Genomic DNA, 447,538 nt, shown 5'->3' with positions numbered 1-447,538 from the left:
CGCGCTGGCCAAGAGCCTCGACGTCGAGCTCGTGGTGATGGATTGCGCGCTGGCGCCGATCCAGCAGCGCAACCTCGAGAAGGAGCTGCACGCCAAGGTGCTCGACCGCACCGGCCTGATCCTGGAAATCTTCGGCCGCCGCGCCAAGACCAAGGAAGGCTCGCTCCAGGTCGAGCTCGCGCATCTCAACTACCAGCGCTCGCGCCTTGTGCGATCCTGGACCCATCTGGAACGCCAGCGCGGCGGTTTCGGCTTCATGGGCGGTCCCGGCGAGACGCAGATCGAGGCCGACCGCCGCCTGATCCAGGAGCGCATCTCCAAGCTCGAGGGCGAACTGAAGAAGGTGCAGGCGACGCGGCGGCTGCATCGCGCCGGGCGCCAGCGCGTGCCGTATCGCGTCGTCGCATTGGTCGGCTACACCAATGCCGGCAAGTCGACGCTGTTCAACCGCCTGACGCGCGCCGACGTGCAGGCCGCCGACATGCTGTTTGCAACCCTCGATCCGACCCTGCGCGCGCTCACCCTGCCGCATGGCGGCAAGGCGATGCTGTCCGACACCGTCGGCTTCATCTCCAATCTGCCGACGCAGCTCATCGCCGCCTTCCGCGCCACGCTGGAGGAGGTGCTGGAAGCCGACGTCATCCTGCATGTCCGCGATATCTCGCATGAGGACGCCGAGGCGCAGCAGAGCGACGTCGACGCGGTGCTGCGCCAGCTCGGCATCAATCCCGACGATTCCGGCCGCATCATCGAGGTCTGGAACAAGATCGACCGTTACGACGCCGAGCAGCGCGAAGAGCTCTTGAACATCGCCGCGCGCAGGCCGGAGGATCATCCGGCGATGCTGGTCTCGGCCGTGTCAGGCGAGGGGGTCGACGCGCTGCTCGCCGCGATCGAGGAGCGGCTTGCGGCCAAACGCACCACGCTCGATCTCTCGATCGACGCCGGCGACGGTGCCGGAATCAGCTGGCTGCACCGCAATTCCGAGGTGCTGACCAAGGAGCTGCACGACGGCCGCTTCGACATGACCGTGCGGGTGGACGAGACCAAGCGCGATATCGTGGTGAACCGGTTCGACGCCGTGCCGCGTCTGTCGGCGTAAGCCACGCTTCGCGTCCCGGATTGCGCTTCGCTCCGACCGGGCTACGAACCGAGAAGATCACTTGGACAGGTCGAGGCGCATGAACTGGTTGTGCGGGCTCGCCTGATAGTCAGCGAACGGCTCGCAGGATACGAAACCGGCGCTCCGGTACAGCGAGATGGCGGGAGCGTGCAGCGGCGCTGTGCCCGTCTCCAAACTGAGTTGCTGATATCCTCGCTTGCGGCCCTCGGCAATGATGTGGTGCAGCAGAGCGCGTCCGACCCCGCTACGCCGCGCAGTGGGCGCAGCGCGCATCGACTTCACTTCGCCGTGCGTCTCATCCAATTGCTTCAAAGCCCCGAATCCAGCCAGCACATCACCCTGCCAGGCCGTCCAGAACGTGACGCTCGCAGCCGAAAGACCGCTCGCGTCCAGCGCCTGCGCATGCTCGCCCATGACGCTGCGGAGCTCTTCCAGATGATGCGCCAACAAATAGGCGACATAGGGGGCCGTCGGATCGTCCTGCCTGATTTCCACGTCGCGCCCCCCGCATCAGATTGCCGTCTTCGCCGCATTCCACAGCGCGTCCATTTCCGCCAGCGACGCCTGCTCCAGCGTCCGGCCCTGCGCTTCCAGAGAGCGCTCGATATAGGCAAAGCGGCGCTCGAACTTTGCGTTGGTCGCGCGCAGCGCGGCTTCCGGATCGGCATCGACATGGCGGGCGAGGTTGACGAGGGCGAACATCAAATCGCCGGTCTCTTCGGCGATCTCCTGCTTGTCATTGCGATCCAGCGCGGCCTCGATCTCGTCGGCTTCCTCGCGGATTTTTGCCAGCACCGCGCGCGGGTCGTTCCAGTCGAAGCCGACGGTGGAGGCCTTGCGCTGCAGCTCCATGGCGCGGGTCAGCGCAGGCTGGCCGGCCTTCACGCCCGAGAGCAGGGATTTGTGCGACGGAGCTTCCTCCGGCGGCCGGCGCGCAGCGCGCTCGGCTTTCTCCTCGGCCTTGATGCGGTCCCAGACTTCCTTGACGTGGGAGGAGGCGAGATTGCCGTCCTTGTCGGCGAAGACATGGGGATGCCGCCGGATCATCTTGCGGGTGATGGCCTCGACCACGTCTCCAAAGGCGAACGCGTTCTGCTCCGAAGCCATCTGGGCGTGGAACACGACCTGGAGCAGGAGGTCGCCGAGCTCTTCACGCAAATCGTCGAGATCGCCGCGGGTGATGGCGTCCACCACCTCATAGGCTTCCTCGATCGTGTAGGGCGCGATGGTCGCAAAATTCTGCTCGAGGTCCCAGGGACAGCCGGTCACCGGCGTGCGCAGCGCGGCCATGATCTCGATCAGGCGGGAAATGTCGCGGGAAGGGGTCATTGCGGGCCATTGCTCCTGGGTCTCCAGCCTTATGCCAAAAGCGGCCCGCCGATCCCAGCGCGGCGCGACGGAACGGGCCGATTTCCACCGATTGGCGGGCCCGTTCCGCAGTGCTAAAGCGCGGGGCCATGAGTGACGCATTTTCATCCGAAACCGCCCTGGTGCTGTTCTCCGGCGGGCAGGACTCCACCACCTGCCTTGCCTGGGCGCTCAGCCGCTTCGCGCGCGTCGAGACGCTGGGGTTCGACTACGGCCAGCGCCATGCTGTTGAGCTCGCTTGCCGTGATCGTCTGTTCGATGGCCTCAAGGGCCTGCGCGCGGATTGGGCGGACAAGCTCGGCGAGAGCCACACGCTGTCGATCCCGACCTTAGCCGCGATCTCGGACACGGCGCTGACGCGCGACGTCGCGATCGCGATGGGCGCGGACGGCCTGCCCAACACCTTCGTGCCCGGCCGCAATCTGGTGTTCCTCACCTTTGCCGCGGCGCTGGCCTACCGGCGCGGCATCACCCACATCGTCGGCGGCATGTGCGAGACCGATTATTCCGGCTACCCCGATTGCCGCGACGAGACCGTCCGCGCCATGCAGGCCGCGCTCTCGCTCGGCATGGCCCGTAAATTCGAGCTGCATACGCCCCTGATGTGGATCGACAAGGCCGCGACGTGGAAGCTCGCGCATGACCTCGGCGGCGAGGGCCTCGTCGATCTCATCCGCGAACAGTCGCACACCTGCTATCTCGGCGAACGCGGCGCGCAGCATGAGTGGGGATACGGCTGCGGCGAGTGCCCGGCGTGCAGCCTGCGGGCGAAGGGGTGGAACGAGTACGTGGCGCACAGGTAGCGTCTCAAACTCCACCGTCATAGCGAGGAGCTCTTGCGACGAAGCAATCCAGAATCCCTCCGCGGAAAGATTCTGGATTGCTTCGCTGCGCTCGCAATGACGGGTGTGGTGCGACCTACCTAAAATCCTCCGGCTTCAGCTCAATCGGCCTGCCGTGCGGCGTCCTGTCGGCGGCGTGGTCCCAGGCGTCGCGGTAGCGGTGCAGCGTCTCCGTGGATGCGACACCCTTGCGTGCGACGAGCCCCTCCAGCGTAGCGAGCCAGTGCAGGTAGTAGGTTTCGCCCGTATCGGGGTCGCCGGCGGCCTGCGCGCGCTTGATCTCGGAGGCCAAGGCTGCGGCCCATTCCGGCCAGGTGAACACGCCGCGCTCGTGCAGGCTCAAGGCCATCGCGAACGCATGGGCCTCCCAGGGCGCGCGGAACACCGGGCCGTCGTCATCGCGCGGAATGCTCGGAATGGCCGCGGTCGCGGCGGCAGCAAGCGTGCTGCTCATCACGCCAGGTCCAGATACGGCTCGAACGCGTCGATCGAGACCTTCGAGGTCGGATCGCCATCCGCGCCCCAGAGATCGCTGCCCTCGAACACGACCGTGTAGAGCCATTGCGGATTTTCGCCGAGCTCCATCGCCGCCGAATCCGGAAAGACGTGGCAGCCATGGTTGAGCTCGACCACGCCGACATGGCCGCGGACATAGCGCGGCAGCCGCGTGTGCGTCGCCGGATGGATATTTTTCGCCCGCACGCGATCGCCGATGTTGAATTTCGCTGGCGCCGGGGCAGGGCGGGCGAACTTGCCGCGCACCATGACGCGCTCGACGTTGGCGAGGTCGAACTTGCCATGCTTGAGCGCCTTCGCAGGCTGGATCGCGTGGCCGGCGGCGACCTCCTCGCGGGTGAGGTAGCCCTTCTCGATCAGCATCTCCTCGAGACCGAGAAACCATTTCTTGTAATAGGAGCTTGACAGGTACACATCCGGCGGCAGCGTCTCGCGATAGAAGCGCGAGGTGTCGATGTTGAAGGCGCCGGCGGCGCCCATCGCGCGCACCATGGCGAGAACGCGGGATTCCCATTCCTCGTGAAACATCGGTTCGTTCGGCTCGGGCTCGACCTTGCCGAACCCGTCCATGCCGCCCATGTCGTGCACGCCGTTCATGACGGCGCTCCCGGCGTCTTGGGGAATCCGGTGCCGATCATGGAATCGCGCGTGACGAGCTCGGCGAGCTGCTCCTCGCTCCAGCCCTCCGTACCCCCGGGCCGCATCGGCAGCACCAGGAAGCGCGTCTCGGCGGTGGAATCCCAGACGCGAACTTCGATATCCTTGGGCAGCGCGACGCCGAAATCGGCGAGCACGCCGCGCGGGTCCTTCACCGCGCGCGAACGGTAGGGCGCGGCCTTGTACCAGACCGGCGGCAGCCCAAGCATTTCCCAGGGGTAGCAGGAGCACAGCGTGCACACGACCATGTTGTGCCGCTGCGGCGTGTTCTCGACCACGACGAGATGGTCGCCGACGCGGCTGACATGGCCGAGCGTGCCGATCGCCTTCGAGCCATCCTCGAGCAGCGCCTGCTTGAAGGCCGGATCGGTCCAGGCCTTGGCGACGACGCGCGCGCCGTTGTGCGGGCCGATCCTGGTCTCGTAGGCCTGGATGATGGCATCGAGCGCGGCCGGCTCGACATAGCCTTTTTCCGTCAAAATCGTCTCGAGCGCGCGCACGCGCAGCTCGGTCTCGGACAGTTCGGAATGGTCGTGATCGTGGTGATGATGATGGTCGCTCATGGACGGAAGATAGTCCCAGAATCCGGGCCTTGTCGAGGCGAAGACTCTGCTAACATCGGGCCATGGGATGGGCTGCACGAACCGGAATAACCGCCGCAATCGCGGCTCTTGTCGTATTCGCAGCGCAGGATGCGCGCGCCGCGAATGGCGCCTATGCGGTGGATGCCGCCGACATCTCGGAGGTCGGCTCCTGCAAGGTCGAAAGCTGGCTGTCGACGGCTTCAAACACCGATGTTGAGGCAGTCGCCAATCCCTCCTGCGTCGTCGATCCTTTCAGGCCGATCGAGCTGAGCATGCAGACCATCCGGGCCCGCAGCGACGGCGACTGGAGCACGACGGTCGCTCCGAAAGCCAAGACGAATTTCGTCCCGACCGGCATCGGCCGGTGGGGATTGTCGGCTTATGGCGGCGGATCATTCGATGCGGCGACCGGCGAGGCGCTGTCCGCCTTTGCCGTCATCCCCGCGACCTTTCGCCTGTCCGAGACCATGCGCGTCAACGTCAATGGCGGCTGGCTCTGGGATCGCACGGTCGATCGCCACTATCTGACCTATGGCATCGGCTTCGACTGGAAGTTCACCGACACGTTGCAGTGGACGATCGAGGCCTTCGGCCAGGCCGGCGCGTCCGAGATCGCGAGCGTCGTGCAGCCGCGCTTCCAGACCGGCGTCCGCTACCGGCCGAACGAGATATTCTCCGTCGACGTGATCTACGGCCGCAACATCACCGGCGAGAACGCCAACTGGATCACCATCGGGACCACCATCCGGTTTCCGGTCCGCGGCAGCGAGCCCGAGCACCGGCGCACCGGGCATCTGTGACACCAGGGAAAATCAGGCGCCGGGCGGCAGAACCGGCGTCAAGCCATTGATCGCGCCGCGGACAGTCCTTATACGCCGCGCAGGGACAAAGGCGGCCCGGCCAACGGGCGGCACGACGCAACGACAATCGAGGGGGAGGGCCCATGGCCGCGAGCTCACAGGCACCTGAGGCGAAAGGGTTTCGCTGGAAACTGATCGCACCGCTCGTGGTGTGGCTGGCGATCTATCTGTGGCCGGTGCCATCAGGGCTCAACGTCAATCAATGGCATTATTTTGCGGTGTTCGCGGCCGTCATCACCGGGCTCATCCTGGAATCGATGCCGGTCGGCGCGGTCGGCCTGATCGGACTGACGGTCGCCGGCGTCGGCGGCTATATCGATCCCGATCCGACCAAGTCGCTGCGCTGGATGCTGGCGGGCTTTGCCGAGAGCACGGTGTGGCTGATCGTCGGCGCCTTCGTGTTCTCGATCGGCTATCGCAAGAGCCAGCTCGGCCGGCGCATCGCGCTGGTGCTGGTGCAAAAGCTCGGCAGCAACACGCTCGGCCTCGGCTATGCGGTCGCGATGTCGGACTTCCTGCTCGCGCCGGCAACGCCCTCCAACACCGCGCGCAGCGGCGGCATCGTCTATCCCATCATCAGCAACATCCCGCGCATCTATGGCTCCGAGCCGGGACCGACCGCCGGCAGGATCGGCACCTATGTGATGTGGACCGCGTTCGCGGCGACCGCGGTCACCAGCTCGCTGTTCTTCACCGCGCTCGCGCCCAATGCGGCGGCGCTCGCCATCGCCAAGAAGACCGTCGGGGTCGAGGTGAGCTGGGGCCAGTGGTTCATCGGCTTTGCGCCGCTCGGCATCCTCCTGATGATCCTCGTCCCGCTGCTCAGCTATCCGGTGTGCCGGCCCGAAGTGAAGCGCAGCCCGGAAATCGCCGAATGGGCGGCCAAGGAGCTCAGCGAGATGGGCCCGATGTCGCGCAACGAATGGATCATGCTGGCGCTGATCGTGCTCGCGATGTTCCTGTGGATCGCGGGCTCCAGCCCGGACATCAACGTGCCGCTGCTCGGCTCGAACTTCGTCAACGCCACCACCGTCGTCTTCATCGTGATCTCGTTGATGCTGGTCACGGGCGTGATCGAGTTTGCCGACATCGTCAGCGAGAAGAGCGCCTGGGAGGTGTTCTTCTATTTCACCTCGCTGCTGACGCTGGCCTCGGGCCTCAACGAGATCGGCTTCATCAAATGGTTCGCGACCGAGTACGCAAAGCCGCTCGCCGGGCTGTCGCCGTCGACCGCGATGATCCTGCTGGTCGCGCTGTTCTTCTGGATCCACTATTTCTTCTCCAGCATCACCTCGCATGCCGCCGCCGTGCTGCCTGTCGTGCTCGCGGTCGGCTCGGGCATTCCCGGCCTGCCGGTTACGACGCTCGCCATGCTCTGCATGTATTCGCTCGGCCTGATGGGGGTGATCTCGCCTTACGCCACGGGGCCGGCGCCGATGTATTTCGGCAGCGGCTATATCGGGAAGGGCCAGTTCTGGGGTTTTGGCCTGATCTTCGGGCTGCTCTATTTCGCAGGCCTTCTGCTGATCGTGCTGCCCTGGTTGCAGGTCCGCTAAGCCGGGCGAGACTGATGCCCCCGGCAGATGAATTTTCTTCGCCGGGGCGGGATTTGGAAAACTTCGTCCAACTCCCTGCAAATATCTGACATTGCAAGAAAGACCCGTTCGGGCGATGGTGCATGTTGCGGTGCAGCGCGCTCCACCCGGGCGCCCGGTCGCAGTTTCATTCCCCGTCGCGCGATGCGACCTGGTTCCCGTGCGCCCCCTGGGACACGCGGCAAGCGAACTATTGTACAAGAAGGCCGCCACCATGAACGCCCACCAATCGCTTGCGATCGGACAGAGGATCGATACGCGCGATGCGATTTTACCTGCCGTGACCGCGCCGGACGCGATGGTCCGTTTCGAAGGCATCTCGAAGACCTATCCGGCCTATCGCGGCAAGCCCGGCGTCAACGCCCTGCAGGACATCGACTTCGCGATCCCGCGCGGCTCGATCACCGGCGTGATCGGCCGCTCCGGCGCCGGCAAGTCGAGCCTGGTCCGGCTGATCAACGGGCTGGAGAAGCCAACCACGGGACGCGTGATCGTCGACAACAAGGATATCTCGGCGCTGGCGGGCCGCGAGTTGCGGCTGGCGCAGCGCTCGATCGGCATGATCTTCCAGCATTTCAACCTGCTGTCGTCGCGCACCGCGGCCGACAACATCGCGTTGCCGCTTGAGATCGCCGGCTGGGCCAGGGCGGATATCAAGGCCCGCGTCGCCGAGCTGCTGGCGCTGGTCGGCATCGCCGACAAGCACGACCGTTATCCCTCGGAACTGTCCGGCGGCCAGAAGCAGCGCGTCGGCATTGCGCGGGCGCTGGCGACACGGCCGAGCGTGCTGCTGTCGGACGAGGCGACGTCCGCGCTCGATCCGCAGACCACGCGCGCGATCCTCGATCTGCTTGCCAACATCAACCGCGAGCTTGGCGTGACCATCGTGCTGATCACCCACGAGATGTCCGTGGTGCGCCAGCTCGCCAGGGAAGTCGTGGTGCTCGATGCCGGCCACGTCGTCGAGAGCGGCCATGTCGCCGACATTTTCACCCATCCAAAGCATCCGATCACGCAGTCCTTCCTGGCCGAAGTGGTCGGCGACAGCCTGCCGGTGTCGCTGGCGAGCCGGATCGTGTCGGAGCCGTCTGCCGGCGGGCAGGCCGTGATCCGCGTGCAGGTGCGCGGGGCAGGGGCCGGCGACACGGTGGTGGCGCGGCTTGCGCGCGAGCTCGGCCTCGACGTTGCGCTGCTTGCGGCGCGCATCGACGAGATCGGCGGCCAGCATGTGGGCTCGCTCGTTCTCGGTGTACCCGGCAGCGAGGACGTGCAGGCGCGGGTTCTCGCCTGGCTCTCTCAATACCAATTCCCGGCGGAGCGTCTCGGCTATGTCGCCTGAACTCATCAATTTGATCATCCAGGCCACCTTCGAAAGCCTGTACATGGTCGGTATCGCAGCGCTGCTCGGTACCGCCTTCGGCCTGCCGCTCGGCGTGTTCCTGGCGACCAGCCGGAAAGGGGAGCTGTTCGCGGCCCCCGTCGTCAATCGCGTGCTCGGCATCGTCGTCAATGCGACGCGCTCGACGCCCTTCATCATCCTGGTCGTCGCCATCATCCCGTTCACGCGGCTCGTCGCTGGCACCTCGATCGGTTCGACCGCGGCGATCGTGCCGCTGACAATCGCCTCGACGCCGTTCATCGCGCGCCTCGTCGAAGCCGCGATCCGCGAGGTCGATGGCGGCCTGATCGAGACCGCGTCCTCGTTCGGCGCTTCCCCGATGCAGATCGTGTTCAAGGTGCTGATCCCCGAGGCATTGCCCGGCTTGTTGCTGGCCCTGACGCTCGCGGTGGTGAGCCTGCTCGGCTACTCCGCCATGGTCGGCGCCGTCGGAGGCGGGGGTCTGGGGGATCTCGGCATCCGTTACGGCTACCAGCGCTTCATGCCGGAGATGATGCTGGCCGTCGTCGTCGTGCTGATCGCACTGGTCCAGCTCGTCCAGAGCGCCGGCGACTATCTGGCGGGCCGGGTCAATCGCCGGCTGCGGCATCGCTGACACAAGCTTCTACACACCGGAGAGCTCAATGCGCTCTCCGGTAACGCTCGCGGCTGCAGCCAGCGAGTGATGTCGCCTTCGTCAGCGTGAATTCACTCCGCCGCCAGTTCGACCTCGCTCGCGGTGGGCAATCCGATCGACGGCGGGCCGGCAACCAGGCTGTCGAGGTCGACCAGCAACAGATCGGCAATGTGGGTGAGCTGGTGGAGCGGGATGCTGATCTCGCCGTTCTCGGCACGTGACACGTAATCGGGCGAGACGCCAATGAAGTTCGCAATCTGGAGCTCGGTATAGCCCCGTGCTTCGCGCGCGCCGCGCACCTGCGCGCCGATATGCTGCCGGTGCAAAGCCTGCTCTGCTTCGGTCATCATGAGGGCCTGCTCGTCCAGGCTCGCAACACCGTCCGCGAATGCGACGCCGAGCAGTCTGCGCTTCTGCCATGCCACACGACAGGGTTTTCGCAGCCCGTCGGCAAAGATCAGCGTGGCCTCCTTCGGAAACGACAGCGACCAGTCTAGCTTCAGTCTTGCACCCGTGCCTGATACGTCCGAGATCGTGCAGGGGATGCTGACGATGCCCCTGGCACCGTCAAACTCGATGATCCCGGTCCTCGCGGTCGGTTGCCTGGTCGCAGCGCGCAATTCGCTCATGGACGTCGAACCCCGGGTGCCCAGCACGCGCCGGCACAGAACGTTGCGGTGCGTTCCGCAAAATGAATGAAGTATCCCGCAGCTGAATCTACCTCCTGGGTTCCTCAGGCTCAATCGAGCCTGGCGGGCATGGTAAAGGATTCGTTCTCCGCGCTCGCCTTCGATGTCGGCGGATGTCCTGTCCGGTCGATCGATCGTGTTCGTCTAGAAGGATTCCAAATCCGGAGCCCATGCACGTTGGGTCGCGCATGGGCGCATTCGCCGCAGTTGCTGCGCACAGCTCTGGAGAAATTCTAACGCTGTTCCTATCGCACTCCGAAATCGCCTGCGTTAGGGCGGGGCATCAAGAACGATACCGGCAAAGCCGGCAGTGCGTGGGGCCTCGCAAGACGTGACCAACTTCCAACTTCCTTCGCGTTCCCAAACGCGTCTTCGACAGCTTCAGGTGTTCTTCTTCGGCGCCGTCAGCACATTTTCTCTCGTCGCCCCCTTCGGTTCGGTGCAGGCGCAGACGCAAATTCCCGCTGTCTCCGTTGAAGCGCCGGCTCAGCGTGCCCGTCCCGCGGCGGTTGCTTCGTCGCGACGGTCGGCAACGACGCGCAGCTCCCGCACCAATCGTCACGCTCCCGCGCAGCAAGCCGCGCCAACCCAGTCGGCCTCGAACGGCGCCACCGGCGAACGCGCCAACGGTCCGGTGCGCGGGTTCGTCGCCACGCGCAGCGGCACCGCCACCAAGACCGATACGCCGCTGATCGAAACGCCGCAGTCGGTGTCCGTCGTCACCACGGACCAGGTCAGGAACCAGGGCGCGGTCTCGATCGGCGAGGCCCTGCGCTACACCGCCGGCGTCAGCGGCGACGTCAATGGCGGTTCGGACACCCGCTTCGGCGCCCTCCAGATCCGCGGCTTCGACACCACCATGTCGGGCCTCTACGTCGACGGCCTGCGAATCCCATCGAGCAACTACGTGCATTTCAACGGCCTCGATCCCTACGGCGCCGAGCGCCTCGAGGTCCTCAAGGGGCCGTCCTCGGCGATGTATGGCGGCAGCGGCACCGGCGGCATCCTCAACTACGTGACCAAGCTGCCGACCGCTCAGCAGTTCGGCGAGGTCTCGGTCTCCGGCGGCAGCTTCAACCGCTATCAGGGCCAGTTCGACATGGGCGGCTCCGCCAACAAGGACGGCACCGTGCTGTGGCGGCTGACCGGCGTGGTCCGCGACGGCGAGACCCAGGTCGACTTCACCAAGGACAACCGCGTCTTCATCGCGCCCGCAATCACCTTCAAGCCGAACGAGGACACCACCATCACGATCCTGGCCAACTACCAGAGGGACCGGGCAGGGTGGGGCCTCCAGTTCCTGCCCGCCTCAGGCACGGTGTGGCCGAACAACGGCCGCACCATCCCGGTCTCGTTCTTCGCCGGCGTGCCGAGCTTCAACGCGTTCAACACCGAGATCGCAACCGCCGGCTACCAGCTCTCGCACAATTTGACCGACAACATCACGTTCCGGCAGAACCTGCGCTACGCCTATCAGCACAACGAGGAAAAGGTGTTTTACGGCGGAGGCTATACCGACGAGGCCGCGGGGCAGCTCGCGCGTTTCGGCAGCTACAGCAACTCGTACATCAACTCCTTCGCGGTGGACAACCAGCTCCAGGGCAAGTTCACCACCGGCATCCTCAGCCACACCACGCTGGTCGGGATCGACTATCGCAACACCTCCTTCCGCGACACCGCCTTTGGCGTCACGACCTCGGCCCCCGAGATCAACGTGTTCAATCCGGTCTATAGCTACGATTGGACCATCGGCGCGATGAGCGACAACACCGGCGTCAAGCAGTCGCAGGTCGGCCTCTACGCGCAGGACCAGATCAGGCTCGGCCGGCTGTCGTTCCAGCTCGGCGGTCGCCAGGATTTCGTCACCACGCAGGTCGACAGCGGTATCTTCGACACATCGGTCTCGAAGGATGCTTCGGCCTTCACTGGCCGCGCCGCCGTGATGTACAATTTCAACAACGGCATCGCGCCGTATTTCAGCTATTCCGAGTCGTTTCTGCCGGTGCTCGCAACCGGACCGGGCGGCCAGCTGCTCAACCCTGAAACCGGCGTGCAGTACGAGGTCGGCGTAAAGTACCAGCCGATCGGATGGAACGCGCTGTTCACCTTCGCCGCCTTCGACCTGACGCGCGACAACGTCGTCACCTACGCGCCTCCGCTGAACGTTGCTGAGCAGACCGGTCAGGTGAAATCGCGCGGCATCGAGCTCGAAGGTACCATGTCGCTCGCCGACGGCTGGAACCTGCGCGCCGCCTATGCCTATGTCGACGCCATGCTCACGCAGGATCCGGTGAATGTCGGCAAGGCGCCGGTCACCGTGCCGCTCAACCGTGCCTCGCTGTGGAGTGACTACACGCTTCAGAACGGGCCGCTCGCCGGCCTCCAGTTCGGCGCCGGAGTCCGCTATGTCGGCGCGACCTGGGGTGACGATGCCAACACGTTCAAGGTGGGAGCCTCGACCGTGCTGGATGCGCTTGTTGCCTACACCAGGGACAATTGGCGCCTGTCGCTGAACGTCGCCAACCTTGCCGACACGCGCTATGTCGCCGCCTGCTACAGCCTGTCGGGCTGCTTCTACGCGGAGGGACGCAAGGCCATCGGCAAGCTGACCTATCGCTGGTGAGTTCAAATTGAAAACGATCCGGCAAGCGGGACCGGACCTGTTTGGTGAGAGACGACGATGAGAGCGATATTCGGCAGGCTGCATCGCTGGGCGGGACTGCTCACGGCCGGATTCCTGTTCTTCTCCGGCATCACCGGCGCGATCATTTCCTGGGATCACGAGATCGACGACGTCCTGAACAGCCACCTGTTCGACGTCACCAGCAAGGGACCGGCCATTCCCTCGATCGAGCTCGCCAAGCTGATCGAGCAGCGCGATCCCCGCGCGCGCGTCGTCTATCTCTTCATGACGCCGGAGGAGGGCCACTCGCTGTGGTTCTTCATCATGCCGCGGATCGATCCCGCGACCGGCAAGCGCTATGCCCTCGACTACAATCAGGTCTTCCTCGATCCCAACACCGGCGTCGAGCTGGGGCGGCGCTATTGGGGCGCGGTGTGGCCGGTGACGCGGGAGAACTTCGTCTCGTTCCTCTACAAGCTGCACTACACGATGCACATCCCGGAGTTCTGGGGCAGCGACCGCTGGGGCATGCGCCTGCTCGGCATCATCGCCATCATTTGGACCATCGACTGCTTCGTCGGCTTCTACCTGACCCTGCCGTCACGGCGCAGCGCGAAGGCCGCGCGGGCGCCGCAAGTCACGCGCCAGCTCGAACGCGGCTTCTGGGCGCGCTGGGCGCCGGCCTGGACCATCAAGACGTCGGGCAGCGCTTACCGGATCAATTTCGACATCCACCGCGCCTTCAGCCTGTGGACCTGGGGCGTGCTGTTCGTCATCGCCTTCACGGCGTTCTCGCTGAACCTCTATTTCGAAGTGTTCTCGCCGCTGATGAAGATGGTGTCGAACTACACGCCGACGCCCTATGAGCAGCGGCCGTACCGCGATCTCGACAATCCGATCGAGCCCAAGGTGACATTTGCCGACATCGCCGCGCGCGCGGCGGCCGACGGCAAGGGGCGAGGGTGGTCCACTCCGGTCGGCGCGCTCAGCTACGGCCCCGCTCACGGGGTCTATGCCGCCGCCTACTTCCATCCCGGCGACGACCACGGCGCCGGCGGCGTCGGCCCGGCGCAGCTCTATTACGACAGCGAGGACGGCCGTCCGCTCGGCGCGCGTCTGCCCTGGGTCGGCACCGCCGCCGACATCTTCGTGCAGGCGCAGTTTCCGCTGCATTCAGGCCGCATCGTCGGACTGTTCGGCCGCATCCTGATCTCGATCATGGGGCTGGTGGTGGCCGCGCTCTCGGTCACCGGCGTCGTGATCTGGTGGCGCAAGCGCCGCGCCCGTGTCCGGGTGCGCGAGACCGCCGCGATGCGCCTGAGCCGGCAGCTCACGCCGGCGGAGTAGGGCGCTCACGCCCCCGCCGGTGATCGCAACGGCTTACGCGTTGATCGGAATCAAATCCGCCCCTGGGAACCTTCGCTAGCTTCGCGGGGTGTTTAACCCGATTTGCAGTTGCGTCAGCCAGGGCTTGGAGGCCCATGTTTGCTTTCCTCTCCGATAAGAGGGCCAGGCACGCCAGGACAGGTGGACGCGAGAGGATTGTGATGCGCACTTACTATTTCGACATGAAGGATGGCGTTCCGGCTCGGGACAAGTCGGGTCTGGAGTTTGGAAGCGACGGCGCCGCCATTGCCCACAGCAAGAGCCTGGCGGAAGACGTTCGCACGAAGAGGCCGGGAGGACATCCAGATCTCCGGATCGTCGTCATCGATGAGAACGGCCGCGAAGTTCATCGCGAGCCGGTATATTCGAAGAACCGTTGACCATAGCGGTCCATTTACGCCGGCGGAGCAGGGCCCCACGACGGCGCGGCGACCACCACGGATGAACCTTCCCGCGAAACAGAGGCACCAAGACTGAAGACAGCTCTTGCTTCGTGGGATCGATATGAAGTGCCTTGCCCTACTCTGCCTGCTCGTCCTGGCTGCGCCTGCCCATGCGGCCACTCCCGAGCAGCGCTATCTCGAGCTGCGCGATCGCTACATCGCAAAGTTCTCGAAGGCTGCGGAAAACGACGAGACCTCCAGGCAGCACGATGCGGCGCTCAACGAGCTGGCAGGCGTGCTGCGCGGCTTGGTGGGGCCGGTCGCGATCAAGGGGCTGCCGGCAGAGGGCAAGTCGAACGCCGATACGCTTTTCAAGGGTGACTCAGGCTTCGGCCATCTCGACGGGCTCGGTTTTGCGTCGGAAGGCGACAAGCTGCAAGCTGTGGTGACGACCATGGCGCTGCTCAAGCACTGGCTGCGCGAGCATCGCGAGGACGGCATGCCGCAGGAGACCGGCGCCGCATTCAAGTCGGATCGCTTCTATTATCAAGCGATCCAGGACTCAGCGTTCGCCAAATATGCCGAGCTGCCGGTCACCAAGCCCGCATCCGCGAGCGCCGCAGTCGCCGTTCTCGGCGTGCGCGGCAATGGCGATCTGAAGGGACCGCCGCATGAAATCGACGTCGTCGCGATCCAGGGCGAGAAGGTCTTCTTTCTCACCTCATCGGACGCCGTGAAGACGACGCCGATCCCGGCCTGCGAGAAGGTCTGGAAGCAGATGATGGCGAGGCCCGTCGACAAGAAGGATCCGCGCGGCGACATGACCCGCGAAGATAACGCGATGACGGCCTTCACGGCGTGCTTCGCCAAGGAAGCACCAAGCCAGGGCTGGTTCGCGGCCGCCGTCAAGAAGGCGCAGAGCCAGTTGGACCTGCTGCCGCTGCGCTAGCTTTGCCGCATCGCCACGATCTTGGCCGGCCAGTGCCACTGCACGTCAAAGGACAACCAAGAAAGTCAGCATAGGCACCATAATGACGCGGGCGCATCCGCGTTCGGCGAAAAGATTCGCTTTCAATTCCCCGCTGCAATGATAACATCCCAAAGTTGTATTTTTTAAGGACATTTCCCATGACCCATGCGCTCAATCTCACGCTGAAAATCAAGCAGGATGCCGCGACACAGGCGCAATTGAAGAATCTCGAGGCGATCTTCGCCGACAAGGTTCAGCCCTTGATCGAAGACGCGCTGAAGAAATCCAGGATCGTTCATTTCGCGCGCGTCGTCGTCATCGGCACCGAATACATCCAGGTCATCACCGAATATGAGGGCTCGCATCAGGAATACACCGAATTCTTCCGGCGCGAGCTTACCCCGGTCTTTGCGGCGATATTTTCGCTGGCAGATATGGGCGGCAAGGAGCTGGACGTCACCAACCCCAATGCATTTTTCGAATTCTCCAAGAGTCGCAACGAGCGTTCGCTCGGCAAGGCGACCGACAACTCGACAGACATCAACGGCAATCCGTCCGGCTGGCTGTTCTCGGCCTATGACCACATGACGGTCGAAGACATCCTGACAAGGCTCGGGAAATAGCATTGCGGGCGCATTCGCTCGCTTGACGAGCGACGTGCCCGGCTCTGTGGCTGGCTATCGAGCGTTCCGACAAGGACAGACGCGATGGTGGATCTTGCCAATTTGCAGGCGATCGTTGCCCGAAGCTCCACCAAGCCGCTGCTCGCGGTGCTGCTGTTCAAGTTCGGCGAGGCCGGCCGCGCCAGGGAGTTCCTGCAGCAATGGATACCGCGAACTGCGGCGGGAAGGGCGCCGGACCCCGCTGGGCCGGCCTTCCACTTCATGTTCAGCTGGAAAGGCATAGAGGCGCTGATGGCGGGGCGTCCCGGCTTCGACGTGGCGCAGGGGCGTCGGGAGTTCGACGTCTTTTTCGTGGATCCGGCGCAGGCGCCGGACGGCGGCGTCGCGGAGCAACTCGGTTTCTCCGGAACCAGCGCTCCGGCTGCGTGGTGGGATGGCAAGTTCAAGTCGGGTGATGTCGATCTCGCCATCCACATCGGGTTCGACACAGCCGAGCAGAAATCCGATTGCCTCGCAGACTTGCGACAGTCGGCGGCAAGCTTCGGTGTGCAGGAATTAGCGCTCGAAGGTTGGGACGACAGCGCGCTGTCCGGCAGTCTGCCGGCCGACGGCCGCCTGCATTTCGGCTACCGGGATGGAATCACCGCCCCCAACATCGACTGGCAGGACGCTGGCACGCCCGGCACGGTCGACTGTCGCGAGATCGTCGTCGGTTATCCGAACGAAGCGTTTCCCACGGCGCCGCACAATCCCGGCCCATGGCAGGACTTTGCACGGGATGGCTCCTTTGTCGGCTTGTCGTGGGTGTATCAGGACGTCGCGGGCTTCAACAAATTCCTCCAGGACAACGCGCCGCTGGCGGCGCCGCATGTCGGCCCGGAACTGGCCGAGGAGTGGATCGCCGCAAAGCTCATGGGACGCTGGCGGCACGGATCGCCGCTGTCCAGGTTTCCGGACGCACCGCCGTCGACCCCGCAACTGGATGATTCATTCGGCTATGGCGACGATCCGGATGGCGTCAAATGCCCGCTCGGGGCTCACATTCGAATTGCCAATTGCCGCGATCAGCCGATGAAATATGCCAATCAGGTTCGCTTTCCGAAAGGGCCGCCGCGCGTCATCCGCCGCGGATTCTCCTATGGGCCCCGCCTGGACGGCGTGCGGGACGATGGCAAAGATCGCGGCATCGTCGGTCTCTTCTACTTCGCCAGGATCAACGAGCAATTCTATACGATCCTGAGATGGATGCAGAAGACGGAGTTCGCCGATGCCTACAAGAAGCTCCCGAACGGATACAATGCCCAGGATGCCCTGACCGGGAATCGCCGATATCCGAAGGCTGAAACCCAGTTCAGTGTCCCTCTGAAGGACAACTCCTCCGTGACCTTTCGGTTGGAGGAATTTATCCGTTTCAAGGGGGTTGCGGTCCTGTTCGCGCCGAGCATGAGAGCGCTCAATACGATGGCTTCAGCCTAGCGCGCAGCGCCGCCGCGATTCCAGCCGCGGCCGCCCTCAGCCGCTGATCGTCCCCTCACGCGAGTATCTGGCATTACGGTTCAGCACGTAGCCGCAACGGGTGATCAAGCGCGCGCTCGATGGCACGCTGATTGGGAAGGGTCAGTGACAGAGACTGCCGCGCCCAAACAGCGTCATTCGTGCCCTCAGTACGGGGAGTAGTATTGGCGGCGATAGGGATAGGCGTCGCCGTAGTACCCTGGCGCAGCGTACCTTGGCTCGTAGTACCCGGGCCCGTAATTGCTGGACCCGTAGGCCCCATAGGCGGCGGCTCCAGCCGCGGCGCCCAAGATGCCGAGCCCGATTGCGGCCCCGGGAGCGCCGTAGTAGCCGCGACCGCGGTAGTGGCGTCTGTAGTAGACCTCTGTCACTGCGGACGAAGAAACCGCTTGCTTCAGGAGACTCGTGCTCGGCGAGATCGGAGCTGCCCCTGACGGGAGCACCGAGCCGAGGATCGCCGCGCCGAAGAACGAGACGGCAACCACGCATTTCATTGTCTGCTGGTTCATGATCGTATCCTTTCGAATTTGGAGCATCTCAAGCGGCAAGTCGCTTGCGTGCCACTGGCCGAGAAAGAAGCTCGACGCGGGGCACTCTTGAGGGGCGCTGGTGGCGGCGGATTTGAGGATTCGTGGTTCTAACGAACTCACAGACCCGCCTCCGTACTCACGCTCCGACTTAGCCGATTACTTGGCGCAAGTTACTTGGCACAAGTTTACTTGGCGCAAGTCTTGTCCGCCTTCATAGCTGCTTCTGCCGAAGCCTTTGTCGTGTGAGCGGCGCCGACAACCTTCATGGTGCCGCCGGCAGGCTGGCTCTCGACGATCTGACACTTCATGGTCGCGGTATCCTGAGCCAGGTAGAACGAGGAGGGCGATTGGCCAACGGTCTTGCCCGTCTCAGCTGCGACTGACGGAGAAGCGAATGCGAGAACGGCGACTGCCGCCAATAAAATTCTTTTCATAGTATCCACCAATTGTTACGCGTCCGGATCGGACAAAGAATGAACAGGGCGGGCCGACAAGGGTTCCCGCGATCGCCGATTTGTTTTTTGCGCGTGCACTGATGGAACGAAAAACAATGCGCTTGGGCGGAAGCCGTGCGCAAGAAATCACGCAGAGTGCCTCAGCCGGCGTGCGACCCAGTCAGATCAAAGCGCACTCCCACCGCGATTCCAGCCGCGGCCGCCTTCGCCGAAAATTTCGTGGCCCGTCGCCGTCACCACCACCGTGTCCTCGAGCTTGATGAAGCCGCGCTTCGGATGCTTCATCGTGGTCTCGATCGACACCACCATGCCTGTTTCGAGCGGCAGCCGCGCGTCCGTGTCGTCATAGGGAACCGGACCCGTGGCGGTCAGGCGAGGGGCCTCGTGGCTGACGAGGCCCATGCCGTGGGCGAGGAAATCGGTGCAATCGCGCTGGGTGATCTGGGCGAGCTGCCGCTTGGCCGCGACGTAGATGTCGCCGCCCATGGCACCCGGCCGGACCGCGGCGAAGGCGGCGCGCTGCACCGCCTCGATCTCGGCCAGGCAGTCCCTCAACTCGCCGTCGGGCTCGCCCAGCACCGCCATGCGGGCGAGGTCGCCGATATAGCCGTGAAAATTGCCGCCGGAGTCGAGCGACAGCACCTCGCCTTGCTCCCACCGCTGCGCCGACGGCGCGCGGTTGTGACTGTTGCCGCAGGCCAGCAGGCAGTATTCGAAGGTGAGTCCGCGGTTGACCTCGGCGATGCGAAGTGCGTCCGACAATTGCTGCTTGGTCGTGCCGGGACCGTGCCCGGCGATCACCTCCAGCATAGCGGCGATCACCAATTCAGACGCAGTCTTGAGCTTCGCCAGCTCGTCCGCGGACTTGACCGCGCGCAGACGCTCCAGGACGAGGAGGGCGTCCTTGAGCGCGGCGCCGGGCAGGGCGTCGGCAAGCGCCCGGCCCGCATCCATCGGCAGGAACGCCATCTCGACCCCGACCCGCTTCATCGGCACGCCGGCGTCCTTCAGGGCCGCGACGGCCCGCGTGATCGCGTCGACCGAGCCGCTGGACTCGGTCCGGACCTGCGGCACCCAGGGCGGCGCCACGGCGCGCTGATGGGTCTCCAGCCGGTGGCCGACATAGACGGACTTCTCCGGCGCGCCCTTGGGATAGACCAGGACGGGCAGATAGCGGCTGACGCCCATGGCATCCATGTAGTCGAAGAAGATCGCGCGCTCGGCCCCGAGCAGGTACTGCACATTGTGCTTGGAGGTCGCGACCAGAACGTCGAGGCCGGCTGCTTCCATCAGGCGGTCAAGCTTGGCGGCGTCGAATGGAATGGCGCGCGTGCCGCTCGCGCCGGCGACGTTCCGCTCCATGATGGACCTCCCAATAGGCGACGGTTTGGACCGCCTGTGTTCTTGCCCGCGACCATCCGAGCGACCGTCGGATCGTCGCAGCGCGCCGCGATTGTCCGCCGGGAGCGGGGTTCTGGGTAGCTGCGGATTTGGCTGACCTGACCTGCACGACCATATCCATGATTCGCATAAGGTATATTATGGAATATATTTATATACAATCAGATCAAATATTTAGACGGAATTCCTGCCATCCCAGCTTCGCTCCGGCGCGACTTTCGGCTCGGCCCTCGAACGTCGTCCCAACTCTTGACGGCTACTGTGCATGGGGTTGTTTTTCGCTTTTTGAACCCGGCTCCATGTGCCGAAAGCGATATTGCGGTGACGTGGTCCGGCTGCAATAAGCGAGGCTTCGCGAGATCGCAGATGACCTTCTGACTTTCCATCCGTATAGGTTTGCGTCTCAGAACAACAACAAACCTTCCGAGGAAGCAGACCGATGAGCTTTTCCCGACGCACGCTTCTCAAGGCCTCCGCCGCGACCGCGGTCCTGGGCGGCCTCAGCGCGCCCCACGTGGCCCGCGCCCAGAGCGCCGAGTTCAGCTACAAATACGCCAATAACCTGCCGGACACCCATCCGCTGAACGTGCGCGCCAGGGAGATGGCGGCGGCGATCAAGAGCGAGACGAACGGCAAGTTCGACCTTCAGATCTTTCCGAACAACCAGCTCGGCTCCGACACCGACATGCTGAGCCAGATCCGCTCCGGCGGCGTCGAGTTCTTCACGCTGTCGGGCCTGATCCTGTCGACCCTGGTTCCGGCCGCGTCCATCAACGGCATCGGCTTCGCGTTCCCGGACTACGACACGGTCTGGAAGGCCATGGACGGCGATCTCGGCGCCCATGTCCGCGGCGAGATCAAGAAGGCCGGCCTCGAGGTCATGGACAAGATCTGGGACAACGGCTTCCGCCAGACCACGTCCTCGACCAGGCCGATCACCGGTCCCGACGACCTCAAGGGCTTCAAGATCCGCGTGCCGGTGTCGCCGCTGTGGACCTCGATGTTTAAGGCGTTCGATGCAGCGCCCGCCTCGATCAATTTCAGCGAAGTCTATTCCGCGCTCCAGACCAAGATCGTCGAGGGTCAGGAGAACCCGCTGGCGATCATCTCGACCGCAAAGCTCTACGAGGTGCAGAAATACTGCTCGCTGACCAACCACATGTGGGACGGCTTCTGGTTCCTGGCCAACCGCCGCGCCTGGAGCGCGCTGCCGGAGGACGTCCGCACGATCGTCGCCAAGAACATCAACGCCGCCGCGGTCAAGGAGCGTGAGGATACCGCCAAGCTCAATGCCAATCTCCAGCAGGAGCTCGCGGCCAAGGGCCTGACCTTCAACCAGCCCGCGGTTGCGCCGTTCCGCGACAAGCTGCGGACCGCCGGCTTCTATGCCGAGTGGAAAGGCAAATATGGCGATCAGGCCTGGGACCTGCTGGAGAAGGCCGTCGGCAAGCTCTCGTAACGCGTTGGGGCCGTCATGGCTCATGTCGAGGTTGAGGTGACCGAAGCGGCGGGCGAGGTGGCTGTTCAGTCCCCTCGCCGACCTTCGTTGCTGGCTTCGCTCGAACGCGTCCTCGGCCTCGCCGTCGAAATCCCGGCGGCGACCCTGGTCGTCGCCGAGATCGCGATCCTGTTTGCCGGCGTGGTCGCGCGCTACGGCCTGCACCGACCGCTGATCTGGTCGGACGAGCTCGCCTCAATCCTGTTCCTGTGGCTGGCCATGCTGGGCGCGGCGGTCGCATTCCGCCGCTCCGAGCACATGCGCATGACCGCCGTGGTCGCAAGCGCCGGACCCGCGATGCGGGCCTATCTCGACCTGGTCGCGACCGCTGCGGCGCTGGCGTTTCTGGCGCTGATCGTGTGGCCGTCCTGGGACTACGCTTACGAGGAAAGCTTCATCATCACGCCGGCGCTCCAGATCCCGAACATCTGGCGGGCCGCCGCGCTGCCGGCCGGCATCTGCCTGATGGCGGCGTTCGCGCTGCTGCGGCTGCTGCGCGCCGCCGATGTCCGCATGGTGCTGACGGCCGTGATCTCCGTTGCCGTCGTCGTCGGCCTTTTCTGGCTGGCGCAGCCATATCTGCGGCCGCTCGGCAATCTCAACCTCGTCATCTTCTTCGTCGGCGTCGCCGGATTCTGCGTCTTTGCCGGCGTTCCCATTGCGTTCGGCTTTGGCCTCGCGATCTTCGGCTATCTGGCGCTGACCACGCGCACGCCCGTCATGGTGCTGATCGGGCGGATGGACGAGGGCATGAGCCATCTCATCCTGCTCTCGGTGCCGCTGTTCGTGTTCTTGGGCCTGCTGATCGAGATGACCGGCATGGCGCGGGCCATGGTGGCGTTCCTGGCGAGCCTGCTGGGTCATGTCCGCGGCGGCCTGCATTACGTGCTGGTCGGCGCCATGTACCTGGTCTCCGGCATCTCCGGCGCCAAGGCCGCCGACATGGCCGCGGTCGCGCCCGTGCTGTTCCCGGAGATGAAACAGCGCGGCGCCCGCCCCGGCGATCTCGTCGCGCTGCTAGCGGCGACGGGGGCCCAGACCGAGACCATTCCGCCGAGCCTCGTGCTGATCACGATCGGCTCGGTCACCGGCGTCTCGATCGCGGCGCTGTTCACCGGCGGCCTGCTGCCCGGCGTCGTGCTCGCGATCACGCTCTGCATGCTGGTGTGGTGGCGCTACCGACACGAGGACATGAGCCATGTCCGCCGTGCCACGGGGGGCGAGATCGGCAGGACCTTCATCGTCGCCCTGCCCGCGCTCGCGCTGCCCTTCGTGATCCGCTACGCCGTGGTCGAGGGCATCGCCACCGCCACCGAAGTCTCCACCATCGGCATCGTCTATGGCGCCCTGGTCGGCCTCCTGGTCTATCGCCGCTTCGACTGGCGGCGGCTGTTTCCGATGCTGGTCGAGACCGCGGCGCTGTCGGGCGCGATCCTCCTGATCATCGGCACGGCCACCGGCATGGCCTGGGGCCTGACGCAGTCAGGCTTCTCGCGCTCGCTGGCGGCGGCCATGACGGGATTGCCGGGGGGAGCGGCGACCTTCATCGCCGTGTCCATCCTGGCCTTCACCATCCTCGGCAGCGTGCTGGAGGGCATCCCGGCGATCGTGCTGTTCGGACCGCTGCTGTTCCCGATCGCCCGCGCCGTCGGCGTGCACGAAGTGCACTATGCGATGGTGATCATTCTGGCCATGGGTATCGGGCTATTCGCCCCGCCCTTCGGCGTCGGCTATTATGCCGCCTGCGCCATCGGACGCGTTGACCCGGCCGAAGGCATCAGGCCGATCTGGGGCTATCTGCTGGCGCTGCTGGTGGGGCTGATCATCGTCGCGATCTTCCCCTGGATCTCGATCGGATTTCTTTGAAGCGCTTTGAGGAGGTGTCGATGAGCGAACGGCAGAACCCGTACAATATCGGCCTCGACAAGACGCCCGCCAACTACGTGCCGCTGAGCCCGCTGAGCTTTCTCGCGCGCAGCGCCGCGGTCTACCCCGATCACGTCAGCACGGTCTATGAAGGCCGCAGCTTCACCTGGGCGCAGACCTATGAGCGCTGCCGGCGCTTTGCGTCGTATCTCGCCGGCAAGGGCATCGGCGTCGGCGACACCGTGGCGGCGATGCTGCCGAACATCCCGGCGATGAACGAGGTACACTTCGCGGTGCCGATGACGGGCGCTGTGCTCAATGCGCTCAACATCCGCCTCGATGCACCGTCGATCGCGTTTCAGCTCGATCATGGCGGGGCCAGGATCATCCTGGTCGATCCCGAGTTCTCTAGCGTCATCACCGACGCACTCGCGCAGATGAGCGGACCGAAGCCGTTCGTGATCGACGTCGACGATCCCGCCTTCAAGGGGGGCAAGCGCATCGGCGAGATCGAATATGAGGCCGCCGTCGCGCAAGGCGATCCTGATTTCACCGCGATCCCGCCGAAGGACGAATGGGACGCGATCGCGCTGAGCTACACCTCGGGCACGACCGGTAATCCCAAGGGCGTCGTCACGCATCATCGCGGCGCTTATCTCAACGCCGTCAGCAACATCCTTGCCGGCAATCTCGGCCAGCATCCGGTGTATCTCTGGACGCTGCCGATGTTCCATTGCAACGGCTGGTGCTTCCCCTGGACCATCGCGGCCTCAGCCGGCATCAATGTCTGCCTGCGCAAGGTCGAGCCGACCAAGATCTTCGAGTTGATCAAGCAGCACGGCGTCACCCACATGTGCGGCGCGCCGATCGTCTACAACACGCTGATCAACGCCCCCGACGCGCCCAAGGAAACGTCAACGGGCAATGCCGCCCGCCGCGTCGTCGGCCTGATCGCCGGCGCCGCGCCTCCGGTTGCGGTGCTAGAAGGCGCGGAAAACATCGGCATTAAGCTCACCCACGTCTATGGCCTGACCGAGGTCTACGGCCCCGCCTCCGTCTGCGCCGAGCAGCCCGGCTGGGACGAGCTTCCGCCGGCCGAGCGCGCGCGGATGAAGCGCAGGCAGGGCGTGCCCTACCCGCTCGAGGAAGGCGTCACCGTCATCAACCCGCAGACCATGCAGGAGGTGCCGCGCGACGGCGAGACCATCGGCGAGGTCATGTTCCGCGGCAACATCGTCATGAAGGGTTACCTCAAGAACGAGAAGGCGACGAAGGAGGCCTTCGAGGGCGGCTGGTTTCACACCGGCGATCTCGGCGTGCTCGACGAGCACGGCTACGTCATCATCAAGGACCGCTCCAAGGACATCATCATCTCGGGCGGCGAGAACATTTCCTCGGTCGAAGTCGAGGACATCCTCTACAAGCACCCGGCGGTGCTGTTCGCCGCCGTGGTCGCCAAGCCCGATCCGAAATGGGGCGAAGTGCCGTGCGCCTTCGTCGAGTTGAAGGACGGCGCCAGCGCGACCGAGGCCGAGATCATCGCCTTCTGCCGTTCGCACATGAGCGGCTTCAAGACGCCGAAGGCAATCGTGTTCGGGCCGATCCCGAAGACGTCCACGGGCAAGATCCAGAAATTCCTGCTGCGCAACGAGGTGGGATCAGCGAAGGCAATAACCGCCTGAGCTGATCTCTCGTTTCAAGGCTGCTGCGCTCAGTGTGTCTCCAGCCGCAGGCCGTCGTACGCAGGCACCACGCCCGGCGGCAGCGACTGCCGGATGACTTCGTAATCGACGTCGGCCGTCATGTTGGTGATGACGGCGCGCTTCGGCTTGAAACGTTCGATCCAGGACAGCGCGTCGTTGATGCTGAAATGGCTGACATGGCTGGTGTAGCGCAGCCCGTCGACGATCCAGAGGTCGAGGTTTTCAAGCGCGCCCCAGCTCTCGCGCGGGATGTCGTTGAGGTCGGGCGTGTAGGCGGCGTCCCCGATGCGATATCCGAGCGCGGGAATGTTGCCGTGCTGCACCAGGAAGGCCGTCATCGTCACGGCGCCGCCCTTCCCCAGAACGGTCTGGCTTTCGCCCGCCTCGATCGAATGCCGCGTCAGGATCGGCGGGTAGTCGCTGCCCTCCGGCGCGATGAAGCAATAGGAGAACCGCGACAGGATGTCCTTGGCGGTCGACTGGTTGAAGTAGGTCGGGATACGCCGGCGCATGTGCATGACGACCGAGCGCAGGTCGTCCATGCCGTGGGTCTGGTCGGCATGCTCGTGGGTCAGGAACACCGCGTCGATGTGGTCGACATTGGTCGAGAGCAATTGCTCGCGCAGGTCCGGCGAGGTGTCGATCACGATCCGCGTGGTGCCGTGCTCGGACGTCCGTTCGACCAGCAGCGAGCAGCGGCGGCGGCGGTTCTTCGGATTGCTCGGGTCGCAGGCGCCCCAGCCGAGCGCCGGGCGCGGCACGCCGGCGGAGGAGCCGCAGCCCAGGATCGTCAGCGTCAGCGTCATGCGGCTCCCGGAATCAAGCTGTCACCTTGGAGAACAGGCGGAAGAAGTTTTCGGTGGTCTGGCGCGAGATCTCATCAAACGACACGCCACGCGCTTCAGCCAGCACTTTTGCGACCTCGACCACATAGGCCGGCTCGTTGCGCTTGCCCCGGAACTTGCCGGGCGCAAGGTAGGGCGAGTCTGTTTCAACCAGAATACGGTCAGCCGGCAACTCGGCCGCGAGCGCGCGCAGCGCCTCCGACTTCTTGAAGGTCAGGATGCCCGTGAAGCCGATGTACAGGCCGAGCGATACCGCCTTCAGCGCCAGCTCGCGCCCGCCGGTGTAGCAATGCAGCACGGCGCGAAACGATCCGCGTGCTACCTCCTCTTCCAGGATGCGGCCGCAATCCTCGTCCGCCTCGCGGGTGTGGATCACCAGCGGCAGGCCGGTCGCGCGTGCAGCCGCGATGTGGGCGCGAAAGCCCCTCGCCTGCGCTTCCGGCGAGCCGTTGTCGTAGAAATAGTCGAGCCCGGCCTCGCCGAGCGCCACGACCTTGGGATGCTGCGTCAACGCGATCAGCTCGTCCGGCGAGATGCCGTCCTCCTCGTCCGCGTTGTGCGGATGGGTGCCGACCGAGCAGTAGACGTCGTCGTAGCGCTCGGCGATGGCCAGAAGCTGGTTCAACTTTCGCACCCGCGTCGAGATCGTGACCATGCGGCCGATGCCGGCCGCTCGCGCACGTGACACGATCCCGTCGAGATCTTCCGCAAAATCGGGAAAATCCAGGTGGCAATGACTGTCGACAAGCATCGCGCGAACGCCTTAGGCCGCCGGCTCGATGTAGCGCGGGAAGGCCGGCGTCGGCGCGGGCAGCGTCGAGCCGGGCGCGATGCGCTTGGCGCCGCCGAGCGCCGCAAAATTGCGCTCGCCCCCGGGGACACCGAGGCTATCGAGCAGCAATCCCGAGGCGGTCGGCATCGCCGGCTGGGCCAGGATCGCAATCTGGCGCACGACCTCGGCGGTGACATAGAGCACCGTCTTCTGCCTGGCAGGATCGGTCTTGGCGAGCGCCCACGGCGCCTCGCCCGCGAAATAGCGGTTGGCTTCCGCGACCACGGCCCATACGGCGTTGAGCCAGTGATGGATCTGCTGCGTCGCCATCGCCTCGCGGCTTGCTGCGATCATGCCGTCGGCCATCGCCAGGATGGCCTTGTCGTTGTCGCTGAACTCACCCGGCTCCGGCAGCACGCCGCCGAGTTGCTTGGCGATCATAGACAGCGAGCGCTGTGCAAGGTTGCCGAGATCGTTGGCGAGATCGGCATTGATGCGCGCGACGATGGCCTCGTGGTTGTAGTTGCCATCCTGGCCGAACGGCACCTCGCGCAGGAAGAAATAGCGCATCTGGTCGACGCCATACTGGTCGGCGAGGTTGAAGGGATCGACGACATTGCCGACCGACTTCGACATCTTCTCGCCCCTGTTAAACAGGAAGCCGTGGGCATAGACCCGCTTCTGCACGGGAATGCCGGCCGACATCAGGAACGCCGGCCAGTACACCGCATGGAAGCGGATGATGTCCTTGCCGATGATGTGCACATCGGCCGGCCAGTAGCGCCAGTTCTTGTCGCTTTCGTCGGGGAAGCCTACCCCGGTGATGTAGTTGGTGAGCGCGTCGACCCAGACATACATCACGTGCTCTTCGTCGCCGGGCACCTTGACGCCCCAGTCGAAGGTGGTGCGCGAGATCGAGAGATCGCGCAGTCCGCCCTTGACGAAGCTCACCACCTCGTTGCGGCGCGAGTCCGGGCCGATGAAATCGGGATTATCGGTGTACAGCTTGAGCAGCTTCTCCTGATAGGCGGACAGGCGGAAGAAGTAGCTCTTCTCCTCGACCCATTCGACCGGCGTGCCTTGCGGCCCGAGGCGCACGCCGTCGTCGTTCAGGCGCGTCTCGTCTTCGGCGTAGTAGGCTTCGTCGCGCACCGAGTACCAGCCCGCATAGGTGTCGGCATAGATGTCGCCGTTCGCTTCCATGCGCCGCCAGATCTCCTGGGTGGAGCGGTGGTGCTGCTCTTCGGTGGTGCGGATGAAACGGTCGAACGACACGTTGAGCCGCTCGTCCATCGCCTTGAAGCGGGCCGCGTTACGGGCCGCGAGCGCGGACGGGGTCAGGCCCTCGTTCTGCGCGGTCTGAATCATCTTCAGGCCGTGCTCGTCGGTGCCGGTCAGGAAGAACACGTCCTTGCCGTCGAGCCGCGCAAAGCGTGCCAGCGTGTCGGTGGCGATCGCCTCATAGGCGTGGCCGATATGCGGGTTGCCGTTGGGATAGGCGATCGCGGTCGTGATGTAGAAGACGTTGTCGCGCGCGGGGGCCGCTGCGGGCACGGCGGCTTGCGGAGCCGCAACCGGCTTCGGCGCGCGGGGCGCCTTGGGTTTCGACACATTGGGCTTCACAGCCTTCGGCGGCGTGGCGACAGGCGTCGGTGCGGCGGTCACGGCAGCCGCAGTCACCTTTGCCTTCTTCGCAGGAGCCTTCTTTGTAGGAGACTTGGCCGGCTGTTTGGCCGCTTTCTTCACCGCCTTCTTGGCGCCGACCTGCTTCTTCGCAGCCTTCTTGCCGGCCTTCCTTGCCGTCTTCGCAGCGCTCTTCTTCACGCCCTTCTTGGCGGCAGCCTTCTTGGTCTTCTTGACCTTCTTGGCAGCTTTGCGCGCAAGCGCCTTCACGGCCTTTTTGGTGGCCTTCTTCGCAGCTTTCTTGCCGCTCTTGCGCTTGACGGATTTTTTAGCTCGCGTTGCCACGACGAATTCCTTTACCGGCTTCTCAAAATTTGGAAGCGAACCTGCGTTAGGTTATTGTTTTGAGCATGATCCTCTCGGAAAACCGCTACACACTTTTCCGGATCATGCTCTAGCGCGTTGCGTCCGCCAGCCAGCCGAACACCGAGAAAACCAAGGGCTTTCGCTCCAGATTGTAGGTTTCGGTGTCGCGCGCGGCGCGGACGATCTTTTCCCATACCTCAGCTAGGCGCGCAAGGCGCGGCAGGTTCTGGTTGGCATTGGCCTCATCCGCATGCAGCCGTTCCGCGATCCAGCGGTCGATGCCGTCGATGAAGGCCGCAAGCGCGACGCGGTCGCTGGTGCCGAGCGAATCGCCGAGCGTGTGCAATTCGCGCGGATCGACCTGTGGCAATCGCGCAAGCAGTGCCGCCGTGCGCTGCTGGAGTTTCAGCGCATCGCCGCCGAGCAGCGTCAGCGCCCGCGCGACGCTGCCCTCCGAAGCCTCCGCCGCCTCGCGCAACGCCAGATCGGTCGGAGCGAGGCCGGCCGCTTCCGCGGCGGCACTGATCACCTCGTCCGTTCCGAGCGGCCGCAGGCGCAGCTTGCGACAGCGTGACTGAATTGTGGCGAGCACGCGCGCGGGCGCGTGGCTCACCAGCAGGAACAGCGATTGCTGCGGCGGTTCCTCCAAGATCTTCAGAAGCGCGTTAGCCGCATTCGGATTGAGCTCGTCGACCGTGTCGACGATGCAAACGCGCCAGCCTTCGGCTGCTGCCGTCGAGCCGAAGAACGAGATCGTCTCGCGCGTCTCGTCCACGGTGATCACGGTGCGCATCACGCCGCGGTCGTTCGCCGTGCGCTCCAGTGTCAGCAGCCCGCCATGGGACTCTGCGGCGACCTGGCGCGCCACGGCGTCATCAGGGTCGACTGCCAGGCTCTCGGCGCGCTGCACGACGTCCGCCAGCGGCTGGCCGTGCGCCAGCACGAAGCGCGCCATGCGGTAGGCCAGCGTCGCCTTGCCGATCCCCTGCGGCCCGCCGATCAGCCAGGCGTGCGGGATGCGACCGCTGCGATAGGCCGACAGCAGCGCCGTCTCGGCCTCGCGATGGCCGAACAGACGGCTGGTCTCGCGCGGATGCGGAATGGCGCTCTCGCGCTCTGCCTGACGCGGACTCATACCGACACCACCGAGGCCGGCGTCGGAAGGAGACGATCGCGAAGTGCGCTCCAGACGCGGCCTGCGACCGTATCCGGATCGGAATTGGCGTCGATCAGCACGCAGCGCGCGGGCTCGTCCGCGGCGATCTTGCGATAGGCCTCGCGCAGGCCCTGGTGGAAGCTGAGCTGCTCGCCCTCGAACCTGTCAGGCGTGCCACTGCCGCGACGGGCGGCGGCGCGCTGGAGGCCGATCTCGACCGGCAGGTCGAGGATGATGGTGAGGTCCGGCTTGAGATCGCCGATCGTAACGCGCTGCATCGCGTTGATCAGACCGGGAGAAACGCTGCCGAGGCTGCCCTGATAGGCGCGCGTCGAGTCGGCGAAGCGGTCGCACAGCACCCAAATGCCCTGCTTGAGCGCGGGCTCGATCACGGTGTGGACATGGTCATCGCGCGCGGCCGCGAACAGCAGCGTCTCGGCTTCGGGGCCGAGCAGCTTGCCCATGCCCGACAGCACCAAATGGCGCATGATCTCGGCACCCGGCGAGCCGCCCGGCTCGCGCGTCACAAGGGTGCGCATCCTTGCTGCCTTGAGGCGGTCGGCGAGCTTCTTGATCTGGGTGGACTTGCCAGTCCCCTCGCCGCCCTCAAAGGTGATGAAGCGTCCGCGTCCGGACGACCGCTGTACCGCACTGTCACTCATGGTCAGAGCTTCTCGGCGCCTGCGCGGAACATGCCGATCACGAGCTCGCTGGCGCCGTCGATGGCGCGGCGCATCGTCGAGCCGGTGCCGATCGCTTCAGCCGCATAGACCGGCGTCTCCACCGCGATGTTGCCGCTGCGCCAGACCTTCACCACACCGACCTTCTGGCCGGCTTCGACCGGGGCCCGCACCGGGCCACTATAGACGACGCGCGCGATCAGCTTGTCGCTGCCGTTCTTGTGCACCATCACCTTCACGGGCGTCTTGGCGATCAGCTTCACCGAGCGGCTCTCGCCGCCGAACACCTTGGCGTAGCCGACAGGCTGGTCGGCCGCGATCAGCGTGCGGGTCTCGAAATTGCGAAAGCCCCATTCCAGCATCTTCTTGGCTTCCGTGGCGCGATCCTCGGGGTCTTCCAGCCCGTTGACGACGACGATCAGCCGCGTGCCATTCTGCACGGCCGAGCCGACCATGCCATAGCCGCCCTCTTTGGTGTAGCCGGTCTTGAGGCCGTCGGCGCCTTCCATCGAGTTGAGCAGCGGATTGCGGTTGGGCTGCCGGATCTTGTTCCAGGTGTACTCTTTCTCGCCGAACAGTTTGTAGAACTCCGGAAAGTCCAGGATGATGTGGCGGGCGAGGATGCCGAGCTCGCGCACCGTCATCTTGTTGCCGGGGTCTGGCAGACCGTTGGAGTTGCCGAAGGTCGACTTGGTCATGCCGAGCTCGCGGGCTCGCTTGGTCATGAAGTCGGCGGCAAAGATGCGCTCATTGCCCGCCATGGCTTCGGCCAGCGCAATGCAGGCGTCGTTGCCGCTCTGGATGATCGCGCCATGCAGGAGATCGTCGACCGAGACCTTGCTGTTGATGGCGGCGAACATGGTCGAGCCGCCCGACGGCGCCCCGCCCTTGCGCCAGGCGTTCTCGCTGATCCGGTATTCGTCGGTCAGCTTGATGTCGCCCTTCTGGATGGCGTTGAAGACGACCTCCGCCGTCATCAGCTTCATCATGCTGGACGGCGCGCGCAGCTCGTCGGCGTTCTTCTCGAACAGCACGCTGCCGCTGGAGGCCTCGATCAGGATCGCGGTGGGGGCATCGCCGTCAAAGCCGGTATCTTCCGCCTTCTTGGCGCCTTGGATGCTTTGGTTGGCGGCGTAGAGCACGCCGCACCAGCCGAGGCTCGCGAGCAGCAGCCCGGCGACAAGCGCGCGCACCAGCATGCCGGAGGTGAAGCGGCTGCGACGTAGCGAAATGAAACGAAATGCCATGGCCAAGCCCTGAGAGCGGCGTTCTAACAGTTGGAACTGGCGCGAACAACATGAGGCTGGTGCCGGAACCCGAGATTGCACGATTCTCGTCACGCCCCTATCGTGGCACCTCACATTTCTCGACCAAACCCCTGAAACAAGGCGGAAAAGCGATGTCTTCCACCCGCGTGATCAAGGCCAACGGGATCGACCTTTTCATCCGCGAGGCCGGCCAGGGACCGCTGGTCGTGCTGTGCCATGGCTGGCCGGAATTGTCCTATTCCTGGCGCCACCAGATCCCGGCGCTGGCGGCCGCCGGGTTTCACGTCGTCGCCCCCGACATGCGCGGCTACGGCCAGAGCGCGGCGCCGGCCGACGTGAGCGCCTATTCGATCTTCGACACGGTCGGTGACATCGTCGGCCTCGTGCAGGCGCTTGGCGAGAGCAAGGCCATGGTAGTCGGCCACGATTGGGGGGCGCCGGTCGCCTGGCACGCGGCGCTGTTCCGCCCCGACATCTTCACGGCGGTGGCGGGCCTGAGCGTGCCACCGCCATTCCGCGGCCGCGGCAAGCCGCTCGACCTGCTGCGTCAGGGCGGCGTGACCAACTTCTACTGGCAGTATTTCCAGGTGCCCGGCGTCGCCGAAGTCGAGCTCGAGCGCGACGTCGCCCGCACCATGCGCATCGTGCTCGGCGGACGCGGCCTCGCCGATCCCTCCGCGGCCATGTTCGTGCAGGAGGGTAAGGGCTTTCTCGGCCACGCGACTGCCGATGAGCCGCTACCGGACTGGCTGAGCGAGGCCGACCTCGCCTACTTCACCGAGACATTCCGCAAATCCGGCTTCCGCGGCGGGCTGAACTGGTATCGCAACCTCGACCGCAACTGGGAGCTGACGGCGCCCTGGCAGGATGCGCAGATCCACCAGCCGTCCCTCTTCATTGCCGGTTCGAAAGACGCCGTCATCACAGGCCTGATCGGCGCCAAGCGCGTCAACGAACTCGAGCGCGTGCTGCCAAATCTCACACGAAAACTGATCATCGAAGGCGCCGGCCATTGGGTGCAGCAGGAGCGGCCCGACGAGGTCAACGCTGCGCTCGTGAAATTCCTGCGCGAAGCGTCGGCGCGCTAGCCGATGTCCTTCTTCATTGCGATGTGAGCGGCGCCCGCCTGCTCCGTCTCGGCGAATCCGCGCCGAAGGTAAAACCGGCGCGAATCCTGTTCTAGGCGTTAGCCAGCAACGTCAAAACCGCTCGGTGATTGTCCGGGTTTAGTAGAGGCCGCGGCCGCTCAGGATGCTGCGGGCCTCCGCCGCGCCATCAGACGCATAGGCGGCCGAGGGCGCGCTCTCGGTGGCGTAGCGGCCGTCCTCGTCATAGGACACGGCGCGCGCGTTTTGGAGCGGCCGGCCCCGGCTGCGGCTCGAGGCCGACATTTCCGAGCTCGCATTGAGTGAGGCCATGTCGGCCGAGGTATTGCCGAGACTGTAGGGCCGCCCCTCCGGCATCGGAACCTCGCCGCGGATGGCGCCACGGTTCGACGAGGGCAGCTCCGGCACGAATGGCCTTGCCGAGGCGACCCGGACCATCGAAGGCGACGGCGCCGGGATCCCGGTGCGCAGGGTCGCCATCAGCTGGCGGTCGTCGGAACCTTCCAGCGGCGCCCGGCCGACATATTCGACGCGGACCTTGGCGACGCCATTGCCTTTGAATTCAAGGAGTTCGGCGGCTTTGTTCGAGACGTCGATGAGCCGGTTGCCGTGATAGGGACCGCGGTCATTGACGCGGACGATCAGTGACTTGCCGTTCGAGATGTTGGTCACCCGGGCATAGGACGGCATCGGCAGGGTCGGATGCGCCGCCGTCAGCGAGGCCATGTCGAACACCTCGCCATTGGCGGTCAGGCGGCCATGGAAATCGTCGCCGTACCAGGACGCCATGCCCTCGGCACGATAGTTGACGTCCTCCTCCGGCACATAGGTCCGGCCGGCGACGACGTAGGGCTTGCCGACGCGGTAGGTGCCGCCGCCCTTCGGGACCGGATCACCCAAAGCCACGACCCGGGGGCTCGAGGACACGCCATATTTCGGATCGACGCGGCTGGCGAATTTGTTGGAGGACGCGCAATTGGCGAGCGCGAGGCAGGTCGCGGCCGCCGCAACACCACGCGCGGCCCGCAATACCGAATCTGACCGTCGGATCCCCATTCGCCCCAAATACCATTTCGCCGGAGGCGTACCCACCCCGCTTCGACGGGGAGCGCTGTCCGGTCCTTTGCTCCGAGGCGGCCCACCACCGCTTCGGACGTCGTGACGATATCGCAACCCGAACACGGCGGAAATGGGGAGCCCGCGGCGATCGCGCGGAGATGGTAAACGGCGCGTTCGCTTTCCCCCGTTCATCTACGGAGCACAGGCACCTGCTCTGTGCCACTCCTGGACATTCTGTTGCGCTAAATCCTCACTCCACCCCCATTGTCGCGCCACTCACTGGAATTCTTTTGACTGTGCAAGGCCGCACGCGTTCTCTCGCATGCAAGGGCGGGATTTGGAATTTAACGATGATCGAGACGGTTTCGGCACTGATGGGTCTGGTAAGCGCGGGGATCTTCCTGGCCCATGCGTTTGAAGGTTACCGTACGAGGGCCTGAGGCACTCGCGCGGGCGGCAAGCATCACCTCTTTCAAGACGGGACGTTCGGGCAATTTCAAGCGATCCGATCGAGCATCGCAGACGAGAGCGGCAGGTGTCCAATGCGTAACCATGACCTCGTATCCGATGGCTTCCTGGCATTGACCGCAGGCGGTCTGGTGCTGTTGTGCTCGAGCCTGGTGGCGTTGGCCTTCGGCTGATCACAGCCCCCTTTCCCGGTGTTTCCGACCACGACCGTACTGCCCCGCAACACGGGTGTTTGTCCCGGAATTGTCCCGCTCCCGTTTAGTTGATTGAATTTCCGCGTTCGGCGCCTCGACTCATTTCAAGAGGCCATCACCAACGAAGGTGACGCAATGCTTGCCGAGAAATTCTTCCTGGTCCTGGAATCGCTGATCCGCGGCGGCCGGACCTATCCGGACGGAAGTCCAAGGGTCATCAGCACCTCCCCGCATATCCCGGTGAAGCTGCCCGACCGGAAATAGGCCGGATCGTTTTCGCGCTCCGTCGCGCGCCGCTCAGCGCAGGCCGAGCAGCGAGCGACGATAGAAGCTGTCGCGGGCCTCGCCGAGGCAAACGAAGCTGCCGTCAAAACCCTGGCCGTATCGCTTCTGGCCCCTGGCGTAGTAGACGCCCTTCCTGAAATCCAGCCAGACCACCTTGTCATGCGGACAATGGCGCTGCGCTTGCGCCTCGTAGCGAAACGGCGTCAACGGCGTAGCCGACACCTCGCCCCCGCCAAGCATCATTATCGCCGCAACAAGCGCGATCCTCCCGGGCCCACTGCTAAAGCCGCTCCGCACGTCCCGCCTCCCGCGATCCAGGCCGTCGCGACGGCCGCCCGGCACGGTAGCACGAAACGGCACGATCCCCGGAAGGCTGCAAGCGCACCGCGCGTCTTTCGCCGGCCATCTTGCCGGGCTACATGAAAGCCAGATCATCTCGATGCGAGGATGCTGCCTGAATGTCGGTTGAGCCTGCCCCCACGACCGAGGCCCGCCCGCCCTCGCCGCGCCTCGGCCTGCTGCCGATGATCATCTTCGGCTCGCGCTGGCTGCAACTGCCGCTCTATCTCGGACTGATCGTGGCGCAATGCGTCTACATCGCGCTGTTCCTCAAGGAGCTCTGGCATCTGTCCTGGCACGCCCTCGATCTCACCGAACAGCAGATCATGATGAGCGTGCTGGCGCTGATCGACGTCGTGATGATCTCCAATCTGCTGGTGATGGTCATCGTCGGCGGCTACGAGACGTTCGTTTCGCGGCTCGATCTCCAGGGCCATCCCGACGAGCCGGAATGGCTCGGCCACGTCAATGCGAGCGTGCTGAAGATCAAGCTTGCCATGGCCATCATCGGCATCTCCTCGATCGCACTGCTCCGCACCTTCATCGAGGCCGGCAATCTCGGCTCGAACCGCGCCGGCTTCACCGAGACCGGCGTGATGTGGCAGGTGCTGATCCACATCACCTTCATCGTCTCGGCGCTAGGCATCGCCTACGTCGACAAGCTCAGCGATTCCGGAATGCGCAACAAGCATGCCGAGTAGGACCAGCCCGCTCACCTTGCGCCCCACCGCCTGGCAGAGGGCAGTTCTCTCACAGCCTCGGCGGCGAGCCCATCGAGATCGTCCACATGGAGCTGTGAGCGCCTAACTGCGCGGCGCTCACTCTTTGGCTTCGAGTTGTTGAATGGCCTGATGCAGGCATTCCTGGAACTTCGCGGCGACCTGCTCGCGCGCCACCCCCTTGGCGGCGAGATCGCCTGACACCTTGTCCAGGACCTCGTCCATCGTCCGGCTCTCCAGATGGTCCGTCGCCAGCGCCGTGGAATAGCTCTTGGCGGCATCGCCGCTGAGCCCGAGCTGGCCGGCGGCCCAGAGCCCGAGCAGCTTGTTCGACCGGGCCGTGGCCTTGAATATGAGCTCCTCGTCGTGGGCGAATTTGGCTTCAAAGCCCTGCTCGCGCTTGTCGAACGTGGTCATGGTCAGCTCCATTTCGTTTTCGCTGCTGCGGATCGGACTGGCTGGGAGCGAACGTCTCCGTCTTTCACGTCAGTTGAGGATCATTTGAATCTTCCGGCGGAAGCCAAACGCCGTCAAGCCCGCCGCTTGCGGCAGGGCCGGCCATCACGGCAGCCGGCCAGCTCCGCGCCAGCCAGACCGGCTACAGGAAAGCGTTTACTCTTTGTTAAGTGGACTCAGCGCCGCATAGCCCGGGGACATCGAGAGCTGACGCATGAACAGAGAGCTGCGGGAGTTTCGACGGCTTGAACGGGTCTGCCTGGAGCAGGCCGCCCTCTCCACCATGGACCTTGCACGACACGGACTGCTCAAGGTCGCCGACGATTGCCGCATCGCAGCCGAAGCGATCGAGGCCCAATCGCCCCGCGGGGCATTGGCAGGCGCCGTCCAGGCGCTCAAGCTCGCCTTCAGCACGACGCAACGGCACTAGGTCCGGCCCGGCTGGAATATCCATCCGGAGGTTCTGGCGCGGCGACCGCGTTCGGTCAGTCCTTTGCCGTCGCTGCTTCGCGTGCGAGCCGCTCGGCCCGCAGCCGTTCCTTGTTGGCGTAGAACTGCTTCTGCGCCTCCTCGTGGTCGCGCATGGCCTTTTCAGCCTCGATCCGGCGTGCCGCATCGCGCGCCTGACGCTGTTCGGGGGTCAAGGGTTTGCGTCGGAAGGAAAGATCTTCGGTCATGGCAAGACAACGCGGACGCAGCGAAAGAGTTCCCCGAACCGAACCGGAAGCCCTGCCGCAACCGAATAAAGAAACGAAATATCAGATAGTTAGAGGCGCCATCGAGAGCCGGCTCGACCTATTTCTTTGCGCGCGCCGGCTTAACGCCGACGAGCGGGCATTTCGGCGCGGCCCGCTGGAATTTTCGAAAGCAACCCCATGCACAGTAGCCAATGCGTTTGGGATCAACAGCTTGGGCGTCCCACCCCCGCAAGGCCCTTTGGCACGTCGGGCAAAACAGGGGTATGCTGCTATTATTCCGAAATACATCGGCGCATCGTCCCTTGCCCCGATGCGATCAGCGTCCTTTGGGAGTGGTCCCTGACTGCGCCTCGCCAAGGCCGGGATTGATGGCCAGCGACCCGCCCGCGGCGCCGCCGGCTTCATAGGCCGCCATCGACACCATCCGGCCGGTGCTGCGCTGGGTCGCTGCGCCTCGCCAAGGCCGGGATTGATGGCCAGCGACCCGCCCGCGGCGCCGCCGGCTTCATAGGCCGCCATCGACACCATCCGGCCGGTGCTGCGCTGGGTCCGGAGCTTGAGGTCGAGCTTGTCGAATTCGGCATCGACCACCGAGGTCTTGAGCACGACCAGCCCGCGACCGGTGCTTTCGTTGACCTGATCGCGACCGGCCTTGATCGCCTGTAGCCTGTCCGCGATTGACGCCACCATGCCGAGCGCGAAGGAGGCATTGGCCAGATGCCGCTCCTGGTGCCGGAACCTGCTGTAGTCGACCGAGGTCTTGAAGCGACCAAGCTCGGCGCGCACGGCGCCGTCGATCAATTCCGCCAGATAATGCGCGACCTCGACATCCGCGCCGAGACCAAAGAACACATAGCTGCTCTCGCCGGCCGCATTCTTCTCGCGCCAGACCCGACAATCGCAGAAATGAGCAAGCGCGCCGATGCAATCGTCCAGAGGAATTCGCTTCTTGCGATGGGTCTCAAAGACCCTCCGTTCGCACGGCGACGCCCGCAGGTCGACGTCGGAGAGCGACAAATCGTGGCGATCCAGCAGCTCGGCGACCTTGGCGGCGGCCGACAGCGCCTCTTCCTCGGTGCAGCCATTGGCGATCGTCTTGGCGCGCAACGCCTGGATACGAAGCTTGAGCTTGTCGAGCGCGGCCGGATTGGACGTCTGGTTCACCGATTACCTGCCCGGGAACGCCCGACCGATCGTATGGCGGAAGGGGTGTCTGTCAAACCGCGCCCATTGATGCCGCAATCGGCGCGATGTTATGCTCGTCGCAGAACCGGGGGTTTTCTCGATGCGCAAAATCGCCGTCGCTGTCATGTTTGCTCTGATCGCACCGACCGCATTGGCGCAGGACCATGTTCCAATGTATGGCGAACAGTCCCAGGACAAGACGGAGACGCAGAAGGCGGACGACATTCGGGCTGAGCGCGCCTATCAACGCTCCCTCGGCAACGTTCCTGACCAAAAGGCCGTAGATCCGTGGGGAACTGCCCGCGGCGACGAAGCGTCGAAGAAGCGGGCCGCACCGCCTAAATCAGTAGTGAAACATTCGTCCAAGGCCAAGAGCGGCAGCACCCCCAACTAACGAATTTTAAAGGAGGCCCGCCGGCGTGAACCGGCCGCCCAAAGTTCGGCCCTACACATTTCGGTCGAAACTGGCGGAAGGGGTGTCAACCGAAGGGCACTGTTTTACCTAATCTATTTTGATTTTCTACGGTTTGACCCACGCCCTGCCCCACGTGCGCAAACCGGGCCACTATATCCATGTGCTACAAGCGCCGTGACGGTTCGATTCGAGAGCAGAATGCCAAAGCAGCCGATCTCCGGGGCAATTCCCGAAAGCCTTATCACGGAGCCCGCCAAAGAACCCTTCGACGTCTGGTGGCCAAAGTACGCCGCGGAGGTCGAAAAGAGTGTGACCGCCGCGGAGCAATATTTAGAGGTTCCGACCGCAACGATCTCATCGATCCTGCAGGATCCGGACTACGTCGCAACGGTGAAAACCTATGCGGTCATTGAGCCGATGTTGAACGACCTAATCTCCACGCGCCGACCACGATCGGTTTTTGGTGTGATGTCGCAAGACGAAAGCGAAGAGAGCTTCCAAGGGTTTGTTGCGCGGCTGAACATCTCAGGACGCACGGGGAAAGTGGCGCTAGCGAAGGGTTTGGGTCTGCTTCGACCGGATCAAGTCCGATTTATCGAAGGCGTCGCCAGGGTGAGGAACCGGTACGCGCATAACGTTCGTAACATGCACCGACCGCTTCAGGACATCCTCGCCGAAGAGCAGCAGGGCAACGGGAAAATCGTTGAAGACGTCACGGGCATATCGCTGAAACTACCTTCCCCTACTCTCGCTCCGACTTTGAAGATGTTCATGTATCATCGGTTGGCCGATTATTTATCGGACGCGCTTAAAACGTTGAAGCCGCCTCCGTTGCCGAGCGGTGGTCTTCTGGCCGGCTTGAGCGAGTATTTTGGCCAGTCTCATCCGCCAAAGTGACCGTTGGCGCTTCAGTCGCGATCCTTCGCCCGCGGCGCCTTCAGTCCGATCTCAATCAACTGCCTGATCGCGTCCGAAACGTTGGGAATGGGTCGTTGCTTAGCGCGCCATTTGTCGATCGCCTCCAACATGCTCTCACTGAGGCCGACAAGTTTCTTGACCGGATAGATTTCAGGACGCGGCATCGCTTACTCCTTACAAATAGCGCATATGCGTTATTGACAATCGCATATATCGCATATACGTTATTTCCGAGCTTGAGGCAAGGTGCCCAGCCGAATCGGAGAGCAGCATGATTAATGTCGCCCGCAGCACCACCGACCAAAATCTGCCTGGCGCGTTCTTTTCAAGCGCCGGCAGCTATCTCGAATTTCACATGGAGCGCCGCGAGTACGAAGCCGCTGTACAGGCGTTCGCCGCCGACACCAGCCCGACCGCCATCCGCAGCGCGATCGCGGTGGCCCGCGGACATGGCCTCAGGCTGACCAGCGTCGGCGCGCGAGAGGCTGCGGTAGCCGGCCTGCGCGACCGGCTCCTGGCTTTGCCGGGATACACCGAGGCGGACGTGCAGTGGCATGCTGCGCGGCGCAGTCGGCGCGAACGTCAATATTACGCCTGACAATCACTTGCGGGGCGGTCGGGCTTTTGCTCGTTCCGCCCTTCGCTTTGTCGGCAGACGGGATAGCACGAGGTCCAAGGCGGCGCGCGACCGTTCTATAGACGCCGCATCAGGACGAGTCTGCGGAGCCCTTGCTGGCGTCGCGCGGCAATTGACCTTCACCGCCTCTGTGACGTTCGCAGCGGTCGTCAAAAGCTTCTTGCCGGGCTTGTAGCAAACCAGCTTGCCGGCCCGGTGCATGCGCTTCAGGGTGTCCGCGTCCGCGCCAGGAATGAGCTTGGCGGCCTCGTCGAGGGTGATCAGGGCGTCATCGGTCATCGCCGCATCTATCGATCTCGCGGCAACGGACGAGGACCGGGCTTCTTGGCCGGCGTTCCATCTTTCTTCAGGCGAACTGGTTCGGTGACGGCCGCGGTGAGCTTGGCTCGGTATTCGGCGTGCCACTCTTCCCACGCCTTTTCTGCTTCGTCCTCCGGGGAAAGTGGCGCTTGGATCCCCGACAGCTTGTCGAGCGCTAAATCGATCGCCTTACGGTCCCAGCGGCGTGTCCCTGGCAATGGCGGCGGCAGTCGGCCGTCGGTGACCCATTTGCTGAGCGTAGCGAGCGTTACGCCGCAATAGACTGCCACGTCGGCGCCGGACATCAAGCGGGGTTCGGGTGCGGCCATAGCCGGGGAATAGCACAGCCTCGACGGATCTTATGTTGACAATTTCCATAAGCACTTGTTTTCACATATAATTTCCAGTTGCGCTCTCGCCAAAGTTGCGTTTGAATGTCTGTATTTCAGGGGGCGCGTATGTTTCTTCGCAATTGCACAATGGTGGCCGCTCTGGCCATCGCTCTAGCCGGCTGTCAAACCGCAGCGCAGGCGCCGGACACGGCGAGTGGAAAACCGGAAGTCACGATCCGCGCCACGACTGCCGCGATCAAGGCGCGGCTGTTGTCTCTCGCGATGGACAAGCGGTTCAACGTGACGAAGGACACCGAGTATCTTTTGCAGGTCGAAAAGCCGTCGGAAAATTTCGGTGCAGCGCTATTGCTCGGATCCAAGTATGACGGCATCCCGGCCGAACGGATCGTGTTCACGTTTGCGCCGATCGGCGACACCACTCGTGTGGTCGCGTCGGGAATGTATGTCACCAACCCTGGCTCAGCGTTTGAACGTGTGACCCCGGTCAACGCGGGCGAAGGCGTCAACAAGACACAGCAGACGCTCGACGAATTGAAAGTCAGCATGGAAACGCCTGCTCCCCCGCCGCCGGCTGCACCGGTCGCCGCAGCGCGCAAACCGGCAAAGCCGACCACGTAGGAATGACCGCGCGCGCCGATCCGATTGCCTACCCGCCGCGCGGGCTGTCCCGGGACGAAGCCGCCCGCTACATCGGCGTGGGGACGACCAAGTTCGACGAACTGGTGGCCAGTGGTCAGATGCCCCGCCCAAAGCGAGTCGGCGCGCGGGTCATATGGGATCGCCTGCGGCTCGATGCGGCGTTTTCGGACCTTCCGGAGTTGGAAAACGCCCCGAACCCGCTAGACCGGATGCTAGGAACACCTTGAACGGCCATCGAACCTATCCGACCACGGCCACAGCCTTCATGCCGTAGGTCGCTGATGCTGTGCCCGATCACCAGCCGGCCGGCAAGGCCTGATATAGGATCTGCCCAGCGCCCGCCAACGACGTGTCCGTGCCATTTCCGGACGTGCTGCCTGTCTGAATCTGGATTCCTGTAACGGTCGTTGAAACGAACGGAAAAAGCAAAGCACTCGTAAGCCGCTGTTGATGTGCGTCGCTGATTTCTTCGTGAAGGTTCATGGCAGCCCCCAAGGTGATCGTCCATGCGACATCGATATTCGCGACGCCGCGAATGATGCCGTTGAACGTACCTGAAAAGCTTGCGTTGGCGGTTGTATTGGCGGCCGATCCCACTGGGAGCGTTGCTCGCAACGATTGGATCGGCACACTGGAAAGAAGCCCCAGGCGCCGATAGTAATCCTCTTGGGGGTCGCGGGTCGGCTCAGTGCCGGACGCAACATCGCAATAGTACATAAATCCGGATTGCGCAGCGGTCGATATGACCGTTCCGGCGGGGAGTTCGATTACGTTCTCAACGCTCGGTAGCCGATGGAAATAGGGGCCGACCCCATTGACCAGGGTGAACCACATGTTGAGCGCGTACCAAGTATGTCCGGCCGGAACAACCCATGTCTTATTGCTCCCGCTCACGTATGTGTAAGCGGTAGGATCGAGCATTTTGTAACGACGGTACCAAAAATTGCGAGTGTTTTCTAAAGCCATTTTAGGGCGACTCCGTGCAGTTCAACGTTCTTGCCGTTGGCAGATTTGATTCTGGCTTGAATTGACGTACCGGCGGTCGTCGCTTGGCTCGGTGTACTCGCCACCTTGTTACCGCCTTGCCCTGTCCCGAGCAGACTTAGAGTCGCAGCGGTCCAGTGCGCGCCGCCATCACACGTCACTTCTGCCGTCAGATCAGTGTTCAGGGTCACAGCAGCGACAGGATTGTATTCGATGATCGCTTGCACCTGACTGACCGAAGCGTCGGCGGTCTGAGCGGCGGTTACGACGGTCATATTTCCGTAGGTGGCGGGGGCAACCTCGATTAAATCGAAGATCAAAGAGAAGTTCGCCGCGTTGCTGTAGCCTGTGACGGTTGTGAGCCCAACTTCTGCCGAGGTGGCTTTGAAATATGCCGTGATGCCCGTCGCGGCATTATTTGTTCGGGTGTCTGACGTACCAATGACCTCGAACGACAAAACGAGATCGCTTGCGTTTGAGAACGCGAACGGTATCCAGTCGCTTGTAACGCTTGAACCGCCCACCGTGAGCGTAACGCCGGGATTTCCGGAGAAGGACAAGGGAACCTGACCACCATCGAAATTCGGCGCCGATCCGCCCTTCTTCCCGATGAAGGCCGCAGAAATTGACGTGTTGTTGCCCGACGTCGCCGGGATGAGCCGAACGCGGATATAAGAGCCCGAGACGGCGGCAAGCTGCGCTGCGGCGATTACAACGCGATAAGTAGTTCCCCCTGAACCGCTTGAATTGCCATTCAATGACGCGCTGAGCGCTGTAGAGGCTGCTCCGGTTGAAGTGCTGGGAGTGATCTTCCTGTTCACAAGATCGAATACGGCATTGGTCAACGTAGCAGAAGCCGTCGAAATACCATCGGCGAACGCTTTAATGAGCCGTCTTACATTCCCGAACGCCTTTGCGTCGTAGATCGCGCCGAATAGATAGTCGGAGGTTGAAACGTAAATGCTGATATAAGACCAGACGCCCGCCGACTTCACCCACGTCTTGCCGGTCGTCGGCTGGAACGCATATTGTCCATCGTCACCGAGCGAAGGATCGGGCGTGGTCTGGTTGATGTTCACGAAAACGAAAAAGCCGCTCGTGTCCATCGCAGTGACGATCTTGTTGACGTCCTTTGCAACGGACATGTCAACGATCGAAGGTCGTGCGACTTTCCAGATCGTGTAGGAAGCACCGCTTAGCGTCGATCCCGGCCAGGGCGTCACGACCAAATGCGTGTCATCCGTGACATCGGTGATGAACACGCCGAAATGCCCGCTCTGGAAAAAGTCACCCGGCTTGACATTGCCGGCGCTGAGCCAAAGCGTGCTCGTACCCGTGACGGTCGTGCCGTCAGCCGCAACCGAAGCGGTGCCGGTGAAATAACTGGAAAGTGCGGTCATTGCGAATTCTTCCTTGCTTCTCTAAGCGCAAGCGCTTCTTCGATTGGGAGCCATTTTCCATCGATCTTCCACCAGACCTTGCCGGTGGTCGGCTGAAAGGCGATCCAGCCGCGAGCATCTTGCGGTGGCTCGGTGAGTTCAGGAGGAAGGCTGCCCAGATTGATCATTTCAATTTCCGCTTCTGCTTGGCGTCCTGCACAATTCGCACCGTGTCGGCGTAGCGGCTGGCCCGATCCCGCGCCAATTCTTCGCGAAGCTGTGCGACGGTCTCGGCTGATGCACCTTCGCCAATGTTGATTTGCCGGTTGTCGTTCATGATTACCGGCTGGCCGCCGCCCGCGCCGCTCAACATGCCCTGCGTTTGGCCGGCGTTGAACACTTGGGCACCGCGCGGCAGGTTGACCAGTTCGGGGCCTTTTTCGCCGACGATCGACAGGCCGCCAGGCGCTGAATTCGTGCCACTGGCAAACATCGGGAAGGAAAGGCCGCCAGTCCCGGCGCCGAGATCACCGGCAATGCTCATGGTTCCGCCGCCACCGCCACCACCGAACAGGCTGAGCAATCCGCCGCCACCCGATGACCCGCCGAATGCGGAGGCGAACAATTTATCGGCCGCCATAGACGCAAGCTTGTCCGCGATCTTACCAAGGGCATCGAGACCGGAGGATTTGAATGCGTCCCACGCGCTCGCGCCCTGGCGGAGTTGCTGCCCGAATGTAGTGAAAAATCCTCGGTTGACGGACATTCCCTCCGTCATCAACGAATCGAGTTGTTTTCGTGCGCTGCCGGCGTCGTTCAAGGCTTGCTGGAATTGAGGTAGGGCTGCGCCAGCAACCTTCGCCTGATCGGCCAAGTCCTCAACCTGCTTCGCCGCGAAATTGCTCGCGGCTGCGAATTGTTCGAGATTCTTCGGGTCCACTAACCCGCGATCGATCCAGCTCTGAAACTGGTCAGCCATCGCTTTTGCGGCGTCGCTCGTCCGGAAAATGCCGATTTGCGCCATTAGAATCCGTGCTCCCGGTTCCACGATGACCAATCGATCGGCGCAGGCGACATACGTTCGCTGACGCGATCTTCCGGCCAACGATGCAAGATCTGCTGATCGATACCGTTTGGCGTAATGGTGGTGATTTCCACGAACCCACCAACGCGCGAAAATCCATCCTCCGCGGGGGTGCGCCGCTGTAATTCGAGCAGCTTGCGCAGACTTCGCGCGATGTTCTCCGACGAGTCGTCGGGGTTCGGTTCGACGAAACCGGATTCAGCAATCAGTTCGTCAGATGGCCAAGGACCAAAGAGTGTCGGGCCAACTGGCAAGAGGAAGTACGGCTGCGAACCAAAGGCCATGCTGTCGTGACCGCCCGCAGTCCGAATGAAAAACGTCATCGGCCGGCCCTTGAAGAAGCCCGCCATGTTTAGTTCAAACGGCCGCTCCAATTTGAATTGATGGACGATGAGAGGCAGCTCGCGCGCAGCGATGCCGATCAGCTCGTCGAAACTTGACGCGCGGCCCATGAGTTCACGCACTGCAACGTCCTGACCGAACGAATTACCGCGGCCCGTGATTGCAGCCGACCACTCGGGAATGCAGTGCACCTTTGATCGGAATTCACCGACGAAGCCGTGATCGTCATACGTCGCCGCGTCCGTTGCGATCGTAATGCAGTTGTGCCGCTTCGAAGCAATGATGTTCACTGCGGTCACGAGCTGACTACCTTCAACGCCATATCAAGTTTCAGACCGATCTCGCCGGCAACATCGAAGATCGTTTCAAGGCATGGAGGCGACGGGCCTTCCTTGACCGCGCGCAGTCGATCAAATGCTCGGTCGCGGATACCTGCGAGGGCGGCTTCGTCAGCGCCGCTGCGGATTCCGGTCAGAAGTTCCGTTTCAACGTCGAGGACGATCTCTTTGAGTGCGTCGGACATCAAACCAGCCTAACGTTGGTAGCCATCGGCTTGCTGGTTCGCTCGTTGATTCCGATGTCAAATCCGACGTGTGTGCCAACTTTGAGGCTGGTCGTGCCCCGCGGAAGCGCCGAGGCGTGGCAAAAGATGTCGTGCCCGTCGACGCGCAGGAATCCGAACCCGCGTTCATCATTCCAATTCTTTACTTCGCCGATTTTCATCGTTTCGTCTGTCCGAGTGCGCGAGCGAGCGGAGCCGGCAGCGGTTGCTCAGCCGGCAGCGGCGTCTGCTTAACACCCGCAGCTGCGTTGATGTCGGCGACCGGCTGCAATGCTTCGGTCACCTGCTTTGCTGCGGAGTCCGCGTCGAGTTTCTTTATCATGTTGGATCGTCCTTTCTGTCAGGTGGGGTTACGGTTCGTTGCGAACGATGCGTTCGACTTCGGCGGCAATGTGCCGCTGATCGGCGACGCGCTCGTTCAGAAAGCCTTCGAGCGCGGTATCGTTCGGCAATTCGCCGAGTTCGCCGTAGGTCTTCGCGGCTGCCTTGGTGGCGTTCACGAGTAGGTTCACCGCGTCGCGCTCGGCGTCGAGTGTGGCGGTCATGCCGGGGTGCGCAAGTTCGCTCGCCGCGTTCCGCGCGATGTCCACAGTCTGCGCATCGGCGCCAATCAGTTCGGGCGCTTCCAAAATCGTAGTCAGGAAAAGCGGCGACATGGCCGGGATCAGGCCGCGTAATTCCTGATTGGTCTTGCCAGCGAGCTGGTCACGGACGCGATTGCGAAGAATGGCGCCGGCCGCGTCGGCTTTATCGATCTCCGGCAGCTTCAGCGCTGCGCGCTTTTCTTCGATGTGTTCGGCCAGGCGCCGGGCGAGCATCTTGGCTTTGATCACTTCCCATGCGCGGGGGCCAATAACGTCGCGCACCTTCTTGGTCTTTCCGGCCGGGCTGAGATCCTTGTCGTTGCGAACATTGGCAACGGACGATCGCGTCACGTCGTCCAAGGTACGTTGCAGCGCGATGACGCCGATCAGCGCGTTGCGGACCGGTGCGCTTGAAATCGCCGCGGCAGCCTGCTCCATGTGGTGGTAATATGGCTGGTTCATTTTGGTGATGACCTGTTGTTACGCGGCGACGCTCGCGCGCGGCGTTGGGTTGGGTTCGAAACTGGCGAGGAAGGTGGGCACGTGCAGGCCCCATCGGCCGGCGATCTTGCGAGCACCGGGCACGCGTCCGCTTTCGAGCGCACGAAACACGCTCGTTTCAGTGCGACCAATGATCGGCGCGATAGCGGCCGCGCCCCATACGATCTTATCGTGATTGCTGTTCGACACACGCGGCTCCGGTGAAGCTCGCGCCGGACGCAAAAAAGCCGGGGGCGAGCACCTCAGTGCTTCTGCTCCCGGCAGCATCCCGCTGTCGTAAAAGACCGCTACGGCATCTCGCCGCTGGTCCCGTAGAGAACACCAGCGATACTACACTAAATTTGGCGGATTTCAACCTACCTAAAGTGTGTCAACTTAAAATTGCACAAATCACTGGTTGTGTTTGCTCAAAATTGCTGTCCGGCAACGCGCTTTTTTGGGTAGAAGCGAATCACATTCAGGGCGATTAGTTCATGCTCCCGGCGCGAGTATTGTTAAAATGGACCTAGAAAAGTACTGGCCTATCATTCAAGCCAATCCCGTGCCCTTTTTGGCTTTCGGGGCCGCGATTTGTGCGTCTGTATGGTTCCTGGCTTCACTTTATTATTCGGGTCAGGTCATAGCTGCGAAAGCTCAAGCCGAGTTAGCTGAGAAGCAGCGTGACGACTTCAAGCAGAAGTTGTCGGTTTCGACTCCTGAAGAAGCGAAAACCAAAGTAGATCGGCTAGAAGGTGAACTCAGCGGTCTTAACCGGATTATTTCCTTAACGGTTGGCTATAACTGGTTACCATTGACGGATCGTCAGATTGAGGACCTCGCCGATCGACTAAAGACCTTGCAGAAACACCGGGTGCAAATCATGTACGTCAATCAGCTCGGCAAAGATCTGGCTCAATCCTTCCACAAGGCCTTCATAAAGGCTGGTTGGGACGGTGCCACTTTCTCGGACGGTGGCGGTGCACATCATGGTATCATTGCTGGGGCGGGCGCCGCGAAGGCAGGGCTATTGAAGCAGGCGGTCGAAGCGACGACGCCGTACAAGGTAGAATTGGACAAACCTACCGTGCCCGAATACGGCGATCTCGTGTACCTCTTTGTGGGCACAAATCCGAACAAGTCCTAACGCGCAACTCGAACATCAAAGCCGTAACGGTGTGCGAGTGATCGTGTGTCGGTTGACCGCGCAGTGCGCGACGCCGGCCACCGCGTTGGCCACGTCATCGTGGCCGCCTGGCGCATGATCGATTGAATCGCGACCGCCGCGTGCGGTGCGCCGTTCCAACGACGCAAGCTGATTGACGAGTTTCGGAGCGTCCGGGATGCGGATCAGTTTAGAATTCAGCTTCGGCAATAGATCGGTGTAGAGACCCGATTTCGGCGTGTCGCAGGGATGGTATGTGATCCCGCGCTTCTGAAACGCCTGCTGGCACCATTGGCCGGCATAGCGATCGCCCGTGACATAGGAAATCTGATAGCTCTTAATCAACTTGACGTATTCCTCTGTCGCGCTCTCCGGATCGAACGGCGCAGGGATCTCGCGCACGACGTCAACAATGGTCATGTTGGCTTCGCGGTGACCGATGGCAAGTGTCATGCTGTCCGAGCTACCGCCGGACGGGTCGACAAATGCGACGTAACGGTGCTGGCTACTCCACGCGCGCTCGCGCTCGCCGTTGGTCACGCACGCCTCGACGATCTCGCGGTCGACAAAGCTGGCGATGTCGTTCCGAAACTCGGCGAGGTACTCGGCGGTCGCGGCTTCCTTGTCGCGCTCTAGGGCCTTGTCGATGATGCGGCGTCGGAACGTCGGGTTCATCGTGGGTGTCGGTGCCTTCCAAAACAGCACACCGTCGTCGTTTGGCTTGCCGAAGTACTCTTTCCAGTTTCGGTATAGCTCGCCCGATTTTGAGTACGGGGACGACCCGCACAACAGCAACGCGTTCGGGATAGTGCCCATGGCTGGCCGGATGCTGTTCAAGATCTCGTAATCCGGGTTGGCGGAGTCCTCGCTTCGAAAGAACGCGATCTCATCGAGCAGCGCGGCCACCATCGTATACCCGCGCGCGGCACGTAGGCTGGCCGTCGTGATTTCGATCGATACGTCGTTGTTCAGGTCAAAGCCCTCGGCGTGCTCGCGGTCGACCATCTTCGCCAGCATGGGGATGCGGGTGAGCATCGCGCTTGCGTAGCGCAGGATCGTGCGGGCCTGCTTCTTGTCGCTAGCCATGACCGCCACGAGCCCGCGCTCGCCCGGTACGAGGTAGGGTCGATAATCGCGGAACGTTGCCAGGTAGACGGCGATCAGGGCCATGTTGAGCGACTTACCGCCGCGGCGGCCCACCTGAAGCCAGCCCTCGGTGGCGGCCTCTGCCGGCGGCTCGGTGCGGCCGGTGCATTCCTTGTAGACCGCGAGCTGCTCGTCTGTCATCGGCAGGCCGAACAGCGCTGCCAGGAAGACGCGCCAGGCCGTCCACGTCTTAGCGTCCTTGAACCAAGGGCCGAATAGGTTGGGATCGTCGATCGCCTCAAGAATGTTCATCGACCCACCCTCCCCGCAATGTATGCGTCCAGATTGGGCGTGATATCCTTGGCAGCCCGTTCGAGCCCGAGCGTGGTGAGCAGCCGCCGCAGGTTGTTGGTTAGAGCCACGTAGCCCGCCAGGTCGATTTCCCCGCCGGTGAGCGCCGCCGCCTCCATGCTCTCGACGATGGCGGCAGTAACGGCTGCGCGCGTCACCAGGGTGCGCTTGGCCGTCGAGAGGCGATCCGCGCCCCCAAGGTCCGCCTCGATGTTTTCGACCAGTGTGCGGGCCTTCTGAGCGGCCACGGTGCGTTGGTCGAGATCGGCCAAGGATCGCAGCCGCACCTTGCCGTCATCGGCATCATTGGTGGGTTTTAACTCGGTACGCTTTCTGGGCATTGTCTACTTCACTGCAATGTTGACAGAACGAAGCGCCGCACTACGCGAGCGGCGTAGGCTGCTACGTGGGTTGAATTCTCCAAGGGCAGATTTCAGAGCAAAATCAATAGCATTCGGAGGATGCTGTATCCGCCAAAGCGTTCGGCCGCGGATTGAGCGCGCCTCAATTGGATCGTTTCGTGTGCCGAGCGCCGCTATTGAGGGATTTTTCCACGGGCGCGATTTATTCGCACCGTCGCCGTTTCGATGACCGACATGACCAACGTGACCGACTTTCCCTAGAGTCCCTACGCGCGCCCTCGCTTCACTTCTGTGTTGATACATATTCGCTGACTCTATTAGTAAGTCGGTCACGTTGGTCATTGGTCATTGCCCCCGGATCCATGGCTTGCGCGTCGCAGTGGCCTTTCCGCGCACCCATCCCAAACGTTCGAGCACCGCCGCGATGCGGTTCTGATCGGCCCGCCCGATGCGCGCCGTTTCCATGCGCAGACCAATCGTCGCAATTTCTCCGATCGTCACGTCCGCCCTAAGCGCAACGAACTCCGCTATCCGCTGCTCCCAAACGTCCGCCTCGTAGCGAGTATCCTGCTGCGGCTTAATGTGTTCGCGCTCAAAGTCCTTGTTCGGCCACCAGGCTGAGCCGTTACGATAAAGTTGGACCGCTTCCGCAAACAACTGGTCCCTGTCCCTTTTCAGGTGATCAACGTTGATCTCTCCGCACTTCACGGGCCAAAAGCGCCGGCCGCCCGTCTCATCACGCAAATAAGTGTCCTTGTTCGTCGTTCCGATAAAAACGCACTGTCGTGGCTCGATGACCTCAAGGCGACCATGGCTGGGGCGATATCGTTCCTCTTGCCGCGTGACGAACGACTTCAAGAGGGCCGTATCCGCCCGGTTCATCGCGTGCATTTCCGAGACTTCAATCAGCCACTTGCCGCGCAAATGCTGCTGCGCGTCCTTCCCAACGCTGATGTCTGGCATCGAGTCGCTGAACCATCGATCGCCGAGCACAGCGCAGGCCGTGCTTTTCATCTTGCCTTGCTGACCTTCCAAAACGAGCATGTAGTCGACTTTAGCGCCAGGGCGGAAGATTCGAGCAACCATGCTGATCAGGAAAAGACGACCGACTTCATTTGCGTAAGGCGTTGCATCGGCGCCGAGGTACGTCGCGAGCCAAGACCCAATCCGCGGGATACCGTCCCATTTTGTGGATTCGAGATAGTCTCGAACCGGATGAAACGAACGCTCGTGGGCGAACAGGTCCATGGCCCCCTGCACTGCTTCTCGGCCAATGCGTTTGATGCCTGCGTGCTGCATCCAATTTTGCACCTTGGTCACGTCGCTGTCGGTGACGGCACGCGGAATCACGCTCCCGTCGCCAATCGAGCTTCGCAACATCGGGACGCGTTGCATTTCATCGAACGCGATCGCGTCGGCCAGCATTGGCGTCCCGCGGATCGCAATGACAGCGTTGGCCAAGTTTGCGATTATTTGGCACTTCGCATCGGTCATGCACTCGTGCTGCCATTTCGGGCGCTCCATTGTCAGAAACGAGGCACCCTGAACGGCTGCCGGATCTGCCGGCAAATCCACCGGACACGGTGGTAGACCAGGCGCGAGCGGGGGTGAGTTCGCTAATTGGGCGATCGCTGATCCGAACATCGCTTGCGTTGATTTGCCTACCGGAAAGGTCTTGCCCGTGATCTCGCGGTATCGATGAATCATTGTGCCGATGCGGCGGACGTGCGGCCCGCCCGGATCGGACGTTTTCAAGCGATTCCAGCGGGACATTAGGGCTTCGTCGCCGGCATCGTCGTTTGTCATCTGTCGAGCAACTTCGAGCGCCTTTTCGGTGTCGCCGAGCGCCAGTTTCACAGCCCCGAGAGACGCGAACCATTCCGGCTCGCTATCGAACTCGCCGTAGGAATCCAGCTCGGCAACCAAGCGGGCGACGTCGGCCGGATCGCTTACGCCTGTCGCTCCGCTCGGCACGACTTCGATAATTGGCAGTTTGAGCAGATCGAATAGCGCCGGCTCCGGTGCGTGTGGCGGCGGCGCGGGATCGAACAGCAAGTAAGGCATGCCGCCGAACACCGAACCAGGCGCGACGCAATAGCCGCGGTTGCGAATGGAGATGATCTCGGAATCCTTCTCGCCATCGGCGAGCGGCCGAAAACGCGAGATCGGGATCGATACTAAGCCGCGGTGTTCCTCCGGTCTAAAACCATCCGGGCACTTGAAAGCAAAATGCCATCCACCTGAACGCGATTGCGCATACGGTGTTGGAGTTGTGATCTCGAGCGAAGCGCACCATTCCGAGAGGTATCGCCAAGCGTCATCGCGGCCGGCTTTAGACACATCGACATCGATCAAGACGATGCTTGAGGCGCAAGCGCTGATGCCGAGCATGTGGCCGTCGGCGACCCATTCCGTCCATGCTTTGGGATCTGTGCTGGATTCCGATCGCCATTTGCAGGCCGGCCGCTTCGTGTCGCTCTTAATCGGAAAGAGCGACAAACGATTTTCTTTGGCGAAATCAAAAAGCCTTGCGAAACTACATGACGCGTCGTATTGTTCTGTCACTGGCTGGCGCCCTCCAACGGCGCGCGGTCAAAAGTAAATCTGAGCGCCCTGCGATTGCCGTCGCGGGGCGCTTTCATTTTCAGCGTCGCACTGCTGGTGGCGGCGGGGGATATTTCGGCGGAAGTGTCTTCGGTGAAAACGGCAATCGCTGCTCGCGACAGAAAATCAGCCAAGCCAAGTTCTCGGCCAACTCTTTGGCGCGACGGTGCCAGGCGCCTGGCTCGCAAACGATGTCTTGGAGATACAGCGCGCAGTGCCGATGCATCAATTCATTCGCGTGCGCGATCGCGAGATCTATTTCGGTCGTCATGCGGCGATGCCGGCGGTGGACAGCCACTCACGCGCTGCGTCTGTAGGAATGAACCAGCGCCCGCCGCGCTTTACCATGCGAGGCTTGGCTTCGTCCGACAGAGTGTAGAAGTAACTGCGGCTTACGCCGACCGCCTGACAAAACTCGCTGATCGAATAGGCGAGCCGCCCCGGTGCAGCAAGCTCGATGTTGGACATGCGAAATCCTCACGCATTATGCGCGCGAGGAATCGTTCAACCATAGACATGGAAATGACGAAGCCCCGCCCGCGATTCAATGATCGGGTTCGATGGGGACGCGCACCGCCTAAGCTTCGCCAAAAATCGCAACGTCTGCATCACATCAAATGGCGCGTCTGATCATCATATGACACAGAATGACATTTGAGTCAAGGCAAGCCCTTGAATTCATTAGGCTACTTCACTTTCGTGTTGACAAATTACATTGCTAACCTGTTGAGAAACTTCACTCCCCGCGCAAAAAATCGCCCAAGCTTCCATCAGTTTGCGGCGCTTCGCCAATGCTGTAGATCGCCGATACGCGGCCTCGGTTTCGTCGTCGACTGTATGCGCAAGAGCCATTTCGGCGATCTCACGCGGGAAGCTGGTGCAGTCGCCGGCCCAATCGCGGAAGGTCGATCGCATGCCGTGCGTGGTCGCCGCGCTGTTCGTGTGGCGCCCGATGCAGTTGCTCAGAGTCACATCCGACACGGGCCGGAATGGTAGCTGCGCCAACGCGGCGGCAGTCATGGGCACCTTGTGTTCCTTGTTCGCTTTCATGCGACTGGCCGGGATCGTCCACATCTCACCCTTGATCTCTCGGGCGGGATCCATCTCTGCGGCCTCGTTGAAGCGGCAGGCCGTCAGAATGATGAAGCGAAGCATGTGTGCGGCGTCGCTGGTATCGTCCGCGAGCGATCGCCAGAACTCGGGCATTTCCTCGTAGGGCAAGGCAGGATGATGCTTCACGTCTGATTTGCGGCGTTTGGCGAGCACTTGGTCTAGATGGCCTCGCCATAGCGCCGGGTTCTCCCCGGTGCGCAGGCCCTCTGCCTTCGCGGCGTTCAGGATGGCCTCGATTCGTCCGCGGACGCGCCGAGCAGTTTCCTTCTTGGTGCTCCAGATCGGCCGCAAAATCTTCAAGACGAGTTCGGTGTCGACAGCAGAAACGGCTATGTCACCGATAGTGGGATAGGCGTAATCACGTAGGCTGTTCGACCACTGCTGCCGGTGCTTCTCATTCTTCCATCCGGCCTCTTTGCCACCGATATATCGCCTCGCGTACCCCTCAAAGGTGATCGTTCCTTCGGCCTGCGCCTTAGCCTTGGCGCGCTCGGCGATACGGTGTTCGATTGGGTCAACGTTGTTGCGCACCAACGCACGCGCGGCGCCAGCATCCTCGCGTGCTTGCTTCAAATCTACATCACGGAGCGGCCCGAGGCCCATAAAGCGCTCTTTGCCCGTGGTCGGTGATTTGAATCGGAATATCCAGCTGGCGTTGCCGCTCTTGTCCACGTCGAGCCGCAGCCCGTCACCATCGGCGAGCTTGTCGCCAGGATTTGCACTCTTGATGTCGGTTTTGGTCAGCTTCCCCATCGCCCTGCTCCTGAAGGTGTCCGCCTAAACCCACGCCCCAACCCACGGCTTAGGCTCGGATATGATCTTGCGTGGTCGGACGCCTCCGAACAGGGATGTTCGGAAAGTGCTTTTAGATCAAGCACATGTTCGACACGGAAAGACGGATTAGGACAGATCTGGACTAGCAGGTGGCGGAAGGGGTGGGATTCGAACCCACGGTACCCTTGCAGGCACGCCGGTTTTCAAGACCGGTGCCTTAAACCACTCGGCCACCCTTCCAAGCCTTGAAATTGTTTAGCTTTTCGTCGCTTCGCAGAGAACGTTTCGTGGACTCTGCTACCGCTTTGCTACCCAACGTCGTCGGTTCGCTTGTTTATGGCGGCGCGCATGGCGACGTCAACCGCCGCGGCGGCCTCGCCCTGCATGTTCGGCATCAGATGACTGTAGATATCCATCGTGATCGCGATTGAGGAATGGCCCAGCCGCTCCTGCACGATCTTGGGATGGATGTTCGAGGCCAGCATGTGGCTGGCGTGGCTGTGCCGGAGGCCGTGGAGCGTGACCCGCCATTCTTTCAGGAACTCGGAAACGGAGTGTGTGAGGCTGCGAGGCTGGAGCGGCGAGCCGTCCGCCTGGGTGACCACATGCCGGTCATCGTCGCCGCGCACACCGAGGCGAAGCAGTTCCTCAGCCTGCATGACCCGCCAGCGCCGCAGCTCCTCGACAGCCATTGCCGGCATCGCGATCGTACGCGCGCGGCCGCTCTTAGCTTCCTTCTCGCGGATCGTGCCGGCGTCCGTCTGTTCGGTGCTCGCGACGACGGCCAGCTGACCGTTGTCCAGGTCCACCGAGCGCCAGCGCAGCGCCGTGATTTCGCCGCGACGAAGGCCGCAGAGGGTCGCAAGGATCAGGGGGATAAATAGGCGGCGCTCCCGCGCAGCATCGAAAGCGGCAGCAGTAGAATTCGCATCAATGGTCCTGACCGGCTTGCGCTCGATCTTGGGGCGATCCCGCTTCTCGAGCAGGGCAGCCGGGTTGCGGGGGATCAGGCGCCAGCGCTCGGCTTGCCCAAGGGCCGAAAACAAAACGCGGTGCATATGGTGCACGGTGCGCGGCGACAAACCGCCCTTCCCGTCCCGCCGGCCGTTCTCCAATGCCTTGCCATACGCCTCGCTGATATCAATCGGCTGGAGCTTTGAAAGGATCTTGGCGCCGAGCAGCGGCACAATGTTCTTGGTCGCGATTTGCTCGTAACGTTCATGGGTGCGCGGCGAGACGTTCGGCTTGATGTGCTTCAGCCAGCGATCAAAGAATTGAGCCAACGCAAGCTTTGACGGCTCGACATAGGCGCCATCGGACGTTTCGCTGATGAGACGCGCACACTCAAGCTGTGCCGCGCGCTTGGTGCCTGTGAAGCTGTGCCACTTCCGCTTGCGCTTGCCCGTGGCCGGATCACGCTGGTCCAGGATAATGGCCCAGTGGCCGGGTGATCGCTCTTTGATGCAGCCCTTCACTTCGTGCCCTCCCTTTTGAATTTTCCGACTAGCGCCTCGTAGAAGTCCGATGTCGCCATTTCCTCGCGCATAGCTTCCTTCACGATCTCCCGCATTTCCCTTTTGCGAAGCGCTTCCTCAAGAAGCGCCTCGATCTCGTCGGTCCTGGTCCGACCGTTCTTCTCCCGCTCGGCATCAATCCGCTTCAGGAGGCGAGCCCCCAGGCGGATACGCAGATGTTCTTGGACCTTCTCAGCCATCCCGGTGCTCCGTTGGTACAACATGGGATGACTTACCACGGCGGCGCGCACTTGGGAACAAAAAAGTACCGCATAGGTACAAAAAAGTTCTTGCAGGGTAGCAGCGAAGCAGCCAGCTTCCTGACGGTACGATTTTGTACCGCAAGGAGCTGAGCAATGACGGAGAAGGCGCTTACGATCAGCGTACCCGAAGCCGGGCAGCGCTACTTTGGGCTTTCCAGGAACGCCGCATACGCCGCGGCGGAGCGCGGAGATATCCCCACGATCAAGATCGGGCGGTTGCTGAAGGTGCCGGTCAAGGCGCTCGAGCAGATGCTAGACTGCCCCCGCAAGACGGAGGCCGCATAAGATCATGGCCTCGAAAAAGGAAAACCCCGCGCTGGCGGCACGGGGCAATCCGGTAACTGTTCAGGCGGACGGCTCGAACAACCCGGAATATGCCCTCGACACTCTTCGCGCGCAATACCTCGCTGAGATCTTTGCCCTCCCTGCCACTACGGCGCTCACCGTTGCCGAATTGGCTTTTGGGGAGGCACGGTAATGCACGTCAAAGCCCTAAAGCAGCAAATCGACTGCATCCGTGACCATGCTCTCGTGCACTATGCGCGAGGAGAGCAGGAAGAGCTTGCCCGGCAATTCCGGGAAGCCGCGCGCCTCATTGAATCAAGCAGGACGGCCGGGTTTGTGGCGTCCCTGTTGCCCTCGGATCCCAGGGGGGCTGCATGACCCGCTGCCTTCTCGGTATCGATCCCGGCGAGGACATGCCGATCGCGGCCGGTGAAGTGGACGCGGTAAACCTCGCTCGACGCGTTGCCGCTATGGCGCCCGATCTCGTCTTCCTGGAGCGTGTCAATGCGATGCCAGGACAGGGCGTTTCATCCACGTTCAAGTTCGGCCGCGCTTATGGTGTGGTCCTAGGCGTGATTGGTGCAGCGGCGCTCCCTTTGCATCTCGTCACGCCAGCAAAATGGAAGGGGCATCTCCGCCTGTCTTCAGACAAGGAGGAGGCCCGCGCATTAGCTCTGAGGCTTTTTCCGGCGTGCGCCGACCACTTTAAGCGGAAAAAGGATCATGGGCGAGCCGAGGCGGCGCTGATCGCTCGGTATGGTGCCGAAACGATGCGCCTGATCGGAGGTGGTGCATGAGCCATCCCCTCATGGTCTCCGATCCCAACGTCCGCAAACAGCTCCAGCTTGCCGGCCTTCGCTTCATGTGTAGCCGCGCGCGGTGGCTTGAGAGTGAGGCCAAAATTCTGGGTGTTAACCTCAAGAATGGCAACCTCTCAAGTCGAGAGGTTGACGCTCGCCTTGAGGAAATGGGCGCGCTCGAGCTCGTCTATCCCGAGCTGATGAGGTGCGAATGAGAACCCCTGACGTAGTGCAGGCCCGTCCGAAGGGTTTCGGGTTCGAACTGTTTGGCAATATTCGTTGTCCGACAGAGGCGGCCAAGTCGCACATCATCAAGGGCATATTCGCCTATGACGAGACGTCGGCTTGGGTTGGTCCACCTGGAAGCCTGAAGTCCGCCTTGCTGGCTGACGCTGCGGTCGCCATCGCCAGCGGATCGGACTGGTTCGGGCACCGCAACAAGCATCAAACTGGGGTGATTTACTTCGCCCTGGAACGCGCCGACCTCGTCCGGAGACGATTGTTGGCGATCGCGAAGACCAAGGGCCTGGAGCGGCTACCCATCGCTGTTGTCCCGGCGGTGGTCGATCTGGTTCGGCCGGACTCGGTGCGGAAGGTTCTCGATACCATCGCTGACGTAGAGGCGGAATTCTACGGGCCCGAGTACGACAAAGCCACAGGCGCCGGCGTCGTCATCTTCGACACATGGGCGAAGCTCATAGCTGCCGGCGGCGGGGATGAGAACCAGGCTAAAGACCAGGGAGCCATCTTCGCGAACATCCAGCGCATCAAGAACGTCACGGGCGGCCCTCACGTCGCCCTAATAGGGCACACCGGCAAGGAAGCCGACCGAGGTCCCAGAGGCAGCAGCGCGATTGTCGGTGACGTTGACTTGCTTGTGACGATCAGCGGCGAGGAGATCAAAACCGCTACCATCAGCAAGGCCAACGACGCTCCAGAAGGCCCGCTGTTCTCCTTCAAGTCGAAAGTGCATGAGTTCGGCTTGGACGAGGACGGCGACGCCATCACCGTGAACATCGTGGAGCCAACCGAAGCTCCCGCCCCGGCTGCCCGGTCGGCCAAGCTCTCAGCCAATCAACAGACGTTCTTCCGCATCCTCCACGATGCTGGAGACGCCGGCCTGACGCTTGAGGAGTGGAACAACGAAGCAAAGGCAGTCGGCATCGGCGCCAACCGCAAAGCAACGCTGCATGATCTCCGCAAAGCCTTGGAAGACCGTTCTATGGTCCGAGAGTATGGCGGGCGGTGGAAGGTTAACCACGGGGGCTAGGTACGGTTACGGGTTACGGCTCTCTAGAGAGAGCCGAACCGTAACGTAACTCCGTAACCCGCCCGAACCGTAACCGTAACGTAACCCGAACCGTAACCGTAACCGAAGGATTAGAGACGTGAAAAGGACCCCAACAGCGGCCGGCGGAAGCGGCTCACCGGCTGCGGTTGTCGCCTTAAGGGGCGCTGGCAGGATCCAACGTCGAGTTTGGCGCGCGTTCATGGCTCTGCCCGAAACCGAGCTCACAACCACGGAATTGGCGGCCTGGTGCTATCCTCGATCGACCGGGAGGCCTGATCGGCATCAACGGCGAGCAATCGTCCGAGCAGCGTCACGAATGGCGCAGCGCGTCCGCCGAGATCGGCCTGGAGGCGTCGTTTTCAGGGCCTTTGGTAGCAATGCGGTAGCAACATCGCATTCCGACGAGAGAGAATTAGAGTCCGCTCAATAGCTTAGCGAGCGACAAGCACCGGTTTGGCAATTCGGTCAGCCAGTGAATTGAAACCCGCCAGCTTTCGAGCGCGATCGATCACAGGATATATCTTCGACAGGTTAAGCGGCCCAATCAACACCGCATCTCGCCCATGGATGTTCAGGCCGGTCTCATCAATCCAACCACCGCCATTGAAGTGCAAAGAGGGTGACGAATGTCCGCCTTCGTACCCGTGCTCGTTCACGTCTCGCACATGGGTCAAAGGATCTGTTCCGTTCATAAACAGTCTCCGTTGGATCCGATCCAACGGCAAAAAGTCCTTCTTCGTCTCGCACAGTCTGTTCGCTCGGCGCCCATTGAAAATGAACGATTGCACCAGAGCCATCCGTATTGTTGCAGTCCTCACACTGACGGAGCCGACCGCAGGAGTGCCCGCCAAATGGACTCTTTTATCGATCAGATCCAGGAGAGTTTCAAAACCAGCGCAAGCCGTTTCTAGATACCATGCGAAGGCAGTCGCTGGGTTGGTGTCTATGGGACCTGGAGGGGAGCCGGCTTCATCGTCCATCAAGTGGCCTCCATGACCCGATACATGGCGGGATGAGTGCGGTTCTTCACCTTCGCGGCGCATGGCGCAAAGATAGGTGCGCCTCAAAAGATTTCCACAGCTTTGCAAGGTGTTTGTGCCTCTTCGTAGTCTATCGTCCCATCTCATTCCAGTAAGTCTTTGATATATTTATCATTTTTACTTCTGAATTGCAGTCGTTGGGCGTATATTGACCGCACCACATCACTCACTGGTGCAAACCAAGATGCCCGATCAAACGTCCGACCATTTCACCGAGCGAGCCGTCTTCAAGTGCTCGCCCGAGCTGCTTGACGTAATCGACCGCTCGGCGGCAGCGAGCTTCACCACGCGATCGAACTTCCTCCGCGATACGGTCGTCGAGCGACTGCGCAGAGAGGGCGTGATCCCCTCCCCGCGTGCATCCGTGGCGGGGGCCGCCTGATGCGGTCGAACAGCAAGCCCCATGAAGACCTCGTTTATGAGATCAGCCACGGCTCTTCGCAGGAAGCTTTTGCCTCGCTGATAGCCGGTATTGCCGATCGCATCGAAGCCGCGCGTCTCAACCCCGTGAAGGTCTCGGACCTGGTCTCCGTCCTCCGGGAGGATACGACCAAGCTGTACAAAGCTGTGATGCGGAAAGGCTAACCCAAATGGCCCCTCCCGTTCTCAGGCTCAAGATTCTCCCCAAGCCGGTCATCAAGGGGAAGATGGATGTCCGCTTTCCTGGGTCGGTGACGGCAATTAGTCCGATCTTGATCGACAAGACCGGCGGCAACTTCATCTTCAGCGTCGATATCAATGCGCTCGCCGCGATGATGGCGACGATCTTCCAGCCCAACGAGCTATTCGAACAGCACATTACTAATCCTGGTCCTGCCACCATCGGAAGTGCCATCGGCATTGTTCGCGTCGATCAGACCGTTGGCGCTGCGATTACGCTCAATCTTCCTCCTGCCGCGAACAAGTCATGTCCAGTGCTCATAGCCGACTGGAAGGGCGACGCGGGCACGAACAACATCACCATTACCCCCAGCGGTACCGAGAAAATCCAGGGCCGCTCATCATGGAAGATCGCGGGCGACACAGGCAGCATCTTCCTTCGTCCGATCGCAGGAATTGGGTACGTAAGATGAAAAGTATCTCGAAGCTTTTCCTGGCCACCGCTTTTGCTGCATTTTTTATGGCTCCGGCTCAGGCGCAGAACGCAGGGACGGTTACCGCCAACGCGTTTGCTGTTGGTAGCGGCCCCGGCATTGATGGCTTTGTTTCGGTCCTTTGCACTTCGGCTCAAGTGCCGATCGGCCAGGCTGGCGTTCCACAGTGTAAGACGATAACCGGAGACGTTTCGATCACCGCGGCCGGAGCCACCTCGATCGGCATCGGGAGTGCGGTTCAGGCCTTTGATACTGACCTAGCTTGCATCGCTGCCCTGTCTTCTACAGGGCTCATCAAGCGCACGGGCTCGGGAACGTGCTCGGCCGGAACGGCTGCCCTGTCTGATCTTGCGACCGGCACGCCGGATACCGCTATCGGCTACTTCGGCAGCACGACAGCATCGGCAACCTCAGTCCCGAATTGCACCGGGGCGTTGACCTACTCGACATCAACGCACACGTTCGGTTGCAATTCGACGAGCGCCGGCAATGTGTCCAATGTTGGCACTCCGACAAATGGACAGATTGCTCAGTGGACCACTTCAACGACGATCCAGGGCGTCAGCCTCGCCTCGCTCCTGACTGCGATGGCGACGCAGAACACGAACGCGACAAATCCTAGCGGCACGACGAGCACCGCAGGCGTCATGATGGGGCTTGGCTCGACGTGCAAGATCACCCCGGCTGTCACAGGGCGGGTCCGCTTTACGATTTCCGGCAGCGTAGCCAATAACAACGCCGCCCACTCTACGACAGTCGGTGGCCGCTATGGCTCCGGCACGGCTCCTGCAAATAATGCCGCCACGGCGGGGACGGCGTTTCTCATCAATTCTTTCACTGCTCTGACCGCATCGGCGGGGCAGGCCGTTCCGTTTACCGCCGATGGCATCGTGACCGGCCTCTCGACTGGCACACAGTATTGGTACGACGCCAATCTCGCGACTGATAGCGGCGCCACGACCTCCACAATCACTACCGTCTCTTGCATCGCGCAAGAGTTCTAACCGAGACCCGAAATACAGTAATTCCCCGAAGGGAGCTGCCATGACCAGCCGAGAACTTCTGAAGCGGACCGCGTTCGCCAAGCGCAATCCCGAATGGAACGATGACCTTCGCGGTGCCAACATCGCCATCGAGCATGCGCGCGGGATGGTTGCCGCGGGCAAGCTGACACACAGGGAATACAAAGATTATGAGGCGCATCTCTGGCACGAGATGCTCGACAAAATGCCGATGGAGGTCTTCTCCGAGATGCAAGCTGATGGCTCGCTCGAAGATCTGGAAGCGTTCGCGCGCGGTTACGATGATGACCGTGATTCCAGCAGCGTCGTCGAAAGTCGCAAGGCTGTCGAACGCAAGGTCAAGGCCGACGCGCTCGAGCAAAAATGGCTAGACGGCACGATCGATGACAAGACTTACGCGCAGCTTTCCCGCGATCACGTTGGGGCAAGCGAGCGCTTGGACAAGATGATCGCTGACGATGACCATGACAGAGCGGCTCACGAGGCGTTCAATAGAAACTATGCTGAAGAGCCGGACCACGAAAACGGGCTCGTGCGCTTCCTGAATGAAAACTACGGCCGCGGCAAAAAGCCGGATGGCAGCGACGTGGAGCCCTTCTCATTGAAGCGAGACGATCGCTCGAGCTGGGAAAAGGCGACCGACGATGACGGCTTCACTGATCTCGACAAGCTAGCGGATTTCGATCGCAGCGAAAGCGGCTCTGAATCTCATCATCCCGGCGGATATGTCGACCAGGAAGCCGTCCTCGATCTCGGATCCTCGTTCACCAACAACCCAAACCAAGACTAAGAAGGCTGATGGCAGAGCAGGACCCCAAGACCGGCCGCTTTCTCCCGGGCAACAGCGGCAACGGCGGCCGCCACAAGGGCGCGCGCAACAAGCTGCATGCCGATTTCATCCAGGCGCTATTGGACCACTTCCACATGCGGGGCACCGCGGAAAACGCTGCCAGCCTTCCGCGCGGTCAGGCAGCTATCGAGATCGTCTACCGGGAGAACCCGCGCGATTATCTAAAGCTGATCGCGAGCGTGCTCCCGAAGGAATACACCATCGAGGACAATCGGTATGACGACGTCGGTGACGAAGAGCTCAGGGAAATCATCGACGACTTCCGCCGAAAAGCATCTGAACGAGAAAGAAGCCAAGGCGCTGGCCAGGGCGCAAGCGGAGCTCAATCGGCGCTTAACTGAGAACCGGCTCAAGTATTATCGGCCCTACCCTAAGCAGCGTGCGTTTCACGAGGCTGGGCTCGTCTATCGCGAGCGCCTGTTCCGCGCCGCTAACCAGGTCGGCAAGACGATCGCCGGCGGCTTTGAGGCCGCTATGCACGCGACCGGCCGCTATCCCGGCGACTGGGCCGGCAAGGTTTTCGATGAGCCTACATTCGCCTGGGTTGGCAGCCCTACTGGTGAGACGTTGCGCGACAACCCGCAGCGCATTTTGCTTGGCCGCGTCGGGCAGCACGGGACCGGCTCCATCCCGAAGGATGCCATCGTGGAGACTGTACCGGGCGCCGGCGTATCTGACCTGGTGGGGACCATCATCGTTCGCTGGGGTGGTGGCGGCGACGTCCAAGCTGGTCTCAGCTCGATTGGCCTGAAGTCCTACGTTCAGGGTCGTGAGAAGTGGCAGGGCGAAACCCTGCACTGGCTTTGGTTCGATGAGGAGCCGCCCGAGGACATCTATTCGGAGGGACTGACGCGGACCAACGTAACCGGCGGCCCCGTGTGGCTCACCTTCACCCCCCTGCTCGGCATGTCCGAAGTTGTCCGCCGCTTCCTGCTCGAGAAGTCGCCGGATCGCCACGATACTTCCATGACGATCGAGGAAGCCGAGCACTTCACGCCCGAGCAGCGACAGAAGATCATCACCAGCTATCCTGCGCATGAGCGCGACGCCCGAACCAAGGGCATCCCGATCCTGGGCTCTGGCCGAATCTTCCCGGTCAAAGAGGAAACCATCACTGTCCCACCGTTCGAGATCCCCGATCACTTCCACCGGATCGGCGGAATGGACTTCGGCTGGGATCACCCATTTGCCGCGGTAGAGATCGCCTGGGACGCTGATCAGGACATCGTCTACGTCATCAAGGCCCATCGGCTGCGGGAGGCCACGCCCGTGGTCCACGCCGGCGCTATTCGGGCTTGGGGGCCCCTGCCCTGGGCATGGCCCCGAGACGGCCGCCGGGAGACGCTGGAGGGCGCTGGTGTGGCGCTGGCGCAGCAGTACGGGGACCAGCAGTTGAACATGCTGGACGCCCATGCGCAGTTTCAGGACGGCTCCGTGAGCGTCGAGGCCGGCCTGATGGACATGCTGACCCGTATGGAAACCGGCAAGCTGAAGGTATTCAGCACCCTGCTCGACTGGTTCGAGGAATTTCGGCTTTACCACCGCAAGGACGGCAAGGTGGTGAAGCTGGGGGACGATCTGCTTTCAGCCACCCGCTACGGGATGATGATGCTTCGCTTCGCCGAGCAGATTTATCGGCGGGACAAGCCGCGGCGCCGGCGGGGTTTCTTCTGGGGCGGCGGGCACGATAGCGGCGCCTGGTTGGGCCACTAGCTTGCTGCTGGGGCCCAAAGGTGACGCCCGGCTTGCCTTGAGACGATATTTTGTGGTTCGAGAAGGGAGATATCGAACTGCAGAATGGGGGAACACAGTTGCGTTGGGGGAAGGGCTTCTTTCGTGCATGGATTGTGCTTTCGATTTTATGGGTAGCGTTGGCCGTTCTCGCATTCGGGCCATCGACCTATGCCGCCCTTTGGAATGCACCCAAGTACGAAATCAGCTTTGGAAGCGGCCAGAAAATCACGCTGGATATGTCGAAAAGCCATGGCGATTTGGCAACGGCACTGGACGATGTGATCCAAAGGGAACCTAACGCGAATTTGAAGACCGGACCGATCCCCGATCGCAACGAAATCCTAGACCACTTTGGCGCGCGGTATTCGACTCCAGGGGACAAGGCCGTCACAGCGTGGTCGGTTACGTGGCTTCCCCCGGTCGGTTTGCTGATGCTCGGGTGCGCAATCGCCTGGGTAGCGAGCGGGTTCCGGCGTTCTTCCGTGGTCTAGCCCGCCTGGCCGTGACTATGTGGTGCCCCCTAGGGTTTAACCTGTTTGATTTTAGCCGGGTGAACCATCGTGACGCATCTTGCGAGCAGTTCTCGAACCAGGGCCGCTTCGGGGGTCTGGTGAGATGGCATGCCTCTGATTAGTGCGTGCGATGGATCCGCTGCATATCTTTCGTTTGCTTCCAGGGGATCAGAGTCGAATTGAAGGTCGGTGCTCACCGGGTCGGCCAACCGAACAAAGTCACGCGTTGGTCCGACGGGCAACTGAACCAAGTGGCCGGTGGCCGCATACGTCAGCCGCGCAACACGACGAACGTTGTCGAGTTGATTGGCCAGAGGCGCGGGAAACGCTTCAAGCCAATTGATGGAAGGCTCGTTTTCGCCGGGCCTGAAGAAGCCGTCGGCGTCCACCACTCCCTGATCAATCTGTGTCGGTCGAAGGTATCGAACGACGTTCCCGTCATTCGGTATCATGCAGTGAAAAGGTGCTCAATGCCCGCCGACCGCGCGAAACTCATCGCGCTCTCCAGACCAATGTTGCCGGACAACCGATTCATTGAAGCTGAGTTGCGGCGCGCAGCGAAGATAACGAATTGTGCCTCTCGCCCGCCAAAGAATTGAAGGCTGATCTGTTCTTCGCCAGATTTCCAAACCGCCCTAATGTTCCCAGTCCCGGTCACAAAAATGGCAGGACGGCGCAAGGACGAATTCTCCCTTTGGAATGCCCTAAAGTCTCCCAGAGAGCGCTCCGAGATTTGGATGCCTTCGGAGTAAGAATCAATTCGCAGTTCACGGAGCCGCGCCTCAACTTCGAGGCAAATCGAAGCTGCCTTGCTCAGGTCGGTCAGGCTGGATGAATAATCGACTGACGACGAACGGTCTTGAGGCTGTGGGCGAGGACGAGGACCAGAAGCCGCCCCCCTACGACCAGCAGGCTCAAAAATAGCCGATGGAGGAGAAAAAGCGGTAGCCGAGGGCAAATCAACGTTCATAGGAATCACTCAGGCTGCCATTTTTCACGTATACCCGGGCTGGTCGTGGCCGTAAAGCAATCGCTGATGACGTCATGAGCTCGACCGTACCAACTATCCGCGGTCGTCGGATCCTCTAAAACTCCAATCGTGCGAAACTCAAAGATAAGCGCTGTTTTCGCAATATCCACTGGGTTACGGGCGGTTCGCACCACCAAGTTCATGGATAGATCGTTCGCAAAACGGTATGCCGTAACATAGTTAATGTCCGGTTCCTGGATGCCCGAGATTGGGAGAACAGGGATGGTCAGGCCCGGAAACACTTCGTCGATTGCGGACACGCCATTCCATCCATTCTCCGCGGTTATGACATTCGTGTAGGTCAATTCCGTCAAACGGACTGGCGCCTCCTCCAATCCAAATTCGGATTTAAGGAACGATTGAAACGCGCCGAAATATCTGTCGAACTGCTGTTTGACGATTTCGAAGTGTGGGTACTCTTTGTCGCGCTTTCGCCAATTGAGCAGGAAGGCGTTTTTCTGGATCTGGATGAGCATGACCTCGTCCGCGGCCAACAGCCAATAACGAGGCATTGGATATGCTTCAAAGTTGAACACCGTCTGCCCTACAACCGGGATCGCCATTTCCGGCTGCTGTAGGATTGTCGGAAAATCATTACGAACTTGAGACCAAAAAAGGCCAACGTGCTCGGCTTGGAGTTGATGAATTGGCGGCTCAAAATACGCGCCAACGATCAGCTCATTAATTGGTGGCTTTTTGTACTTAATCCGCAAGCGAGCGCCTCTTCTGTCGAACTTCCCGCAACGACATTAGGCGGTGCCGGGCGGATTGTCAGCGCCCCACGCGAACCGCCCCCTTGGGGATGGATTTTTAAGCAAATCAGTGGTGGAGTGTCCGTGGGCTTGGAAACCCGGACCAGAGCTATTGCCGCACATGCTTGGTCAGCATGCTCCCGATTGGCGTCGGGGGGTCTCGGCTGAATGAGGGTGGTGCCTTCCCGGTACCGCACTCGACGGACGCACTTGGCGGTGCGGCTCCGAACTCTGCCCTTTTGGCCGAGGTCGGGCGTGCTGTCCAGAGGGGAAACCCTTAAAAGCGCTCGGCGTGTCGCTCTGGCACGTTTCCAAACCCCGGCTGCAGCGGCTGTCCCCGCTGCGACATAGGCCTTGGAAAGCCTTCAATCAGAGCAACCACCATGGAAAACATCAGAGAACTACCAGCGGAGTCCACCCGTGCGATTTTGTCCGGACTCGGCATCCAACAGCGGGAGCGCGCAAGGGCCATCAGCGACCTCGCTAGACTCAGGAAAGAGGCCGCGGCCGAGATCACCCGGCTGATCGCCTTCCTGGACGCCTCCGACCCCTACGTCATGACCGAGCTCGAGGACGAGTGCGAAGACGAAGGCGCGCAGTGCGAGGATGAGGGCGCCGAACATGACGGCCGCGAGCCTGACGTGGACGCCGAGCCGTCCCTAGGCAGCTGCGATCCGTCCATGTGGGGCGGCGATCAGACGCGCTGGGCATCCGGTGGCCGTAGGGACCTTGAGAGCGATCCCGCCGAGTCCGGCATTGGGGACCATGACGGTTTGCTGGAGCAGGTTGGAACGCAGGACTGGCAGCAAGGGGCAATGGCCTGATGCGCCTGATCCGCCTCTACATAGGCCGGCTCTGTTTCAAGCTGAGTATGTGTCTCGCCGTCGCCGGCAAGAAGGTCTCCGGCATCTGACAGCAAAAGGCCCGCCGGTACGCGCTGGCGGGCCTGTTCTGTTCTGCGTTATTTTAACGTGTATCCATATCCGGAACATCCCATCAGCGAAATTCGTCAACTTCCGAGGTGGTCAAGATTGACCATCTATCCGGTGCTGGACGTGCCAAAATTCGACCATCACCGCGCGGCCCCTGGCTTTCATCGGTGATGAGAACGCCACTAGCGCTCCCGCCTCCTCTAGAAAGGAGCAGCGCAATGCAGCGACGCCGCCCCAAGCAAACAATGTCCCTTGAAGAGCGCCTTGCCGAACAAGCCCAGCGTCTCCGTGAGGAAGCCAAAACGCTTCCACCCGGTATCGAACGTGAACGCGCAATCCGCAAAGCCCGGCAAGCCGAAACCGGCTCGCGCATCAGCGAGTGGCTGCGGTCGCCCGGGTTGCGAGCGCCAGAGTAGCCGCCCCAGTTGGCCAGCACACAAAGGAACAATCGGCCTTGGCGGCGCGTTTGCTAGCGCCCCCAGCCGAAAGGTAGCCCCCCCACTGCTGGAGGAAAACCCGCAAGGCGGGTTGGCGGCCCCGTATTGGGGCCGTTTACAATTCCCGCTTCAGCTTGCGTCGTCCCCAATGCGGTTCTTTGCCCTTGGGATTGAGCTCCGGGACGTAATGTCTGTTCAGCGCCCGCATGACCCCGATACGGGCGAACATCGTCGGGCCGCCTCGCTCGACCACCAGGAGCAAGGCTTCCATCGCCGCTCGCCACTCTGGCGCGTCGTGCTCCTTCTTCGGCAGCCCAGCGATGTACTCGCCGGCCTCGCGCAGCGTGGCCAGGCTGCGACCGTTGACCTCGATTGGCTCCTCGAAAGGCCGCCCCCAGCCTTTGATCATTGCGTGTTTCGGTACCCCATGATTGCAAACCGCGGGTTGCCTCCCTCGAAGTCCGGCCGAACGTCGGCACCGCGAGATCCGCAGCCCTGGCAGACAAATCGCGGCTCAAGATCGGATAGCCTTACATTGTCAGGCCAACGGTCGGCATCCAAGGCAACGTGATGGCCGCAATGACAATAGACCAACACGCCGCGCACGCCCATCTGCCGCATTTCGCCAAAGGTGATCTTGACGGGGCGACCGTCAACGTGCGCACGCGTGTGGCGTCGGACAGGACGAGGCATGCCGCCATCGAAACGCGGCGCAGGCCAGAGTCAAATTGTCGATTGCTAGTATCGCGGAACGAGCGCGAGCTACTGCCGGTCGTGGCTGTGCAAGACTCAGGGCGGGCTATCCTCGATGCTCGAGGGGCCCATACGATTTACCCTGACCGTCAATGCGATCAGACCGGCGATCGCGATCACCACCACCAGGCAAAGCGCCCCGCCCGCTAACCAGAAACACAACATTTGCCCGCCCCTTTTGTGAGTTGGGGCTGACGGATCTGCTACCCGTTTTGCTACCCAACTGGTAGGGACGACGCGGGATTGACGGAGACGAGAGCGCCGCACAATTGAGGGAAACCCTGCAATTTACGGAGCCAACGGCACACCCCGGCATGGGCCGGGATGGCCGTTCCAGAATTTCAAGACCGGTGCCTTAAACCACTCGGCCACCCTTCCAAACCCGGAATGGCTGTCGCTTAACGTAGTCGACGGCGCAAGGCAACGCGAAGTTGGCCCCTCGTCCCCCTCGACCGCCCTGATCTGTCAGGCGAGCGTCAGCCTGTTCCCTTAGCCTGGGTTTCTCAGCAATCCCGGACACTGGCGACATCTCCCAGGGCGTCGCTGGTTGCGAGGCCCGGTTTGGAGTCGCCTCCGTTTCCGGGCCTCGTTTGCTGCCCCCAAAGCAAAAACGGCGCCCCGTGAGGAGCGCCGCATGGAATTGTTCGTTGCTGGCTTGGCTCAGTAGCCGCAGGACGCGCAGCCCATCTGCACCGGGGCGTAATAGGAATAGCCGGGCGAGACCATCTCGACGCGCTGGCGCGTTGCGTATTGCGGCGGGATGCGCTCGTACTGGACGCCGGGCGGGGCGACCATCACAGTCTGCGGCACCATCACGGTGCGGTACTGCGCGGGCGTGCGGTGCGCAACGGTTGCGCCGGGCGACACCATCACGGTCTCGTCGACGGTGCGGTATTGCGGCGCGACGTATTGCTGCTGGTAGCAGGTCTGGCACGGCGGCGGCGCGTAGCAATTATAGCAGCCCGCGGAGGCTGCGCCCGTCATGGAAAGCGCGGCGACGGCTGTTGAGAAAACGACAGCAAGAGTACGAGACATTGTGGTGGTGCCCCAGTTGCCCGAAATGGATTTGCGAAGGTCGTAGCAGTATACGCGGCAAAAATCCTGAGCTGCCGAACTTCGTTGAGGCATCCTTAATGCGAACGGCCGGCTCTCCCCGGCCATTCAGGACTTGTTGACCATGCGCGACCGCGGCACCCGCGATCGCGCGCGCGCAAGCCGCGCTCAGTTCGAGCGGCGCTTCACTTCGCGCACCGCGCCGCGCGCGGCGCTGGTGGTGAGCGCAGCGTAAGCCTGGAGCGCGGTGGAAACGTTGCGCTTGCGGCCCGTCGCCTGCCAGGCGGCGTCCCCCTTCGCCTCTTCCGACGCGCGGCGCTTGGCGAGCTCCTCGTCGGAAACCTCCAGCGTGATGCTGCGGTTCGGAATGTCGATCGCGATAAGGTCGCCGGTCCGCACCAGGCCGATGTTGCCGCCCTCGGCGGCTTCCGGCGACAGATGTCCGATCGACAGGCCGGACGAGCCGCCCGAGAAGCGTCCGTCGGTGACGAGCGCGCAGGCTTTGCCGAGGCCCATCGATTTCAGATAGCTGGTCGGATACAGCATTTCCTGCATGCCGGGGCCGCCGCGCGGGCCTTCGTAGATGATGACCACGACCTCACCGGCGACGACCTTGCCGCCCAAAATGCCTTCGACGGCCGCGTCCTGGCTCTCGAACACGCGCGCGGGGCCGGAGAATTTCAGGATCGAGGCGTCGACGCCGGCAGTCTTCACGATGCAGCCGTCCTGTGCGAGGTTGCCGTAGAGCACGGCGAGACCGCCATCCTTGCTGAAGGCGTGTTCGAGATCGCGCACGACGCCCTTCTCGCGATCGGCATCGAGCTCGTCGTAGCGACGCTCCTGGCTGAATGCGACTTGCGTCGGGATGCCGCCGGGCGAGGCACGATAGAAGGTGCGCACCGCCTCGCTCTTGGAGCGCTTGATGTCCCAACGCTCCAGCGCGTCAGCCATGGTCGGCGCATGCACGGTCGAGACCGACGTATCGATCAGGCCGGCGCGATCGAGCTCGCCGAGAATGCCCATGATGCCGCCGGCGCGGTGCACGTCCTCGACATGGACGTCGGCAACCGACGGCGCGACCTTGCAGAGCACGGGAACACGGCGCGACAGCCGGTCGATATCCTTCATGGTGAACGCGACCTGCCCTTCGTGAGCCGCCGCAAGCAGATGCAGCACGGTGTTGGTCGAGCCGCCCATCGCGATGTCGAGCGTCATCGCGTTCTCGAACGCCTTGAAGTTCGCGACGTTGCGCGGCAGCACCGAGGCATCGTCCTGCTCGTAATAGCGGCGGACGAGATCGACGATGGTATGGCCGGCCTCGACGAACAGCCGCTTGCGGTCGGCATGGGTCGCGACCACCGAGCCGTTGCCGGGCAGCGCGAGGCCGAGCGCTTCGGTCAGGCAGTTCATCGAATTCGCGGTGAACATGCCCGAGCAGGAGCCGCAGGTCGGGCACGCCGAGCGCTCGATCACCTTGACGTCTTCGTCGCTGACCTTGGAGTCCGCCGCGGCAACCATGGCGTCGATGAGGTCGACGGCCTTGGTCTTGCCCTGGAGCTTGACCTTGCCGGCCTCCATCGGCCCGCCCGAGACGAACACGGCCGGGATGTTGAGCCGCAGCGCCGCCATCAGCATGCCGGGCGTGATCTTGTCGCAATTGGAGATGCAGACGAGGCCGTCGGCGCAATGGGCGTTGGCCATGTATTCGACGCTGTCGGCGATCAGCTCGCGCGACGGCAGGCTGTAGAGCATGCCGTCATGGCCCATGGCGATACCGTCATCGACCGCGATGGTGTTGAATTCCTTGGCGACGCCGCCGGCCTGCTCGATCTCGCGGGCGACGAGCTGGCCGAGGTCCTTGAGATGGACATGGCCAGGCACGAACTGGGTGAAGGAGTTGACGACCGCGATGATCGGCTTGCCGAAGTCCGCATCCTTCATGCCGGTCGCGCGCCAGAGGCCGCGGGCACCCGCCATGTTGCGGCCGTGGGTGGTGGTGCGGGAGCGATAGGCTGGCATGGCGGTTTCCGTCCTCGGTTTGGCTGGCCGGCGGGAAAATGGAAGCCGCCTCAGGCCTTTCCGGCCGGATAGCGCACGGGGTCGGCTGGCGCAACGGGAACTTGGGCCGGACAGGGCCGGATCGGTCTTTCGCAGGCCTCCCCTGCTCCCGGCGCGGCCTATTGGAAGGACGCGCCGGCGCCGGGCAGACGCTGTAGCTAGCGCTTCGGCTTGGGCAGCACAATTCTCCCCTGTGAGGCAACGTCGCCCCACTTGGCGGACCACCCGACTTCCGAGGCCGAGGATGGCTCGATGCCCGCCTGACCTCGGGCCCCCTGCAGTGCAAACAGGGCGCCCTGGGGATCGACACATCGTGCGATCCAGCAGCCATCGGGCAATTCGATCGGACCTTGGAGGATCCGGCCTCCACCGGCATTCACCTGCTTAGTCGCAGCGCCGATGTCGTCGACATTGAAGTAATGCAGCCAGCATGGCTGCGCTACGCTCGGAAGTTTCGTCAGCATGCCGCCGACCGTTTGTCCGTCCGCCGAAAACAATTGATACCAGTCCGCTGGATCGGCTTGAGCGTCGGCCTTCTGCCAACCAAATAATGCTCTGTAGAAATCGAAGATCACGGTCCGGTCGCCGGCCAATAGCTCGTGCCAACCGACGCGCCCCGGCTCGTCCAGCCCGCCCGGCTTCGATCGGCCATGTGTCGGTTCCTCGATCAGACCGAACGTCGCCTTCTGCGGATCGGCAACGACTGCTATTCGGCCAATGTTGGTGTCGGTCGGCGGCACAAAGATCGTGCCTCCGAGACGCCTGATCTGTGCGGCGGTCCCGTCCAGGTCATCGACGGCGACGTAACCCATCCATCTCGGCGTTGCCCCCAATCTCCGCCCCTCGTCCGGGATATCCAAAAGTCCGCCGACCGGAACGCTGCCGCTGCGAACCACCGTGTAAGCCAGCTTCGGAGTCGACTCATCCTTCAAACCCCAGCCGACCGCCTTGCGATAAAATGCGCCTGCTGCCGCGACATCCGTGGTCAGGAGTTCGTACCAAGCGAAACGTCCGAGTTGATCTGCCACGCCGATCTCTCCGTTCAAGCCTGGATGCGATTGCGGCACCGCACCAAGCTGCACTCCGTGCGCGCCCGCCATGTACGTGGATCGGTGATGCCCTGTGTCAACGGGTCGGGCCAATGCTGTTCATGAAGATGAATACACTCTGAACGTGCGGCGCCACGCTTTTGGGCGCGCAATTGTTGCCTGCCCTATTTTCCGGGCGTAGAGTTAGCGCGGCTGGGATGCTTCTTGCAATGCACGGAGGTTCGACCATGCGGCAGGCGAAGCGATCTTCTAAAACGAAGAAGCGAGTAACCAAAGTCGCCGTGCCTGCGTTCGGGGCGGCAGGCCTGACTTTTTCGCTAGCGGGAGGCGCATCGGCATCGGCCGTGCCGGCACCCGACGTACAGCATATGCCGAACCTTGTACCGGGTCAGGCAATCACGCTCGATGAAGAGGAAATGGCCGACGTCAGCCTCGCCACCTTCCATCTCTTCGACAAGGAAAACGTCGGTAGCCGCGTGCAGTTGGCATGGCGCGGATGCGGTGGTTGCCGCGGCTGCAGAGGCTGTCGAGGTTGCCGCGGTTGCCGATGTGGCGTCGGTTGCCGGTGTGCTGGATGTGCTGTTGGTGTTGTAGGGTGCGCCGTATCATGCGCGGGTTGCTGCGCATCGTGGGGGCGCTGCCGCTGGTGCTAGGCCTCGGCGCGTTCCGGAACGCCTGTCCACAAGCCGACATATCTCATTGGCCGGCCCCTTTGTCACGGCCGGCCAAATGCTTGGTTTCTCTACGGCGCTTGCATCGATGGCTTGCCGGTGACGGGCGAATTTGTTTCAACTCTCTGGGAAAATACCAGCGCGCGGGCACGACGATCCATCTTGCGCCGGCGATCTGACGTAACGGCAACCGGATCGGCGTGCTGACGCAATGAATGCCAATAGCAAGACCCGCGTCCCGCGGCAGACCCGCAAAGACCTCCTCCGATTTGCACCGAACTTCACCGCCTACTTACTGCCTCCCGATGCGGTTTGCCTCTATTCCGAGGATCGCAAGTTCTTCCTGCACGGCGAACTCTACTGCGCCTTGGCCACCGCGATCGGAGAACATGGCAACGCCAGGCCGGCGATCATTCGCCAGCTTTCGAAGCGCTTCCCGGCCGACAAGATCGAGGAGGCGATCAAGCGGCTCCTCGATCGCCGATATGTCGTTGCGCGGGTATCGCCAGCATTCGACGAAGCCGTCGGCGGTTTTTGGGCAAGCCTCGGCCTGTCTCCGGAAGTCGCGGAGCAAAATCTTCGCAGTTGCTCCGTGCAGATCGAGTCGATTGACGTCAAAGGCGCCAAGGAGCTGACCGCGGCCTTGAGTAGGCTCGGCGTTCAAATCGCCAAGCGCTCGCCAAAGCTCACGATCACGCTGGTGAACGATTATCTTGACCGCCGGCTCGCCGAACTGAACCAGGAACGCGTAGCCGGCAAGACGCATTGGCTGTTGGTGCAGCCGTCCGGCGCGTTTCCGCTGGTCGGGCCCATGTTCAAACCGGGCGAAAGCTCGTGCTGGACTTGCCTGTTCGATCGCATGATCCGCAACAGGGAGATCAAGGGGTTTCTTGACCGGGGACCGGCGCGTGCGGTCGCCATATCGCCGCTCGTCAACCATCCCGTCGGACGGACCGCAATCCATTTCGCAGCCGTCGAGATCGCCAAGGCAATCGCCTCGGGCTTTCGCACTGATCTGCGCGATCACATCGCAAGCTTCGACCTGGCCGGCGCCGTCATCGCAAAGCACTATGTCGCGCGACGCCCGCAATGCCCAACCTGCGGCAGCAAGAAGCTGCACAACCCGCGCCGATCCCCGGCCCTGGTCGAGATCGCCGAAGGCAAGAAGCTCGTCATGACCAGCGGTGGATATCGCACCATGACGTCGCGGGCCACGGTGTCGCGCTTCCGCAAGCATGTGAGCCCGCTGACCGGCGTGGTCACGCGGCTTGAGCGGATCGAGGCCGATCTGCCGATGAACACCAATTACTTCGCCCAGCATAATTTCTCCGCGCCGGCCCACAGCATCGACCAGCTCAGGTCCGGATTGAGCGGGGGCAGCTTTGGCAAGGGCTCGACTGCCGAGCAGGGCGAGGCCAGCGCGCTGATGGAATCGATCGAACGCTATTCGGGCATTTTCCAAGGCGATGAGATCAGGACGACGCGCCGCTTTGTCGATTTCGCGCCCGGCGACGCGCTTCTTCCCAACGACGTCCAGCTCTTCAGCGAAACACAGTTCAAGAACAGGTTTCTCCAGCAGCCGGACGATCCCCATCCGGTTCCCGAGCCGTTCGATCCCTCGACGAGGACCGAGTGGTCGCCGGTCTCATCGTTGCGCGACAAACGCTTCAAATATCTGCCGACCGGCCTGCTGTACTTCTTCTATGGCGGCTTTCATACGGATTCCAACGGCTGCGCGGCCGGTAATACCCGCGACGAAGCCATCGTTCAGGGCTTCCTGGAACTGATCGAGCGCGATGCCTACGCGATCTGGTGGTATAATCAGGTGCAGCGCGCCGCGGTCGATCTCGAGCAATTCGACGATTTCTATGTCCGGGATCTCCAGGCTCAATTTGCGGATGCCGGGCGCAAGCTGTGGGTGCTCGATGTCACCACCGACCTCGGCATTCCGACTTACGTGGCTATCATGCACTGGATGCAGAATGGACACGAAAATATCGAGTTCGGTTCCGGCGCGCATTTCGACCGCCACATAGCCCTGCTGCGCTCCCTCACCGAACTGACCCAATTTATGTCCGTCGGCATGATGGGCGGCGCAAGCGGCGAGAAGCCGACCCTTGACGGTGTCACGCCGCTGCGCCTGGAAAACTACCCGTTCCTGACACCGAGCGACCGCCCGATCGTCCCCCCGGCGCCGAGCCTCAAGCTCCACGACAATACGCGTGACCAGGTCATTGCCTGCGTCGAGATCGCCGCCCGTGCAGGCTACGATTTCCTCGTCCTCGACCAGACACGTCCCGACGTCGAGGTTCCGGTCGTCAGAGTGCTCGTTCCCGGCTTGCGTCATTTCTATCGCCGCTTCGCACCGGGCCGCCTTTACGATGTGCCGGTGAAGCTCGGATTGTTGGACCGGCCGCGACTGGAAAGCGATCTGACTTCGTTCCTCCCACACACCTGAAGGGTTGCCCTTTCGTGCGCGCTCCCCGGAAAAAGCCGACCAGGAAGATCGCGCCAGACATTGCTGCCCGATTGAGCCATCGCTTCTCCCTCCAGATGCAGCCGGACGGAAACCTCGTCGCCTTTCTGGGCGACTATTCCGTCAACCTCGGACAATTCAGTAAGGCCGCGATAGACCGCGCGCGACATCTGAGCACCGGCCTTCCGCTCGCGTCCTTTGCAGGCAAGAGCGCCGTCGCGAGAGACGTCGACGCCCTGGTACACCGCTTGGCCCGGCAGGGGCTTCTGGAATACCGCCTCGCCTCCTCGTGCGACGAGCGGGACCTCGTGGTCATCGAGCCTCAAGTCCCCGAATACTGGCCGCGACGCGCGAAGCTGGGCAACCGTGATACCATTGTGTTGTCACGCTTTGCCTATCTGCGCCGGCGCGGCAATGAGATGGTTCTGGAATCGCCACGCGCCGGCGCGCTGTTCCGGATTGGCGATCCCGCCGTCGCCGCCACCCTTGCTGCGCTGTCGCAGCCTCAGAAGATCGGCAAGCTCAACCGGAAGGCAGCCACTTTCAATCTCTGTCTGCTCGAACTGTTGGTGGAAAGCCGGATCCTGCTCAAGCTCGATGCGAAAGACGGACAAGGCCTGCGAGTGAATGAAGGCGACGGCAATCTCGTTCTCTGGGATTTCCATGACCTGGTGTTTCACACGCGGAGCACGGAGGGGCGGCAAGCCAATCCGGTCGGCGCCGCTTTCACCTATGCGAGCATCGTTCCGCCGCTGCCTGCGGTGCGCCCGCCCTGGCCCGGCAGCAAGATCGACCTACGCAAATTCTCCTCCCCGGAGCCGATCTCTCTCTTCCCGAAGCTGTTGCGCGAACGCCATTCAACACGAGATTTCGACGACAAGAATCCTGTCACGCTCGGCGAACTCGCACAGTTTCTCGACACCACCGCGCGCGTCGTGTCCGAATGGAAGAGCGGCCCGTATTTTGACGGCGGTCCCGACGTCACCTACAGCACGAGGCCATATCCGTCGGCGGGCAGCGCCTACGAGCTGGAATTGTACCTGACGGTCTCGAACTGCGAAGGACTTGCGCGCGGACTCTACCACTACGATGCAGGGAGCCACGCGCTGGTGGCGATCAGCGCCTCCACCCAACAACTCCAGGCGCACGCGGTGGCAGCCCAGTTCGCCATGGACGCGCCGGGTCAGCCACAAATCCTGATCACGATCGCGGCGCGCTTTGGGCGGGTCTCCTGGAAATACAGCTCAATCGCATATTCGTTGATCCTGAAGGATGTCGGCAGCCTGATCCAGACGTTTTACCTGGCCGCGACCGATATGGACCTCGGCGGCTGCGCCATCGGGAGCACCAACATCGACCTGTTCGCGACAATGACGGAGCTGGAATTCCATATAGAAGGCCCGGTCGGTCAATTCGCGCTCGGGCGCGGCAGGAAGCTCGATATCCCGAGCTAGAAGCTCGGGTAGTTCGGCGCTCGCCTCTCGCCAGTCGCGCTATTGCAGAGTGGGATCGAGCCGGTCGCGCAGCCAGTCGCCGATCACGGAGACCGCCAGCGTGGTGACGACGATGGTGGTCGCCGGCGCCAGCATGATCCAGGGCGCCCGGGTAAGGTATTCGCGGCCGTAGCCGACCATGTTGCCGAGGCTGGTCATCGGCGGCTGCACGCCGAGGCCGAGGAAGGACAGGCCCGACTCCATCAGGATCACCTCGGGGAAGACCAGCGTCGTCGACACGATCAGGGTCGAGGCGATGTTGGGCAGGATGTGCCGGAGGTAAATCCGCGACGGCGTCGCGCCGAGCTGACGGACCGCGGCGGCATAGCCTTGGGCGTTGGCGGAGATGGCCAGTCCCCGCGCGATGCGGGCGTAGCGCTCCCAGCCGAACAGGCCCATCAGGCCGATCAGCAGCGGCAGCGAATTGCCGAAGAAGGCGAGCACGGCCAGCGCCATGATCAGGAAGGGCATGCTGGCCTGGAAATCGGTCAGCATCAGCACGAGCTGCTCGACGGTCCCGCGGAAATGCGCGGCGAAAAAGCCGAGCGTGGTGCCGACAATCGCCGAGATCGCGGTGGCGCCGAAGGCGATCAGGAGCGAGATGCGGATCGAGACGAGGAGGCGCGACAGCACGTCGCGGCCAAGCTCGTCGGTGCCGAGCCAGTGCGCGACATTGCCGGGCGACGCCAGACGATTGCGCAGGTCGAGCTGGGTGTAGCCATAGGGCGCGATCTTCTCGGCGAAGGCCGCAATCACCAGCATCGCGACGATCCAGGTGACCGCAAGCGCGACAGACACCGGGATCGCCGGCAGGCTGATGCGGCGGCGGACGCTAGAGCCCTTTCCGTTCCGATGAAATCGGAACGGGGCTCTAGATTCCAGTTTTGACGCGTTTTCTCTACGCGAACCGGTGTCCACTTCGCTTGAAAACGCTTCGGTGTCCTTCAGCGTCGCGTCGGTCATGCATGCGCTCCCTTGGCGCGCAGCCGCGGATCGAGGAAGCCGTAGAGGAAGTCGACGACCAGGTTCGACGTGACCATGGTCAACGCAACCAGCAGCAGGATGCATTGCACGACCGCGAGGTCGCGGTTGGCGACGGCGACGACAAGCAGGCGCCCTACCCCCGGCCACGAAAACACGCTCTCGACCACGACGGCGCCCGCGATCAGCGTTCCCACCATGAAGCCGAGAATGGTGACGGTCGGGATCGCCGCATTTGGCAGCGCATGCGAGGTCACCACCCTGCGCCACGGCACACCCTTGGCGGAAGCCGTACGGATATAGGGCTGGCCCAGCACCTCCAGCATCGCGCTGCGGGTGAAGCGCGCCAGCACCGCTGCGCCGCCAAGGCTCAGCGTCGCGATCGGCAGGATCGCGTGACGCCAGCTGTCCTGCCCGCCCGACGGCAGCCAGCCCAGCTGCACGGCGAAGACGAGCACGAGCAGCAGCGCAAGGACAAAACTCGGCACGGTGAACCCGGCGACCGCCGTCATCATCACGGCACGGTCGATCGCAGAGCCGCGATGCAGCGCGGCGTAGATGCCGGCGGGAACGCCGAGCGCGACCTTGAAGAAGAACGCCGGCAGCGTCAGCGCCAATGTTGCGGGGATCCGCTCAAGGACGAGTTGGATCGCGGGACGGCCGTCGCGCATGGAGCGGCCGAGCTCGCCTCGCGCGATGGCGCTGAAGTAATCGAGATACTGGAACCAGATGGGATCATCCAGCCCCCACGCCTTGCGGAATGCAGCGATCACCTCCGGCGGCGCTTCCGGTCCCAAAATCATCAGGGCCGGATCGCCTGACAGCCGCAGCACGACGAAGGCGAAGGTGACGACGAGCACGATCGTCAGCGCCGCGCGTCCGATGCGAATGGCGAAATAGCGTCCCATCACGCGGCGTCCCGCGTTTGGGCGCCCGTGACGAGGTGGCAGGCGACCTGCCTGTCACCGCCGACGGCCGAGAGCGCCGGCACCTCGCTCGCGCAGCGCGCGATCGCGCGCGGGCAACGCGGATGGAAGGCGCAGCCTCGGGGGCGCGCGGCCGGGTTCGGCGGATCGCCCGCCAGTACGATGCGGCCCGCGCTGCGGCGGCCCGGCGCCGGCGAGGCCGAGACGAGTGCCTGCGTATAGGGATGCTCCGGCCGCGCAAAGAGATCGTCGGCGCTGCCGATCTCGACGATGCGGCCGAGATACATCACGGCGACGATATTGCTGATCTGGCGGACGACGCGCAGGTCGTGGCTGATGAAGAGCAGCGTGAGACCAAGCTGTCCCTGAAGATCGGCGAGCAAATTCACCACCTGCGCCTGGATCGAGACATCGAGCGCGCTGACCGGCTCGTCGCAGACGAGGAAATCAGGTTTTGTCGCCAACGCCCGCGCCAGCACGATGCGCTGGCGTTGTCCGCCCGAGAGTGCGCCGGGATAGCGCGCGCCATGCGCAGGCGTCAGTTCGACCGCCTGCAGCAATTCGCGCACCCGCTCATCGCGTTCGCCCGGCGTACCGAGGCCATGAATGTCCAAGGGCTCGCGGATCTGTGTCGCGACCGGCAAGCGCCGGTCCAGCGCTCCCAATGGATCCTGGAAGATCATCTGCATGCGCGCCCGCTGCGCGCGCCACGCCTGCGTGCCAGGCGCTGCCATGGGCTTGCCGTCAAACCGCACCTCGCCGCGATCGGGCGGCTCGAGGCCGAGCACGATGCGACCCGTGGTGGATTTACCCGAGCCGGACTCGCCGACGAGGCCCAGCGTTTCGCCCTTGGGGATGGCCAGCGAGACGCCATCGACCGCATGGACGGCCGTGCTCCGGCCGAACATCCCGGAACGCATGCTGTAGCTGCGCGAGATCGCGGACACTTCGACGAGCGGCGCGCTCATTCGGCGGCGATCCCAAGCAGTGCGCGGCGCGAGGCCTCGGCCCGGATGCACGCGACCGCGCGGTCGTTCGTGATCGGTGCCAGGCTCGGCGCGGCGAGGCCGCACGGCCCGGCCGCCAACGCGCAACGCGGCGCGAACGCACAGCCATCAGGCATACTCGCGGGATCGGGCACCGTGCCGGGAATGGCGGTGAGGCGCCGGCGCGGACCGTCGAGCGGCGGCAGCGCGCCGATCAGGCCTTGTGCGTAGGGATGCACGGGATCGGCGAAGAGCTGGTTGGCCGGCGCCTCCTCGATGATGCGGCCGGCATACATCACGGCGACGCGGTCGCAATTCTCGGCGACGACGCCGAGGTCGTGGCTAATCAGGACCATCGCCATGCTCATCTCGCGGCGGATCGACGAGAGCAGCTCCAGGATCTGGGCTTGAATGGTGGCGTCGAGCGCGGTGGTCGGCTCGTCCGCAATCAGCAGGTCGGGATTTCCGGCGAGCGCCATCGCGATCATGATGCGCTGCACCTGACCGCCGGAGAATTCATGCGGATAGGCGGACAGCCGCCGGCCTGCGTCGGGAATGCCGACGAGATCGAGCAGCCGTCGCGCTTCGGCTTTCACCGCTTCTCCAGAGAGATCGCGATGCAGCGCCAGGGCCTCGCAGAGCTGCTTGCGGATGGTCAGCACCGGGTTGAGCGCGCTCGCCGGATCCTGGAAGATCATGGCGACCCGCCCGCCCCGGACCCGATCGAGTTCAACCGCGGGCGCGCCCAGGAGCTCGTGCCCGTCGAGCCGCACCGAGCCCAGGACCCGCGCATGCCGCGGCAGCAGGCCCAGCGCGGCAAGCCACGTCACCGACTTGCCGGAGCCGGATTCCCCGACGAGGCCGAGGGCCTCGCCCTTGCGCAGGGTGAGATCGACGCCACGCAGCACCGGCACGCCGTTGAAGGCGACGCTCAGGCCTTCAATGCTGACCAGCGGCGACACCTCAGGCCTCGAAATTGCCGGCGCGGAAATCCATCGCGAAGGCGGGCGATGCCTTCCACTTGATCGATTTCGGCTTGGCCGTGAAGGTCGCGTTCTGATGCAGCACCGTGTAGGCGGGGTCCTCGCGCTCGGCGATCTCCAGCATGCGGCGGAACGCCTTCTTGCGCGCCGCGCGGTCGGTCGAGGTTTCCAAGAACTCCGAAAGCGTGTTCAGCTCGGCGTTGGTCCACTCGCCGATCTGTTGCTGCTGGCCGTTCGGCCCGTGCTGGGCGACCAGCGAGGAGACGGGATCGTTGAAGGCGGCCGAGTTCGACCAGTCGCGCACGGCGCGCGTGGGCGCACGTTCCATGATCTGCGACCAGTTCTCCTTGGTCTCGATCTGGACGTTGAGGCCGACCGACTTCCACATCTCGACCAGGACCTGCGCGGTCGCGACCTGGTTGGTGTAGTAGTTGTTGAGCAGGCGATACGGGATCGGATCGCCCTTGTAGTTGGCCTGCTTCAGCAGGTCCTGCGCGAGCTTCGGATCATAGGCCGGCACGTTCCAGTCGGCATTGAACATGTCGCCGTAGAATTCCCACTGCAGGCCCTTCGGCACGCGGGTGCGGCCGGCCCACAGGCTGTCGACGATGGCCTGGCGGTCGATCGCGTGGGTAAAGGCGCGCCGCACCAGCGGATTGGCGAGCTGGGCGTGGTTCTTGTCGAACACGGTCAGGCGGTGATTGAGGATGGTGCCGCCCTGCACTTCGAACGCCGCATTCTTCTCGATGCCGGCGATCTGGTCCGGCGGGATGTCGCAAGCGAACTGGTACTCGCCCGAGAGCAGCCCGTTGATGCGGCTCGCGACTTCAGGGACTTCGAGGAAGCGGATGCGCTTGAGCGGCGGACGGCCGCCCCAATATTCATCGTGTGCTTCCAGCGTCAGCGAGACGTCGGGCTTGAGCTCGACGACCCGGTAGGGCCCGGTGGTAACAGGCTTGCGCGCCCAGTCGAGATAGCTTGCGGACTCGTCCCAGGCCCGGCGGTTCATGATGTCGGAGCCGTAGCGCGACAGCCGGCCTTCGATGGTGACGTCGGGCGTCGCGTTGTAGAAGCGCACGGTGTATTTGTCGACGGCGTCGACGCGCACGAGGTCCGGCCAGATCCGGCGCGCGACGGCGGGCACATCGGGCGGCAGTTCCTTGCCCGGACGCGGCGTCGGGATCTTCTCGAAGGCCTGGATGGTGGAGCGGCTCTTGGCCTCGGTCTCGCCGAACATGCGTTCGCGGCTGAAGGAGAAGACCACGTCCTCCGCCGTCAGCTCGTCGCCATTGTGGAACTTGACGCCCTGGCGCAGCTTCACCTCGACGGTCTGGTCGTCGATGCGGCGCCACTCGGTCGCAAGGCCCGGCACGGCCTCGAGGCTGCCGCGCCAGTTCTTGGAAATCAGGCCCTCCCAGATCGAGGAGAAGAACACGCGCTCGCCGACATTGGACTGCTCGCGCAGCACGTCCAGCACGTTCGCGTTGGTCACCTTCTGCACGGCGATCGTCACCGACGGACGATTGTCGCCTTGCGCGATAGCAAAGCGCGGCAGCAGCAGCGTGCCCGCAGCCGCGGTGCCGGATTTCAGGATGGTGCGACGGGTGAGTTTGCTCATGACGATAGGCCCTGCCCTTGATGAGGTCGGTTATTCTGCGAGGCCAAGCGCGGCGAGATGGGCTGCGCCGGCGCGGACGTCGTCGTGTTTGCGGAGTTCGAGGATCAGCCGCGGGTTCGAGGTCAGCCGGCCCAGCGCGCGGAACACCGCGACCCACGGGATGTTGCCCTCGCCCGGCGCCCAGTGCCGGTCGGCAAAGCCGTCGGTGTCCTGGAGATGCACATGCGTCAGCATGTCGCCGGCGGTCTCGACATAGTAGTCGACCGGCGGCGCGCCGGTGGAGATGTGGGCGTAGTTGGCGTGGCCGGTGTCGAGCGAGACGCGGACCTTGCCGCTCTCCAGCGCCTTGGCGAGGCGCACGCGGTCGCGCGGATCTTTGTCCTCGATGTTCTCGATGACGATCTCGCAGCCGGTCGTCTCGGCACGCGCGATCACTTCGGCGAGGGTCGCCCTGACCCGTTCGACCAGATTGCCGCGATTGTCCGGATAAAGATCGAGATTGTTGTGGTCCCAGGTCGTGAACGGCGAATGGATCACCATCTGCGTGGCGCCGAGGAACTCGGCGGCTTCCAGCCCCTGCAGCAGGCGCTTGGTCACCGCCTGGCGGATCATCGGGTCGTGGCTGTCGATCTTGAAACCCCAGAACGGCCCGTGGATGCCGAGCCGACCGGTATGGCCTGCGAGCATCTGCTTGATCTCGCCGGCGGTCGCGCGCCAGTCGCTATCGAGGAGATCGGCGCGGAAGAAATCCTGGATCTCGAGATCGCGCTGCCGTTCCAGAAGCCAGTCGCGATGCGCGGGGATCGATTTGATGGACAGTGCGGCGCCCAACACCGGCTTCGACATGGCTTGCTCCTTTGACCGTCAGCAATGACGGGAGCAGCGCTAGACCAGTTCAATGACAGGCCCGTGAAACCGATGTTCCGCAGCGTCGAGCAGATGTGGACATCCCGCGCGTCGCCAGCATCGATGTTGTGCAGCGGCGCTGGCGTCGATGCAGGCACGTGCAGTCTGCCGCAGAAGCAAGCTGAATCGTGTCCGTAGTGCTCCGGAATGGAATCCTATTCCGATGTCGCGTACATCGCGCGACATCGATCGGCGGCCACTTCCAAGGGCATCACCCTCTGATCGCGCACCACGGGGTTGGGGGACCACATGGGGCGGGGGATCGAAGGCTGGGGCAAGGTGACGAGGTCCGGACTCCTAGGCACTCCGGACCTCGTGCTTTCCTTCAGCGCGAGCCTGCCAGCATATCGCTAGGCCCACATAGACCCACTCCACAGCAGCTCCGGCTGGCGCCCTCGGCTCACATCGCATCCTTCAGCGTCAGCCGCGCCGTGAACGTCACGCTGATCTTGCCGACCAGCGCCATTCCCTCGACTTCCGCGCCACCGGGGAAATAATCGCCGGAAAAGCCGCAGGTGACCTCCCTGCCTCCGAACACGAGAGACCGGCCGACCGCTTCTGTGTGCTGGTTGACGATCATGTCGCCACGCCATTTCCCGTTCCGGAACGTGTAGCTGCCGGTGTAGTAGAAATAGCTGTCACCACCCATGATACGTCCGTCGCAGAGCACGACCACGCCCCGCGCCTGCCCGCGCTTGCCGTCACGCATTTCGATGTCGAAGATGTAAAGGCCGTTGACGACGCTGGCCTCTTCACCCGTTTCTGAGCCTTCCCCGGCCGACATCAGATCGTCTCCCCAGCAATGTCGATCCGCCGCGTCATTCAGTTCGGTACGTTCCGGTCGAGATCCTCGAGCCATGCCGCTGCGCTCGAATCCGACGGTGCACGCCAGTCGCCGCGCGGCGACAGCGAGCCGCCGGCCGAAACCTTCGGGCCGTTCGGCATGGCCGAGCGCTTGAACTGGCTGAAGGCGAAGAAGCGGCGCAGGAACACTTCGAGCCAGCGGCGGATCTCGGGAAGCTCGTAGGCCTTGCGCCGATCGTTCGGGAACGCTGGCGGCCATTCGCCCTTGGCGACATCCTTCCACGCCTGGAGCGCCATGAAAGCGATCTTGGACGGCCGCATGCCGAAGCGGAGCGTATAGAACAGGTTGAAATCCTGGAGCTCGTAGGGGCCGACGGAGGCTTCGGTGCTTTGCGGTTTCTCGCCGGGCTTGACCGGAACCAGCTCGGGCGAGATTTCGGCCGACAGGATCGAGGCAAGCGTCCGGTTGACGTCATCGCTGAACTGCTGCGAGGCGATCACCCAGCGGATCAGATGCTGAATCAGCGTCTTCGGCACGCCGGCATTGACATTGTAGTGCGCCATCTGGTCGCCGACGCCATAGGTGCACCAGCCCAGCGCGAGCTCGGAGAGATCGCCGGTTCCGATGACGATGCCGCCGTGGTGGTTGGCGAGGCGGAACAGATAGTCCGTGCGCAGACCCGCCTGCACGTTCTCGAAGGTGACGTCGTAGACCTTCTCGCCCTTGCCGAAGGGATGGCCGATATCCTTCAGCATCTGGGTTGCAGTGGTGCGGATGTCGAGTTCCTGCCAATTCGTCTGCAAGGACTTCATCAGCGCCAGCGCATTGGTCTTGCTCTCGCTGCCGGTGGCAAATCCCGGCATCGTGTAGGCGAGGATGTTTTCACGCGGCAGGCCGAGCAGGTCGACGGCCTTGGCGGCGACGATCAGCGCGTGGGTGGAATCGAGCCCGCCCGAGACGCCGATGACGACGCGCTTGGTGCCGGTCGCGCGCATGCGCTGCACGAGGCCGGCGACCTGGATGTTGTAGGCCTCGTAGCAGTCCTGCTCGAGCAGGCTCTCGTCGCTCGGCACGAACGGAAAGCGCTCGACCTTGCGCAGGAAGCCGATATCGGAGGCCGGCGGCTTCAACGCGAACGTCACCTTGCGGAAGAACGCCTCGCGCTGCCGGCGGTTGTCGTCGAACGTCCCCATCAAGGCGCGTTCCTGCCTGAGCAGGTCGAGATCGACGTCGGCGAACGTGATCTGGCCGCCCTGGCGGAACCGCTCGCCCTCGGCCAGCAGCACGCCGTTCTCGTAGATCGAGGTCTGGCCATCCCAGGCCAGATCAGTGGTCGATTCCCCTGCCCCTGCGGCGGAATAGACGTAGGCCGCGAGGCAGCGCGCCGAGGTCGATTGGCACAGCAGTGCGCGCGAGCGCGCCCGGCCGATCGTGATCGGGCTGCCCGAGAGGTTTATCAGCACGCTGGCGCCTGCGAGCGCGAGCTCCGAGGCCGGGGTCACCGGGATCCACATGTCCTCGCAGATCTCGACGCCGATGGTGAGGCCCGGCACGTCCTCGGCCGCGAACAGCAGATCGACGCCGAACGGTGCATGCAGCCCGCCGAAGACGATCGTCTCTCCGGCGATGCCGGCGCCGGAGGCGAAATGCCGCCCCTCGTAGAACTCACGGTAGGTCGGCAGGTAACTCTTCGGCACCACGCCGAGGACGTTGCCGCGATGAATGACGACGGCGCAATTGTAGATGCGATGACCAAAGCGCAGCGGCGCGCCGACGATCAGGACGGTCATCAATGCATCGGAGGCCTCGACGATGGCCGCGAGACCGCGCTCGACGGCGTCGAGCAGCGGATCCTGCTTGACCAGGTCTTCGATCGCATAGCCGGACAGGCACAGCTCGGGAAACACGGCAACCGCCGCCGACTGTTCGTGGCAGGCATTGGCGGCCGCCAGGATGGCCTTGGCATTGGCCGAGGGATCGGCGACGTGGGAGGTGGTCACGCAGGCCGCCACGCGCGCAAATCCGTGGGCGTAGATCGAGTGGAAAGTCATCGAGCGCAGTACCTTTAATCTCTTTCCGGCCGGCCGCAGCCGTCAGCTCCAGCCTATGTAGCTCATCGATCCGGCTCCGTGCAGGCCATTCGCCATCATGCATAACGGATTTGCGCCTCGCTCTGGCCGGCGAGCTCAGGCGCTGCGGGCCAGGACGCCGGTCAGATCGTCGCGCAGCCACTGGGCGATCCGGGGCCAGGCATGCGCGTGGGTCCGCGCACCCATGAACAGGCCGAGGTGATTGCTCGGCTCGGAGGCCGCCGCAATGAAGGCTGGCGGCGTGCCGACAAGGCCGGCGGTGGCGAGCGCCTGCGTCACCGGCACCACTTCGTCGTCGAGCCCGGCCAGCAGGAAGATCGGCGCCTTGACGTCCTTCAGATCAATCGCGCGGCCGAGCGCCACGAAGTTGCCGCCGGCAATCTGGTTCTCCCGGAAAATCCGGTTGACGATCTCGAGATAGTAAGTGCCCGGCAGATCGAGCGTCTCCACGTTCCACTGGTCGAAACGCGCGAGCAGTGCCCCGCCTTCCTCGTCGGATAGGCCCACTTGCAAGGCGGCTGCGATATCCTCGCGGCTTGGCGTCCTTGACCAGAAGCGCAGCATCTCCTCGCCACTGACATTGCCTCCGCCACGCGCGACGAGCTGGTCGTAGACCATCTCCGGCGCGTTGCGGGCGAGCCTGGATAGCGAGGAATCGATCGACAGGTCGACCGGAGCGCCGACCAGGACCAACCGCCGCACCTTGGCCGGAAAGCGCGCCGCATAGAGCAGCGACAGCCAGCCACCCTGGCACAGGCCGACGAGATCGACCGGGACGCCGATCTCGTCGATGGCGACGTTGAGATCGGCAAGATAGCTGTCGATCGAGAGATAGCGCATGTCAGGGGTGGCCGAGCGCCAGTCGGTGAGATAGACCCGGTCGATGCCGCCATTCTGCAGCGACTGCACCACGCTGTGGCCGGGCGCGAAGTCGGCGATCAGGGCCCGATGCAGCGCATAGGGTGCGCAGACCAGCGCCGGCTGGCCGGACCGGTCCTTCGTGCAATCGCGCAGGTGCATGGTCGCAAGCTCCAGCGCGACCGTGTTGGGCGTCGTCCACGGCAGGCTGCTGTCGGCAGGCTCGTCCGGCCCGCGCTCCATCCATCCGAACCAGGCGTCCATGGCGAGCCGCGCCGCCGCAAACGGCCACAGCAGCGGATCGCCAGGGACATGGTCCGGCCCGCCCGGCTGTTTGCCTGTCTTCGCCGCCATGGCTATCTCGCGATTCTCACAGGAATGCCTCGAAGCTGATCACGGAAATGCTGAGCTCGACAAAACTCCGATGGGCTGCAGCCACAGAACCGTCGAGGTCGATGCCACGGCAGGCATCCTCGATCACCACGACCTCGCACCCGGCCTTGCGGGCGTCCTCTGCCGAAAAGCGGACGCAGAAGTCGAGCGCGAGCCCCGCGACGAAGACGGTCTTCAACTCGCGCTCGCGCAAATACCCGAGCAGGCCCGTCGGCGTCCTGTGGTCGTTCTCGAACAGCGCAGAATAGGAATCGATGCCGCGCCGAAAACCCTTGCGCACCACCAGGCTCGCCCGGGTGACGTCCAGCTCCCCATGGAATTCGGCGCCCGCCGTGCCCTGCACGCAATGCGTCGGCCAGAGCACCTGGCTGCCGTAGTCCAGCTCGATGGTCTGGAACGGCTGCTTGCCCGCATGATTCACCGCGAAGGAGACGTGGTCGCTCGGATGCCAGTCCTGGGTCAGCACCACATTGGCGAATTTTTGGGCGATACGGTTGATGGCTGGCACGACTTTCTCGCCGCCGGGCACGGCCAGTGCCCCGCCGGTGCAGAAGTCGTTCTGCACGTCGATCACCAGCAGCACGTCGCGGTCGGAAATCTTCATCGCAAGGCCCCATTCCATTTGCCGGCTCCGCCGGCGCCGAACGCTCCCTCCAATGTCGATCTTCCGGTGCGGCTTCGCAACCGCCGATCGCGTGTGGCCATATCGCGCTGGCGGCCAAGGATCGTCTCCAGGATGCAACGGTTTGGCCTCGTCCGTGTTGACTAGGCACAATCAAGCGAGGATTCTCAAACCGTCCGCAAACTGCGGATCGGATCAGGAGCGGAGGCAAAGGTTCCCGAAGGCCGGCAAGGCCGCGGCGACCAAAGGGTCATGAGTATCGGCAAGACAGGAAAAATTCTTCTCGCCGATATCGGCGGCACCAATGCGCGCTTTGCGCTGAGCCAAAGCGAACCGGGCAACGGCGACCAGACCGGATCGATCGACTATGTGAAGGTCGCCGACTTCCCGACCGTCCAGGAAGCCATTGTCGACGTGCTGGCGCGCCGGGCCGGCGGCGAACCGCCCCAACGAGCCGTGCTGGCCGTCGCAGGCCCCGTCACCAACAACCGCTGCGTCATGACCAACAGCCCCTGGGTCATCGACGGCAACGAGCTCCAGCCAACGCTCGGCTTCGACAGCGTCCATGTGCTCAACGATTTCGAGGTGGTCGCCTGGTCCCTGCCCGCCTTGCGGTCCGCCGATCTGATCCCGCTCGGCGGACAAGATGGCCTCCCCGGAGAACCGTTGCTGGTGGTCGGGCCCGGAACCGGCTTTGGCGTCTCCTGTCTGGTTGAGCGCTATGGGGCGCGGCTGGCCGTCGTCACCGAGGCTGGCCACGCGACGTTGCCGGCAGAGAACGAGCGCGAGGAACGCGTGATCGCGTCCTTGCGCCGACGTTTCGGCCATGTCTCCATCGAGCGCGGCGCGCTGTCGGGCTCCGGCTTGCAAAGCCTCTACGAGGCACTCGCGGAGATCGACGGCGTCCAGGTGCCGCACCGCGACGCGGCCGCCATCACCAAGGCGGCCCTGGATGGCAGCTGCCCGGTCAGCCGCGCGACGCTGGAGATGTTCTGCGCCACCCTGGGCTCGGTCGCGGGCAACCTCGCGGTGACCTTCGGTGCCCGCGGCGGCGTCTATATCGCCGGCGGGATCGTGCCGCGCTTCCCGGAGTTCCTTGCGGCCTCCGCGTTCCGCGCGCGCTTCGAAGCCAAGGGGCGCTTCCAGGACTATTTGCGCAACATCCCGACCCGGCTCGTCACGAAGCCCGATGCCAGCTTCGTCGGGCTGAAGATGTTCGCCGACCACAATCCTGATTGAAGTGCGGCCGGCCGAGACCGTCCGGTCCGTTAACTAATTCACAGCTGATTGCATCCAAAGCGGGGTTCCACGCAGGATCGTGCTTGCCCGATTGTTTCCCATGGGAAACAATCCCGCGGAGTGCGCGGCGTAGTTGCGGGGGCGTGACATGCGTAAACCGGATCTGGGCTTCGACTATCACCGTTATCACCGCCTGCTGACCGAGGCGGACGACGAGGACAAACGGCTGGCGCTGATCGAGCTCCTGATCGAGGAAAAGGCGCGAGACCGGCTGGCCGCCCAGCGCGCCTCGGATCGGGCCGCCATGACCGCCCATACGATCGCCACGGTGCTGAGGAACGGTCGCGGCTGAGACCTGCAATCCCGCGCCGGGAGGCGCGAATCCGCGAGCCGATTGCGATTCCGTTAACGATCCCTCGCAATCTCGCGTCAAACTTTTTGCTCTAAGAGTTCCCTCACCTGATGCAATTCAGGGGTCAACACAGGGGGGAATGAACATGAGCATGATTTCGCTCGCCGCGATGCCGGCCGCCGTCGAAACGCGTTTCGCCGATTCTTCGTTCAAGACCATCTTGCTGTTCTGCTGCACGGGCCTCGTCGCCTCGTTCGGCCTGATGGCGCACGGCATCGACCTCACCGCCGGCCTGATTTGAGAACCCGACGAATTCCTTCGTTGCATGGCCGCCCCCGACGGGCGGCCATTTTCGTTGGCGATCCCAACGCGGCGCCGTCGCTCAGCGCGGTGCCCTCACCGTCGCTCAGTGCGGCGCCTTCGCCGTGGTTTCCGGAAACATCGAATCGATCATCGCCTTGAGCTGGTCGATCGAAATCGGCTTGCGCAGGATGGGCCTGCGGCGGAGCAGCGACGGCAGGAGTTCCGGCCCGTAGCCGGTGGCGAACAGAAACGGCTTGCCGCGGCGCTCGATCAGGTCGGCGACGGGATCGACGTAGAGCCCCATGAGGTTGATGTCGAGGATCGCGAGATCGTATTGCGCGGTCATCGCAAAGGCGCTCGCGTCCCGGACATTGTCCGCTTCCGCGACGACATGGTGGCCGAGCTCCTCCACCATGTCGGCCATCATCATCCGGATCAACGCCTCGTCTTCGACCAGGAAAACGGAGAGTCCGTCCGCCATATCAACCCCGCAGTCAGCTTGCGAAGCTAATCATACCCGAATTGCGGAAAGGATTCACGAATTCGTGGCGGGCGCCGTTAATTCGTACGCTGGCGATCCGATTCAACTTGATCAATCCAGCCCGCGCTCGTGGCTGAGGCGTACCATCTCCTGGATGAAGACCTGCTTCTGCTTGTCGTCGAGGCTCGAATAGAGCGGTTCGGCGGCGTCGGCGACATTGCGCTGGTCGGCCGCCCGGTCGATCAGGAACTGCGCCTCGTTGCGCATCTGCTCGATGATGTCGTCGGGCGGATCCCGCTTGGCGCGCGCAACCCGCAGGTTGAGCCGCTCCGCGCCATTATGCCCCAGGTAGTGCATGGCGCTGGAGAACCCGTACCAGTGCTTCTCCTGATCAGGCGTGAGATTCAGTTCGGTTTTGATCCGCTCGATGTAGGAATCGCTGTTGGCGACGATCTGTTCGGCCGACTGTTGCGGCGCGCCGGTCTGGGTGAGGACCGTGACATCCTTGTTGTCCTTGGTGTCCTGCGGCGCGTTCTTTGCTTCCTTGCTCGCCTTGGCCCCCTTGCCCGCCTTGGCGCTCTTGGCATCCTTGTCCTTGCCGGCGCCCTGCTGCTGCTTGGCATCCTTGGCCGCGTCCTTGTTAGCGTCCTTGGCGGCCGGCGCCTGGTTGCCATTGTTGCCGACGCCGAGAACGCCGGTGAAAACGCCAACCACGCCGCCGATCGCACCGCCGAGCACGCCACCGACCGGACCGGCCGCCTTGTTCCCGGCTGCCGCCCCCTCCTGAACGCCTTTGACCAATCCTTGAGCGTTCGCGACTGCGGCTGCGCCGAGCAGCAGCGCGAGCACGGACCCCAGCGCGAGCCATCGTCGCAGGTAAAGCCGCGCTGGCGGCGCCGGGTTGATCATTCTCGTCTCCATCGTCGAACTGATTGGCCTATCCGGGTGGAAGCCGCCCGCTGGTTGCAACACTATCGTTTCCGCCGCTTCAAGGTCCAGACGCAGCCAATTGCTGTCCACGCCCGAAAAGTCTTTCACGCGAAGCGGTTATGCAGGCTTATTCGAAACTGCGGCGTAATTGCGCACGGATCGTTCCAGGCCGGTTCGCGCACCGTGTGCGTCGCAAAAGGAGCAGCCACGGCGCAGGTCCGGCGCACCGCACCGCGGGCGCCGCCGCGCCGTCGGGCACAACGTTAGTTCTAGACGATCGCCATTCGGCCTTTCTCGACAGACGCGATCAATCATGATCTGATCGCGCTACCAATTTGCCGCGCCTCGCGTGATTGCAATCGGAGCTGACGGCACCAACAAGAAACGTTCAACGAGAATTCCAACAAGAAACGCCAACAAGAAAATCAAGAGCAAAACTCGGAAGAGTTAAGAGGAAACGCCAGAACAATAAAACATCCAAGCGAGGAAACGAGATGTCACGCAAGACACTGACGCGACGTCAATTTGTGGCTGCCACTGCAATGTCCTCCGCGGCGCTGATCACGGCGCCCTATGTCAGAGGCGCTTATGCCGCCGGCAAGCTCTCGATCGGCTTCTGGGACCATTGGGTACCCGGCGCCAACGACGCCTCCACGGCTCTCGTCAATGAATGGGCCGCGAAGGAGAAGGTCGAGGTCTCGATCGACTACATCACCAGCAACAACAAGAAGATCGAGCTGACTGCGGCGGCCGAAGCCCAGGCCAAGTCCGGTCACGACATACTTCAGATGCCGAGCTGGTGGCCGCACGCCTATTCGGAGAATCTCGAGCCGCTCAACGACGTCATGGAGCCGCTCATCAAGCAGAATGGCGAGGTGAACGGCACCGTCAAATATCTAGGCCAGTCGGGCGGCAAATGGCTCGCGATCCCAGCGACACCGGGCAGCCAGATCAAGGGCCCTTGCTCGCGCATCGACCTGATGAAGAAGCATGCGGGCATCGACGTGCAGGAGATGTACCCGGCAGGCAGTCCGCCGAAGGCCGACAACTGGACGATGGAGACGTTCTTGAAGGCTGCGGAAGCTTGCCAGAAGGCCGGCTTCCCGTTCGGCATCGGTCTCGGCGAGACCACCGACAGCGTCGATACAGCCGGCGCGATCTTCCAGTCCTTCGGCGCCGAGCTCGTCAATGCCAAGGGCGATGTCACGGTCAAGACCGACGCGGTGCGGCAGGCGCTCGAATTCTACAAGAAGCTGATCGCCGTGCTGCCGACGGACGCGCCCTCCTGGGATGATGCGTCCAACAACAAATGGCTGATCTCGGGCCGCGGGGCGATGATCCTGAACCCGCCGAGCGCCTGGGCGGTCGCCAAGCGCGACGCACCGCAAGTCGCCGAGCAGTGCTGGACGCACGGCTTCCCGGCGGGTCCGAAAGGACGCTTTGCCCCGTACCTGCCCTATTTCTGGGGCGTCTGGAGCTTCGGCAAGAACAAGGAGGCGGCCAAGAGTCTGCTTACCCATCTGTCCTCGCCCGCGGCGATCGAAAAGTTCGTCGTGGCGAGCGGCGGCTATGACCTGCCGGCCTATGCCAACATGACGACGTTCAAGACCTGGGCCGAGGTCGGACCGCCGAAGGGCACGCTCTATCACTACCCGAACCCGTACAACCACCAGACGCTGTCAATCGCCGCATCGCCGGCGCCGCCGAAGATCGCGCAGCAGATCTACTTCCAGGCCACGCTGACCAAGATGGCGCTGCGCTTTGCGCAAGGAGAGAAGTTGGAAACGGCGCTCGCCTGGGCCGAGGGCGAGTGCGAGGGCTTCATGCGGACCTGAGCCGGGTGTGTGCCGTGGCGGTTCATGCCTTCGGGTGTGAGCCGCCGGGGCGCGCTCTCGCTCCGTCCGCAAGCCAATGAAGCCGACCGGTCGCCGGCTTCACCGTTGAATCTTTCGCAAGAAAGCCTGACCAGAAAGTTTGACCCATGGCCGATGTCGTCGTTGAGCAAGGTCGCCTCGCTCGTGCCGGGAGCCCGCGCAAAAAGAACGCGAGCCTGCGCAATGTAATGGGTCGGAAATCGACCGTGGCGTTCTTCCTGACGCTGCCGCTGATCCTTCTGATCGCACTGTTCGTGCTCTACCCCGCCTTCTATTCGCTCTACCTGGCGACGCTGAACAAGGCGATGACGAAATTCGTGGGCCTCAGCAATTTCACCTTCCTGTTCAAACGCGAGACGTTCTGGATGGTGGTGAAGCAGTCCTGCATATTTGCGATCACCGCCGTGATCTTCAAGGCGCTGATCGGCTTCATCGTCGCGCATTTCGTCCACAACATTCCGGGCAAGAAGCAGCGCAAATGGCGCGGCATGCTGCTGGTGCCCTGGGTCATCCCGCCGGCAATGAGCACGCTGGCCTGGCTCTGGCTGTTCGATCCCTCCTACAGCGCCTTCAACTACACACTGTCCTTCTTCGGCGTCGGTCCGATCCCCTGGCTCGGTGACGCCTTCTGGGCGCGCTTCTCCGTCATCCTCGTCAACGTCTGGTACGGCGCGCCGTTCTTCCTGATCATGTACCTCGCCGCGCTGAAATCGGTCCCCGACCAGCTCTATGAGGCTGCGGCCATCGACGGCGCGAACTGGTGGCAGCGCATCTGGTTCATCACGCTGCCGATGATGCGCAACATCATCGCGATCACGACGCTGTTCTCGCTGATCGTCACCTTCGCCAATTTCGACATCGTGCGCATCCTCACCTCCGGCGGCCCGCTCGATCAGACGCATCTGTTCGCCACCTGGGCGTTCCAGGTCGGCATCCAGAGCAGCGACATTCCACTCGGCGCCTGCGTCTCGTTGTTCATGGTGCCGATCCTCGCCGTCGCAGCGGTCTTCATCCTGCGCGATGTCTCCAAACGCGGGAACGAAGCCTGATGAGCACACTGGCAATCGACAAGGCCGGACCAAGCCGCAAGGTCAAACTCGGAAGCATGAGCCGGGACCGCACCTGGGCGCTACGCTGGTCCTACTTCTTCCTGGTGCTGTTTGCGATCTTCTTCCTGACGCCGCCGGTCTACATGCTGATCACCTCCCTCAAGAGCAGCGCGGAGATCTCGGCGGCAACCAATCCCTGGTGGGTCTTTCACCCGACATTGGCGAACTATGTCGAGCTCCTGACCTCGAACCAGTTCCTGCGCTTCTTCTGGAACTCGTCGATCATCTCGATCGTGGTCGTGATCGTCACGATGCTGATCAGCATCCCGGCGGCGTTCGCGCTCGCGCGGATGAAGTTCTGGGGCTCGGCGACACTCGCGACCGGTGTGTTCCTCACCTATCTCATCCCGGACAGCCTTCTGTTCATCCCCCTGTTCAAGATGCTCGCGGTGGTCCAGGAGTTCACCGGCATCCCCCTGCTCAACCGATGGTACGTGCTGGTGTTCATCTATCCGACACTGACCGTGCCGTTCTGCACCTGGATCATGATCGGCTATTTCGCCTCGATCCCGAAGGAGCTCGATGAGGCCGCCCTCATCGACGGCGCCTCCTGGCTCCAGACCCTGACACGGATATTCATTCCCGTGGCCCTGCCCGGGCTGATCGCCGCCACGATCTTCGCCTTCACGGTGTCCTGGGCGCAGTTCCTCTATCCCCTGGTGTTCACCACGTCGATCGATCAGCTCGTGCTGCCGGTCGGCATCACCACCACGCTGATCAAGGGCGACGTCTTCAACTGGGGGCAGATCATGACCGGCGCGCTGCTCGGTGCAGCGCCGCCGCTGGTCATCTACGCCTTCCTGATGGACTACTACATTGCCGGCCTGACCGCCGGCGCGACAAAGGGTTGATGTCTCATGGCTGACGTTGCATTGCGTAAGGTCGTCAAGCGTTACGATGATGTCGAAGCCGTGCGCGGCATCGACCTCGATATCGCCGACCATGAGTTCATCGTGCTGGTGGGCCCCTCGGGCTGCGGCAAGTCGACGACGCTGCGCATGATCGCAGGTCTCGAGGACATCAGCGACGGCGACATCATGATCGGCGGCGACGTCGTCAACGACGTGCCGCCGAAGGACCGCGACATCGCGATGGTGTTCCAGAACTATGCGCTCTACCCGCACATGACGGTCGCCGAGAACATGTCGTTCGGGCTGCGCCTGAAGCACTATCCCAAGGCCGAGATCAAGGCGCGGGTGACGGAAGCCGCACGGCTCCTCGACATCACCGACCTGATCGACCGCAAGCCGAAGCAGCTCTCCGGCGGCCAGCGCCAGCGCGTCGCGATGGGGCGCGCCATCGTGCGCAATCCAAAGGTCTTCCTGTTCGACGAGCCGCTGTCCAACCTCGATGCCAAGCTGCGCGTGCAGATGCGGATCGAGATCAAGAAGGTGCACCAGAAGGTGCGCACCACCACGGTCTACGTCACCCACGACCAGGTCGAGGCGATGACGCTGGCCGATCGCGTGGTGGTGATGAACAAGGGACGCATCGAGCAGATCGGCACGCCGAACGAGCTCTACCACAAGCCGGCGACACGCTTCGTCGCGGGCTTCATCGGCTCGCCGGCGATGAACTTCATCCCGTGCCGGCTGGAGGACGTCGGCGGCACGCTCCAGATCCGCCTCACCGATCGCATCGCCTTTGCGCTGCCGCCGGCCCGCGCCGCGCGCTACAACGCGCTGCCGCGCACCGACAAGCTGCTGCTCGGTCTCCGGCCCGAGCATCTCACCGAGGCGCATGCGCATCTGGGGCCGGGCGTTGAGAGCTTCGACACCGTGCTCGACGTCACCGAGCCGATGGGTATGGAGACCCTGGTCTATTTCGGCCTCGAGGGCACGCCGGTCTGCGGCCGCGTCGATCCCAATGCCGGCGCCAAGGACGGGGCACCCATGCGTTTGGCGATGGACCTCAACAATATGCACCTGCTAAACGAAGACACCGGCGTCGTGTTGTGACGCAGGTCCAAGAAATGCGAGCAGGCGGGGAGCGATGGCGACCAACAAGAAGAAGATTTTCGTTACACAAACTTTGTCGCAAGGGGCCCGCACCCTCCTCACCCAGCGAGACGATATCGAGCTCGTGGAATTTGCGAACCTGATCTCGGCGAAGGATTTTCAGGCGCTGTTGAAGAGCCATGCCCCGGTTCATGGCGTGGCGCTCGGCGCCACCGCGTTCGGCGAGACCGAGCTTGAGGCCTCGAAGGACATGAAGGTGGTGACGCGGATCGGCGTCGGCTACGACGCGGTTGACGTGCCCGCCCTCTCCCGCCGCAAGGTGCCGCTGATGGTCGCCGGCAGCGCGAATTCGCCCTCGGTCGCCGAGCAGGCGCTGTTCATGATGCTGACACTGGCAAAACGCGCGCAGGAGATGCATTCCTGCGTCAAGGACGGCAAATGGGCCGACCGTCTCGGCATGCTGCCGTTCGATCTCTACGGCAAGACCGTGCTGATCATCGGCTTCGGCCGCATCGGCACCCGCACCGCCAAGCGCTGCCTGGCGATGGAAATGAGGGTACAGGTCTACGATCCCTACAAGCCCGCCGCCGAGATCAAGGCCGCCGGCTACGAGCCCGTCGCCGATCTCGACGCTGCGTTGCCCCATGCCGACTTCGTCACCATTCATTGTCCGAAGACGCCGGAAACGGTCGGCCTGTTTGACGCGGCCCGGATCGGCCGGATGAAGCCGAAATCCTATCTCATCAATACCGCACGCGGCGGCATCGTGAAGGAAGCGGCGCTGTACGACGCGCTCACGTCCGGAAAGCTCGCCGGCGCCGGCATCGACGTGTTCGAGGTGGAGCCGCCGCCGGTCAGCAACGCGCTGTTCGCGCTGCCCAACGTCATCATGGCCCCGCATGTCGCGGGCGTCACGGTCGAGGCGGTGAGCCGCATGAGCGAACAGACCGCGCGCAACATCCTGAGCGTGCTGGACGGCGATCCTATCCGGCAGAACATCATCAATCAGGACGTGCTGGGCTGACCAAACCGCAAGGCGGGCGGCCCATCCGCCCGCCTTCGGAACGCCAGAATGCGTCCCATTTTGGTGCAGATCGAGCCCCAACTCAGCCTTAATCAAACCCGCGTAATATGCCGAGCCGCGGCGGCAGTGGGACAGACTTGCCGGCCACGTCGAGCTGGAGGATGGACCCTTGGCAGAAATCGACCCGACCGACCACGCGCTGGCGACCATCGCCAGCATCCTGGAGCACCCCGAGCCCGTCCTCGTCGTCCGCGACGCCGAAACGGAAACGGCGGCTGCCGATGAGCATTCGGTCGTCGACGAGCATGCGGTCGTCGACGAGCATCCGGTTGCCGATGAGCATCCGGTGGTCGAGGAGCAGCCGCTGGTGCCGGAGCACACCGATGCCGACGGCTACAGCAAGGTCGGTCCCGGGCCGATGGTTGCGATCCGCCTCAAATGGACGGTCCATCGCGGCGATGACGACCAGTACTACGTCCACGAGACCATCGGCGAGCAGTCCGCGCCGGTCATCAGCGGCCCCATGACGAGCGACGCCGCCGTGCATTTCGTCGACACGCACGAGGACGAGGCGCACAGGCGTTTCGAGCTGCTGCGCAGCGAGATCGCCGGCCGCAGCTCGCTCGCCGAGTTCGAACGCAAGGGCGAAGCCTAAAGCGCGATCTAGCGCTCGCGGGGCCCGAGAAAATCCCGCTTCACGAGCTCGACGCCTGCGTGCCGCAACAGGTCGTAGGCCGTCGTGACGTGAAAGAAAAACTGCGGGACGCTGAACGTCAGCAGCAGCGTCCGTCCGGTGAAGGGCAGCTCGGTTCCGTTCTTCAGCCTGAAGAAGACATTCAGCTCCGCCGCCGCGTCGATCTCGGCCCGCGGCAGGCCCTCGATGAACTCGATTGACGTTGCGATACGCGCCTGAAGCCCGGCCATGTCGTGCTCCAGCGCCGGCAGCGTCACCGGCTCGCGCTGCGCCAGCAAGGCCGGAGCGACCGTTGCATGGCGGCAGGCCTCACCGACCTGCTGCGCCAGGTCGTACATGTTGGGTGCGAGGCGCATGCCGAGCAGGACCGCCGGGTTGAATTTGCGGGTCTCGGCGTAGGCCACGCCCTTGTCGAGCAGCGCGGACAGGTTGCGTAAGTACGGCACAAAGAGGCCGACCGAGGCCTCGTACATCGAGATCGTCACCTCGGGATTCCTTTCAATTCTGCCTCGCCAGCGGCGGGCATCTGGTCTAAATCCACGTCTGAAGAGCTGCACAATGACAGCTTGGGCTTGGGTGGAGAAGAGATGACCGTTCGATTCCTGTCGGCTTTGGCCGTGGCGCTGCTGATGAACCTTTCGGCCCACGCACAGCAGGCGGCGCCGTCGCGCCTCGACGAGATCATGAAGCGCGGCACATTACGTGTCGGGATGACCGGCGACTACAAGCCCTTCACCTATCTGGACAAGGCCACGCAGCAGTTCAGCGGCTTCGACGTCGACATGGCGGAGGCGCTCGGCAAGGCGCTGGGCGTCAAGGTCGAGTTCGTGCCGACGGCCTGGCCGAAGCTGATGAAGGATTTCGAGGCCGACCAGTTCGACATCGCCATGGGCGGCGTCTCGGTGACGCTCGACCGGCAGAGGAAAGGCTTCTTCTCGATGCCGATCATGCGCGAAGGCAAGACGCCGATCGCGCGCTGCGCCGATGTCGGCAAGTACCAGACGCTCCCTGATATCGACAAGAAGGGCACCCGCGTCATCGTCAATCCCGGCGGCACCAACGAGCGTTTCGCCCGCGCCAACATCAAGGACGCCGACATCACCGTCTTCGCCGACAATACCGTGATCTTCGACGAGATCGCCAAGGGCAATGCCGATTTGATGATGACGGACGCTTCCGAGACGCGCTACCAGCAGAAGCAGCATCAAGGCGTGCTGTGCGCGGTGCATCCGGAAAAACCGTTCGACTTCTCCGAGAAGGCCTATTGGCTCCAGCGAGACATGGCGCTGAAGGCCTTCGTCGACCAGTGGCTGCACATTTCCATGGAGGACGGCAGCTACAGGAAGATCTACGCCGCCTGGTTCGACTAGAGCGTCTTCGAGCGAAATGGGTATCGGTTCGCGCGTTCCGATTCCATCGGAACGGGACTGTGGACCGCGTCCTCCTGTCGCTTGCTTCGGCCAAATTGTGGACGGGTTCCGGGCGCATTGAACCCGAACCCGCCGGAGCACGACTCATACGGATGAAAGTGATCTAGATCACTTTTTGCGATCGCGCCGGGGCGTATGCGTCGGTCCGGGGACCATCTGTTCAGGAGATGCGAAATGAGGAAGCTGTTGGCCACGGCCGCATTCCTTTTGGCGAGCACCGCTGCGCAAGCGCAGTACACCTTCGAATATGGCGGGCGCACCATCCGCATCGATCCCGACCGGGGCACGGTGTCGATCCCCGGCGTCTATGACAACACCGGCCAGGGCAAGGCCAAGAAGGCCAAGAAGAACGAGACAAGTCCGGGCCAGCAGGCGCCGCAAGAGGCCAAGGCCGATCCGCAAGCCCCGGCTGCTCCGGCGCCTCCACCGGCCGCTGCTACAGCGCCGCCCGCAGCCGTGCAGGCTCCCGCGCCGCCCGTCGTGGCCGCACCGCCTCCCGCGCCACCTGCTCCGCCGCCGGCGACTGCCAATGCTGCACCGGCTGATACGGCCGTCGTGCCTCCGCCCGCACCGCCTCCGGCCCCTGCTCCCGTCGAGCAGCAAGCAGCTCCCGTGGCGCCGCCCCCGCCGGCCGCTGCGGCTGTTGCGCCACCCGCGCCGGCGCCTGCCCCCGCACCCGTTCAGTCGGCCGCTGTCGCGCCACCGGCTCCCGCTGCTGCACCGACGCGCGACCTCAATTCGCCGCTCGGCATCTGGCTCACCGAGGAGAAGGAAGGCAAGGTGCGCATCGAGCAATGCGGCAACAACCTCTGTGGCTATTCGGTCGACAGCAAGTCGAACCAGAACGGCGAGCAGGTCCTGATCAACATGAAGCCCGGCAAGGACCAGAAATGGTCCGGCCGCATCCTCGATCCCAACACCGGCTCGACCTACGATTCGACGATCGCCATGAAGGGTACGGATCGCCTGCGCGTGCAGGGCTGCGCCTTCGGCGGCATGTTCTGCGGCGGCCAGACCTGGACGCGGGTGAACTAAGCTCGGCTTCGACACTTTGACGGAGACAAGGGGCCCGTGATCCGGGCCCCTTTGCTTTTGCCCGCGGTGTCATCGCGAGGTGCGCCACCTCACAGAGCCTGCTGCGCGCGTGACAGCCCTCACATCGCCGGTTGCGCAACCCATGCCACGATCGCCGCATGGTCAACCCCAGGGGCGTGTCATGAACGGTTTTCGCAAAGGTCTCTTCGCCACGATTGTCGCCATCGCCTTCCCGCTCACGCAGGCAGGCGCAACGACAAGCACTTTCGACGGGACATGGAACGTCCGCATCTCGTCATCGAGCGAGACCTGCGGCAACGGCGCGACCGTCGCGATCGGCATCAACAACGGTCAGATCGCCTCGAGCAGCGCCGCGGTGTCCGCATCCGGCCGCGTCGCCGATGCCGGCAGCATCAACGTCACCTTGAGCACCGGCATCAAGCGTGCAGTCGGCTTCGGCCGGCTGAGCGGCACGTCCGGCTCCGGCACATGGCGCGGGGCCCTTTGCACCGGCACGTGGACGGCGGAGCGGATTTAGGCTCCGGATCGCCGACGCATCGCCATGGGGCGATGCGTCTTGTCCGGGGCGCGAGCGCTAACCCAGCGCTGCGCCATACTCCGCGTCGGTGACCGGCTCCAGCCAGGTCGAGTAGACGCCGTCGAGCGCTTCCTGCATGGCGATGTGGCACATGCCGTTGGTCGGCGATGCTCCGTGCCAGTGCAGCTCGCCCGGCGGAATCCAGACGGTGTCGCCGGGGCGGATCTCGCGGACCGGTCCGCCCTTGGTCTGAACGCGCCCGACGCCGGAGATGACGTAGAGCGTCTGCCCGAGCGGATGGTGATGCCAGTTGGTGCGCGCGCCGGGCTCGAATGCGACGCGCGAGCAGTTCAGCCGTGCTGGCGCGGGCGCCATGATCACGGGATCCTGCCACACGGTGCCGGTGAAGTTTTCCTTGGGCGCGCGGCGGGTCGGCCGCGTGCCTGCGACAGTGATATCCATGGTATCCTCGCTTCTGTTACTTCTTGCTGGCGGCGTAACGCGCCTTGGTCTCGGCGTTCATGGGATAGAGCCCCGGCAACACCGCGCCGTTGTTCACCTCGTTGACGATCCAGGCTTCCATCCGCTCCTGCTCGACGCCCTCGTTGAGCACGTGATCGAGCATCGCCTGCGGGATCAGCACGCAGCCGTCCTGGTCGGCGACGACGATGTCGTTCGGGAACACGGCGACGCCGCCGCAGCCGATCGGCTCGCCCCAGCCAACGAAGGTCAGGCCCGCCACCGACGGCGGCGCGGCATAGCCGTCGCACCAGACCGGAAGATTGGTGCCGAGCACGCCCTCGACGTCACGCACGACGCCGTCGGTGACGAGCGCGGTGACGCCGCGCTTCATCATGCGCGCACAAAGGATGTCGCCGAAGATGCCGGCATCGGTGATGCCCATGGCATCGACCACGGCGATGCAGCCCTCCGGCATCGCCTCGATCGCGGTGCGGGTCGAGATCGGCGACGACCAGGATTCCGGCGTCGCCAGATCCTCGCGCGCCGGCACGAAGCGCAGTGTGAAGGCAGGTCCCACCAGCCGCGGCAAGCCCGGGCGCAGCGGGCGCGCACCGCGCATCCACACGTTACGCAGGCCCTTCTTCAGCAGGACCGTGGTGATGGTGGCAGTGGTGATGCCGGCGAGGGTCTTGCGGGCTTCGGGGGACAGCGACATGGAAACAGACGAGCTCCGGATGGGCGGGAAAGAACGCGCGCATCTTGCGAGCCGGGCGCTTTCCGTCAAGGGCCAAGAACGCAGGGCCGCAGGGCGGTTATGCGACGCGATAACAAGGCTTTATCGCTTCCCCTTGCATTAATTTATTGGACTTGCGCGCGCATTTACGCGAAGCAGGGATCAGCGGAACTCAAGGCTGAGCCCGCGTTTCCTGAGAAGCCCGATTTCGACAGCGCTTTGACAGTTCAATGGCCGCGACGCTTCCCCCGCCCCGCCTTCTGCCCAGTGGCGACAGCGCCGTCACGGTCGAGTTCAGCCGCACCATCGACGATGCTGCCAACCAGCGCGTGCTGGCACTCGACAAGGCGCTCGCGGCAAGCCCCATCGACGGCATCACCGAGACCGTGCCGACCTATCGCTCGCTGCTGGTGCACTACGATCCCGGCAAGATCGGCTTCGAGGCGCTCGGCGAAAAGATCCTCCCGATCGCGACCCAGCCGCTGCCGCCGGCCACCAGGACGCGCCGCTGGCGCATCCCCGTCGCCTATGGCGGCGAGCATGGCATCGACCTCGAGGATATCGCCAAGGCGCTGAGCACAACGCCTGACGACATCGTCGCCCGGCACGTCGCCGGCGACTACAAGGTTGCCATGATCGGCTTCACGCCGGGCTGGTCCTATCTCAGCGGCCTGGACAAATCCCTGCACATGTCGCGGCGGCAGAACCCGCGGCTGCTGACGCCGGCCGGCACGATCTCGATCGGCGGCATCCAGGCCGGCATCCAGTGCCTGGCCGCCCCGAGCGGCTGGCACCTGCTCGGCCGCACCCCGGTGCGGACCTATCAGCTCCACCGCAATCCGACCTTCCTGACCGAACCCGGTGATCGCGTGACGTTTTTCGCCATCGACCACAAGACGTTCGAGGAACAGGACCGCGCCGCCGAGGCCGGCGAGATCATCGCCGAGCAGGTGGTCGCATGAGCCGGCTCATCGTCGCCAGCATCGGCCCTGCAAGCTCCGTCCAGGATGGCGGACGGCACGGTGCACAGCGCTACGGCTTGACCGTGAGCGGGGCGATGGACCGTCTGTCGCTCGCGGCCGCGAATACGCTGGTCGGCAACGAGCCGTTCGCGGCCAGTGTCGAGATCGGCCCGTTCGGCGCCACCTTCACCGCCCGTGACGGCGCCGTGCGCGTGGCGATTGCCGGCGCGCCGCGCAATGCCGACGTCGCGGGGCGACCGGTCGTCATGGACACATCGGTGACGCTGAAGGACGGCGAGACCCTGACGCTCGGCTTCGCCCGCGGTGGCGCCTTCACCTATCTCGCGATCGAAGGCGGGATCAAGGGCGAGCCGGTGTTCGGCAGCCTCGCGGTCAATGCCCGCGCCGGCCTCGGCAGCCCCTACCCGCGCCCGCTCCAGGCCGGTGATGAGTTCAGCGTCGATGCCGCGAGCGGCGCGGCGGAGCTGCGCATCGAGCTGCCGAAGCCCGTGAGCGGTCCGATCCGCGTCGTGCTGGGCCCGCAGGACGACGAGTTCGACGACGCCAACAAGGCACTGTTCCTGGACAGCGAGTGGAAGATCTCGGCGACATCAGACCGCATGGGCTACCGGCTCGAAGGCCCCGCGATCAAGCACCTGCACGGCCACAACATCGTCTCCGACGGCACCGTCAACGGCAGCATCCAGGTGCCCGGCAACGGCTCGCCGATCGCGCTGATGATGGACCGCGGCACCTCCGGCGGCTATCCGAAGATCGCAACCGTGATCACGGCCGATGTCGGCCGTCTGGCGCAGACCTCGGCGGGGACCGCCTTCCGCTTCAAGGCTGTGAGCATGGCGGAGGCCCAGGACGAGGCGCGCAAATTCGCGCAAGCCATCCGCAGCCTGCCCGATCGCCTCCGCTCCGCCGACACCGTCGCGCTCAACATCGAGGCGCTCAGCGATGCTAACGTCGCGGGCTATGCGGTCAGCGCGGTGGATGCCGGAACGTGGCAGGTCACGGCGGAGCCGTAACGACAAGACGACCAGAGGCGGAGAGCAACCATGAAGACGATCGATCTCAATTGCGACCTCGGCGAAGGTTTTGGCGCGTGGGAGATGGGCAACGACGCCGCGATGATCGAGCTGGCGAGCTCGGTCAACGTCGCCTGCGGCTTCCATGCCGGCGATCCCGACATCATGCGCAGGACGGTCGAGCTGGCGAAAGCACGCGGCGTTTCGGTCGGCGCGCACCCCGGATATCGCGACCTCCACGGCTTCGGCCGGCATCCGATCGCGGGCCTGAAGGCCTCCGAGATCGAGAACCTCGTCGCCTACCAGATCGGCGCGCTGCAGGCGATCGCGACCGCGGCCGGCCACAAGGTCACGCATGTGAAGGCGCATGGCGCGCTCTCCAACGTCGCCTGCGAGGACGACATGACGGCGAAGGCGATTGCCGCCGGCATCAAGGCGGTCGATCCCAGCCTGATCTTCGTCGTGCTCGCCAATTCGAAGCTGGTGAAGGCCGGCGAAGCGGCCAATCTGCCGATGGTGCACGAGGTGTTCGCCGACCGCGCCTATGAGGACGACGGCAATCTCGTCTCGCGCAAGAAGCCCGGCGCGGTGCTGCACGATGCCAAGGCGATTGCCGACCGCGTGGTGCGCATGGTGCAGGACGGCGCGGTGGTGTCCGTGACGGGCAAGGTGATCAAGATGCGGACGGATACGGTCTGCATCCACGGCGATACGCATGGCGCGGTCGAGATCGCGCGGACCTTGCGTCAGGCGTTGAAGGATGCGGGGATCGAAGTCGCGCCGTTCAAGCGCGGGGCGTAATCAGAATGGGTGCACCGAGAGCGTGCCGAACACGATCGCGGCGATGACCGCGAAGGCGCTGTAGAGCCCGACGTGGTGCATGCTCGCCCCGGTCCGGCGCGAGAGCGAGCGCGCGTAGAAGTGCAGCCTGGCTTCCGCCGATAGTTCGCGCATGATCGATCTCCAACGCCCCATTTGCGCGAGTATGAAGGATCAACCCTGGCGGGAGGCAAGATGGCGGCGAAAATAGCGATGGTGGTTCTCTGAAGGCGCCCCGTCGCAGGTGCAAATTCTCTTCACACGCGGGTTCCGAGAATCTTATTCGTTAAGATCCGAGCCAGTTGGAACCGGCCCGGATGACGGTGGGATGACAGCCGGACTCAAGGCCCTGGACCCGGTCCAAACAAAAATGGCGAAAACAACCCCATGCACAGTAGAAACGCGAGCTCGGCGTGACGCCCGGCGCTTGCTCCGCCGGGACGATTCACGCTGATCTTGTCGCGCCTTAGTAGACGTCAGCCTGGAAGCGGCCGGTCTTCTTGAGCTCGGCGACAAAACTGACGGCTTCGTCGGTCGAGCGCGCCCCGAACTGGGCGACGATGTCGACCAGCGCGCGCTCGACATCCTTGGCCATGCGCTTGGCATCGCCGCAGATGTAGAGATGCGCGCCCTCGGCGAGCCAGGTCCACAATTCGCGGCCGACTTCGCGCATGCGGTCCTGCACGTAGAACTTCTTCTCGCCGTCGCGCGACCAGGCCAGCGACATGCGCGTGAGCAGGCCCGAGGTCTTCATCGCGTTGAGCTCTTCCTGGTAGAAGAAGTCGCAATCGCTGCGCTGGTGGCCGAAGAACAGCCAGTTCTTGCCCGGCGCGCCGGTCGCCTTGCGGTCGAGCAGGAAGGCGCGGAACGGCGCGATGCCGGTGCCGGGGCCGATCATGATAACCGGCGTCTTCGGGTCCTGCGGCAGGCCGAAACCATGCGCCTTCTGCACATAGACCTTGAGCTTCTCGCCCTCAGCGATGCGCTCGCCGAGGAAGGTCGAGGCAACGCCGATGCGTTTGCGCTTGCCGATCACATAGCGCACGGAATCGACCGTCAGCGAAAGTTTTCCCGGCGTCGCATTGTGCGAGGACGAGATCGAATAGAGCCGCGGCTGGAGCGGCTCCAGCGCCTCGACGAAGGCTTCGGGATGCGGCCGTATGCCGGAAAACTTCTGGAGCGCCGCCATCACGTCCAGCGTGGCGGCGTCGCCATCGGGATCCTCGCCCTGCGCCAGCGCCCGCGCCTTCTCGCGCTGCGCACCCCCGGTGATGAAGGAGATCAGTTCGAACAGCGAGTCCGGCGCCGGCGACAGCGAGACGTCGTCGATCAGCACCTCGCGCAGTGTCTTGCCGTTCACCTTGGTCGTATGCGAAGCGCCGAGCAGTGCGATGATCTGGTCGACGAGGCCGACATCGTTGCGCGCGAACACGCCAAAGCTGTCGCCGACGATGTAGTCGAGCTTGCTCGCGGAGAGATCGAACTCGACGTGATAGGTCTCCTTCTCCGACTTCCCCTTGTTGAGAAGGCGCCGCGACAGGAAGGTCGCCTCGGTCGGATTGTCGCGCGAGCGGCCGGGCTCTGCGATCGTCACGGTCACGGCCGGCGCTGCCACCGCATCCGCTTTTTCGGGCGCTTTCGCCGCCGGCGCCTTGTCCAGCTCCTCGTACAGCGACTTCAGCATCCGCGCGGTTTCCTTGCCGCCGGGAACACACAGGTTGAGCCGCGCTTCGCTGCGGGTGGCGATCGCCTCCGAATAATCGTGGCAATTATAGCCGCACTGGCCGCAATCCTGCTGCGCCATCGCCGCCATCATCTTGCGGCGGACGGGACGCCCCTCTGCAAGCTTCATCCGGTCGGCGATCGGCATAGTCTGATCGTGCCACGGCGCTTCGCCATCGTCGCCGTCGCCGGCTTGCATGACGGCGGCGCCCTGCTCCGCCGACAGGGGCGTAGCCACATCAGGCGACAGCAACCCGGCAAAGAATCCGTTCAGCCAGGAGCGCTGCGCGTCGGAGAACGGGGCGCTGGCGGGAATGATATCGAGTTTCGGCGGAGGGGTGATCTGGTTCATGCGGACACCTGTGCATCGGCAAGCTTGCGCAGCGTCTCGCCGTCATGGCGGCGCGCAAAGGAGAGGAAGGTTTCGTCGGGCGAGGCGCGATGAGCGATATAGGCCTTGAGCAGCGCTTCGACCGTCTTCGGCGCGTCCTCGGCCTTGAGGTCGTGATAGACCTCCTGCCCGACGTCGGCGTCGGGGCCGAACCCGCCGCCGGTGAAGAGGTGATAGCCCTCGACCGTGTCATCCTCGTTCACCGGCACCCGCGCTCCGATCAGGCCGATGTCGCTGATGTAGTGCTGCGCGCAGGAATGGTGACAGCCGGTGACGTGGATGTTGACCGGCTTGTCCATCTCGACGCGCGGCTCGCACCAGTCGCCGATCTCGGCGGCGTGGCGTTTGGTGTTGGAGGCGGCGAAGCGGCAGCCGGCATTGCCGGTGCAGGCGATCAGGCCGGCGCGGATATGCGAGGCCTCGACCGCGAGCCCGATCTGCTTGATCGCGGCAATCGCAAGCTCGACGTTCTCGTCACGCACGCCCGGGATCAGCAGGTTCTGCCAGACCGTCAGGCGGATCTCCCCGTCGCCGAGGTCACGCGCAACCTTGGCAAGGCTCCGCATCTGATCACAGGTGAGCTTGCCGAGCGTCAGCGAAACGCCGATCCAGTTGAGGCCGTCCTGCTTCTGCTTGTGCACGCCGATATGAGCCATGCGGTCAGCCGCAGGCCGCGGCGCAAACGCCTCTTCCGGCACGCGCGTGAATGGCGTCTTCAGCCGTTCTTCGACGAGCTTCAGGAAGCCGTCATGGCCCATCGCGTCGAGCACGTATTTCAGCCGCGCCTTGTTGCGATTGGTGCGGTCGCCGTGGTCGATGAACACGCGCACGATGGCATCGGCGACAGCGGTCGCCTGCTCCGGCTTGACGATGATGCCGGAATACTTTGCAAAATCCTTGTGGCCGGTGATGCCGCCGAGGCCGAGCCGGAACCAGACCCCGGGCTCGACGCCGAACCCGTCCTTCACCTCGAACGCCGTGAAGGCGATGTCGTTGGTCTCTTCCAGCACCGCGATCCTGCCGGCGCCGTCGAAGGCGACGTTGAACTTGCGCGGCAGGCCGTAGAGCGAGCGGTCGTTGAGGATGTGGTAGTGCCACTCGCGCGCAAACGGCCGCGTGTCGATGATTTCCTGCGGATCGATGCCGGCGGTCGGCGTCCCGGTCACGTTGCGGATGTTGTCGGCGCCGGAGCCGCGCGAGCACAGGCCGAGATCCTGGATGCCCTCGATCAGCTTCACGGCGTGCTTCGGCGGGATCTCGCGAAGCTGGAGGTTGGCGCGCGTCGTGACATGGCTGTACGGCCCGCAGAGATCGTCGGCGAGATCGGCAAGGCCCGACAACTGCCAGTGCTTCATGATGCCGTTCGGGATGCGCAGGCGGCACATGTAGGAGTCCTGCGTCGGCGCGACATAGAAGATGCCGTAGTAGCGCCAGCGGAAATTGTCCGCCGGGCTCGGCGGCGCATTGTCGAGCGCCTGCTGGCGCAGCCGCGGATAGGCGTCGAAGGGATGCTCGTCGCGCTTGAACTTCTCCTGGTCGGCGAGCTTCTTGCCCGAGGCGATGACCTTGTCCTGCGCCTTGATGTGCACGGCATCCGGACCGGTCGGCTCGGCATTCGCCTTGCCGGAGCCGCCACCAAGGCCGCGACCGACCCGGCTGATCTGCAGACCGGTCGTGAAGCCTTCGAGATAGCGCTTCTGCTCGTCGGTAAAGTCGACTGAGACTGTTTCGAGTTTCATGGTCAGTAACGAAGCTCCTGCGGCCACCGGGGTGGTATCGACGGAAAATTGCGCGACCCGCGAGGCACTCGGCTGGCTCAAGAGCCTGCTCTGCACCCAACGGTCCGATCAGCTTCGTTGCTGCGGGACTCGGCTCAGCAGGCGTCTGTGACAAGCTGGCCGCAGTGCAACATACAAGTTGCGTGCCAGCTTCATCGAAATGAGAATTGCTGCAATTTCAGGTCATTAGGAGTGCCCCCGGGAACTCCCGGGCGGGGAACTCTCACGAAATTCGAGCAGCCAGCCCAAAATTTAGACGAGGAGCCCAGGCGCCTAAAAACGATGCAGGATCGAATCAGGCCTTCCAGCGACCGACTTCGAAGGCCTCGAGATGCCCCCTGATATTGTCGGGATCGAAGACGGGGCCGGCGAACGCCCCGAACGCCGCGGGAGCCTCACTGGGCGCCGCTCGGCTGCCCAGGGCGGCATCATAAAGATCCGGCCTGAACACGGCCATCGCCGTCTTGACGCCATCCGGCGCCAGCGCCGTCTGTCCCCAGCGCACCATCTGGGCGTAGAGCCAGGCGGCCTGGACCGGATCCGGGCGCCCCGCCCCTTCGCGTCCGACCAGGAGGTAACGTCCGCTTTCGCGGAAGGTGCCGTCGGGCGAGATCTTCAGGCGTCCCGTGAGCGTGCGCTGGATCACCTCGGCATCGACGCCGATCCGCTCCGGCTGCGCCAGGATGCGCGCGGCCTCGATGCGGTTCTCCGGATGCTCGATGAACTCGGCGGCCTTCACGGCCGCGCGCACGAGGCTAGCGACCACGTCCGGATTCTTGTCGGCCCAGGTCTGGCGGACCGCCAGCACCTTCTCCGCCGCGTGGACGAGGATGTCCGAGACGAAATGCAGGATGTGGCCGATGCCGAGATCGACCGCGATCGAATTCCAGGGCGCGCCGACGCAGAACGCATCGACATGGCCGTTCGCGAGGCTGTCCACCATGTAGGGCGGCGGCAACACCACCAGCCGCACATCCTCGTCGGGATCAACGCCGGCCGCCGCCATCCAGAACCGCAATTGGTAATTGTGGGTCGAGAACGGAAAGGTCATGCCGAAGGTCAGCGGATCGGCACCTAGCTTGCGCCGCCTGGCGACCACCCGAGCCAGCGCCTTCGCCGTAACGAGCGGATCGAAGCGGTCGCCGTCGATCTCCTCCATCAGCGCGGCATGAAGCGTCGGCGACACCGTGATCGCGTTGCCGTTGATGCCGAGATTGAAGGGCGCGGCGATCGGCACCTTGACGTGGCCGAGCCCGAGTGAGGACGCGATCGCCACGGGCGCCAGCAGATGGGCGGCGTCGAACAGGCCGATATTGAGCTTGTCGCGGACGTTGGACCAGGAGACCTCGCGCACCAGTTCGACGTCGAGGCCTTCGGCGGCGGTAAAGCCCTTGTCGACGGCGACGATCAGCGCGGCGGCATCGACCAGCGGAATGAACCCGATGCGAAGCGGTCCGGTCATTTCAGCATCTCCGACGCGGTGATGATCGACTGGGCGATCTCGCCGATTTTCTTCTTCTCGCGCATCGCGGTCGAGCGCAGCAGCACATAGGCCTCGTCCTCGGTGAGGCCCTTCACCTTCATCAAGATGCCCTTGGCGCGCTCGATGATCTTGCGGTCCTCGAGCTGCGACTTCGTGCGCTCGAGTTCCTCCTGAAGCTTGGCGAAGGCGTTGAAGCGGGACACGCAGAGGTCGAGGATCGGCTTGATGCGCTCCTTCTTCAGCCCGTCGACGATGTAGGCGGATACGCCCGCCTCGACCGAGGCCTGGATCGAGGCTGAATCGCTCTGGTCGACGAACATCGCGATCGGCCGGCGCACGGCGCGGCTGACCTGGAACATCGCCTCCAGCACGTCGCGGCTGGGGTTTTCCAGATCGATCAGGATGATGTCGGGATCCACCGCATAAATACGGGCCAGCAGGCTCTGCATCTCGCGGATATGGGCGACCTGCGTGAATCCGGCCTCCCGCAACCCCTCCTCGAGGATCGCGGCCCGGATCGGGCTTTCGTCGACGATCACGATTTTGGGCGACTGCTCGGCGCTCATGGCTCACTCACGTCAGGTGATTCATCCATAGCACGCCGGAACGCCCTGCAAAGGGTTGTAATTGACCGCATTTAGGACTAGCTCCTGCCGATCAATCAGGCAGATCAAGAGATATGCAAGAGACGGCTGCGCCCAAGGTCAGCTTCGTGTCGCTCGGATGCTCCTGAGACAACGAATGCAAACTTTCAAAGCCGCCCACTCCCGCCCGACGGCAGCTGCCATCTGGGCTTACGCTCTCACGGAATCCTCGCACCAGCTATCATCCTGTCGAGAAGTGGCACGGCGGCCAACACCGCCCTCTCGTTCTTGCCGGAGACCGCCAGCCGCACGACATAGGAGTTGCCGTCCTTGTCGACATCAACGTAATGCGCGATCACTTCGACCGGTTGGTCCTTCAGGGACGGATTGTCGTACCGGTTGATGATGACACCGGGGCTGGCCGAGGGAAGCGAGGTGATCTTGGCATTCTTGCCGGACGTCGCCGCCCAATCCTGATCGCTCGTTGCGACCCATTGAACCAGTTCGGTTCGATCCTTGTTGTAGCGGCCTTCGGCATAGATGATTGCTTCGGCGTTACCGAATCCCTTCCCCCTGGGCACGAACATGGAGGCGCCGTACTTGAGGCTTGCGGCCTCGTCCCTCGCCCACCCGTCGGGCGCCTTCACGCGCGGCCTGAATTCCGGGCACAGGCCTTTTTGCCCGTCGCAAACACGTAAGATCTTGTCGACTTCAGCCCGCGCCGGAAACATCGCGCTCCAGGAAATAACAGCGAAAACCATGCTGAAGATGAAGCGGCGCATCGCAGTCTAGCTCCGTGGAAATACGCTAGAACAGAATAACAACGAAAACGTGCACGTTGGAGGAATCCATCTCGGCCCCTCCAGTCACACAATCGGAACCGGTCCATAGGTTAGTTATTGAATTTCGCCATCGGTTCAATTACTTGGATCGCTAAATCCGGACAATTCAGATCTAGGCTCCAGGCGATACAATGGACAGAGCGCCCCGCATTTCATTCACGTCACTCGGTTGTCCCAAGGCATTGGTGGATTCCGAGCGCATCATCACTCGCCTGCGCGCCGAGGGCTACGAGCTCGCCCGCAAGCATGACGGGGCCGACATCGTCATCGTCAACACCTGCGGCTTCCTCGACAGCGCCAAGCAGGAATCGCTCTCGGCGATCGGCGAGGCCATGGCCGAGAACGGCAAGGTGATCGTGACAGGCTGCATGGGCGCGGAACCCGAGCAGATCGAGCAGGCCTATCCGGGCGTGCTCTCCATCACCGGCCCGCAGCAATATGAGAGCGTGCTGGACGCGGTCCACCGCGCGCTGCCGCCCGCCCACAATCCGCATCTCGACCTGGTGCCGCCGCAGGGCATCAAGCTGACGCCGCGGCACTACGCCTATTTGAAGATCTCCGAGGGCTGCAACAACCGCTGCACCTTCTGCATCATCCCGAAGCTGCGCGGCGATCTGGTCTCGCGCCCGGCCAATGACGTGCTGCGCGAGGCCGAGCGGCTGGTCGGCGCCGGCGTCAAGGAGCTGCTGGTGATCTCGCAGGACACCTCGGCCTATGGCGTCGACCTGAAATACGCCGAGAGCCCGTGGAAGGATCGCCAGGTCCGCGCCAAATTCCTCGACCTCGCGCGCGAGCTCGGCGAGCTCGGGGCCTGGGTCCGGCTGCAATATGTCTACCCCTACCCGCATGTCGACGAGGTCATCGCACTGATGACGCAAGGCACGGTGCTGCCCTATCTCGACATCCCGTTCCAGCATGCGAGCCCCGAGGTGCTGAAGGCGATGAAGCGCCCGGCGGCGCAGGACAAGACGCTGGCACGGATCAAGCGCTGGCGCGAGGAATGCCCTGATCTTGCCCTGCGCTCGACCTTCATCGTCGGCTTCCCCGGCGAGACCGACGCGGACTTTGCCTATCTGCTCGACTGGCTCGACGAAGCCGAGATCGACCGCCTCGGCTGCTTCAAATACGAGCCGGTTGCCGGTGCGACGTCGAATGCGATCGCCAATCCCGTGCCGGAAGAGGTCAAGCAGGAGCGCTACAACGCGCTGATGGCGCGCCAGCAGAAGATCTCGGCGCGCAGGCTGAAGCGCAAGGTCGGCACGCGCCAGCAGATCATCATCGACGAGGTCGGCCCGACCGTTGCCCGGGGCCGGTCGAAGGCCGATGCGCCCGAGATCGACGGCGCGGTCTACCTGTCGAGCCGCCGCCCCTTGCGCGTCGGCGAGATCGTCACGGCAAAGATCGAGCGCGCCGACCAATACGACCTGCACGGCAGCGTCGCAGGGTTCTGAGAGCACTCCGTCAACGGGCTCAACCCAGCGTCGCCCGGTAAATCCCGTCCTCGCCGAAGTGATAGAGATGCCTGCCGCGGCCCTGCAAACGGCCGCGCGGTCGCGCTGAGCCGTCGGGCATGAACAGGTATGCCCGCCTCACAAGAATCATTCCCTCTCGATCCGATCGTCCGATGTAGGCCACATTGGGTGGATCGTCGTATTGGCCCGAGAACAGAATCTCCGTCTCGGACATTGCGAACGCGTGGCAGCCTCGAAGCTTCGTTTGCTTCCAGGTCAATTCGAAGTCTGCGCCGATCCGATAGAGCGGGAAATCCGAGTAGAAGAAAATGGCGGCCTCTGGGCCCGCCACATTGAGCGCGTAGCAGTCGTCAATCGTGTGGTCTGCATCTGCTGGAAATTCCCAGACCTTCTCTCCCAAAGTCGAGAAGCAAACCAAGCCGGCCTGCCCGACCGAACTGCCAAAAACACCCTCGTCGAAATACCCAATCCAGATCCGTCCGAGGTCATCGATCTGGAGATCGCTGATGGCATCGCCGAGGCCGACGCGGTCTGCTCGTCCGGTCCGGGGATCAAAGATGACTCCGTTCAGGTCGTGGTCGGTCTCGGCCCGCCAGTTGTGTCTGCGGCTCGCCAGCAAGACCCGCCCGTCGGGAAAGAGGTCGACATGAGAATGGCCGAGCTCAAGCGGAGGCAGATCGATCCATAGCTCCGATCCGGCAGCCGACTTGTGCAGACCGTAACGCTTCAACCTTTCCATCTTCGGATGCGGCAATACGCCAGAAGCGCGCAACGCGGCTGCAGTCGATGCGCTGTCTCCCGAGGACTCGAACAGGAAAAGTAGCGACTGATCGCCCGCAACCCCGCTCGCAACGAGCGAAAATCCGAGACGCGTCGGCGCCGTGCCAATCTTTTCGAACTGTATCGATCTAATCAAACGAGCCCCCGATGCTGCCTGAGGCAGCATCACCAAGCGCGCGCCGGGCGCAAGCGCGAAGTCGCGATCAGGCTTCGGCCAGCCATTTCGGCACCCAGCGCTCCGGACGCGGCGCGCGGGCGAGGTCGGCCTGTGCCTCGGCTAATTTTGCCGGCTCGCCCCCGATCGTCGGGCGCACATCGTGTTCGAAGTTCGTCATGTCGCTTCTCCCGACCCCTGCCGTCCATCATGCGCGGAAAACACCTCCTTGGCTGCGAACAGCCCGTTCACCGCCGCCGGGAAGCCCGCATAGACGGCCATCTGCATGATGATCTCCACGATCTCGTCGCGAGACAGCCCGACGTTCAGACCCGCCTCGATATGCACTTTGAGCTGAGGCGCGGCATTTCCGAGCGCCGTCAGCGCGGCGATCGTCGCGATCTCTCGATCGCGCAGGCCGAGATCCGGGCGGCTGTAAATGTCGCCGAAGGGAAACTCGATCACGTATCGTGCGAAATCCGGAGCGATGTCGGCGAGTGAGGCGACGACCTTTTCGCCGGCTCTGCCGTCAATGCGTGACAGGGCCCGCTGGCCGCGATCGAAGCGGCTTTCGGCTTGTGTTTGAGCGTGCGTCATTTTCCTTCGTCCTCTGTTCGCCGCCGGCATAGCCGGCGATCTTGGTATCAAGGACGAGCAGGCATTCCTGGAGTTCGGCAATCTCCGTGCGAACCTGTTCCCGGTGGATTTCCAGCATCTGCCGCCGGGCTGGCCCGGTGGCTTCGCCTTCATCACGAAGCGCCGCATAGCGCAACATGTCCCGGATCGGCATTCCCGTGGTCTTGAGCCGACCGAGGAATTCGATCCATGTGAGGATCGATGCGTCAAAGTCACGCTGGCCGGAACGATCCCGGTCTGCGTATGGCAGCAGCCCGATGCGCTCATAATAACGCAACGTGTGAGTCGACAAGCCGGTTCGTTTTGCGAGGTCGCCGATCTTCATGTGTGCCCGTTCTCGTACTGACGCACGTACAGATACCCCTTCGAGCGCACTCTAAGTCAAGGGGGATCGAAGGTGCCGTTCCCGCGAGGTCAAGATGGCACGACAGCAGAAGATTTCGGCGCGCCGGCTGGGCGGCAGCATCGCGGGATTCCGAGCTTCAGGATGCCGCCAGCCATTTCGGCACCCAGCGCTCCGGGCGCGGAGCGCGGACAAGATCGGCCTTCGCCTCGGATAGCAGCGCAGGCTCGCCGTCGATGGTCGGGCGCAGATCGTATTCGAAGTTCGGCATGACGCGGCCGTCGGCGTAGAGCCCGAAGCTCATCGCGTACCACAACCCGAGCTCGGGCTGTGCGCGGCGCATCTCTTCGCGCAGGTCGCGCAGCAGGGATTCGATCGAAGAAGCTTCCTCGAACGGCTGCGGTCCACGCGTGAGGACGCGCGCCTGATACTGTGCGCCCGATATCGCGACCTCGAAGTTCGTCTTGTCCCAGGGCTTCTTCCCCTTCGGCAGATGCGCCGCCAGCCGCCAGCCGAGCTCGGCCATCAGGCGGTGATTGGCCCAATAGTCTTCGCGATCCCGGCTCCATTTTTCCACGAAGCCGCGAAAGTCGGGAAGTTCCAGCGATGCGTCGTCCGGCGCCATCGGCTCGCCAGCCGGCCGCCCGGCGAGCCACCGCGCAAGCTCGACCGTCTGACACTCGACCTCGTCATGCGGCAGCAGGTCGCTCCAGGCGTTACCGAATTGCTGCGACGTCAGTTTTGCGAGCAGACCGTCAAGGCTCGGCGCCAGCAGCTCGTAGTCGCCCTCCGACCCCAGACCGACGATCGGCGGATTGTCCCGGTCGAGACCGGCACCGTACCACCCGCCGACGGCCGAGCCGTCCGGAAGTCGCATGAACAACGAAAACCTGTCGCGCAGGGGACTACCGTCGACGATCGGCGCATGATCGGAGAACTGGCCTTGCAGGGAGAAGCGACCGACGCTGCCCCAGGGGCGCCCGTTCAGCCAATCGGCGAAATCGACAAGCAGGGGTGGCGCTTCGATACCCGGCGGAAATGCGCCGCGAATGCTGTCGAGGTCGATCGGGTAAGGCGTATCGGACAAGGCTGAATACTGTCTGTTGGTCACGCCAGTGTTGGTCTCAACGGACCAGCGTCCGGTTCGAACCAATTCGCATCCTTCGATCACAAACGCGCCAGAGGCTCAATGGTTTCTGCGCGGCTATCGATGAAATACAATCACGAGGTTGGTATCCGGGCCGGGCTGTGCGCGATTGGCACAGCATTGATCCTGCTTGCACTTCCCGCCGCTGCGCAATCGCCATCACCCGCCCAGGCGCGGCAATGGTGTTTCGGCACCGACAAGGTCGGCGACGACCGGCGCCTCGCCGGCTGCTCGGCGGTGCTGCAAGCCAATCCCTCCAATGCGCTGGCGCTTGCCAACCGCGGCGAGATCTTCCGGCGCAAGGGCGACGCCGAGCGTGCGCTCGCCGATCTCAACCGCGCCATCGATCTCGATCCGAACGACGCCATCGCCTGGTACAATCGCGGCATTGCCTATGACGATCTCGGCGATCGCGACCACGCCATCGCCGACTATACGCGCGCGATCCGGCTCAAGCCAAATGACGCGCTCTACTACAACAACCGCGGCAATTCCTACATCGGCAAGAACGACTACGCCCGTGCGCTCGCCGACTACGATCAGGCCATCAAGCTCGATCGGACATTCGCGCTCGCCTATTTCAACCGCGGCACGGCCTATCGCGAGCACGGCGAGGCCGATCGCGCGCTCGCCGATCTCGACATGGCGATCAAGCTCGATCCCAACTATGGCCCGGCCTACGGCAACCGTGCACGCATCTTCCGCGACAAGGGGGAGCGGGCCCGGGCGCTGGCCGATTTCGGCAAGTCGCTCCAGCTCACGCCGAACAACGACCGCGACGCCTATGCGCGCGCGAGCATGTATTTCGACGACCACGACTACGCGCGGGCGCTGGAAGACTACGATCGCGCGATCAAGGCCAATGCGAGCTATGCCGGCGTGTTCAATGCCCGCTGCATGACGCGCGCGATCCTGGGGCAATTGCAGGAGGCGCTGGCCGATTGCGAGCAGTCGCTCCGGATGCGCCCGGGCGATCCCTACACGCTGGACAGCCGCGCCCTCACCTACCTCAAGCTCGGCAATCTCGACGCGGCGATTGCGGACTACGACACGGCGCTGAGCGCAAAGCCGGAGCTCGACAGCGCGCTCTACGGCCGCGGCCTTGCGAAACGCAGGACGGGTGACGCCGACGGCGCGGAGCGCGACATCGCCGCGGCCAGGGCGGTCAATGCCGGCATCGCCGACGTGTTCGCCCGTTACGGCGTGCAGTAATTTCTCTGCGCAACCATCGTGCCGCGTACGACCGCACGCCGGAATGTGACACTATAGTGCATTCACGCGGAGGTCACGGACTCGTCCTAACTCTGCCGCGCTTTCAACGCGAGCGAGGATTGATGATGAGCTGCCTCTCGGACATGCTGCGCACGCAGCGCTTCGACGATTACCGCTTCTACCACCAGAGCACCGTCAATCAGACGCTGCACCTCTTCAGCGCCGTGATCTTCCTCGCCTGCTATGCGCTGCTGTTCAAAGATCCGGCGCTCGCGGGACTCGTCGGCTGGCTCGCGATGCTGACACGGCAGACCGGGCATTTCTTCTTCGAGCCGAGCGGCTATGACGCAGTCAACGACGTCAGCAACGCGTACAAGGAAGCGGTCAAGGTCGGTTACAACCAGACCCGCAAGATCATCCTGCTCCTGGTCTGGGGCAGCGCGCCGCTCGCGCTGTACGTGTTCCCCACTCTGTTCGGACTGTTCGATCCACCCGCCACGCGTCTCGACTTCATCCGCCATGTCGGCGCGCTCTGGCTCGCGATCGGCGTCGGTGGCGGACTTGCGCGCATGATCCAACTCTTCGTCGCGCGCGATGTCACAACCGGACTGGTATGGGTGTTCAAGGTGCTGACCGATCCCTTCCACAACATCGCACTGTACTGGACATCCCCGCTCAAGCTGATGCGCGGTGAGCTCATCGACAGCGCGATTGCGGCTGCGGATTGGGGGGCGGAGGACGCCGAAGAAGCTGCGCATCCGACCTGACCGATGCACGCTCGGCGGGCATCTCGCGAAGCGCCCGCTTGACAAGCCCTGCCCTTCGGCTGTAGGGACGCGGCCCATGATCAATTCTCGGACCAACCGCCGCGCAGCTTTCCGTCGTCGCACCCGCGACGATGATGGGTTGCGCCATGTCCGACGACGCCGCTGAAGCACTGAATTCAGCCAGTTTTCGAGAAGGCCGCACCCGCAAAGTGCGGCCTTCTTGCTTTTTGCGTCCATTTTCCACCCGCCCCTCGATAGGAGTTCGACATGACCACCGCCACCCATCCGTATGATGCGCTGATGGATATCACCGCACGGCCCAAGGCCGTGTTCGTCCGCGGCGCCGGCTCCTACCTCTGGGACGACAGCCGCAAGCGCTATCTCGATTTCGTGCAGGGCTGGGCCGTGAACTGCCTCGGCCACTCGCCATCGGCGATCGCCGACGCGCTTGCCGCGCAGGCCAAGCGGCTGCTGACGCCAAGCCCGGCCTTCTACAACGAGCCGAGCCTCAAGCTCGCGCAGGCGCTGGTCGCAAACAGTGCCTTCGACCAGGTGTTCTTCGCCAACTCCGGCGCGGAGGCCAATGAGGGCGCGATCAAGCTCGCGCGCAAATACGGCAGCCTGCACAAGGGCGGCGCATTCGAGATCATCAGCTTCGAAGGCGGCTTCCACGGCCGGACACTGGCGACGATGTCGGCCTCGGGCAAGAAGGCGTTCGAGCCCTTGTTCGAGCCGAAGGTCGCCGGCTTCAAGAAGGCGAAGCTCAACGACATCGCCTCGGTCGAGAAGCTGATCAACGACAACACCGTCGCGGTCATGCTCGAGCCGATCCAGGGCGAGTCCGGCGTATGGCCTGCGACCGATCAGTTCCTGCAGGAGCTGCGCGCGCTGACAAAGGCGCACGGCCTGCTGCTCATTCTTGACGAGATCCAGACCGGCATGGGCCGGACCGGAAAGCTCTTTCACTACGAGCACACTGGCATCGCGCCCGACATCATGACGCTCGGCAAGGGCATCGGCGGCGGCGTGCCGCTCGCCGCGCTGCTTGCGACCGAACGGGCGGCCTGCTTCGAGCACGGCGACCAGGGCGGCACCTTCAACGGCAACCCGATCATGTGCGCGGCGGGCCTTGCGGTGCTGGACGAGGTCGGCAAGCCGGACTTCCTGAAGTCGGTCACCGAGACCGGCCTGTTGCTCGAAAGCGAGTTGCAGAAGGTCTCGGCCCGGCATGGCCTCGGCGGCGTGCGCGGCCGCGGCCTGCTGCTCGCGCTCGACCTCAAGCTGCCGATCGCGCCCGGCATCGTCGCGCAGGCGTTCGAAGCCGGCGTGCTGCTGAATGCACCGCAGGTCGACACGCTGCGCTTCATGCCGGCGCTGAACGTGACGCGGGCGGAGATCGCCGAGATGATCGATTGCCTCGACGCGATCTTGACCAAGGCCGGCGCGGCGAGGCGCGTGGCGTAGCGGCGCATACACAAGCTCGTCATTCCGGGGCAATGCGAAGCATCGAACTACGGTGCGCAATTGCGCGCCTGAGAATCTCGAGATTCCGGGTTCGGCTCTTCGAGCCGCCCCGGAACGACGGTTAGCTACGGCTTCAAAATCGACGCGCCCGTGGTCTTGCGGCTTTCGAGATCGATATGCGCCTTGGCGGCATCCTTCAGCGCGTAGGCGTGGTTGATCGGCACGTGCAGCTTGCCGTTGATGACGGCGGAAAACAGCGTGTCGGCGCCTTCCAGCAATTCCTTGCGCGTGCCGACGTAATCGTTGAGCTTCGGCCGGGTCGCGAACAGCGAGCCGTGGTTGTTGAGCTCGGCGATCGAGAACGGCGGCACCGGACCCGAGGCATTGCCGAACGAGACGAACATGCCGCGCGGCTTCAGGCAGGACAGCGAGCCCGGGAAGGTCGCCTTGCCGACGCCGTCATAGACGACATCGCAGCCCTCGTTGCGGCTGATTTGTTTGACGCGCGCGACGAAGTCCTCCTCGTTGTAGAGGATGACGTGGTCGCAGCCATTGGCTTCCGCAAGCTCGGCCTTCTCGCGCGAGCCGACCGTGCCGATGACGTGGGCGCCGAGCGCCCTCGCCCATTGGCAGGCCAGGAGGCCGATGCCGCCGGCGGCGGCGTGGATCAGCACGCGATGGTGCGGCTCGACCTTGAAGGTCTTGTGCAGAAGATACCAGACCGTGAGCCCCTTGAGCATCAGCACGGCGCCCTGCTCGTGGGTGATGTGGTCGGGCAGCTTGACCAGCTTCTCCCACGGGATATTGCGCTCGCCGGTATAGGCGCCGAGATTGTGGTAGTAGGCGACGCGGTCGCCGGGATGGAAATTCGTGACGCCCGGCCCGACCGCGATGACCTCGCCCGAGGCCTCGTTGCCGGCGATGAAAGGCAGCTCCGGCGCCTTGTAGAGGCCGGTGCGATAATAGACGTCGATGAAGTTCAGCCCCACCGCATGCTGGCGGATGCGCACCTCGCCGGGGCCGGGCGCCGGCACCTCGACGCTCTCATAGACCAGGGCTTCGGGGCCTCCGACCTTGTGCACACGGACGGCTTTGGTCATTGACTGACCTCCTCTCGGTCGTCGTGGCGGCAAGCCAAAGACATCACGACCACCTTGTCAACTCGACTTGGAATGGAACGGACCAAACGCGACTATTTGCCGGCTTTCCTGCGGTTGCGCTTGGCCAGCACGTTGAAGAACTCCACCGCCGCCGAGAACGCAATTGCGAAATAGATGTAGCCGCGCGGGATGTGGAATTGGAATCCATCCGCAACCAGCGCGACGCCGATCAGCACCAGGAAGGCCAGCGCCAGCATCTTCGTGGTCGGATGCTCCGCGACGAATCGCGACACCGGCCCCGACGAAAGGTACATGATCAGGCAGGCGATCACGACGGCCGCGATCATGATCTCGATGTCCTGCGCCATGCCGATCGCGGTGATGATCGAGTCCAGCGAGAACACGATGTCGATGACGATGATCTGGACGATCACCCAGAAGAAGGCGTTGCGGCCGGAGGCCCTGTCGCCCTCCCCCTCATCGGCTTCGACCTCGGCGTGGATCTCGTGCGTCGCCTTCGCGATCAGGAACAGGCCGCCGCCGATCAGGATGAGGTCGCGCCAGGAGAAATCGTAACCCACAAACGAGAACACCGGCGCGGTCAGGCCGATCAGCCAGACCAGAACGCTGAGCAAGATGATGCGGAACACCAGCGCCAGCGCGAGCCCGATCTGGCGGGCGCGGTGCGCCTGCTTCTCCGGGATGCGCGAGACGATCACCGACAGGAAGATCACATTGTCGATGCCGAGCACGATCTCGAGCGACGTCAAGGTGAGCAGCGCGGCCCAGGCTTCGGGGCTGGCGAGGAGATGCATCATGCGAAGGATCTTGCGAAGCGGATCAATGCGTCGCTGAAGCTGATCCAGAGCGCGATGGCGCACAGCGCGAGCGTCACGCCGGGACCGACGCGAAAGTCCATGTCCAGCGTGTAAAGGGAGAGCACCGCCCAGATCCCGATCAGCGACATCGTCAGCCAGCGCAGCCGCACGACGCGGACCGGATGCAACACATGGAACGGCACGAAGGTCAGCACCACGAGGGCCGCGACCAGCAGCGTCGACCACAGCGGCGGCCAGTGCAGCAGGAACAGGTAGAACGCAGCCGCGTTCCACAGCGCCGGGAAGCCGCGGAAATGATTGTCATCGGCCTTCATCCGCAGATCGGCGAAATATAATGCGCTGGTGACGATGATGGCGACGCCGAGCAAGGGAGCCGCGACCGGCAGCAGCAGGCCGCTCGCTACGATCGCGTAGGCCGGCACGAACACATAGGTGACGAAGTCGACCACGAGATCGAGCACGTCGCCCGACCAGTTCGGCTGCACGTTCTTGACGTCAAGCCGGCGCGCGATCGGACCGTCGATCGCGTCGATGATCAGAGCGACGCCCAGCCATTGAAACATCGCCGCCCAGTGCTCGCGCACGGCCTCCAGCATCGCCAGCAGCGCAATGGCCGCGCCGAAGGCGGTGAAGACGTGCACCGAGAAGGCCGCGGCGCGCATCGCCGGTCTCGGCTTCAGGGAATCCTGCTGGGTATCCATGGCTTCTGCTATCAGAACGAGGCCGGTTTGCACATAAGCCATTGCGGCGCCCGGTCGCACAATTCGCCACAAAATCACGGAAAAATAGGTGGGCTTGAATTTGCCGCCGGGCGTGTCAAATGTCGTTCCATGACAGACGCATCGACACTCTTTGACGCAGCCGTGATCGGCGGCGGACCGGCGGGACTTAGCGCGGCCATCGCGCTGGCGCAGGCGGGTGCACGGACCGCGCTGGTGGCGCGCCGCCTGCCCTATGCCGACAACCGCACCACGGCGCTGCTAGGCGCCTCCGTCGAGCTGCTGGAGAGCCTCGACGTCTGGCCGCGCTGCAAGGACAAGGCGGCCGCGCTCGAAATCATGCGCCTCGTCGACGACACCGGCCGGCTGTTCCGGGCGCCGGAGGTCCGCTTCTCCTGTCACGAGATCGGGCTCGACGCCTTCGGCTACAACATCGACAACCGCTCGCTGATGCTGGCGCTGGAAGAGCGCGCGGCCGAACTGCCCGGGATCGTCCGTTTCGACGACGAGGCCGAAAGCGTCGTCATTGAAGCCGACGATGTCGCGATCCGCACGGCCTCCGCGCAATTCCTCGCAGCCCGCCTCGTGGTCGGCGCCGACGGCCGGCATTCGCTGTGCCGGGAGGCTGCCGGCATCGCGGTGACGCGGCGCGACCTGACGCAGACCGCGCTCACCTTCAACGTCGGCCATGCGCGGCCGCATCGCAATGTCTCGACCGAGTTCCACACGCCCCACGGGCCCTGCGTGTTCGTGCCCCTGCCCGGCAACCGCTCCAGCATCGTCTGGGTCGCAGCTCCCGCGGAAGCGGAACGCCTCCGCGGCTTAAGCGACGACGAGCTGTCCGCCGCGATCGAGAAGCAGTCGCATTCCATCCTGGGACGCATGACGGTCGAGCCCGGCCGCAACCTGTTTCCGCTGGCGATCGAACGTCCGAAATCCTTCGGCCGCGACCGCATCGCGCTGGTCGGCGAAGCCGCCCATGTGGTTCCCCCGATCGGCGCCCAGGGCCTCAACCTTGGCCTGCGCGATGCCGCCGACATTGCCAGACTTGCGGGCGATGCCATCGCCTCGGGCGAGGATCCCGGCGCGCCCGACGTGCTCGAGCGCTACGACCGCGCCCGGCGGCCCGACATCCTGAGCCGGACCTTTGCGATCGACATCGCCAACCGCTCCTTGCTCAACGATTTCCTGCCGCTCCAGCCGGTCCGCGCCGTCGGCATGCACCTGCTCGGCGCCATCGGCCCGCTCCGGCGCTTCGCCATGCGGGAGGGGCTGACGCCTACCTGGCGGCGGTAAGCTCGCTCACGGAAACGCCAGCCGGCCGGTCTGGATCGCCCACATCACGCTGGTCAGCGTGACCACGGACGCAAACGTCCCGAGCAGCACGGCGACGGAGGCGGATTCGATCCAGGCGTCATTCTGCCGGGCGATCACGAACACGTTGAGCGCCGGCGGCAGCGAGGCCATCAGCACGGCGGTCGCGGCCCAAGGCTGCGCGAACGGGCCGAACGCCAGCATCAGGCCGAACGCTGCGAGCGGATGGAACAGCAGCTTCACCGCGACCACGCCCGGCACCTCCCACGGCACCCGATCGAACGGGCGGAGCGCCACGGTCACGCCGAGCACGAACAGCGCGGTCGGGGCTGCAGCGTTCTGGAGGAATGTGATGGTGCGGTCGAGCGCGACCGGCAGCTCGATATGCAGCGCTGCCACCGCCGCGCCAAAACAGGCCGACATGATCAGCGGGTTGAGCACGATCTGCTTCAGCACCACGCCGAAGGCATGGACGATCGAGGGATGATCGCGGTCGGACAGCTCGATCAGGAGCGGCACGATCGTGAACAGGAAGATGCTGTCGCAGCAAAAGATCAGCGCGGTCGGCGCCGAAGCCTTCGCCCCGAGCACGGCGAGCGCCAGCCCCGGCCCCATATAGCCGATGTTGCCGTAGCCGCCGGAGAGCCCTGCGAGCGTCGCCTCGCGCAGGGTCAGGCGGCCGAGAACCTTGCCGACGACGAGCGCCAGCGTGAACGCCGTAACCGTCGACAGCGTGGTTGCGACCAGGAACGGCGGGTTGTTCAGCTCCGCAAACGGCGTCTTCGACATGATCGCGAACAGCAGCGCCGGCAGCGACACGTAGAGCAGGAAGAAGTTCATCCAGGCCAGGCCCGATTCCGGCAGGGATTTGATCTTGCCGCAGGCAAATCCGACGAAGATCAAGCCGAAATACGGTAGCGCCAGATTGAGGATATCGACCATTTCTCAAGTTTCTTCTGAAGACTTGGGAGCTATCTGCCCCTTAAGCGGACGTTAATTCGAAGTTAGGCCACTAGCATCGGCCACAATCCTGGTCTATCGACGGGGAATGATAAAAGCGCGGACCGCGAAATTTCAGATCGGACAGGTCGTTCGCCACCGGATCTTCTCGTTCCGGGGCGTGATCTTCGACATCGATCCGGAATTCAACAACACCGAGGAGTGGTGGCTGTCGATCCCGGAGGAGGTGCGGCCCCACAAGGACCAGCCGTTCTACCATCTGCTCGCGGAGAACGCGGAATCCGAATACGTCGCCTACGTGTCCGAGCAGAACCTGTTGCCCGACGAATCCGGCGAGCCGATCCGCCATTCGCAGGTCGCCGAGATCTTCATCAAGGACAAGGGCGGCGGCTACCGCCCGCGCAATCCGTCGCTGAACTGAGTTAAGCCGCCGGCAAGCGGCCAATAAAAAAGGCGCTCGGAGTGAGCGCCTTTTTCATGTCAGGGATCTGGTCCCGATTATTTCTGGCCGGCCGGAGCCGCGCCGGGCGCAGCACCGCTCTGCTCGAGCTTCTTGCGCTGCTCGTCCGCCTTCTTCTGAAGCTCTTCCTGAAGCTTCTTCTGGGTTTCCTCGAACACCTTCGGATCGGTCGGCGGACCGTCATAGGCCTTCTGGAATTCGCCGGCGAGCGGCAGCGGCAGCGTCAGCGGCGCGCCGTTGGCGTTGATCGCCTGGACAACGAGATTCTGGCCCTTCTTCATGTTGGCGATGAGCTCGGGCGTCGCTTCGTAGTCCGACATGCAGCCGTTCTGGAAGCAGATAACGTACGGGCTCTGCAACGGCGCATTGCTGTCCACGATGATGCGGGTGCCGTGCACGAGCTGCATGCCGAGCGGCAGCGTCACGCGCAGGATCTTCTTCGGCTCGCCTTCCGGTTCGATGATGACGGCGGCGATGACCGGCTGGCCCGACTCGATGCGGCCGTCCTTGCCGGTGAAGCAGACCTGCTTGGCGTTGGCGTCCTGGCCCTTGAGGCAGAACTTGGTCCAGGGGGCGTAGATCAGTTGGATCTGCTGGTCTGCCGGCTGGGCTGCGCCCTGCTGCGCCGGCGCGCCCGCGGCGGGAGGAGCCTGCTGGGCGGGCGCCTGAGCGGCCGGTGCCGGAGCCTTGGGGGCTGCCTTGGGAGCGGCTTTCGGGGCCGGAGCTGCCTTGGGCGCGGCGGGCGCACCGGGGGCCGGCGCCGGGGTCTGGGCCTCGGCGGCAAACGGAACGGCCAATGCCGTCGCCGTCAACAAGGCGAGAAGTCGCCCGCGCGGCCGGACGGACGCGGCCAAGTAACGGAAATTCATTGCAGAAAACCCTTTCTGAACGGGAAGTGCCCGAACCGCTCCGAAGCGCCGAACCAAGCCGCCTTGGGCGCGGCTCTCTCCCCGTCAAATGAGGCGGATAAGTGACGGGCTCGGCGCTCTTGCGCGATTGCCCGCCTTCTTAACGTGGCCGACGAAAAGATCAATGCCGACAAGCGTCTTTGGTCACTCTGGCGCCAGCGCCCCACCAAATTCCCTGTGATAGGATTCAGGTCCGCCGGTCCTCGAATCAACGTGTGCCGATGTTCATGTTCCAACGCCTTCTCGAGGGCCCCGGCATCCGCCATTGCATCCTCCTCGCCTCGGCCCTCGTTATGGCCCTCGCCGCCGGGTTGCCGGCCAGCGCACGGGCCGAGGAGGCCCATGCCATCGCCATGCACGGTAAGCCGGCGATGCCCGCCGATTTCACCCACATGCCCTACGCCAATCCCGATGCGCCCAAGGGCGGCCGGCTGACCTGGGGCATGCTCGGCACCTTCGACAGCCTCAATCCGTTCGTCGTGAAGGGATTGGCGGTGCAGCCGATCCGCGGCTACGTGGTCGAAAGCCTGCTTGCGCGTGGCCAAGATGAGTCGTTCACGCTCTACGGCCTGCTCGCCAGATCGGTCGAGACCGATGACGAGCGGAGCTACGTCACGTTCCGCCTCGATCCCCGCGCCCGGTTCTCCGACGGCAAACCGGTGCTCGCGGAGGACGTGCTGTTCTCCTGGCAGCTCTTGCGCGACCACGGCCGACCGAACCTTCGGCAATACTATGCCAAGGTTGCCAGGGCCGAGGCGCCCGATCCTCTCACCGTCCGCTTCGACCTCACCGGCGCCAACGACCGGGAATTGCCGCTGATCCTCGGCCTGATGCCGATCCTGCCCAAGCACGCGGTCGATGTCGCGACCTTCGAGGAGACGACGCTGACCGGGCCGGTCGGCTCCGGCCCGTATCGCGTCACCGCGGTGCGGCCCGGCGCCAGCGTGACGCTCAAGCGCAATCCCGACTATTGGGGCCGCGACCTCGCCATCAATCGCGGCCTCTACAATTTCGACGAGATCAGGCTCGACTTTTTCCGCGAGGCCAACGGCCAGTTCGAGGCCTTCAAGCGCGGCCTCTACGATTTCCGCGTCGAGAACGAGCCGCTGCGCTGGCACGACGGCTATGATTTTCCGGCCGTCAAAAGCGGCGAGGTGATCCGCGACAGCGTCAAGCCCGGCGTGCCGCAGCCCTCGGAATTCCTGGTCTTCAACACCCGCCGTCCGATGTTCGCCGACATCCGCGTGCGAAAGGCGCTGACGCTGCTGTTCGATTTCGAGCTGGTCAACCGCAACTACTTCTTCTCGCTCTACTCGCGCGTCGCCGGCTATTTCGCCGGCTCGGACCTGTCGGCCTATGGCAGGCCTGCGGACGCGCGCGAGCGCGAGCTGCTCAAGCCGTTCGCCGCACAGATTCCGCCCGATGTCATGGACGGCAGCTACCGCCTGCCGGTGACCGACGGCTCCGGCCGCGACCGGGCCACGCTGCGCGCCGCGCTGAAACTGTTGTCGGAGGCCGGCTACGATCTCGACGGCACCGCGCTGCGCAACCGGACGACCAAGGCGCCCTTCACGTTCGAGATCCTGGTCACGACCCGCGACCAGGAGCGCATCGCGCTCGCCTTCCAGCGCGACCTCAGGCGCGCCGGCATCGAGCCGAGCGTACGGTCGGTCGATCCCGTGCAATTCGACCAGCGCCGGCTCGCTTACGAGTTCGACATGATCCAGAACCGCTGGGACCAGTCGCTGTCGCCCGGCAACGAGCAGTATTTCTATTGGGGCAGCGCTGCCGCCGACAATCCAGGCACCCGCAACTACATGGGCGCCAGGGATCCGGCGGTCGACGCCATGATCGCCGCCCTGCTGGAGGCCCGTGAACATACGGCCTTCGTCTCGGCGGTGCGCGCGTTGGACCGCGCCCTGATCGCGGGCTTCTACACAATCCCCCTGTTTAACGTATCCGAGCAATGGATCGCGCGCTGGAATCGGATAGAACGGCCAAAGGCCACTGCGCTGTCCGGCTACCTGCCGGAGACCTGGTGGTCGAAGGGTGAGCCTTAGGGCCAGTCAAGCGAAGTGACGCCGTGAACCAGCAAGCCGTATCGCCGACGCTCGACACGCTGTTCCAGCGCACGCTGATGCGGCAGCCGCACGCGACCGCCCTGCTCGACCCCCTCAACAAGGCGCGCGTGACCGGGCACCAGCCGCGGCGGCTGAGCTATGCCGAGGCCGATACCGCCATCGAGGCGCTGTCGGCCTATTTCGTCGAATCGGGCCTGCCGGCCAATTCCGTCATCGCAATCCAGCTGCCGAACACGGTCGAGTTCGTGCTGACGGTGCTCGCCGCCCATCGCGCCGGTCTCGTCGTCGCCGTGCTGCCGCTGCTCTGGCGCCACGCGGAACTGACCGCTGCGCTCAACCGCACCGCCGCGCGCGCCATCGTCACCATGAGCAGGGTCGACGGCGTCAGCTATTCCGACCTCGCGATGCACGCTGCGGCGGAGGCGTTCTCGATCCGCCATGTCTGCGGCTTCGGCACCGACCTGCCCGAAGGCATGGCCTCGCTCGACGAGGTCCTGGCCCGCCCGCCCGGCACCACGCGCGCCGTGATCCAGGACGGCCGCAAGGCGGCGATGATCTCCTTCGACGTCACGGCGGAAGGCTTTCGCCCGGTGCCGCGGCCGCATTTCAGCCTGATCGCCGGGGGCCTTGCGATGTCGCTGGAGGCCGACATCAAGCAGGGCGCGACCGTGATGGCGGCGTTCACGCCGATGTCGTTCGCCGGCCTCGCCTCCTCGCTCGCAGTGTGGCTGCTCTCGGGCGGCGCGCTGGCGCTGCATCATCCGTTCGAGAACGACGTGCTGGAGCAGCAGATCAACGAGCATGAATGCGAGGTGCTGATCGCGCCCGCGCAGCTCGCGCTGCGGCTCGGCGATTCCGACCTGGCGGCGCGGATGCCTACCTTACGCAACGTTATCGGCCTGTGGCGCGCGCCGGAACAGGTGGCGGCAAGCGATGCCTGGATCGCGCCGCATGCGCCGCTGACCGACGTCTATCTGTTCGGCGAGGCCGGATTGTTTGGCGCCCGCCGCGGCGAGGACGGCATGCCTGTTGCGGTAATGCCGGGGCCGCACGGCGCCCCGCGCGAACAGTCCGGCTCCTCCATCGCCGGCGAGATCCTGCTGACGCCGAAGGGCACGCTCGGCCTCCGCGGGGCGATGGTGCCGATCGCGGCCTATGCCCCGCCGCAGCCGGTCGGCGAGACGCTGATCGCGCAGCCGCCGCGCGACTATGTCGACACCGGCTATGCGGCGCGGCTCGACCGTCCGAGCGGTGCGATCTGCATCACCGCGCCGCCCTCGGGCATCATGGCCGTCGGCGGCTACCGCTTCCTCTCCAACGACCTCCAGGAATGGGCGCGCCGGCTCGGCCAGGGCGCCCTGCTCACCGCGCTGCCCGACCGCCTTTCCGGTCATCGGCTGGCGGGCCGGGCCCAGGACAATGCCCGCGCCCGCGAGGCGCTCAACGAGCTTGGGCTTAACCCCCTGATGGTTGAGGCTTTTCGCGACCGCTCCGGGGCGGCCTAGGCGCACTTTCGACCCATTCGTTGACGCTGCATTAAGGCGGCCAAACTAGATTGCGCAGCATCTGTCGCGTGATCAGAGTTTGCTATGTCCCAGGCGGGCCCGATCCTTTTTGTGTCCAATGCCGAGCGCCCCGCCTTCGTTGCGGCGCTGGACGAGGCCCGTCTCTTCCCCGTGGTCGACACCGACTGGGCCAGCGCGGTGCGCGCGGTCGAGCAGGTGCAGCCGGCCGCGGTTCTCGCCGCAATGAACAGCGGATATGAGCCGTATCTGGCGCTGCTCGCCAGGAAGATCGCTGACCAATCGCCTTACCTGCCCTTCGTGGCCCTGGACGCGGCGGGCACGCTGCCCCACAACGCCCTGCCCTTCTCCTCGCGCGGCAATTCCGACCGCCTGAGCGCGCGGCTGCGCGCCGCGCAGCGCGTGCGCACCCTTCATGCCACCGTGCTGCGCCGGCTGCCGGAGGCGAAGGTCGCGCTGCCGGAGAGCGACCCGTCGCGCGATGCCACCGTGCTCCTGATCGGCCGCGGCGCAGCCTATCCCGCACTCTCCGTCGCGCTCGGTGAGCGCGTCGGTGTCATCGGCGCGCTCTCGATCGAGGCCGCGGCCAAGCATCTCAACACTCGCGATATCGATGGCGTGGTGCTCGCGGAAGGTTTTACCGCGCGCGTCACCGACGCCTTCCTCACGGTGCTCGCCGAAGACACCCGCTTCCGCAGCCTGCCCGTGGTCGTCACCGCACACCAGCTCGTGCAGACCTACGACCTGCCTAATCTCGAGCTTATTCCGGGCGAGCCGGCGAAGGTCGCCGCCAACGCGCTGCCGCTGATCCGCCAGCACGCGATGGAAGCGCAACTGAGCCGCACGCTGCGCTCGATCGACGCCGGCGGCTGGCTCGATCCGCGCAGCGGCCTGCTCACGACGGAAGCCTTTGCCCGCGATTTCTCCAGGGCGGTCGAGCAGACGCTAGCCCGCGGCGGCGGCCTGTCGGTGGCGCGCTTCGCCTTCGATCCCTCAAATCCCCGCGCACAACTGGATGCTGCGCGCATCCTGAGCCGCCTGATGCGGCAGATGGATTTCGGCGCGGCGCAGAAGGACGGCTCGGTCATCGTCGTGTTCGCCGAGACCGACTTCCGCACCGCCCACATGATCGCCCGCCGTCTCTCCGCGGTGATGCGGCACACCTCCAACGGCAAGCACGAGATGCGCAGCGATCCGGTGGTCAGCGTGGACTCGCTGTCGTCGTCGGATACGGCCAGGTCGTTGCTGGCGCGGCTGTCCGCCGACGCCTCGCGCGCGGCGTCGTAGTCATTCGCCAGCGTTCAATAATCCAATACGCGTCTTGATGTCCGCCGTCGGGCCTCGGACGCTCACGTCATCATGAGCTTGATCTGGCCGTCCTCAACGGCTCCCATCGCGAGAGCGTCGCGAGCCATCTTTTCGACGGCCGGCCAATTCGCGAGAAGGTATTTTTGCGCCTGCGCCTTGGTTGGGAGCGTGGTCTGCAGAATACAGGTCTGCCGCGCGTTCCCGTTCGCGATCTGAAAGGACACGGCTTGGGGCCCTTCTTTGAGCTCTTGCTCGGTGGGCTTGGGAAACTTGCGCATGCGGCTCCTTCTCGGGGCTCAGCGAACGGGTGCGGTGACCCCGGACGCTTGATCGGCGCGGGCCATCCCGGCCGCGATCTTCCTGGCTTTCGCCAGGCGATTCGACTCGCGGCCGGGCTGCGTGTTGCGGACTGCCTCAGTCAGCATCTCGCGAAGCTCAGCCTTCGTCTTGGGTGGTTGCCGTGGACTCGACTTCTGCCAATTGGTCATACCCCTATATGGGGATGCTCGCGCTAAATGCCACTCTTCGCGTTCGTGTTGGCCGATAGAGCGGGCGTGGCCAGGAGAAAACCGACAGAATCGTGCAGGAGTTCGTAGGCGCGGTCGACGATATCGTCGAGGGATATGGTCTTGGCGAACATGCGTTGCGCCTCAGCCAGCAACTGCTCGCGGGTCGGCATGCTGGACAGGCGCAAGTCGGCACGGTGCTGCAGCAGACTGAGCGCGTCCCGGACCGATAATTCAGTCTCGTGGATCGACGTTCTGATCGCGAGCGCGATGTGCTCGGGATCAAAGCGAGCGGCGAGCTGCTCGGCCGCTTGCTTGACCACGCGCGATCCCAAACGATGCTCATTGCGCAGAACCTGCCTGGGCGGCAACTTCAGATCCCAGACGATCCCGAGCCAGGACAAGGCGACCAGGGCATAGTAGGTTAGATCGACCTCATACCAGTAGAAGCCCTGCCGGGCGCTGGCCTGGTAGGCGTGATGGTTGTTGTGCCACCCCTCGCCCATCGTCAGCAGGGCGAGCAGCCAGTTGTTGCGGGAATCGTCGCCGGTCACATACCGCCTGCGTCCGTGAACATGTGCGAGGGAGTTGATGCAGAATGTCGCGTGATACAGAACCACGGTGCTCCACATAAATCCGACCACGAGCCCCGACCACCCGGCAATCAGGAAGCACAGACCCGCGAGCACGACCGCCGGCAACAGCTCCAGCCGGTGCAGCCACATCAACTCGGGATACGACGCCAGATCCGATACCTTCACGAGGTCGGTCGCATCGTGCTGCCGGTAAAAGATCCAGCCGAGATGACTGTACACGAAGCCCTTGTGCCGGGGTGAATGGACATCTTGCGCCGTATCCGAGTGAAGATGATGATGGCGGTGCTTGGCAGCCCACCAAAGCACGCTTTTCTGGGCGCTGCTCTGGGCAAGGAAGGCAAGGATGAACTGGAACGCCCGGCTTGTGGCGTAAGCCCGATGCGAGAAGTACCGGTGATATCCGGCAGTGATGCCGAACATGCGCAGCCAATACAGGGCAACGCAGATTGCAACGGCTTGCCACGAGACGCCCGACCAGATCGCCGCGAGGCATCCCGCGTGGATCAATACAAACGGCAGGACCTGCGGATACATGACGTCGTCGTGTTCCTGATCGGAGTCCTGGCCTGAATCGATATTGATAGACACGCTCGCGACCTCAGCTGTTTCGATGGGCGGGCCGACCCGCAACCGATGCAAAAAAACCCGCGGCCGGTAAACCAGTCGCGGGTCGAGAGAACCAGAAGCTCTGCCAGTACATCCGTGGTCAAAGCAACATAGTACCGATTGCGGTAGCCTAGACGGCGCGCAGATTTTCCGCAGCAGACTTGCCGGTCCGGCGGTCCGCGACGATTTCGAAGGAAACCTTCTGGCCCTCGTTGAGGGTGCTCATGCCGGCGCGTTCAACTGCGCTGATATGAACGAAAACATCCTGGCCGCCCTGGTCCGGCTGAATGAAGCCGAAACCCTTTTGGCCGTTAAACCACTTCACAGTTCCCGTATTCATGGGGTCGTCCTTTAACATAGATAAGTCTTTGGAACCGCGCTCAAGAGCACAGTTAGCGAATTCGAGATCTGGAGGGAGGGTCGTCAGTCAGGCACGCTTATCAGCGGCGAGGCCAAGTCGTTCGGCCGAAACTCGATGTCTTGAGTATGGCTATTGTTCGGGCATTCCGCAAGGGGCCATATGTCGCTGTTTTCGGACCCATATGTCCGGTTGGCGGCCTCCGGGTTCGCTGTATTCACCGCATGATGAACCCGCCGTCGACCGAGATGGACTGTCCGGTCACATAGCTGGCGGCGTCGCTGCAGAGCCATAACACCGCGCTCGCAATTTCCTCGGGACGGCCGACCCGTCCCATCGGCACGCTCTTCTCCAAGGCCCTGAGCGCATCGCCCTGGCCTGCGGCAACCATCTGGTCGGCCATCGGTGTCCAGATCAGCCCGGGGCAGATGGCGTTGATACGGACGCCGCGTGCCGCATATTCGAGCGCCGCGCTCTTGGTGAAACCAAGGACGCCGTGCTTGGCGGCGTGATAGATACCGCGCTCGGCGCCTCCCACAAGTCCCCCGAGAGACGAGCAATTGACGATCGCACCGCTGCCCTGCTTGCGCATCTGTTGCAGCTCGAATTTCATGCAGCTCCATTCACCGCGGAGATTGATCCCCATGACGCGGTCGTAGTCCTCACGGGTCGTGTCGGCGGTCTCCGCGAGAACATTCTGGACGCCCGCATTGTTGTAGGCGGCATCGAGCCTGCCGAAGACGGAAACGGTCTGCGCCACCATGGCCTCGACCTGCGCGTCATTGGAGACATCGCAGCGGATGGCGACGGCCTTGTGCCCCCGGGTGACCAGCTCGCCTGCCGCGGCCCTCACCGCGTCCTCGTTCCAGTCCGCCAGTGCAACGGACGCCCCGGATTCCGCGAAAGCCTTTGCCGTGGCGAGGCCCAGCCCGGACGCGGCACCGGTCACCAGCGCAACCTGTCCCTCGAATGAAATGTTCATGGATATCTCTCCTGTCGATCTGTCGGGTCGTCGTACGTGCCGTCAGCGCTGCGTACGTGCAGCTTCCGCCTGCGGGTAACGGTCGCCTGTGATGGTGATCTGCGCGACCGCGGCGTCGATGTGCCTGATATCGTCGGGTGTCAGCGCGACCGCGGCCGCAGCGATGTTTTCGTCGAGACGGCCGAGCTTGGTCGTGCCGGGGATCGGGACGATCCACGGCTTCTGCGCCAGCAGCCAGGCCAATGCGATCTGCGCCGGCGTGGCACGTTTCCGGGCACCGATCTGAGCCAGCAGGTCGACGACCGGCCGGTTCGCCTTGCGGGCCTCGGGCGTAAAGCGCGGCAGGCCGGCGCGGTTGTCATTGCCGCCGAAGCTGGTGGTCTCGTCGATCTTGCCGGTGAGGAAGCCCCTGCCCAGTGGACTGAAGGGGACGAAGCCGATCCCCAGCTCCTCGCAAGCCGGCAACACCTCCGTCTCGGGCTGACGCCACCAGAGGGAGTATTCGCTCTGGATCGCCGCGATCGGCTGGACCGCGTGCGCGCGGCGGATGGTAGCGGCGCCGGCCTCGCTGAGGCCGAAATGCCTGACCTTGCCCGCGGCGATCAGATCCTTCACCGCGCCGGCGACGTCCTCGATCGGGACGTTGGGATCGACGCGGTGCTGATAGTACAGGTCGATGGTCTCGATCCGCAGCCGCTTCAACGAGCCTTCGGCCGCCTGCCGGATCCGTTCGGGGCGGCTGTCCAGCCCGCCGGAACGCCGCGCGTCGGCGGGACCGAGATCGTGGCCGAACTTGGTCGCGATGACGATGTCTTTCCGGACCGGCTGCAGCGCCTCGCCCACCAACTCCTCGTTGGTGAACGGGCCGTAGACTTCGGCGGTGTCGAAGAAGGTGACACCGCGCTCCACCGCCGCCCGGACCAGCGCGATCATCTCGTGCCGTTCCGGCGCCGGGCCGCGATGATAGTTCAGGCCCATGCAGCCGAGGCCAATGGCCGAGACCGCGAGGCCGCTGTCGCCAAGCTTGCGCATCTGCATGTTCGGTCTCCTGGTCATGTCGCCAACCGAGGGCGCGACATCACTTGCGATACTGTTCGTCGCTGACCTTCTCCATCCAGTCGACATTCTTGCCGTTGAGCGATTCCGTGATGGCGATATGCGTCATCGCGGTTGTCGCGGTGGCGCCGTGCCAGTGTTTCTCGCCGGGCGGAAACCAGACGACGTCGCCGGGGCGGATTTCCTCGATCGGTCCCCCCTCGCTTTGCACCCAGCCCAGGCCGGACGTGACGATCAGGGTTTGGCCGAGCGGATGGGTGTGCCACATGGTTCGGGCACCGGGTTCGAAAGTTACTTGACCGCCGCTCAGACGTATCGGGTCACCCAACTGAAAGAGCGGATCGACACGGACCGTGCCGGAGAACCATGCTTCGGGGCCCTTGCCGGAGGGGCGTGAGCCGTTGCGTTTGATATCCATAGTTGCTTGCCTTCCCGTTGTCGGGCCAGTCTCGTCCGAGGCCCTCGCAAAGCCCGCGTGCGACGATGCCAGCATGGCCAATCCGGCAGCGCCTGACAGCATGCTCCGTCGCGTCAGCGCGCTCGGGGCGTCCGCAGCGCACCTCTCGCATTGCCGGAAGGGAATGTCCGATCGATCCATATGCCGAGCTCGCCTCACCTCGCGGGACTGCGCCATATCTAATGCGTGCGGCTATGCGGACTAGCCACTATGATCGGCATGGACTTATAAGGAGGATCGATAAATGCAGCGCGGAAATCTCGACGACCTCGCGGCCTTCCTGATCGTCGCCCGCGAAGGCAGCTTTACGAGAGCCGCCGCGAAGCTTGGCATTTCGCAGTCCGCGCTCAGCTACACCATCAAGGAGCTCGAGGCGCGGCTGAAACTGCGCCTGTTGACGCGCACCACGCGCAGCGTGTCGCCGACGGCCGCGGGTGAACGTCTGTTGCGCAACGTGGGGCCACGGATCGCGGAGATCGAGACCGAACTCGTCGCCTTGACCGAGCTCCGGGAAAAGCCCTCCGGTACCATTCGCATTACGGCGACCGAATATGCCACCGACGCCGTCCTTCTGCCGAAGCTAGCGAAGCTGTTACGCGAATATCCCGACATCAAGCTCGAGATCGTCAGCGACTACGGACTGACGGATATCGTCGCGCAACGTTTCGATGCCGGCGTGCGGGATGGCGAGCAAGTCGCGAGGGACATGATTGCTGTGCGAATCGGCCCCGACGCGCGCATGGCCGTCGTCGGCGCTCCGTCCTATTTCCGGAGCCGGTCGGAGCCGAAGAAGCCTTCGCAACTGGTCGAGCACAATTGCATCAATCTGCGCTTGCCGACCCATGGCGGATTGTACTCTTGGGAGTTCGAAAAGGGCTCTCGCGAGTTGAAGGTTCGGGTCGACGGCCAATTGGTCTTCAACACCACCACCCAGATGCTCCAGGCGGCGCTTGCGGGCCTGGGGCTGGCTTATCTGCCGGAGGGCCTGGTGCGGTCCCACATCAACAAGGGGCGCCTCAAGAGGGTGCTGGAGGACTGGTGCCCTCCCTATCCCGGCTACCACCTCTACTACCCGAGCCGGCGCCAGCCCTCAGCCGCCTTTGCACTCCTTGTCGAGGCGCTCCGCCACCGGGACTGAGATGTCACCTCGGCCAAGCGCCAATGGCGGTGAGATACGGCTAATGTGGCCGCTTCGCGAACACATCCTTCGCCACGGGCATTGCCGAAAACACGTTAGGCCAGCCGACATAGAACGCCAGTTGCGTGATGGCTTCCGAAGCCTCCGTCTGGGTCAGGCCGTTGTCCATCGCCCTGTTGAGGTGCGGCGTGAGCTGCGCCATCTGCCCGTTGGCGATCAACGCGCTGACAGTGACGAGACTGCGGTCCCTGGGCGCGAGGTCCGGACGCAGCCAAAGATCACGAAACAACACGTCGGTGGTGTACTGCACGACGCCCGGAAAGGACGCGCCGAACTGGTCCTGGACGAACGCAGCACGTTGCGCCTCGGCAGCCTCGTCGAGCGGCAACGGCGTCACCGAGACGACCGGAAGCTGCGCGGCGCCGATGTCGCGGGCGGCAAAGACGTCCTCGGCAACGGCGACGGCCGACATCGCATTGGCCCAGCCGGCGTAGAAGGCGAGATGAGTGATGATCTCCGAAATCTCGCGCGGCTTGACACCGTTATCGAGCGCAAGATTGAAATGATACGGCATCTCGATCGTCTGATTGCGCGCGATCAGCGCTGCCAATGTGACGATGCTGCGGTCGCGCGGCGCGAGGCCGGGCCGTTTCCAGACATCGCCGAGGAGACGGTTCTGCGTGTACGCCTCCAGTGCCGGGGCGACTTTCCGAACATCCTCATACGTTAGCACGGGGCTTGATCCGGTCATGGCGGCAGTCTCCTCCGTGCGGGCCAATGGCATGGCCGTCAGCGCAAGCAATGCGACGACCGCGGCTTGCGGTTTCATGATGGATTTCCTGTACACCGCAGTTGCTTCCCGGGCGCACGCGCGCCGGCGGGCGTGATCGCCCTTCGCAAGCTTGTTATAGGCGATGGTCCGCAGTGCGATTAGATGACGCAATTCGCATGGACTTATCGACCAGGCTTATGAATTGGTCCGTGCCCCGCGCCAAACTTGAATGATGGCCGGCCAGGAAAGAACTGGGTCCCGGCTCTGCGCTCCGCTTCGCTGCGCTTGTCCGGGACACGATGACCGCTAGGCCGCCTTCTTGGCCTGCGCGAGTTGTGCGAGCTGCCGCATGATCTCGGTGGTGCCGGCGAGCCGATCTTCCGGCGTTTCCCAGTCTTGCAGGAACACCACCTTCATGTCGGGCCGCACCTTCGCAGCCTGGCCGTGGCTGCGGATGAACGTCACCAGGCGATCGGGATAGGCGAACGAATTGTCGCGGAAGGCGATGACGGCGCCCTTCGGGCCGGCGTCGATCTTCTCGACATTGGCCCTGCGGCAGAACGCCTTGATCGCGGCGACCTTGAAGAGATAGCGCACCTCGTCGGGCAACACGCCAAAGCGGTCGCGCATCTCGGCGCCAAAATTCTCGATCTCCTCCTCGGTGTCGAGATCGGCCAGGCGCCGGTAGAGCGACAGACGGACCGAGAGATCGCTGACGTAATCCTCCGGGATGAGCACGGGCATGCCGATCGTGATCGACGGCGACCAGCGGTCGGCGGCGGGCTCGGAGACGCCGGCCTTGAGGTTGACGATCGCCTCCTCCAGCATCGACTGGTAGAGCTCGAAGCCGACCTCCTTGATGTGGCCGGACTGCTCCTCGCCGAGGAGATTGCCGGCGCCGCGGATGTCGAGGTCGTGCGAGGCGAGCTGGAAGCCCGCGCCCAGCGTCTCCAGCGATTGCAGCACGATGAGCCGGCGTTCGGCCTGCGTCGTGATCTTCTGCTGCGCCGGCAGCGTGAACAGCGCGTACGCCCGGAGCTTCGAGCGGCCGACGCGGCCGCGGAGCTGATAAAGCTGGGCAAGGCCGAACATGTCGGCGCGGTGCACGATCAGCGTGTTGGCGTTGGGAATGTCGAGGCCGGATTCGACGATCGTGGTCGACAGCAGAATGTCGAACTTGCCGTCGTAGAACGCGGTCATGATGTCCTCGATCACGGCGGGCGGCATCTGCCCGTGCGCGACCGCGACCTTCATCTCCGGCACGTTCTTGTCGAGGAAGTCCTTGACCTCGGCGAGGTCGTCGATGCGCGGCACCACGTAGAACGCCTGGCCGCCGCGATAGCGCTCGCGCAAGAGCGCCTCGCGGATCATCAAGGGATCGTGCGGGGCGACGAAGGTGCGCACCGCAAGGCGGTCCACCGGAGGCGAGGCAATGATCGAGAGCTCGCGGACGCCGGTGAGGGCGAGCTGGAGCGTGCGCGGGATCGGCGTTGCCGACAGCGTCAGCACGTGCACCTCGGAGCGAAGCGCCTTCAGCCGTTCCTTGTGAGTGACGCCAAAATGCTGCTCCTCGTCGACGATGACGAGGCCGAGATCGCGGAACTTGATCGCCTTGCCGAGCAGCGCGTGGGTGCCGACGACGATGTCGACGGAGCCGTCCGCAATGCCCTTCTTGACCTGGTTCAGCTCCTTGGTTGGGATCAGGCGCGAGGCCTGCGCCACGTTCACCGGAAAGCCCTTGAAACGCTCGGTGAAGGTTCTTGCGTGCTGGCGCGCCAGCAGCGTGGTCGGCACCACGACAGCGACCTGCTTGCCTTCGAGCGCCACGGCAAAGGCCGCGCGCAAGGCCACCTCGGTCTTGCCAAAGCCGACGTCGCCGCAGATCAACCGGTCCATGGGACGGCCGAGTTCGAGATCCTTCAGGGTCGATTCGATCGCCCCTAGCTGGTCCTCGGTTTCGTCATAGGGGAAGCGTGCACAGAACTCGTCATAGAGGCCCGGCTGCACCGGCAGCTTCGGCGCCTCGTGCAGATGGCGCGCGGCGGCGATCTTGATTAGCTCGTCCGCGATCTCGCGGATGCGGTTCTTGAGTTTCGCCTTGCGGGTCTGCCAGCCGCTGCCGCCAAGACGATCGAGCTCGACCGTGGTCTGGTCTGAGCCGTAGCGCGACAGCAGCTCGATGTTCTCGACGGGGAGGAACAGTTTCGTTTCGGCGGCATAGTGCAGCTCGAGACAATCATGCGGCGCGCCGGCGACGTCTAGCGTTTGCAGGCCGACGAACCGGCCGATGCCGTGATCAACGTGGACGACAATGTCGCCCGCGGCAAGGCTCGTCACCTCCGAGATGAAATTGTCGAGCTTGCGGCTCGCCCTGCGCGGCCGCACCAGGCGGTCGCCGAGAATGTCCTGCTCGCTGATGAGCGCAATCTCGTCGGTCTCGAAGCCGCTGTCGAGGCCGAGCACGGCGAGCATAGTCTCGTTGCGCGGGGTCGCCTGCACCGTGCGCCAGCTGTTGACGCTGGTGGTGTGGGCCAGCTTGTGGTCGCGCAGCATCGAGGTCATGCGGTCGCGCGAGCCTTCGCTCCACAGCGTGATCACGACCTTCTTGCGCTGCGCCTGCAAGGCCATCACGTGGCTGACCACGGATTCGAACACGTTGACGGTGGTGTCGTTGCGCTCCGGCGCGAAGTCGCGGCCCTTGCGCGCGCCGGCATCAACGACACCAGTGCCATCCGCCGGCACGGAGAATTGCGTCAGGCGCACCAGCGGGACGTCGCCGAGGCGCCTGGTCCACTCCTCTTCGGTGAAATACAGCCGGTCCGGCGGCAGTGGCTTGTAGATGGCGCCGCCGCCCGGATGCTCCATGGCCTCGCGGCGGGCCTGGTAATAGTCGAGGATCTGCTTGAAGCGCTCGCGGACGGCGTCCTCGGCCTGCGGCTCGATCGCGATCACTGCGCCTTGCAGATAGTCGAACAGCGTATCCATCCGGTCCTGGAACAGCGGCAGCCAGTGCTCCATACCGGGATGGCGGCGGCCTTCGCTGACGGCCTCGTACAGCGCATCGTCGCGCTCGGGCGCGCCGAACTCGGCGACATAGCCCATGCGGAAGCGGCGGATGGTGTCCGTGACGAGCTGGAATTCGGAGACGGGCACCAGATCGAGCGAGCGCATGTCGAGCAGCGTGCGCTGGGTCTCGGCGTCGAAGGAGCGGATCGATTCCAGGCTGTCGCCGAAGAAGTCGAAGCGAACCGGCTGGTCGAGGCCGGCCGGAAACAGGTCCAGAATGCCGCCGCGCACGGCGTATTCGCCGGGCTCGCGCACGGTCGACGAGCGGTTGTAGCCGTTGTGCTCGAGCCAGGCGATGATGGTGTCCATCGGCACGACATTGCCGGGGGCGACCGACAGCGCCTGCGCCGCGACGAGCTCGCGCGCGGGCACGCGCTGCACGATTGCGTTGACCGTGGTCAGCACGATCAACGGCTTGTCGCTGCCGGTCAGCGGCGCAAGCCGCGCCAGCGTGGTCAGGCGCTGGGCCAAAATGCCGCCATGCGGCGAGACGCGGTCATAGGGCTGGCAGTCCCAGGCCGGGAAGGTCAGCACCGGCAGATCGGGCGCGAAGAATTGCAGCGCGCGTTCGAGCTGCTGCATCCGCGCGCCGTCGCGGCAGACCACCGCAAGGCTGACGGCCGGCTTCTTCGGCCGCGCCGCGATGGCGCGCGCCAGATCCGAGATGACGAGGCCTTCGGCACCTTCAGCGACATTGGCAAGCGTCAGGGCGCGGCCGGGCGTGAGCAGCTCGGCCGGCGACTTCATCCCCTGCTTCATAAATCGCCGTCCGTAATCGGGAACGCCTTGATACGGGCAAATAGCGCGCCTGTGACATCGGCCGGCAGCACCTTGTCGCCGGTGATGGCGGCATAGAGGTCGGGATCGTTGACCTCGAGCAGGTGCTCGAGCTCGTCGAGCTCGGCATCGGACAGATTGCCGATCTCGGCGTCCGCGAAGCGGCCGAGGATCAGGTCCATCTCGCGCGTGCCGCGGTGCCAGCAGCGGAACAGCAGCCGCTTGCGGCGGTCGTCCAGCCCGTTGCTCGATCGTGTCGTTCCCGTCATGTCTCAATTCCAGTCAAACGCCGAAAGCCCGGACGTGCCGGGCGGGCGTGATATAGCTACTTGGGGGGCCGGTGTCAGCTCTTTGTTGTGGCACTGCCGTCTGCCAATTCGTCATGGCCGGGCTTTATCCCGGCCATCCCCGCAGAGCCGTGAAAAAAGACGTGGATGCACGGCATAAAGCCGGGCATGACGGGCCGAAACGATCCTAGATTCCCCCGATGCGCCCCAGCCTGCTCAATCCGCTGTTTGCTCCCGTGACCAGCCTGCCCGGCGTCGGTCCGAAACAGGACAAGCTGCTGCAGTACCTGCTCAGCCGCAACGAGACGCCGCGGCTGGTCGATCTGTTGCTGCACCTGCCGAGCCAGGTCATCGACCGCCGCGCCCGGCCGAAGATTCGCGACGCCGTGCAGGGAACCATGGTGACGCTGGAGGTGACCGTCGACCGCCACCGCCCGCCCCCGCCGCGCAACGCGCGGGCGCCGTATCTGGTCTACGCCAGCGACGAGACTGGCGACGTCGTGCTGACCTTCTTCCGCGCCAAGCCTGGCTATGTCGAAAAGCTGCTGCCTGTGGGCGAGAAGCGCTACGTCTCCGGCACGCTACAGATGTATGACGGCATCCCCCAGATCGTGCATCCCGACCGCGTGCTGGACGAGGAGGCGATTTCAAAACTCTCAGGGATCGACCCGGTCTATCCGCTGACGGAGGGCCTCGCGCTCGGCTCACTGCGCCGCGCAATCGCGCAAGCGCTTCAGAAATTGCCCGCCTTGCCGGAATGGATCAGCCCGGAGGTGATGCGCCGCTGCCACTTCCCGCCAATCGCGGAAGCCCTCACCCGCGTGCATCAGCCGGTCGAGCTCACGGACATTTTGCCCGATCGGCCGTTCTGGTCGCGCCTCGCCTTCGACGAACTGCTGGCCGGCCAGCTCGCGCTGGCCCTGATCCGCGCGCAATTGCGCCGCCCGGCAGGCATACGCAATGCCGGCGACGGGCATCTGCGCAACAAGATCATCGACGCCCTGCCCTATGCGTTGACGCTGTCCCAGCGCGACGCCGCCGCGGCGATCGCGAGCGATCTGCAACAGCCGGTGCGCATGCTGCGGCTGCTCCAGGGCGACGTCGGCTCCGGCAAGACCGTGGTCGCGCTGCTGGCGGCCGCAGCGGTGGCCGAAGTCGGCAAGCAGGCCGCGCTGATGGCGCCGACGGAAATTTTGGCGCGCCAGCACATCAAGACCATCGCGCCGCTCGCCGAGCGCGCGGGCTTACGGGTCGCGATCCTCACCGGCCGAGAAAAAGGCAAAGAACGGCGCGAGATCATCGCCCAGCTTGCCGAGGGCGAGATCGACCTGCTCGTCGGCACCCATGCGCTGATCCAGGACGACGTGATCTTCCGGGACCTCGCGCTCGCCGTGGTCGACGAGCAGCACCGCTTTGGCGTGCGCGAACGGCTCGCGCTGACCTCGAAGGGCGAAGCCGTTGACGTGCTGGTGCTGAGCGCAACCCCGATCCCGCGCACGCTGGTGCTGACTTATTTCGGCGACATGGACATCAGCGAGCTGCGCGAAAAACCCGCCGGCCGCCAGCCGATCGAGACCCGCACCATCTCGATGAGCCGCCTCAACGAGGTCACGGATAGCATCGGCCGCGCGCTCCAGGCTGGCAAGCTGGTCTACTGGATCTGCCCGCTGGTCGAGGAATCCGAGGCCGAGGGCACCGAGCACCTCACCAATGCGACCAAACGTTTCGAGAATTTGCAGAAGCGTTTCGGCGACCGGGTCGGCCTCGTCCACGGCCAGATGAAGGGAACCGAGAAAGACCGCGTCATGGGCCAGTTCGCCGCCCACGAGATCGGGCTGCTGGTCGCGACCACCGTGGTCGAGGTCGGCGTCGACGTGCCGGCCGCCACCATCATGGTGATCGAGAACGCCGAACGCTTCGGCCTCGCCCAGCTCCACCAGCTGCGCGGCCGCATCGGACGCGGCTCGGAGGCCTCGACCTGCCTGCTGCTCTACTCCGAGCCACTCGGCGAGATGTCGAAGGCGCGGCTGAAGGTGATCCGCGAGACCACCGACGGTTTTCGTATCGCCGAGGAGGACCTCAAGCTGCGCGGCGAAGGCGACGTGCTGGGCGTGCGCCAGAGCGGCCTGCCCGGCTACCGCATCGCGCGCTCGGAGGTGCACGGCCAGCTCATCACCCAGGCCCGCGACGAGGCGCTACGCATCCTCAAGGACGATCCGAAGCTGAAGGGCGAGCGCGGCGAAGCGCTCAGATGCCTCTTGTATCTCTACGAGCGCGACGAAGCGATCCCGCTGATCGGGGCGGGCTAGCCTGCTGCTCTTCGGCGCCCCACTTCGTAGGCCGCCACATGCGCGCGGGCGAGATCCAGCAGCGGTGTGTCGATGCCCAGCGCACGGGCACGATTGGCCATATCGCCGAGGATGTGCTCCGCCTCGGTGATCGAGCCGCGCTCGATATCGCGCAGCATCGAGGCCTTGAGCGGCGAGTCCAGGGTCGTGAAGAGTTTTCGGTCAAACTCGATGAACGGGGCGCGCGGCTCGAACCCCGAAGCCGTCGCAACGGTGCAGCATTCCGCGAATAACCGAAAGATAGACTGTTCGCCGTTCGGCACGGCCAGGATGTCTCCGATGCTTGCGCGCATCAGGCAGGTGATGCCGGCCAGCGTGCTGAGCTGGACGAATTTCTCCCACATGTCCTGCATAATCGCTTCGCTGGCGCGCACGTCGATGCCGGGGACCTGGAGCAGTGCCTCCAGCGCGAGCGCACGCTCGCTCAACGAACCCTTGATCTCGCCAAACACAATCGTCTGATTGGCCATGAACTGAACGACACGGCCATCCGCATCGAGGCCGGCACTGACATTCGCCAACCCGCCGAGGACACGCGCCGCGCCGAACCGCGCAGTCAGAGCGTCGATATGTTTCAACCCGTTGAGTATCGGCAGAATCATCGTGTTGGCGCCGACTGCCGGGGCAAACTGGGCCATCGCATCGTCGAGCGAATAGGATTTCACCCCGACGAGCACAACGTCGAACGGCTCCTTGAGATCGCTTGCCAGGATGATCTTCGGCTGCACGGCAAAGTCGCCGTGTGGGCTCACGACCTGCAATCCATCCCGCCGCAACTGCTCGGCCCGCGCGGGCCGCACCAGAAAGGTCACGTCGCCGCCGGCCCGGGCCAGGCAAGCTCCGTAATAACCTCCGAGCGCTCCTGCGCCGATCACCAGCACTCTCATTCGAACTCCCGTTGCAGAAGAACTGCTTCCGCAGAGACAATAACAGATGAGCCTCGCAATGACGACGTGGATAGAGCCGTTTCAGAAGACTTGCCCTTTCGCCGCGGCCGACTTCATGCAACCTTCCTGCCATGCGCTGACGTCCCGGTCGTGCGCCTGAAACGCAACCGGGACGTCCAGGAATTTTTGGATTCCGCGCCAATGGACGGCAAGTCAACGACGTGAGACCGGACGACTAGGCCTTCTTCTGCGCGATGCTCGCGGCGAACGCCTTCATCAGCCCGGCATCCACCGCCTCGCCTTTCGCGTCCTCGGCGAGGTGCTCGAACCAGCGCGCAAAGCCCTCGTAGATCTGGCTGGCCGGATGATCGGCGCCGAGGAAGCCGGAAATCTCCCGCATCTCCGCGACCCAGCGATAGGCCTTCGGGATCATGTCCGGCAGCGCGACTTCGAGCCGGGCCAGGACCGCGGGCTGGCTCAGCGCGAGTTCGTCGCGCAGCGCATCCGCGGCGCCCGCTTTCGTTGCCGCGATCACCATGGCCGAGCCGATGCCGGCCAGGCCCTTGACGATGCCGGCGTAGGACATCTTGAGCGCGGAAGCCGCGCCGACCGGGCCTTCGACGATCCGCATGTCGAGGCCGAGCTCCTTCAGAACGGCCACATCGCCGGCGTGCTCGCCGGACATGTAGAAGGCCGGGCTCTTGCCGCCGGGCTGCGGCGGGAAGCCGATGATGCCGGCGTCGACGAACGGCGCCTGCGCCGAGCCGATGATCTCCTCGATCCTGAGCACGGTGTCGACATTGACGGCGTTGCAATCGACCACGACCGGCTTCTTCGCGCGCCGGACGATCAGCGCGGCGAGGCGTTCGGCGAGTGCAACGGCCTCGCCCGGCGGCACGATCGAGAGGATGATGTCGGCCTCGGCGATCGCCTCGTCGTCCGCGCCGATCATGCCGGCATCCGCCGCGCGTTTTTGCGTCGCCTCGCTCCGCCCCTTCAACGACGTCAGCACGCGCGCTCCGTTTTCGCTGAGGCGGCGGGCCACGGCGCTGCCCATGGCACCGGGCGCGAGGATCGCAATGGTCTTTGACGTCGTCTTGGACATCGTGCACTCCAGGTCGAACACCGAGCGATGCGCCCGATTCAACCGGAAGACTAGCAGACGATGCGAGGCCTGGCGTGATCGCGGCCATCCCGCAGGGGAATGGCCCTACTCCACCTTCGCAGGCTGGGGCTGGAGTGCCGACGCATTGGCGATGCGCGCGGCATTCGCCATGCCCGCGAGCGCCGCGGCCTTCTTCGGGTCGGGTGCCGCGCCCGGCTGCACCACGCCGGCCGACATGATCAGGGTCGCGGCATCCTCGGTGCTCATGTCGACCTCGACGATCTTGCTCTTGGGCACGTAGAAGAAGAAGCCCGTGGTCGGGTTCGGCGAGCACGGCAGGAACACCGAGACGTGCTCCTCCTGCCCGGGCAGGCTGCGCGCGACCTCTTCATTCGGCGACTGCGAGATCAGCACGATCGACCACATGCCCGGCGACGGAAACTCGACCAGGCCGACTTTGCGGAAGCTCGAGCCCTTGCCCGAGAACAGCGTCTCGAACACCTGCTTCAGGCCGCGGTAGATGGCGCGCACCGCCGGGATGCGGCCGAGGAAGGTCTCGCCGACATCGACCAGCGTCCGTCCGATCAGGTTGGCCGCGAGGAAGCCGACCAGCGTCAGCGTGAAGAATGCGACAATCAGTCCCCAGCCGGGGACGACATACGGCAGATAGGTTTCCGGACGATAGGCCAGCGGCACGAACGGCCGCACCACGCCGTCGACCCAGGTGACGAACCACCAGACCAGATAGAGAGTGATCGCGATCGGCCCCGTCACCACGAGGCCGGTCAGGAAGTAGTTGCGGATGCGGCCCATCAGGCCGGTATGCGGTTCCGGGATGGGATCAAGCGGCGCAGGCGCGTCGTCGCGGGTGGTCATTCGGGTTCCAGGTCAGTCGCTGCATTCAAGCTAGGGTCTTCTAGCAGGTTTTGGAAGAGCGCAGCCTGATCCCTTCTGCCTATTCCACGGTCACCGATTTCGCGAGATTGCGCGGCTGGTCGACGTCGGTGCCCATGATGACGGCCGTATGATAGGCGAGCAGCTGCACCGGGACGGCATAGACCATCGGCGTGAACGCCGCCGCCATGTCGGGCATGACGATGGTGACGAGCGACTCGACGGTCGCCTCCTCCGCGCCCTTCGCGTCGGTCATCAGGATGATCTTGCCGCCGCGGGCGGCGACCTCCTGCATGTTCGACACCGTCTTCTCGAACACCCGGTCGTAGGGTGCGATGACGACGACCGGCATGGTCTCGTCGATCAGCGCGATCGGGCCGTGCTTCAGCTCGCCGGCGGCGTAGCCCTCGGCGTGGATGTAGGAGATCTCCTTCAGCTTCAGCGCGCCTTCGAGCGCGAGCGGGAAGCTGGTGCCGCGGCCGAGATAGAGCACGTCGCGCGATTTCGCGATCTCGCGCGCCAGCTTCTCGATCTGGAGCTCGGTGGTGAGCGCATCCGACATCAGGCGCGGGATCTCGACGAGTCCGTGAACGAGCTTGGTCTCGTCCTCGTCGGACAATTCGCCTCTAGCCTTGCCGGCCGCGATCGCAAGGTTTGCGAGCACCATCAGCTGGCAGGTGAAGGCCTTGGTCGAGGCGACGCCGATCTCGGGCCCGGCCAGCGTCGGCAGCACCGTCTCGCTCTCGCGCGCGATCGTGGAGGTCGGCACGTTGACCACAGCCACCGTGTGCACGCCCTCGGCCTTGGCATAGCGCAGCGCCGCCAGCGTGTCGGCGGTCTCGCCCGATTGCGAGATGAAGATGGCGAGATCGCCCTTGCGCAAGGGCGCCTCGCGGTAGCGGAATTCGGAGGCGACGTCGACCTCGACCGGCAGGCGCGCGAAGCGCTCGAACCAGTATTTGGCGACGAAGCCGGCATAGCTCGCGGTGCCGCAGGCGGTGATGTTGATGCGCTGGATGTTCTTGAAGTCGAACGGCAGCTTGACCGGCAGCGAGACGCGCTCGGTCGCCATGTCGACGTAGCGTGCCAGCGTGTGGCCGACCACTTCCGGCTGCTCGTGGATCTCCTTGGCCATGAAGTGGCGGTAATTGGCCTTGTCCACCAGCGAGGTCGAGGCGGCGTGCTTGATCTTCTCGCGCTGGACCGCGTGGCCGTCCTTGTCGAAAATCGTGGCGCTATTGCGGGTCAGCACCACCCAGTCGCCGTCCTCGAGATAGCTGATCGTGTCGGTAAACGGGCCGAGCGCGATGGCGTCGGAGCCGAGATACATCTCGCCGTCGCCATAGCCGATCGCGAGCGGCGGGCCGTTGCGGGCGCCGATCATCAGATCGTTGTCGCCGGCGAAGATGAAGCCGAGCGCAAACGCGCCGCGCAGCCGCGCCAGCGCCAGCTTCACCGCCTCGACCGGCTTGTTGCCGCGCGTGAGCAGGTCGTCGACGAGATGCAGTACGATCTCGGTGTCGGTCTCGGTGTGAAACACCGTGCCGTTCTTCTCGAGCTCCTCGCGCAGCTCGCGGAAATTCTCGATGATGCCGTTGTGGACCACGGCGACGCGCTCGGTCGCATGCGGATGGGCGTTGTTGACGGTCGGTTTGCCGTGGGTGGCCCAGCGGGTGTGACCGATGCCGGTCGTGCCCTTCAGCGGCTCGGCTTCCAGCCGCTTCTCCAGATTCTTCAGCTTGCCCTCGGCGCGGCGGCGCTCGAGATGCCTGCCTTCGAGCGTGGCGACGCCCGCGGAGTCGTAGCCGCGATATTCAAGACGTTTGAGCGAATCCACCAATTGCTCTGCAACCGGTTCGCGCCCGAGAATGCCAACAATCCCGCACATGCGGATCAATATCCCCCAAATCGTCGAAAAATCGCCAAAACGACGCGCTCAGTTTTTAGCGAAGTTCCTAAGGAACCAGATACTCAATAATTATTGCTGATTGAGACAGCATTCGCCGGCGCCATTGCCCGGCCTGCGTCGATGTGGCCGGCCTTTAACCCCGCACGTTAACTTGTTGTCAACAAGTTTGACCAACGATTCCGGTCAGGAGAACAAGGCCATGAAAGGCTCATCCGACCGCAAAGGTCTGTCGTCGTTGTATCTGCGTGCCAGCGAGACCACGGGCACGCACCTCGCCCATTGGCCGCCGCCCCAGCGCGGCAAGGAAAGCAAGCCCGTCTTCACCAAGCACCCGCAGGGCGAGCCGGCCAAGCGCGCCAAGCCGCGCGGCTGGCGCCTGACCCGCGCGATCTTCTCCGAATTCGCCGACGACGAATAGCGCTCACTTCTCCGGCTTCTTGCCGCGCGTCTTCATCTCGCGATAGCGCGCCGCGCCGCCTTCCCTGATGGTCTGCTGGTTGCGCTCGAGCGCCATCGCGTCGTCGGGCACGTCGCGCGTGATCACCGAGCCGGAGCCGATATAGGCGCCGTTGCCGATCTTCACCGGCGCCACCAGCGAGGAGTTGGTGCCGACGAAGGCGCCTTGCCCGATGATGGTCTTGTGCTTCTTGAAGCCGTCGTAGTTGCAGGTGATGGTGCCGGCGCCGATGTTGGAATTGGCGCCGACGGTGGCGTCCCCAATGTAGGAGAGATGGTTGACCTTGACGCCGGCCTCCAGCGTCGCCGCTTTGGTCTCCACGAAATTGCCGATCCGCGCACCGTCGCCGAGCGAGGTGCCGGGCCTGAGCCGCGCATAGGGTCCGATCGAGACGTTCCTGCCGAGCGTGGTCTCGACGATGTGCGAAAAGGAGTGGATCACCGTGCCGTCGGCGATCGAGACGCCCGGGCCGATCACCACGAACGGCTCGATGGTGACGTCCTTGCCGAACACGGTGTCGGCGGACAGATAAACGGTCTCGGGCGCAATCAGCGTCACCCCGGCCTCCATCGCGGCTTTGCGCAAGCGCGCCTGCATCACGCTCTCGGCTTCGGCGAGCTGCGCCTTGGTGTTGATGCCGCGCACCTCGTCCTCGCTGGTCTCGATCACCACGGACTCCCATCCCTGTTCGCGGACGATCTCGACCGCATCCGTCAGATAATATTCGCCCTTGGAATTCGCATTGCCGATTTTATCCAGGATCGCGAGCGCGCGGCGCCCGTCGATCGCCATCACGCCGGCGTTGCACAGATCGATCTTGCGCTCGTCCGCGCTGGCATCGGCCTGCTCGCGGATCGCGACCAGGCGGTCGCCCTCGACGATGAAGCGGCCATAGCCGGCGGGGTCGGCGGCGCGGAAGCCGAGCGCGGCGAGCGCGGCGCCGTTGGCCAGCGGCGCGCGCAGACGCGCAAAGGTCTCGGCCGAAATCAGCGGCGTGTCACCGAAGGCGATCAAGAGGTCGTCCACGCCGCGCGCGATCGCCTCGCGCGCCGCCAGCACCGCATGCGCGGTGCCGAGCCGTTCGGCTTGCACGAAAGTGACCGCATCGGGGCGGATGCGCCTCGCCTCATCGGCCACCGCCTGATGATCCGGGCCGATCACGACGGCGAGCGAGGTGCCGGTTCCCTTGGGAGCGGCGGTGAGCACATGGGCGAGCAGCGTCTGGTGAGCGACGGGATGCAGCACTTTCGGCAGGTGTGAGCGCATGCGCGTGCCTTCGCCGGCGGCGAGCACGATCGTGAGGCTGGAGCGGGCGGTCATCGAGATCCTGTCAGATACGGCCGAATCAACTGGCGCGGCAGGCGGCAGGCCGCCCTATGCTGCCCGCCTTGCTACCCCCGCAAACGCCCGGAATTCAAGTGCGACACGCTTTTCCTGTTAATGTTCCCTGATTGATTCGGGGAAGCTGAACGGGGCTGGGCACTTAACGTTCATGGCAAAGGATTCCGACCCACTGGCGGATGCCTTCGGCACCAAGGAGACTGGCGGGCTGTTCTCCGGACTTCTGGCCGAGGAAAGCGCGTTCGACCGCCGCATGATGTGGCGGCTGGGCTCCTGGGGCGTTGCGGCCGTCGGCGCCGTCGTCATCGCGGTGATGGCCAACCAAGCCCAGCTCGGCTGGCGGCGCGACCAGATGGCGTCCGCCGATCTCGTGCGCCAGGCCGACCGGCTCCAGCTGCTGACCAGGGAAAGCCAGAACGAGGCGCGCCGCCTCGCCGCCGCCGTCGAGACGCTGAACGCTGATCGCGACCGGCTCTATTCGCGCGTCACCGTGCTCGAGCAAGGGCTCGATTCCGTCACCGGCGCCATCGCCAGGCAGAGCGCGAAGCCGCAGGACACGCCGGCGCCCGACGCGCAGCCTGCGGCGCCGAGCGTCGCGCCGGTCGCCTCGATGCCATCTCCATCCAGCGACAAGCCGCGCGCGGCAGCCGCAAAGGAACAGGCGAAGGAGGCGACCAAAGACACCGTGAAGGAGACTGCGAAGGAGCCGTCGAGCCCGCCGCCGCAGAGCGCGGCCGCAGCCTCCCTCGTGCAGCAGTCGCCGGCGACGACATCGGCGCTGCCGATGCTTCCGCTGGTGCCCTCCAAGTCGATCATGGCACCGCCTGATCCCGCCGCGTCGAAATTGACTCAGCCCGAGACGACTGAAAAGACAACCGAGAAGACCGCCGAGAAGAAGCCCGAGCCGACACCCGCCCCGACCGAAATCACAGCCGCATCAGCCAAGCCGCCGGAGGCAACCGAAAGCGAGGCTCCCGCGATCGCGGTTCAGCAAACGCGCTTTGCGATCGATCTCGGCGGCGCCAACTCGATCGACGGCCTGCGCGCGCTCTGGCGCGGCGTGACCAAATCGAATCCGGAAGTTGCCACGCTGCGGCCGATCATCATGATCAAGGAAGGCACCACCGGCCTCGGCATGCAGCTCCGACTGGGCGCCGGCCCGCTGATCAACGCGGCCGCCGCAGCAAAGCTCTGCGCGGGTCTCGCCGAGAACGACCGTCACTGCGAGACCACCGTGTTCGACGGCCAGCGCCTGTCGATGCGCGGCGGTTCGGAGAAGGGACAAGAAAAGTCTCAGGACCGGGTTCAGGAAAAGAACGCCGAGAAGAATCCGGATGCGGCGCCGCAAGCCGAGACCGCACCTGCGCCCGCCCCCACCGCCAAGCCGGACAAGCGCCGCCGCAGCTATTCCTCAAAGCGCTCGTCGAAGCGCGAGGAGCCCGCGCCTGCACCTGCGGCGCAGCCGGCAGCACCGGCCAAGCCGGAGACGGCCGCGGCGGGATCGACGTTGTCGTCGTTCTTCAGGCGGTAGGGAATGGTCGTGCCGATTGGATCGGTTAGCTACCGACATCAGTATCAATTTTGTGCCGAATTTAATTTCAGCGAGCGCTACTCGTATAGCTTACCCGCCCACATCAAGGCAGCCGCGTGCCGCCACGGATTTGGGTTAGCGGGGCTATGGCTGTCATGTGCCCATGCCGTCATTGCTTCGAGGAAGTCAGCAAGATCGACATTCTCCCAGCCCTTGGCCCCTACTAGCAATTCGTTGCGCATGGCCGCCACAAACTCGACGAAACTCTTCCTGTCTTGAACCTGCTCTACATCCATTTCGGCCCCTCCATCTGCCACAAAGATAGCACGCGAACCAAAGATCCTGACTGTACTGCCAGTCTAACGGCTTGCGAGCGACGGACAGAAAAGTTGGTCGCCCCTGTTGCCCCCTCCCGTCATCCCGACCATATTGCGCGCATGACAAAAAAGCCCTTCCGCCTCACGCCCTACCAGGTGCAGTTCCTGATCGTTGTCGGCTTCGTAGCCGTCGGTTATGCGATCTATCTGCGCTATCTCGGCATCGAGAACTCGAACGTCGGACTTGCCTGCGACGCCGGCTTGCAGACCCTGATGTGCAAGGCGCGTTCGGTCTCGACCGTACTGTTCAAGAATTCGGTGTTCGGCATCGTCGCGCTGGTGGTGGCGACGCTGAACCTGATGCGGCCGTCGATCGTGCTGCTCACCGTCGGCGTTGTCGCCGCCGGCCTCGGCATCGTGCTCTACAATGTCGTGCTGTCGGGCCTCGCGATCGGCCTGCTCATTCTTGGCTTTGCTCGGCCCGCGCCCGCCACAGCGTGAGCGCGAACAAGAGATACATCGCGCAGGTCCACAGCGACTGCCAGTTGTCGCGGCCTTCGTTGAAGAGCACATAGGCGGCCGACAGCGCGAGCACGCCTGCGAACACCGCTTCCGCGATCGGACGCACGCCGATCTGCGGCCGGTTCAGCATCAGGATCGCGAACGGCACCACCGCCATCGTCAGCGCGGCGTAGGGGAAGTCGTGGTAGCGCGGGTCGAACACGAAGGCGAGCGCGGTCTGTGCCGCGATCACCGCCGTCACCGCCAGCGTGAGGCCGAGCACGGCGGTGAGCTTTGACCATTTCCGCCCCTCGCTCGGGCCGAGCAGGTCAAGGAAGGTCGGCAGGCTGCGGCCGATCACCAGCGCCTGCGCGCAGAAGATCGGCGACAGGATGCCGGCGGCGAGCAGCGCACCCCAGTGCAGCCAGCCGCCCCAGCCGTAGCTCTCATAGTATACCTTGTCGGCGCCGACCCCGAGCAGGACGCCTGCCGTGGTCGCCGAGATGGCGACGCCGAGCCAGGTCGAGAAGCGCGGCGTCCAGGGCCGCCGGCGCAGCGTGATGATAGCGACCGCGAACACCAGCGCGCAAAGGCCCATACCCGCGCCCATGTACCATTTCCAGTACGGGAAATTGCTGATCGGCTCGCCCGGCGGATATTTCAGGTTCCGCCGCACGGAGTCATAGAGACCCCAATAGCCGCCCGCGGTACCTTCCAGCTTGCGCTTCCACGGCTGGTCGTAGGACTCGATCAGGTTGACGCGGAACTTCTGCGCCTTCGCAAGGCTCAGGATTTCAGAGACCACGCGCGCTTGGTTGGTGCGCGACGGCAGCGCGCCCTCGCGCATGCGCCCTTCGCTCGGCCAGCCGGTTTCGCCGATCAGGATTTCCTTGCCCGGAAACGCCACCGCCATGCGCTCGCGGATCTGTTCGACATGGGCAGCCGCGAATTTCGCGCGCACCGGAACGTCTTCCCAATAGGGCAGGATGTGGATCGTCACGAAGTCGACGGCCTCGTAGACTTCGCGATTCCTCAGCCAGAACTCCCAGACATCGGCATAGGTGACGGGCACGCGAACCTGCACCTTCACCGCGCGGATGAAGGAGACGAGGTCGGCCGTCGTCATCTCGCCGCGCAGCAGCACCTCGTTGCCAACGATGACCGAGGTGATGATGTCGGGGTATTCCTTCGTGAGGCGAACGGCGAGCGCGACCTGCTCAAAATTCTTGGCGCGGTTGCTGGAGAGCCAGATACCCTGGAGCACCTTGAGCCCGCCGACCTTGGCGGCGATCGCCGGAACCTGGTCGAGCCCGTTCTCCATCGAATAGGTGCGGACGCAGTCGGTGATCTCCTTGAGCTGGCGCAGGTCCTGCTCGATCTGGTCGGCCTCGATATGGGTCCATGCGTTCAGCGGCGATTGCTCGCCGCGGAACGGCGCGTAGGAGACGCACTGAACCTTGTCGGCGGGGTCGATCGGGGCGCGCGCGAGCGTGATTGGCGTGGCCAGCCACCACCACACGGCAGCAATCGCACCCAGTGAAACGAGCAGAAGCGCCAGTGGCGTACGAAGTGAAATCGGTTCCGTCCTCCGCGAAGCGCCGTCGATTACCTGCTCGCGCGCCATCTGCCAAGGGGGTGGTTCGGAGCGGATCCCTCCCTCCCCCAAGGAATTTACCTGCGGCCGTTCGACAGAGGCCTAGGATCGTGACTTTGCTGGACAAAATTCGAAATACAGGTCATGCAACTGGCCGGGAATTTTCCGCCGCATTGGAGACCCATTTGGACGCCATCACCGACGCGTCCGCGGGATCCTGACGCGGGCGGTCAGCGGAGAAGTTGGGGAATTCATGCGGCAACGGGTGCGTCAGTCACGAAATGCGGTCCTGCGGCAGTTCGCCGCTACCTTGGCCGTCTCCTCTCTTCTGGCCCTGGCTGGTCTCGCTGGCGCCTCCGCCCAGAGCGGCACGCCCGCCCCCGATCAGGGCAAAGCCGCCGCCCAGCCCGCCGACGCCGCCGCCAAGGACGCCGCCCAGAACCAGCGCCGCACCGACGAGTTCGCCGAAGCCGCCCAGGTCATCAACGGCCCGGCCGGCAACCCCGAATGCGTCTGGCTCGGCCGGCGCGTGGTGCGGCTGATGTGGCGGGATGACCTCGATACCGCGTTCCGCCATCTCGACCTCTACGACCGCTTCGGCTGCCCCGGCGGCCACATCCAGGCCGCCTTCCGCTGCCTGACCCGCTTCGGCGGCCAGATCGATCCCAAGGTCGCCGAGACCCTGGACAGCCGTGTGCACGCCTGCTGGATCAATCCGGCCTCCCAGCCGCAGCAGGCGGCGGCCGCGGCATCCCAGCCGGCAGCGCCGACATCAGGCAACGCGCAGGCCCCGCAGCCCGCCGCGAGCCCCGCGCCAGCGGCAAGCCCGACACCAGCGCCCCAGAAATAGCAGCGGGTCGCTTCAGCCTCCGTTCATGAACGACCGGCCATAGAAACGATTGGCACTGCGACGCGTTCTTCGAAAAAGGACATGCCCTCATAAGGACATGAGGCCATGACAGTTGTGAAACCGCGCGGCAGAGATATGCTCCATTTGCCGCGGACTCGGTCGGATCTCGGGGTCAGATCCGCTTCCCTGCCACCCCAGCCCCTTTTGGTTTAGCCGCGATGCGCGTTGTCGCCGCCGTTCTGTTGCTTGTGTCCGCACTTCATGCTGGGCTGTGGGGAGTCTTGCGCGACAAGGAACCCGCGCCCGACTTCAGGGGTCTGCTCCCCAGCGTCTCCTACGCGCCGTTCGAAGGCTCGGCCCATCCCGACATCGACAACATCCCGACCGTCGAGAAAATCCGCGCCGACCTGAAGACGCTTTCGACGATGACGCGCGCGATCCGCCTCTATTCGTCCACCGGCGGCGTGGAGCTGGTGCCGGCGATCGCGGCCGAGTTCGGTCTCAAGGTCACCGTCGGCGCCTGGATCGACAAGGACAAGGATCGCAACGAGCGCGAGATCAAGGCCGCCATCGAGCTCGCCCGCAAGAACAGCAACGTCGTCGGCGTCGTTGTCGGCAACGAGGTGATCTACCGCGGCGAGCAGAAGGTCGAAGACCTCATCGACATGATCAAGAAGGTCAAGGGCTCGGTCCGCGTGCCCGTCACGACCGGCGAGATCTGGAACATCTGGCGCGACAATCCGGACCTTGCCTCCAACGTCGATTTCATCGCCGCGCACGTGCTGCCCTATTGGGAAAACTTCCGCTCGGACCAGGCGGTCGACCAGGCCGTCGACCGCTACAACCTGTTGCGGAACCTGTTCCCCGGCAAGCGCATCGTGATCGCCGAGTTCGGCTGGCCGAGCCAGGGCTACAACTTACGCAACGCCGACCCCGGTCCGTTCCAGCAGGCGCTGACCTTGCGCAACTTCGTCAGCCGCGCCGAAGCCATCGGCATGGAATACAACATCGTCGAAGCGATCGATCAGCCCTGGAAGTTCTTCGAAGGCGGCGTCGGTCCGTACTGGGGCATCCTCAACGCCAGCCGCGAGCCGAAATTCGCCTGGACCGGCCCGGTGGAGAACCCTGATTACTGGAAGCTGATGACGATCGCGCTGCTGGTCGGCGTCCTCTTGTCGCTTCCGATCCTGCGGCTGCAGCAGCCAACCGCCAAGCAGGCGTTCCTGCTGTCGGCAACCGCCAACGGCGTCGGTGCCTGGGCCGCCACCGTGTTCGCGTTCTGGAACGGCCACTATTTCATCTTCGGCTCGGCCTTCGCGCTGACGCTCGGCATGATCTTGCTTGTTCCGCTGGTGCTGATCGCGATGGCGCGCATCGACGAGATCGCGGCCGTCGCCTTCGGCCGGCCGCCGCAGCGGCTGCTCGCCAAGAGCAAGCCGGTCGAGAACGTTCCCGAAAATTACTACCCGAAGGTCTCGATTCACATCCCGGCCTACTTCGAGCCGGTCGAGATGCTCAAGCAGACGCTCGATGCGCTGTCGCGGCTGAACTACCCGAACTACGAATGCGTGGTCATCATCAACAACACGCCGGATCCCGCCTTCTGGCAGCCGATCCAGGACCACTGCCGTGCGCTTGGCGAACGCTTCAAGTTCATCAACGCCGAGAAGGTGCAGGGCTTCAAGGCCGGCGCGCTGCGCATCGCGATGGACCGCACCGCCGTCGATGCCGAGATCATCGGCATCCTCGATGCCGACTATGTCGTCGATCCCGACTGGCTGAAGGACCTCGTGCCGGCTTTCGCCGACCCGCGCGTCGGCCTCGTGCAGGCGCCGCAGGAACATCGCGACGGCGACCTGTCGATCATGCACTACATCATGAACGGCGAATATGCCGGCTTCTTCGACATCGGCATGGTCCAGCGCAACGAGGCCAACGCCATCATCGTGCACGGCACGATGTGCCTGATCCGCCGCGCCGCGATGGACATGGCCGGCGGCTGGTCGAGCGACACGATCTGCGAGGATAGCGATCTCGGCCTTGCGATCCAGGAGCTCGGCTGGGTCACGCATTACACCAACCACCGCTACGGCCAGGGCCTCTTGCCCGACACCTACGAGGCCTTCAAGAAGCAGCGTCACCGCTGGGCCTATGGCGGCCTCCAGATCGTGAAGAAGCACTGGCGGCACTTCCTGCCCGGCCGGAGCCGGCTGACGCCGGACCAGAAGCGCGAATACGGCCTCGGCTGGCTGAACTGGCTGGGAGCCGAAAGCCTCGGCGTGGTCGTGGCGCTGCTCAACCTCGTCTGGGTGCCGATCGTTGCCTTTGCCGACATCGCCATCCCCGACAAGATCCTGACGCTGCCGATCATCGGCGCCTTCGTCGTCTCGCTGGCGCATTTCCTGTCGATGTACCGTGCGCGCGTCGCGATCAAACCCGGCCAGATGCTGGGTGCGATGATCGCGGCGATGAGCGTGCAGTGGACGGTGTCGCGCGCGGTCGCGCAGGGACTGATCACCGAGCACATCGCCTTCGCGCGCACCTCCAAGGGCGGCCTGTCCAGGATGTCGATCGAGTTCCAGGCGTTCTGGGAGGCCGTGATCGGCGCCCTGCTCCTGATCGGCGCCGGCGTGCTGATCGCCTCCAACAGTTTCCGGCAGATCACCGAGATCTACATCTTCGCCGGCGTGCTGGTGCTGCAAAGCCTGCCGTTCCTGGCCGCGGTCGCCATCGCCATCCTCGAGCTCAGCCGCATCAACTCGTTCCAGTTCTGGCGCGACAGCGCGATCCGCACCGCCGAGCTGATTGGCCTGCGCCCGGTCGCCCTGCCGACCCCCGCCGGCACGCCGCAAGCCGTGCCGAACGAGGTCAGGCGCGAGGCGAACTGACGGCCGGATGGCTTCTCGGCGCGGGCGAAACCTCCGCGCCGCCAAGCCACAGGCAGCGTTCGGAGTGGATAGCGGGCCGCCAATCGGGTTGAAAATTCCGGCTTAAGCTGCGGACACCGCGAGCAAATCCCCGCTCCTGCCAAGAGTTGCGGCAGCCACCCGCGCTATTGACCTCAGCAGCCACTCACCCTACACAGCGCGGGCCGAAAGCATGATCCGGAAACAGCCGGTTTTTCCCCGCGACGCGAGCTTCAGCGCAGCGGCAAGACATGCTTCTCGAATGTCCGAAGACGATGGCGATCGATCTTGAAAGCCATCCGCGGCCATGGGAGCGCGTAGCTCAGCCGGTAGAGCACGTGACTTTTAATCACGGGGTCCTGGGTTCGAGCCCCAGCGCGCTCACCAAATAACAGAAGTCTTATCAACGTCTTAGATTATACCCGAAACGTTCGGCGACCCCGACGGTTGACAATTTTTGATAGCGAGTTGGCAAACCCGGTTCGTGGCCTGTTCTCAATGTCGGGACGTCTGTCAAACACGAGCAGACACGTCGCTGGACATCCAATTTCGCGTAATGAACCTTATGCGAAGGACCCTCCGTTTTCATCTCAAGCGGCGTGTGGCTGTCGTACGCGTTTAACTTTGGCACTGGCGCATTTTGATTTTGGCACGGGCTTCCTTTGGCAACATTGCCCCTTTCCGTTTGGGCGGCCCCGAGAGCTGTCCTGGTGGCGTTGGAAGCCGAGACTGAAGTTTGACACTGACGTCAGACCGGCCCGTTACTGAACTTTGGCACCGCGCGAAGCGGGCGGTCATCGCACAGCCAGTGCTTGGAGCCGAGCCGGTCCGTCGCGTGCGATGCCCACGCCGCGATGGCAATCGTGCGGTATCTCGCGGCGAGCGACCGCGTGGCCCGAGTAGGTGTTGACCCGAACCCTGCTCTTCTATCCCTGTTCGACTTTGAAGCGCCGGCGTTCGCCCCCGGAGAGATCTGGGGAGGCTATGGGAAGCTAAGTCCGCTGGATCGCACGGTCAGTTACCGTGCGATCGGAGCTTCGGATCCTTCACGGCACGGGAGGCGACGAGAACGATCTTCTGCGGCTCGGCGCCATGATCTCGCCTGGCTCCCCTCTCCTCTCGCCCCGCGGTCGCGTTCTGGAGAACGGAATGCCGCGGTTTTTGCGCCGCCTGGCGGAGGGCGTCTTCGACGAGGAGGACGTACGGGATCGTGCGCTCGAGCTCGGCGACTTCATTCAGCAGGCCCGTGAACAGTACGGCATCAGCGCACCTATTGCGGTCGGGTACCGATTTGTCGACGCCGTCGTGATCCGCGGTCTTGACGAACAATGGCGTGACGCAGCTCAGCAGCACGAACTTCGAGACGCGAGCGGAGCCGTGTCGGGCAACGTAGCGGGCGATGTCTCCGCCGCCCATCGACGGCGATGACGCCGAGCTTGACCGCGCGGAAGCGGCATTGCGTGCGGCACAGGACCGTAGCGCCACCTTGAAGGCTGCCCTCACCGAAGTCGATCAGCAGCTGGAGGCCCTTGAGCGTACTAAGGCCGAGATCGCGGACCGCAAGGTGCGTGCTGAGACCGCCGCCGAGATCGAACTGCTCGTTCGCGAGCTGACCCAGGTCGGCGCGGAATTCAATAGCATCGCCGCGCGCCTCTCCGAGCACACGGCTCGTGCGGTCCCGGTGGTGTTCGACGCGCTCGGGCTCGACAAGTTCATGGCGATCTGTCGCGCGGAGGTCCCTGCGGCGTTGGAACTGGTCAGCAAACTGTTGCGTGCGCATGCCGATGCCGTGGTTGCTGGTACGGCATCGGCCGAGCTGCCGCGTCCCGACGACGGAACGGCCCAGGTGCCTGCGCCTGCTCAGCCGCCGAAGGAGCCACACTTCAAATATTCTCCCGTGAAGCAGTCCCTCAAGGGCCTCATCGCGCGATGAGCACGTTGGAGCCCACTCACGAGCGGGAGGTGACCTCATGAAATTTGCGCCCCCCGGCGGCGAGCCGTACAAGATCATGAACCGGCTCGATGGCTGGATTGGCCGCGATCCGTCTCGCATCCCGAACTCGGTGGCGGCGGAGATGGGGGCAGCGCTGCCCCCATTGGGCCGCTCTGAGATCGACCGCATTCGGACCCGAGACCGTGCGCCAGCTGGCTTACGAGCGAAAGAAGAAGGTTCGCATTGCGTGGCGGCGGCGGTTCGGGCTGTTGACGCGATGATTGTCATTCTCGGCTGCCGCGCGGCGAACAGGATGGAAGTGGAGCGTCGACCATGATGAGAGGGCTACGCCGGGCTCGTGACGCAGGGAGGGCGTAGCCCGACCGGAGTTACGAGCCCGGCGTCGGCGCGATCCACAGCGGACCGCGCCGACTGGTGATCGCGGCCGGCTGGTTATGCAAGTGGTTCTTCCGCCAAGAGGAATCACTCGCGTGCCAGGCCGACACATTACCGATCACCAAATGAGGCTCTACATGAAGTACCGTCAGACCGATAGCCCACCCGTGGCCGCCGCCAAGGCTTCGTTCAGCACCTCGACCGCTTACCGGATCGAGAAGGATCGACGCCTTCCGTCGCAGAAGAAGGCTCCCCGCGGCCGTCGCCGGCCAGATCCCTTGGCCCGCGTATTTGAGACAGAGATCGCGCCGATGCTGAAGGCCGCCCCCGGTGTGCGGCCGGTCACGATCTTCGAGGAGTTGCTCCGACGCCATCCCGAGCTCGGCGCCGGCATCCGTCGCACGCTGGAGCGCCGGATCCGGGCCTGGCGGGCGATCCACGGCGAGGAGCAGGAGGTCATCTTCCGCCAGACCCACGAACCCGGTCAGCGCGGCCTGTCCGACTTCACCGACATGGGCGAATTGGGTGTCACGATCGCGGGCGTACCGCTCGACCATCGTCTCTATCACTTCCGGCTGGCCTATTCCGGGTTTGAGCACGCCCATGTCGTGCTCGGCGGTGAGAGCTTCGTCGCTCTGGCCGAAGGCCTGCAGAATGCCTTGTGGTCACTCGGTGGGGCGCCACGGGAGCATCGCACCGACAGCCTGTCGGCCGCCTTTTGCAATCTCGACCGCGACGCCAAAGACGATCTGACGCGGCGATACGAAGACCTCTGTGCCCATTACGGCATGCGGCCTTCCCGCAACAATCGTGGCATCGCCCACGAGAACGGGGCGATCGAGAGTTCGCATGGTCATCTCAAGCGAGCGATCGGCGACGCGCTGTTGCTGCGTGGCACCGCCGACTTCGACGATCTAGCTGCCTATCGTGGCTTCATCGATGAGATCGCCAGCCGCCGCAATGCCCGCAACGCCAAGCGGATCGACAGTGAACGTAGCGCACTTCAGGATCTGCCGGACCGCCGCACGTCGGACTATGAAGAGGTGATCGTCCACGTGACGTCGTCCGGCGGCTTCACCTTGCGCAAGGTGTTCTACACGGTGCCGTCGCGCTTGATCGGCCATCGGCTGCGGGTGCGCCTGTATGACGATCACCTCGACGTGTTTGTCGGCGGCACGCATCTCCTCACCTTGCCGCGCGGGCGGCCGCATCCCAATGGCAAGCACGATCAGGTCGTCGATTATCGGCACGTGATCCATTCCTTGCGGCGCAAGCCGATGGCGCTCCTCAACCTGGTCTACCGCGACCAGCTGTTCCCCCGGGAAGCTTACCGCCGAGCCTTCGACGTCTTGCGCAAACGCTTACCGGACAAGAAGGCCTGCCGGATCATGGTCGATCTCCTCGCACTCGCCCATGAGCGCGGTTGCGAGGCCGAACTCGCCAATCAGCTCACGGCTGACCTGAACGACGGCCGGCTGCCCGACCTCAACCGGCTACGTACTCACTTCGCCCCGGATCCCGCCCAGGTGCCGAACGTCGTGGTACGCCTCGCACCGCTCGCCACCTATGAATGCCTCATCGGTACCGCCGAGATCGGAGGCGCCGCATGAGCACAACCAACGTAGTCGACACCGCGCGCCTCAATCTGTTGCTCAACGAGCTGCGGCTGCCCGCCATCAAGGCGCTGTGGCCGCAATTTGCCGAGCAATCCGATAAAGAAGGCTGGCCGGCGGCGCGCTTCCTCGCCACCATTGCCGAGCACGAGATCGCTGAGCGCGGCCGCCGCCGCATCGAGCGCCATCTCGTCGAGGCGCGGCTGCCTACCGGAAAGACCTTTGACAGCTTCGACTTCGAGGCCGTGCCGATGATCTCCAAGGCGCAAATGACCGCACTCGCCGCCGGCGACGGCTGGCTCGGCAAGGGCGCCAATCTGCTGCTGTTTGGTCCGCCCGGTGGAGGCAAGAGCCACTTGGCGGCAGCAATCGGCTTGGCCCTCATCGAGAACGGATGGCGCGTCCTGTTCACCCGCACCACCGATCTCGTGCAGAAGCTCCAGGTGGCTCGCCGCGAGCTCAACCTCGAGGGCGCCATCAACCGCCTCGATCGCTTCGATCTCGTCATCTTGGACGATCTTGCCTATGTCACCAAGGACCAGGCCGAGACCAGTGTGCTGTTCGAGCTCATCAGCGCACGCTACGAGCGACGCTCTTTGCTGATCACCGCCAATCAGCCCTTTGGAGAATGGAACAAGGTCTTTCCGGACCCAGCTATGACCCTCGCGGCGATCGATCGCCTTGTTCACCACGCCACCATCGTCGAGATGAACGTCGAGAGCTATCGCAGGCGGACTGCCCTCGAGCGAAAGCGTGGTCCAGGGCGGCCACCGGAGCACGCGACACAAAAAACGCTCGCTTGATTGACGCTCCGCGACAATCAAAGCAAACAAAACTCTTGCGCGCGACAATCATCGCGGCGATCATCATCGCGCCGCGACACTGACTCGCCATCCTGATCGCCGCGCTCTTCCGACCCAGATCGTCGCGCTATATTCTCGGCGAACAAGAGGCAACGTCACAAACGGCGTAAGATCCCGCTGCGAAGCAGCCAGCTCGTCCGGTTCAGCGAGCTGGCCGCAGAACTGGCGGCCATCAGCCTTCAGGCCGAATGTGATCACCCCGATGAAGCAGCCTTGTCATAGTCTGCACCAAGATCGGATGGTGTAATCGGCGATATCAATGATCGGAAGGCCCGGCGGAGGTACCCGTGCCTGACGATCTTGAAAGGCCCCGACGTGCAACATCGTCGGGGCCTTTCTGCTTTGCGGGCTGACTGGGTTCGTAGCGCTGCGCTAGATTTAAAAGCCGCTTTTTGATGAAAGGGTCAGCTTGCTCTGCGAGTTCACGCAATACTTTCGCACGTTGCCTATTGAATTCGTCATCCAACATAGTCGGCCCCATAAATAATATGAGATCGCGGGAAAGCCCGAATATTCTCCTGCGTGACTAAATACGAACGGCCGGGCGTTACAGAAAGACCATCTACAGACGGTCTTTCTGTAGGCGCCGGATAAATGCGCGCGGCTTCTTCCCCGCCGATCAGCCAATTTGCGCGCAGATTATCTACGCAGGTCAGGCTTATCGTGTGAAGCCGAAACCACGGCGCAAATCATGGAACAAGAGAAGAGTTGCTTGCGTGCAACATGCTGGTGCTGCCAACTTGTTTGTTCGCGACCTCACAGCTCCCGTTCCATCGCGGGGTGACTGCGGTTTTTTACCTTTACCCAATGCTTGCTCCGGCCCGCCTATAAGGCCGGTCGCGACGCTTCGATACCAATCCTTCAAGACCCATGTCGCACGCGGCGCGGAATAGGTCAGGTCCAAGCTCGCCACGCTCAAAGGGATTAACGAAAACGCCTTCAGGATGCCGCGCCAGCAGGCGCTCCAAGTTCGTCTTCCGCATCGACAACGGGAGCATGCGGAGATCGTCACCACCTTCAGCAAGAATATCAAAGGCGCAGAACTGCACCTCATGATCGTACTTGCGCGAGTGAAGCGCATTAAAATCTGAGATTCCATCGACGCCGAGCACGACCGCTTCGCCATCGAGCACGAATTGCTTCTGGCGGACCTTGCGAGCGGCCTCGACGATCCAAGGATAGCGAGTGGCCCAGTTGTACCCGCCGCGCGTGATCAGGCGCACGCGGTCGCCATCGCGCTCCAGACGGAGGCGATAGCCGTCGTACTTTACTTCATGAAGCCAATCGGGGCCGTCCGGGACCGAAATGCCCTTGCTCGGCAGGCAAAACTCAAATGAACGCATGCGGGAAAAATAGGCATTCGATGCCTGATTGCGAGATGGAGCTTAGGGCAACCCGCTCAAGCGGCGCCACACATTATTACGGCCTGGGCGGCAGATCAGGAGCGATGTCGCTGCCCGCGCTCTCACCGATAGCCTGCTCCACTGCGGATGCGAGCACTGCAAGGTGTTCAGCCAGTTTGGCAAACAGTTCGCGCTTTTTTGGGTCAGTCGCTAAGTCGCGAATAAGGGCGCACTCAGCGGTATCTCGCTGTAGCTTCTCCAGTTGGGCCTGCATGTCTTTCATTTGCGGCCTCGATGTTCCAGTGAGGGAACATTACAAATACCTGTTCCGGCTCACAAGTGAACAGAGCGCTATCGCCGACTGGGACTAGCCTCCAATTGCATGGCACCTCGTCAGGCGCCAGCCGTCGGACCGCTTGGCCCCGCACTTGTCCCCTCCAGCCCCAAGGGGTCAGGCTGGCCCGATGGAGCTTTGCGCAGCATCAGAGTGAGAGCATCCCATCTCGGACAGACTGGACGCGGAGCCGAACAACCTGTTGTCAGGCTGCTGAGGTTATGAGGCCCGGGCTCCTAGACACACCGGGCCTTGCCTTACCTCAATCGCAACGCCCAAGATGCGGACAGGGAGGCCCGACATGTCCGTTGAAGATTATGCCGACGATCTCAGCGCAACTGTGCACTACGCGCTGGAGACAACCCGTGCCGTCGCCGTCTGCCCCTTCCACTCTGAAGTCACCATCCGCGTCGGCGACGATGCAGCCGAAAGCCACGCCTTCGAGCGCGCCAAGAGGATCGTTAGGAGCGATGGCACGAATTGGGAGACGCAAGACCTCAGACAAGAATTCGCGCGGCAGCTTAGCAAGGCAGCAGATGGGGAGTGCCCACGCTGCGCTCAACATTGAACGGCCCGGGCAGCGCATTTTCGACACTTCCTTCGCCTCAGCCACAGTTCCAGAATTAACTTGCAGCACGAACATCAAGCTTAATTCCAGACCGTGATTGCGGCCGCGCGCTAGAGGACTAGGTTTGCGCACACCGGATATTGCCCTTTCCGGTACACCCCATCGAAGTCGCCGCACCATTATACTCGGTGCAGCGACTTCGAACTGGATAGTCGCGCGAGCGTCACTTGAGAGAGCAGCCGGACTACGAAACGCTTGATCTCGTAGAGATGCGTCGCCAGCTTACGGCGCTCCGTTCAAAATACTCGGACAATCTTTTGATTACTTCGCTGTTGAACCGCTTCTTCGTGAAAGTCGCGTTTCTGGTGAAGCCGACTGACCTGGCGCACGAGCAGTATCTCACATCGCAATTCGAGCGAACGTTGACAAAGGTCAAAGAGATTGCTGCACGGAGGAAATCTGACTGAAGCCACCTCAACACGTGGCTCTGGACCCCGGTAACGCGCCACAGACCAGCTTTGACTTCCTGCTCGATCTGAGAGGTGTCCTAATCTGCGGAACCGTTGACTTGGCTCAATGGCGATCTTCAATTCGGCCGAAGCATCGTCCCATGCGCAGGCCCTGCCCCCAAAAGCCGGTCAAGAAGCCCAAGCCGTCCCGGTTAGAGGAAGCGCGGCGGATCGTCGAGGAGTACACAAAGGACCTGCGCGAGGTCATCAAGAAACTAGCTCGCAAGCTGCACTGAGGGTTTCGTCTCTCAGGTAGCTGCCCTTGGCGCCATTAAAATGGGACCCCCAGCGGAGCGGGGGCAAGAACGGGCTCGCACATGACAGAGTGGCTGACCTCACCCGGTTTGCGGCCACCTGAGTAGTCGCCATAGGAACAGAATCCGCCGTAGCGCATTACCGCGCATGCCGAGATACTTCTTTCACATCACGCACGAGCGCACCGAGATCGACCGCGAGGGCGAGGAGCTTCCTGACAAGCATGCAGCGTCGAAGGAGACCACAGTCACGGCCGGGCAGATGCTCCAAGGCATTGACGGGAAACTGGTGCCGGGCCGAGACTGGCGGATGGAAGTGACCGACGAGTTTCAAAACATGCTTTACGTTCTGCACATTCGAGCAGAGAAAGCCAAAGTGATCTGACCGGCGAGACGTTAAACTTTTGCCGACCGAAAGTTTAGGTGGATGTGCACGTTCGCGCTCGGCGTGACTTCCCCACCGGGTGGTTTAGTCGGGGCTCCGACCCGCGTGTTACACTGCGAAGCGCGGGCGCTGCGACATCAAAGCGCTTTCTTCCGAATTTCGGTCCTTCGAAACAATTCATTAGCATTAGCGTGGCTTGCTGGGAGTGTGCCGATTACCGCTGATTACGGCACACGGAATGGGAATGTCGGCCCCGGCTGTTTCTCCCAACCTGCGGCTGGGGCCGATTTGAACTTTCGCTGTATGGTTCAACCCGGTCCACAACCATGTTTAGAGGCATTGCTATCGCACTATTTGGGCTGACCATTCTTTCGCAGCTCGATCAGGCGCTCTTCTACGGCCGAAATACTGACGCTGCGTTCAGGCTTGTGCGGGAGATGCGCCGCAGTTTTGGTCTGTAGTGCCGCCGCCCTGCATTCAACTGATCAGCGCCTATGCGCGTCGAGCGACGGCTACTTCTTCAACAGTATTCCCATCGTTCGCGCCATTCGCCTCACCGATCCGGCATGGCGGCCCAGTTCGGCTGCTATCCTCGATACGCCAACGCCCTGCCGGGCGAGCCTGACCAAGCGTCGGACTTCCTGCTCGGCCCATTGTTTTGGCTTCGGTGCTTTCATGGTGCGGCGCTCAGAACCTGCCGACCACTTAACCAGCGCGCTTGGTTGCCAACACTTGGGAAATTTACGGGTGGTGCCTTCCACCACGAGGCTCAGCGCTACGGCGGATTTAGCGCTCGCGAGACGGGCGTTATGCGGCGTCCCGAAGAACTCTATTGGGGATCGGATCGGCGCACGGATAGTTGGCGTCGCGGGCGTAAGCAGGTCCGCTATGAAGGGTAGATCGGACCTGCCGCATGCAAACGCCCGACCGCCGCTTTTGACCCATAGCGGGCGTCGCCGACCCCGACAGCTTTTCGTCACGCCGACGTGACAATTCCTGCAGGAAATATATTTCCAGACGTCCGGTCCAGGTGCAGAATGGCATCGTGGGGAGTGGGATTAAGGGGGCCGATGCAACAGTTCGTCGCTAAAGCCAACGTAGATCACTACATCGGGCTCCTGACCGGCAGTGATCTGACGTTTAACAGCCAAATGGCCATAACCAGGCTATTGATCGCCGAACTGGATAAGCTCGCGCACGATCAGGAACATCTCGAATTTGCGGAGAAAAGAGCCGCAGATGGACGTGATCGGGTTAAGCGCATGACGGAGATGCGCGATGGTCATCCCTTCGGCACAACGGAGCGCGAACAAGCGGAGCGGCTACTCGTAAACTGCGAAAACTTGCAGACTGTGCTGGAAGATTTCTGTAATCGCTTGCGCGAGAGGGGCAGCCGTTAAGCGTATTCCGACCCCCCGTTTTTAATGCAGATCAACATGTAATCATTTCCTGGCGGCTTTCTTGCTGCGCGAGCAAATACCGCCGAGACCCCTTTTGGCCCGCATGGGAGCACCACCTCATGAGGTTGAGCAGGTGCTCCAAAGGGGTCAAACATGAGAGAAAAAGGAACCACCCAAGAAGCCTCCTGCCCAAGAGGAGCACGAGTGGGCTGAAGGACCTTCGAGAGATGGTCCGCGAGGACATCGAGGAGCAGCGCGAGTTCATCCGGAAGATTCGGAAGAAGATGCATTGAAGCCGTCTGGAGTCCGTATCTTGCCCGTGTGAGACATGCCAGGGCGATCTGACGATGTCCGCACACCGAGACAGACCGGAAGAGAACGGCACGCGATCAAAGCGACGCGATTGACCCATACCGAAAGGTCGACCGGTCAAGTGCGAAGATACTTGATCAGGGCAGCGATCCCGAGCACCAGAAAAACAAGGAGAAGAACCCAGCCGATTGCCATCCCGCCCATCATTGCGAACGACATATAATCCATCATGTTGTTCATCGTGACACGTGGAAGGCATGCGGAGACGCAGCTGTCCGCTTAGAGGAATTGGCGCACGATCAAATCGACGCAAATAATCCGAAGCGACGTTCTCTCAACGACCATGCGGAACGACAGTCTTCGGGCCACCGCGATAGGCGTGGGGCTTGTTGGCTTTAACTCTAGGCGCGTAGATATCGACTCCCTGCGCGTAGATATCGACTCCCTGCGCGTAGATATCGCCTCCGCTGCTCATTTGCTGCGTCGGGGGCGGAACAGACGATTTCGGGCCGCCTTGGTATTGCTGTGCCATGGCGGACACAGTCAGGAATGGCGTTATGAGTGCGACGGCAAGGATGTATTTGGTAGCCATGATTTTTCTCCCGCTTTTACTCGAAAGTGCCTCTGGTAGGTTACAGCTCTTGTTGCATTGATCTTCATCAAAGCGGCGTGAGACTGCCGCGTTTTTAGGCTTCAGCGAAATTGCTTTCCCGTTACACAAGGGTAAGCCGCGTCACCCATTTCAAGAACACTTATTTAAATCAGCTCTTTAGCTGGTCACCTCGGCTGGTGGCACGCGATTTGCGATGCGTGCCGTAGGATTGATCCGATGCTGCCGGGGAAATGGACATGCGAGCGTGCCTGATTGCTGTCGTTGTATCGACGGCACTAAGCGTTACATCGGCTTCCGCGACCGTAATTATCAGCGCCGACATCGGCGGAAAGATGCGGGACTACACGACGCGCTTCCAGCAGGTTCGCGACTCCGGCGAGTCCGTCGTCATTGCCGGCACATGCGTTTCCGCCTGCACGATGGTGCTCGGATTGGTGCCGAGCGACCGAATCTGCGTCACCCCTGACGCGGTGCTTGGTTTCCATGCGGCATGGATGTTCGATAGCTCCGGCAAACGTGTCGTCAGCGCATCCGGGACACAGGACCTGATGCAGACCTATCCAGCTGCTGTGCGCGCCTGGATTGCACGGCACGGCGGGTTGACCCCAAAAATGATGTACCTACGCGGTCGTGATCTCGCCGCCATTGTTGCGCCCTGCAATAGCTCGCGCATGGCATCTGTTTCACGCGCGAAGCGCTTCGGCGAACTTCACCAACTTGATGATACAAATACGCCTCGCGCCAGTTTTGACGGGCACTGAGTAACTATCCATCGCACTGGCTTGCTCATTAGTCCTTGCGTCCTCGGTCAAGGGACGTGAGCGAGAGCCGAGGATATCACGCGGGCATCGGGTTCATGTCCGGTTGTGGCCCGAATGCGAAGTCCGGACCCGCTTTTGTGTTGTCCGGTTATCGGGATAGACCGGACGCGGTTGGCCGGGCGCCCGACCGACGCGAATGACCCGCAACGGACATTGCAGCTGCCTAGCCCGTGGTTTGTCGTGCTTTGATTGGAAAGCGTCTAGCGGTAGTTCTGACGGCGGACGTCGCCGGCTGCAGCCGCATGATGGCAAACCATCCTTTGATCTAGGTCAACGTCAGCGATCCCTTGGCGCTCACGCTATTTTTTAGCCGCACCTGATGAGGCGGCTTCCGTCACCTTCAGTGACGCAAGCGCGAAGAGGAGGTCCGCCATGCGGAGGCGTCTTTCGATCAAGTCAGCGACTGTTACCGGGATTGCTGCCAGCGCCTTGTTAGGGCTTGCAGGTCTCACTCTCAATCCAGCCCCAGCCAAGGCGGTCGTGTACTGCCAGTACGTTGAATATCCGAGCGGCTGCGTTGCCCGGGCAGGCGTCGTGCTCAGGCCTCGTCCGGTGGCGCGCGCTGCGGTCCGTCATAACGCCGGTGGCAATTTAAATGGTGGCGTCAATCGCGTAGGGGTGCGGCGGTAAGGCACTTTTTGCGGGGCACGACCTTGGCGCGGCACACGGCAAGCCAGGTTCGTATCCGTTTACGTTTTTATCATCAGCAATTCGCCTGTTCGCAGAGGACGGAAGCCACAAAAGGGACGAGCCGAGCCCGTCTAACGATGCTCGTTGTTCGGGGGAGACGGACGTGGCTGGCGGAAGGTAAAACCGGCCCGATTGACCCAGATGTACGGTCCGGCCGTGCGTAGCAAGAGGTTCGTCGATCAGGTGGTGTGGTCTTGCATCAATGTATCCGGCCTTTGATTGGAGCATTTTCTCCGGGCCATCATGGATATCAGCGCGCGTGCGTTCTCATTAGCGGACAGGCCTCGATTGGGCCATTTGGGTCACCAGTGTTCGCATGCGCCGGGAAGACCGAACCTCCATCTCGTCTCATCCTCTCGCAGACCTCGGCTGGAACCTGTTGATGGGGTTACGTCATCGCTTGCTCCTCCTACCTCGCAGTTCCTGTGTTCGAGCCAGGGGCCGTTCCTTCGTCCCGGCCCGCAGGACGTGCGTCGCGTCGCGCGCACGGGCGGTCAAGGCCGGCCGTTGCGCTTTGCTTGCGGCTGGCTCCGGCGTTGCCAGGCCGCGCCTTGACCGCGCCGAGCACGGCGCGACGATCAAGCGGGTCGGACGCCTGCATCGTTGGTCCTTGTCAGCTCGAAGGCGCGTCCTTTAGCCAGCACCGCCCAGGCGATGCGGGCAAGCTTGTTGGCGAGTGCGATCGCCAGCACGTTGTGGTGCAATCGCTTCTTGGCGGCTTCGATCCAGGATCTGAGTCCGTAACGTTCCCAGTTCTTGATCCTGACCAGCACCACCCATGCCGCCTGGACGAACAGAACGCGGAGGTAGCGATTGCCGCGCCTTGAGATTTTGCCGAGGATCGTGCGGTCTCCCGTCGAGATCTGCTTGGGCACCAGCCCGAGCCAGGCGCCGAAGTCACGGCCTTTGGAGAAGACGTCTCCAGTGCCGATCGCGGCCACCATGGCGCTCGAAATGATCGGCCCGATGCCAGGCACCGTCATCAGGCGCGAACATGCCTGATCTTGACGGGCCAGTGCTTCGATCTCGCCGGAGAGCCTATCGATGCGCTGATCCAGCCGACGCCAGTCGCCTGCCAACTCCTCGATGACACACAACATGCGTGGCGACAGGGCATCGGTGCGCGTCGCAAGGATGGTGGGCAGTTCTGTGCGCAGGAAGCCGATACCCTGGCGCACCGCGATCCCGCGTTCCAGCATGAAGGCGCGAATCTGGTTGATGATGCCGGTGCGTTGCGACACCAGCCGCTCGCGCACCCGATGCAGCGCCTGCAGATCCAGTTGCTCCGCGGTCTTGGTCGCCACGAACTTCATCGTCGGGCGCTGCACGGCTTCGGCAATCGCTTCGGCGTCATTGAAGTCGTTCTTCGGTCCTTTGCTATAAGGGCGGACATATTTGGCCGGCATCAACCTGGCATCGTGACCTAACGATGCGAGTTTGCGGCTCAAATGATGTGCGCCGACGCAGGCTTCCATGCCGATCAGGCAAGGCGGCATATTGGCGAGCCGCGCCTCGACCTGGCCACGCGACCACTTTTGCCGCAGCACGACGGTGCCGCGCGTATCGTGGCCCACGACGTGGAACGAGTTTTTGCCGATATCGATGCCGATCACGGCGATCGCGGTACTGGGTGTCTGGGACATGGCGTGCTCCTTGTCTTGGCGCCCCTGGCCAGCTTATCGCTGGCGGGGCAGGAGCACGGCCGGACCATCCCATTAGCGGACGTCTCCCGGCCGGGCCGTGCGTTCGAGTGGATCTTGTATCCGAGTCAACATCTGCGAGCTTTGCCGACGATACCGGCTATACCGCGCATTCGGCTTGCGTTCATGAATCGTATTTCAGGCGCTTTGGGACTTGTTGTTTTTCTCCTCGCTGTATCGCCTGAAGCGGTCGTTTCGGCGAGCGATAATAAGCAAGTCATGTTGCTGCATTCGTTCGGCACCGAGATGAGGCCTTGGAGCGACTATTCTCAAGGCATTCGGGAAGAGCTGAAAAGGCAATCGCCTTGGCTTCTTGATATTACGGACCATTCCCTCATTTCAGCTCGCCACAATAATAGTAATCCGGACATTCCGTTCGTTGACTACCTCACCGCTCTATTTGCCGAAAAACCTCCCGACGTGATTGTAAGCATCGGCGCGCCAGCGGCGAACTTTGTGCAGCAATACCGCGACCGGCTATTCACTTCTACCCCGATGGTGCTTACCACCCTCGAGCAACGTCGCGTCCAATACGTCACACTTACGCAGAACGACGCTGTCGTACCTATTCGGATAAACTACAAGGCCCTTTTGGAGAACATCCTGAGGGTGCTGCCTGACACCAAAAACGTCGCAATCGTGAACGGCACGTCTCCCAACGAGCGCTTCTGGTCGGACGCAATTCGTAAGGAAGCGACGCCCTTAGCTGACCGCGTCGAACTAACATTCTGGGACAATCTGTCATTCGAAGACATACTGAAAGAGGCTGCTCGTCTCGCACCACACTCCGCAATCTTGTGGGAGGGAATGAATGTCGATGCGCAAGGAGTTGTGCACGAAGGCGATGAAGCTTTCAGGAGACTTCATGCGATCTCGAATGCACCCATTTTTGGTTACACTGAACCACTCATCGGACAAGGCGCTGTTGGCGGCCCCTTCAACGCAGTGCATGATACGAGCCTCGCCACAGCCGCCGCTGTGATTCGCATCCTCAGAGGTGACAGGGCTGGCGATATCAGGATCCCTCCCCTGGAGTTTTCGACGCCACGATTTGACTGGCGTGAGATGCAGCGCTGGCGGATTGCTGAAGACCGCTTGCCTCCAGGAAGCGAGATTTACTTTCGTGATCGGACCTCGTGGGAGCGATATCGTGGGCAAATCGCACTCGTCTGCGCGATCATACTGTTTCAGAGCGCAACGATTTGGGCTCTACTGTTGGAGCGCCGCCGCCGTCAGTATTTTCAAATTGAGGCGAGCCGTCGTTCAGCAGAACTTGCTCATCTTAACCGCTATTCGACGGCCGGCGAACTTACTGCGTCGATAGCGCACGGAATTAATCAGCCGCTTGGGGCTATTCTAACCAACGCCGAGACGCTGCAACTGATGCTCAAATCACCAGCGCCAGACCTAAGAGATATCAGCGAAGTCGTCGATGACATACACCGCGATAACAAGCGGGCGTCTGAAGTAATCCTGCGCCTGCGCAACTTGCTCAAGAAGGCGCCGTCCAAAGTTACCAGTGCTGACTTGAACGACATTGTACGCGATACGGTCCAAATGCTTTCTCCATACGCAGCTATGAGGAAATGTGATCTTAATAGCGTGAATTGTTCCGAGCTGTTGCCGTTCAAGGGCGATCAAGTCCAAATTCAGCAGATCCTCGTAAACCTAATCGTAAACGCAGCTGACGCAATGGAAAACGTTCCTCGCGCGGATCGAAAGGTAACAATCTCGACGGCGCGTGACGGCAATTTTGGCGAGGTTTCAGTGTCAGATGTCGGTGCAGGCATCGACCCTGACCAACTCAAGGAGATATTCAACCCGTTTTTTCGACAAAGCCTCACGGCATGGGAATGGGTTTGGCCATTGCCCGCACAATTGTTGAAGCTCATAACGGGCGCATCGGGGCGGAGAACAAAATTGACGGCGGTGCGACTTTTCGTTTGAGATTACCTCTCTCGGGACGGTGAACAGCGAATTGCGGATGCTCGGCATCGGCCCCGACCGAATTCTAGCTCGAAACGATGCAACTTCCGCAGGTGGCCCGTCGCTTCCGTTGTCGTGGTGCAGCGGTATGTCTGAAGTTGAGGGTAGATCGGACGTGGCTGGCCAACTGCAAGAATGGCGAGATTGACCCATCTGCGACATGGGCAGGTTCAGCCGACCAGCTGGCAGTGCCCGCTGATGACAGTACCGTCGCGTTTATGCGCCTTAAGCGTGCCGTCGACGCGGTTGATGAAACCTTGCCAGACAGCGGTCGGGTCGAACAGATGTTGCCAAATGTTGCCGAGCGTAAGCGCCGTCTCAAAGAACAAGTGCGTATCCGTGACGTGGACGGCCAAATTGCTTCCGAATGTCCGAGAGTGCATCGTCCCCTCGTCCAGATTAACGGTGACCTGTTCCCCGTTATGTAGACCGAGTTGCGCTCGCTACCCGTAAGGCCCCGCGCCCAGCATTTCAGATCGATCGTCTCGGCATGTGCAGCCGTTGCAGCTAGCAGCGCTGCGACGATGATGGTTGCTTTCGGCTTCACAGTTATCTCGTCGCTTTGTAGCGGCCCTGCCGGGGGTTCGGACACGGCAGGACATTCGATGACTTTGCCGAAATTTCGGTGTCGCCTTCGAAGGATGTGCAGAGGACTCAGTCGTTCAGAGGTGAGCACGCGGCAATAGCCATCCCATGATCTTCTCATGCGGATCGCGACGACTGCGGACGAATGCTTTCTCGTTCTGCTGAGCGGCGGTCCTGGCGAATTCAGAAATCCCCTCCATAGACTGCCGTTTATCCTTCGGAAGCTTCGCCCATTGGCGAATGATCTTCCGGCGGGCTTCGCGTTGCTTTTCCCTTACGTCATGCATCGGTACGCTCCTTGAAGTGGATTGTTCCGGTTCGGCCTACTATGGTTTGGGCTCACTAGAACTTCAACGTCCAATCAAGAACTCTTAGCCCCTCTGGTCGTGCAGCGCTATACACGGGAGCTAGTCTCATATTGGCTTTGCAGGCCGGCCGCCCTAGAATTGCGGCGATCGCAGGACGGGCGAAATGCAGTACGTTTGCGACGCGCCGAAGGGTAAGACCTGGTTCCGTATCGAGACGGAAGGTGAAGCGGCGCATGAGTCGCGCCTGATGAGCCACACAGTCGAGAAATATTTCTGCCGCGAGCGGGAGAAGGCAGTCCAGTCCTGGCGTCCGGAGCGGCCCAACGCGATCGAGCGCGACATCGGCCTCGAGGCCCATGTACAGCGAGAGATGCCGCTTTTCCTCACGTTGCGCGACAGGGAGGGCAATGCACTGACTACAGCGATGCTGCCACCGGGTGGCAAGGATCGCGGCGGGTTCCGGATCATCATCGTTGCCGCATCCAATGCCGATCCTTATCCTCAGCAGGAAGCGGCCATCGCTGCGCTGGGAGCGCATTTCGGTCTCACACTCGATCGCAACCGCTGCTTCCCCTACGGCCGCTAAGGAGCCTGACAAGTACCGCCGCTTGATTGGAGCGATGTCGGCTCATGGCCCTTTGCTGCCCACCACCTCAAACGCCGTGATGTCGGCTTTAGGACTGAGAGCGGCCCAAGGTAAGACAGCGCCGCGATGCCCGTTGTTGACCCGAACCGGATGTCAGGAGGAGCGAGGCTTGAGTTGATCCAGATCAACACAGCCAGTGACGTTCTGCGTGATCGAATATTGTTTGCAGTACCGAATTGGCCGAGTGGCTCTTTGTTTTTGCGCCGTTCATTTTGATCACTGGTGCTTACGCTGGTCTCTCCAACCTCTGTCCGGTGCACGTGTGATGAACAGCATCCAACCAGCCTTCAGCGAAGGCTCTGCGAGCGAAACTGCGCGGAGAATCGACTCTGTCGCGTGGGCCGCGTTCTTCATTTGGGTAGGCATCGCCATGCTAATGGGGGTGCCGTGGGACTGGTTTCTTGTGGGCGTCGGCGTCCTCACTCTAGCGGCGCAGTTTTTCCACTGGAGCATGGACAATAAGGTTGACCTGTTCTGGATTGCCTGCGGCGTAGCTTTTCTCGCAGGAGGCGTGTGGATGCTTCTGCAGTTTCCCTGGCCGTTGGCACCGATATTGATCATCCTGCTCGGAATAGTGTTGCTCAGCAAAGCCCTTCGCTGAGCCAGAGCGACGATAGATGATGGCATTTCTGCGAAGTGGCGCGCTACGTCGAAGATGTCCGACGACGGCTTGCGCTTCGTACCACCGCAACGAGGCAGCCGCATATCCGCCTATACCGGCGACTTGAGGAGGAGAAGAATGAGGACAAGCGGGCCCTCATCCGAACGCTCCTAGCCGAAGAAGAAGCCAGAGACGTCCCCGCAACTCCGCGTGGGACACTCACGACAATCCAAAAGCAACAATAACCTTCGCGGCTAGATGGGAGTCACCTTTCCCTGTCCGCACAGAACCTCGCCGCGCGGCCCCTCCGGGCGGAGTTTGCTTCTGAGAGGTTGCTTACGTCGGCCGAGACGTACACCGAGTTTTGCCCCCATGCGGAATACCGAGATTGAGCCAGCCGTGCGGTCGGGGACGGCCCCGGCGCGCAGTTACAACTCGAATTTCGACTCGGCAGAGATGCTGAGCGGCGGCGCGAAACGCCGCCCCATCTTGATTACATGCGTTCGGACTCTACCTCGCTCGCTGTGCTCGCGCGAACACTTCGGAGGGAAGCTCCCCGAACATTTGCCGGAAATCACCGGCGAAATGGCCCAGATTGCCGAAACCGCATTTGAAAGCGATTTGGGAAACGGAAGTTTTCGGATTCCCTTCCAGGAGCATCTGCCTTGCACGTCGCAAGCGCACGGTTTTTGCAAATCTCATCGGCGAGTATGCCCGCGAAATCGAGGTGCATGTAAACATCGGCGCCCAAAGACCGTTCCAGGATCGTTGAAGCCTCCGGGAATAGCGCAACCTCCGAAGCCCCCTCCACGACCAGCACGCCACGGCCAAGGATCGCCTCGGCGAATTGCCGGCGTTCGGTCTTGAAACTCTTCGTCTTGAAGTCCCCCAGGTCGATGGGCGCGCCTTCCAGCACGCCGTTCGGCTGACGGGAAAGGATCACGATGTCCTGGGGCTCAAACTGCTCGATCACATAAGGCGAATGCGAGGTGACGATCGCCTGCCCCATCTCGCTGAGCACGAAACGACTGACCCGCCTCTGTGTGTGAGGCGGCAGCGCAATTTCCGGCTCCTCCATCGCGAAGATGACCGACTGCTTTTCCTTCAGTTCAGCAATAACCGTCAGCAGCGCAAACACCAACAGGTTGATCGAACCGGTCCCGAGCCGCGCAAACGGCACGCTGTGGCCAACGGGTTCGGCGGCGATAAACAACCGCACGACCTCGCGCAAGTTCTCCCGCGTAAGCTCTGAGGCGAAAAACGCTGTCGCTGCGTCACCTGGCGCCAGGGACACGAAGCGCGCCATGCGCTCGCGAATGTCGGCCCGAATTTGTTTGAGCTGAGGCACCTCGCCAATCGGCGGCTTCATGCCCTGCAGTCGGTCGAGCGTGTCCTGCCACATGTCGGTCAGCCCCGTCCCGCCGAGGCGCAGCACGGTGTCGAGCAGTGACCCACGCTGAAGGCTAAGCGCCCGCGAACCGGTGCGCAGCGTACGAAGGAATACGAATCCGCAAAGCCGTTTGTGATCCCGACCGAACAATCTGCGGCCAGCTCCCAATGCCAGCTCAGCCGCTTCGTCGTCATCAAGGGGCTCAATGGGGTGGTCGAAGAAGGTGTTGCCGACGAAGTCGTCCTCCGCCTTGTCATATCGGCCGATGAACACGATGGGGAGAGCCCAGCGCTTCTGCGCTCCATCTCCGTCTGCCGGTCCGCCAGCGCCCTGATCCGCGAAATCGCGGGTGACGTCATCCCACCGCCGAAGGTGACGGTGAAATCGAAGCTCAGCCTCCTGTGGAAGATCCGTCAGCACGGCCTCGACGCGAACCTCGATCGGCTCCTTCTGATCGTCGAGATACCGGCCGCAATGAAAGTCATGCTCGTCGATCACCGGCCGGCGATAGAGCCGCTCGGGCCCCAGCACGAGGTCGAGAGCCTCGCAAACCGTCGATTTCCCGACGTTGTTGCCGCCGACCAGGAGTGTGTGCCCCGCCAGATGCACGACACCGTGGGCAACGCCCCGGAAATTCGAGATTGTCAGACGCTTTACTTTCACCTCGTGCAGCCCCCCAGTGAAACCAGTGTAGGCCCCCTCGCCCTGGCAACCTACCCGGGAAGACACCATCGAAACCATACCCACCGTCGTCTAATCCACCACTGGTTGTGGCTGGCGGCCGGAGAGCGGGTCTTAGACGCCCGCCCACCGCGAGAACAGCGCGTCGGTCGCATGGGATCCGTCGTCGAAGGCCTCGATCGCCAGCAATAAGAGCTCCCGCGACGTCTGGAACGACACCGCGCTACTGGGCGTGATCAGCCCGCCGGCACCCTGCGCGACATACAATGCGGCCTCGCGGATTTTCACCAGGTCGCCGGCACGGCTCCGCCCCATGAGCTCGCGCATGTGGTCTTCTCCGATGGCGGTCTGCAGGCGGCTTCCCATTGCGACGGTCGGACCCAGCGCCAACTTGCAGCCATACAACCTCCCGCTGATTGAACTGAAGCTAGGCTTTGCGCCGAAGACGGCCAAGTTGGCTTGGCGGGGTATAAGGGGGCGGAAATGGACAAGAAGTTTCACAAGGAAGCTCACCAGGTCGTCAATCACAACATCCACAACACCATCGAGAGCGACCGCGCTGTGGTTCACCGACATGGTCAAGAAGAAGGTGGCCGACAAGGACGGGGAAGGCATGACCTTCACGTGCATGGCCGCCCGCACGATGCTGGCGTTCTCGTTCGAGGCCTATTTGAACGCCGTCGGCAGCCGCAAGCTCGTGCTGTGGAATGAGTGGGACGAGTACTACAAGAAGATCGACAAGATCTGCCAGCACCTGAAGATCACCCCCGATTGGGGTAAGCGGCCTTACAGCTCAATCAGCGCCATGAGGCGGCTCCGCAACGCGCTGGCGCATGGCAAGCCTGTGATGTCCGAGACGAAGAAGGAATTCGTGGACAAGGCCGATGGCCAGAAGGGCAAGACGATCGACATGACCGCCGACTGGCAGAAACTCTGCACGCCGGAAATGATCATCAACGCTTTCTACGGTCCCGAGCCACGTTTCGCGTTCGGCCTCGTCGCCGCCGTCAGCGTCCTCATCATCGCGTGTCCCTGCGCGCTGGGTTTGGCCACTCCGATGTCGATCATGGTTGGCGTCGGGCGCGGCGCTCACATGGGCGTCCTCATCAAGAACGCCGAAGCGCTCGAGCGCATGGAGCGCATCGACACGCTGGTCGTCGACAAGACGGGCACGTTGACCGAAGGCAAGCCGAAGGTCGTCGCTGTGGTCCCCGCTGAGGGAATCACCGGCGCGGAGGTGCTGCGGCTCGCCGCCAGCGTGGAACGCGCCAGCGAACATCCTCTCGCCGATGCCATCGTGAACGAAGCCAAGGATCGGGGCATCCAGACGGCGGACGTCCAGGACTTCGATTCGCCCGTCGGCAAAGGCGCATGCCGAGAAGCGACTGTCCCGTCCGCAGCGCGACGAAGCTGGCACGCTGATTGACACCCTTGTTGCCGAAATCGATCAGACCGGAAATCGTCAGCACTCGATTGGCGCCGGCCGTGGCTTGCAAGTTCAGCTTGTCGCCGACGGTAGCTCCGAGATTCTTGGCGAGTTCGGTGCCGATGATGACGTCCTCACTGGTCAAACGCGCCTCGCCGGCCGCGATGTAGTCCGGCACCTTGACGATGTCGAAATACGTTTCCGGTTCGATCCCTGTCAGCGTCACCGCCCGGCTGGCGTCGCCACGTATGGCCAGAACAGATCCGGTGATGGTCGGCGAGACCGCGGTGACTTCGGGCATGGCGAGCATCTGGCCGCGGATCTTCGGCCACTGGTCGATCGAGATCACCCGCTGGCTCGGACGCTGCACTGCAGCATCCTCGATCTCCCCGGCGGCATTGCGCAAGGGACGCGCCACCTGATCCGGCGTGAGGAGCTGGATCTGGGGCTGGGAGGTCAGCACGCGCTTGATAAAATTCGCCTCGAGGCCGGCGAGCATCGCAGACATGAAGACGATCACACCGACGCCGATCGAGATGCCGCCGACGATGAAGATGGTTTGCAACCTCCCCTCTCGCAGGAATCGTACGGCGGCAATCCACTCGAATGGGAGCCAGTGGTTCATGGCAGGACGGGGCGCACGCGCTGCCCGGTAAGGACGCCGGAACTCTGCGGGATCGCAATGTCGCCGGGCTGCATCCCCTCGACAATTTCGATCTGGCTGTTGCCGCGCAAGCCGACCTTCACCGGATGCTTTGCGGCCCGGCCGTTCTTTACGGTCATCACCCATGCTTGCCCCGACAGGATCTCACGCACCGAGCGCACAGGAAGGACCTCGGCATTGTCCTTCGCTGCGACCTCAATGTCGACCGAGACCGTCATATCCTGACGTAAATAGTCCGGCGGCTCCTTTACCGTCAGTTTCACCTCCACGGTCGCGCGGGAAATGTCGACGCCGGGATTGATGTAGGTGACGGTCGCAGAAAAGTGCCGATCCGGATAGGCATCGGCAGATGCGAGCGCCGTCTGCCCGAGCGCGAGCCTGCCGAGGTTCCGCTCATCGATCTGGAGCACCAGTTGCAGTTCACCCGAGGGGGCCAGAACCAACAAGGCCTTCCCCGCCTGCACCACGGTGCCGCGTTCCACGCTACGGGTGATGAGAACGCCGTCGCGGGGGGCAACGATCGTGGCATAGCCCAGGCGAGATTCTGCGGTGTCGAGGTTGGCGCGTGCCTGATTGAGCTGTGTCTGCGCCATGACGTGATCGCTGCCGCCGGGGCTCGCGGTATAGACCTGAAATTCCGTCGCGCGCTTTGCGGCACGCGCGACATCGAGCGTCTTCTGCGCGTCGTCGAGGGCGGCTCGCGTCGCATAGCCGGTTGCGTTCGAGCTGCGCGGTACGGTCATAAGTCTGCTGGGCGTTCCGAAGCGTCGCCTCGGCCTGGGTCTGCGCTTCCTTCGCCGAAGGAAGCGTGAGCTCCTCGAGCTGCCTGATGCGCGCTTCGGCCTGCGCGACCGCGCCCTGCGCTTGCACCACGCTCGCCTTCGACTCACGCGCCTCAAGGGCAATCAGCGGCTGGCCCTTGGTGACCCTCTCGCCCTCCTGGACCAGCACATCCTCCACGGTCCCGGTAATCTGACTGCCGATCTCCACCCGGTATGGCGTCTCGACATGCCCGCTCGCCACTACGGTTTCAACCAATCGTCCACGTGCGACCCGATCGACCACGACGGCAGGTCCGAGCAGGACCCGGATGCCCTGCCATGCGCCAAGGCCGAGCAGGACAACAACCGTCAGGAGGAACCATTTATGAGTGATGATGCCCGACCAGGCCGACGCGACGGAAATCGGGTCGATGCGTCTTTGATTTGGTAATGGTAGACTTTGTTCGGCCATGGCTACGCTGCACGGATCGCACCGGTTCATCTGGCGATCCCCTCCTCTCAACTATTGGGTTCAGAAATACCGCCGCGATGCCTTTGGCGGATTGCGCTAGGTCAAGTCCCGATCAGCCACTTCTTCACCGGCCGGCTCAATAACCTCCGCCTCTGGTTGACCAAGATCAAACTGAGCCGGACGCAGTCGTACAAAAGTGGCGCGCAGGGTAACGCCAACTACGACACCTTGAGGCATTGAAATGGCACACAAACAAGTCCTGTTCCATTCAGCAGCCCGCGAGAAGATCTTGCGCGGCGCGTCTCTCCTTGCAGACGCGGTGCGCGTGACGCTCGGCCCGAAGTCGAAATCAGTCCTGATCCAGAAGGGATGGGGAGCGCCGATCGTCTGCAACGACGGGGTCACCATTGCCAAGGAATTCGACTTGAAGGATGCCGAAGAGAACCTTGGCGCTCAGGTGTTGCGTCAGCTCGCGGAGAAAACCGGCGACGTCGTCGGCGACGGCACCAGCACGTCTACCATCCTTGCACATGCCATCCTGTCGGACGGGGTTCGCAATGTTGTGGCTGGCGCGAGCGCGATCGACCTCAAACGTGGCCTCGATCGCGGAACGCAGGCCGCCATCGCCGCATTGCGCGCTATGGCAACGCCCGTAAAATCCAGGGCGGAGAAGGTGCAAGTCGCCACGATTTCGGCCCACAACGATGCGTCGATCGGCGAACTCGTAGCCGATGCGATCGAGAAGGTCGGCGGCGACGGCGTGATATCGGTCGAGGAGTCCAAGACGACCGAAACGCTTCTGGACGTCGTCGAGGGAATGAAATTCGACCGGGGTTTTCTTTCACCCTATTTCATCACCGATGCCGACCGGATGGAATCGGTGTTGCAGGATCCCTACGTCCTGCTCTGCGACCACAAGATCGGCGCATTGCGCGATCTGGTTCCCCTTCTCGAGCAGGTCGCCAAGAGCGGTCAGCCGCTTCTGATCATTGCCGAGGACATCGAGGGCGAAGCGCTGGCCACTCTCATCGTCAATCAATTGCGGGGCGTGCTCAAGGCTTGCGCCGTCAAGGCCCCCGGGTTTGGTGACCGGCGCAAGGCCATGCTCGAGGATATCGCGATATTGACCGGCGCTCAGGTGATCTCGGAAGAGATCGGCTTGAACTTGGAGAACGCCACCCTGCAACAACTCGGTCGTGCCGCGCGCGTGGTCGCCGACAAGGAGAATACAACGTTGATCGGCAGCGGTGGCGATCGCACCCGCATCGATGCACGACTGGGCCAGATCCGGGTCGAAATCGAAAAGACGACTAGCGATTACGATCGCGAGAAGCTCGAAGAGCGCCTCGCCAAGCTGTCGGGAGGCGTCGCGGTGATCCGGGTGGGAGCGCCGACCGAGGCCGAAATGAAGGCGAAGAAGGAAGCTTTGGACGATGCAATCAGTTCGACGAAAGCGGCGGTCGCGGAAGGCATTGTGCCCGGTGGCGGGCTGGCTCTGCTCCGTGCAGTCGCGGCCGTGGCCAAGGAGGAAGCGGCCTGTGAGGGCGACGAGCGGACCGGCGTACAGATCCTGAGACGCGCTCTTGAGGCTCCGGCGCGCCAGATTGCCGAGAATTCCGCGGCCGACGGAGGCGTCGTGGTTGCGCGGATGCTCGAAGGTGAAGGCAGCATTGGCTTCGATGCCTCCCGCAAGGTCTATGTCGATCTCGTCGCGGCTGGCATCGTCGATCCGGTCAAGGTCGTACGGACAGCCCTCGAAAACGCGGTCTCGGTCGCGAGCGTGCTCCTTCTGACCGAAGCGACGATGACGGAAATCCCGGAGCCGAAACGCGAGAGACTGCCCGAACCGGACTTGGCGGTGCAGTAGCGGTCCTTATCACGCAGAGAGTTCCCGCATTCGGCCACCGCCGTTCGATTCAATCGAGGACCGCGCTTGGCGGGAGACAGGAACGATGCCTTATCGATCAAACGATGATCTTCCCGCGAGATTGCGACGTCACCTGCCGCCTCACGCCCTGGACATCTACAGGGAGGCGTTCAACCACTCCTTTGCCTCGCATGTCGGAGACATTCGCCAGGAAGAGATAGCACATCGAACGGCTTGGTCCGCCGTCAAGCGCTCATACATGAAACTCGCGGACCGCTGGGTGCCGAAATCGGCACATAGCGATTGAGCGTCGCGGTTGTTCGTAAATTGAAATACGTCTGCCTCCTTGCCGCATTTTCGCGCGGACACGTGCAGGGCAACGATTTCGCGGCACACCTTTCTTGGAACTCTGACAGCGCGTTTCTGGAGAAATGTCGCAGTCTGTCGATTCAACGAAATTCGCCGGCTCAATTTCCGGCTTGAGCAAAATCAAATTTCAAACCGACGACCGTGGCTAATCTCCTTTCGCGACCGAGATGGTCAAACCTCGGAAGGAGATATCATCATGGCAACCGAAACCAAGCTGCCCGTCACAAAATCCCCCACAGCCCCCGCTGTCGCCGGAGAGACTTGGCGACCCTTTCAGGCATTGAGAAACGAAATCGACCAGATCTTTGACGATTTCGGTAACGGCTTCTGGAACCGACCGTTCCGTTCGCTGGCACGGCTCGAGCGCGACTTCTCGAAGTCGATCTCTGCGCCGGCCGTAGACGTCGCCGAGAGTGACAAAGCGTATGAGATTACGGCCGAGCTTCCGGGTCTCGACGAGAAGAACATCGACATCAAGGTCGCCAACGGCGGTCTTACGATCAAGGGCGAGAAGCGCGAGGAGACCGAGGAAAAGAATAAGGACTACTACGTCTCCGAGCGCCGCTACGGCACCTTCGAGCGCTATTTCACCCTGCCGGAGAGCGTCAACGCCGACAAGATCGAGGCTACCTTCAAGAACGGCGTGCTGAAGGTCGTGCTTCCGAAAACCGAGGAGGCGCAGAAACCGGCCAAGACGATCAACGTGAAGGCGGCTTGAGCCTGCCAAGGCGGGGCTGCATCGAGCGCAGCCTCGCCCCACATTTGCAACACTATCGATATTGAGGGCACGTCATGCACGCACTTCACGTGATGACCAGAGACGTTGTTGCCGTGACGCCTCATACGACGATCGAAGAAGCCGCCAAGATCATGCTCCGGATGCACATTAGCGGCCTACCTGTCATCGACGATGCCGGCAATCTCGTTGGCATTGTCTCGGAAAGCGACTTCCTCCGTCGCAGCGAAATTGGCACCGGTCGCAAGCACGCGGCCTGGCTCAAATTCTTCATGGGACCTCGACGGGCAGCGGCCGAGTTTGTTCACGAAAGCGGCCGAAAGGTGGAAGATGTCATGACGCGGCAGGTTGTCTCGGCCCGGGAAGAGACATCCCTGGTCGACGTGGTCGACTTGATGGAGAAGCACGACATTAAACGCGTCCCGGTGATGCGCGGCGAGGCGACGATCGGGATCGTTACGAGAAGTAATCTGCTGCAGGCGATGGCAAGCCTCGCACACGAGATTCCGGACCCGACCGCCGATGACGAGCACATTCGCGAGCGTATCACGCGAGCGGTCAACGCCGCCGACTGGCGTCCGATCGGCTCCAGGGTCGATGTCCGCAAGGGCGTCGTCCATCTGCACGGCCTGATTACGATCGACGAAGCGCGGCGGGCGACGATCGTCGCCGCCGAAAACACCAGCGGTGTCAAGGAAGTCCATGACCACCTTTGCTTAGTTGATTCATACACCGGCTACTACGTGGAATCGCCGGAAGACTTGAGGGCCGCGGGCTGAACGCCGGCGAATTGGAAGCCGCTATGCTTGGATGGATCGTCCGGGTTCTCTTTACGATAGCAGCGCCGATCACGGCGCTGTTCGTTTCGCGAGACGCGTTGAACTTCGGCCTCATTCAAACCATTGTAACGATGCTCCTCGTCACGGCTCTTGTCGGCTTGATCGCCGCCTACTCCGGGCGTGACCGAGGCGTCCCCCACTAAGCAGATACGCCCCGAGGGCTGGTGAAGCCGCGCGGATTTCCGGGCGCTCGCGGTTTCGCCATTGATGCGCAGATCCGCGCAGGAGGGACCCTACTGGGCAGCCGCAAAAAGCCTCCTGACCGCGTCTGCTGGCGCTGCAAAAGCAAAGCCACTCTTTCGCGCAACGACGACGCCGATTAGCTTACCCTTCAGATTCACCAGCGCGCCGCCCGAACTGCCCTGGCTGACCAGGACGTCTGATTGGATCAGATCGCTGCTCGCAATGCCTGGGCAGGAACGATGCAAAGCTGACACGATGCCAAACGTCACGCTCTGTCCCCAATCTTGCGGATTTCCAATCGTGATCACCGGCTCCCCCACGTCGGGCGTACCCAGGTTCTCCAGAGTCAACGCCTGAAGGTTGCCGGGTTCGACCCGGAGTAGCGCAACGTCATCTCGCTCGGATCTTACCAGCACAACGGCATCAAGCGCTCGTCCGTCCTGGGGACGTGCCTGTACGACGGTCGCGTTTGCAACCAAGTGATTTGCAGTGACAATCAAGCCTGCCAGGGCGTCGACCACGACGCCCGCTCCCTGCCACTCTCGAGGCGAAGGAGGGTCTGGAAAGCTGGCTTCGGGATCAAATACTCGCGGCTCTGATGCCACGCCCCAGCCTCGTATTCCAACCACAGCAGGCGAGACGCGCTTCACAAGAGCGGTAAAGTCCGTCGTCGGAAACATCTCTCCTGGATCTTTATAGTCCTTGGCCCAACAACCGGCGACACCGAAAACCAGCGCCAGACTGCATACGACGACGGCGATCCAATCTCGGCGCAAGATATTGCGTAGCATGGCCACCTCTCAGGCAATCCAAGTGAAGTTACCTGAACAGCAGCCTAGTGATCTGAGGCAGGCGCGATTTGAGGATTCGCAAACTCTGCCTCGCCCTTCTCGCGAAACCAGGCCTACGGATACCTACTTAGGTGAAGCTCCCGAATTTAGGCCCGTCGCCTGATGCGGTACGAAGGGTTCTCCAGTACAGCGTTCGGCTTGCCAGTGGAGCCCGCAATGAATCACTCGATTTACACCGCGGACAGGGCAACCCACCTGAAGGTGGTGGTCTCTGTGCTACTCGTCGGCATTGCAATCGTGGCGGCAACACTGACCGTGCGGCTAACTCATCCAGCAACAAGTGCGCAGATCACGGCGACGCACACCGTCTACAAGCCCCACCGAAGCCACGCCCTCACCGAAATGGCACAAATTGGGAAGGACTCGATCTAGCTCGATCGGCCGAGGACATCAAATGAGCAACGAACTAGTCAAGGTCTTGATACTATTTGCCCTCTACGCGGCTCTTGAAATCGCGCTCTATTCCTCATCGGTCGGGAGACTGGTCTCCCGCGCTGTCCGCGCGGCGAGACTAACCCTAAGCGAACAGGACGCCCGGACGGCCGAATGAAGCGCATCTGCGCTCAGCTTGACCCTTGCGCCCCCCGATTTGGCGGCTTTGGAGCACCATCGGTCATCACTGCGTGAGGGCGACTGATACCATAGGGGTAAGATCAGTCCCGACTGCGTGTCGTCATCGAACAGTATGGAGATCTACCAGCGATTATGAAACGAGACCGCGAGCTCGACTGACGCCGCCCGCTCCTCTCGGCGCTACAGCGGTTCGTCATCCAGCGTGGAGGGCTCCATCTGGAGCGAAACGAAATCGCCTCCACCGTAATCGTCCTCCGGGTCCGGACGGGAAGGCTGAACACAGAGGCGGTCATCTACTCGAAGAACGCCAGGAACGTTCTCGCAAGCTACGATGGCAGCGCGGTGTGCGCTCTCGCCCCTGATAACACCACGGAGCGAGACCGCGCCGTCCCTTACCCTGACGTTCAAGCCGATCGGCTGCCACGGTGTCTTGGCCAGCGCGGCGAGAACCGCCCGACGGAGCTGATTGTCGCTCCCGGAATAGCCCGAAGCGCCTGTCAGTGGTCCAGCAACGGCGGACAGGAAGTCGGAACGTGTGATGATTCCGACGATACGATCAGCGCGCATGACCGGAATGTGATTCAGGTGCCGACGCTCCATCACGTCCGCCACCTCATCGAGAGGTGCCTGCTCGTTGGTGGTCACAGGCTGACGGGTCATCACCTGCTCGACCTTGCGACCGCGCTCCTTCACGAACTCGCTGGCGACTCGCTCAGCCCCGAGCAGGAGCGAAAGCAATCGATTGCGCTCATGCTCGGTTCCGATCTCGCTCCGCCTGAGAAAATCGCTCTCGCATATAATGCCGACGAGATTATCGGCCGAATCCACGACAGGCAGCCCGCTGATATGATGCGCAAGCATCACTTTGATTGCGTCCGTGATCGGAGCCTCGGGCCGTATCGACACTACCTGCCGTGACATTATCTGATACGCCCGCACGCCTTCACTCCGGAGACAAAGAGGTATTTGCTGCGTCAACTAACGTCTTGATCGAGATCAACGCCGGGACGGGCGGAGATGGCAACTTGACAACCAATATCGGAAGTCTTCGATCATGCGCCTGAAAACGCTTCTCTCGGTCGCGATTCTTGTAACGCTGTCGGCGCCCAGCGTCGGGACGCCGGCCGACCCGTCTGCAACACTGTCCGATCTCATGACCAGACTTCAGCTTCAGCACGCAAAGCTATGGTTTGCGGGCAAGCTGAGCAATTGGGGCCTGGCCGACTACGAGCTTCAACAAATCGACGCCAATCTTGAAGCCACGGGCAAGTTGCAGGCTGACCCGTCGCAAGCCAATCGTGCCAAGCGACAACTTGATGCAGTACGCCAGGCAATCCATTCGAAGGACTTGCCCGGGTTCATGTCGTCGTATGCCACCATGACAAACGAATGCAACTCCTGTCACCGCGGTAGTGGGTATCCCTCGGTCGCGATCCAGATTCCGCTCACCTTGCCGGTGCCCAACCAATTGTTCGTCGACCAGGTGACTGAGGGGCGATCGCTAGCCCATTCATCTTGCGGGACATGCCATGTCGTTTCCGACGGGGTAAGGGAAGCGCCTGCATTCCGCCCATCGCCACCTGGCTTCCTGGAGATAGTCAACCGGCCGTCGTTCTCCGCTGACGAACTTCGACGATTTTTGGCATCAAGCCATCGTCGTCTTGGACCAGAACAGTTAATGCCAAATCCGAGGCTCTCGGAATACCAGATTGAGGCTATCGTGGCCTACCTCGAGACGTTGAGAGCGGGCCAATCTCGCTGAGACAAGCCTACCGGGCAGGCGGTCACCGTCGCACTTTTGATTTATAAGATCTACGCTGAACCAGGAGCAGTGACAAAGAGCGTCCATCTTGGGCAAAACGGGCCCTTCGCCGGCTCCACTGCGCGCCTGTTCTAAATGTCCCTATTTTCTCAGGCGCGGCTCGAGCGCCACGAGCATCTCCGTGCGCCCCACTATACCCGCAAGCTTTTTGTCCCGAAGGACTAGCACCTGGGAGATCTGATAAATGTCCATCTGCTTGACGACCTCCTCGATTGTGGCGCTTTCATCGACGCAGACGGGATGTCGGCTCATGACGGCATCCACGCGCAAGCCACTGGTTCTCTCACGAGCGAGCTGCCCCTCGTCTTTACCTAGCGGCCACTCGAGCCAAATCCCTTCAGGATAGTCTACGCCTAATTTGCGCCTGTGAAGAAAATCACCTTCCGAAATGATGCCGACCAGCACCCCTTCACCGTCAACGACCGGGAGGCCGCGCTGATTGGTCTCGAGCAGCAGATGGATGGCATCGAGCAGTGATGCGCTCGGCTTCACCGTTGCAAACCAGGTTCGCATGACATCTGCTGCCTTCATTGCTGCCTCTATCGAACCCGCCCTGCCAGCAATGCGCTCTGCTCTGCGCTAGTGAGACATCAGCACGCACACTTTGGCCTCCTGCAGGAGGCTGCGTGTCATGCCGCCGAAGATCCATTCTCCCAACCGGCTATGTCCATAACCGCCAGTAACAATGAGATCCGCGCCGAGCTCGGACGCCAGCCGAATAAGGTAGCCTCCGTCCGGTTCCGCCGTATGGACACGTACCTCGTGCTGGCACTGCACCCCATGCCGCTGAAGATAGCCGGCCACGTCGCGAAGCCGCTTGCGAGCCGCATCCTGTTCGCTCGACGCGCAGATTTCCGCTATTGTGACCTGCGAGGCTCTGGTCAGAAACGGCATCGCATCGCGAACGGCGAGGCGCGCCTCCCTTGTGTCCTTCCAACCGACCACGATGCGGTCACCAGACAACTCCGTCACGCGCTCCGGCACAGATAGCGTGGGGCGCCCCATCCGCAGCATGGCTCCGGCCGGATCGAGGAAGTGGGAGTGACTGGCCGCCTGCGACCTGCGCTTGACGATTACAAGGTCTGCCGCGCGGGCCTGCTCGACCAGAAAGTCGGTCGGATCATCGAGTGCCCAGCGCCATTCGACCGTCTCGCTTGGCAGGCCGACCACCCGCTTGAACCAAGCCTCTTTCGCCGAAAGCGTTGCTTTTATGCGCTTGATGTCTTCCTCGGTGGTCTGCTCGATGATGACACCTTCGGCGACAAAGGGAGGCTCCACCGCCACCGCAGAAACACCCAGGATGGCCGCTCCGAACGTCCTCGCAATACCCTCCGCAACGGCGACTTGCCCTGCTTCCTGCTGCTCGGAATCGACGTAGACCATGACGCTCGCGACAGACATGACGATGCTCCGAAAAAGTGTGCGATGGCCGTTTATCGCCTTGCGGTCAGCCAGACGCTTGACCGAAATCAAACCTGCCGGCCATGCCTCCCGATGTGACCAGTGACGGGGTCTGGCGGTGCCCCGAAGGCGATCCTCTCCTTAAACCGCGTCCCGCAGATGCTTTTCGATTTCGGCTACGGGGTGCTTGGTGAGGTCCTTGTCGAGTTCGCCGACGATCCGACACCTCACGTCGGCGTGAAAGGCCGAGCGAAGCTCCGCCAGCGTGCGGGGTGGCGCGACGACAATGAGGGAGGTCGCATGCTCGCTGCGAAGGAGACGCTCCGCCGCAGCTGCGACCTGCCTCGCAAAGCGCTTCTCCTCGAACTCATGCCAATCGGTCATTTCCACCGCACTGCGCTGCTCCGAATGCGAGCCTTTGCTGATCCGACCGGGGCGATCGCTACCTTGGGAATGGGCGGGCGGATTCTCTTCCTCGAACACCGCCTCCGTCTTCAGATTGGGGAACTTCTCGTCGCCCTCGTTGCGAAGGAACAGCGCCTTCCTTCCGTCACCGACGAACACGATTGCACGATGTGGTATCCTGATCATTTTCGGCCTCCTCGCTGCATGCGTCAAATTCCTATTCCCCAGCAGGCTGCGCTGCTTGATCCCGATCAAGCCAGTCAGCCTACAATCGGGCAGGATTACCTAAACTCGGAAAACGATATGGAGGTTCATCATGCATGCACGAGACGTGATGGTGTCGCCAGTGGTTACGGTCGGACCAAACGCAACCGTCCGCCAGGTCGCGCAGATCCTGCTGGAACGGCGGATCAGCGCCGTGCCGGTCGTCGATGCCGACAACAAGGTGCTCGGCATCGTGAGCGAAGGCGATCTGCTGCACAGGGCCGAGAGCGGGACCGAACGCTCCCCCTCCTGGTGGTTGCGCCTGCTAACCGGCGATGCCCAGCTCGCGACTGACTACGTCAAGTCGCACTCAATCAAGGTGCAGGACGTCATGACGCAGGAGGTCGCGACCGCTGCACCCGAGACGCCCTTGCACGAGATCGCCATGCTTCTCGAAGAGCGCCAGATCAAACGCGTTCCCATCGTCAACAAGGAAGGTCAGCTCGTCGGGATCGTCAGCCGGGCCAACCTGCTCCAGACCATCGCGAGCGCCAGACCAAAGCTCGAGATTTCGCTTCCCGATTCAGTCATCAGGAAGAGGTTCTTCGAGGAGCTCAGGAAGCAGCCCTGGGCTCATACATTCAATGTGAACGCGACTGTGCAGAATGGCGTGGTCGATATCTGGGGTTTCGCGCCGTCCGTGGCCGAACGCACGGCCATTCGCGTAGCCGCCGAGGCAATTCCGGGCGTGGCGACCGTGAATGATCACCTGCTCGAAACACCGGCCTTTGTCTACTGACCCGGGCGGAGATTCCAAATCGCCGTTCCGCTACCGTCGAGACGCTCATGTCCCATTTCATTGTCCGCTTTCTCAAGAATGTGGTTGGCGACCGGGGCCAACCTTGCGAGGCTTGCCAACTCGCGATTGACGTTGAGGCGGACGACGGCGCGGAAGCGGCCCTAATGGCCAAGCAGGAGTTCTGCGAACTCCGCGCAATTCGCGACTGGACACTTCACGCCGACCGCGTCGAGGTGAAGTCGGCCGATTTTCCATCCTGACCGGGGTCGGAGGAGCACTATAACGTTTATTGCCGCCTTGCGGTTCTTGCGGATGCGCAAGCTTAATCCAGCGCCACCAAGGCGATCATCAGCCGAAAGAGCTCATATCCCATGGTGACGAGCAGCGCTCCGACAATCAAGATCTTGCCGTACCACGACACGGTCGGGCTGACGCGGACTTTCCGCGAGACATGCTCTTGTTTTTGCGACCGCTCATATTGAGTCCTGCGTGCACGCTCTGCCCTGCTGCAGGGGTCAATCGCCGCGCGGTCTGACGCTATCCTTTCCATGATCAACATGCCATTGCCGCTCTGGCACGACTCTGATGCTCATCAAGAAATATCTTCAATACGAACGCGGGCACCGGAAGCGACACGCCATACGTTTGCTGCCGTCGACCCCTCCAAGTCTTTCCAGCAGCCTGTCCAGAAAGATCGTCTGGCCCTTGAGAATCTTCGAGCGAGCCTCTGCGATCTCGAACCGTTCAACCCGATCGATTTCGGGGAATCTTTGTTGCCGACCCGACCGCGGAGGCCATTCCATCTCGAATGTATTGCTGCGAAAGTCAGCGAGATCCCAATCGTCCGACGCGGCCCACACGTGGACCACCTTGCCGCTCGGCTGGCTTGCTTTGCCAAGCTCGATGACCTCCGCTGTCACCGCGTGGCCAGTTTCCTCTGCGAATTCGCGACGTGCGGCCGAAAGCAGCGTTTCGCCATCGGAAACGAGGCCCTTTGGAATAGTCCAGGCCCCGCGATCCCGGCGCCGCCAAAAGGGACCGCCGGGATGACCGAGCAAGACCTAGCGTACCGCCGCCTCTGCGAAACAACAGAATCCCCGCACTCTGCCGCTTGCTGGAACCTGCCGTCGGCATGGAGCGAAAGCGCAAATGTCGGGTGCTCACGTGATCAGTGCAACTCAGCGCCAGCTGCCTCGTTGATGGGCTTGATGCCGACAATGTCTCCATTGTTGACATGGTCTCGGATTGCTTCGAACTCTGCCGAATTGATCTCGAGAAGCCATGTTTTCCATTCCCGGGGACGTCCTTCGGGAGCAACGGGCTCGCCCTCCGACCTGTAGCGATACTTCGCCAGAGCTCCCATCGCCCGTTCCATCGCACTACCGTCCTTCAACTCTACGATGCACCTCATCATAAACCTCATCCGATTAAATTAGCGAAGGATTCCACCGGCACTCGGCGCCGCGTTGACAAAGATCAAGCTGAACTTGTGGCCGGCCAGCGGCTTCATACGCGTCGGTCCAAAATGACGCGCCTAGCTCCGAGGATTTCCCGGGATGCCCGAGCAGACGGGCTTGCGCTAGATCAGGACACACCCCTCGCTTATTGGTGGCAGAAGGGATCATCGATACCAGCAGTAGCCGTGTCGACAAACGCGTTGATGAGGGTAGATCCAGCGAGGTCCCCAGCAGGAGCGATACCAGTGGTAGCCGGTTTCGCCGAGACGATAGCATCCGGCTTCGGCGCTGCTCGGAAATACAGTTGCGATTGAAAGGATCGCCGCGGCAGCAGCGAGCAGGACGATGTTTCGCATGTCGACCTCTCCTCAGTGGTAGAAACAGTTGTGATGCGGCCTGAGTGCTTCTCTCACCTCATCGTCCTCAAGAGCATCCTTGATCGCCCGATCGGCCTTCCTCGTCTCCAGGACGCCTGCGCCCCGGTCCGGTACGGGCACCCCCGGCTCATGCTTCACCAGGCGCGTCTGCTCCCTCTGATCATTCTTGCTCATGTCGCATTCACTCGTCGAACTGCTCCATTGGCCGGAACGACTCCGCTTTCTCTATCGCCCTCCGACTGCTCATAGCGAGATCACACCCCGAACGGATACATGTCGGGAAGCCCGGCGATTTCGGCGGTCTCCAGCGGAGTTACCGCCCTGGTGTCGTCAAACCAGATATATTCGTCGAACTGCTGCGGCAAACTGGCCTGAAAATAGTGGCTCGCAAGTTCGGTTTCAGGCCTGTAGATTACGCCGATGGCCCGCTCGAGCCGTTCCCTGCCGAGACCCTCCGGACCGCAGAGATCGCCGGGACCGCGCAGACCGAGCATGAAGCGCGGAAGGCCCGTTGCGTGACACAGCCGTTCATAGCTGTTGGGAAGCGATGGGCGGACGGTCTTGACCTCCATCGGGCCGCCCCAATCGGACGCCGCGGCAACCGTGCCACTGTGGGTGCCGAAGCCGACCAGATACGCCTGGGCGCCAAAAGCCTTGCGGCAGTGCTGCCCGATATTGTGCTCGCCGCGGGCGACCATCTCGGTCGCCGCGGCGTTGCCGACATGCGAGTTGTGCGCCCACACCACCGCCTTGCTGTCCGGCCCGTGAAATGCCAGCAGGTTCTTGAGGGTGTCGAACATGTGACTGTCGCGCAGGTTCCACGACGCGCGCGAGCCGTAGTACATGATGCGGTAATAGCGCTCGGCGTTGGCCACCAGGCGCGCATTCTGCTCGGCATCAAGGAAGCGCTCGCCATCGTGCTCGGCATACGCCCGGCGCTTCGCCAGGAGATCAGTGAGTGCGTGCGCCACGTCGGATTCGCAGGTCGGATAGGATCCGGTCAGCGCCGCATGGCCGTACGTGGCGGGATCGCGCTGCCACGGCGTCAGGCAACCATAACGCTCGCGGGCTACACGCGCCGAGGCTGGATCGACTTCGTCGAGATAGTTCAGGACCGACCGGATTGAATCGTAGAGGCTGTAGAGATCGAGACCGTGAAACGCGACGCGCGTGGTGTTCTCCACCGTACCGTTGTGTTTGCGCAACCAGCTGACGAAATCGCGTACCTCGGTGTTTCGCCACATCCAGGTCGGAAACCGTGCAAACGCGGTCCACTCCGACGGCGGATACTGGAAATGCCGCACATAGTGATCGACCCGGGCGGCATCCGGCCAGTCCGCCTCGATCGCCACGAAGCGAAATCCCTTCTTGACGATCAGGTCGCGGGTAATGCGTTCGCGCATCCGGTAGAACTCGGAGGTGCCATGGGTCGCCTCGCCGAGCAGCACGACGCGCGCCGACCCGATACGCTCCATCAGCGGGCTGAGATCGGCCGCCTCGATGGATGGAAATGATTCGGCGGCGTCGGCGATATTGCGGACCAGCGTTTCCTCGTCCGGAGCAACAGGCCGCAGCGCCCGGCGCGCGGGCGCGGTCTCGCCTTTTGCGGCCGCCCACCCTTCCTCTCCGATCAATGGAACGAAGCGGACGTCTGCAATGTCTTCGCTGCGAAATTCGTCCTTCGAAAGGCGGACGACCCGCACCAATTCCTGGGTACGCTGATCGGCGCCGACAGGAATGACCAGCCTGCCGCCGATCTTCAGCTGCTCCTTGAGCGCCTCCGGAACCTGCGGACCGCCGGCGGCTACGACGATGGCATCGTAGGGCGCATGTTCGGGCCAGCCTTTGGTGCCGTCACCATGCAGCACGTGGACGTTATCGTAACCGAGCTCGGTAAGTGTGGCCGCCGCCTCTTCCGCAAGCGGACCGAGGCGTTCGACCGTGTACACATCGGCCGCGATCTCCGACAGCACCGCGGCGGCGTAACCGGAGCCGGCTCCGATCTCCAGCACCTTCTCGCCGCCCTTGAGCATCAGCGCCTCCGCCATGAAAGCGACGATGTAGGGCTGAGAAATGGTCTGCTCCCCGGCGATCGGGAGCGGCGAATCTTCGTAGGCAAATTCGCGAAGCTTCGCTGGCAGGAACAGCTCACGCGGCACCTTGCCCATTGCCTCGAGCACGAGTTCGTCACGCACACCGCGCGCGGCGATATGGCGCTTGACCATCTCTGCCCGGAGCGCGGGAAACGACTTAACTTCACCAGGGCGATCTGGATTCAGCGCTACCGATCCCATGATGGCCTCTCCTGCATCTCAGCTAGGTTGAGTCATGCACGATCAATCTCGAAGAAAACTTAGGACCATTGCGCCCCCATCGATTTGATCGACATCAAACCGCGAAATGGCGAGCGCGTCAGGATCCATTGAATGCAAATGGAGACGGCCATGGATCTCAAGGAAGCCATCTATAGTCGGCACGCCGTACGCGAATTCACCTCGCAACCGGTTGACGAGGACGTATTGAGGAAACTCATTGATGCTGCCATCCAGGCGCCCAGCGCCGTCAACCACCAGCCATGGCTGTTTACAGTCGTGCGGGACAAAACGTTGCTCGCGCGCATTTCCCGCGAGGCAAAGGCCCATATGCTCAAAACCTCGGCGGCGGCGCTGGCATCGCATCACTTCCAAAGCATCCTCGAAAATCCGGATTTCGACATATTCTATCACGCTCCGGCATTGGTCGTGATCTCGGCACCCGAGGGCCCATGGGTCGTTGAGGATTGCGCCCTGGCGGCTGAGAACTTGATGCTGGCTGCCTGCGCCGCCGGATTGGGAACATGCTGGATCGGGTTTGCGCAGGGCTGGCTTGGAACCTCGGAGGGGAAATCGTCGCTCAGGCTTTCCGGCACGACCGTGCCAGTCGCACCCATTATCGTAGGGCATCCCAAAACAGCGGCGGCGCCCGTTCCCAGAAAGGCCCCGAAGATTGACTGGATTTCGTAAACCTTCGGGGATCAGGTGAAATGAAAGACCCTTACGAGACCCTTGGCGTAACCCGATCCGCGACCGACAAGGAAATCAAGAGCGCCTTCAAAAAACTCGCGCGCAAATTTCATCCTGACCTCCATCCGGGCGACAAGGAGGCGGAGGCCAAGTTCAAGGCAATCTCGGCTGCCAACGATCTGCTCAAGGACAAGGAGAAGCGGCGGCGGTTTGACGCGGGTGAGATCGACGCCAGCGGCGCAGAGCGACAGCAGGAGCGATTCTATCGCGACTTCGCCGACCGGCCTGCCTACACCTCGCACGCCGCACAGGATGGATTTGACAGCAACGAGGATCTGGAAGAGTTCCTGGCAAAAGCGTTTGCCGGCAAAGGGCGACGATCAGAGAGGGCATTCCGGGCGCGCGGTCAGGATGGGAGCTATGTGCTGCCAGTGGCCTTCGTGGACGCCGCCAGCGGCGCCACCCTCACCATCACACTGCCGGACGGCAAGACCCTGGAGGTGATTGTCCCCGAGGGCGCCGAGGACCGACAGATGCTGCGGCTGAAAGGCCAGGGAATGCCTGGCTATGGCGGCGGGGCGCCAGGCGATGCCTATGTCGAGTTGCACATCCAGCCGCATCCGTTCTTTCACCGCAAGGACGACAACATCCATGTCGAAATACCCGTAACCCTGCGCGAGGCGGTGCTGGGAGGCAAGATCGAGGTGCCGACAATCACTCAACCGGTAACGGTGACAGTCCCGAAGGGTTCGAATTCCGGCACCACACTGCGGCTGCGCGAAAGAGGTATCCGCAACCGAAAAACCGGGCAGCGCGGACATCAATTGATCACGCTGAAGGTGATCCTCCCTACGGCCGAAGAACCCGAACTGGTAGAATTTCTGGAAGCATGGCGGCCGAAAAACCCTCAGGATCCACGCAAGGATATGTTGCCATGATGGACGTCGATGATCTTTTGGCCACCATCTCCGCGCTCCAGCGCAGCGATCTCGAACGTTGGATCAGCGAAGAACTGGTCGCGCCGCAACAGAACGGAGGGTCGCTGATGTTCTCGGACATGGAATGCGCGCGAATCCGTCTCATTTGTACGCTGACCTATGAGCTCGATGTTGATGACAACGCGCTACCGGTGGTGCTGTCGCTGCTTGATCAGCTTTACGACACCCGCCAACGGCTGCTTTCCCTGACCCGGGCCATCAAGACGCAGGACGAAACCGTTCAACTCGCTATCGCAGCCGCGACATCGCAGCAGCAGAGCGGGCTCAAATCCTGACCTCAAGGCGTCGGCTGAGCGTGTCCAGACTTTGCTCCGGAACGTGATCGACGGCTTGTAGGGAGACACGTAAATCCATCGAAAGGTTGACCTGCCTCAAGGCCGGACAGGCCCGGCGTGATCTGTTGCTTGCATGTCTGGATATATCAGATCCTTCCTCGAAATCGGATTGGGCGATGTCGGGCTGGTCGGCGGCAAGACCGCTTCGCTCGGCGAATTGTATTCGGCTCTCGCATCCCAAGGGGTTGCCGTCCCAGATGGCTTCGCCGTCACGGCGGACGCCTATCGCGAAGCGCTATCGCGAGACGGGGTCGCGGACAAGCTGCACCGTCTTCTGGACGGGATCGACAAGAGCAAGATCAGACAGCTCGCCGGCAAGGCCGCCAAGGCCCGCGAGGTCATATACAAGGCGATGGACACGCCGCTGCTGCGCGAGCAGATCGTAGAAGCCTATCGGCATCTTGAACGCGAGGCCGGGATCGGGGTCGCTGTCGCCGTACGAAGCTCCGCGACGGCGGAGGATCTGCCGACGGCGAGCTTTGCCGGCCAGCACGAAAGCTTTCTCAATGTGCGCGGGCCCAAGGATTTGTTCGAAGCTTGCCGGCGCTGCTTTGCTTCCATTTTCACCGATCGCGCGATCTCTTATCGCATCGACAACGGCTTCGATCATTTCAAGGTCGCGCTCTCCGTCGCCGTGATGAAAATGATCCGTTCCGATCTGGCGGCGAGCGGAGTCGTTTTCACGCTCGATACCGAAACGGGTTTTCGTGACGTGGTCTTTGTCACCGGCTGCTACGGTCTCGGCGAAACCATCGTGCAGGGCCAGGTCGATCCAGATGAATTTTACGTCCACAAGCCGACGCTGAGCCAAGGTTTTCGCCGAGTGCTGCGGCGCCGACTCGGAGCCAAGCAGATCCGTATGATTTATGGCAAGCTCGGGAGCAGTCATGCGACGTCCACCCGCAATGTGCCTGACGCCGAACGACAGAAATTCTGCATTTCCGACCCCGAAGTGCTGAGCCTTGCCGAGATCGCGGTCCGGATCGAAGCCCACTACTCCAAACATGCCGGCGTTTCGATGCCGATGGACATCGAATGGGCCAAGGACGGTGTCGACGGGAAGCTATACATCATTCAGGCCCGGCCCGAGACCGTTGCCTCGCAGCGCTCGTCGGACTTCTATGAGACGTATAACCTGAAGGGACACGGCCCGGTCATCGTCAACGGTCGCGCGGTGGGAGAGAAGATCGCTTCAGGGCGCACGCGCCGCATTTCGACCGCGCGCGATCTGGCGGCCTTCAGGCCGGGTGAAATCCTGGTGGCGCCGGCGACCAGCCCGGATTGGGAGCCGGTCATGAAGATCGCGGCCGGCATCATCACCGACAAGGGCGGTCGCACCTGCCATGCCGCGATCGTGGCGCGAGAGCTGGGTATCCCCGCCGTGGTGGGCGCCACACACGCGACCGAGAAGATCAAGAGCGGAACCGACGTCACGATCTGCTGTGCGGAAGGCGATATCGGCAGCGTCTATCAGGGGGCGGTTGCCTTCGACGTTACCAGGACGCCAGTGAGCGAACTGCGGCAGCCGCGCACGGCCATCATGGTCAATGTCGGAACCCCGGAAATGGCGTTCCGCACGGCGATGCAGCCGCAGGCCGGAGTTGGCCTCGCCCGCATGGAGTTCATCATCAGTGAACATATCGGCGTTCACCCGATGGCGCTGCTCAAGCCGGAGAAGGTCACGTCAACCAAGGCGCGGACCGCAATCGCCCGCCTGACGAAGGGCTTCAAGAGCCCGGCCGATTTCTTTATTCAACGACTGGCGGAAGGCGTCGGCACCATCGCCGCGGCATTCTATCCGAAGCCGGTGATCGTACGGCTTTCCGATTTCAAGACCAACGAATATGCCAGCCTGATTGGCGGGGAAGGCTTCGAGCCCAGGGAAGAGAATCCGATGCTGGGATTCCGGGGCGCCTCCCGCTACAGTCATCCCGCCTACACCGAAGGGTTTGCCTTGGAGTGCGCCGCGCTCCGCCTGGTGCGAAAGGAGATGGGTCTCTCCAATCTGCGCGTCATGGTGCCGTTCTGCCGAACCGTCGAGGAGGGCCGCCGCGTGATCGCGACGATGGCTGCCAATGGACTGCGGCGCGGCGAAGACGGTCTCGAGATTTACGTCATGTGCGAGATCCCGAATAACGTCATCCAGATCGACGCGTTTTCTCGGTTGTTCGATGGCTTTTCGATTGGGTCCAACGATCTTACCCAGCTCACGCTGGGGGTCGACCGGGATTCCGATATCGTGGCCTTCGACTTCGACGAACGCGACCCAGGAATTCTGGAGTTGTTCCGGCAGGCGGTGGTCGGCGCAAAGCGGAACGGTCGCCATATCGGCATCTGCGGCGAGGCGCCTGCGAACTATCCGGAGATCGCGCGATACTTGACAGGGCTTGGCATCGATTCGATCAGCGTCAATCCTTCAAGCGTGTTTCGCACCATGGCCGTGGTGTCCGACGCCGAAACAAATCAGCCAGAATCCGAGACGCGAGGCCTCCTCTCGCTGTAACGATCAGATCACAGCCGGGACGGCAGCGGCATGAATGCGTTCTGCCGCGGCGTTGACCCTGGTCATCGTCTTCGTAAGCTCGTCATAGACCCGGTCGTCGACGGTCACTGTGCCGAAATTCGAATCTTCGCCGTCAAAGCGCCCCTGCACCGGCTGATCGGCATGCTCGAACCAGTGATAACCGACCACATTCGGCTTGCCGAGGGCCGCCACAACGTAGCCCTGGAAGGCACGGGCGCGCTCGGTCTGAGTGGCCACACGCGGCCCCGCCCCTTTGGAATTTGGCAGGCCCGCGTCGTCGCCGCGGAAGGAGAATTCGGAGATCAGGCATGGCTTGCCGGTAGCGGCATAAGCATCGATGACCGGACCGGGGTCGAACTCGTAGCAATTGAAGGAGATCACATCGAGGTGTCGACCGGCCGCGGCGATCACTCCCCGCGGCGGCTGCCAGCCGAACCGGGATCCGATCACGAGATGATGGGGATCAGCCGTCTTGATGGCCGAGACGCACACTTCAAAATACTTGTCGGCTACGACGGCTACAAAGGCATCGCAATCTGCTGAAAACGCCTCGCGCGCGCGGTCGGCGAGGTTGGCTTTGGTCTCGAGTGCATCGTTCAAGCCTCCGGGCGGCATTCTGACGAACGGCGCCACAACGTGTCCGATCCTGCCAAGCTCCTCCCATGATCGCGCCGGTGTGCGCCATACCGCATTGAACTCGGAGATATCCCGATAATGCGCTTGCAGCCTCGATATGGCAGCAACCCGACCAGGACGATGAGACGGCAGATTCAGGAACAGCGTAAGCAATTCGTCGGGTCCGCGCGCGTCAGTCGACCAGTAGAGCTCGTTATCGATAAAAGTGCCGAGCAAGCCGGGATCATTGCGACGAAGCGTGCAGCGCTCCTTGGCACTTGCGCAGATATGCGCCGCGAATTCGGGATCGAAGACATCGGGAAATATCTGATCGCGTCGGTGCAGGCGAAAGGATGCGCCAAGTTCCCTGATCGGCGTGATCGCCAACAATTGCGATCCCGCACTGGCGACGCCTTCGTCCGACCAGCAGCCGACCGTGTTGAAATTCCAGCTTGCCAGTCGAGTAGACGCAGCGGCACGCCAGCTTTGCAGGCTGCCGTACTTGGCTCGGCAAGTCTCGGCGTATGGCACGCGCTCGGTCCGGCCGATGCGGTCTTGATCGAAGCGGACCGTGTTGACACCCTTCGAGAGAAAGCGGCCACCATCGGGATCGATGAGCCAGAATACGCCATTGCGCTCGGAAACGCGGAAGAAGCCGCTTCCTCTGAGGTCGTCGTCGACGACCCCTCCCCATTTCGTTCTTTGCAAGCGCGGACCCCGGCAACGTTCTAAGGATATCAATCCATTGCACGGCCGGCTCGGGGCCTCTTGACCTATCTCAATACCATTCGGAACCGGCATGACTACCAATGTCGCAGTGAGACAACGTGCCTGAGATCAGCGGCTGACCGCGCAACAGCATGCCGGTCGCCGATGAGCAGGACCAAGCAGGACCAAGCAGGTCGTCCATGCCGACAACGCAACTGCCAAACACCGCCAGCCTGCGCCCCGGTTTCATCTGGGGCGTTTCCACCTCCAGCTTCCAGATCGAAGGGGCAACGAAGGAGGACGGGCGCGGACTCAGCATCTGGGACATCTATTGTCGGTCCGGTGAAATCAAAAATCACGATACCGGCGACGTCGCGTGTGACCATTATCATCGCTACCGCGAAGATGTCGGCCTCATGAAGACGTTGGGCGTACAGGCGTACCGGTTCTCGGTTGCCTGGCCGCGCGTCCTGCCGCTGGGACTCGGATCCGCCAACGAGGCCGGCGTTTCATTCTATGACCGGCTGATCGACGAGCTCGTGGCCGCCGGTATCGAACCGTGGCTGTGCCTGTATCATTGGGACCTGCCGCAGGCCCTGGAGGAGCGCGGCGGCTGGCTGAACCGTGAGTCGGCGGCGTGGTTCGCCGACTATGTGACGTTGATCGCCGCGCGATTTGGCGACCGGGTCAAGCGCTTTGCGACATTCAACGAGCCGTCGATCTTCAGCCTGTTCAGCCGTTCGCTCGGCAAGCGGGAGCATAGCAGCGAGGACAAGTTCCACCGCATGATCCACAACGTCAATCTCGCCCACGGGGCGGCGGTGGATGTGCTTCGCGCCAACGTGATCGGCGCCTCGATCGGCTGTATCCATAATCGACAGCCATGCCGGCCTTCCAGTGCAAGCGAGGCCGATGAAGCGGCTGCGGCACGGCTGGATGTGTACTGGAACGCGGCCTTTCCGGATCCGCAATGCCGCGGCGAATATCCGCCATCGATGCGCGCGGCAATCGAACCGCATATGCAGCCAGGCGACCTGACGCGGATTTGCCGTCCGCTGGATTGGTTCGGGCTGAACCACTATAGCCCGGTCTATGTGAAGGCACGGGCGGATTCGATGCTGGGCTACGACTTCGGCGACAAGCCCGCCAGCGTCCCCTTGACCCCGATCGGATGGCCGATCGATCCCGAGGCCTTCAGCGAGACGTTGCAGGCGGTCCGCACACGGTACGGCCTGCCGATTTACGTGCTCGAGAATGGCTACGGCGATTCCGGCCAGCCCGACCAGACCGGTGCGGTGATCGACCCGGGCCGGATAGAGTTCCTGAAGGCCTATATCAACGCGATGAATAACGCCGCGGCCCACGGCGTCGATGTTCGTGGCTATTTCGTCTGGTCTCTGCTCGACAATTTCGAGTGGGCCTCCGGTTACAGCATCAGGTTCGGCCTGACCTATGTCGATTATGCTTCGCTGCGGCGAATCCCGAAATCGTCTTTCGGCTGGTATGCCGGGCTGATCAGGGCGGTGCAGCCATGATCAAGGCGACGCTGGAAGGACGAGCCGCGTTGCTTGCAGATGTTGGAGGGACCAACGCCCGCTTCGCACTGCTGACTGACGGCGAGCTCGGCGCGATCACACATATGGCGGTCAAGGACTACGCTACCTTTCAGGAGGCCCTCGCTGCCTATCTCGGCGCTTCGGCCAGGGCCGAGAGGCCTGCTCATGCAATCCTCGCCGCCTCTGGCGCGGTTCAGAATGCCCGCTGCGCACTCACGAACAATTCCTGGATCGTCGACGCAGAGGAATTGCGCGGGGCCTATGGGTTTTCGGCCGTCCGTTTGATCAACGACTTTGAAGCGGTCGCATGGGCCCTGCCCCGGCTTGGCCCCGACAGTTTGCTGCAGCTCGGCGGGCGGCAGCAGGTGCCGGGGGCACCCCTTGCCGCGATCGGCCCCGGCACCGGCCTGGGAATGGCGGTGAGCATACCACACCCCGGCGGACAGATCGTTCTCGCCAGCGAGGGAGGCCATGCCACGCTGGCAGGCGGTTCGTTGCGCGAGGATGCGGTGATTGAGCATTTGCGGCAACGCTTCGGACATGTGTCGGCCGAACGCATTCTGTCGGGCGCGGGGCTCGAGAACCTGTATGACGCTCTCGCCTGCATCGACGGCGCGACGCCGCCAAAGCGCCGCGCGTCCGACATTACGCGGGCCGGAATTGAGGGAACGTGTCCGATCAGCCGCTCCGCCGTTGACATGTTCTGCGCGATGCTGGGGTCCGTCGCGGGCAACCTCGCGCTCGCGCTGACCGCGAGAGGCGGGATATTCATCGGCGGCGGCATCTTGCGCCACCTGCCGGACTATCTTGCCGCGTCCCAGTTTCGCCAGCGCTTCGAGGAGAAGGGGCGGCTCCGAAAATTCCTCGAGCCGATACCGGCCTATCTGATCCTGGACGACGACGTCGCATTCGTCGGCCTCCGTAACCTGATGGAGGTCGAAGGCATTGGCTGAGGTACCGCAACGCGACATCGTCACCCTGACCATCAACCCGGCTGTCGATATCTCGACCTCGGTCAGCAAGATGGTGCCCTACACGAAAATGCGCTGCGCCGCGCCTCAGCGCGATCCCGGCGGTGGCGGAATCAATGTGGCCCGTGTCCTGAAACGGCTGGGCTTTGAGGCGACCGCAGTCTATCCAGCCGGCGGCGCAACCGGGCAAACCCTGACGGCGCTGGTTGAACGTGAGGCCGTGCGCAGCATCGTCATCCCGATATCGAACGATACCCGCGAAGACATCACCATCTTCGACGAGACGAGCAAGGAGCAGTTCCGGCTGGTATTTCCGGGCGCCTGCCTCAACGAATTCGAATGGCAGCAGTGTCTCGACGCAATTGCGCGTCTCAGTCCGCAGGCTGCCTTTGTCATCGCAAGCGGCAGCCTGCCGCCGGGAGCCCCGGCCGATTTCTACGGCAGGGTGGTCAGGGCATCGACGGGAGCGGCCAAGGTCGTCGTTGATACGTCCGGCGCCTCGCTCAAAGCCGCGCTGGAAGCGGGCGTCTATCTCATCAAGCCCAACCTTCGGGAGTTTCAGGAGCTGGCCGGGATCAGTGGCGCCGACGAGTCCTCGCTCCTGGAGGCGGGGCGCCGCCTGATCGATCGTTATCGCATCGAGATCATTGCTCTCTCGATGGGCCCCGGCGGGGCCCTGCTCCTGACGCGCGACATCGCCTTGCGTGCGAATGGCCTTCCTTTGGAGCCTGTCAGCGTTTCCGGCGCAGGCGACAGCTTCCTGGGGGCGATGGTGTCGCGCCTCGCCAATGGCGACAAGCTCGATAGCGCCCTGCGTTATGGTGTTGCCGGCGGTTCGGCGGCGCTGCTCAGTCCCGGAACGGGGCTTTGCCTCGGTGCGGACGTTCATCGCCTCGCATCCAACGTGAACGTCACAATCATAGCCGGCTATCATGCTTAGCAACGAGACATACCACTCGCCCGGCGAACGGCAGTTGCTGCTGCGCTTCTGGAAAAGTGCTCGCGGCTTCTGGAAAGGCAAGTCGGCGGGCTGGGCCTGGCTTCTCACCGTGTTGCTCGTCGCGACAGTTCTTCTGCAACTGCTGACCCAGTATTCGCTGAACTTCTGGAATCGCGACTTCTTCAACGCGGTCGAGCGCAAGGACGGGAAAGAGCTCCTCAGCCAGGCGCTGCGATTCATGCCGCTCGCTGCGGCCAGTCTGTCGCTCGCCGTCTTCTCGGTCTGGGGGCGGATGACGCTCCAGCGAAAGTGGAGAGCCTGGCTCAGCGATGAGCTTTACCGCTACTGGCTGGAGCGGGATCGCTTTGTGCGACTGAACTTCGTGGCGGGAGACTATCAGGCCCCTGAATATCGAATCGCCGAGGACTGCAGACTGGCAACGGACCTCCCGGTCGACCTCGTTCTCGGGCTCGTCGCTTCTCTCCTGACAGCGGCCACCTTTATCGGCATCCTCGGGGTGGTCGGAGGCAATCTCACGATCGATGCAGCGGGTCTCACTCTGACCATTCCCGGCTATCTGGTCGTCGCCGTCGTCGTCTATTCGATCGCCGTGGCAGCCGTGACGATGTTGATCGGCCGCCGACTGACGGACGTTCTGGAGGAAAACAAGCGGGCCGAGGCACAGTTGAGGGCCGTTGGAACCCATGTGCGTGAAAGCGGAGAAAGCATGGCGCCCGGTATGAAAGGCGACGATGGAATTCGCGCGATCCACCCTGCCCTCAAGGCGGTGATTGCTTCGTGGCTGAACTATTGCTGGCAACTCGTGCGCCTCACAATCATAACCCACACGAACTCGCTGCTGACGCCCGTGATCGGCGTGCTGCTCTGCATGCCAAAATATGTTGCCGGCACAATGCTCCTCGGCGAGGTCGTACAGGCTGCGGCGGCGTTCGTTGTGGTCCAAAGTGCCTGCAGCTGGTTTACGGACAACTATCCTCGTCTTGCGGAATGGGCCGCTTCGGCCAACCGTGTTGCGTCGCTGCTTTTTGCGTTGGATAAGCTCGATCGTCCCGCCGTGGACAACGAGCCGGGACGGATACACAAGTACGCGGGAACGAACAGGCAAACATAGGCGCGCCGCCTTCAAGTCGAGAGCAGCGCTCACAGTAAATGCGCCCTTGGCGGACGCCGGAACGAAGGTCGCCGCGGCCCTATAGCTGATCCAGAACCAAAGATAATATCCGATCCCAAGAAGCGTCTTTCTAAAGCCACCCCACTCTGACCAGAACGTCGTGTCGCGCATATACTTATTGACGTCCTCGGTCGCAGCCCGCGTGCCCTCCCGAGTGATCTGCTCGAAATCGATATGCTGACGATCGCGGAAGCGATCGAGCAGTTTTCTCGAAAATCAACCGATCGGTGAGCGTACTGTGCCATTGCTGGTTCGAAGACGCGACTGTGGTTGCTGCGATCAGCTCGCCGAGGTTCCACGACACCACGTCAATCAGAAAGACGAGTGTCGCCAGGATTGTCCCTGTTTTTTCGTCTCGCTGAGCAAAAGCTGCAATGGCGACAAAGAAGAACACAGTCCAGCGGAAGGCGCCTACGGCCGAAGCTCTGTGAAGTGCGATTGGTGTAACGCTCATGCAGTTTGCCCCCTCGATCCTTATTAGGGCGCCAAGGCCGGGATCGTCACGCGAATTTTCTAGCCCTTGTGGTTCAGACGATGACGGAAGCACAGCACGCGGTGGCTGGACAACCGCCGAGAGCGAAGGCAGCTTTGCCCAGACAGGGAGACGGGCATGTCCTTCAAAGTCATCGACGGCGGCGGAGGGCCTTGGATGAGATGCGCGCTAGTCGCGCCGCCCCCCTCGCCGCAAGGTCATCAAGAAGCGCAAGCTGAAGCCGCACTCCCACCAGGAGGAGTTGTGCTGTAGGCGAGATTTCCACCCACGACCCGCAGTCGCCCGACGCCGTTCCGACCTGCTGGGAATCGACAATTTGACTCGGCTCTGGGCAAGCCATTCTTGGCGGGATGCCTCGCCCAATCAGACGCATCGGCCCTACCCTGCCAGGCGGCCGCCCGGTGAAGATCACCTTCGGCGAGATGCGCGAAATGGGTGTCAGCGGCGTCCTGATCTTTTAATCACGGGGTCCTGGGTTCGAGCCCCAGCGCGCTCACCAAGCAAATTCAATAGCTTACGCCAGACCATCAACCGATTGAAAAAGCCCCGCGTGGGCACTGTGCTGACAATTCGATTGCTGCTCTCACGGTCGGAGATCTCGGCCCTGCAATTGTTTGCCGTAACAAGCAGGCCGGCGCGCTCCTCAGCCGTGGTCGCCTGCCCTGCCAATTCCAGGCAGATGCGCTCCATGCGCGCGAGTTCGTCGATGTCGTGTTGATATTGCCCCATGCGGCTGATCAGACTCCGGCGCCCCGCTCAGGTCAAGGACGGGCCGCGTAAGGAGCCTTCGACCGCGACACGCGTTAAGGACCAGAGCAGGAGGACGGAGGCGGGTTATGAGTACCATCCCCCTAGACCTTCAACGAAGGTTCGAACAGCGCTGGGCCGCCCGATTTCCGCCGTCGGGGGGAGCGGTTGCAACTCGATGGGATCGGCCTGAAAAGCATGATCGGCAGCTGGCCACGCCCAGAAAGGGCAAAAGAAAAAATCGCCAAGCGAACCTAGCTCGTTCAAGTTCAGCGCCGACGGCGTGAGCGCGGGACCGAAGCCCCCACGACGCGCAGTAGCTCGCGCGCGTTCCGAGACCCAAGGGATTGATAATTTGACTCTGGCCTGCGCCGCGTTTCGATGGCGGCATGCCCCGCCCTGCCCGCCGCCACACGCCCACGCACGTTGACGGCCGCCCCGTCAAGATCACTTCGGCGAGATGCGGGAGATGGGCTTGCGCGGCGTCCTCGTCTATTGCCATTGCGGCCATCATATCGCTCTGAACTCTGAGCGCCGATCGCTGGCCTGACGATGTTCGCCTCTCTGGTATCGAGCCGCGCTTCGTCTGTGCCGGTTGCGGCCGCCGCGGAGCTGAGGTCAGGCCAGATTTCGAGAGCGGCGTGCCGCCGCAGTTCGCGAGCTCGAACGCACGTGAGACCGCTGCAAAAAGGCCATATTTCGCGTGCGAGTTGATGAAGCGGGAACTTTCGGCAATTGGATACATTGCCGGTCTCGCCGCTTATCGCGTCCCTCGGGCCTGAGGAGCAGTCGTTGAACCGGGAATTAAAGGAATTCCGCAGGCTCGAACGCGCTTGCAGAGAGCACGCAGCCATCGCTTCCCTCGATCTTGAGCGTGAGGGTCTTCTCAAGGTGGCGGAGTATTATCGGAAAGCTATCGAAGCTTGCAACGCCACCCCACAGCGGACAGCCACCCGTAAATTTCCCAAGGAAGGCCCGCCAGCGTGAACCGTGGCGCTGCCTTTCCACGTCCCCACACGCAGCGACCCCGCCTCGCTGATAGCGTGGAAGGGCCGCCTGCCTTTCCTTGCTGGGGCTGGAAGGGGCAAAGCCAGCACGGTCGGCAAGTTCAATTTACGCCGGTGAAGTGGCGAAATGAACTGCCCAAAAGGGGCACTCCGTCGGAGGCGGAGGGTCTGCGAAAACCACACGGACCCGCTGAACAGACATCACGTCGCCGAGCTCAGTCCCAAGGGCAAGGAACCGCATTGGGGACGACGCAAGCTGAAGCGGGATCAATGATCGTCTTCTCTCGGGAGACGCCACACGATTTTCATTTTTAGTCGGAATCAAATTGAGCCGTTGCTTCAATTATAAGGACGTCATTCATGACCAAGGAAAATTGCCTGATCGTCTACGTTGCTGGAAGACAGTTGGATCTGCTGCGAGGAGAAGCCTCCCGCATTGCAAAGGACAGTAAACTTGATTGGTGGATCGATCATGCCGATGTCGGCACGCGCTTCTGCTTTGAAGATGCGAAGGCGAAAGAAACCTTCGCTCTCACCTGCGACAACTTCGGCGTTCCGTGCCGCGACGGCTAGGAACTAAGCCCAACGGGAAAAGCCGCAGGGTGGTTCCAGCCCCCACTGCGGCATTCCCGGACAACTAGAAATTGGCTGGTACTCAAATCTCGCCGGTGTTCTCACAGTAGAACACCCCGTTCCGAAAATGGACTCCGTACAACTACCGGAGTTCGACGTCTCACGGATTGCAGCTTAAGAGCGAGCGTGGCACGGCTTGCATTCCAGCCCCCAAGGCTCCCGGCTGCCGATTCAATTGCGGATCAGAGCGCCGGGAGCGCCGAGGCCCGCCAGCGTGAACCAGCGGGCCAGTTCAGTGCGGGCACAGTCCCAAGCGTTTCGTTCGACCTATCTTCAGCTTTCCGGCGCCGCAACTGCAGCCGGCATGCTCAGCGGCGCTCCACCAACCGAAACAGGCCCCACCGACTTCGACTGCCGGACCATCCGTTTGCGCATCGCCGCGGACAGTCCATAGCGAGCATTCGCTCTTCGAATGGAGGACGTGACGTCCGACATCATTGCGCCTTGCAGCGAGTCCACCTTCGCGATCAGCGTGGACAGCTGCGAAGATATCTTCCTCACGTCGAAGCGTTCGTCCGTGATGCTCTGGCGCAGGGACAGCAGCACCATTGTGTCCTGCTGCAGCAGGGCGGCATTTTGCTGCAATGCTTGGTTGTTCTCCTGCAGCGAAGCCGTGTGCTGCTGCTGGGCCGACTGGATATCCTTCAAGGCGGCGACAACCGGATCCGGTTTCGGTGCGGATGCGTCCCGGCGCGGAAGCAGTTCGGCCAGACTGCCGATATTCAGCGACGAGAAATCGGCCGGCGATGTATAGATGGCCGCCGAGCCGTTGATGGCCAGAGCACACACCGACAGCGCCAGGACCGATTTCCGGCTGGAGCGCTTGACCGGAACTGGAGCTTCCGGGGCGGCGGGTTCGGGCGCGGCGGCTGCGAGCGCGAGCGCTGCGGGGTCGAGTTGTTCGACGAGGCCTTGCGCTTCCAAAGTCGTGGTCATCTGCATTGACCTCATGAGCGAGCAAAAGGAAGCCGACGCCGGAACGTCCTCGCGACGGCTCCTCTACGCAGCACCCACCTACAACTGTCTAAAATTGTAGGCTTTTCGGCTTAATTTCACGTTAGCGGCCGGGCCGCCCGGCAGGCCCGGCCACCCCGGCCGATTGCGGGGCCCAGGCGATGGAATGAGCAATGGGGCAGCCTGCTCCGAAGCGCGACAAAGCCGCGAGACAACGCCCTCAAAAGGTGTAAGATTCACCAAAATAGGAGGGAGCGGCATGTTTGAAATCAACGGTTTCGACACGGCAGGCGTCGTCAGCCTCAAGCGGCTGTCACTCGAGGCCGCCCTCAAGAAGGCCAGAGAGCTCGTCGCGGACGGGTGCTGGGACGTTCAGATCGTTGATCCAACCGGCCGGATATACACCTCGTTCGAGGAGCAGGCGGCGTAGCCGCCCCGCCTTCCCTTTTCAGAAATCACCCAGCCATCGGATCGCGCTTCGCGAACTCTTGGCGTTGCCGTGATCCAAATGAAAACCCCAGCGCCTGGTGGGAAGCGCCGGGGCGTTTTCAAAATATCAATCGGTAAAGCAATGCGGCCTTCATAGCAGCGGCCGCGGAGACCGACTGTGAGCCGGTTCACAGCACGTCGCCGATTTTTCCATATCTGCGACGGTCGCCGACTCTGGCCGACAACGTAACCGACCCGCTATCCGCCCCGGCCGACATTGGACGAGGCGCTGTTCCGCCACCGCTGCGTTGCTTCATCGCTCCAGCCGGGGACCGCGAAGCGCGCCCGCGGATTCACGTCCGCGCCGGAACGATCGACCGCGGGAGAGCGCGGATGATGTGCGCGGGAGCGTTGCGCCGTCGCCGCGTTTGCGGCGGTGCACAGGACGATCAACAGACCCATGGCCAGAACAGAGCGCATCGTATCGGTTCCAATCGAGTAACCCGCTCGGGCTGATGTGATGCGCCAACCGTCCCGCCGCAATCTGACGCGGCATCACAGCTAAGCGATAGACACGCGAGCGCAACGCCCTTGCGATGGCACGAACCGGCGCTCAACGCCCGAGCGCCGCGCCGTTGCCAATCAACTCATTTGGGAGCACGCTCTCTCCAGGCGCTCAAGACGCCACACAGGGAGAGACACATGAAGGAATCGGGCCTGGATGGCCGCCATCGGGACAAGGATGGCGGGATCAGCAAGAAGCACGGCAACACGCTGGTTGGCACGTTGCGCAAGATCTACGGAAAGGGTTTTGCGGCCGGCTATCCCGATGCGACCCAGCTCAGCGAGGTCCTGGCTCAGCTGAACGAGACGTCGCTGAGCCAGTTGCGCCGCGATCATGACACCGGGCATTTGGGGCACAAGATCGACCACGCCTCGAAGTGACTGATGTCACCTGTCTGATTGACCCGGCTGGATGAAGACGGCGCCGGACCGGCGCATCCGTCCTCACCCCTCGTCCAGCACCTCGAACAACTCTTCAACCCGCTCGAACGGCGCGTCGCGCATCTGGCTGTGATAGACGACGCGATCGCCGTCGCGCTGCAGTGACTTCCCTCTCGACTTCCGCAACCGTCCGGGCAGGAACGTTGCGGCCACCGCCCCGAGGCCGACGTCGAGCCGGATGATGCCCCTTCGCTTGCATTCGAGCCTGAGCTTCGCGGCGGCAAAGAAGTCGCGCGCGACTTTCGGCAGCGGGCCGAAGCGGCGGGAGGTTTCCTCCTCGAGGTCGACGAGGTCGTCCTCGCTGCTGCATCTTGCGGCGCGCGCATAGAGTTCGAGCCGCACGGGCTCGGAATGCACATAAGTCTCGGGCAGCATGTCCGCGACCGGCAGGTTCAGGTCGGGCACCCACACCGCAGCCCGCTCCTCATCGACCTTCTCCGAGGCCATTTTCAGCAGGTGGCTGTAGAGCACGGGTCCGAACACCTGGACATGGCCGGATTGCTGCTCCGAAAACAGGTCGCCCGCACCTCTGAGATCGAGATCGCGCTCGCTGATGGCAAAGCCGGCGCCCGGCCGGCTGAACTCCTCGAGCACGGCCAGCCGCTTCTCCGACTGCCCGGAATTCGTCTCGGTCAGCAGATGGGCGAACGCGCGGATGCCGCTGCGTCCGACCCGTCCGCGCAGCTGATGCAGCTGGGCGAGGCCGAACTTCTCGGGCCAGCAGACCACGATGGTGTTCGCACGCGGAATGTCGAGGCCGCTCTCCACGATGTTGGTCGCGAGCAGGACGTCGGCCCTGCCCTCGACGAAGCTCATCATCCGGTCGTCGATCTCGTCGGCAGCCAATCTGCCGTGCAGGCACACGATGCGAAGATCGCCGGCCACCGCCTGCACCCGCGCCAGCATCGGATCCAGATCCTGGATGCGCGGACAGATCAGAAAGCTCTGGCCGTGGCGCCGCTGCTCGCGCAGCAACGCCGACGCAATGGCCGCATCCGACAGCGGCGCAATCCTGGTTGCGACCGGGAGCCGGTGAACCGGCGGCGAGGCGATCACGCTGAGGTCGCGGAATCCGGCAAGGCCGGCGGCGAGCGTGCGCGGGATCGGCGTGGCGCTCATCATCAGCACATGGACATTTTTGGCGAGGCTGGAAAGCCTGGCCTTCTCCGCCGCGCCAAAATGCTGCTCCTCGTCGATGATGACGAGGCCGAGATCGTCGAACTTCACGTCCTTGCCGCCGAGCGCCTGCGTTCCGACCACGACCTTGATCCGGCCGCTGCGCAGTCCCTCCCTGGTCGCCCGCAGCTCGGCGCCGGATGTCGCCCGCGACAGGTTCCCCACCTCGATGTCGAACGGGGCGAAGCGCTTCTGGAACGTTGCGACATGCTGCCGTGCCAGCACCGTCGTCGGCACCGCGATCGCCACCTGCTTGCCCGACAGCACCACAGCGGCAGCCGCCCGCAGCGCCACCTCGGTCTTGCCAAATCCCACGTCGCCACAGATCACCCGGTCCATCGGATGGCCGGATGCGAGATCCTCCAGCACGTCGCGGATCGCCTTCGCCTGGTCGACCGTCGTGAAATAAGGAAAGCGCGCGACGAATTTCTCATAGGCCGATCCCGGCGGAACCAGCTTGTCGGCGCGCCGCCTGCGGCGCTGGCTGATGTGCTTGGCCAGCACCTTGCCGGCGATCTGGATTTCGCGCTCGGCCTCGGTGCGGCGGGCCCACCATGAGCTGCCGTCCGCCTTGTCGAGCGCAAGCTTGCCGGGCTCGGTTGCGTAAGGCCACATCAGCGCCAGATCGGGCGGCGGCACGAGAACCGCATTGTCGCCTGCGAACACCAGGCGGATCATCTCGCGCAGTGCGCCGCCGCCCGTGTTCACGGTCTGCAGGCCATCGAGCACGGCAAGGCCGCGCTGGAGATGCACGACCACCGTGCCCTGCTCGGGCACGTCGGCATGGTCGAAGGCCGCGCTCCAGGCCCGCGCCATCGGCTGCGGATGATGCGCCCGGCTGCCGAGCACGTCGGACGCCGTCACGACAACGAGCGACTTTTTCCCCGGCACGACGAAGCCCGCATCGAGATCGGCCAGAAGCGCCGCCTCGCCGCTCCGCCCGCGCACCGCCTCGTCCCAATTCTCGCAGCGCTGCGCCTTGACGCCGCCCATCCGCTCCATCACGCGCAGGTCGTCCTCCTGCGCCGCGACCAGGATCAGCCGCGAGCCGGCCCGGCGCGTCTCCTCGACAAAGGCACGCAGCGCCTTCCTGGAGGAGGTCAGCTTCGAAAACTCCGGGATGGGCTGGAAGGACGCCGTCCGCGGCAATACCTTCATGCCCCTGGAGAGCTGCTTCCAGTCGCGCCGTCCGATGTATTCGCGTTCCCTCTCCGCGCGAGGCGCGGCCTCCTCGATCGTGCTCAGCCAGCCGTCGACGTGCAACGGCACCCCTGCATCGGCGATCCATTTGGCGCGCCCGCAATAGTCGAACAGCGTCGCGCGCTTGCCGCGTTTGCCGGCGAAGGCCAGCCGCTCCGACATGGGATCGACGAGAAGCTCGCTGGTCTCGAAGATGATGTCGTGCTCTTTCGGATCGAACGCCACGATCCGGCTGATGGCGCGGCCTGAATGCTCGATCCGGAACGGCCCCAGCGCGCCCGCGGGAAATATCTCGAAGGTCTGCCCGTGAAACAGGGCTCCGCCCGGATAATCCGGCTCGTCCTCGAGATCATATCCCAGCTCTTCGAGGCGCCCGCGCAGGTCCCGCTCGGAAAACGCGCCGCCCACCTTCAGGCTCACGCTCAGGCGCGACAGGCTCGCAGGCGGCGGCAGGCGCTCCATCACGGCTTCCGCCGTCGAGACCAGAAAGAGCGGCTTCCTGGATTTCGCGAGGCGTCGCAGCACCGAGGCTCTGCGCCCTGCCAGTTCGTGCGACGGCTCGAGCTGATCGAACGGCAAAGTGTTCAATCGCGGAAACACCAGGACCTCGCAGGCGGGATCGAGCGCGTGAATGACGCTACCGAGCCGCTCCGCCCTGTTCTCGCTCTCGGCGAGAAAAACGATGCCGCTGCGTCCGGACTGCTTCCATTGTGCAAGCAGATGCAGAGCCATCGAACCGAGGGGCGATGAAGACGAGATCGTGGCGCGCTGCGATCCTTTGCCCTTCTTTGGCGATGTCTTGGTCGCCTTCGCCTTTTTGGAAAGCCTCACTTGAATCCGTCTCTGGTCGTAAACTGTCACCCACCGAACGCGAGCCGCCTCATTGTCGATTCGGCGGTTCGCCGCCATCCATATGGGATTTGCCCTGCCAACGCACGCCTCGTGGCAACGTTCGGAGCGCCATCGCGCTCCCGAAATCTTTGGCTGTGGATCGGAACTCGCCGCTTCCGAAGCATTCAACGCGGCGTGGGACCTGCTTCTCTGGATGCACGGGCTGCTGCGATCGAGGACGCGCTGCTCGCATGTCCAGCACGAAAAACCCCAGCGCTTGGACGCTGGGGCGTTTCGTTCAAAATGAAATGGTCAAGCAATACGCTTTCATAGCAGCGAATGTGTCGCGTGCTTGTGAACTGGTTCACACGCGCTGTTGGTTGTTGGCGCGGCCCGATCATGCCGGAACGGGGTACCGCACCTCCGGTTTGAGCCTGCGCGCGCCGCGGGCTAGGATGCCTTCTTTTACGGAGGCTCATTTGAAACCATTCATTTTCATCGCCGCCATTGCACTCCTTGCGGCGTCCCCCGCCCGCTCGCAGCCGCTGGTCGATCCCAACAAGGTTGCTCCCGAATTCCGCGAGGCGGCCGAGAAGCGCCGGGCCGAGCAGTTGCGGCAGCGTGAATGCGCGCTGAAGGCCGATCTCGACAAGGTGCTGCCCAGGGATCGCACCGCGTATCTGAACCATTGCCTCGACACGCTCGCAGCCAGGCAATAGCGGCTGGTCGGGCAGCTCTAACGACCTGAGCCTGTTGACGACCTCAGCCTGCCGCCAGTCGCGGCGGGCCGATGACGCCCGGCCGCATCTTGCGAGCATCGCCGTCGTGCGCACGACATCGGCTGCGACAAGACCTCCGGTGAATTCACCAAGGCCTTCAGGCTTTCTTCAGACATTTGGGATCACCTGACGATCCATTCCCATCGGTCATTGTCGGTCGCGCATGAGTTTCGTCCAGATTCAGTGCACGCGCTGCAAGTCCGTGTTCCGCGATCGCGCCGGGCGGTTGCAGGACGGCTATTCCAGGCAATGTCCGAGTTGCGAGGTGGTGCTGTTTTTCGCCGAGGATTCGCAGCACCCCTTCTTCAAGCGCGCGATGCGCAACGCGCGCAACGCGCGCAAGGCGCGCAAGGAACAGCGCGAGGCCGAGGCGGCAAGGCGCGTCGCGCCGGAGCCGCGCGCGGCGCGCTCGCGGTCATTCGCCGGGCGGGACCGATCGGTGGATCGGGAAGACTAGAGCCGTTGTCCGTTCCGATAGAATCGGAACGGGGCCCTGGATTCCTATTTTGACGCGTTGTCTTGACGCCAACCGGTATCCACTTCGCGAGAACGCGAACTCAGCCGCGCCGCCGCGGCTTCCTCGGAAACAGGCGGTCGCGGATATAGCGCGAGGTCGGGGTCAGGCGGATGCCGCGCGGCTTCTGCCAGGCGGCGCGGTCGATCTCCTTCTTGTCGCCGATCGCGAGCCTGCCCTTGGCGCCCTTGGCGATGAAGATCGCATCGCTCATCTTGCGGCCGGAGCGCTTGTTCCTGGCCTTCACTTCCTTCCAGAGGCTGATCCGGCCAAGCTTCAGCTTGGGCAGCTCCTCCTTGATCTCGCGCCGCAGGCAGTCCTTCTCGGACTCGCGCGCGCGCTTGCGGCCGCCCGGGAACATCCACAGGCCGTCCGACCGGCGTCTGACCAACAATACCTTGCCGCGCTTGGCGGCAACCAGCTTGGAAGACTTCGCCATTGCTGCCGTAATCGAAAATAGAATCGTCCCAATCGTAACTTGTCTAGTCGGATAGACAAGTTCGGGACGCGCCTTGATCACAGGCCGCGGGCCTTCAGGCCAGCTGCGACACGGCGTTCAGATCGCGCCGTTCGAGGACGCAAGATCAGCCTTCGCTCGCCTTCGCGCCCGCCCCCGCCCGGTCCTCCGTCCTGATCCAGGCCATCATCATCTCCCAGGCCACCGACAGGATGATCGGCCCGATGAACAGGCCGACGATGCCATGGGCGAGCGTGCCGCCGATCACGCCGACGAAGATCACGATTGTCGGCGTGGTCAGGCCGCGCCCCATCACGAGCGGCTTCAGCATGGTGTCGATGAAACCGACCAGGACGAGAAACACCGTGAGCAGCAGCGCCGTGGTGACGTCCTTGGCGGTCCAGATCCAGATGATCACCGGCAGCAGCACGAGGAAGGCGCCGATCTGCACGATCGAGAGCAGCAGCACGATGAAGGCGAGAAGGCCGGCGCTCGGAACGGCTGCGAGCTTGAAGCCGATGCCGGCGAGCAGTGCCTGCACGATCGCGACGCCGATCACCCCTTGCGCCACGGCGCGGATGGTCGCGCCTGCAAGCCCCAGGAAATGCTCGCTCTGCTCGGGCACGATGCGAAACAGGAAGCCGCGGCTGGCCGCGACCAGCCTCGGCCCATGCGGGAACAGGAAGCCCGCGACGAACACCGAGACCAGAAACTGGAGCGTGCCGACGCCGGCATCGCCCGCGAACGACAGCAGCGGTCCTGCCAGCGGCTGGAGATAGGGCGCCACTTCGCGCAGCACCGCGCGGATGTTGGTGTAGGCCTGGTCCCAGAGGTCGTAGAGCCACGGGCCGACGAGCGGCCACGACTTGAGCTGCTCCGGCGCCGACTGGAGCGCGAGATCGCCGGTGCCGAGCTGGTGCGCCAGCTCGCGCACGCCGTCCACCGCGCTGATACCGAGCCAGGTTGCAGGGCCGATGACGATGCCGAGCGTGATCAAGGTGAGGATCGCCGCGGCGGTCTTGGGCCGACCGCCGAGGATCTTGGCGACCCAGCTGAAGGCCGGATAGAACGCGACCGCGAGCACGCCGCTCCAGGCCAGGATCGGCACGAACGGGCGGATGATCAGGAAGGTCCAGATGATCAGCAGGGCGAGCAGGCCGAGCCGGATCACGAGCTGGATGATGTCCTCTCCCGTCAGGAGCTGACGGAGGCTTTTCACGGGCACGACTTTCTTTGCGGCATCGACGCTGGTTCCGGCACATGCACGGGCAAGCCGTTATTGCCAGCCCCGCATCCGGCGTCAAGACGACCGGGCTCCCGCTCCGGCTTGACCGGACCGAGGGCTGATCCTGCGGCAACGCCTGCGCGGCTAGAAGTGGTAGTTCACGCCGACCGTTCCGGTCTGGATGTTCAGCTTCACATTGGCCGGCGTGGCCGCCAGGTTGCCTGATGTCACCGGCTGCTCGGTGATCGCGGCGAAGCCCATGTAGTTGTACTCGGCCCTCACCGACCAGTTCGGCATGAACATCCATTCGACGCCGCCGCCGGCGAGCCAGCCGGTGCGGTTGAAGCTGCCCGAGGCAGAACCGGCGAGCGCGCCGGCAAGGCCATTATTGGCATTGTACTTGTCGCGGGTGAAGGCCGCACCGCCCTTGGCGTAGAGCAGCACGCGGTCGAAGGCGACGCCGAACCGGCCGGCGACCGTGGCGATGTAGTCGTTCTTGAGCGACAAGGTGAAGCCGGCGCCGCCGCCGAACGGACCGCCGGCGTTCAGCGTGACGCTGGACCAGGCGCCCGTGCCCTCGAGGCCCACCACGACATTGCCGATCTGGTAGTTGCCGCCGATCTGGCCGCCGACGATGCCGCCGCTGGCGGTGACGGAGGTCCAGACCGCGGTCGGATCGGTCGGGTCGATGCCGGTCCACTTACTCCAGGCGCCGCCGCCATGGGCGCCGATGTAAAAGCCGGTCCAGGTGAAGATCGCAGCCGGCACCGGCGCCTTCACCGGCGCAGGCGCGATGATATCCGCAGCAAATGCCGGCGTAGCCAGCGACAGCAGCGCAGCCGTCAAAACGAGCTTCGTCCCCATCATCTCACCCCCACTTGCGCGCCTTCCGACCGAGGCGACTGGGTGAAATCTAGCTGCCGGACCAGGCGCGCGCTTGGACCTGTCGGCGGCGCGATTTGGACTGACCGGCGCTCCGAACACCCGGAACATCCTGCACTGGCTCGGAGCGGAGCCCGGTTTGGCTAACGGCGATTAACCGGATTTCGTTGCCCCAGTTTACGCCGATGCAAAGACCCGCTCCTACCGTGCACCGAGGTCCCAAGAAAACATTCCGTGCAAATGGCCAACAGCATCTGGACGATCGAAGAATTCACCTGCACCGGTTGCAGCATGAACTACACCGCGACCAGGGAAGAGCACAGCGAAGCGCATTCCGGCAGCTTCAAATGCAAAATCTGCAGCGGCGTGGTGCACGCATGGTCCGGCAAGCATCACTTCTTCGGCTGGCAAGCCGTGAAGACGAAGCCGCCGGTATTCGGCCGGCGCTGGGCGGGCGTGGGTTGGTAGTAGACGGACGCTGACGAGCGAGCGGGCCGCGCGGCGGGTTTGGCCGCGATACCGGTCATCGATTGCGTATGGTTGGCGCAGAGAGAAGCATCGTCAGTCGATAGTCGGGCCAGCCCGCAAGAGACAGCGACACCTGCTGATAGCGCAGCAGTCCCATGGTCGGATGATCGAACGCACGTTCGCCCCCTTCGCGTGCCAAAACCCCCTGCGTCTCCCAGCAGCGCTCGAAGTCCGAGCTTCCAATTCTCAGTTCGTCTACGAGGCGGCGAATATCCGGATCGTCGGCGTAGCCCGTCACCGCGGCGCGGAACTCTGCGACGACGCGATGCGCACGGGACGTCCAGTCCAGGATCAGAGTTCGCGCCTCAGGCCGGAGGAAGATGTAGCGCAGAAGGTTTTTTTCGCCGTCAGCATCGAGCCATCCCGCAAACAGCCGGGACGCTTTCGCGTTCCAACGGCGCGCGCTCCATGTGCGATCGAGGATGTAGGCGGGACCATCGATCGCATCGACGCAGGCCAGTACCCCCTCAGGTGGATCATCCCTGTTGCCCGGCCGCTCCGGATCGCGCTTGCCCGCAAGCTCAAACAGATAGCCGCGCTCGGCTCGTGACAGGCGCAATCCGCGTGCGAGGCGCGCAAGTGTCGAAGCAGAGACGGACACATCGCGCCCCTGCTCGATCCATGTGTACCAGGTGGCGCTCAATCCGCAGAGCTGAGCGACCTCCTCGCGCCGGAGGCCGGGCGTGCGCCGTCGTGGTCCGGCGGCGAGACCGAATTCCGCCGGAGACTGGCGCTCCCGGAGCGCCCGCAAGAACGCGCTGAGCGAGAGTGCCGGAGCAATCGGATCCTGTCCTTTCATGGTGGTCTTTATACCAGGATAACGTGTATCCTTAAACCGGTACATTTGACATGTTAGTTTCGGCCTCGGCTTCGTCGCTACGCAAAGGACGGACGGAAATGGGCAAGCAATTCGCAAGGATCGAGCCAGAGCACAGGGCTTTCATCGAGCGGCAGAAGATCTTCTTCGTCGCCAGCGCCCCGCCGAAGGGACGCATCAACGTCTCGCCCAAGGGCCTGTCCTCATTCCGGGTGCTCGGAGAAACTGACGTCGCCTACCTCGATTGCACTGGCAGCGGCAGCGAGACCCGCGCGCATCTGGTCGCCTCGAACGACAAGCGGCTGACCATCATGTTTTGCGCCTTCGATGGCGATCCGATGATCCTGCGGCTCTATGGTCAGGGTCGATCGCTGATGCGCGGCACGCCGGAGTACGCCGATCTCGTTCCGAAGTTCGAGGAAGTTGCAGGCGCCCGCCAAATCGTACGCCTCTCGATTGACCTCGTGCAGACGTCGTGCGGTCTGGGCGTGCCGCTGTTCGACTACAAGCAAGAGCGTGGCAACCTCGTGCGCTACTGGACGGCGCAGGGCGTCAACAATCTGCGAAAATACTGGGGTCTGAAGAACATGAAGAGCATCGACGGCCTGCCGACCGACTTTGCCCCCGACACCATGGCTCCGCCACGCTGACAGACCAAGACTGCGTTCCCCCACACCTCCGTCATTGCGAGCGCAGCGAAACAATCCAGAATCTTTCCGCGCGTGACAGCCTGGATTGTTTCGCTGCGCTCGCAATGACGAGTCTGTTGAAGCATGGTTGCGATCTCTGCCACGTCGCCCTGGCGAAGGCCGGGCCCATTACCCCGGTCAAGGCCGCCTGCCAGAACAGCGGCTTCTGCTCAGCTGCGACACGGCTTAAACTCCCCTTCCCCGCAACTGAAGCCGCCACGCAATGACCGCACCTTTCGTTCCCCAGATCGCCCTCTATCGCAACTGGCTCGCCGAGCAGCGCGGCCTCACCTTCGGCAGCTACGAAGACATGCGGCAATGGTCGGTGCGCGATCTCGACGGCTTCTGGCGCAGCATCTGGGACTATTATGATCTGCAATCGCCGACGCCGTTCGCGGCCGTGATCACCGAGCGCAAGATGCCCGGCGCGGTCTGGTTTCCAGGCGCGCAGGTGAACTATGCGCGTCAGGTATTCCGGCATGTCGAAGCGGCCGACGCCGCCGGCCTGCCCGCGATCGTCAGCGGCGGCGAGGACGGCAGGCTGAGGGAAACGAGCTGGCCGGAGCTGCGGCGCAAGGCGGCCGCGCTCGCGCTGCATCTGAAGGATAACGGTATCAAGCCCGGCGACCGCGTCGCGGCCTACCTGCCCAACATTCCCGAGACCATCATCGCGTTCCTCGCGACCGCCAGCATCGGCGCGGTCTGGAGCGTCTGCGCACCCGACATGGCCGCGCCCGCCGTGATCGACCGCTTCAAGCAGATCGAACCCAAAGTGCTGATCGCCTGCGACGCCGTCACCTATGCCGGCCGGCGGCACGACCGGCGCGACGTCGTCGCCGAACTGCGGCGATCGCTGCCCACGGTCGCGCATGTCATCCTGCACAGCGAGGCCGGTGCGCCTGCCGCGCCGGATGCCCTGCTCTCCGATATTGTCGCCAGGACAAGCGCCGCGATTGACACGTTCGAGCCGGCCTGGCTGCCGTTCGATCATCCGCTCTGGATCGTCTATTCCAGCGGCACCACCGGCCTGCCCAAGCCGATCGTGCACGGCCATGGCGGCATCGTCATCGTGGTGCTCGCGCTGCTCGGCCTGCACAACGACATCGGCTGCTCCTATCACCAAAATTCTTTCGGCGAGCGCTATCACTGGTACTCTTCGACCGGCTGGATCATGTGGAATTCGCAAGTCGGCGGCCTGCTCGGCGGCGCCACCTGCTGCATCTTCGACGGCAGCCCCGGCGGCGCCAAGGACAAGCCGGACTGGACCACGCTGTGGCGCTTCGTGGCGCAATCGAAAGCGACCTTCTTCGGCGCGGGCGCGGCGTTCTTCGCCAACTGCGCCAAGGCCGAAATCGATCTTGCCGCCGCGGGCGATCTGTCGCGGCTGCGCTGCCTCGGCTCGACCGGATCGCCGCTCAGCGCCGACACGCAAGCCTGGTTCAACGACCGCTTCGCCGCACTGTCGAAGACCAATGGCAGCAAGGCGCAGGCCGACATCTGGTGGGCGAACATTTCCGGCGGCACCGATTTCGCCGGTGCCTTCATCGGCGGCAACCGCGAATTGCCACAAACGCCCGGCGCGATGCAGTGTCGCCTGCTCGGCGCCGCCGTCGAAGCCTTCAGCGAACAGGGCCGCGCCGTCACGGACGAGGTCGGCGAGCTCGTCTGCACCGAGCCGATGCCGTCGATGCCGCTCTACTTCTGGAACGACAAGGACGGCGTGCGTTACCGCTCCAGCTATTTCGAGACCTATCCGGACAATTTCGACGGCAGCGGCCGCGGCCCCGTGTGGCGGCACGGCGACTGGCTCAAGGTCAACCCGGACGGCTCCTGCATCATCTACGGCCGCAGCGATGCCACCATCAACCGGCACGGCCTGCGCATGGGCACGAGCGAACTCTATTCCGCGATCGAAGCCTTGCCGGAGGTGCTGGACTCCCTCGTCGTCGACCTCGAATATCTCGGCCGCGACAGCTACATGCCGCTGTTCGTGGTGCTTCGCGAAGGCGTCGCGCTCGACGCCGCGATGCAGGAGAAGATCAACAAGGCGATCGAGGCCGGTCTCTCCCGGCGCTTCCTGCCGAACGAAATCTTCGCCGTCGCCGAGATCCCGCGCACGCTGTCGGGCAAGAAGCAGGAGCTGCCGATCAAGAAGCTGCTGCTCGGCCAGCCCGTCGAGAAGGTCATCAACAAGGAGGCGATGGCCAATCCCGGCTGCCTCGACTGGTATCTCGCCTTCGCGCGCGACTACCTGGCGCGAAGCGCTGCGTAGCTGCGATCAGCCTCCGCCGAAATTGGAGGGATCAAGATTCCTGTTCTCCGACGGCGGGATCGGCGGCCACCCGGGAAATTTGTACCAGCCGGGCGGCACCGGCGCGTCCTCGGCCGGAAGGACGACCACGGGGTGGTGCGGGCGGGCGTGGCGCGCCGGCGCGGCGGCGGCAGCCGAACATGCTGACATCAAGAGGATCACAATCGGGATAAACCGCATCGCATGGGCTCCAAACGTCCACCCGGGCTGACATGTGGTGCGGGAACCATGCTGTGCCCACGCATACGCGACGTCGCGACCGGTCACAACGGCGGCACCGCGACATGCGGACGATCAGCCCAATTGCGCCGATGCCGTTTGCACTCCGTTCACTGATCGCCGCTAGATCAGGACGAATCCACAGCGACGAACCGCGGAAATGGCCGACCTCAACGCCGTCCTCACCAGGCTCAACGATCGTCTGCTCCGCCTCGAGGGCGAGCTGTTCGTGCTGCGCTCGCTGGCGCGCGCAACCCTGACGGCCGGCGACGACCATGCGGCGCGGATGCGCAAGCTGGTCGAGGCGGCCAAGGTCGCGCTCGACGACGAGGCGAAGCGGGAGCTCGACAAGCCGACGCGAAAATATGTCGATGCGGCCACCGCACTCGTGGAGGAATTGCTGGTGGAGCCGACCCCGGCGCGGCCATTGTTCACCGTCATCGACGGCGGCCGGCGCGACTGAGCGCGTCAGATCAAACGTGTCGTATCGGCATCGTTGGAGCCAGCCTTCAGCCGGCTGAGACCTGCCTCGATGATCGCGATCTCCTCGTCGATCTGACCGATCGGCAGGCTGAAATCATAGCCCGACCTGCTCTTCAGATCGACCGCGAGGCGCTGCCTGTGCATCATCAGCTCGTCGAGGCCGCGCCTGTTCTTCAGTCGGACATAGATGTCGACGATCTGCTCAATCGCGCTCGGCATGAAATCGGTCCCGGCGAAAAAGCCCGCGCGGCGCACCCACGCCGGCGGGACATTTTCGGTGTCGCGGTACGCATTACAAATCCGCGACGGATTCGTCGATACGCCAGGCAGGTTGAGAACGCGTTACCGTCAGATGATTTTGCGACGCGCGGCATGAAAAGGCCGCTGGCGATCAGGCCAGCGGCCAAAGCCGGGTTCGAAAATGGATCCGGATCAAATGTCGCCAGCCCCGGTATCGCCATTCTAACCGCGGGATGGATTCCTTCTGTTCGAAATGAAACACAGGAACCGTCACATCATCATTTGCCGCTCGACCGTGGCCGTGCGGCAACGCTAGTCGGTGACGCAGAAGTACGTCCGCGGCAGTCGGCGATAGGCGCTGTAGCGATAATGCGGCCGGTAGGCGTAGCCGCGATAGAGCGCCGGCGGCTCCTCGCCGTAATAGGCGCCATCACAGAAATTATAGACCGGTCCCCCCGCGCAACGATAAGCGTCCCAGGTCGGCCCGATGAACGGCGCGACGCCGATCTCGGGCGGGACCGCCGGGTACGGCCCGCCGGCATGGCCCGGGGTGGCCGCAATCAGTGTCGCAAGAACGATGAACCAGGCGCTGCGCATGCGCTCGCTCCGAGCCGGTGCAATGGCGCGCATGCAAGCACCGGAACGGTCGGCCGCGCAATCGCGGAATTCACCGTCTCCTGCGCCCGGCGCATTGTTGATAACCGGCAGAAGCGGCCCGCAGATGGTGACACGGCGCCCGGACGTGTTATCGGGGGTATGACGCAGTTGCGAGACGGATCGGACACACATGCGCATTACCCTCGTCGGCTCCCGCCATTTCGGCGTGACCACCCTGAACATGCTCCGGGAGCACAGCGTGTCGATCGCGCGGGTCGTGGTGGCCGATGCCGAGGACCGCCTTGCTGCGACCGCCAGGGCGGCCGGCATCGAGGTGGTGGTGCAGGCCAATCCGAAGCTGGTGGTTGCCTCCGAGATCGCGCCCGACACCGATTTGATCATCACCGCGCACAGCCATGCCCGGATCGGAAAGGACGCGCTCGCCGCGGCCCGGTTCGGCGGGATCGGCTATCACCCCTCGCTGCTGCCGCGCCACCGTGGCAAGGCCGCCGTGGAATGGACCATCAAGGAAGGCGATCCGATCGCCGGTGGCACGATCTATCATCTCGCCGATCGCATGGATGCCGGCGCCATCGCCGCGCAGGACTGGTGCTTCGTCAAGAAGGGCGAGACCGCCCGCGAACTCTGGGAGCGCGCGCTCGCCCCGCTCGGGCTCAAATTGCTGGCCGACGTGATCGATTACGTCAAAGTCCACAAGGCACTGCCGGCCAAGGTTCAGGACGAGCAGTTCGCGACTTCCGCGCCGAGTCTGTCCTGACGTTTACCCTTAACGTGAAGCCACATTGATTCTGCTTGAAAAATCGGAGCCAGAAACACAAATAAACCATTGTTTCCACAGGAACAATTTTCGATTTGGCATTGCAACAAATTTCCGTCACATTTCGTCCGAATAAGCGTCAGGATATCAGACAAATTCAAGGACGGAATTCATGCGTTTTGGTCGCATCGCGGCGTTCTGTGCCGCTTCAGTTTTCGCCGGCACCCTCGCCGCCACCGCCTTCGCCCAGACCCCCTATGACGGCAACTGGCAGGTCACCATCGTGACCAAGTCCGGTTCCTGCGAGCCGACCGCAAGCTCCATGCTGACAGTCGCCGACGGCAAGATCACCGCGCCCGGCGCTAACGTTTCCGGCACCATCGGCAGCGGGGGACTTGTGAAAGTTTCGATCAATGGTGCATATGCCAACGGTCAACTCAGCGGCAACGCCGGATCGGGGAAGTGGAATGGAGCATCTGCAGGCATACCGTGCAGCGGGCGGTGGGAAGCATCGCGCCAATAAACCAATCGAGACTCGCGCCGGAGGCCGGCGGCTGCTGATCGCGGCCGCCGTTTTGCTTGCGGCAGCGTTCGCGAACACTGAAAGCAAGGCCCAGTCCGGCCCGTTTGCCCCGCTCGCGGGCAGCTGGAGCGGCGGCGGGATCGTCACCCTGGATGACGGCTCCACCGAACGCATCCGTTGCCGGGCCAAATATGCTCCGATCGGGCCCACCATGGAGATGTCGCTGACCTGTGCCAGCGACGCCTACAAGTTCAACCTCGCCGCCAACGTCCGGTCCGAAGGCAGCGCCATTACCGGCGGTTGGAGCGAGGCCAGCCGTAACATCAGCGGCTCGCTCCAGGGCCGCGGTGGCGGTGGAAGTTTCGAGGTGGTCGCCAGCGCCGCTGGTTTCAACGCAAACATCTCGCTGCGGACCTCCGGCAACAAGCAGACGGTCACGATGCGCGCGGACAGCCAGTTCCGCGGCGCCAACATCTCGATGTCGCGCTAAGCCAGTACGACGACACGACAATCGATCCGGCGCCCGCGCCGGATCGATTTTTTTATGCGCTGGGAACGAACGCCGTCACCTCGATCTCGACCTTGGCCCGGTCGTCGACGAGGCCTCCGATGTAGAGCAGCGTCGAAGGCGGGAAATTGCGGCCCAGCGTCTCCTTCCAGGCCGCGCCGATGCCGGCGCCTGCGGCCTCATATTCGCTGCGGCTGGTCAGGTACCAGGTTAGGCGGACGATGTGCTCGGGGCCGGCGCCGGCCTCGCCCAGCAGCTTGATGATCCGCTTCAGCGCGGTTGCGACCTGGCCTGCCATGTCAGGGGCGTATTCGCCCGCCTCGTCGCCGCCGGTCTGCCCGGCCAGCACCACCCAGCGGCCCGGCCCCTCGACCACGACGCCATGGGAAAAGCCGCGCGGTTTCTTCCACTCGGCCGGCTGCAGGATACGCATGAGCTGTTTCTCCCATTTCGCTCGTTGGCCCTCCCTTAGCACGCACCCGTGCATCGCTGCATCCGCAGTTTTGGCCGTTGTAAACCGTATTGATGTCGCGGATACCAGCCTGCCCTCCAACGCCCTTTCCTTCCGCATCGGCGCCAATGACCACTCCTCCGTCCAAAACGATGGCTGCATTGTGGATGGCCGGGTGGCTGTCGCTGACCCTGGTGATGGCGGTCGCGGGACGCGAGGCCGTGCGCGAGATGAACGTCTTCCAGGTGATGGAGGTTCGCTCGCTGCTCGGCCTCTGCATGCTGTATCCGATGATCCGGCGCGCCGGCGGATTCGGGACGCTCAGGACGAGGCGCCTGCCGCAGCACATCGCGCGCAATCTGATCCACTACGTCTCGCAGCTCGGCTGGTTCTTCGCGCTGACGCTGATTCCGATCGGCCAGGTAGTGGCAATCGAGTTCACGATGCCGATCTGGACGGCGATCCTCGCCGCGAGCTTTCTGTCGGAGCGCATGACCTCGTGGAAGATCGCTGCGATCGTGCTCGGCCTCGTCGGCGTGATCGTCATCGTGCGGCCCGCGACCGGCGAGATCAATCAGGGCCAGTTGATCGCGCTCGGCGCCGCGGTCGGGTTCGGCGTGTCCATGGCGTTGGTGAAATCGCTCACCCGGACCGAGAGCGCGCTGGCGGTCCTGTTCTGGATGCTGGTCGTGCAGTCGGTCGCAGGCTTCCTGCCGGCGCTCTATGTCTGGGCCTGGCCGCCGACTTATGTCTGGGGTTGGGTGGCGGTGATCTCGGTCTGCGGCACGTTCGCGCATTATTGCCTCGCCAGCGCCATGCGCTACGCGGACGCGACGGTGGTGGTTCCGATGGACTTCCTGCGGGTTCCTCTCACCGCGACGGCCGGCTGGCTGCTGTATTCAGAACGGCTTGACGGCTGGACCGTGCTCGGGGCGGCGCTGATCCTGTTCGGCAACCTCCTGAATCTGAAGCCGGCGGCCCCGATTCCGGCCCGCGCGCAGTGAACCGGCGCGCGGCCTCGCGCGACAAAAACCAAGTGGTCGAACGTGATCTGGATCACGTTGGAAGGGGCATTCCATCGTGCACATTCGGCCGCGAAGCAGTGGGTTGGGCGAACCGTCGTTTCGCTAGCGCGAAGCCGGGCGTTTTCGTGTAGGTTCGTCGCCAATTTGTTGCTGCCTGCAATTCGATTCTGGGGATTTCAGATGCGCTATCTCACCCTCATCGCCTCGCTGATGTGCATGGCACTGTCGGTCAGTGCCGCGAAGGCGGACCGCCGTGTTGCTTTCGTCGTCGGCAACGGTTCCTACAAGAACGTCGCGCAATTGCCGAACCCGCCGATCGACGCCAAGGCGATGGCGGCGACGCTGCGCAATGTCGGCTTCGACGTGATCGAAGGGTCCAATCTCAGCCGCGACCAGATGACGGAAAAGCTGCTCGACTTCGGCCGCAAGGCGCAGGGCTCCGACATCGCATTGTTCTACTATGCCGGTCACGGCATCGCCGTCGGCGGCACCAACTACCTGCTGCCGGTTGACGCCGACATCAAGTCGGAGATGGATGTCAAGCTGGGCGCTGCCATCAACATCGACCTGACACTCGAGCAGACCATGGGCGATGCCAAGGTCAAGCTCGTCTTCCTCGATGCCTGCCGCGACAATCCGTTCGCCGCCAAGATCAAGTCGAACTCCGCAACCCGCAGCGTCAACGTGCAGAGCGGCCTTGCCGAGATGAAGTCCGGCGAAGGCACGCTGATCGCGTTCGCAACCGGCCCCGGCCAGACCGCGCTCGACGGCCAGGAGGGCAACAACAGCCCGTTCACCCGCGCGCTGATCGACAACATCACCAAGCCCGGCATCGAGATCCAGCAAGCGATGACGTCGGTGCGCGCCCAGGTCAACGAAGAGACCCACAAGGGCCAGCTTCCCTGGGGCCACACCAACCTGATCGGCGCCGTCTATCTCAACCAGGCCCCGACCACCCAGGTTGCCAACGCGGCGCCGACGGCGGCTGGCAGCGTGCCGGCGGCGACTAGCGGCTCGGACGGCGTCGAACTCGAATACTGGCGCTCGGTGAAGGAGTCCAACAAGCCGGAAGAGCTCAACGCCTACCTCTCGGCCTATCCGAACGGCCAGTTCAAGGCCCTGGCGCTGGCGCGGCTTGCCGCGATCAAGAGCGGCCCCTCGACCGCGACGCGCACCCTCAACGCCGGCGTCGATCCTGCGACCTTCACCGATGAGGCCACTCAGATTACCGAGGACCAGATCGGCCTCGACAAGAACCAGCGCCGCGACGTGCAGCGTCGCCTCACCGGCCTCGGCTTCGACACCAAGCAGACTGGCGTGTTCAGCGACGAGACCCGGACCGTGCTCAAGCGCTGGCAGGCCGCGCGCGGCTATCCTTCGTCAGGTTACCTCAACAAGCTCCAGCACAAGGCGCTGCTCTCGGAGGTCGTGGCCGCTCCGCCGACTGCGAGCGACAACAGCCAGAAGGCGGCCCGGCGCGCCAGCGCCCCCGCGGCCAGCAGCGCACCGGCGCCGGCTCCCCAACGCAGCAACCCCGGCGATGCGGCCGGCGCGGCCTTCGTCGGCGGCGTCGTCGGCGGCATGATGGGCGGCATGTTCCGCCGCTGAGGCCAGATCAAACCCCAAATACAAAAGCCCGGCTCGCGCCGGGCTTTTTCGTTGGGGCAACCTAGAAAGACTACGCGCTACTTCCCCGCCGCCTTCCGCAGCGCCTCGTTGATGCGGTCCTGCCAGCCCGGGCCGCCCTCCTGGAAGAACTCCAGCACGTCCTGGTCGATGCGCAGCGTGACCTGCTCCTTGATCCCAGGTGCCACGTTCTGCTTCGGCGGCGCCGCGGCGACCTTGGCCGTCACCTTCTTGAACGCCGCCTCGGCCTCGGTCCTGGCATCGCCAAGCGTGCGCGGCCGCCTCGGTAGATCCGCCATGTCCTAGATTCCCTCAAACAGAGCCGTCGAAAGATACCGCTCGGAGAAGGACGGTACCACCGCCAGGATGGTTTTTCCCGCAGCTTCCGGCCGCTGGCCGATCTGGAGCGCGGCGGCGATCGCAGCACCCGAGGAGATACCGCCCGGAATGCCCTCGTGCCGCGCCAATGCGCGCGAGGTCTCGATCGCCGTGGTCGAGTTGATTTTGACGATCTCGTCGATCACGGAGCGATCGAGGATATCAGGGACGAAGCCCGCGCCGATGCCCTGGATCTTGTGCGGCGTATGCTGTCCCCCTGATAGCACCGGGCTCTCCTCCGGCTCGACCGCCACCACCCGCAACGAGGCCTTGCGCGGCTTGAGCACCTGGCCGACGCCGGTGATCGTGCCGCCGGTGCCGACGCCTGCAACGAAGAAATCGATGTTGCCGTCGGTGTCGTTCCAGATCTCCTCCGCGGTGGTGCGGCGGTGCACCTCGGGATTGGCGAGGTTCTTGAACTGCTGCGGCATCACCGAGTTCGGCGTCGTCTTCACCAGCTCCTCGGCGGCGGCGATCGCGCCCTTCATGCCTTGTGCGGCCGGCGTCAGCACCAGCTCCGCGCCGAGAAAGGCCAGCATCTTGCGCCGTTCGATCGACATCGATTCCGGCATCACGAGCTTGAGCCGGTAGCCGCGCGAGGCGGCGACGAAGGCGAGTGCGATGCCGGTATTGCCGGAGGTCGGTTCGATCAGCACGGTATCCGGCTTGACGATACCGGCCTTCTCCATGGCGATGATCATGGCAGCGCCGATGCGGTCCTTCACGCTCGCGGCCGGATTGAAATATTCAAGTTTTGCCAAAATCGTCGCGTTCACACCGTGCATGCCCGGCAGCCGTCGCAATCGCACGATCGGCGTGTCGCCAAAAGCTTCGACAATCGAGTCATAGATCCGGCCGCGGCCGGGTTGATGCGCTGCACGCGTGGCGGACGATGCGTCCATGATGAACTCCCTGTAGCGACAATTTGCGCTTCTGCCGTGGCTCTTGCGCAGTTACAGACAGCTTGCGGCGACACGCAAGCGACAATGCGGCACATGTTAAATACGCTGCATCGCAAAATCACGTGAGCTACAAATATCAGAAAACCAACGCTTTTGTGTTGCGACCTCGTCAAGTGATTCTGCTTATGTTAGACTTACGTCTCAAAGCAGGGAGGTCACCACGATGTCAGCAGTTGCTGAAGTGATGTCGACCGTCGCGCTGAACCGCGATCCGCGTTGTAGCGAGTTGCCCACCTGTCCGGTCTGCGCCGACTCCATGGTCGCCGCCGAAGCATCCGCCTACGTCTCGGACCACATGATCAGCTATCTCTGGACCTGCGACAATTGCGGTTACGGCTTCGTGACCAAGCATGCCGTCAGGCAGCGGATCGTGTGCAACTGACCCTCAGTCGCCCTGGCGCGGGGCGATGTCGCCCCTCGCCCAGTCCTCGCGTGTACGCTGGTAGAACTCGTCGAACGTTCCGTGTGCGATCGCGTCCCTGATGCCCTGCATCAGGGACTGATAGTATGCGATATTGATCTCGGACAGCAGCATTGCCCCCAGCGTCTCGCCCGCCTTGACGAGATGATGCAGGTAGGCGCGCGCGTAGCTGCGCGTCGACGGCCATGTGCTTTCTTCGTCGAGCGGACGCGGATCGTCCGCATGACGCGCGTTGCGCAGATTCACCTGACCGAAGCGGGTGAACGCGACGCCGTGGCGGCCATTGCGTGTCGGCATCACGCAATCGAACATGTCGATGCCGCGCTTCACGGCTTCGAGGATGTCGTCGGGCGTGCCGACACCCATCAGATAGCGCGGCCGCTCTTTCGGCAGCATCGGTGCGGTCTCGTCGATCATCGCCAGCATCACCGCCTGCGGTTCGCCGACCGCGAGGCCGCCGATCGCATAGCCGTGGAAGCCGATCGCGACGAGCCCTTCCGCGCTCGCATGACGAAGCTGGGGCACATCGCCGCCCTGCACGATGCCGAACAGCATGTAACCGTCCGGCGCGCTCTCGAAGGCGCGCTTGCTGCGCTCGGCCCAGCGCAGCGACAATTGCATCGCGCGCTCGATATCGGCGTGCTCGGCGGGCAGCCGCACGCATTCGTCCATCTGCATGGCGATGTCGGAGCCGAGGAAACGCTGCACCTCGATCGAGCGCTCCGGCGACAGCTCGACCTTGGCGCCGTCGATATGCGAACGGAAGGTGACGGCGTGCTCGCTGACCTTGCGCAGGTCAGCAAGCGACATCACCTGGAAGCCGCCGGAATCCGTCAGCATCGGCCCACTCCAGCCGGTGAACCGCTGCAAGCCGCCGAGCGCCGCAATCCGCTCGGCGCCGGGGCGCAGCATCAGATGATAGGTGTTGCCGAGCACGATGTCGGCGCCGGCATCGCGCACCTCGCGCCAGTGCATGCCCTTCATGGCCCCGGCGGTCCCGACCGGCATGAAGGCCGGCGTGCGCACCACGCCATGCGGCGTGGTCAGGCGCCCGGTGCGCGCGGTGCCATCGGTGGCGAGCAGTTCGAAATGATTGGGGAGAGCTGCGTCAGGACGATTCATGGCGGTGCTTATTGCGTGTCGGAGAAGGCCGATCAACCCGCGGGACCGCACTTCGGCCACCCCGTGCCTCAGACTGGGACACAAATGGCCCCGGATATGGTCCCCGCCACCTTGTTAAACAAAACGATACCGTGTAGTTTTACGGTGGGGGCTGGACGAAAAGCCGCGGCGAGTTTGCCGGCGGCGGTAGATGCGTGATCGCCAGCCACCGACGATGCCCTTCGCTTCACATTCGACTGACGTGCCCGTCCCTTCACATGGCCGGGACAGGCAGACAGGCGCCCGCCTGATCGGGTTCCTGGTCCTGGCGTGCAGCCTGGCGCTCGGCGCCTGCACCTCCCTGCCCCGCGCGCCCTACACCGCCGCCGAGGCCAGCACCTCGCGCGTGCTCGATATCGATGGCCTCAGGCGCTACGCCGACGACCCCGTCACGAAGTTCAGCTTCGAGAAGGACAACAGCAACGCGTCAAAGTCCTATCTGGCGCTCTCCGGGGGCGGTGCGGACGGTGCCTACGGCGTCGGCGTGCTCAACGGCTGGACCGCGGCCAGAACCCGCCCCACCTTCTCGGTCGTCTCCGGCGTGAGCACCGGCGGACTGATCGCGCCCTTTGCGTTCCTCGGCCCGCAATATGACGACACGTTGAAGGAGGTCTACACCAGCGGCATCGCGGAAAGCCTCCTGAACGACCCCAGCATCATCCGCGTGCTGTTCGGATCCGGCCTGTTCGGCAACACAAGGCTGCGCGAACTGGTCGCCCGCTATGTCGGGCCCGAGATCATGGCGCAAGTCGCGCGCGAGAATGCCAAGGGCCGAAGGCTATTGGTGGTGACGACCGATCTCGACACCCAGCGCACCGCGATCTGGAACATGGGCAAGATCGCCGAGATCGGCACGCCCGAGGCGCTCAAACTGTTTCGCGACGTGATGGCGGCCTCCGCCAGCATTCCCCTGGTGTTTCCACCGATCATGATCGACGCCGAAGGCCAGGGCCGCAGGTTTCAGGAGATGCACGTCGACGGCGGCGTGACGGCCCCGGTGCTGACGCTGCCGGAAGCCTTGCTCTTCCAGGGCAGCCGCCTGCCGGGCAGTGCGAAGATGGACATCTACATCCTCGTCAACAAGAAGATCGAACGCAACTTCGAGCTCGTGTCCAACAGCACCGTCGATGTCGCCTCACGCAGCCTGTCGTCGATCACCCAGTCGCAGACGCGCTCGATCATCTTCTCGACCTACGATTTCGCCAGGCGCAACCATTTGGGCTTCCATCTCTCCTACATCGCGCGCGACTACCCCGCACCGCCCTCGGAAGGATTCGACACCGCCTATATGCGGGCGCTGTATCAGTACGGATATGAGAAGGCGGCCGCGGGCCAGGCCTGGACGTCGGCGCTGCCATGAGACCCCGGTGCCGGAACGAGGTCGTATCGAGACCGTTGACGATAAGGCCAATTCGGCCAGATTCGCGATGACGCCCCGGTTGCTGCGCGTTATAGAGGCAGTGACGACCGCGCAGGAATCATTGGGCATGGGATTGACTGCGACAAAGACAAGACCGGCAGCAGCACGGCGCGAGGTGCCGAAATCACGCGGCGGCCGGCCGACGAAGACCGCCGCGATCGAGCGCGATCAGCGGCTGATCGAGGTCGCCACCCGCCTGTTCCTGGATCGCGGCTTCGACGCCACCTCGCTCGATGCGGTTGCGGAAGCGGCACGGGTGAGCAAGCCGACCGTCTATTCCCGTTACGGCGACAAGCGCGGCCTGTTTGCCGCCGTGCTGAGGCGCGAGATCGCGCGCTGGCTGGCGCCGCTGTCGGCGGCCGCCGAGACGCAGCTCAGCAGCGCCTCGGACATCCCCGTCGAGCAGCGGCTGGTCGAGATCGGGCGCGAGATGCTGAGCTTCACCTGCGGGCCCGATGCCGTCGCCTTCAGCCGCATGATGACGTCACAGGCCATTAACTTCCCCGATGTCGCCAAGCTCGGCATGGAGGAAGGCTGGCTCAAGGCTGTCGCCACGACGGCACGCTTCTTCGACCATCTGGTGGCGCAAGGCGCGCTCGACCTCGACGACACCACCATCGCAGCGGAAGTGTTTCTCGACGTCGTCGTCGGTCATACCCACCGCATGGCGACATTCGGAACGGCACTGGAGTTGAAGTCCGCGGAAAAGCGGATGCGTACCGCGATCAAGCTGTTCCTGGCCGGCGCGCTGGGTCCGGCCGACCGCGTCCAGGACGCCACCAAGGGCACGCCGCGGCGACGCCCATCCCGCTGACAATTCCGTGAGGTTGCGATCTATCCCCTGGGGGAACACGCCCTCGCCATTGACCAAAATAAAACGATACGGTATGGTTTAGTTAAGTCGGTACGGGCCGCTTTTTTCACCAGCCCCAAAAGAGGTCCGTACCGCTTCGATCGCCGCGGCGGGTACAGCTCGCCGCGGCGCTCCGCGGCCGGCCGATGCCCAAGGCCGGCCGCGAATTCTTTACGATCATCCGGCACACTCGCTGGCCGAGGGTTTCGAGCATGACGACAGCCAAACGATGGACCTCACGACTGCTTGCGATCGCCCTGCCCGCGCTGCTCCTCGCAGCGCCCGCGCGGGCAATCGTGACCGCAGGCACACCGACCGCGCTTCACAGCGACACAGATGGTGACGCTGAGGCGGATCGCCAAGCGGTCAGCCGCGAGATCGAGCGCTTCCGCGGTTCGTCGATCTCGATCAGCCAGGCCATGGCTCTCGCAGAGTCCCGCCACGCCGGCGCCACCACGGCGGACGTGAGTTTCGACGGCGCCTCCGGCGTGCCGGTCTACCGGGTGAAGACGCTGCACAACGACCGGATCTGGCGCCACACCATCAATGCCGCGACCGGCGAGTTCGTCGGCGGAGAGGCCGCCCTGCCCCTTGCCGAGCTCGACCGCGACGATCGCAGCAACCTCGCAGCACTCGGCGCGATCCGGCACCGCCTTGCGGATGCGGTGCGCGTCGCGGAGCAGGCCGCGTCCGGCAAGGCGATCAGCGGCGGCCTCGTGCGCGAACGTGGCCGGCTCAATTTCGCGATCGTCGTGATCAGCGGCGACGACCTCAAGGAGGTCATCCTCGAGCCGCCGGGCGCCCGGACGAAGTAGAGACGGCTCCCGGCCGGCGGCCACAATCCCGCCGAAAGGCCATTGACGGACGCAAGACTCTCCCCCATAAGTCGCCGCCATGTTCACGACCACCAAACGCACGACCAAAACCACCACGGCCTTCGGGGCCCGGGGAGGCGTGCGCGCGTAGTCGTCGACTGAAACGCATCAGCTCTACCGAAGCCCCGCCCTCGATGGTCCGGGGCTTTTTTGTTGTCTAAAGCTCACAGCATGATCCGGAAAAGTGGAATCCGGTTTTCCGACGAGATCATGCTCAACTTGAATGGAGGAGAATGTGAGTAACGATCCCGTCGTCGCGATTGTCGGCGTCACCGGTGCGGTGGGCGCCGAATTCATCGCCACCATGGACAAGCGTGGTTTCCGCGTCGGCAAGCTCAAGGCGCTGGCCAGCGCCCGCTCGGCCGGCAAGACGGTGTCGTTCCGCGGGCAAAACGTCGTCATCGAGGAACTGACCGAGCGCGCCTTCGAGGGTGTCGATATCGCCCTGTTCTCGGCCGGCGGCAGCATCTCGAAGAAGTATGCGCCGCTCGCGGTCAAGGCCGGCGCGGTCGTGGTCGACAACTCCTCCGCCTTCCGGATGGATCCGAACGTGCCGCTGGTGATCCCCGAGATCAACGCGAACCGCATCCGCGACCACAAGGGCATCATCGCCAACCCGAACTGCGCCGCGATCACCGCGCTGGTGCCGCTCTGGCCGATCCACCAGAAGAACCGCATCAAGCGCGTGATCATCTCGACCTACCAGGCGGCCTCCGGCGCCGGTGCCGCCGCCATGGAGGAGCTCGTCGAGTCCACCCGCGCCAATCTCAACGGGCAGGTCTATACGCCCAGGGTGATGCCGCACCCCTACGCCTTCAATCTCTTCAACCACAACACCGCGGTTGACCCTGAGACCGGCTACAACGACGAAGAGACCAAGGTCATCAAGGAGACCCGCAAGATCTTCGAGGACGAGACCATCGCCGTCGGCGTCACCTGCGTCCGCGTGCCGGTGCTGCGCGCCCATTGCGAGGCCATCACGTTCGAATGCGAGAAGCCAATCAGCGAGGACCAGGTCCGCGCCATCATGGCGCAGGCGCCCGGCGTGAAGATCGTCGACGACCGCGTGAAGAACCACTTCCCGATGCCGATCGACGCCTCGGGCCAGGATGACGTCCTGGTCGGCCGCATCCGCAAGGATCTCAGCGATCCCACGGGGCATTCGATCTCGATGTTCGTCGCGGCGGATCAGCTGCTCAAGGGTGCCGCGCTGAACGCGGTGCAGATCGCGGAGCTTTTGCCGCAGCGCGTGATGGCGTAAGCCGACCAGCGGGACGGGCGGCGTCAAGCGTCCGCCTGTCTCGCGTCTCCTACGCCAGCCCCTTCAACGCCTGTTTCATCGTAAGCCTGACAGGAACATCGACGAAGACGGTGGCCGCGTACGCCACCGCTGCAACAACCGGTATCGCGACGAGCCCGACAAGGGCGGATTGAACCTCAATATGTCGCGCGCAGGCCTCCACGGCGTGGAACGTCACGACCTGGAGAACATAGATCCCGTAGGAAAGCAGTCCGAGGGTCTGCATCGTGTTTGCCAATGCGCCCCGCGGCGGATCGAAACGCGCGCAGATCGTGATGGCCAGCGGAAATACGACGATGACGGAGAACAGGCTCAGCGCGAGATCGAGACCGCTCGGAAAATCCAGCGCAAGGATGGCGGTGACGAGAGCAAACGCGCTGATCGCGAATCCGGGGCGTGCCGCCGGCAATCGGGCCGTTTCGTAGAAGCGGTAGACCAGGACGCCCGCAAAGAACGAAAACCCGACCCGGATCACGCCGGCGCCGAAAGTTTCCCAGGTCGGTCCGCCCCCCAGGACACCTCGCTTATCGGCTTCGATGCCGAACCCAAGCCACCCCATCGTGGCGCAGACCACTAGCGCGAGGGCGAAGCCGCCGACGAGCCAGGTCACGGATTTCGTATCGAGCCGCTTTCCGAGAGCCGCAAATAGCAGATTGGCCGCAACTTCAAAGAACAGCGACCAGCCGGCGAAGTTGAACGGGTACAGATCGGCATCGAGATGGGCGGGATCGGGGGTCGGCAGCATCAGCGCGCTGCAAAGGAGGCCGAGGATCGTTTGCGCCCGGTCCGGCGCTCCAGCTGCAAGCTGCCCGAGGAGAAACGGCAATGAGAGGATGAATGCCAGGGCGTACAACGGGTATAGCCGCTGGAGTCTCGCGAGCATGAAGGAGCGAACCGACAATCCCTGGCGGAAGCGTCTTCGATAGGCGTGCTCCAGCACGAAGCCCGACAGAACGAAGAACAGGTCAACAGCCAGGTAGCTATTCCCCATCCACCCGGTCGACGCAGCCGGGCCTTCCCAGAGGAAAGGAGCATGTCGCAGCGCAACCATGATCGCCCCGACACCGCGCAGTCCGTCAAGCGCAACGAACGTTCGTTCCGTGAGCAGGGCCGTTTCGGTGCGCGCTGCCGGAGCCAGCAAGTTTACGGTTCCTCAACTGATCGACGCCGTCGATTGGCGGGCCCTCCCGCGCACCAAAACGCCCGCATCAGCCGGGCAGGCGTCTCCGCCGCTCATCAAACGGCATGACGGTAGGCTCAATTGCTTGCGAAACAGCAAAGATGGATCCGGAATCCCAGGGGAAACGGTGCGCAAACGCCGTGCCGGCCAATCTTCGGAAATCATTGCAGAAGCGGTGGGCGCGCTCCGCTTTGCCCACGCTACGGCGGCGACGGGTCGTGGACTTCGGTCCCCCCTGCGCGAAACAGCAGGCAGGCGTCGCCGTATGAATAGAACCGATAGCCCTGCGCAATCGCGTGCGCATAGGCCCGCCGCATCGTCTCCAGCCCCGAGAATGCCGACACCAGCATGAACAGCGTCGACTTCGGCAAGTGGAAATTGGTCAGCAGGATATCGACGGCGCGGAAGCGATAGCCGGGCGTGATGAAGATCGACGTCTCGGCCGCAAACGGCTGGATGGTGCCGTCCTCGCTCGCGGCGCTTTCAAGCAGCCGCAGCGACGTGGTGCCGACCGCGATGATGCGCCCGCCGTTGTGCCGCGCAATGTTCAGTCGCTCCGCCGTCTCGGCCGAGATCGTGCCCCACTCGGCATGCATCTTGTGGCCTGCGGTGTCCTCCACCTTCACCGGCAGGAACGTCCCTGCCCCGACGTGCAGCGTGACGCGGTTGAGGCCGACGCCGCGCTCGCGCAGCGCCTGCTCCAGCGCGGGCGTGAAATGCAGCCCTGCGGTGGGCGCTGCGACCGCGCCCTCGTTGGCCGCGAACATCGTCTGGTAGTCGGCGAAGTCCTGATCGTCAGGCGTGCGCTTGGAAGCGATGTAGGGCGGCAGCGGCGGGCTGCCGAGATCGGCGATCGCCTGGTCCAGCGCCGGGCCGTGGAACGAGAACGACAGCGTCACCTCGCCTTCGCTGCCCTTGGCCTCGACCTCGGCGTCGAGATGGCCGAGCAGGCAGACCTTGCCCTCGTTGCCGAAACGGATGCGATCGCCGGCAATGAGCTTCTTGGCGGGCTTCACCAGCGCCTGCCAGCGCGAGCCGTCGAGCCGCTTGATCAGCGTCGCCTCGATCTTCGGTTCGGTCTCGCGGCCGATGCGGCGGCCCTTGAGCTGCGCCGCGATCACCTTGGTGTCGTTGACGACGAGCTGGTCGCCGCGCTTCAGCCATTGCGGCAGCTCGGAGATGGTGCGGTCGCGCAGCGCGCCGCCCTCCACGACCAGCATCTTCGCGGAGTCGCGCGGGCTCGCCGGGCGCAACGCGATGCGCTCGGCGGGCAGGTCGAAATCGAAGAGGTCGGTGCGCATGAGCGCCGTTGCGCCTTAGTTCGTGTCATTCCGGGGCGATGCGCAGCATCGAACCCGGAATCTCGAGATTCCGGGTTCGCGCTAACGCGCGCCCCGGAATGACCGCTACGCGGTCATTCCGCGTCCGCCGCCATCCGCGCCTTGACGATCTTGTCCGGGTTCTGCACCGGCTCGCCGCGCTTGATCTTGTCGACGTTCTCCATGCCCTCGGTGACCTTGCCCCACACCGTGTACTGGTTGTCGAGGAAGCGGGCGTCGTCGAAGCAGATGAAGAACTGGCTGTCGCCGGAATCGGGGCTTGCTGCGCGCGCCATCGAGGTGGTGCCGCGCACATGCGGCTCCTTGTTGAACTCGGCCTTCAGCTTCTTGCCGGAGCCGCCGGTGCCGGTGCCCTGCGGGCAGCCGGTCTGGGCCATGAAGCCCTCGATCACGCGGTGGAACACGATGCCGTCGTAAAAGCCTTCGCGGACCAGCTCCTTGATGCGCGCGACATGGCCGGGTGCGAGGTCGGGCCGCATCTCGATGGTGACGGGGCCCTGTGTGGTCTCGAGGATCAATGTGTTTTCGGTGACGCTCATGCTCGTCTCTCTTGCGTTGGAGGTGAAGTCTTACGGCTGCGGAACTGGATCGCGAATGGACGCCCCGCGGCGGCGCCGGCCATTGCATCGGTAAATGGCATCGGCGTGCAGCGTTGCAACGCCTCCATCACCGCGATCCGGTATTGCAGCCGGTCATCGTCGGAGGCATCCGCGGATTCATAGGTAATCCTCGGATGGCCCAGAATGTTTCCGGACCGGTTAAAGCTCACGACGACGGTGATGTCGAGTGGGCGAGCCTTGGCGGCCGGAGGTGGTTTCCAGCAGGTGCGCAGATGCCGGAAGACGTCCTGGATGGTGTTGACCTGCGCGTCCTCGGCGGCCGCGCCGCAGATGCCGGCAAGCAGCACCGCGGCAGCCAGCAGAAGCTTGTCGCCGCAGCGCGCCATCGCCTTCTCCCATTATTTGATGTCGGAGGCGACCTGCACCTTCACCATCTTGTCGGGATCGGTAACGGTGCCGCTCGGCGAACCGGCCGGTGCCTTCTTCAGCTTGTCGACGACGTCCATGCCCTGCACGACCTCGCCGATCACGGTGTAATTGTTGTCGAGGCTGCCGCCGTCCGCGAACATGATGAAGAACTGCGAGTTGGCGGTATCGACGCTGTCGCCGCGCCGGGCCATGCCGACGATGCCGCGCGCGAAGTGCACCTTGGAGAATTCCTGCTTCAGGTTCGGATATTTCGAGCCGCCCGTGCCGTTGAAATTCTGGCCGTCGCCGGTCTGCGCCATGAAGCCGTCCATGACGCGGTGGAACGGCACATTGTTGTAGAAGCCCTCGCGCGCGAGCTGCTTGATGCGCTCGGCGTGCTGGGGCGCAAGATCGGTCCGCAGCTTGATGACGATGCGGCCCTTGGTGGTGTCGATGACGATCGCGTTGGCCTTGTCGAGGCCGGCCGACAGGGTCTGTGCGCCCGCCGGGACCGCGCCAACGAGCGCGGCAAAGATCGTGGCAAGAATTGCGAGACGACGGATCATGAAAACTCCGGATCAGGTGAGATGAAGAAGCGCGCCGTTATCCGGCGAATTTGGCCTTGAGCAGACTGGCTACGAGCGGCGGCACGAAGGTCGAAACATCTCCGCCCATGCCCGCGATCTGGCGCACCAAAGTGGCGGTGATCGGGCGGACCATGGGAGAGGCCGGCAGAAACACCGTATGGACCTCCGGCGCCATGGCCTCGTTCATCCCGGCAAGCTGCATTTCGTAGTCGAGGTCGGTGCCGTCGCGCAGACCGCGAATCATGATGGTCGCGCCGTGCTTGCGCGCGGCGGTCACCGACAGATCGTCAAACGTCACGGCTTCGAGCACACAGCCGGCCTGGGTTGCCACCGGCCCGCAGACGTCCTCGAGCATCCTCAGACGCTCCTCGGTGGAGAACAGCGGCTTCTTGCCGGGATGGACGCCGATCGCCACCACCAGCCGGTCGCACAGCGGAACGGCATGCCGGACCACGTCCAGATGGCCGTTGGTGATGGGGTCGAAGGAACCTGGGTAGAAGGCAATGCGCGGCATGGCCCCGTCCTACCGCGCCCGGCCCGGCCCGGCAAGCCGGGCTGGTTCCCCGCCGTTTCCCGGAAAATGTCTCCCTTTCGTGTCGGCGACGGCCGCTTTGTTTCGTCCTCGGGACGGCCACGAAACAAAACGGAGCGCGAACGAAACCATTTCCCGCGTCCGCGAAGACGTCCGGAAACTGGCCATGGTTACTAATCCAGCCAACGAATGACGGGCCGCACACTGGGCGTAGGCGGCCGCATCACAGGGGACAGTCAATGATCAAGGCTCTTTCAGCGATCGCTATCTCTGCGTGTGTTGCCGCGGCCCTCACCCTCCTGCCCGGCTTTGCCCCGACCGTCGAAGCCAGCGTGCCGCAGCCGCTGGCCAAGAGCGACCGGCTCGATATCCGCAGCATCGGCCGCGACTGCTCGCAGCAAGCCTGGCCGAACTTTGAGGCGTCGTGCCTGCGCCGTGCCGGCACCAAGGCCGACGTCCGCGTCGCTCGCCTCGTGACGGCCGACCGCACCCCGTAGCCCGGTCTGTCAGCTTCGCGTCAGGTAAGCCTTCGAGATCGACGACAAGATAAACCCCAAAGATAAACCCCATGGATATTTGCGACGTCTCGTCGCAGACTGCGTGATGCTCGCGCCCGTCGGAATGCCCCGCCGGGCGCGAACCCATCGAGGGGTCGCCATTGTCCAGTACGCCCGCAGTCGCTTCCGGCCATCATCCTGATCCACTGCCGCTTGCAATGACCATGGGCGCCCTCGGGGTGGTCTATGGCGATATCGGCACCAGCCCGCTCTACGCCCTGAAGGAAGCCGCCAAGGCGGCCGCCCACGGCGCGACAGTGACCCCCGACGCTGTCCTGGGGGTTGCCTCGCTGATCCTCTGGGCGCTGCTGCTGATCATCTCGCTGAAATATGCGCTCTTGATCCTGCGCGCGGACAACCGCGGCGAAGGCGGCATCGTCGCCCTGTTGGCCCTGCTCCACGCCCGCAACGCCCAGCCCGGCACCTGGCGCTCGCATCTGCTGGTGGTCGGCCTCGTCGGCGCCGCCCTGCTCTACGGTGACGGCGCGATCACGCCGGCGATCTCCGTGCTGAGCGCCATCGAAGGCCTCAAGGTGGACGCGCCCTCGCTCGCGCCAGCCGTCGTGCCCGTCACCGTCGTCATCCTGGTCGGCCTGTTCATGATGCAGAAACAGGGCACCGGCTTCATCGGCCGCATCTTCGGACCGGTGATGCTGGCCTGGTTCGCCGTGCTCGCCGCGCTCGGCATCCACGGCATCGTCAAGGCGCCGGCCGTGCTGGCGGCGCTCAGCCCGCTCTACGCCGTCGAATTCCTGATCCACCAGGATTTTCACGTCTCCTTCGCGATCCTCGGCGCAGCCTTCCTCGCGGTCACCGGGGGCGAAGCCATGTATGCCGACATGGGCCATTTCGGCCGCCTGCCGATCCGGCTCGCCTGGTTCGCGATCTGCCTGCCCGCGCTGGTGCTGAACTATTTCGGCCAGGCCGCACTGCTGATCACCGATCCCGCGATGATCGAGAACCCGTTCTTCCAGCTCTGCCCCGACGCCCTGCACTATCCGCTGGTCGCCTTCTCGGCGGTCGCGACCGTGATCGCCTCGCAGGCGATCATCTCCGGCGTGTTCTCGCTGACCCAGCAGTCGATCCAGCTCGGCTTTTTGCCGCGCATGCAGATCCGCCACACCACCAGCGACGCGATCGGCCAGATCTATGTGCCGCTGGTGAACTGGCTGCTCGCCGCCGCAACGCTCGGGGCGGTCCTGAGCTTCGGCAGCTCGGACGCGCTCGCAGGCGCCTATGGCATCGCAGTGTCGCTGCTGATGGCGATCACGACGCTGCTGGCTGCGCTGGTTGCGATCCAGTGGGGTTATTCGCCCTGGCTCGTGGTCGCCGTGAACGGCGCCTTCTTCGTCATCGACGTGATCTTCTTCTCGGCCAATTCGATCAAGCTGTTCGAGGGCGGCTGGTTTCCGCTGCTGCTTGCAGCCCTCGTCGCCTTCATGATGCTGACGTGGCGCAGCGGCGTGAAGCTGGTCGAGGCGGCGCGCGCGAAGCTGCGCCAGCCCGAGGAGGACCTGATCGAGACCGCCGTCAACAAGTGCAGCGCCAGACTGCCCGGGACCGCTGTGTTCCTGGCGTCCGCTCCGCGCGGCGTGCCGCTCGCGCTGACCCAGTTCGTCAAGCACAACCGCGTGCTGCACGAACGCGTGCTGCTGGTCACCGTGCTGATCGAGGAATCCCCGCACATTCCCGACGAGGAACGCGCGGAGGTGATCGAGATCATTCCCGGCATCACCCGCGTGATCCTGCATTACGGCTTCATGCAGAACCCGACGATCTTTGACGGGCTGACGCTGACCTGCCGGCAGGGCAAGCTGCCCGGCATCGACCTCTCCGACATCACCTATTACGTCGGCCGCGAGACCATCATCCCGCGCGAGGACGTCCCGGGCATGTGGGTCTGGCGCGAAGGCCTGTTCGCCTTCCTCCAGCGCAACGCCGAACGCTCCGCCGCGTTCTTCGGCGTGCCGACCAAGCAGGTGGTGGAGTTCGGGACGGAGCTGGAGATCTAGGGAAGTTCGTAGCCCGGATGGAGCGCAAGCGTAATCCGGGATTCTTGCCAGGCGCACAGAGGTCCCGGATTGCGCCGTCGGTCGGCGCTTCGCACCGACCTCCTGCGCCATCCGGACTACGCGTCACTCCCCGTTCGCGCCATTCCCGCTCTCGGCCTCTTCCGTGATGTGCTCGACCGAGACGACGTGCTCGTCCTCGGCGGTGTCGAACACGATCACGCCCTGGGTCGAGCGGCCGGCGATGCGGATGCCTTCGACCGGACAGCGGATCAGCTGGCCCTTGTCGGTGACCAGCATGATTTGATCCGCGTCTTCCACCGGGAAGGACGCAACCAGATTGCCGTTGCGGTTGTTGACGCTCATGGCGACGATGCCTTTGCCGCCGCGCCCCGTGGTGCGGTACTCGTAGGACGAGGTCCGCTTGCCATAGCCGTTGACGGAGACGGTGAGCACGACCTGCTCGGCCGCCGACATCTCGACATAGCGTTCCTGGGCGAGCTGGAAGCTGCCGGAAGTCTCCTCGGCTTCGGCGTCCGCTGCCGGCTCCTCGGCCGTGGCTTCGCCGGCCACCGCGCGGCGCATCTTCAAATAGGCCGAGCGTTCGTCGGACGTGGTCTCGACGTGGCGCAGGATCGCGAGCGAAATCACCTTGTCGCCCTCGCCAAGCGCAATGCCGCGCACGCCCATCGAGGTACGCCCGGTGAACACGCGCACATCGGTGACGGGGAAGCGGATGCACTGGCCGCCGGCGCCGGTGAGCAGCACGTCGTCGCGCTCGGTGCAGATCTGCACGTCGACGATCGCTTCATTCTCGTCGAGCTTCATCGCGATGATGCCGGAGCGGCGGACATCGACGAAGTCGGACAGCTTGTTGCGCCGGACGTTGCCGCCTGTGGTCGCGAACATCACGTCGAGGTTGCCCCAGGTCGATTCATCCTCGGGCAGCGGCATGATGGTGGTGATGCGCTCGCCCTGCTCCAGCGGCAGGATGTTGATCAGCGCCTTGCCGCGCGCGTTCGGCGCGGCCATGGGCAGGCGCCAGACCTTCTCCTTGTAGACCTGGCCGCGTGACGAGAAGAACAGCACCGGCGTGTGCGTGGAGGCGACGAACAGGCGCGAGACAAAATCCTCGTCGCGGGTCTGCATGCCGGCGCGGCCCTTGCCGCCGCGGCGCTGCGCCCGGTAGGCCGACAGCGGCACCCGCTTGACATAGCCGGCGTGCGAGACGGTGACGACCATGTCCTCGCGCTGAATCAGGTCCTCGTCCTCGACCTCGCCCTCCTGCTCCATGATCACGGTGCGGCGCGGGGTGGCGAACTCGGCCTTCACCTCGGCGAGCTCGGTCTTGATGATGCCCAGCACGCGCTCGCGCGAGCGCAGGATGTCGAGATAATCGGCAATCTCGCCGGCGAGCTTGTCGAGCTCGTCGCGGATTTCGTCGCGGCCGAGCGCGGTGAGGCGTTGCAGGCGCAGGTCGAGAATCGCCCTCGCCTGTTCCATCGACAGCCGGATCGTGCCGTCCGGGCTGATGCGGTGACGCGGATCGTCGATCAGCGTCAGCATGTCCTCGACGTCCCGGGCCGGCCAGTCGCGCGACATCAGGGTGTCGCGGGCGGTGGTCGGGTCGGGCGAGGTCCGGATGACGCGGATCATCTCGTCGATATTGGCGACCGCGATCGCGAGACCAACCAGGATATGCGCGCGATCACGCGCCTTGGCGAGCAGGAACTTGGTGCGCCGCGTGACGACCCGCTCACGGAAGTCGACGAAGATGGCCAGCAGGTCCTTCAGATGCATGATCCGCGGACGGCCGCTGTCGAGCGCCACCATGTTGACGCCGAAGCTCGTCTGCAGCGGCGTGAATCTGTAAAGCTGATTCAGCACCACGTCCGCCACGGCGTCGCGCTTCAATTCGATGACGACGCGGTAGCCGTCGCGGTCGGATTCATCGCGCAGGTCGCCGATGCCCTCGATCTTCTTTTCCTTGACCAGCTCGGCGATGCGCTCGACCATCGTCGCCTTGTTCACCTGGTAGGGGATCTCGGTGATGATGAGCGCCTCGCGCTCCTTGCGGATGGTCTCGATCGCGACCTTGCCGCGCATGACGATCGAGCCGCGGCCGAGATGATAGGCGGCGCGGATGCCCGCGCGTCCGAGAATGACGCCGCCGGTCGGGAAATCAGGTCCCGGCACGATGTTGATGAGCTCGTCGATGGTGAGCGCTGGGTTGTCGATCAGCGCGACGCAGGCGTCGATGACCTCGCCGAGATTGTGCGGCGGGATGTTGGTCGCCATGCCGACCGCGATGCCGCCGGCGCCGTTGACGAGAAGGTTCGGGAACTTGGCCGGCAGGACCGACGGCTCGGTCTCGTTGTTGTCGTAGTTCGGCTGGAAGTCGACGGTATCCTTGTCGATGTCGGCCAGCAGAGCCAGCGCCGCCTTCGTCAGGCGCGCCTCGGTGTAACGATAGGCGGCCGGGGGATCGCCGTCGACCGAGCCGAAATTGCCCTGGCCGTCGATCAGCGGCACGCGCATCGAGAAGTCCTGCGCCATGCGGACCATGGCGTCGTAGATCGACTGGTCGCCGTGCGGATGATACTTACCGATGACGTCACCGACCACGCGGGCGGACTTGACGTATTTCTTGTCGGGTGTGTGCCCCTGCTCGTTCATCGAGTACAGGATGCGGCGATGCACCGGCTTCAGACCGTCGCGCGCATCGGGCAACGCACGCGCCACGATCACGCTCATGGCGTAGTCGAGATAGGACTTCTTCATCTCCTCGAAGATGGAGACGGGGCGAATATCCGAGGGTTGCGCCGGCTGGTCGCCGGGCTTGTCGTCGTCAGCCAAGGGGAAATCCGGTGAGGTTTATCTGGGAATCATATAGCGCATCGAGCCCCTGATAACCACCCTTGCCGGGGTAAAGGAAGCGCTTTTTCCGACTGTTTTTCCAGAGACTTACGCCCTCCCCGGCACCGCCCTGGGCTGGGCCCGGACGAGCCGCCCGAAACCGCCCCTTAGGCCCCGAAAACCACGCGGTGCATGATGCGCCCGGGCAGCAGCGTGAACAGGCCCGCCACCACCAGCGCGCCGGCGAAGATGAAGATCATCATCAGCCGGTGATCGGCGACGCGATGGGCGTGCGCCCGCCATACCGCGAGCGGCAGCACCACCAGCGTGAAGATCGACAGGACATGGATCGGGCTGAACGGCCCGATCAGGCGGCTCTGGTGGATCCAGAACGAGGAGGCGGCCACGACCACCATCAGCACCACCCAGATCCAGCCGATCGTCCGGTGTGGCAGCGTGCCTTTGGGAGCGGCAAACTGGACCAGGCCGAGCACGAAGGCGGCCATGGCGGCAAAGGCATGCAGCGGGATCGCCGGAGCAGCCGTAAGCAGCGGCGCGAGGCTCATGCGGGGCTTCCTCCGATCGGCGGATGATCCATGTGAATAGGATTAACATCAAGTTAATACCATTCACATGATGCCCCGTCAAAGGCTTGAAGCAGCACATGAGGCAAGCTCGGAAAAACCGAGCCCTGCCCGCCAATTGGTAAGAATTCCTGCGGCTCTACGCGAGCACGACAACATTCGGGGCGAAGCGCCCGCCCGCCTCAGAACGGGATGTCGTCGTCCATGTCGCTGTTGCGGCCACCGCCACCGGCGGCGACGGCGCGGCGCGGCGCGCTGCTGACGGGACCGGAGGAGCCGAAATCGCCGCCCGGCTCCTCGCCGAAGCTGCCGCCTCCCCCGCCGCCGCGGCCGTCGAGCATCGTCAGCGTCGAGTTGAACCCCTGGAGCACGACTTCGGTGGAGTACTTCTCAACGCCGCTCTGGTCGGTCCATTTGCGGGTCTGGAGCGCGCCCTCGATATAAACCTTGGCGCCCTTCTTCAGGTACTGCTCGGCGACCTTGCAGAGGCCTTCATTGAAGATCACGACGCGATGCCACTCGGTCTTTTCCTTGCGCTCGCCGCTGTTCTTGTCGCGCCAGGTCTCCGAGGTCGCGATGCTCAAATTCGCGATCGGCCGCCCGTCCTGGGTACGGCGGATTTCAGGATCCTTGCCGAGATTTCCAACCAGAATGACCTTGTTGACGCTTCCCGCCATCGCCGCTCTCCACTCCGAATGCCACTGAATTGATAAGGCCCGACCGCGCCCCGCGGTCCTCTGCAACCTATTGAGGCGACCCTATACGCTTGCGCGGACCGATCAGCCCACCAGCCCTCAGGTTATCCCCATATATAGCATCGGCCGTCGGCTCGTTCCAGATTTGTTCCTGTTCGAGCAAGCGCGAAATGTATGGCCCGAGCGGTGCCCGCGTACTGCTCAAATGGCTGGCGCCGGATGGAACCTTTTCAGGTTCCCGTGAACGACAAAAAGCACTTAACATTCATTAAGTTACATACGCCGCACTTATCGCGCGACTGTTGTATTTCGGCGACGGACTCTGCTCACCCGTTAGGCTACGTTTGCCTCGGAATTGATTTCATATGGGCGTCGCGCCTGCTTGGCCGCTTCTGGGATTTCAAGAAGCGGCGGAATTGGGGAGACTGCAATGAATAAGATTTTGATTGGTGCAATCGGTGCAGTGGCGTTGAGCCTGTCGGCTCCTGCAAGCGCGGCGGATCTGGCGGCGCGTCCCTACACGAAGGCTCCGCCGCCAATGGTCGCGGCCATCTACGACTGGAGCGGCTTCTACATCGGCATCAACGGCGGCGGCGGCTCGGCCCACAAATGCTGGGATTTTGTAACTCCCGTCACCGGCGTTCTGATTGGCGAAGGTTGTCACAACGCGACCGGCGGCACGGTCGGCGGCCAGGTCGGCTATCGCTGGCAGTCGGCCAATTGGGTGTTCGGGCTCGAAGGCCAGGGCAACTGGGCCGACTTCTCCGGAGACAACGTCAGCACGACGTTCATCGGCACGGGTCTTCGCGACCGCTCCAAGATCAACGCGTTCGGTTTGTTCACAGGCCAAGTCGGCTATGCCTGGAATAACGTGCTGTTCTACGTGAAGGGCGGCGGCGCCGTCGTCAGCGATCGCTACCGCGGCTACGATGTCATCACCGGCCTCGAATTCGATCGGGCCAACGAGACCCGCTGGGGCGGCACCGTGGGTGCCGGCCTCGAGTTCGGATTCGCGCCAAACTGGACGGTCGGCGTCGAGTACGATCACATCTTCATGGGCAATCGCACCATCGGCTTCGCCGGCTCCGGCAACTTCGTTGTGGCTCCGGCCGGCGCTTTCACACGCTCGGAACGCATCGGTCAGGACGTCGATATCGGCCTGGTCCGCGTGAACTATCGCTGGGGTGGCCCGGTCATCGCGAAGTACTGATATCTCTTTGATATCACTTGAAGATTGAAGGCCGGCCCCGTGCCGGCCTTTTTTTGTGCGACATGCCGGCGGCTATAAGTCAGCAACCATTACGTTTTGTGACTGTTGTGGCTTTTGAGAGACACAACTTGCGGCTTTGCTGGTGTAAGCACGACGTCAGTTGGACCACAGCGTCCGATGCCCTTCCCGATCGTGGAAGGCACAACAGAAACTGGGACTGGGATTTAGGTTGAAAATGAAGAAGGTTTTGTTGGCTTCGGCCTGTTTGTTCGCTTTTGCGGCCCCCGCGTCGGCTGCTGATCTCGCGGCTCGCCCGTACACGAAGGCTCCGGTGGCCGTGGCCTCGGTCTACAACTGGACCGGCTTCTACCTCGGTATCGTCGGTGGCGGCGCCTGGGAAAACGGCTCGGGCGACCCGAAGATGAAGGGTGGCTTCGTCGGCGGCACCGCCGGCTACAACTGGCAGACCGGCAACGTCGTGTTCGGTGTCGAAGCCGATGGCACCTGGGCTGACGTCAGCGCCTCGGCGACCGGCGCGACCGTTGTCCCCGGCTTCGGCGTTGCGACCGCGACCGTGAGCTCGAAGACCGACGCGATGGGCACCGTGCGCGGCCGCATCGGCTACGCCGTCAACAACGTCCTGTTCTACGGCACGGGCGGCTACGCCTGGATCGACAACAAGATCACCCTCTCCGCACTCGGCGTGTCCGTCTCGGACAGCAAGTTCCACTCCGGCTGGACCGTCGGCGCGGGCGTCGAAGCGTTCTTCGCGCCGCAGTGGTCGGTCAAGGGCGAGTACCTCTATCGCAGCCTCGGCGGCGAGACCTACTTCTCGGGCGCCCTGCCCACCGGCACGCTCAACTTCCACACCGTGCAGGTCGGCGTGAACTATCACTTTGGCGGCCCGATCGTCGCGAAGTACTGATCTTCGCCACCGACGCACATCGTCACGAAAGGCCGGCCTCGCGCCGGCCTTTTTGTTTTTCGCGCCCAAGTATCCAATTCAGCCGCTCGCTAGCGTTTTCGGAGAGGTGTGGCACCTCGGTGACACAACCTTTGGCTTTAATAATGTATAGCAATGACATCAGTCGGGTCGTTGGGTCCGCTGCTTTTCGCCGACGAAGAGAAACGAAACTGGGGAATTTGAAATGAAGAGAATTGTGCTGGCTTCGGCCAGTCTGCTCGTGCTCAGCGCGTTGGCTCCTGCCTCGGCGGCTGACCTGGCGGCTCGCCCTTACACCAAGGCGCCCGTGGCCGTGGCCTCGATCTACAACTGGAGCGGGTTCTACATCGGCGGCAACGCGGGTGGCGGCTCGAGCCATAATTGCTGGGATCTCACCGCCGTCGGAGTCGCCGCAATTCCGGTCACGGCTGAAGGCTGTCACAATGCGACCGGCGCTCTCGTCGGCGGCCAGATCGGCTATCGCTGGCAGTCCAGCAGCTGGGTGTTCGGCCTTGAAGCCCAGGGCGATTGGGCTGACCTGAAGGGCTCGAACGTCAGCGCTCCCGCCGCTCTCTTCCCGCTGGTGAACAATACCAAGATCGACGCCATCGGCCTCTTCACCGGCCAAGTCGGCTATGCCTGGAACAACGTGCTCTGGTACGTGAAGGGCGGCGCGGCCGTCACCCACAACAAGTTCAGCGGCACTCTGGCTGGCATTACGCTCGACACCGCGAACGAAACGCGCTGGGGCGGGACCGTCGGCACCGGCATCGAATTCGGCTTCGCTCCGAACTGGTCGGTCGCGGTCGAATACAACCACTTGTTCATGGGCAAGCACACCGACACTTTCACCTTCCTCGGCGTGGCCACCCGCAGCGACAGCATCAAGCAGGACGTCGACATGGGCACCGTCCGCCTCAACTACACCTTCGGCGGCCCCGTCGTCGCGAAGTACTGAGCTTCGCCTCCATCGCGATCGCGTTACGAAAGGCCGGCCTTGTGCCGGCCTTTTTGTTTTCGCGGACAGCCGAGCCGTCAGGGAATCGTGGGGCGAGAGGCCGTTCCGGTGCTCCGCTGCTGCCAGATGCCGCCAGCACGCCAACAATCCGTTGACGATTCGCAAGTCCCACTGGAAATCCGCCGCTGTTCTTCCTACGTTCGCTGACAACCCCATCGGCGCCGATCCCGGTTCCGGGCAAAGCGCGCCTTCACCATTGGCGCGGCCGCGCGTCTTTGGGATTCCCTGAGGACACCGGGATGGATGAAGTGATCAAGGCGAAGCGCCAACAACAGAACGCGGGCTCGAGCCTGCGCGCAATTACGATCCGTGGCGCGCGCGAGCATAACCTCAAGAACATCGACGTCGAGATTCCCCGCGACAAGCTCGTGGTGTTCACCGGCCTCTCCGGCTCCGGCAAATCCTCGCTCGCCTTCGACACCATCTATGCCGAGGGCCAGCGCCGCTACGTCGAATCGCTGTCGGCCTATGCGCGCCAGTTCCTGGAGATGATGCAGAAGCCTGACGTGGACCAGATCGACGGCCTGTCGCCGGCGATCTCGATCGAGCAGAAGACGACCTCGAAGAACCCGCGCTCCACCGTCGGCACCGTCACCGAAATCTACGACTATATGCGCCTGTTGTGGGCGCGCGTCGGCGTGCCCTATTCGCCGGCCACCGGCCTGCCGATCGAGAGCCAGACCGTCTCGCAGATGGTGGACCGCGTGCTGGCGCTGCCCGAGGGCACCCGCCTCTATCTGCTCGCGCCGGTCGTGCGCGGCCGCAAGGGCGAGTACCGCAAGGAGCTCGCCGAATGGCTCAAGAAGGGCTTTCAGCGCGTCAAGATCGACGGCACCTTCCATGAGCTCGCGGAAGCGCCGACGCTCGACAAGAAGTTTCCGCACGACATCGACGTCGTCGTCGACCGCATCGTGGTGCGCGCCGACATCGGCCAGCGTCTCGCCGAAAGCTTCGAGACCGCGCTGAAGCTCGCCGAGGGCCTTGCCGTCGTCGAGTTCGCCGATGCGCCCGCGGCCGCGCCGGCCGAGGAGAAGAAGAAGACCGCGAAGATCCACGACAAGAGCGGACCCGAGCGCATCCTGTTCTCGGAAAAGTTCGCCTGCCCCGTCTCCGGCTTCACGATTCCCGAGATCGAGCCGCGCCTGTTCTCGTTCAACAACCCCTACGGCGCCTGCCCCGCTTGCGGCGGCCTCGGCGTCGAGCAGCATGTCGACGAGGACCTCGTCATCCCCGACAAGGAGCTCGCCATCGGCAAGGGCGCGATCGCGCCCTGGGCGAAATCGTCATCACCCTATTACGTGCAGACGCTGACGGCGCTCGGCAAGCACTACAAGTTCACGCTGACCACCAAGTGGAAGGATCTGCCCAAGAAGACGAGAGACGCGATCCTACATGGCTCCGGCGAGGACGAGATCAAGTTCTCCTACGAGGACGGGGTGCGCTCCTACGACACCAAGAAGCCGTTCGAGGGCGTCATCACCAACATCAACCGCCGCTACCGCGAGACCGAGAGCGAGTGGGCGCGCGAGGAGCTGGCGAAGTATTTCCACGACGTGCCCTGCGGCGCCTGCAACGGTTTTCGGCTCAAGCCCGAGGCGCTCTGCGTCAAGGTCGGCACCAAGCACATCGGCGAGATCTCCGAACTGTCGGTCAAGAAGGCCGGCGAGTGGTTCGAGACCGTGCCGGAGGCGCTGAACAAGCAGCAGAACGAGATCGCCGGCCGCATCCTCAAGGAGATCCGCGAACGCCTCACCTTTCTGCTCGACGTCGGCCTCAACTATCTCACCCTCTCCCGCTCCTCCGGCACGCTGTCCGGCGGCGAGAGCCAGCGCATCCGCCTGGCCTCGCAGATCGGCTCGGGGCTGACCGGCGTGCTCTACGTGCTGGACGAGCCCTCGATCGGCCTGCACCAGCGCGACAACGCGCGCCTGCTCGACACGCTCAAGCGCCTGCGCGACCTCGGCAACACCGTGGTCGTGGTCGAGCATGATGAGGACGCCATTCGTCTCGCCGACTACGTGCTCGACATCGGCCCCGGCGCCGGCATGCATGGCGGCCACATCGTCGCCGAAGGCACGCCCGCCGAGATCATGCGCAACCCGAAATCGCTCACCGGAAAATACCTGACCGGCGAGCTCGAGGTCGAGGTGCCGGAGCGGCGCCCGCCGAACCATCGCCGCACCATCAAGGTGGTCAACGCGCGCGGCAATAACCTCAAGAACGTCACCGCCGAGATTCCGCTCGGCCTGTTCACCTGCGTCACCGGTGTTTCCGGCGGCGGCAAGTCGACGCTGCTGATCGACACGCTCTACCGCGCGATCGCCCGCAAGCTGAACAATGCCAGCGAAGGCGCCGCCCCGCACGACCGCATCGAGGGCCTGGAGCATATCGACAAGATCATCGACATCGACCAGTCGCCGATCGGCCGTACCCCGCGCTCGAATCCCGCGACCTATACCGGCGCCTTCACGCCGATCCGCGAATGGTTCGCCGGCCTGCCCGAAGCGAAGGCGCGCGGCTACGAGCCCGGCCGCTTCTCCTTCAACGTCAAGGGCGGCCGCTGCGAGGCCTGCCAGGGCGATGGCGTCATCAAGATCGAGATGCACTTCCTGCCCGATGTCTACGTCACCTGCGACGTCTGCAAGGGCAAGCGCTACAACCGCGAGACGCTGGAGGTCCTGTTCAAGGGCAAGAGCATCGCCGATGTGCTCGACATGACCGTCGAGGAAGCCGCCGACTTCTTCAAGGCGGTCCCGCGCGTGCGCGAGACCTTCCAGACCCTGCACCGCGTCGGCCTCGACTACATCCACGTGGGTCAGCAGGCCACCACGCTGTCAGGCGGCGAAGCCCAGCGCGTCAAGCTCGCCAAGGAGCTGTCCAAGCGCGCCACCGGCCGCACGCTCTACATCCTGGACGAGCCCACCACCGGCCTGCACTTCCACGACGTCAAGAAGCTCCTGGAGGTGCTGCACGAGCTGGTCGCGCAGGGCAACACGGTCGTCGTCATCGAGCACAATCTCGAAGTCATCAAGACCGCCGACTGGGTCATCGACCTCGGCCCCGAAGGCGGCGACGGCGGCGGCGAGATCGTCGCCTGGGGCCCGCCGGAAGACATCGCGAAGGCGCCAAGGAGCTATACCGGCAAGTTTCTGGAGCCGGTGCTGAAGAAGGCAAGGAAGCCGAAGCGGCGGAGCACGAGCGAGGCGGCGGAGTAGCGCAGCCTCGCCGCTACTGTGGTTCGGTCCCGCTTGCCATGACTAACCACCGACGAACTCGATGACGGCCTCGCCCCGCGCGACGGCTTCGACAATTTGCGGCATGGCGCTCAGAAACTGTCGCACCAGCGCGCGATTGTCGATGTTGCCGCCATTCCGAACTCGACCACATGAGCCGCATCGTATCCAGCACGACGTAAGGCTTCCGCGAGTGCAGGGGGAAGCTGAGCGTCGATTAGGTAAAGCAAGCTATTTGGCCGCTATGATCGGGTGGTCAACCTGACGCGCGGCATAGGCGAGCACTGCGTCGATATCCGCCTCTTCCAGATACGGATAGTCCCCGAGAATGCTGTCGCGCGACTGTCCGGCGGATAGCAGTCCCAAGACGTCTGCGACCGTGATGCGCAGATCGCGAATACATGGGCGTCCATGCATACGCTACGGATCGACCGTAATCCTTGCCAGTAGGTCCGACATCTGTCACCTCTGGGCCCTAATATAGCATCTCCGATGGCATCTGTCAGCGCGTCGCCAGCGGACCGGATGCGCAGGTCCGCCCGACACTTCCACTCCCCCATGCCCTACGCCCTCGCCATCTTCGACCTCGACGGCACCCTGGCCGACAGCTTCCCCTGGTTCCTGCGCACCATCAACGACGTCGCCGACCGCTTCGGCTTTCGGCGTGTCGCCGATGAGGACATCGAAGGGCTGCGGCATGCCTCGAGCCGTGAGATCCTCAGCCGGCTCGAGGTGCCGCTGTGGAAGCTGCCGGCGATCGCGCGGCATGCGCGGCGGCTGAAGGCGGAGGCGGCTAGCGAGATTTCACTGTTTGCCGGCGTCGAGGCGATGCTGCGGACGCTGGCCGGGAACGGCGTGCAGCTCGCGCTGGTGACTTCCGACAGCGAAGCCAATGCCCGCGAGAAGCTCGGCGAGGCCGCGGCGCTGTTTGCGCATTTCGATTGCTCTGCGTCGATATTCGGCAAGCCCGCGAAATTCCGCCGCGTCATCCGGCGCGCCAGCGTGGAGCTCGACCGTGTCATCGCGATCGGCGACGAGGTGCGCGACATCGAGGCGGCGCGCGCGGTCGGCATCGCCTGCGGCGCGGTCAGCTGGGGCTATGCGGCCCCAGCGGCGTTGCGGGCGCTTGCGCCGGATCACATGTTCGCGCAGATGGAGGACATTGCCGAAGTGGTCTGCCGGATTCCGCAGAGAGCCTGATCCGCAATCGCCACGCACGGCCCAGGGAGACGGCAATGACACTCACGGACGCAGTGCGCCTCAAGCTCCTGGAACCGCCGGTCGGCCGGTTGCGTGTCGTGCTCGACACCGACACCTATAACGAGATCGATGACCAGTTCGCGCTCGTGCAGATGCTGCTGTCACCGGAGCGCTTCGAGGTCGAGGCGATCTACGCCGCACCGTTCTTCAATGCGCGCGCGGACAGTCCCGGCCACGGCATGGAGCTGAGCTACCAGGAAATCCTCCGCCTGCTGGAGCGTCTGAGCGTCGCGTCGGAAGGCCTGGTTCATCGCGGCGTCACCGACTATGTCGGCCCAGGCAAGACGGCGCGGACGGCACCCGCCGTGGACGACCTCATCGCCCGGGCACGCGCGGGCACGCAGGACAATCCGCTCTACGTCATCGCCATCGGCGCTATCAGCAACGTCGCCTCCGCCCTTCTGAAGGCACCCGATATCATCGACCGTATCGTCGTGGTCTGGCTCGGCGGCCATGCGCTGGAATGGCCCGACACCATCGAATTCAACCTCAAGCAGGATGTCGGCGGTGCGCAGGTGCTGCTCGACAGCGGCGTGCCGCTCGTGCTGGTGCCGTGCAGGGGCGTCACCTCGCGCCTCCACAGCACCGTGCCGGAGATCGAGCGCTACGTCGAACCGCATGGCAGCATCGGCGCATTCCTCGCGATGCGGTTCAAGGAGTATTCGTCCGACCACATGGGCTGGGCCAAGGAGATCTGGGACATGGCGCCGGTCGGCTGGCTGCTGAACCCCATGTGGGCGCCGAGCGTGATCATCCCCGCTCCGGTCCTCACGGACCAGATGACGTGGAGCATCGACCGCAGGCGGCATCCGATCCGCTACGTGACCTACGTGGATCGCAACCCGATCCTGAAGGACTTCTTCCTGAAGCTGCGGGATTTCACCGCGTCGAAAGTGCCGTAGGGTGGGCAAAGCGACTTGTCCGCCGTAGCTCGAAGAGCGAAGGCGGAAGCGCGCCCACCATAGCGTGCCGAGACGGCGGAGAGATGGTGGGCACGGCGCGCTGCGCCTTTGCCCACCCTACCCGCCCTACTCCGTCCTCCGCAGGAACGCCCCGAACGCGCGCGGGCCGTCGCCGGTCTTGACCTCGCCGATCACCTTCAGTTCGGTGGTGTCGATGATATCGAGCGTGTTGCTCTCCCAGCAGGCCACGATGATGCGCTTGCCGTCGGCCGTTGCATTGATGCCTTCGGGGTAGTCGCCGACATTGATGCGCTTCACCGGCTTCAGCGTCGCCAGATCGAACACACTGACGGTGCCGCCATACTGGTCCGTGACGAAGCCGCGCCCCTGCGCCAGCGCCACCGCATAGGGCCGCATCCCGACCGGCACGCGGCCGATCTCGGACCCAGTGGCGATGTCGATCACGGAGATGTTGTTGGAGCCGACATTGGCGGTGTAGGCGCGTTTTCCATCGGTATCGATGGTGACGCCGAACGGGCGCGTGCCGACCTTGATGACCGCCTTCCGCGCGCGCGTCGCCGTGTCCACCACCGAGACGCTGTCGTCGTCGCGGTCCGCCGAGAGCAGCAGCTTGCCGTCAGGCGTTACCGCAAGGCCCGACGGCGAGGCGCCGACCGCGATGCTGGCCCTGACGCTGCGGCTCGCCGCGTCGATCACCCGCACCGCCGCGGCGTACCAGTCGGCGACATAGACGGTGCGGCCGTCGGGCGCCACGGCAATGCCGAGCGGGCCGCCGCCCACCTCGATCCGCCCCGCAACCTGCCGCGTTGCCGCGTCCACCACCGTCACCGCCTTGGCATCCGGGCTGGTGACATAGGCAAAGCGGCCGTCGGCGCTGACGGCGATACCCGCCGGCTTGCCGCCGATCGGGATGGTTGCCACCGCACGTGCGGTGGCAAGGTCCACGACCATCAGATCGTCGCTGAGCTGGTTGGTGACGAAGGCCTCCTCGGCGGACGCGCTGCCGAGGCAGGTAAGGCTGGCGGCGAGCGCCGCCAGGACCAGCACGCGCACGGTCAGCTTCCGCTCTCGATCTTCTTCTTCAGTGCCTCGAGGCCGGCCTTGTAGAGCCCGCTCACCGCAGTCTTGGCGGCCTCGTCGCTCAGCTCCGGCGGCGGATCGTTGTTGGGAAAGCCGCGGTAGAACGCGCCGGCCCATTCCAGCGTCGCGCCCTTGCCGTCGGCGCTCGGCGTCACCGTCAGCGTCGAGGAATAGTTGGTAACCGGCAGCACCTTCACGTCCACGGCGGTGATCCGGTAGGAATAGGTCATGGCGGCCGCGTCGAACTTGTAGAGCTCCTCGTCCACGGTCGCCCCGCCGGTCAGGGTCAGCCGCCGCGTCGCGCCGATCTCGTTGCCCTTCTCGCCCTCGGTCTTGGTGACGGGCGGGAGCCAGCTCATGTCCTGGAAATTGCCGATCACCGCCCACACCTTGGCCGGGGCTGCGTTGATCTCGATGGATTCGCGCACCTTCTGCCGGGTCGGCCCGTGTGCCCAAACCGGCTCAAACGCGGCCGTCAGAGCCATCCCCGCCACCGCCAGCGCCGCCACCCCGGCGACCGCCGTTCCGCTTCTCATCCTCATACCGTTTCCTCACTCCTGGAGCTGCGCGACTTGAGGCGCGCTGCGATCATCGTAGCGCATTTTCGGGCCGTGGGGAGACCGGTTCGTGGCACGGCTGTGGCGGGGATCGCTCCCGCATCCACGCCATCCCTTGCGTTGCCCGACGGGCAAAACACACAAGGCCGGGGTCAATCCGTTCCGATCAAAACAATTCGCTTTACGCGAATTCGGAAATGTCGCATGTTTCGGCCATCCCAGCCCGGTCCGAGGGGCGTATCGCGATCGTCACGACACGCGGGAGGGGACGTGGTGGACGCAGGCGGCGTCGGCGCGAAGCTGGTTTGCAGGGCGGCTCGCGCCGTGAGCAACGACCCGCGCGCACACGACCGGTGCAGCCTGCGTACGGCAAAATCGTGTGGTCCTGGCATCCGGGGTCTGTGTGCCAAGTCTTGCGGTGACACGTGCTGCCCGACCGGGCGGGCGCGTCAGCCATCCGCAAGGCGACGGGGGCAATAGTGCATCGCTCCCTGGGGAGATCACGACATAAGCCGTAAAACCACTGCGCAGGGAAGGCCGGATGTTCGGCTTCACCTGTATGCCGCTGTGCATCTGCTTCCAGCGCATTTCGCGCACAGCGGACCGCGGGTGCCAGCCGGCACCCGGCCTTCCCTGCGCCCTCGGCACTTTCGAGGGCGGTGACGACAGCAAGGCTCGGGCAGTTCATGCCGCGGGGCCGCGAAGGTGTGTTCGCGATTCAGATGCGAGTGGAAAAACAATGCGCGTGCCTCATTGAAGCGGCAGACGTCCCCCAATCATTCCGCCAGCGTCGCCTCCACGAAGCCCCGCGGGTCGTCACAAAACTCCCGCATCAGCCGGTAATGGTCGGTCTCCTCCACCGTCACCGGCTCCAGCCCGTATTTCCCGAGCCGCAGCAGCTTCGCATTGGGATAGGCCATCAGCATCGGCGAATGGGTCGCCATGATGACCTGGCAGATGCGGGAGTCGTCCATGCGTCGCAAGAGCTTCAGGAATTCGATCTGACGCGCCGGCGACAGCGCCGATTCCGGCTCGTCGAAGATGAAGATGCCCTGGCGCTGGCAGCGCTCTTCGAAGAAGCGCAGAAAACCTTCGCCATGGGAATGCGACAGAAAATCGGGTCCGACCTGGCCGGCATCACGTGCGGCCTTGTCGAGATATCGCGCCACCGAGAAAAAACTCTCGGCGCGGAAAAACCAGCCGTTGGTGATCTTCGGCAGCCAGCTTGCGCGCAACGCCTTGGAAAGCTGGCCACCCATCTTCTCCCGCGCGTCGGAATGATCGACCGGCATGTAGCCCTTGCCGCCACCGGCATCGTCGTAGCCGGCAAGCGCCGCGATACCCTCGAGGATCGTCGACTTCCCGGTGCCATTCTCTCCGACGATGATCGTGATGGCGGCGTCGAAGCTGAGCTCGAAATCATCCGGGAAGATGGGCAGGCAAAACGGATAAGCCTCGCGATCGTGAACCTGCGACGGATCGAGCCAGATCCGCTTCAGATACGGCGCCGGCAGGTTGATCGTGCGATTGCTTCTTCGGCTCATGCCCGGCTTCCAACCCGCTCCGGTCGATATTTCGGCCGGAACATATCAGGAACACAATCTTCGCGAAAGCTGCATCTGAGAAACATACAGCAACAAAACTCGGCACGCGTCACTTGGACACAAACTAAAACTTAAGATTGTATTCTAGAATCGCCTTAAGAAGACGTTGCTGTGAGACAATCTGTTGGCATGAGGCCAGCCCCCACCTCGCGACCCGGCAATGATTGACGGACGTCCAGGACCGTAAGAAGCCGCGAGGAATGCGCGATGGTATCAACGTATTTCAGCTACAACTACATTTCGCACCATCTCAAGCAATCCCTGACGCGGGTCGAACAGCAGACCGACGTCGCGCGAGAGGCCGCCTATTACAAGGCCAACATCGGCAAGGTGAAGACCGTCGATGATCTCATGAAGGATTATCGCCTGTATCATTACGCACTGAAGGCGTATGGCCTGGAAGACATGGCCTACGCCAAGGCTTTCATGAGAAAGGTGCTGGAGAGCGACCTCTCCGACGCAAAGAGCTTTGTCAACAAGCTGGTCGACAAGCGTTACCGGGAGTTTGCCGCGGCATTTTCCTTCAACGGCACTGCGACGCCGGTTGCGCAATCGGAGAACCAGACCGACGAGACGATCGGTCTGTACACGGCAACCAAGAAGAGCCAGGTCGACGCACTTGCGGACGATACGAAATACTACAGCGCCCAGATCGGCAGCATCAGCAGTGCTGATCAGCTGCTGAACAACGATCGTCTCCGCAACTATGTCTATTCGGCATTCGGGATCGATCAAAGCAAGTGGCCGCCCGACACGATAAGCCAGGTCCTGCGCAGCGACCCATCCGATCCGAACAGCTACGTCAACACCGCCTTCGCGTCTCAGTTGACCGGCCTCAACGCCCAGCTCGCTCAAGCCAAATCGGACGTGAGCGCCACCAATACGAAGATCGCCGACTACACGGCCCAACTCTCGCAACCGGGCGCCGACGTGGCTCAGTTGAACGTCCAGATCCTGGTCGAAAAATATCACCTGGAGTCGTACACGAAGAGCATTTCCAGCCTCAACGACCAGATCGCGACGATAGGTGGCTTTGTAGACCTGGCCGGCGCGTTCGAGTTTTCGGCTGACGGGTCGCTGCCGTCGGGTGTGCCCGCGCAGACTGCTGCAAACGTCACGCTCACGACAAAGCGGTTCGACGACAGCAAGTCCGACGTCTATGCGGCGGCAAGTCCCCTGAATGAGGCCTTCGCAACCGTTCAATTCAGAAACGCGATCGGCAAGATCGATTCAGTCCAGGCGTTCGTATCGACTCCAGCCGTGTATGATTTTGCGCTGGGCGCCGTCGGCCTCGATCCTGCAGAGGTCTCGCAGGCCACCGTCAAGGCGGCCCTCGAAAGCGATCTCAGCGATCCCAAGAGCTTCGTCTATACGCTCAAGGACAACCGATACGTCGAGCTCGCGCGCGCCTTCAACTTCGACGCAAACGGCAATCTGACGACCCCCTTGGTGGCTCAGGACTCGGCAAAAGTCCTCCAGACCGCGAAGGACTACGTCATTGCAGTGCTGAAACAGGCAAGCCCTGAGCAGCAGAAAGCGGTTCGAGAACAGGCCCAGAAAGACGCGACGTCCTATCAGGAGGCCATCGCAGGCATCGACAGCGTTTCTGAGCTGCTTGCGAACCGGAAGATGGTCGATTTCATTCTCGTCGCCAAGGGCCTGGACCCCAAGAAGGTCAGCACCGAATATCTGAAGAAGATATTCGCGTCCGATCTGAATAATCCAAAGAGCTTCGCGAACACCGAGAGCGATCATCGCTTTGCCGAGATCGCGGCGTCGTTCAATTTCGACAGCAAGGACAATGTCGCGCGCCTTGCGATGGTTGGTCCTCAGAAGCAAGTCCAGCTGCGGGAAACACAGGCGAACTATCTCCAGCAAAGCCTCGAGCAGCAGCAGGGCGATACGAATCCCGGCGTGCGCCTGGCGCTCTATTTCCAGCGAAAGGCGGGGGAGATCACGTCCGCATACGACATCCTTGCCGACAAGGCTCTTTCGGAGGTGTTCAGGACCACCTTCAATTTGCCTGACTCGATGGCGGCGATGCCAATCGACCAGCAGGCCAAGTTCGTGGACAAATTCATGAAGATCAAAGATCTTTCCGATCCCGCGAAGGTCGAAAAGCTGCTGGGCCGTTTCTCCGCCATGTATGACGTCAAAAACGGCCAGAGCATCGGTCAGGGACAATCCCCCTTGCTCAATCTCTTTCAGGGATCCGGCTCGGGGCTAAGTGACTCTACGTACTTGGCCATTGCCAAGCTACGTTCTCACTGACGATCGCTCGCCGAGATTAGCTCAACACCTCGAGCACCAATTCCATGGTCATCAGCACGGGATTGTCGCCACGGATCAGACGCCCCTCCGCGATGCCGCCGGTGTAGTCGATCAGCGCGACATCGAGCGCCGCTTCGAGTGCACCCGAAGGGCCCGGTGCGATCGCCCCCGCAGTCACCGCAAGCTCCGTCGCAAACGGCTCGGTCACGCCGCCATGGGTGAAGCGGGCGCCGATGGTCGAGCCGACGCCGCCATGAATCTTCGCGCGCGCAATGCCGTGCTCGCGGCAAAAGCCTTCGAGGCAGAAAGCGAAGTCCTGGTTGGGGCGCAGCCGCAGCGCGAAGGCGCGGCTGGTCGTGCGCGCACCAGTGCTCGCAGCCGCAACCGGTCCGAACAGCTTGAAATTGGTCTCGGGATCGGGCTCGGCCGTGAACATCGCGCCGTCGAGGCCGAAGGCCTCGACCTCGAACGGCTCAGTCACGATCGTCTCGTCCGGCAGCATGTGGCCACCGCTTGCCTTGCCGTCTGCCTCGGTCCACAGCCCATGGCAATGAAAGAACGGCGCGCCGTCCCGCGTGCCGAGCGTCATGCGGCCGAGCTTCGTGCGCGTCACGCCCTCGGGCCGGAACGTCTCGCTGTAGAACGCGGCGTTCTCGCCGGTCTTCGACAGCGCCGGCATCACATAGGCAAACGGCCCGAGCGTGCCGCGGCCGAAGTTCAGCACGCCGCCGGCAAAACCTTCCGCCGCAAAGCCGCGGCGTGCGGCTTCCAGCAGCGGCACGCCTGCCTCAAGCATGAACGTGAAAGCGCGTCCCCTCGCCTCCACCCATTGGATGCGTTCTGCGCCAGGTGCGCCCGGCTGCTTGATGCTGCGCATGACCCTCGCTCAGCCTGTTTTCGTCTTGTCGAGGTCGAGCAATCCGCGCGCCTCGAGCTCGTCACGCACCATGCGCTTCGGCACCTTGCCATAACCGGACTTCGGCAGCGCCTCCCAGAAGAAGAACCGCTTCGGCATCTTGTAGCGCGGCACTTTTGGCGACAGGAACGCCGCCATCTCCGCTTCAGTCACGGCCGTCGCACCCTCGCGCGCAACACAGACGGCGACGCCGACCTCGCCCCAGGTCGCATCGGGCACGCCGAGCACGGCAACCTCGCCGACCGCGGGATGCGTCAATATCTTCTCCTCGATCTCGCGCGGATAGATGTTGGAGCCGCCGGAGATGTACATGTCGGAAGCACGGCCGGTGATGTAGACGAACCCCTCCTCGTCCATGTGGCCGAGATCGCCGGTGCGGAACCAGCCGTTGCGGAACGCCTTCGCATTGGCTTCGGGGTTGTCGTAATAGCCGGCGAGCACCGCAGGACCGATTACGCAGATCTCGCCGCTCTGGTTCGCCCCGAGCTCGCGGCCCTCGTCGTCCTGGATCGAGACCTGCATACCGGTGCGCTCGAAGCCGCAAGTGCCGATCTTCGCATGCGGGCCGTCCTCGGGGTCGTGCAGCGCCGCCGGCAGCACGGTGATGTTGCCGGTGACCTCGCCCAATCCAAAATACTGCACGATGACCTTGCCGAGCTTCTTCAGCGCAGCCTTCTGGTCCTCGCGATACATCGGCGCGCCAGCATAGATCACGTGACGCAGCGAGGAGTGATCGTATTTGTCCGCGGCGGGATGCTCGACCATCATCTTCAGGATCGTCGGCACGGTGAAGAGATTGCTGACCCGATGCTTTTCGATCAGGCGGAACGCCTCGTCGATGTCGAATTTCTCGGTCGGCAGCAGCACGGTGCGTACACCGCGCGCGGTCTGCACCAGCTGATGCACGCCGGCGCCATGCGAGAGCGGCGCCACTACCAGCGAGGCATCGTCCTCGGTGACACCAGGCGTCAGGTCGGCGAGATGGTTGGTGACGACAAAGCCCATCTGGCCGTGGGTCAGCACCGCGGCCTTGGAGCGGCCCGTGGTGCCGGAGGTAAAGAAGAACCAGCAGGGATCGTCGTGCTCGACAGCGACGTTCTCGACCGCGTGCCCCGCATGCGATGCGATGGCATCTGCAACCGACGCCTCGCCGAACGCGCCCTTGCCGTCAATGCTCCAGGTGAACGCGAGCGCACCGCCGCTCACGGCCGCCGCGTGCTCGGGAAAATCGACGTGGCACAGAAACGCCTTCGCGCCGGAGGCCTGGGCGAGGTAGGAGACCTCGTCCGGCATCAGGCGGAAATTGGGGGGCACCCAGACCGCACCGAGCCTAAACGCTGCGAACATCGAGAAGAACATCTCATCGCCATTCTTGGAATGGACGAGGATGCGGTCGCCCTTCGCGATGCCGCGCGCGGCGAGCGCCGCCGCCAGTGCCGAGACCTGGGCGTCGATCTCGCGCCAGGTCCAGGACCTGTCACCCCAGACGAAACCGGGACGCGATCCATGCCGCCGCGCATTCTGGGTCAGCATGTGAGCGAGATTCATGACGCGGCGGGACATGCGCAGGGGCTGCATGGGGCTTCCTCTTCGACTGCGGACGGCGCGCAAGCCGCCCGCTCCTTGCTGCCCATTTATCGCCAACGCCCGCACCCCCGCAAGGCCGCCGGCCGCGCACCTGCTCTACGGCTGCTTGAACGCGAACGGCGTCGCCGTGATCGTCTTCTCCTTGACGCAGGCCTGCGCGCCAAAACCGCTGCAATAGCTGCCATGCAGATCGAACCGGATGGTGCGCGCGGCGCCGCGCTTCACCGGCGACGTCACGATCTTGTAGCTGCGGACATAGCCGTCGAACACGGGGCGCACGCTGCCATCCGGCAGCGTCACCAGGATGTCCATGACGCAGCCGCCGGTTCCGCAATAAGTGGTCTCGCGCTCCCCGCATTTTGTGTCGCGGAAATCGACGATGTAGTCGTCGCGGCCGTCACCGGTCAGGTCGATCCGGCGCACCGTGTCCGGCGCAAAGGTTACCGCGCCACCGTCCTGGCTGTCGCACTCCTCGTTGGCGTAGCGCAGCGCCTTCTGCACACCGGCTGGATAGTCGGCCGGGTTGAATGGTCTTGCGTCGTCGGCGCGCGCAGCGGTGACGAGCAGAGCGAGCAGGAGGATGAAACAGCGCATGCGCATTGGTCGTCGGCGATGCCGCAGTCGTTCAGGGATTTTTAAACATGATCGGCGCAACCTCAGCCAGTTCTCGCGTACAGAGTGCCGCATCATGGTCAAAGCGCCCGCCTTCCTCCTGTTGTCGCTGGCGCTTGCCGGATGTGCCGTCGCGCCGCAGGCGCATCTCGCTTCCGATCCGGCCTTCAGGCCTGCCCGCTTTGCCTGGGATGGTGCGGGCGAAGATCCCAATGAGCAGCGCCCCGCCTCGGGGCCATCGCGAACAACGCGATCCGCCGCGGTATCCGAGCGCAACAGTTCGCAAGCCGGACTTCAGCCCTATTCGAAGGAATGGTGGCAGGCGCAGGACGGTATCGAGGCCGAGCAGGACGCCAGGATCAACCGCGCCCTCGTCATCTGCCAGGGCTGCGTCCGCCAACAGCCGAGCGAGGACACGCGCGTGGCCAAGGCCGCGGACTGAAACACACCGGATTGAAGCGGCCGAGCCAGGCCGGGAGACCGCCGCGCCGGAGCCGGTGGGCAACGAGCCGGTCACGCGCGCCGACACGGATCGGCGCGATCATGCGCGAAGATCAACCGCCATTGATGAACGGCGATGCGCTGCGCCCTGCGCGATGTCTCGTTTTCAAACAACTATCGCCAAAAAACGCGGAAAAACGCGACATTTGCCTCGCAGGACGGCGGTCGCGCTCCGGTTGCATGTGCCGCGCGCAGGCTTGTTCCGGCGCAAGCTTCACGCTAGTTAATCGCTGCTTAATGCATTTGTTTGGCTGGCCCGGCGGCTGGCTCCCTGGTGGATATGCGCCGTTTCGGCGTGGAATGTGGTGAGTATGGGAAGAGTTGTTTTCATTGATTCCCGCGTTTCCGACATCGATGCCTTGCTGGACGGGCTGGCCCCGGACGAACAGGCCTTTGTCCTCAACGGCGCCAGCGACGGCTTCGCCCAGATCGCAACCATCCTCAAGAACAACGGCCTGACCGGGCTCGCGTCGATCTCGATCGTCGGTCACGGCGCTCCGGGCGAGATTGAGATCGGCTCATCCGTCATCCACGACGCGGACCTCGCGAACGATGCCGCCGCACTCTCCGCGATCGGCGCCTCGCTCGCATCCGACGGAGCTCTCGCCCTCTATGCCTGCGACACGGCCGCGGGCGCGACCGGAAGCCAGTTCATCTCCGACCTCTCCGCCTATGCCGGCGGCGTCACCGTCGACGCGGCGACGCATGTGATCGGCAATGCCGATCCCGCAAGCTGGACGCTCGACGTCTCGACCACCCCGGCAGCGGCTGCCGTTAGCGCGCCCTTCGCGGAGCAGGCGCTTGCAAATTTCAGCACGACGCTCGGCATCATCGGCCTGACCCCCGGCACGTCAGCGACGTTCCACGGCGGTGGCGCCGCCGTGTCCATCGCACCGAACCTGATCGTAACGGACAGCGCCTCCTCAACACTCTCATCGGCCGTGGTGAGTCTCGTCGGCTTCGTCGCGGGCGACACGCTGAACTTCACGGACCAGAACAACATTCACGGCAGCTACGACGCCGCGCACGGCATCCTCACCCTGAGCGGGAGCGATACGGTCGCCGACTATCAGGATGCGCTGCGCTCGATCACCTACAGTTTTTCGGGGAACGGCGATCCGACCGGCGGCGGCACGCACCAGGTTCGCGATATTACCTGGCAGGTGTCGGACGGGACGAACACGAACATCACGGCATCCCCGATCAACAACGATCAGCCCTCACTCGGGCTGACCCAGCTGATCCCGCTTCAAGGCACCTATCCCTCGCATGGAGACGGCACGTCCGATCCCGGCACCATCGATCTCGGGTCCATCAGGACCTTCGCCGGAAGCCTTGCTCCCAACCACACGGCGCTTGCCAGCGGGCAGCTGCTGTCGATCGCCCAGAACACCGCCCTGTTCTCGCTGTTCGGCACGACCTATGGCGGCAACGGACAGACGACCTTCGAGCTACCCAACCTCCAGGCCAAGCTCACGGTCGGCTCCGAGAACAGCGCGAATTTTTCGCTCGGAGCCAACTACGGCACGGACACGGTCACGCTGGGGACCCAGAATTTGCCCTCGGGCTTCGGCGCGGGGCAGGCTCTCACCAACGACCAGCCTTCGCTGACCATCAACTATCTCATCAACACCGGCGGACCGGGCGCGAGCTCAGCCTCGAACTGGCTCGACGTAGCCGGCGAAATTGTCCCGTTTCTCAGCAATTTTGCGCCGGCAGGATATCTGCTGGCGGCTGGCCAGGTGCTGAACATCGCCGACTATCCGAACCTCTATAACGCCATCGGGACGACGTATGGCGGCGATGGTGTCACGACGTTCGCGCTGCCGGACCTCACCGGCCGCACCATCATCGGGGTCGGAACGAACTCGATCGGCGATTTCCAACTTGGCACGGTCATCGGCCAGGACACGACCACGCTCTCAACGTCGAACCTGCCCCATCCAGTCGGGGCTTCAGCCGACTTCAGCAACTACCAGCCTTCCATCGCTCTGCACTATCTGATCTCTCTCGAAGGAATATTTCCCTCCCAGAGCGGCTCGTACTCGGACTCCGCTCCATGGGTCGGCGAGATCATTTCCTACGCCGGAAACGGCACGGACCTCGACTATATGCTGGCGCACGGCTGGGCCGAGTGCCAGGGCCAGCTACTGTCGATCTCACAGAACCAGGTCCTGTTTGCGCTCATCGGAACGACCTATGGCGGCGACGGCCAGTCCACCTTCGCCCTCCCGGACCTGACCGGTCGCGCCGTCGCGAGCGTGGGCACGAACTCCCAGGGCAATCAGGTCGAGCTCGGCGGGCAATACGGCACCGCCTCCACAACGCTCATCTCGAGCGAGGTGCCTCTGACGGCGAGCGTGCTCGGCATCGTCCATACCGCGCCGACCGTCACCGCAGGTGCCAGCCTGAACTATCCGGTCGGCAGTGCGGCAGCCCTGCTCGACAGCACGTTGATCGTCGCCGACCCCGACAGTGGCGGCAATCTGACCGGCGCGACCATCAAGATTGCCAGCGGCTTCGTCAGCGGCGATGCGTTGAGCTTCATCAGCCAGAACAACATCACCGGCAGTTACAACGCCGCAACCGGCCTGCTCACGCTGAGCGGCACCGACACGCTCGATCATTACCAGACCGTACTGGAATCGATCGCGTTCAGCGCCCCCGGATCGACCGCGCCCGGCTCCCGGACCATCGAATGGACCGTGACCGACGGCTCCTCCAGCAACGGGACCAGCAACACCGCGACCAGCACGGTCAATCTGCTCCACGTTCCGCTCGTCAGCTCGGTCACGGCGGCGACGACGGGCAATGCGACCGATCTCAATGCCGGCAAGGTCGTCACCATTACGGTGGCCTTCACCGACCCGGTGAATGTCACCGGCGCGCCAGAGTTCCAGCTCAGCGACAATGTGATCGCGACCTATCAAGGCGGCAGCGGCGGCACCGCGCTGACGTTCAGCTACACGGTGCAGGCCGGCGACAGCAGCAGTGATCTGCAGGTGCAGAACCTTCTCCTGAACGGCGGCACCATCAAGGACGGCTCGGGCAACGATGCCGTGCTGGCCGGCACAGCCACCGACCTGCACCTGACGATCGACACCGCCGCACCTGTGGTCTCGTCGATCAATTCCGCCGGCAGCAATCCGAGCAACGCGACCAGCGATACCTTCACCGTCACCTTCTCCGAAATCGTGAGCGCGGTCGACGCGAGTGACTTCACTATCGTCACCGGCGGGTCCGTCTCATATGGCGGGATGGTCGTGCTGCCCTTCAGCGGCAGCGTCTATACGGTGACGGTCACCGGCGTCACGGGCGATGGCACGCTCGGCCTCAAGCTCAACGCGTCCGGCACCGGCATCGTCGATCGCGCCGGCAATGCCATATTTGCCGGCTTCGCCGGACAGACCTACACGATCGATCACACCGCTCCGACCGTGACGTCGATTGCCGCGTCGGGCGCCAGCCCGAACAACGCCGGCACCGAACAGTTCACGGTGACCTTCTCGGAGAGCGTCAGCGGCCTGACCGCCACCGATTTCACCCTGACCACGACCAACACACCGGGTGGTATCGCCCTCTCCACCACCGGCATCAGCCAGATCACCTCCGCCGACGGGAAGACCTACACGGTGACTGTCGGCGGCGTCACCGGCGACGGCACCGTGCGCCTCGATTTCAAGAGCGGCTCGAGCGGCGTCACCGACACTGCCGGCAATGGCGCCAGCGCGGGCTTCTCGAGCGGCGACGTCTACACCATTCGACATACCGCTCCGAGCGTTTCGTCGATCGTCGCGAACGGCTCGAACCCGAACAATGCCGGAAGCGATCAGTTCACGGTGACGTTCTCGGAAGACGTCACCGGCGTCGATGCGAGCGACTTCACGGCGACCCGCACCGGCAGTGTCACCGACACCGGCATCGTCCTGACGCCCGTCAGCGGCAACGTCTATACCGTGACCGTCAACGGCGTGACCGGCGACGGCACGCTGCGCCTCGACCTGAACGCTTCAGGCACCGGCATTGCCGATGCCGCCGGCAACGCCGTGGCGAACGGATTCACCGGCGGCGACGTCTACACCGTTCAGCATACGGCCCCGGCCGTGACGTCGGTGAGCGTGCCCGCGAACGGTACCTACGTCGCCGGTCAGAATCTCGACTTCACGGTCAATTTCAGCGAGGCGGTGTCGGTGACGGGCACCCCGGAAGTCGCGATCATGCTCGACACCGGTGGCCTCGTCGACGCCCAATATGTCGGCCAAGGCAGCGCCTCCTCGCTGACCTTCCGCTACACAGTGGCTGCCGGCGAGAGCGATGCCAATGGCGTCGCGCTCGGCAGTGCGATCGTTCTCAATGGCGGCACGATCAAGGACGCGGTCGGCAACGCCGCCGTGCTCACGCTGAACAATGTCGGCTCGACCGCCGGCGTTCGGGTGGATTCGATCGCGCCGACGGTGATGTCGATCGCGACCTCGGGCGCGGGCATCGTCGCAGGCAGCGGCGATCTCAACGCCGGCCATAGCGTCATCCTGACGCTCAATCTCAGCGAAGCGGTCAACGTCGATCTGACCGGCGGCACGCCGACCATGCAGCTCAACGATGGCGGCGTCGCGACCTATGCGGGCGGCAGCGGCAGCAGCGCGCTGACCTTCAGCTATCTCGTGGCTGCGGGTGAGAACGCGAGCGATCTTTCGGTCAACCAGATCCTGCTCAATGCAGGGACCATCCGCGACCTCGCCGGAAACGATCTCACCTTGCCGGGCGGCACCGTCAACCCCGCCGGGATCTTGCAGATCGACACGCACGCGCCGGATATCGTCGCCGTCAGCGCATCGCCCGCGAGCGGCGCGGTCGGAGCCGGCCAGTCTGTCACGATCACGGTCGCCCTCGCCGAAGCCGTGACCTTGTCGGGCGGTGCGCCCACCCTCTCGCTCAACGATAACGGCATCGCCACCTTCGATGCGGCTGCGACCGCGGCCTTGCATGATTCCAGCAAGCTCGTGTTCAACTACACGGTGGGAGCCGGCGACACGCTCACATCTGCGCTGGCGGTCACGGGCATAGATCTGCACGGCGGAGCGATCGGCGACCTCGCCGGCAACGCCGCCAATCTCGGCAATATCGCCACGACATTCACCGGACTTGCCGTGATCGATTCACTCGTCACGGCGCACGCAGACAACAACCGTGTCGTCGCCGGCCAGACCGTCACCGCCGATGCCGCGCACGGCCTGCTCGCCAACGACACCGACACCAACCCCGCCGATCACGTCGTGGTCAGCGCCGTCAACGGGCTCGCCGGCGCCGTCGATCACAGCATCGCAGGCGCCTATGGCAGCCTCACGGTGCATGCCGACGGCAGCTATTCCTACGCTGCCAGCGGCGGCGTCACCGGCGTCGCCTACGACAACTTCACCTACACCGCGAGCAACGGCCATGCGGCGCCCTCGACATCGACGCTGACCGTCCAGGTGATCGGCGGCAACCAGAACTTCGTGTTCGTTCCCGCCGGCGGATCCGCCACCACCGGTTATGGCAATACCGTCCTCGACGGCAGCGCCGGCGGCGCCACCATCACGGCCGCCTCGACCTTCAACGCCCACGAGATCCTGATCGGCGGCCCCGGCGACACGCTGATTGCCGGCAATTACGGCCGGGATACGTTCGTGTTCGCCGGCGATTTCGGTCACAACACCATCAACAACTTCCATACGGCCCTGGACGACATTCAGCTGCAGGCATCGCAGTTCGGAAGTCTCGCCAACGTCTTCGCGGACCTGCATCAGGTTGGGGCGGACACCGTGCTCACGCTCGACGCTACTCACGTGGTCACCATCACCAACACCGCGTTGGCAAGCCTGACCTCGGCCAATTTCCATCTGGTTTGAGTGCGATCCAGCCTGAAGGCGCTCCGATCCCGACCCGGAGTTGCCAATTGGTCACAGCGTTCAGCCGCCATGTAGCGTAAAATCACGTCGGAATCGGGGAATTGGGCCAATGAAGAATTTCGAGAAACTTGTGCTTGCGGGCGTCGTGGCTGTCGGGGCGGCTTGGGGGACGGCACATGCCGCGGATCTTGCCCCGACCTATAAAATGCCGGTGAAGGCGATCGCCCCGGTTCAGACCTGGAATGGCTTCTATGTCGGCGGCAATGTCGGCTACGACTGGAGCACGGGCTCCACGGGTATTTCCGTCCTGTCGACCGATCCGGCACTGGCGGCCCCGCTCGCCGCGCTGGTTGCGGCCGGTTCATTTCCGACCGCGCTGTCGCCGTCGGCGAAAGGCGTGATCGGCGGCGTCCAGGCCGGCTACAATTGGCAGGTCGCCCCGCAATGGCTGGTCGGCCTCGAGGCCGACTTCCAGGGCGCGGACGTCAAGGGCACGACCACCCAGGCGCTCGCACCGGTCGGCTTCGATGCCACCTCGACGACGGTCAGCAAGGGCATCGACTGGTTCGGCACCGTGCGTGGCCGGGTCGGCGTGCTGGTAGCGCCGCAATGGCTGCTCTACGGCACCGGCGGCTTCGCCTATGGCCGCACCAAATCCTCGTTCAGCACCACCGACGTGACCGGCGGATGCATCGTGGGCGCGACCATCTGCGCCAGCGGCGCCTCCTCGGGGACGAGCACCGGCTGGACCGCCGGCGCCGGCACCGAAGTGATGTTCGCGCCGAACTGGAGCTTCAAGGCCGAGTACCTTTACGTCGACCTTGGCCGGCGGACGCTGAACGTCGCCTCCTCCACCGTTCCGGCCATCGTGTTCACGACATCGACCCCGTTCCGCGAGCAGATCGCCCGGGTCGGCGTCAACTATCATTTCTCGGCCGGCCCCGTCGTCGCCAAATACTGATCAAGACGCCCTGGGTCCGCCGACCCCGTGCACGCATGGCCGAGGCCGATCAGAGCCGCTCTGATCGGCCTTCGCGTTTGAACCTGCCGGGCGCAATCAAGCTCTACTGACGTGCGCACCCCAACCAGGACACTCCATGCTCACCCGTCGCAGCCTCATCGCTACTGTCCTCCTCGCCGGCGTCGGCCCCGCCCTCGCCCAGGCTCCCGCAACCAGTGAACCGCTCGCTATTCTGACTGCGATCTACACCCGCGCCGCCAAGGGCAAGGGCGATGGCGGCGGCGCCTTCATCATCGAGAACAAGGCGGCCAAGGCCAAATATCTCTCCAAGGCCCTGGTCGCGCTATGGGCCAAGGCCGATGCGCATACGCCCAAGGGCGACGTCGGACCGGTCGATTTCGATCCCGTCACCAACTCGCAGGAACCTGACGTGAAGTCGTTCAAGGTTGACGCCGAGAAGATGGAGGCCGACAAGGCGATACTTGCGGTGACCATCACCGGGCACCGCAACGACCGCAAACCCGCCGACCTGATCGTGCGTTACGACTTCGTGCGCGAGGCTGGGAGCTGGCGGATCGACGACATCAAGGGCTCCTCCGACGGCGAAGCCTGGTCGATCCGCAAGATGCTGACAGACTCGCTGAAGAGCTGACCGGAGACGACATGAGCGACGTCATCGACAACAAGGCCCATCACCGTTTCGAGCTGGAGGCGGAGGGATATCTTGCGACCGAACATTACAAGCTCGACGGCAACGTCATCACGTTCGAGCACACGGACGTACCGAAGGAGCTGGGCGGCAAGGGCGTCGGCTCGAAACTAGTGCAAGGCGCGCTCGATCAGGTCCGCGCCGCCGGCTTGAAGCTGATCCCGCAATGCCCGTTCGTGAAGGCGTGGATCGAGAAGCACCCGGACTATGCGGATCTGGTGAAGAGATGACCGAGCAGGCCCACCGATCGCGCGGCGGGCCTGCCGAAATCCGCAGCCTATTGCCCATGCTTCAGCAAATCCTGGTCACTCATGTCCCAGTCCTGCCACAACTGGAGTACGCCGAGGATCACCGCCACTGCGCCCAGACTGGTGTGGTAGATCCGGAGAAAACCTTCGCCGGAATAGCCAAGCACCAGGGGCGAGACAATGAGCCACAGCCCGACCAGGATGGTCGCCACCTCCTGCCAGCGCTGCAAGGCGACATATTCGAGCTGGCTGAGGCCAAATACGACGAGGCCGACTGCGACCGTGTTCAGGACCATCGTGTCGTGTCCGGCAATCCCCGAGCTATCCTGGATGGGGAACCACGGCGACGCAGCAATCAGCGCACCGAGCAGCATCCCGCACCAGTCTTCCCATGTTCGATGAGTATTCAAGAAACCAAAGTCCGACATCGTAACCTCCTGCAAAAGAGGCATACGTCTGCGGCTGGCGATCACGACACTCCGAATGTCTAGCGACCGTGCCGGCCGCATTCGGGCGTATGTCCTCTCAAGGACGTGGGAACCGCGGTGGAACTCGCAAGAGCGACACTGAGGATTTTTTGCGGTCGCCACGTGACGTCCAACGGGTCAAGAATTCACACCGGCTACAGCGCCCCAAGCTTTCGCAGTGCATCATGCGCGACGGGCAGTCCGGGCCGCAACTCCAGCGCCTTCCGGAAATCTGCAATCGCGCCCTGCTTGTCGCCGAGCCGCAAGCGGGCCTGCCCGCGGTTGCTCCATGAGAACACGTCGGACGGATCGTATTGCAGCGCCTTGTCGTAGTCGGCGAGGCCGCCCTTGTTGTCGCCCTGGAAGAGACGGATCATGCCGCGATTGCGCCAGCCGCGCGCATCTGTCGGAGCGATGCGGATCGCGTCGCCATAGTCGGCGGCGGCGCGGTCGAGCTGCTCGTTGTCGCGATACACGTTGCCGCGGTCGATATAGGCGAGCAGATCGGGCGCAAGCTTGATCCGCATGGTGTGGTCGGCGAGCGCATGCGCCGTGTCGTGCTTGCGGGCGTAGACGAAGCCCCGATTGGCGTAGGCGGTGGCATAGTTGGGATCGCGCTTGATCGCCGCGTCAAAATCCGCAATGGCACCGTCGAGGTCGCCCTTGTTGAAGCGCGACTCGCCGCGATTGCTGTAGGCGAGGGCCAGCGACGGATCGAGCTTGATAGCCTCGTCGTAATCGGCGATGGCGCGATCATAGTCGCGCTTGAAGCTGTAGACGCGGCCGCGGTTGTTGTAGGCGCAGGCGTAGGCCGGATCGAGCCTGACCGCCTCGTCGAGATCGGACAGCGCGGCATCGAGCTCGCGTTTCTCGGTGAGGCCATGGCCGCGGTTGCAATAGGCGCCGGCGAGCCTGCGGCCGGTCTCGCTCTTCGTCTCAATGACGCTCGAGCAGGCCGTGACCCGTTCGTCCGGCGTGCTCGTCAATCCGACGCAGGCGTCCCAGGCCGGACCGCCTTCGGCCGACGCCGGCGCTGGCGCCGTCGAGGCGAGCGCAGCGAGCAACGCCATGATGCTGAGCGGGACGCGCATTTTCCGGGTATCTCCCCTGCGGCAACCTCCCTTGGTCGCACCTTGGCAAGGGCGGGTTCAGGCGCCTAGATCAGAGCGCAGACATCGCTTCGGAAGGATTACGCATGGCGGCATCGGTACGCGACAACAAAGACAGGAGCCGCTTCGAGCTCGATGTCGGCAGTGACATCGCCTTCGCCAATTACCGGCTGACGCCGTCGGCGGTGATCATCACCCATACCGAGACGCCGCGCGCGCTGCGCGGCCGCGGCATAGCCTCCGAGCTGGTCAAGGGCGCGCTGGATCTGATCCGCCGCGACGGCAGGAAGGTGATCGCCGGTTGCGGCTTCGTCGTCGACTATCTTGACAAGCATCCGGAGGACGCGGACCTCGTCGCCTGAATCAAAAGGGCCCGCGCGAACGCGGGCCCCGAGCAACGACCGAGCGATCGGTCAGTGCTTGATCTCAGGCGGCAGCTTGCCGCCATTGGCAGCGAGCTTGGACATCACCTGCTTGTGCAGCCAGACGTTCATGCTCGCGGAATCGTTGGTGTCGCCGCTGTAGCCGAGCTCCCGGGCGAGATCCTTGCGCGCGGCGAGGCTTGAGTCGATGTCGAGCGCCTTCATGAGATCGACGATCGAGGTGCGCCATTCCAGCTTCTCGCCCTTGTGCGCGGCGACCGCCTTGTCGACGATGGCGGCGACGTCGACGGACGCCATGGGCGCGGCTGCCGGCGCCGATGCGCCCGGCGCGGCCCCTGCGGGGGCACCGGCCGGCGCTGCGCCACCGGCAGGCGCGGCGGAAGCCGGTTGGCTACCGAAGATCGCGCTCATGATTTTCCCGAAAATGCTCATGTCTTCTCCCCGAAAAGGATCCGTTGGAAGGGCCTTGAGTGGCACTTATAGACGAAGTTTCTGCGTTGCGCCCGCGGATCATGCGAACCGACAACCAGCATCAGCTTATCTGCGGCGAAATGACGGCCGAATGACATCGTCGAGGTTGCGGTGCGGCATCGAATCTCACCCAAGCGTGAGGGACAGGACTCGGAATTGAGAGTACGGTTTCCGTTCAGCTCGCGATGCCTTCCGGAATTCGCGCCTGGTTGGGATCGCGATCATCCAAGAAAAGCGGCCGCTTGCGCCGTTTGCCGGCGCCGGATGCGGCCGCATGGCAAGGGAGCTAGCGACCATGGCCACACTTTACCAGGGCAATGTCCCCACAATGGCCCCGCCCGCTGATGCGGCGGGACCAATCATCCGGACGATCCAACTGTCCGACCTGCATGATGCGCTGAGGCGCGGCTGGGAGGATTTCAAGGCGGTTCCGAGCCACGCCATTATTCTCTGCGTGATCTACCCGGTGCTGGGCCTCGTGCTCGCCCGCGTGGTGATGGGCTATTCGGTGCTGCCGCTGTTGTTTCCGCTGGCTGCGGGCTTCGCGTTGATCGGGCCGTTCGCTGCCTTGGGTCTCTACGAGCTCTCGAGCCGGCGCGAACGCCATGAAGAGGCCAGCGCCTGGGATGCCATGGAGGTGCTGCGCTCGCCTTCGTTCGGGGCCATGCTCGGTCTTGGCACATTGCTGCTCGCCCTGTTCGTGACCTGGGTTGCAACCGCACAGGCGATTTATGTCGCAGCCTTCGGCTATGAGGGCGTGACCGGGATCTCGGACTTCATTACGCGCGTGCTGACGACCCGGCAGGGCTGGTGGCTGATCGTGGTCGGCTGCGGCACCGGCTTCCTGTTCGCGCTCGCCGCGCTCTGCATCAGCGCCGTGTCGTTCCCCCTGATGCTCGACCGCCATGCCGGCGCGTTCGATGCCATGGTCACCTCGCTGCGCGTTGTCGCCAGGAACCCGGTGCCGATGGCGGCCTGGGGCCTGATCGTGGCGGTGCTGCTGGCGCTCGGCACGATCCCGGCGTTCCTCGGCCTCGCCGTGGTGATCCCCCTGCTCGGCCATGCCACCTGGCATCTCTACCGCAAGGTGATCGTTTCCGATCCCGGTGCCCGGCCTGTGCCGCCTCCGCCGCATCGTCCGCGCAAGCCCGCCGCCGACTTCCCCGCCAACCTCTTCCCGTGGCGGAATCGGACAGACGCCTAACGATCTCGTGACATCCGGTCCTGCCCGGCTCCGGGCGGGACCGGCCCCCGTCATGCGCCTTGCTTTGGCCGCGGTTCCGACCGAGATTGCACCTCGCCGGTCAGATCACTTCACGGAATCCATTTCATCTGATGACCCCGACGATTTCTCGTCTCGCTCTCGCAGCCTTAGCCCTCACCACGTCAATCCTCTCCGCCCAGCCAGCGCTCGCCGCCGTTGCCTGCGGCTCGGGCAATTTCGACGCATGGCTTGCTGACTTCAAGACCGACGCCGCGGCCAAAGGCATCTCACAGCAGGCCATTGCTGCCGGGCTCGCCGGCGTGACGCTCGATCAGAGCGTGCTCAACCGCGACCGCTCGCAAAAGGTCTTCACCCAGACCTTCGAGGAGTTTTCCGGCCGCATGGTGCCGCCGCGCATGACGCGCGGTTCCAACATGATGAAGCAATACGGCTCGGTGCTGTCCCGCATCGAGCAGACCTACGGCGTCCCAGGCGAGGTGCTCGTCGCGATCTGGGGCCTGGAAACCGATTTCGGCGTCAACACCGGCAAGTTCGCAACCATCCGCTCGCTGGCGACGCTGGCCTATGACTGCCGGCGCGCCGAGCAGTTCCGCGGCGAACTGATGGATGCGCTGCGCATCGTCCAGCGCGGCGATCTCGCACCCGCCGACATGAAGGGCGCCTGGGCGGGCGAGCTCGGCCAGACCCAGTTCATGCCCTCGTCCTGGATGAAATACGCCGTCGATTTCGACGGCAACGGCAAGCGCGATCTCCTGCACAACGCGCCCGACGTGCTCGCCTCCACCGCCAATTACCTCGCCGGCTATGGCTGGCAGCGTGGCAAGGATTGGCAGCCGGGAAGCCCGAATTTCGCGGTGCTACAGCAGTGGAACAAGAGCGAGGTCTATTCCAAGACCGTCGCCTATTTCGCCACCCAGCTCGCGCGCGCCCCTTAAGATCCCCTGATAAAAGCGTAGGGCCGATCGCCCGGCGACCGGCCCTCTCTTGAAGCGTTTACTTGCCCATGGTGGCGTGCATCGCCTTGTTCAGATGCGCGCCGCACGCACCCATTTTGCCGTTGAGCAGCGAGTCCTGCGCCGCCGCGATCTCCTTCTGCGCGACGAACTTGCTGTCGCCGTCGGCCATGTTCTCGATCGCGGTCTCCGTCTTCTCCAGATTGGATCCGCTGCAGCCGCCCATGGCGTGCTTGGCGGCCTGGGCCGGCGCGACGGCGAACGCGACGGCAGCAATGGCGATAACCCCGAGTAACTTCGTCATGATGTTACTTTCCTTCTCTTCTTCTTGGGACAGACCCAGCGACATTGCCGGAATCTGCGACACGACTTTGCTGCCGACGCGGCAACTTGCCGCAATAAATTCCCCGCGAGAATTGCGTGATGTTGCGCGCCGCGCAGAGCCGCATGCGGAAATTCTGATTTTCATTACAACCTTGTAATCAAGCGCTCACACCCTTGGCGTGTGTGCACCGCATCAACGGCGGACGCACTCGACTTCCGGCGATCGGCCCTCGATACCCGGCTTCGCCGCAAGCCGTTCGGCGGCTCCAGTGGGGCAGGATCGAGCGAATCGCCGCTCCCATCCCCCGGCGTCGGCGGACTCCGTCAGGCCGGCGTAAACCACAAATGATATGAATATTTATTCATTTCTACATCATCTCGCTTCATGCGATTCGCGCATGCGGGACTTGGGCTTACAAGCTGCCGCATCGCCTTGCTGGTCACCGGAATGCAACATATTTCGATCATCACGGGAACCGCAGGGGTCGGCATAAACCCGTGATCTCACGGAGATTTATTGCAATCTACAACGGCTGGCGCCCAGCTCTTGGGCGGGACTGCCAAGAGGTTAATCGCCCCTTACCGATGCCATGCGTCCTTCGCTTAGCTGCATCGCAACATCGGAACTTTCGCAGTGCACCACTCTCACCTATATTCATTTCAACGATGACGCCCGGGCAAGGGCTGAATCGAACTACAGGAGACTACCAATGCTGCTCTCGCTCATCCGCATGATCCAGGCCTTCCGGGACTATCAGCGCAATGTTGCCGAGCTGTCCCAGCTCAGCGATCGCGAACTGGCCGACATCGGCCTCGATCGCTCGGACATCCCGCGCGTTGCCGCCGGTCAGTATCAGGGCTGATATCCTTCAGCCCTTCACCGGACGAACCGATAGCGCCCGCCTCGTGCGGGCGTTGTCGTTTCTGATGGCAGAAAACTCGATCTCGGCGATTCCACTGACCGCCGAAAAGCGCTACCTGTCCGCCCCATGACAGGACCCCATTCCAATATTGTGCATGTGATCGGCGCGGGCCTTGCCGGCTCGGAGGCAGCCTGGCAGGTCGCCAAAGCCGGCGTGCCCGTGATGCTGCACGAGATGCGGCCGGACCGCATGACCGAGGCGCACCGCACCGACGGGCTCGCCGAGCTCGTCTGCTCCAATTCGTTCCGCTCGGACGACGCCGCCAACAACGCCGTCGGCCTGCTCCATGCGGAGATGCGCCGCCTCGGTTCGCTGATCATGCGCGCGGCCGATGCCAACCAGGTTCCCGCCGGCGGTGCGCTGGCGGTCGATCGCGACGGTTTTTCGGCGGCCGTCACCAAGGCGCTGAACGACCACCCCCTGATCGAGATCGCCCGTGGCGAGATCGCAGGCCTTCCGCCGGCCGACTGGGGCAACGTCATCGTTGCGACCGGGCCCCTCACCTCCGCACCGCTGGCCGATGCCATCCGCGAACTGACCGACGAGAACGCGCTCGCCTTCTTCGACGCGATCGCGCCGATCGTGCACCGCGAATCCATCGACATGTCGGTGGCCTGGTTCCAGTCTCGCTATGACAAGGTCGGCCCCGGCGGCAACGGCGCCGACTACATCAACTGCCCGATGACCAAGGAGCAGTATGAGGGCTTCGTCGCCGCGCTGATCGCCGGCGAGAAGACCGAGTTCAAGGAGTGGGAGACCAACACGCCCTATTTCGACGGCTGCCTGCCGATCGAGGTGATGGCGGAGCGCGGCCCCGAGACGCTGCGCCATGGTCCGATGAAGCCGGTCGGCCTCACCAATCCGCACGATCCGACAACGAAGGCCTACGCGATCGTGCAGCTGCGCCAGGACAACAAGCTCGGCACGCTCTACAACATCGTCGGCTTCCAGACGAAGCTGAAATACGGCGAACAGCAGCGCATCTTCCGCACCATTCCCGGGCTGGAGAAGGCCGAGTTCGCCCGCCTCGGCGGCCTGCATCGCAACACCTTCCTCAACTCGCCAAAGCTGCTCGACGGCCAGCTGCGGCTGCGTGCGCAACCGCGGCTGCGCTTTGCCGGACAGATGACGGGCTGCGAGGGCTATGTGGAGTCGGCCAGCGTCGGCCTGATCGCCGGCCTTTACGCAGCAGCCGATGCCCGCGGCGAGACGCTGGCGAGCCCGCCTGCCACGACGGCGCTGGGATCGCTGCTCGGACACATCACCGGCGGCCATATCGAGACCATCGAGCCCGGCACGCGCTCGTTCCAGCCGATGAACATCAATTTCGGCCTGTTCCCGCCGCTTGCAAGCGCTCCGACGAAAAAGCCCGACGGCACGCGCCTGCGCGGCAACGAGAAGACGGTGGCCAAGAAGCAGGCGATGAGTGCACTGGCGCTTGCCGATCTCGATCGCTGGATCGCCGATCATTTGCGCATCGCCGCAGCAGCGTGAGTTGTCGATGAGCCTCCCCAAAGACGACGCCGCGACGCTCTCGGCGCGCTGGACCGAGGGCGTGCTGCTCAAGCGCGACGTGTTCTCGACCGTCGAGCGCGGCCGCTTTCGTGCCGACACCGGCGAGGTCGATGCGGTGCTGCGCCGGCTCGACGAGGTGCCGTGGTGGTCGTTCCTGCTGGCCCGCCATCTGTTCGCGCGCGAGAAGCATGCGCTCGCCCTCGCCAAGGGCCTGAACGTCGGTCCCGAGCTGCTGTGGGCCGGACGCCGGGCGCTGGTGCGCGGCTTCGTCGACGGCGTCGCGCTGCATCTGGCAAAACCGCATGGCGACCTCGCCTATTTCCGCTCGGCCAAGGCGGCGCTGCGCCGGCTGCGCCGCGCCGGCATCTGCCACAACGATCTTGCCAAGGAGCAGAACTGGCTGGTCGGCCGCGACGGCCGCGCCTATGTGACCGACTTCCAGCTCGCCGCCTGCTTTGCGCGCCGCGGCCGGCTGTATCGCATCCTCGCTTATGAAGACCTCCGGCACCTGCTCAAGCACAAGCGCTCCTACGCGCCCGAGGCGCTGACGCCGCGCGAGCGCAAGATCCTGGCGAAGAAATCATTTGCCGCGAGCCTGTGGCTCGCCACCGGCAAGAAGGTCTACCGGGCGATCACGCGCGGCCTGTTCAATTTCACCGATCGCGAGGGCGGTGGGCGCCGCCTCGTCAACGACGCGCCGGTGCTGGCGGAGCTGATCCGCAAGAATCCCGCCGTGCGCGACACCGCCATCGTCGCCTTTGCCGACCGCCGCTCCGGCGTCGGGCTCTATGCCTTCGTCGAAGCCGATCAGGCCACGCTCGAAGGCCAGATCCGCAACGAGCTCACGGCCGCCAAGGGTCCGAAACCACCGGAACACATCCAGGTGGTGCATGCACTGCCGCGCGACACCAGTGGCAAGCCGCGCACCGAGATCCTGCAACTGGTCGCCATGAACCAGCTCGACCTGATCGAGCCGATGATGAAGAACGACCAGGACCGCGCTTTCCTCAAGGACATTCTGGAGCAGCGCAAAAACCTGCGCGACCGCTTCAATTTCGAGGCGGACCTGCCCGCGGGCTGACGGAAGCAATGCGCCTTGAAGCGTCCACATTGGCGATAGAGAAGCAGTCGGATAACGCAGGCGTGGCGGGGTCATGAGCACTCGGGGGACGATGAGGCATCGCGTGGTCGGCGGCATGATCGCCGGCCTTCTGCTGTTGGCAGCGACGCCCGCAATGGCCGAAACCCCGGCCGAGCTGATCTCCAGCTTCCGCCTCAAGCACGGTGAAGTTCGCGTCGTCCGCGATTCAACCCTCGACCGCATCGCCATGGACCAGGCGCGCGCGATGGCGGCGAAGGACGACCTCAGCCACGACGCTCTCGGACCGTTCAACCGCCGCGTCGCACCGGCCGGCGCGGGGCGCGCCGCCGAGAACATCGCCTATGGCTACGACAATTTCGAGAAGACGCTCGGACAGTGGATCGACTCGTCCGGACACCGTAAGAACCTGTTGCTGCACAACGCCTCCCGCGTCGGCATCGCCAGCGCCAAGAATGCCAGCGGCAAGCGAACCTATTGGGCCATGGTGATCGCAGGCGACTACGAGCCGAAGGGCAAGGGCAAAGGCAAGAAGGACGGGGAGCCGCTGGTTGCCGTGAAGCGCGAGGCCGCGCCCGCGAAGAAGCCAAAATCCAGCGAGTGCCACATCAAGCTGCTCAGCCTCTGCATCTGAGACGACACGCTGCGCGGCAACCACTGTTGCGTGCGCTCCTCCGGCCGGCCAATATGCCATGCCGCTGTCTTGGACCAATTCGAGGCGATCAATGGCCAAAAAATACACCGCTCAATGCGCCTGTGGCGCCATCAAGTTCGAATTCGACACCGATCCGTCCTTCATCGCCAATTGTCATTGCAACGACTACAAGCGCGCCTCGGGCGGCGAGATGGCAACTTTCTTTGCCGTGCCGGAGGATGACTTCACGCTGCTCAGCGGCAAGCCGAAGGCCTTTCACTACGTCGCGAACTCCGGCAAAGGCCTCGACCGCAACTTCTGCCCCGAATGCGGCTCGCGGGTGTTCACCTCGAACCTCGACAGCTTCCCCAAAACGGTCTTCGTTCAGTTGGGAAGCCTCGACCGGCCCGACCTGGTCGCACCGAAGCTCGAGATGTTCACCAAACGTCGCCTGTCGTGGAATACCCCGCTCCACCTGCCGCAGTTCGAACAGATGCCGCATTGACGCGGCCAAAGCGCGAGAGCCCCGTTTGATCGACATCGACCAAATACGCATCGACACACCGGCCGCTGAGCGGATCGCCTATCTGCACAACGCAGGCGCGGCGCTCATGCCGACGCCCGTCGTCGCGGCGATGAAGGAGCATATCGACCTCGAGAGCGAGATCGGGGGCTATGCCGCCGCCGACCGCGAGGCGCGCCGGCTTGATTCAGTCTACAGCTCGGTAGGCCGCCTGCTGAATGCCGCGCCCGATGAGATCGCGCTTCTGGAGAACGCGACGGTCGCCTGGCAGATGGCGTTCTATGCGCTTGCGTTTCGCAAGGGCGATCGCATCCTGACCGCCGAGGCCGAATACGCCGCCAACTATGTCGCCTTTCTTCAGGTCGCCAGGAGAACGGGCGCGGTTATCGAGGTCGTGCCGAGCAATGCCAGCGGCGAGCTCGACATCCACGCGCTCGAACGCATGATCGACGAGCGCGTGAAGCTCATCGCCATCACCTGGGTTCCGACCAACGGCGGGCTGGTCAATCCCGCGGCGGCCGTCGGCAAGATCGCGCGGGCGCACGGCATCCCCTATCTGCTCGACGCCTGCCAGGCGGTCGGCCAGATGGCCGTCGACGTCGAAGCCATCGGCTGTGACATGCTGTCGGCAACGGGGCGCAAATTCCTGCGTGGCCCGCGCGGCACCGGGTTTCTCTACGTTCGCCGAGCTCTGCTGCAACGGCTCGAGCCGCCGATGATCGACCACTTCGCGGCGCCCTGGGTCTCGCGCAATCAATATCGGCTCCGTGACGATGCGCGCCGTTTCGAGACCTGGGAGAACAATTACGCAGCGCGGCTCGGGCTCGGCGCTGCCGTCGACTACGCGCTCGAGATCGGCATGGGCCCGATCGAGCAGCGCTGCCGCCTGCTGGCGGACCGCCTTCGGGGCGGCCTCGCTTCCGTTCGCGGCATCACCATTCGCGACCTCGGACGCACACCAGGCGCCATCGTCAGCTTCACGATGGACGGGTATGAGGCGGACGCGATTGTCAGTGGTGCCGCTGCCGCCGGCATCACCATCGGTGCTTCACATCCGTCGAGCACCCGCATCGACGCCGAGATCCGGGCGCTGCCGCCGCTCGTGCGCGCCTCCCCGCATTATTACAACACCGAAGCCGAGATCGACCGGCTGATCGGCCACCTCGCGGGCCTGACGCCGCGATAGCGGACGGCCGCGCCGCTCAGGTGCAGCGCGCGCTCAAGCCGGAAGCACTGAGCCTCGCCATGACCTCGTCGAGATGGGCGCTGTCGCGGGTCTCGATCACGAGTTGCAGTAGCGTCGCCTTGGCCGGCAGGTCGGAGAAGGTCCGCTGATGCGAGACCTCGATGATGTTGGCGCCAGCCTCGGCCAGCAGCGCAGCCACCGCCGCCAGCTGCCCGGGCCGGTCAGGAATGTCGAGGGACAACTGGGTCAACCGTCCCTCGCGCGCCAGTTCGCGGGTCAGGACGGAGGCGATCAACCGCGTGTCGATATTGCCGCCGCTCAGCACCAGGCCGACCTTCTGGCCGGCAAAGCGGGACGGGTCGGACATCAGCGCGGCAAGGCCGGCGGCGCCGGCGCCCTCGACGACCGTCTTCTCGATCGAGATCAGGGTCGCGACCGCGCGCTCGAGCTCGGCCTCGTTGACCAGCGCGATGTCGTCGACGAGGCGCCGGACGATTTCAGTCGTGATCTTGCCGGGCGACTTCACCGCGATGCCCTCGGCGAGCGTATCGCCGCGCGCCGGCAGATTGCCGTCATGGATGGCGTTGTACATCGAGGGATAGAGCCAGGCCTCGACGCCAAGAATCCGCAGCGATGGCTTGATCGATTTCGCGGCAATGCCGATCCCGCTGATCAGGCCGCCACCGCCGATCGGGACAACCAGCGTGTCGAGCTCCGGCACCGCCTTCAACATCTCCAGCCCGACGGTGCCCTGCCCCGCGATCACAAGCGGATCGTCGTAAGGGTGGACGAAGATCATGCCGTGAGCTTCACCGTGGCTGCGCGCAAACGCGGCCGCCTCCTCCAGCGTCGCGCCCGTCACCACCACCTCCGCGCCGTGGTGCTTCGTGTTCTCGATCTTCACCATGGGCGTGCCGACCGGCATCACGATGGTGGCGGGAATGCCGAGCCGCCTGGCGTGATAGGCGACGCCCTGCGCGTGGTTGCCCGCCGACATGGCGATGACGCCGCGCATACGCTCCTCCGGCGTCAGCGCGGTGAGGCGGTTGAGCGCGCCGCGCTCCTTGAACGAGGAGGTGAACTGGAGGTTCTCGAATTTGAGCCAGATGTCACAGCCGCAGATGTTGCTCAGCGTGCGGCTGTAGCTGCAGGGCGTCTCGACGACGGCACCGCGGATGGTCTCGGCGGCTGCCTGAATGTCACCAGGCGCGACCGGAAGGCCGCTGAGATCGGAGGACGTGGTTTGGGACAAGTCAGCCATGGGACAGCATAGAGCATTTGCCCGGCTCGGGCGACAAGCCAACCGCTATTTGGTAAATTCCCGGGAACGTGAAGCCCGCCAGAGCGTCCACAGCGTGCGCAGCCGCGACGAAGGCTGCGGCGCAAACGGATTGCGTCCCGGACGCGCCAGGCGCTTGAGGTCGGCCTGCGCCTGGCTCAGCGGCAGGAACGCCGGCCGCACCGACGACGGCGCCTGCGCCAGCAGCGACGAGGCTGTCGTCGCATGCTGCCGGGCCTCACCCGCAAGCTGCTCGAGCACCGCATGGAGGTTGGGCGTCTGCCTGCTGGCGAACACATCCTCCATGTTGCAATTGTGGCTCGCCAGCACCTGCTGCGGCAGGAACAATTGCCGGTGCGCGGCATCGCGCGGCAGGTTGACGATGACCTGCACGATGCCCTGCGCCAGCCCGGCATGACGGGCAAGGTGCTCGACCGCCTCCGACGGCGGCCCCATGATCCGTGCCGCGAGCATGAACAGCGCCGATGAAGTCGCGGCCAGATAGCCTTCCAGCGCCGCCATGGTCGGCATCGGATCGTTGTAGAGATCGAACTGATGCTCGTCGGCGAGCAGCGACAACGGCTCGACCGGCAGGTCGAAATCGCGGATCGCGCGCAGCAGCTCGGCCGCGACCGGATTGCCCTCGGCGCTGCCATGGACATGGCCGGCAAGCATGTCGGTCCACCATTGCAGGCGGATCTCGCCGGGCAAGGGCTGGCTCACCTGGTCGCGGACCCGGACGATCTCGACATTGAAGGCATAGAGCGCGAGCAGCGCACGGCGCTCGGCGGCGGGCGCGAACAGGGTCGCGACATAGCGCGGAAAATCGTGGCTGCGCACGAGATCGGCGCAGAAGGCGACGGAATCGGGCGAAGATGCAGCGCTGCTCATGGCACGGCGATCAGCGCGGCCGCAACGCGGCGCCGTTCGCCGATCATGATGTTGTAGGTGCGCACGGCCGGGCCGGTCTGCATCGTGTCCAGCACCACCCTCACCGCCTTCAGAGCCTGCCGCAGCGCCGGCGGCGGCAGCCAGACCCCGGTTCCGGTGCCAATCAGGAGCGTATCGATGCTGTTGGCGGCCGCGAAGACCCGATCCAGCGAATAGCGGTCGATCTTCGCGGGGTCCGTCACATCCCAGGCCCAGATCGCGTCAGGCAGGCAGAGCAGCGATCCCCGATGCGACATGCCGGCAAAGGCGAAGCCGCCCTTGCCATAGGCCTCGATCGGCGCCGAGCGCGGGAAATGCGGTGCGTTGGGATCGCCGGCCATGAGGTTCGTCCGAATGGGCTTACTGCCCTCGCAAACGCGTGCGAGGGCGTGCGGTTCGGATCATGCCTTGTTTTTCTTCGCCGGCGTAGCCGTATCCGGCGCATCTTCGCGATGCTCGCCGACGCCGAGATAGATCAGGATCGGCGCCGCGATGAAGATCGAGGTGTAGGTGCCGACCAGCACCACGCCGAACATCATCACCGCGGTGAAGCTGTGGATGGCGTGACCGCCGAACAGCAGCAGCGCGAGCAGCGCCAGCGTCACCGTGACGTGGGTGATGATCGAGCGCGACAGCGTCGAGTTGATGGACTCGTTGAGCAGCTGCGGCATCGGCATCTTCTTGTAGCGCCGCAGCATTTCACGGATACGGTCGTAGATGACGACCGTGTCGTTGAGCGAATAGCCCAGAATGGTCAGAAGCGCGGCGATGCTGGTCAGGTCGAAATCGACCTGACTGATCGACATGAAGCCGATCGTCAGCACGATGTCGTGCACGTTGGCGATCATGGCGCCCAGCGCGAACTGCCATTCGAAGCGGAACCAGAGATAGATCAGGATCGCGACGATCGCGAGCATCAGGCCGAGCATGCCGTAGGCCAAGAGCTCGCCGGCGACGCGCGGACCGAGCACCTCGACGCGGCGGTACTCGATGGAATCGCCGAGCGCGGTACGGACCTTCTGCACGGCCTCCTGCTGGGCGGTATCGCCGCCCGGCTGCTCCGCGACGCGGATCAGGACGTTCTCGGGCCCGCCGAACTGCTGGAGCTGGACCTCGCCCAGACGCAAGCCATCCAGCGTCGTGCGCATCGCCGCGATGTCGGCGGCGCCGGACTTGGCCCGCACCTCCAGCAACGTGCCGCCCTTGAAGTCGATACCGAGGTTCAGGCCGTGGGTGAAGAACAGCGTGATGGCGACGATCGACAGCGCCGCCGAGATCGGGAAGCTGATGCGGCGGAATCGCGTGAAGTCGAAATGCGTGTTGTCCGGGACGATGCGCAACGACGGCAGCAAGCCGAGGGCCGCGACCACGGTGAGAATAGTAATGAGGACGCCGAGCCCGATGAGAACGGTGTGATTCACAATCAGGCTCCTAGATCGGCACGCTCTGCGGCCGCTTCCACCGCACCCACCCGGCGACGATCAGCCGGGTCAGGGTGAAGGCGGTGAACACCGTGGTGATGATGCCGATACCGAGCGTCACGGCGAAGCCGCGCACCGGGCCGGTGCCGATGTAGAACAGCACCGCGGCGGCAATGAAGGTGGTGATGTTGGAATCGAGGATGGTCGCGAGCGCCCGCTTGAAGCCGGCGTCGATCGCCGAGATCGCGTTACGGCCGCCGCGCAGCTCCTCGCGGATGCGCTCGTAGATCAGCACGTTGGAGTCCACGGCGATGCCGACGGTGAGCACGATGCCGGCGATGCCGGGCAGCGTCAGCGTGGCGTTGAGCAGCGACAGCAGGCCGAAGATCATGGCGACGTTGATGGCCACCGCGATGTTGGCGAACACCCCGAACAGCCGATAGGTCACGAGCATGAAGATGATGACCAGGATCGAGCCGACGTAAGCCGCAAGCTCGCCCTTCTCGATCGAGTCCTGGCCAAGGCCCGGACCGACGGTGCGCTCCTCGACCACGGTGAGCGGCGCCGGCAGCGCGCCGGCGCGCAGGAGGATCGCGAGATCGTTGGCCGATTGCACGGTGAAATTGCCGGAGATCTGGCCCTGACCGCCGGTGATCGGCTCGCGGATGACAGGCGCCGAGATCACCTTGTTGTCGAGGACGATCGCAAACGGCAGCCCCACGTTTTCCTGCGTGGCTTGCGAGAACTTGCGCGCGCCCGACGTGTTGAACTTGAAGCTGACGACCGGCTCACCCGTGCGCTGGTCGAAGCTCGCCTGGGCATCGGTCAGGTCGCCGCCGGCGACCAGCACCTGCTTCTTGACCACGTAAGGTGTGGGCGGTGGCGAGGCGCTCATCAGCAGATCGGATTCCGGCGGCAACCTGCCCTGCTGCGCCTGATCCGGCGGCACGGAGGTGTCGACCATGCGGAATTCCATCTTCGCGGTCTTGCCCAGCAGTTCCTTCAGGCGGGTCGGGTCCTGAAGACCGGGGACCTGCACCAGGATGCGGTCGTTGCCCTGGCGCTGGATGACGGGCTCGACGGTGCCGAGCTCGTTGACGCGGCGCTCGACGATCTGGATCGATTGCTCGATGGTCTTGCGCATGCGGTCGAGCATCGCGGCCTGCGGGATGCTCAGGCGGATAACGCCGCCACCGGCATCGGTCACTTCAAGGTCGCGTTGACCGCTGGAGCCCATCAGACCGCCGAGCGGCTGGGCCAATTCGCGCAGCTTGGCGAGCGCCGGCTGCACATCGGTTTCCTTGGTGATGCGAACCTCGGCCGCGTCGTTGCGCACGGTGACGCCGCCGGTGAAGCCGATCTTGGCATCGCGCAGCGTCCGGCGAACGTCGTCGCGGACCTGGTCCAGCCTCTCCTTCTTCACATAGTTGGAATCGACCTCAAGCAGCAGATAGGAGCCGCCCTGGAGGTCGAGGCCGAGCACGAGCCGGCGCTGCGCCCAGGCCGGCCAGGTCTTGACCTGTGCCTCGGGGAAGAAGTTCGGGACCGCGCAGAGGCACACGATCAGCGCCGTCAGGATAATCCCCAGCGCCCTCCACCGCGTGAAATACAACATCGACTGGACCTGTCAGATCAGGAGACTTGAGATGCTCGCGGAAGCGTTCACTTCGACGCGGCGTCGTCCTTGGCGGCTTCCTTCGCGCTATCCTTGGATTCCTTCGCCGGCTCGCCCTTGGCGCGCACGCCGGAGATCATCTGGCGCATCTGCCGGACGCGGACGCCGTCGGAAATCTCGAACTCGATCTGGTCGTCATCGACGACCTTGGTGACCTTGCCGACGAGGCCGCCCGAGGTCACGACGGTGTCGCCGCGACGGATGTTCTTCACGAGGTCGGCGTGGTCACGGACCTTCTTCTGCTGCGGACGCAGAATCAGGAAGTACATAATCACGAAGATCAGGGCGAACGGCAGCAGCGACATCAACATGCTGTTGGTGTCGCCGGCGCCCGCGGCCTGGGCATACGCAGGGGTAATCAGCATTCGGACGATCCTTGTGACAACGGGGAAAGCCGGTCAGGCCCTCAAAGGCGACCGGCTCGGTCAAATTCGCGCGGACTATAGCGGCCACCGCCCCAATTGCAACGCTGCCAGACCGTCCTTTTGGTCACCTTGCGGCGCGCCGTCAGGCCCGATAAGGCTGCATTCTCAGGAACTTCGGACATGCCCAAAAAACCAAGCAAAAGCCCGGCCGGCAAAGGCCCCCGTACCCCTGCCAGGAAGCCTGCCCGCGTCGCGGCAAAACGCCCCACGGCAGCCTCCAAAGCAGTCTCCAAGGCGATCTCCAAGGCAGCGCCTGACCTCAACCAGGAGCGGATCGTCCTCGCCCTCGAGACCATTGCGGCGCACCTCTCCGCCCAGGGCAAGCCGGCGGCCGAACCCGAGTCGTTCGACCGGGCGGATGCCTATGTCTGGCATCCGGACGGCCGTCTCTCGGCGGTGCCGCGGGTCAGCCGCGTCGAGCTGTTCCTCCTCAAGGGCGTCGACCGGATGCGCGACATCCTGATGGAGAACACCGAGCGCTTCGCAGGCGGCCTACCCGCCAACAACGCCCTGCTCTGGGGCGCGCGCGGCATGGGCAAGTCGTCGCTGGTCAAGGCCGCGCATGCCAGCATCAATGCGGACCGCAAACCGGCCGACAAGCTGAAGCTGATCGAGATTCACCGCGAGGACATCGAGACTTTGCCCGCGCTGATGGAGCAGTTGCGCGCCTCGTCCTTCCGCTTCATCGTGTTCTGCGACGACCTCTCCTTCGACGGCAATGACGCCTCGTACAAGTCGCTCAAGGCCGTGCTCGAAGGCGGCATCGAGGGCCGGCCCGAGAACGTCATCCTCTACGCCACCTCCAACCGCCGCCATCTGCTCGCGCGCGAGATGATCGAGAACGAGCGCTCGACCGCGATCAATCCCGGCGAAGCGGTCGAGGAAAAGGTGTCGCTGTCGGATCGCTTCGGCCTCTGGCTCGGCTTCCACCGATGCAGCCAGGACGAATATCTCGCCATGGTGCGCGGCTATTGCAGCCATTTCGACATAAAGGTCGATGATGAGGCGCTGGAGCGCGAGGCGCTGGAATGGTCGACCACGCGCGGCTCGCGCTCGGGCCGTGTCGCCTGGCAATTCGTGCAGGAGCTTGCGGGACGACTGGGCGTGAAGCTCACGGCGCAGTAGCGGTCGGATCGTAACCCACTTACGGCTGTCTTTCCCCGAAGGCGGGGAATCAAGGGCGCGTGCGCATAAAAACCGGTTATGGCGGCGTGTAGGGATCTGGGGTGCCAAGTTTGATTGGAGGGTACTTCTTGAAGCTCGCTTCCAGTTCTCCGATGATTCTCACTGCGGGATCGGCGACCCAGGAGTTTTGCGCGGCAACATCACGCTCCTCCTTCCGGTCGGTCAGTAGATTGATGACTCTCGGCAAGGGCAATTTCTGCGGCGTGGCGTACATAGTTTCCTGCCAGATCAAATGGACTTTCCAGTTTCGCCATTTGACGGCTGACAGCCGGTCGGCCACGTAGGCGGGGAACCCTTCGCGGTTAGAGGCCTCCTGCTTGCCCAAAAAGAAATCTAGCTGATCCACGCCGTCAATCGCGCGATCCGTAGGGACCTCTGCGCCCCCGACCCGCGCAAGCGTCGTGAAGAGGTCGACGGTGTGAACGATTTCGTTGCTGATGCGGCCCGCCGGCACCTTGCCGGGCCAGCGAATGATGAACGGTGCCCGCAGTGAACCTTCCATCGCCGTGAAGTAAGTTCCGCGCCAAGGTCCGTTGTCACCCTCCCAGGGGTTGGTTGCCTCCGGGCCATTGTCGCTGGCGAATATCACAAGCGTGTCGTTTTCGATTCCTGCTTGCTTGATGGCATCGAGGATTTGCCCGGTGCGGTAGTCCATTTCGGCCAGGCAATCGGCCCAATCGCCGTTGCCGGTTCTACCCGCGAACTCAAGATTTGGAAGCGTCGGCATGTGAACGTGCGCGAACGGGACGTAGGCATAGAACGGCTTGCCTGAGCTCGCGTTGCGCTTGATGAACTCCACCGCACGGCTGGTGATCTCCGCGTCCATGGTGCGGCGGCGATCCTCATCCAGCACGGCGACCTGTCGAGGTTTATCGCCCTTGCGTGCTTCATAGATATGTTGAGGGTGAACGACTTTCGCATTCCAACCCTGCCTGTTTCCGACCGACGGCCACATGCTTCGTGTCTCGTCCAGGGACGGCCACATCGCCTCGTCATACGTGCGCGGGATGCCATACCACTCGTCGAAGCCCTGATTGGTCGGCATCCGGTCTTCGGCGCTGCCGAGATGCCATTTGCCCCACATCCCGGTCGCGTAGCCCTGCCCCGACAACAGCTCCGCGGTCGTGATCTCCCACTGTGTTAATCCGTCGGGGATGCCGCCGATCGGAACTTCGTACGTTCCGGAGCGGATGGCAAAGCGTCCTGTAAGCAGGGCCGATCGGGACGGCGTACACTGCGCTTCAACATTGAAGTTGAGGAGGCGGGTGCCCTCACCGGCGAGCGCGTCAATACGTGGCGTGGGCGCGCCGCGGAGGATACCGCCGCCATATACGCCCAACTCGCCGTAGCCCAGATTATCCGCGAGGATGACGACAATATTGGGATTCTTAGGTTGCTGCGCTGCGGCAGGCGCGCTCGCAATCGCTATGGCGGCCACTGATGCCAACGAACCGAGCCAGATGGTTTTGCTCTTCGGCATTTTTTGCCCTCAGATCAATAGGCCACCTTCCGACCAAGCTCGGCACCAATTCCCTACGTGCCGCTAGAGCCGGTTGCCGGTTTGTGCCTTTCTCCAGTTGATCCCCTACTTCGTCACCCTGTGCCGGGTCGGCGCAACGGTGCTTTCAGGTGCGGCGGGCGAAATCGCAAAGGTCAGCCAGGTATTCCAGCCCGACGGCCGGTTCGCCGCCTCGAATTCGCCATATCCCTTTATGTTCAGATATCCCTGCATGCCGCCGATCGGAAAAAGATAGCCGAACTGCGGACCGATGCCGAAAACTCGCGACCTGAATCCGCCAAGGGCCGGCAGTCCGCCGGTATCGTTGGAGACCTGCTGATAGGCATAGCCGACCAGACCTACGAAGGCCTGCTTTGAGAGAAATTTCGACGCGCCCCAATCGAAGTGGAAATCGACGCCGCTCTGAACCAGCGTGTCCGGGTTCTTGAAGTTGTATGTGAAGCCGCCGACGCCGGAGAATTCATATCCCGTCATCGGGTTGAGGTAAGTGTAACCCCCGCCTGCGTCGATGGCGCCATGACCGATACCGATGTTGGAGAGGCGGCTGGGTTCATAGGCGCCGACTGGAATGTCGCCGGTCACATAGGTCATGTAGTTGTGGACGCCGTCGTGCCACTTCATCGAGACCATGGGATAGAGGTCGCCGAACCCGGTGAGCGAGTCCGATATGCTTCCCGTGCGGGTCGCCGAAATCGGACCGAACCCAGTCGTCAGCGTGCCGTCAAGGGTCGTGCTGTTTCGGCCGTAAACGCCCATGACACCGACGGACAATTGCCCGCCGAGGACCGGCGTCGCGAACGTATACGTCGGAGCCAGAAACAGCAGGTCTGGCGGCGCTTTGAGATTTACGTTCAAGTTGACATTGACGTTCGGAGAGAAGCGGCCAATCTGAACTTCTCGGGCCGCTGCGGCAGCACCGGAGGCGGACACACTGGTGTGGTAATAGATCGTCCCGAGGGACCAGCCTGGGGCGGTGGGTGCCGCTGCCAGACTGCCGAACAGCCCCGGGACCCAGAACGAGATGCCGCTCTCGTCGGCGCTCGCGATTTGCGGCGAAAACGTGAGAGCTGCAACCACAACCGCGCTGAGCAGGGTCGGTTGAGAGGCACCCGCAAATTCCAACGTGGGCTTCATCTGCAATCTCCTAGCGGTTCGACGGATGCATCGAGATTTGGCGGTCGCGAACCCACCTTCCGTTTTAAGACCTGGTCCCGTCATCAGGCCTAAGCCTATCTCGAGACCGAAGGAATCGGAGTTTCGTCTACGGGCTGTAAGTAAGGCATGCTCCGGACCCGATGTCCGTTGTGAATTGGCCACATCTAAAAATATAGTCGGGTGCTATGCCAACGGCGTGCATTGAGCTTAATGGCTGGCTGCGCACTGCATTCGCGCAACCGTGGGTCTTACGATTTCACCTCTAATCAAACGAAAAGATACTCTTCCAGTCGTTCTTCATGTCCACAACGGTCCACCTGTTCAGCGCTGCAGCATCGAGAGCGACATCGAGCTTGCCGAAATGTGATTGGCGATCGTAGGCATATTCGCGTTCCGCATCGGTATGGTGGACGATCAGGCCGAACCGCGCGCCACTGGTACCGAGCGTCGCCCATTGCAGCATTTCGAGGTCGCCATCGGAGTTGCCGAAGGCGGCGATCGGACGCCGGCCGATGTGGCTATTGATCCCGATCGGTTTGCCGGCCTTGTCGTCGATGAAATCGATATCCGGCAAGCGAAATAGAACCGGCGTGCTGTCGCGCATCTCATACCGGGTCTTGATTGACGATCCGACGACCTGCTCGGGAGGCACGCCATAAATCGCCTCGGTCCATGGTCGCATGAATTCGACGCCGCCACCTGACACGATGAAGGTCTTGAAGCCGTTGGTGCGGAGGTAAGCGAGCAGTTCGAGCATAGGCTGATAGACAAGTTCGGTATACGGACGCTTGAAACGGCCATCACGCGCGGTCGCAAGCCAGTCTGTGACGATCTTCTCAAACTCCGCCGTCGTCATGCCGGCGTGAGTTACCGCCAGCAGCTCGGCCACGCCCTTCTCCCCGAAAGCTGCGAGCGCCTTCAAGTCGCCATTCAGCACTGCCGCGAAGGGCTGCTTGTCCTTCCATTCCGGATGCATAGGCGCAAGGACCTTCACGCGATCCAGCGCAAACGCCAGTTGTACATACATCGGCTGTTCGATCCAAAGCGTGCCGTCGTTGTCGAAGGTTGCGATGCGTTGATCGGGGGGCACGAAATAGGGTCCACCGTTCTCCGTGACCCGTGCGACGAAGTCGACGATCGAGGCTTTCGTCGGGCCCTCGTTCCAGGACGGCAGAGGACCGGCTTGCGTCTGGGCCATGGCGGACGTGGAACGCAGAGCGGCAGATAGAAACGGAAGCATCGCCAGAGACGAGAGCAGTGCGCGCCGGTCAAGGCGTGATCGCGTGATCTGTTTCATTGTCGATCCGTTTCGATCGTGCGGTCCCTACTGGCCAACATTGAAGCGGCCACAAGCGAAACTTCCGCTCAGCAGCAGATCGCGGCGTTTCATTCCGCCGTCCGATTACGGCGGAACGTCGTGGGATTCTTCTGGCGGACGCTTGTTACTCATGACGTGCTCCTCCTGTTTGCTCGCGATTCCGTTGGCGGGCGCCCTATGTCGGGCGCCCGCATCAAGCATCCGAGCTACTGGCTCGGGTGCCCCTGACCCTTCTTGAGCTGTTCCATGACCTGATCCAGGTTGTAGCTCGCGGGATCCTGAAGGGGTGGGAACTCCTTGTAGGATTCCAGCTCCTTCAGCCACAGCACCTGCCCGATGGGCAGCAGGTTCCAGTCGTATATGTAAGCCGTGACCGGCCCGGCGAGCGCGCCGCTGAACCAGAAACTCGCCTTTTTCTCATCGCCCCACGACGTCTCGAATGGATCGCGCTTGAGGTTAACCATGCCGGCTGCGAACTGGGTCTGGACTCCCGGCGAGAGGAAGCCCGTCGCGGTTTCGGGCGCGATCGCGAAATACATCTTCCAATTCTTGTAGCGCACCGCCGACGGGTGGCTGCTGGAATAGTAGAAGAAGGTATCGCGCGCCGACTTCTCCGAACGTCCCGAGAGGTACTCGGTCTGGTCGAAGCCATCGAGCCTGGTCTTGACGATGCCCGGATAGGCGCCGGCCATGATCCGCTTGTTCAGCGCATCGCCCTTGGCTCCGCCGGCGATATTGACAAGCGTGGGCAGCCAGTCGAGCGACGCGAAGATGTCGTTCTTGACCGTTCCAGGTTTGATGACACCCGGCCAGCGAATGACACACGGAGCGCGCATGCCGCCTTCCCAGGTGTTCATCTTCGAGCCCTTGAACGGGGTCGTGCCGCCGTCCGGGTAGGTGAACGTCTCGGCGCCGTTGTCGGTGGTGAACACGACGATCGTATTGTCGAGTTGGCCCATGTCCTGGAGCTTCTTCAGCACGTAGCCAATGTTGTCATCCATCTGCTTCATGCCGGCTTCGTTGACGCCCCAGTCCTTGCCACCCGGTTCGCCGACCATTGCCATGTACTTGTCGTTAAGCACGGTCGTCACATGCATGCGCGCCGGGTTGTACCAGACGAAGAAAGGCTTGCCCGTCGTCTTCGGGTCGTTGCGATCGATGAAGTCGATGACCTTGGCCGAGATTTCCTCGTCGACACCCTTCGATCGCTCGAGCGTCAGCGGGCCCTGGTCGATGCACTGCTGAGTCCTGGATGTACCATCCGACTTGCACGACAGGACGTTGCGCGGAGGCGTCAGGCAAACCGTCGTTAGCGGATCGACCGCGCCCGGTACTTCCGGGATACCGGGGATCGGCGTATTCTTGCATGGCGGGGCAACCGTCTGCTGGGTCGGGGACTTGTTGATGTCCGGGAAGCTCACGCCCTGCATCGCATCGAGGTGATATAGGTAGCCCCAGTATTCCTGGAAGCCATGCGCGGTCGGCAGCGCGTCGGTGTGGTCGCCGAGATGGTTCTTGCCGAACTCGCCGGTGTTGTAGCCGAGATCGAGCAGGAATTTCGCGATGGACGGGGTGCCGGGCCGCAGATAGGACGGGCTGCCGGGCAGTTGCGGAGGTATCATCCCGGTGCGCAGCGGATTCATGCCGGTGAAAAAGGCATTGCGGCCGGCCGTGCAGCTCTGCTCGGCGTAATAGTGCATGAAGATCGCGCCTTCGTTGCCGATGCGATCGATGTTGGGCGTTTCCCCGACCATCAGGCCGCGGTGGTAGATGCTCGGCTGCATCCAGCCGATGTCGTCGCCCATGATGAAGAGGATATTGGGTTTCTGTGCCGGCTGTGCGGTTGCCGGCGTGCTGGTCGGCCCGGACAGCGACATCAACATCGTCGCGCCAAGCAGCGATGCGCAGGACCGCTTGTGCCAACCAGGTGTCTTGCGTGACTTGTCGGGCAATATAGTACTCAACATGGTTACGCTCTCCTGTTTAATATGCGTCAGCGGCTCCTCGCCTGACGCACCGAAAGCCGAGATGACTCGTGGAAGTATCGATCGGCTCCGCATGCCGCGCAGCCGGCCGGTAGCGTCGGCAGTAATTCGGCGCGCACAAATGCGAGCCGCCTTTGATGACCTTTCGTGGAATCTTGACGTTGGTCGTTCTGGGGTCGTAGCTATCGGCCTCACGGCCGCCGCGCGGGTTCTCTGGAATGCAACAGGCTTTTGCAGCGTCGGCTTCATGCCGAGGCGAGTACCAGTCGGACGTCCACTCCCAGACGTTGCCGATCATATCGTGCAGCCCGTATCCGTTCGGCGGGAATGCGGTGACCGGCGAAGTCCGTTCGTATCCATCGTCCCTGGTGTTTTGGCGCGGAAATTCGCCCTGCCAGGTGTTGGCCATGTGGCGGCCGTCCGGCGCAAAAACATCTCCCCACGCGAACTCGGCGCCATCCAGCCCGCCGCGCGCCGCAAATTCCCATTCCGCTTCGGTCGGCAAATCCTTGCCAGCCCATCTTGCGTAGGCGAGCGCATCGCTGAAGGCCACATGCACCACGGGATGATCGTCCAGCCCACGGATGTCGCTGCCCGGCCCGTAGGGATGTCGCCAGTCCGCGCCCTTGGCGAAGGTCCACCACTGGCTGAAGTCCCGGAGACTGACCGGGTGCGCGGGCGGAGAGAACACCAGCGAGCCCGCGTAGATCATATGCGGGAGCATTCCGGGATAGTCCTTTGGATCGGGCGTGATCTCGGCAACGGTGACGTGGCCGGTAGCCTTGGCGAACGCCTTGAATTGCCGGTTCGTCACTGGATGGCAATCCATCCAGAACGCATCCACGGTGACGCGGTGAACCGGCGCTTCCTCCGGATAGTGCCGATCCGAACCCATGCGAAACGTGCCGCCCGGCACGTACAGCATCCCCTCACCTGCTGGTTGCTGGTACGATTGTCCGGAATCAGGCGACGATTTCGTATCAGCCAGCTTCATGCCGGTCTCCGCCCCGTGTGTCGTTGGCCTGCGCTGCTACGGAGGGGGAACGCCCGACTTCCAGGTTGATCTAGATCAAAGGGGCCCGGTCGGGTCATTCACGACGGCGCTGGATCGCCAGCAAGCCCTGCCATGTCCGCTGCGCCATCAAAACCGAAGCAGATTCAGAACATTAGGACATCGCACCGGCAGCCATCGGCTACTTTGTATGGGGTTGTTCTTCGATAATTTGATCGTCCGGTCACAAAAGCCTCAGGCCGAACCTGATCTCATTCTCTTTAGCGGCCTCGCGACCAACGCGTTCCAGGCTCCGACACCGGACCCTCGAATCATACGCGACGAACTCAGCGATTTTGAATGGTTCGGGATTCAGAGAGCTTGCCGGAAAAGAAGGAGCAAGCACAAACATTCCGCCGGAGCGAAATCGCATGAACGCGATCTGCTTCCGGCATTCGCCAAATTTTTTAATCCGAATTTTGCTGCGTGCTGATCTACGCCACAGTTCACGGCAGCGTCTCGGCCTAGCGACTGCTGTCTATGCAATACTGGATCGCCCGCTTTCGCGGGCAATGGCAGTTTCCTTGTGGCGATGGCCTGCCCTACTCCTCAGGCCCTACGCCTCACGCCCCGTTCAGGAATTGAAGCGGGTCAACCGGACTCGATCCCTTGCGGATCTCGAAGTGGAGCTGCGGCGACGCCACCTCTCCGGATTGACCCGACTTGGCAATGACCTGACCGCGCTTGATGGTATCGCCGCGCTTCACCAACAGCTCACTCGCATGGGCATATGCGGTGACGTAGCCGTTGGAGTGCCGAACCAGGACCAGATTGCCGTAACCTTTCAGCTCGTTGCCGGAATAGGCGACGACGCCGTCTTCAGCCGCCTTGACCGGCGTCCCCTCGGGCACAGCGAGATTGATGCCGTCGTTGGACTTGCCGTTGGTCTTGGCGCCGTAGGTCGTGACCACCTTGCCGCGCACCGGCCAGCGGAAAGTCGGCAGCGCGCTGGTGGTCTCCGCAGCTTTCGCAGGTGCCTCGACAGCCTTCTCTTCGACATTGGCGGTGGCCTGCGCCAGGCGCGCGCTCTGCACCGGCGCGGCGACAGCGGCCATCTTGGTGGCAGGCGCCGGAGCGGCCGCAACCGGCTGGAGTGTACCGGCGACCGGGGCTGCCCCGACTGGCGCAGCAACAGGTGCAGCGACGGCGGCGGTCTTCGCGCCGGGAACGGTCAGCTTGGTGCCGAGCTTGAGCTTCGCCGACGGATCGAGGCCGTTGGCGCGGGCCAGTTCAGCCGCCGAGATGTGATTCTTGCGGGCGATGCTGGCGAGCGTGTCGCCGCGGTTGACGAAGTGCATGCTCGGCGGCGCGGCGACGGCCGCAACCGGCTTCGCCGCCGGCGCCGCGGCGACGGGAGCCATCGCCGGCGCGGGTGCAGCCGCGGTCGCGCCCGGATGCGGGATGATCAGCTGCTGGCCTGGCGAGAGCGCACGTGGCCCCTTGTAGCCATTGGCGGCGAGGATCGCCTGCGGCGTGACGTGATAACGCTTGGCCAGCACGTCGAGCGTGTCGCTGGTGCCGACGATGATCTTGGTCCCGCCGGCCGGCTGGGCGGCCGCGACCGAGCGCGACGGCACGGTGGCCGTGGTCTCCAGATGCGGCTGCGCCGGGGGCGCGTAGGACCCGACGCCCCGCCCGCCACCGGACATCCCGCCGCCTGCCGCAACCGGATAGGATTGCGGCGCGGACACCGCCGGCGGCGGCAAGGGCTGCGACTGGTAATAACCGGGCTGCGTCTGCGGCCGCGAATATTGCGGCAACTCACGCTGCGGCGGCGGTGCCTGCTGCACCGAACCGGTCTGATCGGAGGCAAAAGGATTGGAGAAGTTCGACTGGGACAGCCGCGACGACATGTCGGCGCTGCACCCAGCGAAGCTGAAGGAGATCAGCGCCAGCACCGCGACCTGCGGTACGCGGCGCGAGTAAAGCAACTCGGCGACGACAGACATGGTTACTCACTCGTACGCAACAGAACTGGTCTTTTAAGTAAACACGCGCCGAGTAAATAACGGCTTAACCCTCCCAATAAGATGTTGGCCGCACAGCCAATCCGGAAATCTACAGCTCCCGCGCCACGCCGGGCAGTGCCGGCACGAAACGGACCTCGACGAGTTCCTTGCGGTCGATCCCGGTCGCGCTGCGGGTCAGACGGATCAGCGTCTGCACCCCCTGATGCGGGCCGACGGGCGCGATCAGGATGCCGCCCACCTCGAGCCGATCGACCAGGTTCTCCGGAATCTGCTCCATGGCGGCGGTGACGATAATGCGGTCGAACGGGCCGATATTGGCAGGCAGGTTGAGACCGTCGCCCAGCATCACCTCGACATTGTGATAGTCGAGCTTCTCAAGTCTGGCGCGTGCTGCGTCCGCGAGTTTGCGGTAGCGCTCGACCGTCAGCACCTGGCCTGCGAGCCGCGACAGCACGGCGGCCTGATAGCCGGAGCCCGTGCCGATCTCGAGCACGCGGTGCTGCTTCTGGAGCTGGAGCTGCTCGGTCATGTAGGCGACGACGAAGGGCTGGCTGATGGTCTGCCCGCACGCGATCGGCAGCGCGCTATCGCGATAGGCCACGTCGCGATCGGCCTCGTCGACGAACAGCTCGCGCGGCACCTCCTCCATGGTTCGCAGCACCGCCTGATCGCTGATGCCCCGACGCCTCAGCGTGAGCTGAAACATCATCTTTTCCGGCGGGTGCTGATGGGAGGTCATTGCTGCCAGTGTTGTCTCGTCAGGGTCCGGATCATCGCTTGCGGAGCTCAAGGGCTGGGGCAAGAATCCTGTTCCGGCTCAGGAACTCATGATAGCCTTTCGCCGAGGCATTTGACCACAAATTGGCTTGCAGCGGACTGGCTACGAAGGCCATTTTCAGGTGTCCGTTGGCCGAAACGCGCATTGCGTCGATTCGCGTTATCTGCGAACGTTTTCTTGATTGGGCAAGGACTCACCGACAATGACCGCGACAGGGCTTTCCGGCCGCTCTGTATTTCTCGTCGAAGACGAGGTGATGATCAGGATGATGGTCGCGGACATGCTGGAAGAGCTCGGCTACAAGGTCGCAGCTGAAGCCGGCGATATCCCCGAAGCGATGCGGCTCGCCGAAGCCACCCAGTTCGACATCGCCATCCTCGACGTCAACGTCAACGGCAAGGTGATCTCCCCGGTCGCCGACCTGATCAAGGCGAAGGGCTGCCCGTTCATCTTCGCCACCGGCTACGGCTCCTCCGGCCTGCCCGAGCAGTATCGCGACCGGCCCGCGCTCCAGAAGCCGTTCCAGCTCGATGCGCTCGGCAGGACCATCGAGGCCGCCCTTCGCGGCGACTAGCCGCTACTTCAGGGCCGCACCCAGTGCTTCGGAAAACGCTTCGTTGGTGCGGTCGAGCCTGAGCGGCGTGACCGAGACATAGCGCTCGCGCAGCGCCGCCAGATCAGTGCCCTCGGCGGGCGTATCCATCATCGCCGCGCGCTCGAAGCCGATCCAGAAATAGGGATTGTTGCGGCCGTCCCTGCGCTCGTCGATCCTGAGGAAGCCGAGATTGCGCTTGCCCTGGCGGGTGACGCGAATGCCGAGCACATCCTCAGGCGCGCAGGACGGGAAGTTGACGTTGATGACGGTCTCCTTCGGGATGCCGGCGGCCATCACCTTGCGCAGGATGTCGGGGCCGAACGTGCGCGCGGTGTCCCACGGCGGCCGCTCGCGGGTCTCGACGCTGAACTCCTGCGACAGCGCGAACGACGGCAGCCCCAGGATGGTGCCCTCCAGCGCGCCGGCGATGGTGCCGGAATAGACGACGTCCTCGGCGACGTTGCGGCCCTTGTTGACGCCCGACAGCACGAGATCGGGCGGCTTGGTGCCCAGGATATGGCGCGCGCCCATGATGACGCAGTCGGTCGGGGTGCCACGCACGGCGAAGTGCCGCGGCCCGACCTCGCGCAGGCGCAAGGGATCGTTCAGCGACAGCGAATGCGACACGCCGGACTGGTCGAGCTCGGGCGCCACCACCCAGACGTCGTCGGACAATGCCCGCGCGATCTCCTCCACGACCTTGAGGCCGGGAGCGTGAATGCCGTCGTCATTGGTGCAGAGAATGCGCATGCGAAAGGTCGATTCCTGAAGGGGTCTGAGCCGTCTTATCCGGCTGGGACCGATCAGGCAAACCGGCCACCGCGCAGATCTCATCTGTGATCCCGCTTATTGCCGCAGCGCAGCACGCGGCCGGCTTCGGTTCCCGACGCTTGCTTCCGGATGCCGCCCACCTGTTCGAGCCCGGTGCCCGTACAAGGCTAGCGGCGGATGCGCCATTGCGGCAGGAAGCGTGCGAGTCTGCCTTCGGCATACAACTTCATCGCCGGTACGACCGGACTGACAACCGGAGTCTCAATCACGCCGAGCGCCTCCAGCTCTGCAACGATCGGATCCGGCGCCGGCGTCTGCGGAAAACGCTCGCGTGCCACTGTCAGCGCCTTGTCGAAATCCGCAGCATTGACGCCGGGCTTGGCTCGCCGGCTCTGCACGAGATCCTCGTCCCAGAGCCGCGCGATCTCGATGTCGAGCACACCGCGCAGGCGCTGATCGACGGCCTGGATGCCGCAACCCGTCACCGCCCATTGTCTGCCAACCCAGAAGATGTCGCGGTGCAAGGCCATGAACGGTGGGTTCGCATTGACGGGTGGCCGTCAGGATAACCGCCCGCCTGATCTTCGCAACCAAACGTTTCTGCGTTTCAGCGAGCAATACGCCTCAGTCGCGCGAGATCACCTTCAATCCACCCATGTACGGCTGGAGCACGCTGGGGACCGCAATCGAGCCGTCCTCCTGCTGATAAGTCTCCATCACGGCGATCAGCGCGCGGCCGACCGCAGTGCCGGAGCCGTTCAGCGTATGCACGAAGCGCGGCTTGCCGTCCGGCCCGCGCGAGCGCGCATCCATGCGGCGCGCCTGGAAGTCGCCGCAGACCGAGCAGCTCGATATCTCGCGGAACATACCGCCGTCGCCCTGCCCGGGCATCCAGACCTCGATGTCATAGGTTTTTTGCGACGAAAAGCCCATGTCTCCTGCGCAGAGCGTCATCACGCGATAATGCAGGTCGAGCTTCTGCAACACCTGCTCGGCGCAGGACAGCATCCGCTCCAGCTCGTCCTTGCTCGCTTCCGGCGTCGTGATCGAGACCAGCTCGACCTTGGTGAACTGATGCTGGCGGATCATGCCGCGGGTGTCGCGCCCGGCAGCGCCCGCCTCAGCACGGAAGCACGGCGTCAGCGCGGTGAGCCGCATCGGCAGTTGCTTCTCGTCGAGGATGGATTCGCGCGCGAGGTTGGTCAGCGAGACTTCCGCCGTCGGGATGAGACCGAGGCGCTCTGTCTTCAGCCGCTCATGGTCGGGTGAGGCGAGCAGTTCGCCCTTGATCGCCCAGAACTGATCGTCCTCGAACTTCGGCAGCTGTCCGGTGCCGAACATCACCTCGTTGCGCACCAGCAGCGGCGGGTTGATCTCGGTGTAGCCGTGCTCGGTCGTGTGCAGGTCGAGCATGAACTGGCCGATCGCGCGCTCGAGGCGCGCGAGCCCCTTCTTCAGCACGACGAAGCGCGCGCCGGAGAGTTTTGCCGCCGCCTCGAAATCCATGTAGCCGAGCGCGTTGCCGAGATCGTCATGCAGCTTCGGCGCGAAGCCGTAGTTGCGCTTGTTGCCGAACACATGGTGCTGCACGTTGCCGTGCTCGTCGACACCGTCAGGCACTTCATCGAACGGAATGTTCGGGATCGCGGACAGCTCTTTCGTCAATTCTTCGTCGGCTGCCTTCGCGGCCGCCTCGAGCTGCGGCATCGTGGTCTTGAGCTCGGCGACTTCGGCCATCAGCGTGGCCGCGCGCGCCTCGTCCTTGGCCTTCTTGGCGTCGCCGATTTCCTTGGAGGCTGCATTGCGCCGTGCCTGCGCCTGCTCGGAGGCCAGGATCGCTGCGCGCCGCCTCTCGTCGATCGCGAGCAGCGAGGCCGACAACGGCTTCAGGCCACGCCGGGCGAGACCGGCGTCGAAGGCTTGCGGATTGTCGCGGATCGATTTGATGTCGTGCATGGCCGTGGTCCTGGATCAGCGCGTAAACCTACAACGGCAAACGTTGCAAGTTTGCATTGGCGCGCTTCCCCCTAGCACAGCTGTCATCGCCCGCGAAAGCGGGCGATCCAGTATTCCAGAGCCGACCGTGATTCCTCGACAGGCCGCGGCGTACTGGATTCCCCGCTCCAGTGCGCAATTGCGCACAAGGCGGGGAATGACACCGCGTCCCTACTCTGCCGGATTGGCCGGCGTCGACACGTCGGTGCCGGCCGCGGCCTGCGCGGCCGCCGCCTTCTTCTCCACCATCGCCACCGCGATGATCGAGCCCTCGTAGAGCGCCAGCAAGGGGATCGCGAGCGAGCACTGGCTCAGCACGTCCGGCGGGGTCAGCACGGCCGCGATCACGAAGGCGATCACGATGAAATAGCGGCGCTTCTCGCGCAGCATCTTCGAGGTGACGATGCCGATGCGACCGAGCAGCGTCAGGATCACCGGAAGCTGGAAGGCGATGCCGAAGGCGAAGATCAGCGACATCATCAGCGACAGGTATTCGCCGACCTTGGGCAGCAGCTGGATCTGGGCGGTCTCGTCGCTGCCGGCCTGCTGCATGCCAAGCGAGAAGCGGACCAGCATCGGCAGCACGACGAAATAAACCAGCGCCGCACCCAGCACGAAGAAGAACGGGGTCGCGACCAGATAGGGCAAGAAGGCCTGCTTCTCGTGCTTGTAGAGCCCGGGCGCGACGAACTTGTAGATCTGCGTCGCCACGATCGGGAACGAGATGAAGCCGGCGCCGAACAGCGCGAGCTTGAGCTGCGTGATGAAATATTCCAGCAGCGCCGTGTAGATGAATTTCGAATTCTCGGGTCCTGCGACCCACACGAAGGGCCAGACCAGCACGTTGTAGATCTGCTTGGCGAAGAAGAAGCAGAAGATGAAGGCCACGCCAAAGCCGAGCAGCGCCTTGATCAGCCGCGAGCGCAGCTCGATCAAATGGTCCATCAGCGGGGCTTTGCTGGCCTCGATATCGGCGTCGCTCATGACGCTTTGGCGTCCTTGATCGCTTCGGATGGCGCGGTGTCTTGCGCAACGACCGGCGCCTGCTCGACCTCACGGGTGATGGCGAGCGGCTCGTTCACCGCGGCATGGGCTTCCGCTTCCACGAAGGTTTCCGGCGTTGGGGCTTCCGGGGTTGTTGGAGTCGTCAGCGCCTCACTTGAGGTCGCCGGCGCTTCGATGGCAGTTGTTGAGGACGTCTCGGCTGGCTTGTCGAGCGCATCGACGCGAAGCGCGTCGCTGACGTCCTTCTGGAGCGAGGTCATCAGATTGTTTCCGGCAAAGCCGGAGGCGGCTTCCTTGACCTCGTCGAAGCTCTTCTTGAGGTCGGCCATCTCGGCCTCGCGCATCGCCTCCTGGAATTGGCCCTGGAATTCGGCGGCCATCTTGCGGGCCTTGCCCATCCACTGCCCGACCATGCGCAGAACGCCCGGCAGCTCTTTCGGGCCGATGGCGATCAAGGCCACGACCCCGATCAGGACCAGTTCACTCCACCCGATGTCGAACATGAGGTCTTCCGTTCACGCCAGCAGCAAGCCGGCCCAATCCCTCGCGCGCAGGATCGGGGCCGCTACCCGCGTCTCGCGTGCTCTCTGGCTCAGACGGCCTTGCTGCCGACGTCGGAGCGTGCCGCGGTCGGCGCGGCATTGTGCTCGATGGACTTGGCCGGCTCAGGCTTGTCAGCGGGCTTGTCGTCGTCCTGCATGCCCTTCTTGAACGCCTTGATGCCCTGCGCCACGTCGCCCATCAGATCCGAAATCTTCCCGCGGCCGAACAGCAGCAGGACCACTGCGATCACCAAGATCCAGTGCCAAATGCTGAGTGAACCCATCCTGCAACCCTCCAAACGCGCATGGCCGGGGACCCGGCCGATCTTCACCGGAACGTAGGCTCCGCAGGCCTCAAAAACAAGGACCAGCCGGCGCCAATTCGCTGTTGGCGCTACGTAATCTTGCTAGTGTTAACCGGTCGCAGGGGGCCCGTAATTGGCCGGGAGGTTAGTCCTCGCTGCCGCCCTCGCCGCCCTCATTGCCACCTTCCGGCGGGCTCTCGGGCTCAACCGCAGGTGCCAGCGCGAGATCGAGGTCCTCGCCCGGTTCCAGCGGATCCTCGTCTTCGCGCAATTGCGGGTCATCGGACGGCGTCGGCACGCTGAATCCGGTCGGCAGGCGCGAATCCAGCAGGCCCGTGCCCTTCAGCTCTTCCAGGCCCGGCAGATCGCCCAGCTGTTCCAGGGTGAACTGCGACAGGAAGTCCTCGGTGGTTCCGAAGGTCAAGGGACGGCCCGGCGTCTTGCGCCGGCCGCGCGGCTTGATCCAGCCGGTCTCCAGCAGCACGTCGAGCGTGCCCTTCGAGGTGACGACGCCGCGGATCTCCTCGATCTCGGCGCGCGTCACAGGCTGGTGATAGGCGATGATCGCCAGCACCTCGATCGCCGCGCGCGACAGGCGGCGGGTCTCGGTGCTCTCCCGCGTCATCAGCCAGGCGAGATCGCCGGCGGTGCGGAAGGTCCATTTGTTGGCGACGCGCACGAGGTTCACGCCACGCGAGGCATAATCAGCCTGCAACTGCTCGAGCGCGGCCTTGACGTCCACGCCATCGGGCATGCGCTTGGCCAGCGTCGCGGTATCCAGCGGCTCGCTCGACGCAAACAGCAGCGCTTCCAGCAGCCGCAGTTCTTCAGGACGCGCCTGGGATTCGTTCTCCATCGGCTCGGCCTCGTCTACCCGCACTTCAGCCAGGCTTGCCATGGCAGATTCTCCTTCTTGCACTTAAGCGACCGGCGCATCGGGCGCGGGAGCTGCGTCAGGGACCGGTTTGGGACGCCCCTTCCGGAAATAGATCGGCGCAAACGCCTCTTTCTGGTTCAGCTCGAGCTGACCTTCGCGCACCAGCTCCAGCGCGGCGGCGAAGCTCGAGGCGAACACCGTGGCACGCTGCGTCGGATCGGCGACGTGCCGGATCAGGAAGTCGTCGAGCACGCCCCAGTCATCCTGTTCGCTGATGCTGCCGACCAGCCGCTCCAGCGTGGCGCGCGCCTCGGCGAGCGACCACACCGTACGCTTGGCCAGATGCACGCTCGCCAACACGCGCGACTGGCGCTGCGAGGCATAGGCGGTGAGCAGGTCGTACAGCGTCGCGGTGTATTTCGGATGCTTGATCTCGGCGATCTGTTCGGGCTCGCCGCGCGGGAAGATATCGCGCTGCAATTGCGGCCGGTTCATCAGCCGGTTGGCGGCTTCACGAATGGCTTCCAGCCGGCGCAGGCGGTTGGCAAGCGCGGTCGCCATCTCTTCGGCGCTCGGCCCTTCCGCGCTCGGCGGCTCCGGCAGCAGCAGGCGCGACTTCAGGAAGGCGAGCCACGCGGCCATCACGAGGTAGTCGGCGGCGAGCTCGAGCCGGATCTTTCGCGCGGCTTCGATGAAGTGGAGATACTGGTCGGCCAGCGCCAGGATCGAGATCTTGGCGAGATCGACCTTCTGCTGCCGCGCCAACGCGAGCAGGAGGTCGAGCGGGCCTTCATAGCCCTCGACGTCCACCACCAACGCCGGCTCACCCTCGGCGAGCTCTGCGGGCCGCCCGGTTTCAAACGATAGGATTTCTGCGGTCATGCGGATGCCGTGTTTGCCCGTGCGATCAATGCGTCCAGTTCGGCGCGTGCGGCCGCCCGGTCGAATGGCTGCGGCGCCTTGCGCGCCGCGAGCGCGGCTGTCGCCCGCTCCAGCGCCTTGCCGGACAGTTCAGGCGTCTGGCCGGCGACCTCGCGCATCTCCTCGATGTTGCCGTTGCAATGCAGAGCCATGTCGCAGCCGGCCGCGAAGATGGCGCGGGTCCGATCGGCAATGCTTCCCGCCAGCGCGTTCATCGACACGTCATCACTCATTAACAAACCCTGGAACCCGATTGCGCCGCGAATCACCTGAGCAATCATTGTCGCAGATGTCGTCGCCGGATGGGCGGGGTCGACCGCGCTAAACACAACATGTGCAGTCATGGCCATCGGCAGGTCCGCCAGCGGCTTGAACGCCGCGAAGTCGGTCCGCTCCAGCTCGTCCCTGGGCGTGTCGACGGTCGGCAGCTGGAAATGGGTATCGGCGGTGGCGCGGCCGTGGCCGGGAATGTGCTTGAGGACCGGCAGCACGCCACCCTGCTCCAGGCCCTCGGTCACCGCGCGCGCGATCGCCGCGACCTTGCCAGGTTCGGTGCCATAGGCCCGGTTCCCGATGACGGCATCCGCGCCCTGAACCGGCACGTCAGCCAGCGGCAAGCAATCCACGGTAATGCCGAGATCGGCGAGATCGGCCGCGATCAGCCGCGCGCTGAGGCGTGCCGCGGTGAGCCCGAGCGCCGAATCACTGTCGTACAGATTCGCGAATACGGCGCCCGGCGGATAGACGGGCCAGTGCGGCGGACCCAGCCGCTGCACCCGTCCACCCTCCTGATCGATCAGGACGGGGGCGTCGGGTGCGTTCGCAACCGCGCGCAATTCTGCAACCAATGCAGCAACTTGAGCCGGCGTGGCGATATTGCGCTTGAAGAGGATGAAGCCCCATGGGCGCTCGGCACGGATAAACTCCCGCTCGGCGGCGGTCAGTTCCGTTCCGGATACGCCGGTAATGAAGGCCCGCGTGCTCATAAGGGCCGATTAACCCTGCCCCGCGAGGGGGTCAAGGAAACGGCCGTTAATTCCTCTGGACGAAGCAGGCCGACAAGCCTGCGGACTTCAGGCTGTTGCAAGCCTGCGTCGCTTCCTCGGCTGAGCCATAGGGCCCCGCGAAGGCGCGATAGACGATGCCCTTGCCCTTGTCGGTGAGATCGACCCGCTTGATCACCGGCGAGCGCGATCCGAGCACGCTGCCGTACTTGCTCTGAAGCACCCGGTACGACGCGGCGGCGCTGTCCTCGCTCTGCTGCGAGGAGACCTGCACAATGTAGCCGCTGCCGCCACTGCTGGCGGGCGCGATCTGCGTCGGATTGGTCGCAGCCATCCGTTGCGGCGGCTCGGCTGCGGGCGCCGATTGCGGTGCCAGCGAGAGCGGCTGGTTGGCGCTGGCATTGGCCGAGGTCGGCGGCGTGCGCGGCCCGGGCGGCGCAGCGACCGGCTTCGGCGGAGTAGCCGACTTGGCAGCAGCGGCCGATTGCGGCGTGGCGCTATCGGTCTGATCGCCCCTCACGGCCACGGTCCGGATCGTGCGCGGCGAATTGTTCGGCAGCGTACCGTTGCTCGGAATCGGACCGGCGCTCGGCGGCGGGATCGTGGACGGCGACACGCTCGCCACCGGCGGCGGGTTCGCATTCGGGTTCAGCGGCGGGAACACCACGCGGGGACCGCCCGCCTTGGCGTTGACGTCAACAGGCGCTTCCTCGCGCGGCACGATCTTCTCGGCGCCATCGCCGCTGACCATGCGATCGGGCACCTTGGCCGAGGAATCCGTCGGCGCGGGCACGATCTTGGTCGGCGTGTTGTCGGCCTTGATGATCGGCGGCTCGCCGCTGCGGGGCGAGCCGACATAGGTCTTGTAGGCGAAGGCCGCGCCAGTGCCGACCACGGCGAGCGCCAGGATTGCCGCAACTGTCATCATGCCGCCGCGCTGCTTCTTCGGCTCGTCGAGATCGGCCTCGGGATAGTCGCTCTGGAATGCGTAGGGATCGTCCGGATAGGCCGGATCGCGCTGATAGTCCTGCTCACCCGCCTCCAGCTTGCCGTAGAGCGCATCGTCATAGCGCGACGGATCGGGCTGCGCGTATGGCTCCTGGTAGGCCTGCTCCTGCTGATAGGCTTGATCCTGCTGATAAGCCGGAGCCTGATGAGGCTGATCTTGATAAGCGTGGTCCTGATAGGCCTGCGGCTGATGGAAATCAGGCTCGGGCGCGGTCGGCTGGGCTGAATAGCGATGCAACGGATGAACCGGGTTCACGGAGACGGGGTAGTCAGGCTCCGGCGCGGGTGCCGGCTGCGGCTGCACGTTGGCGCGCCGCATCCATGAGGGCGGCCCGGGCGGAGCCGACGGCGCCTGCGCGGCATAGTCCTGCTGGTCATCGTCCTGACGATAGTCGTCTTCCTGATAGCTGTGGGCGGGCGCCGGTGCGGCCGGCGGGCGCGCGGTGGGCCGCCCCTGCGCTGCAAATGGATCGGTCTGTCCGATCAGACGGGCGAGCTCGGCCAAGGGATCATTTTCCGCCTTCCCATGCTGATCGCCGCCGCGACCATAGTCATCGGAAGGAAACGGTCTGTCCTGATATCGTTCGGCCATCGTGATGATGCGTCCCTTCGGGAAAGCCGCGCGCCCCCTCGACCAAGGCACGGCTTTCGACCCACAAGGCTTTCAACCAAGTCTAAGCGGTCCGGCTTCTGCCGGTTACCCCCGAATTCCCCTTAAGTAGTTCGCCCCAAACTACCGCATCTCGTCCGGGGCATGGACGCCGAGGATGGCGAGGCCCGATGCCAGGACCGAGACGACGCCCTGGACCATGGCCAGTCGCGCCTTTGTAAGATCTGCATCATTATTGATAATGAAGCGTAAATAGGGCAAATCGCGCCCCTTCGTCCAAAGTGCGTGAAATTCGCTCGCTAAGTCATAGAGATAAAAGGCAATCCGGTGCGGCTCATGGGCCGCGGCGGCGGCTTCCAGCATCCGCGGATAAATTGCGAGACGCTTGAGAAGGTCGAGCTCCACCGGGTCCGACAGCCGCTCCACCGCCGACTCACTGAGCCAGGCGATGCGCTTGGCGGTATCATCCGGCAGGTCCGGGAACACCTCAGCCCGTGCGTTGCGGAAGATCGAGTGACCGCGGGCGTGGCCGTACTGGACGTAGAACACCGGGTTGTCGCGCGACTGTTCCATGACCTTGGCGAGGTCGAAGTCGAGCACCGCGTCGTTCTTGCGATAGAGCATCATGAAGCGGACGGCGTCCTGGCCGACTTCATCCACCACCTCACGCAAGGTGACGAAGTCCCCGCTCCGCTTCGACATTTTCACCGGCTCGCCGTTGCGCAGCAGCTTCACGAGCTGGACGATCTTGACGTCGAGCGCGCCCTTGCCCGAGGTCGTCGCCTTCACCGCCGCCTGCATGCGCTTGATGTAGCCGCCATGGTCGGCGCCCCAGACGTCGATCATCTCCGCAAAACCACGGTCGAACTTGTTCTTGTGGTAGGCGATGTCGGAGGCGAAGTAGGTATAGGAATTGTCCGACTTGATCAGCGGACGATCGACGTCGTCGCCATAGGCGGTCGCCTTGAACAGCAACTGCTCGCGATCTTCCCAATCCTCGACCGGCGCCCCCTTCGGCGGCGGCAGGCGGCCTTCGTAGATGTCGCCCTTGGCCTTCAGGAAATCGATGGTCTCGGCAACCTTGTTGTTGCCGCTCTCGATCAGCGAGCGCTCCGAGAAGAACACGTCGTGACGGATGTTGAGGGCGGCGAGATCGTCCTTGATCTCGTCCATCATCATCGCGATCGCCTTGGCGCGCACGGTCGGAAGCCATTCGGCTTCCGTCATCGCGCGCAACTTGTCGCCGTGTTCCTTCGCCAGCGCCTGCCCGACCGGCTTCAGATAGTCGCCGGGATAGAGGCCTTCCGGGATGGCGCCGATGTCCTCGCCGAGCGCCTCGCGATACCTCAGGAACGCGGAGCGTGCGAGCACGTCGACCTGGGCGCCGGCATCGTTGATGTAATATTCGCGGGTGACGTCGTGGCCGCCGAACTGGAGCAGGCTCGCGAGCGCGTCGCCGAACACGGCGCCGCGGCAATGACCGACATGCATCGGTCCGGTCGGATTGGCCGAGACGTATTCGACATTGACCTTCGAGCCGCCGCGGACGCGGCCGTAATCGGCGCCCTCGCGCAGCACCGTCCGCAGCGCTTCTGCCCAGGCGGCAGGCTTCAGCGTCAGGTTGATGAAGCCGGGGCCGGCGACATCGACCTTGGCGATCAGCGCGTCCGCGCGCAGCCGCTCGGCGATCTGCTCGGCGAGATCGCGGGGCTTCGCCTTTGCCTCTTTCGCAAGCACCATGGCGGCGTTGGTCGCCATGTCGCCATGGGAGGCATCGCGCGGCGGCTCGACCACCACGCGCGAGAAATCGATGCCCTCGGGCCAGCTGGCATCCGCCGCGAGCGCGCGGCAGGCGGCGTGCACGCGTGCGAGCACGTCAGCGAACAGGTGCAGGGATGAGGATGTGTCGCGCATGGCCGCCGCCTAACGCAAATCCGGGGTCGAGTCAAAGAGCCGCTGGTGCTCGGTCAGGGCGAAACGGTCGGTCATTCCGGCAATGAAATTGCCGATCCGCCGGGCCCGGTCGCCCTCATTGTCCGCCTCCGCCCCCGTGAGCCATTCCGGCGGCAGCTCGGCCGGCGATTTCAGGTATTTCGCGAACAGGTCGAACAGGATCTGTTCGGCCTCCCCCATCACCCGCATCACCCGCTTGTGACGGTACATGTGCTGGTAGAGGAAGCGCTTGATGGCGGCCTCCTCCTCGGCGACGTCAGCGGGGAACGCGATCAGCGCCCGGCTCTGTTGGCGCACGTCCTGGGCCGATTGCGGCTTGGTGGCGGCAAGGTTCTTCTGCGCCTCCGCAAACACCGCACCGATCAGATGCGAGATCAGCTCGCGCACCAGCTCGGCGCCGCGCCTGACATCTTCGAGATCGGGATAATGCGCTGAGGTTTCGGCGATGATCGCAGCTGTGAGCGGCATCGCCTTGAGATCGTCGAGGTCGAACAGGCCGGCACGCAGGCCGTCGTCGATGTCGTGGGCGTCATAGGCGATGTCGTCGGCGATCGCGGCGACCTGCGCCTCCAGCGAGGCGAAGCTCCACAATTCAAGATCGTAGACCTTGATGTAGTCGGCGATGCCGACGGGAATGCCATGCTCGCGATAGTGTCCGACCGGCGCACCGCTGCGATCGGTCAGAGGGCCGTTGTGCTTGACGATTCCCTCCAGCGACTCCCAGGTCAGGTTCAGCCCGTCGAATTCGGGGTAGCGGTGCTCCAGCGCCGCGACGACGCGCAAGGCCTGGGCGTTGTGGTCGAAGCCGCCAAATTCCTTCAGGCAGGCATCCAGCGCCCGCTCCCCGGCGTGCCCGAACGGCGGATGGCCGAGATCGTGCGCGAGCGCCAGGGTTTCCGTGAGGTCCTCGTCGAGCCCGAGCTGCCGGGCCAGCGCGCGAGCGATCTGCGCCACCTCCAGCGAATGGGTCAGCCGGGTGCGGTAGTGGTCGCCCTCGTGGAACACGAACACCTGGGTCTTGTACTTCAGGCGGCGGAACGCGGTTGAGTGGATCACCCGGTCGCAATCCCGGCGGAACGGGCTGCGGGTCCGGCTCGGCGGCTCGGCGACCAGCCGGCCGCGGCTGCGATCGGGGTCGCAGGCATAGGGCGCGTGGGGGGCTGCCATTCCGACGGACACGGCGAATTTAGTCCCTATCCATTTGATTCTGCGTATGGTGGCACTTAACTATGCCGGACGCGGGATACCAAATGAATTGGGCGAGTAACCTTGGTATGACGCCACCGACGATCGGAGACCTGAGATGACGACTGCCGTGACCATCAGTGACCGGGCCGCACGCCGGATTGGGGAGATCCTCAAGGGCGAAGGGTCAGGCGCGATGCTGCGCATCTCGGTCGAGGGCGGCGGCTGTTCCGGCTTTCAGTACAAGTTCGACATCGACCGCGACCGCACCGACGACGATCTCGTGATCGAGCAGGACAATGCGGTGGTGCTGGTCGATTCCGCCTCCCAGCCTTTCCTGGCGGGATCGCAGGTCGATTTCGTGGACGACCTGATCGGCGCCTCGTTCCGCGTCAACAATCCCAACGCGACGGCGTCCTGCGGCTGCGGGACCAGCTTCTCGATCTGAGCGCTTACGCGCCGGTGATCTGCCTTTCTTCCTCTGTCCACTCGACCTCGACCGGCATCAGCTCCGGCTGAAGCGGCGCGTCGTCCGATGCCACGTGGTTCAGCGCCCGCAGCAACGCCGCGACCAGCGCGGGCTTGCGCAGCGGCTTTGCCAAAAAGTCCGACATGCCCGCCTCGCGGCAGATCTTGACGTCTTCGGGGAAGGCGTTGGCGGTGAGCGCGATGATCGGCAGGGCCTCGAAGCGGCCGCCTTGCGCGCGGATCGCCCGGGTTGCGGCAAGGCCGTCCATGTCGGGCATGCGCACGTCCATCAGAACGACATCGTAGTCCCCCTCCGAGGCCGCCGCGACGGCCTCGACGCCGTCGGTGACGACGCGCAGCTCGACATCGAAGGCACCGAGCATCTTGCTCACGACCAGGCGGTTGACGGCATCGTCCTCGGCGACCAGCACCTTCAGTGGTCGGTCGAGCTCGGCGATATGCGCCTTGAGCTCGTCGGCCTCGTCGCGGCCGGCCGCCTGGTCGGATGCCGGCGCCTGGCTCCAGGGCAGCACCAGCGTGAAGCGGAAGGTCGAGCCCTCGCCCGGCGTCGAGGTGACGCCGATCGTGCCGCCCATCTGCTCGATGATGCGCCGGGAGATCGCGAGCCCCAGCCCGGTGCCGCCGAAGCGGCGGCTGATCGAGGCGTCGGCCTGGGCGAAATCGCTGAAGAGCAGGCCGAGTTTTTCGGGCGCGATGCCGATGCCGCTGTCCTTGACGGTCCATTCGACGGTCGCCAGCAGGTCGCGCCGCGTCTGGCAGGTGGCCGAGATCGTCACCTCGCCTTCGTCGGTGAACTTCACCGCGTTGGACGCGAGGTTGAGCAGCACCTGGCGGATGCGCGCGACGTCGCCGCGCAGCGTCGGCGGCAGGTTCGGATCGAGCTCGACCTTGACCGTGAGCCCCTTGCTCTTGGCGCTCGCGCGCACGACGGTCGCGACCGTCTCGACCAGCGCATGCGGTGCGAAGTCGATCGCCTCGAATGCGAAGCGGCCGGCCTCCAGCTTGGACAGATCGAGGATGTCGTTGAGGATGCGCTGCAGGTTGTCGCCGGACTCGCGGATCGTGGCGACGGCCTCGCGCTGCTCCGGATCGAGCCTGGTCTCGAGCAGCATGCTGGCGAGCCCGAGCACGCCGTTCATGGGCGTACGGATCTCATGGCTCATCACGGCGAGGAAGTCGGACTTGGCGCGGCTCTCGGCCTCGGCCTTTTCCGCGCGCCAGCGCTCGGTCACGTCGCGGCCGAAGCCGCGATAGCCGAGGAACTGGCCGTCGCGGTCGTAGGCCGGCTTCGCCGTGAACGACCACAGCCGCGCCTCGCCGCCGGCAACGACCTTGAGGTTCATTTCGTGCAGCGGCTCGGCATGTTCCATCAGGCCGACGATGTTGTAGGCCGCGCTCTTGTCCTCGGGGCAGAGCATGTCGAGCACGTCGGCGAAATGCGAGCCCTTCAGCAATGGAAGCGGCAGCTGCGCCACATCGGCGAAGCGCTCGGGCACGTCGACCAGGTGTCCCTCGGCGTCGGTCTGCCACAGCCAGTCGCTGGCGTTCTCCTGGAAATCCTTCAGCAGCAGCGAGATGATCTCGGTCTGACGCTCGAGCTCGAGCTGCGCCTTGAGATTGCCGAGGAACAGGTTGCCTTGCGAGACGATGTTGCGCGCCATGAAGAACGCGAACAGCAGCAGGAACCCCGCGGTCACCAGATACGGCCCGGCGCCGCACAATAGCAGCGCGCCGGCGCAGCCGACCGTCATGGTGGCGAGATAGACGAGGCCGGCGCGCGGGAAGGTCGAGAGCGTGAAGGCGCCGCCGGACATCATGCCGACCATCAGGCAGGCCAGGATCAGCTGGCTGGTCGGCTCGATGTGGCTGAACAGCGCGAGTGGCAGCGTGCCCCAGATCGCGGCGAGGAAGAAGGCCTGCCGCAGCATGTGCCGTGCGGCGCGGGGCGAAGCCTCCTGCGGCGGGTTCCGATACGACCGCCGCCACGAACGTACCGCGAGCGAGGCGGTGGCGGCGAGCGTCAGGCCCCAGATCGCGAGGAAGTCGTTCCAGCCCCTGCCCCAAAACAGGATCAGCACGATGGCGACGTTGAGCATGGTGACGGCCATTGTCACCGGGATCAGCCGCGTCACCGCGTCGATCTGCTTGGCGCGGATCCGGCCCAGCTCGCGCTCGCTGAGATCGGCGGTCAGGCCGTCCTCGATCTCGAAGCCGCCGAGCCAGTACAGGAACGCGCCGACCAGTCCGTCGCGCGGCTCAGCCTGTTGTGAAGTTTCGACCCGCCATCCCATCCGTGGAACCTTTTCCGTATCAATGGCCTGCGGTCCGCTTAAGCCGGGTTAATTTTGTGGGAGATTTTGCGGCGTCCTTGACGGAGGCGTTTGCATTTTGTTCTAACGGGTGCCCCTGCCCGGAGCCGTCGAAATGCCCATCAGAGTAGCCACCTGGAACGTCAACTCGGTCCGGCAGCGGATCGACCTGCTCCTGACCTGGCTGAAGGAGTGCCAGCCGGACATCGTCTGCCTCCAGGAGATCAAATGCGTCGATGAGGCCTTCCCGCGCCTGGAGATCGAGGCGCTCGGCTACAACGTGGTCACGCACGGGCAGAAGACGTTCAACGGCGTCGCCCTGCTCTCGAAGCTCCGCTTCGACGAGACCAAGTCGGGGCTGGCCGGCGACGACGAGGACGCGCATGCTCGCTTCCTCGAGGGCGTGGTGACGCTCAAGCACGGGGTGCTGCGCATCGCCTGCCTCTATCTGCCCAACGGCAACCCGGTCGGGACCGAGAAATATCCCTATAAGCTCAAATGGATGTCGCGACTTCTTGAATATTCGAAGGAGCGCCTCAAGACCGAGGAGCCGCTAATCCTCGCAGGTGACTTCAACGTCATCCCGCATGCCCGCGACGTCCACAATCCGGCGGCATGGACCGAGGACGCCCTGTTCAAGACGGAGACGCGGGAGAGCTTTCAGTCGCTGCTCGGCCTCGGCCTGACCGATGCCTTGCGGGCCGTCACCGACGAGCCGGGCCTCTACACCTTCTGGGACTACCAGGCCGGCGCCTGGCAGAAGAACCATGGCCTGCGCATCGACCACCTGCTGCTGTCGCCGCAGGCCAGCGACCGGCTCGCCAATGTCGGCATCGACAGCTATGTGCGGGCTTGGGAGAAGCCGTCGGACCACGTGCCGGTATGGGCGGATCTGGATCTCGAGGCGGCGTAACGCCGCCTCTTCGGGATCACTCCCGGCGGCCCTGCACCCACTGTTCCAGCATTTGCAGGCACATGGCGCGGTCGTCGTCCGAGGCTTTCGCGAAGGCGCGATTGTAGCTTTCCTTGATCCAGGTCTCTTCGCTGCCGGCGCTGTCGCGCGCCAGCGTCAGCCACATCAGGCCGCGGGCGGCCTGCCGCGGCAGGCGATCGCCGTTGAACAGCATCTGGCCGAGCAGCGCCTGCGCCTCGTGCTGGCCCTTCTGCGCGGCGAGCCCGAGCCAGCGCGCGCCATAGCGGAAATCCTCGCGCGAGGCGTCCGGCGTCTTCAGATACAGCCGGGCGAGATCGTACTGCGCGTCCGCATTGCCGAAATAGGAGGCCGCATAGGAGAACATCTCCCGCGCCCGGTCCTGGTCCGGCTTGATCTTCGAATTCGGGATGCCGCTGAGGTAGTAGCGGCCGAGCGCGACGAAGGCATTGGCCACGATCTGCGCCTGAGGCGCCGAGGGACTGTCCTCCGCATGCGCGTTGGCGATCCGGCTGAAATATTCGAAGGCGCGCACGTCGTCCTGGGCCACGCCGTCGCCATTGGCGTACATGCGGCCAAGTTTCCACTGCGCGATCGGATGGCCGCCCTCGGCAGCATATTGCAGGGCGCTGAGCGAGGTTTCCTGGGTCGCCGGCGACACCTTGCTGCGCACCGCACCCGCGGCCCCCGGCAAGGTGGTCACGACAGGGATGGTCGCGTCCTTCTGGTTGACCGGCGCGCCCTCGAAGGCGAGCGCCGGCACGGCCAGCGCACTGACCCCTAACACAAACGCAACAATGGCACGCCTAGATGTCCGCATAGCACTGTTTCTCGTGCGCACCGCCCGGATGGGTGACCGCCCCCCCGACCGCTGGTCCAACCTGCTGAGCATATTTCCAGAGCGCGCCCGTCGTGTGGTTAGTCGCGCGAGCGCTCCATTTGGTCTTGCGCTGGGCAAGCTCCTGGTCGCTCAATTTTACGTTAAGGGTGCCGGCGACCGCGTCGATCTCGATGATGTCGCCATCCTCGAGCAGCCCGATCGGGCCGCCGATGGCGGCTTCCGGCCCGACATGGCCGATGCAGAAGCCGCGGGTGGCGCCGGAGAAGCGGCCGTCAGTGATGAGCGCGATCTTGCCGCCCATGCCCTGCCCGGTCAGCGCCGCGGTGGTCTGGAGCATTTCCCGCATGCCGGGGCCGCCCTTGGGGCCCTCGTAGCGGATCACGATGACTTCGCCTTCGCGGTATGTGCGGTTCTGGACGGCCTCGAAGGCGTCCTCTTCCCGGTCGAAGCAGCGTGCCGGACCGGTAAACCTCAGGTTGGACATTCCCGCGACTTTCACGATCGCACCTTCTGGCGCCAAATTGCCCTTCAGACCCACCACACCACCGGTGACGGTGATCGGCTTGTCTGCCGGGTGCACCACATCCTGGTGCGGATTCCACTTCACGCTCTTGAGGTTTTCGGCGATCGTTCGACCGGTGACCGTAATGCAGTCGCCGTGGAGAAATCCGTTGTCGAGCAGCGTCTTCATCAGAAGCGGGATGCCACCTACTTCAAACATGTCTTTGGCGACATAACGGCCGCCCGGCTTCAAATCCGCGACATATGGTGTCTTTTTGAAGATTTCGGCGACGTCGAATAAGTCAAACTTGATGCCGCACTCGTGCGCGATCGCCGGCAGGTGCAGCGCAGCATTGGTCGAGCCGCCGGAGGCCGCGACCACGGCGGCCGCATTCTCCAGCGCCTTGCGGGTGACGATGTCGCGCGGCCGGATGTTCTGGTCGATCAGCTCCATCACCTTCTCGCCCGCGGTCATGCAGAAGGCGTCGCGGATTTCATACGGTGCCGGAGCACCGGCCGAGTAAGGCAGCGCAAGGCCGATGGCTTCCGAGACGGTCGCCATGGTGTTGGCCGTGAACTGCGCGCCGCAGGCACCCGCCGAGGGGCACGCCACGCGCTCGATCTCGTCGAGATCCTCGTCCGACATGGCGCCGACCGAGTGCTTGCCGACGGCCTCGAACATGTCCTGCACGGTGACCTGCTGCCCGCGGAAGTTGCCGGGCAGGATCGAGCCGCCATAGATGAAGATCGAGGGCACGTTGAGGCGAACCATCGCCATCATCATGCCCGGCAGCGACTTGTCGCAGCCGGCAAGGCCGACGAGGGCGTCATAGGCATGGCCGCGGACGGTCAGCTCGACGGAATCGGCGATGCATTCGCGCGACGGCAGCGAGGAGCGCATGCCGTCATGGCCCATGGCGATGCCGTCGGTCACGGTGATGGTGCAGAATTCGCGGGGTGTGCCGCCGGCATGCGCGACGCCCTTCTTCACCGCCTGCGCCTGGCGCATCAAAGCGATGTTGCAGGGCGCGGCCTCGTTCCAGCAGGAGGCGACGCCGACGAAGGGCTGGTGGATCTGCTCCGTCGTCAGACCCATGGCGTAGAAGTAGGAGCGATGGGGCGCGCGCGCAGGGCCTTCCGTCACGTGACGGCTCGGCAGCCTCTGCTTGATGTTGGTCTTTGCGTTCATCGCAAACCAGTTTCCCCGGCCAACCCTTTCAGACCCGAAAAATCAGACCCAAGATTTGAATCGACCTTGGGATTTCCCGTTCGCCTCGAGGACCGCCGCTGCCCCTAAAACATTCGAGCAATTTTATTCATGTTCGGGTGTGGCTAAAAAGCGGCGGTGATGCGAACGGCTGACGATGAGGGCTTAATCCGGAAGGAGTGTTGCGTGGATGGCACATTCGTTACCGGGAAGACACGGATCGGCCTACTGGGATACCCCCGCGAAGATGACAATCCACAACCTGAGATTTCCAGGCGGGTATGACGCGCCCGATCACGCACCACACCTTGGAGTGAGTCGCTGTCGACATCACCAAGCCCGCCATCCCCGGCAGTGGACACGCACTCTCCACATGGTCGTGGCGAGCGCAGCGAAGCAGTCCAGAGTCTTTCCGCTGACGGATTCTGGATTGCTTCGCTGCGCTCGCAATGACGGAGCGAGATGCATCGGCGTCATCCTCCAACTCGCATCGTAAATCGCAGACACGCCTTCGCATCCTCGCGGCGGATTTCGCCCGAGCTTTGCTTGATCGCTCCACCCTCTCAATCGAGAGGGCGCAGGGAAGGCCGGGTGCCCGACGGCACCCGCGGTCTGCTGCGCGAAAGCACGCGCAGAGAAACCGCACAGCAGCATACAGGTGTAGCCAATCACTCGGCCTTCCCTGCGCAGTGGTTGGACGGCTTATGCCGTGCTCTCCCGGGAGCCGAGTTCGTTCTGGCCTCCCTCACTCTCGCGAAAGTCGCCGACATCGCGCCGGTTGACGCGACTGCCGCATCCGCAAGAGCTTGACCGTAGCAACGACGGCCAGGACCACACGGTTTTGCCGTACGCACGGCCCGCCATTTCGCCGCAGTTTTCCCAGCCCTGTCGACGGAGCCGGAAACTTACAGGCGAGACGAACCTGACAGCGTCGCTCATCCAGCACGAAGTCTCGGGCTCACGGAGAGCAATCCGCCCTGCCCTTAACTCTCGCGCCCGACGCTGCCGCGTCCACCGCAAGCCCGGCTCGCGAAACGTGACGACACAAGATCGCCCCTCAAGGATGAGCCGGGATGGGCGACACATACGTCAATTCCGAATTTCGGCAAAGTGGAATATTTTTGCGCAAGCGGATTGACCGACCGCGGGGGTGTTTTGCCCGTCGGGCAACGCAAGATCTCGTAGCCTGGATTTCGCTGCGCTCCATCCGGGGCTTTCAGAGGGCCGCTCAGGCCGACATCGCGCCCTTGCGCCCGAACGGATCGACCAGGCGGACGATCTCGCAGGCGGCGACGAGGCCGGCGAGCCAGACGGCGCCGGTCAGTCCAATCCGCGCCACGATGGCCGCGGTGAAGGCGCCCGCTCCGCCGAGGACCGGCGTCGCAGCGAGCAGCACGAGCTCATAGGCCGCGTAGGCGAGGACGAATGCGATCGCCAGCATCAGGGGCGTGCGGCCATGCGCCAGCGCACGGAGCGCGGCGGACGAGGCCGCGGTCGCGACGAGTGCAGCAGCGCCAATGACAAAGCCCCAGGCGATCGTGCTCCCGGCAACGGGATAGTGCAGCACGCCGAAGCCGATGCTCTGGTTCACGAGCCACGCGCCGCTGACGACGAGCAGTGCCGGCCGCAGCGGCAACATCGCGGCCGCGACGACCGCGAAGGCCGCAAAGGGCGTTGCGCAGGCGAGCGCAAGACTTGCGAGCGCGCATGACACCGCCAGCAGCGCAAAGCAGAACATCGGTGCAAGGCGCGGCGCGACCGGATGGAGCCGGAAACGGTCGGCGTGAGGCGGCAGGATGCTGAGAGCCATGAGTAATCTCCTTCTTTTCGAATTCTAGTCCATTCGGGAGCCTATGACAGCCCCCGTCGCGATCAGAGCCTTGATCAGAATTTGGCGCCGGCCTTGAGCAGATAGGTGCGGCCCGGCAGCGGATAGGCACTGAAGCGGCCGTCCGTGAAGGTGCTTGCGATCGCATAGTCGTAGTAGAGCGCGTTCAGCACGTTGTTGACGCTCAAAGACCAGAAGTAGCGCTCGTACTGACCGCTGAGCTTGAGATCGATCGTGCCATTGGCTGGGATCGGCCGCTGTGTTCCCGCCTGGTCATTGTCCATGCGCCGCTCGCTCCAGAAGCGCGCGGTGGCGTCGAGCACCACATAGTTCTGCCAGATGTTCCAAGTGACGCCTGCACTCGCGGTGTAGCGCGACACCAGCGGCACGTCGTTGCCGGCCCAGACGCCCTCGCGAAACACGGCCCTTGTATAGGCCATGCCGGAGCGCAGGAGCAGAGAGTCGTTGACGCGATAGGACAGACTGGTCTCCGAGCCGTAACGGCGGGTCGGATCGAGGTTGGTGTTGTAGAACAGGATCGGACTGAAGTGGATCTCGTTGGCGAGGTCCATCAGATAGAGGCTGCTCTGCAATTGCAGCCCGCCTCCCTTGATGCGCAGCCCGCCCTCGACATCCTGCGAGGTCTGGGTCTTGAGCCGGAAGGTCTGCGGCAGCGGATTGAAGAAGGGGTCGAATGAAGGGCCCGACGACACACGCTCATCGACATCCGGCGTGCGGAATGCGCGCGCAGCGCGGCCGAACAGCGAGACGATGTCATTGAGGCGATGCTCGCCCCCGAGGTGCAGCGCGTATTGGGTCTCGTCGCTCCTGAGCGGGAGCGCGCCGATGTCGGTGTTGAACGGAGCGGCGACGTCAAAATGATCGCGCGCCGAGAGACTGACGCTCTGCACCCGCACGCCATAGGAGACGTCCGTCGTCGGCGCCACACCCAATGTGTGCTGAAAATAGCCCGCAACCGTCTGCTGCCTGAGATCGTAATTGTGCCAGGGCGCAAGCCCCTGGCCGGCGCCGCGGTTCTGCTGAAAGCTCGCATCGTAATAATCGAGGCCGGTCAGCAGTTGCGACGGCATCCCCAGCAGCAAGCCCTTCACGCTGAGCCGCGGCGTGATCGACCATGTCGTCAGATCGGCATCGACATAGGTGGACGTGAACAACGCGGGAACCGGCGCTGGGCCGGAGAAGAACGCGCTCTGCTGCTTCTTGTCGCGCACACCGCCGTCCACGATGAGATCGATGCCGTTGGCCAGGGTCTTCGTGAAGCCGGCCGTCGCGCTGAAGCCCTGCTGGTTGGCGTAGTTGAAGGGTGTGCTGGTGCCCCGTCGGTTGGTCGCGAGCTCGTCGACGCCGATGGACGGATCGACGGTGCGGCCGCCCGGCAATCGCAGCTCCTGATTGTCGCCGGTAACGGTGACGAAAGCAGTCAGGTCTGATGTCGTGTAGTTCAGGTTGCCGACGCCATTCTCCTGGACAAGGCGATTGTTGTCGCGGTAGCCGTCTGTCTTGACGGCATTGCCGTAGAACGAGGTCGACCACGGACCGGAATTGAGCGACGTCGAGACATTGCCAAGCCTGGTGTCGAACGAGCCGAAGCCGGCCTCGATGCGCGCGGCAACGGGCGGCCCGCCGACGCCGTTCCTGGTGATGATGTTGATCACGCCGCCGACCGCATTGTCCCCATAGAGCACCGCGCCGGCATTGCCGCGCGTGATCTCGATACGCTCAATGGAATTGAGCGGGACAGTGGAGAGGTCCACCTGCGCGATGTCGATGTCGTTCAGCCGCCGCCCGTTGATCAGCACCAGCGAATTGGCAGTGGCAAACGCGCCGAAGCCGCGCAGGTCGACGCTGGTCTTCGCGCCGATCTGGCCGCCATAGAGCGTCGTGATCTGGGCACCCGGGACTTGCGTCGCGATGATCTCGGCAAGCGTCTGCGAGGGCGCATGTGCGATATCCGCGGCCGTGATGACGGTCGCGGCGGCCCCGACGATGCCTCCGTTGCCGGCGACCGCCTCGCCGCCGGAGCCGGACGAGCCGGCGCCATTGCCTGCCGGCGCTCCGCTCGGGGCTCGCAGCCTCGCCGTGTCGCCATCGCCGATCGCCCTGGCGCGTGTGCGGTTCTGATCGTCGGGCCTGGTCACTTCGACCGGCGGCAGCTGCTCGGCGGCGGCTTGCTGCGCGAAAGCTGTGGGGAGATCGATCGCATGGAGGAAAACGGCAGCAACGATGCCGGCGCGAAGGCGCCTGGCGGCAGAGACAATACGGGACACAGTTGTAACCTCGGCATGACGTCAGTGGCACGTCACAGCGAACGAGGCTTTACGGCGGAGCAATCGATTGCTCCGGTGAAGCTAATGCCTGTACTCCCCGACCGACATCTTCGCGTGTGACCACGGCTGACGGCAGGTCTCCTGGCTCGCGGGTCGTTACCTTACGTCGCCTTCCCAGGACCGAGATTCCCAGTGGCATATGACGAAAGATTCACCGCTTACAGTTGCGGGGGCAGCCGTGGCGTTGGGACAATCCCGGCATTGGGACAATCTCGCACCACGTTCCCTTTTGATCTCCGTGCGGAGAACCGTCACCGATCAATCTACGAGGCGGCCGTACGGAGAGTCAATCGACCGGTTGAACGATGAGCTGCAAACGCGAGGCAAACACAATCAGTCAGGCTTCCGCACCGCGCGCGTCGTGACCACCGCCCGCTCACCGGCATCGACAAGCTGGCCGATGCCGGTTCGGCCCGCGAGCGCGCAGCGGACGATGTTCTCGGCGACCGACCTGCGGAACCCATGATCCTCGCCCCTGGGCCGATTGCGGCAAATCCGATCCAGCGCCAGCTTCATGTTGATCCGTGTACGGGTGTCGAAATGCGCGCTGATCATTCGCCCGGCCTCGATACGTGATGTTGGGGCGGAAACGTCCGACGATCGCCCGGGTTCCGAAACGGGATCGCGCAATAGAGCGGCCGGCTACGCCCGCCCTCTCTGGCGCTGTGCCTGAGCCCAGGCCACCGTGACGTCGCGCGGCGGGATGTCGATGCGCCGGATCGGCGTCAATCCGCCCGAGGCGGAGATGATCGCGGTCTCCTCGCGGCGACAGCGCGGACACACGAAGCGGACCTCGCTCGGGGACGTCGACCAGCTCGAGCGTTTGACGTTGGCCGCCATCGGCCACGCGTCGCACTGCGAGCACGACACCAGAAACCGGCCGGGATCGAGCATACCCATTCCATGCGACTCCGCGTCCTGCCTGCTCCTACCAATGATTATGTCAGGTGAATCGTTCCGGTGCCCCGACACCGTCAACCCCTCAATGCCCAAGGGGCCGGCGATCCCGGCCCTCAAGCTTCTGCAAACCGCTGGCCGCTCAGTGCGCGCCCTTGAGCGTGCAGGACGTGGTGCAGGTGACCGTGTTGCCATGGTCGCACGCCTTGCAGGCGGCCACGCATTGGTTCATGTCGCGGGGGTTGTAGGAGCTGTAGTTCCGCACCGGGCAGGCTGCGGTCGAGCCGGTGATGTCCTGCTCCTGATTGCAGGCCGCCGCCATGAGCGCGAGAATGAGGACCGCAAGCAGACGCATGGGATTGTACACGCTGCATTGCAGCGAGTCCCGGCATTCCCACTGCGAGCCATCGCGAATCGCGACGCTCGCTCCCATCAAAGTCAAAGGATGCGTGCCAAATGTTAAGAACGGATTGCAGCCGCCTTCAGGCCGCAGCGCTGGTCGCGACCGCAGCCCGCGTCTCGCGCGCAAGCTGATAATAGTGCTCGGCGAGCTTGAGATAGAATTCGCGCTTGGTGCTGTCGGTGGCGAGCTTGGCGATCAGCTCGCATTCGGCCGTGAGCGTCTCGAACCGTTCCAGCCTGTCCTCAAGTTCTGTCATCGGCGTGTCCCCATCAAACGCCTCAAGGACGATCAACCTAAGCCTGGGAAATAGGTCACGGCGAACATCGTTATCGAGTAGAAACAATTTTTCCCGCGGCGGCTTACTTCTGCTCCAGCCGCCAGGCACCGTCCCACCTCTCGTCCGGCGGATTGACCTCGAACTGCGCGATGCGGGCGAGCAGCGCGCGCGAGGGACCGTCGCCGGGGACGGCTTCGAGCGCCGCGTTGAAGGCGGCGCGGGCCTCGTCGAAGCGGCGGGCGCGATAGGCGGCAAGACCTTCGGCATAGTGCGTGCGCAAGCCGTCCTGCGCGGCGGTGAGCACGCCGGCCCTCGCCATCACCTCGAAGATCGCCTGCGGCGCGCTCTGGCCGGCGACCGCGAGACGATCGATCTCGCGCAATTCGAGGCGCTCACCGACCGCATCCGCCGTCGCCTGCGAGATCAGGATGCGGGTGCCGTAGACCTTGTTGACGGCCTCGAGCCGCGAAGCGAGGTTCACGGCATCGCCCATCACGGTGAAGCTCATCATCAGCTCGGAGCCGATGCTGCCGGTGAGGACCTCGCCGGTGGCGATGCCGATGCGCAGGTCGCAGGGCACGGGCATGGCGCGGATGCCGAGCAGATCGGGCAATTGCTTCTGCAGCGCGGGCACCTGGTCGGTCATGTCGATGGCGGCACAGCCGGCAAGGAGTGCCGGCTCATCCTCCTCGATGAAGGGCGGGCCCCAATAGGCCATGATGGCATCGCCGATATATTTGTCGATGACGCCGCGATTGCTCCTGATCGGGGCCGACATCACCGTAAAATAGTGGTTCATCACCTTGACGAGGCCGCGCGGGGTCATGCCCTCACTCATCGAGGTGAAGCCGCTCATGTCGCAGAACATGATGGTCATCACCCGGCGCTGGCCGTCGATGGCGACCTCGGGCCGTTCGATCAGGCCCTGCACCACCTTGGGATCGATGTAGCGGCCAAACGTCTCGCGGATGCGCTCGTTGTGGCGCAACTGCTCGATCATGCGGTTGAAGGCGGCCGCGAGCTCGCCGATCTCGTCCTGGGTCGAGACGGCGATGGTCTTGTCGAACCGCCCGGCCTCGACCTCGCGGGTGCCGGCCAGCAACAACCGCACCGGCCGCGTGATGCCGCCGGACACCAGCAGAGCGAAGGCAAATCCGACGATCGCGGCGAGCAGGGTCACGATGCCCGACACGATGATGGCCTGGCGCTGGTGGCTCATCACCTGCGATGTCGAAGCGAAGACCTGTGTCAGCATGTCGGCGCGGATCGCATCGAACTTCCGATTGAACTGGTCGCGGATGGCGTCGATATGTTCCAGCGTGCCGCGGGCTTCTGCCATCTGCTTGGCGTCGACCTGCTTGAGCAGCTTTGCGTGGTCCTCGTTCAGGTCGCGGCGCAGCTCGGTGACGGCAGTCTCGATGCGGATCTCGATCCGCGCCAGCGCGGCATTGTCGGACGGCGTCCTCGGGTCGTCGATGATCGCGTTGATGAGCTTGCGTGCGCCCTCGGCCTCCTCCTCGATCTTGCGGTCCGCTTCCTCGAACTCGCGCAGGCGCGCCGCATAGGCCTCCTCGTCCGAGGACGCCTGCATCTTCATCATGACCATGCGCCGCAGCGCCACCGACCGCTCCAGCGAGCGGATATTGGCGCGCGCCAGATCGCCATAGGCCGGGATGTAGCGGTTGGTCAGCTCGTCCAGGAGGACGCCGACCTGGCTCGACATCACCATCGACAGGATCGAGGTGACCAGCATCAGGACGATCAATCCGAGGGCGATGCCGACGATCTTGCGTCGGATCGACTGGTTGAAAATCGGCATAGGTGCGGGGCAAAGGCTGAAAGGACGGGTCAGGGAACTCAATACACCGGATTTCAGCCCGGGAATACGCGCAATCTGGCCCTTCACGGCGCCCTGGACCGTGCGCAACCGTCGCCGGAGCCTTATTCGTTAACAAAGGTTAAAGGGCCTATTCTATTCCCCGTTGCAAGAGTTCCCGCCTTCCATCCGTATTTTGCCGCATTGTTGCGACAGCGTGACAAATGCGAAACGATGCCGTGGCATCGTTTTCGGCGTCACTTTGATTCTCGAGCCGCATGTCGTCGCGGACTTTGGTTTGTACTGGTTTCGCAGGGGGGACCACGGAATGAACCAGTGCCTACGCTCGCTCGCGTGTGTCGTTGCCGTGGCCGCCTTGGCTCTCCTTCCGACGGAGCTGGCGGCGAAAAGCAGTCACAAACCGTCCGCGTCGAAGAAGACGCATGAGGCGAAAGCCGGCAAGCAGCGCCACGCCGCGGCGAAATCGCGCCATGGCAAGCACGCCGAGGCGAAGCGCAAGCCGAAGAAGCAGGACGACGAGCCGTCAGACAAGCCGGCAGCGCCGCCGCTGACCGGCGACCTCGCCGCGCTGAAGGACGCGATCGATCTCGCGCGCAAGGGCAAGACCGATGACGCGAGCGCGGCGCGCGACCGCATCGCTGATCCCGCCGGGCAGAAGCTCGCCGACTGGTTCATGCTGCGCCATTCCGAGAGTACCGCGAATTTCAAGCGCTATGCCGCCTTCCTCGCCGCCAATCCTGACTGGCCGAGCAGCGCGCTTTTGCGCCGGCGCGCCGAGGCGCGGCTGTGGCAGGAGAAGACCGACGCGGCCACCGTGCACAAATTCACCATGGACCGCCCGAGCAGCGCCAAGGGCAAGTTCGCGCTCGCCCGCGTGCTGCTCACTGAAGGCGACAGCGACAGGGCCGCGCGGCTCGTCCGCGAGGCCTGGCGCACGGACGAATTGTCGGAGCGCAGCGAGGAAGATTCCTACGAGGCGTTCCGCGATCTCCTCACCGCGGACGACCACCGCGCCCGCATGGACAAGCGGCTCGGCGCCAAGGACTATGCCGGCGCAAGGCGCGCGGCAAAACGGCTCGGCGAGGATGCGCTCGCGATCGTCAAGGCCTGCGCCGCCGTCACCGGCAAGGCCAACAAGGCCAAGGACTATCTCGATGACGTTTCGACCGAGGCGCGCCGCGATCTCGGCTATGTGCTGTGCCGCGCGCAATGGCATCTCCAGAAGGACCGCATCGACGATGCGGCCGAGGTGATTTTGGCCGCCGCACCCGACGCCATGGCGGCGCAGGACACCGACGCCTGGTGGCGCGAGCGCCGTTTGCTCGCGCGAAAACTGCTCGACCAGGGCAAGTTCAAGACCGCTTACGACGTGGTGCGAGCGGCGGCCGTGCCGGCGATGGAGGTCTACCGCGTCGACTACCACTTCATGTGCGGCTGGATCGCGCTGCGCTATCTCGACGATCCCAGGACGGCGATGATGCACTTCGCCGCGATCGACGAAGGCTCGGCCAATCCACTCGCGCTGTCGCGCGCCCATTACTGGCGCGGCCGTGCCGCGGAAGCGATGGGGGCGCCGGCCGATGCGCGCCAGAGCTATCAAGCGGCGGCGCGCTACCCGACCGCCTATTACGGTCAGCTCGCCCGCGCCAAGCTCGGCCTCGACCGCATCGAGCTGCGCCCGCCCTCGCCCGTGCTCGCCGCAGCCGACCCGCAAGCCCTGGACGAGCGCGTGCGCGCGGCCGACATGCTCTATGGCATCGGCGAGCGCGACACGGTGTTCTACTACGCCGAGGATCTTGCCAAGGAGAGCACCGACGTCGCCGCGCTCGAAGGCCTCGGCGAGCTGGCCGGACAGCGCAACGATGCCCGCGTGATGCTGGAGGTGGGCAAGTCGGCGCTGGCGCGCGGGCTCGCGCTCGACCATTACGCCTTCCCGACCATCGGCATCCCCGAGCACAAGCAGGTCGCACCCGCGATCGAGACCAGCGTGATCTATTCGGTGGCGCGCACCGAAAGCTCGTTCGACCAGCGCGACAGGTCGGCTGCCAACGCGGTCGGGCTGATGCAGGTGACGCCGGAAGCGGGCCGCGACACCGCAAAGCGCTTCGGCCTGACCTATGACTGGGACAGGATGGTCTCCGATCCCGTCTACAACACGCAGATGGGGGCGGCCGAGCTCAGCGCGCTGCTGTCGGAATATCGCGGCAACCAGATCATGACGTTCGCCGGCTACAATGCCGGCCGCGGCCGCGTGCGCGAATGGGTGCAGGCGCGCGGCGACCCCAGGGATCCCAAGGTCGATCCGGTCGACTGGGTCGAGCGCATCCCGCTGTCGGAGACGCGCAATTACGTCCAGCGTGTGATCGAGAACGTGCTGGTCTACCGCGCGCGGTTCGAGAGCAGCGGCATGGTCGCCGCGAAATCCGAGCAGCGCGTCACGACACAGGAAGTGAGCGCGGCACCAACGGTATCGGCCGCAGCCCCCTCGCCCTAGCCTCGCGACCGCCGGGGCTGGACGCGGCGCGGGGCTTGACGCGGTGACTGCGGCCGACGACTCTGCGCGGCCTGCGTCGTTCAGCTAGCCGTCACCTCCTTCCGTGGTCAGAAGGTCGTGGGCGCGCAGATATGCCTCGGTCAGCGAGCGCGAGAGCGCGCCCATCTGCATCATCCAGCTCCAGCTCGAGATCGCCGCCAGCACCGCGATCACCTCGAGCGAGCTGCGGTAGGGCCACAGCAGTTCCATGGCGGTCTGCTGATCTCGACGGTAGCAATCCTGGTCGCAATAACGCTCTTGCTTGGACACGTGCCGGACGTAGCTCGAACCCAGCGGCCGGGCGCACGCGCTGCAGACGGCGCCGTGGCAGGGACGCTCCTGATTGACGAGCATGAATCGCAATGCCGTGTCCTCTCCTGCCGGCAGGCGTACCCGCCGATGCGTCTCGTTCGCCTGTCTGCTCAAGATGCCGCGCGCGTACGTTCCTCGATCAACGGTGCCCTTTCGTGCTGAAGCGCGTAGCATTCGTAGCCGCAGTAGGGCAGCAGCGTCCTGACATCGCGCAAGTAGCTGCCGCTGATCTCCTCGCAGCACCATAGGCAGAACGTCTTGCGGAAAGGGGTTCGGCCGTTCACCAGTATGAACCTCACGTGGCACCTCCGAGCGCGAAGCAGTAGACCGTGTCGACCAGAGACGCGGACGGCGGCGGGGCGCAAAGATGGTTGCGGCCGTCGGGATTATCCCTGTTTCGTTCCACCTTCTGGGACGGAATGAGGATGTACTTCCCGTCTTCCCGGCGCCGTGCGTAGATCCTGCCTTCGACGTACCGTACCTCTGTCGGATAGCAATCCGCGCTGTTGCAGCAACTCAGCACCGGATTGTCGGGCATGTGCCAGTTCGAATAGAACTTCTCGTGCAGGAGCTGATCCTGGGGCGGATGATGACGATGCGCACCATCCTGTCCAAACTCCTCGGCCTCCACGCCGGTCATCGACGGAAGCGACAGCGCGATCGTCAAGAGGAGCTTGCAAGCACGGTTCAGCACACAGCCTCCCGTTCAGAATTGCGGAATTCACGCCGCCTGAAATCGAAACAACCATCGGCGGTCGCGCTCGCGGCGCGCCCTGAAGCGATCGAGACACTTTCTGGAGCACAGCGGCGTTCGCCAGGAATAATATCGGATCAGGCCAAACTTGCCGTTGCAGACAGCGCAGCCCTTTACATCATGACCGCGCTCGGAGTGTTCAGGCCTATCGCACATCATGCTCTCCTCCTGTCTCTCATGATCGTGGCTGCGCTCGTACGCTGGTGCACGGCCATCCACGCTCGTTTTCTGAAAATGCGGCCTCTCAATCACGACCCGCCAATCATGCGGCAACTCGGGGCAACGGACGCAGAGCTTGGTTCTATGAGCAGCACATCGCGCAATTCGCTGGCTTGTGCCTTGCACATCGCGTCCCCTCGATTGGTCGTGAGATTAGTCCGCACGCAACGGACCGCTCAATTGTACGGAGGTAAATGTGCGCTATGATTAGGAATGCGCGAGCTATACGTAGGTTTGTCCCGTAGTTTTCCGGCCCTTCGCCTTCAATTAGACGAGGCAAAGCCAGCTGGCTGCACGGCAACCGCGAGTTTCGGTGGGCGGATTCCACTTTAGTCGGAAGGAATTGCTCCCCTTGTTGCAAAGTGCTCTACTTGCTTTGGCCTCAGCGAGCCGGGACGCCTGCGATGATGCCTGGCCAGATCGCGAAATTTGGGAATTCGGCAGCACAACTCCTGCTCGGCGGCCTTGCCGCGCTTCGATCGTTCGGCAACGGCGAGAAGGACGCGTCCGCGGTCGCAGATGACTCGCAGCAAGACACCGCCGATCTACGCGACGCCGTGAAGCAGTGGCGTGAGGTATTCGAGCACAATCCGGTCATGTATTTCATGGTCGATCCGGCCGGAACAGTGCTCAACGTCAATACGTTCGGCGCCGCACAACTGGGCTACACGCCGGCCGAGCTGATTGGCCAGTCCGTGCTCAACGTCTTCTTCGAGGAGGACCACGACGCCGTCCGTCGATGCGTAGCGTTGTGCCTGGAAACCCTGGACCAGTCGCATACCTGGGAGATTCGCAAGTTCCGGAAGGACGGCTCAGTCCTTTGGGTCCGTGAGAACGCCAAGGCGATGCTGCGCGGCGATGGAACGCCGATCGTGCTGGTCGCCTGCGAAAATATCACCCAGCGCAAGGAAGCGGAGGATGCGCTGCGGCAGAGCGAAGCCTACCTCGCAGAGGCGCAGGAACTGAGCCGCACCGGCAGCTTCGGCCTGGACGTCGCGACAGGCGCGATCGTCTGGTCAAGGCAAACCTTTCGCATCTTCCAGTGCGACCCGGCGGTGAAGCCGACCTTGGATTTCGTCTTCCAGCGCATCCATCCGGAAGATCGCGATGCGGTCAGCAGGACGCTCGATCGGGCCGCCCGACGAGCAGAGGATTTCGACCATGAGTATCGCCTGCTGATGCCGGATGGATCAATCAAATATCTCCATTCCGTGGCGCGCGCGCTGAGACACGGATCCGGGTGCATCGAGCTTGTCGGGGGCGTCACTGATGTCACGGTTGCAAAGGAGGCCGAACAGCGGCTGCGTCGCAGCGAGGCCTATCTGGCCGAGGCCCAGCGGCTCAGCCATACAAGCAGCTGGGCCTGGGATGTGCGCCGTCAGGAGTTTGCATACCGTTCGGCTGAACTCTACCGCCTGTTCGGATTTGAGCCGAACCAGATCGATGTACCGGCACGGGCTTTCCAGGAACGCATCCTCCCCGAGGATTTCCAGCGGATCATCGAGGTGGAACGTCAGGCCCTCCGGCGAAGGAAGCCCTTCGAAATTGACTTTCGCATTGCGCGCCCGGACGGCTCGATACGACGAGTTCATACCGAGGGACATCCCGTCGTCGGCAGCGACGGCGAAGTGACGGAAATTATCGGTACCCACGTGGACGTCACCGAGCAGGTCGCCGCAAAAGAAGCACTTCAAAGGGCATTTGACGAGCTCAAGGCATCCGAGCAGCGATTCCGCGACTATGCTGAAACCGCATCGGACTGGTTTTGGGAGACCGGGCCGGATCACCGTATCACGAAGATATCGGAACACTCCGATCCGGCCAGTGCTGCGCCGACGGCCTTGATCGGCCTGACGCGGTGGGACATTCCGCCCGATGCCGAGCTCGAGCCCGGAAAGTGGGAGCAGCATCGCGCGACGCTCGACGCCCACCTCCCGTTCCGCGATCTGGTTTACCGCGGCAGGGATCGCAACGGCTCTCCAATTTACGTGCGCACCAGCGGCAAGCCCTTGCATGACGCGGACGGTCATTTTCTCGGCTATCGAGGCGTCAGCAGCGATGTAACGGCGGCGATCCGCGCGGAGCAGGCTGAAGATGCGCTGCGCAAGGCACAAGCCGAGCTCGCCCATGTCACGCGCGTCACGACGCTTGGCGAACTTACCGCCTCGATTGCCCACGAAATCACCCAGCCTCTTGCCGCCGTGATCTCCAATGCGGACGCCTGCATCGCCTGGCTCGATCGCGAACCCGCCGACTTGAAGGCCGCGCGCCGTTCCGCAGAATGGATTGTCGAGGACGCCAATCGGGCCAGCGAGGTGATCCGCCGGATCAGGGCGCTCGCGAAGAAAACCGAGATCGAAGTGGTTTCACTCGACATCAACCAAGTCGTCCGGGAGGCGGTGGCGCTCGTTCGGCGCGAGCTCGCGACCCATGGGGTGTCGGTGCGAATGGAGTTGGCGTCCGACCTGCCGAGGATTTGCGGCGACCGGATCCAGCTCCAGCAGGTGCTGATCAACCTAGTGATGAACGGCATCGAAGCCATGCAAGCCAATGTCGACCACCCGCGCGAACTGGCGATCCGCTCGAGCCTGACGGACGACGACGATGACGACCGCCTGCTCCTCACCGTGACGGATCGCGGTGTCGGCCTCGGCAAAGACGTAAAGGAGCGCATCTTCACCCCCTTCTTCACGACGAAGTCGGGCGGTCTGGGGATGGGACTCTCGATCTGCCGATCGATCATCGAGGCTCACGCGGGCCGGCTTTCGGCCTTTCAAAATGAGGGGAGCGGTGCAACATTCCAGATCGCCCTGCCCTTGCCGCACAAGGACACGTCGTGACCGACAATGCCAAGCAGGCCCAGGCGAGCGCAGGTGACCCGATCGTCCGGATCGTCGATGATGATCCGTCGATGCGCCGCGCGCTGACCAATCTCTTTCAATCGGTCGGCCTTAAGGTCGAGGCCTTCAGTTCGGCGGCGGAGATCATGGAAGCCCAACCGCCTGCGGTCCCCAGTTGCCTCGTGCTCGACATCCGTCTGCCAGGATCGAGCGGCCTCGACCTCCAGGCGGACCTCGCCAAGGCCAATATTCACACGCCCATTATCTTCATCACCGGTCATGGCGATATTCCCATGACCGTGAGAGCCATGAAGAGCGGTGCCGTCGATTTTCTGACCAAGCCGGTGCGCGACCAGGACATGCTGGATGCGGTGCAGGCAGCGATCGAACGGGATCGCAGGCGGCGCGATGCCGAGAAGTCGATCTCGGGCGTGCGATCCCGTTTCGAGGGGCTGACAGCGCGCGAGCGCGACGTGCTCGCCCTGGTTGCATCCGGCCTGATGAACAAACAGGTCGCCGCCGAACTTGGATTGGCCGAGATCACCGTGAAGATCTATCGCGGGCAGATCATGCGGAAAATGGGGGCGAAGTCATTGGCCGATCTCGTCAGAATGACCGACGCGCTCGGAATCCCGCGCAACAGGGGTCACCTGCAAACCTAAGTATGCTTTCCAATCCCGCTCCGGGGGCCCACTTTCCGTAAGCGGCTGAACCGTGCCCGGCGGCTCCCCGTTCAGGAGCGATCATATTGTCAGTGCCCTCGATCATTTCCGTCATTGATGATGATCCCTCCGTTCGCCTTGCGACGAACAACCTCCTGACGTCGCGCGGATACACGGTCTACACCTTTGGTTCCGCTCACGAATTTCTTCAATCCGCCGAACTGGACACGACCTCCTGCGTAATCGCCGACGTGCAGATGTTGGCCATGAGCGGTGTCGAGCTGTTGACGCATATGCGCAGCCTCGGGCGCATCACGCCCTTCATCTTCATGACGGCTTTTCCCGACGAGGCCGTGCGCGACCGCGCGCTGAAGGCCGGCGCGACCTGCTTTCTCGCGAAGCCGTTTTCCACGCCGAAGCTGCTTCAATGTCTGGAGGCGGCCCTCACGGGGGCGGATGAAGCCAAGTTGTAACGCGGCCGCGCCTGCCCCTCAGGCCGCGGCTACTCGTCGTCGTGGCGACATACGAAGCGGCAAGGTGCTCTAATCCACCTTGATATTCGCCGCCTTGATGATTGGCCACCATTTTGCGATCTCCGCCTTCTGGCGGGTGCCGAGGGCTTCAGGGGTGAGCTGATCCTGCGGCGTCATCTCCAGGCCCTGGCTTTCGAGCTGCTTCTTCACGGCGGGATCGTTCAGGGCCTCCACGGCGGCGGCGTTGAGCTTGGTCACGATCTCCTTCGGCGTGCCCTTCGGCACCCACATCCCCGACCACAGCGTCATGTGGAAGCCTTTCAGGCCCGCCTCCTCCGCGGTCGGGATGTCCGGCGCCGAGGACAGGCGCTTGTCGTCGGTGACGGCGTAGGCACGGATGGTGCCGGCGCGGACCTGGTTGATGGAGTTGGAGGTCTGGTCGACGATGACGTCGATCTGGCCCGCGATGAGATCGTTCAGCGCGGGCGCAGTGCCGCGATACGGCACGTATTGCAGCTTGATGCCGCTGACACTCTCGAAATAGACCCCGGCGATGTGGCTGCCGGAGCCCGCACCGGCCGTGCCGGCGGTTGCCGCCGACGGCCGCGACTTGAGCCAGTCCAAAAGCTCTTTCAGCGACGTCGCCGGGACCGCGTTCTTGCTGACGACGATCATCGGGTTGCTCGGCAACAGCACCACCGGTTCGAGATCGGCAACGAGATCGTAGTTGAGCTTGTAGACCGCGCCGTTGGCCACATGGGTGCCGAGATGGCCAAACGAGATGGTGTAGCCGTCTGCCGGCGAATGCACGGCGCGACCGACGCCGATCGAACCGCCGGCGCCGGTGACGTTCTCGATCACCAGGGGCTGGCCGAGCGTCGTCCGCATCCGTTCGGCGAGCACGCGCGCCATCGCATCCGACGGGCCGCCGGCCGCGAAGGGAACGATGATGGTGATAGGATGCGAGGGATAGTCGTCGGCGCGCGCAGCGCCGGTGAGAGCGAGAATGCCGATCAGCCCGGCCCAGACGGCCTTCGTCATTGTGTTCTCCCCAGCAATGTCATTGTTGTTTTTCTTTACCTCGCCCCGCTTGCGGGGATAGGTCGAATTGCGAAGCAAATGGGTCAGCGGGAGCCTCCGCGAGCCCATCTGCCACCGTGTTCGCGCGGAAGCAGGCCTCTCACCCCAACCCTCCCAGCGCGAGCGAAGCTCGTCGCGCCCCCGTAAGAACGGGGAGAGGGAGAGATTTCTAGAACTGCGAGAAATCGATCGGCTTATGACGATCGAGCGTGCGGGTGACCGGCGGCAGCGGGTATTTCAGGCCGGTCGCGCAGTTGAACAACATCACGCGGTCGGTCTTGCTGACGCGGCCGTCGGCAAGGCTTTCCTTGTAAGCGGCGTAGGTCGCGGCGCCCTCGGGGCACAACAAAAGCCCCTCCTCGCGCGCGACCTCGTTCAGCGCCGCCGAGATCTTGTCGTCGTCGACCGCGATGGCAAAGCCTTTGCTCTCGCGCACCGCGCGCAGGATCAGGAAATCGCCGATCGCCTGCGGCACGCGGATGCCGGACGCGATTGTGTGGGCGTCCTCCCAGCGCGTCGCATGCTCGGTGCCGGCATCGAAGGCGCGCACCATCGGCGCGCACCCGGAGGCTTGCACCGCGACCATGCGCGGGCGCTTCGAACCGATGAAGCCGATCTTCTCGAGCTCGTCAAAGGCCTTCCACATGCCGATCAGGCCAGTGCCGCCGCCAGTCGGATAGAAGATCACGTCGGGCACGTCCCAGCCGAGCTGTTCGGCGAGCTCGAGGCCCATCGTCTTCTTGCCTTCGATACGGTACGGCTCCTTCAAGGTGGAGGTGTCGAACCAGCCGACCTTCGCGTTGCCCTCGCCGACGATCTTGCCGCAATCGTCGATATAGCCGTTGACGCGGTAGACGGTCGCGCCCTGCAGCTCGATCTCGCTGACGTTCACCTCGGGCGTATCGGCCGGGCAGAAGATCGTGGTCTTGATGCCGCAGGACGTCGCGTAAGCCGCGAGCGCCGCACCGGCATTGCCGTTGGTCGGCATCGCCATGTGCTTGATGCCGAGCGCCTTGCCCATCGACACCGCCATCACGAGGCCACGCGCCTTGAACGAGCCGGTCGGCAGGCGCCCCTCGTCCTTCACGATGATCTCGCCGCCGCCGAGCTTTTTCCCGAGCTTCGGCAGCCGGATCAGCGGCGTCGTGACTTCGCCGAGCGAGACGATGTCCTTGCATTTGCGCACCGGCAGCAGCTCGCGGTAGCGCCACATGTCGGCGGGGCGTTCCTTGAGCGCATCCTTGGTCAGCGCCTTCCTCACGCCGGCGAGGTCGTAGCGCACCAAGAGCGGCTTGCCGGCCTTGGAGAGATTGTGGACCTGGTCGGCGGCATAATGATCGCCTTCCATCGCGCATTCGAGATGGGTGACAAAGGTCGGGCGTTCGATGGTGAGGTTGTCGTTGTCGTGCATGGGTTGGCCCTCTTCTTGTTCTGTTCCGTTCATTACGTGATCCGTCACCTTGAGGCGCGAGCCATGCGGCGCATCGCGCCGTATGGTGAGCCTCGAAGGGCGACGAGACCGGCTGCATCTCGGCCGCTCATCCTTCGAGGCTCGGCCAACGGTGCTCCGCACCGCCGACCTCACACCTCAGGATGACGGGACTGCTCAGAGCGCCCCCGACGCCGCAGTCCCCCTTCCCTCAAATATTCAACACTCGCCCATAAGCATCCAGCACGGCTTCCTTCATCATCTCCGACAGCGTCGGATGCGGGAACACGGTGTGCATCAGCTCTTCTTCCGTCGTCTCCAGATTCATGGCGACGACATAGCCCTGGATCAGCTCGGTGACCTCCGCGCCGACCATGTGGGCGCCGAGGAGCTGACCGGTCTTCTTGTCGAAGATCACCTTGACCAGGCCCTGGTCCTCGCCCAGCGCAATCGCCTTGCCGTTGCCGACGAAGGGGAAGCGGCCGACGCGGATCTCGCGGCCGTTCTCCTTGGCCTTGGCTTCGGTGAGGCCGACCGAGGCGACCTGCGGCTGGCAATAGGTGCAGCCCGGGATCAGGTTCTTGTCCATGGGATGCGGATGCAGGCCCTTGATCGCCTCGACGCAGATCACGCCTTCATGCTCGGCCTTGTGCGCCAGCATCGGGGGGCCCGCGACGTCGCCAATGGCGTAGATGCCGGGGACGTTGGTCTTGCCGTAACCGTCGATCACGATGCAGCCGCGATCGGTTTTGACACCGAGCTTTTCGAGGCCGAGGCTCTCGATGTTGCCAACGACGCCGACCGCCGAGATCACGCGCTCGAACTCGGTGGTCACAGGCTTGCCCTTGCCGTCGTCGATGGTGGCGACGACGCTGTCGGCCTTCTTCTCGAGCTTCGTCACCTTGGTCGAGGACAGGATCTTGATGCCCTGCTTTTCGAAACGCTTGCGCGCAAGGCCGGCGATCTCGGCGTCCTCGACCGGCAGGATCTGCGGCAGCACCTCGACCACGGTGACGTCAGAGCCCATGGTGTGGAAGAACGAGGCGAATTCGATGCCGATCGCGCCGGAGCCGACGACCAGCAGCGACTTCGGCATCCGCTCCGGCACCATCGCCTCGAAATAGGTCCAGATCAGCTTCTTGTCGGGCTCGAGCCCCGGCAGCACGCGCGGCCGCGCGCCGGTCGCGACGATGATGTGCTTGGCCTGGTAGGTCCCCTCGCCCAGCGCGCCCTTCGGCGCTTCGACGTCGGACTTCTTCACGGTGACCTTGCCGGGCGCGTCGATCGAGGCAGCGCCCCAGATTACGGTCACCTTTTTCTTCTTCATCAGGAAGCCGACGCCGTCATTCAGCCGCTTCGAGACGCCACGCGAACGCTGCACCACAGCCTTCGGGTCGAACGAGACCTTCTCGGCCGACAGGCCGTAATCCTTGGCGTGCTGCATGTAGTGATAGATCTCGGCGGAGCGCAGCAGCGCCTTGGTCGGGATGCAGCCCCAGTTCAGGCAGATGCCGCCGAGGTAGGACTTTTCGACGATCGCGACCTTGAAGCCGAGCTGGGCGGCGCGGATCGCGGTGACATAGCCGCCGGGACCGGAGCCGATGATGATGATGTCGAAGGATGTATCGGCCATGGCGGCTCCCGTTCAACTCAAGCGGTCGTTGCGCCGCGGGCGCGGCGATTGAGGATGTAAGTTCTGATCAGCCATTCCGCGAGGATGACCGCCGCCATGACGGCGATGATCACCAGCGCAATGGGTCTCCAGATGTCGCGCGACAGTCTCTCTCCGGCAAAGAAGGCAGATTCAATGATGTCGCGGCCGATCGGGCTGAGCGTCAACACCAGCGAGATCACCATTGAGATCCAGGGCCAGCGCGTCCGCATGCGCCATCTCAGACCATCATCATGACCGGATTTTCGATGAGCTGCTTGAACGCGCCGATCAGCTCGGCGCCGAGCGCGCCGTCGATGGCGCGGTGATCGCACGACAAGGTCACGCTCATCATGTGCGCGATCTCGATCTTGCCATTCCGCACCACGGGCCGTTCTTCGCTGGTGCCGACCGCGAGGATGGTGGCATGCGGCGGGTTGATCACGGCGGTGAAGTGGCTGATGCCGTACATGCCGAGGTTGGACACGGCGGTGGTGCCGCCCTGGTATTCCTCGGGCTTGAGCTTGCGCGAGCGGGCGCGCGCGGCAAAGTCCTTCATCTCGTTGGAGATGGTGGAGAGCGTCTTGGTCTCCGCTTTCCGGATGATCGGCGTGATCAGGCCACCGGGCATCGCCACGGCAACGCCGACGTCGGAATGGTGATGCTTGACCATGCCGCTTTCGGTCCAGCTCACATTGCAGTTCGGGATCTTCTGGAGCGCGACCGCCATCGCCTTGATGACGAAGTCGTTGACCGAGATCTTGTAGAGCGGCTTCTTCTCCTTGTCCTTGGGAGCCGCCGCATTGATCTCCTCGCGCGCGGCGAGCAGCTTGCCGATGTCGCAGTCGATGGTGAGGTAGAAATGCGGGACGTTCTGGATCGACGCAGTCAGGCGCTGCGCGATCGTGCGGCGCATGCCGTCGTGCGGGACGATGTCGTAGGAGCCGGGCTCGAACAGCGACAGGATCTGCTTGTCCGACATGGTCGGCGCGATCGAGGGCGCGGATGACGGCGCCGCGGCGGGCGCCTTGAGGCCCTTGCCGGACTTGGCCTGCTCGACGTCGCGGGCGACGACGCGGCCGTGCGGGCCGGTGCCTGTCACCATCGACACGTCGATGCCGGCGTCCTTGGCCAGACGTCGCGCCAGCGGCGATGAGAACACGCGGCCGCCATGGCCGTTGCTCTGAGCAGCCGGTGCGGCAGCCTGCGGCGCGGGTGCGGCGGCGGGCGGCGGTGCAGCCTTGGGCGCAGCAGGTGCTGTCGCGGGAGCTGGCGCAGCAGCGGGAGCATCCGTGGCTTTCGGCGGCGCGGCGGAGGCGCTGGGCTTGGCGGCACCAGCGGCCTTCACATCCTCGCCCTCACCGGCCAGCACGGCGATGACGTCGTTGACCGGGACGTCCTGCGTGCCTTCGGGCACCAGGATCTTGGCGATCGTGCCCTCGTCGATGGCCTCGACCTCCATGGTCGCCTTGTCGGTCTCGATCTCGGCGATGACATCGCCGGATTTGACCTTGTCGCCTTCCTTCTTCAGCCACTTGGCGAGGTTGCCCTTCTCCATCGTCGGCGAGAGAGCGGGCATCAGGATGTTGATGGGCATGCTGACCTCAAGAAGAACTTTGCAAAACGTCGTCTCCGACAGCGAAGACGAACAGACCAGGTTTAGTTGCCGATGTCGCCCTGCCAGAGGCGCTCATTGGCAGGGATGGAACGCCAATTCTTCATCATGGTGATGGAGCGGTCGTCGGCAAGGTCGATCCAGGGGATGCCGAACTTGTCGAGGATGTCCTTGGAGCCCGGAAAGGTGACGGATTCCCCGATCACCACCAGCTTCACCTTGAACAATGCGAGCGCGCCGGCACACATCGAGCATGGCGACAGCGTGGTGTACATGATGGTGTCGTGGAATGTGATCGCGCCGGCCTCGCGCAGGCAGCTCATCTCGCCGTGCAGGATCACGTTGTTCTCCTGCACGCGGTTGTTGTGACCGCGGGCGATGATCTGGTTGTCGCGCGTCAGCACGGCGCCGATCGGCAGGCCGCCCTGCGCGATCGAGGCCTCCGCTTCGCGGATCGCCTCCAGCATGAAATCGAAGTGATAGGATTCGATCGCCACTGTCAGTGCCCCTTCCCGCGCGGCGTCGTGGTGCCGGTGTCCGTGGGACGCTCGATCTCGGCCTGGAACATCTCGAGGATCCGGCTCAACGCGTCCTCCTCGGTATATTCGCTCTCGCGCGCATAGGCGCGCGCGGCGTGACGGGCAAGATCGACGAGCAAGAGGCCCCACATGTCGGGTTCCTCGAAGGCGCGCTGGAACGCCATCGACAGCCCGCCGTCCAGCACGAACACGCGCAGGATCTCGACCGCGTCCTCGCGGGTCACGACGTCGGGTGGCAGTGGCTGCTCCTTCGGGCCCGCCATGGTCTACCTGTAGCAGACGGCTTTGGCGGCCTCGACGACTTCCGCCGCCGACGGCAGCGCGAGCTTCTCCAGATTCGCGGCATAGGGCATCGGCACGTCCTTGCCGGAGACGCGCGCAACAGGCGCGTCCAGATAGTCGAAGGCGTTCTCCATGATCCGTGCGGCGATCTCGGCGCCGACGCCGCTCTGGGCCCAGCCCTCTTCCACCGTGACGGCGCGCCCCGTCTTCTTGACCGAGTTGACGATGGTCTCGGTGTCCATCGGGCGCAGCGTGCGCAGGTCGATCACCTCGGCCTCGATGCCGTCCTTGGCGAGCTCGTCGGCGGCCTTGAGCGCATAGGTCATGCCGTTCGACCAGGAGATGATTGTGACGTGGCTTCCGGAGCGCACGATGCGCGCCTTGCCGATCGGGATCACGAAGTCGTCGAGCTTTGGCACTTCGCCGGTGTGGCCGTAGAGCACCTCGTTCTCGAGGAAGATCACCGGATTGGGATCGCGGATCGCGGCCTTGAGCAGGCCCTTGTAATCCGCAGCCGAGAACGGCGCGACGACCTTGAGACCCGGAACGTTCGAATACCAGGATGAATAGTCCTGGCTGTGCTGCGCGGCGACGCGCGCGGCGGCGCCGTTCGGGCCGCGGAACACGATCGAGCACCCCATCTGGCCGCCGGACATATAGAGCGTCTTGGCAGCGGAGTTGATGATCTGGTCGATCGCCTGCATCGCGAAGTTGAAGGTCATGAACTCGACGACCGGCTTCAGCCCGGTCATCGCGGCGCCGACGCCGATGCCGGCAAAGCCGTGCTCGGTGATCGGCGTGTCGATCACGCGCTTGGCGCCGAATTCCTGGAGCAGGCCCTGGGTGACCTTGTAGGCGCCCTGATACTCGGCAACCTCTTCGCCCATCACGAAGACGTCGGCGTCGCGGCGCATCTCTTCGGCCATGGCATCGCGCAGCGCTTCGCGGATGGTCTGCGTCACCATCTCGGTGCCCGCGGGCACTTCCGGATCGGGCTCGGCGGCGGCTTGCGGTGCGGACGGCGCAGCCCTGGGCGCGGGTGCCTCGGCCTTTGCGGCGGCAGGGGCTGCGGATTCGGCGGCCTTCGGCTGCGGGGCCGGCGCGGGCGCCTTTGCGAGATCAGCGGCGCTCTCACCGTCGGCAAGAATCGTCGCGATCGGCGTGTTGACGGCGACGTCGGCGGTGCCTTCGGGGATCAGGATCTTGCCGAGCGTGCCCTCGTCGGTCGCCTCGACCTCCATGGTCGCCTTGTCGGTCTCGATCTCGGCGATGACATCGCCGGACTTGATGGCCTCACCCTCTTTTTTCAGCCATTTGGCGAGGTTGCCCTTTTCCATCGTGGGCGACAACGCGGGCATCAGCACTTGAATTGGCATATCGGCTCCAAAAGAAAGCTTGCGCGCGTTCAGCGGTAAACGTCGGTCCAGAGCTCGGCGGCATCCGGCTCGGGATCATGCTGGGCAAAGTCGGCAGACGCGTTGACGATATCGCGCACCTCGGCGTCGATCGCCTTGAGATCGGCCTCGCTGACCTTGGCGGTCAACAGGCGGTTGCGCACCTGCTCGATCGGGTCCTGATCGTGGCGGACCTTCTCGACCTCCTCGCGCGTGCGGTATTTTGCAGGGTCGGACATCGAGTGGCCGCGATAGCGGTAGGTCTGCATTTCCAGGATCATCGGCCCCTTGCCGGCGCGGCACCAGGCGGCGGCCTCGTCGCCCGCAGCCTTCACCGCACGGACGTCCATGCCGTCGACTTGCAGGCCGGGGATGTTGAAGGACGCGCCGCGCTTGGAGAAGTCCTGCTGCGCGGAAGCGCGCGAGACCGCGGTGCCCATGGCGTAGCGGTTGTTCTCGATGACATAGATCACCGGCAGCTTCCAGAGCTCCGCCATGTTGAAGCTCTCATAGACCTGGCCCTGGTTGGCCGCGCCGTCGCCGAAATAGGTGACGCTGACATTGCCGTTGCCGCGATAGTTGTTGGCGAAGGCCAGACCCGTGCCGAGCGAGACCTGGGCACCGACAATGCCGTGGCCGCCGTAAAAGTGCTTCTCCTTGCTGAACATGTGCATGGAGCCGCCCTTGCCCTTGGAATAGCCGCCGCGGCGTCCCGTGAGCTCGGCCATGACGCCGTTGGCGTCCATGCCGGTCGCGAGCATGTGACCGTGGTCGCGATAGCCGGTGATGACCTGATCGCCCTCCTTGAGAGCCATCTGCATGCCGACCACCACGGCCTCCTGGCCGATATAGAGGTGGCAGAAGCCGCCGATCGCGCCCATGCCGTAGAGCTGGCCGGCCTTTTCCTCGAACCTGCGGATCAGGAGCATGTCGCGGAGCGCCTTGAGCTCCTGCTCCCTGGTGAATTCCGGGGGCGAACCGCCGTTGGTCTTGTCCTGTGGAGCGCTTGCGGCGGCTTTCTTGGGTGCGGCCATGGGAATTCCGGGTCAGAGAAAACTTTCGTCCTCTCTAACCCAAGTCAAACACCCTTGGAAAGCACCGCGGCGGCATGACACGACATTCATTATGCCGCACTGCAACGTGATCGAAATATTGGAAAATCTTTGGCGCTGATCAGGCAACAAATCTAACGCCGTGCGGGCCAGGTCCCGTTTACCGGAACGAGCGGCGCCAGAACGGCGCCGCCCGCTCCTGTTCCGATCAGAAGAAGCCGAGCTTCTTCGGGCTGTAGCTGACCAGGAGATTCTTGGTCTGCTGGTAGTGATCGAGCATCATCTTGTGGGTCTCGCGGCCGACGCCCGACTGCTTGTAGCCGCCGAACGCCGCATGCGCGGGATAGGCATGGTAGCAATTGGTCCAGACCCGGCCGGCCTGGATCGCCCGGCCGAAGCGGTAGCAGCGGTTGGCATCGCGGCTCCAGACACCGGCGCCGAGACCGTAGAGCGTGTCGTTGGCGATCGCGAGCGCTTCGTCGTCGGTCTTGAAGGTCGTGACCGAGACGACGGGACCAAAGATCTCCTCCTGGAAGATTCGCATCTTGTTATGGCCCTCGAACACGGTCGGCTGGACGTAGAAGCCGCCGGAAAGATCGCCGCCGAGCTCGGCACGACCGCCGCCGGCCAGCACCTTGGCGCCCTCCTGCTTGCCGATGTCGATATAGGAGAGGATCTTGGCGAGCTGCTCACCCGAGGCCTGTGCACCGATCATGGTGTCGGCCGCACGCGGGTCGCCCTGCTTGATCGCGGCGACGCGCTTCAGCGCCCGCTCCATGAAGCGGTCATAGATGTCGGCGTGCACCAGCGCCCGGCTCGGACAGGTGCAGACCTCGCCCTGGTTCAGCGCGAACATGACGAAGCCTTCGATCGCCTTGTCGAAGAAGTCATCGTCCTCGGCGGTGACGTCCTTGAAGAAGATGTTCGGCGACTTGCCGCCGAGCTCCAGCGTGACCGGGATCAGGTTCTGGCTGGCATATTGCATGATCAGCCGGCCCGTCGAGGTCTCGCCGGTGAAGGCGATCTTGGCGATGCGCGGGCTCGAGGCCAGCGGCTTGCCGGCTTCGAGGCCAAAGCCGTTGACGATGTTGAGGACGCCGGGCGGCAGCAGGTCGCCGATGATCTCGGCCCAGACCATGATCGAGGCCGGGGTCTGCTCGGCGGGCTTGAGCACGACGCAATTGCCGGCGGCGAGCGCAGGCGCGAGCTTCCAGCAGGCCATCAGCAGCGGGAAGTTCCAGGGGATGATCTGGCCGACCACACCGAGCGGCTCGTGGAAATGATAGGCGATGGTATCGTGATCGATCTCGCCGATCGAGCCTTCCTGGGCGCGGACGACGCCGGCGAAATAGCGGAAGTGGTCGATGGCGAGCGGGATGTCGGCGGCGCGGGTCTCGCGGATCGGCTTGCCGTTGTCCCAGGTCTCGGCGATCGCGAGGCGCTCGAGATTCTCTTCCATGCGGTCGGCGATCTTGTTCAGGATCGCGGCGCGCTCGGCGACGCTGGTGCTCCCCCAACCGGCCTTGGCGGCATGCGCCGCGTCGAGCGCAGCTTCGACGTCCTGCGCGTCGGAGCGTGCGATCTTGCAGACGATCTGTCCGTTCACCGGCGAGGCATTGTCGAAATATTTGCCCGAGATCGGCGCGACGAACTTGCCGCCGATGAAGTTGTCGTAGCGTTCGGCGAAGGGAACTTTGGTGACGCTGAGGAATTCCACCTTGTTCATTGATCACTCCCGATGTTTGCTGTTTGCGCAATTCGTCGCTGATCGCGACTTGCGCCGACGATGATGCGGGAGGCGATTTCTGTCAGCCCTGATAGGAGCGATGGAGGAGCGGACCTGTCGCAGTTCTGCGACAGGTCCGGGGTGAGGCAGGTGCAAGATCGAGGGCTCGCGGCTTCCACATCGTCACTGCGAGCGCAGCGAAGCAATCCAGAGTCCCTCCGCGGAAAGATTCTGGATTGCTTCGCTGCGCTCGCAATGACGGCTGAAAGGACAGTGGCCCTCAGTGGTTCAGCTCGAACCGCTTGAGCTTCCTGTGCAGGGTTGCGCGGCTGACGCCGAGGGCTTTGGCGGCCGCCGAAACATTGCCGCCCGCGCGGAGCAGCGCCCGCTGCACCACCGCGCGCTGACCGCCGGCGAGGTGGTCGCGCGCCGTATCGCCGCCGAGAAGATCGGCCGCGGGCACTGGCCGCAACGCCCGGCCTGGCGCGAGCCCAAGTCCCACCCGGGCGGAGCGTGTCGCGCCGATCACGAGATCGTCCGCATCGACCGCAACGAGGCCCCCGCACTGTCCGTCCGCAGCCGGCGTCAGCACGATGCGGGCATGGGCGAAAGCCCGGCGGAACAAGTCGGCCTCGATGCGCTTTGCCGCCTCGCCTGCCGCGAGCGCAATCAGATTGGAAAACGCATCGGTCCGGTCGGCGCGGCAGGAGGAGACGTCGAGCACGCCGGCAAACGCCGCCTCGTGGTCGTAGATCGGTACGGCGGTGCAGCTCAACAGCGTGTTGCGCGTGAAGAAGTGCTGGTCGCGGTCGATCGTCAGCGGCCGCTGCTCGACGACGCAGGTGCCGATGCCATTGGTGCCCTCGCGCTCCTCGCTCCAGAGCGCGCCGGTCCACAAACCCCAGGATTGGAAGGTGGTGTCGTCCGCCGGCGTGCCGCGACGATCCACCGGTACCCCCTCGCCGTCGGCCAGCAGCACGCAGCAGCCGGCCGCGCCAACCGCTTGGTAGAGCCGGTCCATCGCGCCTCGTGCAGCGGCGAGCAGCGGTGCGATCCGCTCGCGCGCCTCGCGGAGTTCCGCGTCGGTCAGCCGCTGGGGCAGGCCCCGGCCGGAGGGGTCGAGATGATGCAGTCGGGACGAACGGCGCCAGGAGGCCACGAGCGCGGAGCGAGCCGCCTGGCCTGATGCAATAGCGGCTTCGACACGAGCCGCGTGATGCTGGGGCATTGACCCATTCATCACCGTTTCCTCCGGGTGGCAATCTACGGCGTGCCGGCGCGGCCTGATTGATCTCTGTCAATCCTGGGGAGCAGCGCGCCGCACAAGCCATGCCCCCGCCGGCGCCGCTACGTCAAGGCGGCAAGGCAACTGCGGTCTTGCGACCTTTGCAGGAGGCGGCCGGACCCGGCGCCGGCTTTCGATACCAGTTTCGAAACCCGCGCAGGCGCTAGTTCGGCGGGATCATCCGAACGAGATCGCGCGGATTGACATAGTCGAGCTGGAAACGTGCCCGCTCGTCCAGCATGTCTGGATCGATCCTCGCCGAACGCAGCAGCGAGACTCGCTGCTCGCTCCTGGCGCGCTCGCGCTTGAGCTGGGCCAGCTCGCTCGTCAGCGCGATGATCTCCTGGTCGAGTTCCTGGCGGGCGTTGAGGCCGTATTTGCCGGTATAGGCGTTGACGCCGAAATAGCCGACGATGGCAGCCGCCATCGCATAGAGGGCAAGACCGGTCAGGATCGATTTGAGGCGCGCGCGGGAGACCATCTTGGGAAGATGGGGCAGCTTGGTTAAGGGAGCGCTAATCTTGGCAAACTGTCATTCCGGGGCGATGCGCAGCATCGAACCCGGAATCTCGAGGTTCCGGGTTCGGCTCTTCGAGCCGCCCCCGGAATGACAAGGTTGTTCAGCCTCAGCCGTGATGCTTGGCCACGTGGGCCGTGAAGGCGTCGATATAGGCCTGGAGCACGGTCTTGAGCGCGTCCTTGGCGAGGTTACCCTCGGCATCGAAGGCGTCGCCAACCGCGTTCAGGTAGGTCTCGGGCTGCTGCATGATCGGGCCGGCAATGCCCGGCAGGATGTTCTGGAGCGTCTTGGCCGCGCTGACGCCGCCGAGCGGGCCCGGCGAGTTCGAGATGATGCCGACCGGCTTGCCGTTGAACGAGCTCTTGCCATAGGGGCGCGAGGCGACGTCGATGGCATTCTTGAGGACGCCCGGGATGGCGCGATTGTATTCCGGGGTGACGAACAGGACACCGTCCGATTTCTGGAGCTTTTCGCGGAAGGCCAGCCAGTCCGCGGGCGGCGCGCCCTCGAGGTCCTGGTTGAAAAAGGAGATGCCCGCCGGCGTGATGACCTCGAGCTTGAGAGAGGCCGGCGCGAGCTTGGCGAGCGCATTGGCGATCTTCAGCGAAAAACTGTCCTTGCGCAGGCTGCCGGCGATCACGACGATATTGTAGGCCATGGAGTGTCCTCAGAACTTGAGCGGGAGTGCCGGGCGGCACTTAAGCGATCCGGACCAATGGATGCAAGTGCATGAACCGGTCCGATTTGGAAACATTGAGTTTCTGAAACCGTCGTCCCAAACAATCAGGCCGCCAAGCGGCGGCCCGATCTTTCGCACAAACGTCCACCGATCAGATCGTCGGATTCCAGGCCGACGGGATCAGGCGATATTTGGCGCCGTCCTTCTCGACGTGGCCGACCGAGGGGAAGGTGAAGTGGAAGCCGATCACCGTCGCCTTCTCGGCCGCCGCCATGTCGTAGAATTTGTGGCGCGTCTGCTGCGCCAACGCGGCATCGGTGTCGAACACCACGTGCCAGTCCGGATTGCGCAGGAAGAACTCCGGAATGTTGGTGACATCGGACTGGATCAGCACCTTGGCATCGCCGGATGCAACCGCAAACGAGGTGTGGCCGGGCGTATGGCCGGGCGTCGCGATCGATGTGATGCCGGGCGCGACCTCCTTGCCCCACTCGTACTTGGTGACCTTGGATTCGAGGCCGGCGAAGGTCTTCTTCACGTTGGCGAAGTAGTTCTTCATCATCGCGTTGGACTCTGCCTTGGCGGCGTTGTCCTCGCTGGTCCAGAACTCCCAGTCCTTGCCCGGCACCATGATCTCCGCATTCGGGAACGCGAGCGCGCCGTCGGCGAGGCGAATGCCGTTGGTGTGATCGGGATGCAGATGCGAGAGCAGCACGACGTCGATGCTCTTGGAATCGACGCCGGCGGCCGCGAGGTTTTGCAGGGTGCGGCCGACCGCGCCCTTGCTGGGCTCGAGATTGGCGGCGCCGTTGCCGGCATCGATCAGGACGAGCTTGGAGCCGGTGTTGATGAGCTGCGGATTGAACGGCACCGTGACCATGCCCTTCGGCATGTAGGCCGCCTCGCCGGCCGCGAGCGCCTCGTCCTTGGGCGCGTTGACGACGAACTTGTCCGGCATCGGGAAGGTGCGCGCGCCGTCGTTGATCGAGGTACACTCAAGGCTGCCGACCTTGTAGCGGTAGAAGCCCGGCGCCTGCGTCCCGCTTGGCGGCACTGAGGCACGAGCAGTGATCGGTCCGAGCCCGGTAACGGCAGCCGCGCCCACAGCGGCCGCGCCCGCCAGCAAGTGGCGGCGATTCAGATCAGTCATGGAAGTGTCCCCTTCTTTGCTTGCGGTTGTCCCGCTTTCAATAGCGGCGGAATAATCCCCCGCTTCGCTCAGAAGGCAAGACCTTCCTTCGGTGAGGTGCCGTCGCAGATCACGATAATTTATTTGGGGCGTTGGGGAATTTTTCGCCCGTGGCCTGTCCACGCCAGTACCGCTTCGGTGCACGGCCGTAGACTCGTTTGAAGGCATGTCCGAACGCGCTCTCCGACGAGTATCCCAGCTGTGCGGCGGTTGCCGAAACGGTCGCTCCACGTCGTAGCTGATCGCGTGCAAGCCGCATGCGCCATCGAAGAGGGTAGTCGAGCGGCGCCTGCCCCACCAGCGACTTAAACCGCTTAGAAAACGCGGATCGCGACATGGCGATCGCGTCGGCCAATGCTTCCAGGGTCCAGGGGTGAGCGGCGTTTTCGTGCATCAGCCTGATTGCCTTGCCGATCCTGGCATCGACCAGCGCGTTGATCCATCCCAAACCCTCGCCGGCACTCTGATCCAGCGCCGCGCGGAGCACCTGGACGAGCAGGACGTCGGCAAGCCTGTCGGTGAGTACGGCCGCTCCGATTCCCGTCCCCCTGATTTCAAGGTCGAGAATCCCGAGCGTGGAATGAATGATGGGGGCCGACGGGCTGCGCGACGGTATGAGCAGAAAGCGAGGAAGCGCATCGAGCAGCAATCCGGCGTCCGACGCTTCGAAACCGAAACTGCCGGCAAGCAGAACGGTATCGCTGCCCGCGTGACGCGCGACATCCGACTGCTTCCAATCGAACGCCGCTATGCCGTCTTCGGGAGCAAGGCGTTGGTCGTTGGCCAGAACATAGGCTGGTGCATTGGCCAGAAGAAAGCAGTCGCCGGTGACAAGCCGATGATGGGCTTCGTCACCGAAATCGATCCAGCAATCACCTCGGATGACCGCGCCGAACTTCAGGGCGGATTTGGCCGGGAACCGATACGACCAATTGCCGCCCGCCTCGAACCTCGTGCAACGCGCAGCGCGAACGTTCAGGAGCGAGAAGACCTGAGACAGCGGGTCCGAGGTGTTGCCCGAGGTCTCGTGCCTATCCGGGGGTGTGTCCAAAGCTTGATCCGATCTCGACGATTTTCGAGCACTTCGAGCATAGATCATCCTCGCTTTCGATGCGAAGTTCATCGCAACGAATTGCATGGAACATCTATGACGGGCATCGCAGGCAAAGTCATCGCCATCACGGGCGCCAGCAGCGGAATAGGCGCAGCCGCCGCCCGGCATCTCGCGGAACGTGGCGCCATCGTGGTCCTCGGCGCACGGCGCGCCGACCGGCTGGAGATGCTGGCCGCGAGCATCGCGTCAAAGGGCGGAAAGGCGTCGTACCTCGTCACCGACGTCAGGCAACGCGAGGATGTCGCCGGGCTCGTCGGACTGGCAACGGATCGATACGGGAAGCTGGACGTCCTGATCAACAATGCGGGGATTGCCCCGATTTCGCTCCTGGACGATCTGAGGGTCGACGACTGGGACGACATGATCGACGTGAACGTGAAGGGCGTGCTCTACGGGATCGCCGCGGCCCTGCCCGTGTTCCGTCGTCAGGGCTTCGGCCATTTCGTCAACACCCTGTCGACCGCCGGCCTCAAGATCGTTCCGACAATGGCCGTCTATGCGGGGTCCAAGAATGCCGTCAGGGCGATTTCCGAAGGACTTCGTCAGGAGGTCGGCCCGTCCCTTCGCGTGACGACCATCTCACCCGGTTATGTCGACACCGAACTGCCGTCCTCCATGACGGATTCCGCGTTACGGGAGCAAGGACAGGCAAGCATGAAGGCGATGGCCATTCCGGCGAGCGCAATCGCGGAGGCGATGGCCTTCGCGATAGCGCAGCCGGATAGCGTGGACGTCGGCGAGATCGTTATTCGCCCCACGGCTCAGGCATAAATTCGATCAGGCCTGGACGCCATCGCTCGTCACGACTTATTCGGGTTGATGAGGAATTTTTCGCCGGTGGCCCGTTTGGCGTAGACCGCGATGTTGGCGGGATCGAGCGCCTCGGGAAGCGAGACCACCTTGGTGTAGTGGCTGGCGAAGGTCGTCTTCAATTCGTTCACGACGCGCTGGCGCAGCCGTCCGATGTCGGCCGGACCGATCTTCTGGAGGAACGGGGTCAGCAGCCAACCGCCGACGCCCCAGGCCATGCCGAAGCCGCGCGGCAGTTCGATCGGGCGGATATCGAGCGCGCCGTAGACATAGACCTGCTTGTGCACGCTGGAGCCGTAGCGGCTGTATTCCTTGGCGGTCTTGTTGATCGCGATTTCCATGCAGTTGAGGATGTCGCCGGCAAGCTTGCCGCCGCCGATGGCGTCGAAGGCAATTGTGGCGCCGGTCTCGACCAGCGCGGCCGTGAGATCGTCGAGGAAGCTCGGCACGCTGGAATCGACGACGTATTTGGCACCGATCTTGTTCAGGATCTCCGCCTGCTCCTTGCTGCGCACGATGTTGACGAGCGGAATGCCGTCCTTGATGCAGATCTTGTTCAGCATCTGCCCGAGATTGGAGGCGGCAGCGGTATGCACCAGCGCCTTGTGGCCTTCGCGCCGCATCGTCTCGGTCATGCCGAGCGCGGTGAGCGGATTGACGAACCAGGACGCGCCCTCCGCCGCCGTCGTGCCGTCAGGCAATGGCTGGCAGTCCCTCGCCTTCAGGGTCCGGTATTGCGAGTACATGGCGCCGCCGATCATCGCGACCGTCTTGCCCATCAGCGCCTTCGCGGCATCCGACGAGCCGGTCTTGATGACGACGCCGGCACCTTCATTGCCGACCGGCAGGGATTGGTCGAGCCGCGCGCCCATCGCGCGCATCGCACCGTCAGGCACTTTCGCGGTGATGACGGGCGCCTGCTTTGTGCCAGAGAGCTTCGCCGTGCTCATGTCGGCCGCGCCGACGAGCAGACCGAGATCGGACGGGTTGATCGGCGCCGCCTCGACGCGGACGACCACCTCGTCCTCGGCGGGCTCGGGGGTCGGCACGTCGAGAAGCGAGATTTCCAGCTCGCCGCTCTTCTTGATCAGCGAACGCAGTTGCAGTCCGGTTTCGCCATCGCTCATGTCGATCCTCCCTTGATGCAGGAGCGTCAGCGAGGCCTTGGGCCCTCGACCAACTCATGGCCTCAGGCCCAGGCATTGCAGCGCGACGCGCCCGGATAGGCGGCCTCCTTACCAAGTTCCGGCTCGCCGCGCAGCAACTGATTGAACAGGAAGCCTAGCCGACGGGAACGGCGGATTCGCGCTGCAGGATGTGCGGCTGGCTGCGCGGATGCAGATGCTGAAGTCCGATCGGCATGTCCTGCCCCAGCGGACGGGGGCCGCCGAGATCGACATCCGTCGAATACGCAAATGCATTGGTCGGCGACAGCCCCGATACCTTGAAGCATAGCCGCGCCTCCGGCAGACCGCCGCCGTAATCCTTGGGCGGTGCATATTCAACCGAAAGCCACACGATGTTGAAGCAGGCCGGACTGAGGAGCCCGATCATCCATTCGCCGGTGAAGGCCTCTGGCGTCACGTAGGTCCAGGCGTGCGGGTTGCTGCCAAGGCTCCAAAGTCCGAAGCCGGGCAAAACCGTAGCTCCGTCGGGCCCGCCAGTGACCCTGAGGTAGAGCTGAATCCATTCGGCTCCCAGCGAGAACGTGAAGACATAGGTCTTCCCGGTCATCACGGCATTGCTGCTCATGTCGCTGATGTACAGTGGCTGGTAGATGCCGGCCTGGTAAGTGTAGCCGTAGGTCGTCGGGACCATTCCCTGGGCGCCGAACGCGGTGCCGTTTCCGGACCAGTATTGCTTGCCCGGCTTCCACGGCGGCGGAGGTTCGTTGGGCGGCCCGTAGGCAAGCGCTCCGGCCGTCACCTTCAGTCCGTTCACCGCGCCGCTGCTGATGTACGATGCGTTGTTGTCGAGGTTGAGGCCGACAGTAAGCCTGCCTTTGGTCTGCAAGGTCGGATCCGAGAGTGCGGGCATGAAAATATCCTCTGATGAAACAGCCTGGGTGAAAATCAGTTTGCGAAATTCGAGCAGTATGAGCGTCCCTCCGGACGCGCGGCCCGTGACCTAGGCCGAGCCCATCGAGACGCGCCTTGCAGTCAGCGTCGTCCCTTGCTCCGAATCGATGATCTCCTTGCCGTGGACGATCTTGGCGATTCCGGCGCTGACGTCGCTGACGATATCCACGACGCCGAGGAAAATGCGGGCATCGAGCGGATCAAGCGTGTGCTTGGCGGGCTTTGCGATCGCCGACAATGGTCCGGCGGCGCCGGCAACCCATTCCGACACCCGCGCCGTGCCTGCACTTTCCTTCTCGAAGAGCATCCATGCATTCATCGCCAAGGACAGGATGCCGCCGGCACTCAGTGCGCAAGATCCCGGGAACGAGCCGCGCGGACCATCCTTGAACTTGTGGGCGATGGCCCACAAGAACTTGAACGCGATATTGCCGAACCCGGACAGCCAGGCCGCCGAGGTGGCCTTGTTGACCGGCGTGTCGAACGCAAGCCTTGCGAACGGGCCTCCGGGCCAGGCGAGAAACTGGATCAAGGTCGGGCCGAGAATCACGACGGCCAGCGCTTGCCAGGCAGGGGGGTTGTCGAACAATCCGACATCGAGCCCGACGTCGGCGACGCACCAGACCGTCGCCTGAACGAGGCCGGACAGGATCAGCAGAACGCCGATCTCCTTCTTGCTCGACGCAACGCCCTGCTCGGCTTGTTCGAGCGAGAACGGAGAATCCTCGAAGATGATGCGATAGAGCGTGGTCGCAACGAAAGCGCAGAGCAGCGAGCCGAGGCCGACGACGGTCAGATCCTCCGAAGACCCCGGGTTGATCAGATCGTAGAGCGCCTGAATGACGAAGTTATTGATGGAGGCGCCGAACACTGCGGTGTTGAGCGCGACGAGATCCTTGGCGAAGAAGTTCAAAACGGATTGAACCAGTCCATCGAGGACGCGCAGAACGGCCAGGATCAGGTCTTTCACCTCGCCGAGGATCGTGGCGAGCAGCACCTTGCCGAACTCCGACGTGCTGGTTGCCAGCGCCCGCAAGCGTTTCATGCTTGCCTGGATGAGCTTCGCGATCTCGGTGGCGAATGTCGACTGGACCCGCGAGATGAGAGCCATCGCATCCTGCACCATCGCCGACGGGATATTGATGCCAAGGCTGATGAGGCTGCCGAACGAAACCTTGTCCATCAGCCAGTTGGCGACGCTTGCGCTGTCCTCGATGATTTCGAGAAACGTGCTCACGCCGGACGGCGCATCCATCCCGTCATCCGCATCGATCTTGCCGAGATCCTTCTCGATCCCCGCAAAGGCCTGCTTGACGGTACCTTCCATGGTCTCAAAGAAGCTGTGACTGACCTTGCCGCCGTCGGCGGCAAAGCCTGCGAGCGAAACCAGACCCTGGCTGAATATCCGCTCGAACTTCCGCTTGGTGGCCCAGATGTCCTTGCGCGCATCGCTCAACAGCCAGGCAAAGAAATTGTAGAGCCCGACGAAGAACGTCTTGACCGCGTTGAAGACGGTTTCCACGAAGCGGAACGCGCTTTCCACGGTGTCGACGATGCCGTTCCAGACGATCTTGAGCTTGTCCGCCACCGAGTTGATGGCGAGTTCGAAACCGGAGGCGATCGGCTTGATGACGTAGTCGTACACCGCATCGACCGCGGTCTCGAACGCATTGCCGATCGCCTCGATCGCGTCCTCGAAGAAGTCGAGGAGTCCAAAATCCGGACTGGTGCGCAACGCCGCGATCTCGGCGATGGCGGCGTCCGCCTCCGCATCGGTGAGAGTCTTGAAGACGGCCCGCCCGCCGGCAACGGTGAAGCGAAAGGGTTGCCGGGGCTGCGCGCGCATCGGCAGCGGCAGCCGAAGGTCGTCCCTGGCATTGATGCGCGCCCGCACCAACGCAACCGGCCCGTCATGGATGTTGGCCATCGCTTCCGTGACGGCCAGCCGGATTTGATCGGCATCGCCGGCGAACTCGCTCGGCACGAGCTGCTTGACCTGGGCTGTCGTGATGTTGCGCAGCCGTTCCTGCACATCATAATTGGGCGTCACCGCGAAATCGCCGCCGTCCATCATCAGGTCCGGCAGCCTGGCGCTCAGCCCCACGGCATTCAGCGACCGCGTCTCCGTCGTGACCCGCAGGCGGCCGGACGCATCGGTCGTGAACGTCAGGGCCCGCGCCGGACCAAGGGTCACGACCTGCCCGGCGATCGAGGCGCTCATGATCTCGGTCGATTTCAGCGCGACCTTGGCGTTGGAAAGGGTCACGCCATTCGCGTCATAGAAAGTCAGCGTCGTCGAATAGGTCTTCTGCTCGACGAGCTTGCGGGTCAGCGGCGGATACTGAATCGGCTCCTGATTCCAGCCGCCCTTGCTGCCGTCAGGCGAAGCCGGATCGTCCGGCGGACTCTGCCACATCCGCATCAGGCCCTTTGTGGGCACGTAACCAACCAGCTCCGCATCGCCCTCCGTCCCCCGCGCAGTCAGGATGTTCCTCAGGCGAAGGAAGAAGTCGAATTTGGTGTCCGACGGCGGCGTCGCGATGAATTGCAGCGAGCCGCTGTCATCGAGCGCAAACAGCGCCAATGGATTGGCGCCGGCGCTCGCAACCGCCAGAGCGGTCGCCTTGATCGTGGAATCCACGACCACGAAGCCGGCGTCCGGATTGCCACCGTCGAGATACTGGATCTGCGGCCGATCGGTCATGTCACCGGGATCGGCAATGAACACCGCCGAATTGTTGTCCGCCTGCGAACCAACGGCCAGCGAGCGGAATACGATGTTCGCCGCCAGCAATGTTGCGGTTGCCGTGAAGGGAGCCGCCACGGTGAACAGATCCAGCGCGACGGGCGTCGCCTCGGCGGTGTTCGCGAACAAGAGACAATCGATGTCCTCGACGGTGCAGCTCTCGATGATGGTCTGGTCGGTATCGGCGATGTACTGCCAGCTCGGAGCGGCCGAATCCCAGCCGATGCGCCACAGGCTGGACTGGCCGTTGGACCCCGGCGAGGGGCTGAGCAACGCGAACAGCTCGAGCTTGCCCGCGATTGCAAAGGCCGCAAGCTTGCTGGCCTGCATGAACACAGGCACCGAGCCGTCCGGTGCGATCGGCTGCGGCGCGCTCCAGCTTCCCCCGCTCTGGCGCGTCATGACATAAACATCGGGCGCCGCCGCATTCGAGCCGACGGCAAAGACCGTGAACCTGCCGCTGGCATCGATGCCGCCGACAACCTGGCTCGGCTGAAGGGTGGCATCGACCACCTCCTCGCTCCAGCCCGTATCGCTGTCAGGGTCCCGGCGCAGCGACATGATGTTGCCGGTCGCTCCGAGGTAAAGCAGGCTGTAACTGCCGTCGGCCTGTTGTATCGCCGTCAGATCCGTCTCGCCGGTCAGATCGGTGGCGTAGACGTAGTCGTCCATCAATTGACCGCTGGCCTGAACGGTAACGGTTCCATCCGTGCTGACGGCTCGGGTTGCTCGCAATCTGGTCATTTTGGCGCTCCGCGTTGGGCGAGGCAAAGCACCGGCGCTTCCGCGCCTGACGCGCGCGGAACGTCAAATTGCTAGAAAATGAAATAAAGAAAGAGCCTCACCTTTAAGGTGTATGAGCACATCACGACAACCATCCGGCGTCAACGCGCATGCGACTGAGCGTCGATCAAGCTAACGTGACGCCGGAGAATTGGCTCGGCGAGGCGCGTTAGGCCAGCGCCTTCAGTGCCGCCTTGCCGCCATAGAGCGCCTGCTTGCCGAGCTGCTGCTCGATGCGCAGGAGCTGGTTGTACTTGGCGGTGCGATCGGAACGCGCAAGGGAGCCGGTCTTGATCTGACCGCAATTGGTGGCGACCGCGAGGTCGGCGATGGTGGAATCCTCGGTCTCGCCGGAGCGGTGCGACATCACGGAGGTGTAGCCCGCCTTGTGCGCCATCTCGACGGCGGCCAGCGTCTCGGTCAGCGTGCCGATCTGGTTGACCTTGATCAGGATCGAGTTGGCCCGGCCCGCCTTGATGCCTTCGGCGAGGCGCTTGACGTTGGTGACGAACAGATCGTCGCCGACGAGCTGGCACTTCTTGCCGATGAGGTCGGTGAGCTCCTTCCAGCCGTCCATGTCGTCTTCCGACATGCCGTCCTCGATGGTCACGATCGGATAGCGCGCAACGAGGTCGGCAAGGTACTTGGCCTGCTCGGAGATCGAACGGGTCTTGCCCTCGCCTTCATAGACGTACTTGCCGTCCTTGAAGAACTCGGTCGAGGCGCAGTCGAGGCCGATCACGATGTCACTGCCCGCCTTGAAGCCGGCCTTGCCGATCGCGTTCATGACGAATTCGAGCGCGGCGTCCGCTGACGGCAGGTTCGGGGCAAAGCCGCCCTCGTCGCCGACATTGGTATTGTGGCCGGCCTTCTTCAGCTCCGACTTCAGCGTGTGGAAAACCTCCGCGCCGTAACGCAGGCCCTCGGCGAAGCTCGACGCGCCGACCGGCAGGATCATGAACTCCTGGAAGTCGATCGGGTTGTCGGCATGCACACCGCCATTGATGATGTTCATCATCGGCACCGGCAGCAGTCGCGCCGAGGTGCCGCCGACGTAACGGTAGAGCGGCATGTCGAGCGAGTTCGCAGCCGCCTTGGCGCAGGCGAGCGACACGCCGAGGATGGCATTGGCACCAAGGCGGCTCTTGTTCGGGGTGCCGTCGAGGTCGATCATGATCTGGTCGATCTGGGCCTGCTGCTCGACATCGAGGCCGCTCAAGGCCTCGAAGATCTCGCCATTGACGGCGCCGACCGCCTTGGTGACGCCCTTGCCGAGATAGCGGGCCTTGTCGCCATCGCGCAGTTCCACCGCCTCGTGGGCGCCGGTGGAGGCGCCTGATGGCACCGCGGCGCGGCCGAGCGCGCCATCTTCCAGCACGACGTCGACCTCGACGGTGGGATTGCCACGGCTGTCGAGGATTTCGCGGCCGATGATGTCGATGATGGCGGTCATGATGTTGCACTTCCGTTCGTTAGGTTTGATCGGTTCGCCGCGGGTCTTACACGGAGCGCAAGCAAATGTGAACGCTTGGACGGCGAGCTTCGACTGACGCGTGAATTCCCCAAGACTAAGCTTGAGAACACTGGGTCTGCGCGTCCATCCTCAATCCTAGACAGTCGGGGTAACGCCATGAATCGCCGCCAGTTTCTTGCTTCCAGCGCCGCCCTCCTCGCCGTTCGCCCATCTTTTGCGCAGGAGGGCCCGTTCCGGACAAAATATTTCCCCATCAATGCCGGGATCGGCCTGCACGACCTCGCGCCAGCCCCCGACGGCACGGTCTGGTTCACCGCGCAGGGCAAGGGCATGCTCGGCAGGCTCGATCCGAAGGATGGCACCTTCAAGACCGTCAGCCTTGGCCAGGGCGCCGCGCCGCACGGCGTGACGATCGGTCCCGATGGCGCGCCCTGGATCACCGAGGGCGGCCAGAACGCGATCGCGCGGGTCGATCCCGGCGATCTCAAGGTCACGCTGTTCCGCCTGCCGGAGAAATTCGCCTCCGCCAATCTCAATACCGGCGTGTTCGACAAGGACGGCACCTACTGGTTCACCGGACAGTCCGGCTATTACGGCCGGCTCAAGCCGAAGTCTGGCGAGATGGACGTGTTCCGGGCGCCCAAGGGCGTCGGCCCCTACGGCATCACCGTGACGCCCAAGGGCGACGTCTGGTACGCCTCGCTCGCCGGCAGCTATATCGCGAAGATCGATCTTGCGACCGGCAACGCCAATGTGGCCGAGCCGCCAACGCCGAGCCAGGGATCGCGGCGCGTCTGGTCGGATTCGAAGAGCCGGATCTGGGTCAGCGAATGGAACAGCGGCCATGTCTCGGTGCACGATCCCGCTGACGGTTCCTGGAAGACCTGGAAGCTGCCGGGCGAGCGCCCCCGCACCTACGCCGTCTATGTCGACGACAAGGACAAGGTCTGGCTGACCGATTTTTCCGCCAATGCCATCGTCCGCTTCGATCCCATGACCGAAAAATTCAACGTCTTCACCAGCGACAAGCCGAATGCCAATGTCCGCCAGCTCGACGGCAGGCCGGGCGAGCTCTGGGGCTGCGAGTCCGGCAACGACCGCATCGTCATGATCCAGACAATCGCGACCGGTTGACGGCAGCTTCAATTGCGTCCATCCCGGCATCCGCAAAAGGATGTGACGACGATGGCGAAAAAATCCCTCCAGCTCGGCCGCGCGGTCGAATGGCCGCACACCCCGGAAGAAGCCCAGCTCGACCGCGTGCCCAATCCGCAAAAGGGCACCGACTATCTGGTGCGCTTCACCGTGCCGGAATTCACCTCGCTGTGCCCGGTCACAGGACAACCGGATTTCGCGCATCTGATGATCGACTACGCACCCGGCCCATGGCTGCTGGAGTCGAAATCGCTGAAACTCTACATCGCGAGCTTCCGCAATCACGGCGCCTTCCACGAGGATTGCACCGTGATGATCGGCAAGCGCATCGCCTCGGAGATCAAACCGAAATGGCTCCGCATCGGCGGCTACTGGTATCCGCGCGGCGGCATCCCGATCGACGTGTTCTGGCAGACCGGCCGCGTGCCGAAGGGCCTGTGGGTGCCGGAGCAAGGCGTCGCGCCCTATCGCGGGCGGGGCTAGCTGGAGACCAACGACGATGAAATCGACATCAGACAAATTTCGCGGCCTTGTCCTGAACCTTTCCTTGGGCCTTCTGGGCGTCCTGTGGCTGACCGGCGCGTCCGACGCGGCCGAGGTCCGGGTGATGATTTCCGGCGGTCTGACAGCGGCCTATCAGGCGCTCGTGCCGGAGTTCGAGAAAGCCACCGGCAACAAGGTGCTGACCGCGTTCGGGCCTTCGATGGGCACCACCACCAATGCGATCCCGGTCCGGCTGGAGCGGGGCGAGCCGGCCGATGTCCTGATCATGGTGGGCTATGCCCTCAACGACCTCGCCAGCAAGGGCAAGGTCGTTGCCGGCAGTCAGGTCGATCTGACCAGATCGCCGATCGGGATTGCCGTCAAGTCGGGCGCGCCGAAGCCGGACATCAGCTCGGTGGAAGCCGTCAAGCGTGCGCTGCTGGCGGCGAAGACGATCGCCTATTCGGACAGCGCCAGCGGCGTCTACGTCTCGACCGAGATGTTCGACAAGCTTGGCATTGCCGATGTCATGAAGGACAAGGCGCGCAAGATTCCGGCCACGCCGGTCGGCGAGATCGTCGCGCATGGCGAGGCCGAACTGGGCTTTCAGCAGATCAGCGAATTGAAGCCGGTGAAGGGCATCGATATCGTCGGACCGCTGCCGAGCGAATTGCAGAAGATCACGATCTTCTCAGCCGGCATCGCGACCGTTTCGAAGGAGCCCGAGGCTGGCCGGGCCTTGATCAAGTTCCTCGCCTCCCCCGCTGCTCGCGACACGATCATTGCGAGCGGCATGGAGCCGATCGCTGCCGGTGGAGCGAATTAGGCCCGGCCTCCTAATACGCGCTCAGCAGGTCGACCTTGGCATTGGCCGCCACCAGCCGCCGCGCCAGGATTGCGGCGAGGTTGCGCATGATCTTCAGCGCGGTCTCCGGGTGCAACCGGCGGTAATCGGCAAAGCTGTCGAGCGGCAGTTCGAGGCAGGCAACGGGCGTATCGGCAAACACGTCGGCGCTGCGGGTTCGCTCCAGGATCGCCATCTCACCGAACTCCATGCCGGGACCGAGCGAGGCCAGCCGAACGCCGCTCCGCAGCTTCACGCTGACCATGCCGCTCTGGAGGAAGAACAGCGAATTGGCGGGCGCGCCGGCGGCGATGACGCGCTGGCCGGCCGTGTAGTGCCGCGTGGTCGAGAGTTTGACGATGGCGGCGATCTCGTCGGTGTCGAGCTCGGCCAGCAAGGCCTGCTCGCCGAGATGCACGCTCTCCTTCACGTCGGTGAAGCCGCCGAAGCGATAGATCACCTGGTCCTCGGCCCATTCGATGGCATCGTCGAGCAGCGCGAAGCGGCGCAGCCGGCGTGGATCCCCCGTGCGCGCGGCGATCGCGGCCCAGACCGCGGAGGCCTCCTCGAGGCCGGACAGAATCGTGGTGACGTTGGCATTGCCGAGCGCCGTCAGCGTCTCGCCCAGAAGCTCCGCACCGGCCGCGGTGATGTCGGGCACGCGGCGGAAATCGATGATCAACAGCGGCGCGTTCGGCGGCTCACTGGTCAGTCTTCGCGTGACGTAATCGATGGTGCCGAAATTCAGCGCGCCGACGAGCTCGACGATGCGGATGTCGCTGTGACGCTCGTCGAGAATCTGCTGCTCGTGCGGCTGGCGGCTGCGGCGCGAGGAGATGCCGTAGACGTCGTAATCCGCCATGACGCTGGTGCGGACGTCAGCATTGCGGTTGAGCATGTGCAGGTCAAACCGCGCCGACAGTGCCTCGCAGACTTTCAAGCCGCGCACGCTGTTGAAGTGATTGTCGAGCAGCGGCGAGAAGGTGCCCAGTCCCAGTTGCGAGGGCAGCGCCGCGACGATGCCGCCGCCGACGCCGCTCTTGGCGGGGATGCCGACGCGATAGGTCCACTCGCCGGCATAGTCGTACATGCCCGAGCTCGTCATCACCGACAGCGTGCGGGCGACGATGTGCGGCGTGATCACCTGCGCGCCCGTCACCGGATTGATGCCGCGATTGGCGAGAGTTGCCGCCATCACCGCCAGATCGCGCGCCGTCACCAGGATCGCGCATTGGCGGAAATAGACGTCGAGCACCGCGTCGACGTCATCCGGCAGCACCGCGTAATTGCGGAGCAGCCACGCGATCGCGCGGTTGCGGTTGCCGGTCGCGGTCTCCGAGGCATGCACGGCCTCGTCGACGCCGAGCTCGCGCCCGGCGAACTCGCTGAGTTTTGAGCGGACACGCTCGAAAGCACCCTTGCCGTCCACCTCGTAGATCAGGCCCGAGCAGGCAATCGCACCGGCATTGACCATCGGGTTGAAGGGACGGTTGTCGTTGGTGAGCCGGATCGAATTGAAGGCTTCGCCGCTCGGCTCGACGCCGATGGTGGCCGAGACGCGCTCCTCGCCCACCGTCTCCAGCGCCAGCGCGAACACGAAGGCCTTCGAGACCGACTGGATCGTGAACGGCACCGCGCTGTCGCCGACCTCGTAGACATGGCCGTCGATGGTGACGAGCGCGATGCCGAAATGATCGGGGTTGGCGCGCTTCAGCTCGGGAATGTAATCGGCAAGCTCGCCCGAACTGTCGCCCCTGAACTCCTCGTGGCAATCGGTCAGGAAACGCCGCAGTGGCGGCCTGGTGGGATATCCGGCCGACCGGGTCGCGCCGGCTACGCTGGGCAAACGGATGGGCTGGGTGTCCACGGTCTCACACCTCGGTTTGCCCAGAATAAAAGCAATTCGTGTGCCATGTATACGGAGCCGACGGTGTCGTGGTGGGGCGATCCCCCTTAAGGACCGAATAAAATCTCAGCGCGCGTCGGCTGGTGCACGCGGCTTGAGCAGCCGAGCACAGACGATGCCGAGGACCACCATGATCGCGGCGCTCACAAACAGCGTCGGCACCTTGCCGGCGTGTTGCAGGCCGAAGCCGTAGGCGAGCGGCCCGACCGTCTGTCCCATGAAGAAGAAGAACGAATGCAGCGACAGCGCGGTGGCGCGCGCCTCGACCGAGAGCTCGCTGGCGAACACCTGGAGGCAGCCATGGGCGATGTAGAAGCCCCAGCCCATGACGATGAGATTCAGCGCCTGCACCTCCCAGCGCGGACCGAAGGCCACGGCGACGAGCTGCGAGGCCACCAGCGTCATGCCCGCGATCATCATTCCCTTCATGCCGAGCCACGGCAGCAGGCGCGACACCGTCAGCGTGTAGAACAGGCCGCCGACCGCGAAGCCCGCGATGACGATGCCGGCGATCGAGAGCGAGGTCTGGCCGAGCTCGAACAGGAACGAGGCGATATAGGGAAACAGGCCGAGCACGCAGCAGCCTTCGACGAACACGGCCGAGTAGCACACATAGGCGTTGGGGTTGGTGAAGATGGTGCGATAGCCGGCCTTCAGCGCCGACAGGCTCGTCTTCGGCGGATGCTTGACCTTGGCGCCGCGAAAGCCGGCGGCAACCGCGATCGATGCAACGATCACGAGCACGCCGAGCACCGCCAGCACGCCGCGCCAGCCGAGGAAATCGCCGATCAGGCCGGAGGCCGAGGCACCGAGCAGATTGCCGGTCATGGCGCCGGCGAGCGTGCGGCTGATCGCGACCTGCCGCTTCTCCGGACCGACCAGATCGCTGGTCAGGCTGAGCGCCACCGGAAACACGCCGCCCGAGCCGATGCCGGCAAGGATGCGGGTCGCAAACAGAACCGAAAACGAGGTCGAGAGCGCGCCGAGAATATTGGCAAGCCCGAGCAGCGCGAGGCAGCCGATCATCAGCCGCGTCTTGCCGAACAGATCGGCGGCGGCGCCGACGATCGGCTGGATGATCGAGAAGGTGAAAGCGAACACCGCGGCAAAGCCCGCGGCGGTCGCGATGCTGACGCCAAAATCCTCGGCGACGTGCGGCAGCACCGGGTCGAGCGCACGCGCCGACAACGCCGCGGCGAAGCTGGCGCCGGAGATGACGTAGAGCGCGGCCGGCAGACCGTGATCGTGCGGCCGCGCCTCGCCTTGCTGCATCAGCGCGGGTTCTTTGCGAGCGCGTCGAACGCCATCAGCCTGCGGATCAGACCCTCGAACTCGCGCAACGGCACCATGTTGGGGCCGTCGGAAGGCGCGCTATCGGGATCGGGATGGGTCTCGATGAAGACGCCGGCGACACCGACCGCGACCGCCGCCCGCGCCAGCACCGGCACGAATTCGCGCTCGCCGCCGGAGGACGTCCCCTTCCCGCCCGGCTGCTGCACCGAATGGGTGGCGTCGAAGATCACGGGCGCACCGGTGGTGCGCGCCAGGATCGGCAGCGCGCGCATGTCGGAAACCAGCGTGTTGTAGCCGAAGGAGGCGCCGCGCTCGGTGACGAGCACATTCGGATTGTTCGCGCTCGTGATCTTGGTGACGACGTTCGCCATGTCCCAGGGCGCCAGGAACTGGCCCTTCTTGACGTTGACGACCTTGCCGGTCGCGGCCGCCGCCAGCAGCAGATCGGTCTGCCGGCACAGGAAGGCCGGGATCTGCAGGATGTCCACGGCCTGCGCCACCTCGGCGCATTGCGTGGCTTCGTGCACGTCGGTCAGCACCGGCAGGCCGAGCGAGGAGCGGATCTCGGCGAAGATCGGCAGCGACTGCGCGAGCCCGAGTCCGCGCGCCGCCGACGCGCTGGTGCGGTTGGCCTTGTCGAACGAGGTCTTGTAGACGAGACCGATGTTCAGCCGCGCGGCGATCTCCTTCAGCGCGGAGGCCACCTCCAGCGCATGCTGGCGGCTTTCGAGCTGGCAAGGCCCGGCAATGATCGAAATCGGCAGATCATTGCCGAATTTGACCCTGCCAATGGTGACGACCGGCGCCGCTGACGTCGAAGAGCTCAAGGCAAATCCCTCGTTTCGGCGCGACCATAGCCGCCATCGGGGTCGGATCAACCCCAATCGGCCCAGGCCGTCCGAATATCAGGGTTGCGCCGAAGTTCCGCGGGCGCCGCCGGCGCTATTTCACCGCCGAAAAGGCGGTCGGCGTCAGGAGCTGGCTGACGATATTGCCGACGATCTGGCCGTCCGCCTCCGACTTCGACCGCGCCTCGAGCCAGTCCGGATCGGTCACGAACGCGCCCCACTTCTTCTCGCGCTCGGCGAGCGACTCCCAGGCGAGGAAATAGGTCAGCTCCTGGCTGGATTCACCGATCAGCGTGGTGAAGAATCCAGCCTGGCGGATGCCGTGCTTCTCCCACAGCTTCAGCGTCGCCGTCTCGAACCGCTTCAAGAGCGCCGGCAAGCGGCCGGGCACGCAGCGGTAGACGCGCATTTCGTAGATCATTCTTGCTTCCTCCCAGAACAGGTCCGCCGCTTATAACGGCCGGCCATAACCGTGTCTTGAGCCCTGCGCGGCCGCCCCTGTGGCGTTTCGCGCATGGCTCGGCGGTCTTCGGTAACGCATCAAGTCCGGCTCCCGCAATGCTGCCGCAATGATCGGGCCGCTAGAATGGCTTTAGTTGAAGCCTAGGTGCCGGATCATGCGGATTTTGCTCGTCGAGGATGAGGCGGAGATGGCGGGCGCGCTGGCGTCGGCGCTAAAGCGCTACGACATGGTGGTAGACCATGCCCCTACCCTTGCCGACGCTGAAGAGGCCATTTCCGCCGACGTCCATGTCGCGGTCCTGCTCGACCGCCAGCTCCCCGACGGCGACGGCCTTGCACTGATTCCGAAGCTCCGGGCGCGCGCCGACGGCGTGCCGATCATCGTCCTGACCGCGCGCGGCGAGCTCGCCGACCGGATCGCCGGGCTCGACAGCGGCGCCGACGATTATCTGGCCAAGCCGTTCGCGGTCGAGGAGCTGCTGGCGCGCCTGCGCGCCGTGATGCGGCGCCCCGCTGGACTTACGCCGGATGTCATCCGCGCGGGCCGCCTCGCCTTCGATGTCGGCCATCGCGAGGCGAGCATCGACGGCCAGCCGTTCGAGCTGCCGCGTCGCGAGCTGTTGGTGCTCGAGGCGCTGATCCGCCGCATCGGCCGCACCGTGATACGCTCGGCGCTGGAAGAGGCCGTCTACAATTTCGACGACGAGATCCAGTCGAACGCGCTGGACACGCATATCTCGCGGCTACGCCGCAAGCTCGCCGAGGCGGATGCCGGCATCGAGATCCACGGCATTCGCGGCGTCGGCTATCTCCTGAAGAAGCTGCCATGAGCAGGCACGACGATCCCTACTGCCTGCGCTCGCGCCTGAGCTGGCGCCTGCTCTCGCTCCAGGCCGTGCTGCTCCTGGCCCTGGTTGCCGTCGTCGTCGGAGCGCTGTGCGCGTCAGGACTTGTGCTCGCCGAGCGCGACGAGGATCGCGTGATCGACGTCGTGCAGCACGCACTGACGCGCGACGCACAGGGCGGCCTGACCGTGCGGCCGACGCCCGAGCTCAGACAATTGCGTAGCGAGACACCAGACCTCTGGTTCCTGGTCCGCGACCGGCAGGGACATTCGCTCGCCGAAGGTGCCGTGCCGGCTGAATTCGCCGCGATCGGCGGCGGCCTCGACCAGATCAGCCAGGCGCGGCTCGGCTGGCAGCTGTTCGAGGACGATCCGCGCAAGCCGGCGGCGCGGCTGAAGCGGGTCGATACCGAGGCCGGCAATGTGCAGGTCATCACGGCGACACAGGGCCGGCTGACCGGCGCCAAGGCGCTGGTCATGACATCGCTTGCGTTCCTCGGCATCGCCCTGCCAGGCCTCCTTCTGATGGGAACCGCGACCTTCATCGCGACACCGATGATCGTGCGGCGCGCCTTCAGAGGACTTGATACGACCGCGGACCAGGCGCGTCGCATCGACATCCATCAGCGCGGCGCGCGCCTGTCGGTGGAGAGAATTCCGCTGGAGGTCGTACCGCTCGTGACTGCGGTCAATGACGCGCTGGCGCGGCTCGACCAGGGCTATGCCCGCCACAAGCGTTTCGTCGCCGACGCCGCGCACGAGCTGCGCACGCCGATCGCGATCCTCAACACGCGCCTGGAGTCGCTTGCCCCGGGGCCGGACAAGACCCGGCTGCTGGAAGATGCCGCGCGGCTGGCGACGCTTGCCGAGCAGTTGCTGGACATTCAGCGGCTCGACCGCTGCGGCCATCCTTTCGCGCGCGTCGACCTTGTCCGGGTCGCGCAAGGCGCGGCTGCCGACCTCGCGCCGCTGGCGATTGCCGGCGGCTACGAGCTGGCGCTCGATGCACCCACGACGCCGATCGAGACGATCGGTGACGCGGCCGCGTTGGAACGCGCGCTGACCAACCTCGTGCAAAATGCGATTCAGCACGGCCCTCGCCGCGGCACCATCGGCATTCGCGTCAGCAGACCCGCGAGCATCGAAGTCACGGACGAAGGTCCCGGCATTCCCGTCGGACAACGCGAGCAGATCTTCGAGCCGTTCTACCGGCTGACGCCGCTCGATCGCGGTGCCGGCCTCGGCCTCAACATGGTGCGCGAGATCGTGCAGCTGCATGGCGGCCACGTCTCGGTCACGGACGGGCCGGACGGCGGCGCCTGTTTCAGAATAACGCTGCGCCCAATCCCGCAGGATTGATTCAATCCGCGTGCGCCTCTCACAGCGCAATGCTGTCGCAATGCACGGCCGTGACACTGCATCCGCCTCACTTCTGATCTTTCGAGGTGCAACCAAGATGCCGGAGTGCGCATGCCCAACGATTTCCTCTCCTTCTTCCTGTCCTGGATGTCGGCCCCGCGTCGGGTCGGCGCGATCGCGCCGTCAGGCGCGGCGCTCGCCGATCTGATCACCCGCGAGATCACGGCATCGACCGGTCCGATCCTCGAGCTCGGCCCCGGCACCGGGGCATTCACCTACAACCTCCTGAAACGCGGCGTCCGCCAGCAGGACCTCACGCTGATCGAATACGGCTCCGACTTCATGAAGCTCCTGCAAGTGCGCTTTCCCAACGCGCGCGTCTTGTGGATGGATGCGGGGCGGCTGACGACGGAGCGCCTCTATGACGGCGCGCCCGTCGGCGCGGTCGTGAGCGGGCTGCCGCTGCTCAACATGTCGACGCGCAAGGTCATCTCGATCGTCAGCGGCGCGTTCAGCTATGTCCGCCCCGGCGGCGCATTCTACCAGTTCACCTACGGCATGAGCTGCCCGGTGCCGCGGCCGATTCTCGATCGGCTGGGCTTACGCGCCACGCTGGTCGATCGCGCCCTGCTGAACATGCCGCCCGCCGCCGTCTACAAGCTGACACGGCGGCCGCAGATGAAGCTCGTCACGGGATCGCTTGCGCCGGCCCCCTCGACGCGAGTCGCCTTGGAGCCGATCCATCACGCGCGCGACTACTCCGCCGCGCGCTGAGCCATCAGACCAGCCGGCTCTGCACCATCGCCGCCTGAATGAAGGAGGCGAAGAGAGGATGCGGCTCAAAAGGCCGCGACTTCAGTTCGGGATGGAACTGGACGCCGATGAACCAGGGATGATCCTCGTATTCGACGATCTCCGGCAGGACGCCGTCGGGCGACAGCCCGGAGAATTTCAGGCCGTGCTGCTCGAGGCGATCCTTGTAGGCGGTGTTCACCTCGTAGCGGTGGCGGTGGCGCTCGGAAATCTCGGTCGCGCCGCCATAGACCTGCGAGACTCGGCTGCCGCGGTTGAGTGCCGCGGGATAGGCGCCGAGCCGCATCGTGCCGCCGAGATCGCCGGCCTGCGAGCGCTTCTCGAGTTCGTTGCCGCGGAGCCATTCCGTCATCAGGCCGACCAAGGGCTCCTTGGTCGGGCCGAATTCGGTGGAGTTGGCGTCTTCGATGCCGACGAGATTGCGCGCGGCCTCGATCACCGCCATCTGCATGCCAAAGCAGATGCCGAAATACGGCACGTCGCGCTCGCGCGCGAACTGCGCCGCGCGGATCTTGCCTTCCGCGCCGCGCTGGCCGAAGCCGCCGGGCACCAGGATGCCGTTGACGTGCTCGAGGAACGGCGCGGGATCTTCCTTCTCGAAGATCTCGCTCTCGATCCAGTCGAGATTGACCTTCACCTTGTTGGCGATGCCGCCGTGTGAGAGCGCCTCGATCAGCGACTTATACGCATCCTTCATGCCGGTGTATTTGCCGACGATGGCGATGGTGACGTTGCCTTCGGGATTGCGGACGCGCTCGTTGATCTGCTGCCAGCTCCGCAGCTCTGGCGGAATCCGCGAGGCGATGCCGAAGGCGGCGAGCACCTCGTCGTCGAGGCCCGCATTGTGGTAGGCCTCAGGGACAGCATAGATGTTGTCGACGTCGCGCGCTTCGATCACCGCGCTTTCACGGACGTTGCAGAACAGCCCGAGCTTGCGGCGCTCTTCCTTCGGGATCTCGCGGTCGGTTCGGCAGAGCAGGATGTCCGGCTGGATGCCGATCGAACGCAGCTCCTTCACCGAGTGCTGCGTCGGCTTCGTCTTCAATTCGCCTGCGCTCGGAATGTAGGGCAGTAGCGTGAGATGGATGTAGACGGCATGATCGCGCGGCAGATCGTTCTTGAGCTGGCGGATCGCCTCGAAGAACGGCAGGCCCTCGATGTCGCCGACGGTGCCGCCGATCTCGACCAGCACGAAGTCGTAGTCGTCATTGCCGTCGAGGACGAATTCCTTGATGGCGTTGGTGACGTGCGGAACCACCTGGATGGTCGCGCCGAGATAATCGCCGCGGCGCTCCTTGGTGATGATGTCCTGGTAGATGCGCCCCGTCGTGATGTTGTCGGCCTTGGTCGCCGGCCGCCCGGTGAAGCGCTCGTAGTGACCGAGATCGAGATCGGTCTCCGCGCCGTCATCGGTCACGAACACTTCGCCGTGCTGATACGGCGACATCGTTCCGGGATCGAGGTTGAGATAGGGGTCGAGCTTACGGAGGCGGACCTTGTAGCCCCGGGCCTGCAACAGCGCACCGAGTGCCGCTGAAGCCAAACCCTTGCCGAGCGAAGAAACCACGCCGCCGGTGATGAATATGTACCGCGCCATGGGACTTAACCTCTAATCCCTCGAATTCGATTCGCCAAAGCGATTCGTATTCCGCCCCAAAGATTTTGCGGGCCTGTGGGTGAGCCAGAACTAAGAATGGTAACAGAGCCTTGATGGGGATTGTTGACGCAGGACGGTAGAAGCCGCCCTGCATGGCCCCCCTGCTTTATTGCGAGCGAGGCACCTGCGGGCCGCTCGGCGCTGCCGGAGCCTGCTGCTGCTCGTCGGCCTTCTTCAGCGAATCCAGGATGCCGCCCGAGGTCGGCGGCGCAATCGGCGATCCGCCGGCCGGCTGGCCCTGCGATGCCGGCTGGCCAATGATCGACGAAGGCGCGCGGTTGTAGCCGGCGTACCAGGACAGGAACAGGCTGGTCACGAAGAAGCCGGCGGCGAGGATCGCGGTCGTCCGCGACAGAAGATTCGCGGTGCCGCGGCTCGACATGAAGCCCGCGCCTCCGCCCATGCCGAGGCCGCCGCCTTCCGACTTCTGGAGCAGGACGGCGCCGATCATGACGGCGACGATCATGAGATGGATGACGATGACAACAGTCTGCATAGTGCCCTTCCGTCACAAGCCGACAGCGCCGAGACGGCGGCCGATCGCGCTTCGCGGGTTTTCCTGAAGTTGCGCGGTGTTACACGATCGGAAACGGCATTGCCACCCCCGATCGGGTCCGGACCAACGGTTTGGGTTAGCTAGGGGCAGCCCTTGGCGATCGCAAGGAAATCGGCCGCCTTGAGGCTGGCGCCGCCGACCAGAGCTCCGTTGACGTTCTTCACGGCCATCAGCTCGGCCGCGTTCGAGGGCTTGACCGAACCGCCATAGAGGATCCGCATCTTCGCCCCGTCCACGCTAAACCGGGAGGTCAGGAACTCCCGGATAAACCCATGAATCTGCTCGACATCCTGGACTGTGGGGGTCAGGCCGGTGCCGATTGCCCAGACGGGCTCATAGGCCACGACCAGGTTGGCCGCGGTAGAGCCGTCCGGCAGCGAGCCGTCGAGCTGGCCGCGCAGGATGTCCAGGGTCTGGCCGGCATCGCGCTGGGCTTGCGTCTCGCCGATGCAGACGATCGCCGTCACCCCGGCCCGCCAGGCGGCTTCCGCCTTCTGCCGCACCAAAGCATCGCCCTCGCCATGGTCGGCGCGGCGCTCGGAATGGCCGACGATGATGGCGGTCGCGCCCGCATTCGCGAGCATTTCGGCGGCGATATCGCCGGTATGGGCGCCGGAGGCCTTGGGGTGGCAATCCTGGGCCCCAACCGCGACCTTCTTGCCGCGCGCCTTGTCGGCAAAGGCCGCGATCAGGGTCGCCGGCGGGCAGACCAGCAGATCGGCCTTGGTGGCCACGTCTGCCGCGCCATTGAGCATGGCGTCGAATTCGGCAGCGGAGGCCTTCAGGCCGTTCATTTTCCAGTTGCCGGCGATCAGCGGTCGGATGGCGTCGGTCATGTCAATTTCCAGCAAAATGAGGTTTGTGCATGCGCTAGCAGAGGTGCTGCGGCAGTTCCAGAGACCTAAGGGCTTTTAACCGCAGCTTCGCGAGGCCGCGTGACCTGAGGTTGCGGGGGGAAAGCCGCCACTTTATGATGATCTATCAATTTGGTGACGCGCTTTTGCGGAATCTGCATTAAGACGCGCTCCCGTTCCCCTCCTGCCAAACAAGTTGGACCAAATGCTTCGAGGAATGCGCAAGGCCTCATCAAACTGGCTCGGCAAGACCATTATGGCCGTGGTGATGGGCGTGTTGATCATCAGTTTCGGCATTTGGGGCATCGCCGACATCTTCCGCGGCTTCGGACAGTCCACGGTGGCCAAGATCGGCCGAACCGAGATTTCGCTGAACGAGTTCCGCCAGATCTATACCGACCGCCTGCAACAGATCAGCCGCCAGTTCGGCCGTCCGCTGACGCCTGATCAGGCCCGCGCCTTCGGCCTCGACCGTCAGGTGCTCCAGCAGACGATCGCGGAAGCCGCCCTCGACGAAGAGGCGCGCCGGCTCGGGCTCGGCCAGTCTGACGACCAGATCCGCCAGGTCATCATGAACGACCCCAACTTCAAGGGCGTCGGCGGCAGCTTCGATGCGAACCGCTTCCAGGCCGTGATCCGCAACTTCGGCTATACCGAGCAGCGCTACGTGTCCGAGCAGCGCAAGGTGTCGCTGCGGCGGCAGCTCACCGGCACGATCGGCGCGGGTCTCGAGCCGCCGAAGGCGATGATCGACGTGCTGACGCGCTTCCAGAACGAGCAGCGCGCCATTGAGTTCGCACGGCTCGACGCCGCGCAGGCAGGTACCATCGATGCGCCCTCGCCCGAGGCGCTCGCCGCCTATTTCGAGGATCACAAGGTCCAGTTCCGCGCGCCCGAATATCGCAAGATCGCCTTCGTCGTGATCTCGCCGGAAGAGATCGGCAAGTGGAGCGAAGTCTCCGACGAGGACGCGAAGAAACTGTTCGACCAGCGCAAGGACCGGCTCGGCACGCCCGAGAAGCGCCAGATCCACCAGATCGTGTTTCCCAACGCGGCCGAGGCGCAGACCGCGCGCGAGCGCCTCGCCGGCGGAATGTCGTTCGAGGATCTCGGCAAGGAGCGCGGACTGAGCGCATCCGACGTCGATCTCGGGCTCGTGACCAAATCGTCGCTCGACCCGGCGGTTGGCGATGCCGCCTTCGCGCTCCCCGCAGGTGAAATCAGCCAGCCGATCCAAGGCCGTCTCGGCACCGCGATCGTCAAGGTCGACAAGATCGAGCCGGGCGTCGAGGCGAACTACGCCAGCCTCGTCGGCGACATCAAGCGCGAGATCGCCACCGAGCGCGCGCGCGTCAAGGTCGCCGATCTCCGCGACAAGATGGAAGACGAGCGCGGTGGCGGCGCCAGCGTGATCGACGCGGCGCAGAAGCTCGGCCTCACCGCCGTCACCATCGACGCCGTCGACCGCTCCGGCCGCGCCCCGAACGGCCAGCCGGTCGCCAACATCCCGCCGGGCCTCGACGTGGTATCGCAGGCCTTCAATACCGACGTCGGCGTCGACAATGACGCGATCTCGTTCAAGGGCGGCTACGTCTGGTACGACGTGCTCGCTATCACGCCCTCGCGCGATCGCAACCTCGACGAGGTCCGCGACCAGGTCGAGGCGCGCTGGCGCCAGGACCAGATCGCGACCAAGCTGAAGGCCAAGGCCACCGAGATGGTGCAGAAGCTCGAAGCGGGCGGCAAGCTTGCCGATGAAGCCGCCGCGGTCGGCGCCAAGGTCGAGACCGCGACCGGCTTCAAGCGCGACGACTCGCCCGCCGGCGTGCCCGCGACCGTCGTTGCGGCCGCCTTCCGCACCGCCAAGGACGGCGTCGGACAGACGCCCGTGAGCGGCGGCAGCGAGGTGATCGTCTTCCGCGTCACCGACATCGTCGATCCCACGGTCGACGCCGCCTCCGACGCGGTGAAGAAGCTGAAGGAGAGCCTCGACCGGGCGCAGACCGAGGAGCAGGTCGCTTCCTACGTCAACAAGCTTGAAACCGACATCGGGACCACCATTAATCAGGCCGCCTTCGCGCAGGTGACCGGCGCGAACCAGTGAGTTGAAAGCACGCGATGGACGACCTGAAATCGATCATTGGAAAAGTGGCGACCGGTGCCAGCCTGTCGCGTGACGAAGCGGCTTCCGCCTTCGACGCCATGATGTCGGGCGAAGCCACGCCCTCGCAGATGGGTGGCCTCTTGATGGCGCTGCGGGTGCGCGGCGAGACCGTTGACGAGATCACCGGCGCGGTCGCGGCGATGCGCTCCAAGATGCTGACCGTGACGGCACCGCCGGACGCCGTCGACATCGTCGGCACCGGCGGCGACGGCTCCGGCTCGGTCAACGTCTCGACCTGCGCCTCATTCATCGTCTCGGGTGCCGGAGTGCCGGTGGCCAAGCACGGCAACCGCGCGCTGTCGTCGCGCTCGGGCGCCGCCGACGTGCTGGCTTCGCTCGGGGTGAGGATCGACCTCAGGCCGGAGCAGGTCGGGCGCTGCGTGCGCGAATGCGGCATCGGCTTCATGTTCGCCCCTGCCCATCATCCCGCGATGAAGAATGTCGGCCCGACCCGGGTCGAGCTCGCCACCCGCACGATCTTCAACCTGCTCGGCCCGTTGTCCAATCCGGCCGGTGTGAAGCGGCAGATGGTCGGCGTGTTCTCGCGGCAATGGGTGCAGCCGCTGGCGCAGGTGCTCAAGAACCTCGGCTCTGAATCCGCCTGGGTGGTGCACGGCTCCGACGGCCTCGACGAAATCACCCTCACCGGCCCGACTTTCGTATCCTCGCTCCACAATGGGGAGATCAGGAACTTCGAGGTGACGCCGGAGGAGGCGGGACTGCCGCGCTGCGAGCCCGGTGCGCTCAAGGGCGGTGACGCCGACGCCAATGCGATTGCGCTGCAAAGCGTGCTCAACGGCAAGCCGAGCGCCTACCGCGACGTGGCGCTGATGAACGCGGCCGCCGCGCTGGTCGTGGCCGGGCGTGCCAAGGACCTCAAGGAGGGCGTCGCGCTCGGCGCGAAATCGCTCGACAGCGGCGCAGCGAACGCGCGACTGAAGCATCTGATCGCGGTCTCCAACGGCTGAGCCTGACATGTCGGACATCCTGACCAAGATCGAGACGTACAAGCGCGAAGAGATCGCCGCCGCCAAGCGCGCGCAGCCGCTCTCCGTCGTCGAAGCAACGGCCAAGGCGCAAGGAGCACCGCGCGGCTTCCTGCGCGCCATCAAGGCCAAGCACACCAATGGCGACTTCGCGCTGATCGCCGAGGTCAAGAAGGCCTCGCCGTCGAAGGGGCTGATCCGCGCCGATTTCGATCCGCCACAGCTCGCCAAGGCCTATGAGGCGGGCGGCGCCGCCTGCCTTTCGGTGCTGACGGACACGCCGTCGTTCCAGGGCCATCTCGACTTCATGGTGGCCGCGCGTGCGGCGACGTCACTGCCGGTGCTGCGCAAGGACTTCATGTTCGACGCCTATCAGGTGGTCGAAGCCCGCGCGCATGGCGCCGACTGCATCCTGATCATCATGGCCGCGCTCGACGACGCCACCGCCAAGGACCTGGAAGACACAGCTATCGCCTTTGGCATGGATGTGCTGATCGAGATCCATGACCGCGCCGAGCTCGACCGCGCGCTCAAGCTGCGCTCGCCGATGATCGGCGTCAACAACCGCAACCTGCGCACCTTCGAGACCACGCTCGCGACCAGCGAAGCGTTGGCGCCGCTGATCCCCGGGGACCGGCTGATGGTCGGCGAGAGCGGCATCTTCACGCCCGCAGACCTCGCCCGGCTCGAGCGCGTCGGCATGTCGACCTTCCTGGTCGGCGAGAGCCTGATGCGGCAGGCCGACGTGACCGCCGCCACGCGTACGCTGCTCGCGCGCGAGACGACAGCCCGCGCGACCGGTACGCGCTGACATGGCGCGCAAGCCGTCCAAGACAAGGCCGTCAAAAGCGAAGTCCGGCCCTGCCCTCACCCATATCGGCGCCACCGGCGAGGCACGGATGGTGGACGTCTCGGACAAGCCCGCGACCGAACGGCTTGCGGTCGCGGAAGGCCGCGTCCTCATGACAAGGGCAACGCTGGACCTGATCGTCTCGGGCAATGCCAAGAAGGGCGACGTGCTCGGCACCGCGCGCATCGCCGGCATCATGGCCGCCAAGCGCACCTCGGAGCTGATCCCGCTCTGCCATCCGCTCGCGCTGTCGAAGGTCACGGTCGATATCGAGCCCGACGCGAAGCTGCCGGGCTGCCTCGTCCGTGCCAGCGTGAAGGTGACGGGCCCGACCGGCGTCGAGATGGAGGCGCTCACGGCCGTGTCCGTCGCCTGCCTCACCATCTACGACATGATCAAGGCGGTCGAGCGCGGCGTGCGCATCGAGGGCATCCATCTCGTCGAGAAGCTCGGCGGCAAGTCCGGCCACTACCGCGCCTGAGCGCGCGGTTCTCACTTCAGCGAAGTGCTGATCGATCCGAATTTCGTGTTGAGCTTGCTGCCCATGCCGTTCACGACGGTGATGACCGCAAGCGCGATGCCGGCTGCAATGAGCCCGTATTCGATCGCGGTCGCGCCACGCTCGTCGGCGAGGAAGTTCTTCAAGGTGTTTTTCATCGTCGCGCCCTCTCTGTATCGTTGGCATGCGTGTTCGCAAATCACGTGCCAACGCCGGCTTGAGGATCGTCAGCATGTTAGATGGTTAAGCCTTGGTTGATCATCGTGCGGCCGGCAGGAATTGACCGGCATCGCAGGATCCTTGCGGCAATTCCTGCACGTCCTGCATCCCGCGTATCGATTGCTTTTGCCTGTGGGCATTCATGTCGCATTAACCGCGCTTCCTAACTTCGCCTCCACACCGTTCCCGTAAACCAACGGATGTTTTGAGGATCAAGAATTGATCCTGGCGTGTGCGCGGCAACGATCCACATGATGACGAAATACGGCAGTCGCCTCTTTGACCAGGTCTTCGTGCGCAGCGGGCCGATCCGCTGGCTGGTCGTTGGCGGCACGCTGCTGATCGCCGCGATCGCCGTCGGCGCGGTCCTGATGGCGCAGAACTTCCGCGAGCGCGCGCTGCGCAACTCCGGCCGCGAGCTCGAAAACACCGTGCTGATGCTCGCCCATCATTTCGACCAGCAATTGCAGGATTTCGCGGTCATCCAGAAGGATTTTGTCGACCACGTTCGCACGATCGGCATTGCCAGCGCGGAAGACTATCGCAAGCGCCTTTCCGGCCAGGACATCCACCGCCTGCTGCGCTCGAAGATCGAGGCGCTTCCCTACATGGGCGGCGTCAACGTCATCGACGCCGAAGGCAATCTCATCAACTCGTCGACGGCGTGGCCGGCTCCGAAGGTCAACGTCGCCGACCGCGCCTATTTCCGCGCCTTCCGATATGCCCCCGATGCGCCCGACGTCCTGATCGAGCCGGTGCACAGCCGCATCTCGGGCGCCTGGACCATCCTGATCGTCCGCAAGATCGTCGGCCCGAACGGCGAGTTCATGGGCGTGGTCGGACGCGGCATCGAGCCGGCCAATTTCGAGAAATTCTTCGAGTCCGTTGTGCTCGGCGAAGGCGCGACCATCTCGATGCTGCATCGTGACGGCACGCTGCTCGCCCGCTACCCGCATTCCGGCGAATTGATGGGGCGGAACTTCAGGAACGGCCCGTTCTCGCAGCAGCGAGTGTTCGGCCTCGACCATTTTGCCGGACGCTTCGTCAGCCCCGTCGACGGCGAGGACCGCCTGATCGCCTCGCACGCCCTGCCCCACTTCCCGATCCTGATGATGGCCACCACGACGCGCGCGGCGGCCCTGACGGACTGGCGCGAGCAGATCGGCATCCTGATCTCGGTCGCCGCCTCTTCTGCGCTCGCCATCGCCGGCGTGCTGATCGCGATCGTGCGCAAGCTTCTGGAGCAGCACCGCCTCTCGCGGGAACGGCTGACGCTGGAAAAGCAGCGTCTCGACCGCGCCGTCAACAACATGACCCAGGGCCTGCTGCTGTTCGACGCCGAGCAGCGGCTCGTGGTGTGCAACCAACGCTATATCGAGATGTACGGCCTGTCGCCCGAGGTGGTGAAGCCCGGCTCCAGCTTCCATGACATCATCGCCCACCGTAGCGCGACCGGCTCGTTCACCGGCGACGTCGACGGCTATGTCGCGCGCGTGCTGGGCGACATCCACGCGCGCAACTCCATGGTGGTCGACACCGCCGACGGGCGCTCGATCCACATCCTCAACGAGCCGCTCGCGGACGGCGGCTGGGTGGCGACGCACGAGGACATCACCGAGCGCCGGCGCATCGAGGAGCGCATCACCCACCTCGCCCATTATGACGCGCTGACCGACCTGCCCAACCGCGCCATGTTCCACGAGCATCTGCGCCAGGAGCTGGCCGCCATCACCGACGGCGAAGCGATCGCGGTGCATTACATCGACATCGACGAGTTCAAGGGCGTCAACGACGCGCTCGGCCACCTCGTCGGCGACGAGCTCCTGAAATCGGTCGCAACGAGCCTCAGCCGCTGCGCGGGCCCGGCGGATTTCGTGGCGCGGCTTGGCGGCGACGAATTTGCCATCGTGCAGGGCGCGGTGACGTCGCCGGACCAGGTCAACGATCTCGTCGCCCGGGTCTTCCAGGCCATCCGCGCTCCCTTCGACTGCATGGGCCATCATCTCACCACCGACGCCAGCATCGGCATCGCGCTGGCGCCGGGACACGGCACGGTGCTGGATCAAATCCTGAAGAACGCGGACCTGGCGATGTACGCCGCCAAATCCGCCGGACGCCGCACCTATCGCTTCTTCGAGCCGGAGATGGACGCCAAGGTCCGCGAGCGGCGGCAGCTCGAGATCGACCTGCGCCACGCCATCGCCCAAGGGGGGCTCGAAGGCGGCCTCGAGGTCTATTACCAGCCCTGCCTCGGCCTGAAGGACGACCGCATCACCGGCTGCGAGGCACTGGTGCGCTGGCGCCATCCCGAGCGCGGCATGGTCTCGCCGGCCGAGTTCATCCCGATCGCGGAGGATACCGGCCTGATCAACGAGATCGGCGAATGGGTGCTGGCCACCGCCTGCCGCGACGCCGCAAGCTGGCCCGACGATATCCGCCTCGCCGTCAACGTCTCGCCGGTGCAGTTCAAGAGCGGCACGCTGGCGCTGAAGATCATGGCGGCGCTCGCCGCCTCCAATTTTCCGGCCAGCCGGCTCGAGCTCGAGATCACCGAGGCGGTGCTGATCCGCGACGACGACACCGCGCTGGCGATCCTGCACCAGCTCCGCGCCATCGGCGTGCGCATCGCGCTCGACGATTTCGGCACCGGCTACTCCTCGCTGAGCTACCTGCACCGCTTCCCGTTCGACAAGATCAAGATCGACCGCTGCTTCGTCAACGACATCGCCGGTCCCGACGGCTCCGCCAGCATCGTCCAGGCCGTCGTCAATCTGGCGGCCGCCCGCCGCATGACCACCACCGCCGAGGGCGTCGAGACCGAGGAGCAGCAGCGCCTGCTCCGCACGCTCGGCTGCTCCGAAATGCAGGGGTATCTGTTCAGCGCCGCAAAGCCGGCGGACAAGGTGCTGGAGCTGTTCGCACTGCATCGCAGCCGGCTCGCCCAGCGCGGCGGCAACGCGAGTCGCCGCCGCGAGGCAGGCTAGGTCGGACCTCGGTTATCAGCGCAGCGGCATTCCCAGAAGCTTTCCTCCAAACACACAACGCAGGTCTGCTCCAGACGCACCTTCAGGGCGTGCCGGGCGCGATGAAGGCGGACGGTCAGGTTGTTGACGGTCACGCCCAGATCGGCCGCAACCAGCTCCCGCGGCTCACCGGCGAGATCCACCCTTCGGATGACTTCGGCATGCTCCGGCTTCAGCAGGGACAGGTGGGTATGAAGACACTCGCAGACCGCGGCATTCGCAGCGGAATCCTGATCGGCTGCAAGACGGTCGTTGAGCTCATGCGGAAAAGGCATCTCGCGAGTCCTGCTCCTTGATGCCTGGCGGTGAAAGTCTGCGATGGACGTGGCCAGAACCCTGCTCAGCCAGCCTCGAACCGAGTCCGCATCACGAATATCGCCGGATCGCTCCAGTGCACGCAACATGAACGCCTGGAGCACCTCCTCCGCTTCCGCCTTCCCGCCAAAGCGCCGCTGCAGATAATTGCGAAGGCGATCGTAGCTGCCGACGAGGGCAGCACGAACGACTGCCTCCTGCACTTCCAGGGAGCCGGCTGTCAGCATCGGCAGATTCTCGTTCGGCGATTTCATGACCCATCGTCCTTGCATGACATTCGGTAGATCGCTTCGTTGGAGCGGGAACGCGACGGCGCGGCTGCCATCAGCCGGTGCGGCAGCCTCCCGAACAGGGGGCGCGAGCGATCGCTGCGACAGCGGCGCTCACGTGGCGACCTCTGTTTCCGCAAACCGGCGATCGCTCTTTCGGCGTTCTTCCTCTCAGCACGCAGCGTGCGGGAACAGCACCGAGGCCGGCGCCGTCACTCCGCCGCGTGTGAGGTCCTGGCGCGCATCGTCGTCATCCGCATGGCAACGTGCCTCTCGCAGACGAGTCGATCCGCGCTCGCACCTGGAGCGACGCAGTCCGGGTTTCAGGAGCTATCTCAGGCGATGGGGGGCCGGTAGTGGCGACGGAACGTGCCTTCGTCGCCGATCACGTCAGGCTGCGCTTCGCAGCGCGAGCGCGGCACGACGAACTCCGCAACGGCCGGAGCTTGCGGCCACACGGCGCTGAAGCAAAGCACCGAGCCGCAGCAGGTCGCATGCCGCTCGCCGGGCCGGTCATGGTCGTCGTCGTCGCAATCCCCGGCCATCGCAACGTCATGCGAATGTACTGCCGATCCGCCAGCGTGATCGTGCTCATGCGCATCTCCAGGCTGATCGCTCGGATGGTCGCACTGCATCACTACGTCGAGGGAGATCGAGATCGCGAGGGACGGCGTCATCGACGCGAGCAGGTAAGCGATGGCGACAAGCCATCCCCACCATCTTCGCCTTGGCTTTCGCAAGCCAATCATCCCTGCACCTGCTGTCCCGACCGGAAACATATAGCTCTGGTTGCAGTGACGGCCAACAGAAAACGACGCTCGCGGCTTCGACATTGCAAGAACGGCGATGAGAGTCGTGCGCCGTGCCAGATGCGGCGCGGAAATCAGCTCCCGATTTCTTTCGTCGAGCCCTGTAATATATTGCACCCCTCTCCGTCGCGCGACCGAATCCGTCAATGGTGCTTCATCCAGCCGACGCCTTTGATGTCGTTGAACGAGTCGGTTCTGTGACACAGAAAGCATTGATCGACCGATGCGTGCTCCTGTCCCGTGATCATCCGATCCATCATGACGAAGTGGCCCATGTAGTGGCTCGGCGGCGCCTGATGGCATTGGGCGCAGTCCCTCGAAGTCGGCGAGGGGTGCAGGAAACCGGCGATCTTCCAGGACACGAGCCCATGGCAATCCGCGCAGTCCCGTCCGAGCAATTCGCGGTGCGGCTCCCGGTTGCTGTGGCAGCTGGCACAGTCGAGCGCAGCCTTTTCCCGCCGTTCTGACTTTGGCCGGCCGAGAAACTCCTTCAGGTCCGCAGTCAGTTGATCGGCTGCGGACCGGTCGAACAACTTCGTGCCGGAGCCGGCCGCCGCGACTTGCAGCAGTGCCGCGTGGTCCATCCTGATCGGCCGCAACTCGCCCATGTGCTCGAGATGGCAGCCGGAACATTGAGTGCCCGCCGCGGCATGAAACGCCGTCGACTGCTTGGCGAGATCCGCGGCGGAAGGCGCGTGACAGGAGATACAGGCCGCTGCGTCGACGCCCCTGACCGGCGTGTGGCAGCTCTCGCATCTGTCGGACAGAAAAGCGTGCTTCCCGGACAGCGGCCCGGGCATCACAAATCTCGTCCAGCCCGGGACTAGCTCGGAGCTGCCCCGATAGAGAGCGATCGATACGACGGCCGCGCTTGCGACGGCCAGTGTCGCGACCACGGCGTAGAGCACGCCCCTGATCGTCACGCCAGCCACCGCAGCCCGTAATAGACCTCGGCCGCCACATGCACCGCCAGCAGCGCATACATGACGATCGCCGCCATGACATGCAGCCCGATCCACTTCAGGAAGATCTTCTTGATTGCTTCGCTGGATCCGATAGCCGATTCGAGATCGGAAATACCATCGACGAGTTGCAGCAGGGGCACATTCGGCAACGTCGATGCAGGCACGGCGTCCCCCTCACGGACCACACGATCGGGCGACGACATCGCCGACGCAATGTGCTCATAGGCCGACCTCAAGGTCGCCAGATGCGATTGCTGCTGGCGCAGCTCCATCGCGGTTTGCGGCAGGTAGTACCGCCCGACAAATCCGGTGACGACAACGATCAGCATGCTGGTCACCAGGGCAATCCCAAGCGGACTTTGAAACTTGTGACCGGTATGCAGAAGCGCGAAGAATGCTGCGACGATTCCGGCATAGGCGTGAAACGCCAGGAGCGTCGGCATCGACACGCCTCGCGTGACCAGGACCTTCAAACCCACGCTGTATTTCGTCATCGGATACACGAGAAGGAGAACCATCAGCACGGCCGCACCGGCCCCGAGGACAAAGCCCGCCAGGCTTCCTGCGAACCGGCTGTCGGAGTGCAGCAGGAAAGCCGGCACCAGCAGCAACAGGGCCGCCAGAACGACGTCGGCGATCAGGCGCTCTCTCCCATCCATCATGTCAGGCCTCGACGACCAGATCTCCGACCGATCTCGCCTGGCAGGCCAGGATGAGACCGTTCGCCTTATCGTCTGCGGTCAAGGCGTCCTGGACCTCCATCGTGACGTTTCCTTGCAACAGATGCGTCTTGCAGACGCCGCAGACCCCGACCCGACAGGAATAATCGATCGAAACGCCCGCGCTCTCGGCCACCTCCAGGACGCTCTTGTCCGGAGGCAGCGCCACAACCTTATCGGATGTCGCAAAGCGAATGGTGGCTGTTGCAGGACCGACTGTCGCAGCCCCTCGATTGCTCGCCTCGGCGGCCGGCATTTGCGCTTCGGCCGCGACCTTGCCGGGAGGTGGAACGGCGCCGCGGGCCGGCCCAAAGGCCTCCGTCTTGATCTGCTCGCGCGGCACGCCGAGCCCGATCAACGTCTTTCTGAGCGCGTCCATCATTCCGGGCGGACCGCACAGGTGAACGCGTCGTCTGGCGAGATCGGGCACAGCCTGCGTCAGGAACTCGGCCGTGATCTGCCCCTCGCTTCCCATCCACGACGTGCCCGCGGCCCGCACCATCGTGGCCGCGACGTGCAGATTGCTCATCCTGCGCTGAAGATATTCCAGCTCGTCCCGGAAAATGAATTGCTCGGTCGTCTGCGCGCCATAGACGAGGTAGATCTGGCCGGGCCATGCAATATCCGAGAGATACCGGATCGCCGCCATCAGCGGCGTGATACCGACCCCGCCACCGATCAGGACGACGCTGTCGGCTTCCACGCCCGTGAATGTAAAGGCGCCTGAGGGGCCCGCCACTTCAACGAGGTCTCCCTCCTTCAGGTGGCCATGCATGTAGTCGGACAGAAGCCCGCCGTCTTCGCGCTTGATCGTGGTCTCGACATAGGCGGTCTGGGCGGCGGACGATGCGATCGTGTAGGAACGCCTGACGGCCTGTCCGTCGATCTCGATGGCATAGGTCAGGAACTGTCCCGGCAGGAATGCAAACGGAATCGCGCCGCCGTCTGGTGCTTGCAGACGGAAGGTCTTCACGTTCGGTGTCTCCTGATAGATCGCGCAGATCCTCAGCTTGCCCTTCCAGGAGCGGCTCGCCTCAACCCGCCGCGGATGGCGATCTGTCTCCTGGGAGGATGTCGCCTCGGGCTTGTCGTTCGGCACGCCGGCGGCCGGCGGGGACACGAGGGGCGCGGCAGCAGCCGGAGCGACCGCAGCGCGCGTCAGCCGGTCGACCAGCGCGTTCGCCCGGCGCATGCGCGCGAGGTAGACGGCAAGCATCGCGAGCGAGAACAGCACCAGCAGCGCCATGGTCGTGACGTGAAACCAGGAGACCCCTGGCGTGCCGTCATCCGCATCCATGGCGCCGCGCTGAGGCAGGAGGTTCATCTGCGATTTGAACCAGGCCTGTGCGATTTGCTGCGGCGGCTTGCCCTCGTGCAGCGAGCGCAGCGCGACCACGCCACTCTGGACGGCGTTCAGGGATTCGCGAAGCCGACGCGCCGCCTGATCCGCGGCAACGATGTCGCTCCCGGCAATGGCGTGCCGCAGATCCATCTCAGCACCCGCCAAGCGATCGGTCTCCGCGCTGATCCGCTCGCGCGCCTGGATCTCCAGATTGCTCCGCTGTTCGGCGGACAGCGACGGCATCTCCATCAATGCCGGATAAAACTCCTTGCGCGGCCGGCCCATCATGCCGTCCATTCCGCCCATCATCCCCGGCGTGGCGCCGCCGGGCGGCGCGCCGGCCGCACCGCCTGCGGAGCCGGACGCTGCGGGATGATGTGCGGCGTGGTCGTCCTCTGCCTGCGCCAGCTCCCAACCCTGAGCGACCTGCCCTGTCGGATGCGCGCGGCCGAGGCCGAAGTCCGATGCGAGCGCGGCATTCGCCACAAGCTGGCTCGTGAGGACGACGAGCGCAGACAGGCCGGCTCGACATCGAAGGGGCAGACCGAACATGATCTCGCTCTCGATTCCAGCGCTCAGAACGACGCAATCAGAGGCAGCAGGATCGTGTCTGCGGTCTGTTTCTGGCTCTCGTTCAACGACGCGTAGAGCCGCGTGAAGGCCACGCGAGCCGCCTTGAGCGCCTCCAGGCGCTCGGACAGGTGCCGCTCGTAATGCTCCAGACGGTCCGCGCTTCCCAGCCTGTCATCCATCGCGAGCATCTTGCGCGCATCCAGCAGGTGCTGCCGGCTCGACCGCAAGGCATCCGCCACATTATTCCAATCGGCAACCTGCTTGTCGCTGATCTGCAATTCCGCCTTCAGAAATGCGATCCGCCCTTCGAGCCGCTCGGTCACGTCCGCCGGGCCACTCATCGCGCCGTTGCTGCCAGACGAACTCATCTGGCCGCGCATCATCTTCTCCATCATTTGCATCATCTGCATCATGCCGGAATTGTCCTGGCAGCCGGCGCCCTGGCAGTCCCGCATCTGGCCTTGCGGCGGCATCTTCATCTTGTCGTCGTTCATCTGACCGCCGCTCATGTTCTGCGGCTGACCCGATGGCTGTCCCGTATTCATCTTGCCGCTGGAATCCGACGGTGCGGGCATCTTCGACATCTTGTCGTCGTCCATCATCGCGACGCGAGTCAGATCGGTTGCAGCGACTGCGGACGACAGTCCACCCGGACCCAGCACGAGGGCGGCAAGGGCGGCTGCGCTCACGACAAATTTCTTCGGACGATTCATGGTCATTCTCCAGGGTTTGATTCGGATGGTCGTCTGCTCATCGATTTCGGCGATGAGGGCAGCGAGGTGCGGGTCAGGCCATATAGACGCGACGCGCCGGAAACTCTTACGCACGGAGGTGTCAAAGGCCGCTGCGTGCTGCATCGCTCACCTCCCTGTCATGCCTTCGCCACGGCCATCGCCCCTCGATTTCAATCTGGAGCGAGAAGCTCAGGAAGGTGCGGATCACGATGATCAAGGCCAGGATGCCGAGCCGGTCGAACGACGGCACGATCGCGACCATTCCGATGATGTCGGCGGCAATCAGGAATTCGAGGCCAAGCAGGATGCCGCGACCGAGGTTCGCGCGATAGGAACGAAATGCGTCTGCAGGCGCACCGCGCCGCATCTCGTTCAACGACCAGACCGTTGCGGCAACCACGCCGCACACGATCACCACCACGCCAAGCAGCTCGATCGTCGATGCGGTCCAGTGCAGGCCATGCAGGATGACGCCCTGCACGTCCTCGGTGAAAACCAACTCGGAAGTTATCATTCGCCCGCCTCCCCGCCCTGCCCGGACGAGCGGCTTCTGTCCACGCCCTTCGACCAGGTCCGGTAGTAGGCAACGCCCGTCATGATCCAGAGGCCCGCGGCTCCAACGATGAGCTGAGCCGGGATTCCCTCCGATCCAAAATCAAGCAGGAAATGCGCGATGAACGAAAGGAAGAGACCGACGCAGAACACGGGCAAGGATTGCTGGCCACATCGAATCAACGGCTGCAGGAAAGGAGACTTCAGTCCCGGCCAATCGATCGGAACGAGCGAGACGACGATGAGCACCAGGCTCGCCAGATGAACGACCCGATAGGGGCTGAGATTGGTCTTGTCGTTCGGTACGAAGACGGCGACGAGTCCCTCGGGGAGGTAGCCCCTGAGCTCGGGAATTCGCTCGGCCAGTGTCATCACAAGCGCGAAGAGCAGAAAGCCGCCGCTCATGACAAGGAGCGTGCGGGACGACAGCAGCCAGCGACTTGCGGTCGCCCCTCCCAATGCCAGCCAGGCCCCGAATACGAAGAGCAGTTGCCAGGTAAACGGATTGAAATACCAGACCCCGGCCGGATAGGCGGGCAAGTTCCAGCCGTAATGGCGGGCGGCCAGATAGAGACCGAACGAGCTGATCATCACCGCGTTCCGCCATCGCAACATGAACCAGAGCACGACGGGAAACGCAGCCATCAGCACGATGTAGAGCGGCAGGACGTCGAGATTGAGCGGCTTGAACTTGAGGACCAGGCCTTGCGAGAGCGTCTCGACGGGAAAGTCCATCAGCGGCGCGACGTTGAACTGATCCATCAGGTGAAGGTCGTCGAACCTGTGCGCGAGGTAATGCACGGCGGTGAGATAGACGAAGAACAGCAGAAGGTGGGCGACATAGAGCTGCCATACTCGCCGCAGCAGCCGGGTTGCCCCGATGACGAAGCCACGCTCCATCATCATGGTGCCGAACACGAACGTCGCGGTGTAGCCGGAGATCAACACGAACAGATCGGCGCCGTCGCTGAAGCCGTAATTGCGCGTCGTGAACCAGACCAGCACCGAATTCGGAATGTGTCCGAGGAAGATCAGCCAGTTCGCCAGACCGCGAAACAAATCCAGCCGGACATCGCGCCGGGGCTTGGCCAGCACCGATCTGATCGTGATCGTCTCCCAGAGCCGGCGGCGCAGCAGAAATGCAACTTGCAGCGGCCGACCGGCCACCTGGATCGTCTCGTCAATCAAGAGCGTGCTTCCCATTCTCGCGCGATGTTTGCGGATCGCAACCGCGCCGCGATGCTCTATCCACTCGCGAGCCGGCACGCTAGGTCGCGTCGTTGATGCCCTTTTGACGGACATCAAACTCGAGCGATGCACCGGCCAAATCTTTTTTTCGCGCGGTCTTGTAATGAGTTGAGACGCCTCTCGTCCTCAAGTCATTCGATCGACATCGGCTTCTTTCCAGCACCGCCTCTTACCGGCACTGCAAGTGATCGAGGGCACGACATGAAGCCATCGAATTCGCGAGATCGATGCAATTTTTTTCTGTAAGAAGATCGATGCTTCCCGTCGCCTGCTGCAACTCGACGATCCACGCATCGGCGCACGCAAGTGCGCGCGTCGACATTTGATTTTGCTCAACCTAGACAATCGCGCTCCGGGTTTGGTTGCCTCTCAGTCAAGCCACCGGGACTTGATTGACACCAACTCGACAAGTTCAAACAGGAGAAACCAGAATGAGTCACCGCAAGCTGATCGTCGCTGCCGCGATCATGTCGCTCGTCGCGTTGCCCGCCTTGGCGCAGACGAGCACGACCAACACCACCGATGAGAAGAACGGCCACCACTATTCGGGCGGGCCCAAGACCGAGGTCCCGCACCACATGGGCAAGAAAGAGAGCGATGGCGGATCGACCAGCGGATCGGGCGGCAGCCACCATTACGGCGGCGGACCGAAGACGGAAGTCCCGCATCACATGGGCCCGAAGAAGGAGCAATGACGATCGCGCTGTGATCTCGCGGCTTGCGAGCCGCGGGATCACCGCGAGCCCTATGTCCTAAGCTCGCAATTGATCAGACCCGTCGACTGAGATTTGAACTGATTGTAAGACGAGGTCCGTTCAACTCGTTCCAGGAAAGAGCGCAAGATGGCTCAGATTTCCGGATATGTCGTGGTCACAGTTACCGGCTTGTCATCGGCCGGCACCGTCGCTGCGCCGGGCCTCAAGGTTGGAGATCGTGTCATCCAGGCCTCGTCACCCTCCCTCAATGGCAACGTGAACATCATCGAGGCCGTCGTTACGGTCGATGATCAATTGCAACAATTCACCGCTTTCGGTGCTTCGACAGCGGTCACATTCGAAATCCTGGCGCTCCGCCTTTGACACGCCAGCCTCAAAACGAATTCGCCCGGGAGCGGTCATCCGCTCCCGGGCGATTATCTGGACGTCGCAGGATTTAGTTCGGCACCGCAGCCTTCGGCGCGGGCTTGGCCGCGACCGCATTCGCGGTGACGCCATGCAGGAAGTCGTAGGCCGCGTGCAGGGCCTTGTCGTCCTCCTCTTTCGGCGGGACGTAGGACTGCGATCCGGTCTGCTCGGTGCCGTCGGCAGCCTGCAGGTGGCCGCGCATCTGGGACTCCGCCATGGTATCCATCCGGCCCTTCAGCTCGGGCGGCACGTCCTGGAGGATCTCGATGTCGGGCGCAATGCCCTGGGCCTGGATCGAGCGGCCGGACGGCGTGTAGTAGCGCGCCGTGGTCAGCGCCAGCGCGCCATTGCCGGCGCCGAGCGGAATGATGGTCTGCACCGAGCCCTTGCCGAACGAGCGCGTGCCGATGATCGTGGCACGCTTGTGGTCATGCAGCGCGCCGGCGACGATCTCCGAGGCCGAAGCCGAGCCGCCATTGACCAGAACCACCAGCGGCTTGCCCTTGGTGAGGTCGCCACCATGCGCGGTGAAGCGCTGGGTTTCCTCCGGATTGCGGCCGCGGGTCGAGACCACCTCGCCGCGCTGAAGGAACGCGCTCGACACCGACACGGCCTGGTCGAGCAAGCCGCCCGGATTGTTGCGCAGGTCCATCACATAGCCCGCGAGCTTCTCCTGCGGGATCTCCCTGGAGATCGCCGCGATCGCCTTCTTCAGGCCGTCGGTGGTCTGCTCGTTGAACGATGTGACGCGGATATAGCCGATGTCGCCATTCTCGACGTGGAAGCGAACCGGCCGCACATGGATGATCTCGCGGGTGATCGCGATGTCAAGCGGGGCGTCGGCGCCCTTGCGCACGATGGTGAGCTTGGTCTTGGTGTCGACCGGGCCCTTCATCTTGTTGACGGCCTGCTCGAGCGTCATGCCCTGCACGGCATCGCCATCGATCTTGCTGATGAGATCGCCGGACATGATGCCGGCCTTGGACGCCGGCGTGTCGTCGATCGGCGAGACGACCTTGACCAGGCCCTCCTCCATCGTGACCTCGATGCCGAGCCCGCCGAACTCGCCGGAGGTGGTCTCCTGCATCTCGGTCCAGGCCTTGTCGTTCATGTAGCGCGAATGCGGATCGAGCGAGGTCACCATGCCGGTGATCGCGCCTTCGATCAGCTTGGCGTTGTCGGGCTTCTCGACATAGCTCGCCTTCACGCGCTCGAAGACTTCGCCGAACAAGTTGAGCTGTGAATAGGCATCATCCGCGCCCGCTGCCGCCCGTGCCGCCCATACTCCGCCGTGCGGACTGGCTACCAGAAGGGTCAAACACGCTCCGGTGAGCGCGCCCAGGGGGAACAGCAGGGTTTTCCGCATGGATAGGCTGGCCTTTTTGCTTGGCGGTTCTCTTGGGCTTGGGAGGCGCCATGCAAATGGCGATCCAGCCCGCTTCTCACAATACCATTCTGGTTTCTTCAAGGCCGGGACGCCGCGCCGGCGGGTACACCGTAAAAATCCCTTCGCCCGGACCTAAACTTTTGGCAACGTTCCGAAACCGTTTCATGCAAAGCAGGAATCGGTCGATCGACCCGCGCCTCGCAGCTATGCGATTTTAGGATGGTTTTGGAGAGCCGGACGGGTTAGGCGATGAAACAAGGCTTCAAATTCTCGGGAGGATAATAATGAACGAAAAACCCCGCATCCAGCCGGAAAGGAACGTCGAACTCGGCGCCAGCAGCGAGCCGTTCCAGAATCTGCACGAATTCATCCGCAAAGCACGCGCCAACCTCAACCAGAATGCCTGGGACTATATCGTCGGCGCCGCCGAGACCGAGACCACGATGCGCCGCAACCGGATGGCGCTGGACGAGATCGCTTTTCGCCCGCGCGTGCTGCGCGACGTGCGCAAGGTCGATGGCTCCGTCGAGCAGTTCGGCCGCAGGATGCGCCTGCCGGTGGTGCTCGCCCCTGTCGGCGCGCTCGAGATCTTCGATCCGGATGGCGCCGCGAGCGTCGCGCGCGCCGCCGGCACCTTTGGGGCGGCGCACATGCTGAGCTCGGTGTCCGAGCCTGGCCTGGAGAAGACCGCCGCAGCCGCCCCCGACGCGCTGCGTCTCTACCAGCTCTACGTGCGCGGCGACGACGCCTTCGTCGCCGATGTCGTCAGCCGGGCCGAAAAGCACGCCTACGCCGCCTTCTGCCTGACCGTCGACACCGCCCATTACAGCCGTCGCGAACGTGACATCGCCAAGCGCTACGTTCGCGAGAGCCGCCTGCGCGCCACCGGCGGCGATTTCCAGAAAGGCCTGGAATGGCGGACCGTGAAGATGATCAAGGACAAGTTCAAGATTCCGCTGATCCTGAAAGGTATCGCCACCGCCGAGGACGCCCTGATCGCGCTCGATCACGGCGTCGAATGGATCTACGTCTCCAACCATGGCGGCCGCCAGCTCGATCACGGCCGCGGCGCCATGCATGTGCTGCCTGAGATCGTCGAGGCCGTGAAGGGCCGCGCCAAGATCATGGTCGATGGCGGCTTCGGCCGCGGCACCGACATCGTCAAGGCGATCGCGGCGGGCGCCGACCTCGTCGGCATCGGCCGGTTGCAATGCTGGGCGCTGGCGGCGGCCGGCGAAGCCGGCGTGACGCGGATGCTGGAGCTTCTGGAGGACGAGGTGCTGCGCTGCCTCGGCCTGTTGGGCGCCACCTCGTTCGCCGAGGTCAACAAGTCCTGCCTGCATCCGGCCACCGCGACGAACACGCCGAGCGTGTTCAGCGCGTTCCCGCTGTTCGACCACGAACCTTACCGGTACTGATCCGAAAGGACGCAATGACCTCGCTCTCTCCCGGCAGCGCGGATGCGCTTCTGTTCGACCTCGGGCGCGTCGTGCTCGACATCGATTTCTCCAAGGCGATCGCCTGCTGGGCGGGACACGCCGGCTGCAAGCCGGAGGCGATCATTGCCCGCTATGTGCGCGACAGCGAGGCGTATCGGCTGCACGAGGTCGGCAAGATCAGCGACGAGGAGTATTTCGCCTCGCTACGCGCCTCGCTCGGGATCGGCATCTCGGATGCGCAATTCCTCGAGGGCTGGAACGCGATCTTCGCGGGTGAGATGCCCGATGTCGCGGAGCTGTTGCCGCGTGCGGCGAAGCAGATGCCGCTCTACGCCTTCTCCAACACCAACCGGCCGCATGTCGACCATTTCTCGAAGGAATACGCCGACCTGCTCGGCCATTTCCGCGAGCTGTACCTGTCGTCCAGCATCGGCCTGCGCAAGCCGGACGCGGCGGCGTTCGACCATGTCGTGGCGGCCATCGGTGTGCCCGCCAGGCGCATCGTGTTCTTCGACGACCTCGCCGAAAACGTCGAGGGAGCGCGGGCGCGCGGATTGACCGCGGTGCATGTGACCTCGCCCCGCGATGTCGGCGACGCGCTCGAGGCGCTGGGAATCTGATCGAGACGCATCGGCCGGCGGGTGAAACCGGGGAGCTCCCGGAACCGATCTGGCCGAGATGAGGAACCAAATCGCTTTGTACATTTTTATACAGAGTTCCGGGAACGGAATGCCCGCTTCCGGACTCTTGAGTCCGTTGGGACTTCTACAGACGGACGTATCATCGTGTTGGGCAAGACCTACCTCACCAAACAAGCCTCTCTTCTGCTCGAATTCGCCAGAACGACTTCGGATTCTGACCTCTCCGCCAAGCTGATCAGCAAGGCCGCCGACCTGAAATCCCAGGCCGATCCGCTGCCCGACAAGGATCAAGGCCCCAAGCCCCCTGACGTGGCTCCCGACGTGGCGCCGGACCTCCGTCCGGACCGCCAGACCGGTCGTTGACCGATGCTGGCCGTGGCTCCCGTCATTGTCGTCCTTGCCATGGCCACGCTCGTTCCCGTCTTTCTCGTCCGTCAGATCATGCCGCGGCAGAGCTGACGGTCCCTCATGACTGGACGGATCAAGCAGGATAAATCCTGATCCGGTCCCATTTTGCTTCATCGCCCGCGCTCGGCTAGAACTCTTGCCGCCCATTCGTCCAGACTTTCCGAGCAGGAGTTTCGCCGTGGCCTTGATGCCGGTTTCTGACGCGCTCGCCGCGGTGCTGGCCGGCGCGGAGCCGCTGCCTGAAGAGATGATTCCCCTCGACGAGGCCTACCACCGCGTGCTCGCGCGCGACGTCGCGGCGCGGCGTACCCAGCCGCCCGAGGCGATGTCGGCCATGGACGGCTACGCCGTGCGCGCAGCCGATGCGGCCAGGGTCGACGCGCAGCTCACCATGATCGGCGAGGTCGCGGCGGGCCGGCCGTTCGCGGGAGCGGTCAGCGCCGGCGAAGCGGTGCGAATCTTCACCGGCGGCGTCGTTCCCGCCGGAGCGGACGCGGTCGTGATCCAGGAGGATACGGTCGCCGAGGGCAAGCGCATCACAATCAAGGAAGCCGCTATCGCCGGTCGGCACATCCGGCCCGCCGGCGTCGACTTCCGCGAGGGCGACGTGCTCCTGCGCAAGGGAACCCGGCTCACCGAGCGCGACCTCGCGCTCGCCGCCGGGATGAACCATCCAGACCTGCCCATCCGCCGCCGTCCGAAGGTCGCGATCCTCGCCACCGGCGACGAGCTGGTGATGCCGGGCACCACGCCGGGCCCCGGCCAGATCGTCTATTCCAACGGCTATGCCCTGCACGCCCTCGCCCGCCAGGAGGGCGCAGATACCATCGACCTCGGCGTTGCCGCCGATACGCTGGAGGCCACCACAGCCGGCATCCGCCGTGCCCGAGAGAGCGGCGCCGACATCCTGATCACGATCGGCGGCGCCTCGGTCGGCGACCACGATCTGGTCCAGCAGGCGCTGAAGGCCGAAGGCATTGCGATGGCGTTCTGGAAGATCGCGATGCGGCCGGGCAAGCCGATGATGCACGGCCGGCTAGGGGCGATGGGGGTGATCGGCCTGCCCGGCAATCCCGTGTCGTCCTATGTGTGCGGCTTCCTGTTCATGGTGCCGTTGATTCGCGCCCTGTCGGGCCGCGCCGTGATTCACCATCGTCGCGAGCGCGCCGTGCTCGGCCGCGATGTTGGCGCCAATGACCAGCGCGAGGACTATCTTCGTGCGCGCCTGGAGCGGCGCGACGACGGCATGCTTGTCGCCCTTCCCGTCAATCATCAGGATTCCTCGCTGCTTGCGAATCTCGCTGCGGCGCAGGCACTTCTCGTGCGCGCGCCGTTCGCGCCGAAGGCCGAGGCAGGCGCGCCTTGCGAGGTGCTGCGACTGCCCGCCTGAACGCACTGGTCCTGCGCGTTCCGCGAACTTTGTCGCGTTCACGGTAAATTAAGCAGTTGCGGAACACATATCGAACATATAGTGTCCGTTCATGATTTGTTTCGAGCATCTGGCGGCTCGCCGCTGAATTCACCGTCTCGGAATCGAACGACATCAACCGGGGGATTTGGTCGAGATGTTAACGCGCAAACAATACGAGCTTCTGCGATTCATCAGCGAGCGTTTGAAGGAAAGCGGTGTGCCGCCCTCCTTCGACGAGATGAAGGACGCGCTCGACCTGCGCTCGAAGTCGGGCATCCATCGCCTGATCACCGCACTGGAGGAGCGCGGCTTCATCCGGCGCCTGCCCAACCGGGCCCGCGCGATCGAGGTGATCAAGCTGCCCGAGCTGCAGGCCGCCGCTGGCAACCGCCGTGGCTTCACGCCGAGCGTCATCGAGGGCAATCTCGGCAAGGTGCGAGCGAGCTCCAGCGCGGACGAGGGCGAACGCCCCGTTGCGGTGCCGGTGATGGGCCGCATCGCGGCCGGCACGCCGATCGAAGCGTTGCAGACCCGCAGCCACACCATCAGCGTACCGCCCGACATGCTCGGCTCGGGCGAGCACTACGCGCTCGAAGTGCGCGGCGACTCGATGGTCGAAGCCGGCATCCTCGACGGCGACATGGCGCTGATCCAGCGCAATGAGAGCGCCGACACCGGCGACATCGTGGTGGCGCTGATCGACGACGAGGAAGCGACGCTGAAGCGCTTCCGCCGCCGCGGCGCCTCGATCGCGCTCGAGCCCGCCAATGCGGCCTATGAGGTCCGCATCCTGCCGCCCAACCGGGTGAAGATTCAGGGCAAGCTGATCGGCCTGTACCGGAAGTACTGAGTGTGATCCGGACTGGAGGGCCGCGTTAGCGCAAAGTGCGCAGCGGTTTTCCCTCGCGACAAGCGCAGGACGCGCTTGCGCGGAGATCATGCTCAAGCAATCACCTAAAGCGCGCCCCGCCGGTTGGCGACCCGCGCGTTGACGATTGGAGCGGACGATTGTCCGCTCCGGCTGGATAGTCTTTCTGGTTTTGCTCAGATTATCCGGCCCCCCGCTAGCGCTACATCCTCGCCACGCCGCACGAAGCCCTCATCGCTTCGTGGCCCTGGAGAGCGAGGAGACAATCAATGCGCAAGATCGTTTTGAGCACCGTCACGGTGGCGCTGTTCGTAGCATCCGCGTCGCAAGCCTTCGCCGCACAGTCGCACCATGTCCGCAAGGCAACGCAGACGACGAGCGAGCAATTGCGCAATGCCCGCAACGCCGTCGCGCAGCCGTCGCAACCCGCCTGGCAATATTCGGGCTGGTCGGCACCTGCTGGTCGCTGACGGAGACGCACGCCAAATGCACGGAAGCGGTTTTTGTTCCTGAGGCATTTGAAAAAGATATTGTGATGGCAGCCTGCGGACCCAAGCCGCAGATTTGCCTACAACCAAGAAGACGCTAACATGCTTCCACTCTGATAGAGGCCAGTGCCTCCGAAGGAGGCGCGGGTCGCTATCCCTGAATGAGGAGCACCCGATGTGTGACTACAGCCTGCATGCCGTCGCGACGCGTCCCGCACAAGTCGGCGAGACGATCGTCACGACCACCTTCCGCGGCACCTCGACGCGCGGCTTCGCCTCCGAGGCCGACATGTCCGTCGCGGTCTGCCTGCTGCCGGGAACGGAGCTCGCCTTCGCCGACAACGTCCGCTACGACAATCGCTGGATCTGGACGCGCACCATCAACTCCCGCGTCGGCAAGTTCGGCAAGATCGATCCGCACATTCCCGATCGCCATCATGACGCGATCGAATTCCCCGACGGCAAATACGTACTCGTGACGCAACTCGTCGAAGGCCAGCGCGCGACCGTGCTGCAATTGCCGGTGACCCAGCCGGCCGGCGAGCGTGAACACAAGCCGGAGATCATCGCTGACAGGCCGACGATCACACGCCTGCCGATCGGCTGATGTACCTCCCCCCGGCGCAGAGGTCGGGGCCGGGATTGAAATTGCCATCGCCGGCCGTGGCCGGCGAGATGGTATGATTTGCGTCTTCCGGAATCTTCCGCCGAGATCAGGCTCGCACCTGCCCATCGCACGAAGTTTGCGCGGCCCTGCCTGAATTTTGAACGTCCGTTCCGCGGCCAGATCGCCGATGCTGTCAAAGGCTTGAGGCGGCGGACACGTTCGATGAAAACCTTCATTCGCGTCGTTGAACTCTGGGTGCCGGACCGGACGCGTATGCGGCTGGAATTCGGCGGCGGCCTCTACGGCGAAGGGCTGTCTGCGTTCAAGGCCGTGAGCGAGGACTTGCGCTTCGGATACGACGAGGGCCTTCCCGGCAAGGCCTGGGCCAGCGGCCATCCCGTGATCCTCACTAAATTCGCCAACTCCTATTTCAAGCGGACCGACCAGGCGCTCGCGGCCGGCCTCACCTGCGGCGTGGCGGTCCCGGTGTTTTCAGGCGAGTTTTTGCAGGCCGTCATGGTGCTGTTCTGCGGCGACGACGAGGCGCATGTCGGCGCGATCGAGCTCTGGCACAATGATCCCGATAGCTCCCACGAGATGGGGCTCGTCGACGGCTACTATGGCACCGCCGACATGTTCGAATTCAACTCCCGCCACACCAGGTTTCCCCGCGGCTTCGGTCTGCCCGGACGCACCTGGAAAGCGGGCCTGCCGCTGATCATCAAGGACCTGCACAACGCCAGGAGTTTTCTGCGCTGGGAAGACGCCGCCGAGGTCGGGATCAATCTCGGCGTCGGCGTGCCCTATCGGACCGGCACCGACCAGACCTGGGTGCTGACTTTCCTGTCCGCACAGGCGACGCCGATTGCGCGACGCTTCGAGATCTGGGTGCCGAACGAGGCCCGTTCGGCACTGGTCTTTCGCGCCGGCGATTGCAGCGCGCAGACAGACCTTGCCGCGCTCTATGCGGACAAATCCATCGCCAGGGGCGACGGCAGCATCGGCGGAGCCTGGGCCACCGGAATGCCCGCGCTCAACGACGATCTCGGGCACGACGGCTCGGCCGCAGCCGCGGAGGCCCGCGCAATCGGACTGAGCCAGATGGTGGCCCTGCCGGTAATCGGGAGTGCCGGGCTCGAAGCCGTGCTGGCCTGGTACCTATAGCCCGTCCGCTCAATCCTCGGCCTGCAGGTCGGCCTCGGACGGCGTCGCGTCCCGGTTACGGGGGGCCGCCGCCTGCGGCGCAAGGCTCGCGCTGAAATCGCCCTCGCCGGCGGTCGCCGGCGACCACGGACGATCGGTGCCTCTCGCTTTCACCGCCTGAACCGCAAAGCCGTCGCCACGCCGTGTCAGCGCGAGCGCGCCTTGCGCGGCGAGTCGCTGCCGGTCGACCACCATCGCCACACAATCCGCTGGCGCCGGCCGCGCCGTCACCACCAGCGCAGCGCGGCTGCAATCATCCGCCAGAGCGTCGATGCGCAAGGCCAGCGCGACCAGGCGCCCGTCGGCGAGCGGCGTCACGCAGCCGGCCTCGTCGCACGACACGCCGGCGGCGAGCGAGGGACTACCGGCATCGCGCGGATCGGCGTCGGCAGCCAACCACTCCTTCAGCAGAAAGCCGTCCTTGTTCGCCCGGATCATTTGCAGGTGCCCGTCCCTGCCCCGCACCGCGACACTCTGGCCGTCCCCGGCGATCAGAATATCCGGCTGCCGGTCTGCCAGCCCCCAGAGGATCGCGACCAACAGCACCAGCGCGCCTGACCAGCGTAAGGGCGTGCGCAGCAGGCCCATCACGATGATCCCGAGGCTCGCCGCGATCAGCGGCGCAATGCCGAACGCCGGGATGCGGCCGACCGCGCCCGGCAGCGCGGCCACCCAGCGCGAGACCGCGACCATCCAGTCGATGCCGATCCCCATCAGCCACCAGAACACGCCGTCGAGCCCGAACGGCGCCGCGAGCAATCCGAGCAGTCCCGCCGGCATCACCAGCGCCGACACCACCGGCATCGCCCCGAGGTTGGCAAGCACGCCGAACGGGGTGACGCGGTGGAAGTGGAAGGCGGCATAGGGCGTGGTCGCAAGCCCCGCGATCAGCGAGGCCAGAAACAGCATCGCGATCTCGCGGCCGCCCCACATCGCGATGCGCGCGGTCGCCGAATGATCGGGCGAAGCGAACAGGTTCGGCATGCCGATCTGCACCAGCGCAACCAGCCCCAGCGTTGCCGCAAACGACATCTGGAAGCTCGGATGCACCAGCGCTTCGGGCGCGACCGCGAGCACGATCAACGCGGCCACGGCCAGCGTGCGGAAGGTGATGGCGCGTCGGTCGACCATGACGGCGATCAGCACCACGGCGGTCATGAAGAACGAGCGTTGCGTCGCGACCTCCGCGCCCGAGAGCAGCAGATAGAATGCGGCGGCCACCAGCGCCGCAGCCGCCGACCATTTCTTGATGGGGAAGCCGACCGCCAGTCCCGGAATCAGAGCGAGCAGCGCGCGGACCGCGAAGAACACGACGCCGGCGACCACCGCCATGTGGTAACCGGAGATCGAGAGCACATGGCCCAGCCCTGAAATGAACATGGCATCGTTGACGGGCGTGGTGATCGCGTCGCGCCGCCCCGTCAGCAGCGCCGTCGCGATCGCGCGATTGTCGCCTTCGAGCGTTGCCCGGACGCGCGCGTCGATCGCATCGCGCAGGCCCTGCATGAAGGCGGCATAGCGCAGCCGCAAGCCACCGGCATCGGGCGGCACCGCAGCCGCGATCGCCCCCATCACGAAGCCGGAGGCGCCGATGCCCTGGAAAAACATGTCGCGCGAGAAATCGTAGCTGCCGGGGCGCACCGGCGAAATCGGCGGCATCAGCCGCGCCTTCAACTGCACGAAGCTGCCGACCTCCGGCGCAGTCCCCTTGCGCACCGAGAGGCGCACGCGCTCCAGCTTCACCTCGCTCCGCTGCGCCTCCATCGCGGCGACACGCAGCACGAAACGGTCGGTGCGCTCGCGGATGTCGCGCGTCTCGACGAAGCCCGACAACGCCACCGAATAGAGCGGTTTTGCGAGAACGGTGTGAGCAATGCGCGCCGTCTTCCAGGTCGCCACGGCAAAACCGGCCGCAATCGCCGCGATCATGATCGCGGGGGCGAACAGCCGGCTCCGCCGCAACAGGACGGCGCCAAGCATGAGCGCGGCCGCGATCGCGGCAACGACCCACAGCACCGGCTCGTGATCGGCGGTAAAGTAGAGTGCGATGCCGCTGCCGAAGGCGACCGGCACCCACGGCAACAGCCGCCCGGCGCCGGCCTCCGCGCGCATCCATGCGCGCAGCGCCTCGACGAGTGCGGGCCAGGCGCCAAAGCCCGCCGGCGCAAACCCGCCGGCCGGAGCAGCCCGGCCAACGGGCCAGGTCCCCGCAATCCCTTGGGACCGTGCTGGCCGGCCCGGCTCCGCCATTCCCTGCACCTTGCGATACGCGACGGAGGCCGAGGCTACCGGAACGTGCACGGCGGCGAATAGCGGTACAGATCAGGAACGAACTCGATCGAGCCCTACTTTTCCTCTTCCATCGTCACGGCGACATCCGCCTTGGCCGACAGCCGGACCTTGTTGCCCTCGACGCCGGCGACGAGGCCCTTGTCGATGAAGTGATGATGGCCCCTGTGGCTGCCCTCGCCGCTGTCCTTCTTGGTCAGCTTGATCCGATGGCCCTCGACCTTGTCGACGGTGCCGATGTGGACGCCGTCGGCACCGATGACTTCCATATGCTCTGCAATGTTCTGCATGGCGGGCTCCTCGTTGGGGACCCACACAACGCCCGAGAGGTCCTTTCCGTTCATTCGTGACACGACCGCCCGGCGCGATGGGCGACCGTTCTGTCTCTGGACGGGGCAGCCTGGGTTCGGGTCGATTGAGCCGAAAGTCTCATAAGGGGCCGGCCTTGGCAGGATTAAACTGCTCTCCACGCCTCCCCCGCACAGACGGGCCAGGTCGTGACAGCTCGCGGTACCGAAGGCCGCCGAAGCTCTTCTCAGGTGGTTCAAGGTTCCTCTGAGACCAGGCGTTGCGGACGCAACTCGCAATTCTCGCCTGTAGCGTCGCACACCAAACGCACTCCGCGAGCGAACTGGCGCTGAAATGCGCGAGGAGTGGGTTTGAATTTGATAGGAGCAGCACATGGCAGTTCAAGTACCGCACGATTTCCGCCGCGTGATCGTTGCTGCATCGGTGGGAAACGTCATCGAATGGTATGATTTCTATATCTTTGGCAGCCTGGCCGCCGTTCTGTCGGTCAAGTTCTTCGAGCAATCCCACCCGGTTGCAGCCCTCCTCAGCACCATCGCTCTGTTCACTGCGGGCTTCCTGATCCGCCCCCTGGGAGCCTTCCTCTTTGGATGGATGGGTGACAGGGTCGGACGAAAATATACATTCCTCATCACGCTGAGCGGAATGGGACTGGGTACGGGAGCAATCGGGTTGATCCCGACCTACCAGTCCATCGGTCTAACGGCGGCGTTCGTTCTGTTCGGCTTGCGCATGATCCAGGGTCTGTGCCTGGGCGGCGAATATGGCGGCGCCATCACCTATGTCGCGGAGCATGTGCCGGACGACAAGCGCGGCTACTACACCGGCTGGCTACAGACCTCTCCGACTCTCGGCATCGTGGTGTCGCTGGCCGTGATCGTCCTGACACGGACCTGGTTCGGCAATCAGGTCTTCGACGAATGGGCCTGGCGCGTTCCGTTCCTGGTGTCTTTCCTGCTGGTGGCCATCGCGATCTACATTCGGCTCCAGCTCCAGGAGACGCCGATCTTCCAGGAGATCAGGGCCCGCGGCCAAATGACGACGAACCCGTGGAAGGAGGCCTTCCTCAGCTCCAACATCAAATACATCGGGATCGCGATCGTGGTCCTGATCGGACAGGGCGTGGTCTGGTACAGCGGCCAGTTCTGGGCGCTGTACTTCCTGCAGCAGGTCTCCAAGGTGGATGCGCTGACCTCGGCCTACATCGTGGGAGCCGCGCTGCTGATCGCAACGCCGAGCCTGATCTTCTTCGGCTGGCTGTCGGATCAGATCGGCCGCAAGCCGGTGATCCTGGGCGGCATGCTGCTCGCTGCGATCACGTACTATCCGCTCTATCTGTGGCTGGGAACGGTCACGCAGCCCGGCAACATCAACTATCCGACCGCGATCTTCATTATCTTCATCCTGGTTTGCTACGTCGGGATGGTGTACGGGCCGGTCGGCGCGTTTCTGGCGGAATTCTTCCCCGCCAGGATCAGGTACACGTCGGTCTCCGTGCCGTACCACATCGGCAACGGTTGGGGTGGCGGATTAGTGCCGTTCATCACCTCGGCGGCATTCGCCGCGACCGGCAGCATCGGCTACGCGCTGATCTACCCGATTGCGGTGCCTGCGGTGTGCTTCGTGCTTGCGGTCTTCCTGATGCCGGAGACTCGCAAGATCAGCATCTGGCAACCGATCGAGCCCAGAGCCGCATTGTAACGTAACCACCTCTCCTCCGGCCGCCAGCCGATGGCGGTCGGAGAGAAGCCGGCAACCTCTCGTCTCAGCCGGCGCGGTGAGGCCAGTGATCGTGCCACCAGGTGCTGAAGTCGCGATCGGTTATCAATTCCCAAGCAGCGAGCAAGATCACCAATAGGCCCGACAATACGCTGCTGACCGTGGCCGATACCGGCTCATAGCCAATGGACCAAGGCGCCAGCACCAGAGCCAAGCCCAGCAGCATTTCGCCCCACTCTTCCAGGTAGGACGGGACGACAAAGGCCTCCACGGCAAACAGCATGACGCCGAGCCCGAGTGCGATGGTGATCCAGACAGCAGCCCCGGATAAGCCGAGGACCAAGGACGACAGGACCAGCCACACGCCCACCAACAGGCTACCAGCGTCTTGCCAATGTTGGATGCGCATGATGCTCACCTCCCTTCTCGTATTGATGTGGGGGCGCGCCGATGAAGAATCATCCCTCCGACCTGCGCTGTGTTGCCGCGACCAGGAGCCGGCGCCCCGTCCGGCCGCCCATGCCCCGGAAAGGGCCCTTGCAAGTGCGGCGCACCAGGATGCAGACTATCGGCGCTTGACAGGTGTCAATGTCTGCCGTTCTCGGCCCACCCGGTTCGCGCCCAGAACAAGAGGGAGATGACGCCATGCGAGAAATGGAAATCCACGATTATGCGCGGCAGTTGCTGGAAGCCCATGGCCCGAAGGCCATTGCGGAGGCCGCTCAAAACGCCATCGACCTCGAGCAGAAGGGCGAGCTCGAATTGGCAAAAACCTGGCGGCACATCGAAGACGCGATGAAGCTGATGCGCGGGCCACATCAAAGCTGACTGCCGTCGCGCGAAGCTTGCCTGACTGCGGCGACAACGCCGAACGTGGACCACAGTCCGTCGCGAGCCGCCAGGTTGCGGCCGAACGGCTACGCGATCTCGGGACGCTGACCTGGGAGCGAAGCCATGGTTGCGAAATGTACGACAGCCGAAGACCTCGTGAAGGCGATCACGGACGAGAAAGTCCAGATGATCGATTTGCGGTTCACCGACCTGCCGGGGGTGTGGCAACATTTTTCCGTCCCCCCGAGCGCGGTGAATGCCGATGCACTCAATGAGGGCATTGGATTCGATGGCTCATCGATCCGAGGCTTCCAGGAGATCCAGGAAAGCGACATGCTGGTCGTCGCCGATCCGACGACGGCATTCGTCGACCCCTATAGTCCGGCCAAAACGCTGGTTCTCATCTGCAACATCCGCGACCCCGTGACCGGCCAGTCCTACAGCCGGGATGCCCGCTACATCGCCCAGAAAGCCGAAATCCACCTTAAGGGCACCGGGCGCGCCGATACGAGCTATTTCGGCCCGGAAGCGGAGTTCTTCGTCTTCGACGAGGTGCGCTACGCACAGGGCATCAACTACGCCATGCACGCAGTCGACTCCAGCGAAGGCAGCTGGAACACCGGCTCTGAGGAAGGGCCGAACCTCGGCCACAAACCGCGCCCGAAGGAGGGATACTTTCCCGTTCCCCCGACCGACAGCATGCAGGCGCTACGCACCGAAATGGTGCTGACAATGGAATCTCTGGGGATCCAGATCGAGGCCCATCACCATGAAGTCGCAACCGGCGGCCAAAACGAGATCGACATGCGCTTCACCACCCTCACCCGGATGGCCGACAACCTGATGATCTACAAATACGTGGTGAAGAACACCGCGCATCAGCACGGCAAGACCGCGACATTCATGCCGAAGCCGCTGTTCGAGGACAACGCTTCGGGCATGCACGTTCACCAATCGCTCTGGAAGGGTGAGACCAATCTGTTCTACGACAAAGGTGACTACGCCGAGTTGAGCCAGCTCGGCCGCTACTATATCGGCGGGCTATTGAGCCACGCCTGGGCGTTGTGCGGGCTTTGCGCCCCCACGACGAATTCCTATCGGCGTCTGGTGCCGGGCTATGAAGCTCCGATCAACCTCGTCTACTCCCAGCGCAATCGCTCCGCCTGCTGCCGGATTCCAATGTATTCGCCGAATCCGCGCGCCAAGCGCGTCGAGTTTCGTTCGCCGGATCCGTCCTGCAATCCCTACCTGGCCTTCGCGGCAATGCTGATGGCTGGCCTCGACGGTATCGACAAGCAGATCGACCCCGGCAGCCCGATCGACAAGAATCTCTACGACCTCCCGCCTACTGAGGCGAAGGAGGTGAAGTCCACGCCAGGATCGCTGGACCAGGCGCTCGACGCGCTCGAGCGCGATCACGCATTCCTGCTACGCGGCGACGTCTTCACCGCCGACGTGATCGAAACCTGGCTCGACTACAAGCGCAAGAAGGAGGTCGACCCGATCCGCCTGCGACCTCATCCCTACGAGTTCCATCTCTACTACGACATCTAGCGGGCGGCGACCGCGCACCTGGCGGAACGGGCGGAGCCCTCCGCTGCTAGATCATCGGGACCCTCGACGAGGCGTGGTGATTGACGATCTTCCAGTCGGCGTCCTCGCGCGTGATGACCCAGCTCATCTTGACGACGAGTTCCGGGCGTTCGCCCGCGAAATCGAACGACACGATCGCGGCCATGTTGATGATATCAGGACCGGCCTGCGCGGCCTGCACCTCGGAAAACGCAGCACTCGGCTTGCGCCATCGCGGCAGGCCATTGAAGTAATCGGCAACGCCGTCCCTGCCCCGATAGAGCTTCGGGTTAGAGCCGAAGAAGAACGCGCTCTTGGCATACAGCGACGACAGCGCGGCCGCATCGAGATTTGCGAAGCCGGCGCACCATTTCGCGATGATGGCGGAAACGATGGCGTCGGCCTCACTGCTCATGAGTGCCTCAACCTTTCGCGACTTCCTTCGCGAACGTGTCGCGCAGGCCGATGGTGCGTGAAAACACCGGCTTGCCGGGCGTCGAGTCCTTGTCGCGCACGAAATATCCCTGGCGCTCGAACTGCATCGGCTCGGTGGAATTGCTCTCCGCGACCGATGCCTCGACTCGGGCATTGCTGAGAATCTCCAGCGACTGCGGATTGAGATCGGCGGCAAAGTTCGAGGCGTCCGGGCTCGGGTTCGCGAACAGCTGGTTGTAGATGCGGATCTCCGCCGGCTTCGACGCTGCCGCCGACAGCCAGTGCATGGTCGCCTTGACCTTGCGGCCGTCGGGCGCATTGCCGCCCCTGGTCGCGGGATCGTAGGTGCAGCGCAGCTCCACCACCTCGCCGCTCTCGTTCTTGATCACGCCGGTGCATTTGACGAAATAGGCGTAGCGCAGCCGGACCTCGTTGCCGGGCGACAGGCGGAAGAACTTCTTGGGAGGGTTCTCCATGAAGTCGTCCTGCTCGATATAGAGCTCGCGGCCGAACGTGATCTTCCGCGTGCCGGCGGAGGGATCGTCCGGATGGTTGATCGCCTCGAGCTCCTCGGTCTGCCCTTCCGGATAGTTCTCGATCACGACCTTGAGCGGCTTCAGCACCGCCATGCGACGCTGCGCGGTGCGGTTCAGCTCCTCGCGGATGCAGAATTCGAGCATGCCGACATCGACCACGCTGTTGGCCTTGGCGACGCCGATGCGCTTGACGAATTCACGCAGCGCCGCCGGCGGCACACCGCGACGGCGCATGCCCGCCATGGTCGGCATGCGCGGATCGTCCCAACCCGCGACATGGCCCTCGCGCACGAGCTGGGTCAGCACGCGCTTCGAGAGCAGCGTGTAGGTCAGGTTCAGCCGCGCGAACTCGTACTGGTGCGGCTTCGACGGCACCGGCAGCTTCTCGATGAACCAGTCGTAGAGCGGCCGGTGGTCCTCGAACTCCAGCGTGCAGATCGAGTGCGTGATGCCCTCGATCGCGTCCGACTGGCCGTGGGCATAGTCGTAGCTCGGATAGATGCACCATGCGTTGCCGGTGCGCGGATGATGCGCATGCAGGATGCGGTACAGCACGGGATCGCGCAGATTGATGTTGCCCGCGGCCATGTCGATCTTGGCCCGCAGCACGCGCGCGCCGTTGGGGAATTCGCCCGCCTTCATGCGGCGGAACAGGTCGAGGTTCTCATCCACGCTGCGGTCGCGGAATGGCGAGTTCTTGCCGGGCTCGGTCAGCGTGCCGCGGGAGGTGCGGATCTCCTCCTGGGTCTGGTCGTCGACATAGGCGAGCCCGTCGCGGATCAGCGTCTCCGCCCATTCGTACAGGCGGTCGAAATAATCCGAGGCAAAGAACAGGTTCTTGCCCCAGTCGAAGCCGAGCCAGTGCACGTCGGCCTGGATGGAATCGATATATTCCTGCTCTTCCTTGACCGGATTGGTGTCGTCGAAACGCAGATGGCAGCGACCCGGAAACTCCTGGGCGATGCCGAAATTGAGCGCGATCGACTTGGCGTGGCCGATATGCAGGTAGCCGTTCGGCTCCGGCGGGAACCGGGTCACGATCTCCCTGTATTTGGCCTGATCGAGGTCGGCCTGGATGATGTCACGAATGAAATCGCGCCCAACCTCAGCTGCCACCGGTTCTGTCATTACGAAAATCCTGTAGGGAAATCAGCGGTCCTTCTGCCAAATTCGCGAGGCTGAGCCAAGAGCATAAGCAAGGCCTGGCAGGTCCGCCGTGGGCTTTAGTTATGCTCCGGTCCTGCTATACACCACCGCTTCCAATGCATAGGCCCTGCCAAGAATGACCGATTCCGTCGTCACCCGCTTTGCTCCCTCGCCGACCGGCTTCCTCCATATCGGGGGTGCCCGCACGGCGCTGTTCAACTGGCTCTATGCGAAGAAGCATGGCGGCAAGATGCTGCTCCGGATCGAGGACACCGACCGGGAGCGCTCTACGGAGGCGGCGATCGGCGCCATCCTCGACGGGTTGAAATGGCTCGAGCTCGGCTGGGACGGCGACGTCATCTACCAGTTCAGCCGCGCCGCCCGCCACCGCGAGGTCGCCGAGCAGCTGCTTGCCGACGGCAAGGCCTATCGCTGCTACGCCACCGCCGAGGAGCTCACCGCCATGCGTGAGAAGGCGCGCGCGGAGGGCCGCACTCGCCTCTATGACGGCATGTGGCGGGACCGCGACCCGGCCACGGCACCGAGCGACGTCAAGCCCACCATTCGCCTGCGCGCGCCGCAGACCGGCGAGACCGTGATCGAGGACCAGGTCCAGGGCCGCGTGGTCTGGCAGAACGAGAACCTCGACGACCTCGTCCTTTTGCGCGGCGATGGCAACCCGACCTACATGCTCGCGGTGGTCGTGGACGACCACGACATGGGCGTCACCCACGTCATCCGCGGCGACGACCATCTGATCAACGCCGCCCGCCAGAAGCAGATCCATGATGCGATGGGCTGGGCGCTGCCGAGCATGTCCCACATCCCCCTGATCCACGGCCCGGACGGCTCGAAGCTGTCGAAGCGCCACGGCGCGCTCGGCGTCGACGCCTACCGCGCCATGGGGTACCTGCCGGCCGCACTCCGCAACTACCTCGTGCGGCTCGGCTGGAGCCATGGCGACCAGGAGATCTTCTCGACCGAGGAGATGATCGCGGCGTTCGACCTCTCGAGCGTAGGCCGCGCCGCCGCTCGCTTCGACTTCGCCAAGCTCGAAAACCTCAACGGCCATTACATCCGCCACGCCGACGATCAATCACTCGTGAAGATGTTCGAGGATGTGCTGGACCACGTCGTGCCCAGCCGCGACGAGCTTAAGGCCAAGTTAAACGACACCACGCGCGCGCAGCTTCTCAAGGCCATGCCGGCCCTGAAGGAGCGCGCCAAGACGCTGATCGAGCTGATCGACAGCGCCTATTTCATCTTCGCCGACCGGCCCCTGGAGCTCGATCCCAAGGCGCAGGCGCTGCTGACGCCCGACAACCGCAAGCTGATCGGCCAGCTTCATTCCGCGCTGGAGAATGTCGAGACATGGAGCGGCGCCACGACGGAAGCCGCGCTGCGCGCCTTTGCCGAGGAAAATAGTCTCAAGCTTGGCGCGGTCGCCCAGCCGCTGCGGGCGGCGCTGACCGGACGGACCACGTCGCCTGGTATATTTGAGGTTTTGGACGTGCTGGGACGCCAGGAAAGTTTGGGTCGGCTTAAGGATCAGGCCAAGGACTAGGCAAGGACCAGGCTAGACGTAAGTCGAGCATGCGCGGCGCCATCTTGCAGCGCACACAGCAATAATATACCCATCTCCCCCGTACCTTCTGGAACATCCGGCCTGCCCCACCATGTTATTGGGGCCTTCCGGGTCCGGCCCGTTTCACCATACATCGGGGACCTACGATGGACGCAAAAGCAAGCAATAAGACCGCCACGCTGACGGTCGGAAACAAGAACTACGATCTCCCGATCCACAGCGGCAGCGTCGGGCCTGATGTCATCGATATCGGCAAGCTCTACGGCCAGTCGGGCCTGTTCACCTATGACCCGGGCTTCACCTCGACCGCGAGCTGCCAGTCCAAGATCACCTATATCGACGGCGACGCGGGCGTGCTGGAATACCGCGGCTATCCGATCGAGCAGCTCGCCGAGAACGGCGACTTCCTGGAGACCTGCTACCTCCTGCTCTACGGGAACCTGCCGACCGCCGCGCAGAAGAAGGATTTCGACGACCGCGTGATCCATCACACGATGGTGCACGAGCAGATGGCCCGCTTCTTCCAGGGCTTCCGCCGCGACGCCCATCCGATGGCCGTCATGGTGGCCTCCGTCGGCGCGCTCGCCGCGTTCTACCACGACTCCACCGACATCAACGACCCGAAGCAGCGCATGATCGCTTCCATGCGCATGATCGCGAAGATCCCGACGCTGGCGGCGATGGCCTACAAGTACACGATCGGCCAGCCCTTCGTGTATCCGAAGAACTCGCTGAAGTTCGCCGAGAACTTCCTGCACATGTGCTTCGCCGTGCCGTGCGAGGAGTACAAGATCAATCCGGTGCTGGCTGACGCGCTGGACAAGATCTTCATCCTGCACGCCGACCACGAGCAGAACGCCTCGACCTCGACGGTGCGCATCGCCGGCTCCTCCGGCGCCAACCCGTTCGCCTGCATCGCCGCCGGCATCGCCTGCCTCTGGGGCCCGGCCCACGGCGGCGCCAACGAAGCCGCGCTCGCGATGCTCGCCGAGATCGGTTCGGTCGACAAGATTCCGGAATTCATCGCCAAGGTGAAGGACAAGAACAGCGAAGTCCGCCTGATGGGCTTCGGTCATCGCGTCTACAAGAACTACGATCCGCGCGCCAAGATCATGCAGAAGATGTGTCACGCCGTGCTCAAGGAGACCGGCCATGGCGACGATCCGATGCTGAAGGTGGCGATGGAGCTCGAGAAGATCGCGCTCAGCGACCAGTACTTCATCGACCGCAAGCTGTACCCGAACGTCGACTTCTATTCGGGCATCACGCTGAAGGCGATGGGCTTCCCGGTCTCGATGTTCACCGTGCTGTTCGCGGTCGCCCGCACCGTCGGCTGGATCAGCCAGTGGAGCGAGATGATCGAGGATCCGCAGCAGAAGATTGGTCGTCCGCGCCAGCTCTACACCGGCGTCACCCGCCGCGACTACGTGGCGATCAAGGATCGCAAGTAAGTCTTCAGCCAGCACGGCTTTCGAAACGGCGCCATCTCACGATGGCGCCGTTTTTGTTTGGCAGGATACCGGGAACAGCGAGCATAGCGCAGGGCGAGCCGATGCGGATCACGAACCCGGTGGACGGATGGCTGCAGGTCGCGGCCTGTTCGCCGTTCCCCGATGCGGCCGGCGAGATGGTGCTTTATCCCCGGTGCGACATTGACGGGGTCGTCACCGCGGAGCGCGTCGCGGCGACCGCCGTGCGGTACAGCGCTTACGACGTTCCCAAGCCGAAATGGCCGCGCCCCGGGACGGTGCTTCCGGTCACCCTGGACCTCGCTGATCCCACACGGTTCAGGATCGAATGGGATTTGGTGCCGACCGAGCGAGACGCGTCCGAACGGCTCGCGGAGCATTTGCGCGGCGAGCAGCAGGCCGACACGCCAAGCCGCCGGCCGTTTCCCGGCATCTGGCGCGAGGTGGAGCACTCGGCATCGTCGCCCGGTCTGGTCAATGGCCTGACGCCTCAGCAGATGGAGATTGCGCTCGCCGGCGGCGCTGGAGCCCTGGGTTTAGTCCCGACCACGGCGAAGGTGTTAACCGCGCACGAGGTGCAACCGAGCAGCGCGCCGGGCGGGACGTGGGACATTACGGTCTCGGTGAGCGACCCGAGCGGCGGGCCGGGTTGGGAAGCAGTCACGCGCATGTCATTCAGCAGTTCAAGCCGCCGCGAAAGCCGCACCGCCGTCGGGGGCGAGTTGCCAGTCCTGGTCGACCCGGACAATCGCAACCGGATCGTCGTCGACGTCGCCCGTCTCTCCTGAGTGGTGTCGCTGCTCTGCGAATGCAGGTTGCGCTCATCAATCTTGTTGCCGCGCACAACAACAAGTCGGTGCCTCTCCCCCGCAAACGCTTGACAGTTGAAACGCTCCGCGCGCAAATTCTTACACTAAGTAAGAATGACGACAGGGATGGAAATGCCGGAGCAGCCGAGAAGTCGGCGGCAGACGCGGGCTGCCATTTTGACTCATCTGCTTCAGTCGGGCGGTTCGTTTCGCCCGCCTCTGGCCAAGGCCGTGCGCCTGTCGGAAGCGAGCCTGTCGCGCATCCTGTTTGATCTGAAGGCCGAAGGCCTGATCGAGGAGGTGCGGCGCCCTGCCCCTTACGTCGGCGGCCCGACGGGCCTGGTGTCGCTCGATGGTTCGGTGGCGCTTGCGGCCGTCGAGCTGACCGGCCAGTGGCTCAGCGTCGGCGTTGGGACCTTGTCGGGCGAGTTGCACTATACGGAGCGTGTGGCGCTACCGGCAAAGCCCACAGCCGAGTCTGTCGGCCGGGTGTTTCGCGAGGCGCTGACATTGCTGCGCGACTGGACGCGGCGCCGCCGCATCGCGCTTGCGCAGATCGGCGTCTCCATTCCGGGCCTCGGCCGACTGAGCATATCGACCAATCCGATCATCCCCTGCGACATCGCGCGCATCGGCGCCATGCTCGCCCAAATGTTTGCCGGCGTGCCGGTGGAGTTCACCAATTCGGTCGTCGCACACGCCACCTTTCACCGCTGCCGCAGGGAGAACTATCCGTTCAGCGGCGCGCATCTCTTCGTCTTCGTCGGCCAGGGCGTCGCAGGCACCTGGGTGGACGATCCGACCGAGGCCGATGCACTCCAGCCGGTCGAACTCGGCCACATGGTGTTCGGCACCGACGGACCGCGTTGCCGCTGCGGCCATCACGGTTGCGTCGAAGCCTATACGTCGCTTCCCGCCCTGGCCGAGCTCCTTGGTGTTTCCGAGGCCGAACTGCTTCAGCTAGGCAGCGATTGGGTGACCGCGGTCCCGCTCTCGGCGCGCGCGCGCCAGGAACTGCGGCGGCGGCTGTTCCGGCTCGGGCTCGCGATCGGCAACACGCTGAACGTCAAGCCATGCCGCGGCGTTGCAATCAGTGGCTGGCCGTCGCTCCTTGCGGAGGACGATCGAAAGGCGCTGGTCGACGGCGTCGACGCCAGCCTGCTCGGCGGCCCTGAGCATGCGCAGGTGTCGCTCGCTTTCGTGCCGCCCTCGAATGGCAATGATCCCAGGGCCGCGCTGGCGTTCGCTGCCTTCTGCCTCGCTTGCCGCGGCGGTATGCCGGCCGCATCGACGGAGGCCGCCTGAGATGCCCTGAAGCTGCGCGGCTGTCGCGCAAGAGAGTTCACACCGGGAGGAACTTGCCATGCCGATCACAACAACAAGGCGCCGTCTGCTCGCTGGGTCTGCTGCCGCGCTCGCGCTGCCGGCATTTGCCCGCGCGCAAGGCGCGGTCAAGCCGCGTTTGACCGCGATCTCGCAATGGTCCGCAGGCAGCGACGGCGCGGCGATCACCGCGCTCGGCAAGAAATTCGAGGAGAAAGGCGGGGTCTGGCAGCACTCGCCCGTCCCCGGGTTCACCACCGAGATGATGAACAAGCTGCGCGCTCAGATCATTGCCGGCGATCCGCCGGCATGCTCGCAGCTCAAGGGCCCCGAGATCGCGGCCTGGTCGAAGATCGCCCCGACCGTCGATCTCGACGCTGTCGTCGCTGCTGCAGGTTACGAGAAGGTCGTCGCGCCAGACCTCGCGAAATTGCACAAGCCGGGCGGCAAGTGGATCGCGCTGCCGTTGCAGATCTACAGCACCAACATGCTGTTCCTCTCCAGGCGCGCGATGGACAAGGCCAAGGCCGACAAGATCCCGGTCACCTGGGCCGACTTCAATGATCTCGCCGAAAAGATGAAATCAGGCGGCGTCGCATATCCCGTTGCCAATGGCGGCACCCGCCCCGACGATGGGCAGAAATTCGAGGCCGCTCTGGCGGGCATCAGTCCCATCGCATACCGCGCGGCCATCATGAATCTCGAGAAGAAAACTCTGGAGGGTCCCGAGATCAAGGCCGCGTTCGCACAGGTGCGCAAGATCGCCGACTGGATGGACCCCAACGTCGGCGCCCAACACTTTTCGACCAACCTGAAGCGCTTCATCGACGGCGACATGGGCATGATGATCATGGGCGGTTGGGCGCAGGGCGTATTGCGCAATGCCGGTTTCAAGCTCGAGGACTTCATCATCGCGCCAGGCCCCAGCGACAACGCCAAGCCGGTCTTCCTGTTGAATGCCGATGCCTTCATATTCTGGCAGCGCAAGGAGCCCGACCTACAAGCCGGCCAGACGCTGATGGCCCAGCTCGTCATGGATCCCGCGATCCAGACGATGTATTCGCAGATCACGGGATCGATCCCCGTGCGCACCGATGTCGATCTGTCCGGCGAAGGCTGGTCGGACGGTCAGCGGCGGACCGCAGCTGCTCTGAAAGATGCCATCGCCAGCAATCAGGCGGTCCTCAGCCTCGCGCACAATATGGCGCAGGAAAACGGGATGACCGCGGCGATGATCGATGTGATCACGGAGTACGTGAAGAACAAGACGATCAAGCCGGAGCAGGCGGCCACACGCCTCGCCGAGGCCGTCGAGGGCGCACGTTGACCAACGTCGTCTCGACAGGACTGGGCCGGCCGGCGGCCTCTGACGTGGTGCGCCGGCTGCCCGAAGTTCTGACGATCTGGGTGCCGCTGCTGTTGTCGGCTGCGCACCTCATTGCGTTTTCGCTGTGGACGATCTGGATATCGTTCACGCCATCCACTCTGGTCCCGGTCTCGGGCTGGGTGGGTTTGCGCAACTATTCCGCGGTTGCGGCATCGCGAAACTGGCAGATCGCCCTCGACAATCTGCTGCTCTTTGGCAGCGCCTTCGTGTTGCTGAGTCTGGCGACCGGCCTCATGCTTGCGATCCTGCTCGATCAGCGCATTCGCGGCGAGAACCTGCTGCGATCCATCTTCCTGTACCCCCTGGCGGTGTCGTTCGTGGTCACGGGCACGGTCTGGAGCTGGCTGCTCAACCCCGGCCTTGGAATCCAGAAGCTGGTCCACGACCTCGGCTGGACTTCCTTCCGGTTCGACTGGCTGATCGACCGCGACATGGCCATCTGGACCATTGTCATCGCTGCGATCTGGCAATCCTCGGGCTTTGCCATGGCGCTCTTCCTCGCCGGCCTCCGTTCCGTCGATGCCGACCTGATCAAGGCCGCGCAGATCGACGGCGCCGGACCGATCCGGATGTACCGCCGCGTCATCCTGCCGACGCTGTGGCCGATCACCATCACCGTCATCGTCATCCAGCTGCAGTTCGCGATTTCGACCTTCGACCTCGTCCGCGCGCTCACCAATGGCGGGCCTGGAATCGCGACGCAGCTTCCAGCGCTTGTCGTCTATGACCTAATGTTCCAGCGCAGCCTGCTCGGACGAGGAGCGGCGGCGGCAGTGCTCATGCTGCTCATTCTTCTCGCGGTGCTGCTGCCCTATGCAGCGTGGCGATATGTCCAGCGGCGGCGGGCGAACCATGCGTGACCGAACCTTCGCACCAAGCCGGATTTTGATCTATCTCGTCGTTTTCTTGATCGCGGTAGCATGGCTCGCGCCACTGGCTGTTGTCGTGCTGAATTCGCTCCGCAGCAACGAGGAGATCGCGCAGGGGTCGATGATCGGCTGGCCGCAACATCTGGCCTGGAGCAATTACGCCACCGCCTGGAGCGGCTTCTGCGTCGCCGAGACGTGCGCCGGCATCCGGCCATACGTGCTGAACTCCGCGCTCGTGACCGTTCCCGCGACGATCTTCTCCACCCTGCTTGGTGCGATCGCCGGTTACGCGGTTTCGCTCTGGCGCTTTCGCGGCGACAGCTGGATTTACGGTATCGTCACGCTCGGCATCTTCCTTCCGCAGCAGATGCGTTTGCTGCCCTGGACCATCGTGCTGCGCGATACCGGCCTGATGAACACGCTGACGGGCCTGGTCGTGATCCACACGATCCAGGGGCTTTCCTTCACCACCTTGTTCTGCCGCAACTACTACACTGCCATCCCGCAGGAGTTGATCAGAGCCGCGCGAATCGATGGCGCCGGGTTCTTTCGTATTTTCTGGCGCATCATCCTGCCGCTCTCGCCGCCTATCCTGGTCGTCACCGTGATCTGGCAGTTCACGCATATCTGGAACGAGTTTCTCTACGGCGTGACATTCACGACCGGTCAGCAGCAGCCGGTCACCGCCGCGCTGATCGCCCTGTCCGCCGCGGTCGCCGATATCCCGCAGCATGGCGTGCAAAGCGCCGCGGTGATGATCGCCGCTCTGCCGACCCTGCTGATCTATCTGATCGGCGGCAAGTACTTCGTACGCGGCCTGACCGCCGGAGCCGTGAAATGATGGAGCCGTCATGGCAGCGCTGAGCATCCGTGCCTTGTCCAAGCGCTACGCCAATCTGGAGGTGCTGAAGGGCATCGATCTCGATATCGAGAGCGGCGAGTTCACCGTGCTGGTGGGGCCGTCCGGCTGCGGCAAGTCCACGCTGCTCAACATCGTGGCCGGTCTCGATCGCCCGAGCGCGGGGACGATCGAGATCGGCGGACGCGTCGTCAACGACGTCCCGCCCAAAGACCGCGACATCGCCATGGTGTTCCAGTCCTACGCGCTCTATCCGTCCATGACGGTGCGCCAGAACATCACCTTCGGCATGGAATGCCGGCATGTGCCGAAGGCCGAGCAGGAGAAGGCACTGGCGAATGTGGCTCGCCTGCTCCAGATCGAACCCCTGCTCGGCCGCAAGCCGTCGCAGCTCTCCGGCGGCCAGCGTCAGCGCGTGGCGATGGGCCGGGCGCTGGTGCGCGATCCCCTGCTCTTCCTGTTCGACGAGCCGCTCTCCAATCTCGACGCAAAACTGCGCGTGGAGATGCGGATGGAGATCAAGCGCCTGCACCAGCGCATCGGCGCCACCATCGTCTATGTCACCCACGACCAGATCGAGGCAATGACGATGGCGACCCGGATCGCGGTGATGCATCGGGGCGTGGTGCAGCAGTTTGCCGACCCCGATACCGTGTATCGTTATCCCGCCAATCTGTTCGTCGCCCGCTTCATGGGCTCGCCGCCCATGAACACGATGCCCGCACGGCTCGATGCCGACGCCGACGGGCCGGTGGTCGTGATCGGCGCGGGACGCCCGGACGAGGTCCGTCTCCGCCTCCAGGGTTACGATGCCGCGGCGTCCTATGTCGGCCGCGAGGTGGTGCTCGGGATCAGGCCGGAATGCATCGCCGAGGGGGACCGCGTGTTCTCCGGTAGTACCGGCACACCGGTCGTCGTCACCGCGCCGGTCGAGATGGTCGAGCCCACCGGGGCCGAGACGATCGTCCTGCTGCGGCTTGGCGGCGAGCCCGCGCAGGCGCGCATCTCGCCCGACATCCGCCCCACGCCGGGCGCCGTGGCGCCGTTCGCGCTCGACACCCGCCGCATCTGCCTGTTCGACCCCGAGACGGAGCGACTGATCGCATGACCCAGACGAGCTATGCCGGCCTCGCGGACCGCGTGGTGCTGATCACCGGTGGCGCCAGCGGCATCGGTGCCGCCTTCGTGCGCGCCTTCGCCGCCCAGGGTGCCCGCGTCGCGTTCCTCGATATCGACGAAGCGGCCGGCGGATCGCTGGTTGAGGAGGTCGCGGCCGCGTCCGGCGCGGCACCACTTTTCGTGCGCTGCGACCTCCTGGACATCGACGCCTTGCGCGCCGCGATCGCGCAGGTCCGCGGATCGCTCGGCGATGCCGCGGTCCTCGTCAACAACGCCGCCAACGACCAGCGCCAGGTGCTGGCCGAGGTGACGCCATCCGAGTTCGACTGGATGATCGGCGTCAACCTCAAGCACGTCTTCTTCGCCGCACAAGCCGTCGTGCCGCAGATGCAGGCGCGCGGCGGCGGCTCGATCATCAACATGTCGTCGATCGCCTGGATGCGCGGCGGGCCGGCGCTGCCGGTCTACGCCGCGGCAAAGGCGGCGATCGTCGGCTTCACCAACTCACTGGCGCGGCTGGTCGGTCCCGACCGCATCCGCGTCAACGCCATTGCGCCTGGCATGGTGATCACCGAACGCCAGCGCCGGCTGTGGTATCCCGACGAGCAGACCATCGCCGAGATTCGCACGCGTCAGGCCATTCCCGATGCAGTGACGCCCGACGACATCGCCAACATGGCGCTGTATCTCGCCTCCGATGAGAGCCAGCGCATCACGCGTCAGTGTTTTCAGGTCGACGGCGGCTTGGGTTAGAGCGTGATCCGGAAGAGTATCGTAGGGTAGGCAAAGCAAAAGCGTGCCCACCTTCTCTCCGCCACCGAGAAAGGCACGGTGGGCACGCCTTCGCTTTGCCCACCCTACAAGGCCGTCGTCTACCGCCGCCCCTTACGCATGGTCGCCAGCACGATGTCGGCGGCGAGCACGCTCGGCGCTTTGTTGCCTGTGGACATGATGGTGTCGAGACGGGCGAAGGCTTCGACCTGCCGGCGGCGCATATCGCTGTCCGTGAGCACCTCTGACAGCGCCGGCGCGAGCTTCTCCGGCGTGCAGTCTTCCTGCAAAAACTCCGGAATGACATCCTCACCGATCACGAGATTGGCAAGGATCACCGAGGAGACGCGGATCGCGCGGCGCAGGATGAAGGCCTCGATGGCGCCGACGCGATAGGCCGTCACCATCGGAATGCCCGATAGCGCCAGTTCCAGCGTCACCGTGCCGGATTTCGCCAGCGCGGCGTGCGCGATCCGGAAGGCGGCGCGCTTCTCGGCCTCGCCGATCACGATCTGCGGCTTGACCGGCCAACTGGCGATGCCTTCGCGGACGGTGGCTTCGAGATGCGGCATGGTCGGCAGCATCAGTTCGAACGCGCGCCCCTCCGCCTGCAACCGGCCGAGCGCCGCGCCAAACACCTCGATATGATGCCGGATCTCGCTGCGCCGGCTGCCGGGCAGCACCAGCAGCACCGGCAGCTCACTGTTGCGGCGCTTCTGCTCCTCCGCATTCGGCCGCAGCGACCCCAATTGCTCGATCAAGGGATGGCCGACATAGCTGCATGGCGGCCCGCCGAGCTTGCGGTATTCCTCCGGCTCGAACGGCAACAGGCCGAGGACGTGATCGACATAGCCGAGCATGGTCCGCGCCCGTCCCGGCCGCCAGGCCCAGAGCTGCGGCGAGACGTAGTCGACGATCGGGATCGCAGGATTGCGCGCCCGCACGCGGCGCGCGACGCGATGGGTGAAATCGGGGCTGTCGATGATGACGAGCGCGTCGGGCACGGCCTCCAGCACGGCGTCCGCGGTCTCGCGGATCAAGCGCAGGATCTTCGGCAATTGCTGCACCACCGCGGCGAAACCGACGATCGACAGCTCCTCGATCGGGAACAGCGTCTCGAGCCCCTCGCGCGCCATGGTGCGGCCGCCGACGCCTTCGAACTGCACGCCGTCGCCGAGGCGCTGGCGCAGCACCTTCATCAAGGCGCTGCCGAGCCGGTCGCCGGATTCCTCCGTGGCGATCAGGAAGATCTTTCGCTTGGGATCGCGACCCTGCATCACGCCGGCAGGCCGATGATGAAGAGGTACTTTGCGTCGGCGAGCGCGATCATCGCCTGCGGCTCGGCGGCAATGGTGTTGCCGGCGATCACGGCGATGCCGGCAAGGCCGGCTCTCGCGACGCCCTCGATGGTGCGCGGGCCAATCGTCGGCAGGTCGAAACGCAGGTCCTGGCTGCTCTTCGGCGCCTTCACCAGCACGCCGCGGCCCGTCGCCGCGCGAATGCGGCCCTCCTCGCGCAGCCGCGCGACGCGCGCGAGCAGCGCGTCGGTGCCCTCGATATCCTCGACCGCCACCACATGGCCGTCGATCACCACGGCGGCCTGGCCGATGTCGAACGGCCCGAGCGCGGTCAGGACCGCGCGGCCGCGCTCGATGTCGGTCTTGCTGGTGTCGCTCGGCCAGGCGCGGCTGATGCAGCCCTCGGGCATCAAGAGGTCGGGCGCAACGTCCTTGATCCCGACCATGCGAAAGCCGCCTTGTTCGAGAATGCGCCCGACGCCCGACAGCAGATGATCGTCCCCGCCGCGAAAGGCACGGATGACATTGCCGAGCAACCGCAATGTCGTGAAGTCGAACCGGATCTCCGAGAGCGAAGGCCGCACCAAGGTGCCGATGAAGATGAGGTCGCGGCAGCCCTCCTCGCGGAACAGCCGCATCGCGCGCCCGAGCTGGCCGACTGAGATCCAGCGGTGGCGGAACTTTTCCACCTGCACCGGATCGCAGGCGCCGCGCAGCGGAAACAGCACCGGCGTGATGCCGCGCGTGGCGAGCGAGTCGGCAACCGCAAACGGCATGGCGCCGCCGCCGGCGACCACGCCGACGGGCGATGAAATCCCTGCCGCCGCCGATGTCATGTCCGCGGCCATCGCAGGTTCACTTCTCGATGGCGGGAAGACAGAGCGGACGCTTGCCCTTGCCGATGAAGCCGAGGATCTCGGCGATCGCCGGATCTTCGCCGGCCAGCGGCCTGGACGCTTCGAGCCGCTCGGCGAAGGTGCCTGGGCCGTGGAAGAGCTTCTGGTAGAACGCGCGCACGGTCGCAAGCCGCTGCTTGGTGAACTTGCGCCGCTTCATGCCGATCAGGTTGAGGCTCTCCAGCACCGCATATTGACCGTTGACCAGCCCATAAGGGATGACGTCGTCGCGTACGCCGCAGACCCCGCCGACCATGACATACGGGCCGATGCGCGTGAACTGATGCACGGCAGACAGGCCGCCTATATAGACGGCATCGCCGATCTCGCAATGGCCGCCGAGCGTCGCCGACGTCGCGAAGATCACGCTGTCGCCGACCATGCAGTCATGGCCGACATGGCTGTTGTTCATGAAGTAGCCGCCGCTGCCGACGCGCGTCAGCCCGCCGCCCTTGATGGTGCCGACGTTCATCGTCGCGCCTTCGCGGATGGTGCAGCCCGAGCCGATCTCGAGCCGGGTCGGCTCGCCCTTGTAGCTCAGATCCTGGGGCGCGCCGCCGAGCACCGCGAACGGCGAGATCACGCAGTTGTCGCCGACCGAGGTGTGGCCGATGACGGTGACCTGTCCGATCAGCTTGCAGTTCGCGCCGATCACGGCATTCGGGCCGATGATGCAATAGGGGCCGATCTCGGTACCCTCGCCGATCACGGCGCCGTCCTCGACCCGTGCGGTGGGATCAATCTTGCTCATCAAGCAATCTAACTCGTCAAGAAGGTCTGGTTATGTGTTGAAGTCGTTCGGTTTTCCGCTGGTTAGCCCGACTATGCCCGATCTGTCCAGTGACGTATGATCTCGACGTGTTTCACGTGCCGGATGAGGCGGCCTTCCCGGCCCATCAACACGTTCATGCGGAGCTTCAGCTATCGTGGTCAGGGCCCTGGCAATACTGCTCGCACAGCTCGCGGCCGCACCGGTCGTCTCCGAGACGGTCGAGACCGGCGGACACCGGCCCGTCGACCTCGCGACATTCGAATGCCGCGACATCACCCGCAGCACGGTGCTTCAGCGCGTCTGCTACGACCGCGCGCAGCAGGACCTGATCGTCGCGATCAACGGCGCGTATGACCGCTACTGCGGCGTTGATCCCGAAACGGTCGACAGCCTCCTGGGCGCGCCGTCCATGGGCCAGTTCTTCAACCGGAAGATCAGACGCGAGGCAGCGGGCAGCCGCTACGATTGCGGCGTATGAGCCCGTCCGCGGGGTCGTAAGCCACTCAGTCGGTCAGCATGGCGCCGACGTCGGCCTCGGCGACGACTTGGCCGTTGACCTTGGCATCGCCGTGAAACCACCACATGGTTTTGCGGCGGCCAAGCGAGCGCATGTGATACTCGATGGTATCGCCAGGGAGCACGGGCTTGCGGAACTTGCACTTGTCGATGGTGAGGAAATAGACCGCGCGCGGTTTCTCGGTGCCCTCGACCGACTTGATGCCGATCACGCCCGCCGTCTGCGCCATCGCCTCGATCATCATGACGCCGGGATAGACCGGGCGCTCGGGGAAATGCCCCTGGAAGGCCGGCTCGTTGAAGGTGACGTTCTTGATGCCGATGCCGCTGTAATCGGCGCGGATGTTGATCACGCGGTCGATCAGCAGCATCGGAAAGCGGTGCGGCAGCGTCTGGAGGATCGCGTTGATGTCCACCAGCTCGAACTTAATAGGAGATCCCTCCGTCATTCCCGTCCCTCGTCCTTCGGATCGGCCCTGCTGTCGCGTACCAGGCGCTCCACCGCGATAATTTCCTTGAACCACTGCTTGGTCGGCTTGGCGAAAAAACCACCCCAGCGTCCGTTCGGCGGGATGTCGTCCTTGACGCCGCTCATCGCAGTGACCTGGGCTCCGTCGCCGATCTTGAGGTGATTGTTGATGCCAACCTTTGCTCCCAGCGCCACATTGTCGCCGATGGTCAAACTGCCGGCCAGCCCGATCTGGGCCGCCAGCAGGCAATTCCGGCCGATCGTCACATTGTGGCCGATCTGGACCTGGTTGTCGATTTTGGTGCCCTCGCCGATCACGGTGTCGCGCAGGGACCCACGATCGATGGTGGTGCCAGCGCCGACCTCCACATTGTTCTGGATCAGCACGCGCCCGGTCTGCGGCACCTTCAGGTGCCCCTCAGGGCCGAAGAAGATGAAGCCGTAACCGTCCTGGCCGATCGAGCAGCCCGGATGGATCAGCACATCGTTGCCGATCAGCGCGCACTGGATGGCGGTGCGGGCGCCGACATTGCAGTCCCGGCCGATCTTGACGCCGGGGCCGATCACGGCGCCGACGCCGACCACCGTGCCGCTGCCGATCTCGACATCCGCACCGATGACCGCCAGGGGGTCGACGATCACGCCGTCCTCGAGCCGGGCCGTGGGATCGATGATGGCCGACGGCGCGATGCCGTCATTGCCGACCCAGGATTGCGGCCTCAGCGCGTCGCCATGCCATTCCCGCGCGATCCTGACGAAGGCGCGAAATGGCTGCGCCGCCCGCAGCACGGCGACGTGTGCGGGCACCTGGGCCTCGAAGCGCGGGCTGACCAGGCAGGCACCCGCTCTGGTCGCCTTGAGCTGATCGGCATATTTGAGGTTGTCGAAGAACGCCAGATGCATCGGGCCGGCTTCGTCGAGCGAGGCCAGGCCCGTGATGACGTGATCGCCCCTGGTGGGGTCGACCAGCAGCGCCTTTGTCAGCGTGGCAATATCGGCCAGCGCCGTCGCAGGCGGCTTTGTGAAGAAGGTCGGCTGCGCCATTCCACCCCGTCGCGGCCCGGCTTCGACATGAAGCGGCCAAACCGCATCATGCCTTTTCTCCCGGATTGAGCACGATCTTATTGGAGACCGGCCCCAAGGAAAACCCAAGGGAAACCCAAGGGGGCCGGATCATGCCCTGCTGATCGAATTAGAACGAGGTGCCGCCGCCGAACCGGAACTCCTGCGTGCGGTCATACTTGCCCTTGCTGAGCGGCACGGCATAGTCGAAGCGCAGCGGTCCGAACGGCGACTGCCAGATCAGGCCGACACCGACCGACGAGCGGATCACCTTGCTGTCGTCGTACACGAGGCCGGTACAGGTGCCCGCCGTCGCCGGATTGATGGTGGACGGGATGCAGTTTGAGTTCCTTGTGGTGGTCGTCTCACCGGTCGCCGACCAAGTCGTCGGTCCCTGATAGTCGTACAGACCGCCGGCGTCAGCATAGACCGCGCCCTTCAGACCGACTTCCTTCGGCAGGAACCAGAACGGCATCTGCAATTCCATCGAAGCGCCCCAGTACTTGGTGCCGCCGAGCGCATCCTGCGTGCCAAAGGGGTTCAGGTCGCGCGGGCCGATGCCGTTCGGAGCAAAGCCGCGGACGAGGTTCGGGCCCATCTGGAAGTGGTCGAGCATCCGCAGATCGCTCCCCATCTTGGTCAGGATGCCGCTCTGAAGGCGCGCGACGGCGACGATGTCAGACACCAGCGGGGTGTAGTACTTCGCGTCGATAACGCTCTTCAGGTAGGTGACGTCGCCGCCGACGCCGGCGAAGTCCTGCCGGAAGTCGACGAGCAGACCGTCGGTGGGGTTCTTGTTGTTGTCCAGCGTGTTGTAGCTCAGAGAGTAGCCGAGCGCCGAGGTCAGGGTCTTGCCGTTGGCAAGCTCCTTGCGCACCGGCAGCGAGGCTTCGCCGTCGCTGTAGCAGCCGAGGCCGTTGGTCGAGCTCAAATCGATCGGCGGAACCTGCGACGCAGCGAAGGCCGGGCTCGGGTTGAACGCCGGGCCGGCGATGTTGTTACAGTTTGCCAGGTAGAACGGCAGCGTGATTTCCTGCCGATAGATCGAGTAGCGCAGCTGCAGCGCCAGATCTTCACGCAAGGAGAAGCCGAGGCGCGGCGAGAAGCCGAGCGTCTTGGTGCCGTAGGAGATGTAGCTGTTGGACTTCTGCTCACGCTGATAGAGGTCGAGGCCCAGCGCGACGCGGTAGTCGAGCAGATACGGCTCGACGAACGACAGCGAATAGCCGCGTGCGTACTGGCCATAGGTCACCGACGCCTTGGCGAACAGGCCGCGACCGAGCAGGTTGCGCTCGGAGACCGAGACTTCGGCAAGCGCGCCGTCGGTCGTGGAGTAACCGCCGGAGATCGAGAAGTCGCCGGTCGATTTTTCTTCCATGTCGACGATCAGGATGACGCGGTCGCTGGACGAGCCGGGCTCCGTCGTGATCTTCACGCTCTTGAAATAGTCGAGGTTCTTCAGGCGCCGCTCGGCACGATCGACCAGTGCGCGGTTGTAGGCATCGCCCTCGGAGATGTCGAACTCGCGGCGGATGACGTAGTCGCGCGTGCGGGTGTTGCCGCGCAGGTTGATGCGCTCGATATAGGTGCGCGGGCCCTCGTCGATGTTGAACACGACGGAGACGGTGTGCGCCTCGAAGTTGCGGTCGCCGCCGGGACGGACCACGGCGAAGGCATAGCCACGGCGCGAGGCCTCGATCTGCATCTCCTCGACCGACTTCTCGACCGATTCGACGTTGTAGAGCGAGCCGACATTGACGCGCGAATAGGCGCGCATCGAGTTCGGATCGAAGTTCGGGATGCTGGAACGGAAGTCGAGCGCGCCGACGCGGTATTGGGCGCCTTCCTCGATCTTGAAGGTGACGTTGAAGCCCTTCTTCTCCGGATCGTATTCGGTGAGCGCGGCCACGACCTGGACGTCGGCGAAGCCGTTCTTGAGGTAGAAGCGGCGGATCAGGTCGCGGTCGGCCTCGACGCGGTCGGGATCGTAGATGTCGCCGCTGGCAAGGAAGCTCAGCAGGTTCGATTCGCGCGTCTTGATGACGTCCCGCAGGCGGTAGGACGAGAACGCGACATTGCCGACGAACTCGATCGACTTGACGCCGGTCTTGGCGCCCTCCTCGATCGTGAAGATGAGATCGACGCGGTTGTTCGGCTGCTCGATGACCTCGGGCGTGACGCGGACGTCGTAGCGGCCGGAGCGGCGATAGATTTCGGCGATTCGCAGCGTGTCGGACTGCACCATGGCGCGGGAGAAGGTGCCGCGCGCCTTGGACTGGACTTCAGTGCCGAGTTGCTCGTCCTTGATCTTCTTGTTGCCCTCGAAGGCGATGCGACCGATCACCGGGTTTTCCACCACGGAGACGACGATCTGGCCACCGGCGCCGCGGTTGATCTTCACGTCCTGGAACAGGCCGGTCTCGATCAGCGCCTTGAGGCCGTCGTCGATGGCGCCCTGATCCAGGCGACCGCCCGGACCCGGCTTGAAATAGGAGCGGATCGTCTCCACCTCGACCCGGCGATTTCCTTCGACGGAAATCGACTGGACGGTCTGCGCAAGCGCAGACGAAGACACAAGAGCAGCCCCAATCGGGGCAACCACCGGCGCGCCGAACATGATCAGGGTGGCAAGCAAGCCCCCCCGGAGTCGCAGTCCAAACTTCATTGCGCAACGCGCCCTTATCATTCCGTGCCAGACCCAACCCCAACGCCGGTCCGGAGATTCCCCAAGTTCAGGCCGCTTGTAGCCAATTTCACCGACGCCGCAAACGGCCGAGCGCGCCGCAATTTCAATTTCATTCCAAGACGTTGCCTAACAGCAACGCCACAAAAAAGCCCCTATCAGGAAGCTGCCATCCGCAGGATGTCGTTGTAGGTCGCAAACACCATCAACATCAGCACCAAACCCAGCCCGATTCGGAACCCCATTTCCTGAGTCCGCTCGGACAGGGGCCGGCCGCGAACCACCTCCGCCGCATAGAACATAAGGTGACCGCCATCCAGCAGCGGGATCGGGAACAGGTTCAGCAGGCCGATCGACACCGACAGCACCGCGCAGAGGTTGATCACGAACTGGAACCCGGCGCTGGCCGCCTGCCCCGACATCTTCGCGATTCCGAGGACGCCGCTGACCTCGTTGGGGTTGCCGTTTCCGACAAACAGCGAGCCCAGGAACTTGAAGGTACTGGTGATGATGAACCAGACCTGCTCGACCCCGATCTTGAGCGCCTCACCGACCCCGACCGGTGCGGTCGAGGCCTCACCAGCCTGAGACTTGTGCTCGACGCCCAGCACGCCGAGGCGGTGGCTGTTGCCGAACGGATCCTTGCGCTCGAGCAGCGCCGGCGTCGCGGTCAGCGACACGATGGCGCCGTCGCGCTTCACCTGGAAGGCAAGCGCCGAACCGGCATTCATCGCCACGATCCGCTGCATGTCGGCAAAGCTCTCGATCGGCTTGCCGTCGATCTGGACGACGATGTCCCCGATCTTGAAGCCGGCCGCAGCCGCCGCGCCATCGGCGACGACGCCGTCGACGCGCGCGATCGTGCTCGGCTTGCCGTAATACAGGGCCATGCCGGCGAAGATCAGCGCGCCCAGAATGAAATTGGCGATCGGTCCGGCCGCGACGATGGCGGCGCGCGGGCCGACCTTCTTATGGTGGAAGCTGCCGGCGCGCTCCTCGGCCGTCATGGCCGCGAGCGTCTCGGCCGACGGCGTCGAAGCCTCGCTCTCGTCGCCGAAGAACTTGACGTAACCGCCGAGCGGGATCGCCGAGATCTTCCAGCGGGTGCCATGGCGGTCGTTGAAACCGACCAGCTCAGGCCCGAAGCCGAGCGAGAAGGTTAACACCCGAACGCCCGCCCAGCGCGCGACCAGAAAATGGCCGAGTTCATGGAAGAACACGACGATGGTCAGGACGAACAGGAAGGGAACTGCGTAGCCGAGGAGCCCATGGCTCAACGTATTGAAACTATGGACAAAAAAGTCGATCATCGAATTCCCTCATCCAGCGCCGCAAGGCCCTGGCCCCGAACCATCTAGGATGCCTTTAAGGCAATTTGAGGCAATAGGGCGGCAGCTCTATTTCGAGCAACATGGTCAACAGAGATTGCATCGTCGGCGGACGTCAGAGGCGTCTGGTTCCCGCCGCGGATCCAGTCCTCCAACGTCGCCTCCACCAGCCGGGCAATCGCGCCGAACCGGATCTTGCCGGCGATGAAGGCGGCGACCGCGACCTCGTTGGCGGCATTGTACACCGTGGTCGCCCCCTTCCCGGTCCGGAGCGAATCGTAAGCCAGCCGTAGTCCGGGGAACCGCTCGAAATCGGGCGCCTCGAAGGTCAGCTGGCCGATCTTGGCCAGATCGAGCTTGGCCGCCGGTCCCTTGATGCGGTCGGGCCAGCCGAGGCAGTGGGCGATCGGGGTGCGCATGTCGGGAGAGCCGAGCTGGGCCACGACCGAACGGTCGGAGAACTCGACCATGCCGTGGATGATCGACTGCGGATGAACAAGAACGTCGATCTCGTCGGGCGAGAGCGCGAACAGATAGGAGGCCTCGATCACCTCGAGCCCCTTGTTCATCATCGAGGCGGAATCGATCGTGATCTTCTGGCCCATGCTCCAGTTCGGATGCTTCAGCGCCTGGGCAAGCGTCGCCTGCTCGATGTCGGCAGGTTTCCAGGTCCGGAACGGACCGCCGGATGCCGTGATGATGACACGGACCAGCTCGTCGCGATTACCGGAGCCGAGCGCCTGGAACAGCGCATTATGCTCGGAATCGGCTGGCAGGATGCAGGCGCCGGCCTTCGCCGCGCGCTGCATGAAGAAATCGCCGGCGCAGACGAGGCATTCCTTGTTGGCAAGCGCGACATGCGCGCCGCGATCGACCGCGGCGAGCGCCGGCTTCAGTCCGGCGGCGCCGCTCACGGCAGCCATCACCCAATCGGCCGGACGCGCGCCGGCCTCGATCACCGCGCTTTCGCCGGCGCCGCATTCGGTGCTCGTGCCCGCAAGTGCAGCCTTGAGCTCGGCGAACTTGGAGGTGTCGGCGATCGCCACGAAGCGCGCCGAAAACTCCTTCGCGAGCTTCGCCAGCGCTTCGACATTGCCGTTCGCCGTCAGCGCCTCGACACGGTAGCGTTCGGGAGAGGCGCGCAGCAGATCCATCGTGCTGTCGCCGATCGAGCCGGTGGCACCGAGAACCGTGACGCTGCGGACGGCAGACGCCGCAGCCTTATTGTTACGCAATGGGACCGCGCTCATATCCTCACCAAACCACAAGACCGCTTCCGGCGCTATGCACACCATGGCGGAGAAAGCCGATAATCCATGCCGCCAGGATGGCGGCGACAAAACCGTCCAGACGGTCCAGTAGACCGCCATGGCCGGGAATTAAGTGACTGGAATCCTTGACACCGAAGCGCCGCTTCACCGCGGATTCGAAGAGATCGCCGAGCTGCGAGACCACCGACAGGACGGCGCTGACGAGCAGCAGTGGAACCGCCTTCCCGAGCCCGCAAGCCGCAAAGCCGGCAGCGACCGCAAGGCTGGCGGCAAAGCCGCCGAGCGCGCCGGCCCAGGTCTTCTTCGGGCTCACGCGCGGCCACAGCTTCGGTCCGCCAATGCCGCGGCCGGCGAAATAGCCGCCAATGTCGGTCACCCACACCACGAGCAGCACGAACATCAGCGCGGCAAAGCCGTTCACGAGATCCTGCCGTACCAGGATCGAGGCCAGCAGCGCCGCCGATGCATAGGCGAATCCGGCGGCCGCCCAGACGAACTTGCCTCGCGCGATCAGCGTCACGATGGCCCCGCCAACGAGGCCGGTGACGATTGCGGTCTTGAGCGCGCCGAAGGCGACGCAGAAGCCCATGATGGCGAGGACGATCGTTCCGCACGCGGTCAGCGCAACGGACCCCGCGCCCACCACCATCAGCCATTCCGCGAACAGCCCGATCGACACCAGCGTGACGAGGAGCGCCCACAGCCAGCCGCCGGCATAAGCGAGCGCAATGGCAAGCGGCGCCAGCACCAGCGCTGCGAGGACCCGCATCACGAGATTGCTTGGGGCAGGCTTCGAGCCAGCCGGTACGGTCTCGGGTTCGCTCACGAGGCGGTTTTCGCGACCAGGCCGCCGAAACGGCGCTCGCGCCTGGCGAATTCGGCGATCGCGCCTTCCAGCGCCGCCTTGTCGAAATCCGGCCAGTGGATCGGCACGAACACGAGCTCGCTATAGGCCGCCTGCCACATCAGGAAGTTGGACAGGCGCTGCTCGCCGCTGGTGCGGATGATGAGATCGGGATCGGGAATGTCGGGCGCATCGAGATGCGCCCCAAGCGTCTCGGCGTCGATCGTGGCAGGATCGCGCCTGCCCTCCGCGACCTCGCGCGCGAGCTTCTGTGCCGCCTTCGCGATCTCCTGCCGCGAGCCGTAGTTGAAGGCGACGACGAGCGTGAGACGCGAATTGTCGCGCGTCAGTTCCTCGGCCTCGTTGAGCAGCGCGCAGATGTCGCTCTCGAGCCCGTCGCGCTCGCCGATGATGCGGACCTTGACGCCGTCGCGATGCAGGCTCGCGAGATCGTTGCGGATGAACCGCCTGAGCAGGCCGAACAGATCGCCGATCTCGCTCGCCGGACGCGACCAGTTCTCCGACGAGAACGAGAAGATGGTGAGATAGCGGATGCCGAGCTCGTGCGAGGCGCGCACCACGCGGCGCAAGGCCTCCACGCCGCGGCGATGACCTTCGGCCCGCGGCAAACCGCGCGCGGCGGCCCAACGCCCGTTGCCATCCATGATGATGGCGACGTGCGCAGGCGCGTCGGACCGATCGGGTCCTTCCGTTGCGGGCGCGGCGGCGTTGGACATGACGGCAGCCTCAGACGGTGAGGATTTCTTTTTCCTTGGCGGCCAGCAGCTGGTCGATCTCGGCGATCGTGCCGTCGGTCACCTTCTGGACCTCGTCGGCATGACGCTTCTGATCGTCCTCCGACATCTCGTGATTCTTCTCGAGCTTCTTCAGAACGTCGAGGCCGTCGCGGCGGACGTGACGCGCGGCGACCTTGGCGGCCTCCGCGTATTTGTGCGCGACCTTGACGAGCTCCTTGCGCCGCTCCTCGTTGAGCTCGGGGATGCGCAGGCGCAGCACCTGGCCCTCGGTCGCAGGCGACAGGCCGAGATTGGAATCGACGATCGCCTTCTCCACCGCCTTGACCATCGACTTGTCCCAGACCTGCACCGAGATCAGGCGCGGCTCGGGCACGCTGACGGTGGCGAGCTGGTTCAGCGGCATGTGGCTGCCATAGGCCTCGACCTGCACCGGATCGAGCATCGAGGCGGAGGCGCGGCCGGTGCGCAAGCCGCCAAGCTCGTGCTTGAGGGACTGGACGGCGCCTTGCATACGGCGCTTTACTTCGTTGAGGTCGAAATTTCCCGTGGGCATCACGTTTCTCCTTCAAAATCCCGGCGACCTCACCGCGCCCCTCCCTTCAGGGCGCGCCAGATGAGCCGTCAGCCGGCGACGATGGTACCGTGGCCGATGCCACGCAGAATCGCACCGATCGACCCCGGCTCCGCGATCGAGAACACGATGATAGGCAGCGACGTCTCGCGGGCAAGCGCGAAGGCGGTCGCGTCCATCACCTTGTAGCCGCCCTCGATCGCCTGCGAATGCGTCAGCCGGTCGAACCGCGTGGCGGTCGGATCCTTCTTCGGGTCGGCCGAGTAGACCCCGTCGACATTGGTCGCCTTCAGGACCGCCTGTGCGCCGATCTCGGCGGCGCGCAGCACCGCGGTCGTATCGGTGGTGAAGAACGGATTGCCGGTTCCGCCGCCGAGCAGCACGATCCGGCCCTCGGCGAGGTATTTGTGCGCCGCAGTCCGGGTGAACAGCTCGGAAATCTCGGGCATGACGAAGGCCGACAGCGTGCGCGCCGGCGTGCCCTTGCGCTCGATCGCCGCTTCCAGCGCGAGACAGTTCATCATGGTGGCGAGCATGCCCATGGTGTCGCCGGTCGGGCGCGAGACGCCGCGCGAGGACACCTCGACGCCGCGCACGATATTGCCGCCGCCGATCACGACCGCAACCTCGGTGCCGAGATGGCGGGCGGCGATCAGATCGTCCGCAACCCGATCGACGGTCGGCTGATCGATGCCAAAACCCTGCTGTCCCGCGAGATATTCGCCGGACAGCTTGATCACGACGCGACGATAGACCGGATCAGTCATGAGCACTTTTCCTTGTCCGGCCGCCGCTTCCGGCGGCACGCCGGAAGGAACGTTCCGGCGCTTACTTCTTGCCGCTGGCCGCAGCGACCTCGGCTGCGAAGTCGCTTTCCTGCTTCTCGATTCCCTCACCGAGAGCATAGCGCACAAAGCCCGCAATCTTCACAGCGCCGCCGACCTTGCCTTCGGCTTCCTTCACCGCCTGCGCCACCGACTTGCCGGTGTCGTGGATGAAGGCCTGCTCGAGCAGACAGACTTCCTTGTAGTAGGTCTTGAGGCCGGACTCGACGATCTTCTCGATCACGTTCTCCGGCTTGCCCTGCTGGCGATATTTGTCGGCGAGCACGTCCTTCTCGCGCTTGACGACCGCCGGATCGAGGCCGGACGGATCGAGCGCCAGCGGGTTGGCGGCGGCGACATGCATCGCGATCTGGCGGCCGAGCGCGGCAAGCTCGTCGGCCTTGCCCGGCGATTCCAGCGCCACGATCACGCCCATCTTGCCGGCACCGTCGATGACCGCACCGTGGACGTAGTGCGACACCACGCCCTGGCTCACTTCGAGCGAAGCTGCGCGGCGCAGCGTCATGTTCTCGCCGATGGTTGCGATCGCGTCATTGATCGCGGTTTCGATCGTGACGTCGCCGACCTTGGCGGCCTTGATCTTCTCGACATCGGCGCCGACGTCGAACGCAACCTGGGCGATCATCTTGACCAGGCCCTGGAACTGGCCGTTGCGCGCAACGAAGTCGGTCTCGGAGTTGACCTCGACCACGACGCCCTTGGTGCCCTTGGTGAGCGCGCCGATGAGGCCCTCGGCCGCGACGCGGCCCGACTTCTTGGCGGCCTTCGAAAGGCCCTTCTTGCGCAGCCAATCCTGCGCCGCTTCCATGTTGCCGTCGTTTTCGGTCAGTGCGGCCTTGCAGTCCATCATGCCCGCGCCGGTCGACTCGCGCAGGTCCTTGACCATCGCAGCTGTGATCGTTGCCATCGTTGAATATCCTTTGTGCCTGCCGGTTTGCCGCGGCGTGGCATCAAATTGCCCCGCCGCGGTCCATCTCAGGAATTCGCGTCAACTGAAATGGTGGCCGGAGTCTATCCGGCCAACCCATCACTCTTTTTGACTATTCCGCTTCCGCGGTCAGCGCCTTGGCCTTGGCCACCCAGGCATCCGCACGGCTCGGCAGACCGACTTCTTCGCCGATCGTGTGCGCGGTGTCGTGATCGAGCTCGGCGAGCTGCCAGAAGTGGAAGATGCCGAGGTCGTTGAACTTCTTCTCGATCGCGCCCGACACGCCCGGGAGCTTCTTGAGGTCGTCGGCGGTGCCGCGGGGACCAGCAAGGCCCTGGAAGCCGCTTGAGGAGGCCGCCGGCAGCTCTTCGGCGAGCGGACGGGCCGAAGCACCGATGTCGATGCCCGAATCGCCCTGGGCGCGCGAGATGCCGTCGATCGCCGCACGCGCGATCAGGTCGCAATAGAGCGAGATCGCGCGGCCGGCGTCGTCATTGCCCGGCACCACATAGGTGATGCCCTTCGGGTCCGAATTGGTGTCGACGATCGCGGCGACCGGGATGTTGAGGCGCTGGGCCTCCTGGATCGCGATGTCTTCCTTGTTGGTGTCGATCACGAAGATCAGGTCGGGCAGACCGCCCATGTCCTTGATGCCGCCGAGCGAGCGGTCGAGCTTGTCGCGCTCGCGCTGAAGCGTCAGGCGCTCCTTCTTCGTGTACGAATTGGCTTCGCCGCCCGCGAGCACGTCGTCGAGGTGACGCAGGCGCTTGATCGAAGCCGAGATCGTCTTCCAGTTGGTCAGCGTGCCGCCGAGCCAGCGCGAGTTGACGAAATACTGCGCGCAGCGCTTGGCCGCGTCCGCAACGCCGTCCTGTGCCTGGCGCTTGGTGCCGACGAACAGGATGCGGCCGCCCTTCGCAACCGTGTCGCTGACGGCCTGGAGGGCGTGGTGCAGCATCGGCACGGTCTGGGCGAGGTCGACGATGTGGATGTTGTTACGGGTGCCGAAAATGAACGGAGCCATTTTCGGATTCCAGCGGTGAGACTGGTGACCAAAGTGCACGCCAGCTTCCAAAAGCTGACGCATGGTGAAGTCGGGTAGCGCCATTGTTATAATTCTCCGGTTGGTTCCTCCGGAAGCGTGTGAGCAAAACGGAGCGTTGCGCCCCGGCTGCCACCGGACGGCCTTGTGAGCCATGCTTCCGTGTGAGATGGCGCGCTATATAGCGCGATTTCGGCCAGAAGCAAGGAAATAAGGGCCATTCGCGGGCGGTTTCGCCCGCGAATGGCCCCCCTTCCGTAAAGACCGCGCCAGGCTCTGGCGCTGGACTAGCGCTTGCCTAGCACTTGGGCTGGTTCGGCGGGCACTTCTTGGCCGCCGGCGGCGGGGCCGCTGGGCGGGGCGGAGGTGCAGCCGGACGCGGCGGAGGTGCAACGGCCACCCGAGGCGGCGGCGGGGGCGCCGGCCGGGCTACTGGCGGGGGCGGCGCGGGCCGAGCCATTGGCGGGGGCGCCGGACGCGCCACAGCCACCGGCGGAGCGGGGCGTGGCGGCGGAGGTGCAGCCCTCCGTGGCGGCGGCGCCGACACGCGCGGCGGAGGTGGCGGCGTGGGCCGCGCCACGGCCTGGGGCCGCGGGGGCGGTGCTGCTGGCTTGGCCGCCTGCGGCGGGGCCGGCGGGTGAGCCTGCGGCCTGATCGGCTCGTGCACTGCTGACGGAGGCGGCACGACCGGTTTTCCCGCGGCAGCAGGCGGCGGGCCGGCCGGCTCACGGGTTGCGGACTTGGCACGGTCGGCAGGCCCGGCCCCGGGCGGGGTCTGCGCGACTGGGGGCTTGGGCGGTTGGCCGGGCACAACGGCCGGATTTGTCGTGGTGGGCGCACCGGTGGTCGGAGCGGCGGCCGTTGGCGCACCAAGATGGGGCGGCGGCGTTGTGCCGGGCGCAGCCGTGGTCGGCGCCCCCGGATGCGTCGGCAGGGTCGTGCCGGGTGCAGTTGCCGTCGACGGCAAGGGCTTTCCGCCCGGCAGAGTCCCTGCTGCCCCTGCCGGCGGCGCCGGCGGCCCACCATGGGAGCCCGGAACCGGCAGCGTGTTGGCGGCAGGCAACCTGGTCTGCGGCGCGACGTTCGGTGCTGTACCTGGGAGGCCACCAGGTAGCGCACTTGGTCGCGCATTTGGCGCGACATTGGCCGGCGTCCCGGGAGGTATCCCGGGCCTCGCCGTCGGCTGGACCGTCGCGCTCAGCGGCATCGGCGCCTTGCCCTGCTGGATCAGAGCCGCGCGCTGCGTAGCGGCTTGCGGCAACATCGGTGCTACCGGGTTGGCGCGGCCGGCAATCGCCGGCGTCAGATTGCCAGGCCCGGTCCCTCCTCCTCCCCCACCCGCCGGCGGCGGGGCGGGAGGCCGGTTGATCACGGTGTTGATGACCGTGGTGTTATGGATGTTGTTGAAGATGATGTTGTTCGGCGGCGGCGCGACATAGACCGGCGGCCTGACGAACACCGGGATCGGCACGAACATCGGCTGCGGCAACACGAACAGGCCGACCACAGGCAGCGGCGGCTCGAGCACGACGAAATCCGACGGCGGCGGCGGCAGATAGTAGACCGGCGGCGGTGGTGGCGGCGCGAAGCCAAAATCGGGATCGCTGAAGTACAGCACGGGACGGTCGACATAGACCACCTCCTCCGGCGGCGGCGGCGGCACGTCATAGTCGATCATCGCGAAGCTCGGCGGCGGCTCGGCCGGCGCGGTGAGGATCGCGAGGCGACGGCGCGCATCGCCTGCATGCGGCCCGCGCGGATAGCGGCGCAGATACGACCAATAGGCTTCCGGCGTGTCGGTGCGATAAGTCCGCCGCCAGGTGATCGCCTCGCGGCGCGCCGCAACGATCGCCATCACGCGCTTGGACATCGGATCGGTCGGATAGGCCGCGAGAAATTCCTCATAGGCCGGCAGCGTGTCGCGCTCCAGCGCGGCGGCGTAGGCGTCTTGCACACCGAGATCGCGGATCGGCTTGTTGCGGATCGCGGCGACCTGGGCGGCCGAGGCCTCCGGCGGCGGCGCGTCGGGCCCGCGATCGAAGAATGAGAATGGCGCCGATATCTTCTGCTCGTTCCAGGGTACCTGCGCGCCCTTGGAGGCCTCGTTGACACGCAGGCGGACGCGATCGAACACGTCAGGCAGCGGCAGGCCGCCGGTGCGGATCATCTCCGCCAGCGACTGCGCATAGATGCCGTAGGGCCCCGGCTCCTCCGGCGCCACCGTGCCGGGCGCGGCATTGAAGGCGATCAGCATGTTCTGATCGGGCTCGACCAGCGCCAGCCCGCTCGCGATCGGCTGGCCGCCCTCGATGAAGGGCTGCGCCCGCGCCGCGTCGAGCACCACGATGTTGGCCTTGAGCGGAATCGCCGCAAGCTGGCGCGCATAGTCGCTGATGCGCAGGGCCTCGGTCGGGATGTCGGTGTCGCGGGTGATGTTGGAATCGACCGGGATGAAATAGTTCTCGCCGGCAAGCTGCACGCCGTAGCCGGCGAGATAGACCATCGCGACGGTGCCGGGGCCGGAGGCCTGCGCCTTCTGGATGAAATCGCGAAAGCTCTTGCGCAGCGTGTCGCCGTCGAGATCGCGCGCGCCGACGACGTCGAAGCCCGCCGCCTGCAGCGTCTGCGCGATCAGGCCGGCATCGTTCGCGGTCGTCGCCAGCGGCGACTTGGCATAGGCGCCGTTGCCGACCACGAGCGCGATTCGCTTTTCCTGCTGCTGCGCGCGCGCCGGCTCCAGCGCCCCCGCGGCAAGGAACAAGATCGGCAAGAGGAAACAGAGGAAGGCCTTGTGGGTCCCACGCATGGCTTGCTTGCCCGCTTTGTTGTTGAGCTGCCAACACGCATCAGACGCGCGGCTGGCTGAATGGCACTTGAACGAAAGGCCCGGATTGAGGCGGCGGCATGACGCAGGCCGCCGCCGAAAGGCGCCTGTCGTCCAGGCGCCTTTCGTCAGGCCCACGTCAGCTTCTCGACCGCCCGGCAACCGCGTTGCGGCAGTCTTGCTCAGCCTTGCGCGATCGGTCCTGCTCGCTCAGCCTGGCGCGATCAGCCTTGTGCGATCAGATCGACCGTTCCCGTCGTGAGCCGATAGATGCCACCCATCACCTTCAGCTTGCCCTGCTCCACGGCCGCATTGAGGATCGGTGCGGCCGACTTCAGCTTGGCGACGTTGTCGATCACGTTCTGCCGGGTCGCCTTGTCGAGCACGTCCCCGCCCTGCTGCATCGCAGCCTTGGCGGCGGGCGCGATCGCATCGATCAGCGAGGGGATGTGGCCGGGCGGCGAGGTGTTGTCCTTGATCGCCTTCAGCGTCGCATCGACCGCGCCGCAGCTGTCATGGCCGAGCACGAGGATCAGCGGCGCGCCGAGCACGGCAACGGCATATTCCATGCTGGCGATGGTCTCGGTGCCGGCAAAATTTCCGGCGACGCGGCAGACGAACAGGTCGCCGCGGCCGGTGTCGAAGGCATATTCAGGCGCGATGCGCGAGTCGGCGCAGCTCAGCACGGCCGCGAACGGGTTCTGGCCGCCGGCCAGCGCCTCGCGCTCATGCTTGAAATCGTGCCGCCGCGACACGCCTTCGACATAACGCGCATTGCCCTCCATCAGCCGCTTCAACGCCGCATCGGGCGCCAGCACGTTTTGCGGCTTGGGCGGCGCCTTGGCCTCCTTGGCGAAGGCTGTGCCGGCGAAGGCCAGGCCGATCGCGGAGACGGTGAAGTGGATGAGCGACCTCCGCGAAGGGCGGATGTGGGCGCCGCGAACACTTCCGCAATTCTCGCACATGCCTCGCTCCTGCCCATCGAGCCGCCGTCGTTGATGCAGCGGCAATCGTGCCGCGCATCTTACTCGACGGCTTGCAATTCAGCGAGCTTCGTTCGCGCGGTCGCCTCATCCAGCGCAACGAGCTCGGCGGGCCCGGGATTGGACTCGCCGGCCGTCGCGACGGAAACCACCGCAAGCCCGGCCAGCCCGCCAAGCACCGCCCCGCCCGTGGCGGCATCGTGCCTGGCACTGCTCTTGATGAGGTAGAAGTGCGTTCGGCCGGATTCCATCACGATCTCGCGCTTGGTGTCGCCGGGAAACATCAGCTCGGTCACCAGCACGTCGTGACGGCCGGCCGGACGATCGGCGTAGGCATATTTGCCGGCGAGCACCTTACCCATCGGCGCACCGTCGAGCTTCACCTCGCAGGCGCAAAACGCCATGCTGAGGCCGTTGCGCTTGTCCTGCAGGAACACCACGCGCGACTGCCCCGCGCGCGGAGGTCCGATCTTCTTTGACACGGATGCGAAGTCCGTTCCGACCTGATCGCTCACGCACCCCGCCAACATGACGCCAGCGGTCACCACCAACGCGCCCCATCGCAGCATCGCACACCCCAGTCCATTCCCCGGGTGTATGCTAGCCAAAATCAGCGCAGGGTTGCAACAACATCCGACGACCACTGCGTGGATCGCGCGGACAAGCCACCGGAAAGACGCGCCACCAACCTCAGCCTTGGGCCAGCAATTCGACGGTCCCTGTGCTCAGCCGATAGATGCCGCCGACCACCTTGAGCTTGCCCTGCTCGACTGCCGCATTGAGGATCGGCGCAGCCGATTTCAGCTTGGCCACGTTGTCGATGACATTCTGACGGATGGCATTGTCGAGCGCATTCCCGCTCTGCTGAGCAGCGGTCTTCACCGCCGGTGCGATCGCGGAGACCAGCGAAGGGATATGTCCCGGCAGCGGCTTGTCGTCCTTGAGCGACTTGATCGTCGCGTCGACGGCGCCGCAATTGTCGTGGCCGAGCACCAGGATCAGGGGCGTGCCGAGCACGGCGACGGTGTACTCCATGCTCGCAACGGTCTCATCGCCGGCAAAATTTCCGGCGACGCGGCACACGAACAGGTCTCCGCGTCCGCTGTCGAAGGCATATTCAGGCGCGATCCGCGAATCGGCGCAGCTCAGAACGGCAGCGTAGGGATTCTGACCGCCGACCAATGCCTCGCGCTCGTGCGCGAAGTCGTGACGGCGCGACACACCCGATACGTAGCGCGAATTGCCGTCCATCAGCCGTTTGAGCGCCGCATCGGGCGACAGCACGTTCTGAGGTTTCGGCGGCGCTTTCGCCTCCTTGGCCACCGCAGGCCCGCCAAACGCTGCCACCCCGAGCGCGGAGGCGGCGAAAAGCATCATCGAGCGTCGGGAGGGAGCAACCGATTGATGCAGATTTTCGGAGCATTTGTCACACATGATTCTTCTTCCTTGGTCTCGCGCCGGGAAACAACTGATAGCTGCGCGCGGCAGACTTCGAAACCAGGTGTGAACTTGATAGTTAAGCTTTGGTTTGCGGCGGCGCGTGCAACGTCAGAGCTGCTGCACGTCCACCACGCCCGCGACCGCCTTGATCGCGCCGGCGATCTGCGGCGAGACCTTGAAGCGGCCGGGCAGCTTCATCTCCACCTCGGTCTCGAGGTCGAGCATCATCACCAGCAAGACCTCGCCGTCGCCGTTGGAGCGCGGCGCAATCCCCGGGCTGCCGACCTTTGGCGCGGCGCCGTTCGAGGACGCCATCTCGGGGCCGGCGAGACGCTTGGCGATCGATTCCAGCGCCTTGGTGTCGCGCAGGAAGATGCGCAGGCCCTTCTGCGTCTTGGCCGCGGCATCGTCGAGCGGCTCGGCATGCAGCACGCGGGCGCGCACGTCTTCGCCCTGGAGCTCGGCGCCAAGCTGGAGCAGCACGGCCGCCCCCGGCTCGAGCACGTCGCGATATTGCGCAAGGCCTTCCGAGAACAGCACCGCCTCGAAGTGGCCCGTGGGATCGGAGAGCCCCATGATGCCCATCTTGTTGCCGGTCTTGGTGCGCCGTTCCATGCGCGAGACCACGGTGGCCGCGACCTTGCCGGCGGTGGCGCCGGTCTTCACCGCGCGCGAGAATTCCGCCCAGCTCTGCACCCGCAGGCGCTTCAGCACGGTGGCGTAATCGTCGAGCGGATGGCCGGACAGGAAGAAGCCGATCGCGTCGTATTCGCGGCGCAGCCGCTCGGCCGGCAGCCATGCCTCGATCTGCGGCAGCATGATGGTCGGCGCGTCCGCCGACATGCCGAACATGTCGTTCTGGCCGATGGTCGCGGCCTCATGCGCGCGCTGGCAGGCGGCGAGGATCGCGTCCGCGCCGGCGAAGACGCGCGCGCGGTTCGGCTCCAGCGTGTCGAAGGCGCCGGCGGCGGCGAGACTCTCGATGATGCGCTTGTTGATCGCACGCGGATTGACCCGCGCGGCGAAGTCGGCGAGCGAGGTGAACAGCCCGTTCTTGGTGCGCTCCTCGATGATCTGGTCGATCGCCTGGATGCCGACGCCCTTGAGCGCGGCGAGCGCGTAGTAGATGGTCTTCTCTCCGACCTCGAAGGTCGCACCCGACCGGTTGATGTTCGGCGGCTCGACCTTGATGCCGAGGCGCTGCGCCTCGGAGCGGAATTCGGAGAGCTTGTCGGTGTTGTTGAGATCGAGCGTCATCGACGCTGCGATGAACTCCACCGGATAATGCGCCTTCATGTAGGCGGTGTGGTAGGACACCAGCGCGTAAGCCGCCGCGTGGCTCTTGTTGAAGCCGTAGTCGGCGAACTTCGCCAGCAGCTCGAAGATGGTCTCGGCCTGCCCCTTCGGCACGCCGTTCTTCACCGCGCCGGCGACGAAGATGTCGCGCTGCTTGTCCATCTCGGCGCGGATCTTCTTGCCCATGGCGCGGCGCAGCAGGTCGGCGTCGCCGAGCGAATAGCCCGACATCACCTGCGCGATCTGCATCACCTGTTCCTGGTAGATGATGACGCCGAAGGTCTCCTTCAGGATCGGCTCCAGCACGGGATGCAGATATTCCGGCTCCTCGTCGCCGTGCTTGCGCGAGCAATAGGTCGGGATGTTCGCCATCGGGCCGGGGCGGTAGAGCGCCACCAGCGCGATGATGTCCTCGAAACGGTCGGGCCGCATGTCGACCAACGCGCGCCGCATGCCCTGGCTTTCAACCTGGAACACGCCGACCACCTCGCCGCGCGCCAGCATCTGGTAGCTTTCGGCATCGTCGATCGGCAGCGTCGCGAGATCGACATGGATGTCGCGCGGCTTGAGCAGCTTGCACGCGACGTCGAGCACGGTCAGCGTCTTCAGGCCGAGGAAGTCGAACTTGACGAGGCCCGCCGGCTCGACCCATTTCATGTTGAACTGGGTCACCGGCATGTCGGATTTGGGATCGCGGTAGAGCGGCACGAGCTCGCTCAGGGGGCGATCGCCGATCACGATGCCGGCGGCATGCGTCGAGGCGTGGCGCGTCAGGCCTTCGAGACGCTGGGCGATGTCGAAGGCGCGCGCCACCACCGGATCCTCGTCGCGGAACGCCTGGAGCTTCGGCTCGCTCTCGATCGCGGCGGCCAGCGTCACCGGCGCGGCCGGATTCTGCGGCACCAGTTTCGTCAGCTTGTCGACCTGGCCGTAAGGCATTTGCAGCACGCGGCCGACGTCGCGCAGCACGCCGCGCGCCTGCAGCGTACCGAAGGTGATGATCTGCGCGACCTGGTCGCGGCCGTAGCGCTGCTGCACGTACTGGATCACCTCGCCGCGGCGGTCCTGGCAGAAGTCGATGTCGAAGTCCGGCATCGAGACGCGTTCCGGGTTGAGGAAGCGCTCGAACAGCAGGCCGAACTTGATCGGGTCGAGATCGGTGATGGTCAGGGCCCAGGCGACCAGCGAGCCCGCGCCGGAGCCGCGGCCCGGCCCGACCGGAATGCCTTGCGACTTCGCCCATTTGATGAAGTCGGACACGATCAGGAAGTAGCCCGCGTACTTCATGCGCATGATGACGTCGAGCTCGAACGCCAGGCGCTTGCTGTAGTCCTCTTCCGTGGTGCCCTGCGACAGGCCGTGCACGCGCAGGCGGTTGGCGAGCCCCTCCTCCGCCTGCCGCTTCAACTCGGCGGCCTCGACCGCAGCGGCATCGGAGCTTGCGGCGGCGCCGACCGTGAAGAACGGCAGGATCGGCTTGCGCGTCATCGGGCGGAACGAGCAGCGCTCGGCGATCTCGACCGTCGAGGCCAGCGCCTCCGGAATGTCGGCGAACAGCACCGCCATCTCGGCGCGGGTCTTGAAGCGATGATCCGGCGTGAGCTGCACGCGATCGCTCTCGGCGATCAGCCGGCCGCCGGCGATACACAAAAGCGCATCGTGCGCCTCGTAATCGTCGGTCGCCGCGAAATATGGCTCGTTGGTCGCAACCAGCGGCAGCCCCTTGGCATAGGCGATGTCGATCAGGCCGCTTTCGACGCGCCGCTCCTTGTCGATGTTGTGTCGCTGCAACTCGATGTAGAGCCGGTCGCCGAACAGCGTGGCGAGACGCTCGCAGCGCGTCGCCGCGAGTTCGGCCATACCGCCGGCAAGCGCCAGCGAGATCGGCCCGTCAGGGCCGCCGGTGAGCGCAATCAGCCCCTCGGTCTCGCCGTCGAACCAGTCGAACTTGATGAACGGGGCATGGCTGTCGGGCGTCTCCAGGAACGCCCGCGAATTCAGCCGCATCAGGCTGCGATAGCCGCGCTCCTGCGCCGCCAGCAGCACCACGCGCGAGGGGCCAATGGCGTTGCGCGCGGTCGGATCCTGGTCGCCGAAGTCGATCGCGAGCTCGCAGCCGACGATCGGCTGGATGCCGGAGCCCGCCATCTTGTCGGAGAACTCCAGCGCACCGAACAGATTGTCGGTGTCGGTCAGCGCCAGGGCCGGCTGATGGTCCTTCTTGGCGAGCTCGGCGAGCTTGCCGATCTTGATCGAGCCCTTGAGCAGCGAATAGGCCGAGTGAACGTGAAGGTGGACAAATCCGGCGCTCGGCATGGTCGCGTGACGGCCTCTTGCAGATGGGATGGAACGGTCGCCGGCCCCAAGGGGATGCTGAGGGGATCATGGCGTATCCTGCACCCACCTCCCAGCCGCCTTTGCCGACTCGCCGCCCAATGGTGGGGCGTCGCCGCCGCAGAGTCCACGCCAGAGCGGCCGATCGGCCGCGTCGTCCCGCTTTTCCCCAGGCGCGCCGAGGAGTTCCCCAGCAACGGTTTTCCAAACCCTGGCCCTAGAGCTGCGGAATCACCTGCGCCCAGATTGCGATCATCCCGACGAACAGGGTGATCGATGCCAGTGCGGCGGCTTCTTCCACGAAAATCCTGAACATGGCCTGCTCCCTTGCTGGAACGTATGAAGAACATTGTTCTCATTTTGTTCTCAGGAGTCAAGCCGTCTGAACCGTCCCAAAAAGGAATGGTTAACTCACTGACTTCAAACAACAAAAAAGCCCCGGCCGATGGCCGGGGCTTTCGACAACCGCTCGAAGATGAGCGATTGGTATCAGTAGCGGCCGATGATCGGGCCACCGAACTTGTAGTTCAGGCGGACGAGGCCCATGTCGACGTCCTGACGGATGCGGTCGGTACCCGCGAGACCCGCGAAGGTGACGTCCTTGTCCTGCAGGAAGATGTGGTTGTACTCGACGCCAACCGACCAGTTCGGGGCGAAACCGTACTCGAGGCCGGCACCCACCGTGCCACCCCAACGGGTCTGGTCGTTCGACGACAGCAGCGCGCCCGAGGCCGTGCTGAAGACTTCGTACTTGGTGCCGGCCACAGCCGCACCGCCCTTGACGTAGATGAGCACGTTGTTCCAGGCATAGCCGACCTGACCGGTGATCAGACCGAACGAGTCGATCTTCGAACGGTTGCGAGTCGCGAACAGCGCGCTGACGTTGTCGCCCGAGAAGTCGGCCCAGTTGCCCTGGCCTTCCACGCCGAACACCCACTGGCCGGACTGCCAGCGATAGCCGATCTGGCCACCGACCGTGCCGCCGGTCGCATCGTGCGAACCTTCACGGCCACCGCCGACCAGATCCCAGGTCGAGTGCGCCGAACCGCCGCCGCCGTTGATGCCGATGTAGAAGCCGCTCCAGTCGTAGATCGCGGCGACCATCGCAGGCGCCTTGGTGTACGGCCGAGCCGCGAGATCAGCAGCCACCGCCGGTGCAGCCGCGCTCAGTGCGACGAGGCTCACAGCGGCCAGCAACAAATTCTTCTTCATTTGAATCCCGTTCCAGTTTTCTTCAGTAGGCCCCCGGGCCGTGGGCATGGTCATAACAGTGATCGGCGGAATTGCTGTAACCGCGACGCAACAGTTCGCTCCAAAGGGCCGCGCTTCATTAATGAAGATTTATCGGCGCGCGCTGGAAACCCTTTGAAACAAGAGTTTTCAGCAATTTCAATGTCGACTACACGAGATACACTGCGTACGCGCGTAACATCGTCGCGCGCACATTCGCGTGATTGGAGATTCGAGATGCGTGCATTATTCACCCTCCCCATTGTCGCCACATTTTCGCTCGCAATCGCCACATTCACGCTTGCGTTCATCGCGAGCACACCGGCGCGCGCGTTCGGAACCAGTCATGCGTTCTGCCTGACCGGCGATGAATGGCCGGGGCTGAGCAATTGCAGGTTCGACACCTACACGCAGTGTCAGGCGAGCGCATCGGGCCGCGCGCTGACCTGTATCGCGAACCCGTATTTCGGAGGGCAAAGCGATGATCCCTACGCGTATCAAAATCGTCCGCGCACGTTTGCGCCGGTTTCTTCCTGGCCGCGCTGAGATGCGCCGCGCTTGCCTCGCACTGGTTGCGTCCGGCACGCTGCTCGTCAGCGCGCCGGCGCGTGCGCAGACCTATGATCCCAGCCATCCCGTCTGCATGCAGATCTACGGCCAGGTGGGCTATTTCGACTGCCGCTACACCTCGCTCCAGCAGTGCAGATATCTCGCCGTCGGCCGCTCTGCGACATGCGTCGTGAACCCGTATTTCCCGCAGGAGCGGCCGAGGAGCCCTCGGAAGTCGAGCCGCGCCAATTAGGGCACGAACGAACGATCTATTGCCAGGGCGGCGCACCTAGTACCCACTTTTCTTGGAACGTGAGTCGTGATTCAAGGTCGGGATGATACCCGAAGCAAGAGAAGTCCACCTTTCGAGGAAAGATCGCAAGGTGCTTGAGGCGTGCTGTCGCTCACCGGTGACGTTGCAGCGCGATTTGAAGCGGGCGCGGATAGTTCTGTTGGCGGCGGATGGGCGCAGCACCCGGTCGATCGCCAAGGAAGTTGGGGTCCAGCCGCGGATTGTCAGCCTTTGGCGGCATCGCTATGCCGACCATGGCCTTGAAGGGCTGCAAGACAAGCCGCGGCCTGGCAAGCAGCCGATCTATACGAAGACGACCGACAAGCGGATTCTGAAGCTGCTGGATAAGCCGCCACCGCAAGGGTTTGCGCGCTGGACCGGCCCCCTGCTGGCCGAGGCGCTGGGCGATGTCGATGTCCAATATGTCTGGCGGTTCCTGCGCAGCCACAAGATTGACCTGGTGGCTCGCAAGTCCTGGTGCGAGAGCAACGACCCGAACTTTACGGCCAAAGCCGCCGATGTTGTCGGCCTCTATGTCGCGCCGCCGGCGAAGGCCATTGTGCTGTGCGTGGACGAGAAGCCCTCGATCCAGGCTTTGGAGCGAGCGCAGGGTTATCTGAAGTTGCCCAATGGCCGCGCCTTAACCGGCCAAAGCCACGATTACAAGCGGCATGGCACCACAACATTGTTTGCGGCGCTCGAAGTCGCCACCGGAAAGATCATCGCGACCCATTCAAAACGCCGGCGCCGCGTCGAGTTTCTCGATTTCATGAACAGCGTCACCGCGACTTTTCCGAACCGCAAGCTTCACGTCATCCTCGACAACCTCAACACCCATAAAAAGAACGAGGACTGGCTCAAGGCCCACCCCAACGTGCAATTTCATTTCACGCCGACAAGTGCGTCATGGCTCAATCAGGTCGAAGTATGGTTTTCCATCTTGCAGGGGCAGTCGCTCAGCGGCACCTCCTTCACGAGCCTCAAGCAGCTTCAGGAACACATCGATGCCTACGTCAACGCATACAACGACAGAGCCGAGCCCTTCGTCTGGACCAAGAAAAAGGTCCGTCAACGCCGTTTCAAAGGCCGCCGTATCACTCAGCTCTGATTCCGGGTACTAGTGACGGCGCGATCTCGATCGCGCCCGCCTCACCGCGCTGCGCGATGCCGTCACATTGCGACAGAGCTGCATCATCCAACGCGCGATGTGGTTCGCGCGCGGCGCGCCAATTATCCCATGCCGAGGTCTCGATCCCGGCGAGCGCGAGCAGATCGCGCGCGAGGTTGACGCGCGCAAAGAACAGACCGGTCGTCGTTCCGTGGCCAAGCTGCGCAGGATCGATGGCGCCGGTGCGGCATAGCTTCCATGCCTCGATGCCGGTGATGAACTCCGTACGAGGCACATCGATCGGCTCGAAATCGAACTTGAGGACATCGTGGTGCAATTCGTCGAGTTGAGCATCGACGAGGACCCAGCGTTGCTCATCCCGAGCCCAATATTCGCACACCCAATGATCGTCGTAGGGATTCCCGGCGAAGTACCTGCCGAAACCGCAGCGGACGCGGGCCGGCACGCCGTGATGGCGCAGAACACCACACAGCATCAATGAAAAGTCCCGGCACGTGCTCAAAACTCTCGCCTCGCCCGATCGGGCGACGGTCAGCGGCCTCTGGTCGATCGTCAGAAGTTGCTCCAGGCGCCGGGCCACAGGCAACGTGTCACGGCTTTGACCGGCGAAGGCCGCGGGGTTCAATCCCTGCCTCTCGATCCATGCTTCGTGGATCAGCAGGCCGTGCAGGGTGCGACACACGATTGCAACATCCGGCGGCAGGCCGCTGATCAACGCGGCGTAAGGACCGGGATCGGTGAGCGCGCTATGGCTGGCGTAGTCGGACGTCGCGGGTTCAATCATCGAGGCATTCCGGCAAGGATACGCAAATCCTATCAGCCTCCTGTTCCCGCACAACGACGTGATCTGCGTACCTGATGACCGTATGCGCGCGAGCGGTGGCACACCCAAATCGGGACACTGATATGCGGCCAGCCTTGCATCGCGTCTCCGGTGTTGACGCAGACCGCTCTCGGTTTAAGTACGACAGACAAATCTTGCAGGGGTGGCGACGTTCGCTGGGCTGGTTCCCGTTGACGCCACCAATGCAGGACACATGTCGATATCGCCTCAAGCGACCTCGCTCCGCGCGACCGCGGCCTCCGCGCCCCCTCACCTCGCCATCGTCCTGTTCTCGCTCGCGATGGGCGGCTTTGCGATCGGAACCACCGAATTCGCATCGATGAGCCTGCTGCCGTTCTTCGCCGCCGACCTTCGGGTCGACGAGCCGACCGCGGGACACGCGATCAGTGCCTACGCGCTCGGCGTGGTGCTGGGCGCACCGCTGATCGCCGTGCTTGGTGCGCGCTTCGCCCGGCGCACGCAGCTCCTGGCCCTGATGGCCGTGTTCGCGCTCGGCAATGCGCTCACCTCGCTTGCGCCGGGGTTTGGCTGGATGATCGCGGCCCGTTTTCTCGCAGGGCTGCCGCATGGCGCCTATTTCGGCATCGCCGCGCTGGTCGCAGCCTCGCTCGTTCCTCAACATCGCCGCTCGCGGGCGATCGGCCAGGTGATGCTCGGCCTGACTGGCGCCACGATCATCGGCGTGCCCCTGGCCAATCTGGTCGGCCAGACGGTCGGCTGGCGCGCCAGCTTCGGCCTCGTGTCGCTGCTGGCCCTGCTCACGGTCCTGCTTTGCGCCCTGTTCGCGCCGCGCGACCAGGCCGGCAGGTCGGACCCGCTGCGAGAGCTCGACGCCCTCAGAAGCGGCCGCGTCTGGATCACGCTGGCGATCGGCGCCATCGGCTTCGGCGGCATGTTCGCCGTCTATACCTACCTCGCAACGACATTGATCGAGGTCACCAAGGTCAGCCCCGCGGTGATTCCGTTCTTTCTCGCCGTGTTCGGCGTCGGCGCCACGCTCGGCAATCTGTTCGTGCCGCGCTTCGCGGACCGCGCCTTGATGCCGACGGCGGGCGTCATTCTCTTGTTCTCGGCGGTCGCGCTGCTGGTGTTTCCGCTTGCGGCCGGCAATCCCTGGCTGCTGGCGATCGACATCTTCGCGATCGGCGCCGGCGTCTCGCTCGGCGCCATCCTCCAGACCCGGCTGATGGACGTCGCGGGCGACGCGCAGGCGCTCGCCGCCGCGCTGAACCATTCGGCGTTCAACACCGCCAACGCGCTCGGCCCGTTCCTCGGCGGCCTTGCCATTCGCGAGGGGCTGGGCTGGACCTCCACCGGGCCCGTCGGCGCTGCACTCGCGCTTCTCGGCTTCCTGATCTGGATCGTCGCCTCTCGCGACGCCGGATCTGCGCCGGTCCAGATCACCTCAGAACTCGACGCTGCTCCGCTGAAGAACGCTGCCGCAAGACCGTCGCCACCGCTGGCGCCGGATGACCAGAGCCGTTCGGCTTCTCACAGGGATCCGGTGGCAGGTGACGCATGAGACGTCTCGGGCTCTGGCCTGGGCGGACTTAACCGGCCATCGTAACGATCAAAGGTCCGTGTCGAGTGGCGACGACGGTGTGCTCGTACTGCACGGTCGGCGCCTCGGGACTGCTGTAGAGCGTCCACGGATCATCGCCATTCTCTGCCCACTCGGCGGCCAAGGACAGGAACGGCTCGACGGTGAACACCAGGCCGTCGCTCATGATGCGGCGTTCGGAGGAATCGGGCCATGTTGCGATCTCTGTCGGCTCCTCATGGAGCGACAAGCCGACACCGTGACTGGCAAGGTTCCTGACAAGGCTGTAGCCGTTCTTCCGCGCAAAGGTCCCGATGGCTTGGCCGATGCCGGCGATCGGCTTGCCAGCCCCGACCTGCCGCAGGCCCGTCCACATGGCCCGCCGGCCATCCCTGCAAAGACGTTCGATCGCGCGGGTTACGGGCGGGACGGCGAACGAGGCTCCCGTATCCGCGAAGAGGCCGTTCTTCTCCGCTGAAACGTCGATGTTGACGAGGTCGCCACGCGCGATCCGTCGGTCACCGGGGATGCCATGAGCGATCTCCTCGTTCACGCTGATGCAGGTCGCCCCCGGGAAGGCATAGGCCAGCTCCGGAGCCGAACGTGCGCCGGCTGTCTCCAGGAATCTTCGTCCGATCTGGTCCAGCTCGGAGGTGGTCATGCCCGGTTCGAGCGCCTTCCCCATCGCCTCAAGGGTATTGGCGACGATGCGCCCGATCTCTTTCAGGCGCGTGAGGTCGTTGTCATCGGAGATTGTCATCTTGGGCGCTCTCGAAAGCCCGGACATAGCGCTTGCGAACTCGACTTGCAAACGTGCGAGCCCCGCGCGAATTCGTAGACCTCGCATGCGGAGCCGGATGAGGTTGCGTTCGTGGACGCAGAATAATCGGCGCTCCGACACGCCACCAAAGGTTGTGATCGCACCGATCTTCGGATAGCTTTCGCGTCTGTTTTCGCCGCGTGTGGTCCCGTCAGTTCATGCTCGCCCGTATTCTGCTCCTCGTGACCTTGCTGTCGATCCCGGGCGCTTTGCGTGCAGAAGGAACGCCGGCCGAGAAGGCCGGATTTGCATCCAGGCTGACGATCTATCTCGCCAAGGGAGCGCCCGACGCGTGCGGGCCGGGTTGCGACC

The 447,538-nt window shown here is 63.9% G+C and carries 443 protein-coding genes, 3 tRNA genes, 9 pseudogenes and 1 riboswitch (2 of these 456 only partly in view); of the genes and pseudogenes, 199 read left to right on the top strand and 256 right to left on the bottom strand.

Annotated elements, in window-relative coordinates:
- A protein-coding gene (hflX, locus tag AB5K84_RS24310) for a GTPase HflX (protein WP_038967571.1) crosses the window boundary here: on the top strand, positions 1-1,102 show its 3' portion. It extends 281 nt beyond the left edge of the window; the window shows 1,102 of its 1,383 coding nt (coding positions 282-1,383); the start codon falls outside the window, past its left edge; the stop codon is at positions 1,100-1,102.
- 57 nt (positions 1,103-1,159) lie between these two features.
- Here the strand turns inward: hflX and AB5K84_RS24305 are convergent, their stop codons facing one another.
- Together AB5K84_RS24305 and mazG are read right to left on the bottom strand one after the other, a co-directional pair.
- On the bottom strand, positions 1,160-1,618 hold the full coding sequence (locus tag AB5K84_RS24305) for a GNAT family N-acetyltransferase (protein ID WP_011087264.1): 459 nt from the start codon (positions 1,616-1,618) through the stop codon (positions 1,160-1,162).
- 15 nt (positions 1,619-1,633) lie between these two features.
- Entirely contained in the window at positions 1,634-2,452 is an 819-nt protein-coding gene (mazG, locus tag AB5K84_RS24300) for a nucleoside triphosphate pyrophosphohydrolase (protein ID WP_011087265.1), read from the bottom strand.
- A gap of 128 nt (positions 2,453-2,580) precedes the next feature.
- Between mazG and queC the strand changes: the two genes are divergently transcribed.
- The gene (gene queC, locus AB5K84_RS24295) at positions 2,581-3,294 is read left to right on the top strand and encodes a 7-cyano-7-deazaguanine synthase QueC (RefSeq protein ID WP_028174058.1); all 714 of its coding nucleotides are present in this window, start codon (positions 2,581-2,583) and stop codon (positions 3,292-3,294) included.
- A gap of 115 nt (positions 3,295-3,409) precedes the next feature.
- Here the strand turns inward: queC and AB5K84_RS24290 are convergent, their stop codons facing one another.
- The 3 genes from AB5K84_RS24290 to nthA are packed head-to-tail and all read right to left on the bottom strand — an operon-like array spanning position 3,410 to position 5,069.
- The gene (locus AB5K84_RS24290; protein WP_028174057.1) at positions 3,410-3,787 is read right to left on the bottom strand and encodes a nitrile hydratase accessory protein; all 378 of its coding nucleotides are present in this window, start codon (positions 3,785-3,787) and stop codon (positions 3,410-3,412) included.
- Positions 3,787-4,446 (bottom strand): nitrile hydratase subunit beta, encoded by a 660-nt coding sequence (gene nthB / locus AB5K84_RS24285; protein ID WP_011087268.1) that lies wholly within the window; start codon positions 4,444-4,446, stop codon positions 3,787-3,789. Before nthB ends, AB5K84_RS24290 begins: the two co-directional genes overlap by 1 nt.
- Positions 4,443-5,069 carry a nitrile hydratase subunit alpha gene (gene nthA, locus AB5K84_RS24280; protein WP_028174055.1) on the bottom strand — a complete coding sequence of 209 codons (627 nt, stop codon included), beginning with the start codon at positions 5,067-5,069 and terminating at the stop codon, positions 4,443-4,445. The genes nthB and nthA overlap by 4 nt, the downstream gene beginning before the upstream one ends.
- A 62-nt stretch (positions 5,070-5,131) precedes the next feature.
- Here nthA and AB5K84_RS24275 point away from each other — a divergent pair, with 62 nt between their 5' ends.
- The 4 genes from AB5K84_RS24275 (at position 5,132) to AB5K84_RS24260 (ending at position 9,539) form a co-directional block, all read left to right on the top strand.
- Complete coding sequence (locus AB5K84_RS24275; RefSeq protein WP_011087270.1) at positions 5,132-5,890, top strand: hypothetical protein; 759 nt, start codon at positions 5,132-5,134, stop codon at positions 5,888-5,890.
- Between the two features lie 143 nt (positions 5,891-6,033).
- On the top strand, positions 6,034-7,506 hold the full coding sequence (locus AB5K84_RS24270; RefSeq protein WP_011087271.1) for a DASS family sodium-coupled anion symporter: 1,473 nt from the start codon (positions 6,034-6,036) through the stop codon (positions 7,504-7,506).
- Between the two features lie 253 nt (positions 7,507-7,759).
- A complete protein-coding gene (locus AB5K84_RS24265) occupies positions 7,760-8,884 on the top strand; it encodes a methionine ABC transporter ATP-binding protein (RefSeq protein ID WP_038967579.1) in 1,125 nt (374 codons plus the stop codon).
- Positions 8,874-9,539 carry a methionine ABC transporter permease gene (locus tag AB5K84_RS24260; protein ID WP_011087273.1) on the top strand — a complete coding sequence of 222 codons (666 nt, stop codon included), beginning with the start codon at positions 8,874-8,876 and terminating at the stop codon, positions 9,537-9,539. Before AB5K84_RS24265 ends, AB5K84_RS24260 begins: the two co-directional genes overlap by 11 nt.
- Positions 9,540-9,631: 92 nt before the next feature.
- On the opposite strand, the gene AB5K84_RS24255 is transcribed toward AB5K84_RS24260, so the two are convergent.
- Entirely contained in the window at positions 9,632-10,189 is a 558-nt protein-coding gene (locus AB5K84_RS24255) for a helix-turn-helix domain-containing protein (protein ID WP_038967570.1), read from the bottom strand.
- A 694-nt stretch (positions 10,190-10,883) separates the two neighbouring features.
- Here AB5K84_RS24255 and AB5K84_RS24250 point away from each other — a divergent pair.
- The 6 genes from AB5K84_RS24250 to AB5K84_RS24225 all read left to right on the top strand — a co-directional run bounded on the left by AB5K84_RS24250 (position 10,884) and on the right by AB5K84_RS24225 (position 17,710).
- Positions 10,884-12,872 carry a TonB-dependent siderophore receptor gene (locus AB5K84_RS24250; RefSeq protein WP_038967578.1) on the top strand — a complete coding sequence of 663 codons (1,989 nt, stop codon included), beginning with the start codon at positions 10,884-10,886 and terminating at the stop codon, positions 12,870-12,872.
- A gap of 57 nt (positions 12,873-12,929) precedes the next feature.
- A complete protein-coding gene (fsrB, locus tag AB5K84_RS24245) occupies positions 12,930-14,219 on the top strand; it encodes a siderophore utilization protein FsrB (RefSeq protein ID WP_011087276.1) in 1,290 nt (429 codons plus the stop codon).
- Between the two features lie 200 nt (positions 14,220-14,419).
- Positions 14,420-14,638, top strand: a complete 219-nt coding sequence (locus AB5K84_RS24240; protein WP_038967569.1) for a DUF6894 family protein — start codon at positions 14,420-14,422, stop codon at positions 14,636-14,638.
- A 124-nt stretch (positions 14,639-14,762) separates the two neighbouring features.
- Positions 14,763-15,590, top strand: a complete 828-nt coding sequence (locus tag AB5K84_RS24235) for a hypothetical protein (RefSeq protein WP_011087278.1) — start codon at positions 14,763-14,765, stop codon at positions 15,588-15,590.
- 179 nt (positions 15,591-15,769) lie between these two features.
- Entirely contained in the window at positions 15,770-16,234 is a 465-nt protein-coding gene (locus tag AB5K84_RS24230) for a hypothetical protein (protein ID WP_011087279.1), read from the top strand.
- Between the two features lie 102 nt (positions 16,235-16,336).
- Positions 16,337-17,710, top strand: a complete 1,374-nt coding sequence (locus AB5K84_RS24225) for a Dyp-type peroxidase (protein ID WP_236842249.1) — start codon at positions 16,337-16,339, stop codon at positions 17,708-17,710.
- 185 nt (positions 17,711-17,895) lie between these two features.
- On the opposite strand, the gene AB5K84_RS24220 is transcribed toward AB5K84_RS24225, so the two are convergent.
- From AB5K84_RS24220 to AB5K84_RS24210, 3 genes are all read right to left on the bottom strand, one after another.
- Positions 17,896-18,258 (bottom strand): hypothetical protein, encoded by a 363-nt coding sequence (locus tag AB5K84_RS24220; RefSeq protein WP_231166479.1) that lies wholly within the window; start codon positions 18,256-18,258, stop codon positions 17,896-17,898.
- A gap of 206 nt (positions 18,259-18,464) precedes the next feature.
- Positions 18,465-18,587 carry a hypothetical protein gene (locus tag AB5K84_RS24215; protein WP_256380385.1) on the bottom strand — a complete coding sequence of 41 codons (123 nt, stop codon included), beginning with the start codon at positions 18,585-18,587 and terminating at the stop codon, positions 18,465-18,467.
- 312 nt (positions 18,588-18,899) lie between these two features.
- A complete protein-coding gene (locus AB5K84_RS24210) occupies positions 18,900-20,096 on the bottom strand; it encodes a M24 family metallopeptidase (RefSeq protein WP_011087281.1) in 1,197 nt (398 codons plus the stop codon).
- Between the two features lie 478 nt (positions 20,097-20,574).
- Here AB5K84_RS24210 and AB5K84_RS24205 point away from each other — a divergent pair, with 478 nt between their 5' ends.
- From AB5K84_RS24205 to AB5K84_RS24195, 3 genes are read left to right on the top strand one after another with little or no spacing between them, the layout of a single operon-like run.
- Entirely contained in the window at positions 20,575-21,594 is a 1,020-nt protein-coding gene (locus AB5K84_RS24205; RefSeq protein WP_011087282.1) for a TRAP transporter substrate-binding protein, read from the top strand.
- Positions 21,595-21,609: 15 nt separating this feature from the next.
- Complete coding sequence (locus AB5K84_RS24200; RefSeq protein ID WP_011087283.1) at positions 21,610-23,499, top strand: TRAP transporter large permease; 1,890 nt, start codon at positions 21,610-21,612, stop codon at positions 23,497-23,499.
- Positions 23,500-23,519: 20 nt separating this feature from the next.
- Entirely contained in the window at positions 23,520-25,181 is a 1,662-nt protein-coding gene (locus tag AB5K84_RS24195) for an acyl-CoA synthetase (protein ID WP_038967567.1), read from the top strand.
- Positions 25,182-25,210: 29 nt separating this feature from the next.
- On the opposite strand, the gene AB5K84_RS24190 is transcribed toward AB5K84_RS24195, so the two are convergent.
- The 6 genes from AB5K84_RS24190 to AB5K84_RS24165 form a co-directional block, all read right to left on the bottom strand.
- On the bottom strand, positions 25,211-26,008 hold the full coding sequence (locus AB5K84_RS24190; RefSeq protein ID WP_011087285.1) for an MBL fold metallo-hydrolase: 798 nt from the start codon (positions 26,006-26,008) through the stop codon (positions 25,211-25,213).
- Positions 26,009-26,021: 13 nt separating this feature from the next.
- Complete coding sequence (locus tag AB5K84_RS24185; RefSeq protein WP_011087286.1) at positions 26,022-26,798, bottom strand: TatD family hydrolase; 777 nt, start codon at positions 26,796-26,798, stop codon at positions 26,022-26,024.
- A gap of 12 nt (positions 26,799-26,810) precedes the next feature.
- Positions 26,811-28,787, bottom strand: a complete 1,977-nt coding sequence (gene metG, locus AB5K84_RS24180; protein WP_097532087.1) for a methionine--tRNA ligase — start codon at positions 28,785-28,787, stop codon at positions 26,811-26,813.
- A gap of 109 nt (positions 28,788-28,896) precedes the next feature.
- Complete coding sequence (locus tag AB5K84_RS24175) at positions 28,897-29,943, bottom strand: DNA polymerase III subunit delta' (RefSeq protein ID WP_011087288.1); 1,047 nt, start codon at positions 29,941-29,943, stop codon at positions 28,897-28,899.
- Positions 29,940-30,626, bottom strand: a complete 687-nt coding sequence (gene tmk, locus AB5K84_RS24170; RefSeq protein ID WP_011087289.1) for a dTMP kinase — start codon at positions 30,624-30,626, stop codon at positions 29,940-29,942. The genes AB5K84_RS24175 and tmk overlap by 4 nt, the downstream gene beginning before the upstream one ends.
- A gap of 2 nt (positions 30,627-30,628) precedes the next feature.
- On the bottom strand, positions 30,629-31,891 hold the full coding sequence (locus tag AB5K84_RS24165; protein WP_038967564.1) for a D-alanyl-D-alanine carboxypeptidase family protein: 1,263 nt from the start codon (positions 31,889-31,891) through the stop codon (positions 30,629-30,631).
- Positions 31,892-32,043: 152 nt separating this feature from the next.
- On the opposite strand from AB5K84_RS24165, the gene AB5K84_RS24160 reads away from it, so the two are divergent.
- Positions 32,044-33,000 carry an alpha/beta fold hydrolase gene (locus tag AB5K84_RS24160; RefSeq protein ID WP_011087291.1) on the top strand — a complete coding sequence of 319 codons (957 nt, stop codon included), beginning with the start codon at positions 32,044-32,046 and terminating at the stop codon, positions 32,998-33,000.
- Between the two features lie 138 nt (positions 33,001-33,138).
- On the opposite strand, the gene AB5K84_RS24155 is transcribed toward AB5K84_RS24160, so the two are convergent.
- A complete protein-coding gene (locus tag AB5K84_RS24155) occupies positions 33,139-34,074 on the bottom strand; it encodes a septal ring lytic transglycosylase RlpA family protein (protein ID WP_051000380.1) in 936 nt (311 codons plus the stop codon).
- Positions 34,075-34,874: 800 nt separating this feature from the next.
- Between AB5K84_RS24155 and AB5K84_RS24150 the strand changes: the two genes are divergently transcribed.
- On the top strand, positions 34,875-35,003 hold the full coding sequence (locus AB5K84_RS24150) for a hypothetical protein (protein ID WP_256380384.1): 129 nt from the start codon (positions 34,875-34,877) through the stop codon (positions 35,001-35,003).
- 33 nt (positions 35,004-35,036) lie between these two features.
- Here the strand turns inward: AB5K84_RS24150 and AB5K84_RS24145 are convergent, their stop codons facing one another.
- Positions 35,037-35,267 (bottom strand): hypothetical protein, encoded by a 231-nt coding sequence (locus AB5K84_RS24145; RefSeq protein ID WP_085966842.1) that lies wholly within the window; start codon positions 35,265-35,267, stop codon positions 35,037-35,039.
- 215 nt (positions 35,268-35,482) lie between these two features.
- Here AB5K84_RS24145 and AB5K84_RS24140 point away from each other — a divergent pair, with 215 nt between their 5' ends.
- Positions 35,483-36,064, top strand: coding sequence for a TIGR00645 family protein (locus AB5K84_RS24140; RefSeq protein WP_011087294.1), 582 nt, complete (start codon positions 35,483-35,485; stop codon positions 36,062-36,064).
- Between the two features lie 117 nt (positions 36,065-36,181).
- Here the strand turns inward: AB5K84_RS24140 and AB5K84_RS24135 are convergent, their stop codons facing one another.
- Entirely contained in the window at positions 36,182-36,499 is a 318-nt protein-coding gene (locus tag AB5K84_RS24135) for a DUF1476 domain-containing protein (RefSeq protein WP_038967566.1), read from the bottom strand.
- A gap of 253 nt (positions 36,500-36,752) precedes the next feature.
- On the opposite strand from AB5K84_RS24135, the gene AB5K84_RS24130 reads away from it, so the two are divergent.
- Positions 36,753-36,968 (top strand): hypothetical protein, encoded by a 216-nt coding sequence (locus AB5K84_RS24130; protein WP_028174032.1) that lies wholly within the window; start codon positions 36,753-36,755, stop codon positions 36,966-36,968.
- Positions 36,969-37,023: 55 nt separating this feature from the next.
- On the opposite strand, the gene AB5K84_RS24125 is transcribed toward AB5K84_RS24130, so the two are convergent.
- Together AB5K84_RS24125 and AB5K84_RS24120 are read right to left on the bottom strand one after the other, a co-directional pair.
- Positions 37,024-37,215: a hypothetical protein gene (locus AB5K84_RS24125; protein ID WP_028174031.1), complete on the bottom strand. Its 192-nt coding sequence runs from the start codon at positions 37,213-37,215 to the stop codon at positions 37,024-37,026.
- A 465-nt stretch (positions 37,216-37,680) separates the two neighbouring features.
- A pseudogene (locus AB5K84_RS24120) lies at positions 37,681-38,400 on the bottom strand (DUF7168 domain-containing protein); the annotation flags it as partial.
- A gap of 121 nt (positions 38,401-38,521) precedes the next feature.
- Between AB5K84_RS24120 and AB5K84_RS24115 the strand changes: the two are divergent.
- On the top strand, positions 38,522-38,815 hold the full coding sequence (locus AB5K84_RS24115; RefSeq protein WP_063921621.1) for a hypothetical protein: 294 nt from the start codon (positions 38,522-38,524) through the stop codon (positions 38,813-38,815).
- A gap of 219 nt (positions 38,816-39,034) precedes the next feature.
- Positions 39,035-39,733 (top strand): hypothetical protein, encoded by a 699-nt coding sequence (locus AB5K84_RS24110; protein ID WP_441232670.1) that lies wholly within the window; start codon positions 39,035-39,037, stop codon positions 39,731-39,733.
- An 11-nt stretch (positions 39,734-39,744) separates the two neighbouring features.
- On the opposite strand, the gene AB5K84_RS24105 is transcribed toward AB5K84_RS24110, so the two are convergent.
- Entirely contained in the window at positions 39,745-39,918 is a 174-nt protein-coding gene (locus AB5K84_RS24105; protein WP_441232669.1) for a hypothetical protein, read from the bottom strand.
- A gap of 107 nt (positions 39,919-40,025) precedes the next feature.
- On the opposite strand from AB5K84_RS24105, the gene AB5K84_RS24100 reads away from it, so the two are divergent.
- Complete coding sequence (locus AB5K84_RS24100; RefSeq protein ID WP_441232668.1) at positions 40,026-40,352, top strand: hypothetical protein; 327 nt, start codon at positions 40,026-40,028, stop codon at positions 40,350-40,352.
- Positions 40,353-40,355: 3 nt separating this feature from the next.
- Here the strand turns inward: AB5K84_RS24100 and AB5K84_RS24095 are convergent, their stop codons facing one another.
- Positions 40,356-40,670 (bottom strand): hypothetical protein, encoded by a 315-nt coding sequence (locus tag AB5K84_RS24095; RefSeq protein ID WP_441232667.1) that lies wholly within the window; start codon positions 40,668-40,670, stop codon positions 40,356-40,358.
- 8 nt (positions 40,671-40,678) lie between these two features.
- Positions 40,679-40,996, bottom strand: a complete 318-nt coding sequence (locus AB5K84_RS24090) for a helix-turn-helix transcriptional regulator (protein ID WP_441232666.1) — start codon at positions 40,994-40,996, stop codon at positions 40,679-40,681.
- A 153-nt stretch (positions 40,997-41,149) separates the two neighbouring features.
- On the opposite strand from AB5K84_RS24090, the gene AB5K84_RS24085 reads away from it, so the two are divergent.
- Both AB5K84_RS24085 and AB5K84_RS24080 read left to right on the top strand, forming a co-directional pair.
- Positions 41,150-41,662 carry a hypothetical protein gene (locus AB5K84_RS24085; RefSeq protein ID WP_441232665.1) on the top strand — a complete coding sequence of 171 codons (513 nt, stop codon included), beginning with the start codon at positions 41,150-41,152 and terminating at the stop codon, positions 41,660-41,662.
- A 2-nt stretch (positions 41,663-41,664) separates the two neighbouring features.
- The gene (locus AB5K84_RS24080) at positions 41,665-41,910 is read left to right on the top strand and encodes a helix-turn-helix transcriptional regulator (protein WP_441232664.1); all 246 of its coding nucleotides are present in this window, start codon (positions 41,665-41,667) and stop codon (positions 41,908-41,910) included.
- Positions 41,911-41,977: 67 nt separating this feature from the next.
- Here the strand turns inward: AB5K84_RS24080 and AB5K84_RS24075 are convergent, their stop codons facing one another.
- From AB5K84_RS24075 to AB5K84_RS24030, 10 genes are read right to left on the bottom strand one after another with little or no spacing between them, the layout of a single operon-like run.
- On the bottom strand, positions 41,978-42,649 hold the full coding sequence (locus AB5K84_RS24075) for a hypothetical protein (protein ID WP_441232663.1): 672 nt from the start codon (positions 42,647-42,649) through the stop codon (positions 41,978-41,980).
- A complete protein-coding gene (locus tag AB5K84_RS24070) occupies positions 42,640-44,067 on the bottom strand; it encodes a hypothetical protein (RefSeq protein ID WP_441232662.1) in 1,428 nt (475 codons plus the stop codon). The genes AB5K84_RS24075 and AB5K84_RS24070 overlap by 10 nt, the downstream gene beginning before the upstream one ends.
- Complete coding sequence (locus AB5K84_RS24065; protein ID WP_441232661.1) at positions 44,064-44,234, bottom strand: hypothetical protein; 171 nt, start codon at positions 44,232-44,234, stop codon at positions 44,064-44,066. Before AB5K84_RS24065 ends, AB5K84_RS24070 begins: the two co-directional genes overlap by 4 nt.
- Positions 44,231-45,070 (bottom strand): hypothetical protein, encoded by an 840-nt coding sequence (locus AB5K84_RS24060; RefSeq protein ID WP_441232660.1) that lies wholly within the window; start codon positions 45,068-45,070, stop codon positions 44,231-44,233. The genes AB5K84_RS24065 and AB5K84_RS24060 overlap by 4 nt, the downstream gene beginning before the upstream one ends.
- On the bottom strand, positions 45,070-45,771 hold the full coding sequence (locus AB5K84_RS24055) for a hypothetical protein (RefSeq protein WP_441232659.1): 702 nt from the start codon (positions 45,769-45,771) through the stop codon (positions 45,070-45,072). The genes AB5K84_RS24060 and AB5K84_RS24055 overlap by 1 nt, the downstream gene beginning before the upstream one ends.
- A complete protein-coding gene (locus tag AB5K84_RS24050; RefSeq protein WP_441232658.1) occupies positions 45,768-45,995 on the bottom strand; it encodes a hypothetical protein in 228 nt (75 codons plus the stop codon). The genes AB5K84_RS24055 and AB5K84_RS24050 overlap by 4 nt, the downstream gene beginning before the upstream one ends.
- Positions 45,995-46,195: a cold-shock protein gene (locus AB5K84_RS24045; protein WP_441232657.1), complete on the bottom strand. Its 201-nt coding sequence runs from the start codon at positions 46,193-46,195 to the stop codon at positions 45,995-45,997. Before AB5K84_RS24045 ends, AB5K84_RS24050 begins: the two co-directional genes overlap by 1 nt.
- Positions 46,192-46,356 carry a hypothetical protein gene (locus tag AB5K84_RS24040; RefSeq protein WP_441232656.1) on the bottom strand — a complete coding sequence of 55 codons (165 nt, stop codon included), beginning with the start codon at positions 46,354-46,356 and terminating at the stop codon, positions 46,192-46,194. The genes AB5K84_RS24045 and AB5K84_RS24040 overlap by 4 nt, the downstream gene beginning before the upstream one ends.
- A gap of 28 nt (positions 46,357-46,384) precedes the next feature.
- Positions 46,385-47,080 (bottom strand): hypothetical protein, encoded by a 696-nt coding sequence (locus AB5K84_RS24035; RefSeq protein ID WP_441232655.1) that lies wholly within the window; start codon positions 47,078-47,080, stop codon positions 46,385-46,387.
- 18 nt (positions 47,081-47,098) lie between these two features.
- Positions 47,099-47,308, bottom strand: coding sequence for a hypothetical protein (locus AB5K84_RS24030; protein WP_441232654.1), 210 nt, complete (start codon positions 47,306-47,308; stop codon positions 47,099-47,101).
- A 310-nt stretch (positions 47,309-47,618) separates the two neighbouring features.
- Between AB5K84_RS24030 and AB5K84_RS24025 the strand changes: the two genes are divergently transcribed.
- On the top strand, positions 47,619-48,242 hold the full coding sequence (locus tag AB5K84_RS24025; protein ID WP_441232653.1) for a hypothetical protein: 624 nt from the start codon (positions 47,619-47,621) through the stop codon (positions 48,240-48,242).
- Between the two features lie 15 nt (positions 48,243-48,257).
- On the opposite strand, the gene AB5K84_RS24020 is transcribed toward AB5K84_RS24025, so the two are convergent.
- The 9 genes from AB5K84_RS24020 to AB5K84_RS23980 form a co-directional block, all read right to left on the bottom strand.
- A complete protein-coding gene (locus AB5K84_RS24020; RefSeq protein WP_441232652.1) occupies positions 48,258-49,658 on the bottom strand; it encodes a hypothetical protein in 1,401 nt (466 codons plus the stop codon).
- Complete coding sequence (locus AB5K84_RS24015) at positions 49,655-50,038, bottom strand: hypothetical protein (protein WP_441232651.1); 384 nt, start codon at positions 50,036-50,038, stop codon at positions 49,655-49,657. The genes AB5K84_RS24020 and AB5K84_RS24015 overlap by 4 nt, the downstream gene beginning before the upstream one ends.
- Positions 50,039-50,404: 366 nt before the next feature.
- Entirely contained in the window at positions 50,405-52,624 is a 2,220-nt protein-coding gene (locus AB5K84_RS24010; protein WP_441232650.1) for a VapE domain-containing protein, read from the bottom strand.
- Positions 52,621-52,797: a hypothetical protein gene (locus AB5K84_RS24005; protein WP_441232649.1), complete on the bottom strand. Its 177-nt coding sequence runs from the start codon at positions 52,795-52,797 to the stop codon at positions 52,621-52,623. Before AB5K84_RS24005 ends, AB5K84_RS24010 begins: the two co-directional genes overlap by 4 nt.
- Before the next feature lie 133 nt (positions 52,798-52,930).
- Entirely contained in the window at positions 52,931-53,131 is a 201-nt protein-coding gene (locus tag AB5K84_RS24000) for a transcriptional regulator (RefSeq protein WP_441232648.1), read from the bottom strand.
- A gap of 213 nt (positions 53,132-53,344) precedes the next feature.
- Entirely contained in the window at positions 53,345-54,529 is a 1,185-nt protein-coding gene (locus AB5K84_RS23995; protein ID WP_441232647.1) for a tyrosine-type recombinase/integrase, read from the bottom strand.
- A 171-nt stretch (positions 54,530-54,700) separates the two neighbouring features.
- Positions 54,701-54,790: transfer RNA gene (locus AB5K84_RS23990), tRNA-Ser, on the bottom strand.
- Positions 54,791-54,858: 68 nt separating this feature from the next.
- Complete coding sequence (locus AB5K84_RS23985) at positions 54,859-56,025, bottom strand: tyrosine-type recombinase/integrase (protein ID WP_011087297.1); 1,167 nt, start codon at positions 56,023-56,025, stop codon at positions 54,859-54,861.
- Complete coding sequence (locus AB5K84_RS23980; RefSeq protein WP_162494097.1) at positions 56,022-56,264, bottom strand: hypothetical protein; 243 nt, start codon at positions 56,262-56,264, stop codon at positions 56,022-56,024. The genes AB5K84_RS23985 and AB5K84_RS23980 overlap by 4 nt, the downstream gene beginning before the upstream one ends.
- A 156-nt stretch (positions 56,265-56,420) precedes the next feature.
- On the opposite strand from AB5K84_RS23980, the gene AB5K84_RS23975 reads away from it, so the two are divergent.
- The 5 genes from AB5K84_RS23975 (at position 56,421) to AB5K84_RS23955 (ending at position 58,682) form a co-directional block, all read left to right on the top strand.
- A complete protein-coding gene (locus tag AB5K84_RS23975) occupies positions 56,421-56,612 on the top strand; it encodes a helix-turn-helix domain-containing protein (protein WP_038967912.1) in 192 nt (63 codons plus the stop codon).
- 4 nt (positions 56,613-56,616) lie between these two features.
- Entirely contained in the window at positions 56,617-56,805 is a 189-nt protein-coding gene (locus AB5K84_RS23970; RefSeq protein WP_038967911.1) for a hypothetical protein, read from the top strand.
- Positions 56,806-56,986: 181 nt separating this feature from the next.
- Complete coding sequence (locus AB5K84_RS23965; RefSeq protein WP_441232646.1) at positions 56,987-57,409, top strand: hypothetical protein; 423 nt, start codon at positions 56,987-56,989, stop codon at positions 57,407-57,409.
- Complete coding sequence (locus AB5K84_RS23960) at positions 57,406-57,627, top strand: hypothetical protein (protein WP_011087300.1); 222 nt, start codon at positions 57,406-57,408, stop codon at positions 57,625-57,627. Before AB5K84_RS23965 ends, AB5K84_RS23960 begins: the two co-directional genes overlap by 4 nt.
- A complete protein-coding gene (locus tag AB5K84_RS23955) occupies positions 57,624-58,682 on the top strand; it encodes a helicase RepA family protein (protein WP_162494098.1) in 1,059 nt (352 codons plus the stop codon). Before AB5K84_RS23960 ends, AB5K84_RS23955 begins: the two co-directional genes overlap by 4 nt.
- Before the next feature lie 452 nt (positions 58,683-59,134).
- Here the strand turns inward: AB5K84_RS23955 and AB5K84_RS23950 are convergent, their stop codons facing one another.
- On the bottom strand, positions 59,135-59,683 hold the full coding sequence (locus tag AB5K84_RS23950) for a hypothetical protein (RefSeq protein ID WP_162494099.1): 549 nt from the start codon (positions 59,681-59,683) through the stop codon (positions 59,135-59,137).
- A gap of 244 nt (positions 59,684-59,927) precedes the next feature.
- Between AB5K84_RS23950 and AB5K84_RS23945 the strand changes: the two genes are divergently transcribed.
- The 8 genes from AB5K84_RS23945 to AB5K84_RS23910 are packed head-to-tail and all read left to right on the top strand — an operon-like array spanning position 59,928 to position 64,934.
- On the top strand, positions 59,928-60,125 hold the full coding sequence (locus tag AB5K84_RS23945; RefSeq protein ID WP_038967909.1) for a hypothetical protein: 198 nt from the start codon (positions 59,928-59,930) through the stop codon (positions 60,123-60,125).
- A complete protein-coding gene (locus AB5K84_RS23940) occupies positions 60,125-60,328 on the top strand; it encodes a hypothetical protein (RefSeq protein WP_038967908.1) in 204 nt (67 codons plus the stop codon). Before AB5K84_RS23945 ends, AB5K84_RS23940 begins: the two co-directional genes overlap by 1 nt.
- 5 nt (positions 60,329-60,333) lie before the next feature.
- Complete coding sequence (locus AB5K84_RS23935; RefSeq protein WP_011087303.1) at positions 60,334-60,816, top strand: hypothetical protein; 483 nt, start codon at positions 60,334-60,336, stop codon at positions 60,814-60,816.
- Positions 60,813-61,841: a hypothetical protein gene (locus tag AB5K84_RS23930; protein WP_038967907.1), complete on the top strand. Its 1,029-nt coding sequence runs from the start codon at positions 60,813-60,815 to the stop codon at positions 61,839-61,841. Before AB5K84_RS23935 ends, AB5K84_RS23930 begins: the two co-directional genes overlap by 4 nt.
- 40 nt (positions 61,842-61,881) lie before the next feature.
- Entirely contained in the window at positions 61,882-62,649 is a 768-nt protein-coding gene (locus tag AB5K84_RS23925; RefSeq protein WP_038967906.1) for a hypothetical protein, read from the top strand.
- Between the two features lie 8 nt (positions 62,650-62,657).
- On the top strand, positions 62,658-63,050 hold the full coding sequence (locus tag AB5K84_RS23920; protein WP_143279761.1) for a hypothetical protein: 393 nt from the start codon (positions 62,658-62,660) through the stop codon (positions 63,048-63,050).
- Positions 62,938-64,422: a terminase large subunit domain-containing protein gene (locus tag AB5K84_RS23915; RefSeq protein WP_244442010.1), complete on the top strand. Its 1,485-nt coding sequence runs from the start codon at positions 62,938-62,940 to the stop codon at positions 64,420-64,422. Before AB5K84_RS23920 ends, AB5K84_RS23915 begins: the two co-directional genes overlap by 113 nt.
- Positions 64,423-64,472: 50 nt before the next feature.
- Positions 64,473-64,934 carry a hypothetical protein gene (locus AB5K84_RS23910; protein WP_038967903.1) on the top strand — a complete coding sequence of 154 codons (462 nt, stop codon included), beginning with the start codon at positions 64,473-64,475 and terminating at the stop codon, positions 64,932-64,934.
- A gap of 29 nt (positions 64,935-64,963) precedes the next feature.
- Here the strand turns inward: AB5K84_RS23910 and AB5K84_RS23905 are convergent, their stop codons facing one another.
- From AB5K84_RS23905 to AB5K84_RS23895, 3 genes are read right to left on the bottom strand one after another with little or no spacing between them, the layout of a single operon-like run.
- Complete coding sequence (locus tag AB5K84_RS23905) at positions 64,964-65,347, bottom strand: hypothetical protein (RefSeq protein ID WP_143279762.1); 384 nt, start codon at positions 65,345-65,347, stop codon at positions 64,964-64,966.
- Between the two features lie 56 nt (positions 65,348-65,403).
- Entirely contained in the window at positions 65,404-65,925 is a 522-nt protein-coding gene (locus AB5K84_RS23900; protein ID WP_143279763.1) for a hypothetical protein, read from the bottom strand.
- A gap of 5 nt (positions 65,926-65,930) precedes the next feature.
- Positions 65,931-66,698, bottom strand: a complete 768-nt coding sequence (locus AB5K84_RS23895; protein WP_083860173.1) for a TIGR04255 family protein — start codon at positions 66,696-66,698, stop codon at positions 65,931-65,933.
- 422 nt (positions 66,699-67,120) lie between these two features.
- On the opposite strand from AB5K84_RS23895, the gene AB5K84_RS23890 reads away from it, so the two are divergent.
- The gene (locus AB5K84_RS23890; RefSeq protein WP_038967899.1) at positions 67,121-67,561 is read left to right on the top strand and encodes a hypothetical protein; all 441 of its coding nucleotides are present in this window, start codon (positions 67,121-67,123) and stop codon (positions 67,559-67,561) included.
- 326 nt (positions 67,562-67,887) lie between these two features.
- Positions 67,888-68,085: a hypothetical protein gene (locus AB5K84_RS23885; RefSeq protein WP_082901036.1), complete on the top strand. Its 198-nt coding sequence runs from the start codon at positions 67,888-67,890 to the stop codon at positions 68,083-68,085.
- 136 nt (positions 68,086-68,221) lie between these two features.
- Here AB5K84_RS23885 and AB5K84_RS23880 read toward each other — a convergent pair whose 3' ends face one another.
- The 5 genes from AB5K84_RS23880 to AB5K84_RS23860 form a co-directional block, all read right to left on the bottom strand.
- The gene (locus tag AB5K84_RS23880; protein WP_011087305.1) at positions 68,222-68,515 is read right to left on the bottom strand and encodes a hypothetical protein; all 294 of its coding nucleotides are present in this window, start codon (positions 68,513-68,515) and stop codon (positions 68,222-68,224) included.
- Entirely contained in the window at positions 68,512-68,799 is a 288-nt protein-coding gene (locus AB5K84_RS23875) for a hypothetical protein (protein ID WP_082901037.1), read from the bottom strand. Before AB5K84_RS23875 ends, AB5K84_RS23880 begins: the two co-directional genes overlap by 4 nt.
- Before the next feature lie 720 nt (positions 68,800-69,519).
- Positions 69,520-69,843 carry a hypothetical protein gene (locus AB5K84_RS23870; RefSeq protein ID WP_038967435.1) on the bottom strand — a complete coding sequence of 108 codons (324 nt, stop codon included), beginning with the start codon at positions 69,841-69,843 and terminating at the stop codon, positions 69,520-69,522.
- A 237-nt stretch (positions 69,844-70,080) separates the two neighbouring features.
- On the bottom strand, positions 70,081-71,931 hold the full coding sequence (ilvD, locus tag AB5K84_RS23865; protein ID WP_011087307.1) for a dihydroxy-acid dehydratase: 1,851 nt from the start codon (positions 71,929-71,931) through the stop codon (positions 70,081-70,083).
- A 197-nt stretch (positions 71,932-72,128) separates the two neighbouring features.
- Positions 72,129-72,998, bottom strand: coding sequence for a VOC family protein (locus tag AB5K84_RS23860; protein ID WP_231166481.1), 870 nt, complete (start codon positions 72,996-72,998; stop codon positions 72,129-72,131).
- Positions 72,999-73,901: 903 nt separating this feature from the next.
- Between AB5K84_RS23860 and AB5K84_RS23855 the strand changes: the two genes are divergently transcribed.
- Positions 73,902-76,148: a TOMM precursor leader peptide-binding protein gene (locus AB5K84_RS23855; protein WP_011087309.1), complete on the top strand. Its 2,247-nt coding sequence runs from the start codon at positions 73,902-73,904 to the stop codon at positions 76,146-76,148.
- 95 nt (positions 76,149-76,243) lie between these two features.
- Complete coding sequence (locus AB5K84_RS23850) at positions 76,244-77,620, top strand: SagB/ThcOx family dehydrogenase (RefSeq protein WP_038967434.1); 1,377 nt, start codon at positions 76,244-76,246, stop codon at positions 77,618-77,620.
- 39 nt (positions 77,621-77,659) lie between these two features.
- Here the strand turns inward: AB5K84_RS23850 and AB5K84_RS23845 are convergent, their stop codons facing one another.
- The 10 genes from AB5K84_RS23845 to pncA all read right to left on the bottom strand — a co-directional run bounded on the left by AB5K84_RS23845 (position 77,660) and on the right by pncA (position 88,827).
- Entirely contained in the window at positions 77,660-78,622 is a 963-nt protein-coding gene (locus tag AB5K84_RS23845) for an ABC transporter permease (protein WP_011087311.1), read from the bottom strand.
- Positions 78,619-79,548, bottom strand: a complete 930-nt coding sequence (locus AB5K84_RS23840) for an ABC transporter permease (RefSeq protein ID WP_038967433.1) — start codon at positions 79,546-79,548, stop codon at positions 78,619-78,621. The genes AB5K84_RS23845 and AB5K84_RS23840 overlap by 4 nt, the downstream gene beginning before the upstream one ends.
- The gene (locus AB5K84_RS23835; protein ID WP_011087313.1) at positions 79,548-80,534 is read right to left on the bottom strand and encodes an ABC transporter ATP-binding protein; all 987 of its coding nucleotides are present in this window, start codon (positions 80,532-80,534) and stop codon (positions 79,548-79,550) included. Before AB5K84_RS23835 ends, AB5K84_RS23840 begins: the two co-directional genes overlap by 1 nt.
- On the bottom strand, positions 80,531-81,514 hold the full coding sequence (locus AB5K84_RS23830) for an ABC transporter ATP-binding protein (protein ID WP_011087314.1): 984 nt from the start codon (positions 81,512-81,514) through the stop codon (positions 80,531-80,533). Before AB5K84_RS23830 ends, AB5K84_RS23835 begins: the two co-directional genes overlap by 4 nt.
- A gap of 1 nt (position 81,515) precedes the next feature.
- Positions 81,516-83,153: an ABC transporter substrate-binding protein gene (locus AB5K84_RS23825; protein ID WP_011087315.1), complete on the bottom strand. Its 1,638-nt coding sequence runs from the start codon at positions 83,151-83,153 to the stop codon at positions 81,516-81,518.
- A gap of 30 nt (positions 83,154-83,183) precedes the next feature.
- Positions 83,184-83,999, bottom strand: coding sequence for a sugar phosphate isomerase/epimerase family protein (locus AB5K84_RS23820; protein WP_011087316.1), 816 nt, complete (start codon positions 83,997-83,999; stop codon positions 83,184-83,186).
- A 460-nt stretch (positions 84,000-84,459) separates the two neighbouring features.
- Positions 84,460-84,843, bottom strand: coding sequence for a GrlR family regulatory protein (locus AB5K84_RS23815; protein ID WP_038967432.1), 384 nt, complete (start codon positions 84,841-84,843; stop codon positions 84,460-84,462).
- 38 nt (positions 84,844-84,881) lie between these two features.
- Positions 84,882-86,915 (bottom strand): NAD(+) synthase, encoded by a 2,034-nt coding sequence (locus AB5K84_RS23810; RefSeq protein WP_011087318.1) that lies wholly within the window; start codon positions 86,913-86,915, stop codon positions 84,882-84,884.
- Positions 86,916-87,050: 135 nt separating this feature from the next.
- Positions 87,051-88,166, bottom strand: coding sequence for an alpha/beta fold hydrolase (locus tag AB5K84_RS23805; RefSeq protein WP_011087319.1), 1,116 nt, complete (start codon positions 88,164-88,166; stop codon positions 87,051-87,053).
- A 16-nt stretch (positions 88,167-88,182) separates the two neighbouring features.
- Positions 88,183-88,827, bottom strand: coding sequence for a bifunctional nicotinamidase/pyrazinamidase (gene pncA, locus AB5K84_RS23800; RefSeq protein WP_011087320.1), 645 nt, complete (start codon positions 88,825-88,827; stop codon positions 88,183-88,185).
- 252 nt (positions 88,828-89,079) lie between these two features.
- On the opposite strand from pncA, the gene glk (AB5K84_RS23795) reads away from it, so the two are divergent.
- The 3 genes from glk (AB5K84_RS23795) (at position 89,080) to AB5K84_RS23785 (ending at position 90,719) form a co-directional block, all read left to right on the top strand.
- Positions 89,080-90,066, top strand: a complete 987-nt coding sequence (gene glk / locus AB5K84_RS23795; protein ID WP_011087321.1) for a glucokinase — start codon at positions 89,080-89,082, stop codon at positions 90,064-90,066.
- Between the two features lie 148 nt (positions 90,067-90,214).
- A complete protein-coding gene (locus tag AB5K84_RS23790; protein ID WP_038967431.1) occupies positions 90,215-90,418 on the top strand; it encodes a hypothetical protein in 204 nt (67 codons plus the stop codon).
- A gap of 145 nt (positions 90,419-90,563) precedes the next feature.
- Complete coding sequence (locus tag AB5K84_RS23785; protein WP_165448160.1) at positions 90,564-90,719, top strand: hypothetical protein; 156 nt, start codon at positions 90,564-90,566, stop codon at positions 90,717-90,719.
- 105 nt (positions 90,720-90,824) lie between these two features.
- Here AB5K84_RS23785 and AB5K84_RS23780 read toward each other — a convergent pair whose 3' ends face one another.
- Both AB5K84_RS23780 and AB5K84_RS23775 read right to left on the bottom strand, forming a co-directional pair.
- Positions 90,825-91,202 carry a response regulator gene (locus AB5K84_RS23780; RefSeq protein WP_011087322.1) on the bottom strand — a complete coding sequence of 126 codons (378 nt, stop codon included), beginning with the start codon at positions 91,200-91,202 and terminating at the stop codon, positions 90,825-90,827.
- Between the two features lie 111 nt (positions 91,203-91,313).
- Entirely contained in the window at positions 91,314-92,111 is a 798-nt protein-coding gene (locus AB5K84_RS23775) for a Spy/CpxP family protein refolding chaperone (protein WP_038967430.1), read from the bottom strand.
- 515 nt (positions 92,112-92,626) lie between these two features.
- On the opposite strand from AB5K84_RS23775, the gene AB5K84_RS23770 reads away from it, so the two are divergent.
- From AB5K84_RS23770 to AB5K84_RS23745, 6 genes are all read left to right on the top strand, one after another.
- Positions 92,627-93,967: an ABC transporter substrate-binding protein gene (locus AB5K84_RS23770; protein ID WP_011087324.1), complete on the top strand. Its 1,341-nt coding sequence runs from the start codon at positions 92,627-92,629 to the stop codon at positions 93,965-93,967.
- A gap of 146 nt (positions 93,968-94,113) precedes the next feature.
- Positions 94,114-95,055: a carbohydrate ABC transporter permease gene (locus AB5K84_RS23765; protein WP_028174000.1), complete on the top strand. Its 942-nt coding sequence runs from the start codon at positions 94,114-94,116 to the stop codon at positions 95,053-95,055.
- Positions 95,055-95,966: a carbohydrate ABC transporter permease gene (locus AB5K84_RS23760; RefSeq protein ID WP_011087327.1), complete on the top strand. Its 912-nt coding sequence runs from the start codon at positions 95,055-95,057 to the stop codon at positions 95,964-95,966. Before AB5K84_RS23765 ends, AB5K84_RS23760 begins: the two co-directional genes overlap by 1 nt.
- A 6-nt stretch (positions 95,967-95,972) precedes the next feature.
- Positions 95,973-97,073 carry an ABC transporter ATP-binding protein gene (locus AB5K84_RS23755; RefSeq protein ID WP_011087328.1) on the top strand — a complete coding sequence of 367 codons (1,101 nt, stop codon included), beginning with the start codon at positions 95,973-95,975 and terminating at the stop codon, positions 97,071-97,073.
- Between the two features lie 34 nt (positions 97,074-97,107).
- Positions 97,108-98,097, top strand: coding sequence for a hydroxyacid dehydrogenase (locus AB5K84_RS23750; RefSeq protein ID WP_011087329.1), 990 nt, complete (start codon positions 97,108-97,110; stop codon positions 98,095-98,097).
- 169 nt (positions 98,098-98,266) lie between these two features.
- Positions 98,267-98,752, top strand: coding sequence for a hypothetical protein (locus tag AB5K84_RS23745; protein WP_028173998.1), 486 nt, complete (start codon positions 98,267-98,269; stop codon positions 98,750-98,752).
- A gap of 8 nt (positions 98,753-98,760) precedes the next feature.
- Here AB5K84_RS23745 and AB5K84_RS23740 read toward each other — a convergent pair whose 3' ends face one another.
- On the bottom strand, positions 98,761-99,264 hold the full coding sequence (locus AB5K84_RS23740) for a DUF1993 domain-containing protein (protein ID WP_038967429.1): 504 nt from the start codon (positions 99,262-99,264) through the stop codon (positions 98,761-98,763).
- Positions 99,265-99,378: 114 nt separating this feature from the next.
- On the opposite strand from AB5K84_RS23740, the gene AB5K84_RS23735 reads away from it, so the two are divergent.
- The 3 genes from AB5K84_RS23735 (at position 99,379) to AB5K84_RS23725 (ending at position 101,794) form a co-directional block, all read left to right on the top strand.
- Positions 99,379-100,161 carry a transporter substrate-binding domain-containing protein gene (locus AB5K84_RS23735; RefSeq protein WP_011087332.1) on the top strand — a complete coding sequence of 261 codons (783 nt, stop codon included), beginning with the start codon at positions 99,379-99,381 and terminating at the stop codon, positions 100,159-100,161.
- Between the two features lie 234 nt (positions 100,162-100,395).
- Positions 100,396-101,256: a DUF2147 domain-containing protein gene (locus tag AB5K84_RS23730; RefSeq protein ID WP_038967427.1), complete on the top strand. Its 861-nt coding sequence runs from the start codon at positions 100,396-100,398 to the stop codon at positions 101,254-101,256.
- Between the two features lie 181 nt (positions 101,257-101,437).
- A complete protein-coding gene (locus AB5K84_RS23725) occupies positions 101,438-101,794 on the top strand; it encodes a hypothetical protein (RefSeq protein ID WP_028173994.1) in 357 nt (118 codons plus the stop codon).
- Between the two features lie 57 nt (positions 101,795-101,851).
- On the opposite strand, the gene AB5K84_RS23720 is transcribed toward AB5K84_RS23725, so the two are convergent.
- Together AB5K84_RS23720 and AB5K84_RS23715 are read right to left on the bottom strand one after the other, a co-directional pair.
- Positions 101,852-102,256: a (R)-mandelonitrile lyase gene (locus AB5K84_RS23720; protein ID WP_038967426.1), complete on the bottom strand. Its 405-nt coding sequence runs from the start codon at positions 102,254-102,256 to the stop codon at positions 101,852-101,854.
- A gap of 16 nt (positions 102,257-102,272) precedes the next feature.
- Positions 102,273-102,971 carry a ribonuclease activity regulator RraA gene (locus tag AB5K84_RS23715; protein ID WP_011087336.1) on the bottom strand — a complete coding sequence of 233 codons (699 nt, stop codon included), beginning with the start codon at positions 102,969-102,971 and terminating at the stop codon, positions 102,273-102,275.
- Positions 102,972-103,219: 248 nt separating this feature from the next.
- On the opposite strand from AB5K84_RS23715, the gene pxpB reads away from it, so the two are divergent.
- Genes pxpB through AB5K84_RS23700 form a run of 3 tightly spaced genes read left to right on the top strand, consistent with a single transcriptional unit; the run spans position 103,220 to position 105,786 of the window.
- Positions 103,220-103,951, top strand: a complete 732-nt coding sequence (gene pxpB / locus AB5K84_RS23710) for a 5-oxoprolinase subunit PxpB (protein WP_011087337.1) — start codon at positions 103,220-103,222, stop codon at positions 103,949-103,951.
- Positions 103,948-104,985 carry a biotin-dependent carboxyltransferase family protein gene (locus AB5K84_RS23705; RefSeq protein WP_011087338.1) on the top strand — a complete coding sequence of 346 codons (1,038 nt, stop codon included), beginning with the start codon at positions 103,948-103,950 and terminating at the stop codon, positions 104,983-104,985. The genes pxpB and AB5K84_RS23705 overlap by 4 nt, the downstream gene beginning before the upstream one ends.
- Positions 104,986-105,015: 30 nt before the next feature.
- Complete coding sequence (locus tag AB5K84_RS23700) at positions 105,016-105,786, top strand: LamB/YcsF family protein (RefSeq protein ID WP_011087339.1); 771 nt, start codon at positions 105,016-105,018, stop codon at positions 105,784-105,786.
- Here the strand turns inward: AB5K84_RS23700 and AB5K84_RS23695 are convergent, their stop codons facing one another.
- The 6 genes from AB5K84_RS23695 to AB5K84_RS23670 form a co-directional block, all read right to left on the bottom strand.
- Entirely contained in the window at positions 105,787-105,939 is a 153-nt protein-coding gene (locus AB5K84_RS23695; RefSeq protein ID WP_014495196.1) for a hypothetical protein, read from the bottom strand. It abuts the gene before it with no gap.
- 331 nt (positions 105,940-106,270) lie between these two features.
- On the bottom strand, positions 106,271-107,878 hold the full coding sequence (locus AB5K84_RS23690; RefSeq protein ID WP_011087341.1) for a sulfite reductase subunit alpha: 1,608 nt from the start codon (positions 107,876-107,878) through the stop codon (positions 106,271-106,273).
- Entirely contained in the window at positions 107,875-109,656 is a 1,782-nt protein-coding gene (locus AB5K84_RS23685; RefSeq protein ID WP_038967420.1) for a NirA family protein, read from the bottom strand. The genes AB5K84_RS23690 and AB5K84_RS23685 overlap by 4 nt, the downstream gene beginning before the upstream one ends.
- A 334-nt stretch (positions 109,657-109,990) precedes the next feature.
- Entirely contained in the window at positions 109,991-111,157 is a 1,167-nt protein-coding gene (locus AB5K84_RS23680) for a CmpA/NrtA family ABC transporter substrate-binding protein (protein WP_011087343.1), read from the bottom strand.
- On the bottom strand, positions 111,154-111,744 hold the full coding sequence (locus AB5K84_RS23675; protein ID WP_011087344.1) for an ANTAR domain-containing response regulator: 591 nt from the start codon (positions 111,742-111,744) through the stop codon (positions 111,154-111,156). Before AB5K84_RS23675 ends, AB5K84_RS23680 begins: the two co-directional genes overlap by 4 nt.
- Positions 111,745-111,980: 236 nt before the next feature.
- A complete protein-coding gene (locus tag AB5K84_RS23670; RefSeq protein WP_038967419.1) occupies positions 111,981-112,544 on the bottom strand; it encodes a hypothetical protein in 564 nt (187 codons plus the stop codon).
- 191 nt (positions 112,545-112,735) lie between these two features.
- Here AB5K84_RS23670 and rimO point away from each other — a divergent pair, with 191 nt between their 5' ends.
- Complete coding sequence (gene rimO, locus AB5K84_RS23665; RefSeq protein WP_011087346.1) at positions 112,736-114,055, top strand: 30S ribosomal protein S12 methylthiotransferase RimO; 1,320 nt, start codon at positions 112,736-112,738, stop codon at positions 114,053-114,055.
- Positions 114,056-114,074: 19 nt separating this feature from the next.
- On the opposite strand, the gene AB5K84_RS23660 is transcribed toward rimO, so the two are convergent.
- The 5 genes and pseudogenes from AB5K84_RS23660 to AB5K84_RS23640 form a co-directional block, all read right to left on the bottom strand.
- Positions 114,075-115,022 (bottom strand): hypothetical protein, encoded by a 948-nt coding sequence (locus AB5K84_RS23660; protein WP_249163363.1) that lies wholly within the window; start codon positions 115,020-115,022, stop codon positions 114,075-114,077.
- Positions 115,023-115,059: 37 nt separating this feature from the next.
- A pseudogene (locus tag AB5K84_RS23655) lies at positions 115,060-115,191 on the bottom strand (hypothetical protein); the annotation flags it as partial.
- The gene (locus AB5K84_RS23650) at positions 115,188-115,607 is read right to left on the bottom strand and encodes a carboxymuconolactone decarboxylase family protein (protein WP_038967418.1); all 420 of its coding nucleotides are present in this window, start codon (positions 115,605-115,607) and stop codon (positions 115,188-115,190) included. The gene AB5K84_RS23650 and the pseudogene AB5K84_RS23655, both read right to left, overlap by 4 nt.
- Positions 115,540-115,971: a MerR family transcriptional regulator gene (locus AB5K84_RS23645; RefSeq protein ID WP_011087349.1), complete on the bottom strand. Its 432-nt coding sequence runs from the start codon at positions 115,969-115,971 to the stop codon at positions 115,540-115,542. Before AB5K84_RS23645 ends, AB5K84_RS23650 begins: the two co-directional genes overlap by 68 nt.
- A 157-nt stretch (positions 115,972-116,128) precedes the next feature.
- On the bottom strand, positions 116,129-117,076 hold the full coding sequence (locus AB5K84_RS23640; RefSeq protein ID WP_038967424.1) for a hypothetical protein: 948 nt from the start codon (positions 117,074-117,076) through the stop codon (positions 116,129-116,131).
- 123 nt (positions 117,077-117,199) lie between these two features.
- On the opposite strand from AB5K84_RS23640, the gene AB5K84_RS23635 reads away from it, so the two are divergent.
- The 3 genes from AB5K84_RS23635 to AB5K84_RS23625 all read left to right on the top strand — a co-directional run bounded on the left by AB5K84_RS23635 (position 117,200) and on the right by AB5K84_RS23625 (position 120,579).
- The gene (locus AB5K84_RS23635; protein ID WP_236842251.1) at positions 117,200-118,348 is read left to right on the top strand and encodes a tetratricopeptide repeat protein; all 1,149 of its coding nucleotides are present in this window, start codon (positions 117,200-117,202) and stop codon (positions 118,346-118,348) included.
- Positions 118,349-118,473: 125 nt separating this feature from the next.
- Positions 118,474-119,115, top strand: coding sequence for a hypothetical protein (locus tag AB5K84_RS23630; RefSeq protein ID WP_038967417.1), 642 nt, complete (start codon positions 118,474-118,476; stop codon positions 119,113-119,115).
- Between the two features lie 267 nt (positions 119,116-119,382).
- Positions 119,383-120,579: an acetylornithine transaminase gene (locus tag AB5K84_RS23625; RefSeq protein ID WP_011087353.1), complete on the top strand. Its 1,197-nt coding sequence runs from the start codon at positions 119,383-119,385 to the stop codon at positions 120,577-120,579.
- A gap of 125 nt (positions 120,580-120,704) precedes the next feature.
- Here AB5K84_RS23625 and AB5K84_RS23620 read toward each other — a convergent pair whose 3' ends face one another.
- From AB5K84_RS23620 to pcsA, 3 genes are all read right to left on the bottom strand, one after another.
- Positions 120,705-121,679, bottom strand: a complete 975-nt coding sequence (locus AB5K84_RS23620; protein ID WP_011087354.1) for a quinone oxidoreductase family protein — start codon at positions 121,677-121,679, stop codon at positions 120,705-120,707.
- Between the two features lie 92 nt (positions 121,680-121,771).
- Positions 121,772-122,497, bottom strand: coding sequence for a TerC family protein (locus AB5K84_RS23615; protein WP_011087355.1), 726 nt, complete (start codon positions 122,495-122,497; stop codon positions 121,772-121,774).
- Positions 122,494-123,261, bottom strand: coding sequence for a phosphatidylcholine synthase (gene pcsA / locus AB5K84_RS23610; RefSeq protein WP_028173978.1), 768 nt, complete (start codon positions 123,259-123,261; stop codon positions 122,494-122,496). Before pcsA ends, AB5K84_RS23615 begins: the two co-directional genes overlap by 4 nt.
- A gap of 87 nt (positions 123,262-123,348) precedes the next feature.
- Between pcsA and AB5K84_RS23605 the strand changes: the two genes are divergently transcribed.
- Positions 123,349-124,533, top strand: a complete 1,185-nt coding sequence (locus AB5K84_RS23605) for a UbiH/UbiF family hydroxylase (protein ID WP_011087357.1) — start codon at positions 123,349-123,351, stop codon at positions 124,531-124,533.
- 6 nt (positions 124,534-124,539) lie between these two features.
- On the opposite strand, the gene AB5K84_RS23600 is transcribed toward AB5K84_RS23605, so the two are convergent.
- Complete coding sequence (locus AB5K84_RS23600) at positions 124,540-125,493, bottom strand: AEC family transporter (RefSeq protein ID WP_011087358.1); 954 nt, start codon at positions 125,491-125,493, stop codon at positions 124,540-124,542.
- 106 nt (positions 125,494-125,599) lie between these two features.
- Here AB5K84_RS23600 and hspQ point away from each other — a divergent pair, with 106 nt between their 5' ends.
- Entirely contained in the window at positions 125,600-125,932 is a 333-nt protein-coding gene (hspQ, locus tag AB5K84_RS23595; RefSeq protein WP_011087359.1) for a heat shock protein HspQ, read from the top strand.
- A 77-nt stretch (positions 125,933-126,009) separates the two neighbouring features.
- Here the strand turns inward: hspQ and AB5K84_RS23590 are convergent, their stop codons facing one another.
- On the bottom strand, positions 126,010-126,840 hold the full coding sequence (locus tag AB5K84_RS23590) for an invasion associated locus B family protein (RefSeq protein ID WP_011087360.1): 831 nt from the start codon (positions 126,838-126,840) through the stop codon (positions 126,010-126,012).
- Between the two features lie 260 nt (positions 126,841-127,100).
- Between AB5K84_RS23590 and AB5K84_RS23585 the strand changes: the two genes are divergently transcribed.
- The 3 genes from AB5K84_RS23585 to AB5K84_RS23575 all read left to right on the top strand — a co-directional run bounded on the left by AB5K84_RS23585 (position 127,101) and on the right by AB5K84_RS23575 (position 131,770).
- On the top strand, positions 127,101-128,939 hold the full coding sequence (locus tag AB5K84_RS23585; RefSeq protein ID WP_038967416.1) for an extracellular solute-binding protein: 1,839 nt from the start codon (positions 127,101-127,103) through the stop codon (positions 128,937-128,939).
- 23 nt (positions 128,940-128,962) lie between these two features.
- Positions 128,963-130,465, top strand: a complete 1,503-nt coding sequence (locus AB5K84_RS23580; protein WP_011087362.1) for a class I adenylate-forming enzyme family protein — start codon at positions 128,963-128,965, stop codon at positions 130,463-130,465.
- A gap of 84 nt (positions 130,466-130,549) precedes the next feature.
- Positions 130,550-131,770 carry a hypothetical protein gene (locus AB5K84_RS23575; RefSeq protein WP_011087363.1) on the top strand — a complete coding sequence of 407 codons (1,221 nt, stop codon included), beginning with the start codon at positions 130,550-130,552 and terminating at the stop codon, positions 131,768-131,770.
- Between the two features lie 62 nt (positions 131,771-131,832).
- Here AB5K84_RS23575 and AB5K84_RS23570 read toward each other — a convergent pair whose 3' ends face one another.
- The 6 genes from AB5K84_RS23570 to AB5K84_RS23545 form a co-directional block, all read right to left on the bottom strand.
- Positions 131,833-132,069, bottom strand: a complete 237-nt coding sequence (locus AB5K84_RS23570; protein WP_011087364.1) for a hypothetical protein — start codon at positions 132,067-132,069, stop codon at positions 131,833-131,835.
- A 233-nt stretch (positions 132,070-132,302) separates the two neighbouring features.
- On the bottom strand, positions 132,303-133,427 hold the full coding sequence (locus tag AB5K84_RS23565; protein ID WP_051000369.1) for an acyl-CoA desaturase: 1,125 nt from the start codon (positions 133,425-133,427) through the stop codon (positions 132,303-132,305).
- Between the two features lie 202 nt (positions 133,428-133,629).
- On the bottom strand, positions 133,630-133,839 hold the full coding sequence (locus tag AB5K84_RS23560; protein ID WP_028173969.1) for a cold-shock protein: 210 nt from the start codon (positions 133,837-133,839) through the stop codon (positions 133,630-133,632).
- 235 nt (positions 133,840-134,074) lie between these two features.
- A complete protein-coding gene (locus AB5K84_RS23555) occupies positions 134,075-134,839 on the bottom strand; it encodes an SDR family NAD(P)-dependent oxidoreductase (RefSeq protein ID WP_011087367.1) in 765 nt (254 codons plus the stop codon).
- Positions 134,840-134,881: 42 nt separating this feature from the next.
- The gene (locus AB5K84_RS23550) at positions 134,882-135,877 is read right to left on the bottom strand and encodes an aldo/keto reductase (RefSeq protein ID WP_038967414.1); all 996 of its coding nucleotides are present in this window, start codon (positions 135,875-135,877) and stop codon (positions 134,882-134,884) included.
- A gap of 40 nt (positions 135,878-135,917) precedes the next feature.
- The gene (locus AB5K84_RS23545) at positions 135,918-136,313 is read right to left on the bottom strand and encodes a (R)-mandelonitrile lyase (RefSeq protein ID WP_038967413.1); all 396 of its coding nucleotides are present in this window, start codon (positions 136,311-136,313) and stop codon (positions 135,918-135,920) included.
- A 283-nt stretch (positions 136,314-136,596) separates the two neighbouring features.
- On the opposite strand from AB5K84_RS23545, the gene AB5K84_RS23540 reads away from it, so the two are divergent.
- The gene (locus tag AB5K84_RS23540; protein ID WP_011087370.1) at positions 136,597-137,490 is read left to right on the top strand and encodes a LysR family transcriptional regulator; all 894 of its coding nucleotides are present in this window, start codon (positions 136,597-136,599) and stop codon (positions 137,488-137,490) included.
- A gap of 40 nt (positions 137,491-137,530) precedes the next feature.
- Here the strand turns inward: AB5K84_RS23540 and AB5K84_RS23535 are convergent, their stop codons facing one another.
- The 3 genes from AB5K84_RS23535 to AB5K84_RS23525 all read right to left on the bottom strand — a co-directional run bounded on the left by AB5K84_RS23535 (position 137,531) and on the right by AB5K84_RS23525 (position 142,374).
- Positions 137,531-138,319, bottom strand: coding sequence for a carboxymuconolactone decarboxylase family protein (locus AB5K84_RS23535; protein WP_038967423.1), 789 nt, complete (start codon positions 138,317-138,319; stop codon positions 137,531-137,533).
- Between the two features lie 249 nt (positions 138,320-138,568).
- Positions 138,569-142,087 carry a transcription-repair coupling factor gene (mfd, locus tag AB5K84_RS23530; RefSeq protein WP_011087372.1) on the bottom strand — a complete coding sequence of 1,173 codons (3,519 nt, stop codon included), beginning with the start codon at positions 142,085-142,087 and terminating at the stop codon, positions 138,569-138,571.
- Complete coding sequence (locus tag AB5K84_RS23525) at positions 142,084-142,374, bottom strand: FAD assembly factor SdhE (protein WP_011087373.1); 291 nt, start codon at positions 142,372-142,374, stop codon at positions 142,084-142,086. The genes mfd and AB5K84_RS23525 overlap by 4 nt, the downstream gene beginning before the upstream one ends.
- 218 nt (positions 142,375-142,592) lie before the next feature.
- On the opposite strand from AB5K84_RS23525, the gene recG reads away from it, so the two are divergent.
- On the top strand, positions 142,593-144,701 hold the full coding sequence (gene recG / locus AB5K84_RS23520; RefSeq protein ID WP_011087374.1) for an ATP-dependent DNA helicase RecG: 2,109 nt from the start codon (positions 142,593-142,595) through the stop codon (positions 144,699-144,701).
- Here the strand turns inward: recG and panE are convergent.
- From panE to glmS, 4 genes are all read right to left on the bottom strand, one after another.
- On the bottom strand, positions 144,698-145,627 hold the full coding sequence (panE, locus tag AB5K84_RS23515; protein WP_011087375.1) for a 2-dehydropantoate 2-reductase: 930 nt from the start codon (positions 145,625-145,627) through the stop codon (positions 144,698-144,700). The genes recG and panE overlap by 4 nt on opposite strands.
- 235 nt (positions 145,628-145,862) lie before the next feature.
- On the bottom strand, positions 145,863-146,732 hold the full coding sequence (locus AB5K84_RS23510; RefSeq protein ID WP_028173962.1) for an NAD(P)-dependent oxidoreductase: 870 nt from the start codon (positions 146,730-146,732) through the stop codon (positions 145,863-145,865).
- Positions 146,733-146,837: 105 nt separating this feature from the next.
- Entirely contained in the window at positions 146,838-147,608 is a 771-nt protein-coding gene (locus AB5K84_RS23505; protein WP_011087377.1) for a DUF502 domain-containing protein, read from the bottom strand.
- Positions 147,609-147,687: 79 nt separating this feature from the next.
- The gene (gene glmS, locus AB5K84_RS23500; RefSeq protein WP_011087378.1) at positions 147,688-149,514 is read right to left on the bottom strand and encodes a glutamine--fructose-6-phosphate transaminase (isomerizing); all 1,827 of its coding nucleotides are present in this window, start codon (positions 149,512-149,514) and stop codon (positions 147,688-147,690) included.
- Positions 149,515-149,734: 220 nt separating this feature from the next.
- Between glmS and AB5K84_RS23495 the strand changes: the two genes are divergently transcribed.
- Positions 149,735-149,953 (top strand): hypothetical protein, encoded by a 219-nt coding sequence (locus tag AB5K84_RS23495; RefSeq protein WP_028173960.1) that lies wholly within the window; start codon positions 149,735-149,737, stop codon positions 149,951-149,953.
- Between the two features lie 3 nt (positions 149,954-149,956).
- Here AB5K84_RS23495 and glmU read toward each other — a convergent pair whose 3' ends face one another.
- Entirely contained in the window at positions 149,957-151,312 is a 1,356-nt protein-coding gene (gene glmU / locus AB5K84_RS23490) for a bifunctional UDP-N-acetylglucosamine diphosphorylase/glucosamine-1-phosphate N-acetyltransferase GlmU (RefSeq protein WP_011087379.1), read from the bottom strand.
- A 172-nt stretch (positions 151,313-151,484) separates the two neighbouring features.
- On the opposite strand from glmU, the gene AB5K84_RS23485 reads away from it, so the two are divergent.
- Positions 151,485-152,864, top strand: a complete 1,380-nt coding sequence (locus tag AB5K84_RS23485) for a hypothetical protein (RefSeq protein WP_011087380.1) — start codon at positions 151,485-151,487, stop codon at positions 152,862-152,864.
- A 77-nt stretch (positions 152,865-152,941) separates the two neighbouring features.
- On the opposite strand, the gene AB5K84_RS23480 is transcribed toward AB5K84_RS23485, so the two are convergent.
- Complete coding sequence (locus AB5K84_RS23480; protein WP_038967412.1) at positions 152,942-153,160, bottom strand: DUF7660 family protein; 219 nt, start codon at positions 153,158-153,160, stop codon at positions 152,942-152,944.
- A gap of 141 nt (positions 153,161-153,301) precedes the next feature.
- On the opposite strand from AB5K84_RS23480, the gene AB5K84_RS23475 reads away from it, so the two are divergent.
- Entirely contained in the window at positions 153,302-153,682 is a 381-nt protein-coding gene (locus AB5K84_RS23475) for a hypothetical protein (protein WP_011087382.1), read from the top strand.
- On the opposite strand, the gene AB5K84_RS23470 is transcribed toward AB5K84_RS23475, so the two are convergent.
- Positions 153,642-155,306, bottom strand: coding sequence for a glycoside hydrolase family 17 protein (locus tag AB5K84_RS23470; RefSeq protein WP_011087383.1), 1,665 nt, complete (start codon positions 155,304-155,306; stop codon positions 153,642-153,644). The genes AB5K84_RS23475 and AB5K84_RS23470 overlap by 41 nt on opposite strands.
- Before the next feature lie 223 nt (positions 155,307-155,529).
- Here AB5K84_RS23470 and AB5K84_RS23465 point away from each other — a divergent pair, with 223 nt between their 5' ends.
- The 8 genes and pseudogenes from AB5K84_RS23465 to istB all read left to right on the top strand — a co-directional run bounded on the left by AB5K84_RS23465 (position 155,530) and on the right by istB (position 163,777).
- Positions 155,530-156,126, top strand: coding sequence for a hypothetical protein (locus AB5K84_RS23465; RefSeq protein WP_011087384.1), 597 nt, complete (start codon positions 155,530-155,532; stop codon positions 156,124-156,126).
- Positions 156,127-156,344: 218 nt separating this feature from the next.
- Complete coding sequence (locus AB5K84_RS23460; RefSeq protein WP_011087385.1) at positions 156,345-159,014, top strand: glycosyltransferase; 2,670 nt, start codon at positions 156,345-156,347, stop codon at positions 159,012-159,014.
- 329 nt (positions 159,015-159,343) lie between these two features.
- Positions 159,344-159,419 (top strand) — tRNA-Lys (locus tag AB5K84_RS23455).
- A gap of 618 nt (positions 159,420-160,037) precedes the next feature.
- Positions 160,038-160,319, top strand: a pseudogene (locus AB5K84_RS23450) (alpha/beta hydrolase); the annotation flags it as partial.
- A gap of 112 nt (positions 160,320-160,431) precedes the next feature.
- Positions 160,432-160,965, top strand: coding sequence for a hypothetical protein (locus AB5K84_RS23445; RefSeq protein ID WP_011087387.1), 534 nt, complete (start codon positions 160,432-160,434; stop codon positions 160,963-160,965).
- A gap of 37 nt (positions 160,966-161,002) precedes the next feature.
- Positions 161,003-161,302 carry a hypothetical protein gene (locus AB5K84_RS23440; RefSeq protein ID WP_441232645.1) on the top strand — a complete coding sequence of 100 codons (300 nt, stop codon included), beginning with the start codon at positions 161,003-161,005 and terminating at the stop codon, positions 161,300-161,302.
- 154 nt (positions 161,303-161,456) lie between these two features.
- Positions 161,457-162,971, top strand: a complete 1,515-nt coding sequence (istA, locus tag AB5K84_RS23435) for an IS21-like element ISBj11 family transposase (RefSeq protein ID WP_038973741.1) — start codon at positions 161,457-161,459, stop codon at positions 162,969-162,971.
- Positions 162,968-163,777 carry an IS21-like element ISBj11 family helper ATPase IstB gene (gene istB, locus AB5K84_RS23430; protein ID WP_018270204.1) on the top strand — a complete coding sequence of 270 codons (810 nt, stop codon included), beginning with the start codon at positions 162,968-162,970 and terminating at the stop codon, positions 163,775-163,777. The genes istA and istB overlap by 4 nt, the downstream gene beginning before the upstream one ends.
- Positions 163,778-164,637: 860 nt before the next feature.
- On the opposite strand, the gene AB5K84_RS23425 is transcribed toward istB, so the two are convergent.
- The gene (locus tag AB5K84_RS23425; protein ID WP_011087388.1) at positions 164,638-165,180 is read right to left on the bottom strand and encodes an ATP-dependent DNA ligase; all 543 of its coding nucleotides are present in this window, start codon (positions 165,178-165,180) and stop codon (positions 164,638-164,640) included.
- 76 nt (positions 165,181-165,256) lie between these two features.
- Positions 165,257-165,463 (bottom strand): hypothetical protein, encoded by a 207-nt coding sequence (locus tag AB5K84_RS23420; protein WP_038967407.1) that lies wholly within the window; start codon positions 165,461-165,463, stop codon positions 165,257-165,259.
- 352 nt (positions 165,464-165,815) lie between these two features.
- Between AB5K84_RS23420 and AB5K84_RS23415 the strand changes: the two genes are divergently transcribed.
- The 5 genes from AB5K84_RS23415 (at position 165,816) to AB5K84_RS23395 (ending at position 168,630) form a co-directional block, all read left to right on the top strand.
- On the top strand, positions 165,816-166,082 hold the full coding sequence (locus AB5K84_RS23415; RefSeq protein ID WP_038967406.1) for a hypothetical protein: 267 nt from the start codon (positions 165,816-165,818) through the stop codon (positions 166,080-166,082).
- A gap of 227 nt (positions 166,083-166,309) precedes the next feature.
- Entirely contained in the window at positions 166,310-166,549 is a 240-nt protein-coding gene (locus AB5K84_RS23410) for a hypothetical protein (protein WP_038967405.1), read from the top strand.
- Between the two features lie 143 nt (positions 166,550-166,692).
- On the top strand, positions 166,693-166,827 hold the full coding sequence (locus AB5K84_RS23405; RefSeq protein WP_257784518.1) for a hypothetical protein: 135 nt from the start codon (positions 166,693-166,695) through the stop codon (positions 166,825-166,827).
- A 166-nt stretch (positions 166,828-166,993) separates the two neighbouring features.
- Complete coding sequence (locus tag AB5K84_RS23400; protein ID WP_011087390.1) at positions 166,994-167,230, top strand: DUF6894 family protein; 237 nt, start codon at positions 166,994-166,996, stop codon at positions 167,228-167,230.
- 1,070 nt (positions 167,231-168,300) lie between these two features.
- Positions 168,301-168,630 (top strand): hypothetical protein, encoded by a 330-nt coding sequence (locus AB5K84_RS23395; RefSeq protein ID WP_038967404.1) that lies wholly within the window; start codon positions 168,301-168,303, stop codon positions 168,628-168,630.
- Positions 168,631-169,059: 429 nt separating this feature from the next.
- On the opposite strand, the gene AB5K84_RS23390 is transcribed toward AB5K84_RS23395, so the two are convergent.
- The gene (locus AB5K84_RS23390; protein WP_370165957.1) at positions 169,060-169,182 is read right to left on the bottom strand and encodes a hypothetical protein; all 123 of its coding nucleotides are present in this window, start codon (positions 169,180-169,182) and stop codon (positions 169,060-169,062) included.
- Between the two features lie 94 nt (positions 169,183-169,276).
- The gene (locus tag AB5K84_RS23385; protein ID WP_011087394.1) at positions 169,277-169,534 is read right to left on the bottom strand and encodes a hypothetical protein; all 258 of its coding nucleotides are present in this window, start codon (positions 169,532-169,534) and stop codon (positions 169,277-169,279) included.
- 257 nt (positions 169,535-169,791) lie between these two features.
- Here AB5K84_RS23385 and AB5K84_RS23380 point away from each other — a divergent pair, with 257 nt between their 5' ends.
- A complete protein-coding gene (locus AB5K84_RS23380; RefSeq protein WP_162494101.1) occupies positions 169,792-170,316 on the top strand; it encodes a hypothetical protein in 525 nt (174 codons plus the stop codon).
- 432 nt (positions 170,317-170,748) lie between these two features.
- Positions 170,749-171,006, top strand: a complete 258-nt coding sequence (locus AB5K84_RS23375; protein ID WP_082901090.1) for a hypothetical protein — start codon at positions 170,749-170,751, stop codon at positions 171,004-171,006.
- Positions 171,007-171,644: 638 nt separating this feature from the next.
- Here AB5K84_RS23375 and AB5K84_RS23370 read toward each other — a convergent pair.
- The gene (locus tag AB5K84_RS23370) at positions 171,645-172,709 is read right to left on the bottom strand and encodes an IS110-like element ISBj4 family transposase (protein WP_011087397.1); all 1,065 of its coding nucleotides are present in this window, start codon (positions 172,707-172,709) and stop codon (positions 171,645-171,647) included.
- A gap of 183 nt (positions 172,710-172,892) precedes the next feature.
- Here AB5K84_RS23370 and AB5K84_RS23365 point away from each other — a divergent pair.
- Positions 172,893-174,539, top strand: a pseudogene (locus tag AB5K84_RS23365) (sensor histidine kinase); the annotation flags it as partial.
- 74 nt (positions 174,540-174,613) lie between these two features.
- A complete protein-coding gene (locus AB5K84_RS23360) occupies positions 174,614-174,736 on the top strand; it encodes an ATP-binding protein (protein ID WP_342714476.1) in 123 nt (40 codons plus the stop codon).
- Between the two features lie 186 nt (positions 174,737-174,922).
- Here AB5K84_RS23360 and AB5K84_RS23355 read toward each other — a convergent pair whose 3' ends face one another.
- Positions 174,923-175,081: a hypothetical protein gene (locus AB5K84_RS23355; protein ID WP_157839484.1), complete on the bottom strand. Its 159-nt coding sequence runs from the start codon at positions 175,079-175,081 to the stop codon at positions 174,923-174,925.
- A gap of 333 nt (positions 175,082-175,414) precedes the next feature.
- On the bottom strand, positions 175,415-175,624 hold the full coding sequence (locus tag AB5K84_RS23350) for a hypothetical protein (protein WP_011087399.1): 210 nt from the start codon (positions 175,622-175,624) through the stop codon (positions 175,415-175,417).
- 184 nt (positions 175,625-175,808) lie between these two features.
- Between AB5K84_RS23350 and AB5K84_RS23345 the strand changes: the two genes are divergently transcribed.
- On the top strand, positions 175,809-176,231 hold the full coding sequence (locus AB5K84_RS23345) for a hypothetical protein (protein ID WP_011087400.1): 423 nt from the start codon (positions 175,809-175,811) through the stop codon (positions 176,229-176,231).
- 325 nt (positions 176,232-176,556) lie between these two features.
- Entirely contained in the window at positions 176,557-176,892 is a 336-nt protein-coding gene (locus tag AB5K84_RS23340) for a hypothetical protein (protein WP_028175781.1), read from the top strand.
- Positions 176,893-177,402: 510 nt separating this feature from the next.
- Here AB5K84_RS23340 and AB5K84_RS23335 read toward each other — a convergent pair.
- From AB5K84_RS23335 to AB5K84_RS23325, 3 genes and pseudogenes are all read right to left on the bottom strand, one after another.
- Positions 177,403-177,552: a helix-turn-helix domain-containing protein gene (locus AB5K84_RS23335; protein WP_236842252.1), complete on the bottom strand. Its 150-nt coding sequence runs from the start codon at positions 177,550-177,552 to the stop codon at positions 177,403-177,405.
- Between the two features lie 316 nt (positions 177,553-177,868).
- Positions 177,869-179,014 (bottom strand): annotated as a pseudogene (locus AB5K84_RS23330) (ATP-dependent nuclease); the annotation flags it as partial.
- Positions 179,015-179,077: 63 nt separating this feature from the next.
- The gene (locus AB5K84_RS23325) at positions 179,078-179,290 is read right to left on the bottom strand and encodes a hypothetical protein (RefSeq protein ID WP_162494102.1); all 213 of its coding nucleotides are present in this window, start codon (positions 179,288-179,290) and stop codon (positions 179,078-179,080) included.
- 631 nt (positions 179,291-179,921) lie between these two features.
- On the opposite strand from AB5K84_RS23325, the pseudogene AB5K84_RS23320 reads away from it, so the two are divergent.
- Positions 179,922-180,335: pseudogene (locus AB5K84_RS23320) on the top strand (HAD-IC family P-type ATPase); the annotation flags it as partial.
- On the opposite strand, the pseudogene AB5K84_RS23315 reads toward AB5K84_RS23320, so the two are convergent.
- Both AB5K84_RS23315 and AB5K84_RS23310 read right to left on the bottom strand, forming a co-directional pair.
- Positions 180,334-181,014: pseudogene (locus AB5K84_RS23315) on the bottom strand (ABC transporter permease); the annotation flags it as partial. The pseudogenes AB5K84_RS23320 and AB5K84_RS23315 sit on opposite strands and share 2 nt — an antisense overlap.
- A pseudogene (locus AB5K84_RS23310) lies at positions 181,011-182,286 on the bottom strand (efflux RND transporter periplasmic adaptor subunit). The pseudogenes AB5K84_RS23310 and AB5K84_RS23315, both read right to left, overlap by 4 nt.
- A 241-nt stretch (positions 182,287-182,527) precedes the next feature.
- On the opposite strand from AB5K84_RS23310, the gene groL reads away from it, so the two are divergent.
- From groL to AB5K84_RS23290, 4 genes are all read left to right on the top strand, one after another.
- The gene (gene groL / locus AB5K84_RS23305) at positions 182,528-184,153 is read left to right on the top strand and encodes a chaperonin GroEL (protein WP_011087406.1); all 1,626 of its coding nucleotides are present in this window, start codon (positions 182,528-182,530) and stop codon (positions 184,151-184,153) included.
- Between the two features lie 85 nt (positions 184,154-184,238).
- A complete protein-coding gene (locus AB5K84_RS23300) occupies positions 184,239-184,460 on the top strand; it encodes a ChaB family protein (protein WP_011087407.1) in 222 nt (73 codons plus the stop codon).
- Positions 184,461-184,718: 258 nt separating this feature from the next.
- Positions 184,719-185,240, top strand: coding sequence for an Hsp20/alpha crystallin family protein (locus AB5K84_RS23295; RefSeq protein ID WP_011087408.1), 522 nt, complete (start codon positions 184,719-184,721; stop codon positions 185,238-185,240).
- A gap of 74 nt (positions 185,241-185,314) precedes the next feature.
- Positions 185,315-186,037: a CBS domain-containing protein gene (locus AB5K84_RS23290; protein WP_038967494.1), complete on the top strand. Its 723-nt coding sequence runs from the start codon at positions 185,315-185,317 to the stop codon at positions 186,035-186,037.
- 293 nt (positions 186,038-186,330) lie between these two features.
- Here the strand turns inward: AB5K84_RS23290 and AB5K84_RS23285 are convergent, their stop codons facing one another.
- A complete protein-coding gene (locus tag AB5K84_RS23285) occupies positions 186,331-187,071 on the bottom strand; it encodes a S1C family serine protease (RefSeq protein ID WP_051000372.1) in 741 nt (246 codons plus the stop codon).
- Between the two features lie 216 nt (positions 187,072-187,287).
- Here AB5K84_RS23285 and AB5K84_RS23280 point away from each other — a divergent pair, with 216 nt between their 5' ends.
- Positions 187,288-187,503: a hypothetical protein gene (locus AB5K84_RS23280; RefSeq protein ID WP_133415020.1), complete on the top strand. Its 216-nt coding sequence runs from the start codon at positions 187,288-187,290 to the stop codon at positions 187,501-187,503.
- A gap of 381 nt (positions 187,504-187,884) precedes the next feature.
- Here the strand turns inward: AB5K84_RS23280 and AB5K84_RS23275 are convergent, their stop codons facing one another.
- Complete coding sequence (locus AB5K84_RS23275) at positions 187,885-188,625, bottom strand: CBS domain-containing protein (protein WP_166436504.1); 741 nt, start codon at positions 188,623-188,625, stop codon at positions 187,885-187,887.
- Between the two features lie 133 nt (positions 188,626-188,758).
- Here AB5K84_RS23275 and AB5K84_RS23270 point away from each other — a divergent pair, with 133 nt between their 5' ends.
- Positions 188,759-189,466: a c-type cytochrome gene (locus AB5K84_RS23270; RefSeq protein WP_011087412.1), complete on the top strand. Its 708-nt coding sequence runs from the start codon at positions 188,759-188,761 to the stop codon at positions 189,464-189,466.
- Between the two features lie 141 nt (positions 189,467-189,607).
- On the opposite strand, the gene AB5K84_RS23265 is transcribed toward AB5K84_RS23270, so the two are convergent.
- From AB5K84_RS23265 to AB5K84_RS23255, 3 genes are all read right to left on the bottom strand, one after another.
- On the bottom strand, positions 189,608-190,057 hold the full coding sequence (locus tag AB5K84_RS23265; protein ID WP_038967484.1) for a CBS domain-containing protein: 450 nt from the start codon (positions 190,055-190,057) through the stop codon (positions 189,608-189,610).
- 48 nt (positions 190,058-190,105) lie between these two features.
- The gene (locus tag AB5K84_RS23260) at positions 190,106-190,999 is read right to left on the bottom strand and encodes a universal stress protein (protein ID WP_236842253.1); all 894 of its coding nucleotides are present in this window, start codon (positions 190,997-190,999) and stop codon (positions 190,106-190,108) included.
- Between the two features lie 69 nt (positions 191,000-191,068).
- Positions 191,069-191,518, bottom strand: coding sequence for a baeRF12 domain-containing protein (locus tag AB5K84_RS23255; RefSeq protein ID WP_011087415.1), 450 nt, complete (start codon positions 191,516-191,518; stop codon positions 191,069-191,071).
- A gap of 130 nt (positions 191,519-191,648) precedes the next feature.
- On the opposite strand from AB5K84_RS23255, the gene AB5K84_RS23250 reads away from it, so the two are divergent.
- Both AB5K84_RS23250 and AB5K84_RS23245 read left to right on the top strand, forming a co-directional pair.
- Entirely contained in the window at positions 191,649-192,335 is a 687-nt protein-coding gene (locus AB5K84_RS23250; protein ID WP_011087416.1) for a CBS domain-containing protein, read from the top strand.
- Positions 192,336-192,382: 47 nt separating this feature from the next.
- Positions 192,383-192,595: a hypothetical protein gene (locus AB5K84_RS23245; protein WP_038967483.1), complete on the top strand. Its 213-nt coding sequence runs from the start codon at positions 192,383-192,385 to the stop codon at positions 192,593-192,595.
- A 62-nt stretch (positions 192,596-192,657) separates the two neighbouring features.
- On the opposite strand, the gene AB5K84_RS23240 is transcribed toward AB5K84_RS23245, so the two are convergent.
- The 5 genes from AB5K84_RS23240 to AB5K84_RS23220 form a co-directional block, all read right to left on the bottom strand.
- Positions 192,658-192,894 carry a hypothetical protein gene (locus tag AB5K84_RS23240; protein ID WP_038967482.1) on the bottom strand — a complete coding sequence of 79 codons (237 nt, stop codon included), beginning with the start codon at positions 192,892-192,894 and terminating at the stop codon, positions 192,658-192,660.
- Between the two features lie 46 nt (positions 192,895-192,940).
- Positions 192,941-193,393: an NUDIX domain-containing protein gene (locus tag AB5K84_RS23235; protein ID WP_063921466.1), complete on the bottom strand. Its 453-nt coding sequence runs from the start codon at positions 193,391-193,393 to the stop codon at positions 192,941-192,943.
- A 110-nt stretch (positions 193,394-193,503) separates the two neighbouring features.
- Entirely contained in the window at positions 193,504-193,710 is a 207-nt protein-coding gene (locus AB5K84_RS23230; RefSeq protein ID WP_236842254.1) for a hypothetical protein, read from the bottom strand.
- A 450-nt stretch (positions 193,711-194,160) separates the two neighbouring features.
- Positions 194,161-194,343 carry a hypothetical protein gene (locus AB5K84_RS23225; protein ID WP_038967481.1) on the bottom strand — a complete coding sequence of 61 codons (183 nt, stop codon included), beginning with the start codon at positions 194,341-194,343 and terminating at the stop codon, positions 194,161-194,163.
- An 80-nt stretch (positions 194,344-194,423) separates the two neighbouring features.
- Positions 194,424-196,463: a protein-L-isoaspartate(D-aspartate) O-methyltransferase gene (locus tag AB5K84_RS23220; protein WP_011087420.1), complete on the bottom strand. Its 2,040-nt coding sequence runs from the start codon at positions 196,461-196,463 to the stop codon at positions 194,424-194,426.
- A 150-nt stretch (positions 196,464-196,613) separates the two neighbouring features.
- Between AB5K84_RS23220 and AB5K84_RS23215 the strand changes: the two genes are divergently transcribed.
- The 4 genes from AB5K84_RS23215 (at position 196,614) to ppsA (ending at position 201,007) form a co-directional block, all read left to right on the top strand.
- Complete coding sequence (locus AB5K84_RS23215) at positions 196,614-197,171, top strand: nitroreductase (protein ID WP_038967488.1); 558 nt, start codon at positions 196,614-196,616, stop codon at positions 197,169-197,171.
- Positions 197,172-197,191: 20 nt separating this feature from the next.
- Positions 197,192-198,109, top strand: coding sequence for a DnaJ C-terminal domain-containing protein (locus AB5K84_RS23210; RefSeq protein ID WP_011087422.1), 918 nt, complete (start codon positions 197,192-197,194; stop codon positions 198,107-198,109).
- Entirely contained in the window at positions 198,106-198,444 is a 339-nt protein-coding gene (locus AB5K84_RS23205) for a chaperone modulator CbpM (RefSeq protein ID WP_011087423.1), read from the top strand. The genes AB5K84_RS23210 and AB5K84_RS23205 overlap by 4 nt, the downstream gene beginning before the upstream one ends.
- 133 nt (positions 198,445-198,577) lie before the next feature.
- Positions 198,578-201,007 carry a phosphoenolpyruvate synthase gene (gene ppsA / locus AB5K84_RS23200; RefSeq protein WP_011087424.1) on the top strand — a complete coding sequence of 810 codons (2,430 nt, stop codon included), beginning with the start codon at positions 198,578-198,580 and terminating at the stop codon, positions 201,005-201,007.
- A 3-nt stretch (positions 201,008-201,010) separates the two neighbouring features.
- Here ppsA and AB5K84_RS23195 read toward each other — a convergent pair whose 3' ends face one another.
- Positions 201,011-202,351 carry a hypothetical protein gene (locus tag AB5K84_RS23195; protein WP_038967480.1) on the bottom strand — a complete coding sequence of 447 codons (1,341 nt, stop codon included), beginning with the start codon at positions 202,349-202,351 and terminating at the stop codon, positions 201,011-201,013.
- A 200-nt stretch (positions 202,352-202,551) separates the two neighbouring features.
- Between AB5K84_RS23195 and AB5K84_RS23190 the strand changes: the two genes are divergently transcribed.
- The 7 genes and pseudogenes from AB5K84_RS23190 to AB5K84_RS23160 all read left to right on the top strand — a co-directional run bounded on the left by AB5K84_RS23190 (position 202,552) and on the right by AB5K84_RS23160 (position 209,830).
- The gene (locus AB5K84_RS23190) at positions 202,552-203,886 is read left to right on the top strand and encodes a GH1 family beta-glucosidase (protein ID WP_011087426.1); all 1,335 of its coding nucleotides are present in this window, start codon (positions 202,552-202,554) and stop codon (positions 203,884-203,886) included.
- Positions 203,883-204,860 carry a glucokinase gene (gene glk / locus AB5K84_RS23185; protein WP_011087427.1) on the top strand — a complete coding sequence of 326 codons (978 nt, stop codon included), beginning with the start codon at positions 203,883-203,885 and terminating at the stop codon, positions 204,858-204,860. Before AB5K84_RS23190 ends, glk (AB5K84_RS23185) begins: the two co-directional genes overlap by 4 nt.
- Entirely contained in the window at positions 204,853-205,818 is a 966-nt protein-coding gene (locus AB5K84_RS23180; protein WP_038967479.1) for a 1-phosphofructokinase family hexose kinase, read from the top strand. Before glk (AB5K84_RS23185) ends, AB5K84_RS23180 begins: the two co-directional genes overlap by 8 nt.
- Positions 205,811-206,950, top strand: a complete 1,140-nt coding sequence (locus AB5K84_RS23175; RefSeq protein WP_011087429.1) for an SbmA/BacA-like family transporter — start codon at positions 205,811-205,813, stop codon at positions 206,948-206,950. The genes AB5K84_RS23180 and AB5K84_RS23175 overlap by 8 nt, the downstream gene beginning before the upstream one ends.
- Positions 206,951-207,922: 972 nt before the next feature.
- Positions 207,923-208,002, top strand: a tRNA-OTHER gene (locus tag AB5K84_RS23170).
- Positions 208,003-208,639: 637 nt separating this feature from the next.
- Positions 208,640-208,891, top strand: a pseudogene (locus AB5K84_RS23165) (hypothetical protein); the annotation flags it as partial.
- Positions 208,892-209,617: 726 nt separating this feature from the next.
- Positions 209,618-209,830 (top strand): hypothetical protein, encoded by a 213-nt coding sequence (locus AB5K84_RS23160; RefSeq protein WP_028173955.1) that lies wholly within the window; start codon positions 209,618-209,620, stop codon positions 209,828-209,830.
- Between the two features lie 333 nt (positions 209,831-210,163).
- Here the strand turns inward: AB5K84_RS23160 and AB5K84_RS23155 are convergent, their stop codons facing one another.
- Positions 210,164-210,832 (bottom strand): hypothetical protein, encoded by a 669-nt coding sequence (locus tag AB5K84_RS23155; protein WP_038967478.1) that lies wholly within the window; start codon positions 210,830-210,832, stop codon positions 210,164-210,166.
- Positions 210,833-211,103: 271 nt separating this feature from the next.
- Here AB5K84_RS23155 and AB5K84_RS23150 point away from each other — a divergent pair, with 271 nt between their 5' ends.
- Positions 211,104-211,274, top strand: coding sequence for a hypothetical protein (locus AB5K84_RS23150; RefSeq protein WP_165448161.1), 171 nt, complete (start codon positions 211,104-211,106; stop codon positions 211,272-211,274).
- A 701-nt stretch (positions 211,275-211,975) separates the two neighbouring features.
- Positions 211,976-212,218 (top strand): hypothetical protein, encoded by a 243-nt coding sequence (locus AB5K84_RS23145; RefSeq protein WP_011087435.1) that lies wholly within the window; start codon positions 211,976-211,978, stop codon positions 212,216-212,218.
- A 63-nt stretch (positions 212,219-212,281) separates the two neighbouring features.
- Here AB5K84_RS23145 and AB5K84_RS23140 read toward each other — a convergent pair whose 3' ends face one another.
- On the bottom strand, positions 212,282-215,386 hold the full coding sequence (locus tag AB5K84_RS23140; RefSeq protein ID WP_038967487.1) for a DEAD/DEAH box helicase: 3,105 nt from the start codon (positions 215,384-215,386) through the stop codon (positions 212,282-212,284).
- A 578-nt stretch (positions 215,387-215,964) separates the two neighbouring features.
- Here AB5K84_RS23140 and AB5K84_RS23135 point away from each other — a divergent pair.
- The gene (locus tag AB5K84_RS23135) at positions 215,965-216,204 is read left to right on the top strand and encodes a hypothetical protein (protein ID WP_038967477.1); all 240 of its coding nucleotides are present in this window, start codon (positions 215,965-215,967) and stop codon (positions 216,202-216,204) included.
- 223 nt (positions 216,205-216,427) lie between these two features.
- A complete protein-coding gene (locus AB5K84_RS23130; protein ID WP_038967476.1) occupies positions 216,428-216,721 on the top strand; it encodes a hypothetical protein in 294 nt (97 codons plus the stop codon).
- Positions 216,722-216,821: 100 nt separating this feature from the next.
- Here AB5K84_RS23130 and AB5K84_RS23125 read toward each other — a convergent pair whose 3' ends face one another.
- The 3 genes from AB5K84_RS23125 to AB5K84_RS23115 all read right to left on the bottom strand — a co-directional run bounded on the left by AB5K84_RS23125 (position 216,822) and on the right by AB5K84_RS23115 (position 219,327).
- Positions 216,822-217,217, bottom strand: coding sequence for an NUDIX hydrolase (locus tag AB5K84_RS23125; RefSeq protein WP_028173949.1), 396 nt, complete (start codon positions 217,215-217,217; stop codon positions 216,822-216,824).
- A gap of 145 nt (positions 217,218-217,362) precedes the next feature.
- Positions 217,363-218,460 (bottom strand): AI-2E family transporter, encoded by a 1,098-nt coding sequence (locus AB5K84_RS23120; protein WP_011087439.1) that lies wholly within the window; start codon positions 218,458-218,460, stop codon positions 217,363-217,365.
- A gap of 144 nt (positions 218,461-218,604) precedes the next feature.
- Positions 218,605-219,327: an outer membrane protein gene (locus AB5K84_RS23115; RefSeq protein WP_236842255.1), complete on the bottom strand. Its 723-nt coding sequence runs from the start codon at positions 219,325-219,327 to the stop codon at positions 218,605-218,607.
- Between the two features lie 255 nt (positions 219,328-219,582).
- On the opposite strand from AB5K84_RS23115, the gene AB5K84_RS23110 reads away from it, so the two are divergent.
- A complete protein-coding gene (locus AB5K84_RS23110) occupies positions 219,583-219,810 on the top strand; it encodes a hypothetical protein (RefSeq protein ID WP_038967475.1) in 228 nt (75 codons plus the stop codon).
- A 55-nt stretch (positions 219,811-219,865) separates the two neighbouring features.
- Here AB5K84_RS23110 and AB5K84_RS23105 read toward each other — a convergent pair whose 3' ends face one another.
- Positions 219,866-220,669, bottom strand: a complete 804-nt coding sequence (locus tag AB5K84_RS23105) for a helix-turn-helix transcriptional regulator (protein WP_038967474.1) — start codon at positions 220,667-220,669, stop codon at positions 219,866-219,868.
- Positions 220,670-220,767: 98 nt separating this feature from the next.
- On the opposite strand from AB5K84_RS23105, the gene AB5K84_RS23100 reads away from it, so the two are divergent.
- Entirely contained in the window at positions 220,768-221,337 is a 570-nt protein-coding gene (locus AB5K84_RS23100) for a pyridoxamine 5'-phosphate oxidase family protein (protein WP_038967473.1), read from the top strand.
- 262 nt (positions 221,338-221,599) lie between these two features.
- A complete protein-coding gene (locus AB5K84_RS23095; protein ID WP_011087443.1) occupies positions 221,600-223,648 on the top strand; it encodes an acetoacetate--CoA ligase in 2,049 nt (682 codons plus the stop codon).
- Between the two features lie 6 nt (positions 223,649-223,654).
- Here AB5K84_RS23095 and AB5K84_RS23090 read toward each other — a convergent pair whose 3' ends face one another.
- Complete coding sequence (locus AB5K84_RS23090) at positions 223,655-223,867, bottom strand: hypothetical protein (RefSeq protein WP_038967472.1); 213 nt, start codon at positions 223,865-223,867, stop codon at positions 223,655-223,657.
- Positions 223,868-224,066: 199 nt separating this feature from the next.
- Between AB5K84_RS23090 and AB5K84_RS23085 the strand changes: the two genes are divergently transcribed.
- On the top strand, positions 224,067-224,369 hold the full coding sequence (locus tag AB5K84_RS23085; RefSeq protein ID WP_011087444.1) for a hypothetical protein: 303 nt from the start codon (positions 224,067-224,069) through the stop codon (positions 224,367-224,369).
- 5 nt (positions 224,370-224,374) lie between these two features.
- Here AB5K84_RS23085 and AB5K84_RS23080 read toward each other — a convergent pair whose 3' ends face one another.
- Both AB5K84_RS23080 and AB5K84_RS23075 read right to left on the bottom strand, forming a co-directional pair.
- A complete protein-coding gene (locus AB5K84_RS23080; protein WP_028173941.1) occupies positions 224,375-224,608 on the bottom strand; it encodes a hypothetical protein in 234 nt (77 codons plus the stop codon).
- Positions 224,609-224,941: 333 nt separating this feature from the next.
- Positions 224,942-225,226, bottom strand: coding sequence for a hypothetical protein (locus AB5K84_RS23075; RefSeq protein WP_441232644.1), 285 nt, complete (start codon positions 225,224-225,226; stop codon positions 224,942-224,944).
- 190 nt (positions 225,227-225,416) lie between these two features.
- Between AB5K84_RS23075 and AB5K84_RS23070 the strand changes: the two genes are divergently transcribed.
- The 3 genes from AB5K84_RS23070 to AB5K84_RS23060 all read left to right on the top strand — a co-directional run bounded on the left by AB5K84_RS23070 (position 225,417) and on the right by AB5K84_RS23060 (position 227,017).
- Positions 225,417-226,004, top strand: coding sequence for a formyltransferase family protein (locus tag AB5K84_RS23070; protein ID WP_011087445.1), 588 nt, complete (start codon positions 225,417-225,419; stop codon positions 226,002-226,004).
- A 172-nt stretch (positions 226,005-226,176) separates the two neighbouring features.
- On the top strand, positions 226,177-226,527 hold the full coding sequence (locus AB5K84_RS23065) for a hypothetical protein (RefSeq protein ID WP_038967470.1): 351 nt from the start codon (positions 226,177-226,179) through the stop codon (positions 226,525-226,527).
- Entirely contained in the window at positions 226,472-227,017 is a 546-nt protein-coding gene (locus AB5K84_RS23060; protein WP_028173939.1) for a hypothetical protein, read from the top strand. The genes AB5K84_RS23065 and AB5K84_RS23060 overlap by 56 nt, the downstream gene beginning before the upstream one ends.
- Before the next feature lie 52 nt (positions 227,018-227,069).
- Here the strand turns inward: AB5K84_RS23060 and AB5K84_RS23055 are convergent, their stop codons facing one another.
- Positions 227,070-227,468, bottom strand: coding sequence for a RidA family protein (locus tag AB5K84_RS23055; protein WP_011087447.1), 399 nt, complete (start codon positions 227,466-227,468; stop codon positions 227,070-227,072).
- Positions 227,469-227,614: 146 nt separating this feature from the next.
- Between AB5K84_RS23055 and AB5K84_RS23050 the strand changes: the two genes are divergently transcribed.
- Positions 227,615-228,490: a DMT family transporter gene (locus tag AB5K84_RS23050; protein ID WP_011087448.1), complete on the top strand. Its 876-nt coding sequence runs from the start codon at positions 227,615-227,617 to the stop codon at positions 228,488-228,490.
- A gap of 201 nt (positions 228,491-228,691) precedes the next feature.
- On the top strand, positions 228,692-230,119 hold the full coding sequence (locus AB5K84_RS23045; protein ID WP_063921467.1) for a caspase family protein: 1,428 nt from the start codon (positions 228,692-228,694) through the stop codon (positions 230,117-230,119).
- Between the two features lie 77 nt (positions 230,120-230,196).
- On the opposite strand, the gene AB5K84_RS23040 is transcribed toward AB5K84_RS23045, so the two are convergent.
- Positions 230,197-230,436 carry a BrnA antitoxin family protein gene (locus AB5K84_RS23040; RefSeq protein WP_011087450.1) on the bottom strand — a complete coding sequence of 80 codons (240 nt, stop codon included), beginning with the start codon at positions 230,434-230,436 and terminating at the stop codon, positions 230,197-230,199.
- A gap of 3 nt (positions 230,437-230,439) precedes the next feature.
- Positions 230,440-231,417, bottom strand: coding sequence for a cysteine synthase A (cysK, locus tag AB5K84_RS23035; protein WP_011087451.1), 978 nt, complete (start codon positions 231,415-231,417; stop codon positions 230,440-230,442).
- A gap of 223 nt (positions 231,418-231,640) precedes the next feature.
- On the opposite strand from cysK, the gene AB5K84_RS23030 reads away from it, so the two are divergent.
- Entirely contained in the window at positions 231,641-231,859 is a 219-nt protein-coding gene (locus tag AB5K84_RS23030) for a hypothetical protein (protein WP_038967464.1), read from the top strand.
- 3 nt (positions 231,860-231,862) lie between these two features.
- Here the strand turns inward: AB5K84_RS23030 and tgt are convergent, their stop codons facing one another.
- Positions 231,863-233,020 carry a tRNA guanosine(34) transglycosylase Tgt gene (tgt, locus tag AB5K84_RS23025; protein WP_038967463.1) on the bottom strand — a complete coding sequence of 386 codons (1,158 nt, stop codon included), beginning with the start codon at positions 233,018-233,020 and terminating at the stop codon, positions 231,863-231,865.
- 190 nt (positions 233,021-233,210) lie between these two features.
- On the opposite strand from tgt, the gene AB5K84_RS23020 reads away from it, so the two are divergent.
- The 4 genes from AB5K84_RS23020 to AB5K84_RS23005 all read left to right on the top strand — a co-directional run bounded on the left by AB5K84_RS23020 (position 233,211) and on the right by AB5K84_RS23005 (position 237,468).
- A complete protein-coding gene (locus AB5K84_RS23020) occupies positions 233,211-234,419 on the top strand; it encodes a patatin-like phospholipase family protein (RefSeq protein ID WP_011087453.1) in 1,209 nt (402 codons plus the stop codon).
- A 127-nt stretch (positions 234,420-234,546) separates the two neighbouring features.
- Positions 234,547-235,293: a TetR/AcrR family transcriptional regulator gene (locus AB5K84_RS23015; RefSeq protein WP_060912132.1), complete on the top strand. Its 747-nt coding sequence runs from the start codon at positions 234,547-234,549 to the stop codon at positions 235,291-235,293.
- A gap of 251 nt (positions 235,294-235,544) precedes the next feature.
- Entirely contained in the window at positions 235,545-236,147 is a 603-nt protein-coding gene (locus AB5K84_RS23010) for a PepSY domain-containing protein (protein WP_028171890.1), read from the top strand.
- A 283-nt stretch (positions 236,148-236,430) separates the two neighbouring features.
- Positions 236,431-237,468, top strand: coding sequence for an aspartate-semialdehyde dehydrogenase (locus AB5K84_RS23005; RefSeq protein ID WP_011087456.1), 1,038 nt, complete (start codon positions 236,431-236,433; stop codon positions 237,466-237,468).
- A gap of 49 nt (positions 237,469-237,517) precedes the next feature.
- Here AB5K84_RS23005 and AB5K84_RS23000 read toward each other — a convergent pair whose 3' ends face one another.
- The 6 genes from AB5K84_RS23000 to coaD all read right to left on the bottom strand — a co-directional run bounded on the left by AB5K84_RS23000 (position 237,518) and on the right by coaD (position 242,096).
- The gene (locus AB5K84_RS23000; RefSeq protein ID WP_441232643.1) at positions 237,518-238,648 is read right to left on the bottom strand and encodes an acyltransferase family protein; all 1,131 of its coding nucleotides are present in this window, start codon (positions 238,646-238,648) and stop codon (positions 237,518-237,520) included.
- A 239-nt stretch (positions 238,649-238,887) separates the two neighbouring features.
- Complete coding sequence (gene queA, locus AB5K84_RS22995; RefSeq protein WP_011087458.1) at positions 238,888-239,988, bottom strand: tRNA preQ1(34) S-adenosylmethionine ribosyltransferase-isomerase QueA; 1,101 nt, start codon at positions 239,986-239,988, stop codon at positions 238,888-238,890.
- Between the two features lie 113 nt (positions 239,989-240,101).
- The gene (locus tag AB5K84_RS22990; RefSeq protein WP_011087459.1) at positions 240,102-240,566 is read right to left on the bottom strand and encodes a peptidylprolyl isomerase; all 465 of its coding nucleotides are present in this window, start codon (positions 240,564-240,566) and stop codon (positions 240,102-240,104) included.
- Positions 240,563-240,973 (bottom strand): hypothetical protein, encoded by a 411-nt coding sequence (locus tag AB5K84_RS22985; protein WP_011087460.1) that lies wholly within the window; start codon positions 240,971-240,973, stop codon positions 240,563-240,565. Before AB5K84_RS22985 ends, AB5K84_RS22990 begins: the two co-directional genes overlap by 4 nt.
- A 12-nt stretch (positions 240,974-240,985) precedes the next feature.
- A complete protein-coding gene (locus AB5K84_RS22980; RefSeq protein ID WP_011087461.1) occupies positions 240,986-241,561 on the bottom strand; it encodes a peptidylprolyl isomerase in 576 nt (191 codons plus the stop codon).
- A gap of 37 nt (positions 241,562-241,598) precedes the next feature.
- Positions 241,599-242,096, bottom strand: a complete 498-nt coding sequence (gene coaD / locus AB5K84_RS22975) for a pantetheine-phosphate adenylyltransferase (protein WP_011087462.1) — start codon at positions 242,094-242,096, stop codon at positions 241,599-241,601.
- 257 nt (positions 242,097-242,353) lie between these two features.
- On the opposite strand from coaD, the gene AB5K84_RS22970 reads away from it, so the two are divergent.
- Both AB5K84_RS22970 and AB5K84_RS22965 read left to right on the top strand, forming a co-directional pair.
- Positions 242,354-242,611 carry a hypothetical protein gene (locus AB5K84_RS22970; RefSeq protein ID WP_008131028.1) on the top strand — a complete coding sequence of 86 codons (258 nt, stop codon included), beginning with the start codon at positions 242,354-242,356 and terminating at the stop codon, positions 242,609-242,611.
- Between the two features lie 218 nt (positions 242,612-242,829).
- Positions 242,830-244,683: a potassium transporter Kup gene (locus AB5K84_RS22965; RefSeq protein WP_011087463.1), complete on the top strand. Its 1,854-nt coding sequence runs from the start codon at positions 242,830-242,832 to the stop codon at positions 244,681-244,683.
- A 123-nt stretch (positions 244,684-244,806) separates the two neighbouring features.
- Here the strand turns inward: AB5K84_RS22965 and gyrA are convergent, their stop codons facing one another.
- From gyrA to AB5K84_RS22950, 3 genes are all read right to left on the bottom strand, one after another.
- Positions 244,807-247,536 carry a DNA gyrase subunit A gene (gene gyrA / locus AB5K84_RS22960; RefSeq protein ID WP_011087464.1) on the bottom strand — a complete coding sequence of 910 codons (2,730 nt, stop codon included), beginning with the start codon at positions 247,534-247,536 and terminating at the stop codon, positions 244,807-244,809.
- 167 nt (positions 247,537-247,703) lie between these two features.
- Entirely contained in the window at positions 247,704-248,102 is a 399-nt protein-coding gene (locus AB5K84_RS22955; protein WP_038967458.1) for a DUF2306 domain-containing protein, read from the bottom strand.
- Positions 248,103-248,302: 200 nt separating this feature from the next.
- Entirely contained in the window at positions 248,303-248,797 is a 495-nt protein-coding gene (locus AB5K84_RS22950; protein WP_011087466.1) for a single-stranded DNA-binding protein, read from the bottom strand.
- Between the two features lie 448 nt (positions 248,798-249,245).
- Between AB5K84_RS22950 and AB5K84_RS22945 the strand changes: the two genes are divergently transcribed.
- The 4 genes from AB5K84_RS22945 to uvrA all read left to right on the top strand — a co-directional run bounded on the left by AB5K84_RS22945 (position 249,246) and on the right by uvrA (position 255,201).
- Positions 249,246-250,025, top strand: coding sequence for an outer membrane protein (locus tag AB5K84_RS22945; RefSeq protein ID WP_011087467.1), 780 nt, complete (start codon positions 249,246-249,248; stop codon positions 250,023-250,025).
- A 235-nt stretch (positions 250,026-250,260) separates the two neighbouring features.
- On the top strand, positions 250,261-250,950 hold the full coding sequence (locus AB5K84_RS22940; protein WP_011087468.1) for an outer membrane protein: 690 nt from the start codon (positions 250,261-250,263) through the stop codon (positions 250,948-250,950).
- 223 nt (positions 250,951-251,173) lie between these two features.
- Positions 251,174-251,926: an outer membrane protein gene (locus AB5K84_RS22935; protein WP_011087469.1), complete on the top strand. Its 753-nt coding sequence runs from the start codon at positions 251,174-251,176 to the stop codon at positions 251,924-251,926.
- Positions 251,927-252,225: 299 nt separating this feature from the next.
- The gene (uvrA, locus tag AB5K84_RS22930; protein ID WP_011087470.1) at positions 252,226-255,201 is read left to right on the top strand and encodes an excinuclease ABC subunit UvrA; all 2,976 of its coding nucleotides are present in this window, start codon (positions 252,226-252,228) and stop codon (positions 255,199-255,201) included.
- A 110-nt stretch (positions 255,202-255,311) separates the two neighbouring features.
- On the opposite strand, the gene AB5K84_RS22925 is transcribed toward uvrA, so the two are convergent.
- Together AB5K84_RS22925 and AB5K84_RS22920 are read right to left on the bottom strand one after the other, a co-directional pair.
- On the bottom strand, positions 255,312-255,449 hold the full coding sequence (locus AB5K84_RS22925) for a DUF5615 family PIN-like protein (protein WP_157839442.1): 138 nt from the start codon (positions 255,447-255,449) through the stop codon (positions 255,312-255,314).
- Between the two features lies 1 nt (position 255,450).
- Entirely contained in the window at positions 255,451-255,636 is a 186-nt protein-coding gene (locus AB5K84_RS22920) for a DUF433 domain-containing protein (RefSeq protein WP_011087471.1), read from the bottom strand.
- Between the two features lie 141 nt (positions 255,637-255,777).
- Here AB5K84_RS22920 and AB5K84_RS22915 point away from each other — a divergent pair, with 141 nt between their 5' ends.
- Positions 255,778-256,419 carry an HAD-IA family hydrolase gene (locus tag AB5K84_RS22915; RefSeq protein WP_038967457.1) on the top strand — a complete coding sequence of 214 codons (642 nt, stop codon included), beginning with the start codon at positions 255,778-255,780 and terminating at the stop codon, positions 256,417-256,419.
- Between the two features lie 35 nt (positions 256,420-256,454).
- Complete coding sequence (locus AB5K84_RS22910) at positions 256,455-257,381, top strand: nucleoside hydrolase (RefSeq protein WP_011087473.1); 927 nt, start codon at positions 256,455-256,457, stop codon at positions 257,379-257,381.
- A 126-nt stretch (positions 257,382-257,507) separates the two neighbouring features.
- Here AB5K84_RS22910 and AB5K84_RS22905 read toward each other — a convergent pair whose 3' ends face one another.
- The 3 genes from AB5K84_RS22905 to AB5K84_RS22895 all read right to left on the bottom strand — a co-directional run bounded on the left by AB5K84_RS22905 (position 257,508) and on the right by AB5K84_RS22895 (position 260,583).
- Positions 257,508-258,455, bottom strand: coding sequence for a YVTN family beta-propeller repeat protein (locus tag AB5K84_RS22905; protein WP_097532472.1), 948 nt, complete (start codon positions 258,453-258,455; stop codon positions 257,508-257,510).
- A 2-nt stretch (positions 258,456-258,457) separates the two neighbouring features.
- Positions 258,458-259,024 carry an SRPBCC family protein gene (locus AB5K84_RS22900; RefSeq protein ID WP_011087475.1) on the bottom strand — a complete coding sequence of 189 codons (567 nt, stop codon included), beginning with the start codon at positions 259,022-259,024 and terminating at the stop codon, positions 258,458-258,460.
- Positions 259,025-259,815: 791 nt separating this feature from the next.
- Complete coding sequence (locus tag AB5K84_RS22895; protein ID WP_011087476.1) at positions 259,816-260,583, bottom strand: AAA family ATPase; 768 nt, start codon at positions 260,581-260,583, stop codon at positions 259,816-259,818.
- Positions 260,584-260,850: 267 nt separating this feature from the next.
- Between AB5K84_RS22895 and AB5K84_RS22890 the strand changes: the two genes are divergently transcribed.
- Positions 260,851-262,914 (top strand): DUF1217 domain-containing protein, encoded by a 2,064-nt coding sequence (locus tag AB5K84_RS22890; RefSeq protein ID WP_011087477.1) that lies wholly within the window; start codon positions 260,851-260,853, stop codon positions 262,912-262,914.
- 16 nt (positions 262,915-262,930) lie between these two features.
- Here AB5K84_RS22890 and AB5K84_RS22885 read toward each other — a convergent pair whose 3' ends face one another.
- The 3 genes from AB5K84_RS22885 to AB5K84_RS22875 all read right to left on the bottom strand — a co-directional run bounded on the left by AB5K84_RS22885 (position 262,931) and on the right by AB5K84_RS22875 (position 266,011).
- Positions 262,931-263,791, bottom strand: coding sequence for a PCC domain-containing protein (locus AB5K84_RS22885; protein WP_011087478.1), 861 nt, complete (start codon positions 263,789-263,791; stop codon positions 262,931-262,933).
- Positions 263,792-263,800: 9 nt separating this feature from the next.
- A complete protein-coding gene (locus tag AB5K84_RS22880; RefSeq protein WP_038967267.1) occupies positions 263,801-265,408 on the bottom strand; it encodes an acyl-CoA synthetase in 1,608 nt (535 codons plus the stop codon).
- A gap of 105 nt (positions 265,409-265,513) precedes the next feature.
- Positions 265,514-266,011 (bottom strand): hypothetical protein, encoded by a 498-nt coding sequence (locus AB5K84_RS22875; protein WP_038967271.1) that lies wholly within the window; start codon positions 266,009-266,011, stop codon positions 265,514-265,516.
- Between AB5K84_RS22875 and AB5K84_RS22870 the strand changes: the two genes are divergently transcribed.
- The 5 genes from AB5K84_RS22870 to AB5K84_RS22850 all read left to right on the top strand — a co-directional run bounded on the left by AB5K84_RS22870 (position 265,998) and on the right by AB5K84_RS22850 (position 274,318).
- Positions 265,998-266,471, top strand: a complete 474-nt coding sequence (locus tag AB5K84_RS22870) for a hypothetical protein (RefSeq protein ID WP_236842256.1) — start codon at positions 265,998-266,000, stop codon at positions 266,469-266,471. The genes AB5K84_RS22875 and AB5K84_RS22870 overlap by 14 nt on opposite strands.
- Before the next feature lie 370 nt (positions 266,472-266,841).
- The gene (locus AB5K84_RS22865; protein ID WP_162494105.1) at positions 266,842-272,418 is read left to right on the top strand and encodes a tail fiber protein; all 5,577 of its coding nucleotides are present in this window, start codon (positions 266,842-266,844) and stop codon (positions 272,416-272,418) included.
- Positions 272,419-272,527: 109 nt separating this feature from the next.
- Positions 272,528-273,379 (top strand): outer membrane protein, encoded by an 852-nt coding sequence (locus tag AB5K84_RS22860; protein WP_011087483.1) that lies wholly within the window; start codon positions 272,528-272,530, stop codon positions 273,377-273,379.
- A 136-nt stretch (positions 273,380-273,515) separates the two neighbouring features.
- Positions 273,516-274,031, top strand: a complete 516-nt coding sequence (locus AB5K84_RS22855) for a DUF3828 domain-containing protein (RefSeq protein WP_011087484.1) — start codon at positions 273,516-273,518, stop codon at positions 274,029-274,031.
- An 11-nt stretch (positions 274,032-274,042) separates the two neighbouring features.
- Entirely contained in the window at positions 274,043-274,318 is a 276-nt protein-coding gene (locus AB5K84_RS22850; protein WP_011087485.1) for a GNAT family N-acetyltransferase, read from the top strand.
- 47 nt (positions 274,319-274,365) lie between these two features.
- On the opposite strand, the gene AB5K84_RS22845 is transcribed toward AB5K84_RS22850, so the two are convergent.
- On the bottom strand, positions 274,366-274,764 hold the full coding sequence (locus AB5K84_RS22845) for an SPW repeat protein (RefSeq protein WP_038967269.1): 399 nt from the start codon (positions 274,762-274,764) through the stop codon (positions 274,366-274,368).
- A gap of 194 nt (positions 274,765-274,958) precedes the next feature.
- On the bottom strand, positions 274,959-275,894 hold the full coding sequence (locus AB5K84_RS22840; protein WP_038967265.1) for a tetratricopeptide repeat protein: 936 nt from the start codon (positions 275,892-275,894) through the stop codon (positions 274,959-274,961).
- 104 nt (positions 275,895-275,998) lie between these two features.
- Here AB5K84_RS22840 and AB5K84_RS22835 point away from each other — a divergent pair, with 104 nt between their 5' ends.
- A complete protein-coding gene (locus AB5K84_RS22835; RefSeq protein WP_011087489.1) occupies positions 275,999-276,274 on the top strand; it encodes a GNAT family N-acetyltransferase in 276 nt (91 codons plus the stop codon).
- A 51-nt stretch (positions 276,275-276,325) separates the two neighbouring features.
- Here AB5K84_RS22835 and AB5K84_RS22830 read toward each other — a convergent pair whose 3' ends face one another.
- Positions 276,326-276,727, bottom strand: coding sequence for a DUF3597 domain-containing protein (locus AB5K84_RS22830; protein ID WP_028171860.1), 402 nt, complete (start codon positions 276,725-276,727; stop codon positions 276,326-276,328).
- Positions 276,728-277,061: 334 nt separating this feature from the next.
- Between AB5K84_RS22830 and AB5K84_RS22825 the strand changes: the two genes are divergently transcribed.
- Both AB5K84_RS22825 and AB5K84_RS22820 read left to right on the top strand, forming a co-directional pair.
- Positions 277,062-277,970 carry a DUF2189 domain-containing protein gene (locus AB5K84_RS22825; protein ID WP_038967264.1) on the top strand — a complete coding sequence of 303 codons (909 nt, stop codon included), beginning with the start codon at positions 277,062-277,064 and terminating at the stop codon, positions 277,968-277,970.
- A gap of 131 nt (positions 277,971-278,101) precedes the next feature.
- The gene (locus AB5K84_RS22820) at positions 278,102-278,926 is read left to right on the top strand and encodes a lytic murein transglycosylase (RefSeq protein WP_011087492.1); all 825 of its coding nucleotides are present in this window, start codon (positions 278,102-278,104) and stop codon (positions 278,924-278,926) included.
- Between the two features lie 58 nt (positions 278,927-278,984).
- Here the strand turns inward: AB5K84_RS22820 and AB5K84_RS22815 are convergent, their stop codons facing one another.
- Positions 278,985-279,311: a hypothetical protein gene (locus AB5K84_RS22815; protein ID WP_028171858.1), complete on the bottom strand. Its 327-nt coding sequence runs from the start codon at positions 279,309-279,311 to the stop codon at positions 278,985-278,987.
- A 667-nt stretch (positions 279,312-279,978) separates the two neighbouring features.
- Here AB5K84_RS22815 and AB5K84_RS22810 point away from each other — a divergent pair.
- The 6 genes from AB5K84_RS22810 to AB5K84_RS22785 all read left to right on the top strand — a co-directional run bounded on the left by AB5K84_RS22810 (position 279,979) and on the right by AB5K84_RS22785 (position 285,148).
- Positions 279,979-280,131 (top strand): DUF1127 domain-containing protein, encoded by a 153-nt coding sequence (locus AB5K84_RS22810; protein WP_007590701.1) that lies wholly within the window; start codon positions 279,979-279,981, stop codon positions 280,129-280,131.
- Between the two features lie 126 nt (positions 280,132-280,257).
- Positions 280,258-281,685 carry a methylenetetrahydrofolate--tRNA-(uracil(54)-C(5))-methyltransferase (FADH(2)-oxidizing) TrmFO gene (gene trmFO, locus AB5K84_RS22805; RefSeq protein WP_011087495.1) on the top strand — a complete coding sequence of 476 codons (1,428 nt, stop codon included), beginning with the start codon at positions 280,258-280,260 and terminating at the stop codon, positions 281,683-281,685.
- 7 nt (positions 281,686-281,692) lie between these two features.
- A complete protein-coding gene (locus AB5K84_RS22800) occupies positions 281,693-282,787 on the top strand; it encodes a serine/threonine protein kinase (RefSeq protein WP_063921622.1) in 1,095 nt (364 codons plus the stop codon).
- Positions 282,788-282,860: 73 nt separating this feature from the next.
- Complete coding sequence (locus AB5K84_RS22795) at positions 282,861-283,439, top strand: CAP domain-containing protein (RefSeq protein ID WP_011087497.1); 579 nt, start codon at positions 282,861-282,863, stop codon at positions 283,437-283,439.
- A 91-nt stretch (positions 283,440-283,530) separates the two neighbouring features.
- Positions 283,531-283,944, top strand: coding sequence for a GFA family protein (locus AB5K84_RS22790; protein ID WP_038967262.1), 414 nt, complete (start codon positions 283,531-283,533; stop codon positions 283,942-283,944).
- Positions 283,945-283,969: 25 nt separating this feature from the next.
- Positions 283,970-285,148 carry an aminotransferase class V-fold PLP-dependent enzyme gene (locus AB5K84_RS22785; RefSeq protein WP_063921469.1) on the top strand — a complete coding sequence of 393 codons (1,179 nt, stop codon included), beginning with the start codon at positions 283,970-283,972 and terminating at the stop codon, positions 285,146-285,148.
- Between the two features lie 16 nt (positions 285,149-285,164).
- Here AB5K84_RS22785 and AB5K84_RS22780 read toward each other — a convergent pair whose 3' ends face one another.
- Genes AB5K84_RS22780 through yajC form a run of 6 tightly spaced genes read right to left on the bottom strand, consistent with a single transcriptional unit; the run spans position 285,165 to position 290,818 of the window.
- A complete protein-coding gene (locus tag AB5K84_RS22780) occupies positions 285,165-286,409 on the bottom strand; it encodes a threonine ammonia-lyase (protein WP_011087499.1) in 1,245 nt (414 codons plus the stop codon).
- A 45-nt stretch (positions 286,410-286,454) separates the two neighbouring features.
- Positions 286,455-287,318 (bottom strand): phytoene/squalene synthase family protein, encoded by an 864-nt coding sequence (locus tag AB5K84_RS22775; protein ID WP_011087500.1) that lies wholly within the window; start codon positions 287,316-287,318, stop codon positions 286,455-286,457.
- On the bottom strand, positions 287,315-287,698 hold the full coding sequence (locus tag AB5K84_RS22770; RefSeq protein ID WP_011087501.1) for an Mth938-like domain-containing protein: 384 nt from the start codon (positions 287,696-287,698) through the stop codon (positions 287,315-287,317). The genes AB5K84_RS22775 and AB5K84_RS22770 overlap by 4 nt, the downstream gene beginning before the upstream one ends.
- A 60-nt stretch (positions 287,699-287,758) precedes the next feature.
- On the bottom strand, positions 287,759-288,778 hold the full coding sequence (gene secF, locus AB5K84_RS22765; RefSeq protein WP_011087502.1) for a protein translocase subunit SecF: 1,020 nt from the start codon (positions 288,776-288,778) through the stop codon (positions 287,759-287,761).
- A 10-nt stretch (positions 288,779-288,788) separates the two neighbouring features.
- A complete protein-coding gene (gene secD / locus AB5K84_RS22760; RefSeq protein WP_011087503.1) occupies positions 288,789-290,393 on the bottom strand; it encodes a protein translocase subunit SecD in 1,605 nt (534 codons plus the stop codon).
- A gap of 47 nt (positions 290,394-290,440) precedes the next feature.
- On the bottom strand, positions 290,441-290,818 hold the full coding sequence (yajC, locus tag AB5K84_RS22755; RefSeq protein ID WP_011087504.1) for a preprotein translocase subunit YajC: 378 nt from the start codon (positions 290,816-290,818) through the stop codon (positions 290,441-290,443).
- 180 nt (positions 290,819-290,998) lie between these two features.
- Here yajC and AB5K84_RS22750 point away from each other — a divergent pair, with 180 nt between their 5' ends.
- The gene (locus AB5K84_RS22750) at positions 290,999-292,003 is read left to right on the top strand and encodes an ATP-binding protein (protein ID WP_011087505.1); all 1,005 of its coding nucleotides are present in this window, start codon (positions 290,999-291,001) and stop codon (positions 292,001-292,003) included.
- A 76-nt stretch (positions 292,004-292,079) separates the two neighbouring features.
- Here the strand turns inward: AB5K84_RS22750 and AB5K84_RS22745 are convergent, their stop codons facing one another.
- The 7 genes from AB5K84_RS22745 to AB5K84_RS22715 all read right to left on the bottom strand — a co-directional run bounded on the left by AB5K84_RS22745 (position 292,080) and on the right by AB5K84_RS22715 (position 301,800).
- A complete protein-coding gene (locus AB5K84_RS22745; protein WP_011087506.1) occupies positions 292,080-293,543 on the bottom strand; it encodes an arylsulfatase in 1,464 nt (487 codons plus the stop codon).
- Positions 293,544-293,648: 105 nt separating this feature from the next.
- Positions 293,649-294,716: a SphA family protein gene (locus tag AB5K84_RS22740; RefSeq protein WP_162494106.1), complete on the bottom strand. Its 1,068-nt coding sequence runs from the start codon at positions 294,714-294,716 to the stop codon at positions 293,649-293,651.
- 283 nt (positions 294,717-294,999) lie between these two features.
- On the bottom strand, positions 295,000-295,977 hold the full coding sequence (locus tag AB5K84_RS22735) for an HAD family hydrolase (RefSeq protein WP_049832412.1): 978 nt from the start codon (positions 295,975-295,977) through the stop codon (positions 295,000-295,002).
- Between the two features lie 284 nt (positions 295,978-296,261).
- A complete protein-coding gene (locus AB5K84_RS22730; protein ID WP_038967256.1) occupies positions 296,262-297,938 on the bottom strand; it encodes an arylsulfatase in 1,677 nt (558 codons plus the stop codon).
- Between the two features lie 100 nt (positions 297,939-298,038).
- The gene (locus tag AB5K84_RS22725; RefSeq protein WP_011087510.1) at positions 298,039-299,034 is read right to left on the bottom strand and encodes a formylglycine-generating enzyme family protein; all 996 of its coding nucleotides are present in this window, start codon (positions 299,032-299,034) and stop codon (positions 298,039-298,041) included.
- 620 nt (positions 299,035-299,654) lie between these two features.
- Positions 299,655-301,040, bottom strand: coding sequence for a LysM peptidoglycan-binding domain-containing M23 family metallopeptidase (locus AB5K84_RS22720; protein ID WP_011087511.1), 1,386 nt, complete (start codon positions 301,038-301,040; stop codon positions 299,655-299,657).
- Between the two features lie 109 nt (positions 301,041-301,149).
- Positions 301,150-301,800, bottom strand: a complete 651-nt coding sequence (locus AB5K84_RS22715) for a protein-L-isoaspartate(D-aspartate) O-methyltransferase (RefSeq protein WP_011087512.1) — start codon at positions 301,798-301,800, stop codon at positions 301,150-301,152.
- A gap of 241 nt (positions 301,801-302,041) precedes the next feature.
- On the opposite strand from AB5K84_RS22715, the gene AB5K84_RS22710 reads away from it, so the two are divergent.
- Positions 302,042-302,413, top strand: a complete 372-nt coding sequence (locus tag AB5K84_RS22710) for a response regulator (protein WP_011087513.1) — start codon at positions 302,042-302,044, stop codon at positions 302,411-302,413.
- A gap of 3 nt (positions 302,414-302,416) precedes the next feature.
- On the opposite strand, the gene surE is transcribed toward AB5K84_RS22710, so the two are convergent.
- The 12 genes from surE to AB5K84_RS22650 form a co-directional block, all read right to left on the bottom strand.
- Positions 302,417-303,184, bottom strand: coding sequence for a 5'/3'-nucleotidase SurE (gene surE / locus AB5K84_RS22705; protein ID WP_028171844.1), 768 nt, complete (start codon positions 303,182-303,184; stop codon positions 302,417-302,419).
- Positions 303,185-303,372: 188 nt separating this feature from the next.
- Positions 303,373-303,735: a hypothetical protein gene (locus AB5K84_RS22700; protein WP_011087515.1), complete on the bottom strand. Its 363-nt coding sequence runs from the start codon at positions 303,733-303,735 to the stop codon at positions 303,373-303,375.
- A 94-nt stretch (positions 303,736-303,829) separates the two neighbouring features.
- Positions 303,830-305,161: a serine--tRNA ligase gene (serS, locus tag AB5K84_RS22695; RefSeq protein WP_011087516.1), complete on the bottom strand. Its 1,332-nt coding sequence runs from the start codon at positions 305,159-305,161 to the stop codon at positions 303,830-303,832.
- A 210-nt stretch (positions 305,162-305,371) separates the two neighbouring features.
- Positions 305,372-306,184: a twin-arginine translocase subunit TatC gene (gene tatC / locus AB5K84_RS22690; protein ID WP_011087517.1), complete on the bottom strand. Its 813-nt coding sequence runs from the start codon at positions 306,182-306,184 to the stop codon at positions 305,372-305,374.
- Positions 306,181-306,708, bottom strand: a complete 528-nt coding sequence (gene tatB / locus AB5K84_RS22685) for a Sec-independent protein translocase protein TatB (protein ID WP_011087518.1) — start codon at positions 306,706-306,708, stop codon at positions 306,181-306,183. Before tatB ends, tatC begins: the two co-directional genes overlap by 4 nt.
- Before the next feature lie 89 nt (positions 306,709-306,797).
- Positions 306,798-307,031: a twin-arginine translocase TatA/TatE family subunit gene (locus AB5K84_RS22680; RefSeq protein WP_011087519.1), complete on the bottom strand. Its 234-nt coding sequence runs from the start codon at positions 307,029-307,031 to the stop codon at positions 306,798-306,800.
- Between the two features lie 166 nt (positions 307,032-307,197).
- Positions 307,198-307,950 carry an SMC-Scp complex subunit ScpB gene (gene scpB / locus AB5K84_RS22675; protein ID WP_028171841.1) on the bottom strand — a complete coding sequence of 251 codons (753 nt, stop codon included), beginning with the start codon at positions 307,948-307,950 and terminating at the stop codon, positions 307,198-307,200.
- A 21-nt stretch (positions 307,951-307,971) separates the two neighbouring features.
- Positions 307,972-308,811: a segregation and condensation protein A gene (locus AB5K84_RS22670; protein WP_011087521.1), complete on the bottom strand. Its 840-nt coding sequence runs from the start codon at positions 308,809-308,811 to the stop codon at positions 307,972-307,974.
- Positions 308,808-309,836, bottom strand: a complete 1,029-nt coding sequence (gene nagZ, locus AB5K84_RS22665) for a beta-N-acetylhexosaminidase (protein WP_011087522.1) — start codon at positions 309,834-309,836, stop codon at positions 308,808-308,810. Before nagZ ends, AB5K84_RS22670 begins: the two co-directional genes overlap by 4 nt.
- A gap of 46 nt (positions 309,837-309,882) precedes the next feature.
- On the bottom strand, positions 309,883-311,454 hold the full coding sequence (locus AB5K84_RS22660; protein ID WP_063921470.1) for an SPOR domain-containing protein: 1,572 nt from the start codon (positions 311,452-311,454) through the stop codon (positions 309,883-309,885).
- A gap of 141 nt (positions 311,455-311,595) precedes the next feature.
- On the bottom strand, positions 311,596-313,386 hold the full coding sequence (gene argS / locus AB5K84_RS22655; protein WP_038967253.1) for an arginine--tRNA ligase: 1,791 nt from the start codon (positions 313,384-313,386) through the stop codon (positions 311,596-311,598).
- Between the two features lie 9 nt (positions 313,387-313,395).
- A complete protein-coding gene (locus AB5K84_RS22650; RefSeq protein ID WP_028171837.1) occupies positions 313,396-314,604 on the bottom strand; it encodes a deoxyguanosinetriphosphate triphosphohydrolase in 1,209 nt (402 codons plus the stop codon).
- Between the two features lie 124 nt (positions 314,605-314,728).
- Between AB5K84_RS22650 and erpA the strand changes: the two genes are divergently transcribed.
- Positions 314,729-315,058 carry an iron-sulfur cluster insertion protein ErpA gene (erpA, locus tag AB5K84_RS22645; protein WP_011087527.1) on the top strand — a complete coding sequence of 110 codons (330 nt, stop codon included), beginning with the start codon at positions 314,729-314,731 and terminating at the stop codon, positions 315,056-315,058.
- Between the two features lie 4 nt (positions 315,059-315,062).
- Here the strand turns inward: erpA and AB5K84_RS22640 are convergent, their stop codons facing one another.
- Positions 315,063-317,390: an ATP-binding protein gene (locus AB5K84_RS22640; protein WP_011087528.1), complete on the bottom strand. Its 2,328-nt coding sequence runs from the start codon at positions 317,388-317,390 to the stop codon at positions 315,063-315,065.
- Positions 317,391-317,523: 133 nt separating this feature from the next.
- Here AB5K84_RS22640 and xth point away from each other — a divergent pair, with 133 nt between their 5' ends.
- Positions 317,524-318,321 carry an exodeoxyribonuclease III gene (gene xth / locus AB5K84_RS22635; protein ID WP_038967248.1) on the top strand — a complete coding sequence of 266 codons (798 nt, stop codon included), beginning with the start codon at positions 317,524-317,526 and terminating at the stop codon, positions 318,319-318,321.
- Between the two features lie 16 nt (positions 318,322-318,337).
- Here the strand turns inward: xth and AB5K84_RS22630 are convergent, their stop codons facing one another.
- The 9 genes from AB5K84_RS22630 to AB5K84_RS22590 form a co-directional block, all read right to left on the bottom strand.
- Positions 318,338-319,159, bottom strand: coding sequence for a tetratricopeptide repeat protein (locus AB5K84_RS22630; protein WP_038967247.1), 822 nt, complete (start codon positions 319,157-319,159; stop codon positions 318,338-318,340).
- Complete coding sequence (gene ilvD / locus AB5K84_RS22625; RefSeq protein WP_011087531.1) at positions 319,146-320,870, bottom strand: dihydroxy-acid dehydratase; 1,725 nt, start codon at positions 320,868-320,870, stop codon at positions 319,146-319,148. The genes AB5K84_RS22630 and ilvD (AB5K84_RS22625) overlap by 14 nt, the downstream gene beginning before the upstream one ends.
- Before the next feature lie 1,246 nt (positions 320,871-322,116).
- Positions 322,117-322,698 (bottom strand): hypothetical protein, encoded by a 582-nt coding sequence (locus AB5K84_RS22620; RefSeq protein WP_011087533.1) that lies wholly within the window; start codon positions 322,696-322,698, stop codon positions 322,117-322,119.
- Between the two features lie 74 nt (positions 322,699-322,772).
- Positions 322,773-325,004 (bottom strand): TonB-dependent receptor, encoded by a 2,232-nt coding sequence (locus AB5K84_RS22615; protein ID WP_011087534.1) that lies wholly within the window; start codon positions 325,002-325,004, stop codon positions 322,773-322,775.
- Between the two features lie 114 nt (positions 325,005-325,118).
- Positions 325,119-325,332, bottom strand: a riboswitch (cobalamin riboswitch).
- Positions 325,333-325,397: 65 nt separating this feature from the next.
- A complete protein-coding gene (locus AB5K84_RS22610) occupies positions 325,398-325,619 on the bottom strand; it encodes a hypothetical protein (protein ID WP_011087535.1) in 222 nt (73 codons plus the stop codon).
- 87 nt (positions 325,620-325,706) lie between these two features.
- Positions 325,707-325,964: a hypothetical protein gene (locus tag AB5K84_RS22605; RefSeq protein ID WP_038967241.1), complete on the bottom strand. Its 258-nt coding sequence runs from the start codon at positions 325,962-325,964 to the stop codon at positions 325,707-325,709.
- A gap of 139 nt (positions 325,965-326,103) precedes the next feature.
- Complete coding sequence (locus AB5K84_RS22600; protein WP_028171828.1) at positions 326,104-326,316, bottom strand: hypothetical protein; 213 nt, start codon at positions 326,314-326,316, stop codon at positions 326,104-326,106.
- Between the two features lie 127 nt (positions 326,317-326,443).
- Positions 326,444-326,620: a hypothetical protein gene (locus AB5K84_RS22595; RefSeq protein ID WP_166466009.1), complete on the bottom strand. Its 177-nt coding sequence runs from the start codon at positions 326,618-326,620 to the stop codon at positions 326,444-326,446.
- A gap of 103 nt (positions 326,621-326,723) precedes the next feature.
- A complete protein-coding gene (locus AB5K84_RS22590; RefSeq protein ID WP_038967240.1) occupies positions 326,724-328,460 on the bottom strand; it encodes an adenylate/guanylate cyclase domain-containing protein in 1,737 nt (578 codons plus the stop codon).
- A gap of 325 nt (positions 328,461-328,785) precedes the next feature.
- Between AB5K84_RS22590 and AB5K84_RS22585 the strand changes: the two genes are divergently transcribed.
- Entirely contained in the window at positions 328,786-330,972 is a 2,187-nt protein-coding gene (locus AB5K84_RS22585) for a lytic transglycosylase domain-containing protein (RefSeq protein WP_038967239.1), read from the top strand.
- An 84-nt stretch (positions 330,973-331,056) separates the two neighbouring features.
- On the opposite strand, the gene AB5K84_RS22580 is transcribed toward AB5K84_RS22585, so the two are convergent.
- From AB5K84_RS22580 to AB5K84_RS22570, 3 genes are all read right to left on the bottom strand, one after another.
- Entirely contained in the window at positions 331,057-331,221 is a 165-nt protein-coding gene (locus AB5K84_RS22580) for a hypothetical protein (protein ID WP_231166487.1), read from the bottom strand.
- 212 nt (positions 331,222-331,433) lie between these two features.
- Positions 331,434-331,622, bottom strand: coding sequence for a hypothetical protein (locus AB5K84_RS22575; protein WP_060912348.1), 189 nt, complete (start codon positions 331,620-331,622; stop codon positions 331,434-331,436).
- Positions 331,619-331,990, bottom strand: a complete 372-nt coding sequence (locus AB5K84_RS22570) for a hypothetical protein (RefSeq protein ID WP_236842062.1) — start codon at positions 331,988-331,990, stop codon at positions 331,619-331,621. Before AB5K84_RS22570 ends, AB5K84_RS22575 begins: the two co-directional genes overlap by 4 nt.
- A 710-nt stretch (positions 331,991-332,700) precedes the next feature.
- On the opposite strand from AB5K84_RS22570, the gene AB5K84_RS22565 reads away from it, so the two are divergent.
- The 3 genes from AB5K84_RS22565 (at position 332,701) to AB5K84_RS22555 (ending at position 336,271) form a co-directional block, all read left to right on the top strand.
- Complete coding sequence (locus tag AB5K84_RS22565) at positions 332,701-335,136, top strand: PAS domain S-box protein (RefSeq protein ID WP_038967234.1); 2,436 nt, start codon at positions 332,701-332,703, stop codon at positions 335,134-335,136.
- Positions 335,133-335,798 (top strand): response regulator transcription factor, encoded by a 666-nt coding sequence (locus AB5K84_RS22560; protein WP_011087542.1) that lies wholly within the window; start codon positions 335,133-335,135, stop codon positions 335,796-335,798. Before AB5K84_RS22565 ends, AB5K84_RS22560 begins: the two co-directional genes overlap by 4 nt.
- 86 nt (positions 335,799-335,884) lie before the next feature.
- Entirely contained in the window at positions 335,885-336,271 is a 387-nt protein-coding gene (locus tag AB5K84_RS22555) for a response regulator (protein ID WP_038967233.1), read from the top strand.
- Positions 336,272-336,340: 69 nt separating this feature from the next.
- Here the strand turns inward: AB5K84_RS22555 and AB5K84_RS22550 are convergent, their stop codons facing one another.
- From AB5K84_RS22550 to AB5K84_RS22480, 15 genes are all read right to left on the bottom strand, one after another.
- Positions 336,341-337,312: a tripartite tricarboxylate transporter substrate binding protein BugD gene (locus AB5K84_RS22550; protein ID WP_038967237.1), complete on the bottom strand. Its 972-nt coding sequence runs from the start codon at positions 337,310-337,312 to the stop codon at positions 336,341-336,343.
- A 208-nt stretch (positions 337,313-337,520) separates the two neighbouring features.
- Entirely contained in the window at positions 337,521-338,762 is a 1,242-nt protein-coding gene (locus AB5K84_RS22545) for a threonine synthase (RefSeq protein WP_038967232.1), read from the bottom strand.
- A 229-nt stretch (positions 338,763-338,991) separates the two neighbouring features.
- Positions 338,992-340,413 (bottom strand): dihydrolipoyl dehydrogenase, encoded by a 1,422-nt coding sequence (gene lpdA / locus AB5K84_RS22540; RefSeq protein ID WP_441232642.1) that lies wholly within the window; start codon positions 340,411-340,413, stop codon positions 338,992-338,994.
- Positions 340,414-340,430: 17 nt separating this feature from the next.
- Entirely contained in the window at positions 340,431-340,664 is a 234-nt protein-coding gene (locus tag AB5K84_RS22535) for a hypothetical protein (RefSeq protein WP_028171820.1), read from the bottom strand.
- Positions 340,665-340,672: 8 nt separating this feature from the next.
- On the bottom strand, positions 340,673-342,028 hold the full coding sequence (locus AB5K84_RS22530) for a pyruvate dehydrogenase complex dihydrolipoamide acetyltransferase (RefSeq protein ID WP_011087547.1): 1,356 nt from the start codon (positions 342,026-342,028) through the stop codon (positions 340,673-340,675).
- A gap of 62 nt (positions 342,029-342,090) precedes the next feature.
- Positions 342,091-342,543: a nucleoside deaminase gene (locus AB5K84_RS22525; RefSeq protein ID WP_011087548.1), complete on the bottom strand. Its 453-nt coding sequence runs from the start codon at positions 342,541-342,543 to the stop codon at positions 342,091-342,093.
- Positions 342,544-342,545: 2 nt separating this feature from the next.
- Positions 342,546-342,848 (bottom strand): DUF5076 domain-containing protein, encoded by a 303-nt coding sequence (locus AB5K84_RS22520; RefSeq protein WP_011087549.1) that lies wholly within the window; start codon positions 342,846-342,848, stop codon positions 342,546-342,548.
- Between the two features lie 3 nt (positions 342,849-342,851).
- The gene (locus AB5K84_RS22515; RefSeq protein WP_011087550.1) at positions 342,852-344,243 is read right to left on the bottom strand and encodes a pyruvate dehydrogenase complex E1 component subunit beta; all 1,392 of its coding nucleotides are present in this window, start codon (positions 344,241-344,243) and stop codon (positions 342,852-342,854) included.
- A gap of 29 nt (positions 344,244-344,272) precedes the next feature.
- The gene (gene pdhA / locus AB5K84_RS22510) at positions 344,273-345,295 is read right to left on the bottom strand and encodes a pyruvate dehydrogenase (acetyl-transferring) E1 component subunit alpha (RefSeq protein ID WP_011087551.1); all 1,023 of its coding nucleotides are present in this window, start codon (positions 345,293-345,295) and stop codon (positions 344,273-344,275) included.
- A gap of 226 nt (positions 345,296-345,521) precedes the next feature.
- Positions 345,522-347,039, bottom strand: a complete 1,518-nt coding sequence (gene adh / locus AB5K84_RS22505; RefSeq protein ID WP_011087552.1) for an aldehyde dehydrogenase — start codon at positions 347,037-347,039, stop codon at positions 345,522-345,524.
- A gap of 280 nt (positions 347,040-347,319) precedes the next feature.
- On the bottom strand, positions 347,320-348,279 hold the full coding sequence (locus tag AB5K84_RS22500) for a helix-turn-helix domain-containing protein (RefSeq protein ID WP_038967230.1): 960 nt from the start codon (positions 348,277-348,279) through the stop codon (positions 347,320-347,322).
- 208 nt (positions 348,280-348,487) lie between these two features.
- Positions 348,488-348,805, bottom strand: coding sequence for an FtsB family cell division protein (locus AB5K84_RS22495; protein ID WP_011087554.1), 318 nt, complete (start codon positions 348,803-348,805; stop codon positions 348,488-348,490).
- A gap of 145 nt (positions 348,806-348,950) precedes the next feature.
- Positions 348,951-349,502, bottom strand: a complete 552-nt coding sequence (locus AB5K84_RS22490; RefSeq protein WP_011087555.1) for an NADPH-dependent FMN reductase — start codon at positions 349,500-349,502, stop codon at positions 348,951-348,953.
- Between the two features lie 172 nt (positions 349,503-349,674).
- Positions 349,675-350,673: an MBL fold metallo-hydrolase gene (locus AB5K84_RS22485; protein ID WP_011087556.1), complete on the bottom strand. Its 999-nt coding sequence runs from the start codon at positions 350,671-350,673 to the stop codon at positions 349,675-349,677.
- Positions 350,674-350,782: 109 nt separating this feature from the next.
- Complete coding sequence (locus AB5K84_RS22480; RefSeq protein ID WP_441232641.1) at positions 350,783-351,850, bottom strand: AraC family transcriptional regulator; 1,068 nt, start codon at positions 351,848-351,850, stop codon at positions 350,783-350,785.
- A gap of 9 nt (positions 351,851-351,859) precedes the next feature.
- On the opposite strand from AB5K84_RS22480, the gene AB5K84_RS22475 reads away from it, so the two are divergent.
- Positions 351,860-352,597, top strand: a complete 738-nt coding sequence (locus AB5K84_RS22475) for an SDR family oxidoreductase (protein WP_011087558.1) — start codon at positions 351,860-351,862, stop codon at positions 352,595-352,597.
- Positions 352,598-352,626: 29 nt separating this feature from the next.
- On the opposite strand, the gene AB5K84_RS22470 is transcribed toward AB5K84_RS22475, so the two are convergent.
- The 4 genes from AB5K84_RS22470 to eno all read right to left on the bottom strand — a co-directional run bounded on the left by AB5K84_RS22470 (position 352,627) and on the right by eno (position 359,696).
- Positions 352,627-353,763, bottom strand: a complete 1,137-nt coding sequence (locus AB5K84_RS22470; protein WP_011087559.1) for a zinc-binding dehydrogenase — start codon at positions 353,761-353,763, stop codon at positions 352,627-352,629.
- 154 nt (positions 353,764-353,917) lie between these two features.
- Positions 353,918-354,673: a hypothetical protein gene (locus AB5K84_RS22465; protein WP_011087560.1), complete on the bottom strand. Its 756-nt coding sequence runs from the start codon at positions 354,671-354,673 to the stop codon at positions 353,918-353,920.
- A gap of 90 nt (positions 354,674-354,763) precedes the next feature.
- Positions 354,764-358,204, bottom strand: a complete 3,441-nt coding sequence (locus AB5K84_RS22460; RefSeq protein ID WP_011087561.1) for a hypothetical protein — start codon at positions 358,202-358,204, stop codon at positions 354,764-354,766.
- A gap of 208 nt (positions 358,205-358,412) precedes the next feature.
- Positions 358,413-359,696 (bottom strand): phosphopyruvate hydratase, encoded by a 1,284-nt coding sequence (eno, locus tag AB5K84_RS22455; protein WP_011087562.1) that lies wholly within the window; start codon positions 359,694-359,696, stop codon positions 358,413-358,415.
- Positions 359,697-359,873: 177 nt separating this feature from the next.
- Between eno and AB5K84_RS22450 the strand changes: the two genes are divergently transcribed.
- The 3 genes from AB5K84_RS22450 to AB5K84_RS22440 are packed head-to-tail and all read left to right on the top strand — an operon-like array spanning position 359,874 to position 362,181.
- The gene (locus AB5K84_RS22450; RefSeq protein WP_011087563.1) at positions 359,874-360,851 is read left to right on the top strand and encodes a hydrolase; all 978 of its coding nucleotides are present in this window, start codon (positions 359,874-359,876) and stop codon (positions 360,849-360,851) included.
- 51 nt (positions 360,852-360,902) lie between these two features.
- Complete coding sequence (gene queF / locus AB5K84_RS22445) at positions 360,903-361,355, top strand: preQ(1) synthase (protein WP_038967228.1); 453 nt, start codon at positions 360,903-360,905, stop codon at positions 361,353-361,355.
- A gap of 16 nt (positions 361,356-361,371) precedes the next feature.
- A complete protein-coding gene (locus AB5K84_RS22440; RefSeq protein ID WP_011087565.1) occupies positions 361,372-362,181 on the top strand; it encodes a substrate-binding domain-containing protein in 810 nt (269 codons plus the stop codon).
- 10 nt (positions 362,182-362,191) lie between these two features.
- Here the strand turns inward: AB5K84_RS22440 and glsA are convergent, their stop codons facing one another.
- The 4 genes from glsA to AB5K84_RS22420 form a co-directional block, all read right to left on the bottom strand.
- Positions 362,192-364,066: a glutaminase A gene (gene glsA, locus AB5K84_RS22435; RefSeq protein ID WP_011087566.1), complete on the bottom strand. Its 1,875-nt coding sequence runs from the start codon at positions 364,064-364,066 to the stop codon at positions 362,192-362,194.
- 105 nt (positions 364,067-364,171) lie between these two features.
- Positions 364,172-365,377 (bottom strand): MFS transporter, encoded by a 1,206-nt coding sequence (locus tag AB5K84_RS22430; RefSeq protein ID WP_011087567.1) that lies wholly within the window; start codon positions 365,375-365,377, stop codon positions 364,172-364,174.
- The gene (kdsA, locus tag AB5K84_RS22425; protein ID WP_011087568.1) at positions 365,377-366,225 is read right to left on the bottom strand and encodes a 3-deoxy-8-phosphooctulonate synthase; all 849 of its coding nucleotides are present in this window, start codon (positions 366,223-366,225) and stop codon (positions 365,377-365,379) included. Before kdsA ends, AB5K84_RS22430 begins: the two co-directional genes overlap by 1 nt.
- A 115-nt stretch (positions 366,226-366,340) precedes the next feature.
- Positions 366,341-366,667, bottom strand: a complete 327-nt coding sequence (locus AB5K84_RS22420; protein WP_011087569.1) for an NIPSNAP family protein — start codon at positions 366,665-366,667, stop codon at positions 366,341-366,343.
- A gap of 196 nt (positions 366,668-366,863) precedes the next feature.
- Here AB5K84_RS22420 and AB5K84_RS22415 point away from each other — a divergent pair, with 196 nt between their 5' ends.
- The 3 genes from AB5K84_RS22415 (at position 366,864) to AB5K84_RS22405 (ending at position 369,685) form a co-directional block, all read left to right on the top strand.
- A complete protein-coding gene (locus AB5K84_RS22415) occupies positions 366,864-367,538 on the top strand; it encodes a response regulator (RefSeq protein ID WP_011087570.1) in 675 nt (224 codons plus the stop codon).
- Positions 367,535-368,911: a sensor histidine kinase gene (locus tag AB5K84_RS22410; RefSeq protein WP_011087571.1), complete on the top strand. Its 1,377-nt coding sequence runs from the start codon at positions 367,535-367,537 to the stop codon at positions 368,909-368,911. Before AB5K84_RS22415 ends, AB5K84_RS22410 begins: the two co-directional genes overlap by 4 nt.
- Positions 368,912-369,022: 111 nt before the next feature.
- Complete coding sequence (locus tag AB5K84_RS22405; protein WP_038967222.1) at positions 369,023-369,685, top strand: class I SAM-dependent methyltransferase; 663 nt, start codon at positions 369,023-369,025, stop codon at positions 369,683-369,685.
- Between the two features lie 4 nt (positions 369,686-369,689).
- Here AB5K84_RS22405 and AB5K84_RS22400 read toward each other — a convergent pair whose 3' ends face one another.
- The 3 genes from AB5K84_RS22400 to tpiA all read right to left on the bottom strand — a co-directional run bounded on the left by AB5K84_RS22400 (position 369,690) and on the right by tpiA (position 372,773).
- Positions 369,690-371,321, bottom strand: coding sequence for a CTP synthase (locus tag AB5K84_RS22400; RefSeq protein ID WP_011087573.1), 1,632 nt, complete (start codon positions 371,319-371,321; stop codon positions 369,690-369,692).
- A gap of 166 nt (positions 371,322-371,487) precedes the next feature.
- Positions 371,488-371,877, bottom strand: coding sequence for a preprotein translocase subunit SecG (gene secG, locus AB5K84_RS22395; protein ID WP_011087574.1), 390 nt, complete (start codon positions 371,875-371,877; stop codon positions 371,488-371,490).
- A 140-nt stretch (positions 371,878-372,017) separates the two neighbouring features.
- Positions 372,018-372,773: a triose-phosphate isomerase gene (gene tpiA / locus AB5K84_RS22390; protein WP_011087575.1), complete on the bottom strand. Its 756-nt coding sequence runs from the start codon at positions 372,771-372,773 to the stop codon at positions 372,018-372,020.
- A 223-nt stretch (positions 372,774-372,996) separates the two neighbouring features.
- On the opposite strand from tpiA, the gene AB5K84_RS22385 reads away from it, so the two are divergent.
- Genes AB5K84_RS22385 through moaC form a run of 4 tightly spaced genes read left to right on the top strand, consistent with a single transcriptional unit; the run spans position 372,997 to position 377,272 of the window.
- Positions 372,997-374,895 (top strand): SurA N-terminal domain-containing protein, encoded by a 1,899-nt coding sequence (locus AB5K84_RS22385; protein ID WP_011087576.1) that lies wholly within the window; start codon positions 372,997-372,999, stop codon positions 374,893-374,895.
- Positions 374,896-374,909: 14 nt separating this feature from the next.
- Positions 374,910-375,923 (top strand): anthranilate phosphoribosyltransferase, encoded by a 1,014-nt coding sequence (trpD, locus tag AB5K84_RS22380; RefSeq protein WP_011087577.1) that lies wholly within the window; start codon positions 374,910-374,912, stop codon positions 375,921-375,923.
- A 7-nt stretch (positions 375,924-375,930) separates the two neighbouring features.
- Positions 375,931-376,752, top strand: coding sequence for an indole-3-glycerol phosphate synthase TrpC (trpC, locus tag AB5K84_RS22375; RefSeq protein WP_011087578.1), 822 nt, complete (start codon positions 375,931-375,933; stop codon positions 376,750-376,752).
- Between the two features lies 1 nt (position 376,753).
- The gene (gene moaC / locus AB5K84_RS22370; protein ID WP_011087579.1) at positions 376,754-377,272 is read left to right on the top strand and encodes a cyclic pyranopterin monophosphate synthase MoaC; all 519 of its coding nucleotides are present in this window, start codon (positions 376,754-376,756) and stop codon (positions 377,270-377,272) included.
- An 11-nt stretch (positions 377,273-377,283) separates the two neighbouring features.
- Here moaC and AB5K84_RS22365 read toward each other — a convergent pair whose 3' ends face one another.
- Positions 377,284-377,448: a Flp family type IVb pilin gene (locus AB5K84_RS22365; protein WP_028171796.1), complete on the bottom strand. Its 165-nt coding sequence runs from the start codon at positions 377,446-377,448 to the stop codon at positions 377,284-377,286.
- 312 nt (positions 377,449-377,760) lie between these two features.
- Between AB5K84_RS22365 and AB5K84_RS22360 the strand changes: the two genes are divergently transcribed.
- Positions 377,761-380,493, top strand: a complete 2,733-nt coding sequence (locus AB5K84_RS22360) for a bifunctional diguanylate cyclase/phosphodiesterase (protein WP_038967221.1) — start codon at positions 377,761-377,763, stop codon at positions 380,491-380,493.
- Here the strand turns inward: AB5K84_RS22360 and AB5K84_RS22355 are convergent.
- From AB5K84_RS22355 to AB5K84_RS22320, 8 genes are all read right to left on the bottom strand, one after another.
- The gene (locus tag AB5K84_RS22355; RefSeq protein WP_028171794.1) at positions 380,490-381,101 is read right to left on the bottom strand and encodes an RNA polymerase sigma factor; all 612 of its coding nucleotides are present in this window, start codon (positions 381,099-381,101) and stop codon (positions 380,490-380,492) included. The genes AB5K84_RS22360 and AB5K84_RS22355 overlap by 4 nt on opposite strands.
- A gap of 350 nt (positions 381,102-381,451) precedes the next feature.
- Positions 381,452-382,072, bottom strand: a complete 621-nt coding sequence (locus AB5K84_RS22350) for a hypothetical protein (protein WP_133415021.1) — start codon at positions 382,070-382,072, stop codon at positions 381,452-381,454.
- Positions 382,069-382,725 (bottom strand): class III cytochrome C family protein, encoded by a 657-nt coding sequence (locus AB5K84_RS22345; RefSeq protein WP_236842063.1) that lies wholly within the window; start codon positions 382,723-382,725, stop codon positions 382,069-382,071. Before AB5K84_RS22345 ends, AB5K84_RS22350 begins: the two co-directional genes overlap by 4 nt.
- 119 nt (positions 382,726-382,844) lie before the next feature.
- Positions 382,845-383,552: an iron reductase gene (locus AB5K84_RS22340; RefSeq protein ID WP_011087583.1), complete on the bottom strand. Its 708-nt coding sequence runs from the start codon at positions 383,550-383,552 to the stop codon at positions 382,845-382,847.
- Between the two features lies 1 nt (position 383,553).
- Complete coding sequence (locus AB5K84_RS22335; protein ID WP_011087584.1) at positions 383,554-385,503, bottom strand: FAD-binding oxidoreductase; 1,950 nt, start codon at positions 385,501-385,503, stop codon at positions 383,554-383,556.
- A gap of 23 nt (positions 385,504-385,526) precedes the next feature.
- On the bottom strand, positions 385,527-386,381 hold the full coding sequence (locus AB5K84_RS22330; protein WP_011087585.1) for a Spy/CpxP family protein refolding chaperone: 855 nt from the start codon (positions 386,379-386,381) through the stop codon (positions 385,527-385,529).
- Positions 386,359-386,772 (bottom strand): DUF1622 domain-containing protein, encoded by a 414-nt coding sequence (locus AB5K84_RS22325; RefSeq protein ID WP_011087586.1) that lies wholly within the window; start codon positions 386,770-386,772, stop codon positions 386,359-386,361. The genes AB5K84_RS22330 and AB5K84_RS22325 overlap by 23 nt, the downstream gene beginning before the upstream one ends.
- Positions 386,769-387,998 carry an OpgC domain-containing protein gene (locus AB5K84_RS22320; protein WP_063921624.1) on the bottom strand — a complete coding sequence of 410 codons (1,230 nt, stop codon included), beginning with the start codon at positions 387,996-387,998 and terminating at the stop codon, positions 386,769-386,771. The genes AB5K84_RS22325 and AB5K84_RS22320 overlap by 4 nt, the downstream gene beginning before the upstream one ends.
- A 491-nt stretch (positions 387,999-388,489) precedes the next feature.
- Between AB5K84_RS22320 and AB5K84_RS22315 the strand changes: the two genes are divergently transcribed.
- Both AB5K84_RS22315 and AB5K84_RS22310 read left to right on the top strand, forming a co-directional pair.
- The gene (locus AB5K84_RS22315) at positions 388,490-388,753 is read left to right on the top strand and encodes a hypothetical protein (RefSeq protein WP_060912373.1); all 264 of its coding nucleotides are present in this window, start codon (positions 388,490-388,492) and stop codon (positions 388,751-388,753) included.
- 147 nt (positions 388,754-388,900) lie between these two features.
- On the top strand, positions 388,901-389,137 hold the full coding sequence (locus AB5K84_RS22310; protein ID WP_011087589.1) for a hypothetical protein: 237 nt from the start codon (positions 388,901-388,903) through the stop codon (positions 389,135-389,137).
- Between the two features lie 73 nt (positions 389,138-389,210).
- Here AB5K84_RS22310 and AB5K84_RS22305 read toward each other — a convergent pair whose 3' ends face one another.
- Positions 389,211-390,548, bottom strand: coding sequence for a S41 family peptidase (locus tag AB5K84_RS22305; protein ID WP_011087590.1), 1,338 nt, complete (start codon positions 390,546-390,548; stop codon positions 389,211-389,213).
- A gap of 305 nt (positions 390,549-390,853) precedes the next feature.
- On the opposite strand from AB5K84_RS22305, the gene AB5K84_RS22300 reads away from it, so the two are divergent.
- The 8 genes from AB5K84_RS22300 (at position 390,854) to AB5K84_RS22265 (ending at position 397,595) form a co-directional block, all read left to right on the top strand.
- The gene (locus AB5K84_RS22300) at positions 390,854-391,987 is read left to right on the top strand and encodes an alpha-hydroxy acid oxidase (RefSeq protein ID WP_011087591.1); all 1,134 of its coding nucleotides are present in this window, start codon (positions 390,854-390,856) and stop codon (positions 391,985-391,987) included.
- A gap of 14 nt (positions 391,988-392,001) precedes the next feature.
- A complete protein-coding gene (locus AB5K84_RS22295; RefSeq protein ID WP_011087592.1) occupies positions 392,002-392,628 on the top strand; it encodes an HAD family hydrolase in 627 nt (208 codons plus the stop codon).
- A gap of 165 nt (positions 392,629-392,793) precedes the next feature.
- A complete protein-coding gene (locus AB5K84_RS22290) occupies positions 392,794-393,012 on the top strand; it encodes a hypothetical protein (protein ID WP_038967214.1) in 219 nt (72 codons plus the stop codon).
- A 223-nt stretch (positions 393,013-393,235) separates the two neighbouring features.
- A complete protein-coding gene (locus tag AB5K84_RS22285) occupies positions 393,236-394,447 on the top strand; it encodes a molybdopterin molybdotransferase MoeA (RefSeq protein ID WP_011087593.1) in 1,212 nt (403 codons plus the stop codon).
- A gap of 175 nt (positions 394,448-394,622) precedes the next feature.
- Positions 394,623-395,318, top strand: a complete 696-nt coding sequence (gene lexA, locus AB5K84_RS22280) for a transcriptional repressor LexA (protein WP_011087594.1) — start codon at positions 394,623-394,625, stop codon at positions 395,316-395,318.
- Positions 395,319-395,605: 287 nt separating this feature from the next.
- Complete coding sequence (locus AB5K84_RS22275) at positions 395,606-395,806, top strand: hypothetical protein (protein ID WP_038967213.1); 201 nt, start codon at positions 395,606-395,608, stop codon at positions 395,804-395,806.
- A 193-nt stretch (positions 395,807-395,999) separates the two neighbouring features.
- Positions 396,000-396,431 carry a hypothetical protein gene (locus AB5K84_RS22270; RefSeq protein ID WP_028171781.1) on the top strand — a complete coding sequence of 144 codons (432 nt, stop codon included), beginning with the start codon at positions 396,000-396,002 and terminating at the stop codon, positions 396,429-396,431.
- A 222-nt stretch (positions 396,432-396,653) separates the two neighbouring features.
- On the top strand, positions 396,654-397,595 hold the full coding sequence (locus AB5K84_RS22265; protein WP_011087597.1) for a GAF domain-containing protein: 942 nt from the start codon (positions 396,654-396,656) through the stop codon (positions 397,593-397,595).
- A gap of 9 nt (positions 397,596-397,604) precedes the next feature.
- Here AB5K84_RS22265 and AB5K84_RS22260 read toward each other — a convergent pair whose 3' ends face one another.
- Both AB5K84_RS22260 and AB5K84_RS22255 read right to left on the bottom strand, forming a co-directional pair.
- Positions 397,605-399,884, bottom strand: a complete 2,280-nt coding sequence (locus AB5K84_RS22260) for a ComEC/Rec2 family competence protein (protein WP_063921625.1) — start codon at positions 399,882-399,884, stop codon at positions 397,605-397,607.
- Positions 399,885-399,979: 95 nt separating this feature from the next.
- The gene (locus AB5K84_RS22255; RefSeq protein WP_038967854.1) at positions 399,980-400,213 is read right to left on the bottom strand and encodes a DUF2171 domain-containing protein; all 234 of its coding nucleotides are present in this window, start codon (positions 400,211-400,213) and stop codon (positions 399,980-399,982) included.
- A 391-nt stretch (positions 400,214-400,604) separates the two neighbouring features.
- Here AB5K84_RS22255 and AB5K84_RS22250 point away from each other — a divergent pair, with 391 nt between their 5' ends.
- On the top strand, positions 400,605-401,933 hold the full coding sequence (locus AB5K84_RS22250; RefSeq protein ID WP_011087600.1) for an MFS transporter: 1,329 nt from the start codon (positions 400,605-400,607) through the stop codon (positions 401,931-401,933).
- Positions 401,934-401,997: 64 nt separating this feature from the next.
- Here AB5K84_RS22250 and AB5K84_RS22245 read toward each other — a convergent pair whose 3' ends face one another.
- Positions 401,998-402,360, bottom strand: coding sequence for an SPW repeat protein (locus AB5K84_RS22245; protein ID WP_051000403.1), 363 nt, complete (start codon positions 402,358-402,360; stop codon positions 401,998-402,000).
- Between the two features lie 236 nt (positions 402,361-402,596).
- Between AB5K84_RS22245 and AB5K84_RS22240 the strand changes: the two genes are divergently transcribed.
- Together AB5K84_RS22240 and glnA are read left to right on the top strand one after the other, a co-directional pair.
- Positions 402,597-402,779 (top strand): hypothetical protein, encoded by a 183-nt coding sequence (locus AB5K84_RS22240; RefSeq protein ID WP_028171775.1) that lies wholly within the window; start codon positions 402,597-402,599, stop codon positions 402,777-402,779.
- 126 nt (positions 402,780-402,905) lie between these two features.
- On the top strand, positions 402,906-404,336 hold the full coding sequence (gene glnA / locus AB5K84_RS22235; RefSeq protein WP_011087603.1) for a type I glutamate--ammonia ligase: 1,431 nt from the start codon (positions 402,906-402,908) through the stop codon (positions 404,334-404,336).
- Between the two features lie 46 nt (positions 404,337-404,382).
- Here glnA and AB5K84_RS22230 read toward each other — a convergent pair whose 3' ends face one another.
- The gene (locus AB5K84_RS22230; protein WP_038967846.1) at positions 404,383-404,769 is read right to left on the bottom strand and encodes a YybH family protein; all 387 of its coding nucleotides are present in this window, start codon (positions 404,767-404,769) and stop codon (positions 404,383-404,385) included.
- A gap of 7 nt (positions 404,770-404,776) precedes the next feature.
- Entirely contained in the window at positions 404,777-406,453 is a 1,677-nt protein-coding gene (locus tag AB5K84_RS22225; protein WP_011087605.1) for a glutamine--tRNA ligase/YqeY domain fusion protein, read from the bottom strand.
- A 154-nt stretch (positions 406,454-406,607) separates the two neighbouring features.
- Here AB5K84_RS22225 and gltX point away from each other — a divergent pair, with 154 nt between their 5' ends.
- From gltX to AB5K84_RS22180, 9 genes are all read left to right on the top strand, one after another.
- Complete coding sequence (gene gltX / locus AB5K84_RS22220; protein ID WP_011087606.1) at positions 406,608-408,035, top strand: glutamate--tRNA ligase; 1,428 nt, start codon at positions 406,608-406,610, stop codon at positions 408,033-408,035.
- A gap of 167 nt (positions 408,036-408,202) precedes the next feature.
- Positions 408,203-409,507 (top strand): citrate synthase, encoded by a 1,305-nt coding sequence (gene gltA, locus AB5K84_RS22215; protein ID WP_011087607.1) that lies wholly within the window; start codon positions 408,203-408,205, stop codon positions 409,505-409,507.
- Between the two features lie 101 nt (positions 409,508-409,608).
- Entirely contained in the window at positions 409,609-410,313 is a 705-nt protein-coding gene (locus tag AB5K84_RS22210; protein ID WP_236842064.1) for a hypothetical protein, read from the top strand.
- A 147-nt stretch (positions 410,314-410,460) separates the two neighbouring features.
- Entirely contained in the window at positions 410,461-411,639 is a 1,179-nt protein-coding gene (locus AB5K84_RS22205; RefSeq protein ID WP_178372829.1) for an ROK family transcriptional regulator, read from the top strand.
- Between the two features lie 58 nt (positions 411,640-411,697).
- Positions 411,698-412,984 (top strand): ABC transporter substrate-binding protein, encoded by a 1,287-nt coding sequence (locus AB5K84_RS22200; RefSeq protein WP_011087610.1) that lies wholly within the window; start codon positions 411,698-411,700, stop codon positions 412,982-412,984.
- Positions 412,981-413,904 carry a carbohydrate ABC transporter permease gene (locus tag AB5K84_RS22195; protein WP_038967845.1) on the top strand — a complete coding sequence of 308 codons (924 nt, stop codon included), beginning with the start codon at positions 412,981-412,983 and terminating at the stop codon, positions 413,902-413,904. Before AB5K84_RS22200 ends, AB5K84_RS22195 begins: the two co-directional genes overlap by 4 nt.
- Positions 413,897-414,754, top strand: coding sequence for a carbohydrate ABC transporter permease (locus AB5K84_RS22190; protein WP_038967851.1), 858 nt, complete (start codon positions 413,897-413,899; stop codon positions 414,752-414,754). Before AB5K84_RS22195 ends, AB5K84_RS22190 begins: the two co-directional genes overlap by 8 nt.
- A 10-nt stretch (positions 414,755-414,764) precedes the next feature.
- Entirely contained in the window at positions 414,765-415,880 is a 1,116-nt protein-coding gene (locus AB5K84_RS22185; RefSeq protein WP_011087613.1) for an ABC transporter ATP-binding protein, read from the top strand.
- Positions 415,877-416,644 carry an SDR family NAD(P)-dependent oxidoreductase gene (locus AB5K84_RS22180; protein ID WP_011087614.1) on the top strand — a complete coding sequence of 256 codons (768 nt, stop codon included), beginning with the start codon at positions 415,877-415,879 and terminating at the stop codon, positions 416,642-416,644. The genes AB5K84_RS22185 and AB5K84_RS22180 overlap by 4 nt, the downstream gene beginning before the upstream one ends.
- A 119-nt stretch (positions 416,645-416,763) precedes the next feature.
- Here AB5K84_RS22180 and lpxB read toward each other — a convergent pair whose 3' ends face one another.
- From lpxB to lpxA, 3 genes are read right to left on the bottom strand one after another with little or no spacing between them, the layout of a single operon-like run.
- Positions 416,764-417,942: a lipid-A-disaccharide synthase gene (gene lpxB, locus AB5K84_RS22175; protein ID WP_011087615.1), complete on the bottom strand. Its 1,179-nt coding sequence runs from the start codon at positions 417,940-417,942 to the stop codon at positions 416,764-416,766.
- Positions 417,939-418,796, bottom strand: a complete 858-nt coding sequence (locus tag AB5K84_RS22170) for an LpxI family protein (RefSeq protein ID WP_038967850.1) — start codon at positions 418,794-418,796, stop codon at positions 417,939-417,941. Before AB5K84_RS22170 ends, lpxB begins: the two co-directional genes overlap by 4 nt.
- A 19-nt stretch (positions 418,797-418,815) precedes the next feature.
- A complete protein-coding gene (gene lpxA, locus AB5K84_RS22165) occupies positions 418,816-419,607 on the bottom strand; it encodes an acyl-ACP--UDP-N-acetylglucosamine O-acyltransferase (protein ID WP_011087617.1) in 792 nt (263 codons plus the stop codon).
- A gap of 175 nt (positions 419,608-419,782) precedes the next feature.
- Between lpxA and AB5K84_RS22160 the strand changes: the two genes are divergently transcribed.
- Entirely contained in the window at positions 419,783-420,106 is a 324-nt protein-coding gene (locus AB5K84_RS22160; protein ID WP_011087618.1) for a KTSC domain-containing protein, read from the top strand.
- A 25-nt stretch (positions 420,107-420,131) separates the two neighbouring features.
- Here the strand turns inward: AB5K84_RS22160 and fabZ are convergent, their stop codons facing one another.
- The 17 genes from fabZ to AB5K84_RS22075 form a co-directional block, all read right to left on the bottom strand.
- On the bottom strand, positions 420,132-420,593 hold the full coding sequence (gene fabZ / locus AB5K84_RS22155; RefSeq protein ID WP_011087619.1) for a 3-hydroxyacyl-ACP dehydratase FabZ: 462 nt from the start codon (positions 420,591-420,593) through the stop codon (positions 420,132-420,134).
- Positions 420,590-421,657 (bottom strand): UDP-3-O-(3-hydroxymyristoyl)glucosamine N-acyltransferase, encoded by a 1,068-nt coding sequence (gene lpxD, locus AB5K84_RS22150; RefSeq protein ID WP_011087620.1) that lies wholly within the window; start codon positions 421,655-421,657, stop codon positions 420,590-420,592. Before lpxD ends, fabZ begins: the two co-directional genes overlap by 4 nt.
- Positions 421,658-421,805: 148 nt before the next feature.
- Positions 421,806-424,340: an outer membrane protein assembly factor BamA gene (bamA, locus tag AB5K84_RS22145; RefSeq protein ID WP_011087621.1), complete on the bottom strand. Its 2,535-nt coding sequence runs from the start codon at positions 424,338-424,340 to the stop codon at positions 421,806-421,808.
- Positions 424,341-424,516: 176 nt separating this feature from the next.
- Positions 424,517-425,668, bottom strand: coding sequence for an RIP metalloprotease RseP (gene rseP / locus AB5K84_RS22140; RefSeq protein ID WP_011087622.1), 1,152 nt, complete (start codon positions 425,666-425,668; stop codon positions 424,517-424,519).
- Positions 425,669-425,712: 44 nt separating this feature from the next.
- Complete coding sequence (gene dxr / locus AB5K84_RS22135) at positions 425,713-426,936, bottom strand: 1-deoxy-D-xylulose-5-phosphate reductoisomerase (protein WP_011087623.1); 1,224 nt, start codon at positions 426,934-426,936, stop codon at positions 425,713-425,715.
- A 4-nt stretch (positions 426,937-426,940) separates the two neighbouring features.
- Complete coding sequence (locus AB5K84_RS22130) at positions 426,941-427,783, bottom strand: phosphatidate cytidylyltransferase (RefSeq protein WP_011087624.1); 843 nt, start codon at positions 427,781-427,783, stop codon at positions 426,941-426,943.
- Positions 427,780-428,538 carry an isoprenyl transferase gene (locus tag AB5K84_RS22125; RefSeq protein ID WP_011087625.1) on the bottom strand — a complete coding sequence of 253 codons (759 nt, stop codon included), beginning with the start codon at positions 428,536-428,538 and terminating at the stop codon, positions 427,780-427,782. The genes AB5K84_RS22130 and AB5K84_RS22125 overlap by 4 nt, the downstream gene beginning before the upstream one ends.
- Positions 428,539-428,548: 10 nt before the next feature.
- Entirely contained in the window at positions 428,549-429,112 is a 564-nt protein-coding gene (gene frr, locus AB5K84_RS22120; protein ID WP_028171750.1) for a ribosome recycling factor, read from the bottom strand.
- A gap of 68 nt (positions 429,113-429,180) precedes the next feature.
- Positions 429,181-429,897: a UMP kinase gene (gene pyrH / locus AB5K84_RS22115; RefSeq protein WP_027545778.1), complete on the bottom strand. Its 717-nt coding sequence runs from the start codon at positions 429,895-429,897 to the stop codon at positions 429,181-429,183.
- Positions 429,898-429,958: 61 nt separating this feature from the next.
- Entirely contained in the window at positions 429,959-430,882 is a 924-nt protein-coding gene (tsf, locus tag AB5K84_RS22110) for a translation elongation factor Ts (RefSeq protein WP_011087628.1), read from the bottom strand.
- A 133-nt stretch (positions 430,883-431,015) separates the two neighbouring features.
- Positions 431,016-432,011, bottom strand: coding sequence for a 30S ribosomal protein S2 (locus tag AB5K84_RS22105; RefSeq protein ID WP_011087629.1), 996 nt, complete (start codon positions 432,009-432,011; stop codon positions 431,016-431,018).
- A 232-nt stretch (positions 432,012-432,243) separates the two neighbouring features.
- Complete coding sequence (locus AB5K84_RS22100) at positions 432,244-434,751, bottom strand: caspase family protein (RefSeq protein ID WP_441232640.1); 2,508 nt, start codon at positions 434,749-434,751, stop codon at positions 432,244-432,246.
- Positions 434,752-434,993: 242 nt separating this feature from the next.
- Positions 434,994-435,734 carry a carbonic anhydrase gene (locus AB5K84_RS22095; RefSeq protein ID WP_011087631.1) on the bottom strand — a complete coding sequence of 247 codons (741 nt, stop codon included), beginning with the start codon at positions 435,732-435,734 and terminating at the stop codon, positions 434,994-434,996.
- Positions 435,735-435,793: 59 nt separating this feature from the next.
- Positions 435,794-436,234 carry a DUF2846 domain-containing protein gene (locus tag AB5K84_RS22090; RefSeq protein ID WP_236842065.1) on the bottom strand — a complete coding sequence of 147 codons (441 nt, stop codon included), beginning with the start codon at positions 436,232-436,234 and terminating at the stop codon, positions 435,794-435,796.
- 208 nt (positions 436,235-436,442) lie between these two features.
- Positions 436,443-437,186: a carbonic anhydrase gene (locus tag AB5K84_RS22085; protein ID WP_011087633.1), complete on the bottom strand. Its 744-nt coding sequence runs from the start codon at positions 437,184-437,186 to the stop codon at positions 436,443-436,445.
- 114 nt (positions 437,187-437,300) lie between these two features.
- Positions 437,301-440,804 (bottom strand): DNA polymerase III subunit alpha, encoded by a 3,504-nt coding sequence (gene dnaE, locus AB5K84_RS22080; protein ID WP_011087634.1) that lies wholly within the window; start codon positions 440,802-440,804, stop codon positions 437,301-437,303.
- Between the two features lie 507 nt (positions 440,805-441,311).
- On the bottom strand, positions 441,312-442,034 hold the full coding sequence (locus tag AB5K84_RS22075) for an outer membrane protein (RefSeq protein ID WP_028171744.1): 723 nt from the start codon (positions 442,032-442,034) through the stop codon (positions 441,312-441,314).
- A gap of 255 nt (positions 442,035-442,289) precedes the next feature.
- Here AB5K84_RS22075 and AB5K84_RS22070 point away from each other — a divergent pair, with 255 nt between their 5' ends.
- The 3 genes from AB5K84_RS22070 to AB5K84_RS22060 all read left to right on the top strand — a co-directional run bounded on the left by AB5K84_RS22070 (position 442,290) and on the right by AB5K84_RS22060 (position 444,001).
- Positions 442,290-442,598, top strand: a complete 309-nt coding sequence (locus tag AB5K84_RS22070) for a DUF3551 domain-containing protein (protein ID WP_038967838.1) — start codon at positions 442,290-442,292, stop codon at positions 442,596-442,598.
- 1 nt (position 442,599) lies between these two features.
- Positions 442,600-442,854, top strand: a complete 255-nt coding sequence (locus AB5K84_RS22065; protein ID WP_038967837.1) for a DUF3551 domain-containing protein — start codon at positions 442,600-442,602, stop codon at positions 442,852-442,854.
- 82 nt (positions 442,855-442,936) lie between these two features.
- A complete protein-coding gene (locus AB5K84_RS22060) occupies positions 442,937-444,001 on the top strand; it encodes an IS630-like element ISRj1 family transposase (protein WP_011084514.1) in 1,065 nt (354 codons plus the stop codon).
- Here the strand turns inward: AB5K84_RS22060 and AB5K84_RS22055 are convergent.
- Positions 443,988-444,806 (bottom strand): transglutaminase-like domain-containing protein, encoded by an 819-nt coding sequence (locus AB5K84_RS22055; protein ID WP_011087636.1) that lies wholly within the window; start codon positions 444,804-444,806, stop codon positions 443,988-443,990. The genes AB5K84_RS22060 and AB5K84_RS22055 overlap by 14 nt on opposite strands.
- A 253-nt stretch (positions 444,807-445,059) precedes the next feature.
- Between AB5K84_RS22055 and AB5K84_RS22050 the strand changes: the two genes are divergently transcribed.
- The gene (locus AB5K84_RS22050; protein ID WP_038966287.1) at positions 445,060-446,388 is read left to right on the top strand and encodes an MFS transporter; all 1,329 of its coding nucleotides are present in this window, start codon (positions 445,060-445,062) and stop codon (positions 446,386-446,388) included.
- Between the two features lie 28 nt (positions 446,389-446,416).
- Here AB5K84_RS22050 and map read toward each other — a convergent pair whose 3' ends face one another.
- A complete protein-coding gene (gene map / locus AB5K84_RS22045) occupies positions 446,417-447,166 on the bottom strand; it encodes a type I methionyl aminopeptidase (RefSeq protein WP_011087638.1) in 750 nt (249 codons plus the stop codon).
- A 218-nt stretch (positions 447,167-447,384) separates the two neighbouring features.
- On the opposite strand from map, the gene AB5K84_RS22040 reads away from it, so the two are divergent.
- A protein-coding gene (locus AB5K84_RS22040) for a hypothetical protein (RefSeq protein ID WP_038966288.1) crosses the window boundary here: on the top strand, positions 447,385-447,538 show its start. It continues 1,103 nt past the right edge of the window; the window shows 154 of its 1,257 coding nt (coding positions 1-154); its start codon is at positions 447,385-447,387; the stop codon falls past the right edge of the window.

This window comes from Bradyrhizobium sp. 1200_D9_N1_1 (assembly GCF_052075915.1).
Taxonomy (GTDB): Bacteria; Pseudomonadota; Alphaproteobacteria; order Rhizobiales; family Xanthobacteraceae; genus Bradyrhizobium; species Bradyrhizobium diazoefficiens.
This window is presented reverse-complemented; position numbering and strand designations above follow the sequence as displayed.

What these genes read in the sequence shown, in the direction of transcription:
- AB5K84_RS23075 (WP_441232644.1), bottom strand. Translation starts at nt 225,226, where the DNA reads ATGCGCAGCGCCTGGTTCATCGTTCTTGCGACACTGATTGCGGCCACC.
- AB5K84_RS22095 (WP_011087631.1), bottom strand. Translation starts at nt 435,734, where the DNA reads ATGTGCGAGAATTGCGGAAGTGTTCGCGGCGCCCACATCCGCCCTTCG.
- gltX (WP_011087606.1), top strand. Translation starts at nt 406,608, where the DNA reads ATGACCGATTCCGTCGTCACCCGCTTTGCTCCCTCGCCGACCGGCTTC.
- AB5K84_RS23015 (WP_060912132.1), top strand. Translation starts at nt 234,547, where the DNA reads ATGGGATTGACTGCGACAAAGACAAGACCGGCAGCAGCACGGCGCGAG.
- AB5K84_RS23300 (WP_011087407.1), top strand. Translation starts at nt 184,239, where the DNA reads ATGCCTTATCGATCAAACGATGATCTTCCCGCGAGATTGCGACGTCAC.
- AB5K84_RS23940 (WP_038967908.1), top strand. Translation starts at nt 60,125, where the DNA reads ATGCGGTCGAACAGCAAGCCCCATGAAGACCTCGTTTATGAGATCAGC.
- AB5K84_RS22640 (WP_011087528.1), bottom strand. Translation starts at nt 317,390, where the DNA reads ATGGGATGGCGGGTCGAAACTTCACAACAGGCTGAGCCGCGCGACGGA.
- AB5K84_RS22595 (WP_166466009.1), bottom strand. Translation starts at nt 326,620, where the DNA reads ATGACAGAACTTGAGGACAGGCTGGAACGGTTCGAGACGCTCACGGCC.
- AB5K84_RS22780 (WP_011087499.1), bottom strand. Translation starts at nt 286,409, where the DNA reads ATGGCTGACTTGTCCCAAACCACGTCCTCCGATCTCAGCGGCCTTCCG.
- AB5K84_RS22170 (WP_038967850.1), bottom strand. Translation starts at nt 418,796, where the DNA reads ATGACATCGGCGGCGGCAGGGATTTCATCGCCCGTCGGCGTGGTCGCC.
- AB5K84_RS23535 (WP_038967423.1), bottom strand. Translation starts at nt 138,319, where the DNA reads ATGAAACCGCAAGCCGCGGTCGTCGCATTGCTTGCGCTGACGGCCATG.
- AB5K84_RS23570 (WP_011087364.1), bottom strand. Translation starts at nt 132,069, where the DNA reads ATGCGCAAGTTTCCCAAGCCCACCGAGCAAGAGCTCAAAGAAGGGCCC.
- AB5K84_RS22775 (WP_011087500.1), bottom strand. Translation starts at nt 287,318, where the DNA reads ATGAGCAGCGCTGCATCTTCGCCCGATTCCGTCGCCTTCTGCGCCGAT.
- AB5K84_RS23685 (WP_038967420.1), bottom strand. Translation starts at nt 109,656, where the DNA reads ATGAAACTCGAAACAGTCTCAGTCGACTTTACCGACGAGCAGAAGCGC.
- AB5K84_RS22530 (WP_011087547.1), bottom strand. Translation starts at nt 342,028, where the DNA reads ATGCCCATCAACATCCTGATGCCCGCTCTCTCGCCGACGATGGAGAAG.
- AB5K84_RS23890 (WP_038967899.1), top strand. Translation starts at nt 67,121, where the DNA reads ATGGAAAACATCAGAGAACTACCAGCGGAGTCCACCCGTGCGATTTTG.
- AB5K84_RS22955 (WP_038967458.1), bottom strand. Translation starts at nt 248,102, where the DNA reads ATGAGCCTCGCGCCGCTGCTTACGGCTGCTCCGGCGATCCCGCTGCAT.
- AB5K84_RS23765 (WP_028174000.1), top strand. Translation starts at nt 94,114, where the DNA reads ATGGCCGATGTCGTCGTTGAGCAAGGTCGCCTCGCTCGTGCCGGGAGC.
- AB5K84_RS24165 (WP_038967564.1), bottom strand. Translation starts at nt 31,891, where the DNA reads ATGGCATTTCGTTTCATTTCGCTACGTCGCAGCCGCTTCACCTCCGGC.
- AB5K84_RS23065 (WP_038967470.1), top strand. Translation starts at nt 226,177, where the DNA reads ATGCGTTTTGGTCGCATCGCGGCGTTCTGTGCCGCTTCAGTTTTCGCC.
- AB5K84_RS22580 (WP_231166487.1), bottom strand. Translation starts at nt 331,221, where the DNA reads ATGGAACTGCTGTGGCCCTACCGCAGCTCGCTCGAGGTGATCGCGGTG.
- AB5K84_RS22190 (WP_038967851.1), top strand. Translation starts at nt 413,897, where the DNA reads ATGCGTGACCGAACCTTCGCACCAAGCCGGATTTTGATCTATCTCGTC.
- AB5K84_RS23510 (WP_028173962.1), bottom strand. Translation starts at nt 146,732, where the DNA reads ATGTCCAAGACGACGTCAAAGACCATTGCGATCCTCGCGCCCGGTGCC.
- AB5K84_RS22670 (WP_011087521.1), bottom strand. Translation starts at nt 308,811, where the DNA reads ATGACCGCAGAAATCCTATCGTTTGAAACCGGGCGGCCCGCAGAGCTC.
- map (WP_011087638.1), bottom strand. Translation starts at nt 447,166, where the DNA reads ATGACAATCTCCGATGACAACGACCTCACGCGCCTGAAAGAGATCGGG.
- hspQ (WP_011087359.1), top strand. Translation starts at nt 125,600, where the DNA reads ATGATAAAAGCGCGGACCGCGAAATTTCAGATCGGACAGGTCGTTCGC.
- AB5K84_RS22880 (WP_038967267.1), bottom strand. Translation starts at nt 265,408, where the DNA reads ATGCAGCCCCTGCGCATGTCCCGCCGCGTCATGAATCTCGCTCACATG.
- AB5K84_RS23735 (WP_011087332.1), top strand. Translation starts at nt 99,379, where the DNA reads ATGACCGTTCGATTCCTGTCGGCTTTGGCCGTGGCGCTGCTGATGAAC.
- AB5K84_RS23970 (WP_038967911.1), top strand. Translation starts at nt 56,617, where the DNA reads ATGGCCTCGAAAAAGGAAAACCCCGCGCTGGCGGCACGGGGCAATCCG.
- AB5K84_RS24155 (WP_051000380.1), bottom strand. Translation starts at nt 34,074, where the DNA reads ATGGGGATCCGACGGTCAGATTCGGTATTGCGGGCCGCGCGTGGTGTT.
- AB5K84_RS22700 (WP_011087515.1), bottom strand. Translation starts at nt 303,735, where the DNA reads ATGGCCTTGCACCGCGACATCTTCTGGGTTGGCAGACAATGGGCGGTG.
- AB5K84_RS23835 (WP_011087313.1), bottom strand. Translation starts at nt 80,534, where the DNA reads ATGAGCGCGCCGCTCGTCGAAGTGTCCGCGATCTCGCGCAGCTACAGC.
- AB5K84_RS23565 (WP_051000369.1), bottom strand. Translation starts at nt 133,427, where the DNA reads ATGTATCCGCAGGTCCTGCCGTTTGTATTGATCCACGCGGGATGCCTC.
- AB5K84_RS23755 (WP_011087328.1), top strand. Translation starts at nt 95,973, where the DNA reads ATGGCTGACGTTGCATTGCGTAAGGTCGTCAAGCGTTACGATGATGTC.
- AB5K84_RS22550 (WP_038967237.1), bottom strand. Translation starts at nt 337,312, where the DNA reads ATGACGAAGGCCGTCTGGGCCGGGCTGATCGGCATTCTCGCTCTCACC.
- AB5K84_RS22440 (WP_011087565.1), top strand. Translation starts at nt 361,372, where the DNA reads ATGAAATCGACATCAGACAAATTTCGCGGCCTTGTCCTGAACCTTTCC.
- AB5K84_RS24130 (WP_028174032.1), top strand. Translation starts at nt 36,753, where the DNA reads ATGAACAGAGAGCTGCGGGAGTTTCGACGGCTTGAACGGGTCTGCCTG.
- AB5K84_RS23440 (WP_441232645.1), top strand. Translation starts at nt 161,003, where the DNA reads ATGAAATTTGCGCCCCCCGGCGGCGAGCCGTACAAGATCATGAACCGG.
- AB5K84_RS24110 (WP_441232670.1), top strand. Translation starts at nt 39,035, where the DNA reads ATGCCAAAGCAGCCGATCTCCGGGGCAATTCCCGAAAGCCTTATCACG.
- AB5K84_RS22325 (WP_011087586.1), bottom strand. Translation starts at nt 386,772, where the DNA reads ATGATAACTTCCGAGTTGGTTTTCACCGAGGACGTGCAGGGCGTCATC.
- AB5K84_RS22950 (WP_011087466.1), bottom strand. Translation starts at nt 248,797, where the DNA reads ATGGCGGGAAGCGTCAACAAGGTCATTCTGGTTGGAAATCTCGGCAAG.
- AB5K84_RS22610 (WP_011087535.1), bottom strand. Translation starts at nt 325,619, where the DNA reads ATGATCAGCGCGCATTTCGACACCCGTACACGGATCAACATGAAGCTG.
- AB5K84_RS23730 (WP_038967427.1), top strand. Translation starts at nt 100,396, where the DNA reads ATGAGGAAGCTGTTGGCCACGGCCGCATTCCTTTTGGCGAGCACCGCT.
- AB5K84_RS23215 (WP_038967488.1), top strand. Translation starts at nt 196,614, where the DNA reads ATGGATCTCAAGGAAGCCATCTATAGTCGGCACGCCGTACGCGAATTC.
- uvrA (WP_011087470.1), top strand. Translation starts at nt 252,226, where the DNA reads ATGGATGAAGTGATCAAGGCGAAGCGCCAACAACAGAACGCGGGCTCG.
- AB5K84_RS22885 (WP_011087478.1), bottom strand. Translation starts at nt 263,791, where the DNA reads ATGCGCAGCATCAAGCAGCCGGGCGCACCTGGCGCAGAACGCATCCAA.
- AB5K84_RS23645 (WP_011087349.1), bottom strand. Translation starts at nt 115,971, where the DNA reads ATGAAGATCGGCGACCTCGCAAAACGAACCGGCTTGTCGACTCACACG.
- AB5K84_RS23820 (WP_011087316.1), bottom strand. Translation starts at nt 83,999, where the DNA reads ATGTCGAAGCCGGTGTTGGGCGCCGCACTGTCCATCAAATCGATCCCC.
- AB5K84_RS23225 (WP_038967481.1), bottom strand. Translation starts at nt 194,343, where the DNA reads ATGAGCAAGAATGATCAGAGGGAGCAGACGCGCCTGGTGAAGCATGAG.
- AB5K84_RS22415 (WP_011087570.1), top strand. Translation starts at nt 366,864, where the DNA reads ATGCGGATTTTGCTCGTCGAGGATGAGGCGGAGATGGCGGGCGCGCTG.
- AB5K84_RS23540 (WP_011087370.1), top strand. Translation starts at nt 136,597, where the DNA reads ATGCAGCGCGGAAATCTCGACGACCTCGCGGCCTTCCTGATCGTCGCC.
- AB5K84_RS24035 (WP_441232655.1), bottom strand. Translation starts at nt 47,080, where the DNA reads ATGAACCAGCCATATTACCACCACATGGAGCAGGCTGCCGCGGCGATT.
- AB5K84_RS22430 (WP_011087567.1), bottom strand. Translation starts at nt 365,377, where the DNA reads ATGCAGCAAGGCGAGGCGCGGCCGCACGATCACGGTCTGCCGGCCGCG.
- AB5K84_RS22245 (WP_051000403.1), bottom strand. Translation starts at nt 402,360, where the DNA reads ATGCGCATCCAACATTGGCAAGACGCTGGTAGCCTGTTGGTGGGCGTG.
- yajC (WP_011087504.1), bottom strand. Translation starts at nt 290,818, where the DNA reads ATGCTGATTACCCCTGCGTATGCCCAGGCCGCGGGCGCCGGCGACACC.
- AB5K84_RS24095 (WP_441232667.1), bottom strand. Translation starts at nt 40,670, where the DNA reads ATGACCGATGACGCCCTGATCACCCTCGACGAGGCCGCCAAGCTCATT.
- AB5K84_RS23855 (WP_011087309.1), top strand. Translation starts at nt 73,902, where the DNA reads ATGAATGCCAATAGCAAGACCCGCGTCCCGCGGCAGACCCGCAAAGAC.
- AB5K84_RS22310 (WP_011087589.1), top strand. Translation starts at nt 388,901, where the DNA reads ATGGCTCAGATTTCCGGATATGTCGTGGTCACAGTTACCGGCTTGTCA.
- AB5K84_RS24080 (WP_441232664.1), top strand. Translation starts at nt 41,665, where the DNA reads ATGACCGCGCGCGCCGATCCGATTGCCTACCCGCCGCGCGGGCTGTCC.
- AB5K84_RS22920 (WP_011087471.1), bottom strand. Translation starts at nt 255,636, where the DNA reads ATGCATGGACGCCCATGTATTCGCGATCTGCGCATCACGGTCGCAGAC.
- cysK (WP_011087451.1), bottom strand. Translation starts at nt 231,417, where the DNA reads ATGGACGCATCGTCCGCCACGCGTGCAGCGCATCAACCCGGCCGCGGC.
- AB5K84_RS22500 (WP_038967230.1), bottom strand. Translation starts at nt 348,279, where the DNA reads ATGAATGGGTCAATGCCCCAGCATCACGCGGCTCGTGTCGAAGCCGCT.
- AB5K84_RS24210 (WP_011087281.1), bottom strand. Translation starts at nt 20,096, where the DNA reads ATGGAGCGGAACGTCGCCGGCGCGAGCGGCACGCGCGCCATTCCATTC.
- AB5K84_RS23590 (WP_011087360.1), bottom strand. Translation starts at nt 126,840, where the DNA reads ATGAATTTCCGTTACTTGGCCGCGTCCGTCCGGCCGCGCGGGCGACTT.
- tmk (WP_011087289.1), bottom strand. Translation starts at nt 30,626, where the DNA reads ATGAGTGACAGTGCGGTACAGCGGTCGTCCGGACGCGGACGCTTCATC.
- AB5K84_RS23880 (WP_011087305.1), bottom strand. Translation starts at nt 68,515, where the DNA reads ATGATCAAAGGCTGGGGGCGGCCTTTCGAGGAGCCAATCGAGGTCAAC.
- AB5K84_RS22710 (WP_011087513.1), top strand. Translation starts at nt 302,042, where the DNA reads ATGACCGCGACAGGGCTTTCCGGCCGCTCTGTATTTCTCGTCGAAGAC.
- AB5K84_RS23960 (WP_011087300.1), top strand. Translation starts at nt 57,406, where the DNA reads ATGAGCCATCCCCTCATGGTCTCCGATCCCAACGTCCGCAAACAGCTC.
- AB5K84_RS22680 (WP_011087519.1), bottom strand. Translation starts at nt 307,031, where the DNA reads ATGGGTTCACTCAGCATTTGGCACTGGATCTTGGTGATCGCAGTGGTC.
- AB5K84_RS22265 (WP_011087597.1), top strand. Translation starts at nt 396,654, where the DNA reads ATGAAAACCTTCATTCGCGTCGTTGAACTCTGGGTGCCGGACCGGACG.
- AB5K84_RS23340 (WP_028175781.1), top strand. Translation starts at nt 176,557, where the DNA reads ATGAACAGCATCCAACCAGCCTTCAGCGAAGGCTCTGCGAGCGAAACT.
- AB5K84_RS23600 (WP_011087358.1), bottom strand. Translation starts at nt 125,493, where the DNA reads ATGGTCGATATCCTCAATCTGGCGCTACCGTATTTCGGCTTGATCTTC.
- AB5K84_RS23900 (WP_143279763.1), bottom strand. Translation starts at nt 65,925, where the DNA reads ATGAACGTTGATTTGCCCTCGGCTACCGCTTTTTCTCCTCCATCGGCT.
- AB5K84_RS23290 (WP_038967494.1), top strand. Translation starts at nt 185,315, where the DNA reads ATGCACGCACTTCACGTGATGACCAGAGACGTTGTTGCCGTGACGCCT.
- AB5K84_RS22875 (WP_038967271.1), bottom strand. Translation starts at nt 266,011, where the DNA reads ATGCGCTGTTTCATCCTCCTGCTCGCTCTGCTCGTCACCGCTGCGCGC.
- AB5K84_RS23845 (WP_011087311.1), bottom strand. Translation starts at nt 78,622, where the DNA reads ATGACCGACGCGACGCTGAAGGACACCGAAGCGTTTTCAAGCGAAGTG.
- AB5K84_RS24045 (WP_441232657.1), bottom strand. Translation starts at nt 46,195, where the DNA reads ATGAAAATCGGCGAAGTAAAGAATTGGAATGATGAACGCGGGTTCGGA.
- AB5K84_RS23480 (WP_038967412.1), bottom strand. Translation starts at nt 153,160, where the DNA reads ATGGATGTAGAGCAGGTTCAAGACAGGAAGAGTTTCGTCGAGTTTGTG.
- AB5K84_RS22545 (WP_038967232.1), bottom strand. Translation starts at nt 338,762, where the DNA reads ATGCACGACAACGACAACCTCACCATCGAACGCCCGACCTTTGTCACC.
- tatC (WP_011087517.1), bottom strand. Translation starts at nt 306,184, where the DNA reads ATGAGCGACGCCGATATCGAGGCCAGCAAAGCCCCGCTGATGGACCAT.
- AB5K84_RS22725 (WP_011087510.1), bottom strand. Translation starts at nt 299,034, where the DNA reads ATGAAGCTGGCTGATACGAAATCGTCGCCTGATTCCGGACAATCGTAC.
- AB5K84_RS22385 (WP_011087576.1), top strand. Translation starts at nt 372,997, where the DNA reads ATGCTTCGAGGAATGCGCAAGGCCTCATCAAACTGGCTCGGCAAGACC.
- AB5K84_RS23245 (WP_038967483.1), top strand. Translation starts at nt 192,383, where the DNA reads ATGTCCCATTTCATTGTCCGCTTTCTCAAGAATGTGGTTGGCGACCGG.
- AB5K84_RS22835 (WP_011087489.1), top strand. Translation starts at nt 275,999, where the DNA reads ATGGCGGCATCGGTACGCGACAACAAAGACAGGAGCCGCTTCGAGCTC.
- glk (WP_011087321.1), top strand. Translation starts at nt 89,080, where the DNA reads ATGAGTATCGGCAAGACAGGAAAAATTCTTCTCGCCGATATCGGCGGC.
- AB5K84_RS23485 (WP_011087380.1), top strand. Translation starts at nt 151,485, where the DNA reads ATGGCAAAGGATTCCGACCCACTGGCGGATGCCTTCGGCACCAAGGAG.
- AB5K84_RS24085 (WP_441232665.1), top strand. Translation starts at nt 41,150, where the DNA reads ATGTTTCTTCGCAATTGCACAATGGTGGCCGCTCTGGCCATCGCTCTA.
- AB5K84_RS24020 (WP_441232652.1), bottom strand. Translation starts at nt 49,658, where the DNA reads ATGAACATTCTTGAGGCGATCGACGATCCCAACCTATTCGGCCCTTGG.
- AB5K84_RS23270 (WP_011087412.1), top strand. Translation starts at nt 188,759, where the DNA reads ATGCGCCTGAAAACGCTTCTCTCGGTCGCGATTCTTGTAACGCTGTCG.
- AB5K84_RS22300 (WP_011087591.1), top strand. Translation starts at nt 390,854, where the DNA reads ATGAACGAAAAACCCCGCATCCAGCCGGAAAGGAACGTCGAACTCGGC.
- AB5K84_RS22305 (WP_011087590.1), bottom strand. Translation starts at nt 390,548, where the DNA reads ATGCGGAAAACCCTGCTGTTCCCCCTGGGCGCGCTCACCGGAGCGTGT.
- lpxD (WP_011087620.1), bottom strand. Translation starts at nt 421,657, where the DNA reads ATGGCGCAGCCGACCTTCTTCACAAAGCCGCCTGCGACGGCGCTGGCC.
- lpdA (WP_441232642.1), bottom strand. Translation starts at nt 340,413, where the DNA reads ATGGCCGATACATCCTTCGACATCATCATCATCGGCTCCGGTCCCGGC.
- AB5K84_RS23750 (WP_011087329.1), top strand. Translation starts at nt 97,108, where the DNA reads ATGGCGACCAACAAGAAGAAGATTTTCGTTACACAAACTTTGTCGCAA.
- AB5K84_RS22180 (WP_011087614.1), top strand. Translation starts at nt 415,877, where the DNA reads ATGACCCAGACGAGCTATGCCGGCCTCGCGGACCGCGTGGTGCTGATC.
- rimO (WP_011087346.1), top strand. Translation starts at nt 112,736, where the DNA reads ATGGACAGAGCGCCCCGCATTTCATTCACGTCACTCGGTTGTCCCAAG.
- AB5K84_RS24140 (WP_011087294.1), top strand. Translation starts at nt 35,483, where the DNA reads ATGTCGGTTGAGCCTGCCCCCACGACCGAGGCCCGCCCGCCCTCGCCG.
- AB5K84_RS23240 (WP_038967482.1), bottom strand. Translation starts at nt 192,894, where the DNA reads ATGTTGATCATGGAAAGGATAGCGTCAGACCGCGCGGCGATTGACCCC.
- AB5K84_RS22330 (WP_011087585.1), bottom strand. Translation starts at nt 386,381, where the DNA reads ATGCAGCACGCAGCGGCCTTTGACACCTCCGTGCGTAAGAGTTTCCGG.
- AB5K84_RS22335 (WP_011087584.1), bottom strand. Translation starts at nt 385,503, where the DNA reads ATGTTCGGTCTGCCCCTTCGATGTCGAGCCGGCCTGTCTGCGCTCGTC.
- AB5K84_RS24265 (WP_038967579.1), top strand. Translation starts at nt 7,760, where the DNA reads ATGAACGCCCACCAATCGCTTGCGATCGGACAGAGGATCGATACGCGC.
- AB5K84_RS22895 (WP_011087476.1), bottom strand. Translation starts at nt 260,583, where the DNA reads ATGAGCCGAAGAAGCAATCGCACGATCAACCTGCCGGCGCCGTATCTG.
- AB5K84_RS24240 (WP_038967569.1), top strand. Translation starts at nt 14,420, where the DNA reads ATGCGCACTTACTATTTCGACATGAAGGATGGCGTTCCGGCTCGGGAC.
- AB5K84_RS23650 (WP_038967418.1), bottom strand. Translation starts at nt 115,607, where the DNA reads ATGACGCACGCTCAAACACAAGCCGAAAGCCGCTTCGATCGCGGCCAG.
- AB5K84_RS22400 (WP_011087573.1), bottom strand. Translation starts at nt 371,321, where the DNA reads ATGGCGCGGTACATATTCATCACCGGCGGCGTGGTTTCTTCGCTCGGC.
- AB5K84_RS23405 (WP_257784518.1), top strand. Translation starts at nt 166,693, where the DNA reads ATGCGCAGGCCCTGCCCCCAAAAGCCGGTCAAGAAGCCCAAGCCGTCC.
- AB5K84_RS22260 (WP_063921625.1), bottom strand. Translation starts at nt 399,884, where the DNA reads ATGGCGGAGCCGGGCCGGCCAGCACGGTCCCAAGGGATTGCGGGGACC.
- AB5K84_RS23980 (WP_162494097.1), bottom strand. Translation starts at nt 56,264, where the DNA reads ATGGCTGAGAAGGTCCAAGAACATCTGCGTATCCGCCTGGGGGCTCGC.
- AB5K84_RS24015 (WP_441232651.1), bottom strand. Translation starts at nt 50,038, where the DNA reads ATGCCCAGAAAGCGTACCGAGTTAAAACCCACCAATGATGCCGATGAC.
- AB5K84_RS24260 (WP_011087273.1), top strand. Translation starts at nt 8,874, where the DNA reads ATGTCGCCTGAACTCATCAATTTGATCATCCAGGCCACCTTCGAAAGC.
- AB5K84_RS23550 (WP_038967414.1), bottom strand. Translation starts at nt 135,877, where the DNA reads ATGCAGATGCGCAAGCTTGGCGACAGCGGCCTCGCGGTCTCGGCCATT.
- AB5K84_RS23475 (WP_011087382.1), top strand. Translation starts at nt 153,302, where the DNA reads ATGACAAAAAAGCCCTTCCGCCTCACGCCCTACCAGGTGCAGTTCCTG.
- AB5K84_RS23040 (WP_011087450.1), bottom strand. Translation starts at nt 230,436, where the DNA reads ATGGCGGATCTACCGAGGCGGCCGCGCACGCTTGGCGATGCCAGGACC.
- AB5K84_RS23620 (WP_011087354.1), bottom strand. Translation starts at nt 121,679, where the DNA reads ATGACCAAAGCCGTCCGTGTGCACAAGGTCGGAGGCCCCGAAGCCCTG.
- AB5K84_RS23585 (WP_038967416.1), top strand. Translation starts at nt 127,101, where the DNA reads ATGTTCATGTTCCAACGCCTTCTCGAGGGCCCCGGCATCCGCCATTGC.
- AB5K84_RS22240 (WP_028171775.1), top strand. Translation starts at nt 402,597, where the DNA reads ATGCGAGAAATGGAAATCCACGATTATGCGCGGCAGTTGCTGGAAGCC.
- AB5K84_RS23030 (WP_038967464.1), top strand. Translation starts at nt 231,641, where the DNA reads ATGTCAGCAGTTGCTGAAGTGATGTCGACCGTCGCGCTGAACCGCGAT.
- AB5K84_RS22460 (WP_011087561.1), bottom strand. Translation starts at nt 358,204, where the DNA reads ATGACCAGATTGCGAGCAACCCGAGCCGTCAGCACGGATGGAACCGTT.
- AB5K84_RS22980 (WP_011087461.1), bottom strand. Translation starts at nt 241,561, where the DNA reads ATGATCCGTCGTCTCGCAATTCTTGCCACGATCTTTGCCGCGCTCGTT.
- AB5K84_RS22600 (WP_028171828.1), bottom strand. Translation starts at nt 326,316, where the DNA reads ATGCGTCTGCTTGCGGTCCTCATTCTCGCGCTCATGGCGGCGGCCTGC.
- AB5K84_RS22845 (WP_038967269.1), bottom strand. Translation starts at nt 274,764, where the DNA reads ATGTCGGACTTTGGTTTCTTGAATACTCATCGAACATGGGAAGACTGG.
- AB5K84_RS24195 (WP_038967567.1), top strand. Translation starts at nt 23,520, where the DNA reads ATGAGCGAACGGCAGAACCCGTACAATATCGGCCTCGACAAGACGCCC.
- AB5K84_RS22800 (WP_063921622.1), top strand. Translation starts at nt 281,693, where the DNA reads ATGAGCCTCCCCAAAGACGACGCCGCGACGCTCTCGGCGCGCTGGACC.
- AB5K84_RS23050 (WP_011087448.1), top strand. Translation starts at nt 227,615, where the DNA reads ATGACCACTCCTCCGTCCAAAACGATGGCTGCATTGTGGATGGCCGGG.
- AB5K84_RS22790 (WP_038967262.1), top strand. Translation starts at nt 283,531, where the DNA reads ATGGCCAAAAAATACACCGCTCAATGCGCCTGTGGCGCCATCAAGTTC.
- AB5K84_RS23675 (WP_011087344.1), bottom strand. Translation starts at nt 111,744, where the DNA reads ATGAGCGCCGAGCAGTCGCCCAAAATCGTGATCGTCGACGAAAGCCCG.
- bamA (WP_011087621.1), bottom strand. Translation starts at nt 424,340, where the DNA reads ATGAAGTTTGGACTGCGACTCCGGGGGGGCTTGCTTGCCACCCTGATC.
- AB5K84_RS22825 (WP_038967264.1), top strand. Translation starts at nt 277,062, where the DNA reads ATGGCCACACTTTACCAGGGCAATGTCCCCACAATGGCCCCGCCCGCT.
- AB5K84_RS23385 (WP_011087394.1), bottom strand. Translation starts at nt 169,534, where the DNA reads ATGGCTACCAAATACATCCTTGCCGTCGCACTCATAACGCCATTCCTG.
- AB5K84_RS22315 (WP_060912373.1), top strand. Translation starts at nt 388,490, where the DNA reads ATGAGTCACCGCAAGCTGATCGTCGCTGCCGCGATCATGTCGCTCGTC.
- AB5K84_RS23080 (WP_028173941.1), bottom strand. Translation starts at nt 224,608, where the DNA reads ATGCCGAGCGCGATTGAGCAGATCGTCGACATCTATGTCCGACTGAAG.
- AB5K84_RS24275 (WP_011087270.1), top strand. Translation starts at nt 5,132, where the DNA reads ATGGGATGGGCTGCACGAACCGGAATAACCGCCGCAATCGCGGCTCTT.
- AB5K84_RS23785 (WP_165448160.1), top strand. Translation starts at nt 90,564, where the DNA reads ATGAGCATGATTTCGCTCGCCGCGATGCCGGCCGCCGTCGAAACGCGT.
- AB5K84_RS23810 (WP_011087318.1), bottom strand. Translation starts at nt 86,915, where the DNA reads ATGACTTTCCACTCGATCTACGCCCACGGATTTGCGCGCGTGGCGGCC.
- AB5K84_RS23725 (WP_028173994.1), top strand. Translation starts at nt 101,438, where the DNA reads ATGAACGGTTTTCGCAAAGGTCTCTTCGCCACGATTGTCGCCATCGCC.
- AB5K84_RS24025 (WP_441232653.1), top strand. Translation starts at nt 47,619, where the DNA reads ATGGACCTAGAAAAGTACTGGCCTATCATTCAAGCCAATCCCGTGCCC.
- AB5K84_RS23390 (WP_370165957.1), bottom strand. Translation starts at nt 169,182, where the DNA reads ATGAACAACATGATGGATTATATGTCGTTCGCAATGATGGGCGGGATG.
- AB5K84_RS22360 (WP_038967221.1), top strand. Translation starts at nt 377,761, where the DNA reads ATGATGACGAAATACGGCAGTCGCCTCTTTGACCAGGTCTTCGTGCGC.
- AB5K84_RS22355 (WP_028171794.1), bottom strand. Translation starts at nt 381,101, where the DNA reads ATGAAATCGCCGAACGAGAATCTGCCGATGCTGACAGCCGGCTCCCTG.
- AB5K84_RS23935 (WP_011087303.1), top strand. Translation starts at nt 60,334, where the DNA reads ATGGCCCCTCCCGTTCTCAGGCTCAAGATTCTCCCCAAGCCGGTCATC.
- AB5K84_RS22750 (WP_011087505.1), top strand. Translation starts at nt 290,999, where the DNA reads ATGCCCAAAAAACCAAGCAAAAGCCCGGCCGGCAAAGGCCCCCGTACC.
- AB5K84_RS23495 (WP_028173960.1), top strand. Translation starts at nt 149,735, where the DNA reads ATGAAAGGCTCATCCGACCGCAAAGGTCTGTCGTCGTTGTATCTGCGT.
- trpD (WP_011087577.1), top strand. Translation starts at nt 374,910, where the DNA reads ATGGACGACCTGAAATCGATCATTGGAAAAGTGGCGACCGGTGCCAGC.
- fsrB (WP_011087276.1), top strand. Translation starts at nt 12,930, where the DNA reads ATGAGAGCGATATTCGGCAGGCTGCATCGCTGGGCGGGACTGCTCACG.
- pncA (WP_011087320.1), bottom strand. Translation starts at nt 88,827, where the DNA reads ATGGAATGGGGCCTTGCGATGAAGATTTCCGACCGCGACGTGCTGCTG.
- AB5K84_RS23100 (WP_038967473.1), top strand. Translation starts at nt 220,768, where the DNA reads ATGGGCAAGCAATTCGCAAGGATCGAGCCAGAGCACAGGGCTTTCATC.
- AB5K84_RS22940 (WP_011087468.1), top strand. Translation starts at nt 250,261, where the DNA reads ATGAAGAAGGTTTTGTTGGCTTCGGCCTGTTTGTTCGCTTTTGCGGCC.
- AB5K84_RS24070 (WP_441232662.1), bottom strand. Translation starts at nt 44,067, where the DNA reads ATGACCGCACTTTCCAGTTATTTCACCGGCACCGCTTCGGTTGCGGCT.
- AB5K84_RS24125 (WP_028174031.1), bottom strand. Translation starts at nt 37,215, where the DNA reads ATGACCGAAGATCTTTCCTTCCGACGCAAACCCTTGACCCCCGAACAG.
- AB5K84_RS23110 (WP_038967475.1), top strand. Translation starts at nt 219,583, where the DNA reads ATGGCCAACAGCATCTGGACGATCGAAGAATTCACCTGCACCGGTTGC.
- rseP (WP_011087622.1), bottom strand. Translation starts at nt 425,668, where the DNA reads ATGATCGACTTTTTTGTCCATAGTTTCAATACGTTGAGCCATGGGCTC.
- AB5K84_RS23420 (WP_038967407.1), bottom strand. Translation starts at nt 165,463, where the DNA reads ATGAAAGACATGCAGGCCCAACTGGAGAAGCTACAGCGAGATACCGCT.
- AB5K84_RS22065 (WP_038967837.1), top strand. Translation starts at nt 442,600, where the DNA reads ATGCGCCGCGCTTGCCTCGCACTGGTTGCGTCCGGCACGCTGCTCGTC.
- AB5K84_RS24145 (WP_085966842.1), bottom strand. Translation starts at nt 35,267, where the DNA reads ATGATGCTTGGCGGGGGCGAGGTGTCGGCTACGCCGTTGACGCCGTTT.
- AB5K84_RS23060 (WP_028173939.1), top strand. Translation starts at nt 226,472, where the DNA reads ATGGAGCATCTGCAGGCATACCGTGCAGCGGGCGGTGGGAAGCATCGC.
- tsf (WP_011087628.1), bottom strand. Translation starts at nt 430,882, where the DNA reads ATGGCAACGATCACAGCTGCGATGGTCAAGGACCTGCGCGAGTCGACC.
- AB5K84_RS24175 (WP_011087288.1), bottom strand. Translation starts at nt 29,943, where the DNA reads ATGAGTCCGCGTCAGGCAGAGCGCGAGAGCGCCATTCCGCATCCGCGC.
- AB5K84_RS23375 (WP_082901090.1), top strand. Translation starts at nt 170,749, where the DNA reads ATGCGGAGGCGTCTTTCGATCAAGTCAGCGACTGTTACCGGGATTGCT.
- AB5K84_RS23770 (WP_011087324.1), top strand. Translation starts at nt 92,627, where the DNA reads ATGTCACGCAAGACACTGACGCGACGTCAATTTGTGGCTGCCACTGCA.
- AB5K84_RS22990 (WP_011087459.1), bottom strand. Translation starts at nt 240,566, where the DNA reads ATGAGCGTCACCGAAAACACATTGATCCTCGAGACCACACAGGGCCCC.
- AB5K84_RS23995 (WP_441232647.1), bottom strand. Translation starts at nt 54,529, where the DNA reads ATGGGGAAGCTGACCAAAACCGACATCAAGAGTGCAAATCCTGGCGAC.
- AB5K84_RS22480 (WP_441232641.1), bottom strand. Translation starts at nt 351,850, where the DNA reads ATGCAATTCGTTGCGATGAACTTCGCATCGAAAGCGAGGATGATCTAT.
- AB5K84_RS23345 (WP_011087400.1), top strand. Translation starts at nt 175,809, where the DNA reads ATGCAGTACGTTTGCGACGCGCCGAAGGGTAAGACCTGGTTCCGTATC.
- AB5K84_RS24270 (WP_011087271.1), top strand. Translation starts at nt 6,034, where the DNA reads ATGGCCGCGAGCTCACAGGCACCTGAGGCGAAAGGGTTTCGCTGGAAA.
- AB5K84_RS23280 (WP_133415020.1), top strand. Translation starts at nt 187,288, where the DNA reads ATGAATCACTCGATTTACACCGCGGACAGGGCAACCCACCTGAAGGTG.
- AB5K84_RS23130 (WP_038967476.1), top strand. Translation starts at nt 216,428, where the DNA reads ATGAGTTTCGTCCAGATTCAGTGCACGCGCTGCAAGTCCGTGTTCCGC.
- queC (WP_028174058.1), top strand. Translation starts at nt 2,581, where the DNA reads ATGAGTGACGCATTTTCATCCGAAACCGCCCTGGTGCTGTTCTCCGGC.
- frr (WP_028171750.1), bottom strand. Translation starts at nt 429,112, where the DNA reads ATGCCCACGGGAAATTTCGACCTCAACGAAGTAAAGCGCCGTATGCAA.
- AB5K84_RS23715 (WP_011087336.1), bottom strand. Translation starts at nt 102,971, where the DNA reads ATGTCGCTGTCCCCCGAAGCCCGCAAGACCCTCGCCGGCATCACCACT.
- AB5K84_RS22840 (WP_038967265.1), bottom strand. Translation starts at nt 275,894, where the DNA reads ATGCGCGTCCCGCTCAGCATCATGGCGTTGCTCGCTGCGCTCGCCTCG.
- erpA (WP_011087527.1), top strand. Translation starts at nt 314,729, where the DNA reads ATGACGACTGCCGTGACCATCAGTGACCGGGCCGCACGCCGGATTGGG.
- AB5K84_RS23630 (WP_038967417.1), top strand. Translation starts at nt 118,474, where the DNA reads ATGAGCTGCCTCTCGGACATGCTGCGCACGCAGCGCTTCGACGATTAC.
- AB5K84_RS23425 (WP_011087388.1), bottom strand. Translation starts at nt 165,180, where the DNA reads ATGCGTTCATTTGAGTTTTGCCTGCCGAGCAAGGGCATTTCGGTCCCG.
- AB5K84_RS22270 (WP_028171781.1), top strand. Translation starts at nt 396,000, where the DNA reads ATGTGTGACTACAGCCTGCATGCCGTCGCGACGCGTCCCGCACAAGTC.
- AB5K84_RS23125 (WP_028173949.1), bottom strand. Translation starts at nt 217,217, where the DNA reads ATGGCGAAGTCTTCCAAGCTGGTTGCCGCCAAGCGCGGCAAGGTATTG.
- AB5K84_RS23175 (WP_011087429.1), top strand. Translation starts at nt 205,811, where the DNA reads ATGCTTAGCAACGAGACATACCACTCGCCCGGCGAACGGCAGTTGCTG.
- AB5K84_RS22900 (WP_011087475.1), bottom strand. Translation starts at nt 259,024, where the DNA reads ATGAGGATGAGAAGCGGAACGGCGGTCGCCGGGGTGGCGGCGCTGGCG.
- tpiA (WP_011087575.1), bottom strand. Translation starts at nt 372,773, where the DNA reads ATGACCGACGCCATCCGACCGCTGATCGCCGGCAACTGGAAAATGAAC.
- AB5K84_RS22810 (WP_007590701.1), top strand. Translation starts at nt 279,979, where the DNA reads ATGCTGCTCTCGCTCATCCGCATGATCCAGGCCTTCCGGGACTATCAG.
- AB5K84_RS23775 (WP_038967430.1), bottom strand. Translation starts at nt 92,111, where the DNA reads ATGATCAACCCGGCGCCGCCAGCGCGGCTTTACCTGCGACGATGGCTC.
- glnA (WP_011087603.1), top strand. Translation starts at nt 402,906, where the DNA reads ATGGTTGCGAAATGTACGACAGCCGAAGACCTCGTGAAGGCGATCACG.
- AB5K84_RS22830 (WP_028171860.1), bottom strand. Translation starts at nt 276,727, where the DNA reads ATGAGCATTTTCGGGAAAATCATGAGCGCGATCTTCGGTAGCCAACCG.
- AB5K84_RS24065 (WP_441232661.1), bottom strand. Translation starts at nt 44,234, where the DNA reads ATGATCAATCTGGGCAGCCTTCCTCCTGAACTCACCGAGCCACCGCAA.
- AB5K84_RS24050 (WP_441232658.1), bottom strand. Translation starts at nt 45,995, where the DNA reads ATGTCCGACGCACTCAAAGAGATCGTCCTCGACGTTGAAACGGAACTT.
- AB5K84_RS23615 (WP_011087355.1), bottom strand. Translation starts at nt 122,497, where the DNA reads ATGATGCATCTCCTCGCCAGCCCCGAAGCCTGGGCCGCGCTGCTCACC.
- AB5K84_RS22565 (WP_038967234.1), top strand. Translation starts at nt 332,701, where the DNA reads ATGATGCCTGGCCAGATCGCGAAATTTGGGAATTCGGCAGCACAACTC.
- AB5K84_RS23070 (WP_011087445.1), top strand. Translation starts at nt 225,417, where the DNA reads ATGCGCATTACCCTCGTCGGCTCCCGCCATTTCGGCGTGACCACCCTG.
- AB5K84_RS22055 (WP_011087636.1), bottom strand. Translation starts at nt 444,806, where the DNA reads ATGATTGAACCCGCGACGTCCGACTACGCCAGCCATAGCGCGCTCACC.
- AB5K84_RS23465 (WP_011087384.1), top strand. Translation starts at nt 155,530, where the DNA reads ATGCGGCAACGGGTGCGTCAGTCACGAAATGCGGTCCTGCGGCAGTTC.
- AB5K84_RS22230 (WP_038967846.1), bottom strand. Translation starts at nt 404,769, where the DNA reads ATGAGCAGTGAGGCCGACGCCATCGTTTCCGCCATCATCGCGAAATGG.
- AB5K84_RS23920 (WP_143279761.1), top strand. Translation starts at nt 62,658, where the DNA reads ATGGCAGAGCAGGACCCCAAGACCGGCCGCTTTCTCCCGGGCAACAGC.
- AB5K84_RS23370 (WP_011087397.1), bottom strand. Translation starts at nt 172,709, where the DNA reads ATGTCCCAGACACCCAGTACCGCGATCGCCGTGATCGGCATCGATATC.
- AB5K84_RS22520 (WP_011087549.1), bottom strand. Translation starts at nt 342,848, where the DNA reads ATGGCGGGCCCGAAGGAGCAGCCACTGCCACCCGACGTCGTGACCCGC.
- AB5K84_RS23815 (WP_038967432.1), bottom strand. Translation starts at nt 84,843, where the DNA reads ATGTCGGCCGGGGAAGGCTCAGAAACGGGTGAAGAGGCCAGCGTCGTC.
- coaD (WP_011087462.1), bottom strand. Translation starts at nt 242,096, where the DNA reads ATGCCGCGCATTGCCTTCTACCCAGGTTCCTTCGACCCCATCACCAAC.
- AB5K84_RS23605 (WP_011087357.1), top strand. Translation starts at nt 123,349, where the DNA reads ATGACAGACGCATCGACACTCTTTGACGCAGCCGTGATCGGCGGCGGA.
- AB5K84_RS22490 (WP_011087555.1), bottom strand. Translation starts at nt 349,502, where the DNA reads ATGGCCTACAATATCGTCGTGATCGCCGGCAGCCTGCGCAAGGACAGT.
- AB5K84_RS24040 (WP_441232656.1), bottom strand. Translation starts at nt 46,356, where the DNA reads ATGATAAAGAAACTCGACGCGGACTCCGCAGCAAAGCAGGTGACCGAA.
- AB5K84_RS23505 (WP_011087377.1), bottom strand. Translation starts at nt 147,608, where the DNA reads ATGACCACCCGCGACGACGCGCCTGCGCCGCTTGATCCCATCCCGGAA.
- serS (WP_011087516.1), bottom strand. Translation starts at nt 305,161, where the DNA reads ATGCACGACATCAAATCGATCCGCGACAATCCGCAAGCCTTCGACGCC.
- queA (WP_011087458.1), bottom strand. Translation starts at nt 239,988, where the DNA reads ATGCGCACCGACCTCTTCGATTTCGACCTGCCCGCCGAGCGCATCGCG.
- AB5K84_RS22365 (WP_028171796.1), bottom strand. Translation starts at nt 377,448, where the DNA reads ATGAAAAACACCTTGAAGAACTTCCTCGCCGACGAGCGTGGCGCGACC.
- AB5K84_RS22255 (WP_038967854.1), bottom strand. Translation starts at nt 400,213, where the DNA reads ATGCAGAACATTGCAGAGCATATGGAAGTCATCGGTGCCGACGGCGTC.
- AB5K84_RS22720 (WP_011087511.1), bottom strand. Translation starts at nt 301,040, where the DNA reads ATGTCTGTCGTCGCCGAGTTGCTTTACTCGCGCCGCGTACCGCAGGTC.
- AB5K84_RS23095 (WP_011087443.1), top strand. Translation starts at nt 221,600, where the DNA reads ATGACCGCACCTTTCGTTCCCCAGATCGCCCTCTATCGCAACTGGCTC.
- AB5K84_RS23360 (WP_342714476.1), top strand. Translation starts at nt 174,614, where the DNA reads ATGGGAATGGGTTTGGCCATTGCCCGCACAATTGTTGAAGCTCATAAC.
- AB5K84_RS22485 (WP_011087556.1), bottom strand. Translation starts at nt 350,673, where the DNA reads ATGACTGATCTGAATCGCCGCCACTTGCTGGCGGGCGCGGCCGCTGTG.
- AB5K84_RS23840 (WP_038967433.1), bottom strand. Translation starts at nt 79,548, where the DNA reads ATGGGACGCTATTTCGCCATTCGCATCGGACGCGCGGCGCTGACGATC.
- AB5K84_RS23955 (WP_162494098.1), top strand. Translation starts at nt 57,624, where the DNA reads ATGAGAACCCCTGACGTAGTGCAGGCCCGTCCGAAGGGTTTCGGGTTC.
- AB5K84_RS23265 (WP_038967484.1), bottom strand. Translation starts at nt 190,057, where the DNA reads ATGAAGGCAGCAGATGTCATGCGAACCTGGTTTGCAACGGTGAAGCCG.
- AB5K84_RS23930 (WP_038967907.1), top strand. Translation starts at nt 60,813, where the DNA reads ATGAAAAGTATCTCGAAGCTTTTCCTGGCCACCGCTTTTGCTGCATTT.
- AB5K84_RS23925 (WP_038967906.1), top strand. Translation starts at nt 61,882, where the DNA reads ATGACCAGCCGAGAACTTCTGAAGCGGACCGCGTTCGCCAAGCGCAAT.
- AB5K84_RS23145 (WP_011087435.1), top strand. Translation starts at nt 211,976, where the DNA reads ATGAAGGAATCGGGCCTGGATGGCCGCCATCGGGACAAGGATGGCGGG.
- AB5K84_RS22850 (WP_011087485.1), top strand. Translation starts at nt 274,043, where the DNA reads ATGAGCGACGTCATCGACAACAAGGCCCATCACCGTTTCGAGCTGGAG.
- AB5K84_RS22465 (WP_011087560.1), bottom strand. Translation starts at nt 354,673, where the DNA reads ATGCCCGCACTCTCGGATCCGACCTTGCAGACCAAAGGCAGGCTTACT.
- glk (WP_011087427.1), top strand. Translation starts at nt 203,883, where the DNA reads ATGATCAAGGCGACGCTGGAAGGACGAGCCGCGTTGCTTGCAGATGTT.
- AB5K84_RS24215 (WP_256380385.1), bottom strand. Translation starts at nt 18,587, where the DNA reads ATGAAGTGTCAGATCGTCGAGAGCCAGCCTGCCGGCGGCACCATGAAG.
- AB5K84_RS22515 (WP_011087550.1), bottom strand. Translation starts at nt 344,243, where the DNA reads ATGCCAATTCAAGTGCTGATGCCCGCGTTGTCGCCCACGATGGAAAAG.
- AB5K84_RS22820 (WP_011087492.1), top strand. Translation starts at nt 278,102, where the DNA reads ATGACCCCGACGATTTCTCGTCTCGCTCTCGCAGCCTTAGCCCTCACC.
- AB5K84_RS24220 (WP_231166479.1), bottom strand. Translation starts at nt 18,258, where the DNA reads ATGAACCAGCAGACAATGAAATGCGTGGTTGCCGTCTCGTTCTTCGGC.
- AB5K84_RS23295 (WP_011087408.1), top strand. Translation starts at nt 184,719, where the DNA reads ATGGCAACCGAAACCAAGCTGCCCGTCACAAAATCCCCCACAGCCCCC.
- AB5K84_RS23285 (WP_051000372.1), bottom strand. Translation starts at nt 187,071, where the DNA reads ATGCTACGCAATATCTTGCGCCGAGATTGGATCGCCGTCGTCGTATGC.
- AB5K84_RS24235 (WP_011087278.1), top strand. Translation starts at nt 14,763, where the DNA reads ATGAAGTGCCTTGCCCTACTCTGCCTGCTCGTCCTGGCTGCGCCTGCC.
- AB5K84_RS23945 (WP_038967909.1), top strand. Translation starts at nt 59,928, where the DNA reads ATGCCCGATCAAACGTCCGACCATTTCACCGAGCGAGCCGTCTTCAAG.
- AB5K84_RS22605 (WP_038967241.1), bottom strand. Translation starts at nt 325,964, where the DNA reads ATGGGTATGCTCGATCCCGGCCGGTTTCTGGTGTCGTGCTCGCAGTGC.
- nagZ (WP_011087522.1), bottom strand. Translation starts at nt 309,836, where the DNA reads ATGAGCACGCGGGCCTTCATTACCGGCGTATCCGGAACGGAACTGACC.
- AB5K84_RS22860 (WP_011087483.1), top strand. Translation starts at nt 272,528, where the DNA reads ATGAAGAATTTCGAGAAACTTGTGCTTGCGGGCGTCGTGGCTGTCGGG.
- AB5K84_RS23670 (WP_038967419.1), bottom strand. Translation starts at nt 112,544, where the DNA reads ATGCGCCGCTTCATCTTCAGCATGGTTTTCGCTGTTATTTCCTGGAGC.
- AB5K84_RS22275 (WP_038967213.1), top strand. Translation starts at nt 395,606, where the DNA reads ATGCGCAAGATCGTTTTGAGCACCGTCACGGTGGCGCTGTTCGTAGCA.
- AB5K84_RS22250 (WP_011087600.1), top strand. Translation starts at nt 400,605, where the DNA reads ATGGCAGTTCAAGTACCGCACGATTTCCGCCGCGTGATCGTTGCTGCA.
- AB5K84_RS22620 (WP_011087533.1), bottom strand. Translation starts at nt 322,698, where the DNA reads ATGGCTCTCAGCATCCTGCCGCCTCACGCCGACCGTTTCCGGCTCCAT.
- AB5K84_RS23220 (WP_011087420.1), bottom strand. Translation starts at nt 196,463, where the DNA reads ATGGGATCGGTAGCGCTGAATCCAGATCGCCCTGGTGAAGTTAAGTCG.
- AB5K84_RS24000 (WP_441232648.1), bottom strand. Translation starts at nt 53,131, where the DNA reads ATGTCCAACATCGAGCTTGCTGCACCGGGGCGGCTCGCCTATTCGATC.
- AB5K84_RS22945 (WP_011087467.1), top strand. Translation starts at nt 249,246, where the DNA reads ATGAATAAGATTTTGATTGGTGCAATCGGTGCAGTGGCGTTGAGCCTG.
- AB5K84_RS23150 (WP_165448161.1), top strand. Translation starts at nt 211,104, where the DNA reads ATGTTTGAAATCAACGGTTTCGACACGGCAGGCGTCGTCAGCCTCAAG.
- AB5K84_RS22060 (WP_011084514.1), top strand. Translation starts at nt 442,937, where the DNA reads ATGATACCCGAAGCAAGAGAAGTCCACCTTTCGAGGAAAGATCGCAAG.
- AB5K84_RS22910 (WP_011087473.1), top strand. Translation starts at nt 256,455, where the DNA reads ATGACACTCACGGACGCAGTGCGCCTCAAGCTCCTGGAACCGCCGGTC.
- pdhA (WP_011087551.1), bottom strand. Translation starts at nt 345,295, where the DNA reads ATGGCCGCACCCAAGAAAGCCGCCGCAAGCGCTCCACAGGACAAGACC.
- nthB (WP_011087268.1), bottom strand. Translation starts at nt 4,446, where the DNA reads ATGAACGGCGTGCACGACATGGGCGGCATGGACGGGTTCGGCAAGGTC.
- AB5K84_RS23680 (WP_011087343.1), bottom strand. Translation starts at nt 111,157, where the DNA reads ATGACCGGACCGCTTCGCATCGGGTTCATTCCGCTGGTCGATGCCGCC.
- secD (WP_011087503.1), bottom strand. Translation starts at nt 290,393, where the DNA reads ATGTTGTATTTCACGCGGTGGAGGGCGCTGGGGATTATCCTGACGGCG.
- AB5K84_RS23875 (WP_082901037.1), bottom strand. Translation starts at nt 68,799, where the DNA reads ATGCCTCGTCCTGTCCGACGCCACACGCGTGCGCACGTTGACGGTCGC.
- AB5K84_RS23055 (WP_011087447.1), bottom strand. Translation starts at nt 227,468, where the DNA reads ATGCGTATCCTGCAGCCGGCCGAGTGGAAGAAACCGCGCGGCTTTTCC.
- AB5K84_RS22870 (WP_236842256.1), top strand. Translation starts at nt 265,998, where the DNA reads ATGAAACAGCGCATGCGCATTGGTCGTCGGCGATGCCGCAGTCGTTCA.
- trmFO (WP_011087495.1), top strand. Translation starts at nt 280,258, where the DNA reads ATGACAGGACCCCATTCCAATATTGTGCATGTGATCGGCGCGGGCCTT.
- AB5K84_RS22730 (WP_038967256.1), bottom strand. Translation starts at nt 297,938, where the DNA reads ATGTTGATGTCGCTGTCCGGGCCGACCAGCACGCCGGCAACCGCACAG.
- tatB (WP_011087518.1), bottom strand. Translation starts at nt 306,708, where the DNA reads ATGTTCGACATCGGGTGGAGTGAACTGGTCCTGATCGGGGTCGTGGCC.
- AB5K84_RS22535 (WP_028171820.1), bottom strand. Translation starts at nt 340,664, where the DNA reads ATGCGGACGCGCTGGCCCTGGATCTCAATGGTGATCTCGCTGGTGTTG.
- AB5K84_RS22085 (WP_011087633.1), bottom strand. Translation starts at nt 437,186, where the DNA reads ATGTGTGACAAATGCTCCGAAAATCTGCATCAATCGGTTGCTCCCTCC.
- AB5K84_RS24190 (WP_011087285.1), bottom strand. Translation starts at nt 26,008, where the DNA reads ATGACGCTGACGCTGACGATCCTGGGCTGCGGCTCCTCCGCCGGCGTG.
- panE (WP_011087375.1), bottom strand. Translation starts at nt 145,627, where the DNA reads ATGAGAGTGCTGGTGATCGGCGCAGGAGCGCTCGGAGGTTATTACGGA.
- AB5K84_RS23020 (WP_011087453.1), top strand. Translation starts at nt 233,211, where the DNA reads ATGCGTGATCGCCAGCCACCGACGATGCCCTTCGCTTCACATTCGACT.
- AB5K84_RS23400 (WP_011087390.1), top strand. Translation starts at nt 166,994, where the DNA reads ATGCCGAGATACTTCTTTCACATCACGCACGAGCGCACCGAGATCGAC.
- pyrH (WP_027545778.1), bottom strand. Translation starts at nt 429,897, where the DNA reads ATGACTGATCCGGTCTATCGTCGCGTCGTGATCAAGCTGTCCGGCGAA.
- AB5K84_RS22210 (WP_236842064.1), top strand. Translation starts at nt 409,609, where the DNA reads ATGCGGATCACGAACCCGGTGGACGGATGGCTGCAGGTCGCGGCCTGT.
- mazG (WP_011087265.1), bottom strand. Translation starts at nt 2,452, where the DNA reads ATGACCCCTTCCCGCGACATTTCCCGCCTGATCGAGATCATGGCCGCG.
- AB5K84_RS23790 (WP_038967431.1), top strand. Translation starts at nt 90,215, where the DNA reads ATGCGTAAACCGGATCTGGGCTTCGACTATCACCGTTATCACCGCCTG.
- AB5K84_RS22770 (WP_011087501.1), bottom strand. Translation starts at nt 287,698, where the DNA reads ATGGCCGGCGATCCCAACGCACCGCATTTCCCGCGCTCGGCGCCGATC.
- AB5K84_RS23950 (WP_162494099.1), bottom strand. Translation starts at nt 59,683, where the DNA reads ATGGACGATGAAGCCGGCTCCCCTCCAGGTCCCATAGACACCAACCCA.
- AB5K84_RS24200 (WP_011087283.1), top strand. Translation starts at nt 21,610, where the DNA reads ATGGCTCATGTCGAGGTTGAGGTGACCGAAGCGGCGGGCGAGGTGGCT.
- AB5K84_RS23760 (WP_011087327.1), top strand. Translation starts at nt 95,055, where the DNA reads ATGAGCACACTGGCAATCGACAAGGCCGGACCAAGCCGCAAGGTCAAA.
- scpB (WP_028171841.1), bottom strand. Translation starts at nt 307,950, where the DNA reads ATGGCAAGCCTGGCTGAAGTGCGGGTAGACGAGGCCGAGCCGATGGAG.
- AB5K84_RS22475 (WP_011087558.1), top strand. Translation starts at nt 351,860, where the DNA reads ATGACGGGCATCGCAGGCAAAGTCATCGCCATCACGGGCGCCAGCAGC.
- AB5K84_RS22495 (WP_011087554.1), bottom strand. Translation starts at nt 348,805, where the DNA reads ATGGTCTCCCGCGCGCGCCTCAAATCGATCCTGACCGGTCTTGCCCTC.
- eno (WP_011087562.1), bottom strand. Translation starts at nt 359,696, where the DNA reads ATGACCGCCATCATCGACATCATCGGCCGCGAAATCCTCGACAGCCGT.
- AB5K84_RS23805 (WP_011087319.1), bottom strand. Translation starts at nt 88,166, where the DNA reads ATGGCGGCGAAGACAGGCAAACAGCCGGGCGGGCCGGACCATGTCCCT.
- AB5K84_RS23660 (WP_249163363.1), bottom strand. Translation starts at nt 115,022, where the DNA reads ATGCTGCCTCAGGCAGCATCGGGGGCTCGTTTGATTAGATCGATACAG.
- xth (WP_038967248.1), top strand. Translation starts at nt 317,524, where the DNA reads ATGCCCATCAGAGTAGCCACCTGGAACGTCAACTCGGTCCGGCAGCGG.
- AB5K84_RS23445 (WP_011087387.1), top strand. Translation starts at nt 160,432, where the DNA reads ATGTCTCCGCCGCCCATCGACGGCGATGACGCCGAGCTTGACCGCGCG.
- AB5K84_RS23010 (WP_028171890.1), top strand. Translation starts at nt 235,545, where the DNA reads ATGACGACAGCCAAACGATGGACCTCACGACTGCTTGCGATCGCCCTG.
- AB5K84_RS23885 (WP_082901036.1), top strand. Translation starts at nt 67,888, where the DNA reads ATGCAGCGACGCCGCCCCAAGCAAACAATGTCCCTTGAAGAGCGCCTT.
- AB5K84_RS22420 (WP_011087569.1), bottom strand. Translation starts at nt 366,667, where the DNA reads ATGATCTACGAAATGCGCGTCTACCGCTGCGTGCCCGGCCGCTTGCCG.
- AB5K84_RS23190 (WP_011087426.1), top strand. Translation starts at nt 202,552, where the DNA reads ATGCCGACAACGCAACTGCCAAACACCGCCAGCCTGCGCCCCGGTTTC.
- AB5K84_RS22100 (WP_441232640.1), bottom strand. Translation starts at nt 434,751, where the DNA reads ATGCGTGGGACCCACAAGGCCTTCCTCTGTTTCCTCTTGCCGATCTTG.
- argS (WP_038967253.1), bottom strand. Translation starts at nt 313,386, where the DNA reads ATGCGCGACACATCCTCATCCCTGCACCTGTTCGCTGACGTGCTCGCA.
- AB5K84_RS24185 (WP_011087286.1), bottom strand. Translation starts at nt 26,798, where the DNA reads ATGCTTGTCGACAGTCATTGCCACCTGGATTTTCCCGATTTTGCGGAA.
- AB5K84_RS23720 (WP_038967426.1), bottom strand. Translation starts at nt 102,256, where the DNA reads ATGGATATCACTGTCGCAGGCACGCGGCCGACCCGCCGCGCGCCCAAG.
- AB5K84_RS23325 (WP_162494102.1), bottom strand. Translation starts at nt 179,290, where the DNA reads ATGCGCGAGCTCATGGGGCGGAGCCGTGCCGGCGACCTGGTGAAAATC.
- AB5K84_RS24075 (WP_441232663.1), bottom strand. Translation starts at nt 42,649, where the DNA reads ATGGCTTTAGAAAACACTCGCAATTTTTGGTACCGTCGTTACAAAATG.
- AB5K84_RS23555 (WP_011087367.1), bottom strand. Translation starts at nt 134,839, where the DNA reads ATGAACATTTCATTCGAGGGACAGGTTGCGCTGGTGACCGGTGCCGCG.
- AB5K84_RS22795 (WP_011087497.1), top strand. Translation starts at nt 282,861, where the DNA reads ATGAGCACTCGGGGGACGATGAGGCATCGCGTGGTCGGCGGCATGATC.
- recG (WP_011087374.1), top strand. Translation starts at nt 142,593, where the DNA reads ATGCGCCCCAGCCTGCTCAATCCGCTGTTTGCTCCCGTGACCAGCCTG.
- AB5K84_RS22890 (WP_011087477.1), top strand. Translation starts at nt 260,851, where the DNA reads ATGGTATCAACGTATTTCAGCTACAACTACATTTCGCACCATCTCAAG.
- AB5K84_RS23045 (WP_063921467.1), top strand. Translation starts at nt 228,692, where the DNA reads ATGCGCTATCTCACCCTCATCGCCTCGCTGATGTGCATGGCACTGTCG.
- AB5K84_RS23115 (WP_236842255.1), bottom strand. Translation starts at nt 219,327, where the DNA reads ATGATGGGGACGAAGCTCGTTTTGACGGCTGCGCTGCTGTCGCTGGCT.
- AB5K84_RS22745 (WP_011087506.1), bottom strand. Translation starts at nt 293,543, where the DNA reads ATGCCGAAGAGCAAAACCATCTGGCTCGGTTCGTTGGCATCAGTGGCC.
- AB5K84_RS23635 (WP_236842251.1), top strand. Translation starts at nt 117,200, where the DNA reads ATGAAATACAATCACGAGGTTGGTATCCGGGCCGGGCTGTGCGCGATT.
- AB5K84_RS22225 (WP_011087605.1), bottom strand. Translation starts at nt 406,453, where the DNA reads ATGACAGAACCGGTGGCAGCTGAGGTTGGGCGCGATTTCATTCGTGAC.
- AB5K84_RS24160 (WP_011087291.1), top strand. Translation starts at nt 32,044, where the DNA reads ATGTCTTCCACCCGCGTGATCAAGGCCAACGGGATCGACCTTTTCATC.
- AB5K84_RS22585 (WP_038967239.1), top strand. Translation starts at nt 328,786, where the DNA reads ATGAACCAGTGCCTACGCTCGCTCGCGTGTGTCGTTGCCGTGGCCGCC.
- AB5K84_RS23155 (WP_038967478.1), bottom strand. Translation starts at nt 210,832, where the DNA reads ATGCAGATGACCACGACTTTGGAAGCGCAAGGCCTCGTCGAACAACTC.
- AB5K84_RS23545 (WP_038967413.1), bottom strand. Translation starts at nt 136,313, where the DNA reads ATGGATATCAAACGCAACGGCTCACGCCCCTCCGGCAAGGGCCCCGAA.
- nthA (WP_028174055.1), bottom strand. Translation starts at nt 5,069, where the DNA reads ATGAGCGACCATCATCATCACCACGATCACGACCATTCCGAACTGTCC.
- AB5K84_RS24115 (WP_063921621.1), top strand. Translation starts at nt 38,522, where the DNA reads ATGCGCAAAATCGCCGTCGCTGTCATGTTTGCTCTGATCGCACCGACC.
- AB5K84_RS23825 (WP_011087315.1), bottom strand. Translation starts at nt 83,153, where the DNA reads ATGAGCAAACTCACCCGTCGCACCATCCTGAAATCCGGCACCGCGGCT.
- tgt (WP_038967463.1), bottom strand. Translation starts at nt 233,020, where the DNA reads ATGAATCGTCCTGACGCAGCTCTCCCCAATCATTTCGAACTGCTCGCC.
- AB5K84_RS22340 (WP_011087583.1), bottom strand. Translation starts at nt 383,552, where the DNA reads ATGATGGATGGGAGAGAGCGCCTGATCGCCGACGTCGTTCTGGCGGCC.
- AB5K84_RS22715 (WP_011087512.1), bottom strand. Translation starts at nt 301,800, where the DNA reads ATGACCTCCCATCAGCACCCGCCGGAAAAGATGATGTTTCAGCTCACG.
- AB5K84_RS23210 (WP_011087422.1), top strand. Translation starts at nt 197,192, where the DNA reads ATGAAAGACCCTTACGAGACCCTTGGCGTAACCCGATCCGCGACCGAC.
- AB5K84_RS23700 (WP_011087339.1), top strand. Translation starts at nt 105,016, where the DNA reads ATGAAGACGATCGATCTCAATTGCGACCTCGGCGAAGGTTTTGGCGCG.
- istB (WP_018270204.1), top strand. Translation starts at nt 162,968, where the DNA reads ATGAGCACAACCAACGTAGTCGACACCGCGCGCCTCAATCTGTTGCTC.
- moaC (WP_011087579.1), top strand. Translation starts at nt 376,754, where the DNA reads ATGGCGCGCAAGCCGTCCAAGACAAGGCCGTCAAAAGCGAAGTCCGGC.
- AB5K84_RS23870 (WP_038967435.1), bottom strand. Translation starts at nt 69,843, where the DNA reads ATGACGGGCGCAGCCTCCGCGGGCTGCTATAATTGCTACGCGCCGCCG.
- trpC (WP_011087578.1), top strand. Translation starts at nt 375,931, where the DNA reads ATGTCGGACATCCTGACCAAGATCGAGACGTACAAGCGCGAAGAGATC.
- AB5K84_RS22590 (WP_038967240.1), bottom strand. Translation starts at nt 328,460, where the DNA reads ATGCCGATTTTCAACCAGTCGATCCGACGCAAGATCGTCGGCATCGCC.
- AB5K84_RS22470 (WP_011087559.1), bottom strand. Translation starts at nt 353,763, where the DNA reads ATGAGCGATGGCGAAACCGGACTGCAACTGCGTTCGCTGATCAAGAAG.
- AB5K84_RS22050 (WP_038966287.1), top strand. Translation starts at nt 445,060, where the DNA reads ATGTCGATATCGCCTCAAGCGACCTCGCTCCGCGCGACCGCGGCCTCC.
- AB5K84_RS23625 (WP_011087353.1), top strand. Translation starts at nt 119,383, where the DNA reads ATGACCACCGCCACCCATCCGTATGATGCGCTGATGGATATCACCGCA.
- AB5K84_RS22105 (WP_011087629.1), bottom strand. Translation starts at nt 432,011, where the DNA reads ATGGCGCTACCCGACTTCACCATGCGTCAGCTTTTGGAAGCTGGCGTG.
- adh (WP_011087552.1), bottom strand. Translation starts at nt 347,039, where the DNA reads ATGAACAAGGTGGAATTCCTCAGCGTCACCAAAGTTCCCTTCGCCGAA.
- AB5K84_RS23230 (WP_236842254.1), bottom strand. Translation starts at nt 193,710, where the DNA reads ATGGAACGGGCGATGGGAGCTCTGGCGAAGTATCGCTACAGGTCGGAG.
- AB5K84_RS24060 (WP_441232660.1), bottom strand. Translation starts at nt 45,070, where the DNA reads ATGGCGCAAATCGGCATTTTCCGGACGAGCGACGCCGCAAAAGCGATG.
- AB5K84_RS23965 (WP_441232646.1), top strand. Translation starts at nt 56,987, where the DNA reads ATGACCCGCTGCCTTCTCGGTATCGATCCCGGCGAGGACATGCCGATC.
- AB5K84_RS22125 (WP_011087625.1), bottom strand. Translation starts at nt 428,538, where the DNA reads ATGTCCAACGCCGCCGCGCCCGCAACGGAAGGACCCGATCGGTCCGAC.
- gltA (WP_011087607.1), top strand. Translation starts at nt 408,203, where the DNA reads ATGGACGCAAAAGCAAGCAATAAGACCGCCACGCTGACGGTCGGAAAC.
- AB5K84_RS22410 (WP_011087571.1), top strand. Translation starts at nt 367,535, where the DNA reads ATGAGCAGGCACGACGATCCCTACTGCCTGCGCTCGCGCCTGAGCTGG.
- AB5K84_RS23085 (WP_011087444.1), top strand. Translation starts at nt 224,067, where the DNA reads ATGGCCGACCTCAACGCCGTCCTCACCAGGCTCAACGATCGTCTGCTC.
- AB5K84_RS23005 (WP_011087456.1), top strand. Translation starts at nt 236,431, where the DNA reads ATGGAGGAGAATGTGAGTAACGATCCCGTCGTCGCGATTGTCGGCGTC.
- fabZ (WP_011087619.1), bottom strand. Translation starts at nt 420,593, where the DNA reads ATGACGGAGGGATCTCCTATTAAGTTCGAGCTGGTGGACATCAACGCG.
- AB5K84_RS22985 (WP_011087460.1), bottom strand. Translation starts at nt 240,973, where the DNA reads ATGGCGCGCTGCGGCGACAAGCTTCTGCTGGCTGCCGCGGTGCTGCTT.
- AB5K84_RS24135 (WP_038967566.1), bottom strand. Translation starts at nt 36,499, where the DNA reads ATGACCACGTTCGACAAGCGCGAGCAGGGCTTTGAAGCCAAATTCGCC.
- AB5K84_RS23350 (WP_011087399.1), bottom strand. Translation starts at nt 175,624, where the DNA reads ATGCATGACGTAAGGGAAAAGCAACGCGAAGCCCGCCGGAAGATCATT.
- AB5K84_RS22965 (WP_011087463.1), top strand. Translation starts at nt 242,830, where the DNA reads ATGACCATGGGCGCCCTCGGGGTGGTCTATGGCGATATCGGCACCAGC.
- AB5K84_RS23160 (WP_028173955.1), top strand. Translation starts at nt 209,618, where the DNA reads ATGACCAAGGAAAATTGCCTGATCGTCTACGTTGCTGGAAGACAGTTG.
- AB5K84_RS22345 (WP_236842063.1), bottom strand. Translation starts at nt 382,725, where the DNA reads ATGCCCGGGCCGCTGTCCGGGAAGCACGCTTTTCTGTCCGACAGATGC.
- AB5K84_RS22450 (WP_011087563.1), top strand. Translation starts at nt 359,874, where the DNA reads ATGAATCGCCGCCAGTTTCTTGCTTCCAGCGCCGCCCTCCTCGCCGTT.
- AB5K84_RS22855 (WP_011087484.1), top strand. Translation starts at nt 273,516, where the DNA reads ATGCTCACCCGTCGCAGCCTCATCGCTACTGTCCTCCTCGCCGGCGTC.
- mfd (WP_011087372.1), bottom strand. Translation starts at nt 142,087, where the DNA reads ATGAAGCAGGGGATGAAGTCGCCGGCCGAGCTGCTCACGCCCGGCCGC.
- AB5K84_RS24205 (WP_011087282.1), top strand. Translation starts at nt 20,575, where the DNA reads ATGAGCTTTTCCCGACGCACGCTTCTCAAGGCCTCCGCCGCGACCGCG.
- AB5K84_RS23105 (WP_038967474.1), bottom strand. Translation starts at nt 220,669, where the DNA reads ATGAAAGGACAGGATCCGATTGCTCCGGCACTCTCGCTCAGCGCGTTC.
- AB5K84_RS24150 (WP_256380384.1), top strand. Translation starts at nt 34,875, where the DNA reads ATGCTTGCCGAGAAATTCTTCCTGGTCCTGGAATCGCTGATCCGCGGC.
- surE (WP_028171844.1), bottom strand. Translation starts at nt 303,184, where the DNA reads ATGCGCATTCTCTGCACCAATGACGACGGCATTCACGCTCCCGGCCTC.
- AB5K84_RS23275 (WP_166436504.1), bottom strand. Translation starts at nt 188,625, where the DNA reads ATGTCACGGCAGGTAGTGTCGATACGGCCCGAGGCTCCGATCACGGAC.
- AB5K84_RS23250 (WP_011087416.1), top strand. Translation starts at nt 191,649, where the DNA reads ATGCATGCACGAGACGTGATGGTGTCGCCAGTGGTTACGGTCGGACCA.
- AB5K84_RS22865 (WP_162494105.1), top strand. Translation starts at nt 266,842, where the DNA reads ATGGGAAGAGTTGTTTTCATTGATTCCCGCGTTTCCGACATCGATGCC.
- pxpB (WP_011087337.1), top strand. Translation starts at nt 103,220, where the DNA reads ATGGCCGCGACGCTTCCCCCGCCCCGCCTTCTGCCCAGTGGCGACAGC.
- AB5K84_RS22970 (WP_008131028.1), top strand. Translation starts at nt 242,354, where the DNA reads ATGATCAAGGCTCTTTCAGCGATCGCTATCTCTGCGTGTGTTGCCGCG.
- AB5K84_RS23740 (WP_038967429.1), bottom strand. Translation starts at nt 99,264, where the DNA reads ATGTACGAGGCCTCGGTCGGCCTCTTTGTGCCGTACTTACGCAACCTG.
- AB5K84_RS23140 (WP_038967487.1), bottom strand. Translation starts at nt 215,386, where the DNA reads ATGGCTCTGCATCTGCTTGCACAATGGAAGCAGTCCGGACGCAGCGGC.
- AB5K84_RS22735 (WP_049832412.1), bottom strand. Translation starts at nt 295,977, where the DNA reads ATGCTTCCGTTTCTATCTGCCGCTCTGCGTTCCACGTCCGCCATGGCC.
- AB5K84_RS23780 (WP_011087322.1), bottom strand. Translation starts at nt 91,202, where the DNA reads ATGGCGGACGGACTCTCCGTTTTCCTGGTCGAAGACGAGGCGTTGATC.
- AB5K84_RS22630 (WP_038967247.1), bottom strand. Translation starts at nt 319,159, where the DNA reads ATGCGGACATCTAGGCGTGCCATTGTTGCGTTTGTGTTAGGGGTCAGT.
- groL (WP_011087406.1), top strand. Translation starts at nt 182,528, where the DNA reads ATGGCACACAAACAAGTCCTGTTCCATTCAGCAGCCCGCGAGAAGATC.
- AB5K84_RS22405 (WP_038967222.1), top strand. Translation starts at nt 369,023, where the DNA reads ATGCCCAACGATTTCCTCTCCTTCTTCCTGTCCTGGATGTCGGCCCCG.
- AB5K84_RS24105 (WP_441232669.1), bottom strand. Translation starts at nt 39,918, where the DNA reads ATGCCGCGTCCTGAAATCTATCCGGTCAAGAAACTTGTCGGCCTCAGT.
- AB5K84_RS23255 (WP_011087415.1), bottom strand. Translation starts at nt 191,518, where the DNA reads ATGATCAGGATACCACATCGTGCAATCGTGTTCGTCGGTGACGGAAGG.
- AB5K84_RS23575 (WP_011087363.1), top strand. Translation starts at nt 130,550, where the DNA reads ATGTCCCAGGCGGGCCCGATCCTTTTTGTGTCCAATGCCGAGCGCCCC.
- AB5K84_RS23695 (WP_014495196.1), bottom strand. Translation starts at nt 105,939, where the DNA reads ATGCGCGAACTATCGGCGGAAGCCAGGCTGCACTTCTACGCGCGCTCG.
- AB5K84_RS23335 (WP_236842252.1), bottom strand. Translation starts at nt 177,552, where the DNA reads ATGCTCCTGGAAGGGAATCCGAAAACTTCCGTTTCCCAAATCGCTTTC.
- AB5K84_RS24090 (WP_441232666.1), bottom strand. Translation starts at nt 40,996, where the DNA reads ATGTCCGGCGCCGACGTGGCAGTCTATTGCGGCGTAACGCTCGCTACG.
- glmU (WP_011087379.1), bottom strand. Translation starts at nt 151,312, where the DNA reads ATGACCGCCCGCTCCAGCCTCACGATCGTGCTCGCCGCCGGCGAAGGC.
- AB5K84_RS22070 (WP_038967838.1), top strand. Translation starts at nt 442,290, where the DNA reads ATGCGTGCATTATTCACCCTCCCCATTGTCGCCACATTTTCGCTCGCA.
- AB5K84_RS23395 (WP_038967404.1), top strand. Translation starts at nt 168,301, where the DNA reads ATGCAACAGTTCGTCGCTAAAGCCAACGTAGATCACTACATCGGGCTC.
- AB5K84_RS24290 (WP_028174057.1), bottom strand. Translation starts at nt 3,787, where the DNA reads ATGAGCAGCACGCTTGCTGCCGCCGCGACCGCGGCCATTCCGAGCATT.
- dnaE (WP_011087634.1), bottom strand. Translation starts at nt 440,804, where the DNA reads ATGCCGAGCGCCGGATTTGTCCACCTTCACGTTCACTCGGCCTATTCG.
- AB5K84_RS23415 (WP_038967406.1), top strand. Translation starts at nt 165,816, where the DNA reads ATGTCCGTTGAAGATTATGCCGACGATCTCAGCGCAACTGTGCACTAC.
- AB5K84_RS23460 (WP_011087385.1), top strand. Translation starts at nt 156,345, where the DNA reads ATGCGCGTTGTCGCCGCCGTTCTGTTGCTTGTGTCCGCACTTCATGCT.
- AB5K84_RS23690 (WP_011087341.1), bottom strand. Translation starts at nt 107,878, where the DNA reads ATGAACCAGATCACCCCTCCGCCGAAACTCGATATCATTCCCGCCAGC.
- pcsA (WP_028173978.1), bottom strand. Translation starts at nt 123,261, where the DNA reads ATGGCTTATGTGCAAACCGGCCTCGTTCTGATAGCAGAAGCCATGGAT.
- AB5K84_RS23525 (WP_011087373.1), bottom strand. Translation starts at nt 142,374, where the DNA reads ATGACGGGAACGACACGATCGAGCAACGGGCTGGACGACCGCCGCAAG.
- AB5K84_RS22200 (WP_011087610.1), top strand. Translation starts at nt 411,698, where the DNA reads ATGCCGATCACAACAACAAGGCGCCGTCTGCTCGCTGGGTCTGCTGCC.
- ilvD (WP_011087531.1), bottom strand. Translation starts at nt 320,870, where the DNA reads ATGAACGCAAAGACCAACATCAAGCAGAGGCTGCCGAGCCGTCACGTG.
- AB5K84_RS23975 (WP_038967912.1), top strand. Translation starts at nt 56,421, where the DNA reads ATGACGGAGAAGGCGCTTACGATCAGCGTACCCGAAGCCGGGCAGCGC.
- AB5K84_RS23090 (WP_038967472.1), bottom strand. Translation starts at nt 223,867, where the DNA reads ATGCGGTTTATCCCGATTGTGATCCTCTTGATGTCAGCATGTTCGGCT.
- queF (WP_038967228.1), top strand. Translation starts at nt 360,903, where the DNA reads ATGGCGAAAAAATCCCTCCAGCTCGGCCGCGCGGTCGAATGGCCGCAC.
- AB5K84_RS23705 (WP_011087338.1), top strand. Translation starts at nt 103,948, where the DNA reads ATGAGCCGGCTCATCGTCGCCAGCATCGGCCCTGCAAGCTCCGTCCAG.
- AB5K84_RS23470 (WP_011087383.1), bottom strand. Translation starts at nt 155,306, where the DNA reads ATGGCGCGCGAGCAGGTAATCGACGGCGCTTCGCGGAGGACGGAACCG.
- AB5K84_RS23380 (WP_162494101.1), top strand. Translation starts at nt 169,792, where the DNA reads ATGCGAGCGTGCCTGATTGCTGTCGTTGTATCGACGGCACTAAGCGTT.
- glmS (WP_011087378.1), bottom strand. Translation starts at nt 149,514, where the DNA reads ATGTGCGGGATTGTTGGCATTCTCGGGCGCGAACCGGTTGCAGAGCAA.
- AB5K84_RS23850 (WP_038967434.1), top strand. Translation starts at nt 76,244, where the DNA reads ATGCAGCCGGACGGAAACCTCGTCGCCTTTCTGGGCGACTATTCCGTC.
- AB5K84_RS22660 (WP_063921470.1), bottom strand. Translation starts at nt 311,454, where the DNA reads ATGGCCGAACGATATCAGGACAGACCGTTTCCTTCCGATGACTATGGT.
- AB5K84_RS22740 (WP_162494106.1), bottom strand. Translation starts at nt 294,716, where the DNA reads ATGAAGCCCACGTTGGAATTTGCGGGTGCCTCTCAACCGACCCTGCTC.
- AB5K84_RS24255 (WP_038967570.1), bottom strand. Translation starts at nt 10,189, where the DNA reads ATGAGCGAATTGCGCGCTGCGACCAGGCAACCGACCGCGAGGACCGGG.
- AB5K84_RS22075 (WP_028171744.1), bottom strand. Translation starts at nt 442,034, where the DNA reads ATGAAGAAGAATTTGTTGCTGGCCGCTGTGAGCCTCGTCGCACTGAGC.
- AB5K84_RS22935 (WP_011087469.1), top strand. Translation starts at nt 251,174, where the DNA reads ATGAAGAGAATTGTGCTGGCTTCGGCCAGTCTGCTCGTGCTCAGCGCG.
- AB5K84_RS24100 (WP_441232668.1), top strand. Translation starts at nt 40,026, where the DNA reads ATGATTAATGTCGCCCGCAGCACCACCGACCAAAATCTGCCTGGCGCG.
- AB5K84_RS22185 (WP_011087613.1), top strand. Translation starts at nt 414,765, where the DNA reads ATGGCAGCGCTGAGCATCCGTGCCTTGTCCAAGCGCTACGCCAATCTG.
- AB5K84_RS22205 (WP_178372829.1), top strand. Translation starts at nt 410,461, where the DNA reads ATGGAAATGCCGGAGCAGCCGAGAAGTCGGCGGCAGACGCGGGCTGCC.
- AB5K84_RS23560 (WP_028173969.1), bottom strand. Translation starts at nt 133,839, where the DNA reads ATGAATACGGGAACTGTGAAGTGGTTTAACGGCCAAAAGGGTTTCGGC.
- AB5K84_RS22295 (WP_011087592.1), top strand. Translation starts at nt 392,002, where the DNA reads ATGACCTCGCTCTCTCCCGGCAGCGCGGATGCGCTTCTGTTCGACCTC.
- ilvD (WP_011087307.1), bottom strand. Translation starts at nt 71,931, where the DNA reads ATGCCAGCCTATCGCTCCCGCACCACCACCCACGGCCGCAACATGGCG.
- lpxA (WP_011087617.1), bottom strand. Translation starts at nt 419,607, where the DNA reads ATGAGCAAGATTGATCCCACCGCACGGGTCGAGGACGGCGCCGTGATC.
- lexA (WP_011087594.1), top strand. Translation starts at nt 394,623, where the DNA reads ATGTTAACGCGCAAACAATACGAGCTTCTGCGATTCATCAGCGAGCGT.
- secG (WP_011087574.1), bottom strand. Translation starts at nt 371,877, where the DNA reads ATGCAGACTGTTGTCATCGTCATCCATCTCATGATCGTCGCCGTCATG.
- AB5K84_RS23205 (WP_011087423.1), top strand. Translation starts at nt 198,106, where the DNA reads ATGATGGACGTCGATGATCTTTTGGCCACCATCTCCGCGCTCCAGCGC.
- AB5K84_RS24230 (WP_011087279.1), top strand. Translation starts at nt 15,770, where the DNA reads ATGACCCATGCGCTCAATCTCACGCTGAAAATCAAGCAGGATGCCGCG.
- ppsA (WP_011087424.1), top strand. Translation starts at nt 198,578, where the DNA reads ATGTCTGGATATATCAGATCCTTCCTCGAAATCGGATTGGGCGATGTC.
- AB5K84_RS22915 (WP_038967457.1), top strand. Translation starts at nt 255,778, where the DNA reads ATGCCCTACGCCCTCGCCATCTTCGACCTCGACGGCACCCTGGCCGAC.
- dxr (WP_011087623.1), bottom strand. Translation starts at nt 426,936, where the DNA reads ATGAGCGCGGTCCCATTGCGTAACAATAAGGCTGCGGCGTCTGCCGTC.